The 379,075-nt window shown below is 72.6% G+C and carries 360 protein-coding genes, 4 tRNA genes and 3 pseudogenes (1 of these 367 cut by a window edge); 187 read left to right on the top strand and 180 right to left on the bottom strand.

The genetic code is table 11. The features are described 5' to 3' along the window. The 20 genes and pseudogenes from AB0D32_RS03460 to AB0D32_RS03365 all read right to left on the bottom strand — a co-directional run. Positions 1-353 (bottom strand): annotated as a pseudogene (locus tag AB0D32_RS03460) (M23 family peptidase); the annotation flags it as partial. 129 nt (positions 354-482) lie between these two features. After that, complete coding sequence (locus AB0D32_RS03455) at positions 483-896, bottom strand: hypothetical protein (RefSeq protein ID WP_357084127.1); 414 nt, start codon at positions 894-896, stop codon at positions 483-485. A gap of 104 nt (positions 897-1,000) precedes the next feature. After that, the gene (locus tag AB0D32_RS03450) at positions 1,001-2,035 is read right to left on the bottom strand and encodes a hypothetical protein (protein WP_357084124.1); all 1,035 of its coding nucleotides are present in this window, start codon (positions 2,033-2,035) and stop codon (positions 1,001-1,003) included. A 54-nt stretch (positions 2,036-2,089) separates the two neighbouring features. After that, a complete protein-coding gene (locus tag AB0D32_RS03445; RefSeq protein ID WP_357084121.1) occupies positions 2,090-2,497 on the bottom strand; it encodes a hypothetical protein in 408 nt (135 codons plus the stop codon). 217 nt (positions 2,498-2,714) lie between these two features. Next, positions 2,715-3,302, bottom strand: a complete 588-nt coding sequence (locus AB0D32_RS03440; protein ID WP_357084118.1) for a hypothetical protein — start codon at positions 3,300-3,302, stop codon at positions 2,715-2,717. A gap of 104 nt (positions 3,303-3,406) precedes the next feature. After that, the gene (locus tag AB0D32_RS03435) at positions 3,407-4,084 is read right to left on the bottom strand and encodes a GGDEF domain-containing protein (protein WP_357084115.1); all 678 of its coding nucleotides are present in this window, start codon (positions 4,082-4,084) and stop codon (positions 3,407-3,409) included. Positions 4,085-4,173: 89 nt separating this feature from the next. Next, positions 4,174-5,097 (bottom strand): MarR family transcriptional regulator, encoded by a 924-nt coding sequence (locus AB0D32_RS03430; RefSeq protein ID WP_357084112.1) that lies wholly within the window; start codon positions 5,095-5,097, stop codon positions 4,174-4,176. 158 nt (positions 5,098-5,255) lie between these two features. Continuing rightward, a complete protein-coding gene (locus AB0D32_RS03425; protein ID WP_357084109.1) occupies positions 5,256-5,648 on the bottom strand; it encodes a hypothetical protein in 393 nt (130 codons plus the stop codon). Between the two features lie 374 nt (positions 5,649-6,022). Next, complete coding sequence (locus tag AB0D32_RS03420; protein WP_357084106.1) at positions 6,023-6,370, bottom strand: hypothetical protein; 348 nt, start codon at positions 6,368-6,370, stop codon at positions 6,023-6,025. Next, the gene (locus AB0D32_RS03415; RefSeq protein WP_357084103.1) at positions 6,367-7,599 is read right to left on the bottom strand and encodes a hypothetical protein; all 1,233 of its coding nucleotides are present in this window, start codon (positions 7,597-7,599) and stop codon (positions 6,367-6,369) included. The genes AB0D32_RS03420 and AB0D32_RS03415 overlap by 4 nt, the downstream gene beginning before the upstream one ends. Before the next feature lie 548 nt (positions 7,600-8,147). Beyond that, the gene (locus AB0D32_RS03410) at positions 8,148-8,588 is read right to left on the bottom strand and encodes a hypothetical protein (RefSeq protein ID WP_357084100.1); all 441 of its coding nucleotides are present in this window, start codon (positions 8,586-8,588) and stop codon (positions 8,148-8,150) included. A 29-nt stretch (positions 8,589-8,617) separates the two neighbouring features. Further along, positions 8,618-9,334: a hypothetical protein gene (locus AB0D32_RS03405; RefSeq protein ID WP_357084097.1), complete on the bottom strand. Its 717-nt coding sequence runs from the start codon at positions 9,332-9,334 to the stop codon at positions 8,618-8,620. Positions 9,335-9,810: 476 nt separating this feature from the next. Further along, the gene (locus AB0D32_RS03400) at positions 9,811-10,686 is read right to left on the bottom strand and encodes a replication-relaxation family protein (RefSeq protein WP_357084094.1); all 876 of its coding nucleotides are present in this window, start codon (positions 10,684-10,686) and stop codon (positions 9,811-9,813) included. A gap of 210 nt (positions 10,687-10,896) precedes the next feature. Continuing rightward, positions 10,897-13,332 (bottom strand): ATP-binding protein, encoded by a 2,436-nt coding sequence (locus tag AB0D32_RS03395; protein WP_357084227.1) that lies wholly within the window; start codon positions 13,330-13,332, stop codon positions 10,897-10,899. Between the two features lie 83 nt (positions 13,333-13,415). Next, the gene (locus tag AB0D32_RS03390; RefSeq protein ID WP_357084090.1) at positions 13,416-15,197 is read right to left on the bottom strand and encodes a DUF87 domain-containing protein; all 1,782 of its coding nucleotides are present in this window, start codon (positions 15,195-15,197) and stop codon (positions 13,416-13,418) included. Beyond that, positions 15,194-16,165, bottom strand: coding sequence for a PrgI family protein (locus tag AB0D32_RS03385; RefSeq protein ID WP_357084088.1), 972 nt, complete (start codon positions 16,163-16,165; stop codon positions 15,194-15,196). Before AB0D32_RS03385 ends, AB0D32_RS03390 begins: the two co-directional genes overlap by 4 nt. After that, positions 16,162-17,073, bottom strand: a complete 912-nt coding sequence (locus tag AB0D32_RS03380) for a conjugal transfer protein TrbL family protein (RefSeq protein WP_357084084.1) — start codon at positions 17,071-17,073, stop codon at positions 16,162-16,164. Before AB0D32_RS03380 ends, AB0D32_RS03385 begins: the two co-directional genes overlap by 4 nt. A gap of 5 nt (positions 17,074-17,078) precedes the next feature. Next, positions 17,079-17,459: a pilin gene (locus tag AB0D32_RS03375; RefSeq protein ID WP_357084081.1), complete on the bottom strand. Its 381-nt coding sequence runs from the start codon at positions 17,457-17,459 to the stop codon at positions 17,079-17,081. Between the two features lie 456 nt (positions 17,460-17,915). Next, positions 17,916-18,062 (bottom strand): hypothetical protein, encoded by a 147-nt coding sequence (locus tag AB0D32_RS03370; RefSeq protein WP_357084080.1) that lies wholly within the window; start codon positions 18,060-18,062, stop codon positions 17,916-17,918. A 143-nt stretch (positions 18,063-18,205) separates the two neighbouring features. Then, positions 18,206-19,081, bottom strand: a complete 876-nt coding sequence (locus tag AB0D32_RS03365; RefSeq protein WP_357084078.1) for a hypothetical protein — start codon at positions 19,079-19,081, stop codon at positions 18,206-18,208. Between the two features lie 838 nt (positions 19,082-19,919). Between AB0D32_RS03365 and AB0D32_RS03360 the strand changes: the two genes are divergently transcribed. Continuing rightward, positions 19,920-20,891, top strand: a complete 972-nt coding sequence (locus AB0D32_RS03360; protein WP_357084075.1) for a hypothetical protein — start codon at positions 19,920-19,922, stop codon at positions 20,889-20,891. A gap of 17 nt (positions 20,892-20,908) precedes the next feature. On the opposite strand, the gene AB0D32_RS03355 is transcribed toward AB0D32_RS03360, so the two are convergent. After that, positions 20,909-21,274 carry a hypothetical protein gene (locus AB0D32_RS03355; protein WP_357084072.1) on the bottom strand — a complete coding sequence of 122 codons (366 nt, stop codon included), beginning with the start codon at positions 21,272-21,274 and terminating at the stop codon, positions 20,909-20,911. After that, positions 21,274-21,579: a hypothetical protein gene (locus AB0D32_RS03350; protein WP_357084070.1), complete on the bottom strand. Its 306-nt coding sequence runs from the start codon at positions 21,577-21,579 to the stop codon at positions 21,274-21,276. Before AB0D32_RS03350 ends, AB0D32_RS03355 begins: the two co-directional genes overlap by 1 nt. A gap of 214 nt (positions 21,580-21,793) precedes the next feature. Between AB0D32_RS03350 and AB0D32_RS03345 the strand changes: the two genes are divergently transcribed. Both AB0D32_RS03345 and AB0D32_RS03340 read left to right on the top strand, forming a co-directional pair. Continuing rightward, entirely contained in the window at positions 21,794-22,747 is a 954-nt protein-coding gene (locus tag AB0D32_RS03345; protein ID WP_357084224.1) for a DNA methyltransferase, read from the top strand. A gap of 221 nt (positions 22,748-22,968) precedes the next feature. Continuing rightward, a complete protein-coding gene (locus AB0D32_RS03340; RefSeq protein WP_357084067.1) occupies positions 22,969-23,337 on the top strand; it encodes a hypothetical protein in 369 nt (122 codons plus the stop codon). A 175-nt stretch (positions 23,338-23,512) separates the two neighbouring features. On the opposite strand, the gene AB0D32_RS03335 is transcribed toward AB0D32_RS03340, so the two are convergent. After that, complete coding sequence (locus AB0D32_RS03335) at positions 23,513-24,466, bottom strand: HNH endonuclease signature motif containing protein (protein WP_357084221.1); 954 nt, start codon at positions 24,464-24,466, stop codon at positions 23,513-23,515. Between the two features lie 366 nt (positions 24,467-24,832). On the opposite strand from AB0D32_RS03335, the gene AB0D32_RS03330 reads away from it, so the two are divergent. Continuing rightward, complete coding sequence (locus tag AB0D32_RS03330; RefSeq protein WP_357084064.1) at positions 24,833-25,201, top strand: DNA-binding protein; 369 nt, start codon at positions 24,833-24,835, stop codon at positions 25,199-25,201. 68 nt (positions 25,202-25,269) lie between these two features. On the opposite strand, the gene AB0D32_RS03325 is transcribed toward AB0D32_RS03330, so the two are convergent. After that, on the bottom strand, positions 25,270-26,658 hold the full coding sequence (locus AB0D32_RS03325; protein WP_357084061.1) for a hypothetical protein: 1,389 nt from the start codon (positions 26,656-26,658) through the stop codon (positions 25,270-25,272). 214 nt (positions 26,659-26,872) lie between these two features. On the opposite strand from AB0D32_RS03325, the gene AB0D32_RS03320 reads away from it, so the two are divergent. Beyond that, a complete protein-coding gene (locus AB0D32_RS03320) occupies positions 26,873-28,333 on the top strand; it encodes a tyrosine-type recombinase/integrase (protein ID WP_357084058.1) in 1,461 nt (486 codons plus the stop codon). A 166-nt stretch (positions 28,334-28,499) separates the two neighbouring features. Here AB0D32_RS03320 and AB0D32_RS03315 read toward each other — a convergent pair whose 3' ends face one another. Next, positions 28,500-29,366, bottom strand: coding sequence for a hypothetical protein (locus AB0D32_RS03315; protein ID WP_357084055.1), 867 nt, complete (start codon positions 29,364-29,366; stop codon positions 28,500-28,502). Positions 29,367-29,574: 208 nt separating this feature from the next. Here AB0D32_RS03315 and AB0D32_RS03310 point away from each other — a divergent pair, with 208 nt between their 5' ends. Then, positions 29,575-30,009 carry a DUF4259 domain-containing protein gene (locus AB0D32_RS03310; RefSeq protein ID WP_357084052.1) on the top strand — a complete coding sequence of 145 codons (435 nt, stop codon included), beginning with the start codon at positions 29,575-29,577 and terminating at the stop codon, positions 30,007-30,009. A gap of 189 nt (positions 30,010-30,198) precedes the next feature. Further along, the gene (locus AB0D32_RS03305; protein WP_357084049.1) at positions 30,199-30,828 is read left to right on the top strand and encodes a hypothetical protein; all 630 of its coding nucleotides are present in this window, start codon (positions 30,199-30,201) and stop codon (positions 30,826-30,828) included. Positions 30,829-31,321: 493 nt separating this feature from the next. On the opposite strand, the gene AB0D32_RS03300 is transcribed toward AB0D32_RS03305, so the two are convergent. From AB0D32_RS03300 to AB0D32_RS03250, 11 genes are all read right to left on the bottom strand, one after another. Next, a complete protein-coding gene (locus AB0D32_RS03300; RefSeq protein WP_357084046.1) occupies positions 31,322-32,113 on the bottom strand; it encodes a methyltransferase domain-containing protein in 792 nt (263 codons plus the stop codon). Then, positions 32,110-33,066: a hypothetical protein gene (locus AB0D32_RS03295; protein ID WP_357084044.1), complete on the bottom strand. Its 957-nt coding sequence runs from the start codon at positions 33,064-33,066 to the stop codon at positions 32,110-32,112. The genes AB0D32_RS03300 and AB0D32_RS03295 overlap by 4 nt, the downstream gene beginning before the upstream one ends. Beyond that, positions 33,063-33,806, bottom strand: coding sequence for an ATP-binding cassette domain-containing protein (locus AB0D32_RS03290; protein ID WP_357084041.1), 744 nt, complete (start codon positions 33,804-33,806; stop codon positions 33,063-33,065). The genes AB0D32_RS03295 and AB0D32_RS03290 overlap by 4 nt, the downstream gene beginning before the upstream one ends. Further along, a complete protein-coding gene (locus AB0D32_RS03285) occupies positions 33,790-34,587 on the bottom strand; it encodes an ATP-binding cassette domain-containing protein (RefSeq protein ID WP_357084038.1) in 798 nt (265 codons plus the stop codon). The genes AB0D32_RS03290 and AB0D32_RS03285 overlap by 17 nt, the downstream gene beginning before the upstream one ends. Beyond that, the gene (locus AB0D32_RS03280) at positions 34,584-35,546 is read right to left on the bottom strand and encodes a branched-chain amino acid ABC transporter permease (protein ID WP_357084035.1); all 963 of its coding nucleotides are present in this window, start codon (positions 35,544-35,546) and stop codon (positions 34,584-34,586) included. Before AB0D32_RS03280 ends, AB0D32_RS03285 begins: the two co-directional genes overlap by 4 nt. A gap of 101 nt (positions 35,547-35,647) precedes the next feature. Continuing rightward, positions 35,648-36,511, bottom strand: a complete 864-nt coding sequence (locus tag AB0D32_RS03275; protein WP_357084032.1) for a branched-chain amino acid ABC transporter permease — start codon at positions 36,509-36,511, stop codon at positions 35,648-35,650. Between the two features lie 34 nt (positions 36,512-36,545). Beyond that, positions 36,546-37,754 (bottom strand): ABC transporter substrate-binding protein, encoded by a 1,209-nt coding sequence (locus tag AB0D32_RS03270; protein WP_357084029.1) that lies wholly within the window; start codon positions 37,752-37,754, stop codon positions 36,546-36,548. A 46-nt stretch (positions 37,755-37,800) separates the two neighbouring features. Beyond that, positions 37,801-38,400 (bottom strand): ATP/GTP-binding protein, encoded by a 600-nt coding sequence (locus AB0D32_RS03265; RefSeq protein WP_357084026.1) that lies wholly within the window; start codon positions 38,398-38,400, stop codon positions 37,801-37,803. Next, positions 38,397-38,807 carry a roadblock/LC7 domain-containing protein gene (locus tag AB0D32_RS03260; RefSeq protein ID WP_357084023.1) on the bottom strand — a complete coding sequence of 137 codons (411 nt, stop codon included), beginning with the start codon at positions 38,805-38,807 and terminating at the stop codon, positions 38,397-38,399. Before AB0D32_RS03260 ends, AB0D32_RS03265 begins: the two co-directional genes overlap by 4 nt. Then, the gene (locus AB0D32_RS03255; RefSeq protein WP_357084020.1) at positions 38,804-41,143 is read right to left on the bottom strand and encodes a nitrate- and nitrite sensing domain-containing protein; all 2,340 of its coding nucleotides are present in this window, start codon (positions 41,141-41,143) and stop codon (positions 38,804-38,806) included. Before AB0D32_RS03255 ends, AB0D32_RS03260 begins: the two co-directional genes overlap by 4 nt. A 391-nt stretch (positions 41,144-41,534) precedes the next feature. Continuing rightward, complete coding sequence (locus AB0D32_RS03250; RefSeq protein ID WP_357084218.1) at positions 41,535-41,885, bottom strand: helix-turn-helix domain-containing protein; 351 nt, start codon at positions 41,883-41,885, stop codon at positions 41,535-41,537. 224 nt (positions 41,886-42,109) lie between these two features. On the opposite strand from AB0D32_RS03250, the gene AB0D32_RS03245 reads away from it, so the two are divergent. The 3 genes from AB0D32_RS03245 (at position 42,110) to AB0D32_RS03235 (ending at position 44,012) form a co-directional block, all read left to right on the top strand. Further along, a complete protein-coding gene (locus tag AB0D32_RS03245; RefSeq protein ID WP_357084017.1) occupies positions 42,110-42,880 on the top strand; it encodes an XRE family transcriptional regulator in 771 nt (256 codons plus the stop codon). A gap of 3 nt (positions 42,881-42,883) precedes the next feature. Next, positions 42,884-43,354 (top strand): NUDIX domain-containing protein, encoded by a 471-nt coding sequence (locus tag AB0D32_RS03240; protein ID WP_357084014.1) that lies wholly within the window; start codon positions 42,884-42,886, stop codon positions 43,352-43,354. Between the two features lie 91 nt (positions 43,355-43,445). After that, positions 43,446-44,012: an HD domain-containing protein gene (locus AB0D32_RS03235; protein WP_357084011.1), complete on the top strand. Its 567-nt coding sequence runs from the start codon at positions 43,446-43,448 to the stop codon at positions 44,010-44,012. A gap of 119 nt (positions 44,013-44,131) precedes the next feature. Here the strand turns inward: AB0D32_RS03235 and AB0D32_RS03230 are convergent, their stop codons facing one another. Both AB0D32_RS03230 and AB0D32_RS03225 read right to left on the bottom strand, forming a co-directional pair. Next, a complete protein-coding gene (locus tag AB0D32_RS03230; RefSeq protein WP_357084008.1) occupies positions 44,132-45,016 on the bottom strand; it encodes a phosphotransferase in 885 nt (294 codons plus the stop codon). 7 nt (positions 45,017-45,023) lie between these two features. Next, positions 45,024-46,388 (bottom strand): hypothetical protein, encoded by a 1,365-nt coding sequence (locus AB0D32_RS03225; RefSeq protein WP_357084005.1) that lies wholly within the window; start codon positions 46,386-46,388, stop codon positions 45,024-45,026. 705 nt (positions 46,389-47,093) lie between these two features. On the opposite strand from AB0D32_RS03225, the gene AB0D32_RS03220 reads away from it, so the two are divergent. The 14 genes from AB0D32_RS03220 (at position 47,094) to AB0D32_RS03155 (ending at position 58,255) form a co-directional block, all read left to right on the top strand. Next, a complete protein-coding gene (locus tag AB0D32_RS03220; protein WP_357084002.1) occupies positions 47,094-47,990 on the top strand; it encodes a hypothetical protein in 897 nt (298 codons plus the stop codon). A gap of 1 nt (position 47,991) precedes the next feature. Beyond that, entirely contained in the window at positions 47,992-49,965 is a 1,974-nt protein-coding gene (locus tag AB0D32_RS03215; protein ID WP_357083999.1) for a hypothetical protein, read from the top strand. Then, complete coding sequence (locus AB0D32_RS03210; protein WP_357083996.1) at positions 49,965-51,002, top strand: enolase C-terminal domain-like protein; 1,038 nt, start codon at positions 49,965-49,967, stop codon at positions 51,000-51,002. Before AB0D32_RS03215 ends, AB0D32_RS03210 begins: the two co-directional genes overlap by 1 nt. After that, positions 51,002-51,445, top strand: a complete 444-nt coding sequence (locus AB0D32_RS03205) for a hypothetical protein (protein ID WP_357083993.1) — start codon at positions 51,002-51,004, stop codon at positions 51,443-51,445. Before AB0D32_RS03210 ends, AB0D32_RS03205 begins: the two co-directional genes overlap by 1 nt. Then, on the top strand, positions 51,442-52,092 hold the full coding sequence (locus AB0D32_RS03200) for an HAD hydrolase-like protein (protein WP_357083990.1): 651 nt from the start codon (positions 51,442-51,444) through the stop codon (positions 52,090-52,092). The genes AB0D32_RS03205 and AB0D32_RS03200 overlap by 4 nt, the downstream gene beginning before the upstream one ends. Next, positions 52,089-52,886 carry a methyltransferase domain-containing protein gene (locus AB0D32_RS03195; RefSeq protein ID WP_357083986.1) on the top strand — a complete coding sequence of 266 codons (798 nt, stop codon included), beginning with the start codon at positions 52,089-52,091 and terminating at the stop codon, positions 52,884-52,886. Before AB0D32_RS03200 ends, AB0D32_RS03195 begins: the two co-directional genes overlap by 4 nt. Next, the gene (locus tag AB0D32_RS03190) at positions 52,883-53,641 is read left to right on the top strand and encodes a creatininase family protein (protein ID WP_357083982.1); all 759 of its coding nucleotides are present in this window, start codon (positions 52,883-52,885) and stop codon (positions 53,639-53,641) included. Before AB0D32_RS03195 ends, AB0D32_RS03190 begins: the two co-directional genes overlap by 4 nt. A gap of 23 nt (positions 53,642-53,664) precedes the next feature. Beyond that, the gene (locus AB0D32_RS03185) at positions 53,665-54,414 is read left to right on the top strand and encodes a phytanoyl-CoA dioxygenase family protein (protein ID WP_357083979.1); all 750 of its coding nucleotides are present in this window, start codon (positions 53,665-53,667) and stop codon (positions 54,412-54,414) included. 211 nt (positions 54,415-54,625) lie between these two features. Then, positions 54,626-55,264, top strand: coding sequence for a Sua5/YciO/YrdC/YwlC family protein (locus tag AB0D32_RS03180; protein WP_357083976.1), 639 nt, complete (start codon positions 54,626-54,628; stop codon positions 55,262-55,264). 248 nt (positions 55,265-55,512) lie between these two features. Next, positions 55,513-55,977 (top strand): DUF296 domain-containing protein, encoded by a 465-nt coding sequence (locus AB0D32_RS03175; protein WP_357083973.1) that lies wholly within the window; start codon positions 55,513-55,515, stop codon positions 55,975-55,977. 188 nt (positions 55,978-56,165) lie between these two features. Then, positions 56,166-56,693 (top strand): DUF6244 family protein, encoded by a 528-nt coding sequence (locus tag AB0D32_RS03170; protein WP_357083970.1) that lies wholly within the window; start codon positions 56,166-56,168, stop codon positions 56,691-56,693. A gap of 185 nt (positions 56,694-56,878) precedes the next feature. Next, positions 56,879-57,289 carry a hypothetical protein gene (locus AB0D32_RS03165; protein WP_357083967.1) on the top strand — a complete coding sequence of 137 codons (411 nt, stop codon included), beginning with the start codon at positions 56,879-56,881 and terminating at the stop codon, positions 57,287-57,289. Positions 57,290-57,303: 14 nt separating this feature from the next. Further along, positions 57,304-57,762 (top strand): SitI3 family protein, encoded by a 459-nt coding sequence (locus tag AB0D32_RS03160; RefSeq protein WP_357083964.1) that lies wholly within the window; start codon positions 57,304-57,306, stop codon positions 57,760-57,762. Between the two features lie 420 nt (positions 57,763-58,182). Beyond that, positions 58,183-58,255: transfer RNA gene (locus tag AB0D32_RS03155), tRNA-Arg, on the top strand. Between the two features lie 479 nt (positions 58,256-58,734). On the opposite strand, the gene AB0D32_RS03150 is transcribed toward AB0D32_RS03155, so the two are convergent. Continuing rightward, entirely contained in the window at positions 58,735-59,097 is a 363-nt protein-coding gene (locus tag AB0D32_RS03150; RefSeq protein WP_357083961.1) for a hypothetical protein, read from the bottom strand. Between the two features lie 316 nt (positions 59,098-59,413). Between AB0D32_RS03150 and AB0D32_RS03145 the strand changes: the two genes are divergently transcribed. Next, entirely contained in the window at positions 59,414-59,923 is a 510-nt protein-coding gene (locus AB0D32_RS03145; protein ID WP_357083958.1) for a hypothetical protein, read from the top strand. 96 nt (positions 59,924-60,019) lie between these two features. Here the strand turns inward: AB0D32_RS03145 and AB0D32_RS03140 are convergent, their stop codons facing one another. Genes AB0D32_RS03140 through AB0D32_RS03115 form a run of 6 tightly spaced genes read right to left on the bottom strand, consistent with a single transcriptional unit; the run spans position 60,020 to position 65,204 of the window. Next, complete coding sequence (locus AB0D32_RS03140; protein ID WP_357083955.1) at positions 60,020-60,544, bottom strand: flavin reductase family protein; 525 nt, start codon at positions 60,542-60,544, stop codon at positions 60,020-60,022. A 4-nt stretch (positions 60,545-60,548) separates the two neighbouring features. After that, the gene (locus AB0D32_RS03135) at positions 60,549-60,920 is read right to left on the bottom strand and encodes a VOC family protein (protein ID WP_357083952.1); all 372 of its coding nucleotides are present in this window, start codon (positions 60,918-60,920) and stop codon (positions 60,549-60,551) included. Positions 60,921-60,974: 54 nt separating this feature from the next. Then, positions 60,975-61,895 (bottom strand): methionyl-tRNA formyltransferase, encoded by a 921-nt coding sequence (locus tag AB0D32_RS03130; RefSeq protein ID WP_357083949.1) that lies wholly within the window; start codon positions 61,893-61,895, stop codon positions 60,975-60,977. Continuing rightward, positions 61,892-63,118: an argininosuccinate synthase gene (locus AB0D32_RS03125; protein ID WP_357083946.1), complete on the bottom strand. Its 1,227-nt coding sequence runs from the start codon at positions 63,116-63,118 to the stop codon at positions 61,892-61,894. Before AB0D32_RS03125 ends, AB0D32_RS03130 begins: the two co-directional genes overlap by 4 nt. A gap of 5 nt (positions 63,119-63,123) precedes the next feature. Continuing rightward, positions 63,124-63,882 (bottom strand): hypothetical protein, encoded by a 759-nt coding sequence (locus AB0D32_RS03120; RefSeq protein ID WP_357083943.1) that lies wholly within the window; start codon positions 63,880-63,882, stop codon positions 63,124-63,126. Positions 63,883-63,896: 14 nt separating this feature from the next. Next, complete coding sequence (locus AB0D32_RS03115) at positions 63,897-65,204, bottom strand: thioesterase domain-containing protein (RefSeq protein ID WP_357083940.1); 1,308 nt, start codon at positions 65,202-65,204, stop codon at positions 63,897-63,899. 140 nt (positions 65,205-65,344) lie between these two features. On the opposite strand from AB0D32_RS03115, the gene AB0D32_RS03110 reads away from it, so the two are divergent. Next, the gene (locus tag AB0D32_RS03110; RefSeq protein WP_357083938.1) at positions 65,345-66,097 is read left to right on the top strand and encodes an AMP-binding protein; all 753 of its coding nucleotides are present in this window, start codon (positions 65,345-65,347) and stop codon (positions 66,095-66,097) included. On the opposite strand, the gene AB0D32_RS03105 is transcribed toward AB0D32_RS03110, so the two are convergent. After that, positions 66,007-66,879 (bottom strand): helix-turn-helix transcriptional regulator, encoded by an 873-nt coding sequence (locus tag AB0D32_RS03105; RefSeq protein WP_357083935.1) that lies wholly within the window; start codon positions 66,877-66,879, stop codon positions 66,007-66,009. The two genes, AB0D32_RS03110 and AB0D32_RS03105, sit on opposite strands and share 91 nt — an antisense overlap. Before the next feature lie 104 nt (positions 66,880-66,983). On the opposite strand from AB0D32_RS03105, the gene AB0D32_RS03100 reads away from it, so the two are divergent. The 5 genes from AB0D32_RS03100 to AB0D32_RS03080 are packed head-to-tail and all read left to right on the top strand — an operon-like array spanning position 66,984 to position 71,571. Next, positions 66,984-67,991, top strand: coding sequence for an ABC transporter substrate-binding protein (locus AB0D32_RS03100; protein ID WP_357083932.1), 1,008 nt, complete (start codon positions 66,984-66,986; stop codon positions 67,989-67,991). Then, complete coding sequence (locus AB0D32_RS03095; RefSeq protein WP_357083929.1) at positions 67,988-68,803, top strand: siderophore-interacting protein; 816 nt, start codon at positions 67,988-67,990, stop codon at positions 68,801-68,803. The genes AB0D32_RS03100 and AB0D32_RS03095 overlap by 4 nt, the downstream gene beginning before the upstream one ends. Continuing rightward, on the top strand, positions 68,796-69,782 hold the full coding sequence (locus AB0D32_RS03090) for an iron chelate uptake ABC transporter family permease subunit (RefSeq protein WP_357083926.1): 987 nt from the start codon (positions 68,796-68,798) through the stop codon (positions 69,780-69,782). Before AB0D32_RS03095 ends, AB0D32_RS03090 begins: the two co-directional genes overlap by 8 nt. Then, entirely contained in the window at positions 69,779-70,798 is a 1,020-nt protein-coding gene (locus AB0D32_RS03085; protein ID WP_357083923.1) for an iron chelate uptake ABC transporter family permease subunit, read from the top strand. The genes AB0D32_RS03090 and AB0D32_RS03085 overlap by 4 nt, the downstream gene beginning before the upstream one ends. Next, positions 70,795-71,571 (top strand): ABC transporter ATP-binding protein, encoded by a 777-nt coding sequence (locus AB0D32_RS03080; protein WP_357083920.1) that lies wholly within the window; start codon positions 70,795-70,797, stop codon positions 71,569-71,571. The genes AB0D32_RS03085 and AB0D32_RS03080 overlap by 4 nt, the downstream gene beginning before the upstream one ends. 20 nt (positions 71,572-71,591) lie before the next feature. On the opposite strand, the gene AB0D32_RS03075 is transcribed toward AB0D32_RS03080, so the two are convergent. The 3 genes from AB0D32_RS03075 to AB0D32_RS03065 form a co-directional block, all read right to left on the bottom strand. Then, positions 71,592-72,245 (bottom strand): class I SAM-dependent methyltransferase, encoded by a 654-nt coding sequence (locus tag AB0D32_RS03075; protein ID WP_357083917.1) that lies wholly within the window; start codon positions 72,243-72,245, stop codon positions 71,592-71,594. Positions 72,246-72,475: 230 nt separating this feature from the next. Then, on the bottom strand, positions 72,476-73,075 hold the full coding sequence (locus tag AB0D32_RS03070; RefSeq protein WP_357083914.1) for an ATP-dependent Clp protease proteolytic subunit: 600 nt from the start codon (positions 73,073-73,075) through the stop codon (positions 72,476-72,478). Between the two features lie 139 nt (positions 73,076-73,214). Next, on the bottom strand, positions 73,215-73,712 hold the full coding sequence (locus AB0D32_RS03065) for a helix-turn-helix transcriptional regulator (protein ID WP_357083910.1): 498 nt from the start codon (positions 73,710-73,712) through the stop codon (positions 73,215-73,217). Between the two features lie 196 nt (positions 73,713-73,908). Between AB0D32_RS03065 and AB0D32_RS03060 the strand changes: the two genes are divergently transcribed. After that, entirely contained in the window at positions 73,909-74,922 is a 1,014-nt protein-coding gene (locus tag AB0D32_RS03060) for a potassium channel family protein (protein WP_357083908.1), read from the top strand. Positions 74,923-75,543: 621 nt separating this feature from the next. Here AB0D32_RS03060 and AB0D32_RS03055 read toward each other — a convergent pair. The 3 genes from AB0D32_RS03055 to AB0D32_RS03045 form a co-directional block, all read right to left on the bottom strand. Then, entirely contained in the window at positions 75,544-76,578 is a 1,035-nt protein-coding gene (locus tag AB0D32_RS03055) for a 2-oxoacid:ferredoxin oxidoreductase subunit beta (RefSeq protein ID WP_357083905.1), read from the bottom strand. Beyond that, the gene (locus AB0D32_RS03050; protein WP_357083902.1) at positions 76,571-78,418 is read right to left on the bottom strand and encodes a 2-oxoacid:acceptor oxidoreductase subunit alpha; all 1,848 of its coding nucleotides are present in this window, start codon (positions 78,416-78,418) and stop codon (positions 76,571-76,573) included. Before AB0D32_RS03050 ends, AB0D32_RS03055 begins: the two co-directional genes overlap by 8 nt. A 302-nt stretch (positions 78,419-78,720) precedes the next feature. Next, positions 78,721-80,142: a hypothetical protein gene (locus AB0D32_RS03045; RefSeq protein ID WP_357083899.1), complete on the bottom strand. Its 1,422-nt coding sequence runs from the start codon at positions 80,140-80,142 to the stop codon at positions 78,721-78,723. Positions 80,143-80,273: 131 nt separating this feature from the next. On the opposite strand from AB0D32_RS03045, the gene ndhC reads away from it, so the two are divergent. Further along, positions 80,274-80,651: an NADH-quinone oxidoreductase subunit A gene (gene ndhC / locus AB0D32_RS03040; RefSeq protein ID WP_357083896.1), complete on the top strand. Its 378-nt coding sequence runs from the start codon at positions 80,274-80,276 to the stop codon at positions 80,649-80,651. A gap of 23 nt (positions 80,652-80,674) precedes the next feature. Here the strand turns inward: ndhC and folP are convergent, their stop codons facing one another. Beyond that, the gene (folP, locus tag AB0D32_RS03035; RefSeq protein WP_357083893.1) at positions 80,675-81,544 is read right to left on the bottom strand and encodes a dihydropteroate synthase; all 870 of its coding nucleotides are present in this window, start codon (positions 81,542-81,544) and stop codon (positions 80,675-80,677) included. 255 nt (positions 81,545-81,799) lie between these two features. Between folP and AB0D32_RS03030 the strand changes: the two genes are divergently transcribed. The 4 genes from AB0D32_RS03030 (at position 81,800) to AB0D32_RS03015 (ending at position 84,422) form a co-directional block, all read left to right on the top strand. Further along, on the top strand, positions 81,800-82,528 hold the full coding sequence (locus AB0D32_RS03030) for a DivIVA domain-containing protein (RefSeq protein WP_357083890.1): 729 nt from the start codon (positions 81,800-81,802) through the stop codon (positions 82,526-82,528). Next, complete coding sequence (locus AB0D32_RS03025; RefSeq protein WP_357083887.1) at positions 82,525-83,022, top strand: SRPBCC family protein; 498 nt, start codon at positions 82,525-82,527, stop codon at positions 83,020-83,022. The genes AB0D32_RS03030 and AB0D32_RS03025 overlap by 4 nt, the downstream gene beginning before the upstream one ends. Positions 83,023-83,203: 181 nt before the next feature. Continuing rightward, positions 83,204-83,785: a DNA-3-methyladenine glycosylase I gene (locus AB0D32_RS03020; protein ID WP_357083884.1), complete on the top strand. Its 582-nt coding sequence runs from the start codon at positions 83,204-83,206 to the stop codon at positions 83,783-83,785. 13 nt (positions 83,786-83,798) lie between these two features. Further along, positions 83,799-84,422: a hypothetical protein gene (locus AB0D32_RS03015; protein WP_357083881.1), complete on the top strand. Its 624-nt coding sequence runs from the start codon at positions 83,799-83,801 to the stop codon at positions 84,420-84,422. 126 nt (positions 84,423-84,548) lie between these two features. On the opposite strand, the gene AB0D32_RS03010 is transcribed toward AB0D32_RS03015, so the two are convergent. After that, the gene (locus tag AB0D32_RS03010) at positions 84,549-85,340 is read right to left on the bottom strand and encodes an enoyl-CoA hydratase-related protein (RefSeq protein ID WP_357083878.1); all 792 of its coding nucleotides are present in this window, start codon (positions 85,338-85,340) and stop codon (positions 84,549-84,551) included. Continuing rightward, the gene (locus tag AB0D32_RS03005; RefSeq protein WP_357083875.1) at positions 85,337-86,161 is read right to left on the bottom strand and encodes a PaaX family transcriptional regulator C-terminal domain-containing protein; all 825 of its coding nucleotides are present in this window, start codon (positions 86,159-86,161) and stop codon (positions 85,337-85,339) included. Before AB0D32_RS03005 ends, AB0D32_RS03010 begins: the two co-directional genes overlap by 4 nt. A 190-nt stretch (positions 86,162-86,351) precedes the next feature. Between AB0D32_RS03005 and AB0D32_RS03000 the strand changes: the two genes are divergently transcribed. Continuing rightward, entirely contained in the window at positions 86,352-86,519 is a 168-nt protein-coding gene (locus AB0D32_RS03000; RefSeq protein WP_007455245.1) for a DUF3117 domain-containing protein, read from the top strand. 129 nt (positions 86,520-86,648) lie between these two features. After that, on the top strand, positions 86,649-88,115 hold the full coding sequence (locus tag AB0D32_RS02995; RefSeq protein WP_357083872.1) for a leucyl aminopeptidase family protein: 1,467 nt from the start codon (positions 86,649-86,651) through the stop codon (positions 88,113-88,115). Between the two features lie 49 nt (positions 88,116-88,164). Here AB0D32_RS02995 and AB0D32_RS02990 read toward each other — a convergent pair whose 3' ends face one another. Beyond that, the gene (locus AB0D32_RS02990) at positions 88,165-88,752 is read right to left on the bottom strand and encodes an O-methyltransferase (protein ID WP_357084215.1); all 588 of its coding nucleotides are present in this window, start codon (positions 88,750-88,752) and stop codon (positions 88,165-88,167) included. A 279-nt stretch (positions 88,753-89,031) separates the two neighbouring features. Here AB0D32_RS02990 and AB0D32_RS02985 point away from each other — a divergent pair, with 279 nt between their 5' ends. Both AB0D32_RS02985 and AB0D32_RS02980 read left to right on the top strand, forming a co-directional pair. Further along, positions 89,032-90,375: a trypsin-like peptidase domain-containing protein gene (locus AB0D32_RS02985; protein ID WP_357083869.1), complete on the top strand. Its 1,344-nt coding sequence runs from the start codon at positions 89,032-89,034 to the stop codon at positions 90,373-90,375. A 73-nt stretch (positions 90,376-90,448) separates the two neighbouring features. Further along, positions 90,449-90,871, top strand: coding sequence for a preprotein translocase subunit TatB (locus tag AB0D32_RS02980; RefSeq protein ID WP_357083866.1), 423 nt, complete (start codon positions 90,449-90,451; stop codon positions 90,869-90,871). 217 nt (positions 90,872-91,088) lie between these two features. On the opposite strand, the gene AB0D32_RS02975 is transcribed toward AB0D32_RS02980, so the two are convergent. The 3 genes from AB0D32_RS02975 to AB0D32_RS02965 all read right to left on the bottom strand — a co-directional run bounded on the left by AB0D32_RS02975 (position 91,089) and on the right by AB0D32_RS02965 (position 94,219). Then, positions 91,089-92,237, bottom strand: coding sequence for an Mrp/NBP35 family ATP-binding protein (locus AB0D32_RS02975; protein ID WP_357083863.1), 1,149 nt, complete (start codon positions 92,235-92,237; stop codon positions 91,089-91,091). 88 nt (positions 92,238-92,325) lie between these two features. Continuing rightward, positions 92,326-92,940 carry a DUF1003 domain-containing protein gene (locus tag AB0D32_RS02970; protein ID WP_357083860.1) on the bottom strand — a complete coding sequence of 205 codons (615 nt, stop codon included), beginning with the start codon at positions 92,938-92,940 and terminating at the stop codon, positions 92,326-92,328. Next, positions 92,933-94,219, bottom strand: a complete 1,287-nt coding sequence (locus tag AB0D32_RS02965) for a CBS domain-containing protein (RefSeq protein WP_357083857.1) — start codon at positions 94,217-94,219, stop codon at positions 92,933-92,935. The genes AB0D32_RS02970 and AB0D32_RS02965 overlap by 8 nt, the downstream gene beginning before the upstream one ends. Before the next feature lie 33 nt (positions 94,220-94,252). On the opposite strand from AB0D32_RS02965, the gene AB0D32_RS02960 reads away from it, so the two are divergent. Continuing rightward, positions 94,253-95,122: a PhzF family phenazine biosynthesis protein gene (locus AB0D32_RS02960; protein WP_357083853.1), complete on the top strand. Its 870-nt coding sequence runs from the start codon at positions 94,253-94,255 to the stop codon at positions 95,120-95,122. Positions 95,123-95,215: 93 nt separating this feature from the next. Next, a complete protein-coding gene (locus AB0D32_RS02955; protein ID WP_357083850.1) occupies positions 95,216-95,725 on the top strand; it encodes a hypothetical protein in 510 nt (169 codons plus the stop codon). A 16-nt stretch (positions 95,726-95,741) separates the two neighbouring features. On the opposite strand, the gene AB0D32_RS02950 is transcribed toward AB0D32_RS02955, so the two are convergent. Next, positions 95,742-96,473, bottom strand: coding sequence for an HAD family hydrolase (locus AB0D32_RS02950; protein WP_357083847.1), 732 nt, complete (start codon positions 96,471-96,473; stop codon positions 95,742-95,744). A 105-nt stretch (positions 96,474-96,578) separates the two neighbouring features. Here AB0D32_RS02950 and AB0D32_RS02945 point away from each other — a divergent pair, with 105 nt between their 5' ends. Then, positions 96,579-97,541, top strand: a complete 963-nt coding sequence (locus AB0D32_RS02945; protein WP_357083844.1) for a DMT family transporter — start codon at positions 96,579-96,581, stop codon at positions 97,539-97,541. A gap of 339 nt (positions 97,542-97,880) precedes the next feature. Then, entirely contained in the window at positions 97,881-100,082 is a 2,202-nt protein-coding gene (locus tag AB0D32_RS02940; RefSeq protein WP_357083841.1) for an APC family permease, read from the top strand. Between the two features lie 87 nt (positions 100,083-100,169). Here AB0D32_RS02940 and AB0D32_RS02935 read toward each other — a convergent pair whose 3' ends face one another. The 4 genes from AB0D32_RS02935 to AB0D32_RS02920 are packed head-to-tail and all read right to left on the bottom strand — an operon-like array spanning position 100,170 to position 104,251. After that, entirely contained in the window at positions 100,170-100,913 is a 744-nt protein-coding gene (locus AB0D32_RS02935; protein WP_357083838.1) for a methyltransferase domain-containing protein, read from the bottom strand. Then, a complete protein-coding gene (locus AB0D32_RS02930; protein ID WP_357083835.1) occupies positions 100,897-102,144 on the bottom strand; it encodes an MFS transporter in 1,248 nt (415 codons plus the stop codon). Before AB0D32_RS02930 ends, AB0D32_RS02935 begins: the two co-directional genes overlap by 17 nt. Further along, positions 102,141-103,160, bottom strand: coding sequence for an alanine racemase (locus tag AB0D32_RS02925; RefSeq protein ID WP_357083832.1), 1,020 nt, complete (start codon positions 103,158-103,160; stop codon positions 102,141-102,143). Before AB0D32_RS02925 ends, AB0D32_RS02930 begins: the two co-directional genes overlap by 4 nt. Next, positions 103,157-104,251 (bottom strand): SagB family peptide dehydrogenase, encoded by a 1,095-nt coding sequence (locus AB0D32_RS02920; protein WP_357083829.1) that lies wholly within the window; start codon positions 104,249-104,251, stop codon positions 103,157-103,159. Before AB0D32_RS02920 ends, AB0D32_RS02925 begins: the two co-directional genes overlap by 4 nt. Before the next feature lie 322 nt (positions 104,252-104,573). Here AB0D32_RS02920 and AB0D32_RS02915 point away from each other — a divergent pair, with 322 nt between their 5' ends. Further along, positions 104,574-105,152 (top strand): MFS transporter, encoded by a 579-nt coding sequence (locus tag AB0D32_RS02915; RefSeq protein ID WP_357083826.1) that lies wholly within the window; start codon positions 104,574-104,576, stop codon positions 105,150-105,152. Positions 105,153-105,181: 29 nt separating this feature from the next. Here the strand turns inward: AB0D32_RS02915 and AB0D32_RS02910 are convergent, their stop codons facing one another. Together AB0D32_RS02910 and AB0D32_RS02905 are read right to left on the bottom strand one after the other, a co-directional pair. Next, positions 105,182-105,940 carry a GNAT family N-acetyltransferase gene (locus AB0D32_RS02910; protein ID WP_357083823.1) on the bottom strand — a complete coding sequence of 253 codons (759 nt, stop codon included), beginning with the start codon at positions 105,938-105,940 and terminating at the stop codon, positions 105,182-105,184. A gap of 40 nt (positions 105,941-105,980) precedes the next feature. Next, on the bottom strand, positions 105,981-106,805 hold the full coding sequence (locus AB0D32_RS02905; protein ID WP_357083820.1) for an SDR family NAD(P)-dependent oxidoreductase: 825 nt from the start codon (positions 106,803-106,805) through the stop codon (positions 105,981-105,983). A gap of 127 nt (positions 106,806-106,932) precedes the next feature. Here AB0D32_RS02905 and AB0D32_RS02900 point away from each other — a divergent pair, with 127 nt between their 5' ends. Further along, entirely contained in the window at positions 106,933-107,889 is a 957-nt protein-coding gene (locus AB0D32_RS02900) for a CoA ester lyase (protein ID WP_357083817.1), read from the top strand. Between the two features lie 57 nt (positions 107,890-107,946). On the opposite strand, the gene AB0D32_RS02895 is transcribed toward AB0D32_RS02900, so the two are convergent. After that, a complete protein-coding gene (locus AB0D32_RS02895) occupies positions 107,947-108,462 on the bottom strand; it encodes a DUF4190 domain-containing protein (RefSeq protein WP_357083814.1) in 516 nt (171 codons plus the stop codon). Between the two features lie 122 nt (positions 108,463-108,584). Here AB0D32_RS02895 and AB0D32_RS02890 point away from each other — a divergent pair, with 122 nt between their 5' ends. Then, complete coding sequence (locus AB0D32_RS02890) at positions 108,585-109,490, top strand: SDR family NAD(P)-dependent oxidoreductase (protein WP_357083811.1); 906 nt, start codon at positions 108,585-108,587, stop codon at positions 109,488-109,490. A 7-nt stretch (positions 109,491-109,497) separates the two neighbouring features. On the opposite strand, the gene AB0D32_RS02885 is transcribed toward AB0D32_RS02890, so the two are convergent. Further along, the gene (locus AB0D32_RS02885) at positions 109,498-110,034 is read right to left on the bottom strand and encodes a DUF4190 domain-containing protein (RefSeq protein WP_357083808.1); all 537 of its coding nucleotides are present in this window, start codon (positions 110,032-110,034) and stop codon (positions 109,498-109,500) included. 176 nt (positions 110,035-110,210) lie between these two features. Here AB0D32_RS02885 and AB0D32_RS02880 point away from each other — a divergent pair, with 176 nt between their 5' ends. Further along, positions 110,211-111,407 carry an acyl-CoA dehydrogenase family protein gene (locus tag AB0D32_RS02880; RefSeq protein WP_357083803.1) on the top strand — a complete coding sequence of 399 codons (1,197 nt, stop codon included), beginning with the start codon at positions 110,211-110,213 and terminating at the stop codon, positions 111,405-111,407. Between the two features lie 57 nt (positions 111,408-111,464). Here the strand turns inward: AB0D32_RS02880 and AB0D32_RS02875 are convergent, their stop codons facing one another. The 3 genes from AB0D32_RS02875 to AB0D32_RS02865 are packed head-to-tail and all read right to left on the bottom strand — an operon-like array spanning position 111,465 to position 113,693. After that, on the bottom strand, positions 111,465-111,872 hold the full coding sequence (locus tag AB0D32_RS02875; protein ID WP_357083800.1) for a CoA-binding protein: 408 nt from the start codon (positions 111,870-111,872) through the stop codon (positions 111,465-111,467). Positions 111,873-111,894: 22 nt separating this feature from the next. Continuing rightward, a complete protein-coding gene (locus AB0D32_RS02870) occupies positions 111,895-112,620 on the bottom strand; it encodes a hypothetical protein (protein WP_357083797.1) in 726 nt (241 codons plus the stop codon). 23 nt (positions 112,621-112,643) lie between these two features. Beyond that, on the bottom strand, positions 112,644-113,693 hold the full coding sequence (locus AB0D32_RS02865) for an Rv2578c family radical SAM protein (protein ID WP_357083794.1): 1,050 nt from the start codon (positions 113,691-113,693) through the stop codon (positions 112,644-112,646). Between the two features lie 101 nt (positions 113,694-113,794). On the opposite strand from AB0D32_RS02865, the gene AB0D32_RS02860 reads away from it, so the two are divergent. Next, complete coding sequence (locus AB0D32_RS02860; RefSeq protein ID WP_357083791.1) at positions 113,795-114,214, top strand: DUF393 domain-containing protein; 420 nt, start codon at positions 113,795-113,797, stop codon at positions 114,212-114,214. On the opposite strand, the gene AB0D32_RS02855 is transcribed toward AB0D32_RS02860, so the two are convergent. The 3 genes from AB0D32_RS02855 to trxA form a co-directional block, all read right to left on the bottom strand. After that, positions 114,178-115,086, bottom strand: a complete 909-nt coding sequence (locus tag AB0D32_RS02855; RefSeq protein ID WP_357083788.1) for an HTTM domain-containing protein — start codon at positions 115,084-115,086, stop codon at positions 114,178-114,180. The two genes, AB0D32_RS02860 and AB0D32_RS02855, sit on opposite strands and share 37 nt — an antisense overlap. Next, positions 115,083-115,523, bottom strand: a complete 441-nt coding sequence (locus AB0D32_RS02850) for a hypothetical protein (protein ID WP_357083785.1) — start codon at positions 115,521-115,523, stop codon at positions 115,083-115,085. The genes AB0D32_RS02855 and AB0D32_RS02850 overlap by 4 nt, the downstream gene beginning before the upstream one ends. A gap of 159 nt (positions 115,524-115,682) precedes the next feature. Then, the gene (gene trxA, locus AB0D32_RS02845) at positions 115,683-116,045 is read right to left on the bottom strand and encodes a thioredoxin (protein WP_357083782.1); all 363 of its coding nucleotides are present in this window, start codon (positions 116,043-116,045) and stop codon (positions 115,683-115,685) included. 548 nt (positions 116,046-116,593) lie between these two features. On the opposite strand from trxA, the gene AB0D32_RS02840 reads away from it, so the two are divergent. From AB0D32_RS02840 to AB0D32_RS02790, 11 genes are all read left to right on the top strand, one after another. After that, entirely contained in the window at positions 116,594-117,109 is a 516-nt protein-coding gene (locus AB0D32_RS02840; RefSeq protein ID WP_357083779.1) for a MaoC family dehydratase, read from the top strand. A gap of 62 nt (positions 117,110-117,171) precedes the next feature. Then, positions 117,172-117,693, top strand: coding sequence for a hypothetical protein (locus AB0D32_RS02835; protein ID WP_357083776.1), 522 nt, complete (start codon positions 117,172-117,174; stop codon positions 117,691-117,693). 82 nt (positions 117,694-117,775) lie between these two features. After that, the gene (locus tag AB0D32_RS02830; protein WP_357083773.1) at positions 117,776-118,438 is read left to right on the top strand and encodes an RNA methyltransferase; all 663 of its coding nucleotides are present in this window, start codon (positions 117,776-117,778) and stop codon (positions 118,436-118,438) included. A gap of 108 nt (positions 118,439-118,546) precedes the next feature. After that, positions 118,547-119,248, top strand: a complete 702-nt coding sequence (locus AB0D32_RS02825) for a DUF6758 family protein (RefSeq protein WP_357083770.1) — start codon at positions 118,547-118,549, stop codon at positions 119,246-119,248. Between the two features lie 134 nt (positions 119,249-119,382). Then, complete coding sequence (locus AB0D32_RS02820; RefSeq protein WP_007455302.1) at positions 119,383-119,541, top strand: hypothetical protein; 159 nt, start codon at positions 119,383-119,385, stop codon at positions 119,539-119,541. A 6-nt stretch (positions 119,542-119,547) separates the two neighbouring features. Then, the gene (locus AB0D32_RS02815) at positions 119,548-120,423 is read left to right on the top strand and encodes a PH domain-containing protein (RefSeq protein WP_357083768.1); all 876 of its coding nucleotides are present in this window, start codon (positions 119,548-119,550) and stop codon (positions 120,421-120,423) included. A 105-nt stretch (positions 120,424-120,528) separates the two neighbouring features. Continuing rightward, positions 120,529-121,617, top strand: a complete 1,089-nt coding sequence (locus AB0D32_RS02810; RefSeq protein WP_357083765.1) for a SigE family RNA polymerase sigma factor — start codon at positions 120,529-120,531, stop codon at positions 121,615-121,617. Between the two features lie 56 nt (positions 121,618-121,673). Next, entirely contained in the window at positions 121,674-122,885 is a 1,212-nt protein-coding gene (locus AB0D32_RS02805) for a hypothetical protein (protein WP_357083762.1), read from the top strand. 83 nt (positions 122,886-122,968) lie between these two features. After that, entirely contained in the window at positions 122,969-123,835 is an 867-nt protein-coding gene (locus tag AB0D32_RS02800; RefSeq protein WP_357083759.1) for a PHP domain-containing protein, read from the top strand. A 40-nt stretch (positions 123,836-123,875) separates the two neighbouring features. Beyond that, positions 123,876-124,490, top strand: coding sequence for a MarC family protein (locus AB0D32_RS02795; RefSeq protein WP_357083757.1), 615 nt, complete (start codon positions 123,876-123,878; stop codon positions 124,488-124,490). A 42-nt stretch (positions 124,491-124,532) separates the two neighbouring features. Next, complete coding sequence (locus AB0D32_RS02790) at positions 124,533-125,471, top strand: PD-(D/E)XK nuclease family protein (protein WP_357083755.1); 939 nt, start codon at positions 124,533-124,535, stop codon at positions 125,469-125,471. Positions 125,472-125,620: 149 nt separating this feature from the next. Here the strand turns inward: AB0D32_RS02790 and AB0D32_RS02785 are convergent, their stop codons facing one another. Then, complete coding sequence (locus AB0D32_RS02785) at positions 125,621-126,478, bottom strand: oxygenase MpaB family protein (protein WP_357083752.1); 858 nt, start codon at positions 126,476-126,478, stop codon at positions 125,621-125,623. Positions 126,479-126,530: 52 nt separating this feature from the next. Then, positions 126,531-126,959, bottom strand: coding sequence for a Fur family transcriptional regulator (locus tag AB0D32_RS02780; RefSeq protein WP_357083749.1), 429 nt, complete (start codon positions 126,957-126,959; stop codon positions 126,531-126,533). A gap of 197 nt (positions 126,960-127,156) precedes the next feature. Between AB0D32_RS02780 and AB0D32_RS02775 the strand changes: the two genes are divergently transcribed. Then, positions 127,157-127,639 carry a DUF2231 domain-containing protein gene (locus tag AB0D32_RS02775; RefSeq protein ID WP_357083746.1) on the top strand — a complete coding sequence of 161 codons (483 nt, stop codon included), beginning with the start codon at positions 127,157-127,159 and terminating at the stop codon, positions 127,637-127,639. 29 nt (positions 127,640-127,668) lie between these two features. Here AB0D32_RS02775 and AB0D32_RS02770 read toward each other — a convergent pair whose 3' ends face one another. Beyond that, on the bottom strand, positions 127,669-128,004 hold the full coding sequence (locus tag AB0D32_RS02770; protein WP_357083744.1) for a hypothetical protein: 336 nt from the start codon (positions 128,002-128,004) through the stop codon (positions 127,669-127,671). Positions 128,005-128,361: 357 nt separating this feature from the next. Here AB0D32_RS02770 and AB0D32_RS02765 point away from each other — a divergent pair, with 357 nt between their 5' ends. Then, positions 128,362-128,556: a hypothetical protein gene (locus tag AB0D32_RS02765; RefSeq protein ID WP_357083742.1), complete on the top strand. Its 195-nt coding sequence runs from the start codon at positions 128,362-128,364 to the stop codon at positions 128,554-128,556. A 22-nt stretch (positions 128,557-128,578) separates the two neighbouring features. Here AB0D32_RS02765 and AB0D32_RS02760 read toward each other — a convergent pair whose 3' ends face one another. Together AB0D32_RS02760 and AB0D32_RS02755 are read right to left on the bottom strand one after the other, a co-directional pair. Then, the gene (locus AB0D32_RS02760) at positions 128,579-128,974 is read right to left on the bottom strand and encodes an FmdB family zinc ribbon protein (RefSeq protein ID WP_357083739.1); all 396 of its coding nucleotides are present in this window, start codon (positions 128,972-128,974) and stop codon (positions 128,579-128,581) included. 61 nt (positions 128,975-129,035) lie between these two features. Then, on the bottom strand, positions 129,036-129,704 hold the full coding sequence (locus AB0D32_RS02755; RefSeq protein WP_357083736.1) for a 5-formyltetrahydrofolate cyclo-ligase: 669 nt from the start codon (positions 129,702-129,704) through the stop codon (positions 129,036-129,038). Between the two features lie 85 nt (positions 129,705-129,789). On the opposite strand from AB0D32_RS02755, the gene AB0D32_RS02750 reads away from it, so the two are divergent. The 5 genes and pseudogenes from AB0D32_RS02750 to AB0D32_RS02730 all read left to right on the top strand — a co-directional run bounded on the left by AB0D32_RS02750 (position 129,790) and on the right by AB0D32_RS02730 (position 136,070). Continuing rightward, positions 129,790-132,060, top strand: coding sequence for a diguanylate cyclase (locus tag AB0D32_RS02750; protein WP_357083733.1), 2,271 nt, complete (start codon positions 129,790-129,792; stop codon positions 132,058-132,060). A gap of 9 nt (positions 132,061-132,069) precedes the next feature. Continuing rightward, entirely contained in the window at positions 132,070-133,032 is a 963-nt protein-coding gene (locus AB0D32_RS02745; protein ID WP_357083730.1) for a UTP--glucose-1-phosphate uridylyltransferase, read from the top strand. Then, positions 133,029-134,342, top strand: a complete 1,314-nt coding sequence (gene glp / locus AB0D32_RS02740) for a gephyrin-like molybdotransferase Glp (protein WP_357083727.1) — start codon at positions 133,029-133,031, stop codon at positions 134,340-134,342. Before AB0D32_RS02745 ends, glp begins: the two co-directional genes overlap by 4 nt. 108 nt (positions 134,343-134,450) lie before the next feature. Further along, positions 134,451-135,098: pseudogene (locus tag AB0D32_RS02735) on the top strand (GNAT family protein); the annotation flags it as partial. Positions 135,099-135,278: 180 nt separating this feature from the next. Further along, positions 135,279-136,070, top strand: a complete 792-nt coding sequence (locus AB0D32_RS02730; RefSeq protein ID WP_357083724.1) for a hypothetical protein — start codon at positions 135,279-135,281, stop codon at positions 136,068-136,070. A gap of 20 nt (positions 136,071-136,090) precedes the next feature. Here the strand turns inward: AB0D32_RS02730 and AB0D32_RS02725 are convergent, their stop codons facing one another. Continuing rightward, positions 136,091-136,834 carry a class I SAM-dependent methyltransferase gene (locus tag AB0D32_RS02725; RefSeq protein ID WP_357083721.1) on the bottom strand — a complete coding sequence of 248 codons (744 nt, stop codon included), beginning with the start codon at positions 136,832-136,834 and terminating at the stop codon, positions 136,091-136,093. A gap of 292 nt (positions 136,835-137,126) precedes the next feature. Between AB0D32_RS02725 and AB0D32_RS02720 the strand changes: the two genes are divergently transcribed. Next, positions 137,127-137,200: transfer RNA gene (locus tag AB0D32_RS02720), tRNA-Ala, on the top strand. 111 nt (positions 137,201-137,311) lie between these two features. On the opposite strand, the gene AB0D32_RS02715 is transcribed toward AB0D32_RS02720, so the two are convergent. From AB0D32_RS02715 to AB0D32_RS02675, 9 genes are all read right to left on the bottom strand, one after another. After that, a complete protein-coding gene (locus tag AB0D32_RS02715) occupies positions 137,312-137,929 on the bottom strand; it encodes a TetR family transcriptional regulator (protein WP_357083718.1) in 618 nt (205 codons plus the stop codon). A 36-nt stretch (positions 137,930-137,965) separates the two neighbouring features. Further along, entirely contained in the window at positions 137,966-139,495 is a 1,530-nt protein-coding gene (locus tag AB0D32_RS02710) for an MFS transporter (RefSeq protein WP_357083715.1), read from the bottom strand. 158 nt (positions 139,496-139,653) lie between these two features. Next, a complete protein-coding gene (locus tag AB0D32_RS02705) occupies positions 139,654-140,157 on the bottom strand; it encodes an O-acetyl-ADP-ribose deacetylase (RefSeq protein WP_357083712.1) in 504 nt (167 codons plus the stop codon). 155 nt (positions 140,158-140,312) lie between these two features. Further along, positions 140,313-142,226 carry a TOMM precursor leader peptide-binding protein gene (locus tag AB0D32_RS02700; protein ID WP_357083709.1) on the bottom strand — a complete coding sequence of 638 codons (1,914 nt, stop codon included), beginning with the start codon at positions 142,224-142,226 and terminating at the stop codon, positions 140,313-140,315. Then, positions 142,223-144,253, bottom strand: a complete 2,031-nt coding sequence (locus AB0D32_RS02695; protein WP_357083706.1) for a TOMM precursor leader peptide-binding protein — start codon at positions 144,251-144,253, stop codon at positions 142,223-142,225. The genes AB0D32_RS02700 and AB0D32_RS02695 overlap by 4 nt, the downstream gene beginning before the upstream one ends. After that, positions 144,250-145,134 (bottom strand): TauD/TfdA family dioxygenase, encoded by an 885-nt coding sequence (locus AB0D32_RS02690; protein ID WP_357083703.1) that lies wholly within the window; start codon positions 145,132-145,134, stop codon positions 144,250-144,252. The genes AB0D32_RS02695 and AB0D32_RS02690 overlap by 4 nt, the downstream gene beginning before the upstream one ends. Continuing rightward, positions 145,127-146,716, bottom strand: a complete 1,590-nt coding sequence (locus tag AB0D32_RS02685; RefSeq protein WP_357083700.1) for a nitroreductase family protein — start codon at positions 146,714-146,716, stop codon at positions 145,127-145,129. Before AB0D32_RS02685 ends, AB0D32_RS02690 begins: the two co-directional genes overlap by 8 nt. After that, the gene (locus AB0D32_RS02680) at positions 146,713-148,062 is read right to left on the bottom strand and encodes a glycosyltransferase (RefSeq protein ID WP_357083697.1); all 1,350 of its coding nucleotides are present in this window, start codon (positions 148,060-148,062) and stop codon (positions 146,713-146,715) included. Before AB0D32_RS02680 ends, AB0D32_RS02685 begins: the two co-directional genes overlap by 4 nt. Before the next feature lie 117 nt (positions 148,063-148,179). Further along, positions 148,180-148,380, bottom strand: coding sequence for a hypothetical protein (locus AB0D32_RS02675; RefSeq protein ID WP_357083694.1), 201 nt, complete (start codon positions 148,378-148,380; stop codon positions 148,180-148,182). 143 nt (positions 148,381-148,523) lie between these two features. On the opposite strand from AB0D32_RS02675, the gene AB0D32_RS02670 reads away from it, so the two are divergent. Further along, positions 148,524-149,213, top strand: a complete 690-nt coding sequence (locus AB0D32_RS02670) for a hypothetical protein (RefSeq protein WP_357083691.1) — start codon at positions 148,524-148,526, stop codon at positions 149,211-149,213. An 89-nt stretch (positions 149,214-149,302) separates the two neighbouring features. On the opposite strand, the gene AB0D32_RS02665 is transcribed toward AB0D32_RS02670, so the two are convergent. Both AB0D32_RS02665 and AB0D32_RS02660 read right to left on the bottom strand, forming a co-directional pair. Next, positions 149,303-150,499 carry a hypothetical protein gene (locus AB0D32_RS02665; RefSeq protein ID WP_357083688.1) on the bottom strand — a complete coding sequence of 399 codons (1,197 nt, stop codon included), beginning with the start codon at positions 150,497-150,499 and terminating at the stop codon, positions 149,303-149,305. Between the two features lie 122 nt (positions 150,500-150,621). After that, positions 150,622-151,278, bottom strand: a complete 657-nt coding sequence (locus AB0D32_RS02660; protein WP_357083684.1) for a 4'-phosphopantetheinyl transferase superfamily protein — start codon at positions 151,276-151,278, stop codon at positions 150,622-150,624. Between the two features lie 288 nt (positions 151,279-151,566). On the opposite strand from AB0D32_RS02660, the gene AB0D32_RS02655 reads away from it, so the two are divergent. Next, positions 151,567-151,803, top strand: a complete 237-nt coding sequence (locus AB0D32_RS02655) for a hypothetical protein (protein ID WP_357083681.1) — start codon at positions 151,567-151,569, stop codon at positions 151,801-151,803. A gap of 85 nt (positions 151,804-151,888) precedes the next feature. On the opposite strand, the gene AB0D32_RS02650 is transcribed toward AB0D32_RS02655, so the two are convergent. From AB0D32_RS02650 to AB0D32_RS02615, 8 genes are all read right to left on the bottom strand, one after another. Further along, positions 151,889-152,707 carry a BPL-N domain-containing protein gene (locus AB0D32_RS02650; protein WP_357083678.1) on the bottom strand — a complete coding sequence of 273 codons (819 nt, stop codon included), beginning with the start codon at positions 152,705-152,707 and terminating at the stop codon, positions 151,889-151,891. 16 nt (positions 152,708-152,723) lie between these two features. Beyond that, positions 152,724-154,070, bottom strand: a complete 1,347-nt coding sequence (locus tag AB0D32_RS02645; RefSeq protein ID WP_357083675.1) for a heparan-alpha-glucosaminide N-acetyltransferase domain-containing protein — start codon at positions 154,068-154,070, stop codon at positions 152,724-152,726. Further along, complete coding sequence (locus tag AB0D32_RS02640; RefSeq protein ID WP_357083672.1) at positions 154,067-154,825, bottom strand: BPL-N domain-containing protein; 759 nt, start codon at positions 154,823-154,825, stop codon at positions 154,067-154,069. The genes AB0D32_RS02645 and AB0D32_RS02640 overlap by 4 nt, the downstream gene beginning before the upstream one ends. After that, positions 154,825-155,634 carry an arginine deiminase-related protein gene (locus tag AB0D32_RS02635; RefSeq protein ID WP_357083669.1) on the bottom strand — a complete coding sequence of 270 codons (810 nt, stop codon included), beginning with the start codon at positions 155,632-155,634 and terminating at the stop codon, positions 154,825-154,827. Before AB0D32_RS02635 ends, AB0D32_RS02640 begins: the two co-directional genes overlap by 1 nt. 83 nt (positions 155,635-155,717) lie before the next feature. Then, positions 155,718-159,644 carry a Pls/PosA family non-ribosomal peptide synthetase gene (locus tag AB0D32_RS02630; protein ID WP_357083666.1) on the bottom strand — a complete coding sequence of 1,309 codons (3,927 nt, stop codon included), beginning with the start codon at positions 159,642-159,644 and terminating at the stop codon, positions 155,718-155,720. A gap of 376 nt (positions 159,645-160,020) precedes the next feature. After that, complete coding sequence (locus AB0D32_RS02625; protein ID WP_357083663.1) at positions 160,021-160,305, bottom strand: hypothetical protein; 285 nt, start codon at positions 160,303-160,305, stop codon at positions 160,021-160,023. 359 nt (positions 160,306-160,664) lie between these two features. Next, positions 160,665-161,318 carry an HNH endonuclease family protein gene (locus AB0D32_RS02620; RefSeq protein ID WP_357083660.1) on the bottom strand — a complete coding sequence of 218 codons (654 nt, stop codon included), beginning with the start codon at positions 161,316-161,318 and terminating at the stop codon, positions 160,665-160,667. 452 nt (positions 161,319-161,770) lie between these two features. Next, complete coding sequence (locus tag AB0D32_RS02615) at positions 161,771-163,489, bottom strand: phospholipid carrier-dependent glycosyltransferase (protein WP_357083657.1); 1,719 nt, start codon at positions 163,487-163,489, stop codon at positions 161,771-161,773. Between the two features lie 85 nt (positions 163,490-163,574). Between AB0D32_RS02615 and rsmI the strand changes: the two genes are divergently transcribed. Further along, the gene (rsmI, locus tag AB0D32_RS02610; protein ID WP_357083654.1) at positions 163,575-164,423 is read left to right on the top strand and encodes a 16S rRNA (cytidine(1402)-2'-O)-methyltransferase; all 849 of its coding nucleotides are present in this window, start codon (positions 163,575-163,577) and stop codon (positions 164,421-164,423) included. Positions 164,424-164,584: 161 nt separating this feature from the next. Then, positions 164,585-166,387: a methionine--tRNA ligase gene (metG, locus tag AB0D32_RS02605; protein ID WP_357083650.1), complete on the top strand. Its 1,803-nt coding sequence runs from the start codon at positions 164,585-164,587 to the stop codon at positions 166,385-166,387. Positions 166,388-166,447: 60 nt separating this feature from the next. Here the strand turns inward: metG and AB0D32_RS02600 are convergent, their stop codons facing one another. After that, positions 166,448-167,299 carry an alpha/beta hydrolase gene (locus AB0D32_RS02600; RefSeq protein WP_357083646.1) on the bottom strand — a complete coding sequence of 284 codons (852 nt, stop codon included), beginning with the start codon at positions 167,297-167,299 and terminating at the stop codon, positions 166,448-166,450. A gap of 89 nt (positions 167,300-167,388) precedes the next feature. Then, positions 167,389-168,621 carry a hypothetical protein gene (locus AB0D32_RS02595; protein WP_357083643.1) on the bottom strand — a complete coding sequence of 411 codons (1,233 nt, stop codon included), beginning with the start codon at positions 168,619-168,621 and terminating at the stop codon, positions 167,389-167,391. An 82-nt stretch (positions 168,622-168,703) separates the two neighbouring features. Here AB0D32_RS02595 and AB0D32_RS02590 point away from each other — a divergent pair, with 82 nt between their 5' ends. The 7 genes from AB0D32_RS02590 to AB0D32_RS02560 all read left to right on the top strand — a co-directional run bounded on the left by AB0D32_RS02590 (position 168,704) and on the right by AB0D32_RS02560 (position 174,988). Beyond that, positions 168,704-169,681 carry a TatD family hydrolase gene (locus AB0D32_RS02590; RefSeq protein WP_357084212.1) on the top strand — a complete coding sequence of 326 codons (978 nt, stop codon included), beginning with the start codon at positions 168,704-168,706 and terminating at the stop codon, positions 169,679-169,681. Continuing rightward, positions 169,678-170,547: a 16S rRNA (adenine(1518)-N(6)/adenine(1519)-N(6))-dimethyltransferase RsmA gene (gene rsmA, locus AB0D32_RS02585; protein WP_357083640.1), complete on the top strand. Its 870-nt coding sequence runs from the start codon at positions 169,678-169,680 to the stop codon at positions 170,545-170,547. The genes AB0D32_RS02590 and rsmA overlap by 4 nt, the downstream gene beginning before the upstream one ends. Positions 170,548-170,556: 9 nt before the next feature. Further along, entirely contained in the window at positions 170,557-170,697 is a 141-nt protein-coding gene (locus tag AB0D32_RS02580) for a hypothetical protein (RefSeq protein ID WP_357083637.1), read from the top strand. Next, a complete protein-coding gene (locus AB0D32_RS02575; RefSeq protein WP_357083633.1) occupies positions 170,694-171,647 on the top strand; it encodes a 4-(cytidine 5'-diphospho)-2-C-methyl-D-erythritol kinase in 954 nt (317 codons plus the stop codon). The genes AB0D32_RS02580 and AB0D32_RS02575 overlap by 4 nt, the downstream gene beginning before the upstream one ends. A 238-nt stretch (positions 171,648-171,885) precedes the next feature. Next, positions 171,886-173,691 carry an ABC-F family ATP-binding cassette domain-containing protein gene (locus tag AB0D32_RS02570; protein ID WP_357083630.1) on the top strand — a complete coding sequence of 602 codons (1,806 nt, stop codon included), beginning with the start codon at positions 171,886-171,888 and terminating at the stop codon, positions 173,689-173,691. Positions 173,692-173,805: 114 nt separating this feature from the next. Continuing rightward, positions 173,806-174,261 carry a DUF4383 domain-containing protein gene (locus tag AB0D32_RS02565; protein WP_357083627.1) on the top strand — a complete coding sequence of 152 codons (456 nt, stop codon included), beginning with the start codon at positions 173,806-173,808 and terminating at the stop codon, positions 174,259-174,261. Between the two features lie 250 nt (positions 174,262-174,511). Further along, a complete protein-coding gene (locus tag AB0D32_RS02560; protein ID WP_357083624.1) occupies positions 174,512-174,988 on the top strand; it encodes a DUF4383 domain-containing protein in 477 nt (158 codons plus the stop codon). Positions 174,989-174,997: 9 nt separating this feature from the next. Here AB0D32_RS02560 and AB0D32_RS02555 read toward each other — a convergent pair whose 3' ends face one another. After that, positions 174,998-175,687 (bottom strand): TetR/AcrR family transcriptional regulator, encoded by a 690-nt coding sequence (locus AB0D32_RS02555; RefSeq protein WP_357084209.1) that lies wholly within the window; start codon positions 175,685-175,687, stop codon positions 174,998-175,000. Between the two features lie 229 nt (positions 175,688-175,916). Beyond that, positions 175,917-176,873, bottom strand: coding sequence for an acyl-CoA desaturase (locus tag AB0D32_RS02550; protein WP_357083621.1), 957 nt, complete (start codon positions 176,871-176,873; stop codon positions 175,917-175,919). 113 nt (positions 176,874-176,986) lie between these two features. Here AB0D32_RS02550 and AB0D32_RS02545 point away from each other — a divergent pair, with 113 nt between their 5' ends. From AB0D32_RS02545 to AB0D32_RS02505, 9 genes are all read left to right on the top strand, one after another. Then, positions 176,987-177,874 carry a helix-turn-helix domain-containing protein gene (locus AB0D32_RS02545; protein ID WP_357084206.1) on the top strand — a complete coding sequence of 296 codons (888 nt, stop codon included), beginning with the start codon at positions 176,987-176,989 and terminating at the stop codon, positions 177,872-177,874. Positions 177,875-177,881: 7 nt separating this feature from the next. Then, positions 177,882-177,953, top strand: a tRNA-Gln gene (locus AB0D32_RS02540). A 63-nt stretch (positions 177,954-178,016) separates the two neighbouring features. Then, a complete protein-coding gene (gene glmU / locus AB0D32_RS02535; protein WP_357083618.1) occupies positions 178,017-179,594 on the top strand; it encodes a bifunctional UDP-N-acetylglucosamine diphosphorylase/glucosamine-1-phosphate N-acetyltransferase GlmU in 1,578 nt (525 codons plus the stop codon). A 55-nt stretch (positions 179,595-179,649) separates the two neighbouring features. Then, positions 179,650-180,630 (top strand): ribose-phosphate diphosphokinase, encoded by a 981-nt coding sequence (locus tag AB0D32_RS02530; RefSeq protein WP_357083615.1) that lies wholly within the window; start codon positions 179,650-179,652, stop codon positions 180,628-180,630. A 400-nt stretch (positions 180,631-181,030) separates the two neighbouring features. Next, positions 181,031-181,720, top strand: a complete 690-nt coding sequence (locus AB0D32_RS02525) for a 50S ribosomal protein L25/general stress protein Ctc (protein WP_357083612.1) — start codon at positions 181,031-181,033, stop codon at positions 181,718-181,720. A 110-nt stretch (positions 181,721-181,830) separates the two neighbouring features. Next, a complete protein-coding gene (gene pth / locus AB0D32_RS02520) occupies positions 181,831-182,421 on the top strand; it encodes an aminoacyl-tRNA hydrolase (protein WP_357083609.1) in 591 nt (196 codons plus the stop codon). Positions 182,422-182,531: 110 nt separating this feature from the next. Beyond that, positions 182,532-183,365 (top strand): inositol monophosphatase family protein, encoded by an 834-nt coding sequence (locus AB0D32_RS02515; protein WP_357083606.1) that lies wholly within the window; start codon positions 182,532-182,534, stop codon positions 183,363-183,365. A gap of 80 nt (positions 183,366-183,445) precedes the next feature. Next, complete coding sequence (gene cysD / locus AB0D32_RS02510) at positions 183,446-184,357, top strand: sulfate adenylyltransferase subunit CysD (RefSeq protein WP_357083603.1); 912 nt, start codon at positions 183,446-183,448, stop codon at positions 184,355-184,357. Beyond that, the gene (locus AB0D32_RS02505; protein WP_357083600.1) at positions 184,357-185,682 is read left to right on the top strand and encodes a GTP-binding protein; all 1,326 of its coding nucleotides are present in this window, start codon (positions 184,357-184,359) and stop codon (positions 185,680-185,682) included. The genes cysD and AB0D32_RS02505 overlap by 1 nt, the downstream gene beginning before the upstream one ends. Before the next feature lie 72 nt (positions 185,683-185,754). On the opposite strand, the gene galK is transcribed toward AB0D32_RS02505, so the two are convergent. Both galK and galE read right to left on the bottom strand, forming a co-directional pair. Further along, on the bottom strand, positions 185,755-186,915 hold the full coding sequence (galK, locus tag AB0D32_RS02500) for a galactokinase (RefSeq protein WP_357083597.1): 1,161 nt from the start codon (positions 186,913-186,915) through the stop codon (positions 185,755-185,757). After that, positions 186,912-187,895: a UDP-glucose 4-epimerase GalE gene (gene galE / locus AB0D32_RS02495; RefSeq protein ID WP_357083594.1), complete on the bottom strand. Its 984-nt coding sequence runs from the start codon at positions 187,893-187,895 to the stop codon at positions 186,912-186,914. Before galE ends, galK begins: the two co-directional genes overlap by 4 nt. Before the next feature lie 255 nt (positions 187,896-188,150). Here galE and AB0D32_RS02490 point away from each other — a divergent pair, with 255 nt between their 5' ends. The 6 genes from AB0D32_RS02490 (at position 188,151) to AB0D32_RS02465 (ending at position 192,734) form a co-directional block, all read left to right on the top strand. Then, positions 188,151-189,086 (top strand): hemolysin family protein, encoded by a 936-nt coding sequence (locus tag AB0D32_RS02490; protein WP_357084202.1) that lies wholly within the window; start codon positions 188,151-188,153, stop codon positions 189,084-189,086. 33 nt (positions 189,087-189,119) lie between these two features. After that, a complete protein-coding gene (trpS, locus tag AB0D32_RS02485) occupies positions 189,120-190,145 on the top strand; it encodes a tryptophan--tRNA ligase (protein ID WP_357083591.1) in 1,026 nt (341 codons plus the stop codon). 45 nt (positions 190,146-190,190) lie between these two features. Further along, positions 190,191-190,748, top strand: a complete 558-nt coding sequence (locus AB0D32_RS02480; RefSeq protein ID WP_357083588.1) for a 2'-5' RNA ligase family protein — start codon at positions 190,191-190,193, stop codon at positions 190,746-190,748. Between the two features lie 125 nt (positions 190,749-190,873). Then, positions 190,874-191,797, top strand: a complete 924-nt coding sequence (locus tag AB0D32_RS02475; RefSeq protein WP_357083585.1) for a YhjD/YihY/BrkB family envelope integrity protein — start codon at positions 190,874-190,876, stop codon at positions 191,795-191,797. 8 nt (positions 191,798-191,805) lie between these two features. Beyond that, positions 191,806-192,180 (top strand): GntR family transcriptional regulator, encoded by a 375-nt coding sequence (locus AB0D32_RS02470; protein WP_357084199.1) that lies wholly within the window; start codon positions 191,806-191,808, stop codon positions 192,178-192,180. Between the two features lie 110 nt (positions 192,181-192,290). Next, on the top strand, positions 192,291-192,734 hold the full coding sequence (locus AB0D32_RS02465; RefSeq protein ID WP_357083582.1) for a hypothetical protein: 444 nt from the start codon (positions 192,291-192,293) through the stop codon (positions 192,732-192,734). Positions 192,735-192,886: 152 nt separating this feature from the next. Here AB0D32_RS02465 and AB0D32_RS02460 read toward each other — a convergent pair whose 3' ends face one another. Beyond that, positions 192,887-194,521 (bottom strand): glycoside hydrolase family 13 protein, encoded by a 1,635-nt coding sequence (locus AB0D32_RS02460; protein WP_357083579.1) that lies wholly within the window; start codon positions 194,519-194,521, stop codon positions 192,887-192,889. Between the two features lie 241 nt (positions 194,522-194,762). Next, complete coding sequence (locus tag AB0D32_RS02455; RefSeq protein WP_357083576.1) at positions 194,763-195,842, bottom strand: LacI family DNA-binding transcriptional regulator; 1,080 nt, start codon at positions 195,840-195,842, stop codon at positions 194,763-194,765. A gap of 198 nt (positions 195,843-196,040) precedes the next feature. On the opposite strand from AB0D32_RS02455, the gene AB0D32_RS02450 reads away from it, so the two are divergent. From AB0D32_RS02450 to AB0D32_RS02395, 12 genes are all read left to right on the top strand, one after another. Then, positions 196,041-197,294, top strand: a complete 1,254-nt coding sequence (locus AB0D32_RS02450; RefSeq protein WP_357083573.1) for a maltose ABC transporter substrate-binding protein — start codon at positions 196,041-196,043, stop codon at positions 197,292-197,294. Then, positions 197,294-198,934 carry an ABC transporter permease subunit gene (locus AB0D32_RS02445; RefSeq protein ID WP_357083570.1) on the top strand — a complete coding sequence of 547 codons (1,641 nt, stop codon included), beginning with the start codon at positions 197,294-197,296 and terminating at the stop codon, positions 198,932-198,934. Before AB0D32_RS02450 ends, AB0D32_RS02445 begins: the two co-directional genes overlap by 1 nt. 113 nt (positions 198,935-199,047) lie before the next feature. Beyond that, entirely contained in the window at positions 199,048-199,857 is an 810-nt protein-coding gene (locus tag AB0D32_RS02440; protein ID WP_357084196.1) for an ABC transporter permease subunit, read from the top strand. A gap of 210 nt (positions 199,858-200,067) precedes the next feature. Continuing rightward, positions 200,068-201,879, top strand: a complete 1,812-nt coding sequence (locus tag AB0D32_RS02435; protein ID WP_357083567.1) for a glycoside hydrolase family 13 protein — start codon at positions 200,068-200,070, stop codon at positions 201,877-201,879. A gap of 418 nt (positions 201,880-202,297) precedes the next feature. Then, entirely contained in the window at positions 202,298-202,639 is a 342-nt protein-coding gene (locus AB0D32_RS02430) for a hypothetical protein (protein ID WP_266317150.1), read from the top strand. A gap of 277 nt (positions 202,640-202,916) precedes the next feature. After that, a complete protein-coding gene (locus AB0D32_RS02425; RefSeq protein ID WP_357083564.1) occupies positions 202,917-203,981 on the top strand; it encodes a BMP family ABC transporter substrate-binding protein in 1,065 nt (354 codons plus the stop codon). A 170-nt stretch (positions 203,982-204,151) separates the two neighbouring features. Continuing rightward, positions 204,152-205,756: an ABC transporter ATP-binding protein gene (locus tag AB0D32_RS02420; RefSeq protein ID WP_357084193.1), complete on the top strand. Its 1,605-nt coding sequence runs from the start codon at positions 204,152-204,154 to the stop codon at positions 205,754-205,756. After that, a complete protein-coding gene (locus tag AB0D32_RS02415) occupies positions 205,753-207,084 on the top strand; it encodes an ABC transporter permease (RefSeq protein WP_357083561.1) in 1,332 nt (443 codons plus the stop codon). The genes AB0D32_RS02420 and AB0D32_RS02415 overlap by 4 nt, the downstream gene beginning before the upstream one ends. Before the next feature lie 3 nt (positions 207,085-207,087). Next, positions 207,088-208,368 (top strand): ABC transporter permease, encoded by a 1,281-nt coding sequence (locus AB0D32_RS02410; protein ID WP_357083558.1) that lies wholly within the window; start codon positions 207,088-207,090, stop codon positions 208,366-208,368. A gap of 14 nt (positions 208,369-208,382) precedes the next feature. Beyond that, on the top strand, positions 208,383-209,087 hold the full coding sequence (locus tag AB0D32_RS02405) for a cytidine deaminase (protein ID WP_357083555.1): 705 nt from the start codon (positions 208,383-208,385) through the stop codon (positions 209,085-209,087). Between the two features lie 139 nt (positions 209,088-209,226). Then, entirely contained in the window at positions 209,227-210,507 is a 1,281-nt protein-coding gene (locus tag AB0D32_RS02400; RefSeq protein WP_357083552.1) for a thymidine phosphorylase, read from the top strand. A gap of 111 nt (positions 210,508-210,618) precedes the next feature. After that, positions 210,619-211,299 (top strand): DUF4272 domain-containing protein, encoded by a 681-nt coding sequence (locus AB0D32_RS02395; RefSeq protein ID WP_357083549.1) that lies wholly within the window; start codon positions 210,619-210,621, stop codon positions 211,297-211,299. 8 nt (positions 211,300-211,307) lie between these two features. Here the strand turns inward: AB0D32_RS02395 and AB0D32_RS02390 are convergent, their stop codons facing one another. The 5 genes from AB0D32_RS02390 to AB0D32_RS02370 all read right to left on the bottom strand — a co-directional run bounded on the left by AB0D32_RS02390 (position 211,308) and on the right by AB0D32_RS02370 (position 216,783). Beyond that, positions 211,308-212,186, bottom strand: coding sequence for a putative RNA methyltransferase (locus AB0D32_RS02390; protein WP_357083546.1), 879 nt, complete (start codon positions 212,184-212,186; stop codon positions 211,308-211,310). Between the two features lies 1 nt (position 212,187). Continuing rightward, on the bottom strand, positions 212,188-212,832 hold the full coding sequence (locus AB0D32_RS02385; RefSeq protein WP_357083543.1) for a response regulator transcription factor: 645 nt from the start codon (positions 212,830-212,832) through the stop codon (positions 212,188-212,190). Then, the gene (locus AB0D32_RS02380; RefSeq protein ID WP_357083541.1) at positions 212,820-214,037 is read right to left on the bottom strand and encodes a sensor domain-containing protein; all 1,218 of its coding nucleotides are present in this window, start codon (positions 214,035-214,037) and stop codon (positions 212,820-212,822) included. The genes AB0D32_RS02385 and AB0D32_RS02380 overlap by 13 nt, the downstream gene beginning before the upstream one ends. Next, entirely contained in the window at positions 214,034-216,196 is a 2,163-nt protein-coding gene (locus AB0D32_RS02375; protein ID WP_357083538.1) for an MMPL family transporter, read from the bottom strand. Before AB0D32_RS02375 ends, AB0D32_RS02380 begins: the two co-directional genes overlap by 4 nt. A gap of 113 nt (positions 216,197-216,309) precedes the next feature. Next, positions 216,310-216,783 (bottom strand): MarR family transcriptional regulator, encoded by a 474-nt coding sequence (locus AB0D32_RS02370; protein ID WP_357083535.1) that lies wholly within the window; start codon positions 216,781-216,783, stop codon positions 216,310-216,312. Positions 216,784-216,842: 59 nt separating this feature from the next. On the opposite strand from AB0D32_RS02370, the gene AB0D32_RS02365 reads away from it, so the two are divergent. The 4 genes from AB0D32_RS02365 to AB0D32_RS02350 all read left to right on the top strand — a co-directional run bounded on the left by AB0D32_RS02365 (position 216,843) and on the right by AB0D32_RS02350 (position 219,688). Continuing rightward, complete coding sequence (locus AB0D32_RS02365) at positions 216,843-217,472, top strand: hypothetical protein (RefSeq protein WP_357083532.1); 630 nt, start codon at positions 216,843-216,845, stop codon at positions 217,470-217,472. After that, the gene (locus AB0D32_RS02360) at positions 217,460-218,029 is read left to right on the top strand and encodes an NAD(P)H-dependent oxidoreductase (RefSeq protein WP_357083529.1); all 570 of its coding nucleotides are present in this window, start codon (positions 217,460-217,462) and stop codon (positions 218,027-218,029) included. The genes AB0D32_RS02365 and AB0D32_RS02360 overlap by 13 nt, the downstream gene beginning before the upstream one ends. Beyond that, positions 218,026-218,439, top strand: a complete 414-nt coding sequence (locus AB0D32_RS02355) for a PPOX class F420-dependent oxidoreductase (protein WP_357083526.1) — start codon at positions 218,026-218,028, stop codon at positions 218,437-218,439. The genes AB0D32_RS02360 and AB0D32_RS02355 overlap by 4 nt, the downstream gene beginning before the upstream one ends. 169 nt (positions 218,440-218,608) lie before the next feature. Then, complete coding sequence (locus tag AB0D32_RS02350) at positions 218,609-219,688, top strand: adenosine deaminase (protein WP_357083523.1); 1,080 nt, start codon at positions 218,609-218,611, stop codon at positions 219,686-219,688. A 33-nt stretch (positions 219,689-219,721) separates the two neighbouring features. Here the strand turns inward: AB0D32_RS02350 and AB0D32_RS02345 are convergent, their stop codons facing one another. Then, positions 219,722-220,327, bottom strand: a complete 606-nt coding sequence (locus tag AB0D32_RS02345; RefSeq protein ID WP_357083520.1) for an ATP-binding protein — start codon at positions 220,325-220,327, stop codon at positions 219,722-219,724. Positions 220,328-220,521: 194 nt separating this feature from the next. On the opposite strand from AB0D32_RS02345, the gene AB0D32_RS02340 reads away from it, so the two are divergent. From AB0D32_RS02340 to AB0D32_RS02325, 4 genes are all read left to right on the top strand, one after another. Next, on the top strand, positions 220,522-224,079 hold the full coding sequence (locus AB0D32_RS02340) for a nitrate- and nitrite sensing domain-containing protein (RefSeq protein ID WP_357083518.1): 3,558 nt from the start codon (positions 220,522-220,524) through the stop codon (positions 224,077-224,079). Continuing rightward, positions 224,076-224,480, top strand: coding sequence for a roadblock/LC7 domain-containing protein (locus AB0D32_RS02335; RefSeq protein ID WP_007455462.1), 405 nt, complete (start codon positions 224,076-224,078; stop codon positions 224,478-224,480). Before AB0D32_RS02340 ends, AB0D32_RS02335 begins: the two co-directional genes overlap by 4 nt. Positions 224,481-224,576: 96 nt before the next feature. Next, positions 224,577-224,954, top strand: coding sequence for a DUF742 domain-containing protein (locus AB0D32_RS02330; RefSeq protein WP_091634396.1), 378 nt, complete (start codon positions 224,577-224,579; stop codon positions 224,952-224,954). Between the two features lies 1 nt (position 224,955). Then, complete coding sequence (locus AB0D32_RS02325; RefSeq protein WP_357083513.1) at positions 224,956-225,549, top strand: ATP/GTP-binding protein; 594 nt, start codon at positions 224,956-224,958, stop codon at positions 225,547-225,549. Positions 225,550-225,705: 156 nt separating this feature from the next. Here AB0D32_RS02325 and AB0D32_RS02320 read toward each other — a convergent pair whose 3' ends face one another. From AB0D32_RS02320 to AB0D32_RS02310, 3 genes are all read right to left on the bottom strand, one after another. After that, entirely contained in the window at positions 225,706-226,929 is a 1,224-nt protein-coding gene (locus AB0D32_RS02320; RefSeq protein WP_357083510.1) for an ABC transporter substrate-binding protein, read from the bottom strand. Between the two features lie 129 nt (positions 226,930-227,058). Beyond that, on the bottom strand, positions 227,059-229,476 hold the full coding sequence (locus AB0D32_RS02315; protein WP_357083507.1) for a transposase: 2,418 nt from the start codon (positions 229,474-229,476) through the stop codon (positions 227,059-227,061). Positions 229,477-229,516: 40 nt separating this feature from the next. Continuing rightward, positions 229,517-230,497 carry a DNA primase gene (locus AB0D32_RS02310; protein ID WP_357083504.1) on the bottom strand — a complete coding sequence of 327 codons (981 nt, stop codon included), beginning with the start codon at positions 230,495-230,497 and terminating at the stop codon, positions 229,517-229,519. Positions 230,498-230,614: 117 nt separating this feature from the next. Here AB0D32_RS02310 and AB0D32_RS02305 point away from each other — a divergent pair, with 117 nt between their 5' ends. After that, a complete protein-coding gene (locus AB0D32_RS02305; protein WP_357083501.1) occupies positions 230,615-230,956 on the top strand; it encodes a helix-turn-helix transcriptional regulator in 342 nt (113 codons plus the stop codon). A 17-nt stretch (positions 230,957-230,973) separates the two neighbouring features. Here AB0D32_RS02305 and AB0D32_RS02300 read toward each other — a convergent pair whose 3' ends face one another. From AB0D32_RS02300 to deoC, 10 genes are all read right to left on the bottom strand, one after another. Continuing rightward, positions 230,974-231,633, bottom strand: a complete 660-nt coding sequence (locus AB0D32_RS02300) for a permease prefix domain 1-containing protein (RefSeq protein WP_357083498.1) — start codon at positions 231,631-231,633, stop codon at positions 230,974-230,976. A gap of 90 nt (positions 231,634-231,723) precedes the next feature. Beyond that, the gene (gene cydC, locus AB0D32_RS02295) at positions 231,724-233,508 is read right to left on the bottom strand and encodes a thiol reductant ABC exporter subunit CydC (protein ID WP_357083495.1); all 1,785 of its coding nucleotides are present in this window, start codon (positions 233,506-233,508) and stop codon (positions 231,724-231,726) included. Next, positions 233,505-235,184: a thiol reductant ABC exporter subunit CydD gene (cydD, locus tag AB0D32_RS02290; protein WP_357083491.1), complete on the bottom strand. Its 1,680-nt coding sequence runs from the start codon at positions 235,182-235,184 to the stop codon at positions 233,505-233,507. Before cydD ends, cydC begins: the two co-directional genes overlap by 4 nt. Continuing rightward, positions 235,181-236,188, bottom strand: coding sequence for a cytochrome d ubiquinol oxidase subunit II (locus AB0D32_RS02285; RefSeq protein WP_357083488.1), 1,008 nt, complete (start codon positions 236,186-236,188; stop codon positions 235,181-235,183). The genes cydD and AB0D32_RS02285 overlap by 4 nt, the downstream gene beginning before the upstream one ends. Before the next feature lie 11 nt (positions 236,189-236,199). Beyond that, on the bottom strand, positions 236,200-237,450 hold the full coding sequence (locus tag AB0D32_RS02280; RefSeq protein ID WP_357083485.1) for a cytochrome ubiquinol oxidase subunit I: 1,251 nt from the start codon (positions 237,448-237,450) through the stop codon (positions 236,200-236,202). A 233-nt stretch (positions 237,451-237,683) separates the two neighbouring features. Beyond that, complete coding sequence (locus tag AB0D32_RS02275) at positions 237,684-238,589, bottom strand: M56 family metallopeptidase (RefSeq protein WP_357083482.1); 906 nt, start codon at positions 238,587-238,589, stop codon at positions 237,684-237,686. Positions 238,590-238,599: 10 nt separating this feature from the next. Then, a complete protein-coding gene (locus tag AB0D32_RS02270) occupies positions 238,600-239,064 on the bottom strand; it encodes a BlaI/MecI/CopY family transcriptional regulator (protein WP_357083479.1) in 465 nt (154 codons plus the stop codon). 170 nt (positions 239,065-239,234) lie between these two features. Continuing rightward, positions 239,235-240,059 (bottom strand): aldehyde dehydrogenase family protein, encoded by an 825-nt coding sequence (locus AB0D32_RS02265; protein WP_357083476.1) that lies wholly within the window; start codon positions 240,057-240,059, stop codon positions 239,235-239,237. Continuing rightward, positions 240,052-241,482, bottom strand: a complete 1,431-nt coding sequence (locus tag AB0D32_RS02260) for an aldehyde dehydrogenase family protein (RefSeq protein ID WP_357083472.1) — start codon at positions 241,480-241,482, stop codon at positions 240,052-240,054. Before AB0D32_RS02260 ends, AB0D32_RS02265 begins: the two co-directional genes overlap by 8 nt. 6 nt (positions 241,483-241,488) lie before the next feature. After that, positions 241,489-242,448: a deoxyribose-phosphate aldolase gene (gene deoC / locus AB0D32_RS02255; RefSeq protein WP_357083469.1), complete on the bottom strand. Its 960-nt coding sequence runs from the start codon at positions 242,446-242,448 to the stop codon at positions 241,489-241,491. A 134-nt stretch (positions 242,449-242,582) separates the two neighbouring features. Between deoC and upp the strand changes: the two genes are divergently transcribed. Together upp and AB0D32_RS02245 are read left to right on the top strand one after the other, a co-directional pair. Continuing rightward, complete coding sequence (gene upp / locus AB0D32_RS02250) at positions 242,583-243,215, top strand: uracil phosphoribosyltransferase (protein ID WP_357083466.1); 633 nt, start codon at positions 242,583-242,585, stop codon at positions 243,213-243,215. Positions 243,216-243,280: 65 nt separating this feature from the next. Then, complete coding sequence (locus tag AB0D32_RS02245; RefSeq protein WP_357083463.1) at positions 243,281-243,958, top strand: GPP34 family phosphoprotein; 678 nt, start codon at positions 243,281-243,283, stop codon at positions 243,956-243,958. 176 nt (positions 243,959-244,134) lie between these two features. Here AB0D32_RS02245 and AB0D32_RS02240 read toward each other — a convergent pair whose 3' ends face one another. Further along, positions 244,135-245,859: a phospho-sugar mutase gene (locus AB0D32_RS02240; protein ID WP_357083460.1), complete on the bottom strand. Its 1,725-nt coding sequence runs from the start codon at positions 245,857-245,859 to the stop codon at positions 244,135-244,137. A 36-nt stretch (positions 245,860-245,895) separates the two neighbouring features. Beyond that, the gene (locus AB0D32_RS02235; protein WP_357083457.1) at positions 245,896-248,049 is read right to left on the bottom strand and encodes a protein kinase; all 2,154 of its coding nucleotides are present in this window, start codon (positions 248,047-248,049) and stop codon (positions 245,896-245,898) included. 205 nt (positions 248,050-248,254) lie between these two features. Here AB0D32_RS02235 and AB0D32_RS02230 point away from each other — a divergent pair, with 205 nt between their 5' ends. Both AB0D32_RS02230 and AB0D32_RS02225 read left to right on the top strand, forming a co-directional pair. After that, the gene (locus AB0D32_RS02230; RefSeq protein WP_357083454.1) at positions 248,255-249,838 is read left to right on the top strand and encodes a methylmalonyl-CoA mutase family protein; all 1,584 of its coding nucleotides are present in this window, start codon (positions 248,255-248,257) and stop codon (positions 249,836-249,838) included. Positions 249,839-250,511: 673 nt separating this feature from the next. Then, the gene (locus AB0D32_RS02225) at positions 250,512-251,771 is read left to right on the top strand and encodes an amidohydrolase (RefSeq protein WP_357083451.1); all 1,260 of its coding nucleotides are present in this window, start codon (positions 250,512-250,514) and stop codon (positions 251,769-251,771) included. Here AB0D32_RS02225 and AB0D32_RS02220 read toward each other — a convergent pair. Then, positions 251,728-252,729, bottom strand: a complete 1,002-nt coding sequence (locus tag AB0D32_RS02220) for a DUF4349 domain-containing protein (RefSeq protein WP_357083448.1) — start codon at positions 252,727-252,729, stop codon at positions 251,728-251,730. The two genes, AB0D32_RS02225 and AB0D32_RS02220, sit on opposite strands and share 44 nt — an antisense overlap. 115 nt (positions 252,730-252,844) lie before the next feature. Here AB0D32_RS02220 and AB0D32_RS02215 point away from each other — a divergent pair, with 115 nt between their 5' ends. From AB0D32_RS02215 to AB0D32_RS02200, 4 genes are all read left to right on the top strand, one after another. After that, positions 252,845-253,474, top strand: a complete 630-nt coding sequence (locus AB0D32_RS02215; RefSeq protein ID WP_357083445.1) for an MBL fold metallo-hydrolase — start codon at positions 252,845-252,847, stop codon at positions 253,472-253,474. A gap of 5 nt (positions 253,475-253,479) precedes the next feature. After that, complete coding sequence (locus tag AB0D32_RS02210) at positions 253,480-254,412, top strand: hypothetical protein (RefSeq protein ID WP_357083443.1); 933 nt, start codon at positions 253,480-253,482, stop codon at positions 254,410-254,412. Positions 254,413-254,470: 58 nt separating this feature from the next. After that, positions 254,471-255,214, top strand: coding sequence for a hypothetical protein (locus AB0D32_RS02205; protein WP_357083440.1), 744 nt, complete (start codon positions 254,471-254,473; stop codon positions 255,212-255,214). Between the two features lie 164 nt (positions 255,215-255,378). Continuing rightward, the gene (locus AB0D32_RS02200) at positions 255,379-256,341 is read left to right on the top strand and encodes a GNAT family N-acetyltransferase (RefSeq protein WP_357083436.1); all 963 of its coding nucleotides are present in this window, start codon (positions 255,379-255,381) and stop codon (positions 256,339-256,341) included. A gap of 92 nt (positions 256,342-256,433) precedes the next feature. On the opposite strand, the gene AB0D32_RS02195 is transcribed toward AB0D32_RS02200, so the two are convergent. Then, positions 256,434-256,889, bottom strand: coding sequence for a gamma-glutamylcyclotransferase (locus tag AB0D32_RS02195; RefSeq protein WP_357083433.1), 456 nt, complete (start codon positions 256,887-256,889; stop codon positions 256,434-256,436). Between the two features lie 165 nt (positions 256,890-257,054). Here AB0D32_RS02195 and AB0D32_RS02190 point away from each other — a divergent pair, with 165 nt between their 5' ends. Further along, positions 257,055-258,458: an NAD(P)H-quinone dehydrogenase gene (locus AB0D32_RS02190; RefSeq protein WP_357083430.1), complete on the top strand. Its 1,404-nt coding sequence runs from the start codon at positions 257,055-257,057 to the stop codon at positions 258,456-258,458. On the opposite strand, the gene AB0D32_RS02185 is transcribed toward AB0D32_RS02190, so the two are convergent. Then, the gene (locus AB0D32_RS02185) at positions 258,436-259,056 is read right to left on the bottom strand and encodes a DUF998 domain-containing protein (protein WP_357083427.1); all 621 of its coding nucleotides are present in this window, start codon (positions 259,054-259,056) and stop codon (positions 258,436-258,438) included. The genes AB0D32_RS02190 and AB0D32_RS02185 overlap by 23 nt on opposite strands. 94 nt (positions 259,057-259,150) lie before the next feature. Continuing rightward, complete coding sequence (locus AB0D32_RS02180; protein ID WP_357083424.1) at positions 259,151-259,801, bottom strand: DedA family protein; 651 nt, start codon at positions 259,799-259,801, stop codon at positions 259,151-259,153. Between the two features lie 547 nt (positions 259,802-260,348). On the opposite strand from AB0D32_RS02180, the gene thrS reads away from it, so the two are divergent. Further along, complete coding sequence (gene thrS, locus AB0D32_RS02175; protein ID WP_357083421.1) at positions 260,349-261,566, top strand: threonine--tRNA ligase; 1,218 nt, start codon at positions 260,349-260,351, stop codon at positions 261,564-261,566. Positions 261,567-261,625: 59 nt separating this feature from the next. On the opposite strand, the gene AB0D32_RS02170 is transcribed toward thrS, so the two are convergent. From AB0D32_RS02170 to AB0D32_RS02155, 4 genes are all read right to left on the bottom strand, one after another. Continuing rightward, positions 261,626-263,662, bottom strand: coding sequence for an ABC transporter ATP-binding protein (locus AB0D32_RS02170; RefSeq protein ID WP_357083418.1), 2,037 nt, complete (start codon positions 263,660-263,662; stop codon positions 261,626-261,628). 67 nt (positions 263,663-263,729) lie between these two features. Continuing rightward, positions 263,730-265,463, bottom strand: a complete 1,734-nt coding sequence (locus tag AB0D32_RS02165) for an ABC transporter ATP-binding protein (protein WP_357083415.1) — start codon at positions 265,461-265,463, stop codon at positions 263,730-263,732. Further along, the gene (locus tag AB0D32_RS02160; protein ID WP_357083412.1) at positions 265,457-265,921 is read right to left on the bottom strand and encodes a MarR family transcriptional regulator; all 465 of its coding nucleotides are present in this window, start codon (positions 265,919-265,921) and stop codon (positions 265,457-265,459) included. Before AB0D32_RS02160 ends, AB0D32_RS02165 begins: the two co-directional genes overlap by 7 nt. A gap of 25 nt (positions 265,922-265,946) precedes the next feature. Next, entirely contained in the window at positions 265,947-266,393 is a 447-nt protein-coding gene (locus AB0D32_RS02155; RefSeq protein ID WP_357083409.1) for a MauE/DoxX family redox-associated membrane protein, read from the bottom strand. Between the two features lie 86 nt (positions 266,394-266,479). On the opposite strand from AB0D32_RS02155, the gene AB0D32_RS02150 reads away from it, so the two are divergent. Continuing rightward, on the top strand, positions 266,480-267,055 hold the full coding sequence (locus AB0D32_RS02150; protein ID WP_357083406.1) for a TetR/AcrR family transcriptional regulator: 576 nt from the start codon (positions 266,480-266,482) through the stop codon (positions 267,053-267,055). 59 nt (positions 267,056-267,114) lie between these two features. On the opposite strand, the gene AB0D32_RS02145 is transcribed toward AB0D32_RS02150, so the two are convergent. Further along, on the bottom strand, positions 267,115-268,554 hold the full coding sequence (locus AB0D32_RS02145) for a GuaB1 family IMP dehydrogenase-related protein (RefSeq protein WP_357083403.1): 1,440 nt from the start codon (positions 268,552-268,554) through the stop codon (positions 267,115-267,117). Between the two features lie 81 nt (positions 268,555-268,635). Further along, positions 268,636-269,232, bottom strand: coding sequence for a LysE family transporter (locus AB0D32_RS02140; protein ID WP_357084190.1), 597 nt, complete (start codon positions 269,230-269,232; stop codon positions 268,636-268,638). A gap of 96 nt (positions 269,233-269,328) precedes the next feature. On the opposite strand from AB0D32_RS02140, the gene AB0D32_RS02135 reads away from it, so the two are divergent. Next, positions 269,329-270,219 (top strand): LysR family transcriptional regulator ArgP, encoded by an 891-nt coding sequence (locus AB0D32_RS02135; RefSeq protein ID WP_357083400.1) that lies wholly within the window; start codon positions 269,329-269,331, stop codon positions 270,217-270,219. Between the two features lie 93 nt (positions 270,220-270,312). On the opposite strand, the gene AB0D32_RS02130 is transcribed toward AB0D32_RS02135, so the two are convergent. Beyond that, positions 270,313-272,064, bottom strand: a complete 1,752-nt coding sequence (locus AB0D32_RS02130; protein ID WP_357083397.1) for a biotin carboxylase N-terminal domain-containing protein — start codon at positions 272,062-272,064, stop codon at positions 270,313-270,315. A 146-nt stretch (positions 272,065-272,210) separates the two neighbouring features. On the opposite strand from AB0D32_RS02130, the gene AB0D32_RS02125 reads away from it, so the two are divergent. From AB0D32_RS02125 to AB0D32_RS02110, 4 genes are all read left to right on the top strand, one after another. Then, the gene (locus AB0D32_RS02125; RefSeq protein ID WP_357084187.1) at positions 272,211-272,822 is read left to right on the top strand and encodes a PadR family transcriptional regulator; all 612 of its coding nucleotides are present in this window, start codon (positions 272,211-272,213) and stop codon (positions 272,820-272,822) included. Positions 272,823-272,859: 37 nt separating this feature from the next. Next, complete coding sequence (locus AB0D32_RS02120) at positions 272,860-273,819, top strand: ATP-binding cassette domain-containing protein (protein WP_357083394.1); 960 nt, start codon at positions 272,860-272,862, stop codon at positions 273,817-273,819. Between the two features lie 20 nt (positions 273,820-273,839). Next, entirely contained in the window at positions 273,840-274,595 is a 756-nt protein-coding gene (locus AB0D32_RS02115) for an ABC transporter permease (protein WP_357083391.1), read from the top strand. Positions 274,596-274,716: 121 nt separating this feature from the next. Continuing rightward, on the top strand, positions 274,717-275,970 hold the full coding sequence (locus AB0D32_RS02110) for an MFS transporter (RefSeq protein WP_357083388.1): 1,254 nt from the start codon (positions 274,717-274,719) through the stop codon (positions 275,968-275,970). Between the two features lie 112 nt (positions 275,971-276,082). Here the strand turns inward: AB0D32_RS02110 and AB0D32_RS02105 are convergent, their stop codons facing one another. The 5 genes from AB0D32_RS02105 to AB0D32_RS02085 form a co-directional block, all read right to left on the bottom strand. Beyond that, entirely contained in the window at positions 276,083-276,736 is a 654-nt protein-coding gene (locus AB0D32_RS02105; protein WP_357083385.1) for an O-methyltransferase, read from the bottom strand. Between the two features lie 9 nt (positions 276,737-276,745). Beyond that, entirely contained in the window at positions 276,746-277,402 is a 657-nt protein-coding gene (locus tag AB0D32_RS02100; RefSeq protein ID WP_357083382.1) for a nucleoside triphosphate pyrophosphatase, read from the bottom strand. 121 nt (positions 277,403-277,523) lie between these two features. Beyond that, positions 277,524-278,651 (bottom strand): S8 family serine peptidase, encoded by a 1,128-nt coding sequence (locus AB0D32_RS02095; protein WP_357083379.1) that lies wholly within the window; start codon positions 278,649-278,651, stop codon positions 277,524-277,526. Between the two features lie 1,432 nt (positions 278,652-280,083). Continuing rightward, positions 280,084-280,554: a hypothetical protein gene (locus AB0D32_RS02090; protein WP_357083376.1), complete on the bottom strand. Its 471-nt coding sequence runs from the start codon at positions 280,552-280,554 to the stop codon at positions 280,084-280,086. 144 nt (positions 280,555-280,698) lie between these two features. Continuing rightward, positions 280,699-280,908 (bottom strand): acyl-CoA carboxylase subunit epsilon, encoded by a 210-nt coding sequence (locus AB0D32_RS02085; RefSeq protein WP_357083373.1) that lies wholly within the window; start codon positions 280,906-280,908, stop codon positions 280,699-280,701. A gap of 92 nt (positions 280,909-281,000) precedes the next feature. On the opposite strand from AB0D32_RS02085, the gene AB0D32_RS02080 reads away from it, so the two are divergent. The 5 genes from AB0D32_RS02080 to AB0D32_RS02060 all read left to right on the top strand — a co-directional run bounded on the left by AB0D32_RS02080 (position 281,001) and on the right by AB0D32_RS02060 (position 285,662). Continuing rightward, on the top strand, positions 281,001-282,926 hold the full coding sequence (locus AB0D32_RS02080) for a protein kinase (RefSeq protein ID WP_357083370.1): 1,926 nt from the start codon (positions 281,001-281,003) through the stop codon (positions 282,924-282,926). 90 nt (positions 282,927-283,016) lie between these two features. Continuing rightward, the gene (locus AB0D32_RS02075; protein WP_357083367.1) at positions 283,017-283,247 is read left to right on the top strand and encodes a hypothetical protein; all 231 of its coding nucleotides are present in this window, start codon (positions 283,017-283,019) and stop codon (positions 283,245-283,247) included. A gap of 266 nt (positions 283,248-283,513) precedes the next feature. Beyond that, a complete protein-coding gene (locus tag AB0D32_RS02070) occupies positions 283,514-284,257 on the top strand; it encodes a M50 family metallopeptidase (RefSeq protein ID WP_357083363.1) in 744 nt (247 codons plus the stop codon). Between the two features lie 75 nt (positions 284,258-284,332). Then, positions 284,333-284,833, top strand: coding sequence for a SigE family RNA polymerase sigma factor (locus AB0D32_RS02065; protein WP_357083360.1), 501 nt, complete (start codon positions 284,333-284,335; stop codon positions 284,831-284,833). Further along, entirely contained in the window at positions 284,826-285,662 is an 837-nt protein-coding gene (locus AB0D32_RS02060) for a hypothetical protein (RefSeq protein ID WP_357083357.1), read from the top strand. The genes AB0D32_RS02065 and AB0D32_RS02060 overlap by 8 nt, the downstream gene beginning before the upstream one ends. Positions 285,663-285,779: 117 nt before the next feature. On the opposite strand, the gene AB0D32_RS02055 is transcribed toward AB0D32_RS02060, so the two are convergent. After that, positions 285,780-287,363 (bottom strand): acyl-CoA carboxylase subunit beta, encoded by a 1,584-nt coding sequence (locus AB0D32_RS02055; protein ID WP_357083354.1) that lies wholly within the window; start codon positions 287,361-287,363, stop codon positions 285,780-285,782. Between the two features lie 149 nt (positions 287,364-287,512). On the opposite strand from AB0D32_RS02055, the gene AB0D32_RS02050 reads away from it, so the two are divergent. Together AB0D32_RS02050 and AB0D32_RS02045 are read left to right on the top strand one after the other, a co-directional pair. Then, positions 287,513-288,388 carry a biotin--[acetyl-CoA-carboxylase] ligase gene (locus AB0D32_RS02050; protein WP_357083351.1) on the top strand — a complete coding sequence of 292 codons (876 nt, stop codon included), beginning with the start codon at positions 287,513-287,515 and terminating at the stop codon, positions 288,386-288,388. Between the two features lie 115 nt (positions 288,389-288,503). Further along, on the top strand, positions 288,504-289,076 hold the full coding sequence (locus AB0D32_RS02045; protein WP_357083348.1) for a PH domain-containing protein: 573 nt from the start codon (positions 288,504-288,506) through the stop codon (positions 289,074-289,076). 34 nt (positions 289,077-289,110) lie between these two features. Here the strand turns inward: AB0D32_RS02045 and AB0D32_RS02040 are convergent, their stop codons facing one another. Continuing rightward, positions 289,111-289,860, bottom strand: a complete 750-nt coding sequence (locus AB0D32_RS02040; RefSeq protein WP_357083345.1) for a GtrA family protein — start codon at positions 289,858-289,860, stop codon at positions 289,111-289,113. A gap of 64 nt (positions 289,861-289,924) precedes the next feature. Further along, on the bottom strand, positions 289,925-290,458 hold the full coding sequence (locus AB0D32_RS02035) for a GtrA family protein (protein WP_357084184.1): 534 nt from the start codon (positions 290,456-290,458) through the stop codon (positions 289,925-289,927). 397 nt (positions 290,459-290,855) lie between these two features. Here AB0D32_RS02035 and AB0D32_RS02030 point away from each other — a divergent pair, with 397 nt between their 5' ends. The 4 genes from AB0D32_RS02030 to AB0D32_RS02015 all read left to right on the top strand — a co-directional run bounded on the left by AB0D32_RS02030 (position 290,856) and on the right by AB0D32_RS02015 (position 296,228). Further along, positions 290,856-292,697 carry a phosphoenolpyruvate carboxykinase (GTP) gene (locus tag AB0D32_RS02030; protein ID WP_357083342.1) on the top strand — a complete coding sequence of 614 codons (1,842 nt, stop codon included), beginning with the start codon at positions 290,856-290,858 and terminating at the stop codon, positions 292,695-292,697. Between the two features lie 41 nt (positions 292,698-292,738). Then, positions 292,739-293,599, top strand: coding sequence for a hypothetical protein (locus AB0D32_RS02025; RefSeq protein ID WP_357083339.1), 861 nt, complete (start codon positions 292,739-292,741; stop codon positions 293,597-293,599). A 672-nt stretch (positions 293,600-294,271) separates the two neighbouring features. Further along, positions 294,272-295,426 (top strand): geranylgeranyl reductase family protein, encoded by a 1,155-nt coding sequence (locus AB0D32_RS02020; RefSeq protein WP_357083337.1) that lies wholly within the window; start codon positions 294,272-294,274, stop codon positions 295,424-295,426. Positions 295,427-295,457: 31 nt separating this feature from the next. Further along, positions 295,458-296,228: an isoprenyl transferase gene (locus tag AB0D32_RS02015; protein WP_357083334.1), complete on the top strand. Its 771-nt coding sequence runs from the start codon at positions 295,458-295,460 to the stop codon at positions 296,226-296,228. Between the two features lie 169 nt (positions 296,229-296,397). Here the strand turns inward: AB0D32_RS02015 and otsB are convergent, their stop codons facing one another. The 3 genes from otsB to AB0D32_RS02000 form a co-directional block, all read right to left on the bottom strand. After that, positions 296,398-297,222, bottom strand: coding sequence for a trehalose-phosphatase (gene otsB / locus AB0D32_RS02010; RefSeq protein ID WP_357083331.1), 825 nt, complete (start codon positions 297,220-297,222; stop codon positions 296,398-296,400). A gap of 101 nt (positions 297,223-297,323) precedes the next feature. Then, positions 297,324-297,677: a hypothetical protein gene (locus tag AB0D32_RS02005; protein ID WP_357083328.1), complete on the bottom strand. Its 354-nt coding sequence runs from the start codon at positions 297,675-297,677 to the stop codon at positions 297,324-297,326. A gap of 162 nt (positions 297,678-297,839) precedes the next feature. Continuing rightward, positions 297,840-298,280 carry a helix-turn-helix transcriptional regulator gene (locus AB0D32_RS02000; RefSeq protein WP_357083325.1) on the bottom strand — a complete coding sequence of 147 codons (441 nt, stop codon included), beginning with the start codon at positions 298,278-298,280 and terminating at the stop codon, positions 297,840-297,842. 264 nt (positions 298,281-298,544) lie between these two features. On the opposite strand from AB0D32_RS02000, the gene AB0D32_RS01995 reads away from it, so the two are divergent. The 7 genes from AB0D32_RS01995 (at position 298,545) to AB0D32_RS01965 (ending at position 305,523) form a co-directional block, all read left to right on the top strand. Further along, positions 298,545-298,889, top strand: coding sequence for a hypothetical protein (locus tag AB0D32_RS01995; protein WP_357083322.1), 345 nt, complete (start codon positions 298,545-298,547; stop codon positions 298,887-298,889). A gap of 31 nt (positions 298,890-298,920) precedes the next feature. Further along, the gene (locus AB0D32_RS01990) at positions 298,921-299,259 is read left to right on the top strand and encodes a hypothetical protein (protein WP_357083319.1); all 339 of its coding nucleotides are present in this window, start codon (positions 298,921-298,923) and stop codon (positions 299,257-299,259) included. Between the two features lie 380 nt (positions 299,260-299,639). Beyond that, positions 299,640-301,055, top strand: coding sequence for a PhoH family protein (locus AB0D32_RS01985; protein WP_357083316.1), 1,416 nt, complete (start codon positions 299,640-299,642; stop codon positions 301,053-301,055). A gap of 276 nt (positions 301,056-301,331) precedes the next feature. Beyond that, entirely contained in the window at positions 301,332-302,030 is a 699-nt protein-coding gene (locus AB0D32_RS01980; RefSeq protein ID WP_357083313.1) for a lytic transglycosylase domain-containing protein, read from the top strand. A 113-nt stretch (positions 302,031-302,143) separates the two neighbouring features. Continuing rightward, positions 302,144-302,797, top strand: coding sequence for a rhomboid family intramembrane serine protease (locus AB0D32_RS01975; protein ID WP_091622729.1), 654 nt, complete (start codon positions 302,144-302,146; stop codon positions 302,795-302,797). A gap of 116 nt (positions 302,798-302,913) precedes the next feature. Continuing rightward, positions 302,914-303,882 carry an NAD(P)/FAD-dependent oxidoreductase gene (locus tag AB0D32_RS01970; protein ID WP_357083310.1) on the top strand — a complete coding sequence of 323 codons (969 nt, stop codon included), beginning with the start codon at positions 302,914-302,916 and terminating at the stop codon, positions 303,880-303,882. A 93-nt stretch (positions 303,883-303,975) separates the two neighbouring features. After that, a complete protein-coding gene (locus AB0D32_RS01965) occupies positions 303,976-305,523 on the top strand; it encodes a hypothetical protein (protein ID WP_357083307.1) in 1,548 nt (515 codons plus the stop codon). On the opposite strand, the gene AB0D32_RS01960 is transcribed toward AB0D32_RS01965, so the two are convergent. Together AB0D32_RS01960 and glpX are read right to left on the bottom strand one after the other, a co-directional pair. After that, the gene (locus tag AB0D32_RS01960; protein ID WP_357083304.1) at positions 305,498-306,481 is read right to left on the bottom strand and encodes a DMT family transporter; all 984 of its coding nucleotides are present in this window, start codon (positions 306,479-306,481) and stop codon (positions 305,498-305,500) included. The genes AB0D32_RS01965 and AB0D32_RS01960 overlap by 26 nt on opposite strands. Further along, positions 306,478-307,509 carry a class II fructose-bisphosphatase gene (gene glpX, locus AB0D32_RS01955; protein WP_357083301.1) on the bottom strand — a complete coding sequence of 344 codons (1,032 nt, stop codon included), beginning with the start codon at positions 307,507-307,509 and terminating at the stop codon, positions 306,478-306,480. The genes AB0D32_RS01960 and glpX overlap by 4 nt, the downstream gene beginning before the upstream one ends. Positions 307,510-307,661: 152 nt before the next feature. Between glpX and AB0D32_RS01950 the strand changes: the two genes are divergently transcribed. The 3 genes from AB0D32_RS01950 to AB0D32_RS01940 all read left to right on the top strand — a co-directional run bounded on the left by AB0D32_RS01950 (position 307,662) and on the right by AB0D32_RS01940 (position 310,394). Continuing rightward, positions 307,662-308,375, top strand: coding sequence for a DUF4245 family protein (locus AB0D32_RS01950; protein ID WP_357083299.1), 714 nt, complete (start codon positions 307,662-307,664; stop codon positions 308,373-308,375). A 112-nt stretch (positions 308,376-308,487) separates the two neighbouring features. Continuing rightward, positions 308,488-309,297 (top strand): hypothetical protein, encoded by an 810-nt coding sequence (locus tag AB0D32_RS01945; RefSeq protein WP_357083296.1) that lies wholly within the window; start codon positions 308,488-308,490, stop codon positions 309,295-309,297. 242 nt (positions 309,298-309,539) lie between these two features. Beyond that, positions 309,540-310,394 carry a hypothetical protein gene (locus AB0D32_RS01940; RefSeq protein WP_357083293.1) on the top strand — a complete coding sequence of 285 codons (855 nt, stop codon included), beginning with the start codon at positions 309,540-309,542 and terminating at the stop codon, positions 310,392-310,394. Positions 310,395-310,493: 99 nt separating this feature from the next. Here AB0D32_RS01940 and AB0D32_RS01935 read toward each other — a convergent pair whose 3' ends face one another. Next, entirely contained in the window at positions 310,494-310,706 is a 213-nt protein-coding gene (locus AB0D32_RS01935) for an exodeoxyribonuclease VII small subunit (RefSeq protein WP_357084181.1), read from the bottom strand. A gap of 36 nt (positions 310,707-310,742) precedes the next feature. Further along, positions 310,743-311,963, bottom strand: a complete 1,221-nt coding sequence (gene xseA / locus AB0D32_RS01930; protein ID WP_357083290.1) for an exodeoxyribonuclease VII large subunit — start codon at positions 311,961-311,963, stop codon at positions 310,743-310,745. A 122-nt stretch (positions 311,964-312,085) separates the two neighbouring features. On the opposite strand from xseA, the gene AB0D32_RS01925 reads away from it, so the two are divergent. Together AB0D32_RS01925 and AB0D32_RS01920 are read left to right on the top strand one after the other, a co-directional pair. Further along, on the top strand, positions 312,086-313,075 hold the full coding sequence (locus AB0D32_RS01925) for a 4-hydroxy-3-methylbut-2-enyl diphosphate reductase (RefSeq protein ID WP_357083287.1): 990 nt from the start codon (positions 312,086-312,088) through the stop codon (positions 313,073-313,075). 42 nt (positions 313,076-313,117) lie between these two features. After that, a complete protein-coding gene (locus tag AB0D32_RS01920) occupies positions 313,118-313,558 on the top strand; it encodes a hypothetical protein (protein ID WP_357083284.1) in 441 nt (146 codons plus the stop codon). Between the two features lie 83 nt (positions 313,559-313,641). On the opposite strand, the gene AB0D32_RS01915 is transcribed toward AB0D32_RS01920, so the two are convergent. The 6 genes from AB0D32_RS01915 to AB0D32_RS01890 all read right to left on the bottom strand — a co-directional run bounded on the left by AB0D32_RS01915 (position 313,642) and on the right by AB0D32_RS01890 (position 320,853). Continuing rightward, positions 313,642-314,190 (bottom strand): hypothetical protein, encoded by a 549-nt coding sequence (locus AB0D32_RS01915; RefSeq protein WP_357083281.1) that lies wholly within the window; start codon positions 314,188-314,190, stop codon positions 313,642-313,644. 717 nt (positions 314,191-314,907) lie between these two features. Further along, positions 314,908-318,177 carry a S8 family serine peptidase gene (locus tag AB0D32_RS01910; RefSeq protein WP_357083278.1) on the bottom strand — a complete coding sequence of 1,090 codons (3,270 nt, stop codon included), beginning with the start codon at positions 318,175-318,177 and terminating at the stop codon, positions 314,908-314,910. 161 nt (positions 318,178-318,338) lie between these two features. Next, positions 318,339-319,517: a DNA recombination protein RmuC gene (locus AB0D32_RS01905; RefSeq protein WP_357083275.1), complete on the bottom strand. Its 1,179-nt coding sequence runs from the start codon at positions 319,515-319,517 to the stop codon at positions 318,339-318,341. 118 nt (positions 319,518-319,635) lie between these two features. After that, a complete protein-coding gene (locus AB0D32_RS01900; RefSeq protein ID WP_357083272.1) occupies positions 319,636-320,022 on the bottom strand; it encodes a nuclear transport factor 2 family protein in 387 nt (128 codons plus the stop codon). 25 nt (positions 320,023-320,047) lie between these two features. Continuing rightward, positions 320,048-320,485, bottom strand: coding sequence for an SRPBCC domain-containing protein (locus tag AB0D32_RS01895; protein ID WP_357083269.1), 438 nt, complete (start codon positions 320,483-320,485; stop codon positions 320,048-320,050). Next, positions 320,482-320,853 carry a metalloregulator ArsR/SmtB family transcription factor gene (locus AB0D32_RS01890; protein ID WP_357083266.1) on the bottom strand — a complete coding sequence of 124 codons (372 nt, stop codon included), beginning with the start codon at positions 320,851-320,853 and terminating at the stop codon, positions 320,482-320,484. Before AB0D32_RS01890 ends, AB0D32_RS01895 begins: the two co-directional genes overlap by 4 nt. 223 nt (positions 320,854-321,076) lie before the next feature. On the opposite strand from AB0D32_RS01890, the gene AB0D32_RS01885 reads away from it, so the two are divergent. Further along, positions 321,077-321,832, top strand: coding sequence for a hypothetical protein (locus AB0D32_RS01885; RefSeq protein ID WP_357083263.1), 756 nt, complete (start codon positions 321,077-321,079; stop codon positions 321,830-321,832). A 93-nt stretch (positions 321,833-321,925) separates the two neighbouring features. Here the strand turns inward: AB0D32_RS01885 and ppc are convergent, their stop codons facing one another. The 3 genes from ppc to AB0D32_RS01870 all read right to left on the bottom strand — a co-directional run bounded on the left by ppc (position 321,926) and on the right by AB0D32_RS01870 (position 326,488). Then, complete coding sequence (ppc, locus tag AB0D32_RS01880) at positions 321,926-324,712, bottom strand: phosphoenolpyruvate carboxylase (protein ID WP_357083260.1); 2,787 nt, start codon at positions 324,710-324,712, stop codon at positions 321,926-321,928. Between the two features lie 128 nt (positions 324,713-324,840). Continuing rightward, the gene (locus AB0D32_RS01875; protein WP_357083257.1) at positions 324,841-325,878 is read right to left on the bottom strand and encodes a hypothetical protein; all 1,038 of its coding nucleotides are present in this window, start codon (positions 325,876-325,878) and stop codon (positions 324,841-324,843) included. Between the two features lie 112 nt (positions 325,879-325,990). Beyond that, positions 325,991-326,488 (bottom strand): hypothetical protein, encoded by a 498-nt coding sequence (locus AB0D32_RS01870; RefSeq protein WP_357083254.1) that lies wholly within the window; start codon positions 326,486-326,488, stop codon positions 325,991-325,993. Positions 326,489-326,759: 271 nt separating this feature from the next. On the opposite strand from AB0D32_RS01870, the gene AB0D32_RS01865 reads away from it, so the two are divergent. Then, the gene (locus AB0D32_RS01865) at positions 326,760-327,800 is read left to right on the top strand and encodes a S66 peptidase family protein (RefSeq protein ID WP_357083251.1); all 1,041 of its coding nucleotides are present in this window, start codon (positions 326,760-326,762) and stop codon (positions 327,798-327,800) included. 179 nt (positions 327,801-327,979) lie between these two features. Here the strand turns inward: AB0D32_RS01865 and AB0D32_RS01860 are convergent, their stop codons facing one another. From AB0D32_RS01860 to AB0D32_RS01850, 3 genes are all read right to left on the bottom strand, one after another. Further along, positions 327,980-328,900 carry a DUF559 domain-containing protein gene (locus AB0D32_RS01860; protein WP_357083248.1) on the bottom strand — a complete coding sequence of 307 codons (921 nt, stop codon included), beginning with the start codon at positions 328,898-328,900 and terminating at the stop codon, positions 327,980-327,982. Between the two features lie 394 nt (positions 328,901-329,294). After that, positions 329,295-330,221 carry a cyclase family protein gene (locus tag AB0D32_RS01855; protein WP_357083245.1) on the bottom strand — a complete coding sequence of 309 codons (927 nt, stop codon included), beginning with the start codon at positions 330,219-330,221 and terminating at the stop codon, positions 329,295-329,297. A 752-nt stretch (positions 330,222-330,973) separates the two neighbouring features. Continuing rightward, complete coding sequence (locus tag AB0D32_RS01850; protein WP_357083242.1) at positions 330,974-331,867, bottom strand: AraC family transcriptional regulator; 894 nt, start codon at positions 331,865-331,867, stop codon at positions 330,974-330,976. Between the two features lie 151 nt (positions 331,868-332,018). Between AB0D32_RS01850 and mfd the strand changes: the two genes are divergently transcribed. The 4 genes from mfd to AB0D32_RS01830 all read left to right on the top strand — a co-directional run bounded on the left by mfd (position 332,019) and on the right by AB0D32_RS01830 (position 339,182). After that, entirely contained in the window at positions 332,019-335,669 is a 3,651-nt protein-coding gene (mfd, locus tag AB0D32_RS01845) for a transcription-repair coupling factor (RefSeq protein ID WP_357083239.1), read from the top strand. Between the two features lie 148 nt (positions 335,670-335,817). Beyond that, positions 335,818-336,579 carry a hypothetical protein gene (locus tag AB0D32_RS01840; RefSeq protein WP_357083236.1) on the top strand — a complete coding sequence of 254 codons (762 nt, stop codon included), beginning with the start codon at positions 335,818-335,820 and terminating at the stop codon, positions 336,577-336,579. 2 nt (positions 336,580-336,581) lie between these two features. After that, positions 336,582-337,553, top strand: a complete 972-nt coding sequence (locus AB0D32_RS01835) for a nucleoside triphosphate pyrophosphohydrolase (RefSeq protein WP_357083233.1) — start codon at positions 336,582-336,584, stop codon at positions 337,551-337,553. Between the two features lie 9 nt (positions 337,554-337,562). Then, entirely contained in the window at positions 337,563-339,182 is a 1,620-nt protein-coding gene (locus AB0D32_RS01830) for a DUF885 domain-containing protein (protein ID WP_357083230.1), read from the top strand. Between the two features lie 58 nt (positions 339,183-339,240). On the opposite strand, the gene AB0D32_RS01825 is transcribed toward AB0D32_RS01830, so the two are convergent. After that, a complete protein-coding gene (locus tag AB0D32_RS01825; RefSeq protein WP_357083227.1) occupies positions 339,241-340,098 on the bottom strand; it encodes an NUDIX domain-containing protein in 858 nt (285 codons plus the stop codon). Further along, positions 340,095-340,787, bottom strand: a complete 693-nt coding sequence (locus AB0D32_RS01820) for a hypothetical protein (protein ID WP_357083224.1) — start codon at positions 340,785-340,787, stop codon at positions 340,095-340,097. The genes AB0D32_RS01825 and AB0D32_RS01820 overlap by 4 nt, the downstream gene beginning before the upstream one ends. Positions 340,788-341,020: 233 nt before the next feature. On the opposite strand from AB0D32_RS01820, the gene eno reads away from it, so the two are divergent. From eno to AB0D32_RS01800, 4 genes are read left to right on the top strand one after another with little or no spacing between them, the layout of a single operon-like run. Then, positions 341,021-342,304, top strand: a complete 1,284-nt coding sequence (gene eno / locus AB0D32_RS01815) for a phosphopyruvate hydratase (RefSeq protein WP_357083221.1) — start codon at positions 341,021-341,023, stop codon at positions 342,302-342,304. 32 nt (positions 342,305-342,336) lie between these two features. After that, positions 342,337-342,969, top strand: a complete 633-nt coding sequence (locus AB0D32_RS01810) for a septum formation initiator family protein (RefSeq protein ID WP_357083218.1) — start codon at positions 342,337-342,339, stop codon at positions 342,967-342,969. Positions 342,970-343,003: 34 nt separating this feature from the next. Beyond that, positions 343,004-343,561, top strand: a complete 558-nt coding sequence (locus AB0D32_RS01805; protein WP_357083215.1) for a DUF501 domain-containing protein — start codon at positions 343,004-343,006, stop codon at positions 343,559-343,561. A gap of 2 nt (positions 343,562-343,563) precedes the next feature. Beyond that, positions 343,564-344,100, top strand: a complete 537-nt coding sequence (locus tag AB0D32_RS01800) for an amino-acid N-acetyltransferase (RefSeq protein ID WP_357084178.1) — start codon at positions 343,564-343,566, stop codon at positions 344,098-344,100. Position 344,101: 1 nt separating this feature from the next. On the opposite strand, the gene AB0D32_RS01795 is transcribed toward AB0D32_RS01800, so the two are convergent. After that, complete coding sequence (locus AB0D32_RS01795; protein WP_357083212.1) at positions 344,102-345,001, bottom strand: PHB depolymerase family esterase; 900 nt, start codon at positions 344,999-345,001, stop codon at positions 344,102-344,104. Between the two features lie 96 nt (positions 345,002-345,097). On the opposite strand from AB0D32_RS01795, the gene AB0D32_RS01790 reads away from it, so the two are divergent. From AB0D32_RS01790 to AB0D32_RS01725, 14 genes are all read left to right on the top strand, one after another. Further along, the gene (locus tag AB0D32_RS01790) at positions 345,098-346,108 is read left to right on the top strand and encodes a helix-turn-helix transcriptional regulator (RefSeq protein WP_357083209.1); all 1,011 of its coding nucleotides are present in this window, start codon (positions 345,098-345,100) and stop codon (positions 346,106-346,108) included. 8 nt (positions 346,109-346,116) lie between these two features. Then, complete coding sequence (locus AB0D32_RS01785) at positions 346,117-347,046, top strand: Ppx/GppA phosphatase family protein (protein ID WP_357084174.1); 930 nt, start codon at positions 346,117-346,119, stop codon at positions 347,044-347,046. 140 nt (positions 347,047-347,186) lie between these two features. Further along, positions 347,187-349,004 (top strand): protein kinase, encoded by a 1,818-nt coding sequence (locus AB0D32_RS01780; RefSeq protein ID WP_357083206.1) that lies wholly within the window; start codon positions 347,187-347,189, stop codon positions 349,002-349,004. A 160-nt stretch (positions 349,005-349,164) separates the two neighbouring features. Further along, positions 349,165-349,497, top strand: coding sequence for a PadR family transcriptional regulator (locus AB0D32_RS01775; protein WP_089001967.1), 333 nt, complete (start codon positions 349,165-349,167; stop codon positions 349,495-349,497). Further along, on the top strand, positions 349,494-350,516 hold the full coding sequence (locus tag AB0D32_RS01770; RefSeq protein ID WP_357083202.1) for a hypothetical protein: 1,023 nt from the start codon (positions 349,494-349,496) through the stop codon (positions 350,514-350,516). Before AB0D32_RS01775 ends, AB0D32_RS01770 begins: the two co-directional genes overlap by 4 nt. A gap of 117 nt (positions 350,517-350,633) precedes the next feature. Next, the gene (locus AB0D32_RS01765) at positions 350,634-351,116 is read left to right on the top strand and encodes a hypothetical protein (RefSeq protein ID WP_357083199.1); all 483 of its coding nucleotides are present in this window, start codon (positions 350,634-350,636) and stop codon (positions 351,114-351,116) included. Positions 351,117-351,318: 202 nt separating this feature from the next. After that, positions 351,319-352,005 carry a dienelactone hydrolase family protein gene (locus AB0D32_RS01760; protein WP_357083196.1) on the top strand — a complete coding sequence of 229 codons (687 nt, stop codon included), beginning with the start codon at positions 351,319-351,321 and terminating at the stop codon, positions 352,003-352,005. 19 nt (positions 352,006-352,024) lie between these two features. Next, entirely contained in the window at positions 352,025-352,738 is a 714-nt protein-coding gene (locus AB0D32_RS01755) for a uracil-DNA glycosylase (RefSeq protein ID WP_357084171.1), read from the top strand. Positions 352,739-352,816: 78 nt separating this feature from the next. Continuing rightward, positions 352,817-353,560 (top strand): DUF4129 domain-containing protein, encoded by a 744-nt coding sequence (locus AB0D32_RS01750; protein WP_357083193.1) that lies wholly within the window; start codon positions 352,817-352,819, stop codon positions 353,558-353,560. A 43-nt stretch (positions 353,561-353,603) separates the two neighbouring features. Continuing rightward, on the top strand, positions 353,604-354,188 hold the full coding sequence (locus AB0D32_RS01745; RefSeq protein WP_357083190.1) for a hypothetical protein: 585 nt from the start codon (positions 353,604-353,606) through the stop codon (positions 354,186-354,188). Next, positions 354,185-355,189 (top strand): MoxR family ATPase, encoded by a 1,005-nt coding sequence (locus AB0D32_RS01740; protein WP_357083187.1) that lies wholly within the window; start codon positions 354,185-354,187, stop codon positions 355,187-355,189. Before AB0D32_RS01745 ends, AB0D32_RS01740 begins: the two co-directional genes overlap by 4 nt. Then, the gene (locus AB0D32_RS01735) at positions 355,189-356,601 is read left to right on the top strand and encodes a DUF58 domain-containing protein (RefSeq protein WP_357083184.1); all 1,413 of its coding nucleotides are present in this window, start codon (positions 355,189-355,191) and stop codon (positions 356,599-356,601) included. Before AB0D32_RS01740 ends, AB0D32_RS01735 begins: the two co-directional genes overlap by 1 nt. Before the next feature lie 114 nt (positions 356,602-356,715). Next, the gene (locus AB0D32_RS01730; RefSeq protein ID WP_357083181.1) at positions 356,716-357,276 is read left to right on the top strand and encodes a hypothetical protein; all 561 of its coding nucleotides are present in this window, start codon (positions 356,716-356,718) and stop codon (positions 357,274-357,276) included. A gap of 104 nt (positions 357,277-357,380) precedes the next feature. After that, complete coding sequence (locus AB0D32_RS01725; RefSeq protein ID WP_357083178.1) at positions 357,381-358,712, top strand: NAD(P)/FAD-dependent oxidoreductase; 1,332 nt, start codon at positions 357,381-357,383, stop codon at positions 358,710-358,712. Positions 358,713-358,851: 139 nt separating this feature from the next. Here the strand turns inward: AB0D32_RS01725 and AB0D32_RS01720 are convergent, their stop codons facing one another. Then, complete coding sequence (locus AB0D32_RS01720) at positions 358,852-360,684, bottom strand: hypothetical protein (RefSeq protein ID WP_357083175.1); 1,833 nt, start codon at positions 360,682-360,684, stop codon at positions 358,852-358,854. 102 nt (positions 360,685-360,786) lie between these two features. On the opposite strand from AB0D32_RS01720, the gene AB0D32_RS01715 reads away from it, so the two are divergent. The 3 genes from AB0D32_RS01715 to AB0D32_RS01705 all read left to right on the top strand — a co-directional run bounded on the left by AB0D32_RS01715 (position 360,787) and on the right by AB0D32_RS01705 (position 362,275). Beyond that, positions 360,787-360,867 (top strand) — tRNA-Leu (locus AB0D32_RS01715). Between the two features lie 111 nt (positions 360,868-360,978). Then, positions 360,979-361,794 carry a Bax inhibitor-1/YccA family protein gene (locus tag AB0D32_RS01710; protein ID WP_357083172.1) on the top strand — a complete coding sequence of 272 codons (816 nt, stop codon included), beginning with the start codon at positions 360,979-360,981 and terminating at the stop codon, positions 361,792-361,794. A gap of 157 nt (positions 361,795-361,951) precedes the next feature. Next, entirely contained in the window at positions 361,952-362,275 is a 324-nt protein-coding gene (locus tag AB0D32_RS01705) for a hypothetical protein (RefSeq protein ID WP_357083169.1), read from the top strand. Between the two features lie 96 nt (positions 362,276-362,371). Here the strand turns inward: AB0D32_RS01705 and AB0D32_RS01700 are convergent, their stop codons facing one another. The 3 genes and pseudogenes from AB0D32_RS01700 to AB0D32_RS01690 all read right to left on the bottom strand — a co-directional run. Beyond that, positions 362,372-363,634, bottom strand: coding sequence for an acetyl-CoA C-acetyltransferase (locus AB0D32_RS01700; protein ID WP_357083166.1), 1,263 nt, complete (start codon positions 363,632-363,634; stop codon positions 362,372-362,374). Positions 363,635-363,724: 90 nt separating this feature from the next. Continuing rightward, the gene (locus AB0D32_RS01695; RefSeq protein ID WP_357084168.1) at positions 363,725-364,528 is read right to left on the bottom strand and encodes an SGNH/GDSL hydrolase family protein; all 804 of its coding nucleotides are present in this window, start codon (positions 364,526-364,528) and stop codon (positions 363,725-363,727) included. After that, a pseudogene (locus AB0D32_RS01690) lies at positions 364,517-365,577 on the bottom strand (SGNH/GDSL hydrolase family protein); the annotation flags it as partial. The gene AB0D32_RS01695 and the pseudogene AB0D32_RS01690, both read right to left, overlap by 12 nt. 144 nt (positions 365,578-365,721) lie before the next feature. Between AB0D32_RS01690 and AB0D32_RS01685 the strand changes: the two are divergent. Next, positions 365,722-366,078, top strand: coding sequence for a YkvA family protein (locus AB0D32_RS01685; protein WP_357083163.1), 357 nt, complete (start codon positions 365,722-365,724; stop codon positions 366,076-366,078). A gap of 76 nt (positions 366,079-366,154) precedes the next feature. Continuing rightward, positions 366,155-367,525, top strand: a complete 1,371-nt coding sequence (locus tag AB0D32_RS01680) for a cystathionine beta-synthase (protein WP_357083160.1) — start codon at positions 366,155-366,157, stop codon at positions 367,523-367,525. Positions 367,526-367,578: 53 nt separating this feature from the next. Here the strand turns inward: AB0D32_RS01680 and AB0D32_RS01675 are convergent, their stop codons facing one another. The 7 genes from AB0D32_RS01675 to AB0D32_RS01645 form a co-directional block, all read right to left on the bottom strand. Continuing rightward, positions 367,579-368,088 carry a GNAT family N-acetyltransferase gene (locus tag AB0D32_RS01675; protein WP_357083157.1) on the bottom strand — a complete coding sequence of 170 codons (510 nt, stop codon included), beginning with the start codon at positions 368,086-368,088 and terminating at the stop codon, positions 367,579-367,581. Then, positions 368,085-369,014 (bottom strand): ribonuclease Z, encoded by a 930-nt coding sequence (locus AB0D32_RS01670; protein WP_357084165.1) that lies wholly within the window; start codon positions 369,012-369,014, stop codon positions 368,085-368,087. Before AB0D32_RS01670 ends, AB0D32_RS01675 begins: the two co-directional genes overlap by 4 nt. Positions 369,015-369,357: 343 nt before the next feature. Beyond that, positions 369,358-370,542: an osmoprotectant NAGGN system M42 family peptidase gene (locus AB0D32_RS01665; protein WP_357083154.1), complete on the bottom strand. Its 1,185-nt coding sequence runs from the start codon at positions 370,540-370,542 to the stop codon at positions 369,358-369,360. Further along, positions 370,539-372,347, bottom strand: a complete 1,809-nt coding sequence (ngg, locus tag AB0D32_RS01660) for an N-acetylglutaminylglutamine synthetase (protein WP_357083151.1) — start codon at positions 372,345-372,347, stop codon at positions 370,539-370,541. The genes AB0D32_RS01665 and ngg overlap by 4 nt, the downstream gene beginning before the upstream one ends. 2 nt (positions 372,348-372,349) lie before the next feature. Beyond that, a complete protein-coding gene (locus AB0D32_RS01655) occupies positions 372,350-374,134 on the bottom strand; it encodes an N-acetylglutaminylglutamine amidotransferase (RefSeq protein WP_357083148.1) in 1,785 nt (594 codons plus the stop codon). Positions 374,135-374,337: 203 nt separating this feature from the next. Then, a complete protein-coding gene (gene msrA, locus AB0D32_RS01650) occupies positions 374,338-375,000 on the bottom strand; it encodes a peptide-methionine (S)-S-oxide reductase MsrA (protein ID WP_357083145.1) in 663 nt (220 codons plus the stop codon). A 174-nt stretch (positions 375,001-375,174) separates the two neighbouring features. Then, positions 375,175-375,585 (bottom strand): HIT family protein, encoded by a 411-nt coding sequence (locus AB0D32_RS01645; protein WP_357083142.1) that lies wholly within the window; start codon positions 375,583-375,585, stop codon positions 375,175-375,177. Between the two features lie 119 nt (positions 375,586-375,704). Here AB0D32_RS01645 and AB0D32_RS01640 point away from each other — a divergent pair, with 119 nt between their 5' ends. From AB0D32_RS01640 to ilvA, 3 genes are all read left to right on the top strand, one after another. Further along, on the top strand, positions 375,705-376,847 hold the full coding sequence (locus AB0D32_RS01640) for a cystathionine gamma-synthase (protein WP_357083139.1): 1,143 nt from the start codon (positions 375,705-375,707) through the stop codon (positions 376,845-376,847). A gap of 16 nt (positions 376,848-376,863) precedes the next feature. Then, on the top strand, positions 376,864-378,261 hold the full coding sequence (locus AB0D32_RS01635) for an amidase family protein (RefSeq protein ID WP_357083136.1): 1,398 nt from the start codon (positions 376,864-376,866) through the stop codon (positions 378,259-378,261). A gap of 167 nt (positions 378,262-378,428) precedes the next feature. Continuing rightward, positions 378,429-379,075, top strand: partial view of a threonine ammonia-lyase gene (ilvA, locus tag AB0D32_RS01630; RefSeq protein ID WP_357083133.1) — the 5' portion only. 574 nt of this gene lie beyond the right edge of the window; the window shows 647 of its 1,221 coding nt (coding positions 1-647); the start codon lies at positions 378,429-378,431; the stop codon falls past the right edge of the window.

Here is a 379,075-nt window from a genome sequence, read left to right as displayed (position 1 = left end):
AACAGCCCCACCGAGTCCCGGTCGCCACCGGCCAGGTTCCGCAGGGTGCTCTCCTGCATGGCGGTGGCGACCGCGATCACCCAGCCGCGGGCTGGTAGTCCGAGGCGGGCGCCGGTGGTGACGATCGCGGCGGCGTTGCCGACCTGGTCGCTGTCCCAGTCACCGATCGCCGGCCACAGGTTCGGCAGCCCGGGAGGTGACGCCGTCGTGGTCGACGAGGAGCCGGGTGAGGTAGCCACGGGTATACAGCCGGCGGCGGCCGTGCCGCCGACGAATCCGCCGAGCCCACCGGCGCAGAGGATGAACACGGCGACGAGCGCCACCGCGAGTGATACCAGAGATCGGAGCTTCATCTCGGCTCCGGGCGGCCGAGGGGGTAGGTGCGGTAGGGCCGCGCGGCGGGGATGCGGCAAGGCGTGGCGTGCCGCTGGACGAAGTGAGAGGCGTGGCCGGGCATGACGATTGGTCCTCCTGGTTGCCGGTTAGCCGAGGCTGTGGACACCGACCGGATCGCCGTCGCCGGTGTGCACGGTGACGGTGTCGTCGGCCGGGTTGATCACGTAGATCCACGAGGCGCCGAGGTCGACGGCGCGGCTGAGCGGGAAGACGGTGGCGGGCTCCGGCTCGGTGTCGTCGAACGTCACGCCGACTCCCCCGACGGGGTGCTGGTTGGGGAACGACCGCGTGTCTGGGGTGACGTCGGATCCGAGGTAGTACCAGTCGTGGGCGAGGACCGCGTCGATGAGGGCTCGAGTGTCGCGGCGGGCGGTGCTGGCCCAGATGCCGCGCAGTTGCGCGATCAGCGCTGCGGGGTAGCCGTCGAAGTGGACGTAGCGGGCGCGGACGGTGCTCGGCTGGGCGGGGTCGGTGGCGCTGACGTAGCAGGTGGTTCCCACGGGTCGTGTCCCCTCGTCGTGGTGGTGTGTTCGGGTACGGCGACGACCGCGCGGCTGTGGTGGGCCGCGCGGTCGTCGGTGTCGGTTCGGTGTGGGTGCCGGGGCTAGCGGGCGAGGACGGCGACCTTCTCGCCGTGCAGCAGCGGCGCGTCGTCCGGTCCCTTGAGGTGCGCGCGGACCCAGATCCTTTGCGCCTGCCCGTGCTTGTCGATGAGGCGGCGCCAGTGGCCTCGTACGACGAACCGGACGCGGTAGTGCCATTTGGCTGGACCGCCGTCGGGTTCGATCACAGCCGAGGTGCGCCGCAGCATCACGACGTGGGTGTCGTGCACGATGCGGGCGCGTGCGGCGCGGCGCCGGGCGGGCCGGTCCAGCGGCGCGGGCGCGGCGACGCTGATGGGTTGGGCCTGGATGCGCCAGAACGCGTAGGCGATCGCCGCGCAGACGCGGGTGTGGGCGGTGGCGTCGGCGATGACGTACCGGCCGTCGGGTGCGGTCTCCCGGTCGCGGTCGGGCTCGTCGATGTCCGGGTGTGCGACGGCAGGCACGGGTGCCGCGATCGGCAGCATGTCCAGGTTCGTCATGACGTATGGGCCGAGGCGCGACAGCAGGGTCGGGTCCTGGTGGGCGTAGCCCTGGATGCGGGTGGTGTGGGGGTCCTCGGGGTCGTCCCGGTTGACCCAGCCGCAGATCAGCCATGCCCGTCCGCTGGGGGAGGCGATGGTGGCCCAGGTGATCGCCGCGATGGCGCTGACCTGTCCGGCCAGGTTGCGGCGGTAGATCGGTTCGGGCAGGAAGAGCACGCCGCCATCGGTGGGGGCGGCGTCGGCGGTGAGGAGGTCGCCGGTGAGGTCGAGGGATTCGGCGGCTGCGGCGACGACGGTCATGGCGGGGGCGAGGACGTATGCCTCGCCCTGCGCCCATACCCCGCTGCTGGCGCGGTTGATGACGTCGGTGAGTTTCTGGTGGGGATGAGCCTCGCCGTTGTGGTCTTCGGGACGGCTGGCGAGGAGGGTCTCGAGGAAGGCCCGGGTGTACTCGCCGCCGGCGGTGCTGGTGCAGTACTGGTGCATGCGGGTCTTCATGTCGACGGCGGCTCGGGCGTAGCCGGCGAGGGTCGTCTCGGTGCGGAAGGTCATGAGGTCCTCCTGGTCGGGGGTCCGGTGGCGTTGGTCGTTGCGTCCGCGCTGCGGCTACGCGGCGTACGCGGCGGTCAGGGTCGCGCCGGGGACGCGGCGGGGCAGCCGCTGCGGGATGCGTGATCGCAGGTGTGTGGCGGTGGCGGCGAGACCGGCGGTGAACCAGCCGACGAAACCGCCGGAGTCGCGGACCGGCCGCTGTGGTGCGCGTTCGCGGGTGGGTGCCGGCTGCGGCAGGTGTGGTGGTTGTGCGGCTCGCGCGGCGCGCATCGCCCGTTGTGCCTGCCTGGCGGCCGAACATGGCCCGGCCTGGTCGGCGCACTGTAGGTTGGCGCACCGGTCGCCGGGTCCGGGTTGGTGGGCGGTGAGGACGTCCACGGCCAGCCGCCACAGAAGGGGGTCGGTGACGTCGCTGGGTAGGAGGGCGCGGTGGGACGGGCGGATTCGGCTGCGGTCAGACATGGCGGGTGACCTTCCGTCGGGTTCCAGGCAGGGGCCACCGTCCGGCCGGGGCCGTTCATGTTGTGCCTGATGGCGGGCTCGGACAATGACCTTCTTGATCGACGCTCTTCTCTCGACAAAGGTCAAGTCGTCTGCCTGGGGTGGTGCCGTAGGGCACGGTGTCCGGCGCGCGGGGGGAGGTCGGGACTCGCGCCGGTCGGTTTGGCGTCGGCGGCTGTCAGGAGTTCGTCGGCGTGGATCGGCCGGGCCGGCTGGCGATCTGGACGAGACGCGCCAGTCCAGAGCGGGTGGCCGGCGTGTCGTCGTGGTCGAGGTGGTCGTCGATGCTGACCACGGGGTGCGGTTCGCCCCGCAGCCTCGCGATCTGGTAGCTGCGGCGGTCGGCGTCGACCGCGTCGATGCGGCGGATCTCGTGCAGGTCGTCGGAATCGACGAGGACGTCCTCGTAGCAGACGGCCCAGGCCAGCAGGCGGAGTCCGGGTGTGGGATCGGCGAGGAGGTCCGCGATCAGGCCGATGTCGACGCAGGCGGCCAGCGTGGGCCGGGTGACCGGCTGGTTGATGTCGAGCGCGGCGGCGAGGTCCGGCAGGAGATCGGCGAGTCCGGCGCGGTAGCGGCCCATGCGGGTGTCGTCCAGCGGTAGGTGGACGGCGCGCATCTGGCGCCTCGTGCTGTGGGGTGCTGATGGGGAGGGCCGGTCCTGGACGAGCAGCAGGAGAGGCGGGTGGCCCCAGCCGAGAGGGTCGGCGCTGGCCTCGATGTGCAGCAGGCACCCGGTCAGGGTGTGGACGGCGTTGAAGGACATCACGGGGATCGGCTCCTTGACGTATGCGAAGCCCCGCAGGCCGAATGGGCCTGCGGGGCTTCTGGTGGTTGAGGGGGCTTGGTGCTGGTGGTGCCGGGGGCGTGCTACCGCAGGTCGCGGTAGCGGGTGACGACTCCCGGGGGTGTGGCGTGGCTCGGGTCGTGGGCGCGGATGCCGCAGCGCTTGCGTTTGGCCAGGTACATGGCCTGGTCGGCGGCGTGCAGGAGGTCGCGGGGCAGCATGCCCGGTTCGGCGACGGCGTAGCCGACGCTGGCGGTGACGATCACCTGCCGGCCGGCGATCTCGTACGGGAGCTTCGAGATGCGCCGGTGGGCGGCTTGGGCGGCGGCCTCGACCTCGCCGTCGTCGCCGTGCACGACGAGGGCGAACTCGTCGCCGGCCAGGTGCGCGGCCAGGGCGACCGACGGCCCGTGGGCTGTCAGGCGGCGACCGACCTCGTGCAGCAGGTCGTTGCCGTGCTCGTGGCCGTAGGTGTCGTTGACCTGCTTGAACCGGTCGAGGTCGATGAGGACGAGTCCGAGCGGTTCCCCGAGCGAAAACGTGGCCTCGACGTGGGTCCACAGGGCCCGCCGGTTCGGCAGGTCGGTCGTGTCGTTGTGGGTGGCCAGGCGGTGCCAGTGAGACCGGTCGCGGTCGCGGGCGGTCAGCGCCTGTCGCTGGCAATGGATGATTTGCCGCTGTCGGACGAGCAGGGCCGCGGCGGCGGCGAGACCGGCGAGGACTCCGCCGGCCGCCGTGAGGTACGAGCTCAGGTGAGACACTTGATGTCGCTCCTTGTGGATGAAGGAGCACCGGGGCGGGCGTGGTTCCGCCAAGTTCGACGTCCGCCCCGGGCTACCGAGTGAACGGGTTAGTTGGTTGTCGGGGCGAGTTGGAAGGTCGCCGGCTTCTCGACGACTTGAACGGCGACGCCGTCGGTGACGAGCTTGTGCACGGCGTTGACGACCGCGCCCGCGCTGGCCTTGGCCGAGCCGGTGTCCTCGTTCGCCTGGTCGATGGCCTTGCATAGTTGGCTGGTCTTGAACGGCTGGTCGGGATGGGCTTCGAGCACGTCGAGGATGGCCCCGCGCAGGCTGCCCTTGGACCGGCGTGGCTTCCCGCCAGTCGACGCGCTCGGAGCTTCGGCTGGGCTGCTGGGCGCGTCGGAGTCGTTGCTGTCCGCCGGGTCCGGGCTGGGCTTGGAATCTGCCTCAAAAGCTGTGTCGACAGCGGCTGGATCCTCGGCGTCGGCCGGGGAAGCCTCGTCACCCTCGGCTTCCGTTGTGGGCGGTTCGCTGGTGACGCTGTCCGCCTTGGCTGGCGGGTCCTGTAGGGCCTGCCGATCCGCGATGCCGTCCGGCGTTGGTCGGCGTAGGTCGTCCGGTTGGGTACCGGTGGACTTGTCGTCCGGTCTCGCCGCCACGGCGGTGTCCGTCTCGTTTGTGGGTGCGGGTGCCTCGTCCGACCGTTGAGCCTCGTTCGTGTCGTCGGGGGTCGGTGTGGGTGCGGGGGGCGGGTCGCTGCTGGCGTCGGTCGTGGTGGCCAGCGGGTCGTCGCTGTCGGTGCTGGTCGCCGCGTTCGCGGTGTGCCGCCAGAGCGTGCGGCCGTCGTCGGCGCGGAAGGGTTCGGCCTGGCCGGTCTCCTCCAGCTTGCGAAGTCGCTTGGTGGCCGTCGAGTAGCCGACGCCGGCGCGCTGCGCGATGGCAGCGGCCGTGTCCTGGCCGAGTGCTGCCAGAGCGGCGGCGACCTTGTCGAGGGCGCTGGGTGCCGCGGTCTGGTCGGTTGTGTTGTCCATCTGTCCTCCCTGTGGCTGCTGTTGGATCTGCCTGGATGTGGCGTGCACTGATGCACGCTTCGATGGCGCCTCGTGATCAAGTGCGGTAAACGGATCTCGCCGGCGCCGTCGACACTCGGGTAGGGCCTGTCACGCCCCGGTGCTGGTGGGCGGTGCGGCTACGGCTGGCCGAAGACGCGGTCGCAGCGGCGCGGATCGACCGGCAGCCACGGCAGGCCCCAGCCGATCCGGTACCGCCCGCCGGTGGGGTTTACGAGGTGGACGCCGCCGCCGAGGGACACCGGACGGGCGACGGTGAGGGTGTGCCCGTCGAAGTCGACGGTGCGCCAGTCACCGCCGACGTAGTTGGCCATCGCGGCGAACGTCTGGGCGAGGGCGGTCACGGCCTCGTGGTCGAGGGCGAGTTCGAAGCTGCCGTTCCACCAACCGGTCACCGTCGCGAGGTAGCCCTCGTAGTAGCGGTGGAAGCCGGAGACCGGTTCGTAGCGCAGCCACCGGCCGGAGAAGACGGCCGTGCTGCCCCGCGGCGGCGCGTAGTCAGCTGTGGGCATCGACCACCGCCACCGGCCACTCGCCCGGGTCGGGTCGGGCATTCTACGGCTGAGATCGGACAGAGCACCGCCACGGCGTCACCGGGTTGACCGGTTTCGGCAGGCGTGACCGCGCTCGGCCGAGGTCCAGGCGGATGATGCCGACGAGTTGTTCGGCGTTGGGTGCGAGGTAGGGCATCAGCGGTCCTCTCAGGAAGAGACCCGGGCACGGCCGTGCGGCCGTGCCCGGGTGCGCGGTGATCGCGCGTGTTCGGCCGGGCGTCGGCCGCAGTGGCGTGGTGCGGGATGTCCGCGAGCGGATTGGAGCGCTCAGCGGCACTGATCGCCCTGGGAGCGTGGGCGCCTTGGGACGGGTGTTCCTGCTGTGGGCCGACCTACTCGGCGTGAAGAATCACGACGGCCCGTTGGAAGAGCCGCTCGGCGAGGCTTTCCAGCGGCGTCAGGGTGGTGCTGCGGTACGGCGTGGCGGGGTGCCAGGCCGAGGCTGGTTCGCCCGCGAGATTCGTCCAGGTCAGCCCGGGGGTGAGTACTTCGACGAGGGCGTAGCTCTGGCGTTGGTAGGGGTCGCGGCGGATGCGGACCCGCAGTCGGTGGCCGCTGCCGGTTCGGCGGATCTCGCTGAGGTCGTAGCCTCCGCTGTGCGCGCCGAAGCTGCGGTCGACCAGCGTCGTCGCGCGCGGTGTGGCGTCGCCTTCGCCGGCGTGGGCGCTGCCGCCGGTCACTGCTGGTTCTCCTGGTGGTCGGTGCCGGCGGCGGTGTAGGAGACGGCGGCGAGGTGGCTCGCGGCGACGCGCAGGGCGTCGATCGCGTCCCTGAGCGATGACCTCGTCATGGCTGCGTCGGTCTCGTCGAGGCCGTCGCTCTCGCTGCCGCGTGGGCTGTCGGCGAGGTGTCGCAGTCCGCTGATCAGGGTGTGGGTGAGGTACGTCAGGGAGGTGGCGAGGTCGGCGAGGTCCTGCGGGGTGGGGATGGCGACAGGGCGGGCCGGGCCGAAGCAGTTCGACAGGTAGGTGGCGAGGGTTCCGGTGATCCGCGCGGCGATGTGGGTCAGCTCGGGGCTGAAGGCGGCCTCGTCGTCGAAGGCCGACCCGATCAGCTCGGCCAACTGTGCGGGAGACAGTTCGCGCGGCTCCTGCGTGACGGCCGGGCTCGTCGGCCCGCGACGCGCGGTCTTCGCGGGTAGCGCCCACAGCCGGAGCCAGCGGGCCAGGCTGCGCAGGAACGCAACGATTCTGGGCCTGCCGCTGGCGTGCACCCCGGCGACCGCCACCAGCTCCCCGCCGTAGACCCCGGGGGATCCCGCCTCGTCAGTTCGCCCGGTAGACGTAGCCGTGGTCAGGGCAGCGATCTTGCGGGCGCTGGACCAGGCGGCGCCTGACGCCTGCGCCGACTGGGCGGACCAGTCAGCTGCGTTCCGCAACCACGTGTGGATGTCGTCGGCGGCGTCGATGACCTCGCTCCGCACCTCGCTGTCGTCGTCGAGGCCGGTGACGTGTGCCTGGCGGGCCTGGTCGAGGAAGTAGGACCCGGTCTGTACGTGCACCCGGGCGAGCAGCCGCGAGTTTCGGTGCAGGTGCCCGATCAGGGACGCGACGTCGGAGGGCGTCCGCAGGGCCAGCAGCGCGCTGAACGGCCCGGTGGCCATGTGCAGCCATCGGCTGAGGTGCTCGGCTGCGGTGATGGCCCTACCCAACCGGGCGAGGTCGCAGGGACCGTCGAGCGCGAACAGGCGGCTCATCGCGTCGAGCCAGCTGCTGGTCTCGCTATCGACCGGAAGCCCGTCCTCGATGAAGGCCACCTGGGAGTAGCTGCCGTCGGTAGCCGCGCAGATGGGGCTGTTGTCCGCCAGATGCCACCACGGGGCGCCGCCGCGGTAGGCGCTGGTCCAGTCCGTGGCGGGCTGGTCTACCACCGGCTCGTTGCAGACGGGGCAGATCGGAAGTTGGATCATGGTGCGGTGTCCCTTCAGGCAGGGTGGTGACGGTGACCAGGGGTTGGTCGCCGACGGCTTTGTGGGGTGCGACAGGGTCTGGTGACCGGCGCTCGCCGGATTCGAGGCCGTGCTGGTCGCGGAAGAGGGAAAGGGCGGCCGTCTCGCCGGCCGGTAGCGCAGTCGGCGCCCCTGCCTGGGGTGGCCGGCAGGATCGGGCGAAACGCGGCGCCTCGGGCACGTGAACGGCCGGCACGATGAGCTGGTCGCGAGGATGGTGAGCAGGGCGTTGCGGCCAGTGCGTGCTGCGGCGCGGAGCTGCGCGATGAGGTGCGCGCCTGGCCGGCGCAGCGGGAGGCGGTCGGTAGGTCGTCGCCGGCTTACCGCGACCGAGGTGCCCGGCGAGCTGCGGGAGGTCAGTGCGCTTGCACCGGAAGACCGAGTTCATGCTGGTGGATCCCGGTCGGGGTGTGGCAAGCGTGGGGTGGTTGGCGGAGCCGACCGGGCAGCAGCGCGCATCCTTCGGGTACAGGGATGGCTGCTGCTGGCCCGATCGGTTCCGGCAGGTGTCAGTACGGGGCGTGGAAGCGCCCGCGGCCGACACCGGGGATGACCGTGCCGTCGACGTAGTCGATGACGAAGATGCTCCAGCCGGCGTCGACGCCGAACTGGATGAGGTGGAGCAGGTTGTGCTCCGGCCCGTGCAGCGGGATGTCGCCGAGACGGCCTGGGTGCAGCCGTCGGTAGCGCTTGCCGGTGAGCTCGCTGGCGAGTACCGGTGTCTCCTGCCAGCCCAGGAGGCTGGAGGTGACGGGTTGCAGGCGGTGGTTCTCGTCGGCGTAGGTGCTGGTGCCGGTCAGGTAGATCTGGTGGAGCTCGTCGTGCATCACCCGCAACGCGGGTGGTGCCGGGTGGGGTGCCTCGCGGTTCGCCGTGCTGCCGCGCTGGGCGCGGACGCAGGCGTCGGCGAGTTGCTCGACCTCGTCGAGCAGGAACATGACGCGGCCCATCGGGGGTGTCTCCTTCCTGTCCGGCTCAGTCAGAGCGCGGCCGCGAGCAGTCGCTGGTCGGGGTCGATGGCGGCGAACAGGCGGTTGGCCTGTTCGAGGTAGGTCACCCGGTCGGCCATGGCGTCGCTGGCCGGGGCCAGCTTTGCCCCTTCGGCGGTGATCAGCGCGTCGCCCGCGACCGCGGTCAGCGCGCTGTGGTGCTGGTAGGCCATGAAGCCGGCCTGGTACATCTCCAGCTCGTTGAGGCCGATCTGCCCGGCGCCGTAGGTGGCGGCGTTGTGCATCCGGATCGCGTTGACCCGGGGCTGGTTGTTGAAGTCCGCTACGGCCTTGTCCCACGGGTACTCCTGCGGGTCCGCCAAGTGGCGGGCCTCGTAGACGTGCCATGCGGTGGCATTGCGGGTGCCGTGCACGACCCGGCTGAACAGCTGGTGGCGGATGCCCGCCCCCATGCCAGCGGCTTGGCGCATGCCGTCGAGGTCGAGCAGTTTCGCTGGTCCGCCGGCGCAGGAGGCCGGGCGGCCCTTGCGCAGGCTGATCATCTGCCGGTGCTGCCAGAGGCGCAGGGCGGGCGTGGCCCAGAACTGGGCCGACAGGGTGCCCTGGACACCGAAGTTGCGGTCGAGCTGGTGCGCGGTCAGCGCCTCGCGGGGCAGCTCGTCCGGGATGCAGAGGATCATGGTGCGGATGGTGGCCTTCGGCGTGACGGCCGGAGTGTGGGTGACCTTGCGGGGGCTCTTGCCCATGGGTTTCCTCCTTCGGGTGGGCGCGTCAGGGCGCGCGGAGATGACCGGCCCACTGGGTGCGTGGGTCGGTTGCGGGGAAGGTGTGTGGTGCGCGGTGGTTGGGTGCGACCTGGGGTCGCCGCGCGGCGCGGTGCCGACCGGCCCCGGGTGGGGTGGGTGGGCATGGCGCACCGGGTAGGTGCGGCGGTGGTTCCGAGGTGGGACCGAACCGGGGTGGAGATATATGAGGTGCTGTTAGTGCCGTGAACGGTAGCGGCCTGATCTGTCAGGCCGCTGCGGCGAGTTGATCGCCGAAAAGTGGGGTTGACCTGCGGTGTGAGACATTCCGGCGCTCGGCGAGCCGTCATCGGCGGGGACGCTGTGAGACTTCGCGACTCTCACAAATGATCTTGTTTGCTGACAGGCGCGGACGGTAGTCGACCCGTGCCGAGATGCTGGGTCTGGCCTGTCTTCGCTGCGGACCTGCGGTGTGAGCCTCATAGCTCGTCGAAGCGCTGGGGGTTGGTGACGGAGTCGGGGCCGTGGTCGCAGGGCAGCTCGTGTAGGTGGCGCCGGTGGGTGGGGTCCGAGACGAGGGTCCAGACTCTGCCGGCCGGGTCCGGGCCGTGCACGGCGGTGGCGATCGGGCTGGCGGTGCGTAGCCCGGCGAGCACACCGAGCAGGCTGGCCTCGCGGCGCCGGCTGGGCACCCAGAACAGCACGGGGTAGGCGGGTCCGAACGCGGTGAGTCGCTCGTAGCCGCGAAGCTTGGCCACGACCCGCGCCAGGTTCTCGGTGTCGTTGTCGTGCTCGAGGAAGAAGCCGGTCGAGGTGTCGCCGACGGTCCACACGCCGTGCCCATCGGGGTGGATGCCGGCCTGGGCGTAGACGGTGGTCGCGTGCTGCTCGGACCACCAGCGCGGCAGCAGGGCGTCGTCAGCGCGGCGGGCGGTGGCGATCAGGTCGGTGAAGAACTGGTTGACCCCAAGCAGGTGGTTGACCTGGCCGCTGGCGGCGATCCGCTTGGCCCGCTCCAGGGAACTGCGCGGCGGCTTGCCGCCGGTGCCTGTCGGGTCGTGATAGACGGTCGGGTGCAGTTGCAGTCCGACGGGGCCGAGGGTGTAGAGCAGCGACCCGTACCGGCCGGCGTCGCCGCTGCGGCCGAAGCGGTGCAGCACGTCGAGGCGGTGCAGGATCGTGAGCCGGCGCTGGGCGGTACGACGGCTGTCGAAGAAGGCGCTGGTGATCTGGTCGGTGGACAGCAGGTAGTGCTCGGCGAGCAACCGGAGGAGGGCGTGATCGCGGGGGACGATGCGACCGAAGACCGCGAGGGGATCGGGGTTGCTGGAGGCGGGGGGAACACGGGAGTACACGACGTTTGCTCCTAGGCAGGATGGGGTCCCCTCCCGATCGGGAGGGGTGTCTGGAGAGGCAGAGGCAGGTGCGGAGGGTCTGTCAGGGGGTGTGTGCGGCACTGACAGCCCAGGTCAGCACTGTGCTGGGGGTGTCTGGCGGTCACCGGTCACGATCCCGGTGACGAGCCGGTGCGCGACCCGGGCGACGCCACCGGCTGACAGAGACCGTCAGGCGCGGTCGCTCTTCGGCCGGGTCCGCCGCTTATCGTCGGGCTTGCGGCTGAGCCGCTCGACGAGTTCGTCGACGGCGCTGGTGTCCTGGCTCGGTACCGCCGCAGCGGCGGCCTGGCGGATGGCGGTCGCCTCACCGACGACCGGCCTTGGCGGCCGGGTCTTCATCGTGAACGCGGGCGTCTGGCGGCCGTTGACGATCAGACGTGCGGCGGCGGTGTACGCGTCCAGGTGGGCGAGGTCGTGCTCACCCAGCTCAGGCACGGTGTGCCGGGACAGCACCTTCGCGTCCTCCGGCGCCACCGTGAAGTAGATCTTGTTTCGGGCGTTGGCCGACGTCGCGGCGAGCAGGTCGCGCGGGAACTGGGCAAGGTCCTGGTGGGCGAGCACGAGTGACAGCCGGTACTTGCGTGCCTCGGCGAGCATCGTGTCCAGCGAGTTGGCCAGGGTCAGGAAGTTCTGGGCCTCGTCGATGATCAGGGTCGCGTCGCGTCGCCGCTCGAGCTCGACGCCGGCGCGGGCGGTGGCGGCCTGCCACACCTGTGCGAGGACGAGGGAGCCGAGCAGCCGGCTGGTGTCCTCGCCGAGCACACCCTTGGGGATCCGGACGAGCAGCACCCCACCGTCGAGAACCTTGCCCATGTCGAAGCTCGACTTGGGGTAGCGCATCGTCCTCTTTACGAAGTCACGCAGCAGGAACGCCCGCAACCTGGCGAGGACCGGCCCGATGACCTGGGACCGGAGGGAGTCGTTGAGGCCGTCGTACCACAGCCAGAAGCCGCTCAGGCCCGCCGGGTCGTCCAGGTCCACCGTCATCGCGGAGCGGAACTGGGGACTGTTGAGCAGCGGGGGGATGTGCTGCAAGGTCACGTTGTTGTGGCGCAGCAGGGTCAGGCAGGCCACCCGCATGACGTCGTCCATGCGTGGACCCCACGCCTTGGCGAAGATGTTGCCGAAGATGCTGACCAGGTTGTCGACCACCAAGTCGGGGTCGTCGCCTTGAAGGGGGTTCAGCGTCGGTGGATTCTCTTGGTTCGGGTCGAAGAGCACGACACGGTCTTTGACGCTGGCGGGGAGCCGGTCGAGGATGTCCAGGACGAGGTCGCCGTGCGGGTCGATGACGACGGTGCCCCGACCGGCCTTGATGTCGTCGAGCGCCATGTTGACCAGCAGCGTGGTCTTGCCGGAGCCCGTCGAACCGATCACATGCATGTGATACCTCGCATCCGGCACCGACAGCCCCACACTGTGCCCACCAATTTCGGCGTCGCCCAGCATCTTCACCCCACGCCCACCGCCGGGAACGGCGACCGGCGCCGGCATGGACGCCGCCCGCGCCCGGTCCAGGCCGGGCACCGCGAGGTCCTGCGGCAGGGCGGCCAGCGTGGCGAGTTCCGCAGCGGAGGTGAGGAACCCCGGGCCGAGCCGGCGGGCGGCGAGAACAGCCACCGGCGCGGGCATCCGGGCCCGATGCGTGAGGCGGTTGCGGCCGGTGTGGATGGCGAACGCCGAGGCGAGGGTGTCGGCGATGCCCCGCAGCCGGCCACGCGGGTCGGCGCCGGTGCGCCTGCTGGTGGTGGCGACCGCGTACCGGATGCCGGTCTGCCACAGCGGGTGCGCTGTCTTGTCCAGGATCGCCCGGACGTCACGCTCGACGGTGGGATCCCTCCGGGCGGCGGGCGCCGTGGTCCGGCCGGTGCCGCCGCTGCCGGGCAGGAACGCGTCCAGCAGCCACAGCACCGGTGCGGCCGGGTTGATCGCCGGTACGGCGGTCTTGCCGGTCCGCAGCCGTACCGCGGCGCGGCGGGCCCGTGCCGCCCGCCGTGGTGCGGCGGGACGGGCGAGGACCTGCACGCAGGCGTACTCGCCGGGTTTGAGCTGGGAGCCCGCGGACATCAGCGGGCGCAGCGGGTCGGTGTCGTGGTCGGTGGACAGTGGCAGCCACTCCGCGTACACCGGCAGCAGGTGCCCACCGGCGGCAGGATGCGCCTGCAAGGGAATCGGCGGCGGCGGGTTGTCGTCGGTGGTGGTGGCCGAGCTGGGCCACGCCGCCCGCACCGCTGCCTCGACTGCCCCCGGGGGAACGGTGCCGGGAACCCAGATCGAGATGAGCATTTGCCGACCGGACCAGGTGTACTGCCACACGACGTGCGGGGTGCCGTAGAGCAGGCGCCGCCGCCGCGACGGGGTCAGCACGCCGGCCAGGTTCGCCCACAACGCTGCCGCGCTGTGGGGGTCGACCTCCGGCGGCGGCGCGATCGTCACCAGGCGCGCGCCGTGGGCGTGGTGGCGGTGCCGCCAGATCTCGACCAGATTGCGGGCCGCGATCCACACGGCGAGCAGGCCGGCGGCGACAGCCGCCAGCCAAGGCCGCTGTGCCGCCCACACGGCGGCGTCAACCAGAGCAGCTCCGGGTCCGGTAGGGGGCGGGATGAAATCGGCGCCCGGCCCGAATATGGGGCTGGGCGCCGGTAGCGGTGATGCGAGTGCTGAGCTGAAGGCTTCGGTCGGTGGTGTCACAAGTCCTCTTCTTCCTCATCGAGGTCGGCCGGGTCAGTGGTCGCCAGCGCGTGCTCCGCGTCAGAGGAGATCGATTCGAAGCTGGTCCTGTTCACCCCGGAGATCAACAGGCCCTGGCCACGGCGGGCCGACAACAACAGCCGGCGCTCGCCGCCGGTGAGCCCGAACGCCTCCCCGACGGCGTCGATGGCCTGCGGCGCCTGCCGCAGCAGCACCTGGGTGGAGGCGTTGGACACCACCGCCTGGCCGAGATCGGTGCTCAGCACGTCGGCGGCGTCCTGGGTGACCACGGTCAGCCCGGCGTTGCGCTTGCGTGCCGCCTTGCTCATCCGGAACAGGAAGCGGGCGCCCTCGCCGTCTCGCATCAACAGCCACGCCTCGTCGACGACCACGAGCCGCCGCTGCGACGGACGGGTGGGGGCGTCGACCGTGCGCCAGATCGAGTCGAGCGCGAGCAGGGTGCCGACGGTGCGCAGTTCGTCGGGCAGGTGCCGTAGCGACCACACGACCAGGTGCCCGACCGGCGCCTGGGTGGTCGGTGCGTCGAACAGGTCGGCGAAGCTGCCCTGCACCCACGGTGTAAGCCGGGCGGCCAGGTTCACGGCGGCGGGATCGTCGTCGGCGCGCAGCGTCTCGGCCAGGTCGCGCAGCAGCGGCGCGGGTCGGTGGTGCGTGGCCGGGTCGGCGGTGATTCCGGCGGCCCGGTAGACGGCGAGAATCGCCCGGTCGAGGGCGGCTCGCTCCGCCGGTGGTGGCTGCTGTCCGAGCAGCACGCTGATCAACGTGTGCAGGAACAAGCCGCGGCGGGTGAGGACGTCGGGACGCCGGTCGCCGACCGGTAGGTCCAGGGGGTTGATCTTCACGTCGGGCAGGCCCAACCGGACGATGCTGCCGCCGACCGCGTCGGCCAGTCGCAGGTACTCGTCCTCGGGGTCCACCACCGCGACCTGCACGTCCTGGTAGAGGTTGCGCAGGATCTCCAGCTTCACGAAGTACGACTTCCCGGCTCCCGAGCGCGCGAGGACGATCGAGTTGTGGTTCTCCTGCGCCCAGCGGTCCCACCAGACGATGCCGGCGCTGGCCGGGTTGACGCCGTAGAGGACGCCGCCGGTGGTCGGCGGGTCGCCGGGTAGCGGGGCGGGCAGGTCCGGGCTGGACAGGGGGAAGGCGGCGGCGAGGGCCTGGGTGTCCATGGTGCGCAGCATCCGCAGCCCGTCGGTGGCGAGGGGCAGGGTGGTGGTCCAGCCGGGAAGCTGCCGCCAGGTCGCGGGCTGCACCTCGATGAGAGTCGACGCGGCGGCGGCCCGGACCTGGGCGCAGGCCTCTACCAGTTCGCTCTCGGTGCGGGCGTGCACGGTCAGGTACAAGCCGACGCGGAACAGTTTCGCCGCGCCTCTGGCCAGTCGTTCGGCGAGGTCACCGGCGTCGTGGGCGGCGGCGTCGACGTAGGGGTCGGCCAGCTTGCCGCGCTCGGAGTCGGCCCGCCGGGACGACTCCAGCCGGGCCCGTTGCTTGCGCAGCCGGGACGCGGCGATCGGCGCCGGCAGCGGCTCGATGTACAGGGCGAGGTCGAGGCGGCCCGGCCAGGACAGCAGCGGCTCCAGCCACGCCGGGCCAACCTCGGCCGGATAGCCGGTCACCACCAGGGTGGCGGCGAAGCCGTCGCCGACGCGCAGCCACCGGGGCGTGACCTCGACGGCGGCCGGCGCGACCGCCGACGCTACCGAGGCCGGCTGCGGCTGTGCGCCGTCGCCGCCGGACTGTCTTCTTCTGATCACGGCTTCTTCCTCTTCGTGCGGGTACGCGATGGGGTGGCCGCGGTGATGATGGCGTCCGGGGCGGCCAGGCCGCCCGGACGTGGCGGCCGGTACGGGTCGGCTGCGCAGGTCAGGGCGGCGGTGACCGCCGCAGCGTCCAGCACGCGTGGGCTGACGCCGAGGCCGGACAGCGCCCGGACGGTGTCATCGCCACGGCGCATGGCGGTGTGTGGGGTCCGCTCTCCGGCCGCCGTACGGGTGACGACCAGTACCTGCCGACGCAGCGGATCCCGCCGGGCGGCGAGGTCGCCGAGGAACTCGGCGTGATCGACGCACGCCGCCCGCAACCGCGGATGCGGTTGGGCGTCCGCGGCGGCGGCCAGGGCCCGACTGTGCGAGGCCAGGTCGACCGGCTGCGCGGAAACAACGATCTGCGTCGGCGTCGACAGGCTGTTGAGCCACCGACCCCAACCCTCGATGAGGGCCGCCTGCTCGTCCGGAGTGCGCAGCGCGAGGTTCACCGTGGTGGTGCCGACAATCGCCGCCCGGGCCCCGTCAAGGCTGATCTCCCCGTCGTCGTCGATGGCATCGGCGGGCAGCCGCAACGGCGCCGGCAGCGGCATCCTTGCGCTCTTGGGTGTCTCGACCCAGACCGGCGATCCGGAATCCGCCGCGACGGTCGCGGCGGACAGCGAGCGGGGGGTGCGTGTGTGGCGGATCGCGTGCAGCAGCCACACATCCATGGGCAGGCCGTCTCGGCGGCCGAGCGCCAGACCGATAACCAGCCCGCCGAGCACGACACCAGCCCCGGCGAGGACCGGAGTCGGTACGACGTGGTGCAGCGTGCGCCACGCGCCGTAGAAGATGAGCACGCCGACGGCGACGATCGCCAGCTGGTGGAACGTCAGACCGTAGGCGACCTTGTCAGGTGTGTCGACGTCGGCGGGCATCCGCGCCCTGATGGGCGCTTCGGACTCGGGTCGGGTCATTTGATGGTCCTCCGAAGGGTGTTCAGGCCGGGGACGGTGCGGGTGAGTTGCTGCATCACGACGACGCGGACGACCGCGCCGAGTGCGTTCGTGCCGCCTCCGGTCTGGCCCGCCCAGCGGGCCATCAGCCCGGGGATCTTGACGGTGGTCCAGAGCAGCACCACCACGACCAGGAGATTCAGCGTGCCGCCCGGGTCGACGGGTAGGCCGAACACGGGCAGCATGGTCGACGGGTTGAGCAGTGTCTGCTCCCCCGCGGTGAGGAAGAACGCCTGGGCGACGGGTATCGCCAGGCATCCGGCGTAGGCGCGCCACCACAGCCGGGCGAGGCCGTCGGTCTGTGGCAGTGCGTGGCAGGCCAGCGCCAGCGGCGCGATGCTCGTCATCACCAGCAGCGCCACGAACCGGCCGATCAGCTGGAACGCGGTCGTCACGACCAGGACGGTGATGATGAGGATCAGGACGAGGAACAGCAGCGGGACGGTGCGGTCCTGTGCCGCCGCGAGGTGGGTCTGGATCGCGGTGAACGCGCCGTCGCCGTCGTAGCCGCCCTCGCTGATCGCCGCGGTCAGGGCGTTGGCGAGATCGATGAGCTGGTCGCAGGCCAGCTGGGAGAAGTGCGCGGCGGTGAACCCGACGACCAGTCTCGGTAGGAGGTCCTTGACCGTGTACCGGGATTGTTCGCCGCCGCCGGCGACCATGACGAGCACGCCGGCGGCGACGAACGCCAACACGAAGACGGTGTCCACGATCCAGACCGACCGGCCGGTGAGCGCCTGCACCTGCGGTAGCGCGGTGACCTTCGGTGTGGTGAGCAGAATGCTGGTGATGAGGTCGAAGATCGCGGTGAGGCAGGCCAGGATCGCTTTGGTGAGCCAATCAAGGACCTGGTCGAGGACCCATGCCATGACGATCAGCCCCCGACGATGCCCTGGATGACCTGCAGCAGGATCGGTGCGAGGACGGCCAGGCCGTAGCCGATCAGCGCGTTGCGCAGGGCGAGTTTGGCTTTCTCGACCTGCGACGGGTCACCACCGGCGGTGGCCCAGTACACGCCGGCCAGGACGAGGAAGAGGGTGGCGATGGCGGCCAGGATGCCCATGACCCAGGTCTGCAGGTTGGCGATCACCACCGGCAGCGAGTTCGCCGCCAGGTAGACGGCGCCGCCCGGATCGGCGTACGCGGCGGCCGGGACGGCGAGCGACAGGCCGACGCCGGCCAGCGGTACGGCGACACGGAGTGCGAGACGAACGACTCGCGGGATTCGGAGAGTGTGATGTGGGGTGCGGGACATTGCGGTTCACCTCCCGCCGCGCCCCGGCCACGAACAGGTGTGACCGGGGGCGGCGATTGCTCGAAGCGGTCCGATGGGACCGCCGCCGGGCGCAGGTGAAGAAGGCACGAACCGCGTGAGCCCCGGGAGGAGCTCGTCCTCCCTCATGGGTGGGTTGCGGTCATCAATGTGGTGTCAGCGCATCAATTGGCGCGGCACCCGAGGCGCGCGGATCGCGGCTCCTCGTGTCGCCCGGCGGCGGGCGGGACCGGCGAGCTGTACGGCTCGCCAAAAGTCCCGCACCCCCAAACCGGGATTTGTGAGCCCTGGCGAACACTTGCCGCGCTCACACCGCTCCGGCGAGGGCTCACAGAGCAGGTCAAGGCTTGTTCCATCGACGACAGCGCGGCCGGCGGACGTGGCCTCACAGCCGGAACGGAACCGGCTGTCCGTGAGCGGTGTGAGTGCCGCCGGGGCTCACAGCCCTTGGCAACCGCCGCATCGGTTCGCCCCGATCCGGGTGCTCAGGACGACGGCGGACAGGTCCTGATCGCGGGAGCGGAGGAGACAGCCGAGCGGCACCCCGCCGCAGAACGTCACCACGGCGGTCAGGTCGACCAGCAATCCTGCGCTCGTTCTCTCCGTCAATTTGCTGTCAGCGCAGCGCGCTGCCCCCGATGCAGCGCCACCGAGAACGGGCACCCGGCACGCAGAAACGGCTGTGGCCCGACGCGCAACGTCGGGCCACAGCCGTCTCCGCTGGATGGTTAGGCGGCTGCCGCAGCGTGCTGCCGAGAGGCTTCGCGGCGGGCGGCTGCGGCACGTCCGGCCCGGCGCCGACCGCGCTGCTCGGCCCGCTGCCGCAGTCGCGCCATGCTCTCCGGCGACGCGACGCCGGTCAGCAGCCCGTCGGCGAGGGCCTCGGCGATGCGGCTGTCGATGCGTGACAGCCGCATGCGCAGGGCGTCGACGCTGACGCCGTTCGCGGCGGCGATGGGTTCGATCGCCCGGCGCCCGAGCCGCACGTCGATGTAGGGCTGCTCGTCCTCGGGGTCGAGGATCCCGAGGGTCACCGCGCGGCGGACCAGCAGGTCCGGATGCCCGTACGGCACCCGGGGAGTGCGGGAACCGGGGGCGACGTGCTCGATGTCCTCCACCGGCAGGAACTCCTGCCGCTGCAGCCGCAGGTCCCGCCCGGCTCGCCACGCCGCCTTGCACAGGCTCGCGTACGGCGCGGGTTTGGTCAGGTCCGCCCGGTCGCGTAGCGCGGTGAGAAACCCGGTGAGGATTTCAGCGTCCACGTCCGCCGGGTCGCCGTCGTAGCCCTCGCACAATCGGGCCGCGTACTGCTGCAGCGCCGGCAACGCCATGCCGACCGCGGCGACGACCCAGTGCGGCCCGTCGAGCCGGGCACGCCGGATCAGCTCCCGCCACACCTCGTCACGCGCCGTGTAGGCGCGGGGGTGTCGCAACAGCCAGTCCCGCAGCGCGGGCAGCGGCATCACCGGCTGCGGCAGACCCGCGTCGGAGAAGAACACCGTGCAGTCGAGAGCCAGCGGCGCGGGCTCGCAGGTCAGCGCGGCGAAGGCGGTCTCTGCCGCGTCGAGGGCGGAAGCCGGCCAGTTCGTAGCGGACACGCTCATGTCAACACTCCTGTGACACCGAAGGGATGTGAATGCCGTCGCCGGCGTTGCCACGGCGACCGGTGGCATCGATTGCGCCACAGACGACTCACAAGGAACTGACAGAGCTGCTCCGGGCGCTGTTCGGCGCCCTCGACCGGGCCTCTGTCAGAGGGCCGCCCGCACGGCGTGCCATCGCCGCCTATCGCTGGCTTGGAGTTTGGCAAAGGCCGGTTGACCTGCCCTGTGAAACCCTGACAGAGCCTGTGACCGCGCGGTGCGGAGGCGGTGGCACAGGCTTCACACCGCGACCCGCGAGACGGCGTGGACGACCGCACAGGCGACTCGCACGGCCTTGAAGTGACAACCCGGTCGGCTCACAGCGCCACTGTCACCGCTCGACGCCGACGGCCCGCGCGGACTCTCGACGTTCCCGTGGCAGTCCCGGGCAAGCTGTCACCGCTGGACATCCTGCAACCTGTGACAGGCGACGCCGCATCGATGACGCCGGCCTGGCACGCGGCGCTCGATGACGTCTCACAGTGCTGGTCAACGCCCTTGTCCACGTCGACGCCCGAAGCGTCCTCCGCACCGACGTCGGCACCCGCCAGCGCCTTCTGTTAGTGGCACAGCGTCACTGACAGAAGGCGGGCGGGGATTAAGCCGGTCCCGTCGCGTAGGCGGCTGCCGATGGCTGTCCATACGTCGCGAGCACCAGACAAGACGACGAAAAGCAGGACAAGCCGGTGCCGAACCGAGCGCTGTGAGCGCCTGTGGGTTCGGCAAGTGTTCGCCAGGGCTCACAAAGCGCGGTTTGGGGGTGTCAGCGCTTCATGGCGCGGCGCGGAGCCGACACCACATGAGCGAGCACACGCCGCACCCGCACCACCAGGCCGACCACACCGAGTTGGCCGACTCCACACTCATCGACCTGATCGCCGGCGACCCGCCGGTACCGATCACGGTATGGCGCACGGCCCGTACCGACGCCGACCCGCACACCAGCCTGCCCACCCGTCTGGCCTATCGCCTCGTCGCCGCCTACAGCCGGCCCGGGGAGGCGGTGGTCGACCTCACCACCGACCATGTCCTGGCCCCGATCTGCGCCAAGGGCGGTCGCCAGCACCACCGAGCCTGGTTCACCGACAGCTCCAGCCTGATCATCGGACCCGCCACCGCCGGCCTGCCGGCGGCCAGAACCGAGACCAACCCGCTCACCGCGCCCGGCGAGCCGGAGGCCGGTGACGCGCAGGACCCGCCCGAGCTGGTCGACTGGTTCGGCGACGACCTCACCGACCCCGACCTGCCCGGCACCGACGCCGCGGTCGTCCGGCCGCCCGACGACGGTCCGCTGGACGCGGCCACCAGCCTGGTGGTCGCCTCCTGGCCGCTGCACGAGGCCGACACGACCGCCCGGGTCCGGCTCGCCTGGCTCCTCGCCGCCTGCGCGCGGCTCCTGCGCCCCGGCGGCTGCCTCGTCCTCGTCGCCGGCGCACCCGTCGGTACGCAGCCCACCCCGGAGGACTTCGGGCCGCTCGTGGCCGCCGCCAGCCGGGCCGGACTGGGCTACCTGCAGCACATCGTCGCCGTCGAGGCCGACACCGACGGCGACCAGTTCGTCTACTACCACGGCACCGACGAGGAACTGCTCACCCTGGCCTACGCCAACCCCGAGCAGTGGTCGGTCGCCCACCTGCGGGTGCACGCCGACCTGATGGTCTTCACCCCACACCCGTTCCCCGCGAGTTCACGGAAACCGACCCAATCTCAGGACGAACTCGAGGGTTCGTTGGGCGGGTCCAGCGCGAGCGGACCCGGGGGTTCATCGTGAACTTGCCTCTGGCCTGGCTAGAGCTGCGCGACGACGCGATCCAGCAGAGGGCCGAACTGCTCGGCGTCCTCGAACTCGACGTACTCGCTGGCCACGTCGTTGCTCCCCGCCGCGACGTGGTCGATGTCGGCCCATCCGCCGGCGTAAAGCACGAACACCGCCTCGGCGTAGGGATCCTCGCGGCTGATCCGGAGACCAAGGGACATGGGTCGACGAGCGTCGGCGCGGTCCGTCAGCAGCGGCGCGGGCCATTCGACGTCGTTGTCCATCCACGTTGGCGCGTGCACGGTGAGCCCTTGCGCCAGCCAGGTGGGCCGGCGCTCGGCAATGAGGGTGGCCACCCGATCCAGGTCGACGTTGCTCAGGTCGATGCGCCGGTCCATCAATCAACCCTAGGCAGGTCGGACGTCGTCGAGCTCTGGTTGTGGTCGCTACCTGGTTGCAGTTCGGCGGTGGTTTGCAGCAGCTGGCGTGCCACGTCGGCGTAGCGAATCGCGGCGCTGTCACTGATACCGAAGACCTCGGCCAGGTGCAGTGGATCGCCGCCGCCGGTGATCGAGTCTGCCAGCCCCGCCGACGCCCGCGCCAACACGAACCCGGCCAGCACGTCGGTCTCGAACGCCTCCAGCTCGGCCGCGCTTGCCAGCCCGCGGTGCTCCCGCAGATCCCGCACCGCTGCCAGCGCCAACCCGAGTCCTCCGCCTTCACCTCGCATGCCGAAGGGCCAACCATCATGCAAACGCTTCAGAAAACCCGAAGTTGCGTCGGACCACCGCGTACGGCTGAGATCGGCGAATTCCCATACTGGGCAACCGCACGCGCACTCGCCCCCGAAACGAACCCGCGGGATGTCGCACAGAGCCAGCGCCACGCCCCGCGTCGACAGGGCGGGCGCGAGGGAGATGGTCGCCTTGGCTAAGCACCGCGCAGACGCCGTCGGCGACCCCAACGAGCGAAGCACGCCGACTGCCTTCACGAGCGCCAACCCGATCGGACGTCATCGGGCTACTCCCGGCCCGGAGGGCCTGTCGGTGTGGGCGACCGCGCAGGCCACCGGCCCGGTCCAGCGTCGAGGTCGGTACGTACGCGAGTCGGTGCAGCACCCGGCGCGGATGCTCCCGGCGATCGCCGCGCACGCCGTCACCGCCTACACCGCGCCCGGGGACTTGGTGCTCGACCCGATGTGTGGGATCGGCACGACCCTGGTCGAGGCGATCCACGCCGGCCGGGACGCGATCGGGGTGGAGTACGAGTCGCGCTGGTCCAACATCGCCGACGCCAACATCAAGCACGCCCACACCCAGGGCGCTACCGGCCGGGCTGGCGTCATCCGCGGCGACGCCACCAGCATCCTGTCGCTGGTGCCGGCGGCCCTGACCGGGCAGGTCGCCCTAGTGGTGACCTCCCCGCCGTACGGGCCGACCGTGCACGGCCTGGTCCGGCCCGGTACCGACGGCGTGGCCAAGTTCGACAACGCCTACAACGACGGCACCGACCGCGGGAACCTTGCCTACCGCGACCTCACCGGGCTCGCCGACGGGTTCGCCCAGATCCTCTCCGGCTGCCACACCCTCCTGCGCCCCGGTGGGGTCGTCGTCGTGACCGCCCGACCGTGGCGCAAGCACGGCGAACTGGTCGACCTCCCGTCGGCCGTCATCGGCGCCGGTATCCGGGCCGGTCTCACCCCCGTCGACCGTTGCGTGGCGCTGCTCGCCGCCGTCCGCGACGGCGGGCTCGTCGCCCGGCCGTCGTTCTTCCAACTCCAGGCTGTACGCAAGGCACGGGCGGCCGGCACCCCCATGCACCTGATCGCGCACGAAGACGTCCTCGTGTTCATTAAGGGCCAAAAGTCCTGAAGTCCAGGCGAACCTAGTGTTCACACGGCGAATCCGGGTAGCCGATGGGCTCATCATGCCATCGGCGCACCCGGGTGCGCATCCACCTGAGAGGTTGGTGAACTACGCCGAGCTCGGCTGTGCACAGTGGATCCGCGAACTCCTTTGATTGGACCGGCTACGCTCACGCTGACTCGAACTCGACGGGGGCGCTCGTGGCCAAGTGGGCCGACTACCAAGTCATGACGACCATCGCCAAGAAGATCGGCGGACCGCGCGCGCTCATCCTCGCGGTTGCCGCCGGAGGTGCTCTCGCCTACAAGGGTGGCGAGGTTGGCGTAAAGGCCGTCGTCAGGACAAGTAGGTCCATAAGGCGAACGCTCGACGCGCGCGCCGAAGCCGCAGCCAAGTCGCGGGTTTACCGCGTCGCCGAGGACGCCGACGCCGGCGGGGGCCTGACGCTCCGGACCGGCGACGAGTTCCGTGTGCTTGCTCGCGACGACGACGCGATCCTCATCGAGATCGTCGGCAGCACGAAGAATCCGTGGTACGTGTCGGGCGAGCTGCTCGCCGCCATCTCGGACTTCACGCTCCACGGCGAGCAAGCCTAAGTTGGGAAAAAGCTCGTCGCATGGGCAGTGGCACGAGATTGTCGAGCGGGCGACTGTTACCGGCGATGGCGATCCGTCGCTTGGCGAGATCGGCGTCGTCGAGGTTCAGTGTGCGGATCTGGCCCGGTCTCGCGGCGTGGAAGGCCGCTAGGATCACGCAGAGCCTGGCCATTGCTTACCGGGCATCAGGGCGGTGCTGCCCCCAGTGCTTCTCGATCCAGGCCACATGTCCGCGGTCCAGCTTTGTCGCAAGCGGCTGGCCATGCAGAGGTGCGTAGCCCGGATACGTGAGCAGTTCCTCCCGCAGGCTGATGGTCAAGGTGTGCGGGTCCACGGCGATGTCGCCTTGATCAAAGAGCCGGTGGACATCCCGCCTCAGCAGCAGACCACCGTCGTCGTGGTGCTGGCCAATCGCTGCATAGCTGTACAGATGCGCCGCTTCGAGTGCTGCGGCGGGACCGGGCCCGGTGAAGGCACATACGGGCCCCTGCGTCGCGAGCAGGCGTTCCCTGAACCCGCCCTGTCCCACGCGAACGCGTACCCTTGCCTGGCGGTGCCCACTCGGACGCGATTGCACCCATGGAGTCGCCTCGTCGAGGAATGCCGCGCCCCGCGCCTTGCCAACGGTGCGCAGTACCTCAGTAAATGCGTCCCAGCGCAGCGGCCGCATGCTGAGCTGTGACTTGGGGGAAACACATAGGCTGCGCAGGGTTTGTCCGTCGAGGCAGCGCCCGAGATCAACCCAGTTGGCGTCATGACGCGACCTAAAGGTTTCAACACGTTCAACGCGCGTCGAAGCGACGTCGAAGGTGTCAGAGCACGGGAAACACCTGAACCGGGGCGATTCGCGTTTGCGTCTCTTGATGTTCGCCCCGTTGCAGTAGGGGCACCGGTAGAGGACCTTCTCCGCCCAGCCCGTCTCGATCTCCTCGATTACGGAGGCGCCAATGACCGCTTCCTTGTCCCAGAGGACGATCCGATCGCCGATAGCTACGGTGCGGGCGTTCGGAACGGTGTCGTCCCAGCTGTAGTGAACGTCGGGGTCGTCGTCGTAGCCGTCATTGCCACCATGCTGTCGATCCGTACCGACAGCCAGCATCAGCCACGCCTTCGGCGGACCATCAGCCATGGTCACGGTTCGCCTCCCCTCCGCGTCCACCGGAGAGCAACGTAGCGGGTGGGTGCGACACTATGAAAAGCGCCAAGCCCGCGGACGCCCGCGGGAGCTGCTGCTCAGCCGGCCCGCGCCGGAAACCACGCAGACCGGCCGGCACGGCGAACCCGTCCTCGCGCCGCCGTTCGTGGAGTGGCTCATGGGCCTCGACCCAGGCCACGTCACCGACCCCGATCTGGGGCTGCCGCGTGCCTTCACAGCCTCACCTTCGAGCGCGCACCGCCATTCCGATGGGTGGCGCCTGCGGAGAGCCAGCCCTCGTCTGAAATGCAGGACCCCACTGACCCCTGCAACTGGAGTCCGAGAGTAGGAGTCAAGCCCATGCGATCAGCACGACGAACTCGCAACCCCGCCCCCGCCGCCAACCCAGGCAGCGACGGCGCCCCCTGTACCTGGACCACCGAGCGCATCCTGGCACTCGGGGCGACCACGGACCTCGCCACCGCCGCCGCCATCCTCGGCATCTCCCGCTCGGCGGCCTACAAGCTGGCCGCTCGCGACGCCTTCCCGGTGCCACTGTTCCGGGCCGGCGCGTACTACCGCGTGCCGACCGCCCCGATCCTGCGGAAACTGCACCTCGAGTCCCCACCGGTATCGACAGCTGACGACACCGACAGGGCGGATGCCGACGAGGACGGCGGGTATTCGGGCGGGGACAGGGACACCACGGGCTGCAGCCCTACGCCTTGACCCCGCCCGGGTAGTACGCCCTGTGCACCGGCACGGCTCCGTACGCCGTGCCGGTGCAGTCGCGCCGACTACTGCTTGACGACGCCGGAGAGGAGCCGGACCAGGGCGCGGCGCAACACCTGCTCGATGTCATCCACGACGGCTGACAGGTCACTCGTCGGCTGCCCGGTGAGCGTGCGCAGTTCCCGCCTGCTCGGGTCGTCGCCGTGCATCTCGTCGTTGCGAATCCGGTATCCCAGACGCAGGAGGGCCTCGAGCCGCTCGGGCGGCGCCTGCAGGACAGGGTCGTCTGCCAAGAGCGCGGTCGCTCCGTCAACGACCTTGTTCTGCTTCCAGCGATCCTCTGGCAGTCCTGGCAGTTTGATGAACAGCACTTCGGCGCAGACGATCAGGTCGATGAGCCGGTCGGTCGGTACCCGGTCGGCCCCCGCTAGGACCAGCCGGCGCAGGGCGGTCTGTAGACCCCGGTTTTCCCGGACCGCAGGATGCGTGAGGAGGCCGTACACCTCGCGCACCGCCTCAACCTGTTCTCGTCCAAGGATCGTCGGTCGCTCCTCGTCGAAGGCGGGCAACGCCGACAGTGACGCCGTCGGCCCAAGACCCTGGGGAAAATCGTCGTCGGGCTGGCAGCGGATCGCCCGAGTCGCCGTGACGGACCCGCCGCACACCAACCGCAGCGCGGTCACCAGATGGCTGGCTGGCTCGACCAATGAGGGAAACACCGGCGCCGTCGGGTGCGCGGGCATGTCCACGGACGAGCACACCGGGTACGAGGTGCAGCGGGTCAGGGCCCACTGGTGGAATCGCGACACGGTCACCGAGTTCGGGCCGCCGGCGAAGGTGACAGGAACTGCGTGGTAGCCGATCGCGGCGCTCATCTGCCGGTCGCTCATCGCCTGCAGCACCAGGCCGTCCGGCAAGGTGACCGCCTCGATGCCCGCCGTGGGGGTGAAAGCGTTGAGCGGGACCGCCTCGACCAGCCGCGCCCGCGTGGCCAGGAGACCTTCCTCCAGCCTGCTGTACGCGACATCGAAGGCGTCCTGGTCGAACCGGTAGCCCCGGACGGCGGCAACCATGGGTTCCAGGATGTGCTGTACCAACGTCCAGCCCAACCGGCGGTGCGTGAGTGCGAACTCCACGCCGACGACGCAATCCACCCGCTCACGCAGCACCTCATCGGCGGCGACGACGGCGCGCACCGCCGCCATCTCGGCGGAGGTACCCAGGAACCGGTAGTCGGCGACCCGGTCCGGCATCTGCCAGGCGCCGCGCCGGATCGCGACGAACGATTCCTGCCCGTGGCGGTGCCACTCGCCGAAGTCAGGAACGGTCGCGAACACCGGGGCCCCGTCGTCAGCGGCGAGGTCGCTGAGTACCGCCGCCATCAACTGTGCCGCTGCCGCATGCAGTTGTGGGCGCTGTACCCGATACCCCACCAGCTCATCTGCCGCCACCATTGCCCATCCTCCATGGCCCGATCTCAAGCGAACCGGCCAGGATCCCAGCGCCGTAAGCAGCGCGCACCCGAGTTTCACCCCACAAGGTTCGGCGCGTGCGGATTCGCCTCACCGGCCTGGACCCGCCGCGACTTGATCGTGTCCCCCGATGACGCGTGGATGTCGATCGACAAACCGATGCCGCATCCCTTGACGAACGGGAGCACTACCAGTCATGCCAGACGGAAGCATCTTCAAACGCTGCGGCTGCCGCCACCCCGACACCGGCAAGCCCTTCGGCAACGCCTGCCCGAAACTGCGCCGTCCGAACCGGGCCTGGAGTTTCGAGCACGGCCACTGGGCCTACCAACTCGAACTCCCGCCCACCGGCGACGGCCGCCGCCGTCAACTGCGACGCGCCGGCCTGGACAGTCGACGCGACGCCGCCGCCGAACTCGACAACGCCCGCGCGCTCCTCGCGCTCGCCGGACACGACCGCCGCCGCCGTACCGAGATCGCCGACCTGCTCCACACCACGGTCCGCGCCGGCGGCGTCCTTCCCGACATCGACGGCGTGCGTCAGCGGCTACGCGGCGACGGCCCACTCGGGCAGATGCCGATCGTGGCCGAGTACCTCACCCAGTGGATCAGTGACCTCACCATCGACGCCAACACCATCCGCGGCTACGAGTCGATAGTGCGGGTACACCTCGTCCCGCACCTCGGCCAGATCCCCTTGGACAAGCTGCGCACCGGTCACGTCCGCGCCATGTTCACCGCGATCGAGCGCCGCAACGAGGAGATCCGGGCCGCGAAGGCCAGCACCGATCCCGTCGTCCGCGCCACGGTCGCCGGTGTCCGTCCGACCGGGCCTTCGACCCGCCAACGCATCCGCGCCTGCCTACGGAAGGCGATCAACGACGCGCTCGCCGACGAACTCATCGTCGGCTCCAACCCCGCAGCCCTGGTCAAGACTCCCGCCAACCGGCCGCTGCCCATCGTGTGGGAGGACGAACGCGTACAGCGGTGGAAGGCCACCGGGACGGTCCCCGGCCCCGTCATGGTGTGGACCGACACGCAGATCGTCCAGTTCCTCGACTACGCAGCCGTTCATGCCCCCGACCTGTACCCGATGTGGCACTACATGGCCTACCGCGGGCCCCGCCGAGGTGAGGCATGCGGACTACGCGACAGCGAAGTCCGCCTCCACCGCCGCGAGACGACCATCAACAACCAGATCGCCACCCACGGCTACACCGCCGTGCAGAAGCCACCCAAGAGCAGAGCCGGCAACCGCGACCTGATACTCGACGCCGACACCGTCAAGGTCCTCACCGCCTACAAGGCCCGCCGCGCCGCCTGGCAACTCGCCGCCAGTACTGGCTGGCCCGACACCGGCCTGTTCTTCGTCCGCCCCGACGGACACCCCTGGCACCCCAACGCCGTCACCCAACGCTTCCGCAGACTCGTCCGTAAAGCTGGGCTCCCCCCGATCCGGCTGCACGACCTACGCCACAGCGCCGCGACCGTCGCCCTCGACGCCGGCGTCGACATCAAAGTCCTCGCCGAACAACTCGGCCACTCCACCACCACCCTCACCCGCGACACCTACCAAAGCGTCACCAAGGATCTGCACCGCAGCGCCGCCGACGCGGTAGCCAACACGATCGACCGACGCCGCCCAAAGACCGCGTAACGGAAGACAGAAGTCCGATGGCCGAGACCTGCACGGTGGCGGCGCCAGGGTGCCCGCCGCACCCCGGCGCGGAAGAGCCGGCACTCCCGGCCGATCCGTCTACTCATCGTCGTAGACGTACGGATCCTCGGCACCGGCTCACTTCAGGCCACTGATCGGGGCCACGTCACGCTGGATGCAGGTCTGTCCAGGAGCGCGCGTCCGGGCGGTCCCGCGTCCAAGCGTCAAGGACCACGTGGGCGGTGTCCTCGGGTGCGGCGATGAACAGCTGTTGTTCGCCGTCGAAGCGGCCCCGTTCGCTGCGGTGGGTGCCCTGGCTGCAGCAGGAGCACCGGTCAACACGGCTGTTGAGGACCTCCATGCCGTATCCGTCCTGCGCGAACCGCGCCGACAGGTCCTCGATGTCGTCGGCGTCTCGGGCGGTGACCAGGACGGCCAGCGTTGCCAGCGGTGATGCCTCGAACAGTTCGATCTCGTCGAAGACGGGGTAGGCGACACCGCCGGAGACCCGCTCGCCACTCGGGGCGCCGCTGTGCAGGACGATCTCGCCGTACCGGCGCGACGGATCGAACGGCACGTTGAGGACACGAGCCCGGACAGGGTCGATCCGCCTGGCCCAGACCACCTCGCCGACGCCGAGTCGGACGCAGGTGGGTCCACCGTCGATGTCGATCGGGCCTGTGCCCGGTAGCGGCTCCATCCCGAAGCCGGCCCAACAGTCACGGGCCAGGTCCCAGTCCCGCAGTGCGGTCGCGGCGGTGCCGAGGTTCCAGTACGCCGGCTCGTTCGCACCGCGCTCGACAAACCGGACCGCCTGCACGCCACGGTCACGGGCGGTCGGCCAATCCCGCATCCGCAGAGCACACAACGCGGCATCAAACCAGAGCGGCTTGGCGAGCCCGGGCGCCACCCCGGCGGCCACCCCCGCCAGCAGCTCACCGGCGCGGTCGTACCGCTCGGCGTCGAACGCCGCGTACGCCTCGTCCAGTACCCGCTCGATCGCAGCGTCCGGCTCGTCATCGGTCGTCGTCATGGCGCGACACACTACGTGACCGGCAAGATCAAGATGTCAACCCTGCATCCGGATCTGCCGCCGTTCGTGTGTGACGACGGGTGGCAGGCCGTCCGTCGCGCACCGTAGTGTTCTTCGTCGTGACTCAGCATGCGGAACTGGCGAAGAGCGTGCGGGTTGACGACCAGCGCGAGCTGGCGGAACATCACGAAAGTGTCAGTTGGGGGCAGTGGCGTTGGGCTTCTGGGACGTAGGCCCCTTCGACAACGACGACGCCGCGGACTTCGCCGGTGACCTGGACGTCGTGACGGCGGACGCACGCGTCGAGATGGTCGGCAGGGTGCTCGACCGTGTGGTCACGACCAGCGACGACGTCGACATGTGGCACATCCCGAAGGCTATAGCCGCAGCAGCCCTCATCGCGGCGCAATGCCCGGGAGGCGACGCGACCTGCCCCATCTACGGCCCGTCCACGCCGATGCCGCGGTTCCCGAACTCGCTGAAGGACCTGGCCATCGACGCTCTCGATAACGTCCTCGCATCATCTTCCTGGCGTGCCGTCGAATGGAACGACGCCTTGCAAGGAGAGCAATGGCGCCGGAACATCATCGCGCTACGGAAGGTTCTCGACCCGCCGCAGCGAGAGACGCTCTTCGAGATATGAACGACGAGACCCACGCCTCTGCCACCGACCGCGCTGAGCCTGGTGAGGCACGCCAGCACCACTTGGCGCAGGTGAACAGGGTACTTCGTCGCCCCAGCATGTATGGCAGGGACGAGATGGCCGAGCGGCTTCTGCTGGAGGCGATGGCCGCTGTGGATGGCAACCTGAAGCGGTGGTGGGCAGAGTGTGATGGACTGCGCGCGCGACGCGTTCGCCGCGACGGGTGTCATGGGCGCCTACAGCTACATCCTTCCGGCTGGTGCCTTGCGTTATGCCACGGCCTCCGTCTACGCCGAGATCGCCCATCGCCTCGGCTGGCTCGAGCTGGATCGGGCGTTGTCGGCGGCCGAGCTCGAGCAGTTGAGTACCGATGTCGGCAAGTGGGTGACGCAGGATCGAGCGCTGCCCGAGGTCATCGAGACCTTCCGGCCACCATCGCTGTGGATCGGCGGAACCAACCCCTTCTATCCCAAGACGCTCGCCTACACCACGGCCGAGCCCGGCCACGACCTGACCTGCTTCCACCTGTGGAATGACTTCGCGGATACCCCAGCCGGGGCAGGGATGCAGGGCGTACACCCCGAACCGGTGGTTCTCGCCGTGCGCCATCGGCCAGGCATGTTCCCTGACTCGTTCTCGTTCACACCGGAGGGCCTGCACCGCAGGCCAACTGCTGACCAGCGGAGTGCCCCGCTCAGGTCCACCGTCTGGATCTTCCACGGCGACCGCGCCCGATACGCCTCCGGGGTGTTCGACACCCTGGACTCCGCGCTCGCCTGGGCAGCCGAGCACCAAGTGACCGGGAGCCTGGCCGAGTAGGCCAACGGGGGCGCCTACGACATCGCTGTTAGTGAGGGCCGTTTCACGCCATCGACAGCGCACCACGGCACTGCGGACCACGTCGCCGCCTTTGGTCCGGGATTACGCCACATCCACCTAACCGATGGCTCCCATGATCGACGGGCATCCATTCGTGCCGGGAACGCGATCTGGAAGGGGCCGCCGACGCCTGGCCCAACGGCGATCTCATCTCGACGACCTTGGTGAGTCCCCGTCGGGGCGGAGCGGGCAGCGCCGACCCGGCGGCGTGATGGGCAGTCTCGGCGCCCGGCGGGGACAGTGCGCTGTCATACGACGAGCGTGAAAGACAGGCCCAAGTGACGTGGGGGAGCGTAGGACGTGTGCTGGGGCTCGATGAAGAACCAAGGTATGGCTCCGCCAGGTACTTCGCGACGAGGGATCACGCACATGGCCCGATAGCCTCCCGGCCCCGCCGGGGGCGACCGGCTTCGGCCGCCCCCGCGTGCCAGGTTCAGCGGGGCTTGCGGGCGGTGGTGGATGCGAACTGGTAGCCGCGTACCAGCACCGTCGGGTCGGCCATGAGCTCGGCGAACCGGTCCAATTCGTCGTGGGACAGGTCCTCGGCGAGGAGCCGGTCGCGTAGCTGGGTGGCATTGTCGGCGTATAGGCGGCAGCCGGCGCTGCCGCCGGCCCAGGTCTCGGCGGCCCAGCGGGTGCGGACCTGCTCGAAGCCGTTGGCGAGCAGGGCGGAGGGAACTTTGTCGCCCCAGTGCAGGTCGACACCGCGAGCGGCGAGGATGTCGAGGATGGTGTGCACGACGCGGGTGATGAGTTCGTTGTCGCTGTCGGCGGGGGCGTGCGCGGATACGGGTGCGTAGACGATCTCTCCGAGGACGAGGTGTCCGCCGGGGCGCAGCGCGTTGATCATCTGGTGGAGCAGTAGGTGCCGGTTCGGTAGGTGTTCCAGGACGCAGCGGGCGGTGGCGATGTCGATGGTGCCGGGTTTGACCGGCAGGGGTTGGGTGCGCAGGTCGCGCTGGTAGACGTCGAGAACGCCGGTGGGGTTGAGCATGCTGGTGTCGATGTCGACGGCGATGACCTTCCCGGCGTGGCCGACCAGTTCACAAAGGTGCCGGGCGATGGAGCCGGCGCCGGCTCCGACGTCGAGGGCGGTGTGCCCGGCGGTGACGCCCAGGCGGGCCAGGTCGTCGAGGGTGACCGGGTCGAGTATCTCCTGCAGGGGGTGGAGCTGGTGGGGGCTGTTGCGGAACTGGTAGCGCTGCGTGGGTGCGGTGGCCGTCATGGATTGGCTCCTTGCGTCATCGTGGTGTGGCAGGGCAGGGGCGTGGTCAGCAGCCAGTGCTGTTGCGGCTGCGGGTGCAGCGGTCGGGGCGGCGGGGCTGGCCGGGGGCGGGTGGTGGGTTCCCACCAGCGGCGGGTGGCGTGGCTGTGGGCGAGGTAGAGGAGGTAGGTCTGCACGCGCCAGCCGAAGGGACCCATGTGGGCGGACTCGTAGGCGAGGACTTCCCCGGTGTTCGGGTGCAGGACGAGTAGGGCGCGCCGGCCGCCGCTGGTGGCGGCGACGGCGATGCCTGGGCGGCCGGACCGGTCGACCACGCGCGGGTAGTAGGTGAGCGTGCTCAGGTCGGCCAGAACGGTCAGGGCGGCGGCGCGGCCGTCACGACGAGGGCTGTACCAGGTCGACAGATACGCCAAGTTCTCTAGTGCTTCGGTGGGATCGGCTGGTGGGAGTTCGTTGATGCCGAGGTCTTGCCGCAGTACGTCGGTGCGGGTGAAGGGGGCGATCGGTCCGACGTGGTGGAGGTCGCCGGGCCGCCACCAGTCGTGGGTGACCGGGACAACGCTGGCGGGGTGCTGGGTGGCGAGTTGGCCGCCGGATCGGTCGTCGCCGCGCCACCGGGCCACCTCCCGTACCGCCGCCCCGTGGCGGGTGGGGTTGTTCCACTGCCGGTAGTGCACGAGGTCATATGGGCCCGCAGCGGTGTCGCACGGGCTGACCCGCAGGTGTGCGGCCAGCGCCCGCAAGGGGGCGCGTGCCGGTTGCGGGTACGACACCGGGGTGCTCTGGTGGCCGGTGGTGCCGCGCGCCGCTGCAGGGTGGGGCTGCGGGGACGCTGAGGCGGGACAGTGCGCGGCATCAGGTTGGGCGTGGGGCGGTGCTGGCGCTGTCGCGGCGGGTACGGCGGTGGCGGCCAGCACCGCCAGGGCCGCCATTGTCGCGGTGGTGGGGGTCATCGTTGTGCCTGCCCACGGTGGGGCGGGGCGGGTGAGGTCAGGGCGAGGTGGTCGCGCAGCGCTTGCTCGGCCTGTCCGCCGGTGGTGGTGATCGGTCCGGTGAGGCGTCCGTCGGCGAGGATGTGGACGGTGTCGCCGAGGGTGGCGGCGGCGCGGGTGTGGGGGAGAGCGGCGAGGACGGTCACGCCGTGGCGGGGCAGGTCCCGCAGCGCTTGAGTGACGTGCGCGGCCATGGCGGGGGCGAGTCCTTCGGTGGGTTCGTCGCACAGCAGCAGCCGCGGCGCGGTGCGCAGGGCGCGGGCGATGGTGAGCATCTGCTGTTCCCCGCCGGAGAGTTGGTGGCCGCGGTGGCGCAGCCGGGCCGCGAGGGCCGGGAACATCTCCAGCAGTTCGTCTACGGTCCAGGTGCGGCTGCGCGGGCGATCGGCGGGCGGCCGGGTGACGGTGAGGTGTTCGGCGACGGTCAGCGACGGCCACAGCCGCCGGCCCTGCGGGGCGAGGGCGACCCCGGCGCGTGCGGCGCGGACGGGCGTCCAGCCGGTCACGTCGCGGCCGTCGAGCAGGACCCACCCGGCGGTGGGTCGCAGGTGCCCGGCGAGGGTGTGCAGCAGGGTGGTCTTCCCGGCGCCGTTGGGACCGACCACGGTGTGCACGGCGACGGCCGCCAGATTGACGTTGATGTGGTGGAGGACGGGGGTGTCGGGGCGGTAGCCGGCGGCGAGGTCACCGATGCGCAGCATCGTCACCCCCGGTGCCGAGGTAGAGGGCGGCGACGGCCGGGTCGGCGCGCACGGTGTCGGCGGGGCCGTCGGTGTGGCGGCCGCCGTGGTGCAGCACGGTGATCCAGTCAGCGAGGGCGGCGACGACGTCCATGTGGTGCTCGACGAGCACGACCGCCATCCACCCGGGCAGGCCGCCGAGGATGTCGAGGAGCCGGCTGGTTTCGGTGTCGGTGAGGCCGGCGGCAGGTTCGTCGAGCAGCAGCACCCGGGGCTGCCCGGCGAGAGCGACGGCAAGGTCGAGCATGCGGCGATGCCCGTGCGACAGCGTGACGGCCACCTGTCCGGCGTGATCGGCGAGGCCGACAAGATCGAGGACCTCGCCCGGTGTGCGGTCGGAATGGTGACGGTGGTGCCAGCCGCCCATCCGCACGCAGTCAAGGACCGTCAGGTCGGGGTAGACAGTGGGGTGTTGGAAGGTACGCCCGATGCCCGTGCGGGCCCGCCAGGCGGCGCCGCGGCGGGTGATGACCTGCCCGTTGTAGGTGATGGCGCCAGCCTGTACGCGGGTGGTGCCCGCGAGCAGGTCCAGCAGGGTGGACTTGCCGGCACCGTTGGGGCCGATGACGGCGTGCCGATCGCCGGGGGCGACCGTGAACACGTCCAGGTCGAGGACAGTCAGCCGGCCGTAGGCGTGACGCAGTCTGGTGGCGACCAGGCCGTTGCCGTGGGCGCGGTCGATGTCGCTCGGTAGGCGCTGTGAGGGCACCCCGGCGGGATCGATGCGGTGGGCGGTCTTCACAGCGTGCTCCTGACAGTGGATCGGCCCGCCTCGTCTGCCGGGGCCGGGTGGCCCGTGCCGTGGGCAGAGCGAGGGTGAAGGCGGAGGGAGAGGCGGGTGAGTAGGGCGGTGAGGCCGCCGGGCAGCAGATACACCGCGGCGACGTACAGGGCGCCGAGCAGCAGGGGCGCGTGGCCGGGCAGCGAGGCGGCGACCACGTCCCGCACGGTGAGGACCGCGCCCGCGCCGGCGGCGGCGCCGGGCAGCGACAGGGCGCCGCCGATGACCACGGCGAGCAGGGCGAGGGCGGCGGTCGTAAATCCGACGTCGGCCGGGGTGATCCACCGGTGGGTGTGGATCAGCAGCGCCCCGCCGACGCCGGCCACCGCGCCCGCGCCGGCATGCACCACCCACAGGTAGGTGGTGACCCGGTGTCCGCTGGCCGCGGCGCGAGCCTCGTTGCCGCGCAGGGCCGCCAGCAGCGTCCGCCGGTCGCCGCCGAGCAGGGCCATGGCGGCGGCTGTCGCGGCGATCGCGACTGCTGCGGCGTAGAGCAGCACCGTGCGGTCGGCCAGCAGTGGCGGCAGGCCGGGCAGCAGGCGGGGGGCGGGGATCCCGGCGAGCCCGTCGGTGCCGCCGCTCACCGTCCGCCACTGGCCGGCGGTGATTGCGGTCAGTTCCGCGGCGGCGAGGCTGAGCATCAGGAACACCGTGGCGCGGTAGCGGACCAGCACCGCGCCGATCACCCCGGCGGTCAGGGCTCCCGCGCCGGCCGCTGCCAGGAGGTGCAGTAGGGCGAGGTCGCTGCCGGCGAGGGTGAGACGGGCGGTGGTGTAGGCGCCGGCCGCGTACGGGGCGACCTGGCCGAGGGTGGGCAGGCCCGCGTGGCCGGTGACCGCCGCGACGCTGACCGCCAACACCGCCAGGGGCAGCATCCGTGCGGCGGTGGCGTGTAGGTACGGATCCGGTGACAACGCCACAACGCCCACCACCGCAGCCGCCAGCCCGAATGCTGACCAAGGTTGGCCGTGTCGTGCAAGCGCGCGCATCACCGTCGCCGACGTGTCGTGCCGTCGACCGGTCATGCCGACGCCCCTGTCGGAAGGCTGGTCCGGCGGGCCAGCAGCACCACGGCCATCGCGGCGATCAGCAGGTACGGGGCAACCGCCGGGAAGGACGTCACGCCGACGGTCTGCACGATCCCGACCGCGAGGGCGGCGGCGAGCGCACCGGGCACGGAGCCGAGACCACCGCAGACCACGATGATCAGGGACAGCAGCAGGGCGGTGTCGGCGGTGTGCGGGCCGACGCCGAGTATCGGCGTGGTCAACGCCCCGGCAAGGCCGGCGAGGGCCCCAGCGGCGACCAGCACCGCCGCGTCCACCAGCCGGGGGTTCACACCGATGCCGGCGATCATCGCCCGGTCGTCGACCGTGGCACGGATCAGCCAACCGGCGCGGGTGCGGTGTAGCACTACGTAGCCGGCCGCGACGACCGCGACGGCGACGCCCAGCACGGCGAGCCGGTCGACCGGATACCGGTGACCGGCAACCCGGACGGTCGCCTCCAACACCTCAGGCAGGCGAGGTCGCAGGATGTCGGGGCCGTAGGCGGCGGTGAGCAGGTCCGCGCCGATGAGCGCGACACCGAAGGTGAGCAGTGCTTGGTCGAGGTGCCCCCGACCGCGTAGTGCGGCGGTCGCGGCGGCGAGTACCCCGCCGCCGGCGGCTCCCGCGATGGCCGCCAGTGCGACTGCGGCGGCGAGGCTTGGCCAGGTGCCTGAGCTGGTGGCGGCGGCCACGTAGCCGCCGACGGCGATCAGGGTGCCGTGCGCGAGATTGAGCACACCCCCGGCACCGAAGGCGACGGTCAACCCCGCGGCGGCAATCGCCAGGAGCAGCCCGTAGGCGACTCCGTCGACGGCGGGCATCAGGTAGGCGTCCACGCGTACCGCACCTCTCTCGTTCTGGCTGTCTCGGTCAGGGCAGGGTGGTGAGGTCCTGCAGCAGGACGTTGGACAGGACGGGGCCGTCGGGCTTGACCTCGCGCAGGTACCAGCGCTGCACCGGCCGGTGCTCGGTGGGCTCGAACTGCCAGTCCCCGCGCGGCGACACGACCCGCCCGACCTGCCCGATCGCGGCGTTGAGCTTCTCCCCGCTCACCTCGCCGTCGACGGCGGTCAGCGCCCGGTCGAGGACGGCGGCGGCGTCGTAGGAGGCCATCGCGAACGTCGTCGGCTGCCCCGGGTGACCGGCGGCGGACCAGGCCGCGACAAACTCCTGGTTCGCCTGATTGGCCAGGGTGGGGCTGTAGTTGAGGACGTTGCGGATGCCAGTGGCCGCCGGCCCTTGCGCGGTGAGCACGGATCCTTCGGTCAGGAAGCCGGCGGCGTAGAGGGGGACGTCGGCAAGGTCGGACTGGGCGTACTGCTTGACGAACGCCACCGCCGCCGCCCCGGCGTAGAAGGTGTAGACGGCCTTCGGTTTGGTCTCGGCGGCCTTGTTCAGGTACGGCAGGAAGTTCTCCGTCGCCGGGAATGGCGTGAACAGTGTCTTGCCGTCGGGGTTGGCGAGTTTTCCGCCGAGGCGGGTGAAGGTGTCGGTGAAGCCGCGCAGCTCGTCCCAGCCGCCCTGGTAGTCCGGGCCGATCGCGTACACCGCTCCGTCGCCGACCTGCGACTTGATGTGGGAGGCGATGGCGATGCCCGGCTCGTCGGAGTTGTAGGAGGTGTGCCAGGTGTAGGCGAGGTCGCGGGGCTTGCCGCCGACCGGCGCTAACGCCGGCCGCGCGTTCGCGCCGAGCAGGGGGATCTTCCGCTGCGTGGTGAGGGTCTGCACCTTGTCGACCGTCGCGCCACCGACCAGGCCGGTCAGGGCGATGACGCGGTCGCGTTCGAGGAGTTTCTGCGCGGCGGGGACGGCCGTGGCGGGGCCGTCGCCCTCATCGGCCACGACCAGGTCGACCTTCCGGCCGCCGAGCTTGCCGTGGTGGGTGTCGAGGTACAGCTGGAAGCCGCGCTGCATGTCCTCGCCGACGGTGGCGTAGGTGCCCGACAGCGAGACCAGCAGCCCCACACGGACGGCGCCGGAGTCGTTGGCAGTGCTGCTGCACCCGGTGCCGGTCAGCAGGAGACCGGCTGCGGTCAGGGCGGCGAGCCCACGTCGGGGACGTGGCCGGGGATCAGACATTGAAGGCGCTCCTTCGTCAGGGGTGAGGGGTGACTTCCGGATGGGGTCAGGGCTGCGCGACCGCCGAGTGGGGCGTGCTCTGCGTGATGACGTACTCGATGAGGGCGATCAGAAGCCGACGGACGCTGTCGCGGTCACGAGCGTCGATGTCGACAATTGGCACGTCCGCAGCCAGGGCGAGGGCTTCACGGATGGCCGACGCGGGGTAGGAGCGGGCGCCGGGGAACTGGTTGACGGCGACGACGTAGGGCAGCCGGACGTGCTCGACGTAGTCGAGGTGTCGGAACGAGTCCTGCAGGCGGCGGGTGTCTACCAGGACCACGGAGCCTGCGGCGCCGCGGACGATGGCGTCCCACATGAACCAGAAGCGGTGCTGGCCTGGGGTGCCGTAGACGTAGAGGGTGACGCCGTCGACGTCGAGGCGGCCGAAGTCCATCGCCACCGTGGTGGTGGTCTTGGCTGGCGTGAGGGACGTGTCGTCGTCGGCGTTGCCGGCGGACATGCGGGCCTCGGTGGTCACTGGCGCGATGTCGGAGACCGCGCCGACGAGGGTGGTCTTCCCCACGCCGAACGGCCCGGTCAGCACGATCTTCAGGTTTGGCGGCCCACCGGCGGGTCTCCGCGCGGCGATGGCGGGGGCGGTCATCGCCGGCCAGCCGCCGCGGTGGTGAGTGTGCCGGCGAAGGCGGGGGTGAGCTGGTCGCCGACCTGCTCGGCGAAGCGGCCGAGCTCTTCGGTGACGAACGCGAGGTCGGCGTCGCGGGTGGCCAGGGTGAGCAGCGACGCGCCGGTGCTCACCGCGACCAGGATCAGGAACCCGTGCGCCAGCTCGGTCAGGTTGCCCTGCACCCCGCCTGCGGCAAGGTCACGGGCGGCACCGTTGAGCAGGCTGTTCATTCCGGCCGCGACCGCGGCGAGGCGTTCGGCGGCGTCCCGGTTGAGCCCGTCGGTCCAGGCCAGCAGCAGCCCGTCGGCCGACACCGCCACGGCCTGGCTGATCCCGGGCACGCGGGCGACGAGGTTGGTGCTCAGCAGATAACTCAGATCACTCATGACTGGCCCTTCGACTGGGGAAAGCGGCGGTCGAGGCCGCGCTGGTAGGCCCCCGCCGTACGGGCCAGGCCACCCATCGAGCGGACCGGCACGTCGGCAGCGGGCGGGGGCGGTGGTGTGAACGCGGCCATCGACTGCCGCTTCGGCAGGCCGTTGGCCGTGGTGGCGGTCTGTCCGGGCTGCCCGCGCGCAGGGGTGGAGGGCATGTGCACCGTGGCTCCCTCGACGAACCACGCCGGCGGCGGCAGGTGTCGGGCCGTCTCGTCGTAGGCCGGCGTCGACTCCGACTCAGGCGCCCGCCGCGGCACCGGAATCACCGGCAGCGCCTGAGTAGGGCCATCGGTCGCGCTCGGGGCGGGCGGCCGGCGTCGGGCGGGCAGCGCGGCCGAGCCGCCGCGCCGGGCTGGCACCGCCGTGGGCGCGGGCAGGGTGAGGGTGGACGCGGGCGTGCCGCCGGGAGCACGCCGTCCGGCGATCGGGCCGGTGGGCAGCACGGCCGGCTCGGGAATGCTGATCAGGAGCTTGTCGGCGGGGATCTCGATTTCCGCGACCGTGCCGTGCGGCTGTCCCGGTAGCAGTCGCACGCGCAGCCCGTGCGCTGCGGCCAGCAGCGCGACGGTGGCCAGGCCTTGGCGCCGGATGTGCTCCACCTCGATCATCGGCGCGGGCTCGGCCAGCTCGGCGTTGAGTCGAGCAAGCAGGTCCGGCTTGATGCCGGGACCGGTGTCGGTGACCTGGATGATCGCCCGGTTGCCCAGAAGATGCCCGGTGACCAGCGCGTCGCCCGGGCTGTAGCGGGTGGCGTTGTCCAGCAGCGACGCCAGCAGGTGCACCAGGTCATCGATCATCGGCGGCGGCACCAGCACCCGCTCGTCGATCACCCCGAGCAGCACCCGCCGGTACTCCTGGATCCGACCCTGCGCCGCCTGCGCCACCGTCACCAGCACCGCCGGCTGCGAATGCACCGCCCCCAACGACCGACCCGACAACACCAACAGGCTCTGCGTGGAATGCAGCAACTGCGCGGCGAGACTGTCCACCGCGAAGAACGTCGCCAGGGTCGCGGCATCCTTCTCATCCCGCTCCGCCATGTCCAACTCGCGCAGCAGCCGGTGCGTCATCCCCTGACACCGCCGCCCCACCGCCTCCACCGCGCCAGCGGCCACCCGCCGCTGCCGCGCCAGATCCGTCGAAATCCGGTACGTGTTCAACGCGAGCGTGTCGAACGCGGCAGCCACCTCGTCCACCTCATCCCGCACCGACGTGGGCGCCAGCGCAGCAGGCGGCGGCGGAACCGACGCCGGGTCGGCGGGATCCGCCGCGTCGACGCGGCGGACCAGGTCCGGCAGGTCGCGCTCAGCGACACGGGTGACCGCGTCACGGACTCGCCGCAGCCGCCGCGCCAACGCCTGACCCTGTCGCCACGCCAGCGCCGCCGCAGCCACGACCAGCGCCACGGCAACCGCCGACAGCACACCCGTGGTAACCCACTGCTGCCGGCGTTGACGCCCCACCTCGGCGGCGATGTCCGCGTCAACGCGGGTCTGCACCGAGTGGAGCCGGTCGCGCCGCTCATCGCTAGCCGCGTCCCACCGGGACGCGTTCACCCGCAACCGCTGACCCACCTGAGTACGGGCGACCTCGTCGTCGAAACGCTGCACCGCGAGGACCTGCAGACCGGACAGCGCCTGGTCCAGCCACGACCGCCACCGCGCCGGCGACCGCTGCGACACCACCAGCAACGCCTCGTCATACCCGGCACGGGTCGCGGCCAACTCCCGCTGCACCGCCTGCGACACCACGGCGCCGTTGTTGGCAGCTACAGCTGCCTGTTGGATACCCGCGTACTGCCCGGCCTGTGACAACGCCGCCGCCACCCGCAACTGGTCGGCCACCGTACCGTCCGCACCGCCGACCTGACCCACGGTCTCCCGCACCGCCAGCCCCTGCGCGACCACCGCCCGATACCGCACCAGCACCGCCGTCAGCGACGCTGACCTCGCCTTGACCTGCTCCCGAAACACCGGAAGCAACCGCAACTGCTCGTCGAACGGCCCCACCAGCCGACGCACCGCATCCAAAGCATCAAGCTCGCCGCGGCGCTGCCGGTAGGCGTCCACCGCCCGGTCGGATGTCGCGACCTGCTCGAGATAGCCGTTGAGGCCATCCGCCGGGTCGACGACCAGCCCGCCGGCGAACTGCCGCTCCCGGTCGAGTTCGTGCAGCACCTCACCCACCGCGGCCGACACGGCCACCAGCGACTGCAGGCGGTCGGCACTGCGCGCCTGACGGCTCGTCGATGCCACACCCCACGAGGCGAAGACCAGAGTCGCCACCAACGGAATCAGCAGCAGGAGCGCAAGCCTCCGTGCAACAGGCACAACAGTCCTTCCTGGTTCGAGAGCTTGAACGGGCGTAGCCAAGGCACCGAAGCGGGCGGGGACCTTGCCACGTGAATCGGAAGCGGAGACCGTGTAGTGCCGGTACCGTTCCGGGCCGGTCTGTCGAGCTGGGTTGTTCCCGGTTCAGGTCACACTGGCGGCCCTGCCTGGTGGCCCTTCGGCAATCGATCCAGAACAGCGGGCCGTTGATGCCCTTGTGAACGTCGATGATTGCGTCGTCACCGAGCCAGAACCAGTACCACCGCGGCAGGCCACCATGAGCCCCCACCATGACAAGTTGGCCACAATCAGGCCGCAGGATTCCGGTGCTTCCGGCCGAAGTGCATCAGGGCAGGTACGCGAGCCCCATGAGACCTCGCGGAATGCCCAGCCTTTCGGCGATTCGTTCGAGCACGTCATAGGAGGTAACTCGTTGGCGCCCCTGGATCACCGCTCGGACCTGGTTCTCGGTCGTTCCGGTCGCCGCAGCGATCGTCGCCTGGCTCCATCCCCGTGATTTGAGGAAGCGGAATAGGGCGCCGATGTCGCGCTGACGGAGCAGGTCGGCAAGCGAGCGGCCCCCGAAGTTCCCGTCGATCCACCAGTTCGGATCAGCCTGGCTATGTGCCCGCCACACCGGGTACCCCGCAGACTGTGACTCGACCACAGCGGTGGTGGCACGGGTGTTCATGGCCATGGTGGTCAAGGCGCTCTCTCCTGAACGTGTGAGGTAATGCCAGCGCGTCAGCTTTTGCGAGCGGGCCGCTGGGATGACCAAGGTGCGCTTTCCCGGCGATCACCCTCGCCTCGCCATTCGATCGCTGATCGTGGGGATGCGGCCACCCCCGGTCAGGGACTGTCGCGGACGTCTCGGTGGGGTATAAACGTCCCTATGCGTCCCTCGCCAGGTCTCGACCTCTGATGCCGAACGAACGTCTGCGGGGAGCCGTGTCAGCAAAGGGGCTGACCACTGAGCGGTGCGCGGAGCTGCTTCGCGTCGACCCGAAGACGGTGGAGCGCTGGATCACCCGTGATCGCGTCCCGCACCGCGCACATCGCGTCGCGGCTGCAGATCTGTTGGGCGTAGACGAGACATACCTGTGGCCTTCGGTCGTGGACGATCCCAGGACGGTGTCCGCGGGGCGGGCCGAGATGGTCGAGTTCTATCCATCCCGGTCGGCGGTACCGCTGGAGCTATGGAGGTCGCTGATCCAGCAGGCGCGGGAGTCGGTCGACATCCTTGTCTACGCTGGGCTGTTCCTGCCTGAGCTCCACGACATCACCCAGCTCGGCGACCGGGCCCGCCGGGGCTGCCGGATACGGGTGCTACTGGCCGATCCGAACGGTGCTGCAGTACGCCGGCGCGGAGAGGAGGAGGGATTCGGGATTGGACTCGCCCACCGGGTGTTGCTGAGTCTGCGTTACTACGAGCCAATCTTGACCATCCCTGGCGTGCAGCTCCGGCTGCACGACACGACGTTGTACGCGTCCATCTTCCGAGTGGACGAAACCATGCTGGTTAACACCCACGTGTACGGATCCACTGCCGCCCACAACCCGGTGTTACATCTCCGGCGCGTACCTGGTGGCCGGGTCGTCGACCACTACCTCACCAGCTTCGACCGGGTCTGGACCCGGGCCAAGCCCACCTCGGACATCAATGCGGCGATAGCCGCGTTCGACGGGAGATGACGGATGCCACGCCGCGACTTCTTCAACGACCCTGACGCCCCCGAAACCAACAGCGTGGTGCCGTCGGTGGTCGCGGCGGTTCGTAACGAGCACGGCGATTTGTTGATGATCCACCGCACCGACAACAACCTGTGGGCTCTTCCTGGCGGTGGTCACGACATCGGTGAGTCGATCTCCGACACGGTAGTGCGGGAGGTGCGCGAGGAGACGGGCATTGAGGTGGAGGTCACGGGCCTGGTCGGCACGTACACCAACCCCCACCATGTGATGGCCTACGACGACGGTGAGGTGCGCCAGCAGTTCTCACTGTGCTTCACCGCCAGACCCGTCGGTGGGAATCTGACGACCTCCAGCGAGTCACATCAGGTCCGCTGGGTGGATCCCGCCGAACTCGACCAGTTGGACATCCACCCCTCAATGCGGCTGCGCATCGACCACGCCCTCGACGGTCGAACCGCGCCGTACATCGGCTGACGTCGGAGGGGCGTTTCCCGGTCCGGGGACGTCCCAAACCGTCTCGCCGAGCCGGTAGGGCGGCGGCCGGCTGTGCCGCTACGTTCGGAGGGTGTCTGACCTAACGGCCAACGCCAAGGACCTTGCTGCCGGTCTGCTCGGCTCCCCACAGATGGCCCGGCGCTGGGCCCACGTCCAAGGTGTCGGCCAGCGGGCCACGGAACTGACGAGCACGGTGGCGCCGGCCGATCGCGACCTGCTGGTGGCAGCCGCCTGGCTGCACGATGTCGGTTATGCGCCGGACCTCGTAGACACCGGCCTTCACTCACTCGACGGTGCCCGATACCTGCGACGTAACGGCTACCCGCTGCGGCTAGTCGGGCTGGTCGCCCATCACACCTGCGCCCGCATCGAAGCGGCCGAGCGCGGCCTAGCGGACCAACTCGCGGCCTTTCCGATCGAGGAGGGACCCCTGATGGACGCGCTCGTCACCGCCGACCTCACGGTCGGACCGCAGGGACAACGTCTCGATGTCGCCGAGCGTATCGAGGAAATCCTCCACCGGTATCCTCCGCAGAGCCCCGTTCACCGGGCGATCCAGCGAGCAGAGCCGCTTCTCATGGCGCACGTCCGCCGAACACTGGATCGGCTCGACGTCGACGAGCAACCCGCTCCATGACATTCGAAGTGAGACTGGTTGCCTCCAGCCCCATAACCGGCATCGCCGACGCCTGGAGGTGGAACGGCTGTCCCGGTGGCCCGGCTCTGACTATCCGACCGTCAAGCCGGCCCGAAAGGTCAGAGAATGCGCCACTGGACGAGTTCCTGGTCGCCCCGTCTGAGGGCACTGATGCGGCGAAGCACCTCGGCCCCGGCATTCGTGCCGGGACGGGACTTGCGGGCGTTAGTGGCGATCATCTGTAGTTCGCGGAGTTGGCACAACTCCCCGAAGCCGCGCCACGAGGTGACATCCCAGCCGTATGCGGCGGTGAAGTCAGCGAAGGCGGCAGGGCCCGGTGGGGTAAACCGGCGACAGTGCACAGCGACGGTGGCCAGGTCCCATTCCCGCGGACCGACGGCGGCACCGTCCCAGTCGGAAAGTACTGGCGTGCCGTCGAAGCGGCGCAGTGCGTTGCGGGTCTGGGGATCGGACTGGATCAGGCTCGCGCCCCGGGGAAAGCTCATCTCGCGCCAGCTGGTGGCAAGCGGTTCGAGACGTTTCAGCAGCAGGTGACGGTCCTCCGCGGTGAGGATCGTAGACCTTTGCACTGACCGCCGGATGTTGTCCACCGGCTCCAAGGTCGGCAGGCTCACCGGAGGAGCTGGCAGGGTGTGCAACTGCCGGAGCAGAGTGCCCAGCTCCGCCATGGTGACTGGAGTGTCGTTCGCTGGATCGAGCCGCTGCCAGACGGTCACGGCATGCTCGCCCACCAGCAGGGGTTGTGACAGGCGCGAGCTGAGGCCAACAGTCGGGAACCCCTGACCAACCAGCCACCGCACGACGGCCACCACGGCGGTCATTCGCTCTACGCCGAATTCCGCCGGAGCGATCTTGACCACCACGTCGCCGACCGCGTACACCGCGTTCGTGTGATGCCGGATCAGGACAGCGTCGGCGTCGGACAACTCCAGGCGACGACACACCTCGGCGAGCGCCGGACGTGTTCGCGCTTCGACGAACATGAGGCCCCTAGGGATCGAGCGCGGCAGTTCCGGCAGCAAGCGTACGGGCGCGCTCCCGGCAGGCTCGCACATAGTCCGTCAACTCGGTGGTCTCGCTGCCGCGATGTCTCGCCGGAATCGCCGAGACCACGTCGCTAGCCCTCGTCAGGACGATCTCCGTGCGCTGCGCCTCGGGCAGGGTGGCGATAGCGTCGAGCGCCGAAGCTGCGGCCTCTGCCGTTCGCCGGTTATGAACCAGGCACATCGATCGGTCAAGCGCGAGGAGAGCGGGATCAATCGGCACCGAAGGCGACGGCCCGTAGAGGCGCAGTGCCTCGTCCTGCACCTGGTAGGCCTCGCTCGTGTCGCCCAGCCAGGTACTCGCTCCAGAGAGGTAGAACAACATGCGCTTCATCGGAAAGCGGAAGGCCGTGTCACTGTCATCATCGCCGACCTGCTCGAACAACTGCCGGGCCTGGAGGATCGCCTGCCGCGCCTGCTCGGCCGACCCGAGCCGGGCCAGCGCCCGGGCGCGTCCCGCCGCAGCAAGCGCCGCCGAGGACGACGGCGTGGCGGTGACCGCCAGCGCTGCCTCCGCCAGAACGACCGTCTGCCAGGGGTCACCGAAGTAGTAGGGCAGCATCGCCGCCTGGGCGCGGACCAGCACCCGTAGCCGGCTGTCCGAGCTGTCATCTGCCGCGTGGATCGCTGTCCGATACCACAGGCGTGCCTCGCCGACGCTTCCGAGCCGCATGAGCGCGTCGGCACACATGGTCGCCAACAGAGCCGCCGTGCCGGAGAGCCGCGCCTGAACCGCCGCCGGCTGTCTACGCCAGGACAGAGTCTGCACCTCGACACACTCGGCGGCCAGCCGCGACAGCATCACCCCAGGCGGGGCTGCCGGATAGATCCGCATGTGCTCGCCGGCCGCTTCCTCAATCAGATCGAGTTGTCGCGGAGCGACGGTCGATGAGGCGAGCGCCTCGTCCAGCCCGGTACGAAGCCGGGCGAGCGCGGTGATCACTTCATCGGGCCGGCCTCCTGCTGGTCGCCCGACTGGTGGGAAGTCCGCTGAACCTTCCACCTCCCGGTCAATCGAGGGCCTCGCACCCGTCCCGTCCTGGCCCAAGCCCATCCAGACTCGGGGAACACCTAGTCCGACCGCGATGCGTTCCAGGACGTCGTAAGCCGTTACCTGACGCTTGCCCTTGGTGATCTCGGCGGCTCGATTCGGGGACACGCCGACCAACGCGGCGATGGTGCCGTAGGAGACCCCACGGGCATGCAGGAATCGGAACGTGGCGGCGACGTCACGGCGCTCCAGGAAATCGCGGATCGGTCGACCCTCCCAGACACCCGACGTCCACCAAGACGGATCGACCTGGACGCCCACGACAACCTCCCGCCGAACTGAACGGCCCTGATCGATATGTCATCACTTAATGTCGCTGGCGACAAGTCGGTTCGGCGCCTTACTGAAAGCGCCGGTGCCTCAAATGATCCTCGCCGCAGCGGTGACCGCTACCCCATCGTGGCCCCCCACCATGGGGGTCGACAGCGAGCCCTGTTTTCGAGAGACTTGAGCGGCTCCCGCCGATGGACAAGGAGCGGCATGGTGAGACGTGTTGCATCAGACTGGTGCCGAGGCAATTCCCAGAACTGTCAGGCTTAATTCCGCGGGTCGCCCAGCTTAACTGCGCGAGGGGACCGCCGGCGTAAGGCAACGGCTACCGCGACCGCGCAATCTCGCCGGCCGCCTGCGGCACCCACGTCGGGGTGAAACTGCCGATCCTTAGAGATCGACGCAAGCAAGGGGTCTGGTTGTCAGGCAGGCCTCGTCGGAGGCCCGAGGAGTTCCGCCGACCACGATGCATGCGGGACTTGGTCCACGATTCGAAGGCAGGTTCGGATGCCTATAGCGACGCCCAAGACCAAGCTGGAGATGGATGAGGTAGCCAGGCTGGCTGCTCGTTATGGGGTACCAGTCGAGGATGCTGTGCTGATCGCGCTGAACCTATACGGAATCTCCTCGGATAACTGTCAGCACCGAGCTCGAGTGGGCGTAACAATTGCCTCGATGTCGAGGGTTTCATGGAAGGTGATCGTGCCGCTGAACGCGGCAGGGTCGCCGTTCCGTCTTGTGGATCACGATCTGCACTTGGGACAGCAGTGTATTGGTACTGTCCAGCGGATCGATGCCGACGAGGCGGTTGGAGGCTACTTCCGCGATGGCGGCAGGGCCGCGACGTTGAACCCGAACGCCCGAAGCCGCTGTGTTGGCTGCGCGTTCTGCCCGAACACGCTGGAAGCCGCCGCCGACCCACGTCTCTCGGAGGAGCGGGAGCTCACCGAACTGCTCGTGGCGATGGTTGAGCAGCACCCGCGCCGGAACTTGAGCGAACTCCGCGAGGTGACTGTCTCGACCGGGTGCTTCGAGCGGGAAGACGCCGCCGTTGCTCATCTGGTAGGCCTGCGGACCGCGCTCGACCTGCAGGGTATCGACGCCCGGATCGGCTTCCTGACGTCGGTCATCCAGTCAGACATCGCCTTTGCCGATCTCGCCGCTCGCGTCGCGCCGTTCGTGCTGCGGTTGACCGCAGAGTGCTTCACCCGGCGTGACCTGCTGTTAAAGACGAGTAAGGCACGGCTCCGGCGGGCCGACATGCCCGACCTGCTCCGTCGGGCCAGCCAGGCGGGACTCGGCACCTCGTTCACCTACATCGTGGGCCTCGACCCGCTCACCGAACTGCGGGCCGGTGTGGCCGCACTCGGCGAACACGTGACCGAGTTTCCCAACTTCCAGGTGTATCAGGCCCACAACTCGATCATGGCGGGTTTGCGGACGCCGGGCGCCGAGCAGCTGGAGTTCTATCTGCAAGCCAGGGCATCGATCGAACAGATTCTGGGTGGACGTGGGTTGCGGCCGCAGGCGTGGGAGTGCTACCGGCCGTTGTGGTACTTCACCTTTGCTGGTGAACGACTGGTGAGAGTCTGAAGTGTCGGTGGATCTCGCCCATCTTGCGGATGCCCTTTGGCGGGCGCTCACGTACCTTTCGGTTGCGCAGCTTCACCTTCGGTCGAACGTGCTCGCTGTCGACTGCCTTGACGAGTCCGACGTTAAGCCGCGTCCGGCAGGTCATTGGGGCACAGTACCCGGCACGGCATGGGTGCTAGCGCATGCCGGGCTCGCCGCAGGCTGCGGCATCGGTGTGCAGTTAGTTCCAGTTCTGGGCGCCGGCCATGCTGGTGTCGTCCAGCGTGCATTGGCCTGGATGACCGGCGACATCGCCAAGATGGATCCACGGTACGGGCGCGACGCTGATGGGCTGGCGGCGCTGGCTTCGGCGTTTCCGGACGGAGACGCGCTCGGCTCGGAGGTACATCCCGAGTTGCCGGCCGGTGCGTATATGGGCGGGTGGCTCGGCGGCGCGTTCGCCTTCGCCCAGGGCATGGCGCTGGACCACCCGAACCGGGTCGTCGTGCCGATCATCGGTGACGGTGAATGCGAGACGCCATCCGCGGCTGCGTCCTGGCTAGCACACCGCGCGCTATCCGACAGCAAGGTGCTACCGGTCGTTCATCTCAACGGCCATCGAATGGGCGGCCCGTCGCTGCTGGGTGGCATGAGCGACGAGGAGGTGAGCGCTTACGCACGCGGTCTGGGCTGGGAGCCGGTCGTCGTAGAAGTTGGAACAGGCGGCGGGTTGGACGAGCATGCCGAGTTCCACCGTGTCCTCGTGTCCGGCGTCGAGGCAACCGCCAACGGAGCACAGCGTGTGGTGTTCCTACGCTGCGTGAAGGGCTGGTCCGGCCCCATTGGGGAGCACAAGACACCGTTCACCAACCTCATTGGCGATCCCTGTCAGATGGCGGCGCTGCGTGCCTGGCTGTCGTCCTACCGGCCCAGCGAACTCTTCGACGCCGACGCGCATCCCCTTGGTGCGCTCGCGTCCGCGCTGGATCTCATTGACGTTGGCAGCGTAGTACCGGACGCCCCGCCGTTGCCTCCGCCGGCACCGGCAACGGGCCGGGGTTTCGCAACGGAGGTAACCGCGGTTCTGCGGGCGCACGCCGCAACCGGCGACCTCAAGGTCTTCAGCCCGGACGAACTGCGGTCGAACCGGCTCGGAGACCTGCGGGACGAAGCTTGGGCGCATGAGGTGCTTGCTGAGGAAGTGCTCCTCGGCTGGGTTGCCGGGTGGACGGCGACAGGCCATCGCGGCCTGATTATCTCGTACGAGGCATTCGCTCCGCTGTTGCTGACCGGACTGGTCGGGCAGCTCAAGCAACGGCGGCTAATCAAGCATGCCTTGCCGAGCATCAACCTGCTGTTGACCTCGTATGGCTGGCACAACGTGTACAGCCACGGAGACCCTTCCCTGATCACGGCGCTGTTAGGGACGGGCGACCCGGCCGTACGCGTTTTCACACCCGCCGACTCAGGCCGGGTCGCTGTCGCGCTCGATGAGGCGTTGCGGTCAACAGGGCGCGTCAACGTCATCGTCGCTGGCAAGCACACCACCATGACCCACCCCCGGGAGACGATCGATGAGGAGCGTCACTGCGGCTTGGCGGTCTGGCGCCACCTGAGCGACCCAGGCGAGCCAGACCTGACGCTGGTGTGCGCCGGCGATCTGGCCGCGGCAGTGGTCACGGACGCCGTGGTGGGGATCCGCAGCTGCTCTGGCTGTCGGATCCGGGTGGTCAACGTCCACGACCTGACGGCGCTTGCAGACCCGGACCTGCATCACTATTTCGGAACTCACGCCGCCGTCCTCATCGTGACGCTCGGGCACCCGGCCGCGATCTGGGGGCTGCTCGGCGGTCGGCTGAACCGCGACGTCGACGTGATCGGCTGGACCGAGCCACCGATCCCGATGCCACAGGAGAGGTTGGCGGCGCACGCCGGGTTCGATGTCGCCGGCGTTACCTCGGCGTCCGAGGCACTGCTAGCCAAGCGGAAGCGCTGATGGTAGCCAGGATTGCCGCTGTCCGCGTCGTCACCACCGAAGCCGGGTTGGGCGAGGACGCCACGTTCGTTGCCCTTCACGCGGCCGGGGCAATCGGCTGGTACGGGCCGGTGACGGCGGAGATTGGACGGTACGTGGAGGCTGTCCTGGCGCTGCCAGCCCTCGGCGAGCCGGTGTACGACCATCCGAGACTTCATGCGGCCCTGTGTAGGGCGATCCGGGCCGACACCAGCGTGGTGGCATCGTGGGCCGTCGGTGCAGTGGATTGCGCTGCTTGGGACCTGCATAGCCAACTTGCCCAAGTCCCTATCGCTGACCTGCTTGCAGCGACACCGCAGCGGCGGGTGTCGCTCTACGCCTCATGGCTGAGCCTCGACGTAACAAATGGCATACCCGTCGCGGCTGTCGAGCGCGTCAACCGCGAGGGATGGCAATTTACGAAGTGGGGCTTGCGCAAGAATCCAGCAACCGACGACCGCACGGCGGAGGCCGTCCGGCTTGCTGCGACGGCACGGGCCATGGAGGCAGCGCTTAGGCAGGAAGCCGCATTCGACGCCGTCTTCACCTGGGATCCCGAATTCGCCTTCCTGTTCCTCGATGAGCTGGACCCAGCTTCGGTGCGCTGGCTGGAGGACCCACTACCACAATGTGATCTTAAAAGGTATGAGGCATTGGCGATGAGCATCCCGTTGGCCGTCGGCGAACGGCTTCTCTTGCATGCCGATGCTGCGGCGATTCTCCGACTCAAGCTACAGGCGTTCACACTTGACGTGGTGGCGTGCGGCGGACTCACACGCGCGGTCGACCTGGTGACCGCGGCGCAAATGCTCGGTGTGCCGGTCTACCCGCACGGCCGCTCTTTTGTTCCGGCCGTTCACCTCGCCGCTGCCTATCCGGACGCGATCGCCGCAGTCGAGTACCGGTTGCAGTGGGAACCGGTTCGGCAGCAGAGGTATGCACAGCCTTGGCTGCCCGCACACGGAGTGATCACCGTTCCCAGGTCTCCGGGCTTGGGCGCCACGCCGAGGAGCTGCTGATGCCCGAAACCATTCAGCGCCTACCCATCACCGGGACCGTCGCAGCGGACTCGAACGGCACGTTGCTCGTGCTGTCCGAACGACTCGACGGACACGACACCTTCCTGACAGGCCAGCTCCAACTCCCCGACGCTCGGCCGGTACAGGTGCAGATCTTGAGCTTCGACGACGTTACCGTCCTGCGCCTGCGCGACCCATCGCACGCACCTCCCGCCGGACCGTGGGCCGGCATCCTGCACCTACCGCACGGCTGGCGCACCCGGTCGATACCCGACGACCTGGTGAACGCAGTCCGTGCCGCGCGCCGTGACCTAACCGTCCTAGACGAGGCCGAGCGCCGCTACGCGCTCACATTCCTCGCCGAGGCAAGCAACCCGGCGATCCGGCAGGCCAGAATCGACGCGATTGTCACTGCCCTGCCAGCAGTGGATAGTGCCTCGTGACACGGCTACTGCTAAGCATCGATGTCGGTGGGACCCTTTGCCAGCTCGAAGGACCCACACTGGCCACGATCTTGGCGAAGGCTTCGCCGCTCAGGCCCGACGACGCGCGCTCGGTCATCCGCCAGCAGCTGTACACCCGAGCCTCGATCGATGCCGCAGTCATTGCGGAGGTCTGCGATGCGCTTCAGATCCCCGTGAGCGCCTTCCCGACACCCACCAAGTCGCCGCCGGCGCAGCTGCTGCCAGGGGCAGGAGCTGCGCTGCGGACTATGAGGCGGCACGCCACCATCGTCACGTTGTCGAATGCGAGCTGTCTGGAGGCCGATACTGACCGTTTGCGAACCCTGCTGTCTCCGTGGGTGATCGAGTACTTCCCCTCCTGTCGGACCGGCTACGCCAAACCCGATCCAGCCGCTTTCCATTGCGTGGCCACCGCGTGCCAAAGCAGCCCTGCGAATATGGTGCACATCGGCGACGACTGGGATTGCGACGTCATCGGTGCCCGAACTGCCGGGATAACCGTCATCTGGGTGTCGAACGGACGACCAGTACCCCAGCCCGAACGGCTCGACGACGTTGGCCTGCTCGTGGCAGCTGATCTCACCGCCGCCAGCCAGCATCTCACCGAACTCGCTACACGGAGATGATCATGAGTCTGTTTCACGGAACCGTCGGCTTCTACCGGCAGTACCGGCCCGGCATCCCGGCGACCGTGGCCGACGTGTTGGATGCCGCGGTCCCTACCGGTGAGCCGCGGCGCCTACTCGACGTAGGCACCGGCACCGGCCTCGTGGTGGAGGCTCTGCTTGGCCGTTTCGATGACATCATCGCCATCGACAACGATCCAGATATGCTCGCCGCTGCCGAAGACGCGCTCCGCCCGCAGCTACCCGCCGACGCTCAGCTGCGGCTGCAGGAGGTCACGGCGGAGGAGTTCACGCCACCGGCGGGATGGCAGGCCGAACTGGTGACGATCTGCCGAGCGTTCCACTGGCTCGACCAGGCCGCGATCCTGACCCAATTGGACGCGCAGGTCAGTCCGGACGGCGCGGTCGCGATCTTCGGCGACAACAGTTTCTGGACCGCTACCAGCGACTGGAAGGCCGCAATCCGCGCGGTCATCCAGGACTTCCTCGGCGAGCAGCGTCGCGCTGGCGAACGCACGTTCCAGCATCACAACCGCCCGTACAGCGAGATCATGCGTGAGTCGCCGTTCAGCCAGGTCGAGGAGCACACTGTGCCCGTCAACCGGACCTGGACCGCCGACAGCATCCTCGGGTACCTGCACTCCACCTCGTTCGCCGCGCCACAACTGTTTGGCGACCGACTCGGCGAGTTCGACAGCGCTGTCCGTGCCACCCTTGCCCGATACAGCGACACCGACACCTTCGCCGAGGACAACGAGTTCCTCATCCGCATCGGCCGGCGAGATCGGGCATGAACCGTTGGTACGGATCGCTCCCGGCGCCGGAGATCGCCACGCAGCTAACTGAGAGATCTGTCCTGTGTCTGCCGATCGGCTCATATGAACAGCACGGCCCGCACTTGCCCCTGCACACCGACACCGTCATCGCCACGCAGTTCACCAACCGCCTCATCGACCGCTACGGCAACCAACACGACCTCTGGGCGCTCCCCGCGCTGCCGTACGGCCTATCCATGGAGCATTCGTGGGCGCTCGGCACCGTCTCCCTCAGGATCGGCGCACTTGCGACCTTGCTCAATGCCATCGTTGGTGAGTTCGCGCGAGCCACCCCAGCCCGTCGGCTGCTCATCGTCAACGGGCACGGCGGCAACCGCGGCGTACTCGAGGCAGTTGGTTACGAACTGCAGGCCACGCATCAGGTGCGGGTCTGCATCATCCACCCCAGCTCACTCTCCACCGCACATGCGACGTCGACCCCGCCGGAGATTCACGCCGGCGTGAAAGAAACCAGCATCATGCTGACCCTCGCCCCCAACGACGTGCACCTGAATCGACTACCCGAGACGTTCGCCGCCGACCCAGCCCACCGCGACGAAACCCAGCGACTCATCCGCGACCGCGGAACCACGTGGCCGTGGAGTTCGGGCGACGACCGCATCGCCAGCCTCGGCATCATTGGCGGTGACCCACGGCTGGCCTCCGCCGAACTGGGGGAAGCCATCATCACCAGCGCCCTGGACGCATCCGATCAGGTTCTACAACATCTGTAGTCCGTCAATGATGGGAAACGACCATGCCCCTCACCGCTGACGATCTGTCCACCTTCACCACCAAGGGAATGGTCGTCAAACGCAACTTCGTTCCGGCGCACTTGATCGACTGCGCGACGGCGCTGGTAACCGACTGGTACCGCACCGACTTAGATCAACGCCGGCTCGCCGAGTTCACGCAGCGGACCTTCGCCCCGCACCTTAGCGACCATCGGGACTTGCGCGCGCTGTTTGCTCAGTCCGGTGTGGCCGGGCTCGCAGGCGAACTCCTCGGCGACGTGGCACCGGTGACCACTACGCAGATCCAGATCCGCGTTCCGGAACGCGACCTCGGCCAGGCACAACCCGAAAAGGCCATGCACGTGGACGGCGTCGCTTGCCCACACCTTGACCCCGCCGAACTGCGCACCTTCTCGCTTCTCGTGGGTGTCGTGCTTTCCGACATCAGCGACCCGGCCGGTGGCGCCCTGCGTTACGTCATCGGCGGACACCTGCGGATGGCGAAGTGGTTCCGGACCCAATGGTCGCTGGGCGTCACCGCCCAAGTGCCCCCGCACATCGATGCCGAGCAGGGTACCCCGCTACTCGGCGAGCCGGGTGATGTACTGCTGATGCACCACTTAGTCCCCCACGCCGTTGGCCGGAACTTGACCGCTGCGCCGCGGATCATGGCCTATTTCCGCGTATCCCACGTCAACCATGCTAGCCACCGTCTCGCCGCGCTTCGCGACCCGTGGCTGGACTTCCCGCCACTCGCCGAACGAGTGCGATAGCCGATCCCGACACCCATGGACCATCTGTTGGCGCGCCTCAGGTGGCCGCCGGCCTCTGCCGGCGCGATCGTGCATTCGCCTCCGGTCCCGGCTCGGCGTGTCCCAGGCCAGTACGCCTATGCCCCGACTGGCCGGCGCGACGCCGTTCGGCAGAACCAGATTGGTGCAAAGCAAAGCAGCATGTCACCCCGAGGCTTGAAGGGCTGATGTCGTGAAATTGATCCGACCCGACGAACTCCCGCTGGCGATTGAAGCACTCGAAGCTGGCGAACTTGTCATTGTCCCAACTCGACGTTGGTACATGATTTGCGCCAACGCGCGCGACCACGACGCCTGCGCGCGCATCTACGCTGGCAAGGGCCGACCACGAGCGAAGTCGTTGGCCTACATACTGCCATCGCTCGTCGCAGCCGACGAGCTGTTCATTATGACGCCGGCCGCGATCCAACTCGCCACGGCCTTCTGGCCCGGAGACTTGGCCATGATCCTCCGTTGGCGAGACTCGGAATGCGCTGAGCAGCACCAGCCCGTCGGCGTGCCTAACGCTCTCGTGACCCTCGACCCTGGCGTGCTCGGTCAACTTGCCGGACGAAGCCGCGTTCCCATCGCCGCCACGACGGCCAACCTTTCCGACCCGACCAAGACGTTAGGCCCAGCGATCACCGCAGCGGAGGTTGAAGGGTTTGTAGCGGAGTCCGAGCTCAGCGTCGCGTATTGCATCGACAGTGGCATCAGCCCACTGGGCAATCACCTAACTATCGTCGACTGCACCGAACCGCAGGCGAAGATCACGAGATCGGGGGTTGTCCACGACCGCGCCGTCAATACAGCCATCGCGGCTGCTTCTTGAAACCTGCCTCATGTCAAGAAGTGAGCAGATTCGCGCGGCTTCTGAGGAGCCACACGTTCGGGGCGAGGAAACGCATGGACGCCACTGACCAGAGCTCCGGCTGGCGGTCCTCACCGACGCTGACAACACGCAGGCCGCAGTCGTCGCGCTGCTGGCCGAGGTCGCGAAGTACGGCCCCGCGCAGGTGCGTCCCCGGCCAGGACTCATCAAAGCCATTCGCCCGCCCGCCTCGACCCGGGAGTTCCAGCATGCGCAGCCATGACCTCACGCTCGGACGGATGATCGGCGTCACCTTCGATCATGGCGAGGACTTTTTCGCCGCCCTCGCCGACGCCTGTCGCGTCAACGGCATCCGGCACGGCTACATCCCTGTCTTCATCGCCGGGTTCGGCACGGTCGAGATCGTCGGCACCTGCCAGCGTCTGGACGACCCCCAAGCCCCGGTCTGGGACCGGGTGCACCTGACCAACGTTGAAGCGTTCGGTGGCGGCACTATCGCCTACGACGACGCCCACGACCGGATCGCGCCCCACATCCACGTCAGCGTCGGACTCAAGGAGCACAGCGCGACCGGCCACACCAGTCACCTGCTCGCCGCGACGATCCAGTTCCTCACCGAAATGCTGATCATCGAGGTCGCTGCGCCCGTCATGCGTCGTATCCCCGAGGCGAGCCTCTACGACGTGCCGCTGTTGCATATCGGCGACAACTGAGAGGCCAGTGGTATCCACGCCTGCCACCAGAGGTGGAATCTGGACCGGAAGCCGCTCAAGCGACTTGTTCGCATCGCGGTGGCTGTCTGCGGTGCCGACCGCCTCGCCGGTGTCTGGTGGCCTCGCGAGGAGCCCGGTAGGTTCAGGCATCGAGCACTTTCATTACCGTCGATTGGGGCGCCGGCCACGTGTCGCAGATCGAGAAGATCACCGGTGAGCTCCGCGCGTTGATGACCGGGGTCGAACGCGCGCAGGGGTTGGCAGCCGCCGCTGACAGTCAGGCGCAGGAGGTGGCGTTGCGGGCCGCGGGCGCGGGCTTCGTGGCCGTGGCGGCGGGTGTGGCGCGGGTGCGCAACGCGATCACGAGCATCCAGGGCGGCCTGGGAAGTCTCGCCGGTTCGATCGGTGAAGCGACGAAGGCCACCGCGGCGGTCCCGAACGAGGCCACCCCGCAGGAGACGATCGCCGGGCTGGCGCCCGTGCAGAGCGCCGTGGACGCCGCTCGTGACGCGGCGACCGGGGCCATCACCGGAGTCGGTGAGGCGCAGCAACTCGTCGCCATGGTCCTGCAGGGCGGGCAGCCCGGGCCGCTGCTGCAGGCCCTGGAGGCCATCAAGCAGGTCCTGGTGCTGGTCGTTCAGCGCACCGGCGGGACCCGGCAGGCCGTTGAGGCGGCGATCGCGCAGGCCCGGCAGTTGGGGTCGTCGGGAAACTGACAGGGGCTGGCGGTCATCCACCGGCCAGCCCTACCCCTTCCGAGCACGGTGACCCGCCGTCGACACCTCATGCCGCCGGCGACGCCACATCCGCTGACCACGGCCACGGCACGCCCTGGACCAGACAGCCAACCGGAGCCCCGGGCGGGACGCCGACCGGTCCGAGAACCAGAATTCCACCCCGGTTGGACGACGAAGGGCGGCGTCCGTTGGAGCTCGAGAACGAATGCGCCGATATAGTCGCCAGCAAGAGCTACCGGGTCCACCAGAACCCCACCAGGCAGGAGATCGCCGACGCCCGGCTCCGTACCGGCGACTCGGGCAACCCGAACAAAGACCCGGATTACCTGATCGAGGGTCATGTGTTCGACTGCTATTCGCCCACTCTCGGCAAGCCGGTGCGGGGCGTCTGGAGCGAGGTCCGCGCCAAGGTCGACAAGGAGCAGACCCAACGTGTGGTGCTGAACCTGCACGACTGGCACGGAGACCTCGCGGCCCTGCGGAGGCAGTTCGACACCTGGCCCGTCGAGAGGCTGAAAGAACTCGTCGCGGTAACGCCGAGCGGCGCGATCGTGCAGATCGTCCGTCGAGACTGAGGAGAGGCGCAGAGATGGCTGTCGAGTTCAGGTTGACCCTGGCGGGTGACCTGCCCCTGGACCACGTGGCTGATCTCGTGGCGGTGGACGCCGCCGAGAAGCCCAGGCCGAGCGGCACCAACCCGCGGCTGTTCAGTGCTCGCCTCTACGACACCCGCGGGTACGCGCTGACCGTCTCTTCAGGGAGCCAGGGTTATTTCGATGCCGAGGCCGACGACGGTGCCCGCTGGGAGTGGGAGCCGGAGACGTACGTCGACATCGACTTCTCCATGCGGGCAGACGACGTGGTCGACAAGGGCATCCCGAACATGATGAAGGCCGTGGCCCGGGTGTTGGCCGCCCGGCAGGAGGACGCGGCGCTGGTCCAGAACGGAAACTGGCTCCTGCTGACCCGTGTCGGGGGCGAACTCCGCAGACACCGGCCTACCTGGTGGAGCCACTACGGCATAGGCGACCTCATCATCACCCAATGAACCAGCCGAGCGCGGGTGACCCGCTGACGAACGACGCGGCTTCGACCCGTCGTCCGTGGGCGACGTCGACGTCGTCTTCCTCGACCCGACGGACCTGACCGCGACAACGACGACCAGCCATCGCGCGGCTGATCGCGACCTGGCCGGAATCCCCCGTGGGAGGCGGCGCCCAGCCGGGGGAGCGGGCAGCCCCACATGATCTTCGATGATGTGCGCGGTGTGTGCTCTCCAGCGGATGCCAACCCGGGTGAACCGGTGCCAACACGGGTCACCGTGGCCGACCGCCGGTCGCAACCCGGGGTTCGCGTGCTCGGGGTGTGCTCCTGGGCTGCGACAACACGGGTCCGGGGAACGTGGGTGAACGTGGGGCACTCCCTGCCACCCCAGGTGAACCCCCAGGTCGCTAGACTAGGCGCTCGCGCCCTCGTAGCTCAGGGGATAGAGCATCGGTTTCCTAAACCGTGTGTCGCAGGTTCGAATCCTGCCGGGGGCACCTCGAAGAGCAGCCAGAAAGCCGCCTGAGCTGGTAATGCGCACAGCTCTCGATTGGCCGGCGTGTGCGGCCGTAGGCCACCGGAAGCGGGCCGTTTGTCGCAGGTTGCGGAAGATGCACGGAATGATCTTGAGGCTGTCTGCCCAGGTCGATGGGATGCCGGGGGCAAGATCCGGGATGGCGACCTTTATGCGGGCCAGTCCATGCCGGTCAACGCCCAGACTGACGAACTGACCACCCCAGCCTCGCTCGACGAATCCGAGCCAGCATGCAGGCCCGAAGTCAGGCCCGTCCCGCCTACCTCGAAGAGGACGACACGCCTGCCGCCGCCTGAGACGCGGGAGTCGGCTCACACACGTCCGGAACGGCCGGCTGCCGGCATGCCCAGTCCAGGCGATAGGTGCCCGAATACCCTGGCGCTGGCATCTTTCGCAGTGGTGCTTGCGGTACACCCCACGCTGACGGGCCGCCGGTTCAGGTCACCAGCCTGGCGATGGCGCTCCCTGCCGGCGGGCGGCCTCGACCAGCCGCACCAGGTACGCCGCCGCCGTCTTGACCTGCCTGGTGTCGCCGGGCAGGATCAGGCTGCCCACGTGGGCACCCCAACCGGGCGAGACGTTGTACTTTGTGCCGTTGATCGTCAGCGCGACGGCTTGGCCCCTCGTGAAGCGGACCGGCGCGACCGTGATGGCGGCCAGCGGTGCGTGGTCAATCAGTTGCCGGTTGCTTCCCAGCAGGCGGAGCACGCCCTGCTCGACAACCACGTAACCGTGTTGGGCCAATGGGAGCAGCCCTCGCCCGATTTGCACCTGATCGAAGAGGATGGGTTCGTTCGTCGTCACCGTACTGCGCCCCCTCGGAAGGTCCACGGCACCGGCAATACTTGCGATCTTGCCTCATCTTCACAACGGTGCCACCTGACGCAGGCGTTGCCGCCAGCCGAAGCATCTGGTGAGACGCGAGTGTCAAGCATCTCCCGTGACAACACGCCGGTTGCGTCCACGGAAGCGGTGTTCGACTTGCCCGTGATAGGCGTGTTGCGTAGATAGGAGACGGTCCTCGCGTGATCCTTCAAGACGACCAAGTCAGAGAAGGAAGAGGACCGCGAGGCCCGGAGCCGCAGGGAACCTCAGGCGCTTCACGCGCGTCGGTAAGGGCATGAAGCTGCGCGCCGCGATCGTGCTGGCCCTGATTACCCTCAGCCTCGGCGTCGTCGTGCTGGGTTCACCGGTGGAGCCCGCCTGGGCCTGCTCGTGCGCCTTCGGCCCCGCCGAGCAGGACGAGCGGGCCGACGTCATCGTCGTCGGCGCGGTCACCGAGGTGACGGACTCGGCGGTCCGACTCGCCGTCGAGTCGGTCGAGAAGGGCAGTGTCGGGCGAGAGGCCACGCTCAGGCTGCGAGTGAGCCGCGTCGAGGAAAGTTGCGGCTATGCCTTTCAAACCGGCACCCGGTACCGGGTGAATTCCATCAACGGAACCACCGGGTTGTGCACCGGGGTCCGCGAGTTGCCGGCAACGGCGTCCGCGCCCGCAGCGGCGCCGACGCTTGTCACGGCCGCACCCGAGCCCGCGCGGGTGCCGGGCTGGTGGCTGGTGGCGAGTGCGACGTTGACAGTGCTTGTCGCCGGACTGGTGGCCGCGGCCCTGCGGCGGCGTCGGGCCGGCTAGTCAGGGCGCGCCGCCCAGCCGGACCTCGCGACCAAACGCCACGATGCCCGTTGCGATGCGGGGGGAGGTGATCAGGTGGCTGGTGTCCGTCGCCCGTTACGCGGCGGACGCCGCCGGGGGCGCCATCGCGATCGACCGGTACGACCCGTTGAGGTACAGCAGCGGTGCCTTGGCGGGGTGCAGGGCGCCGTAGGACACCGCCTCCCCGATGACCACCGAGTGGTCGCCCTGGTCGGAGAGGTCGCGTACCCGGCAGTCGAAGTAGGCCAGGCCCTCGCTGAACACGAGGCAGCCCGTGGCCGGCGCCCGGTGCACCCGGACGCCGGCGAACGCCGCCGCGCCGGAGGGGCGCCGGGCGTCGGCGAACCAACGGGCGGCGTCCCGCTGGTCCGCCGCCAGCACGGTGACCGCGAAGATGCCGGAGTCGCGGATCTGGGTGAGCAGTCGACTCCGGTGCTTCAGGCAGGTCAGGACCAGGGTGGGGTGCAGCGAGACGGTGGTGAACGAGTTGACCGTCATCGCCAGCGGGATGTCGTCGTACACGCTGCTGACGATGCCGACGCCGGTGGCGAACGCACCAGCGGTACGACGGAACTCCACTGCCCGGTCCTGGCTCGTCATGGTGTCAGTCCTGACCCCAGACCAGGCAGAACGGGTGCCCCGCCGGGTCGGCGTAGACCCGGAAGCCGTGGTTGCGGCTCCCGCCGCCGCGCAGCCGGGTCGCCCCGAGCCGGAGCACCGCCTGCTCGGCCTCCTGGATGTCGTCCACCTCCACGTCGAGGTGGGCCTGTTGGGGGAAGGTCGGATCCGGCCACTGCGGCGGCTGGTAGTCGGGGACGCTCTGGAAGCAGAGGCGGGGATGCCCGTCCGAGCCCTTCAGCGTGACCCAGTACCCGTCGCTGTCGGCCCACTCCAGGCTGGTCAGCTCGATGTAGAACTCCGCCAACTTCTCGGCGTCCGGACAGTCCAGCACCACCGAGTGCAGTCGACCGATCATCCGACCTCTCCCGTCATCACCATGGCGCGATGACCGGTGCCCCCGGTCACCGTGTCAGTGAAGGTACTCGCCGAAGGTGGTGAAGTAGTCGACGGCGCGCACGGGTGGCCCGGTCTCGGTGCGGACCTGGAGCAGCACCACCCCGCGGTCGTCGCCGTCGCCCGGCCCACCGCTGGCGACGACCACCCCGCCGTAGTCGGCCTTGACGATCCGGCCGGGGGTGCCGCCGTGCGCCCGGGTCGGCCGGGTGGCGGCCTTGACCCAGAGCCGTAGGCCGCGGTGCGTCGTCCACGCGTTGACGAACGGGTCCGACTGGCCGCGCACCAGGTTGCAGATCGTGGTGGCGCTGTCCCGCCAGTCGATCCGGGTGTCCTCGACACCGATCCGGTGGTAGAACGACGCCCCCTCGGGCGGCTGTGGCTCGCCCCGGTGCCCCTCGGCGACCCGCTCCAACGCCTCCAGCGTGACCGGCACGTACTCCGCGAGGAGCCGCTCCAGGATCTGCCCGGCGGTGTCGTGCGGACCGATCTTCACGCGGGCCTGGATGATCGTCGGCCCGGTGTCCAGCTCCTCCGCCATGTAGTGCACGGTGAGGCCGGTCTCCTCCTCGCCGTTGCGGATCGCCCAGTTGACCGCGCCGAACCCGGCGTACGCGGGCAGCAGCGCGTCGTGCGTGTTGACCGCGCCGCGTTCCGGGATCCGCAGGACCTCCGGCGGCACCCGGGTCCGCCAGTTCGTGGAGACGATGACCTCCGGCGCGAGCTCGCGCAGCTGTTCGTGCAGGTCGGGCTCGCGGGCGGTGGCCGAGTGCCGCACGGGCAGCCCCAGTTCCGCCGCGGCCAGCTCGACGTCCGGTTCGCCGAGGCCGCTGAACTCGGCCCGGTGGGTCAGCACCAGCAGCACCTCGTGGTGCGGCGCGATGCCCCGCAACACGGTCGCGCCCAACTGGCCGTACCCGAAGAAGACGATCCTCACTGCTGTGCCGCTCCGTTCGTCAGCCCGGCGCGGAACCGGACGGTGTTGACCCGCAGCCAGCCGGAGGAGTCCCGCTGGTCGAACACGTCGTCCGCCTCGAAGGTGGCGAACGCGGTGTCGTAGCGGCTGTGCGGGGAGCGGCGGCCGATGACCTGGACCGTGCCCCGGTGCACCCGCAGGATCGCGTCGCCGGTGACGTTCTGCTGGCTGAAGTCGATGGCGATCTGCAACATGAGCCGCTCCGGGGCGAACCACAGGCCACGGTAGACGAGGGCGGTGTACTTCGGCATCAGCTCCTCCTTGAGCTGCGCCACCTCCGGGTCGAGCACCAGCGACTCCACCGCCCGGTGGGCGTGCCAGAGCAGGCTGCCCGACGGGGCCTCGTAGATGTTGCGGGTCTTCATGCCGAAGATCCGGTTCTCCACGATGTCCAGCCGGCCGATCCCGTGCCGGCGGCCGATCTCGTCGAGCGCCTCCAGCACGGCGCTGGCTGACAGGGGCGTCCCGTTGACGCCGACCGGGTTGCCACCCTGGAAGTGGATCTCGACGGTCTCGGGCTCGTCGGGGGTGTCGGCGAGGTCGCGCACCCGGAAAAGCAGCCCCTCCGGCGCGGGCTGCGCCGGGTCCTCCAGGGCCTCACCCTTGTACGAGGTGTGCAGCAGGTTGCTGTCGATCGAGTACGGCCGTTCGCCGCTGCTCAGGTCCAGCTCGATGCCGTGCCTGCCGGCGTAGGCGAGCAGGTCGCTGCGGGAGGCCAGGTCCCACTCCCGCCACGGGCTGATCACCGTGAGGTCGGGACGTAGCGCGGCGAAGGTCATCTCGAAGCGGATCTGGTCGTTGCCCTTGCCGGTCGCCCCGTGCGCCACGGCGTCGGCGCCGACCTCCTCGGCCACCCGCACCTGCGCCGCGGCGATCAGCGGCCGGCCGATGGAGGACCCCATCAGGTACTGCCCCTCGTAGAGGGCGTTGGCCCGGTACATGGGGAACGCGTAGTCCCGGGCGAACTCCTCCCGCAGGTCGACCACCCGCACCTCGTCGGCGCCGAGCTTCTCGGCCTTGCGGGCGGCGGTGTCCAGCTCCTCGCCCTGCCCCAGGTCGGCGATGAACGCGGTCAGCCGGCAGCGGTACCGCTCCTTGAGCCATACGAGGGCCACCGAGGTGTCGAGCCCGCCGGAGAAGGCGAGCACGATGTGCTGGGGGGCGATGTTGTTCCGAGTCGACATGGCGGTCACACCTCTCCGGCGGGCACGGTCGCCCACAGCTGGTCCATGGTTTCGTGGGTGAAGTCGCGGGTCAGGTCGGACGTCGAGGCGTACCCCATGTTAATGATCTTGCGGCGGCCCTGGTGGACCGGGGCGACCCGGTGCAGCGTGGTGTTGGTCCGCATCAGGTACAGATCACCGGGGAACAGTTCCATCGAGTAGATCGGACGGCTGACCAGCGCCCGGTTGATCTCCGGACGCTGCTTGTTCCAGGTGGTGCCGGCCACGCACTGGACGAAACCGCCGTGCTCCACCGGCGGGCACTCGACCACCCAGACCAGCGCGAAGGCGAAGTCGTCCCAGTGCCAGCCGTGGGTGTCGCCGTCCTTCTCCAGGCAGGTGATGACGAACTGCTCCGGCTCGTACGGGCACGGGTGCACCGCTTCGCCGGCCACCTCCGACAGCACCCGCAGTATCGGCTCGGCGGTGTAGATCTGGTTGATGACGGTGCCCAGCTCGGCGATCTCGGCCCGGGTCACGTTGCGCATCCGGCGCGGCGTGTAGTCGGTCTCCGCGAAACGCAGGTCCCGTCGCGTGCCGGCCTTCTCGATTAGCTCGTTGACCTCGTCGGCGACCGCCGTCTTGACGCTGTCGGGGGCGACGAAGGAGACCTTCGCATGCCCCAGGTAGGAGAAGTCACGGCGGGCCGTGGCGATGTCGTCCGGCGCGACGTCGCGCTCCACGTGCTCCCGTAGATCCTCGTACAAGACTCTCGAGTCGAACACGGATTCCTCCTTGGTTAACCTCGCGCCGCCGCGACGCGTGCGAAATCGATGACGGCCGCCGCTACCTGCGCCACGGCGGCGGAATGCAACACTCCGAAATGGTCGGTCCCGATCCGTTGCGACCGGGCCGCCCCGACCCGGGCCGCCCACTGGGCGAGCTGCGGGTCGAGCAGGTCCGCGCCGATCACCAGCGCGGGAGTGTCTACCGGGCCGTCGTGCACGTATTCGGCACTGGCCCGGAGATGGCGCTCGTAGCTGTGCCAGCGGGGCGCCAGCAGCGCCGTCGGCACGGGCTGCCCGACGGCGGCCAGGCAGGCCGCGAGCGCGCCGACGGCCAGCCGCCCGTCGAAGCCGGCCGGCTCCGTACCGCCCGTCACCCTTGGCCTCGGGGCGTCCGGCTCCAGGTCGAGAGCCCGGTGGATGTTCTCGGTGAAGGTGTCGAAGCGTTGCCGGACACCGTCGGCCGGCAGTTCGTACCCGACCGGCGGGGCGGAGTCCAGCAGCACCAGCGCGGACCGTCGTCCGACCTGGTCGGCGGCCATCTGGTAGGCGACCTGACCGCCGAACGACCATCCGCCGAGCAGGTCCGGGACCAGGCCCGCCGCGTCCAGGTCGGCCCGGTACCGGCGGGCCAGCGCCGGCACCGTCGGCAGTTCCGCACCGTCGCGGGAGGCGGTCACCCGCCAGTGCTCCGGCAACTCCGCCAGCAGGTCCTGGTAGTCCTGCGGACTGCCGCCGGCGCCGTGCACGAGGTGCAGGTGCGGCCCCGTACCGTCCCGCAGCCGCACCAGCGTCGACTCCGCCGGCGCCGGCTGCGGCCCGTTGCCCAGCAGGGCGGCCAACCGGCGGGGGGTCGGCTCGCCCAGCCACCGCACCACGTCCACCGCCGGTCGCCCGTCGGCGGCCAGCGCGTCCACGAGCCGGAGGGCACTCAGCGAGTTGCCGCCGGCGGCGAAGAAGTCGACGTCAGGCCCGGGCGGCGGGCCGCCGAGCACGTCGGTCCAGGCGGCGACGACGTGCCGCCAGTCCGCCGACTCGGGCGGCGGGCCGGTTGTTCGGTCGTGGTCGACGACGGCCGGGGCCACGCGGCCGGTACGGGCACGGGTGGCGACGACGAACGAGCCGACCGTGCGCTGCGGCTCGGCGCCGCCGTCGGCCAGCACGGCGTCCAGGTCGTGCAGCAGGGCCAGCACGCTGCTCTCCCGGTACCGCCCGGTGTGGTACTCGATCTCGGCGAGGTAGCCGCCGTCGGCCTCCCAGGCGGACATCGCCAGGTCGGCGCGGGCGGCCCGGTTCGGGCTGGGCAGCAGCGTCGCCGGCACCGCGCCGAGCCGCAGATCGGTGCCGATCGGGCCGAGATAGCTCAGCAGCAGCGGCGCGGGGGCCCGGACGGGGACAAGGACGCCGGCACCGCCGACGACGGCGGGGACCTGCCGGAGGCGGCGACCACCGGCGGCTCCCGGTGAGCACGGGCGGCCTCCCGGTGGGCGGGGACGCCCGGACCCTCTTCCAGGGCTTCACCGACACGGTCCGCCGGCATCCCGACGCCCCGGCCCTGCGCGTCGCCGGGCACGAGCTCGACTACGCCGAACTCCTGGACCGGGTCGAGCGTCTGGCCACCCGGCTGGCCGGCCCGCACGGCCGCCCGCCCCGGGTCGTCGGGCTCTGCGCGTCGCGCAGCCTGGCGGCGTACGTCGGCTATCTCGCCGCGCTGCGGCTGGCCGCGACCGTCGTGCCGCTCAGCCCCGACGCGCCGGCGGAACGGATCCGGCGCACCTGTGCCCACGCCGGGGTGGACGCCCTGCTCGCCGACGACGCGGGCCGGCGGGTGGCCGACGAGGCGGCCGGCCCGGTCGGCGTCCTGCACCTGCCGGACACCCCGGACGACCGCTGGTACGACGTGCCGGCCGAGCGGTGGACGGGCGCCTACACCGGCGGCCCCGCCGGGGTCACGGCTGTCGCAGACCTTCGAGTTGACCTTCGACCCGTCGGTGTTCGACATGTTCGTCGCCTGGCTGTCGGGGGCGCTGCTGGTGGTCCCCGGAACGATGCCGGAGGAACCTCTCTGCGCCGCCCTCGACCCGCCACCTGCCCCGCCAGCTGCCGGTGCGCCGAGCCGGACGGCTACGAGCGGGCGGACCCCTGCCGGGGCCGGGGCGACGACGGGGGCGTGTCGGCAGTACGCCTCATCGCGGCGGCGCGACCCGGGGTGTAGCCGTACTCGCGGGCGAATGCGGAGATGAAGGCCGACGGGCTGGCGTATCCGATGCGACGGGCGACCTCGCCGACCGGTCGGGTCTCCAGCAGCGCCAGCGACGCGCGCAGGCGCAACCTCGTCCGCCACTGCGAGTACGACATGCCGAACTCGCGGGCGAAGTCGCGTTGCAGCGTCTTGACGCTGACGTGCAGGCGTTCGGCCCACTCGGCGAGGCCGGTGGTGTCGCCGGGGTCGTGCGCCAGCGCCGTGGCGACCGCCACCGCGACGCCCTGCCCGCCGGCCGGCCGGTCGTCGGTCGGCTTGGACCGGGGGTCGAGCCCGGCCATGATGCGGCGGCGGGCCTCGGGCGCGTCGCGTTCGTCGTACCCCCGGTCGGTGAGCGCGAGGACGAGCCGGGCCGCCTCGGCGTCGATGGCGGCGATGCCGGCCCGCAACCCGTTCAGGGCGGCGGGCACCTCGCGCAGGCAGATCCGGTAGACGGACTGCCGGTCCGCCGCGTGCACCTCGTGGGTGACCGCCCGGTGGACCCAGAAGACCTCGTCCGGGCCGACGAAGGTGGTGTGCCGGCCGTGGCGGGCGGAGAGCAGGCCGTCGGGCGACCAGTAGAGCTGGTGCAGGAAGTCCTGCCGGTTCTCGCCGAACGCCAGGCGGGTCACCGACCGGTACCGCAGGACGAGGATGCCGTCGGGGTGGCCGAGGCCGTAGCCGAACTCGTCGCAGCTGACGGGATCCGCCGTGATCGGGTCGCTGACCATCACGCTCTGACCTCTCCCCGACATGGGTTGACCTCTCACCGACATTCCGGACGCGAAAGTAAGGCTAACCTAACCTTTGCAGCCCAGCGGGGTTGCCACCCCCTGAAGCCCCTCGAAGGAACTGGTAGATGTCCGTACGACAGCACCGGCGTCTGACCGTTGCCGCAGCAGCCCTGGCCCTCGCCGTGCTGACCGGCTGCGGCTCGGACGGCGCCGAATCAGCCACGACGACCGACGGTGGGTCCGGCACCCGCGTCTTCGCCGCCGACAACGGCGAGATCAGCATTCCGGTCGACCCGAAGCGCGTCGTCGCCACCGGCTACGCGGTGCCGGTCCTCATCGAGGCGGACGCCGCACTGGTGGGGATCTCGACGTGGAAGCGCGGCCTGGCGATGATGACCGAGCAGGACCGTGCCACCTACGACCGGCTGCCCAAGGTCGCCGGCGAGGCGGCTGCCGAGACCAACTACGAGGCCATCGCCGCCGCGAAGCCGGACCTCATCGTGATCGCCGTGCCGAAGCCGGCCCTCGGCGACATCGACATGAAGCGGCTCGAGAGCCTCGCGCCCGTCGTCGCGATCGGACCGACGGTTCCGGACGCCTGGCGCGAGCTGTCCCGTCGCCAGTCCGACGCCGCCGGTCGCGCCGGGAACTTCCAGGCGGCCAAGGACGCGTACGAGAAGAAGGCGGGGGAGCTCAAGGCCAGGTACGCCACCGCGCTCGCCGGTCTGAAGTTCGGGCACGTGGGCGCCTACGGCGAGATCGCCAAGGGCACGTTCCAGCGCGAGTTCGCCAACTCGTGGGGCACCAACATCGCCCAGTACGTCGGTGTGACCTACTACGGCGAGGTCAAGGAGAAGGGTGGCGGCGGTCGCGACGTCAGCGAGTACCCAGCGATCGAGGAGCTGCCGGAGAGCCTCGGCGAGGCCGACGCCATCACGTACACGCTTCAGCCCGACGGCACGCCGGCCGAGGCGGTGAAGCAGGTGCTCGACTCCGCGCTGTGGAAGAATCTGCCCGCGGTCAAGGCCGGCCGGGTGTTCCCGCTGCGGTACACGGAGGCGGCGACGTACGAGTCGGCCCTCAAGACCCTCGACTCGATCGACAAGGCGTTCGCGCCGCTGCTCGCCCGATGAGCGTCGACCGGCACGACCCTGCCGGCCGGGTCGCCGCCCACCACCGCGCCGGCAGCGGTACGGCCCGGATCGGCTACCCGATCGGGGTACGGCGGGTCCGGATCATCGCCCGCCAGCAGCTCACCCCGCGCATGCTGCGACTGACCCTCGGCGGCCCGGCCCTCGCCGGGTTCCACACCTACCAGGCCGACGACCATGTCATGATCGTCTTTCCCGATCCGGACGGCACCCGTCGCGACCCCGTTCCGAACGCGCAGCAGATGCTCGACTGGCCGAAGCCGCTGCCCACCGGCCGCAAGTACACCATCCGCCGGTACGACGCCGCCGCCGGTGAGCTCGACCTGGACTTCGTGCTGCACGACGGCGGCGTCGCCTCGACCTGGGCGGCCTCGGCGTCGGTCGGCGACGAGGTGACGATCGCCGGCCCGCCCGGGGCGAAGGCGTTCCCCCACAACTACGACCACTACGTCTTCGCGGTCGACGGCACCGCGCTGCCGGCGGCCGGCCGGTGGCTGGCGGAAGCCCCGGCCGACGTGTCCGCCCACGTCGTCGTCGAGGTCGACGACGCCGCCGAACAGGGCTACCCGCTGGCGCGGCGGGACGGGGTGACGGTGACCTGGCTGGTACGCGAGGGCAACCGGTCGGCGCTGGCGGAGACGGTACGGTCGCTGCGGCTGCCGGGCGGGCGGACGTTCCTCTTCGCCGCCGGCGAGGCGACCGACATCAAGCCGCTGCGCGCCTGGAGTCAGGACCACGTCGACTCGTTGATCACCGGTTACTGGAAACGCGGGATCGCCGGGCTTGATGACTGACCTGTACCGCCGGGTGCCCCTCCTGCTCGGTTCCGTCGCGCTGCTCGTCGTCGCGGCGGGCGCGAGCATGGCGGTGGGCGCCCGGCCCGTCGCGGCGATCGAGGTCTGGCGGGCTCTCACGGATTTCGCGGGGACCGCCGACCACCTCGTCGTACGCGACATCCGGCTGCCCCGCACGATCGTCGGCGTCTGCGTCGGCGCCGCCCTCGGCGCGGCCGGCGTGCTCATCCAGACGCTGACCCGCAACCCGCTGGCCGAGCCCGGCATCCTCGGGGTGACCGCCGGGGCCGGCTTCGCGATCAACCTGGGTGTCCTGGCGGGCGTCGCCGGATCGCAGGCCGGTCAGCTCGGCCTCGCGGTGGTCGGCGCCGCCCTCGCCGCGGTCGTGGTCTACACCGTCGGACGGGTCTCGCCCCTGCGGCTGGTCCTGGCCGGTGTCGCGCTGGGCTGGGTCCTGATGGGCGTCTCGCTCGGCCTGCGGCTGACCTTTCCCGACGTCTTCGACCGGTACCGGTTCTGGTCGGTGGGGGCGCTCGCCGGCACCGAGCAGACCCCGCTGGCCGTGCCCGTGCTGGTGACCGTGGTCGCCCTGGCCGCCGCGCTGGCCGCGACCCGGCCGCTGAACGCGCTGGCTCTCGGCGAGGACGTCGCCCACGCGCTCGGTGCCCACGTCACCCGGATCCGGATCACCGTCCTGGTGCTGGTCACCGTGCTCACTGGCGTCGCCACCGCCGTCGCCGGGCCGATCGCCTTCGTCGGTCTCATGGTGCCGCACCTGGCGCGGCGGCTGGCGGTCGACTCGATTCCGTGGATCATGGCGTACTCGATGCTGCTCGGGCCGATCCTGCTGCTCGTCGCCGACATCGGCTCGCGGGTCCTGCTGCCCACCGGCGAGGTCCCGGTCGCGATCGTCACGGCGTTCCTGGGCGGCCCCGTGCTGATCTGGGCCGTCCGCCGCTACGGGGCGGCGGCGCTGTGAGCACGCTGACGCTGCGCGCGGGGCCGGTCGTGGTCGAGGTCGAACGGCGTACGGCCGTCGTGTCGTCGGTGCTCGTCGCGGTCGCGGCGGGCCTCGCCCTGCTGGGCCTCTGCCACGGGCAGGACTGGGCCACCCCGGCGGAGGTGTTCACCGCCCTGACCCGGGGCGGCGAGTCGGCCTTCGTGATCAGGGAGTGGCGGTTGCCCCGGGTGACGGCCGCGCTGGTCTTCGGCGCCTCCCTGGGGCTCGCCGGGGCGATCTTCCAGAACCTGACCCGCAACGCGCTGGGCAGCCCCGACGTCATCGGCCTCGACGCGGGCGCGTACACGGGCGCGCTGGTGGCGATCACGGTGCTGAACGGCACCGCCGGGCAGCTCGCGGCGGGCTCGGTGGCGGGCGGGCTGCTGGCCGCCACGGCCATCTACCTGCTGTCGCTGGACTCGGGGCTCAGCGGGCTGCGGCTGATCGTCGTCGGCATCGCCGTCAACGCGATGCTGACCGCGCTCAACTCGTGGATCGTGCTGCGGGCCGAGATCGACGTGGCGCTCGCCGCCACCGGCTGGAACGCCGGCTCGCTCAACGGCGTCGACTGGGCCGAGGTCCGGCTGCCGTTCGCCGCCATCGGCCTGTTCGTGCTGCTGCTCGTCGCGATCTCCCACGCCATGCACCAGGCGGCGCTGGGCGACGATATCGCCCGCACCAGCGGCGTACGCCTGGGCCGGCTCCGGCTGTTGATGGTCCTGGCCGGCGTGGGCTGCACCGCCACCGTGACCGCGGTCGCCGGCCCGGTCGTGTTCATCGCCCTCGCCGCGCCCCAGATCGGCCGGCGGCTGGCGCGGGCCGCGGGCGTGCCCCTGGTGCCGGCGGCCCTGACCGGCGCGGTGCTGCTGCTGGCCGCCGATCTCGTCGCGCAACTGCTGCTGGCGCCGGTCGCGCTGCCGGTCGGCGTGGTCACCACGGCCATCGGCGGCTGCTATCTCATCTGGTTGCTGAGCATGGAGGTGAAACGACGGTGAGCAGCCGCCTGACCGCGGAGGACGTCACGCTCGGCTACGGCGAGCGGGTGGTGTCGACGCGGGTGAGCCTGGCCGTCCCGGACGGCGCGTTCACGGCCATCGTCGGGCCCAACGCGTGCGGGAAGTCGACGTTGCTGAAGGCGTTCGTCCGGCTGCTCACGCCGTCGTCGGGAGCGGTCCGCCTCGACGGCCGGGACGTCGCCGACCACCGGCCGAAGCGGTTCGCCCGGCAGGTCGGGTTCCTGCCCCAGGGCCTGGTCGCCCCGGAGAACATCGTCGTCCGGCGGCTCGTCGCCCGGGGGCGTTACCCGCACCAGTCCCTGCTCGGCACGGGGTCGGCCGCCGACGAGGAGGCGGTCCGCTCGGCCATGGCGGTGGCGGGTGTCGCGGACCTGGCCGACCGGCCCGTCGAGGAGCTGTCCGGGGGGCAGCGCCAGCGGGTCTGGATCGCGATGGTGCTGGCGCAGGAGACGCCGTACCTGCTGCTCGACGAGCCCACCACGTTCCTCGACATCACCCACCAGTACGAGCTGCTGGCGCTCTTCGCGCGGCTGCGCGACGAGGGCCGCACGGTCGTCGCGGTCCTGCACGACATCAACCAGGCGTGCCGCTTCGCCGATCATCTCGTGGCGATGAAGGACGGCAGGGTCGTCGCGCAGGGGCCGCCGGCCGACGTGGTGGACGCGGAGCTCATGGGGGAGGTCTTCGGCCTGCCGAGCGTCGTGATGCCGAACCCGGTCACCGGCACCCCGATGGTGGTGCCGACCGTCTGACCTCCGGGGCGCGGCCGACCTCAGGCTCGGGCCAGCAGGTACGCCTGTGGCGTGGGCTCCTGACGGCCCAGGTACGTCTCGGGCTCGCGCACCAGCCGGACGCGGACCTCCAGCCCGGCGTCGGCCAGCAGTTCGGCGACCCGGTCCGGTCGGCGGCGCCAGGCGCTGAGCGAGACCGGGTAGCCGAACGCCTCGGTCCGGTGCAGCGGCTCGTCGCCGACCTGGAACGCCATGACCAGGTGCCCGCCGGGCAGCAACGCCCGGCGGAAGCCGGCGAAGGTGGCCGGAAGCAGCTCGTCCGGGACATGGATGGTCGAATACCAGGCCACGATGCCGCCGAGGGAGGCGTCGGGCAGCCCCGGATCGGGCATCGCGCCCACCTCGAAGCGTAGGTGGGGGTGCGACCGGCGGGCGATCTCGACCATCCGCGGGGAGAGGTCGAGCCCGAAGGCGTCCAGCCCGAGCCCGTGCAGATACCCGGTGACCCGGCCAGGGCCGCAGCCGACGTCGGCGACGGGCCCGTTCCCGGCGGCCCGCACCAGGTCGGCGAAGCCGGTGAGGACCGCCCGGTCCCACGGCTGGCCGACCGGCTCGTCCTGGAACTGCGCGGCGTAGTCGGCGGCCACGGCGTCGTAGGACGCCCGGGTGTCGTGCAGCTGGTCCGGTCCGCTCACGTTCCGGCACGCTACCGGCCCCCGCGGTTCCCAGGGGGCGTCGCCCGGCCCGCCGTCGGATGTAACGACATTCGTGCCCAAGACGCTGCCTGCTGTCGTCCGGACGGATTCTCACTGCCGGGAATAAGCTCTGCGTACGGCGGCCAGTACCATCCGTGGCCATCGCCTGCCGGGGGTCGGACGCGGATCGAGGGGGCGCGTCCGGCCCCCGGTGCCGCGCACCGGGCCCGTCAGCCCGAAGGGAGCTGCGCGGCCGTCGTGACCACCCGGTCGATCAGCCCGTACTCGCGGGCCTCCTCGGCGGTGAACCACCGGTCGCGGTCCCAGTCCCGCTGGATCTCCTCCAGGCTGCGCCCGCTGTGCTGGGCGATCAGCTCCTGCATGGTCCGCTTCACGTGCAGCATGTTCTGCGCCTGGATGGTGATGTCCGCGACGGTGCCGCCGAATCCGCCGGACGGCTGGTGCATCATGATCCGCGAGTGGGGCAGGGCGTAACGCTTGCCGGCCGTGCCCGCGCAGAGCAGGAACTGCCCCATCGATCCGGCGAAGCCGAGCGCCACGGTGGCCACGTCGTTGCCGACGAACCGCATCGTGTCGTAGACCGCCATCCCCGCGCTCACCGAGCCACCCGGCGAGTTGATGTAGAGCACGATGTCCCGTTCCGGGTCCTCGGCGGCGAGCAGCAGCATCTGGGCGCAGATCTGGTTCGCCGAGGCGTCGGTCACCTCCGTGCCGAGAAAGATGATCCGCTCCTTCAGCAGCCGCTCGAACACCTGGTCGCCGAAGGACGGCTGCCCACCGTCCAACATCCGCACGTCGAGACCGATCATCGCGTCCACCCTTCCGGCAGTGCCGGCGGGCGACGGGAAGGGCACCCGGGGGACCGGCCCCTCCAGCCTGCGCGGAGCGGGGTGCGCCAACCCAACATTTCTGCCGGCGGCAGATCCGCCGACGGCAGAATCGGCTGGCCTAGACGACGGTCAATGGCCGCGCGCCCGCGCGGGTCCGCCCGCAGGCGAGTGCGTCGCGGGTACGCGGGCCGTGGCGCCCGCCCACACTGGAGGCGGGCCGCCCGACCCGGAGCGTCGGACCGCCCGTGCGCGGCGCCAGGTGCAGCAGCGGGCCACCGGTCCGGGGACCGACCAGGCCAGCCGGGGCGGCGGCGTCGGGTCGGCCGACCTCCGCCCGCTCCAGCCGGGCCAGGCTGGCACGGGGCGCGGCCGGGATCCGCGGCTCGACGCGGCGCAGGTCGTCGCGCGCCTCCTCCAGCAGGTCGGACAGGCGGATGCCGAGCGCCCGGCAGATCGCCGCGAGCACCTCGGAGGAGGCTTCCTTACGACCGCGTTCGACCTCGGACAGGTAGGGGACCGACACCCCGGCGGCTTCGGCCACCTCGCGCAGCGTGCGGCCCTGCCGCAGCCGGAGCCGGCGCAGCACGCCACCGATCACTCGTCGCAGCAGGGACATGCCGGCCTCACTCTCGGGCTCGTCGTCCGGGACACCCCCATCATGCCCCCTGCCGCCCGCGCGGGTCGGCCCCTACCGGCGCGCGTCGTGCCGCGACCCGTCGCGTACCCGGCTGGGCGACGCCGCCGTGCGAGATCCGGGCAGGCCGCTATGTTGTGGTCGTGCAGGTGACGACAGGGCCGGGGCAGGCCCTCACGTGATCCACTTTCCCGCGCAGCGACGAGGCCCCCTGAGCGCGCTGAGTCTCCGCCTGGCCGCCGCAGTCGGCCTGGTCTTCGCCACCGTCGCCGTGGTCTACCTCGACCGGGGCGGCTACCGCGACGTCGAGGAGGACGGGCTGACCCTCCTCGACTGCTTCTACTACGCGGTGGTCACCCTCTCGACCACCGGCTACGGCGACATCACCCCGGTCAGTCAGACCGCCCGGCTGATCAACGTCGTCTACATCACGCCGGCCCGGGTGATCTTCCTGATCATCCTGGTCGGCACCACCCTGGAAGTGCTGACCGAGCAGTACCGCACCGGGCGTCGCCTGTCGAGGTGGAGGAGAGCCGTGAAGGACCACGTCATCATCTGCGGCTACGGCACGAAGGGCCGCAGCGCGGTCTCCGCCCTGTTGGAGAACGGGCTGGACAAGTCCCGGATCGTGGTGGTGGAGCGCAGCGGACCGGCACTGCGGCAGGCCACCTCGGCCGGGCTGGTGGCGATCGAGGGCTCGGCGACCCGCTCGTCGGTGCTCAACGAGGCGCACGTACGCAACGCCAAAGCGGTGATCATCGCGACCGACAGCGACGACGCCTCGGTCCTGGTGGCCCTGACCGTACGGCAGCTCACCGCCGGGCAGGTGCGGATCATCGCCGCCGCGCGCGAGGCCGAGAACGCCCCGCTGCTCAAGCAGAGCGGCGCCCACCACGTGATCGTCTCCTCGGCCACCGCCGGCCGGCTGTTGGGCCTGTCCACCTCGGCCCCGCCGCTGATCGACGTGGTGGAGGACCTGCTCACCCCCGGGCAGGGCATGGCGCTGGCGATGCGTTCCGCCGAGCGTTCCGAGGTGGGCCGCTCTCCCCGGGAGCTGGATTCGCTGGTCATCGCCCTGGTGCGCCGGGGCAAGGTGGTCACCCTGGCCGACCAGGCCGGCGCGGTCATCGAGACCGGCGACATGCTGGTGCACGTACGCGACGACCGTCCTCAGGCGACGACAGCCCCCTGACCGGACCGCCCCTGACAACTGGGGTGCTAGACCGAAGCACGAGCCCGGCAGGCCGGCGAGCGTGTCGTTGTGGTGGCCCCGGTGGCGGTCCGGGTGTTGGCTGCGGTCGCTGGCGCATCGAGCCCGATGCCCTATTGGCACCTGCTCATCGGGCTATTTCTCGTGACGCTCAGTATTCAGCTCATGGCCCCGGTGCCGTCGCCCTTCGGACGCTTTGCTCTGCATCACCATATGCACCAGTAACGATCAGTGCGCGTTGCGTATGAGGATGCAGAGCAAAGGGGCTGCGGGGCTTGGTTGTTCCTGAGGCCGGTCCTTGCTGAAAGCCCTGGTCGCAGGGCTGTCAACGTCGACGGTGGCCGGCGCGTTCCTTTCAGCGCCGAGGCAGCCGTCACTCACCGTAGTGAATGGCGGGAAACTTTTCCTGTTACATACCGTGACCTGGCCGACAACGAGTTGGAGATACGCCAGGGGATACCGGCTTCGACAAGAAGTCGGGCTTCGACCAGCCGGGAGAAGGGGCCGCGTCCCGGCGAAAGAGGCCCGCGCCCTGACAGGAAGAGGCCCGCAACCGGATCCGGTTGCGGGCCTCTTCCTGTCGTCCTGGTGCCGCGGCGTCGGTCAGAGGATGGTCCAGGTGTCCCCGCTGGCGAGGAGACCGGCCAGCTGCTGCTCCGGCGTCTCGGTGACCTTGGCCTTCGCCTCGGCGAGCTGCGCCTGCACCACGCTGTCGTAGGACGGCCGGTCCACCGAGCGGAACACACCGATCGGGGTGTTCCGCAGATCCAGGCCGGGCAGGCGGGACAGCGCGAAGGCGTACGCCGGGTCGGTGACCGTCGCGTCGTGCACGACGATCTCCCCCGGGCTGACCGAGGCGGTCTCCCGGACCTCCAGGCCGAATCCGCCGGGCGGGTGCACGACGCAGAACTGCCCGTCCTTGCCGAACGTGATGGGCTGCCCGTGCTCCAGCCGGATCAGGAAGTCGTCCCGGGTGGCCGGCTCCTTGAGCTGTTCGAACGCGCCGTCGTTGAAGATGTTGCAGTTCTGGTAGATCTCCACGAACGCCGAGCCCTGGTGCTCCGCGGCGGCCCGCAGCACCGACTGGAGGTGCTTGCGGTCGGAGTCGATGGTGCGGCCCACGAAGGTGGCCTCGGCCCCGAGGGCGAGCGACAACGGGTTGAACGGCGCGTCGGCCGAGCCCGCCGGCGTCGACTTCGTGACCTTGCCCACCTCTGAGGTCGGCGAGTACTGACCCTTGGTCAGGCCGTAGATCCGGTTGTTGAACAGCAGGATCTTCAGGTTGACGTTGCGCCGCAGCGCGTGGATCAGGTGGTTGCCGCCGATGGAGAGCGCGTCACCGTCGCCGGTGACCACCCAGACCGACAGGTCGGGGCGGGTGGCCGACAGGCCGGTGGCGATCGCCGGGGCGCGGCCGTGGATCGAGTGCATCCCGTACGTGTTCATGTAGTACGGGAAGCGGGACGAGCAGCCGATGCCGGAGACGAAGACGATCCGCTCGCGCGGGATGTTCAGCTCCGGCATGAACTGCTGGATCGCGGCGAGGATCGCGTAGTCGCCGCAGCCGGGGCACCAGCGCACCTCCTGGTCGGACTTGAAGTCCTTGGCGGTGAGCTTGAGGGCGACGGGCTCAGACATTCTTCAGGACCTCTTCCAGCATCGTCTCCAGCTCGGCGGCGGTGAACGGCAGACCGCGGACCTGGTTGTAGCCGATTGCGTCGACCAGGTACTTCGCCCGGATCACGTGGGTGAGCTGGCCGAGGTTCATCTCGGGGATGACCACCCGGTCGTAGGAGCGCAGCACCTCGCCGAGGTTGGCCGGCATCGGGGCGAGGTGCCGCAGGTGCGCCTGCGCGATGGCGTGGCCGCGCTGGCGCAGCCCCCGGCACGCCGCGCCGATCGGCCCGTACGTGGAGCCCCAGCCGAGCACCAGCACCCGGGCGTCGCCGTCCGGGTCCTCGACCTCGACGTCCGGCACCGGGATGGTCTCGATCCGGGCCGCCCGGGTGCGCACCATGAAGTCGTGGTTCGCCGGGTCGTACGAGATGTCGCCGGTCTTGTCGGCCTTCTCCAGGCCGCCGATGCGGTGCTCCAGCCCGGCGGTGCCCGGGACGGCCCACGGCCGGGCCAGCGTCTCCGGGTCTCGCAGGTAGGGCAGGAACGTGGTGCCGTCGTCGCCGTTGGGCTTCGTGGCGAACTCGACCCGCAGGTCGGGCAGCGACTCGACGTCGGGCAGCAGCCACGGCTCGGAGCCGTTGGCGACGTAGTTGTCGGAGAGCAGGATGACCGGGGTGCGGTAGGTCAGGGCGATCCGGGCCGCCTCGATGGCCGCGTGGAAGCAGTCCGCCGGCGACTTCGGCGCGATCACCGCGACCGGGGCCTCGCCGTGGCGGCCGTAGAGCGCCATGTTGAGGTCGGCCTGCTCGGTCTTGGTGGGCATGCCCGTGGAGGGGCCGGCCCGCTGCACGTCGACGATCACCAGCGGCAGCTCCAGCGCCACCGCGAGGGAGATCGTCTCGCTCTTGAGTGCCACGCCGGGACCGCTGGTGGTGGTGACGCCCAGCGAGCCGCCGTACGACGCACCCAGCGCCGCGCCGACCGCGGCGATCTCGTCCTCGGCCTGCATGGTGAGCACGCCGAGGCGCTTGTGCTTGCTCAGCTCGTGCAGGATGTCCGAGGCCGGGGTGATCGGGTAGGCGCCCAGGAAGACCGGCAGCCCGGAGCGGACGCCGGCGGCCACCAGGCCGAGCGAGAGGGCCGCGTTGCCGGTGATGTTGCGGTAGGTGCCCGGCTTCATCTTCGCCGGCTTGACCTCGTAGCGGACCGCGAAGTCCTCGGTGGTCTCGCCGAAGTTCCAGCCGGCCCGGAACGCCGCGACGTTCGCCGCGACCAGCTCGGGGCGGGCGGCGAACTTGCGCTCCAGGAAGCGCAGCGTCGACTCGTAGGGCCGGTTGTACATCCAGGAGAGCAGGCCGAGGGCGAACATGTTCTTGGCCCGCTCGGCGTCCTTCTTGGAGACGTCGAGCGCGGCGAGCGCGCCGACCGTCATCGACGTCAGCGCCACCGGGTGCAGCACGTAGCCGGCGAGGGAGTCGTCCTCCAGCGGGTTCGACTGGTAGCCGACCTTGGCCAGGTTGCGCTTGGTGAACTCGTCGGTGTTGACGATGATGTCCGCACCGCGCGGCAGGTCGGCGAGGTTCGCCTTGAGTGCCGCCGGGTTCATCGCCACCAGCACGTTCGGCGCGTCGCCGGGGGTCAGGATGTCGTAGTCGGCGAAGTGCACCTGGAAACTCGACACGCCCGGCAGCGTGCCGGCGGGGGCCCGGATCTCCGCCGGGAAGTTCGGCAACGTGGAGATGTCGTTGCCGAGCTGCGCGGTTTCCGAGGTGAACCGGTCGCCGGTGAGCTGCATGCCGTCGCCGGAGTCACCGGCGAACCGGATGACCACCCGGTCCAGTTGACGGATCTGCTTGGTCACGCCTGCACCTCGCTTCGCTGGGCGCGGTCGCGCGGGCGGCTGAACATGATGGTGACCTCGCCTTGCCCGGCCACGTGACCTCCTTGACGCACCGCTGCACCAGACCCGCCGAGCGGGCCCGGTCCGCTGTAGTTACCTCACCTGAGAGCCTACGTCGAATCGCCGCCCCAACCTTCTCGGAGGCCGCCCTGTGGGATGCGATCCAGCGGAATTCCACCCCGATTTGAGGTGTTTCCGACCGCCCGCCGTAATCCAGATCACCGGTCGTCCGGGTCGGCGCGGCACCGGACGGTCCGACCGGTTCACTCCGTCGGTGCCGAGGACGGCCCGGCCGCCGGGGCGAGCAGCCGCCGCCGCAGTGCGGTGGTCGCCAGCGCGAGGGCGAACGCCAGCAGCAGCGTGGAGGTCACGATCAGGAGGACCGCTGTCCGTCGCGTCGAGCCGCCCCCGCCGTCGGTGCCGACGGCCGGGGCACCGGCGGCCACCACGCCCTGCGACCCGGTCGGCGCGGGCGGCGAGGCCACCGGGGTCGCCAGCGCGGCGACCGCGGTGATCCGGAAGCTCATCCGCACCTGCCTGGTCCGGCCGCTGCGCGGGTCGAGCTGACCGAGCACCGCGCCGGCCAGCGGGGCCTGCCGTTGGGCCTCGGGCGTCGCGGACACCGGCAGCCGCAGCTCCGCCGTCCGGCCGGCGGCGAGGGCGCCCAGCTCGCAGCGCGTACGGGCGGCGCTGACCGCCGTGCAGCCGGGTGGGGGTGCCGGCACGGTCACTCCGGTCGGCAGGACCACCTCGATCCGGCCGTCGGCGTCCACCTGGCCGGTGTTGCCAAGGCGCACGTCGAGCCCGCTCGCCACGCCGCTGATGTCGAAGGAGACCGCGCCGGCGTCCAGGCTGATCCCCGGCACCGGCGGGCCGGGCGGAAAGAGCACCGCGAACCCCTCGTGGTCGCTCACCGGGCCGGGCGTGCCGGGGGCGGTCGCGGCGACCCGGACGGAGCCGCTGAGCGGCATCGTCTTCCAGGCGTCGCCGTCGACGCGTACGTGGAGCAGGGCGCTGAACCGGGCGCCGGGTGCGCTCGTCCACTCGCCGCAGCGGTGCTCCCCGCCGCCGAGCGGGGCGCAGCCCCCGGTGCCGGCGTCGGTCAGCCCGGCCGGGAGCGTGTAGGCCAGCCGGATCCGGGCGGGCGTGGCGCCGGTGTTCGTGACGGTCACCCGCAACGCGGTCACGGTGCTCGGCGCGTTCCAGTACGCGGCGTCCAGGGTGATGTCGTCGGTCGTGACGCTGACCCCGACCGGGGGCGCCTGCGGGGTCGGGGCGGGCGCGGAGGGCTGGACCGGCGGCGTCGACGGTGCCGGGGGCGGTGCGCCGGTGGTCGGCGCGGCCGTGGTGGGTGCCGGCTGCTCCGGGGCCGTCGTCGTGGGTGCCGGCTCGGTCGTCGCGGCCGGTGGCGTGGTCTCCGGCGGTGGCGCCGTGGTCGACGGCGCCTCGGTGGGGAGCGGCCCGGTGCCCGTCGGATCCGCCGTCGGGGTGCCCCCGGCCGGCTCGTCGCCCGGCTCCCCGCCGGGTTCGGTCGCGGGGGAGGTGACCCGGGCGGCGGCCGGGTCGGCGGTCGCCCGGCCCGGCACCGCGGTGACCGTCAGCCCGACCGCGAGGCAGATCGCCAGCAGGGGCACGGCGCGTCGGTCACGCGCCCGCCGGCCCGGCCGTACGTCCACGCGAACCATCTGTCCTCCGGCGACGATGAGTGAGCTCCCAGTATTCGGCAACTGTTGCCGGCAGGCACTAGTCCCACCGGGAAACGAATCCGTAACGGGCCGGACCCGGACGGAGGCGGGGAACGGTAGGCTCAGCGACCGTGACCGGTTACCTGGGCTCGTACGCGACGCTCGGGCTGCTGCTGCTCGCCAGCGTCCTCTTCTTCGTCACGGCGTTCTCGGCGAACCGGGTGTTACGTCCCGCCCGTCCGGCCGACCCCTTCGGCAAGCGCGCCACCTACGAGTGCGGCCTCGATCCCGTCGGCGCCGACTGGGCGCAGATGCAGATCCGCTACTACGTGTACGCCTATCTCTACGTGCTGTTCGCCGTGGAGTCGGTGTTCCTCTTCCCCTGGGCGATGGTCTTCGACCGGCCCGGCTTCGGGGCGGTCACGGTCGTGGAGATGGCGGTCTTCGTCGCGGTGCTGGCCCTCGGCATCCTCTACGCCTGGCGGAAGAACATCCTGCGCTGGACCTGACCACCCGGCGACGGGGCGGACGGTCAGGCGAGGCCGCGGCGGGTCAGCGTCGGTGGGCGGTCGCCCCGGATCGAGGCGACCATGTCGAGCACCCGGCGGGTGGGACGCACCTGGTGCGCGCGGAACACCCGGGCGCCCAGCCAGGCCGAGACCGCGGTGGCCGCCAGCGTCCCCTCCAGCCGCTCGGCCACCGGCAGGTCCAGCGTCTCGCCGATGAAGTCCTTGTTCGACAGGGCGACCAGCAGCGGCCAGCCGGTGCCGGAGAGCTCGCCGAGCCGGCGGGTGATCTCCAACGAGTGGCGGGTGTTCTTGCCGAAGTCGTGCGCCGGGTCGATCAGGATCCCGTCGCCGCGTACGCCCAGGGCGACCGCGCGCTCGGCGAGCCCGGTCACCGTCGTGACCACGTCGGCGACCACGTCGGCGAAGGCCGCCCGGTGCGGCCGGGTCCGGGGCGCAAGGCCACCGGCGTGGGAGCAGACCAGGCCGGCGCCGGTCTGCGCCGCCACCCGGGCCAGGGCCGGGTCGGCGCCGGACCAGGTGTCGTTGAGCAGGTCGGCGCCCGCGGCCACCGCCTCCACCGCAACCTCGGCCCGCCAGGTGTCGATCGAGATCACCACGTCCGGGAAGGCGGCCCGGACGGCGGCGATGGTGTCGACGGTGCGGCGGATCTCCTCGGCCGCGTCGACCTCCGCGCCGGGGCCGGCCTTGACCCCGCCGATGTCGATGATCCCGGCGCCCTCCTCGACCGCCCGCTCGACGGCGCGCAGCGCGCTGTCCTGGGCAAAGGTCGCACCCTGGTCGAAGAAGGAGTCCGGGGTGCGGTTGACGATTGCCATCACCACCAGCTCGTCCGGGCCGAACGTACGCCCACCGAGCCGAAGCGCCCCGGCCATGCCGCCTCCTGAAGGTCCGCGCCGCCGACCCGTCCCCGCCGTCGGCCGATCACGACGCTAGCCGGTCCGCCGCCGTCGGGCCGCGCCGGTCCGTCGGTGTGCCGGACATGGGTGCCGACCTGGGCGCCTGGCCCCGCCACGCCGGTGGCACGGGCCGGTGCGCCGGTGCGTCGGGCGGAGGTGCGTCGGGGTGGATCCGGGACGCGGGCGGGTGGTGGGGTCGCTCCGGCCCGTTCGACGTGCCACGATCTGTACATGGGTCAGGTTCTGCTCCTGCTGGTCGTGGCGTTGACCGTGGCGGCGGTCGTGTTCGGGGTGACGGTGCTGGTCTCCGGCCGGGATCCCGGCCTGACGCCGGCCGAGCCGGACGGGCGGGCCGTGCCGTTGCCGGCGGCCCGTCCGCTGCGCGAGTCCGACGTGGGCGAGGTCCGGTTCGACACCGCGCTGCGGGGCTACCGCATGGCCCAGGTCGACCACGCGATACGCCGGGCGGCCTACGACATCGGCTACAAGTCCGAGCTGATCGGCGTGCTGGAGGCGGAGGTGGCCGCGCTGCGCGAGGGGCGGACGGCGGACGCCGACGCCCTGCGCCAGGCCCGGGAGCAGGCGGCCCGGGCGGGCGTCGCCGAGGCGTCGCCGGAGGCCCGGGGGACGGTCCCGGTCGGTGCCGACCGGCCGGACGCGACCGGGGACACCGACGTGGTCGTCGAGCCGATCCCCGCGTTCGCGGGCACGACCGCCGGGCCGGCGACGAAGGAAGCGCCGGCGGCCGGCGCCGGCGCCGCCGCCCGCCCCGACGACACGGCCTTCGCCCGGACGGGCGCCGACGTCACGGCGGACCGGACGGGTGCGGGAGACGACGGTTCCGCGGACCGGACGAGCGGTGCCGACGCCACGGCCCGGACCGGGGCGGACGACGACACGACGCAGCCGGCGGGCGACGCGGCCGGTCCCGGCCCGGTGGTCCCGTCGGAGCCGAAGTGACCGGGCCGGAAGACGGCGGGGACCTGCGCGACGTGGCGCGGCGCGGCGCGGGCGAGGTCACTGCCACGGTGATCGTCGACGCGCCGGCGGAGCGGGTCTTCGCGGCGCTGACCGCCTGGGAGCGGCAGTCGGACTGGATCCCCTTCACCACCGTCCGGGTGGTCCAGGGCGACGGCGGCGAGGGCAGTCTGGTCGAGGCGGTCACCGCCGTCGGCCCCGCCGTGCTGCGCGACGAGATGCGGGTGGTCCGGGTGGACGCGCCCTACGAGGTGGGCGTCGTGCACTGCGGCAAGCTGCTGCGCGGCCCCGGCGTGCTCCGCTGCACCCCGCTGGAGCGGGACCGCACCCAGGTGGTGTGGCACGAGTGGTTCCACCTGCCGGGCGGCTCGGCCGGTCGGGTGGCCTGGCCGGTGCTCTGGCCCGGGTCGAAGTTCGGCCTGACCCAGGCGCTGAAGAAGTTCGGTCGGCTGGTGGAGCAGGGCCGGCTGCCCTGACCGGGGCTGCGCGGGCCTGACCGGGCTGCGCGTGATCGACTCGACGTCCCTGACACCGGGGTGTCGACGTGACCGGGACGCCCCGATGTCGTCGACTCCGGGCGGATCAGGCCCGGTCGCCGAGGCGCGACGCAGGGCCGGAGGCCACCGGCCTGTCGGGGCGGTGCCCTAGCGTGGACGCGTGACTGACCTGGTGATCGGCACCGACGGGCTGCCGCGATGCGGCTGGGGGCACAGCACCCCCGACTACGCCGCCTACCACGACACCGAGTGGGGCCGGGCCCTGCGCGGCGACGACGAGCTCTACGAGCGGCTCACGCTGGAGGCGTTCCAGTCGGGGCTGTCCTGGCTGACCATCCTCCGCAAACGTCCCGCGTTCCGGCTGGCCTTCGACGGGTTCCGGATCGAGACCGTGGCCGGCTACGGCGACGCCGACGTCGCCCGGCTGCTCGCCGACGCGGGCATCGTCCGCAACCGGGCCAAGATCGAGGCGGCGATCGCCAACGCCCGGGCCGCGCTGGAGCTGCCGGAGGGGCTCTCCGCGCTGCTCTGGTCCTTCGCGCCGCCGCCCCGACCCGCCCGGCCCACGTCGTTCGCGGAGGTGCCGGCGCTGACCGCCGAGTCCACCGCGATGGCCAAGGCGCTCAAGAAGCGGGGCTTCCGCTTCGTCGGCCCGACCACGGCCTACGCGCTGATGCAGGCCACGGGGATGGTCGACGACCACCTGGCGGGCTGCCACGTCGTGGCGGCGCGGGCGGCGTGATGGGATGGAGTCCATGACGACCGACACCGCGCACCGGGTGGACGGAGCGCGCCCCGCCGACGGCACGGACGCCTGGGCGGTGCTGCTGCCCGCCGGGCGCTACGAGGCCGAGCGGCTCGTCCACCACGACACGCTCGAGTTGACCGGCCTGGCCGACGCCGCCCGGCCCCGTCCCGGCGACCGGGTGGCCGTGCTGGCCGACGCGCCGCCACGGCTGGTGGCGCTGGGCCGGGTCGCCCTGGCCAGCGGCCAGGAGCGGGAGGACCCGGACGACCCGCAGTCCGAGCGGGCCGAGACGCCGCTGGTGGTGGCGTACACCCGGCGGGCCTTCGACGAGCCGGTGCCGGTCGACACGCTGGCGCTCGACGGGCCGGTGACCGCGCTGGCCCCGACGGCCTTCCGGGAGTTGGCCGACCAGCTCGGCCCGCCGCCGCGACGGCGTTCCTGGCTGGTCAGCCTCGACCTGCCGATCGAGGCCGCGTCGCCCGCCGAGGCGGTCCGCCTGTTCTGGGCGTACGTGCAGGAGCTGGGGCCCCGCGAGCTGCCCGCCTTCGTGTCGCCCTCCGGCGACGAGTTGGCCATGCAGGCGTTCGTGCTCGGCGCGGAGGCCAACCAGGATCCGGAGGAGGACGACTGACTGCGACCGGGTGACGTCCCCGCGACGACGCTCAGGTCCGGTGCTCCCGGCGCGGCCCGGCCGCACCCACGGAGGCGCGGCCCACCGCCTGTTCGGAACGTCGGCGGTGGGCCGGTCAGGCAGCCGTCAGCGGCCCTCGAAGGTCGGCTTCTGCTTGTTGACGAAGGCCCGGGTGCCGTTGCGGTGGTCGGCGGTGCCCCCGCAGATCGACTGCGCCTGGGCCTCGGCGGCGAGGGCGTCGGCCAGCGTGCCCGCGTCGGCGATGGAGAGCTGCCGCTTGATCGCCCCGTACGCGACGGTCGGGCCGGCGGCCAGCCGGGCGGCCAACTCCTGCGCGGTCGGCAGCACCTGCTCGTCGTCCTCGACCAGGCGGTTGATCAGCCCGAGCTGGCAGGCGTCCGCCGCACCCACCGGCTCGGCCAGCATCAGCAGCTCGATCGCCTTGGCGTGGCCGACCAGCCGGGGCAGCGTCCAGGAGGCGCCGGTGTCCGCGGCGAGCCCGACCTTGGCGAACGCCATCAGGAAGCTCGTCGACGGCCCGCCGATGCGGATGTCGGCCAGGAACGCCAGCGAGGCGCCCGCCCCGGCGGCCATTCCCCGCACCGCCGCGACCACCGGCTTCGGCAGGTTGGCCAGCCGGGCGGCGATCGGGTTGTAGTGCGCCCGGACCGTGTCCAGCGGGTTGCCGTCGGTGGACTCCAGGGTCTGCACGTGCTCGCGCAGGTCCTGGCCGGCGCTGAACGACCGACCCGCGCCCGCGAGCACCACCGCGCGGCAGGACCGGTCGGTCTCCAGCTCGGCCAGGGTGTCCCGCAGCGCCTCCTTGAGTGCCACGTCGAGCGCGTTCATCGCCGTGGGGCGGTTCAGCGTCAGGGTGACGACGGCGTCGGTGCGGTCGACGAGCAGGGGCTCGGTCACTTCTCACGACCCTTCAGTCGGGCGAGGCGGTTGCCGGCGTCGAGGCACTGCTCGACGTACCGGTCTGCGGCCGGCCGCAGCCGGGCCGCGTGCCGGTCGAAGAAGCTGGCGGCGGCGGTGCCGGGCCAGCGCTCGGGCAGCAGCGCCGGGGGCAACTGCGGGTCCCGGAACAGGAAGGTACGCCACGCGTGCACGAGCCGGAACCGGGCGGCGTACGCCTCCTCGTCGGGGCTGCGCGTGGTGACCCCGGCCAGCAGCGGTCGCTGCTCGGCGACGAACTGCTCGTACGCCTGGCCGATCTCCGTCAGGTCCCAGGCCCGGCGCACCACGCCCATCGCGCCGGGGGTGCCGGCGGTGTGCGCGGCGGTGAACCGTTCGTAGCGCACGCCCGCCTCGTCGAGCAGCACGTCCACGTCCTCGCCCGGCCGGGTGGCGACCCAGGTGCACTCGTCCAGGGCGCCGTAGCCGAGGAAGGTCAGGTTGGCGGCGAGCCGCTGCCGGTCCCGCCGGGACAGGGGGGCCTCCAGCGACAGCAGGTCGAACCGCCCGTCCCAGGTGATCCGGCCGGTCCGGTAGATCCGGGCCGCGGCCTCGTCCAGCCGGCGGGCGGCTTTCGGTGTGATCGAATATCCCGGCCCGGGAGCGAGCCGGCACGGGTCGAGCCACCCCTGACGGACCATCCGGGAGACCGCCGTGCGCACGGCGGGCGGGGCGATCCCGAGCGGCGCCAGCAGCCTGACCAGGGCGGCGACGGGTGCCCGGCCGCCCCTCGCCCGGAGGTGGTCGCCGTACAGGTCGAAGAGTGCCGACCGTGCCTGCATGACCGCACATTGTGACAGGCCTTCTCAGGATATGCTAGATGCTGTTACATCAATGCTGCTTCGGTTTGGGTCCGGCGGTGTTCATCAGGGAAAATCGTTGGTCGACACCCCCGCGTACGTTGCGGGTGGTCAAGACGAAGTGGCTGTGGGGCAACCCACCGACCCTGGCGTAGGTCTGAGGGGAGACAACATGGCGGCGATGAAGCCGCGGACGGGCGACGGTCCGCTGGAAGTCACCAAGGAGGGCCGGGGCATCGTCATGCGTGTCCCGCTGGAGGGCGGTGGCCGGCTCGTCGTCGAGATGACTCCCGACGAGGCCAACGCGCTCGGTGACGCACTGAAGGCAGCCGCCGGCTGACCGAGGAACGGCCCGTGCGCCCGCGCGGACCTTTCGTCAACCCCTGAGCCACCGGCCCTGCCGGTGGCTCAGGGTCTTCATTCTCCGCGGGGCCATGCTCCGCGAACTTTCCTGGAGGTACGGCTCCGCGTGCTCGCCATCCGTCTGCTCGCCGAGCCGGAACGGCTCGACACCCTCGTTCTGCCCGTCCGGCCCGGTCCGGGCGACGACGACCCGGCCCGACCGGCCCCGGCCGGGGCGACGCTGCCCGACGGCGTGGCCGAGGAGGCTGCCGCCCTGGCGCCGGCGGCCCGGCTGACCGGGCGCCCCGGCGAGGTCCAGGCACAGTTGCGGCCCGGGCGGGACCCGGGCCGGCTGCTGCTGCTCGGCGTCGGAGACGGCGACGAGGCGGGCTGGAGGACGGCCGGCGCGGCCCTGGCCCGGGCCGCGAAGGATGAGACACACGTCACGTTGGCCATGCCGACCGAGGCCACTTCGGCGGCCGTACGAGGGCTGGTCGAGGGGCTGCTGCTGGCCTCGTACCGGTTCCGGATGACCGACGCCGGCACCGCCCCCGCCCTGGCCGGGGTCGACATCGTGGTGACCGACCCGGACGCGCACGCCGCAGCCGTGGAGGTGGCCCGGACGACGGCCCGGATGACCCGGTTCGCCCGCGACCTCACCAACACCCCCTCGTCGGTCAAGAACCCGGAGTGGTTCGCCGACCAGGTCGCCGCCCTCGCCGCCGACGTGCCGGACCTTCACCTGCGGGTACGCGGCCCGGACGAACTGGCGGCCGAGGGCTTCGGCGGCATCCTCGCCGTCGGGGGCGGCTCGGCCAGCGGCCCGCGCCTGGTCGAGTTGGACTGGCGGCCGGCCGACGCGCGTACCCACGTGGTGCTGGTCGGCAAGGGGATCACGTTCGACACCGGCGGCATCTCGATCAAGCCGGTGGCGTCGATGAAGCTGATGCGCAAGGACATGGCCGGCGCGGCCGCGGTGGTCGCGGCGACGCTCGGTGCGGCGGCCCTGCGCCTGCCCGTCCGGGTCACCACGCTCGCTCCGCTGGCGGAGAACATGCTCAGCGGCTCGGCGTTCCGCCCCGGCGACATCGTCCGCCACTACGGCGGCACGACCAGCGAGACCACCAACTCCGACGCCGAGGGGCGGCTCGTCCTGGCCGACGCGCTCGCGTACGCGGTCGCCGAGCTCGAACCCGACCTGCTAGTCGACCTCGCCACGCTCACCGGGGCGAACGCGGTCGCGTTGGGCAAGCGCACCGGTGCCCTCTACAGCGAGAACGAGGGGCTCGCCGCGGACGTGCTGGCCGCGATCTCGGCCGCCGGCGAGGCAGCCTGGCGGATGCCGCTGCCCGCCGACTACGCCGAGCACCTCGGCAGCGAGCTGGCCGACCTGCACAGCTCTCCGGACCGGGGGGCCGGTTCCGTGATGGCCGCGCTCTACCTGCGGGAGTTCACCGGCGGGCTGCGTGACCGGTGGCTGCACGTCGACATGTCCGCGCCGTCGTGGGCCGACGGCGACGACGCCGAGCTGACCCGGGGCGCGACCGGCTGGGGCGTACGCTCGCTGCTGCGCTGGCTGGGCTCGCTGGGTTGACCGCCGGGCGGCGCCCGCACGCGGCGGGCGCCCGGTCAGCGGCGGCAGGTCAGCACCTGACGGCGGCGAGCAGCCCGTGGCCGACCGGCAGCAGCGCCGGAATCCAGTGTTCCGACTCCCGGATCGTCTTGAGCGCCTCGCGGACGGTCACCGTCTCGACGTCCCGGGCGGCGGGGTCGCCGATCCGGCCACCGGCCAGCGTGCCGTTGAGCGCGACCACGCCGCCCGGCCGCAGCAGCCGCAGCGCGGCGTCCACGCAGGCGGCGAAGCCGGTCGCCTCCGCGTCCACGAAGACCAGGTCGTACGCGCCGTCGGCGAGCCGGGGGAGCACGTCCAGCGCCCGGCCGGTGATGATCCGGGTCCGGCCGGCGGCGAAGCCCGCCTCGGTGAAGATCCGCCGGGCGATCCGCTGGTGCTCCACCTCGACGTCGATGGTGGTGAGCACGCCGTCGGCGCGCATGCCGCGCAGCAGCCAGACGCCGCTGACTCCCGTGCCGGTGCCGATCTCCACCACCGCCCGGGCGCTGCCGGCGGCGGCGAGCAGCCGCAGGGCCGCGCCGGCGCCGGGGGTCACCGCGTCGAGGCCGACCTCGTGGGCCAGACTGCGGGCGGTGCGCAGGACGAGATCCTCGGTCACGTACGACTCGGCGAAGTGCAGGGTCTGGGCCGTCGAAGTGCCGGAACCGGCGACCGTGGCGATGGGACACCTCCGGGCGGCGCGCGTGGTGCGGGGGCGGGTGGGCACTGTGAGCCTAGAGGCGACGTCGAACGGGCGCAGCCGCGCGTCCGCCACCCGACGATCACGGCCGGCAACCGGTGACTCCATCAGTGGCATCCGTGTAATCCTGGAAGCGGTGTTCCGGCGAGCGCGACCGGGCGACCCTGTCGCCGGGGCGGCGGAGCGCGGGATCCGGGGATGGACTGGGAGGGCACCGACGTGACCGACGGCTGGGACTGGCGCCAGCCCGGGGGAGCTCCGGCACCGGCGCGACCGCCGGGGCCCGGGCATCCGCCGGTGGGGTCGCCGCCGACGCCTCCGGGCGCCGGGGGCGGCACGACTTCGCCCTGGTGGTCCGACGCCCTGGCCGACCCGTGGCGTGACCCGGCAGCGCCGGCCGCCGTGGTGCTGCCGGCCGCGCCGAGCCCCGGCAGCGAGCCGGAGCCGGTCAGCGACCCGGACGCCCCGGGCCGGCCCACGCTGCGGCAACTGCTGTTCATCCCGCTGATCACCGCGCTGCTCGCGGGCAGCCTGGGCGGTGCGCTCGGGTACGCCTTCGCGGTGCGTGGCGGCGCCGCGGCCGGCACTGTGCTCGGCGCGGACCCGCAGGCGCCCGGCCTGGCCCAGCGCCGGCCCGAGTCGCTCGCCGGGGTCGCCGAGCGGGTGCTGCCCAGCGTGGTGACAGTCCGGGTGGCGGGCCTCGGCGGCACGAGTGAGGGCTCCGGCTTCATCGCCAGCGTCGACGGGCACGTGATCACCAACGACCACGTGCTGGCCGGGGCGACCGGCAAGGCGTCGGTGATCTTCAACGACGGCAGTTCGGCCCCGGCGACCATCGTCGGGAAGGACCCGGAGTCCGACATCGCGGTGATCAAGGTCTCCCGGACGGGCCTGCGACCGGTCGAGTTCGGCGACTCCGACGCGCTGGCCGTGGGCGACCCGGTGCTGGCCATGGGCTCACCGCTCTCGCTGGCCAACACGGTCACGGCCGGCATCGTCAGCGCCCTGGACCGGACGATGCGGGCCGGCGAGCCCGGTGGCCCCACGCGCTACTACGCGGCGATCCAGACCGACGCGGCGGTCAACCACGGCAACTCCGGCGGCCCGCTGGTCGACGGCGCGGGCCGGGTGATCGGGGTCAACTCGACCATCAAGTCGCTCGTGTCGGACGGGCAGGAGGCGGGCAACATCGGCCTCGCCTTCGCCATCCCGATCAACCAGGCCAAGCGGATCACGCAGGACATCATCGGCACCGGCAAGGCCCGCCGCACGGTGATCGGGGCCCAGGTCGGCGGGGCCGGCGCGGGCACCGGAGGGACCGGCGTACGCCTGGCGGCCGTGGAGCCGTCCGGGCCGGCGGCCGGCGCGGGGCTGCGGGCCGGCGACGTGATCCTGAAGCTCGACGGGCGACCGATGACCGAACCGACCGACCTGATCGCCCTGGTGCGGAAGTACGCGCCCGGCGCGGTGGTGACCGTGGAGTACCGCCGGGGCGCCGACCGGCAGAACGCCTCCGTGACACTGGCCGCAGACGCCAAGTAGGGGCGGGTCACCCCCTCCCCGGTGGCGTCCGACGTGCGTAGTCTTGCTGCTGACGCCGAAGGAGGCCCGTGCAGTGTTCGAGAACCTGAACTGGTGGGAGATCGGTGCGCTGCTGCTCCTGGCGCTGCTGATCTTCGGTGACCGGCTGCCCGCGGTGATCAGCGACGGCCTGCGCATGGTGCGCAACCTGCGCACCATGGCCAACAACGCCACCACCGACCTCAGCCGCGAGTTGGGCACCGACATCCAGCTGGAGGATCTGCACCCGAAGGCGTTCATCCGCAAGCACCTGCTCAGCGAGGAGGACGAGCAGGCGATCCGGAAGCCGTTGCAGGGCGTCTACGACAACCTGCGGGCGGACGTCACCAGCGTGCACAACGAGCTGAAGGACGTCGCCTCCGCCGCCGACCTGCGCAAGGGCGGCAGCCGCCCGACGACCGCCACCGGCGGCGCCCCGGCCCCCGCCCCCCGCCCCAGCTACGACGACGCGACCTGAGCCCCCCTGTCGGGTCGCCGCAACCTGGGCCCGCCTGTCGGGTCGCCGCGACCTGAGCCTGCTGCCAATTGAGCACAACCATGATCAGTTGATGGCCAACCGGAGCGCGGGGACGGATCCCACCGGTTTTCCATCAACCGATCATGGTCGGCCGCCCTGTCGAGTGAGCTTCTTCGGGCTGGCGGTGCCGCCAGCGCCGGCGGTGGCCGGCGTTTGGTCAGCGGCCGGCGGGCTTGAGGCCCAGTGGCTTGCCGAGCAGCGACTCCCGCCGCAGGGCGAGCCGGTCGGCGACCTGACCCAGCGCCTTCGCGGCCGGTGACTCCGGCGCGGCCAGCACGATCGGGGTGCCCCCGTCGCCGGCCTCGCGGACCCGGGTGTCGAGCGGGACCTGCCCGAGCAGCGGCACCTGCGCGCCGATGGTCTTCGTCAGCGACTCGGCGACCGCCTGGCCGCCGCCCGCGCCGAAGACCTCCATCCGGGAACCGTCCGGCAGTTCGAGCCAGGACATGTTCTCGATGACGCCGACCACACGCTGGTGGGTCTGCAACGCGATCGCGCCGGCCCGCTCCGCCACCTCGGCGGCGGCGGCCTGCGGGGTCGTGACGATCAGGATCTCGGAGTTGGGCAGCAGTTGGGCCAGGGAGATGGCCACGTCGCCGGTGCCCGGGGGCAGGTCGAGGAGGAGCACGTCCAGCTCACCCCAGTAGACGTCGGCGAGGAACTGCTGCAACGCCCGGTGCAGCATCGGGCCGCGCCACACCACGGCGGCGTTGCCGGCGGTGAACATGCCGATCGAGATGACCTTCACGCCGTGCGACTGCGGCGGCATGATCATGTCCTCGACGCGGGTGGGGCGCCCGTCCGCACCGAGCATCCGGGGCACCGAGTGGCCGTAGATGTCCGCGTCGACCACGCCGACGGAGAGCCCACGGGCGGCCAGCGCGGCGGCCAGGTTGACCGTCACGCTGGACTTGCCGACGCCGCCCTTGCCGCTGGCGACCGCGTACACGCGGGTGCGCGAGCCCGGCTGGGCGAACGGGATGACGGGCTCCTGGGAGGCGCCGCCACCGCGCAGCTTCGACTGGAGCTCCTGGCGCTGCTCGGGGCTCATCACGCCGAACTCGATCTCCACGCCGGTGACCCCGGGCACCGCGCCGACGGCGGCCGTGATGTCCGAGCGCAGCTTGTCCTTCAGCGGGCAGCCGGCGACGGTGAGCAGCAGCTCGACCCGTACGACCCCGTCGTCGCCGACCTCGGCGGAGCGGACCATGCCCAGCTCGGTGATGGGTCGGCGGATCTCCGGGTCGTTGACGGTGGCCAGCGCGGCCTGGATCGCGTCGGAGACGGTGCTGACGGGTGCTGACATGTCCGCAATGCTACGTCGGGGGTGAGACCCCACCGCCGTCAGCGGGGGCCGGTGTGAGCGAATCGATGGCGACGGCTGGGGGCGCTGCTCAGCCCTCCGGCTCCCGGCCCCCCGGCCGGCTGTCGTGGGCCCAGTCGCCGTCGAGGTCGTCGCGGGGCTCGTCCAGCCCGTCCCCGTGCTGCGCGGCCTTCCCCTGCTGCCGGCGCTCCAGCCGTTGGCGGCGTCGGCCCGCCTCGTCCAGCTCCTCGGCCAGCCGGGCCAGCTCGGAGCGGAGGAAGTCCCGGGTCGCCACCTCGCCCATCGCGTTGCGCAACGCGGCGATCTCCCGGGCCAGGTACTCGGTGTCGGCCTTCTGCATGGTCGCCCGTCGGCGGTCCTCGTCCAGGGAGACCCGGTCCCGGTCCGCCTGGCGGTTCTGCGCCAGCAGGATCAGCGGGGCCGCGTAGCTGGCCTGGAGGGACAGCACCAGGGTCAGGAACGTGAAGGTGTACGGGTCGAACCGCAGGTGTGCCGGGGCCAGGGTGTTCCAGCCGAACCACAGCGCGATCACGATCGTCATGTAGACGATGAAGTTCGCGGTGCCCATCCCCCGGGCGATCCCCTCGGACCACCGGCCGAAGGCCTCCGGGTCGAACCGGGGCAGCTTGACGCTCCTGGGCTCGCGCGGCTGGTCGAGCCGCCGTGCCCGGCGCTGCTCAGCCATCCGCGCCGTCCAGCGTCGGCGCGGTGGTGGCCGGGCGTCCGGCGGCTGCCCGGTCCCGCCAGTCCCGGGGCAGGAGGTGATCCAGCACGTCGTCGACCGTGACCGCGCCGACCAGCCGGTTGTTGCGGTCGATCACCGGCATGGCCACCAGGTCGTACGTGGCCATCCGGCGGGTGATCTCCGGCAGCGGGGTGGTCGGCCGCAGCGGGTCGATGTCGTTGACCACCACCCCGCCGAGCAGGTCGGCGGGCGGCTCGCGGAGCAGCCGCTGGAAGTGGACCATGCCGAGGTAGCGGCCGGTCGGCGTGGTCATCGGCGCCCGGGACACGAAGACCTGCGCGGCGATCGCGGGCGAGAGCTGCGATTCCCGGATCCGGGCCAGGGCCTCGGCGACGGTGGCGTCCGGCGGCAGGATCACCGGCTCGGAGGTCATCACGCTGCCCGCCGTTCCCGGCGTGTACTTGAGCAGCTGACGCACCGGATCGGCCTCGTCCGGCTGCATCAGGTCGAGCAGCACGTCCTGCTCGGGCGGCGGCAGCTCACTGAGCAGGTCGGCGGCGTCGTCCGGGTCCATCTCCTCCAGCACGTCGGCGGCCCGCCGCCGGTCCAGCGCGGCGAGGATCTCCACCTGGTCGCGCTCCGGCAACTCGCTCAGCACGTCCGCCAGGCGCTCGTCGTCAAGCGCGGCGGCCACCTCGTTGCGCCGGGCGTCGGGAAGGTCCTGGAGGGCGTTGGCGAGGTCGGCGGGGCGCATGTCCTCCAGCACCGCGAGCAGGTTGGCCGTGCCCCGGTTGTCGGCGACGCCGCTGAGCCCGCGTACCCGCTCCCACTCGACCTGGTGCAGGTGGCCCCGGCGGGCCAGCCGGCCGGTCTGCTCGCGTACGGCGACCCGCGTCAGCGACCACTCGCCGCCACGGCTGCACTCCATCGCCACGTCGACCACGGAACCCGGCTGACCGGCGGGCTCGACCTGCACCCGCCGGTCCAGCAGCTCCTGGAGCACGAGCAGCTCGTTCGGGCGTTTCTCGAAGCGCCGCAGGTTGAGCGTGCCGCTGCCGAGCACGACCGCGTCGGCGTCGATGGAGGTGATCCGGTTCAGCGAGAGGAAGATGCGCCGCCGCATCGGCATCTCGGCGACCAGGCCGACCACTTCGGGCGGGCGTTGCGTCGGGCGCAGCCGGGCCACCGCGTCGCGGACCCGGCCCACCTGGTCACCGTTGGGGTCGAAGACGGCGACTCCGGCGAGCCGGGCGAGGTAGACCCGGGTCGGCGTGCTCACGGGCACCAGCCTAAGCGCCTAGTGTCTAGCAACATGTCGACCTTGTCCTACGAGATCGTGGACGTCTTCACCGACCGCCCGTTCGCCGGCAACCCGCTGGCGGTGGTGTTCGGCGCCGAGGGACTGGCCACCGAGCAGATGCAGGCGCTCGCGCTGGAGTTCAACCTCTCCGAGACGGTGTTCGTGCTCCCACCCACCCAGGTCGGCGCCACCTACCGTGCCCGCATCTTCACCCCGGCCGAGGAGTTGCCCTTCGCCGGTCACCCCAGCGTCGGCGCGGCGGTGACCGCCAGCCGCCGCGGCATGTTCGGTGTGGGGCAGGTCACCCAGGAGTGTGGCGCGGGTGTGCTGCCCGTCGAGGTGACCCCGACCGGGGCGACGCTGACGGGCGGCGTGGCCACCCTCGGCCCCGAGCTGGACCCGGAGCCGCTGCTGGAGATGGCCGGGCTGGCCGCGGACGACCACGTCGGCCCGGCCCCCCGGGTGGCCGGCTGCGGGCTGGAGTTCCCGTATCTTCCGGTGCGTCCGGACGCGGTGGCCCGCGCCCGGGTCAACGCGGCGGCGGCACAGCGGTACGGAGTGGAGCATGTCAGCGTCTTCTCCTGGGACGCCGCGGCTCAAACCGCGCACGCCCGGGTCTTCGTTCCCGGGCTCGGCGTGCCGGAGGACCCGGCCACCGGCTCGGCCGCCCTGGGGCTCGGGGTGTGGCTGGTCGCCAGCGGCCTGCTGCCCGCCGACGGGCGTGCGGAGTACACGGTCCACCAGGGCATCGAGATCAACCGCCCGTCACTGCTGGCCTGCACGGTGACCGCCGCCGACGGTCAGGCGGTGGGCGCCACCGTGGCCGGCCAGGTGATGCCGGTGGCCCGGGGCGAGATCATGGTCCCCCCGTTCGTCGGCTGACGGCGGGGGGCTCGGGCGTCTCCGTGCCGGATCCCGGCGGGCCGGGGGCGGGTGGCGCTGACGGAAGGCACACGGGTGCGGGAGGATGCGAGGGTGACCGACGCGGAGCGGACCAGCACGCCCCTGGTCGACGAGGCGATGAAGAAGGCGGCCGTGGCCTGGGTGAGCGTGCCCGGCGGGCCGGCGCTCGCGCTGTGGTGCGTACCCCTGGAGGGGGCGCTGTTCGTGGTCAGCGGCCCCGGGGAGCAGTCCGCGCCAGGGCTGGCCGACGCGACCGGGGCGCAGGTCACCCTGCGCGGTGACCACGGCGGGCGGATCGTCACCTGGCCGGCCCGGGTGAGTCGCCTGGCGCCGGGCACCGAGGCGTGGGAGACCGCCGCGCCGCTCGTGGCCGCGAAGCGGCTGAACGCGCCGGGGCCCACCGCCGAGCTGGTGGAGCGCTGGGCGGCCGACGGCTGCGCGGTGAACCGGCTGGCCCCGGCCGGCGAGCCGGTCGCCGGTGCCGGTCTGCCCGCGGACTCGCTGGCCGAGGTGCCCCGCGAGACGCCGGCGGTGCGGGTGACCCGCAAACCGTTCCGGCTGCACCGGGTCCGTCGGCGCTGAGGCGGGCGGGCCGAGGTCAGCAGGAGCCGCAGGCGGCCGGCAGCGGGGGGCCCGGCGGCACGGTCGCCGTCCGCACCAGGTCGACCACCTCGTCGAGCGAGCGCAGCGCAGGCCCGATCCAGGCGGCGTCGAGGTTGAACACCAGGTGGCCGGCCAGGTCCGGTGCGGCCAGGCGCACCGCTGTCATCCCGGCCCGCTCCGCCCCGGTCAGCTCCTGGCTGCCGCCGTCGCCGACGTAGAGGCAGTCCGCCGGTGCCAGGTCGAGCCGCCGGCACGCCGCCTGGTAGAGCGCCGGGTCCGGCTTGCAGCGGCCCACCTGCACCGAGAAGACCCGCACGTCGAGCAGCGGGTCGATCGGCAACTGCGGCAGGAACGCGGGCAGCTCGTGCGTGCAGTCGCTGATCACCCCGGTCCGCAGGCCGAGCTGGCGCAGCGCGGTCAGCGTGGGCACGGCCTCGTCCCGCAGTCGGGTGTCGGCGCGGACGGCCCGGTGGCGGGAGGCGACCGCGGCGCGGACCGCGTCGTCCGAGGGGCGCACGCCGGCCTGTTCGCAGACCCAGCGCAGGGTCGCCTCGGCGCTGCCGAGCTGCCCGCAGGCTCGTTCGTAGAAGGTGCGGTCGAGCACGTCGACGAGCGTGCTCGGCGGGCATCCGAGCAGCTCGGCGGTCGACCGGTGGGCCGCGCCCCGCTGGACGGAACGGCTCAGCGTGCCGAAGAAGTCGAACAGCACCGCCTGGAAGGTGGGCATGGGAGAGCGCCTCCGGGCGGTAGGGGATCGCCGGCGCGGACAGGCATGATCGTAACGGAGTGATGACCGAAAGTGATGCCCCGTCGCGTGTGAGGATTGCACCTCGTGTCCCCCGCACCGCACCGCCCGCCGCTCGACCCGGTCACCACCGGGGCGCTCGCCCTGGCCGTCGTCGCCGTCTCGTCCTCCGCGCCGTTGGTGGCCTTCGCGGCGGCGCCGGCCCTGGCGGTCGCGTTCTGGCGCAACCTGCTCTCGGTCGCCGTGCTGGGCCCGTTCTCGGTGGCCCGGCGACGCGCCGAGTTCCGGTCGCTGACGGTCGGCGCCGGCCGGCGCGAGGGCATCTACTGCGTGCTGTCGGGCGTGGCGCTCGCCGCGCACTTCGCCACCTGGATGCCCAGCACCAGGCTCACCTCGGTCGCCGCGGCGACCGCGCTGTGCGCCACCCAGCCGGTCTGGCAGGGGTTGATCGCCCGTGCCCAGGGCCGCCGGCTGCCGGGCGTCATGTGGGTCGGCATCGGGGTGGCGGTCGCGGGGGCGGGCGTGGCGACCGGGGCCGACTTCGCCGTCTCCGGCCGGGCCGTCGCCGGTGACCTGCTCGCGGTGGCCGGCGGCATGTTCGTGGCGGTCTACACCGCGTTCGGTGAGCGGGCCCGCACGACGATCAGCACGACCACCTACACCACCATCTGCTACGGGGTCTGCGCGTTCCTGCTGCTGGTCGTCTGCCTGGTCGGTGGGGTGCCGCTGACCGGGTTCGACGCCGGCACCTGGGCGGCCGTGCTGGCCCTGGTGGCTGGCGCCCAACTGCTCGGACACTCGATGTTCAACTACGCGCTGAGGAAGGTCTCGGCGACCACGGTCAGCGTGCTGGTGCTGCTGGAGGCCCCGGGCGCGGCCCTGATCGGCTGGGCCTGGCTGGGGCAGCTGCCGGGGGTGACGGCCCTGGCGGGGCTGGCGCTGCTCCTGGCCGGTGTCGCCGTGGTGGTGCTCGGCGGTGCCCGCGCCGTCCGCCGCGTCCCGCCGGTGCCCACCGCCGTCCCCGCCGACGCCGGCCCACTGCCCGACTGACCCGTCCGACTCCCCGACCGGGGCCCAGCCGACTGCCCCGACCGGGGCCCAGCCGACTGCCCCGACCGGGGGCCCAGCCGACTTCCCCGACCGGGGCCCAGCCGACCTGCCCCGACCGGGGCCCAGCCGACTGCCCCGACCCGGGGCCCAGCCGACTGCCCCGACCGGCGGCCAGGCCGATTCCCCGACCGGCGGCCCGGCCCGCTCCGGTCCGGCGGATCGCCCGCACCGCACGACCCGGCGGACGCCACTCGTTGGCGCGGGAACGGCCGTTCGCCTGCCGGAGCCGGCCGCGTCCGTGAGAGTGCGAAGGGGGCAAACACGGGGACGGGAAGGCCGATGGCGGAGCGGGACGGGGCCGAGGGCGAGGGCGGCACGGTCGTCACGCCGTCGGCCGAGTTCCCGCCGCTCGACCCGGACGAGCTGCGGGCGCTGCGCCGGATCGGCGACCGGTGGCACAACGCCCGCCGGGGTCGACCGCCCGACGCGGACACGCTGCCGGTGGACCCGACGCTGCGTCGCCACCCCGGCCAGCCGGCCCCGACGCGGTTCGGCCGGCTCGCCCCGATCGCGCTGTTCCGGGTCGGCGAGCCGGACGAACTGGTCGCCACCGAGCCGGCCAACCTGCCCGGCAGCCGGCTCGGCCGGGCGGCCTCCCGGCTGCGGCGGGCGCTGTTCGGGCCGCCGCTGAGCAGCGCCGCCGTGCTCTACGAGCGGATGCGCAAGCTGGTGGCCCTGCCGGTGCTCTCCTCCGACCTGCTCAGCTCGGTGGCGTACGGGCCGGAAGCGATGCTCGCCGTGCTGCTGCTCGCCGGCAGCGGGGCGCTCGGGCTGTCCCTGCCGCTGGCTGCCGGCCTGGCGCTGCTCATGATCGCGGTCGGCATCTCCTACCGGCAGACCGTCACCGCCTACCCGCACGGGGCCGGGTCGTACATCGTGGCGAGCGACAACCTGGGTTCCGGGGCGGGCCTGGCCGCGGCGGCGGGACTGCTGACGGACTACGTGCTGACCGTGGCGGTGTCCGTCTCCGCCGGTGTCCGGGCGGTCACCTCGGCGGCGCCGGCGCTGGCCGGCTGGACGGTGCCGCTCGGGCTGGCCGTGATCGCCCTGCTGCTCGCCGGCAACCTGCGCGGCGTACGGACCGCCGGCAACCTCTTCGTGCTGCCCACGTACGCCTTCGTGGTCGCGCTGCTGGCGCTGCTCGCGGTCGGCTGGTTCCGCGCGGCCGGGCGGGGTTTCGTCCCGGCGGATCCACCGCCGGTGGCGGCCGTCGAGGGGCTGGGGCTGCTGCTGGTGCTCCGGGCGTTCTCCTCCGGCGCGGTCTCGATGACCGGCATCGAGGCGGTCTCCAACGCGATTCCCGCGTTCCGGCCACCCGAGTGGCGCAACTCGCGCACCACGCTCACCTGGATGGTCGCGATGCTGGTGCTGTTCTTCGGCGGCCTCGTCGGGCTGATCCACCTGTCCGGGCTGGTGCCCACCGCCGAGCAGTCGATCCTCTCCCAGCTGGCCCGGGTGACCTTTCCCAGTGGCCCCTGGTACGCCCTGATCCAGGCCGCCACCGCGTTGATCCTGTTATTGGCCGCGAACACCGCCTTCAACGACTTCCCCCGCCTGCTCTTCTTCATGGCCCGGGACGGGCACGCGCCACGCCGGTTCCTGCACATGGGCGACCGGCTCGCCTTCAGCAACGGGTTGGTGGCACTCACCGTCGCGGCGGCGGTGATCCTGGTGGCCTTCCGCGGGCACACCGAGGCGCTGATCCCGCTCTACGCGGTCGGGGTGTTCCTCGCCTTCACCCTGTCCCAGGTGGGGATGGTGCTGCACTGGCGACGCCGGCGCGACCCGGGCTGGCGCCGCCGGGCGACGATCAACGCGGTGGGTGGCGCGTTCTCCGGTCTGGTGCTGGTGACCGCCGCGGTCACCAAGTTCACCGAGGGCGCCTGGGTGGTGGTCGTCGCCGTGCCGCTGCTGGTCCTGCTGTTCTGGTCCATCCACCGGCACTACCGGAGGCTGCACGGCTCCCTGGCGCTGCACCCGCCGCCGGAGGGCCCGGCACCCGGGCCGCCGGTGGTGCCGGCCGCGCCGCCCGCCGCCGGGCCCGCCGTCGCGGAGGACGAGGAACTGCCCGAGCAGGTACGCCACCTCGTGGTGGTGCCGGTCGCCCGGCTGAACCAGGCCTCGCTGCGGGCCCTGGCGTACGCGGCCTCGCTCGGGCAGCCGACGCTGGCCGTGCACATCGCCCCCGAGGAGCCGGAGGCGGACCGGTTCCGGGAGCAGTGGCGGGCGTGGGGCGACCACCTGCGGCTGGAGACGATCGTCTCCCCGTACCGGGCGGTGATCGGGCCGCTCGCGCACTACCTGGAGGCGCTGCACGCCTCCCGGGCCGACCTGGTGCTGACCGTCGTCGTGCCGGAGGTGGTGGTGCGCCGCCGCTGGCACCGGCTGCTGCACAGCCGCACCGAGCAGCGGCTGCGCGCCGCGCTGCGCCGGCTGCCGGGGGTGGTGGTCACCAGCCTTCCGGTGCACCCGGGCGGATAGCCGCGTCCTGACCGTCCCTCCCCTCGCCGGCCCGGCCCGGTGGGGCCGGGCGGCTACCCGCGCCGGGGGACGGCTGCCGCGGGCCCGTCAGCCGCGTCGGGCGACCACCGCGACCCGGGGCAGCGCCTCCGGGTCCGCAACGGGAGTGAGCAGGTCGTCGATGGCGGCGACGTGACTCGGCACCCAGCCGGCGTCCGTCAGGGCGGAGAGCACGTCGGCCACGGGATGGGCGGTGTTGGTGATCGTCGTGGCGAACGGGGTCGCGCGACCGTCGCCGGTGCGTAGCTCGCCGGAGATGTGCAGCGGGCGGCGGTCGCCGTCGAGCGGGCCGCGCGCCACCACGACCGAGGTCGTCCCGTCCTGCCGGGTGACCGGTGGGACGTCGGCGCGGAGTCCCCTGATCGTGGACATGTCGAAGCCGAACCATCCGCCCGGTGCGACCGCCTCGTGGACCCGGCGCAGGTAGGCGCGGACCCGGTCGATTCCGCCGACGTGGTTGAGGATGTCGTACGTGGAGACCGCGAACGCGCAGGGTCGCGGCACCTCGAAGTCCGTGGCGTCCGCGGCGATCAACACCGCGTCGGTGCCGGCCAGCCGCTCGCGGGCGCGGGCGATCATGGCCTCGGAGACGTCGACCCCGACGACCCGGTAGCCGGCGGAGGCGAACCGGGCGGCCACGATGCCGGTGCCGCAGCCGACATCGAGCAGGCTCCGCTCGGCTCCGGGCGCCACGTGCGCGTGCAGCCGCAGCCACGCGTCGCCCATCCGCTCCGGGTACGGCGCCCAGAAGCGGTCATACGCCGTGGCGAAAGCGTCAACGTACTCGGCCATCGGGTTGCCTTTCGTAGTGCCGGACGGGGGAACTGGCCAACGGGGCGAGCGCGGCGACGAAGATCACCGCGGCCAGCACGAGCAGGGTCGTCCGCACGCCGATCCCGGGTACGACGAAGCCGGCGGCGATCATGACCGGCGGCCCCAGTCCCACCGCCCCCAGCCACTCGTACGCGCTCACGCGGGACATCGCCTCCGTCGGCACCTCGGACTGGACGGTCGTCTCCCACAGCACGCCGAAGACGTCGAAGGCCACCCCCGCCAGCACGGCGGCGAGGATCACGAACGGCAGCGCGGCGCCCGATCCGAGCAGGAGCGCCGGAAGTCCCAGCACCGACACGGCGAGTACGGCCACCAGCAGGGGACGGGTCGTCCTGATCCGCATCGCGACCAGCACACCGGCGAACATGCCCACCGCGTACCCGGCGAGGATGCCCGACCACGCGCCCGCGCCACCCAGGTGTGTCCTGGCGAGCAGTGGCCCCGCGAGCCCGAAGGTGACCCCGACGGCGGCGTTGATCACGGCCGCGGAGAGCACGATCCGCCACAGCCAGGGCCGCCGGACGAACTCCCGCCAACCGTCGCGCAGTTCGGCCGGCAGATCCCGCCTGGTGGGCCGGGACGTCCTGGCGAGGCGTAGCCGCGCGAGAAGCCCGGCGGCGACGGCGAACGTGGCGGCGTCGAGGGCCAGTGCCCAACCCGGCCCCAGCCAGGTGATCAACGCGCCGCCCGCGGTGAAGCCCGCCACCGTGGCGGTGTTCGTGCCCAGCCGCAGCACGGCGTTGCCGCGTTGCCGCGCCTGCGGCGCGACCAGTTCGGCGGTCAGCCCGTTCAGCGAGGGCAGCAGCAGCGCGGAGGCGGTGCCGGCGACAGCCGCGCAGATGGCGAGGGACGCGACGCCCGCCCGCCCGGTCAGTACGAGGACGGTCATCGCGCCGTAGGCCGCACCGCACATCAGCTCCGCGGCCACGAGCACGCGGTGGCGCGGCAGCCGGTCACCGATGACGCCGCCGAGCAGCATCAGCGCGATCCTGGGCACCGAGATCGCGGCGAGCACGAGCGACAGCGCCGGGGGTGATCCGCCCGGCAGGTCGAGTACGGCGAACGTCAGCGCGAGCGGCCCCACCGCGTTGCCGAAGACGGAGATCGTCCTGGCGGTGGCGAAGAGGACGAACGGGCGCTGGCGTAGCGGATCCACCGGGCGGTCCACGGCCGTGAGGGCGTCGGTCATGCCCGATCCGGGCGGACGACCGCCTGCCACCGCGCCACCGGCTCGCCGGAGTCGAGCACGTGCAGCAGCGGCCGGCGAGCCACCACCGGGCACACGTGCCCGGGCAGCACCCGCAGTTCGTCGCCCACGGCCACCGAGTCAGCGGTGACCGGCGTGCCGTCGGGCCGGGTCATCACGACACCGGTCATCCAGGTCTGGTCGGCGCCGGCGAGGAGCGCGTCGGCGTCGGTGTGCAGCAGTTGCCCGTCGATGCCGGTGACGGTCGTGGTGACCGCGATCGCGACCGCCTCGGGGTCGCACTCGCCCAGCCGGGCCAGCCCGCCGTCGAGCAGCGCGTACGCGCCGGCGCAGACCTCGGTCACGCCGGCGACGTCCAGCGCGCCGAGGACGGTCGGTGTGCCGCCGACGCTCACCGTCGGGCAGGGCGTTCCGGCGGCACGGATCCGCTGGGCGACCGACACCAGCAGTCGCGCCCGGTGCCGGCCCAGGTCGACGCGGTCGCGCGCGGTGGCGGCGTCGGTGATCCCCACGTACCCGGTCACGCCCGCCAGCCGCAGCCCTCGGGTCGTGACGATGGACGCGGCCAGTTCCCCGGCCGCGTCCGGGCTGACGCCGACGCGGTGCAGCCCGGTGTCGACCTCGATCCGTACGTCGAGTGCGACACCATGGGCCACGGCCGCCGCGCCGAGCCCGGCCACCGAGTCCGGGTGGTCCACGTGCACCGTCACCGCGCAGTGCCGCGCGAGCTCGGCGAACCTGGCCCACCGCCACGGATCACGCCACGGCCACGCCACCGCCACGTCGGTCACGCCCACCTCCAGGTAGGCCATGGCCTCGGCGGCGGAGTGGACCGCGACGCCCACCGCGCCCGCGGCCACCTGCCGGGCGGCGATCTCGGGTGTCCGGTGCCCCTTGACGTGGGCGCGCACGGCGACGCCGGCCTCGTCCGCGAGCCTGCCGTACCGCGAGATGTTCGCGTCCAGCCTGGCCAGGTCGACGGTCGTCCTCGGCGTCATTCGCCGCGTCCGTGCCAGGCGTCCGGAGGGAAGGAGAACGCGGCCTCGCCGCCGGCGAGCATCGCCGCCTGGCGTTCCCGCTCGGCGGGATGCGGCACGCCGACGCCGGACACGCCGAGGAAGATCTCGTCCGGCCAGGACAGCCCGAGGGCATCCTCGACCGGCGCGTCGCGGGTGGCGGCGGTGAAGAACGTCCCGAGCCCGAGCGCGGTCGCGGTGAGGTACACGGTCTGGCTCAGGTGGCCGACGTCGAGCAGGAGCGCACGGTACGCGCGTGCCGCCGGATACTTCCACACGGTCCGGTCGAGGACCGCCGCGTACATCAGCAGGAAACCGGCCTGGGCGGCGTGCGGCTGCCCGCCGCACCACTCGCGCAGCCGGTCCTCGCCACTCGCGGCGGCGAGCCGCACCAACTCGTGGCGGCGCACCGAGTAGTGGTAGACGCCGGGCTCCAGCCCCTCCACGTCGCGGACCACCGGATAGACCTCGACCGGATGCCGGGACCCGCCGGACGGAACGGTCTTGAGCAGCGCCGTCCCGACGCCCGAGACATCCACCTCGCGCCGGACGCCGGCCGTCCACCGCAGCAGGGCGGCGAACGCCGACAGCGGCACCGGGCGATCCGGGTCGAACCATCGCGTCGACCGCCGGGCATCGAGGACCGTGGTGAAGTCGACCGCGGGCGGGTCGGTACGGGGCAGGGCGACCCGAGGCCCGTCGTACTCCTTGACCGGGTCCGGCTGACCGGTCTTGGCGCGAAGCACCGCGGCGTCCTCGGCCGCGGAGCGGAAGACGTCGCTGCCGAGCGTACGGCTGGCCAGGTGGTAGTAGGTGGCCGCCGGCCCCAGCTCGCGCCAGGCGCCGAGGCGTTCCTCCTGGGCGTGTTCCGGCGAGCCCTCGGCGACGAGAACGTGGGCGTTGAGGAGCTGCTGCGCGAGCCGGCCGTCGAGCTCAGCCCAGTCGGCGTAGTCGCGCAGCAGCCTCTCAGCCTCAACAGTCAACGCGAACTGCCGGTGCCTCAGCGGGTCGTCGCAGACCAGTTGACCGTCACGCCACAGGAAGACGACCAGCCGCGACACACGGGCACGCATGACTACTCAGGCTTCGACCGGTGGCTCCAGGCACGTCAGTTCCTGGTCGTAGTCGTCGGACGTCACCGGCTCGAAGGCCTCGACCTGCTCGGTCATGTGCGTTCTCCCTTCACCTATCGGTGCTGATCACTGCAACGCACCGTAGCAGGAAGTCCACTGTGAACACAGCCCTCCGGAGGATCGGCCGGAACCTCGTCGCGGAAGGGGCATCGGCAGCAGTGCCATCCGGCCGTATGCTGCCTCGGTGACCTCACCCCTTCCCGGCGCCGTCGATCAGGTTCCCCCGGACGGCCCGCGCCCCGGCGTCCGTCCGGTCTGGCTGGTGATCGGTCCGGCACTTGCCGCGTCGGCGGGCGCCTTCCTGCTCGCCGTCACGGTCGGGCCGGCGTTGACCGCGATCCAGCGGGCCCTGGGTCTGCCGGCCTCGGCAAAGCTCTGGATCTTCGTCGCGTTCCTGCTTCCCGCGGTGCTGGCGGGTCTGGCCGGTGCCCTGATCGGCCGGCGGTGGCCCGTCGCCGTCACCCTGTCCGCGATCGCGCTGCTGGTTCTCGGAACGCTGCTGACCGCGCTCGCGCCGGGAAGCGGTCCGCTGCTGCTCGGCCGCGCGATGACCGGGTTCGGGGCTGGTCTGGCCTGGGGCGTCACGGCCGTACTGGTCGCGCAGATGGGGGCGCGGCGCGTGTGGGTGGCGCCGCTCGTGGGCGGTGTGGTGGGCCTGGCACTCTGTCTGGGACCCGTGGCCGGGACGCTTCTGGCCCGGTCGGCGAACTGGAGACTTCCCTTCGTGCTGGTTGTCCCAGTCGAGGTGGTGGCGTTGCTGGTCACGGCGGTGAGCGGGATCGTCGTGCTGATCCGGCGCGCGTCCCCGCCCGCTCAGCCTCCGCCCGCACCGGCAGCGTGAGGAAGCTGGCGGCTGTCAACGGCCTTCCCTCAGGCCTCGTGTACCTCCAGCACCCGGGTGGCTGGGGCGGCGTCGCCCAGCTCGACCCGTAACGCCACCCGCTCGGGGTCGGCCATGAAGCCGTCGTAGCCGTCGCGGGTGTCGAACCGGATCAGGTGCACCTCCGTACGCCCGTCGCCGGTGCGCTGCCGGCGTTCCAGCCGTCCACCGTGCCGCCCGAGCAGGCCGAGCACCGTGTCCTCGTACCGCCGGCCGGCCTCGACCGCACCGGCGGCCACCTCCACCACCGCCACCAGGCGCACGGCGGCGGCCGGGTCGGTGGCCAGCGACTTCCAGAAGTGGTGGTCGACGTGGCCGCCGGGGATACCCTCCCGGCGGCCCGTGTCGAGGTAGCCGTGCCGGCGGTAGAACTCCGGCGCCTGGAACGAGAACGAGGAGACCGACATCTCCGTGCAGCCGCGTCGGCGGGCCTCGTCCTCGGCGGCGCGCAACAGCCGGCCGCCCCAGCCCTCGGTGCGGCGGCCCGCGCGCACCCACACCATGTCGATCCCGGCGCAGCCGCCCCAGGTCCAGCCGGTCAGGCCGGCCACCAACTCGCCGTCGGCGTCGTCGACCCGGACGGAGAGGGGGGCCTCGTCGTCCGCGCCGGTCACCTGGTTGTTGAAGGCGGTCAGCTCGGCGTCGAGCCGGCTCTGGAGCTCCTTGTCCTCGCCGAGCACGCGCAGCGCGGCGCCGCCGCCCGTTCCAGCGGGCCCGTCGTGCGTGTCGATGCCCTTCCCCGTCGTCATGCGGCGGAGTATCGCAGCGCCCCGGCCTCCGGCGACACCGTTATCCGGCGATGCCGACCGCCTCGGCGCTGGCAGTCCAGAGGCGGGCGGCGAGCTGCGGGTCGGCCGCCCTGGGCAGCGGCCGGCGCAGCCGCCGGTCGGCGTAGTAGCCGCCCGTCACCAGCCGCGTCGGATCCTGGTTGGCCAGCCAGACCAGCGTCTCGGCGCCCTTCTCCGGGCTGCGGAACGGCAGGATCCGCATGCCCAGGGCGACCAGCCGGCTGTCGTTGCCGAACCGGCTGCGCACCACGCCGGGGTGGAAGGAGTACGCGGGGATCTCCGGCCAGCGCCGGGCCGCCTCGGCCGTGAACAGGATGTTGGCCTGCTTGCTGGTGCCGTAGGCCTGGATCGGCCGGTAGCGGCGCAGCGGGGCGTTCAGGTCGGCGGGGTCGAGCACGCCGCTGCGGTGCGCACCGGAGGCGGTCACCACCATCCGCCCGATCCGGTCCCGCAGCAGGTTGCTGAGCAGGAACGGGGCCAGGTGGTTGGCCTGGATCGACAGCTCGAAGCCGTCGACCGTGGTCAGCGGCTGGAGCGCGATCGCCCCGGCGTTGTTGGCGAGCACGTCGATCCGGTCGTACGTCTCCCGCAGCTTCCCGGCCAGCCGGCGTACGTCGTCCAGCACCGCGAAGTCGGCCCGGAACAGCTCCGGTCGTTCGCCGGACGCCTCCCGGACCTGTTCCGCAGCGGCCTGGAGCCGCGCCGGGTCCCGGCCGACCAGTACCACCTGGTCACCGCGGCGCGCCAGGTCGACGGCGGCCGCCAGGCCGATGCCCGAACTGGCCCCCGTCACCACCACGAGTCGACGCCCAGTGAGATCTTCCACAGGTCCATTCACCCCGGTCACGGCACGAGGTTACCGTGGCGTCACAAAGACCTTTGGGATCGTTAAGCCCTGGTATCTCCGTCAGGTGACGTCGGCGTGCCCTCCGCACGCTGGAAGGAGCGCAACCATGACCGCAGTCGGTCGCCCCCGCCGGTCCTGCCTCGCGGTACCCGGCTCCAGCGTCAAGATGCTCGGCAAGGCCCAGGGACTCCCGGCCGACCAGGTCTTCCTCGACCTGGAGGACGCGGTCGCCCCGCTGGCCAAGCCCGACGCCCGCAAGAACATCGTCGCGGCGCTCAACGAGGGCGACTGGTCGGGCAAGACCCGCGTCGTCCGGGTCAACGACCTGACCACGCCGTGGACCTACCGGGACGTCATCGACGTGGTGGAGGGGGCCGGCGCCAACCTCGACTGCGTCATGCTGCCGAAGGTGCAGAACGCGGCCCAGGTGCAGTGGCTCGACATGACGCTGACCCAGCTGGAGAAGACGCTCGGCCTGGAGGTCGGCCGGATCGGCATCGAGGCGCAGATCGAGAACGCCGCCGGCCTGGTCAACGTGGACGCCATCGCCGCCGCCTCGCCCCGGGTCGAGACCATCATCTTCGGTCCGGCCGACTTCATGGCCTCGATCAACATGAAGTCCCTGGTGGTCGGCGCGCTCATCCCCGACTACCCGGGCGACCCCTACCACTACATCCTCATGCGCATCCTGATGGCGGCCCGGACGCACGACAAGCAGGCCATCGACGGCCCGTTCCTCCAGATCCGCGACGTGGACGCGTTCCGTGAGGTGGCCAAGCGCTCGGCGGCGCTCGGCTTCGACGGCAAGTGGGTGCTGCACCCGGGCCAGCTCGACGCCGCGAACGAGGTCTACTCGCCGGCCCAGGCCGACTACGACCACGCCGAGCTGATCCTCGACGCGTACGAGCACTACACGTCGGAGGCGGGCGGCCGGCTCGGCGCGGTGATGCTCGGCGACGAGATGATCGACGAGGCGTCCCGCAAGATGGCCCTCGTGGTCGCGGCGAAGGGGCGGGCCGCCGGGATGACCCGCACCTCGTCCTTCACCCCGCCGGCGGAGTAGCTCCGCCCTCCCGACGATCCGTGCCGCCCCGGCCCGCGCCGGGGCGGCACCGTCGCGTCAGTAGCCGGTGCTGCTGGTGTCGGCCTGGGATATCGCGAAGACGATGATCGCCACGTAGAAGAGGACCAGCAGCAGGTACAGGCCGGTGACGATCCAGCCGACGATGATGCCGGCCTTCGCCATGCCCTCGCCGCCCTCGCCGGTCTGCCGGATCTGCTTCTGCGCGACGTGGCCGAGGATCGCGCCGATCGGCGCGGTGATGCAGGAGCCGAGGCCGACCAGGGCGAGCACCAGGGCGGCGATGGCGAGACCGTTGGTCTTCGGCGCGGGGGCGTAGCCGTAGTTCGGGTAGGGCGGCGGGTAGCCGGCGGCCATCGGCTGGGCGGCCTGCTGCATCCCGGCGTACGGGTCGCCGCCCGCATACGGGTCGGCCGGCGCGTACGGGTCGGGGCCGGTCGGCTGGGTGGGGATGGGCTGACCACTCACCGGGAGGGCGGGGTCGGCGGGTGGGCTCGACTGCTGGCCCGACCACGCCGGGTCGTTCCAGCCGCCGGAGGGCGGGGGATATGTCATTCGTCTGCTCCGTTGGGTGCGGGGTGCGCCCGTCAGGGTAGTCAGCCCTGCCCAAACCCCTTGGCGTTGCCACCCGGGTGTGCCGCGTTGCCCGGACCCCGCGAAGCGGGCAGGATCCTGGCATGGTGATTGACGCGCGAGCCGCGGACCGCTCCGGCAGCCGACCGAGACGGGACGCGAGCCGCCCCGGCCTGGCGCGACGCGCCCGCGCCGCCGCCCCGGCGGGCGTCGCCGGCACCGACGAGCCGGCACCGCTGCCGGACCCGGTGACCATGCGCCTCGACGGAAAGGTCGCCCTGGTCACGGGGGCGGGAAGCCCGGACGGCATCGGGTACGCGACGGCCCGCCGGCTGGCCGACCTCGGTGCCCGGGTGGCCATCGTCTCCACCACCCGACGCATCCACGAACGTGCCGGCGAGCTGGGCGTGACCGGCTTCGTCGCCGACCTCACCGACGAGTCGGAGGTGGGCGCGCTCGCCGACGCGGTCGCGGAGCAGCTCGGCGACGTGGAGGTGCTGGTCAACAACGCGGGGCTGGCCAGCCGGGCCAGCCCCGAGGTGCTGCGTCCGGTGGCCCAGCTCAGCTACGACGAGTGGCGTGGCGAGATCGACCGGAACCTCACCACCGCGTTCCTGTGCAGCCGGGCCTTCATCGGCGGCATGGCCGAGCGGGGCTGGGGCCGGATCGTCAACCTGGCGGCCACCGCCGGGCCGGTCAACGCCCTGCCGACCGAGGCGGCCTACGCGGCGGCCAAGGCGGGCGTGGTCGGGCTGACCCGGGCGCTGGCGATGGAGATGATTGCCGACGGGGTGACCGTCAACGCGGTCGCGCCGGGCACCATCCACACCGCGGCCTCCACGGTGGCGGAGATCAGGCAGGGCCTGGGCACCCCGGTCGGCCGCCCCGGCACACCGGACGAGGTGGCTGCGGCGATCACCTTCCTCTGCTCGCCGGCCGCCTCCTACATCACCGGGCAGATGCTGGTGGTGGACGGCGGCAACAGCGTCCGGGAGGCGGAGTTCCGCTGATCGCGGGTCAGTAGTTGGGGCTGCTGTTGCCGGCGACGACGACCAGCGCGATCCAGCCGCAGCAGGCCAGCACGCCGAGCCCCGTGAACACGTAGCCGAGGATGAGGCCCCAGGTGGCGAGCTGGTCGCCCTCCTCGCCCGTGGTGCGGATCTGCCGCTTGGCCAGGTGCCCGAGGATGATGCCGGCCGGCGAGAAGACGAACGCGAAGACCAGCGAGAGGATGGCCAGCACGTTCGTCCCGCCGGGACGGGGACCGGAGGGCGGGCCGTACTGCCCGTAGGGCACCTGCGGGGTGTACGGGGGCTGGTGCCCCCACTGCGGCGCGTGCGGCGGCTCCCCGGGCTGCTCGTAGCTGGGCTGCCCGTACGCCGGCTGCTCGTGACCGGGCGGTCCGTAGCCGGGCGGGCCGTACGGGGGCGGCTCGGGGGCGGACGGCGGCTCCGCTGGCGGCTCGTAGCTCGACGGGTCGTGCCCCGCCGGGGGCTCCCAGGGCGACGGCGGCCGGTCCGGATCGGGCGGGCCCGACGGCGGTGGCTGGCTCACGGTCTCCTCCTGCCGGTGGCGGATCGCGTCCCTCTCTTGCCGGACGCTACCCGCAGCGGTGAACCTTTTCACAGCGGTTGTGTGGACTGGTCACCTTGGCCTCGACCGCCGAGCGGCCAATACTGACCAAGCGTTCAGTTACCCATGAGTAAGGCGCCGACCACCCGGAGGCTGAGATGGCCCGACTCGCCCAGACGCCCGGCCTGACCGATGTGCAGCGGTCGATCCTGGAAACTGTCCGGGAGTTCGCCGACAAGGAGATCATCCCGCACGCGCAGCGGCTGGAACACGCCGACGAGTACCCGAGCGACATCCTCGACGGGATGCGCGAGATGGGCCTCTTCGGCCTCACCATCGACGAGGAGTACGGCGGGCTCGGCGAGTCCCTGCTCACCTACGCGCTGGTGGTCGAGGAGCTGTCGCGGGGCTGGATGTCGATCTCCGGCATCGTCAACACCCACTTCATCGTGGCGTACCTGATCTCCCAGCACGGCTCCGCCGAGCAGAAGGCCCGGCTGCTGCCGAGGATGGCGACCGGCGAGGTCCGCGGCGCCTTCTCGATGTCCGAGCCCGAGTGCGGCTCCGACGTCTCCGCGATCAAGTCCAGGGCGGTGCGCGACGGCGACCGGTTCGTCATCGACGGCCAGAAGATGTGGCTGACCAACGGGGCGTACTCCTCGGTGGTGGCGACCCTGGTCAGGACCGAGACCGGCGCCGACTCCGTCTACGGCAACATGAGCACCTTCCTGCTGGAGAAGGAGCCCGGCTTCGGCGAGACCGCGCCCGGCCTGACCATCCCCGGCAGGATCGACAAGATGGGCTACAAGGGCGTCGAGACCACCGAGATGGTGCTTGACGGCGTGACCGTCCCCGACTCCGCCGTCCTCGGCGGCGCGGAGAAGGTCGGCCGCGGCTTCTACCAGATGATGGACGGCATCGAGGTCGGCCGGGTCAACGTGGCCGCCCGCGCCTGCGGCATCTCCATCCGGGCCTTCGAGCTCGCCGTCGCGTACGCCCAGCAGCGCCGCACCTTCGGCCAGCCGCTCGCGAAGCACCAGGCCATCGCCTTCAAGCTCGCCGAGATGGGCACCAAGATCGAGGCCGCCCACTCGCTCATGGTCAACGCCGCCCGGCTCAAGGACGCCGGCCAGCGCAACGACGTCGAGGCCGGGATGGCCAAGCTGCTCGCGTCGGAGTACTGCGCCGAGGTCGTGCAGGAGGCGTTCCGCATCCACGGCGGATACGGCTACTCCAAGGAGTACGAGATCGAGCGGCTGATGCGGGAGGCCCCGTTCCTGCTCATCGGCGAGGGCACCTCGGAGATCCAGAAGACGATCATCTCGCGGGGCCTGCTCAAGGAGTACAAGCTCTGACGACTGTCCGGACGCCGTGGCGGCCGGCCGGACGGCGGTCGCCCGGCGCCGGCAGGCTCAACCCAGCCGGGTGAGGCCGGCGGCGGCCCGCTCGACGATCAGGCAACGGTCCTCGACATAGTCGACGCCCGCCTCCGTGGCGATCCGCCGTGCCTCGGCCGAGACGATGCCGAGCTGCAACCAGACCGCCGGGGCGCCGATCTCCACCGCCTCGCGCACCACGCCGACCGCGTCCTGCGCCGGCCGGAACACGTCGACCAGGTCGACCGGGTGCGGGATGTCGGCGAGGGACCGGTAGACCCGCTCACCGAAGAGTTCGTCGGCCGTCGGGTTGACCGGGATGATCCGCCAGCCGTACCGCTGCATCTGCGACGGCACGCTGTGCGCCGCCTTGCGCGGGTCGCGGGAGGCTCCCACGACGGCGATCACGGCGGAGTCGGCGAGGATCTGCTGGGCGGAGCGCACCCGCCGACTCTAACTCCGCCGCTCAGCCCCCGCCCGCGAGCGCGCTGCGCAGCCGGGCGTGCTCCTGCGGGGTGCCGATCGCCGCACGGTGCTCGGGATGAGCGGCGTAGTGCTGGATCGCCCCGGCCAGCACCTCCGGCGCGACGTCCAGCTCACCGGTCTCGACGACGGTGTGTCGGCGCGAGCCGATCCCCCGGAGCCGGACCTGATCCCGGCTGCGTACCGGTAGCCGCAGGGCGGTGGAGTGCCGGTACGCGGCGCTCGGAACCGCCGCGTCCAGGGCTTCCCACGGCACCCGGGCCTGCTGTAGGGGATGGGCGGCCTCGATCCCGGACGGGGTCAACGCCACGCTCGGCACCCGGCGCCAGAGGAGGACGGCCAGCAGGACGACGAGCGGTCCGGCGAGGCTCGGATAGATCCACCACAGATCCTCCCGGTCGGAGGTGAGCTGGTTCGTCGTCGTGTAGGTGAGGAAGGCGAGCAGGACCCAGCGGTAGCTCATCCGCCCCGTGGGCGGGACGAAGAAGGCGTGCTCCCGCTCGTCGGCCCGCAGGTCGCCGTCGCCAGGCTTGCCGAAGGCGCGCATCAGGCTCCACAGCAGCGCGACCAGCGGAACCAGCGTGATCAGGGCGGTCTGACCGCTGGTGCGCGCCAACCCCGCCGCCAGCCCCCAGAGCAGGCCGACGGCCACCGCGACCGCCACCGCGAGGCGCTGCCGGCGCAGCGCCCGATCGATCGTGTCTCGCACGCCGGCAGCGTATCGGCTTTCGTCTACATCAGGGTGAGCTGCTCGGCGGGCGGCGGCGCGGGCACGGGGTCGGGTGGGCTGCGGTCGTCGCCGCGCTCGCCCCGGTGCAGCCCGTGGCGGCGGGCCGCGATGCGTACCCGGGCCGTCAGTTCCCGCTGGTAGGACTGCGGGGCGTACGCGCCGGAGCGGTAGAGCTCGCGGTAGCGGGGGACCAGGTGCGGGAACTCGCGGCTGATCCAGCGCGCGTACCATTCCCGGGCACCTGGGCGCAGGTGCAGCGGCAACGGCGTCACGCTGCTCGCCCCGGCTGCGGCGATGGCCGCCACGGTCGCGTCGATCGAGGCGTCGTCGTCGCTGAGCCCGGGCAGGATCGGCGCCATCAGCACGCCGACGTCGAAGCCGGCGTCGGCCAGCGCCCGTACGGCGTCCAGCCGCCGCCTCGGGCTGGGGGCGCCCGGCTCGACCGCGCGCCAGAGCCGCTCGTCGACGAAGCCCACCGAGTGCGACACGCCGACCCGGGTGACCTCGGCGGCCTGGCGCAACAGCGGCAGGTCCCGCAGGATCAGGGTGCCCTTGGTGAGGATCGAGAACGGGTTGGCGAAGTCGCGCAGCGCCGCGATGATCTGCGGCATGAGCTGGTAGCGCCCCTCGGCCCGCTGGTAACAGTCGACGTTGGTGCCCATCGCGACGGGCGTGCCCCGCCAGCGTGGCGCGGCCAACTCCCGCCGGACCAGCTCACCGGCGTTGACCTTGACGATGATCTTCCGGTCGAAGTCCGCCCCGGCGTCGAGGTCCAGATAGGTGTGGGTGTTCCTCGCGAAGCAGTATCTGCATGCGTGACTGCATCCGCGGTAGGGGTTGATCGTCCACTGGAACGGGACCCGGGAGGTGCCGGGCACCTTGTTGATGATCGACTTGGCCTGCACCTCGTAGAAGGTCATGCCGGCGAAGCCCGGCGTGTCGAAGGTGCGGACGACCGCGCCGGGCAGCGCCAGCGGCAGGGGTGGCGTCGCTGGCGCTGCCCGATCGGGGACTCCCTCGGCCGGGGGAGCGGCGAGGTTGTCCCAGCGCATGACGCCTATTCGAACATGCGTACGAGCGGAGCGCAAGTGACCCGCCGTGTTCCGGCCCACCTCGTGCCCGGGCGGCGGGTCGGCGGGTGGAGGATGGGGGCATGGAGAGGTCGACCTTCGTCTACGACGGGGACTGCGCGTTCTGCACCCGGTGCGCCGAGTTCATCGACCGGCGCATCCCGACCGGCGTCCGGGTGGTGCCGTGGCAGTTCGCCGACCTCGACGCACTGGGCCTGAGCGAGGCCGAGTGCGAGGAGGCGGTGCAGTGGGTGGGCGCCGACGGCTTTCGGGCGGCCGGCCCGGACGCGATCGCCAGGCTCCTCGGCGACAGCGGTCCCCTCTGGCGGATCGCGGGCGCCGGCCTCAGGTTCCCCCCGGTACGCGCCGCCGCCTGGCCCGCGTACCGCTGGGTGGCCCGCAACCGGCACCGGCTGCCCGGCGGCACGGCCGCCTGCGCGCTGCCCCAGGAGGCGCGGGAGCGCCTCTACGGACCGTCCGGGCGCCCGGCCGCGGACGCCTGACCCGCGAGTGCCGGCGCGGCACCGGTGGGCGGTGCGGCGTCCCGCCCCCTGCGGGTGAGCAGCCGGCGCGCCCAGACCACCGGCCGGACCCGCTCCAGCGGCAGGAAGCTGGTCATCGCGGCGAGGTGCGGCGCGAACGAGATCGTGATGGTCGCGATGGTGACCAGGTGGAACGAGTAGAAGAAGCCCACCGTGGCCAGCCGCCAGCGTTCCCGCAGCAGGAAGATCACCGGGCTGAACAGCTCGAACGCGACGATGCCGAACTGGGCGACGATCAGCAGGTACGGCACCGAGGCGATCAGGTCGGCCAGTTCGGTGCCGCGCCGGAGGATGGCGCGGGCCAGCACCGAACCGGTCAGCCAATCCAGCCCGCCGAAGCGCAGCTTGGCCCAGGCGGCCAGGAAGTACGTGCAGATGACGGCGATCTGGGTGACCCGCAGGGCCCAGCCGCCCGCCTCGGTGCGGGTGGCGTCGCCGTGCCGGGCCCGGCCGGCGGTGGGCAGCACGGCCAGCGCGACGAGCAGGCCGAACCGGTCGTGGTCGACCTTGCCGTAGCTCATCGCGACGATCATCCACTCGAAGTAGAGCGCGAAGACGGCCCAGCCGAGCAGCCGGGGCGCCCGGCCGGTCGCGGCGAGCAGGGCGAGCAGCAGCAGGGCCCAGAAGACCGCGGCGACCAGCGTCGGGGTCGGCGTGGGCAGCGGCAGCAGCCGGCCGACCAGCAGCGGCTGGTAGAGCTCGCCGGGCACCGCCACCCGGGTACGCACCCAGGGGGTGAAGACGACCAGGTCGGCGGCGACGAAGAGGTAGATCAGCGTGCGGAAGGCGGCCACCCGGCCGCGGGGCACCGGCGCGGTCAACCAGCGGCTCATCGGTCCGCCTGCCAGGCGACCACGGTCTCGTCGGTCCAGCGGCCGGTGGGCCGCCCGTCGCGGATGCCGTGCCAGCGGACGACGATGCGGACCTCGACCAGCTCCGCCGCGCCCGGGTGGCGTTCGGCGTACGCGTCGGCGACCTCGGTGAGCAGCTCGGGGTCGGCCGCGTACCGGCTCTGCTGGCCCTCGATCTCGGCCCGCCGGATGCCGGTGGCGGCCTCGCCCAGCTCGACGACCGCTCCGGTGCTGTCGACGCCCTCGACGCGGGTGTCCGGGGCGGGGGAGTTCGGCGGGTTGGACGTCGAGTACATCCGGAACGGGCCGAACGGGAAGTGGTCGTCGGTGCCCCAGGCGGTGCCGGCCAGCAGGACGGCCAGACCGAGGGCGGTGGCGGCGAGCCTGGTGGCGCGACCGCGGGTGGTCAAGGTTTCCATCGGGTCGTGACGATACGGGATGTACCGCCCGCCCCGGGTCCCTCCGACGGGCACTTCCCCCTGCCCAGGGGGCCAGGGGCGTCGCCGTTTCCTGCCGCCCGCCGGGTGGACGACGACGGCCGGGCCCGTCGGGGCCCGGCCGTCGTGGAGTGTGGCGGCTCAGTGGCTGTGGCCGGCCATCTTCTTGCGGACGTCGTCCATGTCGAGGGCCTGGACCTGCTCGATCAGGTTCTCCAGGGCGGACTCGGGAAGGGCGCCGGGCTGGGCGAAGACGATGACGCCGTCGCGGATCGCCATGATCGTCGGGATCGAGCGGATGTCGAACTTGGCGGCCAGTTCCTGCTGCGCCTCGGTGTCGACCTTGCCGAACACGATCTCGGAGTGCTTGTCGGAGGAGCGCTCGTAGACCGGGGCGAACCGCTTGCAGGGGCCGCACCAGTCGGCCCAGAAGTCGACGAGCACGATGCCATCGCTGCCGGTCACCTCGTCGAAGTTTGCCGTGGTCAGCTCTACGGTTGCCATGAAAGTCTCCGATCGGCGCGGAATAGCTACCTCTGGTGGAACGAGCGCGTACCGCCTGGAATTCCCGGCCCGCCTCCGCCGAAACGTGCTCTTCGCCCCCGTGGGCCGGTCGCGCTCCCATCGACTGGCGTTGTTCCTGCCGCCCTTGCCGTACGCAAGTGCACGACGCATTTGCGTGACCAGCCGTGATGGGAGCGCTTCCAGGAAGATCGACACGATTGGCCGGCGCAAATGAGCAATCAGGCGCTTGACAAGCGGCTATTCGATGTGCGGAGATCGCCGGGGCTCGGTCGGCTGCTCACGCAGAGTATTGTTACGAAAAGGTAAATGTGACCTCGGTCTCTGTTCGATTCGCCTTGTCGTACGGCAGAATCTTCCCCATCAGAGCGTGGGCGGCGGGTGCCGGGGAGGGCCCCGCCGCTCATTGCGTCTCCCCCCGGTTCTGGCGGGTGTGACATTTCCGCACGCCACGCGCCCCACGCCTCGCCTTAACACTCCATAAGGCATGCTGTGCCGAACTCCATCGCCGCCCGTCGAAGGGGACAAGGATGCAGTTCGGCCGCTACTACGAGGAGTTCGAGGTCGGCGCGGTCTACCGGCACTGGCCCGGCAAGACGGTCACCGAGTACGACGACCACCTCTTCTGCCTACTCACCATGAACCACCACCCGCTGCACATGGACGCGCACTACGCCGGGACGGCGAGCCAGTTCAAGCGCAACGTGGTGGTCGGCAACTACATCTACTCGCTGCTGCTGGGCATGTCGGTGCCCGACGTCAGCGGCAAGGCCATCGCGAACCTCGAGGTCGAGTCCCTGCGGCACGTGGCGCCGACCTTCCACGGCGACACGATCTACGGCGAGACCACCGTGCTCGACAAGCGCGAGTCGTCCTCCAAGCCCGACCGGGGCGTCGTCTCCGTCGAGACCCGCGGCTACAACCAGGACGGCACCATGGTGTGCGTCTTCCGCCGCCGGGTGATGGTCCCGAAGAAGGAGTACGCCGCGACGACGGTGCCCGAGGGCGTCGACCCGGAACGGCCGAGCTTTCCCGAGCCGCGCTGACCGATGGGCCCCTTCTCACCCGGGTTCCGGGTGGTAGGGGCTCTTTTTCCCATCCGGGGCATATGCTGGCGCCGGAGGTCCCCATGAGCCACTCCGTCGCCGGAGAGCCGTCCTCTGCCGGCCGCCGCGCCGCACCGCTGACCACCGCCGTCTACACCGTCGCCGAGTGGGATCTGCTGACCGCCCTGCCCGGCCGCGTGATCGTGGCCGCCGCCGTGCCCGGCCCCGGGCGGCCCCACCCGGGAGTCGCCGCCGGACTCGCCGGCCTGGACGCGGTCGCGGCCGGTCGGGCCTTCGACAGCGATCTCGTACGCGCGGTCGTCGCCGCCATCTACGCCCGGCACGACGGGGTGGCCGACCCCGTCGACCGCCGTACCGACGTGGTGGACCTGCTCGCCGCCTGCCGGGACGCGACCCGGGTGCTGCGACGCCGGGCCGATCCCGCCGACTCGGCCGCGTACCGGCAGTGGGTGCAGTCGGTCGCGGCCCGGGTCTGCCGGGCGGCCGGTGCGCCGGGGCTGCCGCCGGCCCCCGCCGACCGTCGCTTCCTCGACCGGCTCGGCGGCGCGCTGGGGCTGCGCTGAACCACCCGGTCCGCCCGGCCGGAAGGGGTGGCGCCGGGGTCGCGGCCCGGGGCCGGGCCTGCGGGCCGTACCCTGCGTGACCGTGACCGGAGACCAGCTCGACGTCGGCGTGGGACCGTGGTCCGGGAACCCGCCGGACGACCCGCGGTACGACCCGGAACTGCTCGCCGAGGGCGACCGGCGCAACGTCGTCGACCGGTACCGCTACTGGCGGCGCGAGGCCGTGGTGGCCGACCTGGACCGGCGCCGGCACGACTTCCACGTGGCGATCGAGAACTGGCAGCACGACTTCAACATCGGCACGGTCGTCCGCAACGCCAACGCCTTCCTCGCCGCCGAGGTGCATGTCGTCGGCCGCCGGCGGTGGAACCGGCGCGGCGCCATGGTCACCGACCGCTATCAGCACGTCCGGCACCACGAGACCATCGAGGGGTTCGTCGCCTGGGCGGCCGGGCAGGAGTTGCCGATCGTCGGCATCGACAACCTGCCCGGGTCCCGGCCGCTGGAGACCACCACCCTGCCGCGGCGTTGCGTCCTGCTGTTCGGGCAGGAGGGACCGGGCCTCTCCGAGCCGGCGCGCGCGGCCTGCGACCAGCTGTTCTCCATCGCCCAGTACGGCTCCACCCGGTCGATCAACGCCGGCGTGGCCAGCGGCATCGCCATGCACGCCTGGATCCGCACGTACGCCGGGCCGCCGCCCGACTGGCCGGCCGGTCCGGGTGCCGGCGCGCGGCGGTGTTCGTAGGGCTGTCCGACGGCGGGGACCGCGACCGGCACGGGGCGGGGCGCGGGTCCGGGTGGCACCGAAACCGGCGCTCCGCTTGACGGGGCGGCGCGGCGGGGCGACGGTGGGATGGTGAGTGTCGCGGTGAGTTGCCCGAAATGTGGTGGGCCGGTGCGGGCGCCGGACCTGATGCACACCGAGTCGCGCTGCCTGGACTGCGGACCGGTTCCCCCGCTGCACGTGCCCGAGCACATCGGTGCCGGGATCGTGGCCAGCGTGGTGGAGCGGATCACAGCCGCCGCCGAGCCGCCGCGCCGGCCGGCGACACCGCTGTGGTGCCCGTGGCCGCTGCCGACCGGCTGGACGATGACCGGCGTGGCGTACGCCGGCGACGACCGCACGGGAGTGCGCGCAACGGTGGTCGCCTGCGCCGGGCCGGAGCCGCTCGGCGGTGGCCCCGCGGACCTGGTCTTCGTGGCCGAAGAGCCGGGCGTGGGCCTGGGCACCCGGTTCGCGGGGCTGGTCGGCCCGGACCCGGGCCCGGAACTCGCGCAGGCGTTGACCGATCCCGGGCCGGGGCATCCGGAGCACGTCGGGCAGGCCAGGATCAGGGTGGCCGGTCATCCGACTCCACTGTGGCTCGTGAACTCGCCGACAGATCGAAGCGCGTACGCGGGCGAGGCTCGGGGATTGTGGCTTCATGCGATAGCCTGGCCGGCGAGTGCGGGTCACCTGCTCGCGGAAGACGTCGTGCTGCACGACCTGACCGAGTGGACACCGCCCGAACTCGTGTACGGCGCACCGTCTCCGTATCTGCACGGGAAGGCTTGACAGAGCTTCAGGGCTTGACAAGTCTCCCGGAATGACGGAGAACGGACGCAGATATTCACTGTACGACACCACACTGATACTCTGGGTACCGCTGCGGTAATGGGACCCGGCGCCGCGCGAGAGGATGGCCCGCCATGGTCAAGAAGGTCCTCACCTGGGCCGGAATCGCATTCTTGATCTTCTTCGTCGCCTACCGGCCAAATTCTGCGGCGGACGTGTTCAAGTCGCTCGGCGGCGGGATCATGGACATCGCCCAGGGGTTCGGCGACTTCTTCACCAGCCTCGTCGCCTAGCCGCCGATGGGTAACCCCTCCGGTCCACCCTTCGATCCCGACGACCCCGATCGGGAGCGCCGAGAGCAAGACACGGAGCCGATTCCCCGGGTCGGCCCTGACGACGGGCCGGGCTACGGCACCGGTCCGGGCCTCTCCGACGGGCCCTCTCTTTCGGACGATGCCGGCTTCGGCGACGGCCCGGCGTACGCCGGGGAAGGGCGCTCCGGTCGGGCCTGGGTCCGTGACCCGGAGGCCGGCTATCAGCCCCCGCAGATTTCCGAGGACGAGCTGGCCGGCCTGCGGGCCGACGCCGCCGGCATGGCGCCGCGCCGGGTGCTGCCGTTGGAGGACGAGCCCAGCTCGCTGGTGGCGCGTTACCTCTTCCCGACCGAGCGCTACCGGGGCGAGTGGAAGCGGCACTGGATCCACCTCTCCACCCCGCTGCTGGTCGGCGTCGCCGCGACCTTCGTGCTCGGCTACCTCTCCGGCTTCCTCGCCGGTCAGGACGTGGGCGCGCTCACCACGATCGCGGTGCTGCTCTGGTTCGCCGTGATGGGCTGGGTGGCCTGGAAGGTCGCCGACTGGTGGTACGACCGCTTCATCCTGACCAACAAGCGGGTGATGGTGGTCAACGGCATCATCACCCGGCGGGTCGCGATGATGCCCCTGGTGCGGGTCACCGACATGAAATACGAGCAGACCCCGACCGGGCGGGCGCTCAACTACGGCACCTTCGTGCTGGAGTCCGCCGGTCAGGAGCAGGCGCTGCGCGAGATCAAGAACCTGCCCAACCCGAACGAGCTCTACCTGCGTGTCGTCGAGGAGATGTACGAGCCGCAGGCGGTCGAGGCGCGGCTGGGCAAGGAGGCCGACGAGGCCAAGGCCGACGACGGGGCGTGAAACTTTTCGTCCGAACATCGGAGGAACTGCGCACCGTTCGCCGTCGACCTGACCACTCCGGGCATGGCAACCTGCGAGGGGAACTGGGTGCGGAGGTGGCCGGTGGTGAGCAGGGATCCCCTGGAGGAGGAGTTCCGCGACTTCGTCGCGGCCCGCTCCAGTGCCCTGCTGCGCACCGCCTACCTGCTCAGCGGTGACTGGGCCACCGCCGAGGACCTGTTGCAGACCGCGTTGACCAAGACGTACCTGGCCTGGAAGCGGCTCGGCGGGATCGAGGCGATCGAGCCGTACGCCCGACGGGTCATGATCAACACCTCGACCAGCTGGTGGCGCCGGCGCTGGCACGGCGAACGCCCCACGGAGGTGCTCCCGGAGCGGGCCGGCGTCGACGAGATCGAGCAGCAGCTCGACCGGGACCTGCTCTGGCGCCACCTGAGCGCGCTGCCCAGCCGGCAGCGGGCGGTGCTCGTGCTGCGCTTCTACGAGGACATGTCCGAGGCGCAGACCGCCGCCCTGCTCAACATCTCGCCGGGCACGGTCAAGAGTCAGACCTCGCGCGCCCTGGGCACCCTGCGTCGCCGGATGGGCGTCGAGGCCGCCTTCGACCTGCCGACCGGCGCCGACCCGATCCCGGCCCGGCAACCCGACGACGCCACCGGCCGGCCCGCTTCCGTCCCCGGCGGCACCGGCCGTCCCGCCACTGGCCACGCCCGCGGGGGCACCGGCCGTCCCGTCCCCGTTGGCACGGCCCGGCCCGCCCCCGACCCCGGCGGCATGCCGGTCCGCCCGGCGACCGCCTACGGGGCGCCGATGATGGTGGTGGGCGAGGACGCGGCGGCCGTGGTCGCGGCGGCGAACGCCCCGCTGGTCGCCGCGAGCAGGCCCGGCAGTTCCATCGCCGTTATCCCGGGTGGTCCGGGCAGTGCCGTCGTCCCGGACGGGTCGGGCGGCGCCACCGCCGTCCCCGGCGACCCCGCCACCGCGCTCCCGGTGCAGGCCGCCGACCTCTCCGCGTCGGACACCGGGCGTACCACGCCGGCGGGCGATCCGGTCGCCGGGTCGGCGGGCGATCCGGTGCCCGTGGCCTCCGGGGCGCGGGCCGGTGCCGGGCAGGTGCCGGGTACCGCCCGCGACGAGCAACGCGGCCGGCAGGCCGCCCACCCTGCCGGCACCGGCGCCGGCAAACACCGGTGAGCCCTCCGGCCGGCCGTGGTGACAACCGGACCGGCGGCCCGACGCGTCCATTCGCCGTGACCGAGGACGAGCTGGAGCAGGCGGTACGGGAGGCGTTCACCCGCCGCGTGGCCGTCACGCGTCCGCTCGTCGCCGACCCGGCGGGACTGGCGATCCGGCGGGCCGACCGGACCCGGCGCCAGCGGATGCTGGTCGGGGTGGCCCTCGCCGCGGTGACCACCGTGACGGTCAGCGCCGGGATGGTGCAGTTGGGGCAGCAGCAGGGCCGGCCCACCCATCCCACCGTGGTGCTCGGCGACCCGTACGCCTCGTCGCGGCCGGACCCGACCCCGCAGCTGTCGGCCGCCCCGCAGGCCGCTCTGGGGCGGGGCGAGGTGGACCTCATCCTCAACGACGTGCTGGCCACCTCCGGCGGGCAGCGGCTGGCCCTGTCCGACGTGGGCCCGGCCGCCGAGCGCGCCCAGCGGCTTCCCGACGGGGCCGGCTGGGCGGTGGTGGGCGCGCCGACGACGGCCGGCCGCTCGCTGTGGATCGTGCTGCCGCAGGGCTCGGCACACCTGCTCCTGGCCGGGGCGGGAGACATCGTCCTCAGCCCGGACGCGCGGCAGGTGGCCTGGCGGGAGGGGGCGGAACTGGTCGTGGCGGGCATCGTCGGCACGCAGGTGGTCGCAGCCGTCCGCACCCCGGTGCCGCCCGCCGCGGTGCCGGTCGGTTTCGCCGGAGACACCGTCCTGGTCCGCCTGGACCCGGGCCGGCCCGGTCACGCCCTGTGGCGCCCGGTGGCGGGGCCCCCACGTGCCGCGGGCGACCTGGCCCAGCACATCTACGGCACCCGCCCCGACGGACTGGCGGTCGCGCTGGTGTCCGCCGGCACCCCCCGCCGGCCCTGTGTCGCACTGCTCGACCCGGCCCGGGACCTCGCCCCGGTGCGGACGGGCTGCGGGCCCACGCTGGACGGGGACGGGCCCGGCGCGGTCTCCGCCGACGGGCGGTGGCTCCTGGCCAACGGAAAGGTGGGCCGGGAGGATCGGGCGCTGCTGGTCGACCTGGACCGGCTCGCCCCCGACCCGGCGACCCGCCCGGCCGGTCCGCCCGTGGCCGGGCCGGTGGCCTGGACGCCACAGGGGACGGCCTACTACTCCGACACGGCCGGCGCCCTGGTGCGCGTCGAGGTGAGCCGCGTGCTCGACGGCGAGGCAGCCGCGCCCGCGCCCGTGAACGGCCTGCCCGCCGGAGAACGCCCGGTGCCGGTGGGCGACGACCGCTGACCGGAGCAGCGCCGGGAACGTGTCCCGGCTGATGTCGACCACCGCCCGCGTGCCGGGGGTGGACGGCCGGTAGCGTCGGGCCGATGAGCGCGGCACCGCGGATCGATCTGCACACCCACTCCACCGCCAGCGACGGCACGCTCAGCCCGGCCGAGCTCGTGCGGGCGGCGGCAGAGTCGGGGCTGGACGTCGTGGCGATCACCGACCACGACACCACCGCCGGCTGGGCGCCGGCCCTGGAGGCGCTGCCGACCGGGCTCAGCCTGGTCCGCGGCGCGGAGCTCTCCTGCCGGTGGTACGGCGAGGAGCCGGCGCTGCCGCTGCACCTGCTGGCGTACCTGTTCGATCCGGACGCCCCGGAACTCGTCGCGGAACTGGCCCGGGTGCGGGCCGCCCGGGAGGAACGGGGCGAGCGGATCGTGGCGCTGCTGCGGGCCGACGGAGTCGACGTGAGCTGGCCGGAGATCCTGACCGGCGCGGGCGGCGGGACAGTGGGCCGGCCGCACATCGCGCAGGCGCTGATCCGGGCCGGCCTGGTGACGACCACCACGGAGGCGTTCGGGCCGGACTGGTTGGGCGAGCGCTATCGGCTGCCCAAGGAGGACATCGACGTCTTCCGCGCCATCGGGCTCGTCCGCGCGGCGGGCGGCGTGCCGGTCTTCGCCCATCCCCGGGCCACCCGGCGGGGGCGGATCGTCCCCGACGAGCTGATCGCCGACCTGGCCGCGGCCGGACTGGCGGGGCTGGAGGCCGACCATGAGGACCACTCGCCGGCCGAGCGGGCGCACGTCCGCGCCCTGGCCGACGAACTGGGCCTGCTCGTGACCGGCTCGTCGGACTTCCACGGCACCCACAAGACCGTCCGGCTCGGCGCGTTCACCACCGCCCCCGAGGCGTACGAGCGGATCGTCGCCGAGGCGCGTGGGGTGACCGAGGTCGCTTCGGGCTGATCCGTGTTTCCGCCCCAGGCGACGCGGCTACGTTGATCACGTGGATGCCAAGCTGTTCGGTGAGGTCTTCGTGACCCTGCTGGTGATCGTCGACCCGCCGGGCATGATGCCCATCTTCCTGGCGTTGACCGGCCCGCTGACGGCCCGGGACCGGAACCGGGCGGCCTGGCAGGCCGTCGCCCTGGCGCTGGGCGTGATCGTGATCTTCGCGGTGGCGGGGCAGACGCTGCTCGACTACCTGCACGTGGACCTGCCCGCGTTGCAGGCCGCCGGCGGGCTGCTGCTGGTGCTGGTGGCGTTGGAACTGCTCACCGGCAAGGCCGACGACCCGAGCCAGCAGACCACCTCGAACATCGCCCTGGTGCCGTTGGGCACACCGCTGCTCGCCGGCCCCGGCGCCATCGTGGCCACCATGCTCTTCGTCCAGCGGGCCGACGGCGGGGCGGACGTCACGGCCATCGCCGCCGCGATCATCGCGGTGATGCTCACCGTCTGGGTCGTGCTCCGGTTCTCCGGCGGGATCGTCAAGATCCTGCGTCCCGGTGGGATCGAGGTGCTGACCCGGATCGCCGGTCTGCTGCTGGCCGCGATCGCGGTGCAGCTCATCGCTGACGCGGTGGCCGCGTTCGTGACCCAGTACGCCAACCTGACCTGACCGCCGGCCGGTTCTGTCGGGGGCGGATGGCAGGATCGCGGTGTGCGACGAGCCTCTTCAGCCGGACGGTCCTCCACCACTGGCGGCCGGGCGCCCCGGCCCCGCGGCGACCAGCCCGAGCAACTCGGCTTCGACGGCATGCCGGAGCGGCTCTTCGTCTGCACCCCCAGCAAGCTCGGCGCCTACGCCGACTGCCCCCGGCGCTACCGCTACTCCTACGTCGACCGTCCGGCCCCGCCGAAGGGCCCGCCGTGGGCGCACAACTCCCTCGGCGCGAGCGTGCACACCGCACTGAAGAACTGGTATGCCCTGAGCCCCGAGCGGCGCCGGCCGGAGGCCCTCGCCGCGTTGCTCAAGGGCACCTGGGTGCGTGAGGGCTACCGCGACGACGAGCAGGAACGGGCGGCCTACCGGCGGGCCCTGGGCTGGCTGGAGTCCTACGTCGAGACCCTGGAGCCCGGGGTCGACCCGCTCGGCGTGGAGCGGGTGGTGGCGGTCAAGACGGCGGTGCTGGCCTTCAACGGCCGGACCGACCGGATCGACTCCCGTCCCGGGCCCGACGGCCCCGAGCTGGTGATCGTCGACTACAAGACGGGCCGCACCGGGCTGGACGCCGACGACGCCCGCGGCTCGCAGGCGCTGGCGCTCTACGCGTACGCCGCCGAACGGGTGTTCCGCCGGCCGTGCCGCCGGGTGGAGCTGCACCACCTGCCGACCGGCACGGTGGCCGCGCACGAGCACACCGAGGAGTCGCTGGCCCGGCAGCTGACCCGGGCCGAGGAGACCGCCCGCGACATCATGGCCGCCGAGCGGGCGGTCGCCGACGGTGGCGACCCCGACGAGGCGTTCCCGACCACGCCGAGCCCGCGCTGCGGCTGGTGCGACTACCGGCGCACCTGCCCGGCGGGGGCGCAGGCGCCGGGCAAGGAGCCGTGGGCGGCCGTCGAGCGTGTCACCGACCCGGTGCCCGGCCAGAGCTGACCGGGCCCACGACGGGCGGTCGGGCAGGGGGCAGGCGGTCAGGGTCGCGCTGCCAGCCGCCGGGCCGGGCTGCCATCAGCAGGGCAAGGCGACAGGCTGTCGGGCTGGGGTCGCAGGCTGTCGGTCCGGGGTGCCGGGGCCGCCGGTGGTCAGGCCGGGGTGGCGGCGAGGCGGGCGGCGCGTTCCTTGGCGGCCTGCTGCAACGGCCCCTCCCGCCACCGGCGGGGCAGGGCGGCGAGGGTCAGCCGCAGCGCCCGCACGCTCAGGTCGGCGGAGATCGCGGTCGTGGGCAGGCCCGGCCCGCCGTACATCCGTCGGGCCCAGGCCGGCAGCAGCGCGAGGGCGGTGCCGGCGATGCCGAAGTACGCCCAGCGGGCCGGCCCGAGGTTGAGCCCGATCCGGGCGGGCATGCTGAGCTTCCACGGGATCGGCGGCGCGGTGAGGAAGAGCGCCGTCTCGGCCGCCTCACGGGTCATCCGCAGCTCCGGGCGGATCCGCCGGTAGTAGTCGGCCACCTCGGCGGCGGTGCCGGGAACCGTCTCCGGGTCGAGGCCGACCAGGGCGGCCGAGCGCCGCTGCTCGGTGTAGTAGCCGTCGATCTCGTCGGCGGTCAGCGGCAGCCCGGCCCGGCGGGCCGTGTCGAGGAACGATTCGACCTCGGTGACGTGCACCCAGCGCAGCAACTCGGGGTCGTCGACGCGGAACTCCTCCCCGGTGAACAGGTCGGTGGCCCGTAGTCGGGCGTGCCGGCGGCGGACGCGCAGCCCGGCGGCCTCCGCCTCGGCGGTGGTCCCGTAGATGGTGGTCCCCACGTACGTGGCGGTGCGCACCAGGCGGCCCCAGGCGTCGGAGCGGTAGTTGCTGTTCTGGGCGACCCCGGCCATGGCCCGGGGGTGCAGTGACTGGAGGTAGAGCGAACGCAGGCCGGCGACGATCAGGATCGGCTCCTCGTGCACCTTCCACGTGACCGAACCCGGACCGAAGAGACCGAGGTCATCGGAGTCCACCGACCAAGGGTGCCACGCCCCGTCACCGCACGCCGTGCGGCGCGGGCCGCATTCAGTCGCCGGCGGAGCGGCGGGCCTGGCAGGTGGGGCAGAGGCCCCAGAACGTCACTTCCGCCTCGTCGACCTCGAACCCGTGGGCGGTGTCCGGATCCAGGCAGGGCGCACTGCCGACCGCACAGTCGATGTCGGCGATCTCGCCGCAGCCCCGGCAGACCACGTGGTGGTGGTTGTCCCCGGCGCGGGCCTCGTAGCGGGCGGGACTGCCGGCCGGCTCGATCCTTCGGGACAGCCCGGCCCGGGAGAGCGCGCCGAGCACGTCGTAGACCGCCTGGGTGGAGACCGAGTCGAGGCGTTCGCGGACCCGGCGGGTGATCTCGTCCACCTCGAGGTGGCCGCCGTCGGCCAGCACGTCGAGCACGGCGAGGCGCGGCCGGGTGACCCGCAGGCCCCTCGACCGGAGCAGTTCCTCGCCACCGGGCATCCGCCTATGACAGCACGCGGGCCGGGGACCGACAACCGGCCTCCGGCTGAGGGTGGCGCCGGCCACAGCCGGGTCGCCCGTCCGGTCGGTGAACCGGACGGGTTCCGGGCGCGTGTAGTCGGTCGAGACGACCTGGGCGGGTCGACCGGCGCACCGTACGCTGGTCATCCCGCGACCGCGTACCGCCGGAGGTTTCGATGTTCAAGGAGATCATGGGCCTGCCGGTCCATGTGCTGGTGGTGCACGCGGTCGTCGTGCTCGTGCCGCTGCTGGCCCTGCTCTCCGCCGCGTACGTGGCGCTGCCCCGGTTCCGGTCCCGGCTCGACTGGGCGGTGGCGATCCTCGCCGTGGCGGCGCCCCTGTCCGCCTTCGTCGCGGTGCAGTCGGGTGAGGAACTGAACGACGCGTTCATCGCCCGGGGCATGCAGGGCCCGCTCGTGGAGCAGATCCTCGAGCACTCGCGCTACGGCGACGTCCTGTTCCGCTGGGTGCTGCCGCTGGGCGTGGCGGCGCTGCTGCTGCTCGTGGTGACGAGCAGGCATCCGCGGGTGCCGAAGCTGCCGTCCTGGGTGACGCCGGTGCTGTCGGTCGTGGTGGTGGCGCTGGGCGTCGTCAGCATCATCTACGTCTATCTCACCGGGCACTCCGGCTCCGCGGCGGTCTGGGGCAACACCTTCTGACGCACCGGGTCCCGTGGGTTCCGGGCCGGTCAGAACACGAGCCGGGAGCAGAGCACGCAGACGAGGACCACCAGCACCACCCCGGCCACCGTGCCCACGCCGTACGTGAGCCGCTGCGCCCGCTGCTCCGCCGCGTCGAGTTCCGCCATGTCCTGCGGCGGCAACTGCCGGGGCGGTGGCGGTCGCAGGTGCACCGGAGGGCGCCACCCGGCCGGTGGCGGGGTGGTCGCGGGCGGGCCCGCGTAGCCGCTCCCACGCGCCGGTGGCGACACGGCCGGGCCCGGCCCGGCCGGGGGCCGCTCGGGCGAGGTGTCGGGCCGCCGCCAGTACTCGTCCGGGGAGCCGCCGGAGGTGGGGGTCGTCACGCCGTCCGACGCTACCAACGCCCCGGCCCGCAGGCCGGCCGGACGCGGCGGGCGGCCGGGACGCGGCGGGCGGCCGGGACGCGGCGGGCGGCGGGTGGCGGCGGCGGGATGGTCGGCCACGACAACGCCTTGGCCGCCGGCCCCCTGGCCAGGTCGTCCGGCGGGCGTGGGGTTCGGGTCGTGAATCGTCTACGACATCAGCTCGACAGCGCGGTCAAGGCGCACTCGGTGCCGCCGCGGCTGGGCCGCAGCTGGCCGCGGGCCGATGCGACCCAATGGGCTCGCGGGACCCATGCCGCGGGCGACCCCCGATTGCCGGCGTTCGACGCCCCTGACCGGGTGGCGGCTGCGCTAGTCTTGCCGCTCGTGAGCATCACCGAGGATCCGGGCACGCCGGCCGTACGCGGCGACGACGACCGCACGGTCGACCTGAGCGACGACTTCGTGGTGCTGCCCGAGCAGACCTCCGACGACACCGACCGGGGCTGGGGCGAGCGTTCCGGCGGCAACGACGACTGGTTGCTCGCGGAGCGCCCCCCGCACTGGGACTGAGCGCGGCGCTGGGCGGCGCGGGTCAGGACGAGCTGGCGGTGCTGGCGGCCGGGGTCTTGCCCGCGCCGCCGGAGGAACCGCCCGCACCCGACGAAGAGCCTGACGACGAAGTGCTCGACGACGACGAGCCCGACGAGGACGTGGTGGTCGAGCCGCCGGACGAGCCGGAGTCGCCGCCGGACGACGAGTCGGACTTCGCCGGCTTGGCGGCACCGCCCCCGGCCGTGGTTTCCGAGCCGGACGAGCGCGAGTCCGTGCGGTAGAAGCCCGAGCCCTTGAACACGATGCCGACGGAGTTGAAGACCTTCCGCAGCCGCCCCTCACACGCCGGGCAGTCGGTCAGCGGCTCGTCAGAGAAGGACTGCACCGCCTCGAGCTGCTGGCCGCACGCGGTGCAGGCGTACTGGTACGTGGGCACGTTCTCCTCCGGATCTGGCACGGCCGGTTGGCACTCGACGTATTCGAGTGCCAATGGTGCGTCATCGCCCCCGGATTCGTCCAGCGGAAGTGTGGGGCGCGACACCCGTCGCGCCCCCCGGGGCGGCGTCCAGCGTACGCAGGCCGCCGGCCGGCGTGACGACCGCGCGTACCGGACGGTCGTGCGGCTCGGCGGGAAGCGCCTCCACCAGTTCGCCGTCGTGCAGCGGGACCACGGTCAGCGCGGTCGCCGGCACCCGGGCCAGCGCCCGGTCGTAGGAGCCGCCGCCCCGGCCCAGCCGCAGCCCCCGGCGGTCCACGGCCAGTGCCGGCAGCACCACCAGTTGCGCCCCGGCGACCGCCGCCCGACCCAGCCGCGGCCCGGCCGGCTCGCGCATCCCCCGGCCGGCGGCCACCAGCCCGGCCGGCCCGCTCCAGGCCGCCCAGTCCAGGTCGAGGTCGTCGCACAGCACCGGCAGCAGCAGCTCCCCGCCGGGCGGCAGCGCCGCGTGCAGCACCGCCGGCAGGTCGGGCCCGCCCGGCTCGGAGCCGACCGGCACGTACGCCGTCATCCGCGGCGGGCGCAGCCGGCGTACGAGAGCCACCAGCTCGGCCTGGACGCGCCCGGCGGCGTCGTCCCGCTGCGGCGCGGTCAGCGTCCGGCGGCGGGCGAGCACGGCGGCGCGCACTTCCCGCTTCGGCTCTTCCGCTCCATCAGAAAATTCGGGCACGCAACACTCCTGACGCAACGTTTGTCGTCTGGTGGCTCTGTGTCAGCATCGCAAGCAACGGCGGCGTAACTTCCGGGGGGACCGAGTGACGCTACGCGGGCGGTTGACCACAGCCTTCCTGGCGGTGGCGCTCGGCCCGGTGGTGCTCGGGGTGATGTTCGTCGGGGCGACCGTGGCGGCGGTCGACGCGAGCCGGTCCACCGAGCGGCTGGCGGTGGCCGCCGCGACCGTGCGCACCTCCGTCGACGCCCTCTGCCAGCAGTTGCGGGCCGCCGCGGACGCGGTCGCCCTGGCCGGCGACCGCCCCGCCGCCGCGAGCCAGGTGGTCCGCCGGGGCCTCGCCGCCGCCGTGCGGGTCACCGACGTCACCGGCCGGGTCACCTACGACACACCCGGCGGCCCGCCGGCGCCCTGGCGGGACTGCGCCGGCCCGCCGGTCGTCGGGCCGGTGCGGGCGCTCGCCGCCCGGGCCGACGTGAGCGACCGGGCCGGCGGGCCGCTGGGCACGGTCACCGCCGCGCAGCCGGTCGACCCGGCCTTCGTGGCGCGCCTCGCGGCCGTGACGGGCGTGGCGGTCACCCTGCTCGACGACGCCGAGGCACCCGTCCGGCTCGCCGACAGCACCGCGTCGACCGGCATCCGCGACGCCGAACTCGCCGCCGCCGACGCGCTCGACGGGGAGCGCGTCACCGAGACCCCTGACGGCCGGTACGTCCGCCGGGTCGGCCCGTCCTCCGGGCAACCCCTGCCGCTGGTGCTCTCGGTCCCCAGCGAACGACCGCAGGGCCTGTACGTCGCCCTGGGCTCGGCGGTGCTGGTGGCGACCCTGCTGGCCGTGGTGGCCGCCTGGCGGCTGGCCCGGGTCACCACCCGCCCGCTGGTCGAGCTGGCGGGCGCGGTGGACCGGGTGGCCCGCGGCGACCTGACGGCCCGGGTGCCGGTGCGCAGCCGGGACGAGATCGGCCGGCTGGCCGGCGCGTTCAACCGGATGACCAGGGAGACGGGCACCTACGTGGCGGCGCTGACCAGCAGCCGGGACCAGCTGCGCGGGCACCTGGCGGTGCTGGGCGACACCCTGGCGAGCACGCACGACCTGCAACGCATCCTGCGGGTGATCCTGCACAGCGCGATCGCGGCGACCGGCGCCCGGGCGGGCGCGGTGCTGCTCGTGGACGACGGCGGGGTGCTCGTCGCGCAGTGCACCGAGGGGCTGGACGGGCCCGCTGCGACGGACGACCGGCCGGGGCCGTGGCGGGTACCGCTGGGCAGCGGCGTGGTGGGCGCGGTCGCGGCGACCGGGGAACCGAGCCGGGGCCGGGTGGATCCCGCCGCCACGCCGCCGGGGGAGCCGCGCTGCCGGACGTACATCGCGGTGCCGTTCGCCGCCCCCGGCACGGCGGGCCCGCCCGACGCCACCGCCCGCGGCGACGGGCCGGCCCCCCGCCCCGGCGCTGAGTCGGCGGCCCCGGCCGGGGCGCTCGGCGTGCTGGCCCTCTACGACCGCCTCGGCGGGGACGAGTTCGACGACGACGACCTGGTCACCCTGCGCACCTTCGCCGGCCACGCCGCGGTGGCGGTGGACAACGTCCGGGTGCACGAGGAGGCGCAACGGCTCTCGCTGACCGACCCGCTCACCGGGCTGTGGAACTACCGGTACCTGCGCGAGTCGATCCGCCGGGAGGTCGAGCGGGCGACCCGGTTCGGCCGGATGCTCAGCGTCCTCGCCCTCGACCTGGACCGGTTCAAGGACGTCAACGACACGCACGGGCACGCGGCCGGCGACGCCGTGCTGGCCGAGTTCGCCCGCCGGGTGCGTGGCGAGATCCGCGAGGTCGACCTCGCGTTCCGGCAGGGCGGCGAGGAGTTCGTGCTGCTGCTGCCGGAGACCGACGCCCGGGGAGCGGCGATCGTCGCGGACCGGCTCGGCGCGGCGATCCGCGACGCCCCGATCGCCGCCGACGGGCACGGTGGGGCGGCCGTGGACATCCCGGTCACCGTCTCCATCGGCATCGCCGTGCACCCCGACCACGGCGGCACCGGCCAACAGGTGCTGGACGCCGCCGACGACGCGCTCTACGCCGCCAAGGCGGCCGGCCGGGACACCTGGCGCATCGCCGAGGCGCGGGCCGAGGCTCCGGCGCGGGAGATTCCCGTCACGACCGCGGCGGCCACTCCGGAGGACGGGATGCCGCGCGCCGGCGCTCCCCGTCAGCCGGACCGGACCCGTGCCGAACCGGCCGATCCGGCAGATGTCGACCACGGGGGCGCGCCGGCCGGGCCCGGCCCGGTGGGGCCGGCTCCCGGCGGCGGCGCGTCTTCCGGTCCTCACCCTCCAAGACAGAGCCGTGGCCGATAGTCTCGCGGCATGTCGGAGCACTCAGCGAACCCCTCAACGGCGACCGCCGCAACCGGTCGCTCCCGTGCGGTCAAAGCCGTCATCCCGGCTGCCGGACTGGCCACCCGGTTCCTGCCGGCCACGAAGGCGGTGCCGAAGGAGCTGCTCCCGGTGGTCGACCGGCCGGTGCTGCAGTACATCGTCGAGGAGGCGACACAGGCCGGTATCGGTGACGTACTGCTGATCACCGGGCGGGGCAAGACATCGATGGTGGACCACTTCGACCGCCGCCCCGATCTGGAGGCGCGGCTGGAGGCGAAGGGCGACGCCGAGCGGCTGGCCGCCGTACGCGGCCCCAGCGAGCTGGCCGAGATCTACACCTGCCGGCAGCCCGAGCAGCTCGGCCTGGGCCACGCCGTCGGCTACGCCGAGTCGCACGTCGGCGACCAGCCGTTCGCGGTGCTGCTGGGCGACGAGTTCGTCAAGCCGTCCGAGCCGTTGCTGCCGGCCATGCTGGAGCTCCAGGCGCGCACCGGCGGGGTGGTGCTGGCCTTCTTCGAGGTCGACCCGGCCGAGACGAAGCGCTACGGCATCGCCTCGGTGGAGCCGGCGGAGGCGGAGCTGACCGACATCGGTGAGGTCGTCCGGGTCACCGGCATGGTGGAGAAGCCCAAGCCGGAGGACGCGCCGAGCAACCTCGCGGTCCTGGGCCGCTACGTGCTGCCGGGCACCATCTTCGACGCGATCCGGCGGACGAAGCCGGGCAGCGGCGGGGAGATCCAGCTGACCGACGCGATGGAGCTGCTGCGCAGCGAGGGCACGCCGGTGCACGCGATCGTCTACCGGGGCACCCGCTACGACACCGGCATGCCGCTGGGCTACCTCCAGACCGTGGTGCAGATCGCCGCCGAGCGCGACGACCTCGGCGCCGAGTTCCGCAAGTGGCTGGCCGAGTTCGTCAACTCCGGCGCGTCGGGCGTGACTGGTACATGACAGCGTCGGCCGACGCCGAGGCGGCCGCGAACGAGTTGACGCCGCTCGCCGACTACCTGGGCAGCGTGCTGCGCAGGTTACGCGCGCTGCCTCCGCTCGACCTCGACCTCACCCAGGCGCACGGCAACGTCCTCGCCGAGGACGTCGTCGCGCCGCACTCCTTCCCGGCCTTCGACCAGTCGGCCGTGGACGGGTACGCCGCCCGCTGGGAGGACATCTCCGGAGGCGGTCGGAGCATGGGCTACGTCCCGACCCAGTCCGGCGGGCCGGGCGGGCGCAACGTCCGGCTCAACGTCGTCGGCGACCTCGGCGCGGCGAGCTGGCGGCCGGTCCGCCTCACCCCCGGCGCGTGCTTCTCCGTCGCCGCCGGGGCGCCGCTGCCGCTCGCCGCGGACGTGGTCGTCCCGGTCGAGTGGACCGACCAGGGCATGGCCGCGGTGGAGATCTTCCGCGTCCCCAAACGGGGGTACGGGGTGCGCCGGGCCGGCGAGGAACTGCCCGCCGGCACCCTGCTGGCCCGGGCCGGCACCTACGTCTCGCCGGCACTGGTGGCGGTCTTCGCGGCCACCGGCATCGGACACGTCGTGGTCCGGCCCAGCCCCCGGGTGGTCATCGTGGCCACCGGCGACGAGTTGGTCGACGTGGGCCGGGGCAGCCAGCCCGGCCAGACGGTCGACGCCAACTCGCACGCGCTGACCGCCGCCGCGGCCGAGGTGGGCGCCCTGGCCTACCGGGTGGGCATCTGCGACGACGACCCCGAAGGGCTGCGCGGGCTGCTGGAGGACCAGACGCTACGCGCCGACCTGATCATCACCACCGGGGGTACCGGCACCGGCCCCGGTGACATGGTGCGCCGGATCCTCTCCCGCCGGGACGGCAGCCGGGCCGGCCCGGTCATCTTCACCGAGGTAGCGCTCTATCCCGGCACCTCGCTCGGCTTCGGCACGGTCGGCGCCGAGGAGGTGCCGGTGGTCTGCCTGCCCGGCGACACGGGCTCGGCCCTGATCGGCTTCGAGGTGCTGGCCCGCCCGGCGATCAACCTGCTGGCCGGGGCGGAGCCGGTGTTCCGGCCCAGCGTCCGCGCGCACCTGCTGGAGACGATCTCGTCCCCGGTCGGGCTGCGCGAGTTCCGCCCCGCGCACGTCGCCGAGCGGCGCGGCGGCGGCTACACGGTGCAGCCGCTCAACGGTGGCCCGTACACGCTCTCGGGGCTGGCCGAGGCGAACGGGCTGATGGTGCTCGGCGAGCGGGTGACCAGCGCGGCGGCCGGGTCCACGGTGGACGTCCTCCTGCTGGACCGGCGCCGGTGAGCGCGAGGAGTGAGCTTGCGAGCCCCGCAGTCGTGAGCGGAAGGCCGGCCCGGTGAGCGCGAGGAGTGAGCTTGCGAGCCCCGCGGTCGTGAGTGGAGGATCGGCCTGGTGAGGCTGTTCGGTCCGGGGCGGGCGCCGGGGTGGCCGGTGGTGCTGGCCGACGGGCCGGTGCTGCTGCGGCCCTACCGGCGTTCGGACGCCGCCGCCTGGTCGGAGGTGCGCCGTGCCAACCGGGCGTGGCTCGCGCCCTGGGAGTCGTCCCTGCCGGGAAGCTGGCACGAGCTGAACTCGCCGGCCGCGTTCCGCTGGGTGTACCGCGACCAGCGCCGGTCGGCGCGCACCGGCGAGGGGATGCCGTTCGCCGTCTGCCTGCGCGAGGACGGCCGGGAGCGGCTGGTGGGCCACCTCAACGTGGGCAGCATCGTGCGGCGGGCGTTCTGCTCGGCGTACGTGGGCTACTGGGTGGACTCCCGGGTGGCCGGTCGCGGCGTGATCCCCACCGCGTTGGCGCTCGCCGTCGACCACGTCTTCGACGCGGGCGGGCTGCACCGGGTCGAGGTGAACATCCGCCCGGAGAACCGGCCGTCGCGCCGGGTGGTGGAGAAACTGGGCTTCCGTGAGGAGTCGTACCACGTGCGCTACATGCACATCGACGGTGCGTGGCGGGACCACATCGGATACGCGATGACCAGTGAGGAGGTCGTCGCCGAGGGTGGGCTGCTGGCCCGCTGGCACCGGATCCGCACCCCCGGGGGTGAGCCGTCCCACGCACGGGATCGGCGCGGCGTGTCTGCATCCGCGTCCACGGCCCGTAACCTCAAGTAACTGCAAGCTGTGGCAAGCGTTGCTCCATCCGTACGATCCGCGTACCCGACCCCGATCGGTGGAAGATCCTGCGGCGGGGCGACGGTTGCTCCGAATTCGGTGACGGGAGGGGTGAGGGTGCCGACCTCGGTGCTCCTCGCCGTCCTCGCCGCCGCCGGTCTGCTCGCCCTCGCCCCGGCGCTGGTTCGCCGGTACGACGCCACCGAGCGGCTGGTGGCGGAGCGGGCGCAGTCGACGGCGCGGGTGCTCCAGCGCCGCCGGCGGCGCCGCACTGTGCCGGGGAGACGGCCGGTGCACCCGCCCCGCTCCCTCGTCATCACACTCAGCGAAGACGCGAACACCGGCGGTCTCTCCACGCCGGTTTCCGCGCCCCCCGCCGCGCGCCGGTCGAGCCGGCTGCGCGCCGTGCCGCCGGCCGGCAGGAAGGGCCGCCGCCGACCGCCGCCCCGCCGGCAGCACACCCCCGCCGTCTACCGGCGCCGCCGGGTGCTCGCCGCGCTGATGCTGCTCAACTTCGTCGAGCTCATCGGCGTGGTCGTGGTCAGCCCCGGCTTCTGGATCAGCTTCGCGGTCACCGCCACCCTGCTGGTCGCGTACGTCGTACACCTGCGGGCGCGGGCGGTGGCGGATGGCCGGCGGCGGCGGGCGCGGGCCCGGGAGGCGGCGTGGCTGGCCGCCCGGCAGGCCGAGGTGCGGCGGGAGCAGGCCCGCCGGGCGGCGGCCCGCCGGGAGGCGCAGCGTCGCCTGGCGGCCCAACGCGAGGTGGTACGCCGCGCCGCGATGGGCCTGGACCGGCCGGCCGACCTACCGGCGGCGGCCAACGGCGGTTCGGTCTCCTACCGCCGCTCCGGCGGCCTGCGCGGTCGCCCCTACCAGTCCGGCCGCGGCTCCCACTCGGCCTGACCGGGGCGGCGTGCCGGGCGTCAGTCCGTGGCGGGCAGTCGGTACACGGACACGTGCGACCGCGAGTCGGCGGTGAACTCGGCACCGGACCAGTCCGCGTGCCGGCTCTCCAGCTCGAATCCGGCGAGCTGGCCCATCAGGTCCAGCTCGGCGGGCCAGATGTAGCGGTGCGGGGACCGGAACAGTCGCGCCTGCGTGCTCTCGTCGAAGTGGAAGTGGTGCGACACGACCTGCTGATCCAGTACGTCGTAGGTGTCCAGGCCGAGGTATCCCGACCCGGAGTGCCAGACCGTCGCCGCCTGGCCCGGCGGAAGCTTGCGTAGCTCCGGCACCCACAACTCGATCACGAACCGGCCGCCCGGCGCGAGGTGGCGGGCGGCGTTGCGGAAGCACGCCACCTGCCGGGCCTGGGTGAGCAGGTTCGAGATCGTGTTGTAGACGAGGTAGACCAGCGAGAACCCGCCCGGGACGGTGGTGGTCGCCATGTCGCCGATCACCACCGGGAGAGTCGCCTCGTCCACCTTCGTGCGCAGCCGCTCGACCATCGGGCGGGACAACTCGATGCCGGTGACCGGCACCCCGCGCTCGGCGAGCGGTACGGCCACCCGGCCGGTGCCGACGGCGAATTCGAGCGCCGCCCCGCCGCCCGCCAGCCCGGCGAGGCGGTCCACGGTCGGCCCCAGGACGTCCGGCGCGAACATGCCGGTGCCGGGGGTGTCGTAGCGGCGGGCGGTGTCTGCGTCCCAGAGCTTCTCCTGTCGCATGCCCCGAGGCTGCTCGGAGGTGGAAGCCCTGTCCATCGATTTAGCCCGGCCTGCTCACCTGCCGCGCCCTCGGTTTCTTCCCGACTGTCGCCTGGCCGGCCGGTTCGAGCTGGTTGGACGGCGTGGACTGCGGCGAGATCTTGGTGAGTTACGGCCCCCTCCGGGGGCCGTTTCGTGCCAAGATCTCCCCGTGCGGGGGGCGGATTCGCGGCGGGGGCAGCCGACCTGTTAGCCTTGTCGCCGGCCCTCCCGGTGAAAGCCGGGTGGGACCGAAGCCGGTTCGCCGGTGGAGGGGGTTGTGGCGCAGTCCGGTAGCGCACCTCGTTCGCATCGAGGGGGTCAGGGGTTCGAATCCCCTCAACTCCACCTAAGTTCGGAAGGTCGAAGTTTGCCCCGTCTGATGGCGGGGCAGTTTCGTATCCGGAACCCGGATGAGCTGCTCAGATTTCGAAATCGGACACGCTTTCGCGAGAGTGGCTACGTGCGATTGCGATGGATGGCCCGGTTCTCGTCGTGGTGTTTATGCCTCGCGGGTGCGCCGAGGGCTTGGGAGAGCACACGCTCGACATAGTCGGTGTCGGCGGGGACGTTGTCGATGAGGATGGCGGTGCACAGGCCGTCGGAGGCGGCGACGAGGGCGGCGATGGCTTCCGGGTCGTCGGTGAGGGTGGCGGCGAGTTCGGCGACGTCCTCGCGCCACTGTCGGGCGACCGGTGCCAGAGCTGGCCTGCGGGCGGCGAGGGTGGACAGTTCGCGTTCGGCCAGGGCGCGTTCGCGCCCGGGGCCGCCGGATTCGACGATGAGTTCGGCGAGGCCGCGCAGCTTGTCGCCAGGTTCGTCGATGATCTGGCGGATGCGCGCGGTATAGGTGTCGGCGACGCTGGACAGCGCGGCGACGAGCAGGTCGTCGAGGGCGGCGAAGTAGTAGGTGCTCAGGCTGGTGGTGATGCCGGCCTGCCTGGCGACGGTGCGGTGGGTGACCCCCGCTGCGCCGTCACGGGTGACTACGGCGAGGGTCGCCTCGATGATCTCCGCACGGCGCTTGTCGCCCCTGGCGCGTCGTCCGTCGGCGGGTCGTCCCTCGCCACCGCTCATGCTTCCGCCCCCCTGGGTTCAGGGTAATTGAGTCCGTCATCGGGGATCTGCTGCGGCCTCCTGGTCCTCGCCGAGCGGACGGACGTGCCGCAGCGTCACCAGGCACAGCACGGCCGCGACGGCGATGGCGCCGCCGGCTACGGCCGAGGCGATGTTGATCCCGGTGGTGAACGCCTCCTGCGAGGCCTGCACGACCTCGGCAGGCACCCGGTCTGCGATCGAGAGCGCGCCGGAGAGGCTGTCGGTGATCCGGTCGGCATCCTCGGGCGCGACGCCGGCGGGCGCGGTCAGGTGAGCGGTGTAGAGGGCGGTGGTGAGGCTGCCGAGCAGGGCGACACCGACGGCGATGCCGAGTTCCTGGACGGTCTCGGACATCGCGGCGGCCGATCCGGACCTCGCTGCCGGCGCGGCGCCGACGACCATGTCGGTGCCCAGTGCGGCGATCGCGCCGAGACCGAGGTAGACGAACGCGAACCCGGCCACCACGGCCACGGCGTCGCCGGTGCCGGCGGTCCCCAGTAGCGCGTACCCGAGGACCGACAGTGCGAGCGTGACTCCCATGACCAGGCCTGGGCGGACCCGGCGGGCGATCAGGGGTGCGCCGATGGCGGCGACGAACATCGCCAGGGCCGGTGGCCCCATCCAGAGTCCCGCGGTGAACGGGGTGAGGCCCTCGACGAGTTGGAGGTACTGGGTGACCAGGTACATGGTGCCGCCGACCCCGACGAGCCCGATCAGCAGCACGGCCAGCGCTGCGGAGAAGGCCCGGTTGGTGAACAGCGAGACGTCCAGCAACGGGGAGGTCAGCCGCTGTTGTCGCCGCACGAACAGCACGCCTGCGGTCGCGCCGACAGCGAGAAGGACCGCCGTGCTCGGATCCACGCCATGTGCGGAGGCGTGCTTGACGGCATAGACACCCGGCAGGATCGCCCCCAGCGACAGGGCGACACTGGCCAGATCCAGCCGTCCGGCCTGTGGGGCGGCGTACTCCGGCAGCAGAGCCTTCGCGCCAGCCAGGACGATGATCGCGATGGGGGCCGCGAGCAGGAACGCCGCACCCCACCAGAACGCGTCGACGAGCGCACCGCCGACCACGGGTCCGGCCGCCATGCCGAGGGCGAACATCGTGGCCCACACCCCGACCGCCACCGCACGTTGACGCACGTCGGGGAACATGTGCGAGATCAGCGACAGCGTGGACGGCATCAACGTCGCCCCTGCGATCCCTAGCAGGGCACGGGCTGCGATCAGCAACTCGGCGCTGGGAGCGAAGGCGGCGAGCACCGACACGACGGCGAACGCCGTCATGCCGATCAGCAACAGGCGACGTCTGCCGATGCGGTCGCCCAGGGTGCCCATCGTGATGAGGAATCCGGCGATGAAGAACCCGTAGGCGTCCATGATCCACAAGGTCTGGGTGGCGGAGGGGTCGAGGGCGGCGGCCATGCTCGGCAACACCAGGTACAGGACGGTGACGTCCAGTCCCAGCAGCACGGTCGGTAGCGCCAGCAGTCCCAGGCCGACCCACTCCCGCGCGCCAGCTCGTCGGGTCGCGGTCTCTGGCATGTCAGTCTCCTCCGAGGGAATTATTTGAACGATAGTACAAGTAGAACTATCGTTCAAATATCCGGGAGATGTGGGGCCAGCGAGTGCCCGCCCTGCACGCAGTTGCCTCGCCAACGTGCGGCGATCACCTCGAACCTCACCTCGACCGCATGCCCGGCTCAGACCTCGGAAGCCGCCAGCAACAATCGATATGTGGCCTCGTCGAAGGCCACCAGACGGACGTGCTCGACGGCGGTGGGCGTCGCCCTGATGGTCGTGACCGCGATCGTTGCCGCCCGGTCGGAGGGGTATCCGTAGACGCCGGTGCCGATGGCGGGAAAGGCGACGCTACGGGCGCCGATCTCGTCGGCGACCTGGAGGCTACGTCGATAACACGAGGCCAGCACGTCGGCCTCGCCGTGGTCGCCGCCCGCCCACACCGGGCCGACCGTGTGTATGATGTGGCGTACGGGTGGGTCCAGGTCGAACGCGGGGGTGGCGATCGCCTCGCCCGGGTCGCACGGCGCGAGCGCGGCACCCGCCCGGGCCAGCCGCGGGCCTGCCGCCCGGTGGATCGCCCCGTCGACACCGCCGCCGCCCAGCAGTGACTCGTTCGCCGCGTTGACGATGGCGTCGACGTCCTCGCGGGTGATGTCACCGCGTACCACTTCGATCAGGGGCATGGCCCGATGATGTCATCGCGGCCGACCACGCGTGGTTCCATGCCTGGCCGTCAGTCACCCCGGGGCGGCCAGCCGGTAGCAACACGGCGACCCCGGAGGCCGGCAGCGCAGCACCGTGCGGTCCGGCGCGCCCGTCCAGGACCGGGCGGCAACCGTCACGGGAACGGGTGCGGGTACGGGTTGATCTCGTCAGCCTCCAGTGGACGGTCGCGGTAGCCGAGGCGTACCGGCAGGTCGCGTAGCCGGGGCAGGTCGACACGTCGGTTGCGGTGCCCGAACGCCATCGGCAGCAGGCCCGGCACGATGACCTTGACGCAGGTGAGGTCTGCCGTGGCCTGCTCGATGGCGGTCTGGTCCACCACCACCACGTCGAGGCCCTCGCGCAGGTAGCGGTCGACCACCCCGGTCAGGTCGTCCAGCAGGTCGTCGGCCGGCCGGTAGCGCTCGGCGGCGGGGAACGCCCGCGCCATCGACAGCATCTCGTCGCGCTCGTAGAGGAAGCCGAACCGGTGCCAGCTCTCCGGCGCGGCGGCCACCAGCATGTGGTCCTCCATCCGCACCACCAGATCGGGGTCGGCGACCAGGCCCGGTGCGGTGGTGTCCTCGGCGACCATGTCCCGGGTCGCGTCGGCGACGCTGGCCAGCTCGACGAGCCCCGCCCAGAGCGCCCGCTCGGGGTCGAGGTGGGCACCGGCCCCGCAGAACGCCTTCGGCTGGCCCGGCCGGCCCTCCTCGTCGACGAGCATCAGCCACAGGGCCGGGATGCCCTCCGGCATGGTGATGTCGAAGACGTGCAGCCGGCTGCCGGTCGTGCGTTCCAGCCACTGCACCAGCAGCCTGGTCATCGGGTCGGCGGAGGTCATCGGGTCGACCCGGGGCACCGGCAGCCGGGCGTACCAGGTGGCCAGGAAGGCGTCCCGCTCGGCGACCTCGAAGATGCCGTGCAGGATCGCCTCCTCCATGGTCCCGCCGAGGGCGCAGCCGTTCGAGCTCTCCACGCCGAACATGGTCTGGTGGGAGCCGTAGTAGGCGAAGCTCTCCGGGACCAGCACGGGGCCGTCGCTGCGGAACGAGTAGCCATACACCCACTCCACCGGCAGGTCCGGGTGGTACCGGACCGACTGGTGGCTCGGCGGCTGCCGGGGCAGTCCGAGGGTCACGGGGTCGACGGCCCGGCCCGGCCCCAGCTCGCGGAAGGAAGCGGTGACGCTGGTGCGTCTGGTCCGGGGCAGGGTGCCGCCGAGACGTTCCAGGGCCTCGGCGATGGCCACCGACACGCTGGCCGGGTAGCTGAACGTGCGGCCGTACCCGGACAGCTCGACGCAGCAGGCGGGGCCGCCGATCGCGGCAGCCAGGATCATCGGGTGGTGGTGGTAGACGGTCATCGTCGAGATCAGGCCCGTCTCGCCGTCGACCATCAGGTCCAGCAACCGTTCGTGCTCGGCGGCGAGACTGCGCGCCCGGTACTCGTCCGGCCGGGGCTTGGGCCGGGACACCAGGGTCAGGCTTCCCGCCGCCGGGCTGTCGTCCGGCAGGTGACCGCAGAGGCGGCACTCCGGGTCGGGGATGAAACGGTGCCGGCTGACCCGCAGGGTCGCCGTGTCGACCTCCAGCACGGCGCCGTCGCACCGCAGGGCCGTGCCGGCATCCGCGCGGGACAGTTCGTCGGCGACCAGGGCGGCAACGACGGCCCGGACCGGCGGTGCGAGGACGGGCGGGGGCGCCTGCGCCGTACCGTCGTAGAGGGCCTCCCACAGCGCCGAGCGTTGCGGGGTGCCGGTGACCCGGGCGCGGCCTTCCCGGATCCGGACACAGTGGTGGCAGCCCGGCGTGCCGGCCCTGGCGAACGGGCCGATGCGGACCCCGCGCGGGGTCGGGTAGACCGGCAGGAAGTCACGTCCGGCCCGGTACGCCCCGGTCGCGGCGGCGAGCACCCGGTCGGGTTCCGGGCCGTCGACCACGAGAAGGTCGACGGCCGGCACGGTGTGCGGGTCGATCCTCGCCGTCACCGCCCGATGCAGGTCGCCGTCGCCGAGCGACCTCAGGCCCGTCTCCGTCACGGATGTCATCGGTTTCCTCCGGTGCCCTCGGTCAGGGTCGCCGCCACCACGAACGGGAGCACGTCCCGCAGGGCCGGCAGGTGGTCGACGGGGCGCAGCAGGAGCCGCCGTCCATTGGCCGCGAAACTCCTGAGCAGCGTCTCCAGCTCGCCGTCCCAGGCGCCGGCACCGGCGTCCGGGCCGACGTCGGCGCCGTCCGGGCCACGGCCGGTGACGATGGCGGCGGCGGCCTGGGTGGCCAACTCCAGCGCCACCCCCGGATCGGTGGCGCAGGCGTGCGCCAGCCAGCCCTCGCCGGTGCCGACGAACACCGTCGGCACGTCGGTGGCGGCGCGCCACGCGCGCAGCTCGTGGCCGAGCACGGCCAGGTCGTCGGCGAGTCGCCGAGCGGCCGTGGGCCAGTGCTCCCGACCCCAGCCGCCGGGCCCGGCGGCGTCCCCGGGCCCGGGCGGCCCGTCGGCCGTGGCGTGCGCCAGCCGCAGCGCCGCCCGGCCCTGGGCCTCGGCCCAGCTCAGGCCGCCGGCCACGACAACGGGGTACGACCCCCCGCCGGCCACCGGAACGATGGTTCCGGCCAGCGGGTCCCACCACTCGCCGGCGACCGTCGTCCGGGGCGCGGGTCGTTCGGGCCCGGTGCCGACCTCGGCCGTGGGTGGTTCGGACCCGTCGCCGGCCCCGGTGCCGGGCGGCTCGGGCCCGGTGGCCGTCGTGGCGGCCTCGGCGGCGAGCAGTTCGAGCCCGGCGACCGTGGCCCGGACGAGGGCCTGCCGGCGGCTCGTGCCGACGGCGGTGACCACCCGGGGGCCGGTTCCCGCGCCGGTCAGGTCGGCGACGGTCGCCGCCAGGCAGCTGACCGACAACTGGGAGTGCTCGCCGGTGCCCACCTCGACGACCGGCCCGAGCCGCCGGTCGATCAGCGCCGTCACCCGGCTGGCGAACGCGTCCGCGTCGAGCGGCGGCCGGCCCGCCATCCCGGCCACCTGCTCGGCGAGCCGGCGGGGGACGTCCCGCCCGCCGCAGGTGCCGCACCGGGGGTGCACCCCGAGCAGGTGCTCGCTGGTCTCCCCGGAGGCCAGGTCGAGGTGGGTCATGGTGTTCGCCCCGGCACCGGGCCCGGCGACGGCGCCACGGAAGTAGGCGAAGCCGAGGACCGCGCCGAGCAGCGTGCCCATCGGCGCGCTCAGGGGCGCCGAGCGCCGATCCGGCCGGTCGTGTGCGGCGAAGTCGCCGTCGGCGGGGGCCGCACCGTGGGCGGAGCGTACGGCGCACTCCCAGCAGCCGGCGGCGACCCCGCCGCCGGTCGGCCCGACCCACGCGGCGTCGCCGTCCGGCACGGCGTGCAGCGCGGGAATCCCGGCGGCGTGGGCCGCCCGGGTGACGGCCAGCGCGCGGCCCGCCAGCTCGTGACCGGTGCAGTGCAGCACCGCGTCGAACCCGCCGAGCGCCGCCGTCAGCGCCGCCTCGGCGTCGGGCCCCGCCGTGGTGTCGGGAACCCGCCGCAGCGTCACCGTCGGGTCGCCGTCGCGGCAGCGCTCCAGGATCCGCCGGTACGCCTCGCCGTCGGCCTGCTCCTCACCGGTCTCCATCACCGTCGCGGCCCGCAACCCGAGGTCGAACAGGGTCTGCACGAGGCTGTGCAGGGCCGGCCCGGCGCCGACGAGCAGTACCCGGGCGTCGCGGAAGCCCTCGAACCGGTGCACGGGGGCGTCGGCGACGTGCTCGGCGTACAGGATCGCCTGCCGGTAGCGGTCGAGTTCCCAGTCCTGGAGCCCGTGCGGCGGCTCGGTGTCCAGGTCGCGGGCGAGGCCGCGCCGCACGAGCATCGTCACCATCTCGGCGATCAGGCGCTGCTGGGCGGGCGGCAGGCCGGCGGTGAGCGCCTCGACCGTACGGCTGCCGTCCAGGTGCGGGGCGAGCTGCTGGACCAGCCGGTACGCGGAGCCGCCGCTGATCTCGGTGCTGCCCCGGCCGGTCTCCAGGTAGACGCCGTTCTCGACCGCCACGTAGAGCAGGTCGTCGCGGAGTTTCGCCCTCATGCCGTCTCCTTCAGGTGCAGGTGGCCCATCCGGACCATGACCGACCGGCCGGTGTCGGTGAACGCCTGGCGGCCGTGCAGGTAGCGGGAGTTGTCGACGACCAGGACGTCGCCGGCCTGCCAGGGCACGGTGACGGTCAGCCGGCGGGCGGCCTCCGCCGCGACCGACAGCAGCCCTGCGGGAACCGGCGCGCCGGACGCTGTCCGTACCCGCAGCCGCTGGTCGTGGTACTCGTCGGCGTCGGGTCGGCTGATGAACAGCGAGTTGCAGAACGCCGGGACACCGCCGAACAGCGTGGGCGGGGTGCACCGGGTGCCGAACCCGGTGACCAGAGCCGTGTCGGTGGCGTGGACCCGCACCGACTCCCAGGGCCGCAGGTAGGGCTCCCACTGTCGCAGCGCCAGCCGGACCGCGGCCGGGTCGTCGGTGCCGAAGGCCCGCTGCCACTCGCCGTCGGGCAGGGCGTTCTCCCAGACGATCTCCAACTGCTCGAACTCGGCCCGCGCCTCGGGCGGCAGCGCGGCGAGCAGGGCGACGCCGTCGCACAGCGTGGTGCGGCCCCCGTCGGCGGCCGGCCGCTCGCACAGGAAGGTGAGCAGATCGGGTGAGCCCGGGGCGTACGACGCCTCCCGGTGCAGCGGCATGCCCCGGGTGCCCCGGGTGACCGTGGTGGTGGTCCGGTCGTCGCCGATCACGTCCCGTTCCTGGTGGAAACCGTCCGCGTACGGGACGGGTTCCATCAGCGCGTCGCCGAGCGCGACGAAGGTGTCCCGCTGCCAGCCGCCGTCGCGGAGCAGCGCCACCCCGTGCGCGGCGACCGCCGCGAGGACGTCCGCCGGTTTCCGCGTCCCGGTGAGCACCGGGACCTGGCCCTCATGCATCCGCACTTCCCTCCGTGAACGCTACGGCCAGCGAGCCGGCCCGTGGTCTCGGGGCGCCGACCAGCAGTTGCAGCAGGGGCACCGCGCCGGCCGGCAGGCCCAGCAGGGCGGTGGCCGCCTCGGCGTCGAATCCGCCCATCGGCCGGGTGGCCGCCCCGACGGTCTGCGCGGCCAACGCGGCGAGCTGCACCGCCGCCCCGGTACGCAGGTACAGGTCCCGCAGGGCGACCGGGTCGAGACGATCGATCGGAGGCCCGTCGGCCACGACGAAGAGACTGGCGCCGGCCGCGCTCATTCCGGCGTCCAGGGAGGTCCGCACCCGGCTCGGCGCCCCGTCGTGAGCGGTCGACGGCCACAGCAGGTGCCGGTCCCGGTCGTACCGGTAGGCGCCCGGAGCCAGCCCGTCTACCCTGCTGACCAGGCACCACAGGGCGGGATGGCGCGGGTGCCCGGTCAGTCCGGCCAGCGCGCCGGCGGGCCGGTGGCCGCCCGCGTACGCGAGGATGCCGGCGAGCTGCCCGACGGTCAGCCCCGGCGCCAGGTCGTTGGCCGACGCCCGGCGGGCGGTGGCACCGCGCGACGGCACCGCCGGTGGCGGCAGCTCGACAGCCGGCGGCGGAGTGCCGGTCCGGGGCGGCGCGGCCGGTGGCGACCCGGCGGGCGGCTGCGGGAGGGCCGGCGGCGTTGCGGCGTCGGCCAGTGCAGCCCGTGGCGCGGTGTCGACGCCGGCACGGATCGCCCGGTGCAGGGCGGTGACGGCGGGGTCGGCCACGGTCAGGTTGCGGCGGTCGCCGTCCAGCCCGACCGGCGCCGGGGGCATGGCGCCCGACAGTGGGGTGGCGGCCGTGGTGCCGCCGCCGAGGCGGGCCGCCGGCAACTCGACGACGGCGACGACGGTCTCCAGTTCGCCGCCCAACCCGAGCAGCGCCTCGGCGGCAGCCGGGTCGGTGACCAGCCGCACCTGCCCGGCCAGGGGCGATCCGGCGAGTTGTCCCAGCAGGACACCGCTGTCCATCATGGCGAGCTGGTAGCCGAAGGAGCGGTACTTGCCGGCGTTCTTGAAGGCGCGGCAGGCCAGCACCAGCGCATGGCGCGGTCCCGATGCGTCGTCACCGAACAGGCGGTCGAGTGCGGCGCCCGGATCGCCGGGGCGGAGCAGTTCCAGGGCGTGGTGCACAGCGTCGTGGTGGTAGACCCCGGGGGGAAGTTCGGCGGTGCCGGCCCAGACGACGTACAGCTCGGCGGGGTGGAACGCGCCGCCGGAGGGCACCGCGCGCCGGGACGTGAACCACGCGGGCAGCAGCCGCGCCGACGCGGGGGAGGTGGCCGGGTCCCCGCTCATCGCGGCGAAAGCGGCGTTGGTGATCAGCTCCAGCCGGCGGGGCGCGTACCCCAGCAGCAGCGCGCTGAGCCGGTCGGGCCCGGCCGCTCCCAGCGGCGGCGCACCCGCTCCCGGCCAGCGCAGCGGCCACCTTCGGGCGGTCGGGTACCGCTTGGCGCGCGGCGGCGGGTAGCTCGCGGGTGCCGTGTCGCCCTGCGCCGCCACCGCCGCCAGGTAGCGGGCGACCACTCCGGTCGTCACGGGCCGGCCGGGTCGGGCGGCGGCGCGGGCAGGGGACGCAGGGTCAGCACGTCACCGAGCCCGTCCACGCGGGCGAGGTCGGTGACGAACGCGGCCTCCAGGGCACGGCGTACGTAGTCCAGTCCCGCCGGCCCGGGAGGCAGCGACGCCGACCCGGGATCGTCGGTGCGGACCAGGTGCACCTCGCCGGCCAGGTGCCCGGCGACGTTGACGAACTGGCAGAGGTCGTCCCACCGCAGGTACCGCCAGAAGTCGACGCTGACCACCGCGTCGAGGCTGCCCGGCGCGATCGGCGGGTTCATGCCGATCAGATGGTGGTTGGTCGGGCCGGGCGGGGCGGCGTAGTCGAACGTCAGCGCCTCGGCCGGCAGGTCGGCCGCCGCGCTGCCGGTGCCCACCCACAGCACGCGGGGGCCGGGAAGGCGGTCGGCGAGCCGTTCGACCGCCGGCCCGATCCGGCACGTCGACCGCCGCGCGCAGTCGGTGACCGCGGCCCGGTAGTGCACGATCCGCTCCACCGAGTCGTACACCTCCAACATGCCGTAGAACTCCCACTCGATGACCGGCTCCGCGGCGAGTTCCCGGTTGGCGGCGAACTCGGCCCAGTTGCGGTCGATGTTGCGGTGGTGCGGCAGGTGGAAGGCGCGGGCCTCGTCGTCGTAGGCGAAGTTCAGCTCGGTCACGCCGAGGTGCTTGTGCACCCGGTAGAACAGCTCGATGTCCTCCAGGCCCCAGCGTGGCCCGAAGCGTTCGTCGAACCCGCCGACCAGGTCGAACAGGTCGCGGGCGAGGGAGATGTTGTGGGTGTAGCTGAACAGCCAGCCCGCCCGCAGCCACTCCTGTCCCGGCGGCTGGCCGTGCGGGAAACGCAGGTCGCCGCCGCCGTCCGCGCGACGCCGGGGCACGTCGGTGATCTCCCTGCCGTCGAGGGCGGCCTCGACGTGTTCCAGGCCCAACTCGTCGCGGCGACCCAGCAACACCGGGGCCCGGCCGGGGACCGCGTGGTGGGCCAGGTGGCGTTCCAGCAACTGCGGCGAGGTGTACGAGTCGGCGTCGAGGAAGAGCAGCAGCGGCGCCCGGGTGTGCCGGACGGCCTCGTTGCGGGCGCCTGCCCGGCCTCTCCGCTCGGCGAACTCCAGCAGGCGCAGGTCGAGCCCGTCGCCCGCCCCGGCGATGCCGGCGTACCCGGCGGGGGAGCCGCCGTCGCGGATCACCACCACCTCGAAGCGCTCGCGGCTCAGCGTCTGCCGGGTCAGTGACCGCAGCGTCGGTGCCAGACACTGCGCGTCCTGGTGCGTGGGTATGACCACGCTCAACTCGATCGCGTCGTCCGCCCGTTCCGCCATCCGACTTCCCTCCGTCAAAGGTCACCTCGTGGGGGTCGGGGTGCCGGCGGCGCCGGCACCCCGACTGGGACGCGTCCGGCGTCGGGCTGGCCGACGTCGGTCGCGCCGGTCACCGGATCAGTGGCAGTTGATGCAGCACCACTGGATCGGGCGACCGCCACAGCCGCCACCACAGCAGCTCCGGCCGTCGTTCGCGCCCTCGGTGACCGAGACGCTGCCGGCGGGGGCGACCGCGTACAGGTTGGTCGTGTCGTCGGTCTGCTCGGTCCAGGACACCTCGGCGATGTCCAGGGCGGTCAGGTCGAGTGGTCCACTCATGTTCCACCTCCAGTTGACGGGATCGTCGCCGAGCAGCATAGGGAGCGCTCCCATGGCTCTGGTGGAATTGTTGGTCACGGGATGGTCAAGCACTCCCGACGGGACGGATACGTCGCGTGTGGACGGTTACTACGCTGCCACCCGTGGACCGTGTGATGAGCCTGTTCTGGATGGGCGGCTGCGCCAGCCTCGCGCTCCTCCTCGGGGCGGCACTGACCGTGACCGTGGTGGTGGCCCACCGTCGGGAGCGCGAGCGGCGGGACTCGTGGCGTCGCTGGGCGGCCCACCACGGGTGGACGTTCACCGAGAACCCGCAGGTGGCCTGGACCGGCCGGGTGCCGGGACGCAACCGTCGGGGCGTGCGGTTCGCGCTGACCGGAACGATGTACGGACGGCCGGTCGGAGTGGCCGAGTACGCGTACACCGAGACGCACACCTCGACCGGCGCGGACGGCAACCAGAGGACGAACTCGCAGACCCACTCGTACGTCGTCGCGTTCGTGTGGCTGCGGCGGCCGTTCCCGGAACTCGCGGTGGCGCCGCGCCACGGGTTCTCGAAGCTCGGCCGTGCCCTGTTCGGCAGCGACGGGTACGCCACCGGCAACGCCGAGTTCGACCGGCAGTGGCGGGTGGGCGCGGCGGCTCCCGGGCAGCAGGCCCTGGTCGGGCCGACCCTGCTCGCCGCGCACCTGGCCGGGGCGGTGCCGGCGTGGAGCGTGCACGGCGCGGAGCTGATCACCTGCCGGCGCGGTCGGCTGCACGACCCCACCCTCGTGCAGTCCCTGCTGACGCCGCTGGTCACGGTCGCCGACCTGCTCGAACAGGGGCGGTGACGAAGAGTCGGGACGGGTCGGCGACCGCCGGGAAGAAGACGGGGAGGCCGGCCCCGAGGGGGGACCGGCCTCCCGTCACCGCGTACGGATCACGGCTTCCAGGAGCCGGCCGTCTGGAACCTGTGCCGGTATTCCAGCACGCCGTTCTTGTCAGCCACGTTGAACACCACCGTGCCCGCCCGCTTGCTGCCCACGCCCAGGTTGTTGCCGGAGCCCAGCAGGTCACCGCAGCCGGAGAGCGCACTCGCCAGGCCGTTGGCCCTGCTGCCGTTGGCGGCCACCCACTCGAAGTAGAACGGGTTGATGGAACCCGTTCCCTTGGTCACCGTCGCGCTGACGTGGGCGATCAGGTACATGCCCTTGTCCGGGTCCGGGGCGTACGTCCGGCAGCCCTTGGTCTCCGTGGTGAACCGGCTGACCGTGATCTCGACGGTGCCCTCGTCGTCGGAGAGCACCAGGGTGGCGCCGGGCCTCAGGTTGTAGGTCTCGCCGTTCTTCGTCGGTGCGGAGGCGCCACCCGGTGCCGCCTGGGTGGTTCCCGGGGTGGGCAGGGCCTTCTCCAGGTCGTCCGCCGCCTTGTTGGCGCCGGCGACGAGTGCGGCGATGCCGCCGACGCAGCAGAGCAGGACCAGTACGGCCACCACCGCCACGATGATCAGGACGGTCCTGTTCTTCTTCGGCGGAGCGACCGGATGAGGCGCGCCGAGCGGGTAGCCGGGCCCACCGGGCGGGTAGCCGGGCCCCGCAGGCGGGTAGCCGGGCCCCGCAGGCGGGTAGCCGGGTCCCGCAGGTGGATAGCCGGGTGCGCCGGACACCGGCGGGTAGCCGGGTGTGCCGGACACCGGCGGATAGCCGGGCGGGCCGGACATTGGCGGGTACGGCGTCCCCGACACCGGGGGCTGCGGCACGCCCGAGGTCGGCTGGTGCGGGGCGGCCCACGGCTCGCCCGGCGCCCCGGAGACCGGCGGCTGCGGCATCCCGGAGACCGGCGGCTGCGCCCACGGCTCGCCGGGCGCGCCCGACACGGGGGGCTGCGGGGCCCCGGAGACCGGCGGCTGCGGCGCGGCCCACGGGTCGCCGGCCGGCGGCTGCGGCGGCACGGGCGGGAGCGGGGCCCACGGGTCGCCCGCGGGCTGCGGGGCGCCGGAGGTCGGCGGCTGCGGCGGGTAGCCGCCCTGCTCGGCGGAGAAGTGCGGCATCGGGGCCGGCGGGTACGGCTGCGGCTGCTGCTCCGGGTTCGGCTGGTTCGGATCCTGAGGCCCGTAAGGGGGCTGGGGGTGACTCACCGTACTCCTAGGCACCTGGCGACGACGGCAAACGCGGCTGACGCTACCGTGCGCGGACAACGGACCATCTTCGCGTCTCCGGCAGCGCCCCGCCGTCCCCTGTTCGGATTCCGTCCCCGGGGTCAAAGGGGCAGCAGCACGGCGGCGGTGCGGACCAGGGCGTCGTCGACGGTGAACCGGCCGGTGACCAACGCGGGCGGATCGGCCACCGGTGCGCCGTCGCACCGTGCCGGCGCGATGCGGGCGGTGAACGTGCCGGCGTCCGGATCGAGCTCCACCAGGGCGTCGTGGAAGTCCAGCCACGTCCCGACGACCGGGTGCCACACCTTGTAGACGGTCTCCTTGGCGCTGAACACCACCGCCGGCCAGGAGGTCCCCACCGGCAGCCGGGAGAACCGCTCCTCCTCCTCGGGCAGGCAGATCAGCCGGCGTACGCCCGCGTTGAGTTCCCGGTGTCCCTCGGCGTCGATGCCGACCGACCGGATCTCACCGGCGCGGGCCGCGACGGCCGCGCAGTAGCCCTGGGTGTGGGTGATGGCGCCGACCACGCCGGCCGGCCAGACCGGCGAACGGTCCGCTGCTGCCGGCACCGCGACCTGAGGCATGCCCAGCGCGGCCATCGCCCGGCGGGCGCAGACCCGCCCGGCGGTGAAGTCGCGGCGGCGGCTCTGCACCGCGCGCTCGGTCAGGCAGGCCCGCTCGGCCGGCAGCAGCACACCCGTCCAGTCCGCCATCCCGGCCACGGCCACCGCCACGGCCGGCGGCAGCAGGTCACGCATCGCCGCCCCCCGAGCCGGCGGCCCGGCCGACCGCGGCGCGGCGGTCGGCCGGGACGACCGTGGAGCCCTTCGTGGCAGGCCCGAACACCCGATCCACGGTCAGCGTCATGAGGGGCATGGTTGGTGAACGTACCGCAATGGTGTAACGCCGTAGCGTTCCGTGGCGCTGACAGGGCGTCGCCGACGGGCGACGGGCTCTGTTGTCGGCGCGGCACGCCGGTGGTGGCCGCCACGTGGAACCGGAGAGGGAGCGCGATGACCGGTGGTGCGGAATCCACGGCATCCCCCATGGACCAACACACGCCGGTGATGCCGGCCTGGACCTGCGGCACCTGCGGCGCAGACTGGCCGTGCGAGACCAAACGCGTGCGATTGCTGGAGGAGTACCGGGCCGACCGGGCGATGCTCAGCGTGTATCTGGGCTCCTGCCTGGCGGCTGCCACGCAGGACCTGTCGGCCGCGCGCGGGACGGTCCTCCAGGACCGGTTCATCGGCTGGCTGCCACGGGAACACCGGCGAATGTGACGGATGCGGGGACGGCTCGCCGTCCCCGCAACCCCGCTCCTGCCGCCACCGCTGCCCGCGTCGGCCGCAACGCCGAACCGGCAGGTCACCGGACGGGCAGATCCGTTCCGTCGACCGTGCTTCCGATCAGGTCGTGGCCCAGGTCGAAGCGGATGCCGTCCGGGTTGGTCAGCTCTGCTTCGGCGTACCACGACCGGTCGGCCTCCGGGTGCGGTCCCACGAGCCCCACCCGCCCGGCGCCGAAGGTGGTGACGACGGCGGCGGGCGCCCCGGTGTCGTAGGTGGCGAGCACGACGCCCGGCACCCCCGGGCGCAGCTCGATCGTCGGCCCGTCCTGGAAGAACATGTGCCGGGAACCGCCGCGCCACCGGACGGGGACCACCGTGTCGTCGACGCTGTCGACGCTCGCCCCGTCGGTGCTGATGTACCGGTTGACCTTCCCGTCGATCAGTCCGAAGCCGGGCCGGCCGGCGGCGAGGTACGCCCCCAGGCAGAAGCCGAGGTAGTGACCGCCGCCCTGGACGAAGTCACGGATCTCGTCGGCGTGGTCACGCAGCCTTCGCCAGGCCGGGTTGATGTTGCCGCCGCCAGGCTGGGCGTAGACGACCGCCTCCGTCAACGTGCTCCGCGAGAGCGGCCGCTCCTCGTCCGGACCGCAGTACTCGGTGCGGAACCCGCTCGGGGCGGCGCGCAGGAGGGCGGCCACGGCCTCGGCGCAGCCCGAACAGGCGGCCGGGCCCCGGTAGACGAGCGCCAGCGGCCGGTCGCGGTCCCCGGTGACCGCCGAGACGCCGGCCCACCCCAGGGCGGCCAGGGTGCCGATGGCGCCGGCACCGACCAGGAGGCGCCGCCGGTCGATCCGGCGCGTCCCGCCGGGCCGCAGGCCCGAACCGATCCATCTCATGTCGCCCGTCCGTCGTTCAACGGCGGTGCCGGGTGGTCGCCTGCCGAGGTGACAGCCGGTGCGCGTCCGGTCCTGAATACATCGACATGCCTGCCCGGCGCCGGGTGCCTCGGTTCCGCCGGACGACCAGTCGGCGAGCACCGCCGGAGAGCAGCGCCACCAGGCCCTCCAGCGGGCCACGGCCGGCCGTGGCCCACCACGCCGTCCCGAACAGCACCATGGCCAGGACCTGCGCGAGGTATCCGGTCACGGGCTCGAAGGAGTCGAGTTCGGAGTTGATGAACATGATGTGCGCGGTGTAGAGCGTCAGTGTCATGCTGCCGGCCGCGGCCAGGGGCACCAGCAGCACGGAGATCGCCCGCCTCGGTCCGGGCCGCGCGACGTGGAAGGCGAGCAGCATGACGGCGAGCAGAGCGATCGCGCTCCCGATCGTGCCGAGCAGGTCGAGCGGGGTGCCGGTGTGCGGCGCGGCGACCGTGAGCCACCACCACGTCGAGGTGGGCGTGCTGCCGTCCGCGCCGAACAGGAGGAGTTCCGTCGTATCGGCCACGGTCAGCCCGCTTCCCGGCTGCGTGAGCCAGATCTGCTGCAAGCCCTCGTACCGGTTCAGCAGGACCCACGACGCCACCGCCGCTCCGGCGGCGAGGAGGACCCCGGTGTAGAGCAACCCGAGGATCACCACCAACCGGTTCAGGGACAACCGCCCGACCACCAGCCCGGCGCAGAGGTACGCCAGCCACGTCGTCGCCGGGAACTCGCCCGTCAACGCCAACTCGGTGAGCAGCGCGCCGGGGGCGTCGAGGAGCTGCGCGAACGCCGGGTTGTCGTAGGTCGGTTCCGGCAGCTGCGGCAGCAGGAGCTGGCGGAGCACGGGAACGCCGGTGGCCACGGCCACCCCGGTGCACGCCACCAACCAGGTCGGCAGGAACACCAGCGGGATCGCCAGCAGGAACATCACCGCGTAGTAGGGCAGGATCACCGAGGCCAGGGACGCGTCGGTGTAGCCCAGCGCCAACCCGATCGCGCCGATGGCCAGGGCCCGGACGCCGAGCGCCGCCACCGGGCCCGCCCCGGCGGCCAGGGGAACCCGGCGTCGACCGGTCAGGAAGGCGATACCGACTCCGGCCAGCACCGCGAACAGGGCAGCCGCCCGCCCTCCGAAGAGCGTGAACGACCAGGTCGGCAGACCCGCGGCGTCAGCCTGGTACAACGAGTGCACGGCGATCATTCCGAACAGCGCGACGCCACGCGCGGCGTCCACGCCGAGCAACCGGGTCCGCCCGGCCGACGGGTCGGCCGTCGCAGGCGGAGTGTCGGCGGCTCTGTCCAGGGTGGTGCGACTGAGGTGGGCGGTCTGTGTCATGGCCGCATCACGGTGTCGACCAGGTCGCAGCCGAGATCCGTGCCGAGCCGGTCGGCGATCGGTAACCCGGCGTCGACGTACCAGTCGTCGGTGGCCTCGGGGTGGGGGCCGACGACCGCGACCCGGCCCGCGCCGAAGGCGGTGGTCAGCGCGGCGATGGTGCCGTTCGGGTAGGTCGCGAGGACGTCGGCTGTGGCCTCCGGGCGCAGCCAGAAGTACGGGCCGTCCTGGAAGAAGAGCGTCCGCCGCCGGCCGCGCCAGGAAACCTGGACGACGGTGTTCCCTTCCGAGCGGACCGTGGCGGCGGACGAAACGGTGTACTGGTCGGTGTCCCCGGGCAGGAGGCCGAAGCCGGGGGTGGCCCCCGCGAGGTAGCCGCCGAGGCAGATCCCGAGGTACCTGCCGCCGGAGTGGACGAACTGCCTGATCTCGTCGCGGTGGCGTTTCAGGTGGCGGTAGCCGCGTTTGAGGGTGCCGCCACCGGGCTGGGCGTAGAGCGTCGCCCCGGCCAGGGCCCGACGGGACAACGGCAGGTCCTCGTCCGGGCCGACGTACCGGACGTCGAAGCCCCAACGGCTGGACTTGAGCAGCGCCGCCACCGCCTCGGGGCATCCGGGCAGCGTCGCCGGCCCCCGGTAGACCAGCGCCACCGGCGGCTCCGGCAGCCCGGGGAGCGGCGAACGGACCGTCAAACCACGGCCGGCGAGGGCCCGCCCGCCTGCGGCGAGCAACCGACCCATGTTCCCCATCGCCATCACGACCTCGCCGGCAGCGGGTTGTCGAGGGTCAGCGCGGTGCAGCGGACCCCACCCCCGCCCTTCGCGAGTTCGGTCGTGTCGAGTTCGACGACCCGCAGGCCGCGCTCGCGCAGCGCGGTCGCCAGCCGTGGCGCTCCCCTGGTCATGGTCACGGTGGCGCCGTCACTGATCAGGTTGAGCGCGAAGCGCGCCGCCTCCTCGACGGCGACCTCGATCAGGTCCATGCCGAGGCCGCGCAGCCGGCGGCGGCTCGGCTCGTCGAGGGCGTCCGGGCAGTAGGCGAGCGTGCGTCCCGGCTCGACGACCCCGACCGCCAGGTCGAGGTCGTACCACCGGTGGCTCACCGTGCACAGCGGCACCACCTCGTAGCCGAGCTCCCGCGCGAGCACGGCGTGCATCCGCCGGTCGGTCCGCTGGCCGTGGCCGGCGAGCAGCAGATCGCCGCAGGCCAGGGCGTCGCCCTGCCCGCTGAACGGGTACGGCGCCTCCAGGACCTCGAAGTCGTGGTTGATCAGCCACTCCTGGAAGTACGGCAGCTCCGCCTTGCGCTCGGGCGGCGGTGCTCCCAGCACGGCCCGGCGACCCCGCACCAGCGCGGCGTTCGCGGTGAAGACCATGTCCGGGCACTCCGGCGCCGACGCCACGTACTCGATGCGGCGTCCCGCCGCCCGGTGCGCGGCGATGATGCGCTCGTGTTCGAGAATCGCCACCGCGCGGTCGGGCTGCACCTCGGTGTGCATGTACGGGTTGATCTCGTAGTCGACCCGGAAGTGGGCCGCGTCGGAGACCAGCAGTGCCTTGTTCATCGAGCGTTCTTCCTCTCGGGGAGCGGATGACGGACGGGGATCGCGGTCCACGGCGTGGTGCGAACCGCGGCGGTACGGCGGCATCAGGCCGCCCGTTGTCTGGTGCCGGCCCGGGCGAGCACCCCCTGGGCGGGGATCCCGCGCCATCGGGTCCCGGGAATCAGGTGTTCGCCCTTCATCAGCAGCGAGAGCGAGCCCAACATGACGTCGTCGCCGACGACGGCGTCGTAGAGCACGATGGCGCGGGTGCCGATCGTGGCGCCGGCACCGACCGTGACGACGGACATCTTCATCACCCGGTCCTCGAACAGGTGGGTCTGGAGCGACACCTCGGTGCCCACGGTCGCGTCGTCGCCGATCTCGACCAGGTCGAACTCGGTGAGGTACGTCGTGCCGATCCAGGTGCGTCTGCCGACGCGGACCCCGAACCAGCGCAGCATCGGCGGCAGGAACGGGGTGCCGACCAGGAGCCCGATGCCGGCGGGCACCGCCGCGGCCTCGTAGAGGCCGGTGACGAACTCGGTGCGGCGGACGAAGCCACTCCACAGCGGTTCCACCCGGGGCCGGTAGGTGCCGACGACGTTGCGTTTGGTCGCCGCGCAGAAGGCGATCACCGCGACGCTCGACGCCATCGCGACGAAGGGCGACACCAACGCCGGCACGAGCAGGTCCCGGCCGTTGGCGAGCGAGGACAACGCCAGAAGGTAGAGGTAGAAGCTGGCGCCGAGCACCGATGCGGGCAGGGTCGCGCGGAAGAACTCGACGAACAGCCGGCGGGCCACCACGACGCGCGGCGGACGGAACGTCACCGCCTCCGAGAAGGAACCGCTGCTCTGGCGTACCGGCAGGTGCATCGCCGGTGAGCCCAACCAGGACGTGCCCTCGGGGACACCGGCGTCGGGCGGCAGCGTGCCGACGCCGATCAGGGATCCGTCGCCCAGCACCGTGCCGGCCGGTACGAACGCGGCGTTGCCGACGAAGGCCCGGCTGCCGACCGTGGTGGGCAGGAACGCCATCCGGCCGTTGGCGAACGTCGCGGCGCCGAGGCTGGCCATGTCGGCGACGAAGCTCTCCGAGCCCAGGGTGAGCAGGTCCGGGTCGAGGTGCGCGGCGGTGGAGACCTCGGCGCCACGGCCGACCCGGGCACCGAGCAGCCGCAGCCACGGCCCGGTGTAGAGGGTCGCGTAGAGCGAGTTGGTGAACATGAGGCTGGACTCGAGCAGCTTGTCGGCGATCCACTTCCGTACGCCGAGCATCGAGTGGAGGCGGTGGTGGACGCCGACCGGTACCCGCGGCAGCACGAGACGCTTGCCGGCGGCGACCAGCGCGCAGACGGTGAGCACGTAGACGATTCCGGCCGGGATGGTCGCGACCAGGCCGGCAAGCAGGCCTCGGGTCAGCAGCACCCACCACACCAGCGCCACGCTGGGCAGGACCATCGCGATGGCCCCGAGCTCCAGCCCGATCAGGCCGACCAGCGCGGCGGCGCCGTGGTGCACACGCCAGCCACGCCGCAGGCGGCGGTAGCTGAGCAGGGACTCCACGGTGGGAGCGAGCCGGGGAATCGGCGCCGGCGGTGAGCCCGCCCACCGCGCCCCGGGCGGCACCGCCTCGCCGTGGGCGAGGACGGACTGCTCGCCGAGGCCGGCTCGCGCCCCGACCGAGGCGCCGGGTTCGAGGACCGCGTTCGCGCCGACGAAGGCGTCCGCCCCGATCGTGATCGGACCGACGACGACCCAGCCGTCCTCTGCCCGCCACGGCCGCAGCGAGACGCCGTACCCGACCGAGGCGTCCCGGCCGACGGAGATCAGGGTCGGCAGGCTGATCGCGCTGGTCGCGATCATGGTCCGGCAGCCGACCCGGGCACCGAGCAGCCGCAGGTAGGCCGCCATCAGCGGAGAGCCGCTGAGCACGGGCAGCGGCCCGACCGCCAGCAGCGTGTCCACCGCCCAGAGCCGCACGTAGGTGAGCCCCCACAGGCGGTACCGGCCGGGCCGGATGCCCGCAGCCAGCGGCCGGGCCAGCAGCACCGGCAGTACCCACCGCACGCCGAGATAGCTGAGCAGGATCGCGATCATCAGCTCCGCGAGGACGCGGGCCGACACGAGACCGTCGTTGCGGGTGTAGACGAAGGAGACGGGGAGCGTGACTGCCAGCAGCAGCAGGTAGATCACCGCCACCTGGCCGGACCCGGCGAGCGCGATTCGCCGGCTGCGGTGCCGCAGCGGGGCGGGGCGGGGCGGGGCGGCGGGCCCGCCGGTCCGATCGGCGGCGCCGAGATGAGCGGCCATGCCCCGTACGGTCGGGTGGGCGTACAGGTCCCGGACCGCCGGGCTCACGCCGACCTTGCGGGCGCGCAGCAGCGACACCACCCGCGCCGCGAGCAGCGAATGCCCTCCGAGGTCGGTGAAGAAGCCCGCCTCGACCGAGAGCGACTCGGCCTCGATGCCGAACGCCTCCGCCCATGCCGCGCGTACCTGCTCCTCCAACTCGCCCGCGGCGGCCACCAGCGGGCCGGCGGGGAGGGTGAGCCGGCGGTGCGGCGGGGGCAGCCGTTTCCGGTCGACCTTTCCGCTCGGCATGGTCGGCAGGGCGGCGACGACGTCCAGGAAGGAGGGCACCATGTAGCCGGGCAGCCGGGTCTGCATGGTCTGGCACAGCCGTACGGCCAACTCCTCCCCGCCGCCCTCGTCACCGTCGTGCGCGACGAGGTAGGCGGCCAGTTCGTGGGGGGCGTCCGGGTCGTCGGCGACCGGGACCAGCGCGGCTACGGCCTCGGCCACCTCCGGGTCCTCCAGCAGCACGCTCTCGATCTCACCGAGGTCAACCCGGTGACCACGGATCTTCACCTCGGAGTCCGCCCGGCCCAGGTACTCGATCTCGCCTTCCGGGGTGATCCGACCCAGGTCCCCGGTGCGGTACAGCCGACTGCCGGGGGGTGCCAGAGCGTGTTCGATGAACCGGTCGGCGGTCAGGTCCGGGCGCCCCACGTATCCGCGCGCCACCCCCGGACCGCCGATGCAGATCTCACCCACCTCGCCGTCGGCGACCGGCTGCCGCTGCTCGTCCAGCAGCGCCACGGAGTAGGTGGGCAGGGGCCGCCCGATGGTGACCGGGCGTCCGGGGAGCAGTTCTCCCCAGGTCGCGGTGACCGTGGCCTCGGTCGGCCCGTAGGTGTTGAGGATGCGCCGGCCGGGCCGGCTCCACCGCTCGACCAGTTGCCCCGGGCACGCCTCCCCGCCGACGAGCAGGTTGCGGATCCGGGGCAGGTCGCGCGGGACGGTGGCCAGCAGGGTGGGTACGCAGTAGAAGACGGTGACGCGTGCCTCGTCGAGGAAGTCCGCCAACTCCGCGCCGAGGCGGCGGGAGTCGTTCGGACCGGCCACCAGGGTGGCGCCGACCGACCAGGTCGGCCAGATCTCCTCGATCGCGAAGTCGAAGGCGATCGTCATGCCCTGGTAGACCCGGTCCGTCGGGCGCACGTCGTACACGCCGGGCACCACGTCGAGGAAGTTGCAGATGCTCGACTGCGCGACCTCGACGCCCTTGGGCCGACCGCTCGACCCGGAGGTGTAGATGACGTAGGCGCTGGGGTCCCGGCTCCCGTCGTCGCCGAGCGCCGGCCGGTCGTCCCGCGCCGCGGCCAGTTCGGCGGCGCACTCGTCGACGACGAGAGCAGGTCGGCCGCCAACCCGGTCGGCGAGGGCCGAGGACGTCACCGTCAGGTCGACGTCGGAGTCCTCGGCGATGTAGGCGACCCGGTCGGCCGGGGACTCGGGATCGATCGGCACGAAGGCGGCGCCGGCCTTTCCGATGCCCAGCAACGCCACGTACGTCTCGACGGATCGTCGCAGCAGGATGGCCACCCGCGAGCCGTCACCGACACCGAGCGCGCGCAGGTGGTGGGCCAACCGGTTGGCGCGTTCGTCCAGTTCGCGGTAAGTCAGCCGGGCACCCTCGCACTCGAGGGCGACGGCCGACGGATTCCGTTCGCACGCGGTTTCGAACACGTGGTGCAGACGCCGTGTGCGTGTGACGCCGCCTCCGTCCCCTGGCCCCGTCCCGGGGGCGACGGCCAGTGAACCGACCACGAAGCGCGCGGCCGCGTCCGGAGGATGCTCCGGCCGCAGGGGCGACGTGGGTGTGCCGGTGAGACCTGCCTGCTTCACGGAACCGCAAACCTCCTGCTTGATCACGAGTCAGCCCCGGCGCCGCGCGGCGGATACCCCCGCGGTCACCAGGCGGGTGGCAGGGGTTTCCGGCGGAAGCCGGGACGGGGGCACGAGCAAATGGACGGCGAGATGTGCCGTGAGGCCCACCGGGGGCGTCACGGAAGTGGCGAAGTGTCGTGACCGGGGTCGCCTGAACCGCTGGCTGTCGCTCTGGTCAGCCGGTGCTGGCTCCCGTGGACGAGCGGGACTCGTCGGTCGCGTACGGGTGGGGCGAGCCGTCGGCGCCCCGAGGGCTGAGGGTCGGGCGTTGCGGTCCTGACCAGACGGTGGTCGCGGCGACCGGGAGGCGCGTCAGGGAGCCTGCGGTGCCGAGGACTCCGCCGGGGCGTGCGGGGCGATGTCGCCGTCCGGTGACCTCGACGAGGACCGGGGCGGAGTTGGCGACGGGAAGTCCCTTGAGGACGGCAGGCGTCCCACCGTCGTGAATGTAAACGACCACTCGGATGAGACTAGGGAGGCAATAAGAGTTTTATGTCTGGTTATGCCTCGTTGCGTGACGGGGAGTTTCCAGAAGATGAATGTCCGGATGAACGGCCCGTCAAGCGACGCGGGTGACGAACGACGCATCTAGTCGGATAGGGGTAATCCGGTCGCAAACCTCCCGCTGAGCAGAGGTCGATGCGGCGCGGCGTCTCGCCCCGGCGATCTTGCACTTTCCGCCCAGGCAATGCGGGCATAAGCCGCAAACCGGGGGCAGAAAGTGCAAGATCGCGGGTGCGGGGTGCGGGGTGCGGGGTGCGGGGTGCGGGGTGCGGGGTGCGGGGTGCGGGGTGCGGGGGTGGGGAGGGGGAGGTGTGGTCAGTATGCGTGTGTCACGGTGATCGTGATGTTCGTGCAGGAGCTGGCCCGGCTGGTCAACGCGCTCTTCTCGGCACTGTCGACGCTCAGTCGCCACCGGGTCTTCACCGCCACCCACTCGCCGACGTACCGGCACTTCTCGTGGGTCGGCATCCAGGTCGCCGGGTCCTGGTCGCCCTTGGACTGGTTGACGTTGTCGGTCACCGCGACCAGCGAGCGGACGTCGCCGAGGTCGTTGGCGAACGCCTGCCGCCGTGAGGTGGTCCAGTTCCGGGCGCCCGAGTCCCACGCCTCGGCCAGCGGGACCATGTGGTCGATGTCCAGGTCGGACGGGTTCGTCCAGTAGGTCGCGTCGTAGTAGGAGCGCCAGCGTCCATCGGTCAACTGGCAGCCGGAGCCCACCGTGGGGCGGGTGGTGGCCTCGGCGATCAGCACCTCGTACCGGGTGTTGCAGCCGTCGGAGTCGGCGTCGGTCCAGTGCGGGAACAGGCTCCGGGAGTATCCGGTGCGGACCTCGGTGGCCACCGGCAGGTCGGCGACGAGGGTGCGCAGCGGCACCGAGACGGTTGCCGCGTGGGCGGGGGCGGACAGGCCGAGGGTGGCGGCGGTGACGGTGGCCAGCAGGCCGCCGGTCCAGCGGAGGGTACGGGTCATCGCGAACTCCGTCCGATCGATCGGGGGTTGGCCGACAGTGCAGCCGGCGCGGGTGCCGACGGGCCGGACCCCGGATGACTGGAAAACCAAATCTATCGATACGTTACGGGAAGCCGGCTGTCGGTGGGAATTCCGCCGGGCGCAAATGTGGCGGACGCCGGGCCCGGGCGGCGCCCACCGATCCGTACGGTTTGTGCAAGATGACGGACCGTCAGATGTCGGATGTAAACCATCCGTTTGGTGTCGCATAGGTCGGAAATCTGACCGAAGTCGACCCGTTGTGTCCGTGGTACGGGGTGGTTAAGCTCTTGGTGCGCGCCCCAATCGCCCGCTTCCCCCGTGGCAGGCGATCGGGGCGCGCATCTACGTCGACGGGCCCGCACGCCACCGCGTGCGGGCCCGTTCTCCGTGCACCCGCCGTGCAGGGCGCGCGGCGGGTGCCGGGTCGTCCGTCAGATCCAGCGGCCGTCCAGCCACATCCGCGCCGACCACTCCGCGTACGGCAGCACCTTCCCGACGAAGACCGGATAGAAGTACGCGAAGCAGAGCGCGACCAGCAGGACGTACGCCCCGGCGATCACGCCGCCGACCAGCCGGCGGTCCCGTGCCTCGTCCAACTCCCCGCGCGTGACGGCAGGGCCGGCACCCCCCGACGGCCCGGCGACGGCACCCGGTGGACCGGTCGGCGTGACGATCGCGCCCAGCACGTAGACCACCGCCAGGACCAGGAACGGCAGGGCCGGCGCGGTGTAGAAGGAGAACATCGTCCGGCCGTCGAGCGCGAACCAGAACCAGGGCAGCAGGCCGGCCGCCACGACGAGCAGGATCGCCCCCGCCCGCCAGTCCCGCCGGGCCAGGCCCAGCCAGACCAGCGCCACCAGGGCGGGCAGGAACGACCACCAGAGCAGGGGAGTGCCGAGCAGCAGGACCTCAGAGGCGCAGCTGGGCGCCCCGCAGGGCCCGTTGCCGGACCAGTAGAAGGCGACCGGCCGGCCGAGCAGCAGCCACTGCCACGGCCAGGACTGGTACTTGTGCGGGTCGTCGAGGCCGGTGTGGAAGCCGTACGCCGCCTTGTGGTACTCGATCAGGTTGTTCAGCGCGCCGAACACCGGGGTGTCGCTCAGCGGCGCGTTCGGGTACCGCTCGGCGAGCCGGTAGTAGCCGTCGTCGCCGAGCAGCCAGCCGGACCAGGTGCCGACGTAGGTGACCACCATCAGCACCCCGGCCAGCACCAGCCACGGCACCTCGTCGAGGAGGGTGTCCCGCCACGGCCGGCGTACGCCGGCGGAGCGGCGGACCCCGACCTCCCAGAGGATCACCAGCAGCGCGAAGACGGGCAGGAAGTAGAGCGCGCTCCACTTGACCGCGCAGGCGCAGCCGAACAGGACCCCGGCGGCGAGCCGCCACCACGGCCAGTTCCGCCAGCCGCCCGCCGGCCGCCCGGCCCGCCCCGGCCGGCCCGGATCCAGGCCGGCCTCCAGCGCCCGGGCCCACCGGCGCCGCCGGGCGTCCCGGTCGAGCACCAGGGCGCCGAACGTGGCCAGCACGAAGAAGAGCAGGAAGATGTCGAGCAGCGCGGTGCGGGACAGCACCAGGTGGAAACCGTCCAGCGCGAGCAGCAGGCCGGCGGCGCAGCCGAGCACGGTCGAGTGGAACATCCGCCGGCCGATGCGGATCAGCAGCAGCACCGACAGGGTGCCGATGACCGCCGCCGAGAACCGCCAGCCGAACTCCGGGGCGGTCGTCGTCAGGTGCCCCGGCACGGAGATGCCGTGCTCGGCGTCGGAGTAGCCGAAGGCCCACTCGCCGAGCCCGATGAGCCACTTGCCCAGCGGCGGGTGGACCACGTACGACGGGCCGTTGTCCTTGAAGTTCCACTCGACGCCCTTGTCGACCAGCGCCCAGGCGTCGCGGGCGTAGTAGGTCTCGTCGAAGATCTTGCCCGGCGGATGGCTCAGGTTGGCGAAGCGCAGGATCGCCGCGATCGCGACGATCACGCCCGTGGCCAGCCAGGAACGCCCGTCCAGCCGGGCCTCGACGGTGGCCAGCCGCCGCCGGAGGACGCCGGGGAGCCCGCCGCCGGAAGCCGGGGACGCTTCCTCCGGCGTCTTCCCGTCCGTGGGATCCGGTCCCGCCTGGTTCGCGCTCTGTGCTGTCGACGCACTCGTCACTCGGCGATCGTAGGCTGCGAAGGTGCCCGGTGGCGCCCGTCGTCCCCGATAACCGGTACCACCGTCGATGAAGGAGCTGCATCTCGTGGGTGATATGTCCGACACCGGGCGCCTGGTCCTGCTCGGCGCCCCGCTCGGCAACCCCGCCGACGCCTCCGCCCGGTTCCGCGAGGCGCTCGCCGCCGCGGACGTGGTGGCCGCCGAGGACACCCGCCGGCTCACCCGGCTGGCCCGGGACCTCGACGTCACCGTCGGCGGCCGGATCGTCTCCTACTTCGAGGGCAACGAGGAGCGGCGCACGCCCGAGCTGGTCGAGGTGCTGGCCAGCGGCTACGTGGTCGCCCTGGTCACCGACGGCGGCATGCCGAGCGTCTCCGACCCGGGCTACCGGCTGGTCCGGGCAGCCCTGGACGCGGGCGTGCCGGTCACCGCCGCGCCCGGCCCGAGCGCGGTCACCACCGCCCTGGCGCTGTCCGGCCTGCCCTGCGACCGGTTCTGCTTCGAGGGCTTCCTGCCGCGTACCCCCGGCGCCCGCCGGTCCCGCCTGCGGGCGCTGGCCGCCGAGGAGCGGACGCTCGTCTTCTTCGAGGCGCCGCACCGGATCGCCGCCGCACTCGCCGACCTGGCCGCCGCGTTCGGCGCGGACCGGCCCGCCGCGCTCTGCCGCGAGCTGACCAAGACGTACGAGGAGATCGTCCGCCGTCCGCTCGGCGAACTGGCCGACTGGGCGGCCGAGGGGGATCCGCGCGGCGAGATCACCCTCGTGGTGGCCGGCGCGCCCGAGTCGGCCCCCGAACGGCCCGACGACGACACGCTGCGGGCCGCCGTCGCCGCCCGGGAGGCCGCCGGCCTGTCCCGCCGGGACGCCATCACCGAGGTCGCCACGGGGTACGGCCTGCGCCGTCGCGACGTCTACGCCGTCGTGCACGCCTGAGCCGCCGGGGGCCACCAGGCGGCCGCCACCAGGCTCAACGACAGGCCAGGCCGCACATCGGCGACAAATCGGACAGGTTGCAGACCTGTTTCGGTCGGGCCTCTCCCCGCGGACCCTATTGGTTCGCGGTCGCCGCGAGCGGGTCACTAGGCTTGCTGGTCATGAGTCACGTTCTCGCGGCGGTCGCCTGGCCGTACGCCAACGGCCCGCGCCACATCGGCCACGTCTCCGGTTTCGGCGTTCCCTCCGACGTCTTCAGCCGGTACATGCGGATGGCCGGCCACGACGTGCTCATGGTGTCGGGCACCGACGAGCACGGCACCCCCATCCAGGTGCAGGCGGACGCCGACGGGGTCACCCCGCGCGAGCTGGCCGACCGCTACAACCGGGTGATCGTGGAGGACCTGCACGGCCTCGGGCTCTCCTACGACCTGTTCACCCGCACCACCACCCGCAACCACTACGCGGTGGTGCAGGAGCTGTTCGAGGGGATGTACCGCAACGGCTACATCGTCCCGAAGACCACCATGGGGGCGATCTCCCCGTCCACCGGCCGGACACTGCCCGACCGCTACATCGAGGGCACCTGCCCGATCTGCGGCTACGACAGCGCCCGCGGCGACCAGTGCGACAACTGCGGCAACCAGCTCGACCCGATCGACCTGATCGACCCGAAGTCGCGGATCAACGGGGAGACCCCGAAGTTCGTCGAGACCGAGCACTTCTTCCTCGACCTGCCCGCCCTGGCCGACGTGCTGCGGCAGTGGCTCGACACCCGCGAGGGCTGGCGGCCCAACGTGCTGCGCTTCTCGAGGAACCTGCTCGACGACCTCCAGCCCCGGGCCATCACCCGTGACCTGGAGTGGGGCGTGCCGATCCCGCTCGACGGCTGGCGGGAGCGCCCCGACAAGCGCATCTACGTCTGGTTCGACGCCGTGATCGGCTACCTGTCCGCCTCGATCGAGTGGGCCCGCCGCTCCGGCGACCCCGAGGCCTGGCGCAGGTGGTGGTCCGCCGACGCGGAAGGCAAGGACGCGTGCGGCTACTACTTCATGGGCAAGGACAACATCGTCTTCCACTCGGTGATCTGGCCGGCACTGCTCTCCGGCTACTCGGGCGAGGGCAGCCGGGACGGCGAGCCGGGCCGGCTGGGCCGGCTCAACCTGCCCACCGAGGTGGTCTCCAGCGAATACCTCACCATGGAGGGGAAGAAGTTCTCCTCCTCCCGCCGGGTCGTCATCTACGTCCGGGACTTCCTGGAGCGCTACGACGCCGACGCGCTGCGCTACTTCATCGCCGCCGCCGGGCCGGAGAGCAACGACACCGACTTCACCTGGGCCGAGTTCCTCCGCCGCAACAACGACGAGCTGGTCGCCGGCTGGGGCAACCTGGTCAACCGGTCCGTCTCCATGGCGGCCAAGAACTTCGGCGCCGTCCCGCCGGTCGACCCGGCCGGCCTCACCGAGGCCGACGAGGCGCTGCTCGCAGTCGCCCGGGCCGGCTTCGCCACGGTCGGCGACCTGATCGCCCGGCACCGGCAGAAGCAGGCCATCGGCGAGGCGATGAAGGTGGTCGCGGAAGCCAACCGGTACCTCTCCGAACAGGCGCCGTGGAAGCTCAAGGGCGACGACGAAAAGCCGCGGATGGGCACCATCCTGCACGTCGTCCTCCAGGTGGTCAGCGACGCCAACACGCTGCTCACCCCGTTCCTGCCGCACTCCGCGCAGAAGGTGCACGAGCTGCTCGGCGGCACCGGCGTGCACGCCCCGATGCCGGTCATCGAGGAGGTCGAGGACCTCGACGGCGGCCCCGCGTACCCGGTGCTGACCGGTGACTACACCATCGGCGCGCGCTGGGAGTCCGTGCCGCTGGAGGCCGGCCGGCCACTGGCCGCACCGAAGCCGGTCTTCCGCAAGCTCGACCCGTCGATCGTCGACGAGGAGCTGGCCCGCCTGGCCGACTGACGGCCGGCACGCGACGACGGGCGCGACCCTCCCGGGGGTCGCGCCCGTCGGCGTACGCGCTCAGGCCCGGGCCATCGCGGGCGCGCCGATGAAGTCCATGATCGCGCGATTCACCTCGGCCGGGTGCGTCCACGGGATGCCGTGCGGCGCCCCCTTCAGGGTCACCAGCTTGCCGTCGGGCAGCATCGACGCCAGTCGCTGGCCGGTCACCGGGTATGGCAGCACGGCGTCCTTGTCGCCCTGGACGATCAATATCGGGACGTCGATGTTCGGCAGGTCGCCCCGGAAGTCGGTCTGCCAGGCATCCACGCAGTCGTGCGTACCCTTCGCCGAGGCCCGCGCGCCGATCTCCCAGTGCCCCCGGAACGCCTCCTCGCTGACCACCCTGCCCTTGTTCTCCTGATAGTTGAAGAACGCCTCGCAGAAGGTGGTGAGGTAGGCGAACCGGTCGTCGACGATCGCCTGCTGGAAACCGTCGAAGAGGCTCTTCTCGACCCCCTCCGGGTCCTCGGAGGTCTTCAGCAGGAACGGCGCGAGCGGGGCCAGCAGCACCGCGCGGTCGACCCGCTGCGAGCCGTACACGCCCAGGTAGCGGGTCACCTCGCCGGTGCCCATCGAGTGGCCGACCAGGATCGCGTCGCGCAGGTCCAGCTCGCCCATCAACACGTCGAGGTCGGCGGCGAACGTGTCGTAGTCGTAGCCGAAGCTCGGCTGCGCCGAATTGCCGAAACCCCGCCGGTCGTACGTGATCACGCGGTAGCCCGCGGCGAGCAGGGGGCCGCTCATCTTCTCCCAGGTCGCCCCGTTGAACGGGAAGCCGTGGATCAGCACGACCGGCTGCCCCTGGCCGTGATCCTCGTAGTACAGGTCGATGGGGGCGGAATTCTCCGTCCCCACGGTGATGAAAGGCATACGCGTCTCCTGGTCACGTGACGGTCGGACGCCCGCGGGTTCCCGCCCCACCCGCCGTTATGCCGCCGCAGGCAGGCGCCGCGCCCCGATCAGAGCGCGTACGGCAGATCCACCACCCGGTCGTCGGTGACCTCGGCCACGGGCGCCCACGCCTCGTAGACGCCCCGCTCCTGGCACTGTGCCCCGGTCTCCGCCACCGCGTCCGGACCGGGCCGACGCAGGCGCAGCCGCAGCCACCCGGACTCCTCCCGCAACACCAGGCACGGCACGCCCCGCCAGTCGGCCAGCCGCAGCCGGCGGGCCGCCGACTCCACCGGGTACCGGGCGGCCCGGGTCATCGCCAGCACCCGGAACCCGCCGGGCAGGTCGGCCACCGCCTCGTACTCGCCGCCGGCGTAGCCGCCGACCAGCCGGGTGGAGTGGGGCGCCTCGCCGGTCGGCACGTACTCCTGGTCGGGGGAGAGGCCCGGCACCGCCGCCAACAGGTGCCGCCACTGCGGGCCGGCCATCCGCAGCCAGCCGCGCTGCTCGACCTGATAGCTGTAGAGCACCACCTCCACGCCGTCGGAAGGGTAGGCGAGCAGGGTGGCGTTCGCCGGCATCGGCAGGTCCGCGAAGTCGGCCGTGACGAACTCCGGGACGAGTTGGCCACCGCTGGGCACGAAACCCGTACCGAGCACCGCCCCACCCAGCCGGTCCCGGGGCGCCAGCGCGGTCAGCCCCCGGTGTGCCTCACCGACCGGCACGTCGTAGTCGGCCGGGTCGGCCGCCCGCCAGCGCAGCGCGTACGTCACGTCCGCGCCGTCGTGACCGTCCGTGCCGTCGGTGCGCAGCACCGTCATCGCCGCCGGCGTACGCAGGTGCGCCACGTCGTGCTCCCGGTAGCAGAAGCCGTGCGGCAGCCACCCGCGCACGAATCCGGCGAGCTGCCGGGCGGAGAGCACCTTCACCATCCGGGTGCCCCGCCGGAGCACCGCCGAGGCGCGCACCGCCGCCAGCGTCGGGTCACCGGCCGCCGCCGGCTGCTGGCTGAGCTGCTGCACGTACGACCAGCCCCGCTCCCGGTGCAGCGGCACCAGCAGCGGGGACTCCGCCTCCTCGCCCGGATCCACCGCCGGTCGTACGACCGTGACCTCGGTGGCGTGCACGAACCTGCGCCACGGCAGCGTGCCGCCGGGCCGGGGCGCCCACTCGAAGCCGGGCGCCGCCTCGGCGCTGAACAGTTCGTACGCCGCGCCCCGGGCGATCTCCTCCGCCGGGTACACCACACCCCCGTACGTCACACACGGGTCGTTTCCGCTGCGCTGAGGGGTGGTGGTCACGGCGTCGACGCTAGGCGCGTCAGGTGCCGCCCCGGTGAACAGCCGGTGGCGTCCCCGGAACACGGGCCGCCGGCGGTGTGTGATGCTGGCCGCGATGAGCGAGCCCACCGAAACCCGCAAGCAGCGCGCCGCCCGCCGGGCCGGGGAGTTCCCGCCCGTGCCCGAGCCGCTGCCCCGTCCCGTGCTGGACAGCCACACCCACCTCGACATCACCGTCAGCGAGGCCGGCGTACCCCCGCGGGCCCCGCAGTCGCCCGCGGGCGACGGCACCGCCGACGACCCGGTCGCCGCAGCCGTCGCCGTCGCCGCCTCGGTGGGCGTGGACCGGCTGGTGCAGGTCGGCGTGGACGTCGCCTCCTCCCGCTGGAGCGCCGACGTCGCCGACACCCACCCGGCCGTGCTGGCGACCGTGGCGCTGCACCCGAACGAGGCCCCCCGCCTGCCCGACCTGGACGAGGCACTGCGCGAGATCGAGGCGCTCGCCGCCCGGGACCGGGTACGCGGGATCGGCGAGACGGGGATGGACTTCTTCCGCACCGGCGAGGAGGGGCGCGCCGTCCAGGAGGAGAGCTTCCGGGCGCACATCGCCATCGCCAAGCGGTACGGCAAGGCGCTGGTCATCCACGACCGGGACGCGCACGCCGACGTGCTGCGGATCCTCGACGACGAGGGCGCGCCGGACACCGTGGTGCTGCACTGCTTCTCCGGCGACGCCGACTTCGCCCGCGAGTGCGTCCGCCGGGGCTACCTGCTCAGCTTCGCCGGCACGGTCACCTTCGGCAGCGCCACCGCCCTGCGGGAGGCCGCCGCGATGACCCCGGTCGAGCAGATCCTGGTGGAGACCGACGCGCCCTACCTGACCCCGATGCCGCACCGGGGCCGGCCGAACGCCTCGTACCTGATCCCGCTGACCGTACGGTCGCTGGCCGAGACGACCGGCACGGACCTGGACCGGCTCTGCGCCGCCATCTCCACCACCGGCGACCGCGTCTTCGGCCCGTGGTGTGAGGAAGGGCCCTTCCTCACCCCTATGGAGGGCCGCATAGGCTACGGGGCGTGACCGGTCTCCTCGGCCCGGCGGAGATCCGGGAACTGGCCGCCCGGCTGGGCGTCACCCCCACCAAGAGGCTCGGCCAGAACTTCGTGCACGACCCGAACACCGTCCGGCGCATCGTCACCGCCGCCGGGCTGGCCCCGGACGACGTGGCGCTGGAGGTCGGCCCCGGCCTCGGCTCCCTCACCCTCGCCCTGCTGCCGGCCGCCGCGCACGTGCACGCCGTGGAACTCGACCCGACGCTGGCGGGCGCGCTGCCGGACACCGCCGCCCGGCACGCCGGGCCCGACGCCGCGCGGCTGACCGTCCACCACGCCGACGCGCTGCGGGTGCGTGCCGCCGAGCTGGCCGATCCGGCGCCGACCGCGCTGGTGGCGAACCTGCCCTACAACGTTGCCGTGCCGGTGGTGCTGCACCTGCTCGCCGAGCTGCCCAGCCTGCGACACGGGCTGGTGATGGTGCAGAAGGAGGTCGCGGACCGGCTCGTCGCCGGCCCCGGCTCCAAGGTGTACGGCGTCCCCTCGGTCAAGCTCGCCTGGTACGCCTCGGCCCGCGCCGCCGGGAAGGTCCCGCCGAACGTCTTCTGGCCGGTGCCGAACGTCGACTCGGGACTGGTCGCCTTCGCCCGCCGCGAGCCGCCCCGCGCCGACGTACCCCGGCAGCGGGTCTTCGCCGTGGTGGACGCGGCGTTCGCGCAGCGCCGCAAGACCCTGCGCGCGGCCCTGGCCGGCTGGGCCGGCGGCGCCGACCGGGCGGCTGCCGCCCTCACCGCCGCCGGTGTCGATCCCGGCGCGCGCGGTGAGTCACTCACCGTCGAGCAGTTCGCCGCCATCGCCGCGTCGGCCCCGGCCGCCCCACCCGCCGCGCAGTAGGCTGACGCCGTGCCCACGGGGGGCCATCCGCACGTGTACGCGTACGACCTGGTCGACGGCCGGTACGAGCCGTCCGTCGACTCCGCCGAGGAGCTGATCGTGACCAAGCCGTTCGACATCCGCCTGCGCGTGCCGGACACCGCCTCGTGACCGAGGCCTGGGGACCGGACGACGAGGACGGGCGGCGGCGCGGAGCCAGCGGACCGGTGCGGGTCCGGGTGCCCGCCAAGGTCAACCTGCACCTCGGGGTGGGGCCGTTGCGCGGCGACGGCTACCACGAGCTGAACACCGTCTACCACGCCATCTCCATCTACGACGAGCTGACCGCCCGCCGGGGCGACACGCTCACCCTCACGATGGAGGGCGAGGGCACCGGCGAGCTGGCCCTGGACGACACCAACCTGGTCATCCGGGCGGCCCACGCCCTCGCCGGCCACGCCGGTGTGCCGCCGTACGCCCGGCTGCATCTGCGCAAGCAGATCCCGCTGGCCGGTGGGCTGGCCGGTGGCAGCGCCGACGCCGCCGCCGCGCTGGTCGCCTGCGACGCGCTCTGGGGCACCGGGCTGTCCCGCGACGAGCTGGCCCGGATCGCCGCCGACCTCGGTTCCGACGTGCCGTTCCTGATCCACGGCGGCACCGCCCTGGGCACCGGCCGGGGCGAGACGGTCAGTCCCGTGCTGGCCCGGCCCACCACCTGGCACTGGGTGGTGGCTGTCGCCGACGGCGGCCTCTCCACCCCGGCCGCCTACCGGGAACTGGACCGGCTCCGCGAGGCCGGCGCCGCCGGCGAGCCGCTGGGCAGCACCGACGCGCTCTTCGCCGCGCTGCGCCAGCGGGACCCGCGGGTGCTCGCCGCGGCCCTCGGCAACGATCTCCAGGACGCCGCCCTGTCCATGCGCCCGTCGCTGGCGGAGACGCTGAAGGCCGGCGAGGCGGCCGGCGCGCTGGCCGGCATCGTCTCCGGTTCGGGGCCGACCTGCGTCTTCCTCGCGACGGACGCCGCCGACGCCGAACGGATCGCCACCGAACTGGCGTCCGCCGACGTCTGCCGCACCGCCCGCACCGCCCACGGCCCGGTCCCCGGCGCCCGCACCCCCTAACCCCTCCCGCCCCCGCCCCCCCGCCCCCCCGCCCCCCGCGCCCGCCTCGTCGATCTTGCAGTTATGGCCCAGGGTGTGGGCGGAATGTGGCGATTGTCGGGGCGACAAGTGCAAGATCGCGGGGGAGTGCGCGGGAACCCCGCGTGGGGCGGGCGGTGGGGTGGGCCGCGTAGGGTGGAGGCTCAGGCGTCCTCGTGCCGGTCGGCACCGGGACGCCTTGATCATGGGAGGTGAGGTCGTGGCCAACATCGTCAACCTGGACCGGGTTTCCAAGGGCTACGGCGCCGCCGGGCCGCTGCTCACCGACGTCTCGCTCGGCCTGGACGACGCCGACCGGATCGGCGTGGTCGGCCTCAACGGCGCCGGCAAGTCCACCCTGCTGCGGCTGCTCACCCGGATCGAGGAACCGGACGACGGGCGGGTCACCCACCGCCGCGACCTGCGGGTCTCCTGGCTGCCGCAGACCCTCCAACTCGCCCCCGACGCCACCGTCCGCGACGTGGTGCTCGGCACCGCCTGGCTCGGCGAGAGCATGGGCGCCGAGCACGAGTGGGCCGGCGACGCCGGCGTCCGGGCCATCCTCGACGGCCTCGGCATGCCCCACCTCGGCCTCGACCAGCCGGTCGGCCCGATGTCCGGCGGCGAGCGGCGGCGGGTCGCACTGGCCGCGCTGCTGGTCCGCGAGTCCGACCTGCTCATCCTCGACGAGCCCACCAACCACCTCGACGTCGGCGGCGTCGACTGGCTGGCGAAGCACCTCGTCGGCCGCAAGGGCGCGCTGGTCGTGGTCACCCACGACCGGTGGTTCCTCGACGCCGTCTGCACCAACACCTGGGAGGTCGCCGACCAGACCGTCCGGGCGTACGAGGGCGGCTTCGCCGCCTGGACCCTCGCCCGGGCCGAACGCGACCGGGTCGCCGCCGCCACCGAGGCCCGCCGGCAGAACCTCCTCCGCAAGGAGATCGCCTGGCTGCGGCGCGGACCGCCCGCCCGCACCTCCAAGCCGCGCTTCCGCATCGACGCCGCCAACGCCCTCATCGCCGACGTCCCCCCGGCGCGCGACACCATGTCGCTGCAACGCCTCGCCACCGCCCGGCTCGGCAAGCAGGTGTACGACCTGGAGCAGGTCACCCTGCACGCCGGCCCGAAGGAGATCCTTCGCGACGTCACCTGGCAGGTCGGCCCCGGCGACCGGATCGCCGTCCTCGGCCGCAACGGCGCCGGCAAGACGACCCTGCTGCGGATGCTGGCCGGCATCACCCGACCCGACGGCGGGCGCCTCGCCACCGGCTCGACCGTCCGGCCGGCCTTCCTCTCCCAGGAACTGGCCGAGCTCCCCGGCCACCTGCGGGTGCTCGAAGCGGTCGAGGAGGTCGCCCGGCGGGTGCAGCTCGGCGACCGGGAGGTCTCCGCCGCCCAACTCGCCGAGATCTTCGGCTTCGACGACCGGCGGCTCTGGACGCCGGTCAGCGACCTCTCCGGCGGAGAGCGTCGCCGGTTGCAGATGCTCCGGCTGCTCGCCAGCGAACCGAACGTGCTCCTGTTCGACGAGCCCACCAACGACCTCGACACCGACACCCTCGCCGCGCTGGAGGACCTGCTCGACTCCTGGCCCGGCACCGTCATCGTGGCCAGCCACGACCGGTACCTCATCGAGCGGGTCACCGAGGTCGCGTACGGGATGTTCGGCGACGGCCGGCTGGTGCACCTGCCCGGCGGCGTCGACGAGTACCTCGCCCGGGCCGCCGGCCGACCCGGGCCGGCGACGCCGGAGGCGGCCCCCGGGGCAGGCGCCGGCACGTCCGCCGCGACCGGAATGTCCGCCGCCGAGGCGCGGCAGGCCCGCAAGGAACTGGCCCGGCTGGAACGGCAGGTCGCCAAGCTGGAGCAGAAGGAGACGGCGCTGCTCGACCAGCTCGCCACGCACGCCACCGACTACGCCAAGGTCGCCGAACTCGACGCGCAGCTCAAGGAGTTGCGCGCCGAGCGGGAGCGTACCGAGGAGTCCTGGCTGGCCCTGGCGGACGAGATTCCGGCGATCTGAGCCACCACGCGGGTCGCGGCGCCGCACCGGGAGACACCCGTGTGCGGCGTCACACCTCGGCGTGCGGGACAATCGTCCGCGACCCCTCACCCGAACGGCGTTGGAGACTCAGACATGGCCCACACCCCCGTCAACCACCCCGCGCGGCCGGTCTACCGGGCGATCGGCGGGCTGACCGGTCTGTACCTGGTGGCCTTCGGTGTGCTCGGCATCATCACGAGCGTCGGCGACGAGGTCCTGGCCCAGGATGAAACCCTGATCCTCGGCCAGGGCACGAACCTCGGCTTCTCGCTGCTCAGCGTCCTGCTGGGGGCCGGGGTGCTGGCCGGCACCGCGATCGGTCGCAACATCGACGTCATGGTCAACCAGTGGCTGGCGTACGCCATCATGGTGATCAGCCTCGCCGGTCTCGCCTTCCTCCAGACCGAGGCCAACATCTTCAACTTCAACATCTTCACGATCGTGGTGCTGATGGTGGTCAGCCTGATCCTGCTGATGGTCGGCATGTACGGCAAGGTCGGCACGGACGAGGAGCAGGAGGCCTGGCAGAAGGCCCGGCTCGTGCTCTGATCCTTCGCTGGTTGCTCTCCGGGTTGTCGCCGGAGCCCGACCCGCTCCGGGCGGTCAGGCTGATCCCTGCGCGGGTCGGGCTCCGGCGACAACCGCCGTGGTCCCGCTCCGTCCGGCCGTTGCTGCCCGGCGGGTGGGATCTTCTGCGTGTACGGCACCGCGCGGGCGTCGCTGTTGTGGGCGGTTTGCCGGACATCTGGCTTCTGGCCGGGTGACAATCGGATGATTGTCGTACTCGGGCGGAGGGATCATGCCGCACTTTCCCGTGAACCATCCGGCGCGGCCGGTCTACCGGGTCCTCGCCGGACTGGTGGGCCTCTACATCCTGGTCTTCGGGGTCTGGGGCGTCGCCCTGACCTGGGGCGACCCGCTCTTCGACCGAGGCAGCAACTGGGCCCTCGGGCTCCGCACCAACCTGGCCTTCTCGCTGGCCTCCGTCGTCTTCGGGGCCGTGCTCATCGTCGGGGCGTCACGGCGCGGCAACCTCGGCCACAACATGAACCTGACCGCCGGCGTCGTCTTCCTGGTCACCAGCATCCTCATGATGTCCGTGCTCCAGACCGACGCCAACTTCCTCAACTTCTCGATGTCCACGGTCGTCGTGTCGATGCTCTTCGGCCTGCTCCTGCTCGGCACCGGCCTGTACGACAAGGTCGGCACCCACGAGCACGCCGAGGAGGAACGGCGGCGCCGGCACCACCCGGTCTCCGAGGCACACAGCCGCTGACGACCGGGGTCAGCGCCCCCGCACCGTGATCAGGCCCGGCTTCGCCTCCAGGTGCGACAGCCCACTCCAGGCCAGGTTGACCAGGTGCGCCGCCACCGTCTCCTTGCGCGGCTTGCGCACCTCCAGCCACCAGCGGCCGGTCAGCGCCACCATCCCCACCAGCGCCTGCGAATAGAGCTCGGCCAGCTTCGGGTCGTAGCCCCGGCTCTTGAACTCCGCACCCAGGATGTGCTCCACCTGGTGCGCCACGTCGTTCATCACGCTGCTGAAGTTGCCCGCCGCCGACAACACCGGCGAGTCCCGCACCAGCACCCGGAAGCCGCTGGTCTCCTCCTCGATGTACGTCAGCAGGGCCAGCGCCGCCTGTTCCAGCAACTCGCGCGGATGGCCGGCGGTCAGGGCCGTGGTGATCCGGTCCAGCAGGGCGCGGACCTCCCGGTCCACCACCACCGCATAGAGCCCCTCCTTGCCGCCGAAGTGCTCGTAGACCACCGGCTTGGAGACCTTCGCGCGGGCCGCCACCTCCTCTATGGAGGTGGCGTCGAAGCCGCGCTCGGCGAAGATCTGCCGGGCGATCGAGATCAGCTGCTCCCGGCGCTGGGCCGCCGACATGCGTACCCGTGAGGAGGGCTTGGGGGCCGCGGCGGGAACCGCCCGCCGCCGGCCGGTCGTGCCGTCGCTGCCAGGGACATCCGCCATGTTCTCGTCACTCCGCCGGCGCTCGGTGACGCCCTGTCGTCCGATGGTGCCGCCGCCGTGCTGGGTCACGTCGCCCCCTCGCGGTCGTCGGTCGGGTGGCGTTGCCGCCCCCGGCGACCGTATCCGCGGCGGGCCCCGCCTCCGGGGCGCCGGGCCGTCCGGCGTCGCACCCGCTTCGCTCGGTCACCCGGCCATACTGCCAGGTGACCTTCGCGCCCACCCGCCCGCTTTACCGCCCGGTGCCCGGCTCGACGAGCTTCGCCGCGATGCGCTCGGGCTTCGGCCAGCGCACGTCCCAGGCCGTGCCGACCTTCTCGAACAGCCAGATCACCCGCGCCGAGACGTCCACCTGACCGCGCAGTACGCCGTGCCGCGCGCTGGTCGGGTCGGCGTGGTGCAGGTTGTGCCAGCTCTCGCCGAACGACAGGATCGCCAGCGGCCAGAAGTTCGACGCCCGGTCGCCCTGGCGCATCGCGAACGGGCGCTCCCCGTAGACGTGGCAGGCCGAGTTGATCGACCAGGTCACGTGGTGCAGGAACGCGATGCGCACCAGGCCGGCCCAGAAGAGCGCGGACAGCGCGCCCCGCCACGACCAGGTGAGCAGGCCGCCCATCAGCGCGGGGCCGAGCACAGAGACCACCACCAGTAGCGGAAACAGTCGGTCCACGCGGTTGATGTCCCGGTCGGCGAGCAGGTCCGGCGCGAACCGCTTCCGGTTGGACAGCTCCCGGCCGAAGAGCCAGCCGACATGGGCGTGGAACAGGCCCCGGGTCAGGCCGCGGACGCTCTCCCCGAACCGCCACGGCGAGTGCGGGTCGCCCTCCAGGTCGGAGAAGGCGTGGTGGCGCCGGTGGTCGGCCACCCACTGGATGATCTCGCCCTGCACCGCCAACGAGCCGGACACCGCCAGCGCGACCCGCAGCCAGCGCTTCGCCTTGAACGACCCGTGGGTGAAGTACCGGTGGTAGCCGACGGTGATGCCCAGCCCGGAGACCACGTACCAGAACCCGGCGACGGCCACGTCGGTCCAGCTCAGCCAGCCGCCCCAGGCGACCGGTACGGCGGCGACGAGGGCCAGGAAGGGAATCACCACGAACGCCCAGAGGGCGATGAGGATGCCTCGGGACTGGGTGCCCTGGGTGAGTGGTTTCGGGCCTGCGGACGGATCGAGGGATGTGGTGGACATGGCACCTCGCAGAGGGAGGGGAAGATCACGAAGTTACGCCTACGTCACCGTAACTTAGGTTCCCGAGGCGCGCATCGGACAGCGTCGTGGATGAATGTCCCGAGTTGTCGTACGTGCGTTCTAAGCTCCTGCTCATGACGGATCCCTTCGCCGACGAGGTGCGTCGGCTGCGCACCGTTGAGCAGCTCTCCGTCCGGGAGATCCGGGCACGCACCGGGCTTGGCCGCAACCGCATCAACGACTTGCTCCGGGGTGTCCCACCGCCTGAGCGGACTCGTCGACCCAACGCCAAGGACGACCTCAGGGCGGCTGCGGTCGAGCTGCGCGCCGAGGGACACTCGGTCAACGACATCGCCCGTCAACTCGGCGTGGCGAAGTCGACCGCCTACCAGTGGGTCAGGCACCTGCCGTTGGCCCGAGACGGGGCGGACGCGGAGCGGCGCCGGGCACACGCGGCGCTGATGACCGAGGCGCGGTGGGCGGCGCATCGTCAGGCCCGCGACACGGCCCGGGCCGCGGAGCACGTGCGTGCGGCAAGCCTCGTCGGGTGCCTCGCCGACCGGGACCTGCTGCTGCTCGGCGCGGCGGTCTACTGGTGTGAGGGGACGAAGTCGAAGCCGTGGCGGCGGGACGACCGCCTCCAGTTCGTCAACAGCGATCCGGGGCTGCTCGCGCTCTTCCTGCGTTTCCTCGAGGTGTGCGGGGTCGATCGCGCTGTCCCCAGTTACCGCGTCAGCATCCACGAGACGGCCGACCTCGACGCGGCGCTGAAGTGGTGGGTGCGAAACCTCGATCTGCCGGTTGAGCGATTCCAGCGCGCCAACCTCAAGAAACACCGTGCGGTGACGGTGCGACGCAACGTCGGAGAGGACTATCGTGGCTGCCTGGTGATCACCGTGCCGGGCAGCCGCGAGCTCTACTGGCGGATCGAAGGTATGATCGCCGAGCTGTTCCAGACGGTCAGGCGACGCGAGCCGGAATCTGCGACACGTGACGCTTGATATTTGATGGGGTGTGGGGTAACGGCAACCCGCAGGCCTTTGGAGCCTTGAGCTCCTGGTTCGAATCCAGGCACCCCAGCTCACGCCGCATCTCCCGGCATTCGTGTGGCCATGCCAAATGGCGGCTCATCGTCTGGTTAGCATGGCCGCGAGACTGTTCGCCGTCCCGACGGGAGCCCGTGTCGTGTCCCAGCCCCACCTCCGCACCGTTGTCGTGCTCGCCGCCGGTGAGGGCAAACGGATGAAGTCGGCGTTACCCAAGGTGCTGCACCCGCTGCTCGGCCGTACCCTCGTCGGCCATGTCCTCGCCGCCGCCGCGCCGCTGACCGCGGACCGCACGGTGGTCGTGGTGGGGCACGGCGCCGACCAGGTCCGCGCGCACCTCGCGGAGATCGCCCCCGAGGCCACCCCGGTGCTCCAGGCCGAACAGCTCGGCACCGGGCACGCCGTCCGGATCGCGCTGGACGCCGCGCCGGACGCCACCGGCACCGTGATCGTCATCAACGGCGACGTGCCGCTGCTCCGCCCGGAGACGGTGGCCGCCCTGGTGGAGGCGCACGAGGTGGCGGGTGCGGCGGCGACCGTGCTCGCCGCCGAGGTGCCCGACCCGACCGGTCTGGGCCGGATCGTGCGCAACCCGGACGGGCGGCTCGAGCAGATCGTCGAGGAGCGCGACACCACCCCCGCGCAGCGGGCGATCCGGGAGATCAACGCCGGCATCTACGCGTTCGACGTCGCCCGGCTGCGCGACGCGCTGGGCAAGCTGTCGACCGACAACGACCAGGGCGAGGAGTACCTGACCGACGTGTTCGGCCTGCTGGGCTCGGCCGGTGAGCCGGTGGCGGTGCACGTGGCGGCGGACCACGTGGAGACGCTGGGCTGCAACGACCGGGTCGAGCTGGCCACGCTGCGCCGGCTGCTGCGCGACCGGGTCAACGAGGCCTGGATGCGTACCGGGGTCAGCCTGCTCGATCCGGACACCACGTGGATCGACGTGACGGTCGCGCTGGACCGGGACGCCGTGGTCGACCAGAACACCCAGCTGCGCGGCGGCACGGTGGTCGGCACCGGTGCGGTGGTCGGGCCGGACGTGACGCTGATCGACACCGTCGTCGGCCCGGGCGCCACCGTGCTGCGCAGTCACGCGGTGGGCGCGGAGGTCGGTCCGGGTGCCACCGTCGGGCCGTACGCGTACCTGCGGCCGGACGCCCGGCTGGCCGAGAAGGCCAAGGTCGGCACGTTCGTCGAGGTGAAGAACTCGCAGTTGGGTGCGGGCGCGAAGGTGCCGCACCTGTCGTACGTGGGGGACGCCACGATCGGCGCGAAGGCGAACATCGGTGCGGCGACGATCTTCGTGAACTACGACGGGGTGAACAAGCACCACACCACGGTCGGCGAGGCCGCCTTCATCGGCTGCGACACCAGCCTCATCGCGCCGGTCGAGGTGGGCGCCGGGGCGTACGTGGCGGCGGGCAGCGCGATCGCGCAGGACGTGCCGCCGGGTGCACTCGGGGTCACCCGGGCGCCGCAGCGCAACATCGAGGGCTGGGTGGTCCGCAAGCGGGCCGGTACGGCGTCCGCCGAGGCGGCCGCGCGGGCCAGATCGGCTGATGAGAGTGCGTCGGCGTCGGGGTCCGGGGCAAGTGAAGGTGAGGCAATCCACGGGGATGCCGAGCCGGTCAGGTCGGCGTCCGGCGCGGGGGATACTGCAACCGAATAGTCCCCGGCCCACCACCACCGCCGGGTACCACCGACCAACGGGAGCAGACGGGCCCATGGGCAGCATCGTCGCCGAAAACCGCAAGAGCCTGATGCTTTTTTCCGGACGTGGCTTTCCGGAGTTGGCCAAGGAGATCGGTGAGGTGCTCGGCGTCGCGCCGACGCCGGCCGACGCGTACGAGTTCGCCAACGGTGAGATCTTCGTACGGTTCAAGGACTCGGTGCGTGGTTCGGACGCCTTCGTGGTCCAGTCCGTCACGCACGGGGTCAACAGGTGGGTCATGGAGACCCTCATCATGATCGACGCGCTGAAGCGCGGTTCGGCCAAGCGGATCACCGTGGTCCTGCCGTTCTACCCGTACGCCAGGCAGGACAAGAAGCACCGCGGCCGGGAGCCGATCTCGGCCCGGCTGGTGGCGGACCTGCTGAAGACGGCCGGGGCGAACCGGATCCTCACCGTCGACCTGCACACCGCGCAGATCCAGGGCTTCTTCGACGGCCCGGTCGACCACCTCTTCGCGATGGACATCCTCGCCGAGTACGTCCAGCACAAGTACGCCGGCCGCCCGATGACGGTGGTCGCGCCGGACTCGGGCCGGGTGCGGGTGGCCGAGCGGTGGACGGACCGGCTGGGCGGCTGCCCGCTGGCCTTCATCCACAAGACCCGGGACCCGCTGAAGCCGAACCAGGTGGTGGCGAACCGGGTGGTCGGTGAGGTCGAGGGCCGGGTCTGCCTCATCGTCGACGACATGATCGACACGGGCGGCACGATCTGCAAGGCGGCGGACATCCTCCGGGAGTCCGGCGCGGCCGACGTGATCGTGGCCTCGACCCACGCGCTGCTCTCCGACCCGGCGACCGAGCGGCTCAAGAACGCCCCGATCAGCGAGGTCGTGGTGACCAACACGCTGCCGCTGCCGTCGGACAAGCAGCTCGACAAGATAACCGTGCTGTCGATCGCGCCGCTGCTGGCGCGGGCGATCCGCGAGGTCTTCGACGACGGCTCGGTGACCACCCTCTTCGGCGGCCTGAGCTGACCGCCTGACGCCGACACCGGGCCGGTGGCGCCGCCGCCCACCGGCCCGGTGTCGGGCGTACGCGGACCCGGAGCCGCAGGTGGCGGGGCCTGGGCCGGGCGGGTTCCGGCCCGGCGTGCGCGGGGCCTGGAGGCGGCGGGGTGGGCGGATCCTTATCACCCTGCGGGCCTGCGGGAACGGTGATAAGGGGACTGCCGGAGAGCACGGAATCAGCTCGGGTAGACTGGTGCGGTTGCCACGGCGAGGGTGCCCGGCGGGCCGCTGACAAGCGCCGCACGGAGGCACCGTCATCGACGCGGTGCTCCGGGCAGTCGTTCTCGACGCATGAGCCCCAGCGAGCCCCTCGCCCCAGCACCGCCAGTCGACAAGCCGCCGCAGCGAAAGCATCAGGAGTTCTCCCGTGTCCGAGGTAAAGATCAGCGCCGAGCCCCGTACCGAGTTCGGCAAGGGTGGTGCCCGTCGTACCCGCCGGGCCGGCAAGGTGCCCGCCGTGCTGTACGGCCACGGCGAGAAGCCCAAGCACATCGCGCTGCCGTCCCGCGAGTTCGCCGCCGCGATCCGCAAGGGCGGTGCCAACCAGCTCTTCGCGATCGAGGTCAGCGACGGCACCCAGGTGCTGGCGCTGCCGAAGGCGATCCAGCGTGACCCGATCAGGGACACCTTCGAGCACGTGGACCTGCTGCTGGTCCGCCGGGGCGAGAAGGTCACCGTCGAGGTCCCGGTCCAGCTGACCGGCGAGGCCGCGCGGGACACCCTGATCGTGCACGACCACGACACCCTGTCGGTCACCGCCGACGCCACCAAGGTGCCGGACCACCTGGAGGCCTCGATCGAGGGCATGGAGGCCGGCACCCAGGTGACCGCCGGTGACGTGAAGCTGCCGGCCGGCGTCGAGCTGGTCGCCGACCCGGAGCTGCAGGTCGCCGCGGTGACCGCCGCGCCGACCGCCGAGCAGCTCGAGGCCACCCTCCCCGAGGTCGAGGAGGCAGCCGAGGAGGCCGAGGCCGAGGTCGGCGAGGAGACCGCCGAGGGCGCCGAGGCTCCGGCCGCCGAGGGCGAGGAGACCACCGAGGCGAAGACCGAAGCCTGATCGGTCCGCATCGTTGCGACAGGCGTCCCCGCGCGGTCGGGGGCGCCTGTCGGCGTATCGGTGTCCGGGCGGGCGGATGACGGCGAGCAGCGGGAGGGGCGGGGCGGGGCGTGACGGACGAGACGGGACCGTGGCTGGTGGTCGGCCTGGGTAACCCGGGTCGGGAGTACGCCGGCAACCGGCACAACGTCGGTTTCATGGTGGCGGATCTGCTGGCGGGCCGGCTCGGCGCGAGGTTCGGTCGGCACAAGCGGGCGGTGGCGGAGGTCGCCGAGGGGCGGCTCGGCTTCGGCGGTCCGAAGCTGGTGCTGGTCAAGCCGCTGACGTACATGAACCTCTCCGGTGGGCCGGTGGCCGGCCTGGCGCAGTTCCACAAGGTGCCGCCGGGCCAGGTGGTCGCGGTGCACGACGAGCTGGACATCGGCTACGGCCAGCTGCGGGTGAAGTGCGGCGGCGGCGAGGGCGGGCACAACGGCCTGCGGTCGATGTCGAAGTCGCTGGGCACGAAGGAGTACGTCCGGGTGCGGTTCGGCGTCGGCCGGCCGCCGGGGCGGCAGGACCCGGCGGACTACGTATTGTCGGATTTCGGCGCGGCCGAGCGCAAGGAGCTGGAGTTCTTGGTGGACCGGGCCGCGGACGTGGTGGAGTCGGTGATCACCAGGGGCGTGGAGCCGACGCAGAACCTCTACCACGGGGTGTGAGCACCGGGCCGGGTGCCGGGGGCCGGTAGTCTTCGCCTTTCGGCGCGACGCGGGTCGTCGGCGGTGGGCGGGCCGGCGCGGAGCGTGGCGAGGCGACGGGAGCAGGAATCATGGGCAGTCCTCCGACGATCGACGGTGCTTTCGCCCGGTGGCTGGCGGCACGGGCCGGTGAGGCGCTGCTGGGCCTGCGCTCCGAGATGGGCTTCGCCGACGCGGGGGCGTTGAAGGCCGCGGGCGACAAGGTCTCGCACGACCTGATCCGCACCGAGTTGGCGAGGTGGCGGCCGGGTGACGCGGTCCTCTCCGAGGAGGACGAAGGCTCGCGGCTGGCCTGGGCGGCGGAGGTGAACGCCGGGACGGTGCCCCGGCTGACCGCCGACCGGGTGTGGATCGTCGACCCGCTGGACGGCACCCGGGAGTACTCCGAGGAGGGGCGTTCGGACTGGGCGGTGCACGTGGCGCTCTGGGCGCGTACCGCGCCGACGCCGCATGGCCTGGTCGCGGGCGCGGTCGGGTTGCCGGCCCAGCACCGGGTGCTGGGCACCGACTATCCGCCGGCGTACCCGCCGATGACGGTGGAGGCGGCGACAGCGCCCGGCGGTCGTACGATCCGCCTGGCGGCGAGCCGGAGCCGGCCGCCGGTGTTCCTGACCGACCTGGCCGAGGACGTCGGCGCGCATCTGGTGCCGATGGGCTCGGCCGGGGCGAAGATCGCCGCGGTGGTCACCGGCGACGTGGACGCCTACATACATGCGGGCGGCCAGTACGAGTGGGACTCGGCGGCGCCGGTGGCTGTGGCGACGGCCACCGGGCTGCACGCTTCCCGGATCGATGGTTCTGCGCTGAAATACAACGAGGCGGACCCGCGCCTACCCGATCTGCTGGTCTGCCGCAAGGATCTCGCCAGTCGGTTGCTTGCAGCGTTGCAGCGCCATTCCGGGTAGCCTGAGCGGCACTTCTTGGCATACCCGACCGGAAAGGTCTGGAATACGATGAGCGGATTCGAGCGAAGCGAGCCCGTGTCATGACCGCCCCCGCCGCCTACCAGGTGTCGCACCTCGACGCGCTGGAGGCCGAGAGCATCTTCGTGATGCGCGAGGTGGTCGCCGAGATGGAGCGGCCGGTGCTGCTCTTCTCCGGTGGCAAGGACTCGATCGTGATGCTCCGGCTGGCCCAGAAGGCGTTCGCCCCGGCCAACATCCCGTTCCCGGTCATGCACGTGGACACCGGGCACAACTTCCCCGAGGTCCTGGAATACCGGGACCAGCGGGTCGCCGAGCTGGGGCTGCAACTGGTGGTGGCGAGCGTGCCCGAGGCGCTGGCCAGCGGGCTGGTACGCGAGTCGGGCGACGGGATGCGCAACCGGATCCAGACCCCGGTGCTGCTGGACGCGGTGGAGAAGCACCGCTTCGACGCGCTCTTCGGCGGCGCGCGCCGCGACGAGGAGAAGGCCCGCGCCAAGGAGCGGGTGTTCAGCTTCCGCGACGAGTTCGGCCAGTGGGACCCGAAGAACCAGCGTCCGGAGCTGTGGGCGCTCTACAACGGCCGCCACCACCCGGGCGAGTCGATCCGGGTCTTCCCGCTGTCCAACTGGACCGAGCTGGACGTCTGGCACTACATCGCCCGCGAGCGCATCGCGCTGCCGTCGATCTACTACGCGCACGAGCGCGAGGTGATCGAGCGCGACGGGATGCTCTACGCGGTCAACGAGTTCTTCCGTCCACGGGCGGGCGAGGACCGTTTCAAGGCGCGGGTGCGTTACCGGACGGTGGGCGACGCGTCCTGCACGGCGGCGGTCCGTTCCGACGCCGACACGGTCGAGAAGGTCATCGAGGAGGTCGCCGCCACCCGGATCACCGAGCGCGGCGCGACCCGCGGCGACGACCGGGTCAGCGAGGCCGCCATGGAGGACCGCAAGCGGGAGGGCTACTTCTGATGACCACCGAGACCGTCGCGAACGCGACTGACGGCCGGGCCGCCGCCGGCGGCGCGCCGGAGGCCCGGCCGATGGACCTGCTGCGCTTCGCCACCGCCGGCAGCGTCGACGACGGCAAGTCGACCCTGATCGGCCGGCTGCTGTACGACACGAAGTCGCTCTTCACCGACCAGCTCGCCGCCGTCGAGGCGGTCAGCGCCGCGCGGGGCGACGAGTACACGAACCTGGCGCTGCTCACCGACGGGCTGCGGGCCGAGCGCGAGCAGGGCATCACCATCGACGTCGCGTACCGCTACTTCGCCACCCCCCGGCGGAAGTTCATCATCGCCGACACCCCGGGGCACATCCAGTACACCCGCAACATGGTGACCGGGGCGTCGACGGCCGACCTGGCGCTGATCCTGGTGGACGCCCGCAAGGGCCTGGTCGAGCAGTCCCGCCGGCACGCGTTCCTCTGCTCGCTGCTGCGGGTGCCGCACCTGGTCCTCTGCGTCAACAAGATGGACCTGGTCGACTGGTCGCAGGAGGTCTTCGAGCGGATCGCGGACGAGTTCACCGCGTTCGCCGCGAAGCTCGACGCGCCCGACCTGACGGTGGTGCCGATCTCCGCGCTGCGCGGCGACAACATCGTCAGCCGGTCGGAGAACATGCCCTGGTACGAGGGTCCGTCGCTGCTGCACCACCTGGAGCGGGTGCACATCGCCAGCGACCGCAACCTGGTCGACGTCCGCTTCCCGGTGCAGTACGTGATCCGCCCGCAGTCGACCACCGTCACCGACTACCGGGGCTACGCCGGCCAGGTCGCCTCCGGCGTGCTCAAGCCGGGCGACGAGGTGATGGTGCTGCCGTCGGGGTTCACCAGCCGGATCGCCGCCGTGGAGACCGCCGACGGGCCGGTCACGGAGGCGTTCCCGCCGATGTCGGTGACCGTACGACTCGAAGACGAGATCGACATCTCCCGGGGCGACATGATCTGCCGCCCGAACAACTCCCCGGCGGTCGCCCAGGACATCGAGGCGATGGTGTGCTGGCTGGACGAGACCCGGCCGCTCCAGGTCGGCGGCAGGTACGCCGTCAAGCACACGACCCGCTCCGCGCGGGCGATCGTGCGTGGGCTGCACTACCGGCTGGACATCAACTCGCTGCACCGCGACGAGTCGGCCGGCGAGTTGAGGCTCAACGAGATCGGCCGGGTGCGGCTGCGGACCACCGTGCCGCTGCTCGCGGACGAGTACCGCCGCAACCGCACCACCGGCGGCTTCGTGATCATCGACGAGGCCACCAACCGTACGGTCGGCGCGGGGATGATCGTCGAGGCGCAGTGACGCCCACCGACGGGCGGCACCGCCGCCGGCCGTCAGCTCACCACTGCTGAGGCGGCCCCGCCACGCTCACCGTCAGTCCAGCCGGGTGGCCCCGGGGCCGGGCAGGACGGTGACGTGGCGGGGGGCGCCGAAACCCCGCTCGGCGTACGCGGCCGTGACGGCGGCGGCGACCGCGTCGGCCCGTTCCGCGTCGACCAGGGCGAGAACGCAGCCGCCGAAGCCGCCGCCGGTCATCCGGGCACCGAGCGCCCCGGCGGTCAGGGCCGCCTCGACGGCCGTGTCGACCTCCGGGACGGTGATCTCGAAGTCGTCCCGCATAGAGGCGTGCGAGGCGGTCAGCAGCGGGCCGATCTCGTGTACCCGGCCGGCGCGCAGCAGCGCGACGGTGTCGAGCACCCGCTGGTTCTCGGTGACGACGTGCCGCACGCGGCGGCGGGTGACGTCCTCGTAGAGCCGGGCCAGGGCGTCGGCCAGCCCGTCGGCCGGGACGTCCCGTAGCGCCGCGACGCCGAGCAGCCGGGCCGCCCGTTCGCAGGACGCGCGGCGGGCGGCGTACTCACCGTCGGCGTGCCGGTGCGGGGCCCGGCTGTCGACGACCAGCACGGCGAGGCCGGCGGCGTCCGGGTCGAACGGGACGTGCTCGACGGACTCGTCGCGGCAGTCCAGGAAGAGCGCGTGCCCGGCGCGGCAGCGGATGGCCGCCGACTGGTCCATGATGCCGGTCGGCGCACCCACGTAGCCGTTCTCCGCCCGCTGGGCCAGCCGGGGCCGTCGCCCGGCGGGCAGGTCGAGCCCGCCCAGGTCGACCAGGGCGGCCAGCACGGCGGCCTCCAGGGCGGCCGAGGAGGAGAGCCCCGCGCCCAGCGGCACGTCGGAGGCGATCGCGAGGCGCGCGCCGGGCACGGCGTGCCCCGCCTCCCGCAGCGCCCACACGACCCCGGCCACGTACGCGCCCCAGCCGGTGATCCGCCCGGGGCCGGCGACCTCGTCGGCGCCGAACGTGACCGTCTCGCCGGAGAGCTCGGAGCGGACCGTCCACGTGTCGCCGGGCTGCCGGGCGGCGGCGGCCACCGTGCGCAGGGGCAGGGCGAAGGGGAGCACGAAGCCGTCGTTGTAGTCGGTGTGCTCGCCGATGAGGTTCGCCCGCCCGGGAGCCGCCCAGCGGCCGGCGGGCGGCTCGTCGTACGCCGAACGGAAGCCGGTCGTGGCGCGGGCCGCGACGTCGTCGGTCACCGCGCCCCGAGGACGTGGGTGCGGTAGAAGGACCAGGCGTCGGCGACGATGTCGGGCAGGGTCGGCTTCTGCGGCACCCAGCCCAGCTCCTCGTGGGCCAGCGCGGACGACGCGACCAGTTCGGCGGGGTCGCCCTCGCGGCGCGGCGCCATCTCGACCGGCACGGGGTGCCCGGTGACCTCGCGGACCACGTCGATCACCTGCCGGTTGCTGAAGCCGTTGCCGTTGCCCAGGTTGTAGATGCGGTGCTGCCCGGCGGTCGCGGCGCCGAGCGCCAGCAGGTGGGCGCGGGCCAGGTCGGCGACGTGGATGTAGTCGCGCACGCAGGTGCCGTCGACGGTCGGGTAGTCGTCGCCGAAGAGCTGGAGCTTCTCCCGCCGGCCGGCGGCCACCTCCAGCGCGATGGGGATCAGGTGGGTCTCGGGGTCGTGCCGCTCGCCGAGCGCGACGTCGCCGTCGAGGTACGCGCCGGCCACGTTGAAGTAGCGCAGCGAGACGGCGGCCAGGCCGTGCCCGATCGCCTCCGAGGTGAGGGCCATGTCGACGGCGAGCTTGGTGGCGCCGTACGTGTTGGTGGGGGCCTTGACCGCGGTCTCCGGGATCGGCAGCTCGACGGGGTTGCCGTAGACGGCGGCGGTGGAGGAGAAGACCAGGCGGGGCACGCCGGCGGCCCGGACCGCGTCGATCAGGGCGAGGGAGCCGACCGTGTTGGTGTGCCAGTAGAGCTCGGGCCTGGTCATCGACTCGCCGGCGGCGATCAGCGCGGCGAAGTGCAGCACCCCGTCGAAACCCGCACCCGGGGTGAGTACCCGCGCGACGTCGTGGACGGGCGCGTCGACGTACGCCGCGTCGGGGGCGAGCGCCTCCCGGTGGCCGGTGCGCAGGTCGTCGAGGACCACCACCTCGTGGCCGGCGTCGAGCAGCATCCGGGTCACCACGCTGCCGATGAAGCCGGCGCCACCGGTTACGAGCAGTTTCACGTCGGTCTCCTCCTGCCTGACCGCCTGTCGCGGCCCGTGCCTGATCACCCTACGGCCGGTCGCCCCGTCGCCGCCGTCCGTCGGCGGCCCGTGCTCCGGTGCACAATTCAGCACATCGGCGAACATGGGCAGTCTGCCGGCCCGGCGCTGTCTACCATCACTGTCATGCGGGAAGTGGGTGGTCCCGGGTCGCGGCGACGCGCCCGGAACCGGCCACGCCACGAGCCGGGGCCGCTGCCCCGGGCCGTCGCCCGAATGGTGGTCCGCGCCGCCGACGGCGCCACCCGGGCGGTGACGGCCCTGCTCGGCGCCAGCCCGGCGGCCGGCCGGGAGCGGATCAGCGAGGCGGAGCTGCGCGACCTGGTCGCCGCCAACACCCTGCTCGACCCGGTCGAACGCCGGATCATCGACGAGGTGCTGGTCGCGGGCGCCAGCCTGGTGCGCGAGGTGATGATGCCGCGCACCGAGGTGGTCTTCCTCTCCGCCCGGCTCACCATCGCCGAGGCGGAGCGGATGGTCCGGGCCGAGACGCACACCCGCTACCCGGTGGTCGACGGCACCCACGACGACGTGGTCGGCTTCGTGCACCTGCGCGACGTGCTGCTCCGTCCCGACCTCGACCCCTGCACCACGGTCGGCGAGCTGACCCGGGAGGTGAAGCGGCTACCGGGCAGCAAGCGGGTGCTCGCCGCGCTCAGCGAGATGCGCCGGGAACGCCACCACCTCGCCGTGGTGGTCGACGAGTACGGCGGCACCGCCGGCATCGTCACCCTGGAGGACCTGATCGAGGAGCTGATCGGGGAGATCCACGACGAGTACGACACCGCCCCCGACCCCGTGCACGCGGGCCTGCCCGCCGTGGTGGACGGCCGGCTCAACCTCGCCGACTTCGCCGAGCGCACCGGGGTGAGCCTGCCGTCCGGCCCGTACGAGACGGTCGGCGGCTTCGTGATGGCGGCGCTGGGCCGGCTCCCGGCCGCCGGCGACGAGGTGCCGGTGGCCACCGGCCCGGCCGGCGACGGCGGCGCGGAACCCGGCGATCCGCCCGGCGGCTGGCTGCTGCGGGTGCTCACGCTGGAGGGGCGGCGGGTGGCCCGGCTCACGGTCTCCGCCGTGCGCCTGCCGGAGCCACGGCGCGAGGTCGCCGCCCCGACACCGGCGGGGCAGAGCCGACCCGCCGGCCCGTCATGACGCGCACCGGGCCTTGCTGACAGAATTGCCGCCATGTCCGACGTTCCCGCCCGTCCCCGCGTCTTCTCCGGCATCCAGCCGACGGCCGACTCGTTCCACCTCGGCAACTACCTGGGCGCCGTGCGGCACTGGGTGGCGTTGCAGGACACCCACGACGCCTACTACTGCGTGGTCGACCTGCACGCGATCACGGCGGGGCACGACCCGAAGACGCTCAGGCACCGCACCCGGATGGCCGCCGCGCAGCTCTTCGCCGTCGGCCTCGACCCGGAGCGCAGCACGCTCTTCGTGCAGTCGCAGGTGCCCGAGCACTCGCAGCTCGCCTGGGTGCTGGGCTGCATCACCGGGTTCGGCGAGGCGAGCCGGATGACGCAGTTCAAGGACAAGTCGCAGAAGCAGGGCGGCGAGCGGGCGAGCGTCGGCCTGTTCACCTACCCGATCCTCCAGGCCGCCGACATCCTGCTCTACCAGGCGAACGCCGTGCCGGTGGGCGAGGACCAGCGCCAGCACCTGGAGCTCTCCCGAGACCTGGCGCAGCGGTTCAACTCGCTGTTCGGGCAGACCCTGACGGTGCCCGCGCCGCACATCGTCAAGGACACCGCGAAGATCACCGACCTTCAGGACCCGACGGCCAAGATGTCGAAGTCGTCCTCGTCGCCGGCCGGCATCGTCAACCTGCTGGAGGATCCGGCCCGCTCGGCCAAGAAGATCCGCTCCGCGGTCACCGACACGGGACGGGAGATCGTCTTCGACACCGAGACCAAGCCCGGCGTCTCCAACCTGTTGACCATCTACTCCGCGCTGAGCGGCCGGAGCATCGACGACCTGGTCGCCGCGTACGCGGGCAAGGGCTACGGCGACCTGAAGAAGGACCTCGGCGAGGTGGTGCGGGAGTTCGTCGGCCCGATCCAGGAGCGCACCCGGACCTACCTCGACGACCCGGCACAGCTGGACAAGCTGCTCGCCGCCGGCGCGGAGAAGGCCCGGGTGCTCGCCGGGGCGACGCTGCGCACCGTGTACGAGCGGGTGGGCTTCTTCCCACCGGTGCGCGGCGAGTAGCGCCCCGGCGCGACGGTGAGGGCGGACGGGTCGGTGGCCGGAGGGATGGCGCACAGCGTGGATCGCAGGAACGGGGCGCAGGACGCCGGTGACACCATCGAGATCGGCATCGCGGTGGACATCCCGGAGCCGTGGGGCGGCATGCTCACCCGGCGCCGGGTCGAGGCCGGCGACCCGCGGGTCGTGCCCGCGCACGTGACCCTGCTCGGGCCGACCGAGATCCCGGTGGCGGCGCTGCCGGTGGTGGAACGGCACCTCGGCGCGGTCGCCGCCGCCCACCTGCCGTTCACCCTGCACCTACGGGGCACCGGCACGTTCCGGCCGGTGACCCAGGTCGTCTTCGTCGCGGTGGCCGCCGGGATCAGCGAGTGCGAGCTGCTCGCCGCCGCGATCAGCGCCGCCCCCGAGCTGCACCGCGAGACGCGCTTCCCGTACCACCCGCACGTCACGGTCGCGCAGGACGTCGCGCCGGAGGCGCTGGACAGGGCGTACGAGGACCTGGCCGACTTCTCCGCCATGTTCGAGGTCGAGGCGTTCACCCTCTTCTCGCACAGCGGGCAGACCCGGTGGCAACCGCGCCGGGACTTCCGGCTGGGCGGCTGAGCGGTCGCCCGGGTGCGCCACGGCGTCCACGCCACCGACGCCGGCCCGCGGTGTACGACCGCCGCCCGGCGTGGGCTGCCGTCCGGTTGCCGGTGCACGGGCGGGAGATCGGCGAGGATGACGGCGTGAACGTGCTGGGCCGCATCGAGGCGGGCATCGACCGCCGGATCAGCGCCATGCGCCGCCGGTGGGGCGCCGCCGACCACCTGTGGCGGGCCGGCGTGCTCTACACCGACGTGCTGGGCGGGCGGCTGGCCGCCGCGATCGCCTACTACGGATTCTTCGCGGTCTTCGCGCTGGCGCTGGTCGGGTACTCGATCTTCGGGGCCATCCTGGAGGACAACGACGAGGTCAGCGCCGCGGCTGCGGGCTTCCTGCGGGAGAACCTGCCGTTCCTCGACCCCGTGCAGATCGCCGACAGCAGCGGCACGGTCGGGGTGGTCGGCCTGATCATCCTGGCGTTCACCGGGATCGGCTGGATGGAGGCGATCCGCTCCTCCCAGCGGCTGATGTACGGGCTCAACCAGCAGCCCGGCAACCTGGTGGTCCGCCGCCTGGTCGACCTCGGCGTGCTGGTGGTCGTCTTCGTGCTGCTCGGCATCTCGGTGGCGGCGGTGGACGCCCTGGAGTCGCTGCTGCGCTTCCTGCTGCGCAGCACCGGCTCGGTCGGCCTGACCACGGTCAGCGCGGTGCTCAGCGTGCTGGTCAACGCGGTGCTGGCCACCCTGCTGCTGGTGGCGGTGCCGAGGCTGCGGATGAGCCGGTCCCGGCTGCGTCCGGTGGTGCTGCTGGTCGCGGTCGGCATCACGCTGCTGAACACCGTGGGGCGCTACTACGTGGTGCGCACCGAGCGGAATCCGGCGTACACGGTGGTGGCGGGCGCGGTGGGGCTGCTGCTCTACCTCTACCTGCTCAACCAACTGGTGCTCTTCGGCGCGGCGCTGGCCGCGACCAGCCCGCGCGGCCGGGTGGTGGACCTGGCGGCGGGCCCGGTGCCGGCCGACCTGGACGTGGACACGGGTCCCGGCACCCCGGGCGGGGCCGGATGAGTGGGGGAGTGGGCGTGCGGATCTCGGTCGACCAGGCATCGGCGGTGCCGCCGTACGAGCAGGTGCGCGGTCAGCTCGCGGCCCTGATCGGGACGGGCCACCTGGCGGTGGGCACCCGGCTGCCGACCGTCCGACGGTTCGCGGCGGACCTCGGGCTGGCCGTCAACACGGTGGCCCGGGCCTACCGGGAGCTGGAGGCGGCCGGCCTGCTGGAGACCCGGGGCCGGCACGGCACCTTCGTCGCACCGGGGCGCGACGATGCGACGGACCGGTTGCAGCGGGTGGCGGCCGACTACGCTGCCGAGGCTGCCCGGTTGGGCGTGCCGCCCGCGGCGGCGCTGGCCCTGGTCCGCGCGGCGCTGGACGCGACACGACCGGGCTGAGGGCGCGGTGGCGCTCGGGTCACCGCCGACGACAGCGGTGACCGTCCCCGGCGGCGGTGATTAGGGCGAATGCCACCCGGGTCTCCGGTGGTACGGACCATGATGGGCGCGTGGGCGCACTCGTGACACTGGACCTGCCGGACGACTCGCCGATGCTCGGCCTGCCGTGGATCATCACCATCGGCCCGCTCGGCGACGTCGACGAGTGGGAGCCGGTGGTCTGCGGTCCCTACGAGCGCCCGCAGGCGCTCGCGCTCGCGGAGGCGGTGGTGGCCGAGGAGCAGTTGATGGCGGTGGTCGAGCCGCTGCTGCCCGCGGTCTCGGTCGAGGAGATCCGGGGCGAGATCGCTGCGGCGCAGGTCGCCGCCGAGGACGAGACGGCGCAGATCGAGGAGGCCGACCTCTACGGCGACTTCGAGGACACCATCGACGAGGAGCTGGAGGCGGCCGCCGCGGAGGACGACCGCGTGGGGCCGCCCGCCCCGCCCACCGAGGCCGAGCTGCGGGCCGGTTTCGAGCGCATCGCCGCGAAGCTCACCGGCAGGGCCGACTGAGCCGACGGGGCGCGTCCAGACGGACGCCGGCGCCCCGGAGCGGACTCCGGGGGCGCCGGCGCCACCTCACCCCCCACCACAAGGGGTCGATGGCCCGGCCGCCCGTCGGCGCGGGGCACAACGGACGACCAGGTCGATGACGGGTTACCCGCTCAGCGCCGTTCGAACCACGCTGCCGCGTCGACCGGGAGCCGGTGGCCGGAGCCCTGCCCGGTGAGCGGCTCGCTGGCGGCGATCGGCGCGCCGTACCCGTCGATCAGGGCCGGCGCACCGCTGATGTTGACCACGCAGGTCAGCACGGTGTCGCCGGCGGCGCGGCTGAAGGCGAGGACCCCCGGCCCGGCCTCCAACCAGGTGACCCCGCCCGCGTCGGCGGCCAGCGCCGGGTGGTCCCGGCGGATCCGCAGCGCGGTGCGGTAGAGCTCCAGCGTCGAGCCGGGCACGCCGGCCTGGGCGGCGACCGAGAGGGCGCGCCAGGTCGCCGGGGCCGGCAGCCAGCTCAGCTCGCTGCCGGCCGGCCCGAAGCCGTACGGGGCCAGCTCACCGCTCCACGGGATCGGCACCCGGCACCCGTCGCGGCTCTCGCCGGTACGCAGGAACGCCGGGTCCTGGCGCAGGTCGTCCGGCAGGTCGAGCACCTCGGGCAGGCCCAGCTCCTCGCCCTGGTAGATGTAGGCGCAGCCGGGCAGGGCGAGCATCAGCAGGGTGGCGGCCCGCGCCCGGCGCAGCCCCTCGGCGCCGTCGCCGTAGCGGGTGACGTGCCGCTGCTTGTCGTGGTTGGAGAGCACCCAGGTGGTGGGGGCGCCGACGATGGTCGACTCGGCGAGCGCGGTGTCGATGACCTTGCGGAACGAGTCGGCCGACCAGGTCGCGTCGAGGAAGTCGAAGCTGAACGCCTGGTGCAGCTCGTCGGGGCCGATGTAGCGGGCGAGGCGCTGCGGGGTCTCGGCCCACGCCTCGGCGACCGCCATCCGGCCGCCCGGGTAGCTGTCCAGGATCGGCCGCCAGGCGCGGTAGATGTCGTGCACCTCGTCCTGGTCGAAGTAGGGCAGCCGGCCCTTGCCGAGCAGTTCCGCCTGGCGCTGGCCGGTGGTCATCGAGTTGAACCCGACGTCCGGCAGCCCCTCGGCCTTGATCATGCCGTGCGCCACGTCGATGCGGAAGCCGTCCACGCCCCGGTCGAGCCAGAAGCGCAGGACGCCCTCGAACTCGGCCCGGACCTCCGGGTGACGCCAGTCCAGGTCCGGCTGGGCCGGGTCGAACAGGTGCAGGTACCACTGGCCGTCGGCGATCCGCGTCCAGGCGGGGCCGCCGAAGATGCTCTCCCAGTCGTTGGGGGGCAGTTCGCCGTCCTCGCCGGTGCCCTCGGCGAAGAGGTAGCGCGCGCGCTCGGGTGAGCCGGGCCCGGCGGCCAGCGCCGCCTGGAACCACGGGTGCGCGCTGGAGGTGTGGTTGGGCACCAGGTCGACGATGATCCGCAGCCCGAGGGCGTGCGCGTCGGTGATCATCGCGTCGAAGTCGGCGAGGGTGCCGAACATCGGGTCGACGTCGCGGTAGTCGGCGACGTCGTACCCGCCGTCGATCATCGGCGAGGTGTAGAACGGGGTCAGCCAGAGCGCGTCCACCCCGAGGTCACGCAGGTACGGCAGGCGCTCGCGGATGCCCTGGAGGTCGCCGACACCGTCACCGTTGGAATCGGCGAAGCTGCGTACGTAGACCTGGTAGACGACCGCGGAGCGCCACCAGTCGTCGTCGGAGGTCGGCGGTGCGGGGTGGCTGACGGTCATCTCGGGCGTTCCCCGTTCTGTGGCGCGGCACGGCTGCACCCGGCGTAGTCGCGGGTGCGGGTTGCGATGTGTCTGAGCAGAATGCCGCGCACCTCTGCAAGAGTCAAGCATTCCTTGCGCAAGAACCGACGCCGCCTCCGCCCTGCCGCCCGCGATCTTGCAATTCTGGCCTCGACAAAAGGTGCGTACGCCGCGAGTCGCGGGCCGAAAGTGCAAGATCGGCGAGGCGGGGGAACGAACGTCAGGCCGGGACGGCGAGCGCGGGGGGTGCGGGGCGTGAGGGGCGCGGGGGGGCCGGAGCGGGGCGTGTGGGGGCCACCGCGGTGGAGCCGCGCACCACCAGTTCGGGGCGGAAGACGTACTCCGAGTGCGGGGCGGCGTGCCCGTTGATCTCGTCGACCAGGGCCCGGACGGCGGCGACCGCCATCGCGGCCACCGGCTGGCGCATGGTGGTCAGCGGCGGGTCGGTGAAGGCCATCAGCGGCGAGTCGTCGTAGCCGACCACCGAGAGCTCCCCCGGCACGGACATGCCGCGCTGCCGGGCGGCCCGGATCGCGCCGAGCGCCATCAGGTCGGAGCCGCAGACGATGCCGGTGACGCCGCGGTCCAGCAGGCGCGCGGCGGCGGCCTCGCCACCCTCCACACCGAACAGGGAGAGCTCGGCCAGTTCGTCGAGGCCGGCCTCGTCGACGCCGACCAGCCGGCCCATCGCGGCCCGGAAGCCGGCCACCCGGCGCTGCACCGGCACGAACCGGTCCGGGCCGGTGATCAGGCCGATGCGGCGGTGCCCGAGCGCCACGAGGTGGGCCACGGCCAGCTCGGTGGCCTCGCCGTCGTCGCAGGAGACGAAGGGCGCGGGGATGCCGGGCGCGTAACCGTTGATCATCACGACGGGCAGCGGGCGGGCGATCAGGGCCCGGTAGCGGTCGTGGTTGGCGGAGGTGTCGGCGTGCAGGCCGGAGACGAAGACTATTCCGGAGACCTGCCGGTCGAGCAGCATCTCGACGTACTCGTCCTCGGTGACCCCGCCGGCGGTCTGGGTGCACAGCACGGGGGTGAAGCCGCTCTGCGCCAGGGTCGACTCGATCACCTGGGCGAAGGCGGGAAAGATCGGGTTGTCGAGTTCGGGGACCACCAGGCCCACCAGGCCGGCGCTGCGCTTGCGCAGCCGGGCCGGGCGCTCGTAGCCGAGCACGTCGAGGGCGGTCAGTACGGCCTGCCGGGTCTCGGGGGCCACTCCCGGGCGGTCGTTGAGCACCCGCGACACCGTGGCCTCGCTGACTTCGGCCTGCTGGGCGATGTCGGACAGTCGAGCGCGCATGGGCGCACTGTAGCTCACGGGCAAGTTCTTGCGTACGCCTCTGCAAGGTCTTCCATTATCTGCAACCTCTTGCTAACGTCCCCGCAACACGCGAGAGCAGCGGCGCAGCACGCCGGGCGCCGGTTGGCAAGAAACTTACAGAGCTTCCACTGGCGGATCGCCCTCCCCCCGGGGGCCGCCATGACGACAGGAGTACCGATGCGCATCCGTACCACGGGTGTGGTCGCCGTCCTCGGACTGGCCCTCGCCGCCTCGGGCTGCGGCAGCGACAGCAGCGACGAGCCGGCCGCGAAGGAATCCACCAAGGCCGCCGCCGGCGGCAAGCTGGTGATCTGGGCCGACGACAAGCGCACCGCAGCCCTCAAGCCGTTCGCCGAGAAGTTCGGCCAGGAGAACGGCGTGACGGTCGAGGTGCAGGCCGTCTCCAAGGACCTCCAGACCAACTTCGTCACCGCCTCGCAGCAGGGCAGTGGCCCGGACGTCGTGGTCGGCGCGCACGACTGGATCGGCAACCTCGTTCAGAACGGCGCCATCGACCCCGTGCAGCTCGCCGCCGAGCAGAAGAGCGGCTTCAACGAGACCGCCGTCAAGGCCGTCACGTTCAACGGCCAGGTCTACGGCGTGCCCTACGCCATGGAGAACCTGGCGCTGATCCGCAACACCGAGCTGGCCCCCGAGGCGCCCAAGACCGTCGAGGACCTGGTGGCCGCCGGAAAGAAGCTCAAGGCCGAGAAGAAGGCCAGCGAGATCCTCTGCCTCCAGTCCGGCCAGAACGGCGACGCCTACCACATCTACCCGTTCTACACCTCCGGTGGCGGGTACCTCTTCGGCACGGCCGCCAACGGCGACTACGACCCGAAGGACCTGGGCGTGGGCAAGCCGGAATCGATCGAGGCGTTCAAGAAGATCGCCAAGCTCGGTGAGAAGGGCGAGGGCGCGCTGAAGCGCTCGATCACCGGCGAGAACTCGATCGCCACGTTCACCGGCAAGAAGTGCGCCTTCCTGGTCTCCGGCCCGTGGGCCGTCGCGGACGCCAAGAAGGCCAACATCTCCTACGACATCTCGCCGGTCCCCGGCTTCGCCGGCGGCAAGGAGGCCCAGCCGTTCGTGGGCGTCCAGGCGTTCTACGTGGCCGCCAAGGGCAAGAACAAGGCCCTCGCCCAGGAGTTCGTGGCCAACCACGTCACCACCCCCGAGCTGGCCGTGGCGCTCTACAACGCCGAGCCCCGCCCGCCGGCGCTGACCGCCGCCCTCGACCAGGTCAAGGGCACCGACCCGGACCTGGCCAAGTTCCAGGAGGCCGGCAAGAACGGCCAGGTGCTCCCGGCCATCCCGGCCATGGCCACCATCTGGGACCCGTTCGGCAAGGCTGAAGCCGCCATCATCGGCGGCGCCGACCCGGCCACGACGATCACCGCGGCCGGCAAGACCATCTCCGGCCAGATCAAGTAATGACCACGTCGCTGTCCGGCCCGGGGGCTGCCACCCAGCCCCCGGGCCGGGAGCCCGTCGGCCCCGGGCTCCCGGGCAAGTCCCGCACCGCGCGGCACCACGCGCCGACCACCACGACCGGTCTGCTCGGCAAGGTGCTCCTGCTCGGCCTGACCGCCGGGATCGCGGTCTGGGCGGCCTTCCCGCTCATCGAGGCGGAGAAGTGGGTCGGACTGGCCGTCCTGGCCGCCACCACCGCCGGGCTCTTCTACCTCTACCTGACCCGCCGGCACATCCCGGCGAAGTACCTGGTCCCCGGAACGCTGTTCCTGATCGCGTTCCAGGTGGTCCCGGTGCTCTACACGGCGAGCACCGCCTTCACGAACTTCGGCGACGGCCACCGTGGCACCAAAGAGGACGCGATCGTCGCCATCCAGACCGCCTCCGTCAAGCAGGTGCCCGGCTCCGCCGAGTACGCCCTCTCCGTCGCCACCCAGGGCGACCCGGCGACCGGCCCGCTCGTCTTCCTGGTCAGCGACCCGGGCACCGGCACCGTCTCGGCCGGCGACGCCGGCGGGCTGCGCCAGCTCGACCCGGCCGACGTCACCGTGGCCCCGGGCGGAAAGGTCACCGCCGCCGACGGCTACACCGTGCTCAACTTCGGCCAGGCCAGCGCCCGCAGCCAGGAGATCACCGACCTGGTGGTGCCGACGTCCGGCGGCGCGCTGCGCTCCGCCGGCCTGTCCCGCGCCTACGAGGGCAAGGCGGTCCGGGCGTACGACGCCGGCTGCGACTGCGTCAGGGACACCGAGACCGGCAGGACCTGGACGGCGGACGAGGACACCGGTGCGTTCGTCGCCGCCGACGGCGAGCGGCTGGCCCAGGGCTGGAAGGTCACCGTCGGGCTCGAGAACTTCTCCCGGGTGCTCACCGACCCGGCCATCTCCGGCCCGTTCTTCGGCACGCTGCTGTGGAACTTCGCCTTCGCCGTCGGCTCCACCGGCGGCACGTTCATCCTGGGCATGTTCATCGCCCTGGCGCTGCACTCGCCCCGGATGCGGGGCACCAACCTCTACCGGATCCTGCTGATCCTGCCGTACGCCATGCCGTCCTTCGCGATGCTGCTGGTCTGGCGGGACATGTTCAACACCGACTTCGGGCTGATCAACAACCTGTTCGGGCTCGGGGTGGACTGGTTCGGCCAGGAGTGGTCGGCCCGGATCGCGGTGATCCTGGTGCAGCTCTGGCTCGGCTACCCGTACATGTTCCTGGTCGCCACGGGCGCGCTCCAGGCCATCCCGAAGGAGCTGACCGAGGCGACCTCGGTCGACGGGGCGTCGCCGTGGCAGTCGTTCCGGGCGGTCACCCTGCCGCTGCTGCTGGTCGCGCTCTCCCCACTGCTGATCGCGTCGTTCGCGTACAACTTCAACAACTTCAACGCGATCTACCTGACCACCGAGGGTGGCCCCTTCCCGGCGGACAACCCGACGGCGGGGGCGACGGACCTGCTGATCACGTACACGTACCGGCTGGCCTTCGGGGCGCAGGGCGCCCAGTTCGGCCTGGCGGCCGCAGTGTCGATCTTCATCTTCACCATCGTCGCGGTGGTGTCGGCGGTGAGCTTCCGGCGCACCCGTAAGCAGGAGGAGGTGTACTCGTGACCTCGCTTCGCGGCACCCCGGTCGCGGGCGGCGCGACCGGCCCCGCCCCGGCCACCAACCGCACCGCGGGCCGGCGTCGCAACCGTTGGTTCGCCCAGGTCGGCTGGCGTCACCTGGTCGGCGTGCTGGCGGTCGCGTTCAGCCTCTTCCCGATCCTGTTCGTGCTGTCGGCCGCGCTCAACCCGCTCGGCACGCTCTCCTCGACGGAGCTGCTGCCGACCGGGGCGTCCCTGGAGAACTTCACGAACCTGTTCGACCGTACGGCGTTCGGCTGGTGGTTCTTCAACTCGCTGCTCATCGCCGGGGTGGCCTCGTTCGCGTCGGTCTTCCTGTCGGCGCTGGCGGCGTACGCCTTCTCCCGGATGCGGTTCTCCGGGCGCCGGGTCGGGCTGCTGTCGCTGCTGCTGATCCAGATGTTCCCGCAGTTCCTGGCGATCGTGGCGATCTTCCTGATCTTCACGACGATCACCGACCTGTGGCCGGCGATCGGCTTCAACACGCCGTGGGGCCTGCTGCTGCTCTACCTGGGCGGCGCGCTCGGCGTGAACACCTGGCTGATGAAGGGCTTCTTCGACACGCTCCCCCGGGAGCTGGACGAGTCGGCCACGATGGACGGCGCCACGCACGCCCAGGTCTTCTTCCGGATCATGCTGCCGCTGGTGGCGCCGATCCTGGCGGTGACCGGCCTGCTCGCCTTCATCGGCACCATCAACGAGTTCCTGATGGCGAACGTCTTCCTGACCAACAGCGAGTCGAAGACCCTCGCGGTCGGCATGTTCGGCCTGGTGGCCGGCGAACGCAACAACAACTTCGGGATCTTCGCGGCGGGCACCCTGCTCACCGCGATCCCCACGGTGCTGGTCTTCCAGATGGTCCAGCGCTACATCGTCTCCGGCCTCACCGCCGGAGCTGTCAAGGGATGAATCGGATGGGTGGCCGCCCTCCCACGGAGGGCAGGGTCAGCGTGCCGGCTCCGCCGGCCTGACCCCCCACCGATCTTCCGTTCGCTGCGGCAAGGGCGTCGGCGTTCGACGTACACCGGAGCAGTCACGGATCGACCGCCGCGGTCGGGGAACCGGCCGCGGCGGGAGACCCCTTTCTCTCCCCGTCCGATCGACGCGAAAGGCACCGCCATGTCCCTGTTGCCACACCACGACGGATCCGCCCTGTACGTCCCCGAGCAGGAACCCGCGCTCGGCGACACCGTCGACGTCTTCGTCCGGGTGCCGGCCGGCGCCGACGTCCGGCAGGTGCACGTGCGCACCACCGGCGACGGCGAGCCCCGGTTCACCGAGGCGGTCATCGACCGCACCGACGACGGCGACGTCTGGTGGCGGGTCCCCGTCGAGGCCCGCAACCCGGTCAGCAACTACCGGTTCATGCTCACCGGCCGCCGCGGCCACCGCTGGCTGAACGCCGCCGGCGTGGTGCGCCACGACGTGCCCGACAACGGCGACTTCAAGCTGGTCACCCACGCCCCGCCACCCGCCTGGGCCCGCGACGCGGTGATCTACCAGATCTTCCCTGACCGGTTCGCCCGCTCCGCCGCCGCCGACGGGCGGGAACTGCCCGACTGGGCCGTCCCGTGCGACTGGGACACCCCCGTGATCGGTCGAGGCCCGGAGACCCCCCGCCAGTTCTACGGCGGCGACCTGGACGGCGTCACCGAGCGGCTGGACCACCTGGACCGCCTCGGCGTGAACACCGTCTACCTGACCCCGATCTTCCCGGCCCGCTCCAACCACCGCTACGACGCCGCCAGTTTCGACACGGTGGACCCGCTGCTCGGCGGGGACGCCGCGCTGGCCCGCCTCGCCGACGCCGTACGCGCCCGGGGCTGGCGGCTGCTCGGCGACATCACCAGCAACCACACCGGCGACGCGCACGAGTGGTTCACCCGGGCCGCCTCCGACGTGTCCGCGCCCGAGCGGGAGCTGTACTACTTCGACGAGGCGACCGGGGACTACGAGTCCTGGAACGGGGTCACCTCGCTGCCGAAGCTGAACTGGGGCAGCGCCGAGCTGCGCCGGCGCTTCGCCACCGCCGACGACTCGCTGCTGCGCCGCTGGCTGCGTCCGCCGTACGGGCTGGACGGCTGGCGGGTGGACGTGGCGAACATGACGGGGCGGCGGGGCTCCGACGCGTACACCCACGAGGTGGCGGCACTGCTGCGCGAGGTGGTCGTCCGGACCCGGGCCGACGGGCTGCTGATGGCCGAACACGGCCACGACCACACCGGCGACCTGGACCGCGACGGCTGGCACGGCACGATGAACTACGTCGGCTTCACCGACCCGGTCTGGTCCTGGCTGCGGCACGGCGACCAGCCCGTACCGAACTTCCTCGGCACGCCCGGCGGGGTGCGTCGCCGGGACGCGGACGAAGTGCTCGCCACCATGAACGCCTACCGCTCGCTGATCTCCTGGCGGTCGTACACCCACTCGTGGCAGCTCCTCGGCTCGCACGACTCCGCCCGGATCAGGACGGTGGTCGGCGACGCCGCCCGGCAGGAGGTCGCCGCTGGCCTGCTCGCCACCATGCCCGGCACTCCGATGATCTTCGCCGGCGACGAGCTGGGCCTGACCGGCAGCAACGGCGAGGGCTCGCGTACCCCGATGCCGTGGCACCGGCCGGAGAGCTGGGACGCCTCGACGTTCGCCAGCTACCGGGCGCTGGTCGCGCTGCGCCGGGCCGAACCCGCGCTGCGCCACGGCGGCCTACGCTGGCTGCACGCCGACGCGGACACACTGGTCTACCTGCGCGAGGCCCCGACCGGCGCGGTACTGGTGCTGGCCCGTCGAGCAGCCGGTGAGCCGGTCCGCCTGACCGGGCTGAAGGCGGCGGAGAACGTCCACGGCGGCGCACCCGCCCTGCGCCCCGACGCGGACGGCACGATCACCCTCCCGGCAGACGGCCCCACCTTCCAGGCCTGGCGCCTCCCCTAATCACCCCACCCCACCCCACCCCTCCGCTCCGCCCTCCCGCCCCGCCCCTCCCGCCCCGCGCCTCCCCCCGCCCCGCGTGGCCCCGTTCCCGCGATCTTGCACTTGTGGCCCTGACAAGAGGGGCATATACCGCAAATCGAGGGCGCAAAGTGCAAGATCGCCGGGGCGGGGCGGGGCGGGGCGGGGCGGGGCGGGGCGGGGCGGGGCGGGGCGGGCCGGGCCGGGGCGGGCCGGGCCGGGGGGAGGCGCGACGCGGGGCGGGGCGGCCGCTCGCCATCCTGGCCGGGTGCGTGCTGGTGGTGCGCCGCTTGGCCACCGTCGCCGAGGCGTCCTCGCCCCGTCGGTGTCCGGGAACGGGCGACACGCGCTGATCAGCCCCGCTACTACAATCCGTCGTTGATAGGGGAGGATGGTGCGCGTGGAAGCTCTGAGACTGATACTGCGCTACGTCCATCTGATCGGTTTCGCCCTGCTGCTCGGCGGCGCGATCGTCCAGTACATCAGCGGAAAGCTGCGGATCAACCCGGCCATGCTCTGGGGTGCCGTGATCATGCTGCTGACCGGCATCGGCCTCTCCGCGCCGCTGCGCGACGGCAACGAACCGGACCCCGCGAAACTTGTTACCAAGTTGGTGCTCGCCATACTGATCTTCGTCATGGTCTTCTTTTCCCGGAAGCGTGACGTGGTCAACCGCGGGCACTTCCTGGCAATCGTCGGGTTGACCCTGGTCAACGCGGCGGTGGCGGTCTTCTGGCGGTAGCGTCACCGGCAGGGGACGACACGCAGAACCGGACGTTTCGCGGTACCTCGCCGCGCACTCACCAGCACCGAGAGTGATCTGCCCCACCTAAGGGTTACGTAGGGGTAACAGGCGCTCAACAGTCGTGCACGATTGTCGGCCGGTGGGTGGGCGCGGGCGTACGCTCCCGTCCGTAACGTGGGATGCCGGCGGCGTAGCGCAGGCCGGCTCAAAGGGCTGCCACCGTGCAGGACGCGGTGTGCAATGGGAAGGAGACGTCTTGCGCTCTGTGCGTGGGATGCGGATTGCCTCCGTCTTCGCGATGGGTGGGCTCGTGCTGAGCGCTGCCGCGTGTGGCGAGGCTCCCGAGGAGAACAACAACGCCGGCAGCGGCGACAAGAAGTACAGCGCCTGCATGGTGACCGACGTCGGCGGCATCGACGACAAGTCGTTCAACACCTCCGCCTGGAAGGGCCTGGAGGAGGCCAAGAAGGCCAACCCCAACATCGACATCAAGTACGTCGCGTCGAAGGCCGAGGCGGACTACGAGGTCAACCTGACCCAGTACGTCAACCAGAAGTGCGACTTCGTCCTGGCCGTCGGCGGCCTGATGGGTGACGCCACCTCCAAGATCGCCAAGGCGAACCCGAACCAGCAGTTCGGCATCGTCGACGCGAAGGTCGCGGAGACCAACGTCTACCCGATGCAGTTCGACACCGCCCAGGCCGGTTTCCTCGCCGGTTATCTGGCCGCCGGCATGACCAAGAGCGGCACGGTGGGCACCTACGGCGGCCTGCCGATCCCGCCGGTCACCATCTTCATGGACGGCTACGCCGACGGCGTCGCGCACTACAACAAGACCAAGAGCAAGACGGTCAAGGTCGTCGGCTGGGACAAGGCCACCCAGAAGGGCTCCTTCACCAACGACTTCGTCAAGCAGGACGAGGGCAAGAAGGTCAGCGACGCGCTGGTCGCCCAGGGCGCCGACATCATCATGCCGGTCGCCGGCGGTTCCGGCCTCGGCACCACCGGCGCCGCGAAGGCGTCCGGCGGCAAGTACAACACCATCTGGGTGGACGTCGACGGCTGCGAGAGCACCCCGGACTGCTCGGCGATCCTCACCACCGTCGAGAAGAACATCCCGGGCGCCGTCAAGGAGGCCGTCGTCAAGGCCGCCAACGGCGAGAAGCTGTCGCCGACCCCGGGCTACCTCGGCAACCTGTCCAACGACGGCGTCGGCCTCGCCCCGTACCACGAGTTCGACAGCAAGGTCCCGGCCGAGCTGAAGGCCGAGATCGACAAGCTGAAGGCGGACATCGCCGCCGGCACCGTCACCGTCACCTCCGCGGCCCAGCCGAAGTGAGGCTCCGCCGGCCGACCATGGTGAGACGATCACCCGGGTAGGCCGGCGACCGGTACAGCACGAAGATCCGGCCGCCCCGGCGTCGCGGGAAAACCCTGCGGCACCGGGGCGGCCGATCCCGCTCCACCCGACGACGGCCCCGCGCCGCGAGCGGTCCACCGGCAGCTACGCTGCACCATCGCTTCGCACTCCAGGAGGTTGCGCTGAGACTCGAACTGCGCGGCATCACCAAGCGGTTCGGTGATCTGGTCGCCAACGACCACATCGACCTGACGGTGGAGCCTGGAGAGATTCACGCCCTGCTCGGCGAGAACGGCGCGGGCAAGTCGACCCTGATGAACGTGCTCTACGGGCTCTACCAGCCCGACGAGGGCGAGATCCTGGTCGACGGCGCGCCGCTGAAGCTGAGGGGGCCGTCCGACGCGATCGCGGCCGGGATCGGCATGGTGCACCAGCACTTCATGCTGGTGCCCGTCTTCACCGTCACCGAGAACATCATGCTCGGCGCCGAGCAGGTCCGGGGCGGCATCGCCGGCTTCCTGGACCGGCGGCGGGCCCGGCGTGAGGTCGCCGAGGTCTCCGAGCGGTACAACCTGCGGGTCGACCCGGACGCGGTGATCGAGGACCTGCCGGTCGGCATCCAGCAGCGGGTGGAGATCGTCAAGGCGCTCACCCGCGACGTCGACCTGCTCATCCTCGACGAGCCGACGGCGGTGCTCACCCCGCAGGAAACCGAGGAACTGCTCACCGTGATGCGGTCGCTCAAGGCCGCCGGCAAGTCGATCGTCTTCATCACCCACAAGCTGGGCGAGGTCAAGGCCATCGCCGACCGGATCACCGTGATCCGGCGCGGGAAGACCGTCGGCACCGCCTCGCCCGAGGCGAGCCGGGACGAGCTGGCCGCGCTCATGGTCGGCCGCAGCGTCCGGCTCACCGTGGAGAAGGAGTCCGCCACCCCCGGCAAGCCGATCCTGGAGGTCTCCGGCCTGGTCGTCGACGACGACCGGCAGATCCGGGCGGTCGACGGGATCGACCTGACCGTGCACGCGGGCGAGGTGCTCGGCGTCGCGGGCGTGCAGGGCAACGGCCAGACCGAGCTGATCGAGGCGATCATGGGGCTGCGCCCGACGCTCGCCGGCACGATCGCGCTCGACGGCCAGCAGGTCAACGGCTGGTCGACCAAGAAGGTGCTCCGCGCGGGCGTCGGCTACGTGCCCGAGGACCGCAGCGTCGACGGCCTGGTCAAGGAGTTCTCCGTCGCGGAGAACCTGGTGCTCGACATCTACGACCGGCCGCCCTTCGGCAAGGGCCTGGCGCTCAAGCCGGACGCCATCGCGAAGTCGGCGAAGGAGCGGATCGAGCAGTTCGACGTCCGCACCTCCTCGGCCGACGCGCCGGTCGGCACCCTCTCCGGCGGCAACCAGCAGAAGGTCATCGTGGCCCGGGAGCTGTCCCGGCCGCTGAAGCTCTTCATCGCCGCCCAGCCGACCCGCGGCGTCGACGTCGGGTCGATCGAGTTCATCCACAGCCAGGTCATCCGGGAGCGGGACGTCGGCACCGCCGTCATGGTGGTCTCCAGCGAACTCGACGAGGTGATCGGCCTGGCCGACCGGATCGCGGTGATGTACCGCGGCCGGGTCATCGGCATCGTCGGCCCGGACACCCCGCGCGAGGAGATCGGCCTGCTGATGGCCGGCATCACCCCTGACGCGGCCCCCGCCGCCACCGGCACGGAGCCCGCTGCCGAGAGCCCTGGTAACGAGGACGAGGCATGACCAACCCCAAGCCCCCTTCGGGCTCCCCGGACAAGGACCCGGCGACCGAGGCGCAGGCGGCGGAGGCCGCGCTGGAGAACACCGAGCGCGCCGAGCCGGCCACCACCCCGAAGGCGCCGGCCCCGGAGGCGAAGCCCTCGCTGGGCCGGCTGTTCCTGGACAATCTCTGGGCGGCGAACACCTTCACGGTGACCCTGCTGTCGCTGGTGCTGGCGATGGTCGTCGGCGCGCTGCTGATGATCGTCTCCGATCCCGAGGTGCTGGCCACCTACAGCTACATCACCGCCCGGCCGGCCGACGCGCTGAACGCGAGCTGGACGCTGGTCAGCGAGGCGTACGGGAACCTGTTCAAGGGCGCCGTCTTCGACCCCGAGGCGGTCGGCTTCCAGGCGGTGATGAGCCCGATCTCGGAGACGCTCACCTACACCGCGCCGCTGGTCTTCACCGGCCTGTCGGTGGCGCTGGCCTTCCGGGGCGGCATGTTCAACATCGGCGCCCAGGGCCAGGCCATCGTGGGCGTGATCATGGCCGCGCTGGCCGGCTTCGTGCTGCCGCTGCCGCCCGGCCTGCACCTGCTCGTCGCGGTGCTCGCCGGCGCGCTCGGCGGTGCGATCTGGGGCTTCATCCCGGGCATCCTCAAGGCGCGGGCCGGCGCCCACGAGGTGATCAACACGATCATGCTCAACTACATCGCCGTGTACTTCCTGACCTGGATCATCGTGCAGAACGGCGTCCAGGACCCGAACCGCTCGGACGCGATCAGCCGCCCGGTCGACGGCTCGGCCCAGCTGCCCCGGCTGCTCGGCGACGGGCTGCGGGTGCACGCCGGCATCATCCTGGCGGTGCTGGCCACCTGGGCGGTCTGGTGGCTGCTCAACCGGTCCACGCTCGGCTTCGAGCTGCGCGCGGTCGGCGCCAACCCGGACGCCGCGCGGACCGCCGGCATCAGCGTCACCCGGACGTACGTCCTGATCATGGTCTTCGCCGGGATCCTGGCCGGCCTCGGCGGCTCCAACATGGTGCTCGGCTCCACCGCCAGCGCGCTGACCCCGCTGGTGGCCGCGCAGATCGGCTTCGACGGCATCCTGGTGGCGCTGCTCGGCCGGGTGAAGCCGTGGGGCGTGGCGCTGGCCGCGCTGCTCTTCGGCGCGCTCCAGGCCGGCGGCAACCGGATGCAGTCGTACTCGGGGATCTCGCTGGAGCTGGTCACCGTGCTCCAGGCGCTGATCGTCATCTTCATCGCCGCGCCGGCCCTGGTGAAGGCGATCTTCCAGCTCCGGGCCGCCCGCGCCGCCCGGTTGCAGACGAGCCTGGCGAAGGGCTGGTAACTCATGTCCACCATGGCTGTCGAAGACGTCGCGGTCGCCGAAGTCGACCAGGGTTTCTGGACCCGTACCCGCAAGGTCGGCGCCGTGCTGCTCGGGCTCGGCCTGCTGGCGACGGTGCTGTTCGGGGCGCTCGCCACCGGTGAGCAGGCCCGCTTCACCCTCAGCGAGGACTCCGCCGGCGCCGCGCTGAAGATCGACGGCACGCTCGGCGCGATCCTCTTCGGCCTCGTCGCGGTCGCCGCCGGCGTCGCGATGCTCGCCGGGCTGCCGAAGCGCTGGTTCACCCTGGTGCTCGGCGTCGGCCTGCTCGGCTTCGTGCTGTCGTTCCTCTGCTGGCAGGTCTCCGCCGCGCCGGCCGGGCAGAACTTCATGCCGCTGGTCAACATCATCCGGGGCACGTTCCTCCTGGCCCTGCCGCTGATCTTCGGCTCGTTGGCCGGCGTGCTCTGCGAGCGCTCCGGCGTGGTGAACGTGGCCATTGAGGGGCAGTTGCTGATGGGCGCCTTCAGCGGTGCACTCTTCGGCAGCCTCTCCGGCAACGTCTGGGTCGGCCTGGTCGCCGCGGCGATCGGCGGCGCGTTCATCTCGCTGCTGCTGGCCGTCTTCTCGATCCGCTACCTGGTCGACCAGGTGGTCATGGGCATCGTGCTCAACCTGCTGGCCGTCGGCGTCACCGGCTTCCTCTACGAGCGGCTGATGCAGACCAACGCGCAGAAGTACAACAGCGCACCCCGGTTCAGCAACTGGGAGATCCCGCTGCTGTCGGACATCCCGCTGCTCGGGCCGGCGCTGTTCCGGGGCAACATCTTCCTCTACCTCGGCCTACTGCTGGTGCTGGTCATCCACATCGCGCTGTTCCGCACCCGGTGGGGCCTGCGCACCCGCTCGGTCGGCGAGCACCCCACCGCCGCCGACACCCTGGGCGTCAAGGTGCTCGGGCTGCGTTACCGCAACGTGCTGCTCGCCGGGGTGGTCGCCGGCATCGGCGGCGCCTCCTACACGCTGGCGCTCTACTCGTTCAGCAAGAACATGATCGGCGGCAAGGGCTTCATCGCCCTGGCCGCGTTGATCTTCGGCCGGTGGAGCCCGACCGGGGCGCTGCTCGCGGCGCTCTTCTTCGGCTTCGCCGACCAGCTCGCCACCTACCTGGGCGCGATCAACAGCGTGATTCCGAACCAGTTCCTGGCCATGCTGCCCTACCTGGCGACGATCCTGGCGGTGGCCGGGCTGGTCGGCCGGGTCCGGGCGCCGGCCGCCGACGGCAAGCCGTACATCAAGGGCTGACGGGGGAGCACCACATGGAGATCGACTGGGAGCGGCTGCGGGCCGCCGCGACCGAGGTGATGCGGCACGCGTACGTGCCGTACTCGAAGTTCCCGGTCGGGGCGGCCGCCCTGGTGGACGACGGCCGGGTGGTGGTCGGCTGCAACGTGGAGAACGCCGCGTACGGCGTGGTGCTCTGCGCCGAGTGCGGGGTGGTCTCCTCGCTGCACGCCACCGGCGGCGGCCGGATCGTGGCCCTGTCCTGCGTCGACGCCACCGGCGAGCCGCTGATGCCGTGCGGCCGGTGCCGCCAGCTGCTCTGGGAGCAGGGCGGCCCGGAGTGCCTGATCGAGGCCAGGGGCGGGCCGCTGCGGATGGCCGAGCTGCTGCCGCACGCCTTCGACGTGGCCGACCTGGAGGCCGTGACCGGGGAGGCCCCGGTGCCCGTGGTGCCGGATCGGCTGGCCGCGTGGCGCGGGCGCGGCACGGTCTTCGCGCACCCCGACCTCTCCGCCGGCCAGCAGGTCTGGACGGCCTATTGGGAGCGGTCCGCGGGCGACAGCGAGGGTGCCGAGACCGGTGTGCTGGAGGAGGGCCCGAGCTGGGGCGACCCGGCGGAGGCGATCACCTGGGGCCTGGCCCGTACGCCCCGGGTGGTGGTCGTGGACGCGGCCGGCAGCATCTTCTGGGCCGGCGAGGGTGAGCCGCCGATGGAGATTCCGGTTCGCTGGGCGGGTTGAGCTCAAGGCCGGCTGGGGCCTGCCGTGCCCGGCTCCGGGCGGTCAGGCTTGATCCCTCCGCCGGGCACGGCAGGCCCCAGCCGTCGGTGGTCACGGTGCGCGAATCGGTATCGCCATACGAGTAGGGAAGTCCTTTGTGATGAGTGGGTTTGCGGCGGTTGATGTTATTCGGGTGAAGCGGGACGGGGGAGTGCTCTCCGACGCGCAGATCGACTGGGTGGTGGACGCGTACACCCGGGGGGTGGTCGCCGACGAGCAGATGTCGGCGCTGGCCATGGCGATCCTGCTGCGCGGCATGACCGGGCCGGAGATCGCCCGGTGGACCGCCGCGATGATCGCCAGCGGGGAGCGGCTAGACCTCTCCGCCGTCGACCGGCCGACCGTCGACAAGCACTCCACGGGTGGTGTCGGCGACAAGATCACCCTGCCGCTCACCCCGCTGGTCGCCGCCTGCGGCGCCGCGGTGCCGCAGCTCAGCGGCCGGGGCCTCGGGCACACGGGCGGCACCCTGGACAAGCTGGAGTCGATCCCCGGCTGGCGGGCGGCGCTGAGCAACGAGGAGTTCACCGCCCAGCTCCGCGACATCGGCGCGGTGGTCTGCGCGGCCGGCGCGGGACTCGCCCCCGCCGACCGCAAGCTGTACGCGCTGCGCGACGTGACCGGGACCGTCGAGGCCATCCCGCTGATCGCCAGCTCGATCATGAGCAAGAAGATCGCCGAGGGCACCGGCGCGCTGGTGCTCGACGTGAAGGTCGGCTCCGGCGCGTTCATGAAGTCCGTCGAGCAGGCCCGCGAGCTGGCCCGGACGATGGTCGAGCTGGGCGGCGCGCACGGCGTGCGGACCGTCGCCCTGCTCACCGACATGTCCACCCCGCTCGGCCTGGCCATCGGCAACTCCGTCGAGGTGACCGAGTCGGTCGAGGTGCTCGCCGGGGGCGGGCCCGCCGACGTGGTCGAGCTGACGCTGGCGCTGGCCCGCGAGATGCTCGACGCGGCCGGGCTGCCGGACGCCGACCCGGCGGCCGCCCTGCGCGACGGCCGGGCCATGGACTCCTGGCGGGCGATGATCCGCGCCCAGGGCGGGGACCCGGACGGCCCGATGCCGACCGCGAACGAGGTCGAGGTGGTCCGCGCGGACGCGGACGGCTTCGTCGCGGCGGTCGACGCGTACGCCATGGGGGTGGCCGCGTGGCGGCTCGGCGCCGGGCGGGCCCGCAAGGAGGACCCGGTCAGCGTGCCGGCGGGGGTGGTGCTGCACAAGCGTCCGGGCGACCCGGTGCGGGCCGGCGATCCGCTCTACGAGCTGCGCGCCGACGACGCCGCCCGGATCCCGGCGGCGCGGGACGACGCCGCGCGGGCGGTGCGGATCTCACCGGCCGTGCCCGCCGCGACGCCCCTGGTCATCGAGCGGATCGGCTGAGCGCAACGGTCGCCGGGGCGGCATGGTGCCGGCCCGCTCGGACCGCTATCCTCCCTGGCCAGGGGGGACAACCGGCGCCGAGTCGTCGCGAGCAGACAGGATCTTTCCGCCGTGACCGTACCTGCCCCCGATCCACGGGAGGTGCGTGAGGCGAGCCTGGACGAGCTGTCCCGGCTGCGTCTCCCGCTGCCACCAGCCCAGTTTCCGCTCGTGTGGGAGCCCGGCGACCAGATCGAGCTCCGCCCCACGGTGGAGATCGAGGCCCGCATCGCGGTGCTGCACCTGATCCTGGCCCGCTGCTTCGGCATGCCGCCGCAGTCGGCGATGAGCTGGCTGCTCGCCTCGCACCTGGTCGACACGGTCACGCCGCCGGAGTTCCAGTTCGTGACCGGCGGCAAGGGCGACCACCGGTCGTTCGTGCTGCACCACGACGCGCTCTTCGCGCTGGCGTGGGTGCTCGGCCTGACCAAGCAGCTCGACCCGACGCTGCCGGTCGACGAGCGGCTGGTGGAGCGGATGCCGCAGATTCCCGACGGGGAGACCTTCGGCCAGTGGCGGGCCCGGATCCTCGCCGCCCCGCAACATCCCGCCGACGCCGCGGCCCTGCTGGACCTGCACTACTGCCTGGACTGGGCGTACCTGGAGACGGAGCGGGCCGGCCGGACCCCGCCCGGGCTGGTGGACGCGAACGCGATCGGCCAGCGCCGCTGGGCCCTGGAGTGGGCGGTGATCCTGCGCGGGCCGTACCACGACGAGCCCCCCGGCTGGGAAGAGGTGGACCTCTCCACCTGACCGGGCGGTCAGCGGGGCGTCGGCCGCCAGACGGTCAGCCGCACCGCGACGGTCACCCGGACGGGCTCGGCGAGGGCGGCCACCCGGGCGGCGAGCCCGGCCGGATCGGTGTGCCAGGCGCTGGGACCCATCCCGACCAGCGTCGCGACCTCCGGGCCGGTCAACGCCAGCTCCCGCCGGTGCACGGTGGACGCCGCCGGGGTGAAGTGCCCGCCCAGGCTCTCGGCGACCCGGTCCGCCTTGGCCGGGTCCACCCGCAGCAGGCCGAGGGCGCCGACCAGTTCGGTGAGGTGGTCCTCGGCCGGCGTCACCACCAGCAGGGATCCGGCCGGGTCGAGGACCCGGTGGAACTCCGCCCCGTTGCGCGGGGCGAAGACGTTCAGCAGCACGGCCGTGCCGGCGTCGGCCAGGGGCAGCCGCTGCCACGTGTCGGCGAGCGCCGCCGCCGCGCGCGGGTGCGCCCGGGCGGCCCGGCGCAGCGCCGGCTTCGACACGTCCAGGGCCAGACCCGCGGCGTCCGGCAGCGCCGCCAGCACCGCCGCGAGATGCCGGCCCGTTCCCGCCCCGGCATCCACCACCAGCGGGTACGCCCCGACGGCGCGCGCCCCGACCACACGCTCCACGGCCTCCGTCGCGGCGGCGGCGAGAGCGGCCGAGATCAGGTCGTAGTGGCCGGCGGACAGGAAGTCGGCGCGGGCGGCCACCATCTCGGCGGTGTCCCCGACGTGCGGGGCGCGGCCGGCGAGCAGGTTCACGTAGCCCTGGCGGGCCACGTCGAAGCTGTGCCGGCGCGGGCAGCACAGCGCGCGGGCACCTCCGGCGGCGACCTCGGCCAGCGGTTGGGCGCAGACCGGGCAGCGGAGCCGGTCGACGATGCGGGGGTCCACGTCAGGCGTCCAGGTAGGTCAGCACCGCGCGTACCCGGCGGTGGTCGTCGTCGCAGTCACGCAGGTCGAGCTTGGCGAAGATCGAGTTGATGTGCTTGCTGACCGCCTTCTCGGTGACCACCATGCGCTGGGCGATCGCGCCGTTGGAGCGACCCTCGGCCATCAGCGCCAGCACTTCGTGCTCGCGTGGGGTGAGCCGGCCCAGTGGCGCGGCCCGGGCGGGCCGGGCCAGCAGTTGGGAGATCACCTCGGGGTCCATGGCCATTCCGCCGCCGGCGACCCGGTGCACGGCGGCGACGAACTGCGCCACGTCGGCCACCCGGTCCTTGAGCAGGTAGCCCACCGCTCCCGCGCCGTCGGAGAGCAGCTCCCGGGCGTAGAGCTGCTCGACGTACTGGGAGAGGACCAGCACCGGCAGCCCGGGCACCCGTTCCCGGGCGGTCAGCGCGGCACGCAGCCCCTCGTCGGTGTGGGTCGGCGGGAGGCGGACGTCCACCACCGCCACGTCGGGGCGGTGCTCCAGCAGGGCGGCGAGCAGCTCGTCACCGGTCTCCACGGCGGCCACCACCTCGTCGCCGTACGCGGTGAGGAGCCGGATCAGCCCGTCGCGCAGCAAGGCCAGGTCCTCGGCGATCACGACTCGCACGGCAGCTCCACGTCGACCACGGTAGGCCCACCGGCCGGCGAGCTGATCCGGACCCGGCCGTCGAAGACGGCGAGCCGCCGCCGGATGCCGGCCAGCCCGGTGCCCCGCTCCGGGTCGGCCCCGCCCCGGCCGTCGTCGAAGACGCTCAACCGGACCGTCGTGCCGACCCGGTGCAGCCGCACCGCCACCCGCGCCGCCCCGCTGTGCCGGGCCGCGTTGGTGATCAGCTCGGCGGCGGTGAAGTAGAGCGCCGACTCCAGCGGGGGCGCCAGCCGGTCGGGCAGGTCGACGTCGAGGTCGACCGGGAGGGCCGCGCCGAGGGCGAGGGCGGCGAGGCCGCCGGCGAGCCCCCGGTCGGCCAGCACCGGCGGGTGGATGCCGCGTACGACGTCGCGCAGCTCGGACAGGGCGGTGCCGGCGTTGGTCCGGGCCTCGGTGACCAGCCCGCGGGCCGCCTCCGGGTCGCGGGCCAGCAGCTCCTCGGCGAGGCCGAGGTTCATCGCCATCGCGACCAGCCGCGCCTGCGCGCCGTCGTGCAGGTCCCGCTCGATGCGGCGCAGCTCGGCCGCCTGCGTGTCGACGGTCTGGGCGCGGGTGTCGGCCAGCTCCACCACCCGCTCGGCCAGAGCTGCGCGGGTGGTCGGTCCGAGCAGCGCACGGGTCAGCAGGTCCTCCAGGTGGAGCAGCCCCCTGGGCAGCCAGTACGCCCCGACCCCCAGCAGCAGCGCGGGCACCACGGCCAGCGCCGCGTTGCGCAGCGAGTCGATCGGCAGGCCGAGGTAGTTGTCGATCGCGCCGGGTGCCACCGTGTGGATCAGCGGCAGGGCGACCCCCTGCGCGACGCCGAGCCAGAGCCCCACGGCCAGCACCGCGGCGACCGGGGCGAGGCAGAAGTGCACGAACAGGAACGCCAGGTCCCGATAGGTGGCCGGATCACCGGCCATGGTCCGCAGCCGGGACAGCAGCGCTCCGGTCACCGGCCGGTACGGGGACCGGACCGGCGGGCCCGGCACCCGGTGGCGCTGCCTGTCCAGCAGCGTCCGGGTGCCGGCGAGGGTGCGGTCGAGCAGCGGCAGGCCGACGCCGAGGAGGCTGAGCCCCGCGGTGAGGAGGGTGGCCAGGAAGGGCACCATGCCCAGGCCGGCCAGCCCCGCCGCCACGGCCAGCTGGCTCAGCTCCCGCCTGGTCCGCCGCACGCCGCTCACCGGACCATTGTCCCAGCCGGCAGGGCGGTCTCCGACGGCGCGGGGACCGGCCCACCGCCGGGCGGGGGCGCGGGGTCGGGCTCGGTGCGGATGCGGCCCGGCCAGAAGGCCGCCCGGCCGGACAGCGCGGCCAGCGCCGGCACCAGCAGCCAGGAGAGCCCGAACGTGGCGATCAGCACGCCGACCGCGACGGCGAGCCCGATCTCAGCCAGCATCGGCGACGCCACGAGCACCCCGAAGCTGCCCGCCAGGATGACCCCGGCCGCGGCGACCGCCGGGCCGGCCCGGCGTACCGCCTCCGCGGCGGCCCGGCGGGGCGACCGACCGGCACGCAGCTCCTCCCGGAACCGGGCGATCATCAGGATGTTGTAGTCGGTCCCGATGGCGGTGACGAAGAGGAACACGACCAGCGGCAGCTGGAAGTTGAGCCCGGGCCGGCCGCCGAGCACCTGGAACACCAGCACGCTGGTGCCGAGGGTGGCGACGAAGCCGAGCGCGACCGCCGCGAGCAGGCCGATCGAGGCGAGCAGGCCGCGCAGCATCAGCAGCAGGAGCAGCCCGATCAGCCCGGCGGCCACCGGGAAGACCAGCCGGAGGTCCTCGTCGAGCACGGTCCGGATGTCGGCGAAGGTGGCGGTCTCCCCGCCGACGTACGCCCGGGTGCCGGGCGGCGCGGCGGCGTGCGCGGTGGGGCGTAGCTGGTGCTCCACCGCGTCCATGGCCCGCTGCGAGTACGGCGGCTCGGCGAGCAGCAGCTGCACCCGGGCCACGTCCCCCTCGACCTCGACCCCGCCCGGGGCCGCGACGATGGGCACCTCGGCGAGCCGTGCGGCGAACCGTTCGGCGGCGGTCGCGTCCACCCCGGGCCCGGTGAGGTAGACGACGGTCGGCGAGAGCGTCCCGGCGGGCAGCCCCGAGCGGAGCCAGTCCAGGGCCCGGGCCGACTCGGAGCCGGGCGGCAGCGCGTCCATCTCGTAGCTCGGCCGGTGGTGCAGCGCGCCGAGACCGAGCAGCCCGAGGGCGGCGACCGTGGCCAACGCGACCAGGGCCGGCCGGCGGGCGATCAGGCGGGCGGCCCGGGCCGCCCGCCCGGTCGTCCCGGCGTCGTCGGCGCGGCCGGTGCCGGGGGCGACCAGTTTCGCCGGCCAGTAGGCCCGCCGGCCGAGCAGCGAGTAGACCGCGGGGAACAGGGTCAGCGCGGCGGCCACCATGAGCAGGACGGCCACGGCCAGGGCCGGTCCGAGCACCTGGAAGGAGGCGAGCCGGGAGAGCACCAGGGCGCCGAACGCCACCGCCACCACCAGCGCGGACACGGTGACCGCCCCGCCGATCCGGCTGACCGCGTGGACCATGGCGGTACGGCGGTCGTCGCCGGCCCGGAGTCGTTCCCGGTAGCGGAAGAGCAGGAACACGGCGTAGTCGGTGCCGATGCCGAGCAGCACGACCGGGAGCAGGCCCGTGGTGGAGCCGTCCAGGGCGTACCCGAAGACCTTGCCGCCCAGGGCGAGCAGGCCGGTGGCGGCCTGCGCGACCAGCAGCACCAGGAACAGGTTGAGCAGCGCGATCGCCGGGCTGCGGAAGACGACCAGCAGCAGGACCAGGATCACCAGCAGCATCGCGCCGTGGACGATCAGGTCGAGCAGGAAGCTGTCGGCCGCGCCGGCGGCCTCGCCGGTCCAGCCGGCGACCAGGCCGGTGCCGGCCAGCGCGTCGTCGGTGGCGTCCCGCAGCCGGTCGACCGCCTGGACGGTCGTCTCCGCGTGGGCGTCGCCGGCCAGGCGCGCCTCCGCCAGGCGTAGTCGCCCGTCGGGGGCGACCGCGCCGGGAGTCACCGCGGTGACACCGGCGACCCGCAACTGCTGCGGCAGCCGGTCGATCCGGGCGCTGTCGTCGGGGGTCAGCGGGGCCCCGTCGGCCCGGCGGACGACCAGCACCGCGCTGCTGCCGGCGGGCTCGGGGAAGATCCGGGACCCGATCCCGGCGGCCTTCGCGGACTCGTACCGGTCGGGCAGGAACTCGGCCTGGCTGCCGGCGGGGCGCGGCCCCTCCGGCCCGTAGACGGCGAAGGTGCCGGCGGTCAGCGCGACGATGACGAGCAGCCAGCCGGCGATCACCCGTCCCGGGCGTCTGACCACCGCGGTGGCCAATGTGGTGAACACGTGCAACTCTCCCCGCGTCGGCTTCTGGTGATGCCGTTGACGCTAGGGAGCTGGACGGTTCACTTCGATGGTGCGCACTCGCCGGTCCGATGGTGGTGCCTGCACCACCACGGTCACCGTCGCGCGTCGCCCGGGCCGGTCAGGTGGTCGACCACGCGGTGGGTCAGCGCGTCCAGCGCGGCGATCTCGTCGGCGGTCAGCAGGTCGATGAGGTGCCGGCGGACCGCCGCCACGTGGCCGGGGGCCGCCGCCTCGACGGCGCGTCGGCCTTCGGCGGTGAGCGCGACGACCGCGCCCCGCCCGTCCGCCGCGCACTCCTCGCGGGTGACCAGGCCGCGCTGCTGCATGCGGGTCAGGTGGTGGGAGAGCCGGCTGCGCGACCAGAGCATCCGGTCGGCCAGTTCGCTGAGCCGCAGCCGTTGGTCGGGCGTCTCCGACAGGTCGGAGAGCACGTCGTAGTCGGGCTCGGAGAGCCCCGCGTCGCGCATCAGGTCGCGGGCCAGCTCCAGGTCGAGCAGGCGGCGCATCCGCCGGTACCCGCGCCAGGCGCGCTGCTCCCGCTCGTCGAGCCAGCGTGGTTGTTCCATACCGGCCATCCTAGCCATCTGGTTGACATGTCATCAATCCGCTTCCTAAGGTAGGTGACATGTCAACCAGATTGCCGGGCCGGCTGTCCCGCCTGCTGGCCGGCCTCGTGCTGTTCGGCGTCAGCGTGGCCCTGATGGTCCGCGCCGACCTCGGCCTCGCCTCCTGGGACGTGCTGCACCAGGGGCTCGCCGAGCGGACCGGGCTGCCCCTCGGCCAGGTGGTGAACCTGGTCGCCGTGGTCGTGCTGCTGCTCTGGATCCCGCTGCGGCAGCGGCCCGGGTTCGGCACCCTCGCGAACGCGGTGGTGGTCGGGGTCACCGCCGACGCCACGCTCGCCGTCCTGCCGCCCGTGACCCCCGTCTCCGGGCGGATCGGCCTGCTGGTCGCCGGCATCCTGCTCAACGGGCTCGCCACGGCCCTCTACCTCGGGGCACGCCTGGGGCCCGGGCCGCGCGACGGCCTGATGACCGGGCTGGCCGCCCGTGGCCTGCCGGTCGGGCGGGTACGCACGGCCATCGAGCTCGGCGTACTCGCGCTGGGTTGGGCACTCGGCGGCACCGTCGGCCCCGGCACCCTCCTCTTCGCCGTCAGCATCGGGCCGCTGGCGCACCACCTCATCCCGAAGTTCACCGTGCCGGCCCCGGGCCGGCCCGCCACCACAGGAGCGACACCGCCATGCCCTGCCTGACCGTCATCGTCGCCAGCACCCGGCCCGGCCGGGTGGGCCGCCGGATCGGCGACTGGTTCACCGCCGTCGCCACCGCGCACGACGCCTTCGACGACGTACGCCTCGTCGACCTCGCCGAGGTGGGCCTGCCCTTCCACGACGAGCCGCACCACCCCTCCGAGGGGCGCTACCTGCACCCGCACACCCGGCGGTGGAGCGCCACCGTCGACGCCGGGGACGCCTTCGTCTTCGTCATGCCGGAATACAACTACGGCTTCAGCGCGCCGTTGAAGAACGCGATCGACCACCTCTACACGGAGTGGCAGTACAAGCCGGTCGGCTTCGTCAGCTACGGCATGACCTCCGGCGGCCTGCGCGCGGTCCAGATGATCAAGCAGGTGGTGACCACCCTCAAGATGATGCCGGCCAACGAGGCGGTGGCCGTGTTCCTGCGGGAGGCCCTCGACGCCGCCGGCGAGTTGCTGCCGGACCCGGCGCGCGACGCCGCCGCCGAGGTGATGCTCGACGAGGTGGCCCGGCTCGCCGCCGCCCTCGCCCCACTGCGGGTGCCGGCGTGAACGCCCGGCTGTGGGAGCTGTTCGGGGAACGCGGCCGGGGCGTGCTGGTCACCCTGCGGCGCGACGGGCGGCCCCAGCTGTCCAACCTCGACTACCTCGCCGAGCCCGGCCTGATCCGCTGCTCCACGACCGCGGACCGGGCCAAGGTGCGCAACCTGCGCCGCGATCCCCGGGCCAGCCTGCACGTCACCACCGCCGACGGCGGGGCGTACGCGGTCGCGGAGGGCGTGGTCACGCTCACCCCGCCGGCGGCGGCGCCCGACGACGAATGCGTCGAGGAACTGGTGGAGGTCTACCGGCGGATCCGTGGCGAGCACCCCGACTGGGCCGACTACCGGGCGGCGATGGTCGCCGACGGCCGGCTGGTGCTCCGCCTCGCCGTCGACCGGGTGTACGGCTGGCGTCCCTGACCGGGCGCGGGGCCGGTCACCCGGCACCGCCACCGCCGCCCCGCCGGTCCGGTCGGGCGACCCGGGGCGCCTGGCCGGACCGACCCGCGTGGTGGTGCCGGTCCGGAACGGCGCCACGCCGACCGCCGGTCCCGTCGGCAGGCCCGGCGGGGCCGACTAGGGTCTGTGCATGGTCGCGACAATCCGTTACGAGGACATCGTCAAGGTCCCGAAGGCGCTGCTGCACGATCACCTCGACGGCGGCCTGCGGCCGGCGACGATCGTCGAGCTGGCCGCCGAGGTGGGTCACGAGCTGCCCACCACCGACCCCGAGGCGCTGGGCCGGTGGTTCGTCGAGGCGGCCAACTCCGGTTCCCTGGAGCGCTACCTGGAGACGTTCGCGCACACCGTCGCCGTCATGCAGACGGCGTCGTCACTGCGACGGGTGGCCCGGGAGTGCGCCCAGGACCTGGCCGCCGACGGGGTGGTCTACGCCGAGGTGCGGTTCGCCCCCGAGCAGCACCTGGAGCGGGACCTGACCCTGGACGAGGTGGTCGAGGCGGTGCTGGCCGGCTTCGTCGAGGGCACCGCGCTGGCGGCCGAGGCAGGCCGGCAGATCCGGGTCGGCACCCTGCTCACCGCGATGCGGCACGCCGCCCGGTCGCAGGAGATCGCCGAGCTGGCCGTCCGGCACCGGGACGCCGGGGTGGTCGGCTTCGACATCGCCGGAGCCGAGGCGGGCTTCCCGCCCACCCGGCACCTGGACGCCTTCGAATACCTCCAGCGCGAGAACTTCCACTTCACCATCCACGCGGGCGAGGCGTTCGGCCTGCCGTCGATCTGGCAGGCGATCCAGTGGTGCGGGGCGGACCGGCTCGGCCACGGGGTGCGGATCGTGGACGACATCACACCCGGTCCGGAGCCGGTGCTCGGCCGGCTGGCCGCGTACGTGCGGGACAAGCGGATCCCGCTGGAGCTCTGCCCGTCCTCGAACGTCCAGACCGGCGCCGCCGCCTCGATCGCCGACCACCCGATCGGGCTGCTGCGGGACCTGCGGTTCCGGGTCACGGTGAACACCGACAACCGGCTGATGAGCGGCACGTCGATGTCGCGGGAGATGGCCCTGCTGGCGGACGCCTTCGGCTACGGCTGGAAGGAGTTCCAGTGGTTCACCATCAACGCCATGAAGAGCGCCTTCATCCCCTTCGACGAACGGTTGAAGATCATCGACGAGGTGATCAAGCCGGCGTACGGCAAGCTGCTGGGCTGACCGCGACGCCGCCGCACTGTGGCGGCGTCGCGGTCAGGACCGGTGCGGGTGGCCGGCGAGCAGGCCGGCCACCCCGCGCAGCACCTCGCCCGCGCGGGCCGCCTCGGCGCCCAGGCCCGTCTGCCTCCGCAGCACCGCCGGCTCGGCGCGCAGCAGCGCCAGGCCCCGGCGCACCAGCACCCGGGGCGCCTTGCGTTGTTCGGCCAGGTCGCGGGCCAGCCGCCGGACGAAGGTCGCCCCCCGGGGCCGCCGCAGGGCGTACGCCCCGGCGAGGACCCCGCGTCGACGGCACTCCTCGACGATCTCGGCTGCGAAGATCCCTTCGGCCACGAAAAGTGGCGAATCGGCGACGTCGAATGGCCGGGTGGTCACCCGGCGGTCCTCATCGATGGCGTAGACCGGCACATCGGCCCTGCCCTCCCTGGCCAGGCGGGCAATCGTCTCCACGGCCGCCATGGCGTCCCAGGAACGCGGTGACTCCCAGTCCACCGCGCCGTTCTGTCGCGGCAACGTGGGGTCGTCACCGTCCTTGTAGAAGTCGTCCAGGCAGAGGACCGGAAGGCCGGTTCGCTGCGCTACGTACGACTTTCCGGATCCGGAAGGTCCGGCGAGCAGGACAACGCGATGAGGGTGCTTCATTACCTTCAGTGACTCCGGCCAGACGGATTGCTAGCAAAATTGCATCAACATCTCATCACACCTCCGGCTGCGGTCAGCCTGGGCTTTCTCTTTCAGGGGTGGCGTGATGGAATCTCGGATGGTCCGACCCGCATGGTCGGTCGCTGGGTGTTGCCCAGGGGCAACGCAGTCCAGGAATCGCGAGGGCGGGTGACGTGAGCAAACGGCCACATGCGTCGGGCTCCTTCATGTCGCGTCTGCGTCGGCCGACCGGTCGGCTCCGCGACATGCCGATCTGGTCCAAGCTCGGTCTCATCATGATCGTGCCGACCATCGCCACGGTGGTCGTGGGCACCAGTGGTCTGGTGGACCACCTGGAGACCCTCAACAACGCCAACCGGGCCGGCGACCTGGCCAACCTCGTCGGCCACTCGGGCGACCTGGTCGACACCCTCCAGAACGAGCGCACCAACGCACTGCGCCTGCTGGGGGTGCCGCGCGGCCAGGACAACGCCCGATACAAGCAGGCGTACGAGCAGGCCAACACCCGCGTCGACAAGGCCAAGGGGTCGTACCTGCAACAGCGGGCCGAGGTCGAGGACCTCCCGGCCAACTTCGACACCCTGCTGGGCGAGATCGACCAGACGCTGACCGACCTGCCCGGCACCCGCAGTCAGGTCTTCAACGGCAAGCTCGGGCTCGTTCCGGCCATGCAGGCGTACGACGGCCTGATCGACGACCTGATCAGCATCCGCGACTCGGCCACCCAGCTCGCCGGTGACAACGAGCTGAGCGACAAGATGCGCGCGTCGACGGCCACCGCCCGGAACAAGGAGTTCCTGTCCCGGCGCCGGGACGTGGTGCACCGGGCGTTCATCCAGCAGCGGCTCACCCCGAACCTGCGCAACGAGTACATCGCCACCAGCACCGGCTCCAGCCAGTGGTTGCAGAGCTTCCAGGTGGTGGCCAGCCAGCCCGAGCAGGAGTACTACGCCCAGGTGGTCGCCGGCCCCGACCTGCGCGAGGCGAACACCTACAACAGTTGGCTCAACGGCATCACCACCGCCGACAGCCTTACCGGCGCCCCGTTCGACGCGGACCAGTGGGACGCGGCCATGGTGGCCAACGCCAAGCTGATCCGTACCGTCGAGGCGAAGATCGACCGTGACGTGGTCGCGGTCGCCGACGACCTGCGCTCGGACGTGCAGCGCCAGGTGTTCCTGGAGACCGGCCTGCTGCTCAGCATGCTGCTCCTGGCGATCCTCTTCGCCTACCTGGTCGCCCGCTCGATGGCCCGCTCCCTGCGCGACCTGCGCCAGGGCGCCCTCTCCATCGCGCAGTACGGCCTGCCCCAGGCGGTGGCCCGGCTGCGCGACCCCCAGGTCACCGGGCAGCTCTCCCCGGCGCAGCTCGCCAGCCAGATCGCCGAGCCGCTGCCGGTGCGCAGCAAGGACGAGTTCGGCCAGGTGACCGAGGCGTTCAACGCGGTCCACCTGGAGGCCGTCCGCACCGCCGCCGAGCAGGCCGCCCTGCGCGCGTCCGTCGCGACGATGTTCGTCAACCTGGCCCGCCGGTCGCAGATCCTGGTCGACCGCCTGATCGGTCACCTCGACCGGCTGGAGCGCGGCGAGGAGGACCCGGACCGGCTGGCCGAACTGTTCCAGCTCGACCACCTGGCGACCCGGATGCGCCGTAACGACGAGAACCTCCTGGTGCTCGCCGGCGCCGACTCCACCCGCGTGCAGCGGGAGCCGGCCGCGCTGATCGACGTGCTCCGGGCGGGTCAGTCCGAGGTCGAGCACTACACCCGGATCGAGTTCGGGGTGATCGACCGGGACATCGAGGTCGCGGCGCACGCCGTCAACGACATGGTCCACCTGGTCGCCGAGCTGTTCGACAACGCCACCGCCTTCTCGCCGCCGGACTCGCACGTCATGGTGGAGGCCCGGCGCGTCGGCGACCGCGCGTCGCTCTACGTGGAGGACCAGGGCATCGGGATCAGCTCCGACCAGCTCCACGACCTCAACGAGCGGCTCGCCACGCCACCGCAGGTGGACGTGGCAGTCTCACGGATGATGGGCCTGGTCGTGGTCGCCCGGCTGGCGTCCCGGCACGGCGTCAAGGTCGAGCTGCGACCCGGCACCGACCGGGGGACCGTCGCCGAGGTGGTCATGCCGACCTCGGTGCTCGTGCCCCGGACGCTCTCCGGCCGCCCGCAGTCGCCCGCGCTGCCGACGCCCGCCCCGCAGTCGTCCGGCCCGGCCCCGGCATTCGGCGCGTTGCCGGCGCTCGGCAACGGCCCGGCCAGCCCGCTGCCCACGCAGCGCCCCGGAGAGTCCGGCAACCAGGTGACCCTCGGCGGCCGGCCGTTCGACCCGGCACCGCGCAACGGGGCCGGCACGCCGGCGTCGGCCGGCGCGGCGCGGTCCATGCCGGCCTGGTCGGACCTGACCGGTGCCAGCGGGTTCAACGGCGGCGAGGCCTTCCGGCCCCGCCCGTCGAACGGCCAGTCGGTCGACCCGCTGCCGCAGCGGCGGTCCGCCGACGACCAGGACTCCGCCGGCCAGCAGGGCGCCCCGCGGCAGCTGCCCAGCACCCCCGACGCCCGGCCGTACTCCGGCCCGCCGGTCTCCGCGCCGCCCGTGCCCTACGCGGGCCCGCCGGTGTCGACGCCGCCGGTGCCCTACTCCGCGCCGCCGGTGTCCGGCCCGCCGGTCTCCGGCATGCCGGTCTCGGCGTCTCCGGTATCCGGCCACCCGTACTCCGGCCAGCCGGTCTCGGCCGCGCCGTACTCCGGTCCGCCGGTCTCGGCCGCGCCCTACTCCGGCCCGCCGGTCTCCGCGCCGCCGACCAGCCCGCTGCCCCAGCGTCAGGCCCCCGGCACGCCGGGTCCCAGCACGCCGGCGCCGCCGGCCTGGCCGCCGGTCGCCGGTGCGGACCGTGACACCGCGACCCCGCCCGTGCCCGAGCGGCTGGCCGCCGCGCTGGACATGACCACCGAACTGCCGCGGGTGCCGCGCTCCGGCGCGCCGACCCCGGCAGCCCAGGCTCCGGCGCCGGCCCCGGCCGCCCCGCAGGCGCGGCCGACCACGCCGCCGGCCCCGAAGCAGCGGTACGCGGACGAGACGATGGAGCTGCCGATCTTCCGGGAGCTCGAGTCGGCCTGGTTCCGTACCCGCCGCCCGGGGCCGGAGGAGGCGGCGGTCGCCGCGAAGACGCCGACCAACGGTGCACCGACCCAGCAGTTCGCCCCGGTCGACGCCGGCGGCCGGGCCGTGCAGCCGACACCACCCGGGACGACAGGTAACGCACCGATGGCAGACACTCCGGCGGCCGGAGGGGCGCCGCGCGAGAACGGACCGACGGTCAACGGGGGTGGCCGCCCCGGCGTCGCCGACAGCTTCGGTCACCGTCGCCCCTCGCCGCAGCAGACCAGCGGTTGGCAGACCGCGGCCGATGACGGGTGGCGTGCCGCCTCGGCGGCGACCGAGGTGTCCGTCGGGGCGACCACATCGACGGGCCTGCCCAAACGCACCCCGATGGCACAGTTGGTGCCCGGCGCGGTGGAGAAGCCCACCACCTCGGTGCAGCGGCGTACACCGGAGGGTGTCCGGGGCCTGCTTTCGGCTTACCATCGGGGCGTGCAACGGGGACGTACGAACCCGTCGGACAGCAACCCGACCAACCCGGAGTCGGCTCCGGGAGGGCAGCAATCCTCGCAGTCTGGCTCAGGCCCGATGGCCGGGAGCGGGCAGAAGGAGCAAGAACGATGACAACTACGCAGGATCTCGGTTGGCTGCTGGCCAACTTCGCCGACCGGGTGCCCGGTGTCGCGCACGCGGTCGCCGTCTCCGCGGACGGGCTGCTCCTCGCGTCGTCACGGGACCTCCCGCGGGACCGGGCCGATCAGCTGGCCGCGATCGCGTCCGGCCTGGTCAGCCTCACCCAGGGGGCGGCCCGCTGCTTCGAGGGAGGCGCGGTGCTGCAGACAGTGGTGGAGATGGACAACGGCTTCCTGTTCCTGATGTCCATCTCGGACGGCTCGTCGTTCGCGGTGCTCGCTGCCCGCAGCAGCGACGTGGGACAGGTGGGCTACGAGATGGCCCTGCTGGTCGACCGGGTGGGCGACGCACTGACCCCGCAGCCACGTGCGGCTGCCGGAATGCTGGGCTGACGACCTGTTGACCCGTGAGGTCCGCGGGGCGACAACGACAACGACGACGGGCTCCATCCGGAGCCGGTGCCGGGTGCGAAGGAGGTGAGCGGCGACATGGCCGATCGTGACGAACCGACCGGAGCGTTGGTCCGTCCATACGCCGTGACCCGTGGTCGTACCCGCCCGCGCCTCGACATCGCGCTGGAGGCGCTCGTCGAGACGACGGTGCGCGGCCGCGCCGCTGCCACTGGCAACGGCGGTCAGGGCCGCGAGCACCAGTACATCGCCGCGCTGTGTGATGGACGTGTGCAGTCGCTCGCCGAGATCGCGGCGCGGATGCAGCTCCCGCTCGGTGTGGCCCGGGTGCTCATCGCCGACATGGCGACGGACGGCCTGGTCGCGGTCCACGAGCCGACCATTCTGGACGACTCGGACGACGCGGTGGGCACTGAACTGCTGGAGAGGGTGCTGAGTGGACTTCGCAGGCTCTGACATGTCGCACCGCCCGCCGACCCCGAGTGGGCGCGTGACGTCGGCGAAGATCGTTATCGCCGGGGGATTCGGCGTCGGCAAGACGACGTTGGTCGGCTCGGTCTCGGAGATCACGCCGCTGACGACCGAGGCCATCATGACCTCCGCCGGCGTGGGCGTCGACGACACCCGGCAGGTGCCGGGCAAGACGACGACCACGGTGGCGATGGACTTCGGCCGCATCTCGATCGATCGTGACCTGATTCTGTACCTGTTCGGTACGCCGGGTCAGACCCGGTTCTGGTTCATGTGGGACGAGTTGGTCCGCGGCGCGATCGGTGCGGTCGTGCTGGTGGACACCCGTCGGCTGGCCGACTGCTTCGCGGCGATCGACTTCTTCGAACACCGGCGGCTGCCGTACCTGGTGGCCATCAACTGCTTCGACGGGATGCAGTACCACGACCCGCAGGACGTGCGGGACGCGCTCGCGATCTCCGGCGACGTGCCGGTGGTGGCCTGCGACGCCCGCAACCGGGAGTCGACGAAGCACGTGCTGATCTCGCTGGTCGAGTACGTGCTGACCATGCGGCGCTCGCGCGCCGTGACGCCGGCCTGATCGACGCGACGGGCACCCGGTGGACGGCCTCGGCCGCCACCGGGTGCTCGTCGCTGCCCGGGCCAGTTCACCCGCACCGCTGCCGTCTCCGAGTGGACGAGGGCACGGCCCAGCTCGCCCATGCCCTGCTGTTCCGGCGCTGCCGGGCCGACGGGGTCAGGACACCCGTGCCCAGGCGCCCGCGCTGACGGTGTAGATGCCCAGCGAGCCCTGGTCCATGCCGCCGTGCCGGATGGGGGTGAAGGAGTACATCCCCGCCATCCCCTCGGTGACCTGGTTCTGTAGGAACGCCCGGATCCGTCCACGGTCGACGCTGGTGGCGAGCCGCGCGGCGTCGGCGATCAGCTGCACCGCGTCGGACGCGTACGGGGCGAAGCCGTTGAACCCGCCGTGCAGCTGGACGTAGCGGTAGATGAACTCCTTGCGGTCCAGCGCCGACATCGTCGTGTTGGCGAGCATCGCCCCGCCCAGCGAGGTCGGATGGACGGCGTACGCGCCCTCCATGACGGCAGCGTTCTCACCCTCCAGGGTCTGCTCGGCGACCGCGCCCGCGTCGAGGAACACCGGCCCGTCGTAGCCGGCCCGGCGCAGCGCCCCGACGGCGGCGGCCGAGTCCGGGGCGGTCGCCCAGACCACCACCGCGTCGGGGCGGGAGCCTGTCGCCGCCCTGGCCGCCCGGCGGGGGTCCTCGCCGGTGCGGGGCAGCCGGGTGGCGGAGGCCAGTGTCACCCGGGCCGTGCGCAGGGCCCCGGTCATCGCCCGTACGCCGGAGTCGCCGTGCAGGCCGTCAGCGGCCAGCAGCGCCACCCGGGACAGCCGCTGTGAGGCGACGAGCCGGGCGAGCCGCCGAGCCATGTCGCCGGCGTCCGGAGTCATCTTGTAGACGTACGTCCGTTGCGCCAGCGGCAGCACGATCCCGTCGCCGAAGGCGAGGGAGAGGAACGGCACCCGCTCCTGCTGCGCGACCCCGACCAGCGCCATCGAGGTCTCGGCCATGGTGCCGCCGACCAGGGCGTGCACGCCGGCGTCCTGGGCTAGTTCGGTGGCCTGCCGGGCCGCCAGCGCGGGATCGCCGGTGTTGTCCCGCAGCTCCACCCGTACGGCGCGGCGGAGGTTGCCGACCGGCACGCCCTTGGCGTTGAGCGACTCCAGGGTGATCTCCAGCGCCCGCTGCTGGAGCACGCCGAGCGCGGCGCCGGGACCGGTCAGCTCCAGGCTGACCCCGATCCGCAGCTCCTGACCGCTCGGCACGGACGTCCTGACCGGACCGCCCTGACCCGCCTCGCCGCGCCCGCAGGCGCTGAGCAGGAACGTGCCCGCCGTCGCGGCCAGCAGGCCACGGCGGGTCAGTGCGGAGGAGCCGGTTGCCGATGTCGCCATGAGTCGCCTTCCCACCCGGCGACCCCTGCCGCCGGCTGTTCAGCCGGTATGCTCCCGGCCACCGAGACCCGGCGTCAAATTATCCGGGTGTGGGTATGGACACGCAGGTGAGAGGCGGTTTTCCGGCGGTCAGGAGCGGTAGCCGGCGGAGCGGTACTCGTATTCGCGGTCGTCGTCGCGATCACCCGTGTCGCGGGTGAAGTCCCAGCCGCCGGCGGCCTCCCGACCGGGCCGGCCACCGACCGCGAACCCGCCGATCTCCTGCCCCCGGCGCCAGCCGCGGAAGTAGCCGGTGGTGTTCTCGGCGAGGCTCGCCGCGTCGCGGACGATCCGCAGTGGCCGCTCGTCCCGCAGCGGGGAACCGGGAACGAGGTTGGCCTGGGGGACCCGCTTGGGCAGCCCGGCCGGGGTCTCGGCGCCGACCGCCGGGCGGGCCGCCTGCTCGGCCGCCTGCCAGCCGGTGTCCGCCTTCGACGACCAGTCCAGGTCGGACTCGTCGTCGTGCCCGACGAACCAGGCGGACTTGGCCTGGGCGAAGATCAGCAGGTCGCCGTCGCCCTCGTCGGACACGGGCGGGGGGCGACGCTCCACCGGGGGTGCCGGCCGGTAGTCGGCCCCCGGCCGCTCGTCACGGGGGACCGGCCGGCCCCTGCGCGCGGCCTCCTCGCGGTCGACCAGCCGCAGCGGGGGCGTCTCGGGCTGCGCGTCGGCGGCCGGGCCCGTCCCGCCACGCAGCGCGCGGTCGGCCAGCGGCGGGGGCTCGACCAGCCGGAGCACCGGGGGCTCCTGGGGCAGGTCGTCGGCCAGCCAGGGCGGGGTGACCCGGCGCTCCGCCCCCGGATCGGTCGGGGCGTCGACGCCCCGACCGCCACGGTCGCCGTAGGAGCCGACGACCGGGTTCGTGGCGGAACTGTCGGCCGGGTCCTCCGGGTTGTTGACCAGCGGCCAGTTCGCCCGGGAACCGGGGGGAGCGGCGTCCGCCCGGGCAGCCGGGTGGGTGGCCTCGTGGCCGGGGCGTGGCGTGGGCACGGGCACGCTGAGGTCGGTGGCGCTGAAGCCGCCCGTGGGCGGGGTCGACTCGCCGTTGGTCTTGGGGCGGGGCGGGATCACGGTGCGCTGGCGCTCGGCGCGGGCGCTCTGGATCGCCGCGGTGGTCAGGGTGGGGCGGAACGGCTCCCCAGCCTCGGCCGGCGGCACCGTGCCCCGCTGTGCCGGGGCGATGGGGGTGATGCCCGGTGGGGGAGGCGGCGGTGCGGACACCGGGCGGTTGGTCGGGCCGTCGATCCGGCTCGGCAGCGGCCCCGGGCGTGCGGGGGGCGCGGAGACCGGGGGACCGGCAACGGCGGCCGGCGTCATCGGCGCCGGGGCGACCGGTGGCGGGGCGAGGGGGGTCGGGGCGACCGGCGGCGGGCCGAGCGGCCGGGGGGCGGGGGGAGGCGTCGCACCGGAGAGGGGCTCCGGCCTGCTCCGGCGCCCGCCGGTCGGGGCCTGCTCGGGCTCGGCGGGACGGAGGGCACGCAGGCCACCGGCCGGGGTGAGGCCGGACAGGCCACCGGCGGGGGTGCGGCCGGGCACGTCGCCGAGCGGTTCGTCGTGCCGGGTGGCGGCGCGGCGCCCCGGGGCCGGCGCGACGGGCGTGCCGACCCGGTCGTTGAGCGCGCCGACCAGGGCTTGGCAGCCGGCGTCGCAGGCCCGGACGGAGGCGACGGCCTGCCGCACGGTCTCCGCCACTGCGGAGGTGAGGGCGCGGTTCACGGTGGCGCGCCGGGGCGTCTCACTGACGGCGACCCGCAGGGCGGTCACCGCGTCGGCGAGTTCGTCGCTGTCGGCGACCCCGTCGGCGGCGAGGCGCGCCGCGACCGCGTCGGCGGAGACCGGGACGTCGCCGTCCCGACCCACGACGCCGGTCAGCATGCTGGGCTCCGGCAACGCGTCCAGCACGGCCAACGAGACCGGCTCGGCCGGGTCCGGGTACGCGCGCAGCGCGGCCGGATAGAGCTCGCGGAGCACCTCGCGCAGCGTGACGGCGGCGGAGTGCCGGCCGCTGGCCAGGGCGGCGTGCGCGGCGAGGACCTGCTTGTAGCCGGCGAGGTCGCGGGGGGTGGGGAGGGTGACGGCGGAGAGGGCGCCGGCCTGTAGGGCGCGGGCGAGGCCGACGGCACGCCGCTCGGCCGCGGGCGAGTGCATCTCCTCCAGGGAGTCGTCGTCGGCGAACCGCTCGGCGAAGTCGTCGACGGAGTCGTCGTCGGCGATCGCCAGTGGACGACCGGCGGCGCTGAGCAGCGAGGTGACCGTGTGGTCGTCGCTGTCGGCGGCGATGGCCGCACCGCTCGGCCCGCCCGACCGCTCCACGAGCAGCGCGACCAGCTGGGCGTAGCCAGCGGGGTCGTCGCCGATCTCGCAGACGAGCAGCAGACGGCCTGCGTCGTCGACCACAGCGGACGTCAGCGTCGAACCGGCCGAGGCCGGTCGGTCGGCCGGATCCGCCGAGGCCAGACCGCAGTACACGCGCACGAGCGCCACGGCGTCGTCCTCCTCCCGGGACACAAGGCTTTCACTGCCAGAGACTGATGCTCCCCGTAAAGGGTCAGTCGCGCCAGTCCACCACCGCAGAGATCTTGCCGACAATGGTGCGCCAACCCAAACTTGCGGTTTGTGCCCCGATTTTCTTCAGCCGGCGCCGACCGAAGAAAGCGCCGACGCCGCCGTTGACCGTGGCGCGCAGGGATTCGTCCAGGTCATCGAGGCTGGAGCCGGCGGAGAGCATGTCCAGCACCGCCGGCAGCCGCAGCGCGTACGCCAGGTCGCGGGCCACCTCACCGGCCTCGATGAGCAGCGTCGGATCCCAGGTGTCGTGCCCGCCGCGGAGATTCTCCACGACCAGGTCGAGCTCGTAGATGTCCTCTTCGAGCGGCGCGATGTCGGCCGGCTCCACCCGTTCGGACAATTCATTCCAGCTGTCCAGCTGAGACAGGTCGTTCGGTGCCCCGGAACGGATGAAACTGACCAGCGACTCAGGAGTCTGGAAGAGCAGCAGCTTTCCGCGGTGGCTGAGGAAGGCCGGCACCTCCTCGTCGCCCGCCTCGTCCTTGTCCGCGGCGTCGGTCTCGGCGTCCTCGTCGTCGGTCGCGTCGCGGCGGCGGCCCTTGGCCTCCTCCTCGTCGTCGGTCGCGTCGCGGCGGCGGCCCTTGGCCTCCTCCTCGTCGCTCTCGGCGAACTCCTGCGCGACCTCCTCGTCGAGGATGACGACGGCCTCGTCGTCCTCCTCGTCGTCCTCCGCGGCCTGGCGGCGGGCCAGGAACGGGTCGTCCTGGTCGCGCTCGGCGACGTCGGTCGGGGTCAGCTCGCGCGCCGGCCGGTACGCCCGCAGCGTGTAGCCGGTGCCAGCGGGCAGCGCGATCTCCACCGGGTCGATCCGCAGCTCGTCCCAGAGGGCGCGGGCGGCCTCGGCCGAGACCGTTGCGGTGTCGGACTCGGCCGGGGCGTCGTCGAGCTCGGGCTCGTCGGCGTCGGGCCGTTGGGGCGACTGACGGGCCACGCTGACCTCCGTGTGCTTCGGGTTGCCCACCCGCCGGCGTCCGCCGCCGACGAGTGACTCTGGGCACATACCCTAATGGGCTACTCCGGGTGACCGGTGCCGCACCCCGGTGGCGGAGCGGGCCACCGACAAGTAGCGTTGCTACACATGAAGGCCCAGGCGCTGCACGGACACCTCGACGCGCTGCTGCTGGCGGTGCTCGAACAGGGCTCGCTGCACGGCTACGCGATCATCGAGGCGCTACGCAACCGCAGCGACGGTCAGCTCGACCTGCCGACCGGCACCATCTACCCGGCGTTGCGGCGGCTGGAGCGGGCCGGCCACGTGGCCAGCACCTGGAGCACCGTCAACGGGCGGGAACGGCGGACGTACGAGCTCACCGACGAGGGCCGGCGGGCGCTGGCCGGGGAGCGGTCCGGGTGGCGCGAGTTCCGCTCCACCGTCGGCCGGTTCCTCGACACCGACGCGCCGCCGGCCGCGCCGGCCTGAGGGGTCGTCTCCGCGGGTCAGCGGGTGGCGAGCAGCCAGGTGCGGGCGGCCCGGCCGAGCCAGAAATAGCCGGCGGCGGCCACCACCACTCCGATGATCATGGGTGGCCAGGTGAGTGCGGCCTCCCAGAGGCCGATCGACCACCCGAAGAGTGCCGAGCCGGTCAGCACGCCGAGGGAGAGGACCCCGGCCAGGGCCGCGCCCACCCACCGGTCGGTGGCACCGCCGCGCCGCGCCGACCGGCGGGCCCGCAGCAGGCCGACCGCGGCCAGCACGAACGCCGCGCCCCAGATCCACCCCACCGACGCCGACAGGAACTGGTAGCCGGCCGGCGGCGGGGAGCCACTCCAGCCCGACCCCTGCCAGGTGAGGTCGCCGGCGACGAACGCGACCGTGGCGAGCGCGATGACCCGCAGCGACAGCCCCCGTAGCGCACCCGCCGCGAGCTCCGCCTGGTAGGCGGGGGCGAGCTGCGACGGCGAGCCGAACTCGGCCACCGCCCGGCGCTGCGCCTCCGCCGCCGGCAGCCCGTCCTCCCGGTACGCGTCGACGGCGTCCAGCAGCCCGTGTCGCGCCTCGGTCAGCAGGTCGGACTTCAGCCGGCGCGGCCCACGCAGGTGCGCGCCCAGCTCCCGCAGCCGTTCCTCCACCATCGTCGTGTCGATCTCGCCCCGCATGGCCCCACCCTGTCACGGTCGCCGCCGGACGTCGTCCGGGACAACCCTGGCCCGACCCGGAGCCGGCGGGCGGGACGGGTCGGGCGGAGATCAGGGCCGCAGCGCCAGGTAACCGCGTTCGGCCGCCTCCTGGATCAGCCACTGGTCCCGGTACCAGCCGGGGGTGGCGACCAACTCGGCGTGCCGGCCGCGCTGGGCCACCCGGCCGGCGTCCAGGACCACGATCTCGTCCAGTTCGGCGAGTCCGCTGAGCCGGTGGCTGATCAGCAGCACGGAGCGCCCGGCCGGGGTGGCCGCCAGCGCGGAGGCGAGCACCGCGTCGGCGGCGGCGGGGTCGAGCCCCTCGGTCGGCTCGTCGAGCACCAGCACACCCGGTGCCGCGAGCAGCGCCCGGGCCAGCGCGAGCCGCTGCCGCTGGCCGCCGGAGAGCTGGCCGCCCTCTTCGCCGACCACGGTGTCCCAGCCGTCCGGCTGCTCGCGTACCCAGTCCAGCAGGCCGGCCGCCGCGGTCGCCGCCGCCAGCTCCTCCTCGTCGGCGTCGGGCCGCCCGAGCAGCAGGTTCTCCCGCACGGTGGCATGGAACACGTACGCCTCGGCGAGCAGTCCGCCGACGGCGCGGGGCAACTCCTCGACCCGGTACGCCGACAGTTCCCGCCCGTCGAGGGTGATCCGCCCGTGCGCGGGGCGCACCACGCCGGTGAGGACGGCCGCCAGGGTGCTCTTGCCGGCACCGCTCGGCCCGACCACCGCCACCCGGCGACCGGGCGGCAGTTCCAGGCTGAACCCGTCCAGGGCGGGCGGAGCGCCCTCCCGGTACCGGACGGTCACCTCCTCGAACCGCACCTCGTACGGCCCGGGGCCGACCTGCGCGCCGTCGGACGCGGTCGGGTCGGCCGGGGCGTCCAGCAGCGCTGCCACCCGGGTAAGGCCGGTCCGGAGCTGGGTCCACTGCCGGGCGGCACCGACCAGCGCCAGCGCGATCTCCACGGCGGCCAGCGTGCCGACCGCCAGGACGCCGACGAGCACCCCGCCCACGCCGTCGGCGAGTGCGGCGAGCACCACCGCGCCGGCGGTCAGCCCGGCCACCAGCACCCCGGCCGCGTCGACCGCGAAGCCGGTGGCGGCGAGCCGCCGTTCCAACCGGGCCAGCCGCCCGGCCCGTGCCCCGGCAGCCTCCAGCGCGTGCCCGGTGGCGCCGAACGCGGCCAGGTCGGCGGCGCCGTGGGTGAGGTCGACCGCGTCGGTGGCGAGAGCGCCGCGCAGCGGCGCCAGTTCGGCGGCGGCGCGCCGGGTCACCGCGGTGGCCAGCGCGGGCAGCGCGACCCCGGCGACCAGCAGCCCGACCGCGAGCACCCCGGCGGCGGCCGGCGACATCAGCGCCGCCCCGCCGACCGCGACCACGCTGACCAGCGCCGCCGCTGATGCCGGCACCAGCACCCGCAGCAGCAGGTCCTGGACGGCCTCCACGTCGGACACGAGCCGGCTCAGCGCGTCGCCGGAGCGCTGCCGTGCCGTCGGGCGGGCGGCGAGGGAGCCGAAGACCCGGGCGCGGACGTCGGTGATCAGCCGCAGCACGGCGTCGTGCCCGGCGAGTCGTTCGGTGTAGCGGAGCACTCCCCGGCTGATCGCCAGCGCCCGGACCGCCACGATCGCCACGGTGAGGCGGTCCAACGGGGGGCGGCCGGCGGCGCTCATCAGCAGCCAGGTCGCGGTGGCCATCAGGGCGAGGCCGGCGAACTCGGTCGCGGCGGCGAGCAGTCCCGCGCCGAGCAGCCGGTTCAGGTACGGCCGGGCCAGCCGCAGCACGGCCCGCTCGGCGGAGCCGGCACGACCCGGCGCGGGCCGGGTGCCGGACGGCACGGTCTCGTCGGTCATCGGGTCGCCTCCCCGGCCGACGTGGGCGTCAGCTCCGTGACCCGGCCGTCCTCGATCCGCAGGATCCGGTCCGCGTCGGCGAGCAGCGCCGGCCGGTGCGCCACCAGCAGCGACGTCCGCCCCGCCACCAGGCGGCGGGTGGCGTCGAGGACGACCGCCTCGGCGGCGGTGTCCAGCCGTGCGGTCGGCTCGTCGAGCAGCACCACGGGTGCGTCCCGCAGGAACGCGCGGGCCAGGGCGACCCGCTGCCGCTGCCCGCTGGACAGGCCGTGCCCGCGCTCGCCGAGCACGGTGTCCAGCCCGTCGGGCAGCCCGGCGACCACGTCGTCCAGGGCGGCGTCGTGGACCGCCGTGGCGAGCGCGGCGTCCGGGGTGTCCGGGGCGCCGAGCCGGATGTTGTCGGCCAGCGAGGCGGCGAAGAGGTGAGCCCGCTGCGGCACCCAGGACACCTGGCGGCGCCAGCCGTCACCGTCGACGTCGGCCAGGTCCGTTCCGCCGACGGTGACCCGGCCGGTGGTCGGGGCGACGAAGCCGAGCAGCAGGCCGAGCAGGGTGCTCTTGCCGGCGCCGCTCGGGCCGATCACCGCGACGCGCTCGCCCGGTCGGATGGTCAGCGTGACGTCGCGCAGGGCGGTGGTGCGCTCGTACGCCACGGTCACCGCCTCGAACCGGATCTCGCCGTGGCCGTCGGGGGTGGCCGCGGCCTCGCCGCGCGGCGTCGGCGCGGGGGCGGCGGCCGACAGGGTGAGCGCCTCGTCCAGCGCGGTGAGCCCCTCCATGCTGGCGTGGAACCGGGAGCCGGCCGCCCGGAGCGGCAGGTACGCCTCCGGCGTGAGCAGCAGCACCAGCAGCGCGGTCTGCAGGGTCAGCCCGCCGCCGAGCAGCCGTACGCCCACCGGCACGGCGACCAGCGCCACCGAGAGGGTGGCCACCAGCTCCAGCACCAGGGCGGACAGGAACGCGATCCGCAGCGTCTTCATGGTCGCCACGCGGTGACCGTCGGCCATCCGGCGGACGGCCTCGGTCTGCGTCCGGGCCCGCCCGAACGCGCGCAGCGTGGGCAGCCCGGCGACCATGTCGAGGAAGTGCCCGCCGAGCAGGGAGAGCCGCCGCCACTGCCGTTCGGTGGCGGCCTGCGCCTGCCAGCCGAGCAGGGCGCCGAAGATCGGGATCAGGGGCAGGGTGGCCGCGATGATGAGCGCCGAGCTCCAGTCGGCGACGAAGATGCGGGCCAGCACGGCGAGCGGCACGGTGACGCTGAGCACCAGCTGCGGCAGGTAGCCGGTGAAGTAGGCGTCCAGCGCGTCCAGCCCGCGCCCGGTCAGCGTGGCGAGCTGCCCGGCGCGCTGACCGGCGACCCAGCCGGGACCGTGCCGCCCGACCGCCCCGAGCAGGTCCGCGCGCAGCGCCGCCTTGACCGTCGCCGCGACCCGCGCCGACACCGTGCCCTGTGCCCAGACCAGCAGCGAGCGGGCGGCCACCGCGCCGGCGAAGCCAGCCAGCGCGGGCCGGTCGAGCCGCCCGTCGAACGCGGTCGCCAGCAGCGCGGCCAGCGTGGTCGCCTGCGCGACGACCAGCCCCGCGGCCAGCACGCCGAGCAGCGCGAGCACGGCGAGGTCGCGCCGGGCCCCCGGGACCCGGCGCAGCAGACGCGGGTCGAAGGGACGGCGGTTCACCAGTACACCGGTGCCCTGCCGTCGGTCCGTCCCCGGAACACCCACCAGCACATCGCCTGAAAGCCTAGTAGGGCCGGCATGAGCGGCAGCGTCAGCCAGCCCAACAGCCGCAGTGTGGGGGTGCTGGCCGCCGCGTCGGCCACGGTCAGCGACGCGCCCGGATCGACCGTGGAGACCAGCGCGTAGGGCCAGATCGTCGCGCCGACCAGCGCAACCGGCAGCGCCAGGGCCGCGCAGGTGGCGGCGAAGGCCAGCCCCGGCCGCCGCCGGGCGAGCGCCACCCGGGCCGCCAACAGCGCCGTGACCAGCAACGACAGCAGCAGTACGCCCACCACCGGCTGCCCCGCGGCGGCGCGTACGTCGGCGGAGAGCAGGCCGAGGGCGGTGGCCGCGCCGACGGCGGTAAGCGCCACCGGGACGAGCCTGGCGGCCAGCCGCCCGACCGGCGCGGCGTCGGCGGCGGGCAGCCGGAGCGTGAGGAAGGTCGCACCGTGCAGCGCGACCAGCGCGACGACGGCGAGCCCGGCGGCGGCCACGAACGGGGTGAAGAGGTGGGTCACCCCGGCGACGTGGCCGTCGGCGTGCAGCGGTACGCCCTGGAGCATCCCCGCCAGCACGGCACCCCAGCCGAGCGCGGCGAGCACGCTGCCGACCACCACGATCCGGTCCCACCAGGCGCGGGCCTGCTGCCCGGCGGGGCGGCTGCGCAGCTGCACGCCGGCGGTCACCAGGACCACCCCCGTCAACGCGCCGAACACGGCCGGGTAGAAGCCGGAGAGCAGTTCCCCCTCCAGTACGGGGAAGGCGCCGAACAGGATGCCGACGGCGGCCACCAGCCAGACCTCGTTGCCGAGGAAGAACGGGCCGACCGCGTTGAGTGCGGCGCGGCGGCGGGCCGGGTCGGTGCCCCGGGCGAGCAGCAGGCCGACGCCGTAGTCGTAGCCGCCGAGCACCAGGTAGACGGCGAAGAAGAGGCCGAGCAGGGCGTACCAGGCGAGTTCCACGGTCGTCTCCCTCAGGCGAAGGCGGGCTCGGGGCGGGGGTCGGCCGGCGGCTGGTTCGGGCGGCGGCCCAGGGCCGGGTCCTCCGCGCCCCGGGCGGCGTGCCGGGCCAGCAGCACCCAGTTGGTGACGGCGAGGGTGCCGAGCAGCAGGCTGAAGCCGATCAGCGAGGCGAGCATCAGCCACGGGCTGACCGGCGACACCGCCTGGTCGACGGGCAACAGCCCGTACGCGGCCCAGGGCTGGCGGCCGACCTCGCGGGCGATCCAGCCGAGGATCACCGCGACGAACGGCAGCGGCAGGGCGAACAGGATGATCCACAGCGGTACGCGCAGCCGGATCACCCAGTCCCGCCAGAGCAGCGGGAGCAGCAGCCAGAGCAGGCCGAGTGCGAAACCGATCAGGATCATGAAGCCGAGACCGACGTTGGCGAGTGCCGGCGGGGTGTAGTCACCGGGGCCGAACCGGGCGGTCCAGTCGGCGACCAGTGGTTCGGCGGCGGCGCTGTCGCCGAACTTGGTGGGCTGCACGTCCCCGATCGCGAAGAACTGGGCGAAGCCGAAGCCCTGCACGAAGAAGATCGCCACCGCCGAGGTGACCAGGCCGATCCGCAGTCCCTTACGGTGCAACGCGAAGTCGGGGGTGCGCCGGAGTAGGTGCCACGCGCTGACCGCCGCCATCAGCATCCCGCCCACCAGCAGGGCTGCCGTGACGACGTGCCCGAGCGCCATGTGGAGGGTGGGGTTGTCCAGCAGCGCGGAGAAGTCGGTGAGGTGGGCGACCCCGTCGCGCACCTCGTGGCCGACCGGGTTCTGCAGCCAGGAGTTCGCCACCATGATCCAGAACGCGGAGGCGTACGCGGTGATCGCGACGCCCCAGAGCAGGGCGAGGTGGACGCCCCGACGCAGCCGGTGCCAGCCGAAGATCCACATGCCGAGGAACGTCGACTCCAGGAAGAAGGCGACCAGCGTCTCGATGGCCAGCGGCGCGCCGAAGACGTTGCCGACGTAGCGCGACAGGCCGCTCCAGTTCAGCCCGAACTGGAACTCCATCACGATGCCGGTGGCGATGCCGAGCACGTAGTTGATCACGTAGAGCTGGCCCCAGAACCGGGTCAGCCGCCAGTAGACCGGCTTCCCGGTCAGCACGGCTGTGGTCTGCAACCCCACCAGCAGGGTGACCAGGCCGAGGGTCACCGCCACGAACAGGAAGTGGATCGAGGTGGTGGTGGCGAACTGCAGGCGGGCGAGGAGCAGGGTGTCCATGGCCGGCTCTCCGTACGGTTGGCTCACTTTTCGTAGCGAGCCTACACGTAGGTAGCCTACATGTAACTACTATGGCCTGTCGTAGTGATTCTACGACGAGTCGTAGTAGTTGTGGGGGCCGTCGAGGTGCGGGACGGGTTCCAGCATGGCCGTACGCCATCCACGCAGCGGTAACTCCGGCGGGCGCGGTTCCAGGGCGGGGCACGGGGCGGCCGAACGACCGGCCCGCCCCGTCAGCTCAGGAAGAGGGAGATCGGCAGGGCGGCCACGCTGGTCGCCACAGCCAGCGCGGTGGCACCGAGCAGCCGGGGCGGCCGGTCGGCGACGAAGAGCCGCTGCACCCGGACGTCGAGGTCCCGGTCGCCCAGCCCGAGGGTGCCGGCCGGGGCGATCCGGTTACCGGCGGCGGCGAAGCGGCGCAGCGCGCCGGCCAGCGGGGCGTCGGCGTGCGCCTCCCGGGCCTTGTCGTCGGCCCGCATCTCGACCAGCAGGGCGACCCGCTCGTGCGCCTCCCGGACCCAGGCGAACCACGGCAGCGCCCGGCTGAGCGCGGTGAACGGCAGCAGGACCAGGTCGTGCCGTTCCTGGGCGTGCGCCCGCTCGTGGGCGAGGACGGCCGCCAGTTCGGCGCTGTCCAACAGGTCGAGGGTGCCGGCGCTGACCACGACCCGGGGCTTCATCCCCGGCAGGCAGTACGCCGCCGCGCTCGGATGGTCGAGCACCAGCGCGCCGGGCACCGTCGGGTCCCGGCGGGCGACCAGGGCGAGCAGGTCCCGGTGCCGGCGCTGGGCGCGTACGGTGCCGTGGATGCTGCGCACGGTCGTGGTCAGCAGGACCGCGCCGATGCCGAAGCCCACCCCGACGGCGGCCAGGTGCGGCGCGCCCAGCCCGACGGGCAGGGTGCCGTGGCTCAGGTCGGTGGCGAGGGCGACCAGCGCGCTGCCGGTCGGGCGGTCGTAGGCGGCCAGGCCCAGCGCCATCGGCACGCCCATGGCGGAGAGCCCGAGGGCCAGCCCGACCGCCTGCCAGCAGACGATCGCCACGCGGGGGCTGCGCCATGTCCAGGTGGAGCGGGCCAGCACCTGCGCGGTCAGCCAGCAGGCCAGCATCGACGCGGCGAAGTGCAGGGCGTACGCCACGACCGCTGCCCTACCGGTCCGTTGCCTTGTCGACCCGCCCCCGCCGGCCGATTCCGTCGGCCGACGGCGCCTCGACCCGGTCGGTCAGCGCGGCCCCGCCGCTCCCGGTCCCGTGGGCCTCGGCGCCGAGGGCGGCGCGCAGCACCTCGGCCTCGGTGCCGGTCACCGAACGGGCGAAGCGCACCAGCGCGGCGTCCCGGCTGCCGCCGAGGTCGAGGGCGTCGAGCATGAGCTGGGCGATGTGCGCCTCGCGGCTGGCGGCGGCCCGGTAACGCCAGGCCCGCCCCTCACGTTCACGCTGCACCATGCCCTTTCCGGCCAGCCGGTCCAGCACGGTCATCACCGTCGTGTACGCGAGTTCGCGACCGTCGAGCGCGTCGGCCACCTCCCGCACGGTGATCCCGTCCGACGTGCCCGGGACCGAGTCCCACAGCACGTCCATCACCGCACGTTCGAGATCACCAAGCCGAGTCACACCGCAATCCTACCCCCGGTAGTAGACCCCGCCCCGGCCAGCACCCCAGAGCTGACCCCTCCCGCGGACCTGCCCGCGGACGGTTTTCCGGAGAGCCCCGCCCGCGCAGGGATCAAGCCTGACCGCCCGGAGCGGGCGGGGCTCCCCGGAAAACCCCAGGCCAGAACCCGTCACACCCCCTTGGGATGCCAGACCGTCTTCGTCTCCAGCAGCGCGGTCATCCGGGTGACGCCCGGGTCGGCGGACCAGTCGTGGTCGGCCGGGACCGGCCGCAGCACCCGCTTGAGGTTCTGTGCCGCCTTGACCTCCAGCTCCGTCGCCAGCTCGGCGTCGGCCACCCCGGTCAGGTCGATGGCGTTGACGTCCATGTGGGCGGCCAGCGCCGGCACGGTCTCGGTGATCCGCCCGGTGAGCAGGTTGACCACCCCGCCGGGCAGGTCGGAGGTGGCGAGCACCTCGGCCAGGGTCACCGCCGCCAGGGGCTGCGTCGGCGAGGTCGCCACCACCACGGTGTTGCCGGTGACGATCGCCGGGGCGATCACGCTGACCAGGCCGAGCAGCGCCGGGGACTCCGGCGCCACCACGGCCACCACGCCGGTCGGCTCGGGCGCCGACAGGTTGAAGTACGGCCCGGCGACCGGGTTGGCGCCGCCGTACACCTGGGGGAGCTTGTCGGACCAGCCGGCATACCAGACCCAGCGGTCCACGGCCGCGTCGACCTCGTCGCCGGGCACGCCGAGGGCGACGAACTGCTCGCGCCGGCCCTCCAGCATCTCGGCGACCCGGTAGAGGATCTGACCCCGGTTGTACGCGGTCGCCCCGGCCCAACCCTTGACGGCGGCACGGGCGGCGACGACGGCGTCCCGCGCGTCCTTACGAGACGCGAGAGACACGTTGGTGTCCTGCACGAGATACGACCGTCCCGACTCGCTGCGCGGGAACTTCCCGCCGATGAAGAGCTTGTACGTCTTGCGTACCGCGACCCGCTCAGACATTGAGGTAGCCCTCCAGCCCGTGCCGGCCGCCTTCGCGACCGTAGCCCGACTCCTTGTAGCCGCCGAACGGCGAGGTGGGGTCGAACTTGTTGAACGTGTTGGCCCAGACCACGCCGGCGCGCAGCCGGTCGGCCATCCACAGGATCCGGGAGCCCTTGTCGGTCCAGATCCCGGCCGACAGCCCGTACGGCGTGTTGTTGGCCTTCTCGACGGCCTCGGCCGGGGTGCGGAACGTCAGCACGGACAGCACCGGGCCGAAGATCTCCTCGCGGGCGATCCGGTGCGCCTGGGTGACCCCGGTGAAGATCGTCGGCGCGAACCAGAAGCCGCGCTCCGGCAGCTCGCACGGCGGCGACCAGCGCTCGGCGCCCTCGGCGGACCCGGCCTCGGACAGCTCCCGGATCCGCGCCAGCTGGGCGGCCGAGTTGATGGCGCCGATGTCGGTGTTCTTGTCCAGCGGGTCGCCGACGCGCAGCTGGGCCATCCGCCGCTTCAGCGACTCCAGCACCCGGTCGGCGACGTTCTCCTGGACGAGCAGCCGGGAACCGGCGCAGCAGACGTGCCCCTGGTTGAAGAAGATCCCGTTGACGATGCCCTCGACGGCCTGGTCGACCGGGGCGTCGTCGAAGACGATGTTGGCCGCCTTGCCGCCCAGCTCCAGGGTGAGCTTCTTGCGGGTGCCCGCGACGGCGCGGGCGATGGCCCGGCCCACCTCGGTCGAGCCGGTGAAGGCGACCTTGTCCACGCCGGGGTGCTCGACCAGTGCCCGGCCGGTCTCGCCGGCGCCCGTGACGATGTTGACCACGCCGGCCGGCAGGTCGGCCTGCTGGCAGATCTCGGCGAAGAGCAGCGCGGTCAGCGGGGTCGTCTCGGCCGGCTTCAGCACCACCGTGTTGCCGGCGGCCAGCGCCGGCGCGATCTTCCACGCCAGCATCAGCAGCGGGAAGTTCCACGGGATGACCTGCGCGGCCACGCCCAGCGGCTTCGGGTCGGCGCCGAACCCGGCGTGCGGGAGCTTGTCGGCCCAGCCGGCGTAGTAGAAGAAGTGCGCGGCGACCAGGGGCAGGTCGACGTCGCGGGACTCCTTGATCGGCTTGCCGTTGTCGAGCGACTCCAGCACGGCCAGCTCGCGCGAGCGCTCCTGGACGATCCGGGCGATCCGGAACAGGTACTTCGCCCGGTCGCGGCCCGACATCGGACCCCAGACCTTCTCGTACGCCGCGCGGGCGGCGCGGACGGCGCGGTCCACGTCCTGCGCGCCGGCCTCGGCGACCTCGGCGAGCACCTCCTCGGAGGCCGGGTTGACCGTCTTGAACGTGCCGCCGTCGGCGGGGTCGACGAACTTCCCGTCGACGAACAGCCCGTAGGAGGCTTTGAGATCCACCACCGAGCGGGACTCGGGGGCGGGTGCGTATTCGAACATCGGCTCTCAGTCCAGGGTGAAGTAGTCGGGACCGGAGTAGGTGCCGGTCGTCAGCTTGGTGCGCTGCATGAGCAGGTCGTTGAGCAGGCTGGAGGCGCCGAACCGGAACCAGTCCGGGTCCAGCCAGTCCGCGCCGACGGTCTCGTTGACCATCACCAGGTACTTGATGGCGTCCTTGGTGGTCTTGATGCCGCCGGCCGGCTTCACGCCGACCTGCCGGCCGGTGGCGGCCCGGAAGTCGCGGACCGCCTCCAACATCACCAGCGTCACCGGCGGGGTGGCCGCGACCGGCACCTTGCCGGTGGAGGTCTTGATGAAGTCGCCGCCGGCCAGCATCGCCAGCCAGGAGGCGCGCCGAACGTTGTCGTACGTGGCCAGCTCGCCGGTCTCCAGGATGACCTTGAGGTGGGCGTCCCCGCAGGCCTCCTTGGTGGCCACGATCTCGTCGTAGACCTCCGAGTAGCGGCCGGCGAGGAAGGCCCCCCGGTTGATCACCATGTCGATCTCGTCGGCGCCCGCCGCCACGGCGGCCCGGGTGTCGGCGAGCTTGACCTCGAGCGGGGCCTGGCCCGACGGGAAGGCGGTCGCCACGCTCGCCAGGTGCACCTTACTTCCGCGCAGTACCTCGGCCACGTGCCCGACCATCGCCGGGTAGACGCAGACCGCGCCGACGTGCGGGCAGGACGGGTCGGCCGGGTCGGGGCGCAGCGCCTTGGCCGCGAGGGCCCGCACCTTGCCGGGGGTGTCCGCCCCCTCCAGTGTGGTCAGGTCGACCATCCGGATCGCAAGGTCGATGGCCTGGGCCTTGGCGGTGGTCTTGATGGAGCGGGTGCCGAGCTGTGCCGCCCGCTGCTCCGCGCCCACCTGGTCCACGCCGGGTAGGCCGTGCAGGAAGGTCCGCAGAGCGGTCTCGGATCGTCCCAACTCGGAGAGCTCCGACCGGGCCGACGTCGCTGTCGCCGTCATGCACCGAAGTCTACGCGTCCGACCGACGAGTGATCTTGGTCACGGTGCCGTCGGCCGGCCCGGTGGTGAGCGGAATCGCGGCTCCGCCCGCACCCCGCAGTGCCGGAGCGGGCGGACCGGTAGGTTGAGCGATCGTGGACGTACACGTCATTGACCATCCGCTCGCCCAGTCACGGCTGACCGCCATGCGGGACGCGCGCACCGACTCCTCCTCGTTCCGGGCGGCGCTGCACGAACTCACCACCATGCTGGTGTACGAGGCCGCGCGCTCGTTCCCCGTCGAGAAGTACCCGGTGCAGACCCCCGTCACCAGCACCGAGGGCACCCGGCTGGCCAACCCGCCGCTGCTCGTGCCGGTGCTGCGGGCCGGCCTGGGCATGGCCGACGCCGCGCTCGGCCTGCTGCCGGAGTCCTCGATGGGCTTCGTCGGCCTGGCCCGGGACGAGGAGACGTACGAGCCGCGCGCCTACATGGAGTCGCTGCCACGGGACCTGAGCGGCCTGCCGGTGCTGGTGCTCGACCCGATGCTCGCCACCGGCGGCTCGCTGGAACACTGCTGCCGGCTGCTCGCCGACCGGGGCTGCACCGACATCACCGTGCTCTGCGTGCTCGCCGCGCCCGTCGGCATCGAGCGGCTGGAGCGCTCCGGCCTGCCGTTGCGCCTCGTCACCGCCTCGATCGACGAGGGTCTCAACGACATGATGTTCATCGTGCCGGGGCTCGGCGACGCCGGCGACCGTCAGTTCGGTGGGATGCCCCGCTTCTGAGGTCCGCCGCGCGGCTGCGCGCGAGTCCGTGCGCGGGATGCGCGCAGCCGCTACCGTTCCGGGCCATGACTGGTGTTGCGCTCGCCGAAGAGCTGCTTCTCCTCGCGTACGACGACGAGACCGGCAAGGCGACCATGCCGCGGATCAGCCTCGACCTGGGGATGGCTGCCGCGGTGCTGATCGAACTGGCCCTGGCCGGGCGGGTCGTGTACTCCGAGGGAACCCTGGCGGCGGTGGACCCGACGCCCATCGGCGATCCGCTCGCCGACGGGGTCCTCGACCGCATCGCCGCCGACACGCCGCGCAGCCCCGCGTCCTGGGTGCAGCGGCTACGACACGGCCTGCGCGACAAGATCCTCGGCGACCTGTGCGCCCGGGGCGTGGTGCGGGACGTCGACGAGACCGAACTGGGCTTCATCCACGTGCACCGCTACCCGACGGTGGACCCCGCCGTCGAGGCGGACACCCGCCGCCGGCTCGCCGAGGCGCTGGCCAGCGGCGAACTGCCCGACGAGCGGACGGCCGCCCTGGCCACCCTGGTCGCGGTCCTGCGGATGGAGCCGGCGCTCGGCCTGACCGGCGAGGCGGCCCTGGAGGCCCGACACCGGCTGGAGGAGATCGCGGGCGGCGCCGGTTTCTCCGGCACCGTCAGCCTGGACGACTCCGTCGTGCGCCCCTCGGTAGGCCTCGTCGTGGCCGCCCTGGGCCACGCCGTGAACGCCGCCCTGGGCCCCCGCCCCTGACCCACCCACCCCACCCACCCCACCCCCTTGCCTGCGGCCCCCGCCGCCCGTCAGCTGCGGTGATCAAGAGGTTTGCGTCTCGGGGAAGCACGTTCCAGGACGCAAACGTCTTGATCGACAACGGCGGGTGCGAGGGTGGGCGGGGAGGTGGGGGTGGGTGTGGGGTGGGGTGAGGGTTAGAGGGCCAGGGTGGTGGCGATTTCGGTGCGGAGGGTGGTTATCGCGTTCGTGGCGCGGGTGCGGGCCGCGGCGACGTCGCCGTTCGTCACCGGCTCCACCACCTCCAGGTACGCCTTGAGCTTCGGTTCGGTGCCGGAGGGGCGGATCACCACGCGGGCGGCGTCGGTGCGCAGGATCACCACGTCCGCCTCGGGGAGCAGGTCCCGGGCCTCGGTGACCGGCTGCCCGAGCAGCGCGGTCGGCGTCGCGGCCCGGATCCGGGCCATCGCGTCGGCGATCAGCCGCAGGTCGTCCACCCGCACCGAGTACTGGTCGGTGTGGTGTACGCCGAACTCGGCGGCCAGCTCGTCCAGCCGGTCGGTCAGGGTGCGGCCCTGCGCCTTGAGCCCGGCGGCCAGCTCGGCGACGGTCAGCGCGGCGGTGATGCCGTCCTTGTCGCGTACGTGCTCCGGGGCCACGCAGTAGCCGAGCGCCTCCTCGTAGCCGAAGACCAGCGGTGCGGTCCCGCCACCGGCCCGCACGATCCACTTGAACCCGGTCAGCGTCTCGTCGTACGGCAGGCCCCGGGCGGCACACATCGCCCGCAGCAGGGACGACGACACGATCGTGGTGGCGTACAGGCCGGTCACGCCGCGCCGCATGAGGTGGTCGGCCAGCAGCACGCCCACCTCGTCGCCGCGCAGCATCCGCCAGCCGGACGGGTTCCCGGTCGGCCCGTCCGGGCCGGCGACCTCGCCGCCCGCGCTCGCCGCCGGCCCCGTGTCCCGTACGGCCACCGCGCAGCGGTCGGCGTCCGGATCGTTGGCGATGGCGATGTCCGCCCCGGTCGACTCGGCGAGCGCGACCAGCAGGTCCACCGCCCCCGGCTCCTCGGGGTTGGGGAAGGAGACGGTCGGGAACGCCGGGTCCGGTTCCGCCTGCTCGGGCACCATCCCGGGCACCGGGAAGCCCGCCCGGGCGAACACCGCGGTGAGCACCGCCGCTCCCACCCCGTGCAGCGGCGTGTACGCCACGGTCAGGTCGCGCGACCCGTCCGGGTCGATGACGGCGGTGGCCCGCTCCACGTAGGAGGTCACCAGGTCGTCGCCGAGCACCTGCCCGGCCGGCCCGAGCGGCACCTCGGCCAGCGGGCCGACCGACCGGATCGCGGCCTCGATGCCGGCGTCGGCCGGCGGCACGATCTGGGCGCCCGCGCCGAGCGCCCCGCCCAGTTCCGCGCCGAGGTAGACCTTGTAGCCGTTGTCCTGGGGCGGGTTGTGGCTGGCGGTCACCATCACCCCGGCGACGGCCCCGAGGTGGCGCACCGCGTAGGCGAGCACGGGGGTGGGCAGCGGGCGGGGCAGCAGCAGCGCCGGGCGTCCGGCGCCGGTGGCGACCTGGGCGGTCCGTTCGGCGAACTGCCGGGAGCCGTACCGGGCGTCGTACCCGATCACCAGCGGGCCGGAGCCGCCCTGGGCGGCGAGCCAGCCGACCAGCCCGGCGGCGGCCTGGGTGACCACCGCGAGGTTCATCCCGTTCGGGCCGGCGCGCAGCGGGCCGCGTAGCCCGGCGGTGCCGAAGGTCAACGGGCCGGCGAACCGGTCGGCCAGCTCCGGGGCGCTCGCCGGCAGGCGGTCGAGCACCGCCTGTAGCTCGTCCCGGCTGGCCGGGTCGGGGTCGTCGTCGAGCCAGCGCCGGGCTTGCTCGCGAATGTCATCGATGTCAGTGGTTTCCGCCGGCATGTCTCTTGATAGCACGCCAGCGGATCACCCCCGCGCTCAGCCGGCTTCGGTGAGCTGGAACGACTTCACCATCTCCTCGAAGATCGGCCGGCTGTCGGCGAACCTGGCGTCGTTCGAGGTGAGGTAGAACGAGTAGACCTTGCCCTCGTGGACGACGCCACGCCACACGCCGTGCCGCTTGGTCTCGCCCTCGCCGCAGGTGTACTCCAGCTCGGCCGCCGCCTTGCCGACCCACTGCACCTCGTCCATGGCGAGCTGGGTGTACGGCTTGGCGCAGGACTTGGAGCGGTTCTTCAGACCGTCCGCGGCGACCTCCGCCCAGCGCATCGAGTTGGTGCGGAAGTCCTCCACCAGGATCCGGACCTTGCGGCCCTCGTCCTCCGGGTCGACGTAGTCCACCCAGTTGCCGGCGCTGTTGAGCTCCCAGCCCTGCGGCACCATGACCCGTACGCCCTTGCCGGTGTGCTCCTTCATCTCGGGCACGCCGCCGGCCGGGGCCTGCGAGGTGGGGGCGGCCTGCGGGACGGTCGGCGGCGGGTCGCCGCCGCCGCTGAACAGGGCGACCGCCCCGATCAGCAGCACCACGGCCAGGCCGCCGGCGGCGGCGAGCTGCACCTTGCGCGGCCAGCCCTTGACCGTGCCGACGACGCCACCCACCCGACCCGCGAATCCGCCGCCGGAGCCGGCCGCGGCCGGCGCGGTGGCCGGGGTCGCCCACGGCTGCCCGGTGCCCGGCACCGACCACTGGCCGCCGCCGTAGGTGCCGCCGACCGGCTGGGTGGCCTCGGGCGGCGCGCCGAAGACCGGCGTTCCGGCGCTCACCCGCTGGGTGGCCTCCGGCGGGGTGCCGAAGACGGGCGCGCCCGCCCCCACCCGCGGGGTCACCTCCGTCGGGCCGCTGAACCCGACGAGGCCGGCCGCGTTGGTCCGCATCTGCTGGGTGGCGTCGTTGCCGCCGGCCGTCATCCGCTGGGTCGCCTCGGGGCCGCCGTAGGTGCGGCCGGCCGGCGTGGACCCGTTCGGTGCCGGCATCGCGCCGGTGGGGGTGTGCAAAGGCCCGGCCAGCGCGTCGGCGCTGGTGTCGTCCATCGCGGCGGGGGCGGCGGGCAGGGCGGCCTGGGCGGGGCGCTCGCCCCGGCGCAGCGCCGCCAGCCGGTCGGTGAGCGACTCGCCGGGGTTCAGCATCGCCCGCCCGCCGATCTGCCCGCTCGGCGTCGGCTGCTCCGGCTGGGCGGCCGGCGCGGTCGGCACGGACCGCGGGACCGGCACCACGGAGTATGGATCGGTCACCGAGTTCACCGCGGCGGCGTTGCTGGTCAGCGGGCCGGCGAGCAGCTCGCGCAGCATGGCCCGGGCGGTGTGCACGTCGAGGCGGCGGGCCGGGTCCTTCTCGAGCAGGCCCATCAGGACCCGTTCCAGCGGCCCGCTGCGCTGCGGCGGGGCGGGCGGGTCCTCGACCACGGCGTGCATGGTCTCGATCGGGTCGCCCTTGTCGAACGGGGGTCGCCCCTCCACCGCCGTGTAGAGCGTGACGCCCAGCGAGAAGAGGTCGCTCGGCGGGCCGAACTCCTGGCCCATCGCCCGCTCGGGGGAGATGAAGTGCGGCGAGCCGAGCACCATGCCGGGGGTGGTGAGCTGCACGTCGGTGGGCATCCGGGCCACGCCGAAGTCGGTGAGCACGCAGCGGCCGTCGGCGCAGATCAGCACGTTGGCCGGCTTGACGTCGCGGTGCAGCACGCCGATCGCGTGCGCCACCTCCAGCGCGCCGAGCAGCGCGATGCCGATCTTGGCGACGACCCGTTGCGCGACCGGCCCGTCCTCGATCACCATGTCGGCGAGGCTGCGGGCGTCGAGCAGCTCCATCACGATCCACGGCCGGCCGCCCTCGGTGACCACGTCGTAGACCTGGACGACGGCCGGGTGCTGGATCGCGGCGGCGGCGCGGGCCTCGCGCAGGGTGCGTTCGTACATGGCGTCGCGGTCGCTCGGGGCCAGACCCGGGGGCAGGACGACCTCCTTGACGGCCACGTCTCGCCGCAGGAGCGTGTCTGTGGCACGCCAGACCGTGCCCATGCCGCCGTTGCCCACCGTCGAACGCAGCGAGTAACGGCCGCCTATGGTCGTGTCGGGGGTCGCGCGTCCGTTGGGGGGACTCACTGGTCCGCCGCTCCACGTCGGGATCTGAGTCACAGAAAAGCCACCGGGGGAATTCGAGGGGGGCTGGGACACAACCCCCCTATCTTGCTGGTTCCGACGCCCGATGCGAAACCCGACGCGGCGGACGTTTACCGAACTGAACAGTACGTACCCGAAAGTTCACCTCTCGTCGATGTCCGCCGACAGGTGTGCGGTATCCCTCACCCGCCGACGCCGTCGCGCGTCCTACCATCCGCTAATGAGCGAACCGCGGTCAAGCGAGTCCGGTTTTCCGATCAGGGGCGTCTACACGGCGGCAGACCTTCCGGAGGACCTGGACTCCCGGCTCGGCGGCCCGGGCGAGTTCCCGTACACCCGTGGGGTCTACCCCACCATGTACACCTCCCGTCCCTGGACCATGCGGCAGTACGCCGGCTTCGGCACCGCCATCGAGTCCAACGCGCGCTACCACCAGTTGTTGCGGGCCGGCACGATGGGCCTCTCCGTCGCCTTCGACCTGCCGACGCAGATGGGCTACGACTCCGACGACCCGATCGCGCACGGCGAGGTGGGCAAGGTCGGGGTGGCCATCGACTCGATCGACGACATGCGGCTGCTGTTCGACGGCATCCCGCTGGACAAGGTCTCCACCTCGATGACCATCAACGCGCCCGGCTCGGTGCTGCTCCTGCTCTACCAGCTCGTGGCCGAGGAGAGCGGCGTCGCCGGCTCGGCCCTGAACGGCACGATCCAGAACGACATCCTCAAGGAGTACATCGCCCGCGGGACGTACATCTTCCCGCCGAAGCCCTCGCTGCGGCTGGTCGCCGACACGTTCGGCTACTGCCGCAAGGAGGTGCCGAAGTGGAACACCATCTCCATCTCCGGCTACCACATGGCCGAGGCCGGCGCGTCGCCCGCGCAGGAGATCGCGTTCACCCTGGCCAACGGCGTCGAGTACGTCCGGGCGGCGCTCGCGGCCGGGCTGGACGTGGACGACTTCGCCCCCCGGCTGTCGTTCTTCTTCGTCGCCCGCACCACCCTGCTGGAGGAGGTGGCGAAGTTCCGGGCCGCCCGCCGGATCTGGGCCCGGCTGATGCGCGACGAGTTCGGCGCCAGGAACCCGAAGTCGATGATGCTGCGCTTCCACACCCAGACGGCGGGCGTGCAGCTCACCGCCCAGCAGCCCGAGGTCAACCTGGTCCGGGTGGCGGTGCAGGGCCTCGGCGCGGTGCTCGGCGGCACCCAGTCGCTGCACACCAACAGCTTCGACGAGGCGATCGCGCTGCCCACCGAGAAGGCGGCCCGGCTGGCGCTGCGTACCCAGCAGGTGCTGGCGTACGAGACGGACCTGACCGCCACCGTCGACCCGTTCGCCGGCTCGTACGTGGTGGAGGCGATGACCGCCGAGATCGAGGCGGCGGCGAACGAGCTGATGGACCGGGTCTTCGACCACGGCTCGGCGGTCGACGCCATCGAGGCGGGTTTCCAGAAGCGGGAGATCGAGCAGTCCGCGTACCGGATCGCGCAGGAGATCGACTCCGGGGAACGGGTGGTGGTGGGCCTCAACCGGTTCACCGTCGACGAGGAGGAGCCGTACGAGCCGCTGCGGGTCGACCCGACGATCGAGGCGGCGCAGGGCGAGCGGCTGGCCCGGTTGCGCGCCGAGCGCGACGCGGGGGCGGTCGAGCGGGGGCTGGCCGGGCTGCGCGCCGCCGCGGAGGGCACCGAGAACGTGCTCTACCCGATGAAGGAGGCGCTGCGGGCCCGCGCCACCGTCGGCGAGGTCTGCGGCACCCTGCGCCAGGTGTGGGGGCTCTACCGCCCGACCGACCGGTTCTGATCACGCCGTCCGACGGCCGTCCGATCCCCGCCGGGGCGGGCGGCCGTCGGCCGTTCCTCCCTCGTGCCGTAACGGGCCGGGCCACGCGCGGGTAACGACGGGCCCACGCGACGTTTTTGCTGGTCGCAGGCGTCCCGGCGGAGCGCTACAGTCGGGGGAGGATCCCCGGACCGTCGGCGGTGCGGGCGCGCGGAGCGGTTTCCGGCGACGCCGGCCCGGAGGCCCGGCGGGCGGTGTGGCCCACCGGCCGTGGCGGTGTGCCGGTCGGGTTCGGGGGTAACCCCGTGGGCGTGGACGCACACGGTGTGCGGTCGGTGCGGGGCGGGGTGTGTGACCGTCTCCGATGCCCTCGGTCGGCGGTCGTCGGGTAATTGTCGGAGTGTCAGTTCACCGGACCGACTAATGCGACAATTCGGAACGACGGCTCTCGAGATCGACATCGATTTCGCGCCCGCCGAGCCGGTTACGCGTTGTAGGAGGTGTGGGGCAGATGACGGCGTCCGACCGCGATCTACCTGCTGTCTCGCAGATCTACGACCGCTCCGAGCAGGGCTTTCGTGACGCAGTGCGGTCCGACGGCTACCGGAACGATGTTGCGCAGCGTCACCGTCGGAGGTCTAGGCTGTCTGCTGTTCCTGATGATCCATCCATCTCTAGCGAACGAGAATTCGACGTGACGAGTGCGTTGACGCTGCCCACCGGCAACCAGCTGGGGTCGTCCCGGCTGGAAGCGCCGTCGGGATCCCAGCCCCTGCCCTTCGAGCTGGACCACCTGCTCCAACTCCGGATGCCCGGGCTGATCGCCACCCGTCGCCACCTCCACTCGCACCCGGAGCTCTCCGGCGAGGAGTTCGAGACGGCAGCCCTGATCGCCCGGGAACTCTCCCTGGCCGGGCTGAGGCCGCGGATGCTGCCGAAGGGCAACGGGGTCATCTGCGACATCGACGGCCGCCCCGACGGCCCGGTGATCGCGCTGCGCGCCGACATCGACGCCCTGCCACTGACCGACTCGAAGGACGTGCCGTACCGCTCCACCGTGGACGGCGTCTGCCACGCCTGCGGTCACGACGTGCACACCACCGTCATGCTCGGCGTCGGCATGCTGCTGGCCCAGCTCGCCGACCTCGGCGAGCTGCCCGGCCGGGTCCGGCTGATCTTCCAGCCCGCCGAGGAGATCCTGCCCTGCGGCTCGCTGGAGGTCATCGAGGCCGGCGGCCTGGACGACGTGGTGCAGATCTTCGCGCTGCACTGCGACCCCAACCTGCCGGTCGGGCAGATCGGCCTGCGGGTCGGCCCGATCACCGCGGCCGCCGACAACGTCACCGTCCGGCTCACCGGCCCCGGCGGGCACACCGCCCGCCCGCACCTGACCGTCGACCTGGTCGACGCGCTCGGCCGCCTGATCACCGAGGTGCCGTCCCTGGTCAGCCGCCGGGTGCCGGCCAACAGCGGGCTGCTGCTGGTGTTCGGCCACGCCTCGGCCGGCACCCGTTACAACGTCATCCCCTCCGAGGCGTCCGCCTCCGGCACCCTGCGGGTGATGGACCGCGACACCTGGGAACTGGCCCCCAAGATCGTGGGTCAGGTGATCCGCGACGTCGTCGCCCCGACCGGGGCCACGGTCGACCTGGAATACCTGCGGGGCCGCCCACCGGTGTGCAACGACTCCCGGGCCATCCAGGTCCTGACCGCCGCCACCGTCTCCGCGCTCGGGCCGGAGGGCGTCGCCGAGACCCCGCAGAGCATGGGCGGCGAGGACTTCTCCTGGTACCTGGAGTACGTCCCCGGCGCGCTCGCCCGGCTGGGCGTCGGCCGTTCCGGCCCGAACGTGGACCTGCACCGGGCCTCGTTCGACGCGGACGAACGCGCCATCCCGGTCGGCGTACGGCTCATGGTCCAGACCGCGCTGCGGGCACTGGCGGCGGTGCGGTAGGCGGCAGCGACGCGGCCGGACCGGTCGGCGTCACCGGCGGCGGGGCCGTGCGTCGCCGCCGGCGCAGCACCACCAGCAGCACCGTCAGCGGTACGCCCAGCGCCAGCAGCCACGGCAGCACCGCACCCAGCACCGTCAGCAGGACGGTCATCGAGGTCAGGAAGACCTTCCAGCCGCCCTTGAGCCCCACGAGGAAGCCGACCTCGGTCTCCTCGTCGGCGGTGCTCGCGTCCGGGCCGACCAGCGACACGGTGATCGTCGACAGGCTCGTCAGGTCCGCCAGCCGCTCCTTCTTCGCCTCCAGCGAGGCGAGGTCGGCCTCCCGGCGGGACAGCTCGTTCTCCAGCGACACCAGGTCGCTGATCGAGGAGGCCCGCGCCAGCAGGCGGCGGGCGCTCTCCACCCGGGCGCGCTGGGTGACGATCCGCGCGTCCAGGTCGACCACCTGCTCGGTGACGTCCTCGGTGTGGATCTCCCGTCGCTGCTGCCGGCCCAGCTTCGCCAGCTCTTCGACGACGCCGTGAAACTTCGCCGCCGGCACCCTCAGCTTCAGTTCGGCCCGCGCGTCCGCGTCGGCGCTGCGTCGCTGGTCGCCGCCGACGAAGCCGCCGGCCGCCGTGACCGTGGCGATCGCGCTCCGTGCCGCGGCGTCCACATCGTCCACCTGCACGCGCATCGTGCCGGTGTAGATGATGGACCGCTGGTCGACCCGCAGGTCGGGTGCGCCGGCACCGCTGCCCTCGGCCTTGCGGCCACCCTGCTCGCCCGCGCCGCCCGCCTGGTCCGCCGCACCGGCCGCCTGCTCGGCCGCACCGCCGGCCCGGTTCCGTTCCACCGCCGCCGGCGCACCACCCGAGTCGTTGCCGGCATCGCTGCCGCAGCCCGCCAGCGCGAGCAGCGCGACCATCGCGGCGGCCGTCAGTCGTACGCCTCGACGTCGTCCTTGCCGTGCGTCCATGCCGCCTCCATCTCCTCGCCCCCTTGCGGGGCGATACGTCAGACGCGACGCGCGGCCACGTCGGTTCCGGCAGACTGCGCTCAGGACGTCACGATTCGATAATCTTGGAGTCACGATGCAGCTCACCAAGTACGCCCACTCCTGTCTCCGGGTGGAGCACGACGGGGGAGTGCTGGTCATCGACCCGGGCGTGTTCAGCGAGGCGGCGGCGCTCGACGGGGCGGACGCGGTGCTGATCACCCACGAGCACCCCGACCACCTGGACGTCGAGGCGGTCACCCGGCAGCTCGACCGGCGTCGGTTCGTCATCCACGGCCCGGCGTCGCTCGCCAGCACCCTGGGCGACGCTGCGGAGGCGCTCGACCCCGTCCGGCCCGGACAGTCGTTCACGGCCGCTGGCGTGCCCGTACGCGCCCACGGCGGCCGGCACGCCGTGATCCATCCCGACATCCCGGTGGTGGACAACCTGGCGTACCTGCTGAACGACGTGGTCTACCACCCGGGGGACAGCCTGGTCGTCCCCGAGGACACGCAGGTCGACACGCTCTTCCTGCCGATCCACGCCCCGTGGACGAAGTTCTCCGAGTCGTTGGACTTCCTCCGGGCGGTCGCCCCGCGCCGGGCGTACGCGCTGCACGACGGGCTGCTCAACGAGCACGGGCTCGCCGTGCTGAACAGCAACTTCGCCCGGCTGTCCGACGTGGACTACCGCCGGCTCGAACCGGGCACGCGGATCGACGCCTGACGGCGATGCCCGGCCCGCCCCGAGAGCTGGTGCACCGGCTCTACACCACGCCGCCGGACCGGTTCGTCGCGATCCGTGACGAAGCCGCCGCCGAGGCCCGGCGGGCCGGCGACCCGAAGGCCGCCCGGGAGATCGCCCGGCTGCGCCGGCCCACCGTGGCGGCCTGGCTGGTCAACCTGCTCGCCATCCGCAGCCCCGATCTGGTCGCCGACCTGGCCCAGCTCGCCGAGGCGCTGCGCGCCGCCCAGCGCGAGCTGCGCGGGCCCCGGCTGCGGGAACTCTCCGCCCAGCGGCGTGCCGTCGTCGGCGCGCTCGTCGCCGAGGTGCGCAAGCTGGCGGCGGGAGCCGAGGGGGCCCCGCCGGCCGGGAAGCTGCCGCTGGCCGAGGTGGAGGCCACCCTCAACGCGGCGCTCGCCGACACCGACGTCGCCGAACAGGTCCGCTCCGGCCGGCTGCTGCGGGCGGCCACCTACGCCGGCTTCGGCGAGGTGCCCCGCCCGCAACTGCGTCTGGTGACCGGTGGGGAGGAAGAGGAACCGGAACCGGCGCCCCGCCCCGAGCCGGCCGGGAAGAAGTCCGGCGGCGACCGGGCCGCGCTCCACGCCGAGCAGGCGGAACGGGCCGCCCGGGCGGAGCGGGCACGCCGACGGCGGGCGCTGGAGAAGGAGCTGGCGAAGGCGCGTACCGGCCAGGAACGGGCCGAGGCGGAGCTGGCCGGCGCGACGACGGCCGAGCGCGACGGCGTCGCCGCCCTGGACGCGATCGAGGCGGAACTGGCCGAGCTGGAGCGGCGCCGGGCCGTCGCCGAGCAGGACCTGAGCCGGGCGAGGCTGGCGCGGCGCGGGGCGGAACGGACGGTGACGGCTGCGCGCCGGCACGCCGGCGAGGTCGAGGCGGCGGTGGAGGCGCTCGACGCCGAAGAGGGGGATGCCGGGTAGGGCGGCGGCGCGGCAGACTGACCGCTGTGGACGGACTGGGCGACCGGGGAGCGGGCGGATGACGCCGGAGCAGGTCGCCGCGGCCAGCAAGCCGATCGTGTTGGAACTCGGCGACGTCTTCACCCGCTGCCCGACCACCCTGCGTCGGGCGCGGCTGCTCGGCATCTCCGGCTGGGCGTTCTACGTCACCGGGCGGGCCGGCGCCCTCGGGGACGTCCGCGCCGAGATGGTCGCCGCCGCCCTCGGCTTCCTGGCCCCCGAAGCGGTCGCCGACGGCTGGGACGCGGCCCGCCGGGTCGTCCCGCCGGTCGAGGTGGCCGCCGCCACCCTCGCCGAGTGCTGCCGGTGGGGCGAGTACCGGCTAGACACCCTTGCCGGGGTGAGCCGGCTCGCCGCCCTGCTCGGCTGCGCGGTCGACGCCGCGGATGCCAGCGGCATGCCGCTCTTCGCCGCCTGGCGCGCCATGCCGGTGCCGGTCCGGACGGCCGGCGCCCGGGCGGCCGTCGGCCTGCGCCTGCTCCGCGAGTACTTCGCCGGTGCGCACCTGATCGCGGTCCGGGCCAGCGGAATGACTCCGCTGGAGGCCGTGCTCGCTGGGCCGGAGGGGGAGGCCGGCGCGGTCGCCTGCGGCTGGCCGCCGCCGTACCCGCCGGTCGGTCCGCTGGTCCGGCGGCGACTCTGGGCCGAGGCGGTGACCGACCGGCTGGCCTCGCCGGCGTTCGCGGCGCTCGGCCCGGCGGACGGTGCCGAGCTGGTGGAGCTGCTCACCGCGGCCAGGACCCACCTGACCGACCCGGACTGAGCCGCCGCGTCCCGGCGCCCGCTTCCTGACGCCCGCTGTCCGGCCGGCGTCCGCTTCCGGCGTCCCGCGCCCGGAGTTGCCGCGTCCGGAGCTGTCGGCAGTCGGTCGGCGCAGTGGTCGGAAAATCGGCGGCGTCCCGGCGTCCCGCCTGTCAGGATCGCCCCGTGACTCTCCCCGCCGGCTGGCACGCCCGCCGACCCACCCTGGACGACGTGCCGGCCATCCTGGCGGTGGTGCACGCCGCCGACACGTTCGCCATCGGCCACCCGGACTTCGACGCGGAGGACGTGCGCGAAGCACTGACCGCGCCGAACGTCGACCCGGACCGGGACTCCTGGGTGGTCGCCGACCCCGACGAAAGTCTGGTGGCCTGGGCGATCCTGGAGAACTCGACGGGGACGGGCCGGGAGTTCGTCGACGTGTTCGTCGACCCGGACCGGGGCGCGTCGGTGCGGGCGTCGCTGCTGGCCCGGCAACTGGACCGGGTGGCCGGGCGCGCCGCCGAGCGTGGCCTGCCGGCCCTGACCGTGCGGTGCGCCGCGTACCCGCCCGAGCGTCGGTGGGTCGAGGAACTGGTCGGCGCGGGGTTCGGCTTCGCCAAGCGGTACCAGGTCATGAGCCGGTCGCTGGCGGGAGTGCCCGGCGAGCCGCCGGCACCGCCGGCCGGGGTGACGGTCCGTCCGCTGCGCCCCGGCGACGAGTCGGAACTGCGCGACTTCCACCGGATCTACGACACCGCCTTCCGCGACACCCTTGACCACGAGCCGCTGACCTACGACCGCTGGCAGGCCCGGATCGGGGCCGACACCGCCTGGGACGAATGGTTCGTCGCCGAGGTGGACGGGCAGCCGGCAGGCGTTCTCCAGTCCTCCGACCAGGCGCTCGACCGTAACGAGGGCTGGGTCAAGAACCTCGCCGTGCTCCCCGGCCAGCGGCGCCGGGGCGTGGGAGCGGCACTGCTGGGCCACGCGTTCGCCCGGTACGCGGAGAAGGGCCGCGAGTCCGCCGGCCTCGGCGTCGACCTGGCCAACCCGACCGCCCCGCTCTCGCTGTACCGGTCGGTGGGGCTGGGCGAGGTGCGCCGGGTCGACATGTACGAGTTGGTCGTACCGGCCGCCGGTGTGTGATTGACGACGCCGGCCGCGGGGCCGGATAAAGGCCCCAGCCGGCGCCGGAGCAGACTGGGGCCGTGGGAGACGCGTGGGGCCGACGAGGGTCGCTAGGCCGACGCGGTGCCGGTGGGGCGGGACCGCAGCTCGGTGACGTAGTCGTCCGGCGCGCCCGCCTTCTCGGCGGCGTTCGCGATCTCCGAGAGATACCACGCCGTGGGCAGCCCGCCCTCGTACCCGTCGAAGACGTAGATCCACGCGGTCACGTCGCCGTCGAGGGTGGAGACGCGTACGTGCAGCTTGCGGTACGTGCCGGCGCTCACCCCCTCCAACTCGTCGAGCTGGGCGGCGTCGTACGGGTGGATGTCGTAGATCGCCACGAAGACCCGGTCGCCGGGGGACTCGACGACGGTGGTGACGGCACCCTCCCAGCCGATCACGTCCTCGCCCGCGAAGGTGAGGCGCCAGCCTTCCAACCAGCCTGTGCCCACCATCGGCGAATGCGGACAGTAGGCGCGCATGCGGGCGGGGTCGAGGTTTGAGCCGTAGGCGGCGTGATGACGCACGGCGATGACGATAGCCCGCCCGGCGGGTGGGGGAGAATACGACGGTGCGTGTCGGACGCGTTCGGGAGAAGAAAGTCACTGTGAGCATTGGTCGGGGGCGGGCGCGGTGAGCGCGAGGAGTGCAGCGGAGCGGAGCCCCGCAGTCGCGAACGAAAGGATGGCCCTGTGAGCCAGATCGTGATCATCGGCGGTGGACCGGCCGGCTACGAGGCGGCCCTGGTCGCCGCGCAGCTGGACGCCGACGTCACCGTCGTGGAGGCGGATGGTGCCGGCGGGGCCTGCGTGCTGTCCGACTGCGTACCGTCGAAGACCTTCATCGCCAGCTCAGAGGTGGTCACCGGCTACCGGGACACCGAGGAGTTCGGGGTGCACTCCGACGGGCTGGAAGCGGTCACGGTCGACGCCAGCGCGGTGCACGAGCGGGTCAAGCGCCTCGCGCTCGCCCAGTCCGCCGACATCCACGCCAAGCTCGTCAAGGCCGGGGTGACCTTCGTGTCGGGCACCGCCCGGCTCGGCGAGGACACCCTCGGCCACACCCACCGGGTGCTCGTCACCCCGACCGACGGCGGCGAGGAGCAGTCGATCGCCGCGTCGACCGTGCTGGTCGCCACCGGTGCCACCCCACGCCAGCTGCCCACCGCCCTGCCGGACGGCGAGCGCATCCTGAACTGGCGCCAGGTGTACGACCTGCCGGAGCTGCCCGAGCATCTGATCGTGGTCGGCTCCGGCGTCACCGGCGCGGAGTTCGCCAGCGCCTACCTGGCGATGGGCGTGCAGGTGACCCTGGTGTCCAGCCGCGACCGGGTGATGCCGCACGAGGACGCCGACGCGGCCATGGCCATAGAGCGGGTCTTCCGCAACCGGGGCATGAGCATCCTGAACAACTCCCGGGCGGACGCGGTCCGGCGTACCGCCGACGGGGTGGAGGTCGAGCTCTCCGACGGCCGCCGGGTGGCCGGCTCGCACGCGCTGATCGCGGTCGGCTCCATCCCCAACACCGCCGACCTGGGCCTGGCCGAGTACGGCGTCGCGCTGGCCCGGGGTGGCTACGTCACCGTCGACCGGGTCTCCCGGACCAACGTGCCCGGCATCTACGCCGCCGGCGACTGCACCGGGGTGCTGCCGCTGGCGAGCGTCGCCGCCATGCAGGGACGGATCGCGATGTGGCACGCGCTCGGCGAGGCGGTCCGGCCGCTGCGGCTGCGTACCGTCGCGGCGAACGTGTTCACCGACCCGGAGCTGGCCACCGTGGGTGTCTCGCAGGACGAGGTCGACGCGGGCAGGGTGCCGGCCCGGCAGGTCATGCTGCCGCTGGACGGCAACGCCCGCGCCAAGATGGACGACCTCGCCGACGGCTTCGTCAAGCTCTTCTGCCGCCCGGCCAGCGGTCAGGTGATCGGCGGCGTGGTGGTGGCGCCGAAGGCGAGCGAGCTGATCCTGCCGATCACCATGGCGGTGGAGAACAACCTCACGGTCAACGAACTGGCCCAGACGATAACGATCTACCCGAGCCTCTCCGGCTCCATCACCGAGGCCGCCCGCCAGCTCATGCTGCACGAGCTGGAGTGACCCGGCGGAGCAGGGTGACCGCGACGACGACGAGCACGGCGACCTCGGTGAGGATCAACAGGCGCTCCACCAGGCCGAGCAGCAGCCGGTCGCCGGGGTAGGCCGACCAGATCATCGCCGCCGCCAGGGCCACGCTGGCCATGGCGAGACCGCGTACCCGGCGGGCTGCGGCGTCCGGCAGCCGTCGGGCGAGCAGCCAGCCGGCGACCGGCAGCGCCAGGAAGGCCACCACCGAGGCGTACCGGTGGACGTAGGCGGCGGTGTCCATGGGCAGGCCGGGCTCGTTCGTCGGCACGACCGCGGCCAGCAGCAGCCCACCGATCCAGGCGGCCAGCAGCACCTCGGCCGCCCGGCCCGGCCGGGCGGCGGGGGGCCGGTGGGCGAGCCGCAGGGCGGGCAGGAGCACGGCGGTGGCCGCCGCGAGCACCACCATCGCCACGTCGATCACGCCGCCCCGGTCGGAGACGGCGAAGTCGCTGACGGTCAGCGCCCACGGGTCCAGGTCCTCGTTCACCCCGACGTGGCCCATCACGGCGAGCAGCGCCGCCAGGGCGATCCCGCCGAGGGCCAGCAGTCCACTGTTCCGGGTTGCGCGCATGGCTCAGCCTGTCCCGGAAGGAACCCCAGGCGGATCCGGTCAGCTCACCGAGATCGGTCCCCGGGACCACCCCTAGGCGTTCCGGGGCGACCGGTCACTCCGCGCCGGGCGCGTCCGTCCTCGCGGTGACGACGACCGGCACCGCCGCCACCGAACCGGTCGCCCGCCGGGCGCCGACGACGGTCATGGCCCAGCCCGCCGCCGCGAAGCCGGCCGCCGCGGCACCGGCGATCAGCGCCAGCCGCCACGCCGACTCGGTGAGCGCCGTGCCGCCGAGGTGCCCGACCATGCCGCCGTACGTCGCCCAGCCCAGTGCCGCCAGGCCCTCGTAGAGCAGGAAGAGCCGGTACGGGTACCGGCTGCGGCCGGCGGAGAAGCAGGCCGCCATCCGGCCGCCCGGCACGAAGCGGCAGAGCAGGATCACGAGCGGACCGGGCCGGCGCAGCCCCTGGGTGACCCGGCTGGCGACCCGCCGGGCCCGGCCCCGCTGGATGTCGCGGGGTTCCCGGCGGTCCGGCGCGCCCCGGCCGAGCAGGTAGCAGGCGAGGTCGCCGACGAAGACACCCAGCGCGCCGACGGCGATGGTCACCGGAAGGTTCAGCCCGCCGTACACGGTGAGCGCGCCGCCGGTGATCATCACGACCTGGGTGGGGATCACCGGGACGAAGGCGTCCGCGATCAGCAGCGCGAGCAGTGCGAGGTACGCCCAGGTCGGCGAAGCGACCTCAGTGAGTAGTTCGGGCACGACTGCCACCTCGCCGGACGGGGCCGATTGCGTGGACCGAGCCTGACGGGTCGTCCAGCGTCACAGGGCAGGACCCTGGCTCGTGGTGATCGCCGACACTGCGGGGCCACCGCACACAACGAGCGGACCGGGCCGGAGGTGACGGATCCGCGTACCGCCGAGGGTCGGCGGAACGGAGCGTCCCGGCGTACCGTTGTCGGCGCGCGGCCGTACGACCGTCGGGTCCCCCGTTCCTGACGGTTCGGCCGCCGCGGGCCGCCGGCAGGTCCCGTGCCGGCGGCCCACCCCTGTCCCGCGCGGTGTGCCGCCCCGTGGCCCCGCCCACGCCGTCCGGGTGCCGGGCCGCCCCGAAAAACCGGCTGCGGTACCCGCGACCGGGGACGTACCGTCGCCGCATGCGCAGTGCGGTATCCACCACGACGCCGGGAGACCCCGGCGCGCCGTACTGACCTGACCGTCGACGAGGCCCCGGGGCGATCCGCCCCGGGGCCTCGTGGCGTCCGGTGACCGGGTCGCCCGAGGGGCGTACCCGATCAAGGAGCGCGACATGATCGACCACCGCAGGCTCGGCCGGGAGCTGGAACTGTTCGACTCCGACCCGCTGGCCGGCGCCGGGCTGCCGCTCTGGCTGCCGGCCGGCGCCGCCGCCCGGCACGCCGTCGAGGAGTACGTCCGCGAGCTGGAACGCCGGGCCGGCTACCGGCACGTGCTCACCCCGCCGCTGGGCAGGCGGGAACTCTTCGAACTCTCCGGCCACCTCGGCTACTTCGCCGACGACATGTTCCCGCCGATGGCACTCGGCGCCGACGACGAGCTCGTGCTGCGCCCGGCACTCTGCCCGCACCACGCGCTGGTGTTCCGGGCCCGGGGGCGTTCCTACCGGGAGCTGCCGCTGCGGATCGCCGAGCTGGGCGGCATGTACCGGGCCGAGCGATCGGGGGTGCTCGGCGGGCTGTCCCGGGTGCGGGCCATCTCGCTCAACGACGCGCACAACTTCTGCGCCCTGGAGCAGGTGGGCGAGGAGGTCGTCGAGATCCTCCGGCTGATCCGCGAGGCGCACGCCGCGCTCGGCGTACGGCCAGCCGGGTTCCGGCTGTCGCTGCGCGGGCCGGGGGAGAAGTACGTCGGGGACGACGACCAGTGGGCGCGGGCCGAGGAGCTGCTCCGCGCCGCGCTCGACGGGGTGGAGTTCACCGAGGCGCCGGGGGAGGCCGCGTTCTACGGCCCGAAGATCGACATCCAGGTGCTGGACGCCGCCGGGCGGGAGTCCACCCTCTCCACCGTCCAGCTCGACTTCGACAAGCCGGAGCGGTTCGACCTGTCGTACACCGACGCGTCCGGGGCGCGGCGTCGACCGGTGATGGTGCACCGGAGCCTCGTCGGCAGCATGGAGCGGCTCTTCGCGTACCTGATCGAGGTGCACGAGGGTGCCTTCCCGGCCTGGTACGCCCCGGTCCAGTTGGTGGTGCTGCCCGTCGGGGACGGACAGGCGGACGCGGCGGCCCGGCTCGCCCGCGACGCGCTGGCGGCAGGGTTGCGCGTGGAGGTCGACGGGGCCGGTTCGCTGGGCTCCCGCATCCGGGACGCGGCCCGCGCCCGGGTCCCGTACGCCGCCGTCATCGGCCCCCGCGAGGCGGCCGGGGGCGCGGTCTCGCTGCGGGTGCGCGGCGGCCACGCCCTGGACCCGATGCCCGCCGCCGACGCCCTCCGGCTGGTCGGCACGGTGGTGGCCGACCGCGGCCCGGCCCTGCTGCCGGCGCGCTGAGCCTCCGCCCGGCCCCGACCCCGTCGACGGCCCGCCCGTCGCCACCGGCGGCCTCCCCGTCACCGGGACGACCCCTCGAGCGACGCGGGTTCGGGGTCGGGCTGGGGCTCGGGGTCGGGCTGGATGGCGGCGGTGAACTGTGACCGGTACAGGCGGTGGTACGCGCCCTGCGCGGCGAGCAACTCGTCGTGCGTGCCCTGTTCCACGATCCGGCCGTCCTCCATCATCAGGATCAGGTCGGCGTCGCGGATGGTGGAGAGCCGGTGCGCGATGACGAAGCTCGTCCGGTCCGACCGCAGCGCGGCCATCGCCCGCTGGAGCAGCACCTCGGTGCGGGTGTCCACCGAGCTGGTCGCCTCGTCCAGGATCAGCAGCGACGGCTCGGCGAGGAAGGCCCGGGCGATCGTGATGAGCTGCTTCTCGCCGGCGCTGACGTTGCTGCCCTCCTCGTCGATCACCGTGTCGTAGCCGTCGGGCAGGCTGCGCACGAAGCGGTCCACGAACGTCGCCCGGGCCGCGGCCACGATCTCCTCCTCGGTCGCCCCCGGCCGCCCGTACGCGATGTTGTCGCGGATGGTGCCCCCGAAGAGCCAGGTCTCCTGGAGGACCATGCCGATCCGGCCGCGCAGGTCGTCTCGGCGCATCGTGGTGACGTCCACCCCGTCGAGCGTGATCCGGCCGGCGTCCAGCTCGTAGAAGCGCATGACCAGGTTGACCAGTGTGGTCTTGCCGGCCCCGGTCGGCCCGACGATGGCCACCGTGTGCCCGGGCTCGGCGACCAGGGAGAGGTCCTCGATCAGGGGCTTGTCCGGGGCGTACCGGAAGGAGACGTTGGCGAACTCGACCCGGCCGTGCGGGTCGCGTACCCGGGCCGGCTCGGCCGGGTCGGGGCTCTGCTCCTCGGCGTCGAGCACGGCGAAGACCCGCTCGGCGGAGGCCACCCCGGACTGGAGCAGGTTCGCCATCGAGGCGACCTGGGTGAGTGGCTGGGTGAACTGCCGGGAGTACTGGATGAACGCCTGCACGTCGCCGAGGCTCATCGTGCCCGACGCCACCCGCAGGCCGCCGACGACGGCGATCGCCACGTAGCTGAGGTTCCCGACGAACATCATCGCCGGCATGATGATCCCGGAGATGAACTGGGCGCCGAAGCTCGCCCGGAACAGCTCCTCGTTCTTCGCGGTGAAGGCGGCCTCCACCTCGCGCTGCCGGCCGAAGACCTTGACCAGCTCGTGGCCGGTGAACGCCTCCTCGATCTGGCCGTTCAGCTCGCCGGTGTGCGCCCACTGGTCGATGAACTGCCGCTGCGACCGCTTGGCGATGCTGGCGGTGACGACCACCGAGACCGGGACCGCGACCAGGGCCACCAGGGCGAGCAGCGGCGAGATCCAGAACATCATGGCCAGCACGCCGACCACGGTGAGCAGCGAGGTGAGCAGCTGACTCAGGGTCTGCTGGAGGCTGGTCGAGATGTTGTCGATGTCGTTGGTGACCCGGCTGAGCAGCTCGCCCCGGGGCTGCCGGTCGAAGTAGGGCAGCGGCAGGCGGTTGAGCTTGTCCTCCACGTCGGCGCGCAGCCGCAGCACGGTGCGCTGCACCACCCCGTTGAGCAGCCAGCCCTGCCACCACATCAGCAGGCTGGCCGCCACGTAGAGCCCGAGCGCCAGCAGCAGCACCCGCGCCAGCGCCGTGAAGTCGATGCCCACGCCGGGCACCACGTCCATCCGGGCGAGCATGTCGGCGAAGCTGTCGTTGCCGGCGGCCCGCGCCGCGTCCACCGCCTGGTCGGCGGTCGTGCCGGCCGGCAACTGCCGGCCGATCACCCCGGTGAAGATCAGGTCCGTGGCCCAGCCGAGCACCTTCGGCCCGACCACGCTGAGCCCGACGCTGAGCACCGCCAACGCGATCACGGCGACGAGCTGGAGGCGCTGCGGGCGCAGCCGGCCCAGCAGCCGCCGGGCCGACGGACCGAAGTTCATCGACCGTTCGGCGGGCATCCCGACGCCGCCGTGTGGACCGCCGCGGTGCCCGCCGGGCGGCAGCCGTTTCGGCGTCCGCGCGTCGGCGGCCGGCTTCTGCTGCGGTACGGCGCTCACGCCGCCACCTCGTTTCGCTCGGCGGCGCCGCGAGGCGCCGCGCTGCTGTGCCTGATGGTTCGCTCGGTCACGCGGCCACCTCCGACGTGTTCTGCGACGCCACGATCTCGGCGTACGTCGGGCAGGTGCGGAGCAGTTCGTCGTGCCGGCCGATCCCGACCACGCCGCCGTTCTCCAGCACGACGATCTGGTCGGCGCCGACGATGGTGGAGACCCGCTGCGCCACGATCACCACGGCGGCGTCCGCGGTGACCGGCCGCAGCGCCGCCCGCAACCGCGCGTCGGTGCCGAGGTCGAGCGCGGAGAACGAGTCGTCGAAGAGGTAGATCTCCGGCCGCCGGACCAGCGCCCGCGCGATGGCCAGCCGCTGCCGCTGCCCGCCGGAGACGTTCGTGCCGCCCTGCGCGATCGGCGCCTGGAGCCCCTCGGGCATCGCCTCCACGAAGTCGCGCGCCTGGGCGATCTCCAGCGCGTCCCGGAGTTCCTCGTCGGTCGCGTCCGGGTTGCCGTAGCGCAGGTTGCTCGCCACGGTCCCGGTGAACAGGTACGGCCGCTGCGGCACCAGCCCGATCCGGCGCCACAGCTCGTCCGGCGCCAGGTCCCGTACGTCGACGCCGTCGACCAGCACCCTGCCTGCGGTCGTGTCGACCAGCCGGGGGACGAGCGACAGCAGGGTGGTCTTGCCCGCGCCGGTGCTGCCGATGATCGCCGTCGTCGTACCCGGTGTCACCCGGAACGACACGTCGCGCAGCACCGGCTCGGCCGCGCCCGGGTACTGGAACCCGACGTCGCGCAACTCCAACTCGCCGCGGGTCGTCACCTCGGTCACGGGGCGGGCGGGGGGCACCACGGAGGAGTCGGTGTCGAGCACCTCGACGATCCGTTCGGCGCAGACCGCCGCGCGCGGCACCATCATCAGCATGAAGGTGGCCATCATGACGGCCATCAGGATCTGCATCAGGTACTGGAGGAAGGCGGTGAGGGCACCGACCTGGATCGCCCCGTCGTCCACCCGCTGGGCGCCGAACCAGAGCACGGCGACGCTGGAGACGTTGAGCACCAGCATCACCACCGGGAAGATCAACGCCATCAGGCGGCCGATGCGCAGGGCGGTCGCGGTGAGGTCGGCGTTCGCCGTGGCGAAGCGTTCCGTCTCGTACGGCTCCCGCACGAACGCGCGTACCACCCGGATGCCGGTGATCTGCTCGCGCAGCACCCGGTTGACGGTGTCGATGCGGGTCTGCATGAGCCGGAAGCCGGGCACCATCCGCCGGATGATCAGCCACAGGGCGACGGCCAGCACGGGCACGCTGACCAGCATCAGCCAGGAGAGCCCGAGATCCTCGCGCAACGCCATCACCACGCCGCCGACGCTCATGATGGGCGCGGTGACGAGCATCGTGCAGCTCATCAGCACGAGCATCTGCACCTGCTGGACGTCGTTGGTGTTGCGGGTGATCAGCGACGGCGCGCCGAACCGGGCGACCTCGCGGGCGGAGAAGCGGTTGACGTGCCCGAAGATGGCTGACCGGACGTCCCGGCCGAACGCCATCGCCGTCCGCGCGCCGAGGTAGACGGCCGCGACCGAGCAGACGATCTGGACCAGGCTGACCGCGAGCATCCACCCGCCGGTGCGCAGGATGTAGTCGGTGTCGCCCCGGGCCACGCCCAGGTCGATGATGTCGGCGTTGAGGCTGGGCAGGTAGAGCGACGCCATCGTGCCGACGAACTGGAGCAGCACCACCGCGGCCAGCGGCCGGTGGTACGGGCGCAGGTGCGTACGCAGCAGCCGGGTCAGCATGCCGACCTGCCTTCGAGGGTGCCCTGGTCGGCGCTGCCGATGACCTCGAAGAGGAACTCGCGGATCACCGCGGCCTTCGTCGGGTCGGCGTCGACCGAGGTGAGCGGGGCGGCGGAGCGGATCAGGGCGGTCAGCGCCTCGACCCGGGCCCGACCGGCCGCCGTGATCGCGATCCGGACGCTGCGCCGGTCGGCCTGGTCGCGCTGCCGCTCGACGAGGCCGTCGCGGGCGAGGGTGTCGACGATGCCGGTCAGGGTCGCCGGCCGGACGAAACAGTGCTCGGCGACCGTGCGGTGCGGCAGCTCGCCGTGCTCCGCGAGGGTCATCAGGGTGACCATCCCGGCCTGGGTGAGACCGTGGGCCTCGGCGAGGTAGCGGTTCCACCGCTGGCCGGTGAGGTGCCCGGCGACCACGAGCAGTCGCCCGATCGGCGCGTCCCGTAGCGTGATCAGTTCCATGGACGACAGGTTAGCTCCCTGAACGTCAGGCCCCAAACGAAATAGCGAGCGCCGCGGCGACGAACAGGACCTGTTCCGCCGTCCGTGGCCCGAGAGGTGTCGCCGGCCGGCCTCCGAAGGTCAGCCCGCGCCGGGCCGCCGAGACGTTCGCCGGGAACATGGCCAGCATCAGCAGCGCCAGCCCGGCTGCTGTCCAGCGGGCGGTCGCCGGCACGAGCAGCCCGACCGCGCCGAGCAGTTCCAGCACGCCGGTGACCGTGACCAGCAGGTCGGCCCGGGGCAGGGATGGCGGCACCATCGCGATCATGTCCCTGCGCAGGGGCGGGGCGAAGTGCGCGACGCCGGTCACCACGAACATCAGGGCGAGCCCCACCCGTAGCGCGGGATGCCACCCGTCGAGCGCGTCCACGCCGGCCAGGCCGGCCAGCCGGGCGAGCGCGGTACCGGCCACGAGGGCGATGATTGGAGCCACGGGAACCTCCCCGGTCGACGAGTCTTGTCGTCGGAAAGATTGCCCTCGCAAATGGCATCTTGTCAACGGAAAGATAGGCTGTCGGTATGACCGAAACGCGTGGCTACCACCACGGTGACCTACGTCGCGCCCTGCTCACGGCGGCGGTGCGGGTGATCGAGGAATCAGGTCCGGCGGCACTGAGCCTGCGCGACCTCGCCCGCCGGGCCGGCGTTTCGCACGCCGCCCCGGCGCACCACTTCGGCGACAAGTCCGGGCTGCTCACCGCGCTCGCCACCGAGGGCTTCGACCTGCTCGCCGAGGCGCTGGACGGCGCCGGCGGCGACCTGCTCGACAGGGGCGTCGCGTACGTCGACTTCGCGGTCCGGCACCGCGCGCACTTCGAGGTGATGTTCCGTCCGGACCTCTACCGCCCCGACGCGGAGAACCTGGTGGCGGCCCGCCAGCGCGCCAGCGACGCGTTGCACTCGGGCGTCGCGGCCCTGCCCGAGGGGCACCGCCCCAAGGCGCAGGATCCGCAGGGCGACGCGCTCGCGGCCTGGTCGATCGTGCACGGCTTCGCCACGCTCTGGCTCTCGGGCGCGCTGCCGTCCCAGGTCGGCGACGACGACCCCCGGGCCACGGCCCGCGCGGTCGCCCGCCGCCTCTTCCCGAGGCGCTGACGCACAGTGAGTGCAAGGAAGGGCCCCTTCCTTGCACTTCTGTTGCGCTGCGTCGGCGTTCACCAACTCGTGGGCAGGGGCATCCCCTCGGTGTAGCCGGCCGCGCTCTGCACGCCGACCAGGGCCCGCTCGTGGAACTCCGCGAGGTCCCGCGCGCCCGCGTAGGTGAAGGCGCTCCGCACCCCCGCGATGATCTCGTCGATCAGGTCCTCCACGCCGGGGCGGGCCGGGTCCAGGTACATCCGGGCCGAGGAGATGCCCTCCTCGAAGACCGCCTTGCGGGCCCGGTCGTACGCGCTGTCGTCGGCCGTCCGCGCGCTGACCGCCCGCGCCGAAGCCATGCCGAAGCTCTCCTTGTAGCGCCGGCCGTCGGCGTCGGTGTAGAGGTCGCCGGGGGACTCGTAGGTGCCGGCGAACCAGGAGCCGATCATCACGTTCGAGGCTCCGGCGGCCAGCGCCAGCGCCACGTCGCGCGGGTGCCGTACGCCGCCGTCGGCCCAGACGTGCCGGCCGAGCTCACGGGCCGCCGTGGCGCAGTCGAGCACGGCGGAGAACTGCGGCCGGCCCACCCCGGTCATCATCCGGGTGGTGCACATCGCGCCCGGGCCGACGCCGACCTTGACGATGTCGGCGCCCGCCTCCACGAGGTCGCGTACGCCCTCGGCCGTCACCACGTTGCCGGCCGCGACCGGGACGCCCGGGTCCAGCGCGCGGACCGCCCGCAGGGCGGTGATCATCCGTTCCTGGTGGCCGTGCGCGGTGTCCACGACCAGCGTGTCCACCCCGGCCTCCAGCAGCGCTGCCGCCTTGCCGGTCACGTCGCCGTTGATGCCCACGGCGGCGGCGATCCGCAGCCGGCCCCGGTCGTCCACCGCCGGCTTGTAGAGCGTCGCCCGCAGCGCGCCCTGCCGGGTCAGCACCCCGACCAGGCGCCCCTCGGCGTCGACCACCGGGGCGAGCCGGCGCCGGCCTGCCGAGAGCCGGTCGAAGCCGGTACGCGGGTCCGCGTCCGCCGGCACGGTGTGCAGCTCGGTGGACATCACGTGCCGGAGCTGAGCGAACCGGTCCACGCTGACGGTGTCGGCCTCGGTCACCACGCCCACCGGCCGGCTCTCCTCGTCGATCACCACCACGGCGCCGTGCGACCGCTTCGGCAGCAGGTGGATCGCGTCGCCGACGGTGTCGGTCGGGCCCAGCGTGATCGCCGTGTCGTGCACCAGGTGCCGCCGCTTGACCCAGGCGACGACGTTCGCCACCACCTCGATGGGGATGTCCTGCGGGATGACCGCGATCGCGCCGCGCCGGGCGACCGTCTCGGCCATCCGGCGGCCGGACACCGCGGTCATGTTCGACACCACCAGCGGGATCGTGGTGCCCGTGCCGTCGCTGGCGGCGAGGTCGACGTCGAGCCGCGAGCCCACCTCGGAGCGGGCGGGCGCCATGAAGACGTCGTTGTAGGTCAGGTCGTGCGCGGGGACCGCGCCGTTAAGGAACCGCACGTCGCCATCATTCCCGCCCGCCGGCGCCCGCGCCTGCGGTGGTTGCCGAAAACACCCTGAGCACGCTCGGCGCCGGCGCGGTCAGCCGGACAGCAGGGCCACCGCGACCGCGACCATCACGAGGGCGACGGTGGCGTCGACGAGCCGCCAGGCCGCCGGGCGGGCCAGCACCGGCGCGAGCCGGTGGGCGGCGACACCGAGAACGGTGAACCAGACCGCGCTGGCGAGCGCGGCGCCCGCGCCGAAGACCCAGTGGTGCGGTTGCTGGCGGGCCACCCCGCCGAGCAGGAGGACGGTGTCCAGGTACACGTGCGGGTTGAGGTAGGTGAACGCGAGGCAGGCCAGCAGTGTCGCCCCGAGCGGGGCCGGCGGCCGGTCGGCGGGGGAGAGGGCGCCGGGCCGCAGGGCGCGGCGGGCGGCCAGCGCGGCGTACCCGAGCAGGAACGCGGCGCCGAGCCAACGGACGGCGGTGAGGACGGCGGGGTGCTCCGCCGTGGCGGTGCCCATTCCGGCGATGCCGAGCGAGATGAGCAGCGCGTCGGAGGCGGCGCAGACGGCGACCACCGGCACGACGTGCTCCCGGCGCAGGCCCTGCCGCAGGACGAAGGCGTTCTGCGCGCCGATGGCGGCGATCAGCGCGATGGCGAGGGAGAAGCCGGCGACGGCGGAGCCGGCCACGGAACTGCTGAGGATGTCGGGCACGGGCCGACGCTACGAGCCGCGCCCGATGCAGCCCAGCTAAAGATTCTCAGGGTAGATAAGCTCAGCTTCATCATGGTGGACTCCACGCAGCTCCGGACGTTCGCCGCGGTGGTCCGCGAGGGCAGCTTCGAGGCGGCGGCGCAGTCCCTGCACGTCACCCCCTCGGCCGTCAGCCAGCGGATCAAGGCGCTGGAACAGGCCGTCGGGCAGGTGCTCGTCCGCCGGTCGAAGCCGTGCCGGGCCACCGACGCGGGCCGCCCGCTGCTGCGGCTGGCCGGGCAGGTGGCCCTGCTGGAACGGGAGGCGCTGCACGCCGCCCGGCCGCCGACGATCGGCGGTCCCGCCCCCACCCGGGTGACGGTCGTCGCGAACGGGGACTCGCTCGGCACCTGGTTCGTCGGCGCGCTGGCGCGGCTGCCCGCCGAGCTGGCGCTGCTGTTCGACGTCCGGCGGGACGACGAGGACCACACGGCGGAGCTGATCCGCGACGGTACGGCGATGGCGGCGGTGACCGCGCAGCGCGAGGCCGTCCAGGGCTGCCGGGTGGAGCGGCTGGGTGCGATGCGGTACGTCGCGCTGGCCCAGGCCGGGTTCGCCGCCCGCCACTTCCCCGACGGGCTCACCGAGGCCGCCCTCGCGTCGGCGCCGATGATGGCGTTCGACCGCAAGGACCAGCTCCAGCACCGCTTCGCCCGCACCGTGACCCGCCGCCGGATCGACCCGCCGATCCACTACGTCCCGTCCTTCGACGGCTTCAACGAGGCGGTGCGGCTCGGGCTGGGCTGGGGTCTGCTCCCGGAGCGGCTCGCCCGCGCCGACATCGCCGCCGGGCACTGCGTCGACCTCGGCGCCGGGCGTCACCTGGACCGCCCCTTGTACTGGCAGCACTGGCGGGTGGAGTCCGCCATCCTGGACGCTCTGACGGCCGCCGTCCGGGCGGTGGCGGGCGCCGAACTGCGCTGACCGTGGGGCCGGCTGGTGCCGAGCCGGGGGCGCTGCGGTAGGAAGGGGCCCTTCCTCTACCGAAAGCGTTAGGAAGGTGCCCCTCCTTACACCTCAGGCGATGGTGCAGATCGCCGCGCCGGCCGTGATGACGGCGCCGACCTCGGCCGCGAGGCCGCTGACCGTGCCTGCCTTGTGGGCGTGCAGCGGTTGCTCCATCTTCATCGCCTCCAGCACCACCACCAGGTCACCCTCGGCGACGGTGTCACCCTCGGCGACCGCGATCTTGACGATGGTGCCCTGCATCGGGGACGTGAGCGCGTCGCCGCTGACCGCGACGCCGGCCTTGGCCCCGCCGCCCCGGCGGGCCGGCTTACGCGCGGCGGGCGCGGCTGCGGCCGTACCCCCGCCGAGACCGGTGGGGAGGCTGACCTCCAGCCGCTTGCCGCCGACCTCGACCACGACGGTCTCGCGCCCGTCCGGCGCCTCGGCGGGGCCGGCGGCGGCGGTGAACGGCGGGACGGTGTTGTCGAACTCCGTCTCGATCCAGCGGGTGTGCACGGTGAACGGCTCGGCGGTGAACGCCTCGTCGCGGACGACCAGCCGGTGGAACGGCAGCGCGGTGGCCATGCCCTCGACGACCATCTCGTCCAAGGCCCGGCGGGCCCGCTCCAGCGCCTCGGTACGCGTCTCGCCGGTGATGATCACCTTGGCCAGCAGCGAGTCGAAGTTGCCGCCGATCACGTCACCGGCGGAGATGCCGGTGTCCACCCGGACGCCGGGACCGGTGGGCAGCCGCAGCGCGGTCACCGTGCCGGGGGCGGGCAGGAAGTTGCGGCCCGGGTCCTCGCCGTTGATCCGGAACTCGATGGAGTGCCCGCGCGGCGTCGGGTCCTCGGTGAACCGCAGCTTCTCGCCGTCGGCGATCCGGAACTGCTCGCGGACCAGGTCGACGCCGGCGGTCTCCTCGGTGACCGGGTGCTCGACCTGGAGGCGGGTGTTGACCTCCAGGAAGGAGATGGTGCCGTCGGCGCCGACCAGGTATTCCACCGTGCCGGCGCCGTGGTAGCCCGCCTCCCGGCAGATCGCCTTGGCGCTGTCGTGGATCTGGGCCCGCTGCGCCTCGGTGAGGAACGGCGCGGGGGCCTCCTCGACCAGCTTCTGGTGTCGGCGCTGGAGCGAGCAGTCGCGGGTGCCGACCACGATCACGTTGCCGTGCTGGTCGGCCAGCACCTGGGCCTCGACGTGGCGGGGCCGGTCGAGGTAGCGCTCGACGAAGCACTCGCCCCGGCCGAACGCGGCGACCGCCTCGCGGGTGGCCGACTCGAACAGGTGCGGGATCTCCTCCATGGTGCGGGCCACCTTGAGCCCGCGCCCGCCGCCGCCGAAGGCGGCCTTGATGGCGACCGGCAGGCCGTGGTCGACGGCGAACGCCAGCACCTCGTCGGGGCCGCCGACCGGGTCGGGGGTGCCGGGCACCAGGGGCGCGCCGGCGCGCTGGGCGATGTGCCGGGCGGTGACCTTGTCGCCGAGGTCGCGGATCGCCTGCGGGGTGGGGCCGATCCAGGTCAGCCCGGCGTCGATGACGGCCTGGGCGAAATCGGCGTTCTCGGCGAGGAAACCGTAGCCGGGGTGGACCGCGTCGGCCTCGGCCTTCGCGGCGATCTCCAGCAGCTTGTCGATGCGCAGGTACGTCTCGGTGGCGGTGTCCCCGCCGAGCGCGTACGCCTCGTCGGCCAGCGTGGCGTGCAGGGCGTCCCGGTCGGAGTCCGCGTAGACGGCGACACTGCCGAGGCCGGCGTCGCGACAGGCGCGGATGACGCGGACGGCGATCTCGCCGCGGTTGGCGATGAGTACCTTGCGCACCTTGCTGGCTCCTCCCGGAGGGTCACTGACCGGGAGTGTATCGGCCATTGTGGCAGCCCAAACGATCGCTCAGTGTGGGATGCCGCACTGTCCTGCGCGCCCTAGTCAAGTTTGCTCAATACCCTCCTCCGGTGTCTGCCATGCGAATGATGATCCTCGGCCTGGTACGCGGGATGCAGCCCGTGCACGGCTACGACGTACGCCGTGAGCTGCTCGGTCGGGGCGCCGACCGGTGGGCGAACGTGCAACCCGGCTCGATCTACCATGCCCTGCGCAAGCTGACCCGGGAAGGACTGCTGCGCGAGGTGGCCACCGAGCAGGTGGGCGCCCGGCCGCCCCGCACCACGTACGAGGTGACCCCGGAGGGGGAGGAGGCGTTCGAGTCGCTGCTGCGTGACCTGTGGTGGCAGCTGCACGAGCCACCGGACCCGTTCGTGGCGGCGTTCTCCTTCCTGCCCGCGATGCCGCCCGAGGAGGCGGCGGCTGCCCTGAGAAACCGGGCGAACCTGCTGCGCGCCGGTGTCGAGTGGACGCGTACGTCGTTGAGTCCTGGCTGGGCGCGTGAGGCGGGGCCGGTGCACGTGGGGTGGATGTCCGAGCTCTGGGCGGCCCGGTCCGAGGCGGAGATCTCCTGGTGCGAACAAATCGCGGAACGGATCGAGTCGGGAGTGTCGTACCTGCCCGACGGGACGGAGCGGGCGCAGGGTGGGGAGGGCCGGTCGGAGCGGCTGCCGCCCGCCGACCCGGACGGCAAATAATCAAGATAGATCATTAAAGCTACGACCAGGAGCAGACATGATCGAGACCAGAGGGCTGCGGAAGTCGTACCGCTCCCGAGACGGTCGCCAGACGAAGACCGTCGACGCGGTGCGCGGCGTCGACCTGAACGTCACCGAGGGGGAGATCTTCGGCTTCCTCGGCCCCAACGGCGCCGGCAAGACCACCACGCTGCGGATGCTGGCCACGCTCATCGAGCCCGACGGCGGCGAGGCCACCATCGCCGGGGCCGACCTGCGCCGGGACCCGGCCGAGGTGCGCCGCCGCATCGGCTACGTCGCCCAGGGCGGCAGCACCTGGGACGAGTCGACCGCCCGGGAGGAACTCGTCCTGCACGCCCGCATGTACCGCATCGGCAAGGCCGAGGCGCGCCGGCGGGCCGCCCGTGCCCTCGACGCCTTCCAGCTCACCGAGTACGCCGACCGCAAGTGCAAGACCTACTCCGGGGGCCAGCGCCGGCGGTTGGAGATCGCCCTCGGCATCATCCACGAGCCGATGGTCGTCTTCCTGGACGAGCCGACGACCGGCCTCGACCCGCAGAGCCGGGCGCACATGTGGGACGAGATCCGGCGGCTGCGCACCGACGGCATGACCGTCTTCATCACCACCCACTACCTGGAGGAGGCCGACGCGCTCTGCGACCGGATCGCCATCATGGATCACGGCGAGGTGGTCACGGAGGGCACCCCGACGGACCTGAAGCGCGAGATCTCCGGCGACGTCGTGCTGGTCGGGCTCGACGCCGGGGCCACCCCGCAGGCCGCGCAGCTGCTCGACGGCGAGCCGTACGTCAACAAGCTGGAGACCGTCGAGGAGGGCGGGCTGCGGCTCTACGTCGACGAGGGCGCGACCGCCATCCCGCAGATCCTGCGTCGCGTCGACACCGCCGGCCTCGGCCTCAACTCCATCGAGCTGCACCGGCCCAGCCTCGACGACGTCTTCCTCACCAAGACCGGCCGCTCGCTGCGCGAGTCCTGATCCGAGACCGGAGAGAGCTCATGAAACTCGCCCGTGACACCTGGCTGATCTTCCAGCGCCAGTTCCAGCTGCTGCTGCGCAATCCTGTCTGGGTCTTCGTCGGCGTCTTCCAACCGGTGATGTACCTGCTGCTCTTCGCCCCGCTGCTCAAGCCGGCGCTGAACGCGCCCACGCAGGCGGAGGCCTACAAGATCTTCGTACCGGGCCTGCTGGTGCTGCTGGCCATCTTCGGTGGCCTGTTCCAGGGCTTCGGCCTGATCGCGGAGCTGCGCGCCGGAGTCATCGAACGCTCCCGGGTCACCCCGGTCAGCCGGCTGGCCCTGCTGCTCGGCCGCTCGCTGCGCGACGTCGTGTCGCTCATGGTGCAGGCGGTCATCATCACGCTGCTCGCGCTCCTGTTCGACCTGCGCGTCTCCCTCGTCGACCTGCTGCTGGCGTACCTCATGCTCGCCCTGATCGCGCTGATGACCTCGGCCATCTCCTACGGCATCGCGCTCAAGGTCAAGAGCGAGGACGCGCTGGCCCCGCTGATGAACACCGTGGCCCAGCCGGTGCTGCTGCTCTCCGGCATCCTGCTGCCGCTGACCTTCGCCCCCGGCTGGCTCCAGGGCATCGCCGAGTGGAACCCGTTCGCCTGGGCGGTCGACGGCACCCGGGCCCTCTTCGTCGGCGACCTCGGCGACGACAAGGTCTGGCAGGGGCTGGGCATCATCGCGGTCCTCGCCGCGGCCGGCGTCATCTGGGCCGCCCGGCAGTTCGCCCGCAGCGTCCGCTGAGCTGAAAGGAAGGGCACCTTACCAACGCTCACGGTAGAGGAAGGGCCCCTTCCCCACGTCTCAGGAGAGCTGCCTCTCACCAGGGGCGGGGCACCGGCCCGACGCTTGTAGCGTGAGGCTGGTGCCCCGCCTCACCCGTGACCGTCTCACCTGGCTGACCTACGCCCAGCTCGGGCTGTGGGGCTTCTTCCTCTACGGCTTCGGGCCCGTCGTGCCGCTGCTCCGCGACGAACAGGGCACCTCCGCCGCCGTCGCCGGCCTGCACAGCACCGGCATCGCCGTCGGCGCGCTGGCCGGCGGGGCGCTCTTCGCACCCCTGGCCCGCCGGTTCGGCCGTGGCCAGGCGATCTGGACCGGGCTGGCCGGCGTGGCGGCCGGCGTCGTCGCCCTGGGCACCGTCCGCGCCCTGCCCGCCACGATCACCGCCGTCGCGGTGATCGCCACCTTCGGCATGCTGGTGATCAGCGGCGTGTCCGTGGTGCTCACCGACCGGCACGGCACCGGCGCGCCGGCGGCGCTGACCGAGGCCAACGCCGTCTGCGCCGGCGCCGGCATCCTCGCCCCGCTGGTCATCGGCGCCAGCGTGGATGCAGGCTGGGGCTGGCGACCGGCGCTGGCCGTCGAGGTCGGCCTGATCGCGCTGGTCGCGCTCGCCGCCCTTGCCTTCCGCGTACGCCTTCCGAGGCCCGCCCCCGCTGCCGCGGCTCCCGGTGGCCTGCCGGCCGGCGACCGGGCCGACGCCGGCCCGGCTGCCGACGTCCACCGAACGGATCGACGCCTGCCCCCGGCGTACTGGATCGCCTGGGCGCTGATGGCGGTCACCGGCTCGATCGAGGTCTGCCTGTCGCTCTGGACGGCCGACGTGCTCCGCTCGCACGCCGGGATGACGGCCGGCGCCGCCTCGGCCGCGGTAGCGGCGATCGTCTGCGGCATGTTCGCGGGCCGGCTGGTCGGGGGCCGGTTCGCCCTGCGGTACCGGCCCGTGCCGCTGCTGCTGGCCGCGCTGGGCGTGTCGCTGGCCGGGTTCGCGCTCTTCTGGATCGCCCCGGTCGGCTGGCTCGCCGTCACCGGCCTGGTCGTCCTCGGCCTCGGCAACGCCCTGCACTACCCGCTGGCGATCTCCATCGCGCTCGCCGTCGCCGGGCCGGCCGCGGACCGGGCGGCCGGCTGGGCGTCGTACTCGATGGGGGTCGGCTTCGGGATCGCGCCGGTCGCGCTCGGCTGGGTGGCCGACGGGGTCGGACCGCACCTGGCCTTCCTGCTGCTGCCGGGCTTCATCGCGGCGGCCGCGCTGCTCGCCGCCCGCCTCGGCCGTGCCCTGCGCCCCACCGGCGCCTCCGCCGCCACCCACACCCCCGCGACGACCAACGCCTGACCGACACCGGGGCGGTGACGGCGGAGCCGTGCCGGCCGGATCTTGGCAAGAACCGGCCCCGGGGAGGGCCATTTCTTGCCAAGATCCGCAGGTTGTGGCCCTACCGGTGGCGTCAGTGCACCCGGGCCAGGGTGAGGCCGTCGGCGACCGGGAGCATGACGGCGTCCACTCGGACGTCGGCGAGCACCTCGTCGTTGAACGCGGCGATCGCCCGGTCGTCGGCGTTCTGCGGAGCGATCACCCGGCCCCCGCGCAGCACGTTGTCGACCGCGATCACCCCGCCGGGACGCATCCGGGGCACCAGCTCCGCCCAGTAGACCGGGTAGCCGGTCTTGTCGGCGTCGATGAAAGCGAAGTCCAGGTAGCGGTCGTGGGGCAGCTCGCGCAGCGTGTCACCGGCCGGGCCGATACGCAGCTCGATCCGGTCGTCCACGCCGGCGCGGGCCCAGTACCGCCGGGCGATGCCGGTGAACTCCTCGGAGATGTCGAAGCAGGTCAACCGCCCGCCCTCGGGCAGCCCCCGGGCGATCGCCAGCGACGAGAGACCGGTGAACGTGCCCACCTCGACGGCCTGCCGCACGCCGAGCAACCGGGTGAGGAAGGTCAGGAAGGCGGCCTGCTCCGGCGCGACCTGCATCTGCGCGACGTTCGGCAGGACCGCGCGGGTCTCCTCAGCCAGGTCCCGCATGATCTCGTCCGGCGGCGCACCGTGCGCGACGAGGTAGGCGTGCAGTTCCGACGTGAGCGGGATCGGCTTCGTGGTCATGAACGGACGTTAACCGAGCGGCTCGACCGTCTGGTCGCCCGGCGCGACCTTCGTCCACAGATCCGTGATCCGCAGGTCCAGTTCGGCGAGGAGGCGGCGCAGCATCGGCAGGGAGAGCCCGATGACCGTGCTCGGGTCACCCTCGATCCGTTCCACGAACGGCCCGCCCAACCCGTCGATCGTGAAGGCGCCCGCCACGGCCAGCGGCTCGCCCGTGCCCACGTACGTGGCGATCTCGTCATCGTTGACGTCGGCGAAGTGCACGACAGTGGAGGCGACCGCCTCGGCCCGCCGGCCCGCCACGACATCGATCAGGCAGTGCCCGCTGTGCAGCACGCCGCTGCGCCCACGCATCCGCTTCCATCGCCGGGTGGCGTCCGCCACGTCCGCCGGCTTGCCGAGGATCTCGCCGTCGAAGGCCAGCACCGAGTCGCACCCGATCACCAACGTCCGCTGGTCGTCGGCCGGCCGCAACCGGGTGAGCACCGCCTGCGCCTTCATCCGGGCCAGTTCCAGGCAGAGCTCCTCGGCCCGCTCGGTGACCACAAGGGACTCGTCGACGCCACTGACCAGCACGTCCGGATCGATCCCGGCGGCCTGGAGAATCTTGCGGCGGGCGGGGCTCGCCGAGGCGAGCACGAGGCGGAGCGGCAGGGATTTCGGCACGTCGCCGACGTTACCGGCTGACCGTGGCGAAGGTGTCTCCGGTGGCCCACCGGGAAGAAGCATCGAGGACCCGACCAGGGGAGTCGTCTCCGGCTCGCCCGCCTCCGTCGTCACCGACAGTTCAGCGACTGATGCGGGGCGGCGGGTCATCGCCACGCCGCCGCCGACGGGCGATCAACGCCCACACCCCGCCAGCGGCCATGATCACGCCGAGGGTGGCCAGGCCCCGGGCGGTCGCCCCGCTGGCCTCGTCGCCTGCCGGCTCCGCTGCCGCTGCCGTCGTCGAGGCGGTGTGGGTTGGGGCGCTTGCCGTCGCCGAACCAAAACCCAGCGGCGGTACGTCGGCTGTCAACGCCGCCACCAGGTCGATGACTCCGTAGCCGTACTCGTCGTCCCGCCCAGGCGGGCCCTTGTCGATCGCGGTAGCCGTAAGCCTGTGCGCAACTTCCGAGGCTGGGAGGTGCGGGTATTTGGACCGAATCAAAGCCGCTGCCCCTGCAACGATGGCAGTGGAATCGGAAGTGCCTGTTCCTTTGCGGTATTTGCCGTCAATGCTCGTGCTGTAGATGTCGACAGCGGGGGCGACCACATCGACTTCGGTGCCTGTAACCGATACCGCTGCATGTCGCCCGGCTTGATCTATCCCGCCAACGGCGATGACGCCGGGCTCCCTGGCTGGGTAAGCAACCAATCTATCCAAGGGAATGTTGCCGGAACCTGCAACTATTACAATGTTGGACGCAAGTGCTTTTCTGATCGCCCCAGTGAGGCGAGGGCTGGTGCTGCCTCCACTGGAAACACTAATTACATCTACTCCACTGGAAATCGCAAACTCTATTCCCAATGCCAAATCGTCGGCATCGCCGAGATTGTTGGCAGGGGACGACATGATCGGAAGGATCTTTGCGTTAGGGGCAATGCCGAGCGCGCCTGAATTCAAAGGGTGGCCGTGCGCAGCAATTAGACCCGCCATCCCGGTGCCATGCCCGTTTCGGTCTTGTTGGCCGTTGCCGCTGCCGCCAGGGATGATGTCTGTTCCAAGGAGCAAGTTCCTGCGAAGGTCGGGATGCGCATCCACGCCGGTGTCTGGCACAGCAACAGTGACGCCTTCTCCGCGAGCAATTCGATGTGCTTGATCGACTTTGAGGTAGCGTAGATGCCACTGATCAGATCGGATGCGTTCGACGTCACGTGGCTGTTGTGTGACGCGATCCGGAATGGCAATATGCGGGACAAGTGAAATCGGCATGGACGCGCTTAGCGCAAGCATGCCGAGAGTTGCGACTAGCCTCACCTGTTAAACCCGATAGCAGGCCCTGGGTCGATCGGCCCCTCATCAACTGGCGGTCGGACGACCGGGGGCACTCCCGGGTCTGTCTCCCATGGGTGGTCTGGGTCCCATCGGCGTGCTTCCTCAGTCGATCGTTGTGAGCCTCGCCCGGACATGCCCTGGGCACCGCCGCTGATCCCGGCTGAACCTCCGAAGGGCGTGCCACCAACGGGGGGCAGCATGCCATGTGTGCCACCGAAGCCTCGGCCGCCCCCGGGGCGCGAGCCTGCTCCGCCTGTAGGTGCAGTGCCAGCGCCACCGCCGCCGATTACGCCACCGATCGGATTCACTCGTCGTGGCTGGTTGCTGCTCGCCCCGGGTTGACCAAGCCCCACCCCAGGTGTTCCCCCGATCATCCCGCCGGGTGGCATGGGCCGGCCGGGAGGTGGTGATGTCGGGTGGGCCCGGTTGCCAGCGCCTCCAGGATCGGGTCGGCCCAATGGGCCCTGTTGTAGCCCGCTAGTGCTGGATCGGCTAGTTCCAGTAGACAGCGGCGGCAGCCCTCCGCCGCTGGGCGGTGCGTTTGGGGGTGCGGGCGGCGTAGTGGTTGGCGCTCCTGGATTGACTGGCGCCGGCACCAAACCGGTGCCAGTTCCACCCAAAACGGGGCCGGTATTCGGTGTGGTCGGAGTTTGGACAGGCCGGACGTGCCCTGAAGACCGGCTGACGGATGGTTTAACGGTTGATGTTGCGACTGGGAGCGGAATAATCGGTGGGATGGTTGGCGCGATCCCACCGCCGTATACGTCCGAAGGCCCAGGATCAATCCCGGGCCGGGGAGGGCGAACCACTGATGGCTTTTGGAGCATTACTTGGGCGTGTTGGAGTTCGCCGCTGAGGCCGTACATGATGCCGCGTGCCTGGACGTTGAGTCGTTCCAGTTCGGCGTCCGTCACCGGGCGGTCGGGGACCCGACTGCCCATGGCCGCCTTCGGATCGGCGAGCGTCGCCTCGTACGTCTGCTTCTCCTGGACCTTGACGGCGTACTCGTCGTAGATCTTCTTGAGCTGGCTGCGGGTGGTGCCGATGGCCTGCGTGGCGGCGGAGAGCGCGGTGTAGTTGGCGCTGGCGGCGTCGTGCGTGCGCTGCACCTTGTCGATCAGCTCGTCCAGTTCGCGGACGTACGCCCGGGCGGCCTCGTTGGTTTCCGGGGGCCAGGCATCCGCCAGCCCGCGACGGTATTCCTGGAGTCGGCTCAGGTGGGTCCGGGCGAGGTCGCAGACCTTGCGCCAGCCGGCGACCTGCTTCCAGTGGTTGGTGGTGTCGTGGTCCTGGAGGCAGGCCCACATGCTGGCGACGTCCATCAGCCGCCAGTCGGTGAGGGCGGACGTGCGACCGCTGCCCCGCTCGATCACGGCAGCACCACCGGTCCCTGTCCCGGCACGGGCTGCGGCCCGGTGGGATCGTGCAGCACCGGTGCTGCCGCGCCGCGAGGCAGTGCGGCGGCCGGGTCGGCGAGCGCCCGTTCGACGTCGATCACGCGCGCCGAGGCGAAGGCGTCTGATCCGGTGTAGCGGGTGGCGACGGTGCCGGCGGTGCCGGCCAGGTGACCGGTGGCGTCGCGGACGCCCCACACCATGTCGGTGGTGGCCTGCTGGGTCTCGTGGTGTGCCCGCAGGAAGTTGACCAGCTCGATGAAGGCATCGGCGGGGTTGGGCACCGGCGCGGTCATGTCCTCGGCGATGTACGACAGGTGCGGGGCGTAGTTGCGTTCCACTTCGGCCTGGAGCTTGTCGGCGAACTCGCGGAGCTGACGGATGTCGGCCTCGATGCCGCCGTAGCCGCGGAGCCAGGACGCTGGACGGTCCTCCTCGGGGATCATCGGCCCTCCCTATCCGTCACTGCGCCGTTTCCCTGAGTGAGGTTAGTAGGTCACCGTGCCTGTCGGCAGCCCCGCCCCGGCACACACCGGCTGCCCTGCGGATGTGCAGGGGTGTCGAGCTGCGGCGATCCGTACGGGAAAAGGTCAGCGGGGCAGGCCGGAGGCCCGCCACGCGCCGGGGCCGGCGACCGCCGCTCCGGCCGGCCGGCCGGAGCGCGCCCAGGCGGACGTGGCGGCCGGCGTGGTCGCGGCGGCCGGGCGGGAGCGTACGACGATCGCGCCCACCAGCGCGGCCAGTTCCTCGGGGGTGGGGACCCCGCGGACGACCCGGAACAGCGGCTCTTCGGCAGACATGCCGCCAGCGTACGCGCCGGAGAGGTTGACCTGAACCGCACAGTGGCGTGCCGGCGGTGTGAGCGTCGCCGGCTCCGGGTACCGTCTGGGCGATGTCTGACGCGCTGCCCCAACTCGTCGCTGACCGATACCGGCTTCTCTCGCCGCTCGGTCAGGGCGGCATGGGTCGGGTGTGGAAGGCGCGCGACGAGGTGCTGCACCGGGACGTGGCGATCAAGGAGCTCGTCCCGCCGCCCAGCCTCACCGACGAGGAACGCCGCGAGATGCGGGAGCGGTCGCTGCGCGAGGCCCGGGCCATCGCCAGACTCAACCACATCAACGTGGTCCGCATCTTCGACGTGCTGCGCACCGACGGCGACCCGTGGATCGTCATGGAGTACGTGGCGTCGAAGTCGTTGCAGGACGCCCTCGCCGCGGACGGCCCGGTGACGCCAGCGCGCGCCGTGGAGATCGGTCTGGGCGTGCTCGCCGCGCTGAAGTCGGCACACAAGGCCGGCGTGATGCACCGCGACGTCAAGCCGGGCAACGTGCTGCTCGGTGACGACGGCCGGGTGGTGTTGACCGATTTCGGCCTCGCCACGATTCCCGGCGACCCGAACGTGACCCGCACGGGCATGGTCCTCGGGTCACCCGCGTACATCTCGCCGGAGCGGGCCCGCGAGGGCACCGCCGGGCCGGAGGCCGACCTCTGGTCGCTGGGCGCCACGCTCTACGCCGCCGTCGAGGGCAAGTCGCCGTACGCCCGGCCGTCGGCGATCGCCACCCTGGCGGCGCTCGCCACGGAGCCGATGCCGCCGCCGAAGAACGCCGGGCCGCTCAAGCCGGTGCTCAACGGGCTGCTGCGCAAGGACCCGAACGAACGGATCACCGCCGAGGTGGCGGAGCGGCTGCTGCGCCGCGCCGGCGGCAAGCGGACGCGCACCATCCCGCTGCTCGACGGCGTACGCCGGCCGGGGCCGAACGGTCCGCGTGAGCCGCGCCCGCCGCTGGTGCCGGCGCCGCGCCCGGCCGAGGGGCGGTCCGACAGCCCGGTCAGCCCGCCGGCGCCCCGTGCGCCGCAGGCGGCAGCCGGTGCCAGCGCTGCTGCCGCCTCCTCTGCCGAGGACGCGACCTCGGTGGTCTCCTCGGATCTCACCCCGACCGCCCGGGTCGGGCCGTCGACGTCGGACACGGCCCCGACGGCGAAGGTCGACGCCCCGCAGCCGGCACTCGACGACACGAGGGTCGAGCCGGCGGATCCCGAGCCCCGGAAGCCGGCGAACCCCACTTCGGTGATGCCCGCGCCGGTGAGCCCACCGTCCGGGCGGGCGACGGTCGTCCCGTCCAGCGGTACGAAGCCGAACAACACCCGGCGCAACGTGCTGATCGGGGCACTGGTGGCGCTGCTGCTGATCGGCCTGGTGCTGGTCGTGCCGATGCTGACCGGCGGCGACGGTGGGAACGGCGGCGGCAGCCCGGAGGCCGATCCGACCGGCGCCGCGACCTCGCAGCCGCAGTCCTCCGCACCGGCCCCGCCCACGAGCGCCGCGCCGAGCCCGACACCGTCGGCCACCCCCTCCACCGACCCGAACGCGCTGCCGGCGGGCTGGAAGTTGCACAAGGATCCGGGCGGCTTCACGGTGCCGCTGCCGGCGACCTGGGTACGCCGCAGCGGCGGAGCCAACACGGTCATCTTCGACGAGCCCAACGGGGTGGGCGAGCTGCTGATCCAGTGGACCTCCACGCCGGAGTCGGACGCGTACGCCGACTGGAAGCAGAAAGAACCGGACCGCCGGAACCGCGTGAACAACTACCAGTACGTCGGCATCACACGCTGCGACTACTTCAAGACCTGCGCGGACTGGGAGTGGCTGGAGACCCGCGACGGGACCCGGATCCACGTCCGCAACCGGGGCTTCGTCACGGCCAAGAACCGCGGTTACGCCTTCCGCTGGGAGGTCGCCGCGAAGGACTGGCAGGCCAACCTGGCCAACTTCGACCGGATCGCGAAGGGCTTCGTGCCCGACCGCAAGGACTGACCCGCGGGATTCGCGCCGCTGCGAGAACGACTCGCATGACCTTCCGTCGTACGGGGTATCCGACCTTCACGACGGAAGGGAGGGTACGACATGGGTTACCGACGGAGGGACGCCCGGCCCCGAGTGGCACTGTGGATGCTCGTGGCCCTCGGCGACATCGTCCTGCTGCTCGTCAGCGCCGGCCTGCCGCTTCTGTACGCGCTGGTCACCGTCGTCACCGTCACCCTCGCCGGGGTGGGCGCCCACCGGTTCGCCCGGCGTGGGGCGATCGCCCGCGACGACGCGGTGACCGTTCCCGTGGCGGCCCGACGGCGAGCCTGACCCCTGCTCGGCTGGCGTGGCGGCAGCCGGACCGGTTGCCCACCGTACGGTGACGGCCGGTCCCGCTGCCGCCAACTGCCTCCCCAGGCGAATCGGGCTCAGGCGACGTCGACCCGGGACGTTCCGGTACGGGTCATGGATGCCGCCAAGAACGCCGGACCAATCGGCACCTATCTTTGGATGCGGGCGCCCTCGGTCGCAAGGGGCGGTGAGGAATTCCTCCGAGGATGCGGCGACACAGGTCGGGGCCGGTAGGCTCGCGCCCCATGGTGTCGATCGACGGGCTCGGCGGTCTCTGGGACAAGCTGTTCGCGGCGCAGCCGGACCCGCCGCCCCTGCTGGTGCTGCTGACCGCCGCCGTCGCGCTGGTGGTGGTCTCCACCCGGATGCCCTGGCGGATCGCCCGCAACGCCGTCACCATCGCCCACGAGGGCGGACACGCGCTGGTCGCCCTGCTCACCGGCCGCCGGCTGCACGGCATCCGGCTGCACTCGGACACCTCCGGGCTCACCCTCTCCGCCGGCCGGCCCACCGGTCCGGGGATGATCCTCACCCTGCTCGCCGGCTATGTCGCCCCGCCGCTGGTGGGGCTGGCCGGCGCGTGGCTGCTCGGCGGTAACCGGATCACCCTGCTGCTCTGGGTCGCCGTCGTGCTGCTGCTGGCCATGCTCGTCATGATCCGCAACATCTTCGGGGTGCTGTCGCTGCTCGTCACCGGCGGGGTGGTGCTCGCGGTCTCCTGGTACGCCGAGCCACAGGTGCAGGCGGCGTTCGCGTACACCGGGGTGTGGTTCCTGCTGCTCGGCGGGGTGCGGCCGGTCGTGGAACTGCAACGGCTGCGTTCCCGGGGGCAGATGCCCGCCTCCGACGCCGACCAGCTCGCCGGCCTCACCCCGCTGCCCGCGTTCTTCTGGGTCACGGTCTTCGCCCTGGTCAACCTGGTCGCCCTCGGCGTCGGCGCGCTGCTGCTCGCCGGTCCGATCCTCACCGACGCCGGCATCACGCTCTGAAAATGGTCGGCCGGCCGGGCAACCGGTGGCACCGTCGGGCGCGTGTCCCCTGCGACCGTCACGGGGAGGTAGCAGGTGCCGGACGTCGACGGGTTCGACGAGTTCTACCGGGGCAGCCGGCAACGGCTGCTCGGGTTCGTCTACGCGCTCACCGGCGACCTCGCCGAGGCACAGGATGCCGTCCAGGAGGCGTACATCCGGGCCTGGCAGCGCTGGTCGACGGTGAGCACCTACGAGGAGCCGGAGGCGTGGGTGCGGGTGGTGGCCAGCCGGATCGCGGTCAGCCGGTGGCGCAGCCTGCGCAGCCGGGCCCGCGCCTACCTGCGGCACGGCGCCAACGAGAGCGTGCCCGGCCCGGACACCGCCACCGTCGAGGTGGTCACCGCCCTGCGCCGGCTCCCCGAGGAACAGCGCACCGCCATCGCCCTCTACTACCTGGTCGGCATGCCGGTCGCCGAGGTGGCCCGCCAGACGGCCGCCCCGGTGGGCACCGTCAAGGCCCGACTCTCCCGGGGACGCGCCGCGCTCGCCGGGCTGCTCGCCGTCTCTGACCTCGAGGAGGCCGCCGATGCGTGACGAGATGACGTTCGTCGAACAGGTGCGCCGGGAAATGCGCGACGTCCGCTGGCCGGAGCCGGCGGAGATCCGCGCCCGGGCCCGCCGACGCAGCAGGCGTACGGCGTTGACGGCGGCCGTGGCGGTGCTCGTCGTCGTTTCCGGCTCCGCCGTGATGGTCGGGGACTGGTCCGGTCGGCGGGGGCTGTTCCCGCCGGCGTCCCCGCCATCGGTGGCCCGGGTCGAGATCCCCTCGGCGGCCCTGCTGCAACAGGGCGACCTGACGACACGGACGGGTCTCCAACTCAGCGAGGCCGGCCTCGGCGGGACGGTCGACGTGGGCGTGGGACTGGGCCGGTGTGCCTCCGGTCGCGAGAGCGGCGCACCGGCGCAGGAGAGCTGGGTGAGTCGGTCCCAGACCGTGCTGCGGCCGGCGGGCGGCGGCGTCCTGGTCGTCCAGGACCTGCACCGGATGCGGGGCGACGGGGCCGTGCGGTTCTTCGACGGACTGCGCCGGCAACTCGCCGTCTGCCGGGAGTGGCGGGAGACTCGGTCGATCGAGTGGGGAGGCGAGCCCGTCACCGTCGAGGACGTGCACCGCTGGGACGTGCCCCGGCGGAACTTCGCCGGTGACGATTCGCTCCTGGTGCGCCACTACGTGTCCGCGACCCTCGGCCCGACCGCCGGACAGGTGCCCGACCGTCCGTCCCCGCCGGACGCGACCGTCGTGCTGCGGGTCGGCGACCTGGTGAGCGTGCTGCTGCTGGAACCGGCCAGCGAGGGCGAGCTGGTCCGTCTCGCCGGGGTGGCCGCCCGGCGGATGTGCGCCGCCGCCAACCCGTCCTGCTGAGCTGCTGCCTCCGGCCCCGCCCGTGACCCGCCGCGCTCGCCCATGGGCCGCGCGACGTGACGGAGGCCTTCCGTCACGTCGCGTGAGTCCTGCGGGAGCGCGGCGCGGACCGGGCGTTCACAGCGGGATGTTGCCGTGCTTCTTCGGGGGCAGGGTCTCGCGCTTGGTACGCAGCACCCGCAGCGCGCGGACGATCTGGGTCCGCGTCTCGTGTGGCGGGATGACGCTGTCCACGTAGCCACGCTCCGCCGCGATGTACGGGTTGGCGAAGGTGTCCTCGTACTCGGCGATCTTCTCGGCCCGTACGGCGGCCGGATCCTCGGCGCCGGCCAGGTCCGAGCGGTAGAGGATGTTCACCGCGCCCTGCGCGCCCATCACCGCGATCTGCGCCGTCGGCCAGGCGAAGTTCAGGTCCGCCCCGAGGTGCTTGGAGCCCATCACGTCGTACGCCCCGCCGTACGCCTTGCGGGTGATGACGGTGACCTTCGGCACGGTGGCCTCGGCGTACGCGTAGATGAGCTTCGCGCCCCGGCGGATGATGCCGTCCCACTCCTGACCGGTGCCGGGCAGGAAACCGGGGACGTCCACGAAGGTGAGCACCGGGATGTTGAACGCGTCGCAGGTGCGCACGAACCGGGCGGCCTTCTCCGAGGCGGCGATGTCCAGGGTGCCGGCGAAGTGCATCGGCTGGTTGGCCACCACGCCGACCGGCCGGCCCTCGACCCGGCCGTAGCCGACGACGAGGTTCTGCGCGTAGAGCGGCTGGACCTCCAGGAACTCGCCGTCGTCGAGGACGTGCTCGATCACCCGGTGCATGTCGTACGGCTGGTTCGCCGAGTCGGGGATCAGCGTGTCCAGCTCCCGGTCGGAGTCCGAGACGTCGAGGTCGGTCGGGGCGTCGAAGACCACCGGCTCGTCCATGTTGTTCGACGGCAGGTACGACAGCAGCGCCTTGACGTAGTCGATCGCGTCCTGCTCGTCGCTGGCGAGGTAGTGCGCGTTGCCGCTGCGCGAGTTGTGCGTACGGGCACCGCCCAGCTCCTCCATCTCCACGTCCTCGCCGGTGACCGTCTTGATGACGTCCGGGCCGGTGATGAACATGTGCGAGGTCTGGTCGACCATCACGGTGAAGTCGGTGACCGCCGGGGAGTAGACCGCGCCGCCGGCACACGGGCCCATGATCAGGGAGATCTGCGGGATGACGCCGCTGGCGCGTACGTTGCGGAAGAAGATCTCGCCGTAGAGGCCGAGCGAGGCGACGCCCTCCTGGATGCGCGCGCCACCGGAGTCGTTGATGCCGATGACCGGGCAGCCGATCTTCATGGCCAGGTCCATCACCTTGACGATCTTCTCGCCGAAGACCTCGCCGAGGGAGCCGCCGAAGACGGTGAAGTCCTGGGCGAAGACGCAGACCTGCCGGCCGTCGATGGTGCCGTAGCCGGTGATGACGCCGTCGCCGTACGGGCGGGTCTTCGCCAGGCCGAAGTTGGTGGACCGGTGCCGGGCCAGCTCGTCGAGCTCGACGAAGGACCCCTCGTCGAGCAGCATCTCGATCCGCTCGCGGGCGGTCCTCTTGCCCCTCGCGTGCTGCTTCTCGACCGCGCGCGCCGACCCGGCGTGCACCGCCTCGTCGACCCGTCGCTCCAGGTCGGCCAGCTTGCCCGCGGTGCTGTGGATGTTGATCCCGGTCTCGGTAGTCACCCTGGGAATATAACGAGGGTTCAGGCCGCCGCCGCTGTGCAGTTCGCCTCAGCCCTCGCGGGCGTAACAGCCGGGCAGGGTGTCCGGCCACCCGGGCGACGCGGTCCACGCCCCCGGGTGGCCCGTCGGGCTGGCCGTAGGCTGACGGGATGCCTGGCTCGCCGTACACCGATCTGGACCGCCCGCCGCTGTCGGCGGCGCGGCTGCGGCGGGCGCTGGTCGCCCCGCACGGGCCCTGGGCCCGCCTGGAACTCCGCGCCGAGACCGGCTCGACCAACGCGGACGTCGCCGAGGCGGCTCGGGCCGGCGAGCCGGAGGGCCTGGTGGTGGTCGCGGAGCGGCAGACCGCCGGGCGTGGTCGGCGCGGCCGGGCCTGGCAGTCGCCGGCCCGGGCCGGAATCGCCACCAGCGTGCTGCTCCGCCCAGGGGAGGCCGTCGCCGAGCGCGGCTGGCCGTCGGCACCCCAGACGGGGTACGGCTGGCTGCCGCTGCTCGCCGGGGTCGCCCTGGTCGAGACGGTGTCCCGGCTGGCCGAGTTGGACGCGGGACTGAAGTGGCCGAACGACCTGCTCGTCGGCGACGCGAAGTGCGCCGGCATCCTCGCCGAGGCGGTGCCGGGGCCCGATCCGGGCCGGCCGCCCGCGATCGTGCTCGGCATCGGCCTCAACGTGACGCTCCGCGCCGACGAACTGCCGGAGAACCCGACGGGGTTGCCGGCGACCTCCCTGCAACTGGCCGGCGCGACGGCCACCGACCGGGACCCGCTGCTGCGGGCGCTGCTGCGCGGGATCGCCGACTGGTACGGCGAGTGGCGTGCGGCCGGCGGGGACGCGGTCGCCAGCGGCCTGCGCGACGCCTACCTGGCGGCCTGCGTGACGATCGGCCGGCGGGTACGAGTGCAGCTACCCGGCGGCGAGGAACTCACCGGCACCGCCACCGGCATAGACGCCGACGGCCAACTCCTGGTAACCACCCCCACCGCCACCCGCCCCCTGGCCGCCGGCGAAGTCCTCCACCTCCGCTGACCCCAGACGGGGGCTGAAAGTGCAGGATCGCGGGGGTGGGCGCGCCGCGCGGCTGATATCCCGGGGAGAGGGGAGCGGTTACGGTCAGCGCGTCCGTTTCTGCGAGGAGGTTCCTGTGGCGTTCCCCGATGACGTGCTCACCGAGGACGAGCACGTCGTACTGCACCTGCACCCGCACTGGAGGGCGCTGATCCGGCCGGTCGCGGTGCTCGTGCTCGCCGTCGCGGCGGTGGTGGCCGGCGTCGTGCTGCTGCCGTCCGGTGGGGGCGGCTCGATCGCGCTCGCCGTCATCGGCGGCCTGGCGCTGCTGGCGGTGCTGTGGTTGGCGCTCTGGCCGTTCCTGGTCTGGCGGACCACCCACTACCTCTTCACCAACGAGCGGGTGCTGCTCCAACAGGGGGTGCTCTCCCGCGACCGGCGCGACATCCCGCTGACCCGGATCAACGACCACGCGATGAACCAGAAGTTCGTGGAGCGCCTGCTCGGCTGCGGAACCCTGACCATCGAGTCCGCCGGCGAACGCGGCCAGTCCGTCCTGCACGACGTGCCGAAGGTCGGTCAGGTCCAGACCAAGCTCTACGAGCTGGTGGAGGCCCACCACGACAAGCACTCTCTCGGTGACAACGAGATGCGCGACATCCTGGCGGACCTGCACGAGGGCAAACCCCTCCGCGACCCCACCGCCTGAGCCGGGCGATCCCAGGGCCGGCGGCGCGGTTGGGTCAGCGGCGTGGCGGGCGGCGACTGGTGGCCTGGAGCTCGGCTGCCAGTTCCGCTTCCAGTGCCCGGTCGAGGGAGCCGCCGAGGCCCGCGTCGACTGGCGCGGGGCGCCCCTGGGCCGGGGCTCCCGGGCCCGTCGCCGGTCGTGCGGTGGCGGGGCCGGACGCGGCGCGGGGAACGCGCCGCCCGCTGCCCGGCGGTGGCTCGGACTCCTCCAGCTCGGAGATCGACTCGGCCAGCTCGGCCACCGGGTCCATCTCGGCCATCGTGTCCCACTCGTCACGCGGGATGCTGTGCCACGTCTGTGCCGCGTGCGCGGGCGCCGGTTGGAAGACGAACGTCCGGTAGGACCAGAAGCGGAAGAGCGTCGCGAGCAGTACGCCACCGGTCTTGGCCACGTTGAGGGCCAGCAGGCTGGTCAGGCCCAGTCCGTACTTTGCGGCGGCCAGGACGCCCAGCTCGATGAGCAGGCCGGCCCCGTTGAAGAGGAAAAAGAGGACGTACTCGCGCCGCATGGCCGATTTCGGGCGGTCCCGGTACGTCCAGTGACGATTCATCAGATACGACGTGATCGTCGCCACCACGGTCGCGATGACCGTGGCCTTCAACTGACCGTCGACGAAAACGGTCAGTGCGAGTGCATTGAACACGGCGTAATTGATTACGGTGTTGACACCGCCGACGATTCCGAACTTGAGCGCCTCGTGGATGAACTTCTGCCAGCGCTCAGGCAGCAGACGGACAAGACGCATGCGGAACACCTTAGGGCAGTGGGCGGGGCCGGCAGGCTCCGGCCGGGACGGGGTGGGCGGCAGGTCACGCCCGGTGGTCTCGGTCGTGCTTCTCTTCCGGAACGATCGGAGTTCCCGCTTCCACGAAGACGAACCGTCGGTAGGACCAGAACCGGAACAGCGTCCCGAGGCCGGTCCCGACGATGAAGCTGGCGATGTTGTCGGCCACCGGGGTCTGGAACACCCCGGGCCAGATGCTGCCCAGGCCGTAGCGGCTGATCGCCAGGCAGGCCACGGCGATCCCCAGGCCGACGCCGTTGAAGAAGAAGAACAGCGCGTACTCGCGGGCCGGGTTGGAGCCCCTGCGGTGTCGCCACGTCCAGAACCGGTTGCCGACGAACGCGACGGTCGCCGCGATCACCGTCGAGATGGTCTTCGCGGTGACCTGCTCGACGCCCCGCACGCTCGTCAGGTAGTTGAAGAGCGCGAAGTCGATCAGGAAGGCGATCCCGCCCACGGTGGCGAACTTGCTCAGCTCGCGGACGAGGTGACCGAAACGGTCCACCAGCGAGCGGGCCAGACCCAGGCGGGTCTGCCGGGAGCCTGGCTCCCCGGTCATCGTCGCGGCCACGACGCGAGCCTACCGGCTGTGGGCATTCCGCACGGGTAGCAACGACGGACCGCCCCGTCAGGGTGTGTGCCTGTGGACAGAGCGTAACGAGACCGGGCTGCGTTCCGGGTCGGTTCGCGGGTTCCGGCGACGGGACGCGGCCAGCTCGGCCGGTGAGGGTTCCCCACAGGATTTGCGTGAAACTGCTCGTGAAAGCGGGTATTAGCTCGTGATGCCGCAGCGTGACCGCACCTTGTGCAGTTCTTCACAACCAGTCCCACTGACTGGCGACCGCACCCGGTTTACGCTGGGGCCAATCCCAGGTTTCCACGAAGACGACGCATAGCGCCGTCAAGACTCGTGCATCCCATAGATCGGTCAGCGTCGACCACCAAGGAGATGTGTCATGGTTGCTCCGGCTACCGTTCGGGGTATCGATCAGGCCCCGACGTCCCACCCCAAACTGCTCGCCTGGGTTCGTGAGGTCGCTGAACTGACCACCCCCGACCGTGTCGTCTGGGTGGACGGGTCCGACGAGGAGTGGCGTCGCCTCACCGACGAACTGGTCGAGGCCGGCACCCTGATCCGGCTCAACCCGGAGAAGAAGCCCAACTCGTTCTACGCGCGGACCGACCCGACGGACGTCGCCAGGGTCGAGGAGCGCACCTTCATCTGCTCCGTCGACGAGGCGGACGCCGGCCCCACCAACAACTGGATGGCGCCGGCCGAGATGAAGCGGACGATGACGGAGCTGTACCGCGGCTCGATGCGTGGGCGCACCATGTACGTCATCCCGTTCTGCATGGGCCCGGTCGAGGCCGAGAGCCCCATGTTCGGCGTCGAGATCACCGACAGCCCGTACGTGGTCGCCTCCATGCGCATCATGACCCGGATGGGTGCGAAGGTCCTGGAGGCCATGGGCGACGACGTGGACTTCGTCCACGCGCTGCACTCCATCGGCGCCCCGCTCGCCCAGGGCCAGCAGGACGTGGCGTGGCCGTGCAACGAGACCAAGTACATCTCGCACTTCCCGGAGACCCGGGAGATCTGGTCCTTCGGCTCGGGCTACGGCGGCAACTCGCTGCTCGGCAAGAAGTGCTACTCGCTGCGGATCGCCAGCGTGATGGGCCGCGACGAGGGCTGGCTCGCCGAGCACATGCTGATCCTCAAGATCACCTCGCCGGAGGGGAAGGTCTACCACATCGCCGGCGCCTTCCCGTCGGCCTGCGGCAAGACCAACCTGGCCATGCTGGAGCCGACCATCCCCGGCTGGAAGGTCGAGACCATCGGCGACGACATCGCCTGGATGCGCTTCGGCCCCGACGGCCGCCTCTACGCGGTCAACCCGGAGTACGGGCTCTTCGGCGTCGCACCCGGCACCGACTGGAAGACCAACGCCAACGCGATGCGGACGTTGGACCGCGGCAACTCCGTCTTCACCAACGTCGCCCTGACCGACGACGGGGACATCTGGTGGGAGGGCATGGGCGAGCCGCCGGCGCACCTGATCGACTGGAAGGGCAACGACTGGACGCCGGAGAGCGACACCCTCTCCTCGCACGCGAACAGCCGGTTCTGCACCCCGATCACCCAGTGCCCGATCCTCGCCGAGGACTACTACGACCCGAACGGCGTGCCGATCGACGCGATCCTCTTCGGTGGTCGCCGCCGGGACACGATCCCGCTGGTGACCGAGGCCCGCGACTGGGTGCACGGCGTCTACATGGGCGCGACGCTCTCCTCGGAGACCACCGCCGCCGCCTCCGGCGCGGTCGGGGTCGTCCGCCGCGACCCGATGGCGATGCTGCCGTTCATCGGCTACCACGCCGGCGACTACTTCCGGCACTGGATCGAGATGGGCAAGGGCGCCGACGGCGACGAGTCCAAGCTGCCGAAGATCTACTACGTCAACTGGTTCCGCAAGGACCCGGAGGGCAGCTTCCTCTGGCCGGGCTTCGGCGAGAACTCCCGCGTGCTCAAGTGGGTCGTCGAGCGGATCGAGGGGCGCGCCGAGGCGGTCGAGACCCCGGTCGGCATGGTCCCGGCCCAGGACGCGCTCGACGTCGAGGGCCTCGACATGACCCCGGAGGACGTCCGGATCGCGTTGAAGGTCGACCCGGAGGAGTGGCGCAAGGAGCTTCCGCTGGTCACCGAGTGGTTCGAGAAGTTCGGCGACAAGCTGCCGGGCGTGCTCTGGGCCGAGTTGGACGCGCTGCGCGCCCGGCTCGACGCGGCGCCGCAACGCTGAGAAGGTGTGACCGACGCCCCGACGGGGCATCATCGGATCCCATGAGGACGGCCGCCGCGACCGAGGTCCGGCGGCCGTCCGCCGTCCGGGCGCTGACCACGCTGCTCGCGCTGACCGCGGCGGCCACCGTCGTGGTCGAGCTGCTCAACTGGTGGTACGCCCCGGAGCAGGGCTTCGGGCTGGCGGTGCGGACGGGCTGGGCGATGCTCCGGTCGCTCGGCTTCCTGCTGCTGATCGGGCACGTCCGCCGGGGCCGGACGGTGGCCCGGCCGTTCGGGCTGATCCTGGCGGTGACCACGGTCTTCGCGGTCGGCCGGCTGATCGTGCCCCGCCAGGGCGTACCGCCGCTGCCGGGGCTGCTCGGGTTCGCCCTGCTCACCGCGCTCTGCGCCGCCGTCGTATGGCTGCTCCACCGCTCGCCCGCGGTGTCCGGGCACCTGGTCCGCCATCGCCCCCGGCTGGTCATCGACCGCGAGGGCATCTCCTGGCGGGAGACCCCGCCCCGGCGGCCGGAGGTCAGTGGTTGGCTGCTCACCAGCCGGGTCGCGGCGTTCACCTACAGCCCGCTGATGCTGGTCCCGGCACTGGTCGCCTGCGGCGCGGTGCTGGACGACCGGCTGGCCGCCGTGCCCGCCGTGCTGTTCTGGTTCGGCGCCGGGATCGCGACCAGCTACGCGGTGCTCTTCTGCACCGCCTTCCTCATGCGGGGCAAGGGCTGGGCGCGCACGCTGCTGGTGGCGGTCACCGCTGTCGTGCTCGCCGTCGACCTGCCCCTGTGCTGGTGGCTGCTCGGCCCGGACGGTCTGGTCCGTGACGGCGGCCCTCTGCTCGCCGCCGCCGCGTTGACGCTCCACGGCCTGTGGCGCGCGTCCCGCGCCGAACGGGCCGCCCGGGCGGCGTAGGGCCGGCCCGGACGGCGTAGGGCCGGCCCGGAGGACGTAGGGCCGGGGCGGGCGCCGCGCCGCGCGGTCGGTGGCAGTCGTCCCGGTCGTGGTGTCCGTGCGGCATGGACGCCCGGCCGGCAGAGGACGAGGCGACCGGCCTGGGGCGGTCCCTGTGCGCGCTGTCGAGCTGCCCCGTCCATGGGACCGTGGGCCCCCGGTCGAACTCGGCCCGGCCCCCCGCGGTGACCCATAGGTCAGGAGTTACCTGCCCCGTCTGTGCGGGCAGCTCGACAGGGTTCCAGCGGTGATGCTGGCGCAGGTGGCGAAGTCCTTCGTGCCCGCGGGGTCCGCGCCTGCGGGCCAGCGACGGGCTCTCGGCCCTGCGGTGTCCGTGCCCGCGCGCCAGCGACGGGCTCAGCGCTCCGCGCCACCTTCGCGAGCCGGCCGACCCCGCCACGACCGGCCTTTTCCGGCGACTCCGTCCGCTCCGGGCCCGGTCGAGCCAGGGCAGCCTCGGCGCACGGGAACGGTGTCCCCTCGCCGGGTCGGCCCGCCGGGCGCCTCGGATGCCGGGCGACCTGACCGACGTGCCGGGCGACCTGACCGACGTGCCGGGCGGGTTTCGGCACGGTGGGTGTGTCGGGCGGCAGGATGGCCGGAGGAGCCGGACCGACGGCGGGAGGCGACGCGGTGGTCGACGCGGTGGGCGACGAGTTCGACGTGGTGGTGGTCGGGGCCGGTCCGGCCGGTTCGGCCGCCGCGCTGGCCGCCCGCCGGGCGGGGGCGAGCGTGCTGCTGCTGGACCGGTCCGACTTCCCGCGGGACAAGGCGTGCGGGGACGGCATCGCCGCGCACGCGCTGGACGTACTGGCCGAGCTGGGGGTGTCCGACGCGGTGGCCGGGTACCCGCCGCTGCCGGCGCTGCGACTGGTCGGGCCGGGCGGGGGCGCCGTGGCCCGGGCGCTGCCCCGGCCCGCGTACACCGTGCCCCGGCGGGTCTTCGACGCCCGGCTGGTGGCGGCGGCGGTCGCGGCCGGGGCGCAGTTGCGCCGGCACACGGTGCGCCACGTCCAGGTCCGGGCCGACCGGGTAATGCTCGACGGCGGACTGGTGGCGCGGGCGGTGGTGGGCGCGGACGGCGCCGGATCCGTCGTCCGCCGGATGCTCGGGCACCGGCCGAATCCCGACCGCCACCTGGCGCTCGCCATCCGGGGGTACGCCCCGGCCCTGCCCGGCCCGCCCGAACAGCTCATCGTCACGTCGGCACCGCGCTGGCCGGCGTACGCCTGGTCGTTTCCGATCGGGAACGGTCTGGCGAACGTCGGGTACGGGGAGGTGTTGCGGGGCGAGCCGCTGACCCGCGCGCACCTGGTCGACCGGCTCGGTGCGCTGCTGCCCGGCACGGACCCGGCCACCGTCACCGACCTGCGGGCCCACCACCTGCCGCTGTCGACGCACCGCCCGTCCCCCGGGCGCGGCCGGCTGGTGCTCGCCGGGGACGCGCTCTCCCTGATCAACCCGTTCACCGGCGAGGGCATCTTCTATGCGCTGCGCTCCGGTGCGCTCGCCGGCGCGGCGGCGGCCGGCTCACCCGATCGGGCCGCCCAGCGGTACGCGGCGGCGCTGCGCAGCCGGCTCGGCACCCACCTGCGGCACAGCTCGTTCGCGGCGTGGCTGGCCCGGCGGCGGCGGGTGGTCGACGCGGCGGTCCGCGCGGCCCGCCGGGACGGCCAGGTCTACCGGACGGTGGTCGAGCTGGGGTTGGGCGACGGGCGGCTCGACGCCCGCGCACTGGCCATGATCGGCATCGGTCTGTCGGCGCGGGAGCGCCCTCCGAGGCAGTGATCCGCCGCGCCGGTCGCTACGCTGCAAGGTGATGACTCTGCGGGACCTGATCTACTCGGTGTACGAGCGTCGCCTCACCGCGAAGCTCGCGGGCAAGCCGGTGCCCCGGCACGTCGGCGTGATGTGCGACGGCAACCGCAGGTGGGCCAGGGAAATGGGCTACGTCGACCCGAACGACGGGCACCGGATGGGCGCCGTCAAGATCAAACACATGCTGGGCTGGTGCAACCAGGCCGGCATCGGGCACGTCACGCTCTACCTCCTGGCCACCGACAACCTGCGCAGACCCGCCAAGGAACTCGACCCGCTGCTCCAGATCATCGAGGATCTCGTGGTCGAGCTGGCCGAGGAGGGCAATCCCTGGCGGCTGCGGATGGTCGGCGCGCTCGACCTGCTCCCGGCCTCGACCGCCGCCGCGCTCAAGGCCGCCGAGGAACGCACCCGGGACCGCAGCGGTGGGGCCGTGGTCAACATCGCGGTCGGCTACGGCGGGCGGCGGGAGATCACCGACGCGGTGCGGTCGCTGCTGCTGGAGTACGCCGCCACCGGTGGCACCATCGAGGAACTGGCCGAGGTGCTGGACGTCGAGCACATCGCCGAGCACCTCTACACCCGGGGCCAACCCGACCCCGACCTGGTCATCCGGACCAGCGGCGAGCAGCGCCTCTCCGGCTTCATGCTGTGGCAGTCGGCGCACTCGGAGTTCTACTTCTGCGAACTCAACTGGCCGGACTTCCGGCACATCGACTTCCTACGCGCCCTGCGCTCCTACGCCAACCGCCAACGCCGCTACGGCGCCTGACCCACCCACTCCCACCGCCCGTGCTTTCGCGCCGCGCCGCGCCGTTGCGCCGCGCCCTCTTCTCCGCGATCTTGCACCTTCGGCCCCACTGGTGACCGCTTCGTCACTGTTTGACCGGGCACAAAGTGCAAGATCGCCGAGCCGAGCCGGGCGGGTGGGGTGGGGCGGGTCAGGTCAGGTGTCGGGTGGCGGCGGTGAGGAAGTCGCCGAGGGCGGCGGGGGAGTCCAGGGTCAGGTCGGCGGCCTCCGCCACCTCGTGGCCCGTCTCCGGGTTGGCGACGGCGACGCAGACGCCGAAGAAGTGCGGATCGGCGGCGGCCCGGGCCCGCAACGCGGCGAACGCCTTGATGTCGGAGACGTCGTCGCCGAAGTACCAGGCGCCCTCGGCGTCCTGGACGATCTCGTCGATCACCATGCCCTTGTCGCGGTCGACCGGGGGCTTGAGCTCCAGCACCATCCGCCCGGCCTGGACCTTGAGCCCGAGTCGCTCGGCCTGGGCCAGGCCCCACCGCTCGACGGCGGCGCCGAGCTGCGGTGCGGTGCGCCAGTGCAGCGCCACGGAGAGTCGCTTGTATTCCACCAGCGTGCCCTCGGGCAGCTCGGCCCGGGCCAGGTCGGCCAGCTCCGCCATGGTGGGCACCCAGGGCAGGGCCGCCGGCTCCGTCACGGTCTCGCCGCCGGAGTGGCTGTGCTCCAGGCCGTAGAGGCCGTACAGGTCGACGCCGGCGAGGCCGCCGAGGTGGTCGCGGAGGAAGTCGACCGGGCGCGCGGAGACGATCGCGATCCGTCGGACGACCGGGGCGAGCGCCTCGATCGCCGTCAGCACCTTCGGCGCGGGGCGTACGGCGGTGGGGTCGTCGTCGACCGGCGCCAGGGTGCCGTCGAAGTCGAAGAAGAGCACGGTCCCGGACGACCGCCCGGCGGTCGTCCGCCAGGCCTGGTCGGCGTCCAACGGGATCCTCGGCTGCTGGTTGCCCAGATTCAACGGTGGCACGCGCGTCAGCGTACCCCGGTCGGGGCGGCTCAATCCCGGGCCGGGAGGTGGCCTCCGGCCGCGCTTCGGGGCGCGCGGCCGATGTGCGGCGGGCCTGGCGGTCAGCGTTCGGCGGCTCCCCGTCCCCGCCGGCCGAACGGCACGACGGCGGCCTCCTGGCCGTGGCTGAGCAGGTAACCCTCGACGAAGCCGCTGTTGCGGTCGCCGGTGCGCTCCTCGATCTCCCTCAACCGGCCGACGAGAAAGTCGGTCAGGGCGCTGACCCGGTTGTCGAGCCGGTCGTGCAGCTCGGCGACCACGGCCAGGACGACCGCGGTGCCGGCGGAGGTGAGCGCGAGGAGATTGACGAGCAGGGGAAGCTGCCCGCCGTTGACCGCCAGGGTCACCACGTTTCCGGTCACGCCCAGTGTCAGCGACACGGTGGCGATCACGACTGCCATCCACTTCAGGGTCATGGACAGACCCCTCCTTCTGTCCCGCAGGGCTGGGTTCGGCCTTGTCCCGTCCCCCCGCCGACGACGAGCCCAAGCAGTACGAATACGGACGCTAGCGCGCCCGTTCCGGCCCTGGAGCGAAACGAATGAGTCTGACCTGCTGTTCTTTCGCCATCTGAGGAACTAGCCGGCCTGTCGACCTCGTTTTCGGACATCGACCGGGAGCGTGGGGCGATACGCGAGATACCTGATGGTTTCCCGGATGTGGAACTTCTCCGCGTCGGAGACGTCGGGGTCCACGAGCCGGCGCAGCAGCGCCTCCACGTCCGGGTCCATCGGCGGTGGGGTCGGGGAGCTGCGCGGGGTGGTCGTCCGTTCCCAGCCCAGGGCGGCGAAGGCGGTGGCGGGACTGAGGCCGAGGCCCTCGCAGAACGCGACCACGCGCTCCGCCTCCGGGTCGCTCGCCCAGTCGCCCCGGACCCAGCGGTTGATGGTCTGCCGGGAGACGCCGGTGCGACGGGACACCTCGGTGCCGCTCCATGCCCGGGTGGCCCGGGCCTCGTCGAGCGCCCTCCGGACGAAGCTGGCGAAGGCGATCTTCCGTGCGTTGGCCGTCTCGGTCACCTGGTGACGGTACGACCACCCGGCCACCGGCGCGCGTCCTGGCGCACTGTTGTCACGCGGACGTGACGTAGTCGTCGGCGTGCCGGTAAACGATCCGGCACCGTTCCTGAGGGGTGTCACCTGGGCAGAATAGATGCCCGTAGAGGTCGTGGTAAACGGACGAAAAGCTGATACTGTCACGCTCATGGGACAATCTACGGTGTGTCACGTGCATGAGACGATCAGTGCTCACATGCGTCACGCCTCCGGCGCGAGGGGGGTGTGGTGACCGAGCTGGCCACCCGTGCCCAGGCCTTCGGCCTGATCGCGGAGGGGGTGGCCACGGGCCTGAGTGCGCCGTGGCGGCTCTACCTCGCCCGGGGCTGCCGTTACCTGTCGCTCAGCGTCGGCGACCGCATGGAGTGGGATGCCTGGCGGACCCACCTCGGCTGCCCCGAACTCAGCGTCCGGGTGTACGACGCCGGTGGCGAGATCCGCCGTTCCTCCGTGGCCGAGGTCGTCCTGGAGGGCTGCCGGATCAGCGTCGAGCTGGTCGAGGAGGTCGGCACGGACGACCTGGACCGGCTCCTGGTCACCGAGCCCACCTCGACCGAGCCGGACGAGCGATGACCCGGCCCGCGGGGCGGACCGGAGCCGCCGGATGAGCCCCTTCCTCGCCGCCTTCCTCGTCCTCGTCCTCGGCGCCACGAGCTACGCCGCCGGGCGACTGCACGGGCAACTCAGCTACCGGATCGGTTACCGGTTCGGCTACCGGCAGGGCTACTTCGACGGCGACCGGGGTGCCTGGAACCGGCGTCGCCGCGACGCCCAGGCGGCCATCGCCTCCGCCCTGGCCGGCCCGTCGCCCGCCACCACCACCCGGGTCACCGGCACTGTGGTCCGGCCCGGCACCACGTACACCGGATCGTCGTTCTCGGCGCCGGTCGCGCCGGTCGCGGGACGGCACCCGGCCGGCACCCTGGTCCGGCGGACCGGTTGAGCCCCGGTCGGCGGGGAGCCCGAGGCCCCGTCGGCCGGAACCCAGGCGCGGTGCGGCGTCCGCGGCGGACACGCACCGTCGGGACCACGTCAGACCGGTGACGGTGGTCCCGCCGGCCGGGATGCGCGCAGGGGGCATGCATCCCGGCCGGTTCCGCCGCCGGTCCCGTTCACCAGACGGTCCCCGGAGATCCACGTTCGCCCTCTAGCCCAAGGGGTCCGACGCGGCTAGCGTCTAGGCATGGCACGGGGTTCTCCCGGGCCAGCCGGTCCGCCCGGATCTGCGACCTCGCGCACGGGGTTCCGCATCCGACCCCGTGTCCCCGGGCACCGGAGGAGGCGGAACGCGGGTGGCGGGTGCCCATCCGTCGGAGCAGGCCTGTGACGACTCGCCGTACGCCCGCCGGGACCGACCAGACCCCGGCCGCGACTGCCACGACCCGCCGCGCCACCCGGAGCCGCCGCAGCGCGTCCGCCGCTCCGGTCGGCACCGAGGAGCCCCGACCAGCAGGCCAGGCGTTCGTCCTGGACACCTCGGTGCTCCTGTCCGACCCGGCGGCCTTCCACCGCTTCGCCGAGCACGAGGTGGTCCTGCCCCTCGTGGTCATCTCCGAACTGGAGGGCAAGCGACACCACCCGGAGCTGGGCTGGTTCGCCCGGCAGTCCCTGCGCATGCTGGACGAGCTGCGGGTCCTGCACGGGCGGCTGGACCGCCCGGTGCCCGCCAACGACTCCGGCGGCACGCTGCGGGTGGAGCTCAACCACTCCGACGACGGCGTGCTGCCGCCGGGGTTCCGCACCGACTCGAACGACGCCCGGATCCTCTCCGTCGCGCTGAACCTCGCCGCCGAGGGGCGGGAGGTGACCCTGGTCAGCAAGGACATGCCGCTGCGGGTCAAGGCCGCCTCGGTGGGCCTGCGGGCGGACGAGTACCGGCACGGCCAGGCCAGCGACCCCACCTGGACCGGGATGGCCGAGCTGGAGCTCGCCGAGGAGCAGATCGGCCAGCTCTACGCCGGTGAGTCGCTCGACCTGGACGCCGCCGCCGGGCTGCCCTGCCACACCGGCCTGGTGCTGCACTCGACCCGGGGCTCGGCGCTCGGCCGGGTGCTGCCCGACAAGACCGTACGACTGGTCCGCGGCGACCGGGAGGCGTTCGGGCTGCACGGCCGCTCGGCCGAGCAGCGGATCGCGCTCGACCTGCTGCTGGACGAGTCGGTGGGCATCGTCTCGCTGGGCGGGCGCGCGGGCACCGGCAAGTCGGCGCTGGCGCTCTGCGCCGGGTTGGAGGCGGTGATGGAGCGCCGCCGGCACAAGAAGGTCGTCGTCTTCCGCCCGCTGTACGCCGTCGGCGGCCAGGAGCTGGGCTATCTCCCGGGTTCGGAGTCGGAGAAGATGTCGCCCTGGGCGCAGGCGGTCTTCGACACGCTCGGCGCGGTGGTGCACGAGAACGTGCTGGAGGAGGTCACGTCGCGGGGGCTGTTGGAGGTGCTGCCGCTGACCCACATCCGGGGCCGCAGTCTGCACGACGCCTTCGTGATCGTGGACGAGGCGCAGTCGCTGGAGCGCGGGGTGCTGCTGACGGTGCTCTCCCGGATCGGCCAGGGCTCCCGGGTGGTGCTCACGCACGACGTGGCGCAGCGGGACAATCTCCGCGTCGGGCGGCACGACGGGGTGACCGCGGTGATCGAGGCGCTCAAGGGCCATCCGCTCTTCGCCCACGTCACCCTCAGCCGTTCGGAGCGGTCGCCGATCGCCGCGATGGTGACGGATCTGCTGGAGGACATCCCGCAATGAGGGCCGTTATGTAGGGCTTTGTACCCATTCTCTTTGTGGCGCAAGTCACAATAGGGGCTGTTGGTTTCCCATCAGTCCCACTGTGCGCAATCGTGTCCCACGAGCGCCCGCGTACCGAGAAGATCGTTGGTGATCGTTCGTCACAGGACACGCCGGCATCTCCACCGGAGTACGTCGGCTGCGACCGGCACCGGGTCGGGGCGCTTGCGGCGAGGACGCATCCGACCCGGGTGCCGCCCCGCGCCGTGTCCTTGCACCCGACGAAGGGACCACTTCGTGAGTCGGCTGTGGAGCCGGTTCGGCGCCCGTACGGCCGCTGTCGCGCTGCTCTCGGTGGGCGTTGCCGGCGGTGTCTACCTGGGCGAAGACCGACAGACCCAGCAGCAGGGCCTGACCGCGCAGGTCGGCGTCGCTGTCGAGCAGGCCGAATTCGAGTACCAGCGCGAACGGCAGGCCACCCATCAGGTGCAGTCCGCGAAGCAGCGGACCGCCGAGTACCAGGCGAAGCTGCGCGCCGCCGCGGCTGCCAAGGAGGCCGCCAAGCGGGCCCGCGAGGCCGAGGCCGCCGCCGCCTCGCGGAAGAAGGCCCGTGAGGCCGCCGAGAAGGCCGCTGCCGAGAAGGCCGCCGAGAGCAAGCCGTACGACGGGCCGATCCCGGCGTCCTGCGCCGAGTTCAGCGGCAACCGCGAGGTCGGCTGCGCGCTCATGGTGAAGGCGGGCTTCGGGATGGACCAGTTCCCCTGCCTGAACAAGCTCTGGAACAAGGAGAGCGGCTGGAACCACAAGGCCCGCAACTCCTCGTCCGGCGCGTACGGCATCCCGCAGGCGCTGCCGGGCAGCAAGATGGGCTCCGTCGCCGACGACTGGCAGACCAACCCGGCGACCCAGATCAAATGGGGCCTCGGCTACATCGAGGGCCGCTACGGCACGCCCTGCAAGGCCTGGGCGCACTCCCAGGACGTGGGCTGGTACTGATCGACGTTGAAGGGCGGGGTGTGTGGGCGTCCACACACCCCGCCCTCGTCGTTCCGGGTACGGGATCGCCGCAGAAGTGGCGGCGAGGCCCGTCACCTGATAGCTCTTGACGGGTGAACCTGCACCCGGGAAGTGGCGACCCGCACCGGTTCGGCACCGAGGCGTTCTACGCCGCGCTCGGCCGGGCCTTCGTCGCCATGTGCGCGGTGGTGCCGTTCCTGTTCCTCATCGAGGCCCTCGACCAGGGCCTCGCGTTCGGCCTCGACGCCACCGCCGGGATCATCCCGAAGCGCATCGACGGGCTCGACGGGGTCTTCTTCTCGCCGTTCCTGCACCACGGCTTCGACCACCTCTACAGCAACAGCATCCCGCTGATCCTGCTCGGCACCTTCGTGCTCGCCGCCGGTGCCCGCCGGTTCCTCTGGTCGACGCTCGTCATCATCCTGGTCAGCGGGCTGGGGGTGTGGTTCACCGGCTCGTCGACCTCAGTGGTCGTCGGTGCGAGCGGCGTCATCTTCGGCTACCTGGGCATCCTGCTCACCCGGGGCATCGTCGAACGGAGCTGGTGGAACTTCGCCGTCTTCCTGCTGGTCGGCCTGCTCTACGGCTGGCAGCTGGTCGGCATCCTCCCCACCGACGAGCGGATCTCCTGGCAGGGGCACCTGTTCGGGCTGCTCGGCGGGGTGGTCGCCGCGATCATCTTCCGGCGCCGCCGCGGGGACCTCGGCGGGCCGTACCGCTCGGAGTCCACGCTCACCATGCCCTGAGCGCCGACGCGCCGGTGCCGCGCGGTGCGGTGGGACATGCTTGCCCGGGCACGCCGTCGGCCCTACCGTCGGAATCAGCACGCGTTGATCCGTGAGCGGAAAGCGACGGTACGCCCATGCGCGAGGTCGATGTCGCGGTGATCGGGGCCGGTCCGGCCGGGCTGTTCGCGGCGTACTACGCCGGATTCCGCGGGCTCTCCGTCGCGGTCGTCGACGCGCTGCCCGAGCCCGGCGGCCAGATCACCGCCATGTATCCGGAGAAACTGATCCACGACGTGGCCGGCTTCCCGGCGGTCAAGGGGCGGGACCTGGTGGCCAACCTCGTCGCCCAGGCGGCCCCCTTCGACCCGTGCTACCTGCTCGGAGCCCCCGCCGAGAAGCTCTCCTACGCCGAGGGGCGGCCGGTGCTGGGTCTCGCCGGGGGCGAGCAGCTCCGGTGCGGGGCGGTGATCGTCACCGGTGGGCTGGGCAGCTTCACGCCCCGTCCGCTGCCGGTGGCGGAGCACTTCGTCGGCACCGGGATCGTCTATTTCGTACCGCAGCCGACGGAACTGGCCGACCGGGACGTGCTGATCGTCGGCGGCGGCGACTCCGCCTTCGACTGGGCGTCGACGCTCCAGCCGCTGGCGCGCTCGGTGACGATGGTGCACCGGCGGGAGAAGTTCCGGGCGCACGCGGCCACCGTCGCCCGGGTGCTGGAGCTGCCGGTACGCGTGATCGTCAACGCCGAGGTGACCAGGCTGTACGGCGACGGCGCGGTCACCGGCGCCGAGGTCACCGTACGCGGCGGCGCGGCGGAGCTGCTGCCGGTGGACACGGTGGTGGCCGCCCTCGGTTTCACCGCCGACCTCGGGCCGCTGGCCGAGTGGGGGCTGCGGCTGGACCGCCGGCACATCGTGGTCGACAGCGCGATGGCGACGAACCTGCCCCGGGTCTTCGCGGCCGGCGACATCACCGAATACCCGGGCAAGGTGCGGCTGATCGCGACCGGCTTCGGCGAGGCCGCCACGGCGGTCAACAACGCGGCGGTGGCCATCGACCCGAGCGCGCACCTGTTCCCCGGGCACTCCTCCGACGGCACCTGAACCCGCCCACCGGCCGGAGGGCAGCCGGGCACCGGTACCGGATGCTGCCCCGACCGTGGCCGGATCGAGATCGGTGGCTGTGATCGTGGGCCGATGAACGACCCACCCCGGCACCGCGACGGCGCCCCGGCGACCCTGGCCTGGCTGGGTCACCCCGCGACGGTTGCCGCCCTCGTCCTGCTCGCGGTCAACGACCACCTGCTCAAGGCGGCCTTCCCCGGCGTGCTGACCGGCAAGCTCAGCGACGCCGCCGGTCTGCTCCTCGCGCCGCCGCTGGTCGCGGTGCTGCTCACGCTGCTGGTCCCACGGCTGCCGGCCCGCGTCGCCGTCGGGCTCGGGCTCGGTCTCGTGGCCGCCGGCTTCACCGCCGTCAAGTCCAGCGGATACGCCGCAGCCGTCGCCTCGGCGGCGTGGAGCGCCGTCAGCGGGCCGTCGCTGGTCCGGGCGGACCGCACCGACCTGCTCGCCCTGCCGGCGCTCGCCCTCGCGTGGTGGAGCTGGTCCCGGGCGCGGCGCGAACCGGTACGGGGTCGGCCCGCGCGGCTGGTCCGCCTGTTGGTGCTGCTGCCGGCGGCGACGCTGGCCGTGGCGGCCACCAGCCCGGTCCACTACCCCGACGCCGTCCGGGCGGTGGTCCTCGACGAACGGTTGGCGGCCGGCATCGGCCACGGCTACGACAGGCACGTCTTCGACACCGTCGCCTCCTGGCGGATGAGCGACGACGCCGGGGCGACGTGGCGCGATCCGACGCCGGGCGAGGTCGAGGCGTTGACCGGGGAGAGGGGGCCGGTCGCGGGCCCTGTCAGCCGGAGCTGTTCGACCGCCACGCCGACGTGCTGTTACCGGGTGGTCCCCGGCCGGCTCGCCGTGGAGCAGAGCGACGACGCGGGCCGGAGCTGGCATCCGGCCTGGGGCGCGACGGAGGAGCAGCGGGCCGTGCTCCGCCGGCAGTACCCGGAACCGGGGCCGCGCGGGGAGCGGATCGCCTCGCAGGAGCTGACCGTGCGGGACACCGGCGACGGCCAGCACGTGGTGCTGGTGGCCAACGGCCGGGACGGCTTCGCCATCCGTCGGACGGACGGCAGCTGGGAGCGGATCGGCCTGGTCGGCGAGCCGGGGGTGGGCCCGTACCCGTTCGACGGGCGGCCACCGGCACTCGGCCGGAGCACCCCGGCGGACCGCGGCGACGATCCGCTCCTGTCCCTGCTGCTGGGGCTCACGCTGGCCGGATCGGTGCTCGCCGTGTCGGGTACGCGGGCGGGACTGCGGGCCGGCACCGCCCGCTGGCGGCTGATCTGCCTGGCCGCGCTCGGAGCCACCGCCTGGGTGCTGCTGGCCGTGGCCTGGTCGGGTGGGCTGATCCCGGCGTTGGGTCTCGGTGCCCTGCTCGCGGTCCTGCTCGGCGTGCTGTTGCTGTCCGTCCGGGCACCGGCCGGGTCGCCGGGGCGATGGGTCCTGGAGGTGCTGCTGGCCGTCGCCCTGACCCTGGTGCTGGCCGCGCTGCCGCTGGTCGGCTGGCTCTACGGCCGGCCTGTGCACGCCGGCACGGCTCTGCTGCTCGCCGTGGCGGCCACCGTGCCGGGGCTGCTGTTGGGCTGGCGGGCGGCCCGGTTGGTCAGCGGGCCGGGCGGCCGGGTGTGACCGGTGCGAGGGCGGCGACGAGGACCGCGACCATGGTCAGCGCCGCGCCGAGCAGGGTGACCGGCCCTGGGCGGGAGGCCGCCGTGGGCAGCAGCAGGTCCAGCAGCACGGCGCCGACGATCTGCCCGGCGATGGTGGACAGGCCGAGCAACAGCACGCCGGTGAACCGGACGATCGCGGCGGCGATCGCGATGAACACGATCCCGATGGGCCCACCGAGATAGAGCCACGGCTCGGTCGGCGGGCTGCCCGCCGGCCAACCCCGGACCGCGACGTCGACGGCGAGGGCGACCAGCAGGGCCACCGTACCGACGGTGAAGTTGACCAGGGTGGCGGTCAACGCGCTGCCGGAGGCCATCCGTACCCGGCCGTTGACCGCCTGCTGCCAGGCGATGCCCACCCCGGCGAGCAGCGGCAGCAGGGCCAGCCCGAGGGTGCCCGGGTCGCCGAGCCGGTCGCCGACGGCCAGCAGGACCGCGACCACGGTCAGCCCCGCGCCGGCCAGCCGTTGCGGGGTGACCGCCTGGCGACCGCTCGGGCCGATCCCGGCCCGGTCGACGGCCAGGCTGCTGCCGGACTGGCCGGCGACCACCGCCACCGTGAAGACCGCCACCCCGAGGGTGCCGATGGTCAGCCCCTGTGCGGCGACCAGGAACGCGCCGCACATCCCGCCGAGGCACTGCCACGGCCGCAGCGTGCCGTCCGTGAGCGCGCCGCGCAGGGCGGTCAGCCCCCGCCGCCCACCGGGGGTGGCGGGGACCAGCACCAGCAGCACCAGCAGGCCCAGGCCGAACGAGACCACCGCGGCGGCGATCCCGTCGGCCAGGCGTACGCCCAACTCGCCGTTGATCCGGGACTGCACGGCCACCGCGACCCCGGAGGCGGTGGCGAGGCCCACCCCCGTGATGCGGCGGGTCGCCGACGGGGCCGGCGGGGCCAGCGTCCCGGTCAGGCTCACTCCTGCTCGGCCAGGGGGCGGCCGTCGAAGTCGATCGCCGAGTAGAGGGCCAGCTTCTCCAGCCGGTGGTACGAGTCGATCACGCGGATGGTGCCGCTCTTCGAACGCATGACGATCGACTGCGTGTACGCCCCGCCGGCCCGGTAGCGGACGCCGCGCAGCAGGTCGCCGGAGGTGACGCCGGTGGCCACGAAGAAGCAGTTGTCCCCGGTGACGAGGTCGTCGGTGCTCAGCACCCGGTCCAGGTCGTGCCCGGCGGCGAGCGCCTTCTCCCGCTCCTCGGCGTCGCGCGGCCAGAGCTTGGCCTGCATCGCCCCGCCCATGCACTTCAGCGCGCAGGCGGAGATGATGCCCTCGGGGGTGCCGCCGATGCCCATCAGCACGTCGACGTCCGACTCGCCCCGGGCCGCCGCGATGGAGCCGGCGATGTCCCCGTCGGAGATGAACCGGATGCCCGCCCCGGCCCGGCGGATCTGCCTGACCAGGTCGTCGTGGCGGCTGCGGTCCAGCACACAGACCGTCACCTCGGAGACGTCGGTGCCCTTGACCTTGGCGATCCGGCGCAGGTTCTCGGCCACCCCGGCGTTGATGTCCACCACGTCGGCGTGCGCCGGCCCGACGGCGAGCTTCTCCATGTAGAAGACCGCGCTCGGATCGAACATCGCACCCCGCTCGGAGACGGCGAGCACCGCCAGGGCGTTCGGCATGCCCTTGCTCATCAGCGTGGTGCCGTCGACCGGGTCGACGGCGACGTCCACCTCCGGGCCGGTGCCGTCGCCGACGTGTTCGCCGTTGAAGAGCATCGGGGCGTTGTCCTTCTCGCCCTCGCCGATCACCACGACGCCGCGCATGGGGATCGAGTTGATCAGCTTGCGCATCGCGTCGACGGCCGCTCCGTCGCCGCCCTCCTTGTCGCCCCGGCCGACCCAGCGACCTGCGGCCATCGCCGCGGCCTCGGTGACCCGGACCAGGTCGAGGGCGAGGTTGCGGTCGAGATCCTGTGGGATCCGGGTCCTGGTGTTCGTCATGACGGCTCCTCCTCGCGACGTTGCGGGGCGGCAGGGTGCGGCGTCGCCGCTGCCGGGTTTGTCGCTGATCCTCACACGATGGCTCACCCGGCGCGGGGTCGGGGCGGTGATGGCCTGGATACGGCCGGTCGGGCGGCTGCGAAGATGGCAGGGTGGAACCCGCACAGCCTGCCGATCGCGTACCCGCCGACTCGACCCCGCCGGACGGTCAGCCGCCGGTCGCCCCGAGCCGGGCCGCCGCCGTACCAGAGGGGGAGCCGGCGCTGGTCGAGCCCGCCGGCGCCCCTGGAACGGCCCCGCCCGACGGCGCGGCGGAGACCGGCGAGCAGCCCGCGCCGCCGCCCGCGGTCGACACCCGCAAGTCGGAACGCTCGCCGAAGGACATGGCGATCTCGCTGCTCGTGCTGCTGATCCCGATCGCCCTGCTGTTCGCCTTCTACCGGGGGTTCCTCGGCGGCGACCAGCCGACGACCGTCGACCCGGCGCCCGCCCTGGAGTCGGCGCGGGCCGCCGCCGTCTTCCCGGTCAGCGAACCGACGGGGCTGGACGACGGGTGGCGTACGGTCACCGCCAAGTTCCAGACGGTCGAGGGCGGGTCGAGCCTCCGCCTCGGCTATGTGACCCCGGAGGGGCGGGGCGCCCAACTGGTGCAGAGCAGCGTGCCGCCGGAGCGGCTGCTGCCGGCCGAACTGACCGCCGCGGGGCAGCCGCAGGGCCAGGCCGACCTGGGCGGGCGCACCTGGCAGCGGTACACCGCCCGGGGCAACGAGCAGGCGCTGGTCCTGCTCGAACCGGACCGGACGGTGATCGTGATCGGCGACGCCCGGGACAACGAGCTGCGACAGCTGGCCGGGTCCATCCGCTAGCCGGCTCCGTCGCCACCCCCCAGGTGTCGGTCGGATCGGCTACGCTGCCCCGGCCCACTACCCGGCGACCCTGGTTGGTCGGGTGCTTTCCGTTTCACGAAGAGAGACAACTGTGAACATTCGACGGTGGAGCGTCGGCGTGCTCGCCGCCACGCTGCTCGTTCCCGGCCTGACCGCCTGCAAGTCGGACGCCTCCGAGCCCGCCGGTGCCACCTCGGCCGAGGTGTCCGTCCCGTCCGACCCGAAGGAGGCGCTGCTCGCCTCCACCAAGGAGATCGAGAAGGGCAACTTCACCTTCACGCTGGCCGGTGCCGGGCTGAACGGCAAGGGCCTGGTGCACAAGCCCAGCAACAGCGCCCAGTTCAGCATGAAGTTCGACGACGACTCCGGCAGCACGTCGATGGCCATGGAGCTGATCTACATCGAGCCGGACAGCTGGGTGATGCTCGACCTCGGCGAGTTGGGCGCCATGATCCCGGGCGCGGAGAAGTGGAAGGGCAAGTACCAGCACCTCGACCAGTCCAAGGTCAAGGGCGCCGGCGAGCTCAGCCGCTACATGGAGGAAGTCGACCCGGCCGGCAGCGCGAAGCTGACCAAGGGCATCACCGAGGTGCAGAAGACCGCCGAGGGCAGCTACACCGGCAAGCTCGACGTGTCCGCCGCGGGCGACGCCGCCACCCTGGACGCCGACCTGGTCAAGGCCCTCGGCGCGCAGGCCAAGGCGCTGCCCTTCACCGCCAAGCTGGACGCGCAGGGCCGGCTCACCGAGCTGGTGGTCTCGGTGCCGGCCGCCGGTGAGACCAAGGCGCACGACATCAAGGTCACGTACGCGGACTACGGCAACGCCACCGCCGCGCAGAAGCCGGCCGCGGACAAGGTGGTCGAGGCGACCGACGACATCTACGAGATGTTCAAGAACTGACACCGGCACACGGAACGGGGCGGCTCCGGCCGCCCCGTTTCCGTGTTCCGGGGTCACCCGACCGGGGCAACCGGACATCCCGGTGATTGTGCGACGCGGCGACAGGGAACAGAAGTGGAGCGAACCCGGGTCGGTCGCCGCGGCAGCCGGCCCCACGGGGTTCGCGCGGCGCAGCCGACGTGGTGCGTCGCCCGGTTCCGGCCGCCGACAGGTGCGTCGGGTGACCCACGTGGGAGACACGCATGACTGTTCGACGTTTGAGCGCCGGCCTGGTGGCCGCCGCCCTGTTCACTCCCGGGCTGGCCGCCTGCAACGCCACCGGGGCCCCGACGGCGGGCTCGTCCGCCTCCCCGACCGTCTCGGCGTCCGGCACGCCCGCGGCCTCCGGCAGCGCGGCCCCGGCGTCCGGTGACGCCAAGCAGGCGCTGCTGGCCTCCACGCGCGAGATCAGCAACGGCAACTTCCGGTTCACCATGTCCGGGGTCGGCTCGACCGCCGAGGGGCGGGTGCACGAACCCACCCAGAGCGCCGAGATGCGCGTGACGGTCGGTAAGCCCACCGACGACCTGTTCATGAAGCTGGACCTGGTCCACTACAAGCCGGACAGTTGGGTGAAGGTCGAGCTCGGTGGCGCGACCGCCAACAGCGTGCCGGGCGTGCAGAAGCTCAACCTCGGCAAGTACCAGCACCTGGACCAGACCCGGATCAAGGGCAACCGGAACCTCGGCTTCGACTTCGACAAGGTGGACCCCGCCGGCAGCGAGGTGCTGACGCAGGGCATCACGGAGGTACGCCGGACGGGTGAGGGCGCGTACGCCGGCACCATCGACGTGTCGAAGGCGGCCGAGGCGGGCTCGGTGGACCCGACGGTGATCACCGCCCTCGGGGCGCAGGCGAAGTCGGTGCCGTTCACCGCGAAGCTCGACCCGCAGGGCCGGCTCAGCGAGATGGTCGTCCAGATCCCGGCCGCCGGCCAGACGAAGGCGCAGGACATCCGGATCACCTACTCGGACTACGGCAACGCCACCGCCGCGCAGAAGCCGCCGGCGGACCAGGTGGTCGAGGCGCCGGCCGAGCTCTACAACCTGTTCAACTGACGCTGACTCAGCGCGCGTCGATCAGGCAGTCGTGGTGGGTGACGGAAGGCGTCGAACGCCGTTTCCGCCCACCACGACTGCCTGATCGGCACGGACGGGTCAGGAGGGGGATTCCTGGCGGGCGGCGTCGATGCGGGCGCGGGCGCCGTCGAGCCAGCGCTGGCAGGTGTCGGCGAGCTTCTCGCCGCGTTCCCAGAGCGCCAGCGACTCCTCCAGCGTGGTGCCGCCGGCCTCCAGCCGCTCGACCACCGACGCCAGCTCGGCGCGGGCCTGCTCGTAGCTGAGCCGCTCGTCCTTCTTCTCGTCAGTCATCGCTGCCATCCCACCACATCGTGATCCCCACTTCGTTCAGCCGTCGACCGTCGCGGCCAGTTCGCCCTCGGCGAGGCGTACCCGGAGTGGGTCGCCCTTGCCGACCTCGGTGGCGGCTCGCACGACGTGACCGTCGGCGCGCTGGACGATCGCGTAGCCCCGGTCGAGGGTGGCCGCGGGGGAGAGGGCGCGCAACCGGGCCAGGGTGTGCCGCAGGTCGTCGTCGGCGGCGGCGAGCCGGTGGTCCAGGCATCGCCCGGCCCGCTGCCGCAGCCCGGTCAGGTCGGCGGCCCGCTGGTCGACCATCACCTGTGGGCGGGCCAGCACCGGGCGGGAGCGCAGCCCGTCGAGCCGGTGCGACTCGCGGTCCACCAGGTTGCGCACCGCGCGTTCGAGCCGGTGCCGGGCCTGCCGGATGAGGCGTACCTCCTCGGTGAGATCGGGAACCACCCGCTTGGCCGCGTCGGTCGGCGTCGAGGCCCGCAGGTCGGCAACGTAGTCGATCAGCGGAGCGTCGGTCTCGTGGCCGATCGCGCTGACCACCGGTGTACGGCAGGCGAAGACCGCCCGGCAGAGCGCCTCGTCGGAGAAGGGCAGCAGGTCCTCGATGCCGCCCCCGCCCCGGGCGATGATGATCACGTCGACGGTCGGGTCGGCGTCCAGCACCTTGAGCGCGTCGACGATCTGCGGGACCGCGCCCGGCCCCTGCACCGCCACGTTGACCGTGCGGAACTCCACCGCCGGCCAGCGCCGGCGGGCGTTGTCCAGCACGTCCCGCTCGGCGGCCGACGCGCGGCCCGTGATCAGCCCGATCCGGTTGGGCAGGAACGGCGGCCGGCGCTTACGCGCCCGGTCGAACATCCCCTCGGCCGCGAGCAGCTTCTTGAGCTTCTCCAGCCGGGCCAGCAACTCGCCGAGGCCGACCTGCCGGATCTCGTCGGCGCGCAGGCTCAGGGTGCCCCGGGCGGCGTAGAACTCCGGCTTGGCGTGCAGCACCACCCGGGCGCCCTCGCGCAGCTCCGGCGCGCCGGCGTCGAGGACGTCCCGGTTGGTGGTGACGGTCAGGCTCAGGTCGGCCGACGGGTCCCGCAGGGTGAGGAAGACGGTGCTGGCGCCCGGCCGGCGGCTGATCTGCGCCACCTGCCCGTCCACCCACACCCAGCCCAGCCGGGCGATCCACGCGCCGACCTTCTGGCTGACCACCCGGACCGGCCACGGCTCCTCGGGGGTGCTCCGCCCCACCTCTCCCGTGCTCATCCGCCCACCCTACGACCCACAGTCCCCAGCGCCGTCGATCATGAAGGCGGCGTGCCGCCGACGGCGTGTCGCGGGCGGCATGATCAACGAGGGGCTCGGGAGGCGGCACGTACGATGGTCGGGTGACTCAGGCTGAAGCGACGTCCCGGACCGGCAAGCGCGTGATCCTGGCCAAGCCCCGCGGCTACTGCGCGGGCGTGGACCGCGCGGTGCAGACCGTGGAGGAGGCCCTCAAGCTCTACGGCGCCCCGATCTACGTACGCAAGCAGATCGTGCACAACAAGCACGTCGTGCAGACCCTGGAGGCCCAGGGGGCGATCTTCGTGGAGGAGAACGAGGAGGTGCCGGAGGGCGCCACCGTCATCTTCTCCGCGCACGGGGTCGCCCCGGAGGTCTACGAGCAGGCCAGGGCCCGCTCCCTGCGGGCGATCGACGCGACCTGCCCGCTGGTCACCAAGGTGCACCAGGAGGCGAAGCGGTTCGCCGCCGAGGACTACGACATCCTGCTGATCGGCCACGAGGGGCACGAGGAGGTCATCGGCACCTCCGGCGAGGCCCCCGAGCACATCCAGCTCGTGGACGGCCCCGAGGACGCCGACAGGATCACCGTCCGCGACCCGAACAAGGTGGTCTGGCTCTCCCAGACCACCCTCTCGGTCGACGAGACGCTGGAGACGGTGGCCCGGCTCAAGAAGCGGCTGCCGATGCTCCAGTCGCCGCCCAGCGACGACATCTGCTACGCCACCTCCAACCGGCAGCACGTGGTCAAGGAGATCGCGCCCGAGTGCGACGTGCTGATCGTCGTGGGGTCGACCAACTCCTCGAACTCGGTACGCCTCGTCGAGGTCGCCCTGGACGCCGGCGCGCGCGCCGGACATCTCGTCGACTTCGCGCACGAGATCGACGACGCGTGGCTGGAGGGGGCGCGTACGGTCGGCCTGACCTCGGGCGCCAGCGTCCCCGACGAGCTGGTCCAGGAGGTGCTCGCCCACCTCGCCGCGCGCGGCTTCACCGACGTCGACGAGGTGGTGACCGCCAACGAGCGGCTGACCTTCTCGCTGCCGCAGGAGCTCAAGCGGGACATGAAGGCCGCCGCCGCGGTCCGTGGCTGACGGGCGGGAACGACACGCGGCCCCGCTGCGTCGGACAAGGGTATGAGGACCTTTCGGCTCGCCGTCTCCGCGCTGGCCGTCTGCGTGGCGCTGAGCGCCTGTGGCGGCCAGGACGGTACCGGCGACACCACCCCCACTCCGACGGGAGCGCAGCCGGTGACCAGCCCGCCCAGCCCGGATCCGAGTGTCCCACCGACCCCAGGCGACCCGGTCGACCCGACCGCTCCGGCGCTGCCCCCGCCCTCGAAGGGCACCGGCGGGCCGACGTCGCCGCCGGCCGGTGGCACCACGCTGACCGGGACGGTCACCTCCGGGGTGGAGCCCAACTGCCTGCTGCTCGACAACTACCTGCTGGTCGGCGGCCCGCGTGACGTGCTGACGCCGGGCGTGAAGGTCACGGTCACCGGCCGGGTCCAGCGCGACCTGCTCACGACCTGCCAGCAGGGCACGCCCTTCCTGGTCGAAACCGCCCGCCGCGGCTGAGACCGGATCGGCAAGGACCTCGACCGGGACGTCCGTCGTGCCCGCTGCCCGCCCGCCGCCCGTGGCGGTGCGGCAGCGGGCCGTTACTGTCCGCGTTGGCGCGGTCCCCACCATGGCAGCAGCGGCGGAAGCTCGGCAAGCGGTCGGCGCGGCGGTTTCGGCGGCTGCGACTCGCCGTCGTCGCCGTCCCAGCGCCGGCCATACTGATCGGGCAAGTCACCCCAGCCGAAGTACGGCACCGGCTCGGCAGGCAGAACGCCGAGCGTCTCCAACGGGTCGATGCGGGACTCGGCGATCGTGCACAGATGCGCCCAGTCGTCACCGAAGTCGAACACGTACGCGAACTGCTCGCCGCCACCCAGCCGGCTCAGCCTGGTCCGGTCGCTGTCGATGCTGCCCTCGGGCGCCTCGCCATCCCACAGCTCAAGCGGCGTGACCTGGGTCTGGTCGGCCAGCGTGAACATGTGCATGTGCGCCAGGTCCCAGCGGGCGAACGCCCCGTCGATCGCATCAGCGAATTGAGCGAAGGTATGTGACCGGCTCGCGGCGAAGACCCTGCCAGGTCGAGGCCACAGGTCGATGCCACGACCAGAGACCAGCTCGACCCGTACGGACAACCAGGTACGCGCCACCGATCACCCTCCACCCGAGAACGCCGCCTCCGCCCCGAAGAGTACGCAACGTCACCGAGACCCGCCCCAGGCGGGAGTTGTACGCCGGCAGTAGCCACGACGACGACCGCGGCGCGCATGGTCGACGTGGACGTGTTGTCCGTAGCCCACTGTCGAGCTGCCCTCACAGATGGGGCAATGCGACCGCCCACCGGTGGACCCGGGGAGTCGCTGGAGATCAAGGCATTCCGAGGAGGGGACCCCGGGGGAGCGGCTGGAGCACCAAGGCGTCCCGAGCAGCAGAAACTCGAGGAGTTGCTGGCCCTCCGGAAAGCCCCGTATCCGATTGACCATCGGGGTGGATCTCGCACCGCCCATCCCTCCGGCGGTCCTATGGACGGGGCAGCTCGACAGCGCCTGCGGTGCGATCACCGTCGTCGAGGGCCTCGACAACGCCGGGGCGCCCTACCGCGCCCCGACAGCGTTGGCGGTTCCGGGGATGCCGGTGGCGTCGGCGTTGCGCGGTACCCAGCCGCGCCCGACAGCCGCACTATGGGACCAGCCCACCGGCGGCAGTCCCGTCAGGGCAGCCGCGCACCCCGTCAGGGCAGCCGCGCGCACCTCAGGACGGGCAGGACTTCGGCGGCAGGAAACAGCGGGTGCCGGGCAGGCGGGAGCGAGACACCGGAGCCCGCCCCCGGAGTGGGGACGGGCTCCAGTGTTTCCGTGTGGAACGGGTCAGTTCACGGTGCCGATGGAGACGGCGCCGCGGCCGACGACCGCGCCCTCGGTGGTCACCACGGACAGCTCACCGAAGAGCGCCCGACCGGCGACCGGGGTGGACTGGGCGGTCACCGTACCGGTGAGGGTGGCGGTGGCGCCGTGGGCCAGGTTGAGCGGGGTGGTGGACGCCGACAGGCTGCCCAGCGCCGCCGCGGAGAACGAGTCCCGGTAGTCGTAGGCGGTGCTGCCACCGGCCCCGTCCACGGCGTAGCCCTCGACGACCACCCGGTAGGTGCCCGCCGGCGGGTTGTTGATGGTCACGGCCTCCTCGGAGTCGCCGTCGGCGGCCCGACCGACCTCCGCGGCGCCGCGGAAGACGTAGAGGTCGAGGTCGGCCGCGGCGCTGGCCGGGTTGCCGATCCGGGCGGTGAAGCGGGTCGCGCCCGCCGGCACCTCCACGATGTACTCGTGCGACGCGCCCTCGACGATGGTGGGCCGCTCAGCGTGGACGCTGGAGAGCGGGCCGCCCTGGCCGGCAACCGCGACCGGGCCGAAGGTGTTGGTCAGCGACCAGGTCACCGGGGTCGCCGCACCGGCGGTGACCGACGGCAGCTCGACCACGGCCGGCTCGACCGCGACACCCTGCACCCGCGCCGTGAGCTGGAACGGGTTGTTCAGCGACGGCGAGGTCCGACGGGACTCCACCTCGATCTCCCAGACCCCGGCGATCGGGTTCTGGTAGTCGCGCTCCTGCGGCTTGCAGGCGTTGGCGTCGGAGAAGTTGGTGTAGCAGGCCAGGCTGGAGGTGCTCTCCACCGGGACGCCGTACGGGTTGAAGGCGATGAACCGGGTCTGCGAACCGGTGGCGATGCCGGAGAGGTTCACCTGGAGGGCGCCCGCACCCGGCGGAACCGTCACGAAGTACGAGGTGAAGCCGTTCCGGTCGACCGAGCCCTCGGCCGAGAAGGAGAAGTCCGGCTTCTTCACGTCGTTCGAGGCCACCACGACGGTGGAGACCTCGAAGTCGATGACCGAGGTGGCCGGGTCGTCGATCGTCATGATCGCGCCGTGCGCGCCGGCAGCGGCGGGCTTGGCGGTGACCGGGATGGTGACGGTCTTGTTCAGCGGGAGCGAAACGCTCTTCGGCGCCTTGAAGGTGCCGTCGTTGCCGCGCAGGCCCACGTTGTGCTTCACGGTGCCGGCCGGCCCGCTGGTGCGGGTGACCTTGACCTGGTAGGTCTTCGACTGGCCGATCCGCTGCCCGCCGTCGGTGGAGGCGCACCGGTTGTAGAGGCCGGTGCCCTGGTGCGGGGTGGACAACTGACCGGACAGGACGGTGCAGACCGGGGCCTCGGAGGTGTAGGAGCGGGTCTCCACGCCCTTGCGCAGCAGCTTCCACGCGCCCGGCACGTTGAACATGCCGTAGCCCTGGCCGTACGTCGGGACGTCGTTGATCGGCTTGGCCGAGCTGTAGATCGCCCGGCGCAGCGCGGCCGGGGTGACACCCTTGTCGGTCGCCTTGGCGGCCGACAGCAGCAGCGCGGCGGCGCCGGCGGCCTGCGGGGAGGCCATCGAGGTGCCGTTCAGCATCGCGTAGCCCGGGGGCAGCGGGTAGCCGGCCTCGGGGACCGCGTTGCCGGGCTGCCAGGTCGGGGCGGTGGAGATGGCCGAGCCCGGCGCGGTGACGTTCGGCTTGACGCCGCCGTCCTCACGCGGGCCGCGGGAGGAGAAGTTGAACAGCGCGTTCTTCTTCTTCACCGCGGAACCGTAGTTGGCCAGCCAGGTGTCCTTGCTGATGCTCGCCGCGACGCTGACCACGTTGCCGGCCACCGACGGGTCGCCGATGGTGTTCAGGCCCGGGCCGGAGTTGCCGGCCGAGATGAACATCTGCACGCCGTAGGTGGTGATCAGGTTGTTGTAGAGCTGGGTGCGGGCGTTGTTGCCGTCGTTCAGCGCCGGCAGGCCGCCGATCGACATGTTGATCACGTCGACCTTGCGGTTGATCACCAGGTCGGCCATGCCGGTGGTGAGGGCGGCGTAGGTGCAGCCACCACCCCACGAGCAGGCCCGGGCGGAGACCAGCTTGGCACCGGGCGCGGCACCGTCGAAGGCGCCGTTGCCGAGCATGTCGTTGGCGGCGGTGATGCCGGCGACGTGGGTGCCGTGGGTGCTCTCGACGATGCCGATGTTGACGTAGTCCAGCAGGCCGGGACCGCCGATGGGCGCGGTGTCCACGTCCTCGCGGTACTCGACCACGAACGGGATCCGCTCGGCCACCGGGGTGGCCGGGTTGTCGGTGCCGAAGTAGCCGACGTCGAACTTCTCCTTGTACGGCCGCATCATGGCGTCGTCGGTGAAGTTGTTGTTCTGGTTGGTGTCCACCCAGATGTTGTGGGTCACCGGGTCGTACAGGATGCCGAACGTGTCGGTCCGGTCGCCGTCGCGGTTGACGTCACCGGCCGGGTCGCTGGCGCTGGTGATCGACTCGCTGAACCGGTTGAACCGGTAGGTGCCCGCCGGGGCCGTCCAGGTCGCGCCGCCGGAGGTGAACGTCGGACCGGTCACCTCGGTGAGCATCGGGCGCCAGGTGGCGTCCTCGAACGGGTCCGTCGCGGTGACCCAGTCGACGATCTTCCGCTCGCCCGTGGTGGTCTTCTGGAGCGCCGGGTGACCGAGGTCCACACCGGAGTCCATGATGCCGATCGTGACGCCGCGACCGTCCCACTGGGGGTTGTCCGCCACGAAGTCGACGGCGCCGGTCTCGTTCGACGGCATGTAGGGGTTGTCGGCCCGGGTGTCGGCCCCGGGGCCGGGCAGGGTCGCGGCCTGCTTCGCCGCCTTCTTGCCGGAGGGAGCGACCTCGGGGGTCGGGTCGGGCAGCTGGATGGTCTCGTCGAGGTCCACGGCGGAGACACCGGGCAGGGTGGCCGCCTTCACCACCTTCGAGGTGGGGACCTTGGCCAGGACGTAGCCGATGCTGTCGTACCGCTCGGTGACGGCCGCGCCCAGGTTCTTGAGGTCGGCGGCGACGTCCTTCGCCTCCCCCTTCTTGGTGGCCACGATCAGCGTGACGGTCGGGGCCTTCTTCGCCTCCGCCGCGGCGAGCAGCTTGGCGTCGTGCGAGCCCAGCGCCTCCACGGGGGTGGCCTGGGAGGCATCGGGTGCGGCGCCGGGGGCGGCGCTCGCGGTGGCGGCACCGCCCGCCACGGTCACGGCGCTGGCCGCCACGACCGACGCGAAGAGCGCGGCGGAGGTCCGCCGGCTCAGGTTTCGGGGTTTGCTCACGTTCTCTTTCCTCCAGAGAACAGGGCCCTCAGATGCAGGGCACGCGTGACCGAATCCTTCGCGCTTTCGCTGGTCACTGTCACTAGCGGCGAGTTCGTTGTGACCACTTCGTGATATGGGTGACCATCCATTGTCACATCGGCGGTGATAGGTATCGGCCGTCAGTCCAGTGTCGACCGGCTGGTCGGCGGCGCGGTGTCGGCGGTTCCGACCAGCTCAGGGGCCTGCGGCTGGCGGGGCGCCAGCTCGACCTGGGCCGGCACGGCCAGCTCCTGGTCGGAGACTCCCAGGTCAGCGAGCTTACGGGCGCTGACCAGCACGCGCGCCTCCAACGACCCGACGGCCCGGTTGTACGCGGTCACCGCGCCACCGAGCGACGCACCGAGCTTGCCGACGTGCTCACCCAGGGTCGACAACCGCCCGTAGAGCTCCCGGGCCAGCGAGTGCACCGCCACCGCGTTGCGCGCCAGCGCCTCCTGCCGCCACGAGTAGGCGATCGTGCGCAGCAGCGCGACCAGGGTGGCCGGGGTCGCCAGCACCACGTTGCGGGCGAACGCGTGCTCCAGCAGCGTCGGGTCGCGCTGCAACGCGACGTCGAGGAACGGGTCGGCCGGCACGAAGAGCACCACGAACTCCGGGGTGCTGTCGAACGCGGCCCAGTAGGTCTTGGCGGCCAGCGCGTCCACGTGCGCGCGCAGGTGCTTCGCGTGCGCGTCGAGGTGCGTGTCGCGGCCCCGCTCGTCGCGGGCCTCCATCGCCGTCAGGTAGGCGTCGAACGGCGCCTTGGCGTCGACCACCACCGACCGGCCGCCGTGCAGCCGGACCACCAGGTCGGGGCGGACCCCCTGGTGGTCGGTGGCGGCGGTGACCTGCTCGGAGAAGTCGCAGTGCTCCAGCATGCCGGCGGCCTCGACGACGCGGCGCAGCTGGTGCTCACCCCAGCGGCCCCGCACCTGCGGCGCCCGCAGGGCCGCCACCAGTTGTTTCGTCTCCGTACGTAGCTCGCCCGAGACCGTGCTCATCGCGCGGACCTGCTCGCGCAGTTCGGCGTACGCGTCGACGCGGTCGTGCTCCAGCTCGGCGACCCGCTGCTCGTAGCGGCGCAGCGTGTCGTGCAGCGGGGCGACGGCGCGGGCCACCGCCTCCTGGGACTGCGCGGTGGCCTCGTAGCTCAGCGCCCGCATGGACTGCTCCAGCCGCCCCTCGCCCTCCCGGGTGGCGGCCAGCGTCGCCTCCAGCCGCGCGACCTCGGCGGCCGAGCGGGCGCGGGCGGCGTACCAGCCCGCCGCACCTCCGGCGGTGAGGCAGACGATCACCACGGCCAGCGTCGAGAAGTCCACCCTCCTGAGCTTGCCAGACGCGTACGACGCCCGCTGTCGCGCCGCGTGGCGGGCCGCCGTGAGCGGGCCCACGCCGTCGTGGTACTCGCTCGGGCGAGCATGCGTCCACTCAGCGCCCTCAGCGTTCGCCGGGTGGGTCGCCCACGGCCTCAGGCAGCGGGACGACGTAGGAGTCGACCCGGGCGATGAGCCCGTCGCGGAACGTGAACAGGTCGTTGAAGGCGAACCGGAACGGGCCGTGGTCGACGCTGACGCCGCGCCCCTCGCCCGTGGTGACGACGACCGGGCCGTCCTCGTGGACACGCTGGACGTCGAGCTCGGGGCTGCCGGTGAAGCCGGGGTTCTCGATCTCGCGGTCGAACTCCGCCTTGCCACGGGTCGTCCGGTGGCCGTGGATGACCCACTCGACGTCGTCGGTGAGGGTCGCGAGGATCCGCCCGTGGTCGCTCGCCCGGAAACCGTCGAAGTATTCCGCGACGAGGTCGCGCTGGGACGTGTGGGTCATGGCACTCTCCGTCCTGGTGGTCTGTTCAGTGCCGCAGATGCGCGGCGAGGGCGTCGAGGATCGAGGCGAGCCCGCCGGCTGCCTGGGCCGTCCGGAGCTCAGGCGGCAGGCGGCGCTGGTGGACCGTGAGGTGCGTGCCGTCGCCGGCGGGGTGGACGGTGACGGTCGTACGGAGGCCGGTGACGGGCTCGTCGAACACGAGTTCGCGCGGTGCGGTGATGCTCACGTAGGTGAAGCGGAGCCGGCGGGTCGCGCCGTCCGGCGCACGGGTGTCGAGCGCGAACCCGCCACCGGGACGCAGGTCGACGGTCACGGACCCGGGCGGCACGGTGGCGTGCGAACCGCCCCAGAACGCCGCGATGCTCGCCGGTGAGGTGAAGGCGGCCCAGACGCGTTCGGGTGCCGCCGAAAGGTGGCGCCTGGCGATCAGTTCGTCGTCGCGGAGCTCCGCGCTGGCGCTCAACGGACCACTCCCTCGTCGGTGGCGGTGCCGGGTGGCAGCTGGTCGATGATGCGCTCCAGGGCGTCGAGCCGGTCGTCCCAGGCGCGGCGCTGCTCGTCGATCCACGTGCCGAGCTGCGACAGCTGATCGACCCTCAGGCGGCAGGGACGCCGGGTGCCCTCGCGCCGCTGCTCGACCAGGCCGCACCGCCGGAGGACACCGACGTGGTGGGAGATCGCCTGTGGGGTCAGGTCGAACGGTTCAGCGAGCTCTCCCACGGTGGCTTCACCTCGCGCGAGACGAGTCACCAGGGCGCGCCGGACGGGGTCACCGAGAGCGGCGAAGGCCAGGTCGAGGTCCGGGCCGGGTGCCACGAGGGAAGCAGGCATTGCTCCACCTTAATGCAAACGACCACTTGCACAAACGGCCGTTTGCAAATCTGGTCCTGTGTCGGGCCGTTCAGGCGGGCCGCCCGCACCCGGGCAGCAGCCCGTTCGACGCGTTGACCAGGGGCGATGTGCAGAACGGGTCGGCGTGGAAGGGGTGGTGGCGGCCCGCCCGTCGACGATCGGACGGAAGCTTGCGATTGTCCGGCGCGGGTACCGTCGAAGCATGGAACTTCTGCTCGTGGCGGTCCTCGTCGTGCTGCTGGCCGGCGCGTTCGTCTGGTGGCGGCGGGAGAGCGCCGCCCGCGAGGCCCGGCGGCTCGCCGACGTGCGCGCCGACGCCCAGCGCTGGTACGAGCGCCTCGGCGGCCAGGTGATGAACCTGCACGGCGACCACCCGGCCGTGCGTCAGGCGCTGGTCGACGCCGGGGAGCGCTACAACGCGGCCGGCAGCCAGCTGGAGCAGGCCCGGACCGTCGAGCAGTACCGCCTGGCCCGGGAGACCGCGCTGGAGGGGCTGACCTACGCGCGGGCGGCCCGGGTCGCGCTCGGCATCGACCCCGGCCCCGAGCTGCCCCCGCTGGCCGCCGCGCAGGGTGCGGGGCAGCTCACCCGGGAGCGCCAGGTCGACGTGCAGGGGCAGACCTTCCGGGCCGGCCCGCAGCCCGGCCGGGACACCCCCTACTACTACCCGGGCGGGCGCTACCAGGGCCGACCGGTGCCGGCGGGCTGGTACTCCACCCCGTGGTGGAAGACGGCGCTGGGCGCCGGCGCGGGCGTTCTCGGCGGCATGCTGATCGCCGACGCGCTCTTCTCGCCTGCCTTCGCCGACCCCGGCTACGGCTTCGAGGCCGCCGGCCAGGAGGGCTTCGGCGACGCCTCCGGCTTCGGCGACCAGAGCGGTGACTTCGGCGGTGACTTCGGCGGCGGCGACTTCGGCGGCGATTTCGGGGGCGGTGACTTCGGTGGCGGCGACTGGTAGGGGCGACGACCGGTGAGAGGACTCGCCGGTCGCTGTGTAAGGAAGGGCACCTTCCTATGCAGAATGCGTTAGGAAGGTGCCCTTCCTTACACCTCAGCCCGTGTTGCGCATGCCGGCGGCGATGCCGTTGACCGTGGTCAGCAGCGCGCGCTCCAGCGCCGTACCATCGCTCGGCGTCCGTCGGCCGCCCGGCGCGGTGGCCACCGCGCGGCCTGCCGCCCCGGACTCCCGGTACTGGCGCAGCAGGGCCACCTGGAGGTGGTGCAGCGGCTCCAGGTAGGTGTCGCGGACGGCCAAAGTGCGCTGGAGCACCGGGGAACTCTCCAGCAGGGCCGGCGAGGAGGTCACCGCCAGCACCTCCCGCTTGGTCAGCTCGTACTCCTGCTCGATCTGGTGGAAGATCGGGTGCAGTTTCTTCGGCACCAGCGTCTCGACGTACCGGCGGGCGATGCTCAGGTCGGTCTTGGTGAGCATCATCTCCACGTTGGACAGGAACGTGCGGAAGAAGTGCCAGTTGCGGTGCATCTCGGCCAGCACGTCCGCCAGCCCCGCCTCCCGGGCCGCGGCCAGGCCGGAGCCCACTCCGAACCAGCCGGGCACGATCTGCCGGGTCTGGGTCCAGCCGAACACCCACGGGATGGCGCGCAGCCCGGCGAGGCCGGCCCCCGTGTTCGGCCGCTTCGCCGGCCGGGAGCCGATGTTGAGCGCGCCGAGCAGCTCCGTCGGCGTCGACGCCCAGAAGTACGCGGGCAGGTCCGGATCCTCGACCAGCGACCGGTACGACCGGAAGGCCGAGTCGGAGACCAGCTCCATCGTGGCGTCCCAGCGTTCCAGCATCTCGGCCGGCTGCCGAGGCGCGGTGTGCAGCAGGGTGGCCTGGAGCACCGCGGCCAGGGTCAGCTCCAGGTTCTCCCGGGCCAGCGACGGCAACGAGTATTTGTCGGAGATGACCTCGCCCTGCTCGGTCACCTTGATCGCGCCGTCCAGGGTGCCGTACGGCTGTGCCAGGATCGCCTCGTGCGTCGGTCCGCCGCCGCGACCCACCGTGCCGCCGCGGCCGTGGAAGAGCCGCAGGTGTACGCCGTGCCGGGCGGCCACGTCGCGCAGCGCGCGCTGCGCCCGGTGGATCGACCACTGGCTGGTGGTGATGCCGGCCTCCTTGTTGGAGTCGGAGTAGCCCAGCATCACCTCCTGCACGTCGCCCCGCGCCGCCACCAGCGCCCGGTACGCCGGCAGCGAGAGCAGCTCGTCGAGGAGTTCGCCGCCCGCGTTCAGCTCGGCCGGGGTCTCCAGCAGCGGTACGAAGCCGATCCGGGACCGGCCGCTGTGCACGTCGACCAGGCCGGCCTCGCGGGCCAGCACCACCGCGGCGAGCACGTCGTCCACGCCGAGCGTCATCGAGACGATGTACGACTCGATGACCTCGGTGCCGAACCGGTCCTGCGCCTCGCGGATGGTGCCGAACACGTCGAACGTCTTGCGTGTCGCCTCGGTCAGCGGGGTGTCCAGCGTGGAGAGCGGCCGGCGGCCGGTCAGCTCGTCGGCGAGCAGCTTCGTCCGCTCCAGCCGGGTCAGCGACGGGTAGTCGGGGACCTCGCCGACGGCCGCGTAGAGCTGGGCGAGCACCGCGTGGTGCGCCTCGGCGTGCTCCCGGACGTCCATGGTCGCCAGGTGCAGCCCGAACGCGGAGACCGTACGGATGGTCGAGGCGAGCCGGCCCACGGCGGTGAGCTGGCCCGAGTTGCGGGCCAGCGAGGCGCGCAGCAGCTCCAGGTCGGCGATCAGCTCGGCCGATCCGCGGTAGTCCCGGCCGGGCACGTGCGCGGTGCCCTGGCGCAGCCGCTGCCGGGTGTTGGCCAGCTTCGCCTTCACGCAGCGGGCCTTGAGCCGGTAGGGCTCCTCGGCGTTGACCCGGCGGAACCGGGCCGCCACCTCGGGCAGCGCGTCCAGGTCGGCGGCGAGGCTGGCGGAGAGGTCGAGCGACACCCCGCGCAGCCGCCGGGAGACCGACACCTCGTTGATCAGGTGGTCCATCGCCTTTTCGGTGGCCGCGATGCCGTGCTCGTGCTGGATGGTCAGCACCTCGCGGGTCACGGCCGGGGTGACGAACGGGTTGCCGTCGCGGTCGCCGCCGATCCAGGTGCCGAAGGACAACGGCCGGGCGGTCGGGGAGGTCTCCACGCCGAGGGTACGCAGCGTGTCGGCGAGGTCGTCGAGGACCTGCGGGGCGGCCTCGGCGTACAGGTCGCGCAGGTAGTAGATGGCGTTACGGGCCTCGTCGGTCGGGTCCGGCCGGTCCAGCCGCAGCTCGTCGGTCTGCCACATCAGGTCGAGCAACTCGGCGAGGCGGCGGTTGGCCGGGCCCTCGTCGCTGGCGCCGTAGAGGATCGCGTTGGCGGTCTCGGCGTCCAGTTCGTCGGCGATGGCGCGCAGCTTGGACAGGATCGACCGGCGGGCCGCCTCGGTCGGGTGGGCGGTGAAGACGGGCCGTACCGCCAGCCGGCGGGCCGCCGCGGCGATCTCCTCGGCCGGCACCCCGCGCTCGGCGATCATCTTGGCCGCCTGGTCCAGCCAGCCGCCCTGGACCGCGCGGCGGCGGCGCAGCTCCCGGCCCCGGTGCACCTGCTCGGTGATGTTGGCCAGGTGGAAGTAGGTGGAGAAGGCGCGGGCCAGCTTGGTGCCGGTGGTGACGTCCAGGCCGGCGAGGCGCCGCGCGGCGGTGGGGGCGTCGGAACGGACCTGTGCGCGGATCTCCTCGACCAGGTCGAGCAGAGGCCGGCCCTCCTGGCGGGCGAGGGTCTGCCCGAGCAGGGTGCCGAGGCGGCGGATGTCGGCCCGCAGGGCGGCGTCGGGGCCGTCGTGGTCGTGCTGGTCGGTCACGATGCGCTCCTTACGCGAGTACGAAGGACAGCGCTGTCCGACTCCCTGGATCGTATCCGCGTCCCCCGTCGGTAAGGAGGGGACCCTTGCAAACGCCTACGGTAGAGGAAGGAACCCTTCCTCACATCTCAGCCGGCGGCGGGCGTGTCTGCGCTGGTCGAGGCGGGTACGGGGCGGCGGGCGGCACGGCGGCGGGCATGGAACAGCGTGGCGCTGAGCACACCCGCGATGCCCAGCGCCGTCCAGATGGTGAGCCCGGTGACCGGCCAGCCGGTCGACCGGCGGTCGAAGTAGACGACGGACTCGAGCAGGTCGGTGGCGAGCCCCGGCACGTTCCACAGGTGCATTCCGCGTAGCCAGGTGGGGAGGAACTCGGGGGCGTAGATGCCGCCGGAACCGGGGTTGCCGAGCACCACCAGCAGCAGGATCACCAGCCCGGTGCCGAACAGCCCCAGCCAGGCCTGCACCGCCGAGGCGATCATCGCCGCCGCGAACACCGCCAGCGCCCCGGTCGCGCCGACGCCCACCAGGTCGTGGTCCCAGACGTCCAGGACCGGACCGACCACGACCGCGCCGGCGGTCCCGAGCACCAGACTGTAGACGGCGAGCGCGGCGATCCGCAGCCCGGCGCGGCGGAAGGTGCGTGGGGCCGTGCCGTTGCCCAGGCCGAGGACGGTGGCGGCGAGGTATCCGCCCAGCACGTACCCGACGGCCAGGTAGAACGGCACGAGCCCGCGCGGGTCGGTCGGCGCCACCGGCACCTCGTCGGTGATCCGCAACGGCATCTCCGCCTGTCGGGCGGCGGTGTCGAGCACCTGGGCGACGACGTCGGTCGCGGCGGGCGCGGCGGCACTGGCGGTGGTCAGGACCAGTCCGCCCTCGGCGGTGCTGGCGAGCACCCCGTACACCCGGCGGGTGCGCAGGCCGTCGTCGGCGGCGTCCTGGTCGTCGTAGCCGACTGCTTCGAGGAGGTCGGTCTGGTTCCGTACGGCGGCGAGGACGGCCTCCGCCTTCTGGTCCCCGCGTACCACCCCGACCGGCACGTCGCGGGGCGTGGGGCGGTGCAGCGCGCCGACGTACGCGGCGATGAACGCGGTGGCGAGCACCAGGGTGCCGAGCAGGAGCGCGGCGGTACGCGGCGGCCTGTCGCGCATCTCCTGGTCCACGCCGCCAGCCTAGGGTGCCTGGTGCCCGGAATGTGGCTTTTATCAAGGCGGGCGGGCTCGTCGACGCCCGCGCCCCACCCGTCGACTGACCCGGCGTCGGCAACCCCGCCGGTCAGCTGAGCTGGCAGCGGCCCGCGCTGTAGTGGGCGACCGCCGCCATGATCTCCGCCTCGGGCCTGTCCGCGAAGTTGAGCGTGGCGGCCAGCCCGGAGCCGTAGAAGGCGTTGAGAGTCGCGCTGTCCACCGCCGTGAACACCCCGAGGTGCTGGAGCATCCGCGAGTCGCGCGGCTTGACCACCAGCATCTTCTCCATGCTCCACCGCCGGCGGGAGACCTGCGCGACGCCCTCCCAGGGCAGCCAGATCGCCTGGCCCCGGGTCGGCCGGGTGCGGATCCAGAGCCCGGCCGGGCCGAGCGCCAGCACCGGGCCGCCGGAGCCGATCAGCCAGAGCTGGATCCCCAGCGGCAGGCCGACCAGGACCAGCAGACAGGCCACCACGCCGAGGATGCCGACGGCCGCCTGGGCGCGCATCTCCGGGTCCGCCGAGTTCACCATGCCGAGGCCGGCGCAGAAGGCGATCGGGAGGATGAGGACCAGCATGATCCCCATGGACACCAGTCCGCGTTTCGCGAGACCGGGGCGTACCACGAACGGCTGGTCCTCCGGGATGCGCCTGGCCACCGGCGCCGGCGGCGAGGGGTGCCGTGCCCATGGGTGGCCGGGCGGCGGGCCGCCGTGGAAGGGCTGCGACGGAGGGCCGGCCGGGCTGGTCACGAGGGCTCCAGTTTCTCGATCAACTTCGGGGAGCCCAGCATAGGTGGCTCCCACCAGGCCTTCCGTGGGCCGGGAAACCGGTTGGCCGGGTCGGTAGCGTCCGACCATGACCTCAACGACGTATCCACCCAAGCCCCGACCGGGAGACCGGGTCGCGGTCGTGTCGCCCTCCGCCGGCCTGCCCGCTCTCTTCCCCCACGTGTACGAGCTGGGGCTGCGCCGGCTGCGCGAGGAGTTCGGCCTGGAGCCGGTGGAGTACCCGACCACCCGCGTGCTCGGCGCCGACCCCCGCGACAGGGCCCGGGACCTGACCGCCGCCTTCGCCGACCCGACGATCACCGCCGTGCTCGCCACGGTGGGCGGGGACGACCTGATCACGGTCACCCCGCACCTGGACGACGCCGTGCTGCGGGCCAACCCGAAGCCGTACTTCGGCTGCTCCGACAACACGAACGTCCTCAACCATCTGTACCGGCTGGGCGTCGTCGCGTACCACGGCGGGTCGGTGCTGGTGCACCTCGGCCGGCCGGGTCGGCCACACCCGCTGACCTTCGACTCGCTGCGCGCCGCCCTCTTCACCCCCGGCTGGTACGACCTGACGCCCGCGCCCGAGTGGGGCGACCGGCCGAACGACTGGCGCGACCCGGCGACGCTGGCCGACGAGCCGGAGATGTTCCCGGGCGAGGGCTGGCGCTGGCAGGGGCCGTCGACGGTGGTCGAGGGACGCACCTGGGGCGGCAACCTTGAGATCCTGCACTGGCTGCTGGCCGCCGACCGGGTACCCCCGACCGGGGAACTGGCCGGGGCGGTGCTGATGATCGAGACCTCGGAGGAGATGCCCTCGGCCACCGAGGTGTTCCGCATCCTGCGCAACATGGGGGAGCGGGGCCTGCTCGCCGGCTTCCCGGCGGTCCTCGTCGGCCGGGCCAAGGCGTGGGACTTCGAACGGCCGCACACCCCCGACGAGCGGCGGGACTGGGCGGACGCACAGCGGGAGGCGGTCACCCGGGCGCTCGCCACCTACCGCCCGGACGCCGTGGTGGTCTTCGACGTCGACCTCGGCCACACCGACCCACAGCTGATCGTCCCGTACGGCGGCGAGATCCGGGTAGACGCCGTCGAACACCGCATCACGGTCCGCTACTGACAGCCGCCACCCTCCCCCTCCCCGCCTCCCGCTCCCCGCCTCCCGCTCCCCGCCTCCCGCTCCCCGCCTCCCGCCCGCCCCGCCGTGCGTGCCCGCCCGCCCTGCCGCACGCGGGCCCGCCCCGGTGATCAGGGCGTCATGGACGTTACGGGGGTGTTTTAGCGTCCATGGCGTCCTGATCACTGTTGGCTGGACTGGCGCTCGTGGATTGCGTCAGTGACGAGGCGGACGATTCGGGCAGGGTGTCGCAGTACGTCGTCCGCCGTGAAGCGCAACACCAACCAGCCCGCCGCGCGTAGTGCGTTGAGCCGTGCCACGTCGCGCTGGAAGTGGACGCGTTCCCGGTGGTGGTCACCCTCGTACTCGATGGCGATCTGCCACCGGGGATAGGCGAGGTCGACGCGGCCGAGGAAGACGCGGCCCCGCTGCGCGTGGGCGCCATACACGTCGTGTTGCGCGGTCAGGGGTGGCAGACCGGCGTCGTGCAGGACGAGGCGGAGCCGGGTCTCCATCGGGGACTCGCTCAGCGGCTCGGCAAGCGTGAGCACCTCACGCAGCCGGGCGGTGCCGGGCCAGCCGTGGTGCGTGTCCAGGTAGCTGCTCAACGCGGGGAGCCTCGCCACTCGCCGATGCAGCAGTGCGTCCACCGCAACCAGCGCGTCCGTCCGGGGCAACTGCCGCCCGAGGTCGAAGGCCGTGCGGACGCCGGTGGTGACCGGCAATCCGGCGAACCTGGTCATCTCCCGGGCGGAGAGCGACCGCTGGTCGACCGACACGCGTGGAGTGGTGCGTCGGCGGGCCGCCCCCGGAAGCGTGACGAAGACCGGGCTCGCGCGGGGGAGAAGGTCCACGCCCCACAGGAACGCCGCGCTGAGACCGCTGATGGCGGCACCCGTCGGCAGGGTCAGGGCGACGGCGTCGCACCACATCCGATGGTCTTCCTCACGATGGCCGCCGACGTGGACGTAGATGTCGGGCAGCAGCCTGCGCCAGGACGGCCCACGAAGCATCCGCCAGGTGACCAGGCCGGCGGCGACCGCCCGACTGCCGGAAAACGGGAGGAACGCCAACTCCTTGGGAATACGCGGTGCCCGAGGCATTCCGGCAGCGTGCCGTCACGGCCCGGTCGCGCGCTGACCCGAAGGTTCATTCCGGGGTCTGGCCGCAGCCCCACCGCCTCTGCGCCGCCCGGAGCCCCGGCCGCAGACTGCCGCAGCGCCGGCCGCAGGCTGCCGTGGTCCCACTGGAAGATGCCGGAGTCGCGGCGGGAAGTTGCCACGGGTGCGGCTGGAGGTTGTCGGAGTTGTGGCCGGGGCGGCTGTGGTCCCGCTGGAGGTTGCCGGAGTTGCGACCGGAAGTTGTCGGGGTCGCGGCCGTGGTCCCGTTGAAGGGTGCCGACGGGAGGTTGCCGCAGTTGCGGCTGGAGGCGGCCGTGGTCTCGCTGGGGGATGCCGACCGACGTCGGTGTGGTCGAGGCGGGGCAGGCGCGGCGGTTCAGGTGGGGTCGAGGACGGCGAACGCCCGTACCGGGAAGGTGCCCATGCCGGCCACCATCGGCGGGGCGGCCGTGAACCGGAAGCCCGTCGGGGGCAGCGCGTCGAGCCCGGTCAGGTGCTCCACGACCGGCACGCCGGCAGCCAGCAGGGCGCTGTGCGCCGGGCGCTCGCCGGCCGCTGCCGGGCTCATGTCGTCGACGTTGATCGAGTCGATGCCGACCAGGGCGGCGCCCGCGTCGACCAGGGCCCGGGCGCCGTCCCCGGTGAGGTACGGCGCCTCCGGCGCGCCGTACCGGTCGGTGCCGAAGTGCGCCGACCAGCCGGTGTGCAGCAGCACCGCGTGCCCGGCGACGTCGTACGGCGCCAGCAGCAGCCGGTCCACCGCGCGAGTGCCGGCTGGCACCCGGACCACGACGCCGGGCAGGTCGGCGAGGCGGTCCAGCCCGGTGGCGGCGAGGTCGGCGCCGTCGGCATAACGGTGGGCGGGGGTGTCGACGTACGTGCCGGTGTTGGCGATCATGTCGATCCGTCCCACCTGGAACTCGGTCCCGGGGGCGTAGTTGGCCCGGGATGCCTCCCGGGTCAGCCACTCGGTGATTCGTGGCGTCGGCCAGCCGGGCAGGGTGGTCATGCCGTCGGTGACCACGTGGCTCAGCTCGACGAGCCGTCGCCGGGGGGTGCCGCCCGGGTCGGACCGGGCCGCGACGCCCCGGCCGCCCTTGTGTGGCTCCTCGATGATCGTCCGGCTGGTGATCCGCACCCCGGCCACCATCAGCAACCCGAGGTGCCGGACGAACAGCGCCGCCAGCTCGTCGTCGGCGACGTCGGGGCCGGGGATGTCCAGCCGGAACCCGTCCGTCCGCAGGCCGCCGCCGTTGGCGAAGGTGACCTCCGCGTCGAACTGGGCCCGCCACTGGTTGTCCATCAGGGCAGCCGATCACGCTCGACCGACCCCGTCAAGATCGTTCCTGGGCGGCCGCCTCGTGCCGTGGTCGTCGCGTGCCTGAGCCGAGTACGGGTTGGGTCACCCCGGCGCCCCGGCGCCCCGGCGCCCCGGCGCCCCGTCACGCCGTCACGCCGTCACGCCGTCACGCCGTCACCCCGTCGAGCGCTGGGCACGTGGCCGGTGTGCCGCAGCACCGCGCCCGCCGGAGCGCCGTACAGGAGGTGTGCGGCACTCCGGCGGGCGGCGACGACAGTTCGTCGTCGCCGAGGTCGCAGCCGGGTGGAGTTGCGGGCCTCCCCGAACAGGTCCGCGCACCCCGGCCGCCGCCCCCAGCGGCTCGATCCCGGCTGACGGAACCCATCCTCGATCGTCGGGCGGCCCCGGGTCTTGAACATCGATGCTCGGTTGGTCGCCGACTCGGCCTCGGCTCCCCGCCCGGGCCCGACACCGTTGCCTTCGCCCGCAGCACGAACCGTCGACCCGACAGCACCTTCAACGACGACCCCAGCAGACCTTCGAGGGCGCGGGCTATGGCTTCGTGTCCTGACGCCAGATCAGCGCGGCGAGGACGGCCCGCTAGTGTTCGGCGCCACCAGCCACCAGCCACCAGCCGCCAGCCGTCAGCCGCCACCAGCCGCCGGCCACCATCTGCCACCACCAGCCGCCAGCCACCATCAGCCACCACCAGCCGCCGGCCGCCGGGCCCGACGAGGGCGGGCGGGGCGGGTCGGTCAGGGGTGGGCGAGGAGACGGCGCAGGTGGGCCGGGGGGTGGCCGACGTGGTCCCGGACCACGCGGGTGAGGTGTGCCTGGTCGGCGAAGCCGTGCTCCGCCGCCACGGCGCGCAGCGGCCGTCCGTCCGCCTCGGCGAGGGTGTCCAGTACCGCCCGGACCCGCAGCCGGTTGCGGTAGGCGGTGAGGCTGCTGCCGGTGACCCGGTGGAACACCCGGCTCAGGTGGTGCGGGGAGGCGCCCACCTCCCGCGCCACGTCGTCGAGGCCCAGCGAGAAGTCGCCGGCGGTGAGCACCTCGCGGGCCCGGTCGGCCAGGCGACGGTGGGCGGCCTGGGTGGCGGGGCGCCGGCCCACCGCGCGTTGCAGGTCCGCCCCCGCCGGCTCGGGCCGGCCGTCGGCGAGGCCGAGCACCCCGCCGAGGAAGCCGTGCAGCCGTTCCGCCATCTCGAAGCGGTCGAGCCCGCGCCGGAACTGGGCGACGAGCATCCCGTGTGCCAGGTCGAGCGGCGCGTCCGAGGTGCCCTCCCAGCCGGAGGTCTCCAACCATCGCGCACCGTCCGGCCGCTCGGCCAGCACCGTCGGGTCGATTTCCAGGCAGGTGTACGAGTCGCCGCAGCCCAGCGGATGGGACACGGACATCTCGTCGCCGGGCCGGATGAGCAGCACCGAGGTGGCGTCCGAGAAGGTCGTACGACCGTTGAGCCGCCGTCGGTAGGCTCCCGACCTCCCAAGGATGATCTTGTAGGTCTGCTGGACGGCGGGCTCGGTCCAGCCGTGGCTCTCGACGATGCAACGCACCTGGTAGACCAGGATTCCTTCCGGGTGCCCCAACACCCGCCACCGGCCGGGCCTGGCCTTCCGGCATGGGTCGCTACCGATTCCCTCAGGCATCCGTTCTCCCCCGGGCGGCCGTCCGCGGATTGTCGACGAACCAACCTACGCGCAGGTGCTTCGTCCGACCGGAGAGATAGTGTCGACCGGTGGACCCCCCGTCCAGCCGGGCGAGGGGTGATCGTCGTGTCGTCCCGCTGGAAGTGATCCCATGCTCACCGGTCTGTTCTCCGCCGCCCTGGCCGACCCGGCGCTGACCCGGGCGCGTGACCTGGCGCGCTCCGGGGCCGCCCAGGTCGACGGCCTCGACATCACCGCGCCGGCCGCGCTGCGCCCGTTCGCGGTCGCCGCGGTCGCGGCCGACCAGGCCGGCGACGACAGGGCCGGTGGCGGTGCGGGGCGCCCGGTGCTCGCCGTGACCGCCACCACCCGGGAGGCCGACGACCTGGCGGCCGCGCTGGGCAGCCTGCTCCCGCCCGAGCAGGTGACTGTCTTCCCGTCCTGGGAGACGCTGCCGCACGAGCGGCTGTCGCCCCGTTCCGACACGGTCGGCCGGCGACTGGCCGTGCTGCGCCGGCTGGCGCACCCGGCCTCGGCCGACGCGCACGGCCGCACCGGCCCGCTGCGGGTGGTCGTGGCGCCCGTCCGTTCGCTGCTGCAACCGCAGCTCAAGGGCCTCGGCGACCTGGAGCCGGTGCAGCTCGCCGCCGGGCAGGAGGCCGACCTGGAGGAGGTCGCCCGCCGCCTGACCGGCATGGCGTACGCGCGGGTCGACCTGGTCACCAAGCGGGGCGAGTTCGCCGTGCGCGGCGGCATCCTCGACATCTTCCCGCCCACCGACGAGCACCCGTCCCGGGTCGAGTTCTGGGGCGACGAGGTGGAGGAGATCCGCACCTTCGCCGTCGCCGACCAGCGCACCATCGAGCAGGTGCCGCAGCTGTGGGCGCCGCCGTGCCGGGAGCTGCTGCTCACCCCGTCGGTGCGGAAGCGGGCCGCCGCCCTCGCCGAGGCACACCCGGAGCTGGCCGAGATCCTCGACAAGCTGGCCGAGGGCATCCCGGTGGAGGGGATGGAGTCCCTCGCCCCGGTGCTGATCGGCGCCGACTCGATGGAGCTGCTGCTGGACGCCATGCCGGCCGGCACCCACGTGCTGCTGTGCGACCCGGAGCGGATCCGCACCCGGGCGCACGACCTGGTGCGTACCTCCGACGAGTTCCTCCAGGCGAGCTGGGCCGCGGCGGCCGTCGGTGGCCAGGCCCCGGTCGACCTCGGCGCCGCCGCCTTCCGGACCCTGGCCGACGTACGCGCCGTCGCGGCGAAGCTGCGTCAGCCCTGGTGGACGCTGTCGCCGTTCGGCCTCGTGGAGGCGGAGGCCGCCCCGGCGCGGCAGCCCTGGGAGGACGCGCCGGAGGCGTACGACGTCACCCCCGACGACGCGATCGCGGTGACCCTGGCCGCGCAGCCGTCCCCGCTCTACCACGGCGAGACCAACCGGGTGGTCGAAGACCTGACGCGCTGGACGGGCGAGGGTTGGTCGGTCGCGCTGGTCTTCGAGGGGCACGGCCCCGCCCAGCGGGCGGTGGAGGTGCTCCGCGACGCGGGCCTCGGCGCGCGGCTGACCGAGGAGATCCCGACCGCGCCCGCCCCCGGCGAGGTGCTCGTCTCCTGCGGCAGCCTGACCGGCGGCTTCGTCGACGAAGCGTCCCGGTTCGTGCTGCTCACCGGCAACGACGTCACCGGCGGGCGGGGCACCTCGACCCGCGACATGCGCAGGATGCCGAGCCGGCGGCGCAACACCATCGACCCGCTGGAGCTGAAGGCCGGCGACCACGTGGTGCACGAGCAGCACGGCATCGGCCGCTACGTCGAGCTGGTGCAGCGCACCGTCAACGGTGCCTCCCGGGAATACCTGGTCATCGAGTACGCCGCCAGCAAGCGTGGCCAGCCCGGCGATCGGCTCTTCGTCCCCACCGACCAGCTCGACCAGCTCTCCCGCTACGTCGGCGGCGAGCAGCCCACCCTGCACAAGATGGGCGGCTCGGACTGGCAGAAGTCCAAGGCCCGCGCCCGCAAGGCGGTCAAGGAGATCGCCGCCCAGCTCATCCAGCTCTACGCCGCCCGCAAGGCGTCCAAGGGGCACAACTTCGGCCCCGACACGCCGTGGCAGCGGGAGCTGGAGGACGCCTTCCCCTGGCAGGAGACGCCGGACCAGCTCGCCGCCATCGAGGAGGTCAAGCGGGACATGGAGCAGACCGTCCCGATGGACCGGCTGATCTGCGGCGACGTCGGCTACGGCAAGACGGAGATCGCGGTCCGGGCGGCGTTCAAGGCGGTGCAGGACGGCAAGCAGGTGGCGGTGCTGGTGCCGACCACGCTGCTGGTGCAGCAGCACTACAACACCTTCGCCGAGCGGATGAGCCAGTTCCCGGTGACCATCCGGCAGCTCTCCCGCTTCCAGACGCCGAAGGAGGCCGAGCAGGCCCTGGAGATGGCCGCCGCGGGCACCGCCGACATCGTCATCGGCACCCACCGCCTGCTCCAGGCGGCCACCCGGTTCAAGTCGCTCGGCCTGGTCATCGTCGACGAGGAGCAGCGCTTCGGCGTCGAGCACAAGGAGCACCTGAAGACGATGCGCGCCTCGGTCGACGTGCTGAGCATGTCGGCCACCCCGATCCCGCGCACCCTGGAGATGGCGATCACCGGCATCCGGGAGATGTCCACCATCGCCACCCCGCCGGAGGAGCGGCACCCGGTGCTCACCTTCGTCGGGGCGCACGACGACCGGCAGGTGGCCGCCTCCATCCACCGCGAGCTGCTCCGCGACGGGCAGGTCTTCTACCTGCACAACCGGGTCGAGTCGATCGACCGGGCGGCCCGGAAGATCCGCGAGCTGGTGCCCGAGGCGCGGGTCGCGGTGGCGCACGGCCAGATGGGCGAGGAGGCCCTGGAGAAGGTCATGGTCGGCTTCTGGGAGAAGGAGTTCGACGTCCTGGTCTGCACCACGATCGTGGAGTCCGGCATCGACATCCCGAACGCCAACACCCTGATCGTGGAACGCGCCGACCTGCTCGGCCTGGCCCAGCTGCACCAGATCCGCGGCCGGGTCGGCCGGGGCCGGGAGCGGGCGTACGCGTACTTCCTCTACCCGCCGGAGAAGCCGCTCACCGAGCACGCCCACGAGCGGCTGGCCACCATCGCCCAGCACACCGAACTGGGCGCCGGCATGTACGTGGCGATGAAGGACCTGGAGATCCGGGGCGCCGGCAACCTGCTCGGCGGCGAGCAGTCCGGGCACATCGAGGGCGTCGGCTTCGACCTGTACGTGCGGATGGTCGGCGAGGCGGTCTCCGCGTTCAAGGGCGAGCGTCCGGAGGAGGAGACCGAGGTCAAGGTCGACCTGCCGGTCGACGCGCACCTGCCGCACGACTACGTCGGCGTGGAGCGGCTGCGCCTGGAGATGTACCGCAAGCTCGCCGAGTCCCGCGACGCCGAGCGGCTGAGCGAGGTGGTCGCCGAGATGACCGACCGGTACGGCGAGCCGCCCGCCCCGGTGCAGAACCTGGTCGCCGTGGCCCGGTTCCGGCTGCTGGCCCGCCGCTACGGCCTGACCGACGTCTCCATGCAGGGCAAGCACATCCGGTTCGGCCCGTTGCCGCTGCCCGACTCGAAGCAGCTGCGGCTCAAGCGCTACCACCCGGACTCGGTCTACAAGCAGGCGCTCGACCAGGTCAGCGTGCCCCGGCCGAGCACCCGGCGGCTGGGCGGCGAGCCGCTGCGGGACCAGGCCCTGCTGGAGTGGTGCGCCCAACTGTTGAAGGACGTGCTGGGCGAGCCGGCCATGGCGGGCACCTCCGCCCGGTGAACGTGCGCCCGGTGAACGTGCGGCCGGTGGGCGGGCAAGCGTGTGGGTGGGGGCCGGTCACCGGCCGGCCGGCTGGGCAGGACCGGCAGGCGGGGAGACCGGTGGGCGGCGTCGAGCGTGCCCCGGGCGGCATGAGAGAGTGACTGCCATGCGTGCTCGCCGTCTTGTCGCCGTCGCCAGCGTGGCGCTCGGCCTCGTCGCCCTCTCCGGTTGCCGTGCCGAGCCCGGTGTCGCCGCCTACGTCGGCGACCTGCGGATTACCGAGGATGCCGTCACCGGGGTCATCGACGACCTGCGGGCGAAGAACCCGACGCCCACCGCGGCGCCCGAGGGGCAGCCCCCGGCGCAGGCGCCGCAGGTGCCCGGGCGCGCCCAGGTCGTCAGCGTGCTGGTGCTGTCCGAGGTCTGTGAGCGGATCTCGGCGGAGAAGAACTACCAGCCGCGCGGGCAGGTGGCGCCGGAGCAGCTCGCCCAGCAGCTCGGCCTGTCGCCCGACACCAGCTACGTGCGCGAGACGGCCGGGCTCTACAGCTGCCTGTCGGGGGTGCCGACCGGGGCGCCGGCCGCGCCGACCGCGCAGGAGTTGGCGGACGTGGTGGCGGCGGGCCGCAAGGCGGGCGCCATCCCGGCCGACGTGACCGACGAGGCCGCCGCCGGCCAGCTCGACGGCGAGCAGTTGCGTGCCGCGTTGGCCACCCGCAAGTCGCTGGCCGAGGCGGTCGCCGCGTACGACGTGACGGTCAACCCCCGCTACCGCCCACTGGAGTTCCCCGTGCTGAGCTTCTCCGGCAACGCGCCGGCGGTGAGCGTGCCGCTGGGCGAGGCCGGCTCCGACGCGGTCACCGACGTCTCCACCCCGGATCCGCTGCCCACCGCCGGGCCGCAGGCGGCCGGCGGGACTGACAGCTGAGCATGCCCGCACGGATCGTCCTGCTCGTCACCTCGCCCCGGCTGCCGGCCGGGCTGCTGACCGCCGCCGCCTGGGACGTCGTACGCCGGCATCCGGTGCTGGCGGGGGCGGAGAGCGAGCTGACGACGGCGGTCCGGACGGCGGGCGCCGAGGTCACGGTGGTCGACGGCCGGGCGACGCAGGCGCTGCTCGACGCGGCGGCGGCGCACGGCGTCGCGGTGTGGCTCGCCGGCCCGGCCGGCGACGAGTCGCTGGCCCGGGAGCTGGGCCTGCGGCTGGCGCGCGAGCCCGGCCTGGCCGAGCTGGAGCTGATGTACGGCTCCTGGGACCCGCCGGGTGCCCGGCTGCTCGACGCGGTGGCGGTGATGGACCGGCTGGCCTCCCCGGGCGGTGACCCGTGGAAGCGGGCGCAGACCCACCGTAGCCTCGCCGGCTTCCTACTGGAGGAGTGCTACGAGGCGTACGACGCGATCAGCGCCGAGGACACCGACGCGCTGCGCGAGGAGTTGGGCGACGTGCTGCTCCAGGTGGTGCTGCACGCCCGGCTGGCCGAGGAGCTGCCCGAGGAGCAGCGGTGGACCGTCGACGACGTGGCCGGCGAGATGGTCGACAAGATGGTCCGGCGCAACCCGCACGTCTTCGCCGACGGTCAGGCGGTCACCCTGGAGGAGATCGAGGCCAGCTGGGAGCGGATCAAGCGGGCCGAGAAGGCGCGTGACTCGGTGCTGGACGGCATCGCGTTGAGCCAGCCCGCCCTCGCCCTCGCCGCCAAGATCCTTCAACGCGCCGGCCGGGCCGGCCTCGCCGTACCACCGCCTCTCGCGGAGTCCCAGGTGGACCCGGAGGCGAGGCTCGGCGCGAGCCTGCTCGCCACGGTCGCGGCGGCCCGTGAGGCGGGCCTGGACCCGGAGGCCGCCCTGCGCCGCGCCGCCCTCGCCTACGCGGACGCCGTCAGGACCGCCGAACGCCGGTAGGGTCGGCGGGTGGAATCGTTTGTGCCGCTCGCGGAGCGGATCGTCGACGCGTTGCTGGAGAGCCGACCGGGGCTCGCGACCTCCACCGGGGACCACCGGTACGACGATCGACTGCCGGACCTCTCCGCCGAGGCGGTCGCGGCCGACCAGGCCATGCTCAAGGAGGCCGCGGACGCGCTCGCCGAACTCGACCCGGACGCCCTGGACGTCGAGGAGCGCGTCGACCACGCGCTGCTCACCTCGTTCGTGGACCGGGCGCTGTTCGAGGGGAACGACATCCGCGCGCACGAGTGGGATCCGCTGCGGCACAATCCCGGGCCGCTGCTGCACGCGCTGCTCGCCCGCCCGTACGCCCCGGTCGAGGTCCGGCTGACCAGCCTGGCCGGCCGGCTCGCCGCCGTACCGGACGCGCTGGCGACCGCGCGCGCGACGCTGCGCGACATGCCGCGCATCCACGCCGAGACGGCGGTCGGGCAGTTCACCGGCGCGGCGGCGCTGGTCCGCGACGAGGTGCCGGCGCTGCTCGCGCAGGCCCCCGCCCTGTTCGACCGGGTCGAGCCGGCCGCCACCGCGGCGATCGCGGCGCTGGAGGAGTTCGTCGCCTGGCTGCGTCAGGGCCTGGCCGCCGACGCCGGCCCCGGGCGGGACCCGCGGCTGGGGCGCCGCCGCTGGGAGGCGCGGCTGTGGCACACCCTCGACACCGAGCTGGGCGCCGCCGAGATCCAGCGCCGGGCCTGGGCCAACCTGGACCGGGTCGGCGAGGAGATCCGCGCGGCGGCCGTCGAGCTGGTCGGCGGCCCGGCCGACGACGAGACGGTACGCCGGGCGCTGGACCTGCTGGCCGCCGAGCACCCCGACGACCACACCATCGTGGGCCTGGCCTCGGTCACCCTGGACGAGGCGACCGACTTCGTGCGCGCCCACGACCTGGTGACCCTGGTCGACGACCCGTGCGTGATTCAGGAGATGCCCCAGTTCGCGCGGGGTGTGGCGGTCGCCTACTGCGACTCGCCCGGCCCGCTGGAGACGGCGGACGTGCCCACGTTCTACTGCATCGCGCCCACCCCGGCGGACTGGCCCGCGCACCGGGTCGAGTCGTTCTACCGGGAGTACAACGACCACATGATCCGCAACCTGACCGTGCACGAGGCGATGCCGGGGCACTTCCTCCAGCTCGCCCACGCCCGCCGGCACGTCGGCCCCACCCGGGTCCGGGCGCTGACGGAGTCGGGGCCGTTCATCGAGGGCTGGGCGGTCTACACGGAGGAGCTGATGGCCGGCCTCGGCTTCGGCGGCCTGCCGGTGCGGTTGCAGCAGCTCAAGATGCAGCTCAGGATGACGATCAACGCGCTGCTGGACCAGCTCGTGCACTGCGAGGAGCTGCCGGAGGCCGAGGCGATGGCGCTGATGACCGGGCGGGGCTTCCAGGAGGAGGGCGAGGCCGCCGGCAAGTGGCGGCGCGCGCTGCTCACCTCGACTCAGCTCTCGACGTACTTCGTCGGCTACAGCGAGGTCGCCGAGATCGCCGCCGCCCGCCCGGCCGGCGTGTCGGTGCGCGACTGGCACGACGCGATGCTCGCCCACGACTGCCCGCCCCCGCGCCACCTGCGCACCCTGCTCGGCGTGTAAGGAAGGGCACCTTGTTGACGTTTCCGGTAGAAAGGGGCCCTTCCTGACATCGCGGGCTTCAGCGCCGCGCGCCGGTCGCGGTCGCGTCGATCAGCCAGCGCGAGATGGAGTACGCGGGCGGCAGCTCCGCCGGCAGCCCGTCGAGCGGGAACCAGCGCGCCTCGGCCAGCTCCCGCCCGTCCACCACCGGCTCGGCAGCGGGGTCGGCGGCGGTGGCGGTGAAGCCGGTGAGCAGCACGCCGGGGCCGGACATCGCCCACGGCTGGCTGCCGAAGTAGGTCAGCCGGTCGAGGGCGAGCCCGACCTCCTCGCCGACCTCGCGGTGGGCTGCCGCCTCCAGCGTCTCGCCACCCTCGACAAACCCGGCGACCAGCGCCCACAGCCCGGTCGGCCCGTACGAGTGCCGCACCAGCAGCAGCTCGTCGGGGCGGCCGGCCGGGCCCGGGCGGGTGATCGCCACCAGCACGGCGGCGGAGAGCCGCAGCGGCACGTACAGGTCGCAGCCGGGGCAGCGCCGGGCCGACTCCCCGGGCACGTCGACCAGTTCGGCGCGGCAGGCGCCGCACCAGCGGTGGGTGCGCCGCCAGGTGACCACCGTCAGCGCGCGGCCGGCCAGGGTGGCGAGCGGCTCGGGCACCTCGGCGGCGAGCGACGCCCAACCGCGCCAGCGGCCGGGCAGCTCCTGCGCACCGGCCGGCTCGGCGGCCCAGGCGGGAACTCCGTCGAGGCTGCCCAGCGGTATCCAGTCGGTGTCGGCGGGCAGGTCGCCGACCCGCAGCGCGGTGCCGTCGGCGGCCGTCAACAGCCTCTTTCCGGCCACCGGGAGGGCGAGGTCGGCGGGCGCGGGGGCCACGCTCCGGTCGGCCCCGGGCACGAATCCGGCAGGCCGGGGAGCGGCGGGCGTCGGGTCGGTCACGAGCTGGCCGGGCGGCGGTCCACGACGACGGCGTCGGGCGGGAGGTCGAACGCCGTGGGGTCGACCGTCTCGCGGTAGCGGCTCAGCGCCAGCTCGACCTGCCTGCCGTCGACCTTGCCGGTGAAGCTGCCGAGCGCTCCCTCGGTGGTCACGCAGGCGGTGAAGTCGCCGGCGGACTGGTCCACGTCGACACAGGTGGCGTGGTGGCCGGCCAGGGTGGTGTCGCTCTGCTTGATCACCGCGTTCGGGTCGAGCGCGGCGGCGGTGAGCAGTCCCACCACGATCGGCGGCGTGACCAGACCCTGCTGCTTGGCCTCGGCGAACATGGTCACCGTGGGCTTCGCGTTGGGCGCGGGCGGGGCCTCCAGGGTGCAGGTGGCGCGGCCGGCGGCGGTCTCGCAGCGGGTCGTCGCCTCAGGGGTGACGGTGAGCTTGCCGCCGGGCCAGGTGTACGCGGAGCGGGCCGGGTCCTGGGCCTGAGCGATGGTGGCGGTCTGCCCGCCGGGGAGCTGGTAGTCGGCGGAGTAGGTCAACTCCAGCGCCCGGTCTAGTCGGGCGGCCATGTCGTTCACCAGATCGGACCGCCCGATCGCCCGGCCGGCGTCGTCGAGGGTCTGGCATCCGGTCACCGTGAGCGACGCGATGACCGACACGGCGAGCATGCGGAGGGTGGTCGAGGCGGCGGGCATGGCGACCAGCCTGGCCGATCGGGTCAACCGCGCGCAAACCCGTTGCCGGTTGAGGTACGAGAATCCGGGAATGTCCGTGTAAAGCACTGCCCGGAGGCAGGTTTCGGGTCGGGCTGGCGTGCGCCCGGACCGCCCGCGTCCGAGCGCCGCCCGATACGCTGCGTTCAACAACTGCCTCAGCCGCACCGTCGCGGCCCATATCGGACCGGAACACACAAACGAGGAGCGACTCAGTGGCAACCATCGAAGGAATCGTCGCGCGGGAGATTCTGGACTCGCGGGGCAACCCGACCGTCGAGGTCGAGGTCGGGCTCGACGACGGCACGATCGCCCGGGCGGCGGTGCCCTCCGGCGCCTCCACGGGCGCCTTCGAGGCGATCGAACTGCGCGACGGTGACGCCGACCGCTACCTGGGCAAGGGTGTCGAGAAGGCGGTCTCGAACATCGAGGACAGGATCGTCGACGAGCTGATCGGCTACGAGGCCAGCGAGCAGCGGCTGATCGACCAGAAGATGCTCGACGTCGACGGCACCGACAGCAAGTCCGAGCTGGGCGCGAACGCCATCCTCGGCGTCTCCCTGGCGGTGGCCAAGGCGGCGGCCGGCAGCGCCGAGCTGAGCCTCTTCCGCTACCTGGGCGGCCCGAACGCGCACCTGCTGCCCGTGCCGATGATGAACATCCTCAACGGCGGCGCGCACGCGGACTCGAACGTCGACATCCAGGAGTTCATGATCGCGCCGATCGGCGCGCCCAGCTTCCGGGAGGCGCTGCGCTCCGGCACGGAGGTCTACCACGCGTTGAAGTCGGTGCTGAAGAAGAAGGACCTCTCCACCGGCCTCGGCGACGAGGGCGGCTTCGCGCCGAACCTGCCCACCAACGCCGCCGCCCTGGACCTGATCGCCGAGGCGGTGGAGAAGGCCGGCTACCGGCTCGGCACCGACATCGTCTTCGCGCTCGACGTGGCCGCCACGGAGTTCTTCGACAACGGCACCTACACCTTCGAGGGCACCGCGAAGACCGCCGAGGAGATGAGCAACTACTACACCAAGCTCGCCGGCGACTACCCGATCGTGTCGATCGAGGACCCGCTGGCCGAGGACGACTGGACGGGCTGGCAGACGCTCACCGCCTCGGTCGGTGACCGCATCCAGATCGTCGGCGACGACCTGTTCGTCACCAACCCGCAGCGGATCGCCCGCGGTATCGCCGAGAACGCCGCCAACGCGGTCCTGGTCAAGGTCAACCAGATCGGTTCGCTGACCGAGACCCTGGACGCGGTGGACCTGGCCCACCGGGCCGGCTTCAAGTGCATGATGAGCCACCGCTCCGGCGAGACCGAGGACACCACCATCGCCGATCTGGCGGTGGCCACGGGCTGCGGCCAGATCAAGACCGGCGCCCCGGCCCGCTCGGACCGGGTCGCGAAGTACAACCAGCTCCTGCGGATCGAGGAGGAGCTGGCCGACGCGGCGCGGTACGCCGGAGCGGGCGCCTTCCCGCGCTACCGTTCGGCCTGAGACGCGCGAGGCCTCGGGGGAGGGGTGTGACGATGCAACAGCGCCGCACACCGGGCGGACAGCGCCCCGCCCGCCGGCCCACCGGCCGGCCGGGCGGGGCCCGGGGCGCCCGGGCGTCGGTCCGCGAGGGCGGCGTCCGCGCCGAGGCGCGGGCCACCGCCGGTCGCGCGCCGGGGGCGACGCGGGGAGCGGAGGGCGTACGCTCCGCGAACCGGCCCGCCGCGGCCCGTCGTGGGGCCGCCGGCACCGTCAAGCGGCTCTCCGCACCCCGCTCCCGGGGCCTCACCGGGCGGGCCACCGTGCTGTTCGCGGTGCTGATCGCGCTCGCCCTGGCCTACACCTTCCCGGTGCGGGTCTACCTGGACCAGAAGACCGACATCGAGCGGATGGAAGCCGCCCAGGCCGCCCAGCAGCGGGAGATCGAGAAACTGGCCCTCGACGCGGCCAAGTGGCAGGACCCGGCATACATCAAGATCCAGGCCAGGGAGCGGTTCTTCATGGGCCCGCCGGGCGAGACGCTGCTGGTGGTGCTCTCCGACCCGGAGGGCGCCGCCCGGGACGCCGGCTCGTCGGCGGCCCCGTCGACGCCCGCCGAGCCCGCCTCCTGGTATGACACCCTCTGGTCGAGCGTGCAGGCCGCCAACGGCGAGCAGCCCGACAAGTGAGCGACACCCGAGCAGCGAACGAGAGATGGGCACCGTGACTGTCGTACCACCGCAGGAGCCGGCGGCGGATTCCGTACCCCCGCCACGGCGGGAACCGGCCACCGAGGCAGACCTGGCCGCGGTGGCCGCGCAGCTCGGACGCCCGCCAAGGGGCACCCGGGCCGTGGCGCACCGTTGCCCCTGTGGCCTGCCCGACGTGGTGGAGACGACCCCGCGCCTGGCCGACGGCACCCCCTTCCCGACGCTGTTCTACCTGACCTGCCCCCGGGCGACGGCGGCGTGCAGCCGGTTGGAGTCGGCGGGGCTGATGAAGGAGATGGCGGACCGGCTGGCCGCCGACCCGGAGCTGGCCGCGCGTTACCGCGCCGCGCACGAGGACTACCTGGCCCGCCGGGACGCGATCGGCGAGGTGCCGGAGATCGCCGGCATCTCCGCCGGCGGGATGCCCGCCCGGGTGAAGTGCCTGCACGTGCACCTCGGGCACGCGCTGGGGGCCGGGCCGGGGGTGAACCCGTTCGGCGACGAGACGCTGGAACTGGTGGAGAAGTGGTGGGCGGCCGGGCCCTGCGTGGACGTGCCGGCGGCGGACTGACCATGGCGGGCGCGGACGGGGGCGTGGTGGGGGCCGACGAGATCGTGGTGCGGCCGGCCCGCACCTCCGACGTACGCGGCATCCGGCGGCTGGTCGACACCTACACCGACGACCGGCGGCTGCTCAGCAAGGCCACCGTCACCCTCTACGAGCACGTGCAGGAGTTCCGGGTCGCCGTACGCGCCGGCGACGGCGCGGTGGTCGGCTGCGGCGCGCTGCACGTGATGTGGGAGGACCTGGCCGAGATCCGGACGGTGGCGGTCGACCCGTCCTGCCGGGGCCGCAAGCTGGGCCACCGGATCGTTGCGGACCTGATCGACGGCGCCCGCGAGCTGGGCATCGCCCGGATCTTCGTGCTCACCTTCGAGACGCGGTTCTTCGGCTCGTTCGGGTTCACCGAGATCGACGGCGCGCCCGTGCCGCAGCAGGTCTACGAGCAGCTGCTGCGCTCCTACGACGAGGGCGTCGCCGAGTTCCTGGACCTGGAACGGGTCAAGCCGAACACCCTCGGCAACACCCGGATGCTGCTGCGCCTCTGACTCAGCTTCGGCGCGGGTGGGCGGCGAAGAAGTCCCAGATGAGTTCGGTGGCGACGAGACCCGTGTCGGGGGCGGCCAGATCGCCGGTCGGCGCCCCGGGCCACGAGTGCCCCATGTCCGGCAGGGTGTAGACGGTCACGTCGCTGCCGTCGCCGCACCGTGCGTCGGTGCGGGTGACGTCCGGCGCGTTCGCGGGCGGGGCGCCGGGAGCCGGTGTGCAGCGGAGCCGCCGCTGCCAGGTCCGTACGCCCTCGGTGAAGACCTTGGCGTAGCGGTCCTGCCCGCCGATGAACGTGATCACCGACACCGGTCGCCTAGGCACGTAGGTCTCGGGGTCCGTCCGGGAGCCGATGTAGCCGCCGCTGACGACGCCGATCGCCGCGAAGAGCCCCTCGGCCTCGACGGCGGCCCGGAAGCTCATGTCCCCGCCGTTGGAGATCCCGGTCAGGTAGACCCGGTCCGGGTCGGCCCGCCAGGTCCGCACGAGGTGGGCGGTGAGGTCCTTGAGGAAGCCGACGTCGTCGGTCGTCCCGCAGCAGATCAGTGCGTTGAAGCCGCCGTTCTGCCCGTCCGGGTAGGCGACCAGGAAGTTCTCCCGGTCGGCCACGGCGTCCAGCCCCACCATCTCCCGCAGCCGGGCGCCGCTGCCGGGATAGAAGTGCAGGGCGATCACCAGCGCGGTGGGCCGGGTGGGGTCGTAGCCGGGCGGCGCGTGCAGCAGGTAGCGGCGGTCGGCCCCGCCGTGCGGCAGGGTGAGTTGGTGGTCGCCGGCGGCAGGGCGTTCGACGGCCCCCGAAGGCGACGGGGCCGGCGTGGCACGGGTCTGACCCCTGTCCCCACCACACGCCGCCGCGACGACGGTGAGAACCAGCCCCGTCAGCACCGCCACCGTCCGTCGCACGCCCCGCCTCCTCCGTGACCCACGGCCCACACTGGATCGGCCGGCCGGTGCGGGGCAACCCTTTCGGTCCAGGCCGAAGGGAGGCAGTCTGCTGGCATGCTTCGTCTCCGCCTGGGGCCGGCGGACCTGTGCCGGGTCCGCTTCACCGATGGCCTGCACCCGGTGGGCACGGCCCTGCTGGCCTGCCAGGTGCTGTACGACGCGGAGGCGGTCCGGATGGCGCCGGGCCCCGCGGCGGGCGCGGCGGCGGCGACGGGTCGGGCCCGGTCCGCCGCCTCGGTGCTGCGGCACCTGCTGCCCGTACGCGGGCGCCTGCCGGACTTCCTCACCCCGCTGGACGGTATGGAGTCGGTCGCCGCCGGTCTGGAGGCGATCCGGGCCGTCCCCGTCCAGCGGGTCCGGGCGGAGGTCGCCGCCGCGTACGCCCAACTGCCCGCGACGCCGTTGCGCAGGCGGTTCGCCGAGGCCGACGGGGAGACGATGAGCCTGTTCGGCCGGGCCCTGGACACCTGGCACGACGCGGTGCTCGCGCCACACTGGGCCGATCTGACGGACGCGCACCGGCACCAGGTGGCCGAGGCGACCGGGCACCTCGCGGCACACGGGTTGGACGGCCTGCTGAACACGTTGCACCCGGCGATCCGGTGGGAGGCGCCGACGCTGACGGTGCGGACGTGGTGGAGCGCGACGGTGTCCGGCAACGGGCACGGCCTCCTCCTGCTGCCCTCTCCGCTGGCCGGCCCGCATCCCCGGGTGCTGGTGGAGCCGGGTCAGCCGGTGCTGGTGGTGTATCCCGCGCCGATGCCGCGCCGGGTCGAGGCGAGCGCCGTCGATCCGCTCGGCCGGCTGCTGGGGGTCACCCGGGCGGCGGTGCTGCGCCGGCTCGCCCGCCCCGGCCGGCACACCACCACGACGCTCGGCCGGGCCGTCGGGATCAGCGTCTCCTCGGCGTCCGAGCACGCCGGGGCGTTGCGGGCGGCCGGCCTGGTCAGCAGCGTCCGCGACGGCGGGGCGGTGCTGCACCGGTTGACGTCGCTCGGCACCGACCTGCTGGGCCACGACGACGTCCCGCCGGCGGTCGCGCCTGACGTAGGGTTGCTGCCGTGACGACGCGTGTGGCCGCCATCGACTGTGGGACCAACTCGATCCGACTGCTGGTCGCCGATCTGCCCGACGCCTCGGCGGGGCCGGAGGCGCCGCTGGTCGACCTGAGCCGGCGGATGGAGATCGTCCGCCTCGGCCAGGGCGTCGACAGGACGGGGCGGCTGGCCCCGGAGGCGATCGAACGCACCCGGGTCGCGCTGGCCAGCTACGCCGCCGAGATCGAGAAGCTGGGCGCGGAGCGGGTCCGGATGTGCGCCACGTCGGCGTCCCGGGACGCCTCCAACGCCGCCGAGTTCCGCGAGATGGTCGAGCGGACCCTCGGGGTCGCGCCCGAGGTGGTGACCGGCGACGAGGAGGCGCGGCTCTCCTTCACCGGCGCGGTGCGCGGGCTGCCCGCCGACGCGCGCGAGCCGTACCTGGTCGTCGACATCGGCGGCGGCTCGACCGAGTTCGTCGTCGGCACCCGTGCGGGCGGCGTCGAGGCGGCCGTCTCGATGGACATCGGCTGCGTCCGGATGACGGAGCGGCACCTGCACGGCGATCCGCCGGGCATGGCCGAGGTGGCCGCCGCACAGGCCGACATCGCGGTCGCGGTGGACCGGGCGCTGGCGGCCGTGCCGGGTCGGCAGGCCGCCACGCTGGTCGGGCTCGCCGGGTCGGTCACCACCGTGGTCGCGATCGCCCAGGGCCTCCAGGAGTACGACCCCGACCGCATCCACCACGCCCGGGTGTCGTACGACGCGGTGGCCGGCGTGACGGCCGACCTGCTCGGCAGGACCAGGGAGCAGCGGCTGGCGATCCCGGTGATGCACCCGGGCCGGGCGGACGTGATCGGGGCGGGCGCCCTGGTGCTCCGAGTGATCATGGAGCGGGCGGGGATGGACTCGGTGGTCGCCTCCGAGCACGACATCCTCGACGGCATCGCCTGGAGCCTCGCGTAGGTCCGGCACCGTTCGTTCACGGTGGCAGATGAAACGACTCGAAGGCGTCGATTTCCTGACCATCGTGATCGGACAACGCCGATGCGTGGCAGCCTTCCCGCCTCTGTAGCATCGCTGCGACGACGAGGGGGCCGCGCCGAGTGAACGACATCATCCCTACCCTGCCCGACCTGGGGCTGGAGTTCCTCCCTCTCGAGCCGGGCGACCCCGATGTGGTGGGCGACATCCGACTGCTCGGCCGGATAGGCGAAGGCGGCATGGGCCGCGTCTACCTCGGAGCGACCCAGGCCGGCCGGGCTGTGGCGGTGAAGGTCGTCAAGGACCCCTACTCGACCGACCCCGCCTTCCGCGCCCGCTTCGCGCGGGAGGCCGCGATCGCCGGGCGGGTCGGCGGCGTCTTCACCGCCCCCGTGATCAGCCACGACGCCGAGGCCGTCCGCCCGTGGCTGGCGACCGCCTTCGTGCCGGGCCCCAATCTCGCCGTCGCCGTCACGCGCCACGGAACGCTGCCGCTGCACGGCGTGTGGCGACTCGCCGCCGGGGTGGCCGAAGCCCTCAAGGCCATCCACGCCGCCGGCATCGTCCACCGCGACCTGAAGCCCGGCAACGTGCTGCTCGCCGCCGACGGCCCCCGCGTCATCGACTTCGGCATCTCCCGGGCCGACGGCGAGCTCGACCTCACCCAGACCGGCGTACGGATGGGCACCCCGTCCTATATGTCGCCGGAGCAGGTGCGCGGGGAGCGATCCACCCCTGCCACGGACGTCTTCGCGCTCGGCTCCGTCGTCGCCTTCGCCGCCACCGGGAGGGCTCCGTTCCGCGCCGGCAGCACCGTGGAGCTCGTCTACCGCGTCACGCAGGGCGAGCCGGATCTCGACGGCATCACGGATCCGGGACTGCGGGAGCTGATCAGCCGATGCCTGGCGAAGGAGCCGCAGCTGCGCCCGACGCCGCAGGACGTCATCACCGCCTACGTCGACCGCAGCGCGGCAGCCGCCGGGCAGGGCTGGCTGCCCGAAGGTCTCGAGGTGACGCTGCCCCAGATCGGGGCCGCCCTGACCGTCCCTGTCAGGCCGCCCGGCATCACACCGACTCTGACCGTCACCAAGCCGGACGGGCTCACCGGCGGCGCTCTTGGGCGGGACACCGTTCCCGAACCGGCCGCCGCGGAGCTGACGAAGCTGCCGGACCTGACGACCCATGCCATGCCGCCGATCGACACCCGGCGCCGGAGTTGGCTTCGACCGGCTGTCGCTGCGGCGGTCGGTGTGCTCGTGGTGGTGCTGGGCGGGACGTATCTCGCCAACGGCAGCGCGAAGACCGGTGCACCCGCGGCCGGCAGCTCTCCGACCGATCTTGCCGCCGCGACCACTCCCTCCCTGATCACCAGCGGCGCCTCCGGCCCTGCCAGTGCGCCCAGCGCGACAGGCGCGACCGGTGCGACGAATCCGAACGGTCCGACCGGTGGCGGCCCAGACGCGCCAACCAGCCCGTCGGTCGTTCGGACGCCGGCCAAGGACGTCCCGGCCGCCCCGGCACCGACCAGGTCCGTGCCTCGCGCCACCGGACTGCCCTCGGGGCCGTTCAACCCCGACAACATGGTGATCGTGAGCTCCGACGGCACGGTGCTCAGCACCACCGACACGAAACACGGCTCGAAGGTGGTGACCGCCGTCTGGGGGAACCATCCCGGCCAGAGGTGGAAGTTCGAGTCGGACGGCGAAGTCATGGTCGTCAGGTCGCTACCGTCCATGCAGTTCACCATCAACTATGACGAGCGCGGAATCCTGTCACCGACCAGCTTCGGAAATCTCTACGGGTGGGTCTACGACTCCGGGAAACGCCAGTTCCGCAAGCGGAACGCGAGCGGGTGCCTCACCTCCCGGGGTGCCGGCCAGCCGGTCAGCTACGGCGCGTGCGACGGCAGCGAGAGCCAGGTCTGGCGAATAGTGTCGTGACCGCTCCACCCGGCGGTCGTGACGGCCGTCCTCTGCCCGGCCGCTGACCGCCAGCGCCCGCGTGGCCGCCGTCTGCCCGACGGTCACCGGGGCCGGAATGAGCCCGACGCGTGTCGCGCTTCTTTGACGGTACTGCGCATTGCGCACTAGTGTGCAATGCGTGGACACGACACAACTGTTGAAGGGCGTACTGGATCTCGCGGTCCTCGCCGTGCTCCGGGAGGAGGACGGCTACGGCTACGACATCCTGCGCCGGCTGCGCGACGCCGGGCTGGAGGAGGTCGGCGACGCCTCGGTCTACGGCACGCTGCGCCGCCTCTACGCCGCCGGCCTGCTGACCACCTACGTCGTGCCGAGCGAGTCCGGCCCGCACCGCAAGTACTACTCCCTCAACGCCGCCGGCCGGGACCAGTTGACCCGCTCCGGCAAGCTCTGGCGCTCGTTCGCCACCACCATGGACGCACTGCTCGACGATCGGGGGATGGCGGCATGACCGTCATGGAGCAGGAAATCGCGGACTACGCCGCACGGGTCCGGGCCGCGCTGGCCGACCTGCCGCCGGCGCACCGCGACGAGTTGACCGAGGACCTGCCGGAACACCTCGCCGAGGTCGCCGCCGAGGCCGGCGGCACGCTGGTCGAGCGGCTCGGCGAGCCCGAGGCGTACGCGGCCGAGCTGCGCGCCGCCGCCGGGGTCGGCGCCGCCGTCGCCGGCGGTCGCCGCCTGGACCGTCGCCTCGGAGTCGCCGTGGACCGGCTGCGCGGGCGGGCGCACCGCTGGGACGTCCAATTCGGACCACCCCTCGGGTACGCCACCGCGAGCGAGTTCCTCCGGCTGCTCCGGCCGGCCTGGTGGGTGCTGCGCGGCTACCTGGCCGCCATGCTCGTCACGGTCGTCACCACCGGCGACTCGTTCGGCGTGCTGCCCGAGCTCAACGGCAGCACCCTGGCCGGCCTGGTGCTGCTCGCCGGCAGCGTGCTCGCCTCGATCTGGCTCGGCCACCACACGCCCGGCCTGACCCGGCCCAAGCGGCGGCTGCTGCACGCCGGCACGGCGGTGCTGGTGGTCTTCGGGTTGATCGGCCTGGCCGACGTGAACGGCCGCGTCGGTTCCGGGGGCTTCGGCTACGAGCAGATCTCGGTCGACGACCGCTACGACCACGTCCGGGACGTCTTCGTCTACGACAGCGAGGGCCGGTTGGTGGAGAACGCCCGGCTCTTCGACCAGAACGGCGATCCGATCCGCCTCGGCTACCCGGACTGCCCGTCCGTGCGGGACCCGAACGGGCTCGGCAACCCGCTGCTGCGGACGTACCCGTACTGCCCGGAGCAGGCGCCCTTCGCGCCGCGGGCGCCCGTCGGCGCCCCGCCCGCGCCCGGCGTGCCGGCGCTGCCGACGCCCACCACGTCGGACGGCCCGGCCGAGCCCACGCCCACCCCGAGCGGCACCCCGACCACGGCACCCACGCCGTCAGGTACGCCGGCCGGAACACCCGCCCCGAGCGGGACGTGAAACGGATCATGCCGTGAACCTGGGAAATAGCTGAACGGATGAGTCCAGCGGGGCAACGGCTGTCGGCCCCTGTCGCTACGGTGTCGTCTGCTCACTCACCCCCCGGAAGGAAAACCCGTGTCAGAGCAGGTCGCACCGCCCCCCGCGCCGGACGCCGCACAGCCCCCGTCGGCCGTCCAGGCGCCGCCCCCGGCGGAGCCCGAGATGAAGAAGTCCGGTTCCAAGAAGCTGCTCGGCATCGTGGGCGCGGTCGTCGTGTTCCTCGTCGTCGCGGGGCTGAAGTTCGGCATCGGCTCGGTGATCGGCAACTTCTTCAACAAGGACGAGACCGCCGAGGCCAAGGCCGGCGACTGCATCGCCGAGCTGCCCGAGGTGACCGGCACGAAGGAAGAGAAGGTCGACGGCGCGAAGGTCGTCGAGTGCACCTCCACCGACGCCGTCTACAACGTGGTCGGCCGGGTCGACGGGCAGACCACGGCGCAGGCCCGCTCCGGCGAGGCATGCGGGCAGTACATCAAGGAGGACCAGGAGGGCTACGTCTACTACAGCATCGAGCCGGGCAAGACCGGCTACCTGCTCTGCCTGACGAAGAAGTCCTGATTCCTCCAGCGTGACAGCACCGCCGTCGGCGGCGCGGACGACGTCCGCGCCGCCGTCGGCGTCTGCGAACAGGGCCGGTCGGCAGGAGGTGAATGCCACTGTTCCGGCGTCTTCCCCGGGGCGCTCACTGCGTGGCAGGCTACCGACACGTAGGACCACTGGGCGACCAGCCAACGATGACTGACCGCTAGGAGGAGGGCCGATGGGCGAAATGGTGAGCTACCGCAGCAACGGGGGGACGGGTGAGGGGTATCTCGCGATACCCTCCGGCGGTGCGACCAGCCCTGCGGTCATCGTCATCCAGGACTGGTGGGGCCTGGTGCCGCACGTCCGGGCGGTCGTGGACCGGTTCGCCGAGGCCGGTTTCGTCGCCCTCGCCCCGGACTTCCGCCACGGCGGCCCGGCCAGCAGGCCGAGTGAGCCCCGGCAGATGCTGAACAGCCCGCAGATGGACGAGGCGGCGGTGGACATCGCAGGCGCGGCGGACTACCTCGCCGGCCGGCCCGAGGTCACCGGCAAGGTGGGCTGCGCGGGCTTCTGCGCCGGCGCGAGCCTGGCCCTCTGGGCGGCGACCCGATCCGAGCGGATCGTCGCCACCGCCGCCTTCTACCCCCGACTGCCGTGGGACGGGATGCGCCCCGAGTGGGCCGACTACGCGGGCAAGGCCGCGCACATCCACTGCTCGGAAGAGGACGGCACCTCCGCCGCCGACGGTGTGCGGACCGTCCGCCGCGCCATCGAGGCCTCCGGCGGCACCTGCCAGACCTACGACTACCCCGGCACCTCACACGCCTTCTTCAACGAGGACCGGCCGGAGAACTTCGACCAGCGCGCCGCCGCCACCGCCTGGGCCCGCACCCTCGAACTCTTCCGGGCCAAGCTTGGCTGAGCCCCGTACGCCCGACGAGGTGGTCGCCCGCGCCGCGCGGGCGACCGACCTGGCCGACCTCGACGCCGCCGTCGCCGACTGCTTCGCCTGCCCACGGCTGGTGCGGTGGCGGGAGGAGGTGGCCCGCACCCGCCGGGCGGCCTTCCGGGACCAGGAGTACTGGGGCCGTCCGGTGCCCGGCTTCGGCGCCCCCGACGCGCGCATCGCCATCCTCGGCCTGGCACCCGCCGCGCACGGCGGCAACCGCACCGGGCGGATCTTCACCGGCGACCGCTCCGGCGACGTCCTGTTCGCCGCGCTGCACCGGGCCGGCCTGGCCAACCAGCCGACCAGCGTCGCCGCCGACGACGGGCTGACCCTGCGGGACCTGCGCGTCTTCTCCGCCGTGCGGTGCGCGCCGCCGGAGAACAAGCCCACCCCCGGGGAGCGGGACACGTGCGCGCCGTGGCTGCACCGCGAGGTGGCGCTGATCCGGCCCACCCTGCGCGTCGTGGTCGCGCTGGGCGCGTTCGCCTGGGCCTCGTGGTGGCCGGCCCTTCGCCAGGTGTACGGCCTGCGCCCGCCCAGCCCGCGACCGGCGTTCGGCCATGGGGCACACTGGTCCGGCACGGGCGCGCCGGAACTGCTCGGCTGCTACCACGTCAGCCAGCAGAACACCTTCACCGGGCGGCTGACACCAGAGATGCTGGACGACGTGTTCGCCCGGGCGAAGCAGTCGGCCGGGGTGGACTGAGGCGTGGGGGCGGTGGCGATGACGGACGGAACGCGTCGACCCGTACGACCCGCCCCGGTGGCCCGGAGGTAGCCCCCGATGGAACTCAGCGCCCTGCGCAGGTGGTGGCCCGTGGCGGCGGTGGTGCTCCTGCTGGCCGTCGCCGCGTTGTCGTCCGCCCACTCGTCGATCGGTGCCAGCCGGGTCCCACCCGCCGCCGACAACATCCCCTACGTCCCGGAATATCCGACCGCCGAGCCGGCCGCCTCGATCCCGGTCGAGCCGCGGGACGCCGGTCAGGCCACCCAGGCGCAGATTCCGAGGTGGATCGGCACGGCCGTCGTCGTACTGCTCGGGCTGGCCCTGCTCGCCGCGTTCGGCTATCTCACCTGGACGCTGGTCCAGGGCGCCAGGCGCCGGACGAGCCGGGCGCTGCCGGTCAGGCGGGCCCGCCGGACGGCCGAGGGCACGGCCCGCGAGGTGGCCGCCGCCCTCGACGCCGGCCTGGAGGAGCTGGACGACCAGGACACCGACCCCCGGACGGCGGTCATCGCCTGCTGGGTACGCCTGGAGGAGGCCGCGGCCGGGGCCGGCGTGCCCCGGCTGGCCGGCGACACCCCCACCGACCTGGTCACCCGGCTGCTGCGGGGCGACCCGTCGGCGGGTGTGCCGGCGATCGCCAGCGTCGACGTGCTGGCCGAGTTCGCGCACGTCTACCGCGAGGCCCGGTACGCCACCCGGCCGGTCGGCGAACACACCCGCGACCAGGCCCGCGCGGCGCTGCGCCGGCTGCGCGGCGAGCTGGCCGCCGTGGTCGCCGCCGACAGCGAGGTGCCGGCGTGACCGGGGCGTGGCCGGCCCCCGCCCGGCATGGTGAGGTGGGGCGGTGAGCAGCACCAGCATCGACGACCTGCTGAGCTTCGAGGAGGAGCGGTCCGCACCCGCCGACCGGTCCCGGGGCGGGCGAGCCGGTCGGGTGCTGCGCACCCTGGCCAGCGTCGCGGCGGTCGTGGTCGTGCTGGTCGCCGGCCTGCGCGTGGTGGGCCTCCGGGTCTCCCTGCCGGTCCTCGTCGCCGGGGTGGTCGCCCTGTTCCTCGTGCGTCGGGTCGTCACCGCCCTCGCGCCCCCGCCCCCGCCCCGAGCCGGCCGCCGGGTTCCGGCCGGCGACGGCGACGGCACCTGGAACTGGGGTGCCCGGGACGCGCTGCGGGCCGCGATCAACGGCTGGGAACGGCCGTTGGACTGGTCCGCGAGCAACGGGGAGCGGTTCGCCGAGCGGATCCTGCCGCGCATCGGCGAACTGGCCGACGAGCGGTTGCGCCAGCGCCACGGGCTGACCCGGGAGTCCGACCCGGAGCGGGCCCGCGCCCTGCTCGGCGACCGGCTCTGGACGTTCCTCAGCACGCCTTCCCGCCGCCCCCCGTCGCCGCGCGACCTCGCGGCGATCGTCGCCGAACTGGAGAAGACATGAACGACGTGGACCGCAGCATCCCCGCCGCCGAGGTCGGTCACCTCGCCCGGTCGGTGCTGGAGGCGGTCGGCCAGGTCGTGGTCGGCAAGCGGGACGCGCTGGAGCTGGTCCTCGCCGGGATCCTGGCCGGCGGGCACGTGCTGCTGGAGGACCTGCCGGGCCTCGGCAAGACGCTGACCGCGCGGTCCTTCGCGCAGGCGCTCGGGCTGGACTTCCGCCGGCTCCAGTTCACCCCGGACCTGCTGCCGGCCGACGTGACCGGCTCGTTCCTGTACGACCAGCGCAGCGGCGACTTCACGTTCCGGGCCGGGCCGGTCTTCACCAACCTGCTGCTCGCCGACGAGATCAACCGGACCCCGCCGAAGACCCAGTCGGCCCTGCTGGAGGCGATGCAGGAGAAGCAGGTCTCGGTGGAGGGTGTCACGTACAAGCTGGACGAGCCGTTCCACGTGCTGGCCACCGCCAACCCCATCGAGTACGAGGGCACCTACCCGCTGCCGGAGGCGCAGCTCGACCGGTTCCTGCTCCGGGTCTCCTTCGGCTACCCGGACCACGAGGAGGAGTGGGAGGTGCTGCGCCGGCGGATGGCCCGCCGCCGCGAGGAGGCCGACATCAAACCGGTGGTCGACGCCGGGACCCTGCGCGCCATGCAGGCCGCGCTGGAGGACGTGGTCGTGGAGGACTCCGTCGGCCGCTACATCGTCGCGCTCACCGCGGCCACCCGGGAACACCCGTCGGTGCTGGTGGGCGCCTCGCCGCGCGGCTCGCTGGCGCTGCTGCTGCTGTCCCGGGTACGGGCCGTCATGGCCGGCCGTGACTACGTCGTGCCGGAGGACGTCAAGGAGGTCGCCGCACCCGCCCTGGCCCACCGGATCACGCTGCGCCCGGAGATGTGGCTGCGCCGCGTCGACCCGTCCTTCGTGGTCGGCGAGGTGCTGGAGGCGACCCCGGCACCCGCCAGCGGCGCGCTGCCCAGCTACGCCGCCGGCCCCGGACACTGATGGTCGCGCCCGCCGTGTCGCCCCGGGTCGAGTCGCCGCCGCCGGAGCCGGAGCCCGCGACCGGCTGGACGCCCACCTGGGCGCTCGGCCGGGCGGTGCTCCTCACCGGACTGTTGCTGATCGCGGGAGTGCTGCTCGGCCGGGTCGACCTGATCGTGCTGGCCGCCCCCTTCGCGCTCGGCACCGCGTACGCGCTGCGCCGCCGGCCGACCGCCCTGCCGCAGGTCTGGATCGCCGCCGACGAGGGGCACCTGGTCGAGGGGGGCGAGCTGACCGGCACGGTCACCGTCGGCAACCCCGACCTGCTCGACTACGACGTGGCGGTGGTTCGCAGCCGGGTCTCGCCGTGGCTGCGGGTGGAACGGGTGACGATCGCCGGGGCGACCACCGCGTCCGGGGCGGGTTCGGCCGCCGCCCCGTCGGTCGCCGAGCGGCCGTTCGTGACCGCCGTCCCGACGGCCCAGGCCGTGGACCTGGAGCTGACCGGCACGGCGCTGCGCTGGGGCCGGCACCCCATCGGCCCGGCGGGCGCCCGGGTCGCCGCCGCGCAGGGCCTGCTGGTCTCCCGCGCCGTGGTCGCCGAACCGTCCCGGTTGCGGGTTTACCCGAGGACCGAGCCGTTCGACGCGGTCGAGGCCATGCCCCGGGCCGCCGGCCTGGTGGGCGCGCACCACTCGCGCCGGCCCGGCGAGGGCGGCGAGCTGGCCGGCGTACGGGTCTTCGCCCCGGGGGACCGGCTGCGGCGCATCGACTGGCGGGTCTCGCTGCGTGCCCGGCAGCTGCACGTGGCGGCGACCCTTTCCGACCGGGACGCCGAGGTGGTGGTGCTGCTCGACGTGCTCGCCGAGGCGGGCCGCTCGGGGGGCGTGTCCGGGGCCGCCTCCGTGCTGGACACCACCGTCCGGGCCGCCGCCGCGATCGCCGAGCACTACCTGCACCGCGGCGACCGGGTGTCCATGCTGGAATACGGTCCCGCCGCCCGCCGGCTGCGCCCGGCCACCGGCCGCCGGCAGTACCTGACCGTCCTGGAGTGGCTGCTGGAGGTGCGGGCGGAGTCCTCCCCGCACGAGCCGTACGACCAGGTGTTCGGCCCGCAGTTGCTGTCGGCGGACGCGCTGGTGGTGGTCCTCACCCCGTTGCTCGACGAGCGGTCGGCGCAGATGCTGGCCCGGCTGGCCCGCTCCGGGCGGTTCGTGGTCGCGGTGGACACCCTGCCCGCCGATCTCACTCCGCCGAAGGACCGGGGCTGGGCCGAGGTGGCGTACCGGCTGTGGCGGCTGGATCGGGACACCATGATCGGGCAGTTGCGGGAGCACGGCGTGCCGGTGGTGCGCTGGGCGGGCGCGGGCAGCCTCGACGAGGTGCTGCGGGACGTGGCCCGCCTGGCGACCGCACCCAGGGTGGGCCGGTGAGCGCGAGGAACGCAGCGCAGCGGAGTCCCGCAGTCGCGAACGAAAGGCGGCTTCGGTGAGCGCGAGGAACGCAGCGCAGCGGAGTCCCGCAGTCGCGAACGAAAGGCGACACCCGTGAACGCCGTCACCGAGAGGGTCCGGGCGCTGCGGTACGCCGCCGCCCGGATCAGCCTGACGCCACTGTTGGTGCGTGCCGGGATCTTCCTCACCGTGCTGGTCGGCCTCGTGCTGGCGTACCCGTCGGAAGTGCTCCTCGGCCGACCGCTGCTCGCCCTGGTGCTGGTGGCGGTGCTGCCAGCCGTCGGGCCGCGCCGGGTCTGGCCGACCTTCGCGGCGCTGGTCACGGTCGGCGGCTGGCTGGTCGCCACCGACGGGTACGGCCGGCCGATCGCCCTGTGGCGGCTGCTCGCCGTGGCGGCGCTGCTCTACCTCACCCACACCCTCTGTGCGCTGGCGGCCGTGCTGCCGTACGACGCGGTGGTCGACCCGGACCTGATCGTGCGGTGGCTGGCCAGGGCCGGCGCGGTGCTGCTGGCCACCTTCGTGCTCGGTGTCCTGTTGGTGGAGGTCGCCGGGCTCGGTGGTGATGCCGGACACCAGGCGGCGACGGTGGTCGGCCTGCTCGTGGCGGTGGCGGTGACGGCGTTGCTGGGGTGGCTGCTGCGCCGCAGGTGACAGCCCCTTTTGGGGTACGTTGTGCAGGTCACAGGGGTTGTGCTCGGTCACAGAGAAGGGGCGCGAGCGGGATTAGCCGGGCCGCGCGGGGAAAGATAGATGACGTGAACCCGAAGCGGATCCTTGTGGTGGGTGCCGGGCACGTCGGTCTCTATGCGGCACTGCGCCTGTCGAAGAAGCTCAGTTCCCATGAGGCTGAGGTCGTCGTGGTGGACCCCCAGCCCCACATGACCTACCAGCCGTTCCTGCCCGAGGCGGCGGCCGGCAACATCTCCCCCCGGCACTCTGTGGTGCCGCTGCGGCGCGAGTTGCGGCGGTGCAAGGTGGTGGCGGGCGCGGTGATCCGGATCGACCACGCCCGCAAGACGGCGGTGGTCCAGCCCATCAGCGGCCCCACCCGGGAGATCCCCTACGACCACGTCGTCGTCGCTCCCGGTTCGGTCTCCCGCACGCTGCCGATTCCCGGCCTGCACGAGCAGGGCATCGGCTTCAAGACCATCGGCGAGGCCATCTACCTGCGCAACCACGTGCTGGACCGGCTCGACGTGGCCGCCGTCACGCCGGATCCGGCCGTTCGCCGTTCCGCCCTGACCTTCACCTTCGTCGGCGGCGGGTACGCCGGCATCGAGGCGCTCGCCGAGATGGAGGACATGGCCCGGGACGCGCTGAAGTACTACCCGGAGCTCAAGGCGGACGACATGCGCTGGGTGCTGGTCGAGGCGACCCAGCGGGTGCTGCCCGAGGTCGACCGGGACATGGGCGCCTACACCGTGCAGCAGTTGCTGAAGCGGAACATGGACATCCGGCTGGACACCCGCCTGGAGTCCTGCCTCGACGGGGTGGTGAAGCTCTCCGACGGCGACACTTTCCGCTCCGACACCATCGTCTGGACGGCCGGCGTGAAGCCGTCGCCGATGCTGGACGCGACGGACTTCCCCCGCGACGAGCGGCGACGGGTCACCTGCCTGCCGACCCTCCAGGTGGTCGACGGCGACCGGGTGGTCGAGGGCGCCTGGAGCGCCGGTGACTGCGCGGCCGTGCCGGACCTGACCAAGGAGCCCGGCAACTACTGCTCGCCGAGCGCCCAGCACGCGGTCCGGCAGGCGGCCCGGATGGCCGACAACATCGTCAACGCCGTGCGTGGCCGCGAGCCGGTGGAGTACAAGCACAAGCACTCCGGCAGCGTCGCCAGCCTCGGCCTGCACAAGGGCGTGGCCCAGGTGTACGGGTTCAAGATGACCGGCTGGCCGGCCTGGTTCATGCACCGGACGTACCACATGAGCCGGATCCCGTCGTTCAACCGCAAGGTCCGAGTCGTGGTCGACTGGTCGCTGGCGTTCTTCCTCAAGCGTGAGGTGGTCGCCCTGGGCCAGCTGCACGACCCGCGCGAGGAGTTCGCCGAGGCGTCCCAGCCGGTCGGCGCCGGCCGGGCCTGACCGCCCCAGGGGACGCCGCCGACCTGGCCCGCCTCCGCACACCTTCAGGGTCATTCATGATCGGTTGATGCTCCGCCTGGCCCGGGGCCACTTCCCGCCCGGGCCAGCATCAACCGATCATGGGTACGCCCGCACCATGTCAGACCCGCCAGGTCCAGGCGTCGGCGATCCGGGTGGCGGGCCCGTAGAGCTGTTCCAGCGTGCCGCGCAGGCTGTCGGCGTGCGTGGTGTCGACGGCCAGCGCCACGCACGAGGCACCCCAGAAGTCCGCGTCCTCGGCGGCCTGCCGGCGCTGCCGGTCGTCGACGACCGGTTGCCCACCGCGCCTGCCGACCTCGGCCAGCAGCGCCGAGGTGGGCTGCTGGTAGGTGCCCATCGCAGCCGTGCCGCCGCGGCCGTACGGCCCGATGAAGAAGCCCTCCGGCATGCCGAACGCGGCGTCGGCGGCGGTCGCCCAGCGCATCGGCCACGGCTCCCTGGGCGTGGCGAGCGGCACCGGCACCAGCACCCCGCCCGGCTCGACGCACTGGCGCCAGTGCCCACCGGTGATGAACTCGGGCAGCGGCGGACGCTCCGCGGTGGGCAGCGGGGTCGGCAGCAGGGGCAGCAGCGCCACGCCGACCGCCGCCGGCACCAGGCGGCGGGCCCGGCCGGTGCCGCGCAGCGCCCGGTCGACCGCCAGCACCAGCAGCGTGGCGACCAGCGGGAGCACCGCGAGCGCGAACCGCATCGGCAGCGCACCGTCCACCACGGGCAGACCCGAGAGCAGGGCGTACGGACCCGGCACGGCGGTGCGTTCGCCGTCGACGACCACCCGGGGGCCGAGCGACAGCGCCCCCGTCACCAGCGTGCCGACCACGCACGCGACGACCAGCGGACGACGGCCCAGCCAGAGCGCGCTGGCCGCGGCGACCAGCAGCAGGGGCAACCCGAGGAAGGTGTTGTACTCGGCCGGCCCGGTGGTCAGCCGGGCGGCCCCGTCGTCGCCCCCCACCGACAGCGGCGAGACCGTCCACCAACTGCGGAGATCCGCCGAGAAGTAGTGCGGGCTGAACATGCCGTCCGCGACGCCCTGCGGGCCCGCGAACTGGAACCAGAGCGGCCAGGCCAGCACGAGCAGGGCCAGCCCGGCGGCGAGCATCATCCCGCCGGCGAAGCCGGGCAGGGCGCGGCGGGCCAGGTTCCGGTCCGCCACCGCGTAGCCGACCGCCATCACCAGCAGCGTGACCGCGCAGAGGAAGAGCACCTCCTCGCCGATGAAGACCTGCGCCGTTACCGCCGCCGCCAGGCCGACGGCCGAGCTGACCAGCCGCCGCCGGTCCGGCCCGTCGGCGGTGCCCGCCGGGTCGGCGGCCCGCAGCAGGCGGACCACCAGCCAGACGATCACCGGGACCAGCCACTGTGCGGTCATGTGCAGATGGCTGTTGGTCTGCGAGACCATTCCGGGGCCGAAGCCGCAGAGCGCCGCCCCGAGCGCGGCGGCGAGCCGGCGGGCGCGCAGGAGGCGGGTGAAGAGCACGTACCAGGCGACCGCGGTGCCGGCCAGGTTCGCCATGGCCAGCAGGGCGAAGGTGACCGGCGCGCCGAACAGCAGGGTCACCGGGGCGAGGAGCACCCCGAGGGCGATGACCGTGGTGTTGGTCATCAGGTTGACGCCGTCCGGCGCGTTGAGCCGCCCGGTGAGCAGGCCGAAGTCGCCGAGCAGAGCCCGCGAGTCGACGGCGAGGAACCACTCGTAGAGGGCCTGGTCCTCCGGGTTGAGCGCCAGGACCCGGGCCGCCGGGTCGGGCCAGAGCCCGTGGGTGAGCCAGCCGGCCAGCGCCACGAAGAGCAGCGCGATGGTGACGTCCGCCCGGCGACGGTGGACGGCGGTCAGCAGGCGCGCCGGCCGGAGCCGGCGGGGCAGCCGGTCGGCGGCGAGGACAGCCTGGTCAGGGGCGGCGTCGGGGGCCGTGGGGGCTGCGCTGCTCACGGCCTCGACCCTAGTGTGATCCGGACGCCGGGGTACGCCGGGTCGCCGCCGACCCGCTACCGTGACACTGCACCGCGCGTGTCGACCCGCGCGGTGTCACCCGCCCGGGTGGTGGAACGGCAGACACGGCCGCCTTAAAAGCGGCTGCCGCAAGGCGTGCGGGTTCGACCCCCGCCCCGGGCACGTCGTACTCTCAGCTTCCGCTCAGCTTGCCGATCTCCACCGGGCTGCCCTGGGCGTTTACTCTTGGGGGTGCGCGTTCACGTGCAACGACCCCCTGAGGGAGGCCTGACAGTGAAGACTTCGAACCCGGTGCTCGCCCGGCTCGGCCAGGCGGCCGAGCGGGAGCGCTCCGCCGGGTACGCCCCGACCGGGCCGTACGGACAGCCCGGCTATCCCCAGCAGTACCCGACGGAGGCCGGCTACCCGGCGGCCCCGCCGACCGTCAACACCATGTCGATCGACGACGTGGTCGTCAAGACCGTCACGCTCCTCGGCATCCTCGGCGTCTCCGCGGCGGCCGCCTGGGTGCTGGTGCCCGACGCCCTGCTCGGCGCGGCCTGGATCGGCGCGGCGGTGGTCGGCCTGGTCCTCGGGCTGATCATCTCGTTCTCCCGGATGGCGAACCCGGCGCTGGTCGTCGCGTACGCCGTTGTCGAGGGCGTCTTCGTCGGCATGGTCAGCAAGTTCTTCGAGTCGCTCTACGACGGCATCGTGCTCCAGGCGGTGACCGCCACGTTCGGTGTCTTCTTCGTGATGGCCATGCTCTACAAGGCGAAGGTCATCCGGGCGACCCCGAAGTTCGTCAAGGGCATGATCGCCGTGATGGCCGGCCTCTTCGCCGTCATGCTGATCAACCTCGTGTTCGCGCTCTTCGGCGTGAACACCGGCCTGCGCGACGGCAGCCCGCTGGCGATCGGGTTCAGCCTGGTCTGCATCGTGGTCGCCGCGCTGAGCTTCGTGCTCAGCTTCAAGGAGGTCGAGGACGGCGTCCGGATGGGTCTGCCCCAGCGCTACTCCTGGGTTGCCGCCTTCGGCATCCTGGTGAGCCTGGTCTGGCTCTACATCGAGATCCTGCGCCTGCTGAGCTACTTCCAGGGCGACGACTGACCGTCGTCCCCGCCCCCGCCCCCTCCCCGCTCCGTGTCACCGGGCGTTGATCATGAAGTTAGCGGCGAAGTCGATCGCGATTTTGCCCGCTAACCTCATGATCAACGAGGCGAGGCGAGGCGAGGGTGGGGTGGGGGCGGTCCGTAGAATTGGTGGGGTGAGCGGGGTGGGGGAGCTGGAACGGGCGGTGGGGTTTCTGGTCCGTCAGGTCGGGCACTGGCAGCAGCCCCGCTGGGCGGCCACGGCAGCGGGTGGAAACGTGTCGCGCGCCGATCTGGTGCACCGGCTGGTGCAGGAGATCGCCAACCTGTGTGCCGACACGGAGGGCGGGCCCCGGCGGGCGGTGCCTCGGCTCGACAACGACCTGGCGCTGCCCGACCAGCTCCGGGTCGTGGCGGCCGACCTGGTCGCCGCCACGCCGCCGCCGGAGGTGCTGGCGCGGGCCGCCGCCGAGGTGACGGCGACCCGCGAAATCCTCTAGCGGCGACCCGTGCGCCGCCGGCCGGGGCTCCGGTCCCGGCGGCGAGGCCCGCTCAGGCGAGGCCCGCTCAGGCGAGGCCCGCTCAGGCCGGCGCGTTCAGCTCAGGCGCTCGACGACCATGGCCATGCCCTGGCCGCCACCGACGCACATGGTCTCCAGGCCGATCGTCTTGTCGTGCCACTCCAGGGCGTTGAGCAGGGTGCCGGTGATCCGGGCCCCGGTCATGCCGAACGGGTGCCCGACGGCGATCGCGCCGCCCATGACGTTCAGCTTCTCCAGCGGGATGTCGAGCTGGCGGTACGAGGGGATCACCTGCGCGGCGAACGCCTCGTTGATTTCCACCAGGTCGACGTCGTCGATGGTCATCCCGGCCCGCCGGAGCGCCTGCCGGGTGGCCTCGACCGGGCCGAGACCCATGATCTCCGGCGAGAGGGCGGTCACGCCGGTGGAGACGATCCGGGCCAGCGGGGTGATCCCGAGGTCCCGGGCCCGCTGGGCGCTCATGATCACCACGGCGGCCGCGCCGTCGTTGAGCGGGCAGCAGTTGCCGGCGGTGATGCGCCCGTCCGGACGGAACACCGGCTTCAGCCCCGAGACCGCCTCCAGCGTGACTCCGGCGCGCGGGCCGTCGTCGGTGCCGACCACCGTGCCGTCCGGCGTGGTGACCGGGGTGATCTCGCGGGCCCAGAAGCCGTCGGCGATCGCCTTCTCGGCGAGGTTCTGGCTGCGTACGCCGAACTCGTCCATGTCGGCGCGGGTCACGTCGTACGCCTGGGCCAGGTTCTCGGCGGTCTGCCCCATGCTCAGGTAGATGTCCGGCAGCTCGCCGGCCTCGCGCGGGTCGGTCCAGACCGGGGCGCCGCCCTGGGCGCGGGCCGTCGACCGCTCGGCCGCGGCGGCGAAGCGCGGGTTCTCCCAGCCGCCGCCGACCAGGGCCCGTGCCTCCTTCGGCAGGCTGTCGGAGTTGCCACGGGCGTACCGGGAGACGGTCTCCACGCCGGCGGAGACGAACACGTCGCCCTCGCCGGCCCGGATCGCGTGCATCGCCATCCGGGTGGTCTGCAACGAGGACGCGCAGTAGCGGGTGAGCGTCGCGCCGGGCAGGGTGTCCAGGCCCATCAGGGTGGCGACCACCCGGGCCATGTTGAAGCCCTGCTCGCCGCCGGGCAGGCCGCACCCCAGGTAGAGATCGTCGATCTCTGCCGGGTCGAGCTGGGGGACCTTGTCCAGGGCGGCCCGCACGATGGTCGCGGCGAGGTCGTCCGGGCGGACGTCGCGCAGGGACCCCTTGTGTGCCCGGCCGATGGGGGAGCGGGCGGTGGCGACGATGACGGCGTCGCGGGACGACTCAGACGGCATGAACCAACGTTAACCTTCGGTAACTTCGGGCGGAAGCTGCCCGCCGGCCGGGAAATGTCACGCCCGCCCCGGGCCGGGACGGCCGGCGGGTCAGTGCCGGGAGGCGACCACCGCGGCGGCGGCGACGGCCGGGAGCAGGGCGTGCGCCCAGACCCGGTAGCCGTCGGCGGAGGGGTGGTAACCGTCGTGGCAGAGCGTCCCGGCGTCGGCCCGGAACACCGGGCCGGTCTCGGTCGCCAGGTCGACCACCGTGCCGCCCGCGTCGAGCACCGCCGCCGTCTGGGCGCGCGCCACCCGCCGCCCCGACCAGCCGACCACCTGCCGCAGCGGCGGGGCGATCGCGCGTACGGCGCCCAGGTCGGGGCACGTGCCGACGACCACCTCCACCCGGGCCTCGCGGAGCCGGTGCACGGCTGCGCCGAGGTACGCGGCGGCCTCCACCGGGCGGCGCAGGCTGGTGGCGTCGTTGGCCCCGATCAGGATCACCGCCACGTCGGGGCGCTCACCGAGCAGCGCCCGGGCCACCTGGGTCGCCAGGTCGGTCGACCGCGAGCCCGAGACGCCGACGCTGGACAGGTGCACCCGGCGGCCGTTCGGGCCTTCGGCGAGCAGGTTGGCCAACTGCCCGCCGATGGTCTCGTCGAGGCGGCCGACCCCGACACCGAGGGCGGACGAGTCGCCGAGCAGCACCAGTCGCAGCGTCGGCGCGTCGGTGCGCCCGACCGTGGCGCGCAGGGCGAGCGCCAGCTCCGGCTGGGCGTACCGGCGGTGCCGGGCGGCGAAGGCCTGACCGGCGAGGACGGCGGCGCCGCCGACCGTGCCGGCGAGCAGGCTGAGCGTCGCCGCCCGGCCCAGTCGATTGGCGAGCCCCGAGGGGATGAAGCGCTCGCTCATGCCAGTCCCTCCAGTGTGGGTGAGTCGACGGCGGGGCCTGGTTGCGGCACCGCGCCGACACCGAAGAAGGCCCGTCGGCGCAACTGTGCCCACCGGCCGGCGGGGCCGCGCTCGCGCCCCCGGACCTGGATGCCGCTGACCTCGGTGCCCGGGTGGCGGGCCGCCTCCTGCGCGGCCTGTGGCAGCGACCGTACGCCCTCGCCCCGGATGAGGGTCGGGCGGCGTTCCTGCCCCGCGCCGAGCGCGGACAGCACGGTCGGCAGCAGCGCGGCGGCGGCCATCGCGTAGCCCTCCGCCGAGGGGTGGAACCGGTCCCAGGCGAACATCCGGGTCGGCTCGGCCGTGAACCGGGGCCCGAGCAGGTCGCCGAGGGATACCGTCCAGCCGCCGGCCTCGACCACCGCGACCGTCTGGGCGGCGGCGAGCTGCCGGCTCCAGCGGCGGGCCAGCCAGCGCAGCGGCGGCTGGATCGGCCGGATGGCGCCCAGGTCGGGGCAGGTGCCGACGACGACCTCGCAGCCGGCGGCACGCAGCGTGCGGACCGCGTCGACCAGGTAGCGCACCGCCAGGCTGAAGGGCGCGCGGTTGGTCACGTCGTTGCCGCCGATCAGGATCACCGCGACGTCGGGGCGGCACTCCAGCGCCGCCTCCACCTGGTGCCGGAGCACGGCCGAGATCGCGCCGACCACGGCGAAACGGTGCAGCCGTACGGGGCGTTGCAGGCGGCGGGACAGGCCGGTGGCGAGCAGGGCGCCGGGCGTCTCCCGGCGGCGGTGCACGCCGTAGCCGGCGGCCGACGAGTCGCCGAGCACGACCACGGTGACCGGCGGGCCGGGGAGTTTCGCGCCGTAGACCCCGTCGCAGCGCGGTGGTGGTGCCTCGGCCATCGGGATCGTGCGCCGGGCCTGCCGGGCCTGCCCGAGGAGCACGCCGCCGGTCGCTGCCACGGCCGCGGCGGTGGCGCCCGTGCCGATCGCCGCGAGGCGGGCGATCTGCCAGGCGCGCTGCCAGCGCTGACCAACCGGGACGACGGAACCAGCGACCCCCATACAGCGACATTATCGCGCCGGAACGACACGCCGCTGTCGTCGTGTCGGCTCCCGGGTGCCTGGAAGCCGACGCTCCTGGGTACCTGTACCGGTGACCGAAGGTTGCGCGGGCGCGTCATCCTGGCACGTGGAGAGGGGCCGAACATGGGGAAGACATTGAAGCGCAGCGCGGCGTTCAGCGCGCTGGCCCGGGCGCTCGCGACCGGGGCGCGGGGCGGGCCGTCGCTCGGGGCACGGCTGGGCGCGCTGCCTCGCATGATCCGGGCCACCGCCCGGGGGGAGTACGACGGCGGCCTGCGGCTGGCCCTGATGACCGCGGCGACGGCGTACATCGTCTCGCCGATCGACCTGCTTCCGGAAATTCCGCTGGCGGTCTTCGGCCTGGCCGACGACGCGGTCATGGTGACCTGGCTGGCCGGCAGCGTGCTGGCCGAGACCGAGCGGTTCCTGGAGTGGGAGGCCCGGCGCAGCTCGGTGATCCCCGGGCACGTGGCCTCCTGAACCCACGTACCCTGGGGCGTCGAGGAAGACGTCTGCCCGGCCTCCGCCGGCGCCGGAGGAGAAGGGCACAAACGAGGTGCGGTACTACGACAACGTCGTCGAGATGATCGGCAACACCCCGCTGGTACGCCTGCGCAACGTCACGGCCGGCATCCAGGCCACCGTGCTGGCGAAGGTGGAGTACCTCAACCCGGGCGGTTCGGTGAAGGACCGGATCGCGCTGCGGATGGTGGAGGACGCGGAGAAGGCCGGCATCCTCCAGCCGGGTGGCACGATCGTCGAGCCGACCAGCGGCAACACCGGTGTCGGCCTGGCCCTGGTGGCGCAGCTGCGGGGCTACAAGTGCGTCTTCGTCTGCCCCGACAAGGTCAGCCAGGACAAGCAGGACGTGCTGCGCGCGTACGGCGCGGAGGTGGTGGTCTGCCCGACCGCCGTGGCCCCGGAGGACCCGCGCTCCTACTACAACGTCTCCGACCGGCTGGCCCGGGAGATCCCCGGCGCCTGGAAGCCCAACCAGTACAGCAACCCGGCCAACCCGCGCTCGCACTACGAGACCACGGGCCCCGAGCTGTGGGAGCAGACCGGGGGCGAGATCACCCACTTCGTGGCGGGCGTCGGCACCGGTGGCACCATCTCCGGCATCGGGCGCTACCTGAAGGAGGCGTCGGAGGGGCGGGTCAAGGTCGTCGGCGCGGACCCGGAGGGCTCCGTCTACTCCGGCGGCACCGGCCGGCCGTACCTGGTCGAGGGCGTCGGCGAGGACTTCTGGCCGGAGACGTACGACCGGGGCGTCGCCGACGAGATCGTCGAGGTCTCCGACAAGGCGTCCTTCGAGATGACCCGGCGGCTGGCCCGCGAGGAGGGGCTGCTGGTCGGCGGCTCCTGCGGGATGGCCGTGGTGGCCGCCCTGGAGGTGGCCCGCAAGGCCGGCCCGGACGACGTGGTCGTGGTGCTGCTGCCGGACAGCGGCAAGGGCTACCTCTCCAAGATCTTCAACGACACGTGGATGGCCCGGTACGGCTTCCTGGACAACTCCGGCACGGAGCCGACGGTCGCCGACGCGCTCGCCGGCAAGCCGGGCGGCCTGCCCGAGCTGGTGCACGTGCACCCGACCGAGACGGTCCGCGACGCGATCGACTACATGCGCGAGTACGGCGTCTCGCAGTTGCCGGTGCTCAAGGCCGAGCCCCCGGTGGTCACCGGCGAGGTGGCCGGCTCGATCGCCGAGAGGGACCTGCTCGACGCGCTCTTCACCGGCCAGGCGCACCTGCACGACACCATCGAGCGGCACATGGCCGACCCGCTGCCGATGATCGGCGGCGGCCAGCCGGTGAGCGAGGCGGTCGGCCTGCTGGAGAAGTCCGACGCCGCCCTGGTGCTGGTCGACGGCAAGCCGAAGGGCGTCCTCACCCGGCAGGACCTGCTCGCCCACCTCGGCGCCCACTGACGAGTAAGGAAGGACCCCTTCTCAACGCCTGGGCGTTGAGAAGGGGCCCTTCCTTACACCACGCGTGAGTAGCGGAGCTGGGTGGTGAGCGCCGGGCCGATGCGGTCGTCGCGGGCGACGCCGGTGAGCGTCCAGCCGCCGCGCTCGTAGAAGCTGCGGGCCTGCACGTTGTCCCGCAGGACCCAGAGCACCGCGCGGGACCGGTCGCGCGCCCGCATGGCGGTGAGCGCGTCGACCATCAGGGCGCGACCGGTGCCCCGGCCGCGTTCGGCCGGGTCGAGGTGGATGGCGTTGAGCAGGCCCGTCGCCGGGTCGCCCTCGTCGTCGGGCCCGAGGTAGCTGAAACCGACCAGCCGGCCGTCGCGCTCGGCGACGGTCATCCGGTGCTCGTCGCGTTCCCATCGCCACCGCTCGACCCAGTACTGTCCCATCGCGTCCGGCCCCGGCTCGGCCAGCGCCTCGGGCGGCAGGAACGACGCGTACGCCGCCGCCCGGGACCGCTGGTGCAGGGCGCCGACCGGCATCAGGTCGGCCTCGGTGGCGGGGCGGAGGATGACCGTCACCCGGTCGAGGCTACCCGCCGGGGCGGCACCTGCACGGTCGTCAGGTCCTCGGCGATCACCAGGTCGCCGTCGAAGTGCGCGCGGGCCTCGTCGGCGAAGCGGCTCGGGTCGGCGTACCGCTGGGAGAAGTGGGTGAGCACGAGCCGGCGTACGCCCGACTCGGCCGCCACCCGCGCGGCCTGGCCCGCCGTGAGGTGGCCGACCTCGGCGGCGAGCGCGGCCTCCGAGTCGAGGAACGTCGACTCGATGACGAGCAGGTCGGCGTGCTCGGCGAGGGCGTACACCCCGTCGCAGAGGCCGGTGTCCATGACGAAGGCGAACCGCTGCCCCGGCCGGCGCACGCTCACCTCGTCGCGGGTGACGCGGCGTCCGTCGAGATCGAGGTGGCCGACGCGGAGCAGTTCCCCGACGGCCGGCCCGGCGATGCCGTACGCGGCCAGCCTCTCCGGCAGCATCCGGCAGCCGTCCGGCTCGACGAGCCGATAGCCGTACGTCTCGATCGGGTGCCGCAGCCGGCGGGCCTCCAGCGTGCCGACGCCCAGGGTGATCAGCTGCCCGTCGGCCTCGATGGGCTCGACGCGCAGCTCGGCGGTCTCGTGGAAGGAGCTGGCGTGCCGCAGCCGGGCGAAGTATTCCGCGCCGCCGGCGGGAAAGTGCACCGCCACCGGGTGCGGCACCCGGTCCAGCGAGAGCCGCTGGATGGTGCCGGGCAGGCCGAGGCAGTGGTCGCCGTGGAAGTGGGTGACGCAGATCCGGGTCAGGTCGGTGGCGGTGACCGTGGTGTGCAGGAGCTGCCGCTGGCTGCCCTCGCCCGGGTCGAAGAGGATCACCTCGTCGTCCCAGCGCAGCACGTACCCGTTGTGGTTGCGCTGCCGGGTCGGGGCCTGGCTGGCCGTCCCGAGCACCACCAGCTCGCGCATCGACACGGTGACCTCCGGCTGTGCGCCCGGGACGGGGTGGAAAGGGTCGACCCCCGGGGCTTCCGCGCTCACGCGCGGGCCGGCTGGACTGGGCCGGCACCCCGGGGGTCGGGTGGCTGTCGTGGTTTCGCCGCACCGCTGCCACACGGTCTCGACGATGGTGCTGTGCCCGCCTCGCGGCGGACGGTTTCACTGTCGAGGACAGCGGCTAGCGGACAGCCACCTCACGAGTCCGATTGCTGTACAAGTCTGGACCACCTCCTTTCCCGTGTACCGCCACGCTATCCAGCCCCCGCGCCCCGGGCAACGGATTTCGATCACACGGCGCCCGGCAGTGGCGCGCCGGCGGTCACGGGTGCTCGGCGATGCCGATCGGTCCCTCGCGGGGACCCTCCTCGCTGGCCGGCTGCACGGCCAGCGACGGGAAGTCGGCCAGGTCGCCCTCCGGCTCGGCGTCCCACTCGGGGAAGACCAGGTCGCTCTGGAGGTAGAGGCAGAGCAGTTGGGTGAGCTGGCGCAGGCCGTCGAGGTGGGTGCGTTCGTGCCCGTGGGTGGCGTCCACCCCGAAGCCGAGCAGTGCCACCCGGGCGTGCGCCCCGGCCTCCACGGCTGCCGCCACGTCCGAGCGGTAGTAGTCGAAGACGTCCCGGACCAGCCGTACGCCGTGCTCGGCGGCGATCGAGGCCAGGTTGCGGGTCAGGTGGTAGTCGAACGGGCCGACGCCGTCGCCCATCGCCAGGGTGGCCGCGTCCTCGCGGGACTGCTGGCCGGGGGCGACCACCGCGGCGTCCACCGACACGATCTCCGCCACGTCGGGGTCGAGGCCGTGCGAGGCGCCGTGCCCGATCTCCTCGGTCACGGTGACCAGCAGGTGCGCGGTGACCGCCGGCCGGGCGCCCGCGTCGACCATCGCCTTGAACGCGGTCAGCACCGCCGCCACGCCCGCCTTGTCGTCCAGGTGCCGGGACTTGACGTACCCGGAGGGGGTGACCGTCGGGTTCGGCAGGAACGCGACGAAGTCCCCGGCGTCGATGCCGAGCGCGCGCAGGCCGGCGATGTCGTCGACCGGCTCGTCGACGCGGACCTCGACCTGTTCCCAGCCCACGCCCTGAAGGTCGACGCCCTCGTTGTAGCGGTGCCCGCTGGCCTTGAGGGGAAGCACCTGGCCGGTGACCACCCGGTCCAGGTCGTCGGTGAAGATCCGCACGTGCGCACCCTCGGCGAACCGGGCGCTGTGCGTACCGATCGGCTTCAGCTCCAGCCGGCCGTTCTCCTTGAGCCGCTTGACCATGCCGCCGATGGTGTCGGTGTGCACCACGATCGCCCGGTCGGCGCCGGTGGAGCGGGGGCCGGGCAGGTGGGCGCTCAGCGCGCCGCGCCGGGTCAGGGTGGAGGCGATGCCGAGCGCGGAGAGCCGCTCGCCGACGTACTGCTGCACGTGGTCCGTACGCCCCGACGGGCTCGGGATCTCCAGCAGCTCCAGCAGCACCTGGCGCAGGTAGTCCAGGTCGATCTCCAGTGGGCGTGGGGTCACGCGGCACCTCCCGGGCCGGCCGGGGTCCAGAGCCGCTGGGGCGCGCGGGTGCCCGGGAAGAGCAGGTTGACGAAGCGCTCGGCGGTCGGCTGCGGCTCGTGGTTGGCCAGGCCGGGCCGCTCGTTGGCCTCGATGAAGACGTGCTCGGGCCGGTCCGGTGCCTCGACCAGCAGGTCCAGCCCGGTGACCGGGATGTCCAGGGCACGGCTGGCCGCCACGCACGCGTCGGCGATCGCCGGGTGCAGGTCCCCGGTCACGTCGTGGATGGTGCCGCCGGTGTGCAGGTTGGCGGTCCGGCGTACGGCCAGCACCTGCCCCTCGGGCAGCACGTCGTGCAGCTCGTGGCCGGCCTCGGCGAGCACGTCCCGGGTCATGTCGTCGAGCGGGATCCGCGACTCGCCACCGGTGGCGGCGGCCCGGCGACGGCTCTGCCGCTCGATCAGCTCGGCGATCTCGTGCACCCCGTCGCCGATGATCGAGGCGGGACGCCGGACCGCGACGGCCACCACCTCGTGGTCGATGACGACGACCCGCAGGTCCTCGCCGGGGTGCATCTCCTCGATCAGCACGTCCGGGCAGAACCGGGCGGCCAGCTCCACGGCGGCGGCCAGCGCCTCGGGGCTGCGTACGCCCACCGTGATCCCGTTGCCCTGCTCGCCCCGCGCCGGCTTGACCACCACCTGACCGGCCTCGGCGAGGAAGGCGGTGTCGCCGTCGTCGCCGGTGGCGGTCCGGCCTCGTGGCACGGACAGCCCCGCCTCGGCGAGGATCCGGCGGGTGACCCGCTTGTCGTCGCAGCGGCTCATCGCCACCGCCGAGGTCAGCTCCGACAGCGACTCGCGGGTCAGGACGGTCCGCCCGCCGCTGCTCAGCCGCAGCTCACCCCAGGCCGGGTCGGTGACCTCCACCCGGATGCCGCGCCGCATCGCCTCGTCGGCCACGATCTTCGCGTACGGGTTGAGCTGGTCGTATCCCTCGGGTGTGGCGGGCAGGAAGAGCCGCTCGTTGATCGGGTTCTTCCGCTTCACGCAGAGCGTCGACGTCCGGTAGAAGCCGAGCCGCTCGTAGAGCCGGATCGCCCCGGCGTTCTCGGCGAGCACGGACAGGTCCACGTACGCCCGCCCCCGCTCGACCAGCCGGGCGGCCAGCGCGGTGATCAGCGCCTGGCCGGTGCCCGGCGGCGCCGTGTTGAAGTCGACGGTGAGGCACCACAGGCTGGCCCCGTCGTCCGGGTCGTCGAAGACCGCGACGTGGTCGACGCCGGTGATGGTGCCGACGATCTCGCCGGCCGCGTCCTCGGCGACCAGGTGCAGGAACCGGTCGGTGCGCGCGTTGGCGACGAGCACGTCGACTCCGGCGGTGACCATGCCGTTGCGGGCGTAGATCCGGTTCACCGCGTCCGCGTCGGCGGCGTCGGCCAGCGGGCGGATGGCCAGTCCCGGGACGTCGTCGGTCGGCCGGTGGTCGCCGAGCGGCAGCCGGTAGGTCAGCGACGGGTCGATGAACAGCTCGTCGGGCAGCCGGGACACCAGCACGTGCGGGTCGCGCAGGTAGATGCAGATGTCCCGGGAGCCGGCTGCCTCGGACCGCAGCACGGCGGCGACGGCGGCCTGGTCGGCGAAGGTCTGCCCGAAGACGAGCCGCCCCCAGCCGCAGTCCAGCACCACGTCGGTGTGGCCCTCGCGGGTCGGGGTCTCCGCCGGGTCCGGTGCCATCGGATCGCCGCCGGGGCCCACCCGCTCCCGTCGCCGCCCGCCACGCAACCGGTCGGGCCGGGCCGCGCCGGTCGCCAGGGTGTCGGTCACGGTCAGTCGATTCCGTGGCTCTGGAGCCACATTTCCAGGAGGCCGAGTTGCCACAGCTTGTTTCCGTTCAACGGGGTCAGTTCGGCGTTCGGGTCCGCGAGCAGGGCGTCGACGTAGTCGGCGCGGAACAGGTCACGGCGGCGGGCCTCGGGCGCGCAGAGGGCGTCGCGTACCCGGTCGAGGAGCTTGCCCTCCAGGTGGGTGAGGCCCGGCACGGGGAAGTAGCCCTTCGGCCGGTCGATAACCTCGTGCGGCAGCATCCGGCGGCCGATCTCCTTGAGCACCCCCTTGCCGCCCTGCGCCAGCTTGAGCTCCGGCGGGCAGCTCGCGGCGAGCTCGACGAACTCGTGGTCGAGGAACGGCACGCGGGCCTCCAGCCCGTGCGCCATCGTCATGTTGTCCACCCGCTTGACCGGGTCGTCGGTCAGCATGACCTGGGTGTCGATCCGCAGTCCGGCGTCGACGGCGGTCTCGGCGCCGGCCCGGCCCAGGTGCGCGGCCACGTACTCCCGCGCCGGGTCGCCGTCGGTCAGCCAGGCCGGGTTCAGCACCCGGGCCAGCCCGGCCGCGTCCCGGTCGAAGAAGGCCCCGGCGTACGTGTCGAGCGCCTGGTCCCGGCCGATGCGGGCGAGCGGCGGATACCAGTGGTAGCCGCCGAGGATCTCGTCCGCGCCCTGACCGGACTGGACCACCTTGACGTGCTGCGACACCACCTCGCTGAGCAGGTAGAACGCCACGCAGTCGTGGCTGACCATCGGCTCGGACATCGCGGCGACGGCCGCCTCCAGGGGCGACACCAGGTCGGCGGCGGCCACCCGGATCTGGTGGTGGTCGGTGCCGAACGTCTTCGCGACGAGGTCGGAGTAGCGGAACTCGTCGCCCTCCCGGCCGCCGACGGCGTCGAAGCCGATCGAGAAGGTGGCGAGCCCGCGTTGGCCCTCGCCGGAGAGCAGGGCCACCACCAGGCTGGAGTCCAGGCCGCCGGAGAGCAGCACGCCCACCGGCACGTCGGCGACCATGCGGCGGCGTACGGCGGTGGTCAGCGACTCCAGCAGGGCGTCCTGCCAGTCCTTCCCGGACCAGTCGGCCCGCTCGGCGGAGCGGGTGAAGGCCGGGTCCCAGTAGACCCGCTCGGAGGTGCGGCCGTCCGCCTCGTAGACCCGTACGGTCGCCGGGGGCAGCTTGGTGACCCCGCGCAGGATGGTGCGCGGCGGCGGCACGATGCTGTGGAAGCTCAGGTAGTGCGCGAGCGCGACCGGGTCGATGCCGGTGTCGACGCCGCCCCCGGCCAGCAGCGCGGGCAGGGTGCTGGCGAAGCGCACCGTGCCGGGCGTCTCGGCCAGGTAGAGCGGCTTGATGCCGAGCCGGTCCCGGGCCAGCACCAGCCGGCCCGTGTCCCGCTCGCTGATCGCCACGGCGAACATGCCGACCAGGTGGTCGACGAAGTCGAGCCCCCACTCGGCGTACGCCTTGAGCACCACCTCGCTGTCGCCCGAGGAAAAGAAGCGGTGGCCCTTGGCCTGGAGTTCCGCGCGCAGTTCGCGGTAGTTGTAGACGCACCCGTTGAAGACGCCGGTCAGCCCCGCGCCGGGGTCGACCAGGGGTTGTCCGCTCGCGGCGGAGAGGTCGATGATCTTCAGGCGTCGGTGTCCGAGGGCTGTCGGGCCCTGGGCCCAGACGCCGCTGTCGTCGGGCCCCCGGTCGCTCATCGTGGCCGCCATGCGCTCCACCGCCGCCACATCGGCGCGTGAGCCGTCACGACGGAACTCTCCCGCAAGTCCGCACATGCGAGCCCATGCTGCCAGAGGTGGGTGGGGCTCGCCCGTTGAGCTGATGCCGACAGAAGCACCCGGTTGCTAAGATGCGCGCCCCGGCGCGATCGACGCGTGGTCGCGGCAACATTTCCGGCCCGGGCCGGCCCGGTGCCCGAATCGGAACCGGGCCCGCGGTGTGACAAACACCGCAGACCCGATCACGACCGTAGCCGGGGTCAGCCGGCGGTGCGGGCGATGCCGACGGGGCAGCTCAGCCCGTTCGGGCCGTGGTTGCAGTACCCGTTCGGGTTCTTCGTGGGCGCCAGGTACTGCTGGTGGAGGTCCTCGGCGAAGTAGTACTCACCGAGGCGGTCGATCTCCGTGGTGATCTCGCCCTTGCCGGCCCGCGCCACGATCGGCGCGAACGCGTCCCGCGACGCCTGTGCGGTGGCGAGCTGGTCGTCCGTGGTCACGTAGATCGTCGACCGGTACTGGGTGCCCACGTCGTTGCCCTGGCGCATGCCCTGGGTCGGGTCGTGGTTCTCCCAGAAGACCTTCAGCAGGTCCTCGTAGTTGATCCTGGTGGGGTCGTAGACCACCTGGACCACCTCGGCGTGCCCCGTCCTGCCCGAGCACACCTCCTCGTACGTCGGGTTCGGCGTGATGCCGCCCGCGTAACCGGCGGACGTGGTGATCACGCCCGGCAGGGTCCAGAACAGCCGCTCGGCGCCCCAGAAACAGCCCATGCCGAACACGGCCACCTGCGAGCCCTCCGGGAAGGGGCCCTTGAGCGGGGTGCCCAGCACCTCGTGCCGGTCCGCGATCGGCATCGCGATCAGGCGACCCGGCAGGGCCTGGTCGGAGGTGGGCAGCTCGGCCTTCATACGGCGCAGGAACACGGTGGGACTCCTCTCGTACCTCTCCCAGCGTGCAACACCGCCGGACCCGCCTTCCTTACCCGCTCCACCCTGACTCAGGCGGACCGGCGCCGAAACCTCCAGCGGCGGTGATCAGGACGCCATGGACCTCAAACAGGCCGGGTAACGTCCATCGCGTCCTGATCACCGGTGGGGTCACAGGGCTGTGGTTATTCGGGCGGCGTGGGTTTCGGCCTCGGTGTCGTCGGCGTAGCGGGTGCGGGGCCAGAAGAAGCCGCGCAGGCCGTCGCCCCTGGTGCGGGGCACCACGTGGGTGTGCAGGTGCGGGACGGACTGCGACACCTTGTTGTTCATCGCCACGAACGTCCCGCCGGCCCCCAGACCGGTCTCCACCGCCACCGCGAGCCGGCGCACCAGGCCGAAGTAGCCGGCCAGCGCCTCGGCGGGCAGGTCGGCCAGGGTGACCAGGTGGGTGCGCGGCACCACCAGCACGTGTCCCTTGAAGACCGGCCGGGTGTCCAGGAACGCCACCCCGTCGGGCCCGTCGGCCACCCGGAAGGCGGGGACCTCGCCCGCCACGATCCCGCAGAACACGCACCCGCCCATCGGTCCAGGCTATGCCGGCAGCCCGCGGGGAGGGGCGTTCCGCCCATCGCATCGACTGTGATGGTCATTCGTGCGGCCTTTCCGTTCCGGCGTCCGGGACGGGGCATTAGCCTCACGGGATGAGTCACGGCTTCGACACGCTCGCCATCCACGCCGGCCAGGATCCCGAGGCCCGCACCGGCGCGGTGATCCCACCGATCTACCAGACCAGCACGTACGCCCAGGACGCCGTCGGCGCGCCGCGGCTGGGCTACGAGTACAGCCGCTCCGGCAACCCCACCCGCGACGCCCTCCAGGAGTGCCTCGCCGCGCTGGAGGGCGGTCCGGTCGGGCTCGCCTTCGCCAGCGGCCTGGCCGCCGAGGACACCCTGCTGCGTACCGTCTGCAAGCCGGGCGACCACGTGGTGATCCCCGACGACGCGTACGGCGGCACGTACCGGCTCTTCGCCCGGGTTGCCGAGCGCTGGGGGCTGGACTTCACCCCGGCGAAGGTCTCCGACCCCGACGCGATCCGGGCCGCCGTCGAGCCGGGCCGGACCCGGATCGTCTGGGTGGAGACGCCCACCAACCCGCTGCTCGGCATCGCCGACATCGCCGCGCTGGCCGGCGTCGCGCACGACGCGGGTGCCCTGCTGGTCGTCGACAACACCTTCGCCTCGCCGTACCTTCAGCAGCCGATCGCGCACGGCGCGGACGTGGTGGTGCACTCCACCACCAAGTACGTCGGCGGCCACTCCGACGTGGTCGGAGGCGCGCTGGTCGCGGCCGACACCGGGCTGGGCGAGGAACTGCGCTACCACCAGAACGCGATGGGCGCGATCAACGGTCCCTTCGACGCGTGGCTCACCCTGCGCGGCATCAAGACCCTTGGCGTACGCATGGACCGGCACTGCGACAACGCCGAGCGGATCGCCGCCTACCTGGACGGGCACGCCAAGGTCGGTCAGGTCATCTACCCGGGGCTGCCCACGCATCCGGGCCACGAGGTGGCCTCGAAGCAGATGCGCCGGTTCGGCGGGATGATCTCGTTCCGGGCCGCCGGCGGCGAGGAACACGCCGTCGAGATCTGCAACCGGACCAATCTCTTCATCCTCGCCGAGTCGCTCGGCGGCGTGGAATCCCTGATCGAGCACCCGGGTCGGATGACACACGCAAGTGCTGCCGGCTCGCCGCTTGAAGTTCCCGGCGATCTCGTGCGACTGTCTGTCGGCATCGAGACGGTCGACGACCTGCTCGCCGATCTGGAGCAGGCGCTGGGCTGACCGCTGGTGAGGGAGGGTGGCCGTGCAGGACATCATGCCGACCTGGGTGGGGGCGACCGCCAAGCAGATCGCCCGGGGCGTACGCAGGGGCGACGTCACGGCCACCCAGGTCGTCGCCGACCACCTGGACCACATCGCCCGGGTCGACGCCGACCTCGCCGCGTTCCGCACAGTACGCGGCGGGGAGGCGATCACCGAGGCGGAGAAGGTCGACGAGCAGGAGGACCTGGCCAACCTGGCGCTGGCCGGGGTGCCGGTGGCGGTCAAGGAGAACACCGCCGTCGCCGGGCTGCCCACCTGGAACGGGTCGGCTGCCGTGCGTACCCCCGTGGCCGAGGCCGACCACGAGGTGGTCCGGCGGCTGCGCGGCGCCGGGGCGGTGATCCTCGGGGTGACCCGGATGCCGGAGCTCGGCCTGTGGGGCATCACCGACGACGAGACGGCGGTGACCCGCAATCCCTGGAACATGGGGCGTACCCCCGGCGGCTCCTCCGGCGGCGCGGCCGCCGCGGTCGCCGCCGGGCTGGTGCCGATCGCCCACGGCAACGACGGCCTCGGCTCGATCCGCATCCCGGCGGCCTGCTGCGGCCTGGTCGGGCTCAAGCCCGGCCGGGGGGTGGTCCCGTGCCAGCTCGGCGCGGACGACTGGTTCGGCCTCACCGAGCACGGCATGTTGACCAGTACGGTCGCCGACGCGGCCGTCGGCTTCTCGGTGCTGGCCGGGCGCCGCCCGGAGAAGCTGGTGCCGCCGCAGCGGCTGCGGGTGGGCGTCTCGCTCCGCTCGCCGGTGCGGGGCGTGCACCCCGACGCGCCAAACCGTGACGCGGTCACCGCCGCCGGCCGGCTGCTCGCGGGCGCGGGCCACGACACGGTGCCGGCCGATCCGGTCTACCCGACGGCGCTGGGCCTGCAGGGCATGGCCACCTGGTTCGCCGCGGCGGCCGCCGACGTCCGCGCCGCCGGGCTGGACCGGCGGGGCCTCCAGCGGCGCAGCCGTCGGCACGTCGCCCTCGGCGAGTGGGCGCAGCGGCGCGGGTACGTCCGGGAGGCCGACCGGGCGGCCTGGCGAGAGCGTTCGATCGGCTTCTTCGCCGACCACTCGATCGACCTGCTGCTCACGCCGGCCCTGGCCACCGTGCCGCCGGAGGCCGGCGGCTGGTCGGGCCGGTCCTGGCGGGCCAACATGCTGGCCAGCATCAGGTACGCCCCGTTCGCCGCACCGTGGAACATCGCCGGCCTGCCCGCGCTCGTGGTGCCGGTGGGCCGCCGCCCGGACGGGCTGCCGGTCGCCGTGCAGCTGATCGGCCCCCCGGGCTCCGAGCTGCTGCTGCTCGGCGTCGCCGGCCAGTTCGAGATGCAGGCCCCCTGGCCCCGCCACGCCCCCACCTACCCCCGCATCCCCACCCCCGTCTGACCACTCCCCGTCCTCCCCACCCGCGCACCCTTTGCGCGATCTTGCACTTTCTGCCCCCGCGAATCGGGACAAAAGGCGTACTCCGTGGGCCGAAACTGCAAGATCGCGGGGGGAGTTGCGGTGGGGGAGGCAGGGGGAGCGGGGGTGGGGGGTGGCACGATCAGGGCATGACGGAGTTGGTCGGTCTTGCCGACGTACGGGCCGCGCGGGAACTGCTTGACGGCGTCGTACGCACCACCCCGCTGGAGCCATCCCGGCCGCTCAGCGCCGCGCTGGGCGGGCCGACGTGGCTCAAGTGCGAGAACCTGCAACGCGCCGGCTCGTACAAGGTGCGTGGCGCGTACGTGCGGATCTCCCGGCTGTCGGAGGCGGAACGGGCCGCCGGCGTCGTCGCGGCGAGCGCCGGCAACCACGCCCAGGGGGTCGCGCTCGCCGCCGGCCTGGTCGGTACGCACGCCACGGTCTTCATGCCGGTGAACGCGCCGCTGCCGAAGGTGGCCGCCACCAAGGGGTACGGCGCCCAGGTCGAACTGGCCGGCAACACCGTCGACGAGTCCCTGGTCGTGGCGCAGTCCTTCGCCGAACGGACCGGGGCGACGCTGATCCACCCGTTCGACCACCGGGACGTGATCGCCGGCCAGGGCACGGTGGCCCTGGAGATCCTCGAACAGTGCCCCGAGGTCAGGACGATCATCACCGGGGTCGGTGGGGGCGGCCTGGTCTCCGGCATGGCGGTGGTGGCCAAGGCGCTGCGGCCCGACGTGCGGATCATCGGGGTGCAGGCGGCCGGTGCCGCAGCCTTCCCGCCCTCCCT

The organism is Micromonospora sp. NPDC048170, from assembly GCF_040652795.1.
Classification (GTDB): Bacteria; Actinomycetota; Actinomycetes; order Mycobacteriales; family Micromonosporaceae; genus Micromonospora.
This window is presented reverse-complemented; position numbering and strand designations above follow the sequence as displayed.

Excerpts from the sequence above, each read along its gene's own strand:
- AB0D32_RS03450 (WP_357084124.1), bottom strand. The coding sequence starts at position 2,035 with ATGACCTTCCGCACCGAGACGACCCTCGCCGGCTACGCCCGAGCCGCC.
- AB0D32_RS03445 (WP_357084121.1), bottom strand. The coding sequence starts at position 2,497 with ATGTCTGACCGCAGCCGAATCCGCCCGTCCCACCGCGCCCTCCTACCC.
- AB0D32_RS03440 (WP_357084118.1), bottom strand. The coding sequence starts at position 3,302 with ATGTCCTTCAACGCCGTCCACACCCTGACCGGGTGCCTGCTGCACATC.
- AB0D32_RS03430 (WP_357084112.1), bottom strand. The coding sequence starts at position 5,097 with ATGGACAACACAACCGACCAGACCGCGGCACCCAGCGCCCTCGACAAG.
- AB0D32_RS03425 (WP_357084109.1), bottom strand. The coding sequence starts at position 5,648 with ATGCCCACAGCTGACTACGCGCCGCCGCGGGGCAGCACGGCCGTCTTC.
- AB0D32_RS03415 (WP_357084103.1), bottom strand. The coding sequence starts at position 7,599 with ATGATCCAACTTCCGATCTGCCCCGTCTGCAACGAGCCGGTGGTAGAC.
- AB0D32_RS03410 (WP_357084100.1), bottom strand. The coding sequence starts at position 8,588 with ATGGGCCGCGTCATGTTCCTGCTCGACGAGGTCGAGCAACTCGCCGAC.
- AB0D32_RS03405 (WP_357084097.1), bottom strand. The coding sequence starts at position 9,334 with ATGGGCAAGAGCCCCCGCAAGGTCACCCACACTCCGGCCGTCACGCCG.
- AB0D32_RS03385 (WP_357084088.1), bottom strand. The coding sequence starts at position 16,165 with ATGACCCGACCCGAGTCCGAAGCGCCCATCAGGGCGCGGATGCCCGCC.
- AB0D32_RS03380 (WP_357084084.1), bottom strand. The coding sequence starts at position 17,073 with ATGGCATGGGTCCTCGACCAGGTCCTTGATTGGCTCACCAAAGCGATC.
- AB0D32_RS03375 (WP_357084081.1), bottom strand. The coding sequence starts at position 17,459 with ATGTCCCGCACCCCACATCACACTCTCCGAATCCCGCGAGTCGTTCGT.
- AB0D32_RS03365 (WP_357084078.1), bottom strand. The coding sequence starts at position 19,081 with ATGAGCGTGTCCGCTACGAACTGGCCGGCTTCCGCCCTCGACGCGGCA.
- AB0D32_RS03360 (WP_357084075.1), top strand. The coding sequence starts at position 19,920 with ATGAGCGAGCACACGCCGCACCCGCACCACCAGGCCGACCACACCGAG.
- AB0D32_RS03355 (WP_357084072.1), bottom strand. The coding sequence starts at position 21,274 with ATGGACCGGCGCATCGACCTGAGCAACGTCGACCTGGATCGGGTGGCC.
- AB0D32_RS03345 (WP_357084224.1), top strand. The coding sequence starts at position 21,794 with ATGGTCGCCTTGGCTAAGCACCGCGCAGACGCCGTCGGCGACCCCAAC.
- AB0D32_RS03340 (WP_357084067.1), top strand. The coding sequence starts at position 22,969 with ATGACGACCATCGCCAAGAAGATCGGCGGACCGCGCGCGCTCATCCTC.
- AB0D32_RS03335 (WP_357084221.1), bottom strand. The coding sequence starts at position 24,466 with ATGGCTGATGGTCCGCCGAAGGCGTGGCTGATGCTGGCTGTCGGTACG.
- AB0D32_RS03330 (WP_357084064.1), top strand. The coding sequence starts at position 24,833 with ATGCGATCAGCACGACGAACTCGCAACCCCGCCCCCGCCGCCAACCCA.
- AB0D32_RS03325 (WP_357084061.1), bottom strand. The coding sequence starts at position 26,658 with ATGGTGGCGGCAGATGAGCTGGTGGGGTATCGGGTACAGCGCCCACAA.
- AB0D32_RS03320 (WP_357084058.1), top strand. The coding sequence starts at position 26,873 with ATGCCAGACGGAAGCATCTTCAAACGCTGCGGCTGCCGCCACCCCGAC.
- AB0D32_RS03315 (WP_357084055.1), bottom strand. The coding sequence starts at position 29,366 with ATGACGACGACCGATGACGAGCCGGACGCTGCGATCGAGCGGGTACTG.
- AB0D32_RS03305 (WP_357084049.1), top strand. The coding sequence starts at position 30,199 with ATGGACTGCGCGCGCGACGCGTTCGCCGCGACGGGTGTCATGGGCGCC.
- AB0D32_RS03300 (WP_357084046.1), bottom strand. The coding sequence starts at position 32,113 with ATGACGGCCACCGCACCCACGCAGCGCTACCAGTTCCGCAACAGCCCC.
- AB0D32_RS03295 (WP_357084044.1), bottom strand. The coding sequence starts at position 33,066 with ATGACCCCCACCACCGCGACAATGGCGGCCCTGGCGGTGCTGGCCGCC.
- AB0D32_RS03290 (WP_357084041.1), bottom strand. The coding sequence starts at position 33,806 with ATGCTGCGCATCGGTGACCTCGCCGCCGGCTACCGCCCCGACACCCCC.
- AB0D32_RS03270 (WP_357084029.1), bottom strand. The coding sequence starts at position 37,754 with ATGTCTGATCCCCGGCCACGTCCCCGACGTGGGCTCGCCGCCCTGACC.
- AB0D32_RS03265 (WP_357084026.1), bottom strand. The coding sequence starts at position 38,400 with ATGACCGCCCCCGCCATCGCCGCGCGGAGACCCGCCGGTGGGCCGCCA.
- AB0D32_RS03260 (WP_357084023.1), bottom strand. The coding sequence starts at position 38,807 with ATGAGTGATCTGAGTTATCTGCTGAGCACCAACCTCGTCGCCCGCGTG.
- AB0D32_RS03250 (WP_357084218.1), bottom strand. The coding sequence starts at position 41,885 with ATGGCCATGAACACCCGTGCCACCACCGCTGTGGTCGAGTCACAGTCT.
- AB0D32_RS03245 (WP_357084017.1), top strand. The coding sequence starts at position 42,110 with ATGCCGAACGAACGTCTGCGGGGAGCCGTGTCAGCAAAGGGGCTGACC.
- AB0D32_RS03240 (WP_357084014.1), top strand. The coding sequence starts at position 42,884 with ATGCCACGCCGCGACTTCTTCAACGACCCTGACGCCCCCGAAACCAAC.
- AB0D32_RS03230 (WP_357084008.1), bottom strand. The coding sequence starts at position 45,016 with ATGTTCGTCGAAGCGCGAACACGTCCGGCGCTCGCCGAGGTGTGTCGT.
- AB0D32_RS03210 (WP_357083996.1), top strand. The coding sequence starts at position 49,965 with ATGGTAGCCAGGATTGCCGCTGTCCGCGTCGTCACCACCGAAGCCGGG.
- AB0D32_RS03205 (WP_357083993.1), top strand. The coding sequence starts at position 51,002 with ATGCCCGAAACCATTCAGCGCCTACCCATCACCGGGACCGTCGCAGCG.
- AB0D32_RS03195 (WP_357083986.1), top strand. The coding sequence starts at position 52,089 with ATGATCATGAGTCTGTTTCACGGAACCGTCGGCTTCTACCGGCAGTAC.
- AB0D32_RS03190 (WP_357083982.1), top strand. The coding sequence starts at position 52,883 with ATGAACCGTTGGTACGGATCGCTCCCGGCGCCGGAGATCGCCACGCAG.
- AB0D32_RS03185 (WP_357083979.1), top strand. The coding sequence starts at position 53,665 with ATGCCCCTCACCGCTGACGATCTGTCCACCTTCACCACCAAGGGAATG.
- AB0D32_RS03175 (WP_357083973.1), top strand. The coding sequence starts at position 55,513 with ATGCGCAGCCATGACCTCACGCTCGGACGGATGATCGGCGTCACCTTC.
- AB0D32_RS03160 (WP_357083964.1), top strand. The coding sequence starts at position 57,304 with ATGGCTGTCGAGTTCAGGTTGACCCTGGCGGGTGACCTGCCCCTGGAC.
- AB0D32_RS03145 (WP_357083958.1), top strand. The coding sequence starts at position 59,414 with ATGAAGCTGCGCGCCGCGATCGTGCTGGCCCTGATTACCCTCAGCCTC.
- AB0D32_RS03140 (WP_357083955.1), bottom strand. The coding sequence starts at position 60,544 with ATGACGAGCCAGGACCGGGCAGTGGAGTTCCGTCGTACCGCTGGTGCG.
- AB0D32_RS03135 (WP_357083952.1), bottom strand. The coding sequence starts at position 60,920 with ATGATCGGTCGACTGCACTCGGTGGTGCTGGACTGTCCGGACGCCGAG.
- AB0D32_RS03125 (WP_357083946.1), bottom strand. The coding sequence starts at position 63,118 with ATGTCGACTCGGAACAACATCGCCCCCCAGCACATCGTGCTCGCCTTC.
- AB0D32_RS03105 (WP_357083935.1), bottom strand. The coding sequence starts at position 66,879 with ATGTCGGGGAGAGGTCAGAGCGTGATGGTCAGCGACCCGATCACGGCG.
- AB0D32_RS03100 (WP_357083932.1), top strand. The coding sequence starts at position 66,984 with ATGTCCGTACGACAGCACCGGCGTCTGACCGTTGCCGCAGCAGCCCTG.
- AB0D32_RS03095 (WP_357083929.1), top strand. The coding sequence starts at position 67,988 with ATGAGCGTCGACCGGCACGACCCTGCCGGCCGGGTCGCCGCCCACCAC.
- AB0D32_RS03090 (WP_357083926.1), top strand. The coding sequence starts at position 68,796 with ATGACTGACCTGTACCGCCGGGTGCCCCTCCTGCTCGGTTCCGTCGCG.
- AB0D32_RS03070 (WP_357083914.1), bottom strand. The coding sequence starts at position 73,075 with ATGATCGGTCTCGACGTGCGGATGTTGGACGGTGGGCAGCCGTCCTTC.
- AB0D32_RS03065 (WP_357083910.1), bottom strand. The coding sequence starts at position 73,712 with ATGTCCCTGCTGCGACGAGTGATCGGTGGCGTGCTGCGCCGGCTCCGG.
- AB0D32_RS03055 (WP_357083905.1), bottom strand. The coding sequence starts at position 76,578 with ATGTCTGAGCCCGTCGCCCTCAAGCTCACCGCCAAGGACTTCAAGTCC.
- AB0D32_RS03045 (WP_357083899.1), bottom strand. The coding sequence starts at position 80,142 with ATGGTTCGCGTGGACGTACGGCCGGGCCGGCGGGCGCGTGACCGACGC.
- folP (WP_357083893.1), bottom strand. The coding sequence starts at position 81,544 with ATGGCCGGGGCGCTTCGGCTCGGTGGGCGTACGTTCGGCCCGGACGAG.
- AB0D32_RS03030 (WP_357083890.1), top strand. The coding sequence starts at position 81,800 with ATGGGTCAGGTTCTGCTCCTGCTGGTCGTGGCGTTGACCGTGGCGGCG.
- AB0D32_RS03015 (WP_357083881.1), top strand. The coding sequence starts at position 83,799 with ATGACGACCGACACCGCGCACCGGGTGGACGGAGCGCGCCCCGCCGAC.
- AB0D32_RS03005 (WP_357083875.1), bottom strand. The coding sequence starts at position 86,161 with ATGCAGGCACGGTCGGCACTCTTCGACCTGTACGGCGACCACCTCCGG.
- AB0D32_RS03000 (WP_007455245.1), top strand. The coding sequence starts at position 86,352 with ATGGCGGCGATGAAGCCGCGGACGGGCGACGGTCCGCTGGAAGTCACC.
- AB0D32_RS02985 (WP_357083869.1), top strand. The coding sequence starts at position 89,032 with ATGGACTGGGAGGGCACCGACGTGACCGACGGCTGGGACTGGCGCCAG.
- AB0D32_RS02975 (WP_357083863.1), bottom strand. The coding sequence starts at position 92,237 with ATGTCAGCACCCGTCAGCACCGTCTCCGACGCGATCCAGGCCGCGCTG.
- AB0D32_RS02970 (WP_357083860.1), bottom strand. The coding sequence starts at position 92,940 with ATGGCTGAGCAGCGCCGGGCACGGCGGCTCGACCAGCCGCGCGAGCCC.
- AB0D32_RS02960 (WP_357083853.1), top strand. The coding sequence starts at position 94,253 with ATGTCGACCTTGTCCTACGAGATCGTGGACGTCTTCACCGACCGCCCG.
- AB0D32_RS02950 (WP_357083847.1), bottom strand. The coding sequence starts at position 96,473 with ATGCCCACCTTCCAGGCGGTGCTGTTCGACTTCTTCGGCACGCTGAGC.
- AB0D32_RS02940 (WP_357083841.1), top strand. The coding sequence starts at position 97,881 with ATGGCGGAGCGGGACGGGGCCGAGGGCGAGGGCGGCACGGTCGTCACG.
- AB0D32_RS02935 (WP_357083838.1), bottom strand. The coding sequence starts at position 100,913 with ATGGCCGAGTACGTTGACGCTTTCGCCACGGCGTATGACCGCTTCTGG.
- AB0D32_RS02930 (WP_357083835.1), bottom strand. The coding sequence starts at position 102,144 with ATGACCGACGCCCTCACGGCCGTGGACCGCCCGGTGGATCCGCTACGC.
- AB0D32_RS02925 (WP_357083832.1), bottom strand. The coding sequence starts at position 103,160 with ATGACGCCGAGGACGACCGTCGACCTGGCCAGGCTGGACGCGAACATC.
- AB0D32_RS02920 (WP_357083829.1), bottom strand. The coding sequence starts at position 104,251 with ATGCGTGCCCGTGTGTCGCGGCTGGTCGTCTTCCTGTGGCGTGACGGT.
- AB0D32_RS02910 (WP_357083823.1), bottom strand. The coding sequence starts at position 105,940 with ATGACGACGGGGAAGGGCATCGACACGCACGACGGGCCCGCTGGAACG.
- AB0D32_RS02900 (WP_357083817.1), top strand. The coding sequence starts at position 106,933 with ATGACCGCAGTCGGTCGCCCCCGCCGGTCCTGCCTCGCGGTACCCGGC.
- AB0D32_RS02895 (WP_357083814.1), bottom strand. The coding sequence starts at position 108,462 with ATGACATATCCCCCGCCCTCCGGCGGCTGGAACGACCCGGCGTGGTCG.
- AB0D32_RS02890 (WP_357083811.1), top strand. The coding sequence starts at position 108,585 with ATGGTGATTGACGCGCGAGCCGCGGACCGCTCCGGCAGCCGACCGAGA.
- AB0D32_RS02880 (WP_357083803.1), top strand. The coding sequence starts at position 110,211 with ATGGCCCGACTCGCCCAGACGCCCGGCCTGACCGATGTGCAGCGGTCG.
- AB0D32_RS02865 (WP_357083794.1), bottom strand. The coding sequence starts at position 113,693 with ATGCGCTGGGACAACCTCGCCGCTCCCCCGGCCGAGGGAGTCCCCGAT.
- AB0D32_RS02860 (WP_357083791.1), top strand. The coding sequence starts at position 113,795 with ATGGAGAGGTCGACCTTCGTCTACGACGGGGACTGCGCGTTCTGCACC.
- AB0D32_RS02855 (WP_357083788.1), bottom strand. The coding sequence starts at position 115,086 with ATGAGCCGCTGGTTGACCGCGCCGGTGCCCCGCGGCCGGGTGGCCGCC.
- AB0D32_RS02850 (WP_357083785.1), bottom strand. The coding sequence starts at position 115,523 with ATGGAAACCTTGACCACCCGCGGTCGCGCCACCAGGCTCGCCGCCACC.
- trxA (WP_357083782.1), bottom strand. The coding sequence starts at position 116,045 with ATGGCAACCGTAGAGCTGACCACGGCAAACTTCGACGAGGTGACCGGC.
- AB0D32_RS02840 (WP_357083779.1), top strand. The coding sequence starts at position 116,594 with ATGCAGTTCGGCCGCTACTACGAGGAGTTCGAGGTCGGCGCGGTCTAC.
- AB0D32_RS02835 (WP_357083776.1), top strand. The coding sequence starts at position 117,172 with ATGCTGGCGCCGGAGGTCCCCATGAGCCACTCCGTCGCCGGAGAGCCG.
- AB0D32_RS02825 (WP_357083770.1), top strand. The coding sequence starts at position 118,547 with ATGGTGAGTGTCGCGGTGAGTTGCCCGAAATGTGGTGGGCCGGTGCGG.
- AB0D32_RS02820 (WP_007455302.1), top strand. The coding sequence starts at position 119,383 with ATGGTCAAGAAGGTCCTCACCTGGGCCGGAATCGCATTCTTGATCTTC.
- AB0D32_RS02815 (WP_357083768.1), top strand. The coding sequence starts at position 119,548 with ATGGGTAACCCCTCCGGTCCACCCTTCGATCCCGACGACCCCGATCGG.
- AB0D32_RS02800 (WP_357083759.1), top strand. The coding sequence starts at position 122,969 with ATGAGCGCGGCACCGCGGATCGATCTGCACACCCACTCCACCGCCAGC.
- AB0D32_RS02780 (WP_357083749.1), bottom strand. The coding sequence starts at position 126,959 with ATGCCCGGTGGCGAGGAACTGCTCCGGTCGAGGGGCCTGCGGGTCACC.
- AB0D32_RS02775 (WP_357083746.1), top strand. The coding sequence starts at position 127,157 with ATGTTCAAGGAGATCATGGGCCTGCCGGTCCATGTGCTGGTGGTGCAC.
- AB0D32_RS02745 (WP_357083730.1), top strand. The coding sequence starts at position 132,070 with ATGTCGGAGCACTCAGCGAACCCCTCAACGGCGACCGCCGCAACCGGT.
- glp (WP_357083727.1), top strand. The coding sequence starts at position 133,029 with ATGACAGCGTCGGCCGACGCCGAGGCGGCCGCGAACGAGTTGACGCCG.
- AB0D32_RS02725 (WP_357083721.1), bottom strand. The coding sequence starts at position 136,834 with ATGCGACAGGAGAAGCTCTGGGACGCAGACACCGCCCGCCGCTACGAC.
- AB0D32_RS02715 (WP_357083718.1), bottom strand. The coding sequence starts at position 137,929 with ATGAGCGGTGGCGAGGGACGACCCGCCGACGGACGACGCGCCAGGGGC.
- AB0D32_RS02710 (WP_357083715.1), bottom strand. The coding sequence starts at position 139,495 with ATGCCAGAGACCGCGACCCGACGAGCTGGCGCGCGGGAGTGGGTCGGC.
- AB0D32_RS02705 (WP_357083712.1), bottom strand. The coding sequence starts at position 140,157 with ATGCCCCTGATCGAAGTGGTACGCGGTGACATCACCCGCGAGGACGTC.
- AB0D32_RS02700 (WP_357083709.1), bottom strand. The coding sequence starts at position 142,226 with ATGACATCCGTGACGGAGACGGGCCTGAGGTCGCTCGGCGACGGCGAC.
- AB0D32_RS02695 (WP_357083706.1), bottom strand. The coding sequence starts at position 144,253 with ATGAGGGCGAAACTCCGCGACGACCTGCTCTACGTGGCGGTCGAGAAC.
- AB0D32_RS02690 (WP_357083703.1), bottom strand. The coding sequence starts at position 145,134 with ATGCATGAGGGCCAGGTCCCGGTGCTCACCGGGACGCGGAAACCGGCG.
- AB0D32_RS02680 (WP_357083697.1), bottom strand. The coding sequence starts at position 148,062 with ATGGCGGAACGGGCGGACGACGCGATCGAGTTGAGCGTGGTCATACCC.
- AB0D32_RS02675 (WP_357083694.1), bottom strand. The coding sequence starts at position 148,380 with ATGAGTGGACCACTCGACCTGACCGCCCTGGACATCGCCGAGGTGTCC.
- AB0D32_RS02660 (WP_357083684.1), bottom strand. The coding sequence starts at position 151,278 with ATGCGTGACCTGCTGCCGCCGGCCGTGGCGGTGGCCGTGGCCGGGATG.
- AB0D32_RS02655 (WP_357083681.1), top strand. The coding sequence starts at position 151,567 with ATGGACCAACACACGCCGGTGATGCCGGCCTGGACCTGCGGCACCTGC.
- AB0D32_RS02650 (WP_357083678.1), bottom strand. The coding sequence starts at position 152,707 with ATGAGATGGATCGGTTCGGGCCTGCGGCCCGGCGGGACGCGCCGGATC.
- AB0D32_RS02645 (WP_357083675.1), bottom strand. The coding sequence starts at position 154,070 with ATGACACAGACCGCCCACCTCAGTCGCACCACCCTGGACAGAGCCGCC.
- AB0D32_RS02640 (WP_357083672.1), bottom strand. The coding sequence starts at position 154,825 with ATGGCGATGGGGAACATGGGTCGGTTGCTCGCCGCAGGCGGGCGGGCC.
- AB0D32_RS02635 (WP_357083669.1), bottom strand. The coding sequence starts at position 155,634 with ATGAACAAGGCACTGCTGGTCTCCGACGCGGCCCACTTCCGGGTCGAC.
- AB0D32_RS02620 (WP_357083660.1), bottom strand. The coding sequence starts at position 161,318 with ATGACCCGTACCCTCCGCTGGACCGGCGGCCTGCTGGCCACCGTCACC.
- metG (WP_357083650.1), top strand. The coding sequence starts at position 164,585 with ATGAGTCACGTTCTCGCGGCGGTCGCCTGGCCGTACGCCAACGGCCCG.
- AB0D32_RS02600 (WP_357083646.1), bottom strand. The coding sequence starts at position 167,299 with ATGCCTTTCATCACCGTGGGGACGGAGAATTCCGCCCCCATCGACCTG.
- AB0D32_RS02590 (WP_357084212.1), top strand. The coding sequence starts at position 168,704 with ATGCTGGCCGCGATGAGCGAGCCCACCGAAACCCGCAAGCAGCGCGCC.
- AB0D32_RS02565 (WP_357083627.1), top strand. The coding sequence starts at position 173,806 with ATGGCCCACACCCCCGTCAACCACCCCGCGCGGCCGGTCTACCGGGCG.
- AB0D32_RS02560 (WP_357083624.1), top strand. The coding sequence starts at position 174,512 with ATGCCGCACTTTCCCGTGAACCATCCGGCGCGGCCGGTCTACCGGGTC.
- AB0D32_RS02555 (WP_357084209.1), bottom strand. The coding sequence starts at position 175,687 with ATGGCGGATGTCCCTGGCAGCGACGGCACGACCGGCCGGCGGCGGGCG.
- AB0D32_RS02550 (WP_357083621.1), bottom strand. The coding sequence starts at position 176,873 with ATGTCCACCACATCCCTCGATCCGTCCGCAGGCCCGAAACCACTCACC.
- glmU (WP_357083618.1), top strand. The coding sequence starts at position 178,017 with ATGGCCGCGAGACTGTTCGCCGTCCCGACGGGAGCCCGTGTCGTGTCC.
- AB0D32_RS02530 (WP_357083615.1), top strand. The coding sequence starts at position 179,650 with ATGGGCAGCATCGTCGCCGAAAACCGCAAGAGCCTGATGCTTTTTTCC.
- AB0D32_RS02515 (WP_357083606.1), top strand. The coding sequence starts at position 182,532 with ATGGGCAGTCCTCCGACGATCGACGGTGCTTTCGCCCGGTGGCTGGCG.
- cysD (WP_357083603.1), top strand. The coding sequence starts at position 183,446 with ATGACCGCCCCCGCCGCCTACCAGGTGTCGCACCTCGACGCGCTGGAG.
- AB0D32_RS02505 (WP_357083600.1), top strand. The coding sequence starts at position 184,357 with ATGACCACCGAGACCGTCGCGAACGCGACTGACGGCCGGGCCGCCGCC.
- AB0D32_RS02490 (WP_357084202.1), top strand. The coding sequence starts at position 188,151 with ATGGTGGTCCGCGCCGCCGACGGCGCCACCCGGGCGGTGACGGCCCTG.
- trpS (WP_357083591.1), top strand. The coding sequence starts at position 189,120 with ATGTCCGACGTTCCCGCCCGTCCCCGCGTCTTCTCCGGCATCCAGCCG.
- AB0D32_RS02480 (WP_357083588.1), top strand. The coding sequence starts at position 190,191 with ATGGCGCACAGCGTGGATCGCAGGAACGGGGCGCAGGACGCCGGTGAC.
- AB0D32_RS02460 (WP_357083579.1), bottom strand. The coding sequence starts at position 194,521 with ATGACCGTCAGCCACCCCGCACCGCCGACCTCCGACGACGACTGGTGG.
- AB0D32_RS02455 (WP_357083576.1), bottom strand. The coding sequence starts at position 195,842 with ATGCGCGCTCGACTGTCCGACATCGCCCAGCAGGCCGAAGTCAGCGAG.
- AB0D32_RS02450 (WP_357083573.1), top strand. The coding sequence starts at position 196,041 with ATGCGCATCCGTACCACGGGTGTGGTCGCCGTCCTCGGACTGGCCCTC.
- AB0D32_RS02445 (WP_357083570.1), top strand. The coding sequence starts at position 197,294 with ATGACCACGTCGCTGTCCGGCCCGGGGGCTGCCACCCAGCCCCCGGGC.
- AB0D32_RS02435 (WP_357083567.1), top strand. The coding sequence starts at position 200,068 with ATGTCCCTGTTGCCACACCACGACGGATCCGCCCTGTACGTCCCCGAG.
- AB0D32_RS02425 (WP_357083564.1), top strand. The coding sequence starts at position 202,917 with ATGCGGATTGCCTCCGTCTTCGCGATGGGTGGGCTCGTGCTGAGCGCT.
- AB0D32_RS02415 (WP_357083561.1), top strand. The coding sequence starts at position 205,753 with ATGACCAACCCCAAGCCCCCTTCGGGCTCCCCGGACAAGGACCCGGCG.
- AB0D32_RS02410 (WP_357083558.1), top strand. The coding sequence starts at position 207,088 with ATGTCCACCATGGCTGTCGAAGACGTCGCGGTCGCCGAAGTCGACCAG.
- AB0D32_RS02405 (WP_357083555.1), top strand. The coding sequence starts at position 208,383 with ATGGAGATCGACTGGGAGCGGCTGCGGGCCGCCGCGACCGAGGTGATG.
- AB0D32_RS02400 (WP_357083552.1), top strand. The coding sequence starts at position 209,227 with ATGAGTGGGTTTGCGGCGGTTGATGTTATTCGGGTGAAGCGGGACGGG.
- AB0D32_RS02370 (WP_357083535.1), bottom strand. The coding sequence starts at position 216,783 with ATGGAACAACCACGCTGGCTCGACGAGCGGGAGCAGCGCGCCTGGCGC.
- AB0D32_RS02365 (WP_357083532.1), top strand. The coding sequence starts at position 216,843 with ATGTCAACCAGATTGCCGGGCCGGCTGTCCCGCCTGCTGGCCGGCCTC.
- AB0D32_RS02360 (WP_357083529.1), top strand. The coding sequence starts at position 217,460 with ATGCCCTGCCTGACCGTCATCGTCGCCAGCACCCGGCCCGGCCGGGTG.
- AB0D32_RS02350 (WP_357083523.1), top strand. The coding sequence starts at position 218,609 with ATGGTCGCGACAATCCGTTACGAGGACATCGTCAAGGTCCCGAAGGCG.
- AB0D32_RS02345 (WP_357083520.1), bottom strand. The coding sequence starts at position 220,327 with ATGAAGCACCCTCATCGCGTTGTCCTGCTCGCCGGACCTTCCGGATCC.
- AB0D32_RS02335 (WP_007455462.1), top strand. The coding sequence starts at position 224,076 with ATGACAACTACGCAGGATCTCGGTTGGCTGCTGGCCAACTTCGCCGAC.
- AB0D32_RS02330 (WP_091634396.1), top strand. The coding sequence starts at position 224,577 with ATGGCCGATCGTGACGAACCGACCGGAGCGTTGGTCCGTCCATACGCC.
- AB0D32_RS02325 (WP_357083513.1), top strand. The coding sequence starts at position 224,956 with ATGTCGCACCGCCCGCCGACCCCGAGTGGGCGCGTGACGTCGGCGAAG.
- AB0D32_RS02320 (WP_357083510.1), bottom strand. The coding sequence starts at position 226,929 with ATGGCGACATCGGCAACCGGCTCCTCCGCACTGACCCGCCGTGGCCTG.
- AB0D32_RS02305 (WP_357083501.1), top strand. The coding sequence starts at position 230,615 with ATGAAGGCCCAGGCGCTGCACGGACACCTCGACGCGCTGCTGCTGGCG.
- AB0D32_RS02300 (WP_357083498.1), bottom strand. The coding sequence starts at position 231,633 with ATGCGGGGCGAGATCGACACGACGATGGTGGAGGAACGGCTGCGGGAG.
- cydC (WP_357083495.1), bottom strand. The coding sequence starts at position 233,508 with ATGACCGACGAGACCGTGCCGTCCGGCACCCGGCCCGCGCCGGGTCGT.
- AB0D32_RS02280 (WP_357083485.1), bottom strand. The coding sequence starts at position 237,450 with ATGGACACCCTGCTCCTCGCCCGCCTGCAGTTCGCCACCACCACCTCG.
- AB0D32_RS02265 (WP_357083476.1), bottom strand. The coding sequence starts at position 240,059 with ATGTCTGAGCGGGTCGCGGTACGCAAGACGTACAAGCTCTTCATCGGC.
- AB0D32_RS02260 (WP_357083472.1), bottom strand. The coding sequence starts at position 241,482 with ATGTTCGAATACGCACCCGCCCCCGAGTCCCGCTCGGTGGTGGATCTC.
- deoC (WP_357083469.1), bottom strand. The coding sequence starts at position 242,448 with ATGACGGCGACAGCGACGTCGGCCCGGTCGGAGCTCTCCGAGTTGGGA.
- AB0D32_RS02245 (WP_357083463.1), top strand. The coding sequence starts at position 243,281 with ATGACTGGTGTTGCGCTCGCCGAAGAGCTGCTTCTCCTCGCGTACGAC.
- AB0D32_RS02240 (WP_357083460.1), bottom strand. The coding sequence starts at position 245,859 with ATGCCGGCGGAAACCACTGACATCGATGACATTCGCGAGCAAGCCCGG.
- AB0D32_RS02230 (WP_357083454.1), top strand. The coding sequence starts at position 248,255 with ATGAGCGAACCGCGGTCAAGCGAGTCCGGTTTTCCGATCAGGGGCGTC.
- AB0D32_RS02220 (WP_357083448.1), bottom strand. The coding sequence starts at position 252,729 with ATGGACGCACGGCAAGGACGACGTCGAGGCGTACGACTGACGGCCGCC.
- AB0D32_RS02215 (WP_357083445.1), top strand. The coding sequence starts at position 252,845 with ATGCAGCTCACCAAGTACGCCCACTCCTGTCTCCGGGTGGAGCACGAC.
- AB0D32_RS02210 (WP_357083443.1), top strand. The coding sequence starts at position 253,480 with ATGCCCGGCCCGCCCCGAGAGCTGGTGCACCGGCTCTACACCACGCCG.
- AB0D32_RS02205 (WP_357083440.1), top strand. The coding sequence starts at position 254,471 with ATGACGCCGGAGCAGGTCGCCGCGGCCAGCAAGCCGATCGTGTTGGAA.
- AB0D32_RS02185 (WP_357083427.1), bottom strand. The coding sequence starts at position 259,056 with ATGCGCGCAACCCGGAACAGTGGACTGCTGGCCCTCGGCGGGATCGCC.
- thrS (WP_357083421.1), top strand. The coding sequence starts at position 260,349 with ATGATCGACCACCGCAGGCTCGGCCGGGAGCTGGAACTGTTCGACTCC.
- AB0D32_RS02165 (WP_357083415.1), bottom strand. The coding sequence starts at position 265,463 with ATGCTGACCCGGCTGCTGCGTACGCACCTGCGCCCGTACCACCGGCCG.
- AB0D32_RS02160 (WP_357083412.1), bottom strand. The coding sequence starts at position 265,921 with ATGGAACTGATCACGCTACGGGACGCGCCGATCGGGCGACTGCTCGTG.
- AB0D32_RS02150 (WP_357083406.1), top strand. The coding sequence starts at position 266,480 with ATGACCGAAACGCGTGGCTACCACCACGGTGACCTACGTCGCGCCCTG.
- AB0D32_RS02135 (WP_357083400.1), top strand. The coding sequence starts at position 269,329 with ATGGTGGACTCCACGCAGCTCCGGACGTTCGCCGCGGTGGTCCGCGAG.
- AB0D32_RS02125 (WP_357084187.1), top strand. The coding sequence starts at position 272,211 with ATGATGATCCTCGGCCTGGTACGCGGGATGCAGCCCGTGCACGGCTAC.
- AB0D32_RS02120 (WP_357083394.1), top strand. The coding sequence starts at position 272,860 with ATGATCGAGACCAGAGGGCTGCGGAAGTCGTACCGCTCCCGAGACGGT.
- AB0D32_RS02115 (WP_357083391.1), top strand. The coding sequence starts at position 273,840 with ATGAAACTCGCCCGTGACACCTGGCTGATCTTCCAGCGCCAGTTCCAG.
- AB0D32_RS02105 (WP_357083385.1), bottom strand. The coding sequence starts at position 276,736 with ATGACCACGAAGCCGATCCCGCTCACGTCGGAACTGCACGCCTACCTC.
- AB0D32_RS02095 (WP_357083379.1), bottom strand. The coding sequence starts at position 278,651 with ATGCCGATTTCACTTGTCCCGCATATTGCCATTCCGGATCGCGTCACA.
- AB0D32_RS02090 (WP_357083376.1), bottom strand. The coding sequence starts at position 280,554 with ATGATCCCCGAGGAGGACCGTCCAGCGTCCTGGCTCCGCGGCTACGGC.
- AB0D32_RS02085 (WP_357083373.1), bottom strand. The coding sequence starts at position 280,908 with ATGTCTGCCGAAGAGCCGCTGTTCCGGGTCGTCCGCGGGGTCCCCACC.
- AB0D32_RS02080 (WP_357083370.1), top strand. The coding sequence starts at position 281,001 with ATGTCTGACGCGCTGCCCCAACTCGTCGCTGACCGATACCGGCTTCTC.
- AB0D32_RS02075 (WP_357083367.1), top strand. The coding sequence starts at position 283,017 with ATGGGTTACCGACGGAGGGACGCCCGGCCCCGAGTGGCACTGTGGATG.
- AB0D32_RS02070 (WP_357083363.1), top strand. The coding sequence starts at position 283,514 with ATGGTGTCGATCGACGGGCTCGGCGGTCTCTGGGACAAGCTGTTCGCG.
- AB0D32_RS02060 (WP_357083357.1), top strand. The coding sequence starts at position 284,826 with ATGCGTGACGAGATGACGTTCGTCGAACAGGTGCGCCGGGAAATGCGC.
- AB0D32_RS02050 (WP_357083351.1), top strand. The coding sequence starts at position 287,513 with ATGCCTGGCTCGCCGTACACCGATCTGGACCGCCCGCCGCTGTCGGCG.
- AB0D32_RS02040 (WP_357083345.1), bottom strand. The coding sequence starts at position 289,860 with ATGCGTCTTGTCCGTCTGCTGCCTGAGCGCTGGCAGAAGTTCATCCAC.
- AB0D32_RS02035 (WP_357084184.1), bottom strand. The coding sequence starts at position 290,458 with ATGACCGGGGAGCCAGGCTCCCGGCAGACCCGCCTGGGTCTGGCCCGC.
- AB0D32_RS02030 (WP_357083342.1), top strand. The coding sequence starts at position 290,856 with ATGGTTGCTCCGGCTACCGTTCGGGGTATCGATCAGGCCCCGACGTCC.
- AB0D32_RS02025 (WP_357083339.1), top strand. The coding sequence starts at position 292,739 with ATGAGGACGGCCGCCGCGACCGAGGTCCGGCGGCCGTCCGCCGTCCGG.
- AB0D32_RS02015 (WP_357083334.1), top strand. The coding sequence starts at position 295,458 with ATGACTCTGCGGGACCTGATCTACTCGGTGTACGAGCGTCGCCTCACC.
- AB0D32_RS02005 (WP_357083328.1), bottom strand. The coding sequence starts at position 297,677 with ATGACCCTGAAGTGGATGGCAGTCGTGATCGCCACCGTGTCGCTGACA.
- AB0D32_RS01990 (WP_357083319.1), top strand. The coding sequence starts at position 298,921 with ATGAGCCCCTTCCTCGCCGCCTTCCTCGTCCTCGTCCTCGGCGCCACG.
- AB0D32_RS01970 (WP_357083310.1), top strand. The coding sequence starts at position 302,914 with ATGCGCGAGGTCGATGTCGCGGTGATCGGGGCCGGTCCGGCCGGGCTG.
- AB0D32_RS01965 (WP_357083307.1), top strand. The coding sequence starts at position 303,976 with ATGAACGACCCACCCCGGCACCGCGACGGCGCCCCGGCGACCCTGGCC.
- glpX (WP_357083301.1), bottom strand. The coding sequence starts at position 307,509 with ATGACGAACACCAGGACCCGGATCCCACAGGATCTCGACCGCAACCTC.
- AB0D32_RS01940 (WP_357083293.1), top strand. The coding sequence starts at position 309,540 with ATGACTGTTCGACGTTTGAGCGCCGGCCTGGTGGCCGCCGCCCTGTTC.
- AB0D32_RS01935 (WP_357084181.1), bottom strand. The coding sequence starts at position 310,706 with ATGACTGACGAGAAGAAGGACGAGCGGCTCAGCTACGAGCAGGCCCGC.
- xseA (WP_357083290.1), bottom strand. The coding sequence starts at position 311,963 with ATGAGCACGGGAGAGGTGGGGCGGAGCACCCCCGAGGAGCCGTGGCCG.
- AB0D32_RS01920 (WP_357083284.1), top strand. The coding sequence starts at position 313,118 with ATGAGGACCTTTCGGCTCGCCGTCTCCGCGCTGGCCGTCTGCGTGGCG.
- AB0D32_RS01900 (WP_357083272.1), bottom strand. The coding sequence starts at position 320,022 with ATGACCCACACGTCCCAGCGCGACCTCGTCGCGGAATACTTCGACGGT.
- AB0D32_RS01890 (WP_357083266.1), bottom strand. The coding sequence starts at position 320,853 with ATGCCTGCTTCCCTCGTGGCACCCGGCCCGGACCTCGACCTGGCCTTC.
- AB0D32_RS01885 (WP_357083263.1), top strand. The coding sequence starts at position 321,077 with ATGGAACTTCTGCTCGTGGCGGTCCTCGTCGTGCTGCTGGCCGGCGCG.
- AB0D32_RS01870 (WP_357083254.1), bottom strand. The coding sequence starts at position 326,488 with ATGGGGATCATGCTGGTCCTCATCCTCCCGATCGCCTTCTGCGCCGGC.
- AB0D32_RS01865 (WP_357083251.1), top strand. The coding sequence starts at position 326,760 with ATGACCTCAACGACGTATCCACCCAAGCCCCGACCGGGAGACCGGGTC.
- AB0D32_RS01860 (WP_357083248.1), bottom strand. The coding sequence starts at position 328,900 with ATGCCTCGGGCACCGCGTATTCCCAAGGAGTTGGCGTTCCTCCCGTTT.
- AB0D32_RS01855 (WP_357083245.1), bottom strand. The coding sequence starts at position 330,221 with ATGGACAACCAGTGGCGGGCCCAGTTCGACGCGGAGGTCACCTTCGCC.
- AB0D32_RS01850 (WP_357083242.1), bottom strand. The coding sequence starts at position 331,867 with ATGCCTGAGGGAATCGGTAGCGACCCATGCCGGAAGGCCAGGCCCGGC.
- mfd (WP_357083239.1), top strand. The coding sequence starts at position 332,019 with ATGCTCACCGGTCTGTTCTCCGCCGCCCTGGCCGACCCGGCGCTGACC.
- AB0D32_RS01840 (WP_357083236.1), top strand. The coding sequence starts at position 335,818 with ATGCGTGCTCGCCGTCTTGTCGCCGTCGCCAGCGTGGCGCTCGGCCTC.
- AB0D32_RS01835 (WP_357083233.1), top strand. The coding sequence starts at position 336,582 with ATGCCCGCACGGATCGTCCTGCTCGTCACCTCGCCCCGGCTGCCGGCC.
- AB0D32_RS01820 (WP_357083224.1), bottom strand. The coding sequence starts at position 340,787 with ATGCCCGCCGCCTCGACCACCCTCCGCATGCTCGCCGTGTCGGTCATC.
- AB0D32_RS01810 (WP_357083218.1), top strand. The coding sequence starts at position 342,337 with ATGCAACAGCGCCGCACACCGGGCGGACAGCGCCCCGCCCGCCGGCCC.
- AB0D32_RS01800 (WP_357084178.1), top strand. The coding sequence starts at position 343,564 with ATGGCGGGCGCGGACGGGGGCGTGGTGGGGGCCGACGAGATCGTGGTG.
- AB0D32_RS01790 (WP_357083209.1), top strand. The coding sequence starts at position 345,098 with ATGCTTCGTCTCCGCCTGGGGCCGGCGGACCTGTGCCGGGTCCGCTTC.
- AB0D32_RS01770 (WP_357083202.1), top strand. The coding sequence starts at position 349,494 with ATGACCGTCATGGAGCAGGAAATCGCGGACTACGCCGCACGGGTCCGG.
- AB0D32_RS01760 (WP_357083196.1), top strand. The coding sequence starts at position 351,319 with ATGGGCGAAATGGTGAGCTACCGCAGCAACGGGGGGACGGGTGAGGGG.
- AB0D32_RS01750 (WP_357083193.1), top strand. The coding sequence starts at position 352,817 with ATGGAACTCAGCGCCCTGCGCAGGTGGTGGCCCGTGGCGGCGGTGGTG.
- AB0D32_RS01740 (WP_357083187.1), top strand. The coding sequence starts at position 354,185 with ATGAACGACGTGGACCGCAGCATCCCCGCCGCCGAGGTCGGTCACCTC.
- AB0D32_RS01735 (WP_357083184.1), top strand. The coding sequence starts at position 355,189 with ATGGTCGCGCCCGCCGTGTCGCCCCGGGTCGAGTCGCCGCCGCCGGAG.
- AB0D32_RS01700 (WP_357083166.1), bottom strand. The coding sequence starts at position 363,634 with ATGCCGTCTGAGTCGTCCCGCGACGCCGTCATCGTCGCCACCGCCCGC.
- AB0D32_RS01695 (WP_357084168.1), bottom strand. The coding sequence starts at position 364,528 with ATGAGCGAGCGCTTCATCCCCTCGGGGCTCGCCAATCGACTGGGCCGG.
- AB0D32_RS01685 (WP_357083163.1), top strand. The coding sequence starts at position 365,722 with ATGGGGAAGACATTGAAGCGCAGCGCGGCGTTCAGCGCGCTGGCCCGG.
- AB0D32_RS01655 (WP_357083148.1), bottom strand. The coding sequence starts at position 374,134 with ATGTGCGGACTTGCGGGAGAGTTCCGTCGTGACGGCTCACGCGCCGAT.
- AB0D32_RS01645 (WP_357083142.1), bottom strand. The coding sequence starts at position 375,585 with ATGGGCGGGTGCGTGTTCTGCGGGATCGTGGCGGGCGAGGTCCCCGCC.
- AB0D32_RS01640 (WP_357083139.1), top strand. The coding sequence starts at position 375,705 with ATGAGTCACGGCTTCGACACGCTCGCCATCCACGCCGGCCAGGATCCC.